This window comes from Stenotrophomonas sp. CFBP 13724 (genome assembly GCF_014841975.1).
Taxonomy (GTDB): Bacteria; Pseudomonadota; Gammaproteobacteria; order Xanthomonadales; family Xanthomonadaceae; genus Stenotrophomonas; species Stenotrophomonas lacuserhaii.
Genome location: NZ_JACYUW010000002.1, coordinates 114,208 through 534,171, shown reverse-complemented (window position 1 = coordinate 534,171; position 419,964 = coordinate 114,208). Strand labels below are relative to the sequence as shown.

The 419,964-nt window shown below is 66.2% G+C and carries 375 protein-coding genes, 15 tRNA genes, 2 other RNA genes, 5 pseudogenes and 3 riboswitches; of the genes and pseudogenes, 145 read left to right on the top strand and 252 right to left on the bottom strand.

What is annotated here, in order from left to right; all coding sequences use genetic code 11:
- Positions 1–149 precede the first annotated feature (149 nt).
- Positions 150–530 carry a hypothetical protein gene (locus IFT63_RS13535; RefSeq protein ID WP_042613369.1) on the bottom strand — a complete coding sequence of 127 codons (381 nt, stop codon included), beginning with the start codon at positions 528–530 and terminating at the stop codon, positions 150–152.
- 129 nt (positions 531–659) lie between these two features.
- Here IFT63_RS13535 and IFT63_RS13530 point away from each other — a divergent pair, with 129 nt between their 5' ends.
- From IFT63_RS13530 to IFT63_RS13520, 3 genes are all read left to right on the top strand, one after another.
- A complete protein-coding gene (locus IFT63_RS13530) occupies positions 660–1,202 on the top strand; it encodes a DUF1543 domain-containing protein (protein ID WP_192084576.1) in 543 nt (180 codons plus the stop codon).
- An 86-nt stretch (positions 1,203–1,288) separates the two neighbouring features.
- The gene (locus tag IFT63_RS13525) at positions 1,289–1,885 is read left to right on the top strand and encodes an NAD(P)H-dependent oxidoreductase (RefSeq protein ID WP_192084574.1); all 597 of its coding nucleotides are present in this window, start codon (positions 1,289–1,291) and stop codon (positions 1,883–1,885) included.
- Positions 1,886–1,889: 4 nt separating this feature from the next.
- Entirely contained in the window at positions 1,890–2,498 is a 609-nt protein-coding gene (locus IFT63_RS13520) for a TetR/AcrR family transcriptional regulator (protein ID WP_249404462.1), read from the top strand.
- 24 nt (positions 2,499–2,522) lie between these two features.
- On the opposite strand, the gene IFT63_RS13515 is transcribed toward IFT63_RS13520, so the two are convergent.
- Positions 2,523–2,840 carry a multidrug efflux SMR transporter gene (locus IFT63_RS13515; protein ID WP_042613365.1) on the bottom strand — a complete coding sequence of 106 codons (318 nt, stop codon included), beginning with the start codon at positions 2,838–2,840 and terminating at the stop codon, positions 2,523–2,525.
- A gap of 292 nt (positions 2,841–3,132) precedes the next feature.
- Between IFT63_RS13515 and ffs the strand changes: the two genes are divergently transcribed.
- Positions 3,133–3,229: signal recognition particle sRNA small type (ffs, locus tag IFT63_RS13510), an RNA gene on the top strand.
- A gap of 72 nt (positions 3,230–3,301) precedes the next feature.
- On the opposite strand, the gene IFT63_RS13505 is transcribed toward ffs, so the two are convergent.
- The 4 genes from IFT63_RS13505 to IFT63_RS13490 all read right to left on the bottom strand — a co-directional run bounded on the left by IFT63_RS13505 (position 3,302) and on the right by IFT63_RS13490 (position 5,576).
- Positions 3,302–3,649, bottom strand: a complete 348-nt coding sequence (locus IFT63_RS13505; RefSeq protein ID WP_342450497.1) for a type II toxin-antitoxin system RelE/ParE family toxin — start codon at positions 3,647–3,649, stop codon at positions 3,302–3,304.
- A 16-nt stretch (positions 3,650–3,665) separates the two neighbouring features.
- A complete protein-coding gene (locus IFT63_RS13500; protein ID WP_042613362.1) occupies positions 3,666–3,968 on the bottom strand; it encodes a type II toxin-antitoxin system Phd/YefM family antitoxin in 303 nt (100 codons plus the stop codon).
- A 106-nt stretch (positions 3,969–4,074) separates the two neighbouring features.
- The gene (locus IFT63_RS13495) at positions 4,075–4,827 is read right to left on the bottom strand and encodes an MBL fold metallo-hydrolase (RefSeq protein ID WP_042613361.1); all 753 of its coding nucleotides are present in this window, start codon (positions 4,825–4,827) and stop codon (positions 4,075–4,077) included.
- Complete coding sequence (locus IFT63_RS13490; protein WP_192084568.1) at positions 4,827–5,576, bottom strand: 3-deoxy-D-manno-octulosonic acid kinase; 750 nt, start codon at positions 5,574–5,576, stop codon at positions 4,827–4,829. The genes IFT63_RS13495 and IFT63_RS13490 overlap by 1 nt, the downstream gene beginning before the upstream one ends.
- A gap of 21 nt (positions 5,577–5,597) precedes the next feature.
- Between IFT63_RS13490 and IFT63_RS13485 the strand changes: the two genes are divergently transcribed.
- The gene (locus IFT63_RS13485) at positions 5,598–6,635 is read left to right on the top strand and encodes a glycosyltransferase family 9 protein (RefSeq protein WP_192084566.1); all 1,038 of its coding nucleotides are present in this window, start codon (positions 5,598–5,600) and stop codon (positions 6,633–6,635) included.
- Positions 6,636–6,679: 44 nt separating this feature from the next.
- Here IFT63_RS13485 and IFT63_RS13480 read toward each other — a convergent pair whose 3' ends face one another.
- Together IFT63_RS13480 and IFT63_RS13475 are read right to left on the bottom strand one after the other, a co-directional pair.
- A complete protein-coding gene (locus IFT63_RS13480) occupies positions 6,680–7,081 on the bottom strand; it encodes a DUF6165 family protein (protein ID WP_101098736.1) in 402 nt (133 codons plus the stop codon).
- Positions 7,082–7,670: 589 nt separating this feature from the next.
- Positions 7,671–7,761, bottom strand: a tRNA-Ser gene (locus IFT63_RS13475).
- 167 nt (positions 7,762–7,928) lie between these two features.
- Between IFT63_RS13475 and IFT63_RS13470 the strand changes: the two genes are divergently transcribed.
- Positions 7,929–8,633, top strand: a complete 705-nt coding sequence (locus IFT63_RS13470; protein ID WP_042613467.1) for a protein phosphatase 2C domain-containing protein — start codon at positions 7,929–7,931, stop codon at positions 8,631–8,633.
- Between the two features lie 84 nt (positions 8,634–8,717).
- Here the strand turns inward: IFT63_RS13470 and dnaQ are convergent, their stop codons facing one another.
- From dnaQ to IFT63_RS13455, 3 genes are read right to left on the bottom strand one after another with little or no spacing between them, the layout of a single operon-like run.
- Positions 8,718–9,446, bottom strand: a complete 729-nt coding sequence (dnaQ, locus tag IFT63_RS13465; RefSeq protein ID WP_042613357.1) for a DNA polymerase III subunit epsilon — start codon at positions 9,444–9,446, stop codon at positions 8,718–8,720.
- A 4-nt stretch (positions 9,447–9,450) separates the two neighbouring features.
- Positions 9,451–9,906 carry a ribonuclease HI gene (gene rnhA, locus IFT63_RS13460; RefSeq protein WP_042613356.1) on the bottom strand — a complete coding sequence of 152 codons (456 nt, stop codon included), beginning with the start codon at positions 9,904–9,906 and terminating at the stop codon, positions 9,451–9,453.
- Positions 9,893–10,573, bottom strand: coding sequence for a hypothetical protein (locus IFT63_RS13455; protein WP_192084564.1), 681 nt, complete (start codon positions 10,571–10,573; stop codon positions 9,893–9,895). The genes rnhA and IFT63_RS13455 overlap by 14 nt, the downstream gene beginning before the upstream one ends.
- An 11-nt stretch (positions 10,574–10,584) precedes the next feature.
- On the opposite strand from IFT63_RS13455, the gene gloB reads away from it, so the two are divergent.
- The gene (gloB, locus tag IFT63_RS13450) at positions 10,585–11,349 is read left to right on the top strand and encodes a hydroxyacylglutathione hydrolase (protein WP_192084563.1); all 765 of its coding nucleotides are present in this window, start codon (positions 10,585–10,587) and stop codon (positions 11,347–11,349) included.
- Positions 11,346–12,557, top strand: a complete 1,212-nt coding sequence (locus tag IFT63_RS13445; protein WP_192084561.1) for a lytic transglycosylase domain-containing protein — start codon at positions 11,346–11,348, stop codon at positions 12,555–12,557. Before gloB ends, IFT63_RS13445 begins: the two co-directional genes overlap by 4 nt.
- A gap of 73 nt (positions 12,558–12,630) precedes the next feature.
- On the opposite strand, the gene IFT63_RS13440 is transcribed toward IFT63_RS13445, so the two are convergent.
- The 11 genes from IFT63_RS13440 to IFT63_RS13390 all read right to left on the bottom strand — a co-directional run bounded on the left by IFT63_RS13440 (position 12,631) and on the right by IFT63_RS13390 (position 22,041).
- Positions 12,631–14,589 carry a peptidyl-prolyl cis-trans isomerase gene (locus IFT63_RS13440; RefSeq protein ID WP_192084559.1) on the bottom strand — a complete coding sequence of 653 codons (1,959 nt, stop codon included), beginning with the start codon at positions 14,587–14,589 and terminating at the stop codon, positions 12,631–12,633.
- A gap of 145 nt (positions 14,590–14,734) precedes the next feature.
- Positions 14,735–14,811: transfer RNA gene (locus IFT63_RS13435), tRNA-Asp, on the bottom strand.
- 106 nt (positions 14,812–14,917) lie between these two features.
- Positions 14,918–14,994 (bottom strand) — tRNA-Asp (locus tag IFT63_RS13430).
- 86 nt (positions 14,995–15,080) lie between these two features.
- Positions 15,081–15,157: transfer RNA gene (locus tag IFT63_RS13425), tRNA-Asp, on the bottom strand.
- A 26-nt stretch (positions 15,158–15,183) separates the two neighbouring features.
- Positions 15,184–15,258, bottom strand: a tRNA-Val gene (locus IFT63_RS13420).
- 11 nt (positions 15,259–15,269) lie between these two features.
- Positions 15,270–15,542: an HU family DNA-binding protein gene (locus IFT63_RS13415; RefSeq protein WP_042613351.1), complete on the bottom strand. Its 273-nt coding sequence runs from the start codon at positions 15,540–15,542 to the stop codon at positions 15,270–15,272.
- A gap of 204 nt (positions 15,543–15,746) precedes the next feature.
- A complete protein-coding gene (gene lon / locus IFT63_RS13410) occupies positions 15,747–18,209 on the bottom strand; it encodes an endopeptidase La (protein ID WP_042613350.1) in 2,463 nt (820 codons plus the stop codon).
- A gap of 142 nt (positions 18,210–18,351) precedes the next feature.
- Positions 18,352–19,641: an ATP-dependent Clp protease ATP-binding subunit ClpX gene (gene clpX, locus IFT63_RS13405; protein WP_042613349.1), complete on the bottom strand. Its 1,290-nt coding sequence runs from the start codon at positions 19,639–19,641 to the stop codon at positions 18,352–18,354.
- A 126-nt stretch (positions 19,642–19,767) separates the two neighbouring features.
- A complete protein-coding gene (gene clpP, locus IFT63_RS13400) occupies positions 19,768–20,394 on the bottom strand; it encodes an ATP-dependent Clp endopeptidase proteolytic subunit ClpP (protein WP_042613348.1) in 627 nt (208 codons plus the stop codon).
- 68 nt (positions 20,395–20,462) lie between these two features.
- Positions 20,463–21,758, bottom strand: a complete 1,296-nt coding sequence (tig, locus tag IFT63_RS13395) for a trigger factor (RefSeq protein ID WP_192084557.1) — start codon at positions 21,756–21,758, stop codon at positions 20,463–20,465.
- Positions 21,759–21,954: 196 nt separating this feature from the next.
- Positions 21,955–22,041, bottom strand: a tRNA-Leu gene (locus IFT63_RS13390).
- A gap of 155 nt (positions 22,042–22,196) precedes the next feature.
- On the opposite strand from IFT63_RS13390, the gene IFT63_RS13385 reads away from it, so the two are divergent.
- The gene (locus IFT63_RS13385; RefSeq protein ID WP_192084555.1) at positions 22,197–23,414 is read left to right on the top strand and encodes a GAF domain-containing sensor histidine kinase; all 1,218 of its coding nucleotides are present in this window, start codon (positions 22,197–22,199) and stop codon (positions 23,412–23,414) included.
- 56 nt (positions 23,415–23,470) lie between these two features.
- Here IFT63_RS13385 and IFT63_RS13380 read toward each other — a convergent pair.
- The 5 genes from IFT63_RS13380 to IFT63_RS13360 form a co-directional block, all read right to left on the bottom strand.
- Positions 23,471–23,546: transfer RNA gene (locus tag IFT63_RS13380), tRNA-Lys, on the bottom strand.
- A 127-nt stretch (positions 23,547–23,673) separates the two neighbouring features.
- Positions 23,674–23,749 (bottom strand) — tRNA-Lys (locus IFT63_RS13375).
- An 82-nt stretch (positions 23,750–23,831) separates the two neighbouring features.
- Positions 23,832–23,908 (bottom strand) — tRNA-His (locus IFT63_RS13370).
- A 292-nt stretch (positions 23,909–24,200) separates the two neighbouring features.
- Positions 24,201–24,277: transfer RNA gene (locus IFT63_RS13365), tRNA-Arg, on the bottom strand.
- A 39-nt stretch (positions 24,278–24,316) separates the two neighbouring features.
- Positions 24,317–24,393 (bottom strand) — tRNA-Pro (locus tag IFT63_RS13360).
- Positions 24,394–24,621: 228 nt separating this feature from the next.
- Between IFT63_RS13360 and IFT63_RS13355 the strand changes: the two genes are divergently transcribed.
- Entirely contained in the window at positions 24,622–25,392 is a 771-nt protein-coding gene (locus IFT63_RS13355) for a Bax inhibitor-1/YccA family protein (protein ID WP_192084553.1), read from the top strand.
- Between the two features lie 132 nt (positions 25,393–25,524).
- Here the strand turns inward: IFT63_RS13355 and IFT63_RS13350 are convergent.
- The 5 genes and pseudogenes from IFT63_RS13350 to grxC form a co-directional block, all read right to left on the bottom strand.
- Positions 25,525–26,438 (bottom strand): annotated as a pseudogene (locus IFT63_RS13350) (LysR family transcriptional regulator).
- Positions 26,439–26,488: 50 nt separating this feature from the next.
- On the bottom strand, positions 26,489–27,208 hold the full coding sequence (locus IFT63_RS13345; RefSeq protein ID WP_192084551.1) for an isochorismatase family protein: 720 nt from the start codon (positions 27,206–27,208) through the stop codon (positions 26,489–26,491).
- 177 nt (positions 27,209–27,385) lie between these two features.
- Positions 27,386–28,390 (bottom strand): isocitrate dehydrogenase, encoded by a 1,005-nt coding sequence (locus tag IFT63_RS13340; protein ID WP_192084549.1) that lies wholly within the window; start codon positions 28,388–28,390, stop codon positions 27,386–27,388.
- A 219-nt stretch (positions 28,391–28,609) separates the two neighbouring features.
- A complete protein-coding gene (locus tag IFT63_RS13335) occupies positions 28,610–28,999 on the bottom strand; it encodes a carboxymuconolactone decarboxylase family protein (RefSeq protein ID WP_042614805.1) in 390 nt (129 codons plus the stop codon).
- Entirely contained in the window at positions 28,996–29,292 is a 297-nt protein-coding gene (gene grxC, locus IFT63_RS13330; RefSeq protein WP_101098858.1) for a glutaredoxin 3, read from the bottom strand. Before grxC ends, IFT63_RS13335 begins: the two co-directional genes overlap by 4 nt.
- A 141-nt stretch (positions 29,293–29,433) precedes the next feature.
- On the opposite strand from grxC, the gene IFT63_RS13325 reads away from it, so the two are divergent.
- The 8 genes from IFT63_RS13325 to lpxH all read left to right on the top strand — a co-directional run bounded on the left by IFT63_RS13325 (position 29,434) and on the right by lpxH (position 39,965).
- On the top strand, positions 29,434–31,074 hold the full coding sequence (locus tag IFT63_RS13325; protein WP_192084547.1) for a M48 family metalloprotease: 1,641 nt from the start codon (positions 29,434–29,436) through the stop codon (positions 31,072–31,074).
- A 123-nt stretch (positions 31,075–31,197) separates the two neighbouring features.
- Complete coding sequence (phoB, locus tag IFT63_RS13320) at positions 31,198–31,887, top strand: phosphate regulon transcriptional regulator PhoB (RefSeq protein ID WP_042614802.1); 690 nt, start codon at positions 31,198–31,200, stop codon at positions 31,885–31,887.
- Positions 31,888–31,901: 14 nt separating this feature from the next.
- Positions 31,902–33,230 (top strand): phosphate regulon sensor histidine kinase PhoR, encoded by a 1,329-nt coding sequence (phoR, locus tag IFT63_RS13315; RefSeq protein WP_192084545.1) that lies wholly within the window; start codon positions 31,902–31,904, stop codon positions 33,228–33,230.
- A 4-nt stretch (positions 33,231–33,234) separates the two neighbouring features.
- A complete protein-coding gene (gene ppk1, locus IFT63_RS13310; protein ID WP_042614800.1) occupies positions 33,235–35,322 on the top strand; it encodes a polyphosphate kinase 1 in 2,088 nt (695 codons plus the stop codon).
- Positions 35,323–35,392: 70 nt separating this feature from the next.
- A complete protein-coding gene (gene ppx / locus IFT63_RS13305) occupies positions 35,393–36,916 on the top strand; it encodes an exopolyphosphatase (protein ID WP_042614799.1) in 1,524 nt (507 codons plus the stop codon).
- A 608-nt stretch (positions 36,917–37,524) separates the two neighbouring features.
- Entirely contained in the window at positions 37,525–38,670 is a 1,146-nt protein-coding gene (locus tag IFT63_RS13300; RefSeq protein WP_192084544.1) for a glycosyltransferase family 1 protein, read from the top strand.
- Positions 38,651–39,190 (top strand): phosphatase PAP2 family protein, encoded by a 540-nt coding sequence (locus IFT63_RS13295; RefSeq protein WP_042614132.1) that lies wholly within the window; start codon positions 38,651–38,653, stop codon positions 39,188–39,190. The genes IFT63_RS13300 and IFT63_RS13295 overlap by 20 nt, the downstream gene beginning before the upstream one ends.
- A 37-nt stretch (positions 39,191–39,227) precedes the next feature.
- Positions 39,228–39,965 carry a UDP-2,3-diacylglucosamine diphosphatase gene (lpxH, locus tag IFT63_RS13290; RefSeq protein WP_042614133.1) on the top strand — a complete coding sequence of 246 codons (738 nt, stop codon included), beginning with the start codon at positions 39,228–39,230 and terminating at the stop codon, positions 39,963–39,965.
- 9 nt (positions 39,966–39,974) lie between these two features.
- Here the strand turns inward: lpxH and IFT63_RS13285 are convergent, their stop codons facing one another.
- Both IFT63_RS13285 and IFT63_RS13280 read right to left on the bottom strand, forming a co-directional pair.
- Positions 39,975–41,087, bottom strand: coding sequence for a M12 family metallo-peptidase (locus IFT63_RS13285; RefSeq protein ID WP_192084543.1), 1,113 nt, complete (start codon positions 41,085–41,087; stop codon positions 39,975–39,977).
- A gap of 222 nt (positions 41,088–41,309) precedes the next feature.
- Positions 41,310–42,548 carry a M12 family metallo-peptidase gene (locus tag IFT63_RS13280; RefSeq protein ID WP_192084542.1) on the bottom strand — a complete coding sequence of 413 codons (1,239 nt, stop codon included), beginning with the start codon at positions 42,546–42,548 and terminating at the stop codon, positions 41,310–41,312.
- A gap of 292 nt (positions 42,549–42,840) precedes the next feature.
- Here IFT63_RS13280 and IFT63_RS13275 point away from each other — a divergent pair, with 292 nt between their 5' ends.
- Positions 42,841–44,322 (top strand): DUF2235 domain-containing protein, encoded by a 1,482-nt coding sequence (locus IFT63_RS13275; RefSeq protein ID WP_192084540.1) that lies wholly within the window; start codon positions 42,841–42,843, stop codon positions 44,320–44,322.
- 6 nt (positions 44,323–44,328) lie between these two features.
- Here the strand turns inward: IFT63_RS13275 and IFT63_RS13270 are convergent, their stop codons facing one another.
- The 7 genes from IFT63_RS13270 to IFT63_RS13240 all read right to left on the bottom strand — a co-directional run bounded on the left by IFT63_RS13270 (position 44,329) and on the right by IFT63_RS13240 (position 52,881).
- Positions 44,329–45,183: a DUF455 family protein gene (locus IFT63_RS13270; protein WP_192084538.1), complete on the bottom strand. Its 855-nt coding sequence runs from the start codon at positions 45,181–45,183 to the stop codon at positions 44,329–44,331.
- Positions 45,184–45,185: 2 nt separating this feature from the next.
- The gene (gene purF / locus IFT63_RS13265) at positions 45,186–46,652 is read right to left on the bottom strand and encodes an amidophosphoribosyltransferase (RefSeq protein ID WP_042615489.1); all 1,467 of its coding nucleotides are present in this window, start codon (positions 46,650–46,652) and stop codon (positions 45,186–45,188) included.
- Between the two features lie 69 nt (positions 46,653–46,721).
- Entirely contained in the window at positions 46,722–47,483 is a 762-nt protein-coding gene (locus IFT63_RS13260) for a CvpA family protein (protein WP_192084536.1), read from the bottom strand.
- Positions 47,484–47,523: 40 nt separating this feature from the next.
- Complete coding sequence (locus IFT63_RS13255) at positions 47,524–48,543, bottom strand: SPOR domain-containing protein (protein WP_042615491.1); 1,020 nt, start codon at positions 48,541–48,543, stop codon at positions 47,524–47,526.
- 80 nt (positions 48,544–48,623) lie between these two features.
- Positions 48,624–49,907 carry a bifunctional tetrahydrofolate synthase/dihydrofolate synthase gene (gene folC / locus IFT63_RS13250; RefSeq protein WP_192084534.1) on the bottom strand — a complete coding sequence of 428 codons (1,284 nt, stop codon included), beginning with the start codon at positions 49,905–49,907 and terminating at the stop codon, positions 48,624–48,626.
- 23 nt (positions 49,908–49,930) lie between these two features.
- On the bottom strand, positions 49,931–50,572 hold the full coding sequence (locus IFT63_RS13245; protein WP_042615493.1) for a histidine phosphatase family protein: 642 nt from the start codon (positions 50,570–50,572) through the stop codon (positions 49,931–49,933).
- A gap of 146 nt (positions 50,573–50,718) precedes the next feature.
- Entirely contained in the window at positions 50,719–52,881 is a 2,163-nt protein-coding gene (locus IFT63_RS13240; protein ID WP_192084532.1) for a S46 family peptidase, read from the bottom strand.
- A 380-nt stretch (positions 52,882–53,261) separates the two neighbouring features.
- Here IFT63_RS13240 and tdh point away from each other — a divergent pair, with 380 nt between their 5' ends.
- A complete protein-coding gene (gene tdh, locus IFT63_RS13235; RefSeq protein WP_042615137.1) occupies positions 53,262–54,296 on the top strand; it encodes an L-threonine 3-dehydrogenase in 1,035 nt (344 codons plus the stop codon).
- 196 nt (positions 54,297–54,492) lie between these two features.
- Here the strand turns inward: tdh and IFT63_RS13230 are convergent, their stop codons facing one another.
- Positions 54,493–55,185, bottom strand: a complete 693-nt coding sequence (locus IFT63_RS13230; protein WP_042615138.1) for a TorF family putative porin — start codon at positions 55,183–55,185, stop codon at positions 54,493–54,495.
- A 198-nt stretch (positions 55,186–55,383) separates the two neighbouring features.
- On the opposite strand from IFT63_RS13230, the gene kbl reads away from it, so the two are divergent.
- Positions 55,384–56,586 (top strand): glycine C-acetyltransferase, encoded by a 1,203-nt coding sequence (gene kbl / locus IFT63_RS13225; RefSeq protein WP_192084530.1) that lies wholly within the window; start codon positions 55,384–55,386, stop codon positions 56,584–56,586.
- 83 nt (positions 56,587–56,669) lie between these two features.
- Here the strand turns inward: kbl and IFT63_RS13220 are convergent, their stop codons facing one another.
- From IFT63_RS13220 to IFT63_RS13205, 4 genes are all read right to left on the bottom strand, one after another.
- The gene (locus tag IFT63_RS13220) at positions 56,670–56,927 is read right to left on the bottom strand and encodes a hypothetical protein (RefSeq protein ID WP_320506235.1); all 258 of its coding nucleotides are present in this window, start codon (positions 56,925–56,927) and stop codon (positions 56,670–56,672) included.
- A gap of 84 nt (positions 56,928–57,011) precedes the next feature.
- Positions 57,012–57,821, bottom strand: coding sequence for a pseudouridine synthase (locus IFT63_RS13215; RefSeq protein WP_042615058.1), 810 nt, complete (start codon positions 57,819–57,821; stop codon positions 57,012–57,014).
- Positions 57,822–57,839: 18 nt separating this feature from the next.
- Positions 57,840–58,355, bottom strand: coding sequence for a hypothetical protein (locus IFT63_RS13210; RefSeq protein WP_042615057.1), 516 nt, complete (start codon positions 58,353–58,355; stop codon positions 57,840–57,842).
- A 201-nt stretch (positions 58,356–58,556) separates the two neighbouring features.
- Positions 58,557–59,648 (bottom strand): OmpA family protein, encoded by a 1,092-nt coding sequence (locus IFT63_RS13205; protein WP_042615056.1) that lies wholly within the window; start codon positions 59,646–59,648, stop codon positions 58,557–58,559.
- A 521-nt stretch (positions 59,649–60,169) separates the two neighbouring features.
- Between IFT63_RS13205 and IFT63_RS13200 the strand changes: the two genes are divergently transcribed.
- From IFT63_RS13200 to IFT63_RS13185, 4 genes are all read left to right on the top strand, one after another.
- Positions 60,170–60,793 (top strand): hypothetical protein, encoded by a 624-nt coding sequence (locus IFT63_RS13200; RefSeq protein ID WP_192084528.1) that lies wholly within the window; start codon positions 60,170–60,172, stop codon positions 60,791–60,793.
- Between the two features lie 108 nt (positions 60,794–60,901).
- Entirely contained in the window at positions 60,902–62,932 is a 2,031-nt protein-coding gene (locus IFT63_RS13195) for an NADPH-dependent 2,4-dienoyl-CoA reductase (RefSeq protein WP_192084526.1), read from the top strand.
- 298 nt (positions 62,933–63,230) lie between these two features.
- Positions 63,231–63,689 carry a cell wall hydrolase gene (locus IFT63_RS13190; RefSeq protein ID WP_042615053.1) on the top strand — a complete coding sequence of 153 codons (459 nt, stop codon included), beginning with the start codon at positions 63,231–63,233 and terminating at the stop codon, positions 63,687–63,689.
- An 88-nt stretch (positions 63,690–63,777) separates the two neighbouring features.
- On the top strand, positions 63,778–64,389 hold the full coding sequence (locus IFT63_RS13185; RefSeq protein WP_042615052.1) for a glutathione S-transferase N-terminal domain-containing protein: 612 nt from the start codon (positions 63,778–63,780) through the stop codon (positions 64,387–64,389).
- An 82-nt stretch (positions 64,390–64,471) separates the two neighbouring features.
- On the opposite strand, the gene IFT63_RS13180 is transcribed toward IFT63_RS13185, so the two are convergent.
- The 5 genes from IFT63_RS13180 to IFT63_RS13160 form a co-directional block, all read right to left on the bottom strand.
- Positions 64,472–65,524 carry a suppressor of fused domain protein gene (locus IFT63_RS13180; RefSeq protein WP_192084524.1) on the bottom strand — a complete coding sequence of 351 codons (1,053 nt, stop codon included), beginning with the start codon at positions 65,522–65,524 and terminating at the stop codon, positions 64,472–64,474.
- A gap of 153 nt (positions 65,525–65,677) precedes the next feature.
- Entirely contained in the window at positions 65,678–66,169 is a 492-nt protein-coding gene (locus tag IFT63_RS13175; RefSeq protein ID WP_192084522.1) for a hypothetical protein, read from the bottom strand.
- Positions 66,170–66,363: 194 nt separating this feature from the next.
- Positions 66,364–68,244 carry a propionate--CoA ligase gene (gene prpE, locus IFT63_RS13170; protein WP_192084520.1) on the bottom strand — a complete coding sequence of 627 codons (1,881 nt, stop codon included), beginning with the start codon at positions 68,242–68,244 and terminating at the stop codon, positions 66,364–66,366.
- Between the two features lie 631 nt (positions 68,245–68,875).
- Positions 68,876–69,862, bottom strand: a complete 987-nt coding sequence (locus IFT63_RS13165) for a malate dehydrogenase (RefSeq protein ID WP_042614202.1) — start codon at positions 69,860–69,862, stop codon at positions 68,876–68,878.
- A gap of 124 nt (positions 69,863–69,986) precedes the next feature.
- Positions 69,987–70,481: a peptidylprolyl isomerase gene (locus IFT63_RS13160; RefSeq protein ID WP_191771607.1), complete on the bottom strand. Its 495-nt coding sequence runs from the start codon at positions 70,479–70,481 to the stop codon at positions 69,987–69,989.
- Positions 70,482–71,046: 565 nt separating this feature from the next.
- Between IFT63_RS13160 and typA the strand changes: the two genes are divergently transcribed.
- Genes typA through IFT63_RS13145 form a run of 3 tightly spaced genes read left to right on the top strand, consistent with a single transcriptional unit; the run spans position 71,047 to position 75,019 of the window.
- Complete coding sequence (gene typA / locus IFT63_RS13155) at positions 71,047–72,894, top strand: translational GTPase TypA (protein ID WP_042614231.1); 1,848 nt, start codon at positions 71,047–71,049, stop codon at positions 72,892–72,894.
- An 8-nt stretch (positions 72,895–72,902) separates the two neighbouring features.
- Positions 72,903–73,370, top strand: coding sequence for a DUF2127 domain-containing protein (locus IFT63_RS13150; protein ID WP_192084518.1), 468 nt, complete (start codon positions 72,903–72,905; stop codon positions 73,368–73,370).
- A gap of 41 nt (positions 73,371–73,411) precedes the next feature.
- A complete protein-coding gene (locus IFT63_RS13145) occupies positions 73,412–75,019 on the top strand; it encodes an amidase (RefSeq protein ID WP_192084516.1) in 1,608 nt (535 codons plus the stop codon).
- Between the two features lie 83 nt (positions 75,020–75,102).
- Here IFT63_RS13145 and IFT63_RS13140 read toward each other — a convergent pair whose 3' ends face one another.
- The 43 genes from IFT63_RS13140 to IFT63_RS12930 all read right to left on the bottom strand — a co-directional run bounded on the left by IFT63_RS13140 (position 75,103) and on the right by IFT63_RS12930 (position 103,429).
- Complete coding sequence (locus IFT63_RS13140) at positions 75,103–76,221, bottom strand: mechanosensitive ion channel domain-containing protein (RefSeq protein WP_101098579.1); 1,119 nt, start codon at positions 76,219–76,221, stop codon at positions 75,103–75,105.
- A gap of 104 nt (positions 76,222–76,325) precedes the next feature.
- The gene (locus IFT63_RS13135; RefSeq protein WP_192084514.1) at positions 76,326–77,684 is read right to left on the bottom strand and encodes a 3-deoxy-7-phosphoheptulonate synthase class II; all 1,359 of its coding nucleotides are present in this window, start codon (positions 77,682–77,684) and stop codon (positions 76,326–76,328) included.
- 66 nt (positions 77,685–77,750) lie between these two features.
- The gene (locus tag IFT63_RS13130) at positions 77,751–78,254 is read right to left on the bottom strand and encodes a disulfide bond formation protein B (RefSeq protein ID WP_192084511.1); all 504 of its coding nucleotides are present in this window, start codon (positions 78,252–78,254) and stop codon (positions 77,751–77,753) included.
- Positions 78,255–78,406: 152 nt separating this feature from the next.
- The gene (rplQ, locus tag IFT63_RS13125) at positions 78,407–78,793 is read right to left on the bottom strand and encodes a 50S ribosomal protein L17 (protein ID WP_042614208.1); all 387 of its coding nucleotides are present in this window, start codon (positions 78,791–78,793) and stop codon (positions 78,407–78,409) included.
- A gap of 186 nt (positions 78,794–78,979) precedes the next feature.
- Complete coding sequence (gene rpoA / locus IFT63_RS13120; protein WP_042614209.1) at positions 78,980–79,978, bottom strand: DNA-directed RNA polymerase subunit alpha; 999 nt, start codon at positions 79,976–79,978, stop codon at positions 78,980–78,982.
- 55 nt (positions 79,979–80,033) lie between these two features.
- Entirely contained in the window at positions 80,034–80,663 is a 630-nt protein-coding gene (gene rpsD / locus IFT63_RS13115; RefSeq protein WP_042614210.1) for a 30S ribosomal protein S4, read from the bottom strand.
- A 14-nt stretch (positions 80,664–80,677) separates the two neighbouring features.
- Positions 80,678–81,067: a 30S ribosomal protein S11 gene (gene rpsK / locus IFT63_RS13110; protein ID WP_042614211.1), complete on the bottom strand. Its 390-nt coding sequence runs from the start codon at positions 81,065–81,067 to the stop codon at positions 80,678–80,680.
- An 11-nt stretch (positions 81,068–81,078) separates the two neighbouring features.
- Positions 81,079–81,435: a 30S ribosomal protein S13 gene (gene rpsM, locus IFT63_RS13105; protein ID WP_042614233.1), complete on the bottom strand. Its 357-nt coding sequence runs from the start codon at positions 81,433–81,435 to the stop codon at positions 81,079–81,081.
- Between the two features lie 361 nt (positions 81,436–81,796).
- A complete protein-coding gene (gene secY, locus IFT63_RS13100) occupies positions 81,797–83,164 on the bottom strand; it encodes a preprotein translocase subunit SecY (RefSeq protein WP_042614212.1) in 1,368 nt (455 codons plus the stop codon).
- A gap of 7 nt (positions 83,165–83,171) precedes the next feature.
- Positions 83,172–83,615, bottom strand: coding sequence for a 50S ribosomal protein L15 (gene rplO, locus IFT63_RS13095; protein ID WP_042614213.1), 444 nt, complete (start codon positions 83,613–83,615; stop codon positions 83,172–83,174).
- A 4-nt stretch (positions 83,616–83,619) separates the two neighbouring features.
- The gene (gene rpmD, locus IFT63_RS13090; RefSeq protein ID WP_042614214.1) at positions 83,620–83,811 is read right to left on the bottom strand and encodes a 50S ribosomal protein L30; all 192 of its coding nucleotides are present in this window, start codon (positions 83,809–83,811) and stop codon (positions 83,620–83,622) included.
- Positions 83,804–84,346: a 30S ribosomal protein S5 gene (rpsE, locus tag IFT63_RS13085; RefSeq protein WP_042614215.1), complete on the bottom strand. Its 543-nt coding sequence runs from the start codon at positions 84,344–84,346 to the stop codon at positions 83,804–83,806. Before rpsE ends, rpmD begins: the two co-directional genes overlap by 8 nt.
- A gap of 160 nt (positions 84,347–84,506) precedes the next feature.
- A complete protein-coding gene (gene rplR, locus IFT63_RS13080; protein WP_182657547.1) occupies positions 84,507–84,866 on the bottom strand; it encodes a 50S ribosomal protein L18 in 360 nt (119 codons plus the stop codon).
- Positions 84,867–84,946: 80 nt separating this feature from the next.
- Positions 84,947–85,471: a 50S ribosomal protein L6 gene (rplF, locus tag IFT63_RS13075; protein ID WP_192084509.1), complete on the bottom strand. Its 525-nt coding sequence runs from the start codon at positions 85,469–85,471 to the stop codon at positions 84,947–84,949.
- A gap of 17 nt (positions 85,472–85,488) precedes the next feature.
- On the bottom strand, positions 85,489–85,887 hold the full coding sequence (gene rpsH / locus IFT63_RS13070) for a 30S ribosomal protein S8 (RefSeq protein WP_004145387.1): 399 nt from the start codon (positions 85,885–85,887) through the stop codon (positions 85,489–85,491).
- 224 nt (positions 85,888–86,111) lie between these two features.
- Entirely contained in the window at positions 86,112–86,417 is a 306-nt protein-coding gene (rpsN, locus tag IFT63_RS13065; protein WP_042614218.1) for a 30S ribosomal protein S14, read from the bottom strand.
- A gap of 20 nt (positions 86,418–86,437) precedes the next feature.
- The gene (rplE, locus tag IFT63_RS13060) at positions 86,438–86,980 is read right to left on the bottom strand and encodes a 50S ribosomal protein L5 (RefSeq protein WP_042614219.1); all 543 of its coding nucleotides are present in this window, start codon (positions 86,978–86,980) and stop codon (positions 86,438–86,440) included.
- Positions 86,981–86,990: 10 nt separating this feature from the next.
- Positions 86,991–87,308, bottom strand: coding sequence for a 50S ribosomal protein L24 (rplX, locus tag IFT63_RS13055; protein ID WP_042614220.1), 318 nt, complete (start codon positions 87,306–87,308; stop codon positions 86,991–86,993).
- A 16-nt stretch (positions 87,309–87,324) separates the two neighbouring features.
- On the bottom strand, positions 87,325–87,693 hold the full coding sequence (gene rplN, locus IFT63_RS13050; protein ID WP_042614221.1) for a 50S ribosomal protein L14: 369 nt from the start codon (positions 87,691–87,693) through the stop codon (positions 87,325–87,327).
- A 13-nt stretch (positions 87,694–87,706) separates the two neighbouring features.
- Positions 87,707–87,976 carry a 30S ribosomal protein S17 gene (rpsQ, locus tag IFT63_RS13045; protein ID WP_042614222.1) on the bottom strand — a complete coding sequence of 90 codons (270 nt, stop codon included), beginning with the start codon at positions 87,974–87,976 and terminating at the stop codon, positions 87,707–87,709.
- Positions 87,977–87,987: 11 nt separating this feature from the next.
- Positions 87,988–88,173 (bottom strand): 50S ribosomal protein L29, encoded by a 186-nt coding sequence (gene rpmC / locus IFT63_RS13040; protein WP_042614223.1) that lies wholly within the window; start codon positions 88,171–88,173, stop codon positions 87,988–87,990.
- Positions 88,173–88,586: a 50S ribosomal protein L16 gene (rplP, locus tag IFT63_RS13035; protein ID WP_042614224.1), complete on the bottom strand. Its 414-nt coding sequence runs from the start codon at positions 88,584–88,586 to the stop codon at positions 88,173–88,175. Before rplP ends, rpmC begins: the two co-directional genes overlap by 1 nt.
- Positions 88,587–88,591: 5 nt before the next feature.
- Positions 88,592–89,323, bottom strand: a complete 732-nt coding sequence (rpsC, locus tag IFT63_RS13030) for a 30S ribosomal protein S3 (RefSeq protein ID WP_042614225.1) — start codon at positions 89,321–89,323, stop codon at positions 88,592–88,594.
- A 17-nt stretch (positions 89,324–89,340) separates the two neighbouring features.
- Entirely contained in the window at positions 89,341–89,676 is a 336-nt protein-coding gene (gene rplV / locus IFT63_RS13025; RefSeq protein WP_017355410.1) for a 50S ribosomal protein L22, read from the bottom strand.
- A 12-nt stretch (positions 89,677–89,688) separates the two neighbouring features.
- Positions 89,689–89,958, bottom strand: coding sequence for a 30S ribosomal protein S19 (gene rpsS / locus IFT63_RS13020; protein WP_042614226.1), 270 nt, complete (start codon positions 89,956–89,958; stop codon positions 89,689–89,691).
- Between the two features lie 6 nt (positions 89,959–89,964).
- Positions 89,965–90,792: a 50S ribosomal protein L2 gene (gene rplB, locus IFT63_RS13015; RefSeq protein WP_042614227.1), complete on the bottom strand. Its 828-nt coding sequence runs from the start codon at positions 90,790–90,792 to the stop codon at positions 89,965–89,967.
- 10 nt (positions 90,793–90,802) lie between these two features.
- Complete coding sequence (rplW, locus tag IFT63_RS13010) at positions 90,803–91,102, bottom strand: 50S ribosomal protein L23 (RefSeq protein ID WP_042614228.1); 300 nt, start codon at positions 91,100–91,102, stop codon at positions 90,803–90,805.
- The gene (gene rplD / locus IFT63_RS13005; protein WP_042614229.1) at positions 91,099–91,704 is read right to left on the bottom strand and encodes a 50S ribosomal protein L4; all 606 of its coding nucleotides are present in this window, start codon (positions 91,702–91,704) and stop codon (positions 91,099–91,101) included. The genes rplW and rplD overlap by 4 nt, the downstream gene beginning before the upstream one ends.
- 12 nt (positions 91,705–91,716) lie before the next feature.
- On the bottom strand, positions 91,717–92,367 hold the full coding sequence (gene rplC, locus IFT63_RS13000; RefSeq protein ID WP_042614230.1) for a 50S ribosomal protein L3: 651 nt from the start codon (positions 92,365–92,367) through the stop codon (positions 91,717–91,719).
- Positions 92,368–92,378: 11 nt separating this feature from the next.
- The gene (gene rpsJ, locus IFT63_RS12995; RefSeq protein ID WP_010341589.1) at positions 92,379–92,690 is read right to left on the bottom strand and encodes a 30S ribosomal protein S10; all 312 of its coding nucleotides are present in this window, start codon (positions 92,688–92,690) and stop codon (positions 92,379–92,381) included.
- Between the two features lie 331 nt (positions 92,691–93,021).
- Entirely contained in the window at positions 93,022–94,212 is a 1,191-nt protein-coding gene (tuf, locus tag IFT63_RS12990; RefSeq protein ID WP_101098575.1) for an elongation factor Tu, read from the bottom strand.
- Positions 94,213–94,252: 40 nt separating this feature from the next.
- A tRNA-Thr gene (locus IFT63_RS12985) sits at positions 94,253–94,328 on the bottom strand.
- A gap of 53 nt (positions 94,329–94,381) precedes the next feature.
- A tRNA-Gly gene (locus IFT63_RS12980) sits at positions 94,382–94,455 on the bottom strand.
- Between the two features lie 35 nt (positions 94,456–94,490).
- Positions 94,491–94,576, bottom strand: a tRNA-Tyr gene (locus tag IFT63_RS12975).
- 136 nt (positions 94,577–94,712) lie between these two features.
- Positions 94,713–95,738, bottom strand: a complete 1,026-nt coding sequence (locus IFT63_RS12970; RefSeq protein WP_080335269.1) for an isoaspartyl peptidase/L-asparaginase — start codon at positions 95,736–95,738, stop codon at positions 94,713–94,715.
- 698 nt (positions 95,739–96,436) lie between these two features.
- Positions 96,437–97,528 carry a redox-regulated ATPase YchF gene (ychF, locus tag IFT63_RS12965; protein ID WP_042614858.1) on the bottom strand — a complete coding sequence of 364 codons (1,092 nt, stop codon included), beginning with the start codon at positions 97,526–97,528 and terminating at the stop codon, positions 96,437–96,439.
- A 114-nt stretch (positions 97,529–97,642) separates the two neighbouring features.
- Positions 97,643–98,221, bottom strand: a complete 579-nt coding sequence (gene pth, locus IFT63_RS12960; protein WP_042614859.1) for an aminoacyl-tRNA hydrolase — start codon at positions 98,219–98,221, stop codon at positions 97,643–97,645.
- 77 nt (positions 98,222–98,298) lie between these two features.
- Positions 98,299–98,922, bottom strand: a complete 624-nt coding sequence (locus IFT63_RS12955; RefSeq protein ID WP_042614860.1) for a 50S ribosomal protein L25/general stress protein Ctc — start codon at positions 98,920–98,922, stop codon at positions 98,299–98,301.
- Between the two features lie 109 nt (positions 98,923–99,031).
- Entirely contained in the window at positions 99,032–99,991 is a 960-nt protein-coding gene (locus IFT63_RS12950) for a ribose-phosphate diphosphokinase (RefSeq protein ID WP_042614861.1), read from the bottom strand.
- Positions 99,992–100,129: 138 nt separating this feature from the next.
- Positions 100,130–100,206 (bottom strand) — tRNA-Gln (locus IFT63_RS12945).
- 12 nt (positions 100,207–100,218) lie between these two features.
- Entirely contained in the window at positions 100,219–101,091 is an 873-nt protein-coding gene (gene ispE, locus IFT63_RS12940) for a 4-(cytidine 5'-diphospho)-2-C-methyl-D-erythritol kinase (protein WP_192084507.1), read from the bottom strand.
- Positions 101,088–101,744, bottom strand: a complete 657-nt coding sequence (gene lolB / locus IFT63_RS12935; RefSeq protein WP_192084505.1) for a lipoprotein insertase outer membrane protein LolB — start codon at positions 101,742–101,744, stop codon at positions 101,088–101,090. Before lolB ends, ispE begins: the two co-directional genes overlap by 4 nt.
- On the bottom strand, positions 101,741–103,429 hold the full coding sequence (locus tag IFT63_RS12930; protein WP_192084503.1) for a tetratricopeptide repeat protein: 1,689 nt from the start codon (positions 103,427–103,429) through the stop codon (positions 101,741–101,743). Before IFT63_RS12930 ends, lolB begins: the two co-directional genes overlap by 4 nt.
- A gap of 63 nt (positions 103,430–103,492) precedes the next feature.
- On the opposite strand from IFT63_RS12930, the gene hemA reads away from it, so the two are divergent.
- From hemA to ppk2, 4 genes are read left to right on the top strand one after another with little or no spacing between them, the layout of a single operon-like run.
- Complete coding sequence (hemA, locus tag IFT63_RS12925) at positions 103,493–104,776, top strand: glutamyl-tRNA reductase (RefSeq protein ID WP_191771594.1); 1,284 nt, start codon at positions 103,493–103,495, stop codon at positions 104,774–104,776.
- A complete protein-coding gene (gene prfA, locus IFT63_RS12920) occupies positions 104,754–105,839 on the top strand; it encodes a peptide chain release factor 1 (protein ID WP_192084501.1) in 1,086 nt (361 codons plus the stop codon). Before hemA ends, prfA begins: the two co-directional genes overlap by 23 nt.
- 3 nt (positions 105,840–105,842) lie before the next feature.
- Positions 105,843–107,546: a tetratricopeptide repeat protein gene (locus IFT63_RS12915; RefSeq protein ID WP_192084499.1), complete on the top strand. Its 1,704-nt coding sequence runs from the start codon at positions 105,843–105,845 to the stop codon at positions 107,544–107,546.
- A 46-nt stretch (positions 107,547–107,592) separates the two neighbouring features.
- The gene (ppk2, locus tag IFT63_RS12910; protein WP_192084497.1) at positions 107,593–108,366 is read left to right on the top strand and encodes a polyphosphate kinase 2; all 774 of its coding nucleotides are present in this window, start codon (positions 107,593–107,595) and stop codon (positions 108,364–108,366) included.
- 54 nt (positions 108,367–108,420) lie between these two features.
- Here the strand turns inward: ppk2 and IFT63_RS12905 are convergent, their stop codons facing one another.
- Both IFT63_RS12905 and IFT63_RS12900 read right to left on the bottom strand, forming a co-directional pair.
- Complete coding sequence (locus IFT63_RS12905) at positions 108,421–109,017, bottom strand: TlpA disulfide reductase family protein (protein ID WP_192084495.1); 597 nt, start codon at positions 109,015–109,017, stop codon at positions 108,421–108,423.
- Complete coding sequence (locus tag IFT63_RS12900) at positions 109,014–110,288, bottom strand: YihY family inner membrane protein (RefSeq protein ID WP_042613073.1); 1,275 nt, start codon at positions 110,286–110,288, stop codon at positions 109,014–109,016. The genes IFT63_RS12905 and IFT63_RS12900 overlap by 4 nt, the downstream gene beginning before the upstream one ends.
- A gap of 77 nt (positions 110,289–110,365) precedes the next feature.
- Here IFT63_RS12900 and wrbA point away from each other — a divergent pair, with 77 nt between their 5' ends.
- The 3 genes from wrbA to IFT63_RS12885 all read left to right on the top strand — a co-directional run bounded on the left by wrbA (position 110,366) and on the right by IFT63_RS12885 (position 111,857).
- Entirely contained in the window at positions 110,366–110,956 is a 591-nt protein-coding gene (wrbA, locus tag IFT63_RS12895; protein WP_042613072.1) for an NAD(P)H:quinone oxidoreductase, read from the top strand.
- Entirely contained in the window at positions 110,956–111,294 is a 339-nt protein-coding gene (locus tag IFT63_RS12890) for a DUF2069 domain-containing protein (RefSeq protein ID WP_192084493.1), read from the top strand. Before wrbA ends, IFT63_RS12890 begins: the two co-directional genes overlap by 1 nt.
- Positions 111,295–111,371: 77 nt before the next feature.
- Positions 111,372–111,857, top strand: coding sequence for an asparaginase domain-containing protein (locus IFT63_RS12885; RefSeq protein WP_192084619.1), 486 nt, complete (start codon positions 111,372–111,374; stop codon positions 111,855–111,857).
- A gap of 67 nt (positions 111,858–111,924) precedes the next feature.
- On the opposite strand, the pseudogene IFT63_RS12880 reads toward IFT63_RS12885, so the two are convergent.
- The 5 genes and pseudogenes from IFT63_RS12880 to sufT form a co-directional block, all read right to left on the bottom strand.
- Positions 111,925–113,283 (bottom strand): annotated as a pseudogene (locus tag IFT63_RS12880) (S8 family peptidase); the annotation flags it as partial.
- 172 nt (positions 113,284–113,455) lie between these two features.
- Positions 113,456–114,964, bottom strand: coding sequence for a S8 family peptidase (locus IFT63_RS12875; RefSeq protein WP_342450496.1), 1,509 nt, complete (start codon positions 114,962–114,964; stop codon positions 113,456–113,458).
- Between the two features lie 554 nt (positions 114,965–115,518).
- Positions 115,519–117,270 carry a S8 family peptidase gene (locus IFT63_RS12870; RefSeq protein WP_182657533.1) on the bottom strand — a complete coding sequence of 584 codons (1,752 nt, stop codon included), beginning with the start codon at positions 117,268–117,270 and terminating at the stop codon, positions 115,519–115,521.
- A 447-nt stretch (positions 117,271–117,717) separates the two neighbouring features.
- Positions 117,718–118,812, bottom strand: coding sequence for a branched-chain amino acid aminotransferase (locus IFT63_RS12865; RefSeq protein ID WP_042613067.1), 1,095 nt, complete (start codon positions 118,810–118,812; stop codon positions 117,718–117,720).
- A gap of 66 nt (positions 118,813–118,878) precedes the next feature.
- Positions 118,879–119,430 (bottom strand): putative Fe-S cluster assembly protein SufT, encoded by a 552-nt coding sequence (gene sufT, locus IFT63_RS12860; RefSeq protein WP_042613066.1) that lies wholly within the window; start codon positions 119,428–119,430, stop codon positions 118,879–118,881.
- Between the two features lie 121 nt (positions 119,431–119,551).
- Between sufT and IFT63_RS12855 the strand changes: the two genes are divergently transcribed.
- Positions 119,552–119,983 (top strand): hypothetical protein, encoded by a 432-nt coding sequence (locus IFT63_RS12855; protein ID WP_042613065.1) that lies wholly within the window; start codon positions 119,552–119,554, stop codon positions 119,981–119,983.
- A 157-nt stretch (positions 119,984–120,140) separates the two neighbouring features.
- Here the strand turns inward: IFT63_RS12855 and IFT63_RS12850 are convergent, their stop codons facing one another.
- Together IFT63_RS12850 and IFT63_RS12845 are read right to left on the bottom strand one after the other, a co-directional pair.
- Positions 120,141–121,601: an NAD(P)(+) transhydrogenase (Re/Si-specific) subunit beta gene (locus tag IFT63_RS12850; RefSeq protein ID WP_182657535.1), complete on the bottom strand. Its 1,461-nt coding sequence runs from the start codon at positions 121,599–121,601 to the stop codon at positions 120,141–120,143.
- The gene (locus tag IFT63_RS12845) at positions 121,598–121,918 is read right to left on the bottom strand and encodes an NAD(P) transhydrogenase subunit alpha (protein ID WP_042613078.1); all 321 of its coding nucleotides are present in this window, start codon (positions 121,916–121,918) and stop codon (positions 121,598–121,600) included. Before IFT63_RS12845 ends, IFT63_RS12850 begins: the two co-directional genes overlap by 4 nt.
- A 96-nt stretch (positions 121,919–122,014) precedes the next feature.
- On the opposite strand from IFT63_RS12845, the gene IFT63_RS12840 reads away from it, so the two are divergent.
- The 3 genes from IFT63_RS12840 to IFT63_RS12830 are packed head-to-tail and all read left to right on the top strand — an operon-like array spanning position 122,015 to position 123,355.
- The gene (locus tag IFT63_RS12840; RefSeq protein WP_192084489.1) at positions 122,015–122,593 is read left to right on the top strand and encodes an RNA polymerase sigma factor; all 579 of its coding nucleotides are present in this window, start codon (positions 122,015–122,017) and stop codon (positions 122,591–122,593) included.
- Complete coding sequence (locus IFT63_RS12835; protein WP_192084487.1) at positions 122,590–122,916, top strand: hypothetical protein; 327 nt, start codon at positions 122,590–122,592, stop codon at positions 122,914–122,916. Before IFT63_RS12840 ends, IFT63_RS12835 begins: the two co-directional genes overlap by 4 nt.
- Before the next feature lie 4 nt (positions 122,917–122,920).
- Complete coding sequence (locus IFT63_RS12830; RefSeq protein WP_192084486.1) at positions 122,921–123,355, top strand: DUF3106 domain-containing protein; 435 nt, start codon at positions 122,921–122,923, stop codon at positions 123,353–123,355.
- Positions 123,356–123,514: 159 nt separating this feature from the next.
- On the opposite strand, the gene IFT63_RS12825 is transcribed toward IFT63_RS12830, so the two are convergent.
- From IFT63_RS12825 to IFT63_RS12765, 12 genes are all read right to left on the bottom strand, one after another.
- On the bottom strand, positions 123,515–124,600 hold the full coding sequence (locus IFT63_RS12825; RefSeq protein ID WP_192084484.1) for an NAD(P) transhydrogenase subunit alpha: 1,086 nt from the start codon (positions 124,598–124,600) through the stop codon (positions 123,515–123,517).
- Between the two features lie 91 nt (positions 124,601–124,691).
- Entirely contained in the window at positions 124,692–125,138 is a 447-nt protein-coding gene (locus tag IFT63_RS12820; RefSeq protein WP_192084482.1) for a hypothetical protein, read from the bottom strand.
- Between the two features lie 453 nt (positions 125,139–125,591).
- On the bottom strand, positions 125,592–125,891 hold the full coding sequence (locus IFT63_RS12815; protein ID WP_157825189.1) for a hypothetical protein: 300 nt from the start codon (positions 125,889–125,891) through the stop codon (positions 125,592–125,594).
- Between the two features lie 503 nt (positions 125,892–126,394).
- Positions 126,395–126,856: a hypothetical protein gene (locus IFT63_RS12810; RefSeq protein WP_192084480.1), complete on the bottom strand. Its 462-nt coding sequence runs from the start codon at positions 126,854–126,856 to the stop codon at positions 126,395–126,397.
- Between the two features lie 158 nt (positions 126,857–127,014).
- The gene (locus tag IFT63_RS12805) at positions 127,015–127,332 is read right to left on the bottom strand and encodes a hypothetical protein (RefSeq protein WP_192084478.1); all 318 of its coding nucleotides are present in this window, start codon (positions 127,330–127,332) and stop codon (positions 127,015–127,017) included.
- A 421-nt stretch (positions 127,333–127,753) separates the two neighbouring features.
- Entirely contained in the window at positions 127,754–128,188 is a 435-nt protein-coding gene (locus IFT63_RS12800) for a hypothetical protein (RefSeq protein WP_192084476.1), read from the bottom strand.
- Between the two features lie 1,035 nt (positions 128,189–129,223).
- Positions 129,224–129,664, bottom strand: a complete 441-nt coding sequence (locus IFT63_RS12790) for a hypothetical protein (RefSeq protein ID WP_192084474.1) — start codon at positions 129,662–129,664, stop codon at positions 129,224–129,226.
- 17 nt (positions 129,665–129,681) lie between these two features.
- Positions 129,682–131,589, bottom strand: coding sequence for an RHS repeat-associated core domain-containing protein (locus IFT63_RS12785; protein WP_192084473.1), 1,908 nt, complete (start codon positions 131,587–131,589; stop codon positions 129,682–129,684).
- A 662-nt stretch (positions 131,590–132,251) separates the two neighbouring features.
- Positions 132,252–132,671, bottom strand: coding sequence for a hypothetical protein (locus IFT63_RS12780; protein ID WP_152620584.1), 420 nt, complete (start codon positions 132,669–132,671; stop codon positions 132,252–132,254).
- A gap of 7 nt (positions 132,672–132,678) precedes the next feature.
- Positions 132,679–134,646 carry an RHS repeat-associated core domain-containing protein gene (locus IFT63_RS12775; RefSeq protein WP_192084471.1) on the bottom strand — a complete coding sequence of 656 codons (1,968 nt, stop codon included), beginning with the start codon at positions 134,644–134,646 and terminating at the stop codon, positions 132,679–132,681.
- Between the two features lie 699 nt (positions 134,647–135,345).
- The gene (locus tag IFT63_RS12770; protein ID WP_192084469.1) at positions 135,346–139,818 is read right to left on the bottom strand and encodes an RHS repeat-associated core domain-containing protein; all 4,473 of its coding nucleotides are present in this window, start codon (positions 139,816–139,818) and stop codon (positions 135,346–135,348) included.
- Between the two features lie 418 nt (positions 139,819–140,236).
- The gene (locus IFT63_RS12765; RefSeq protein ID WP_192084618.1) at positions 140,237–142,531 is read right to left on the bottom strand and encodes a DUF1631 domain-containing protein; all 2,295 of its coding nucleotides are present in this window, start codon (positions 142,529–142,531) and stop codon (positions 140,237–140,239) included.
- Positions 142,532–142,994: 463 nt separating this feature from the next.
- On the opposite strand from IFT63_RS12765, the gene IFT63_RS12760 reads away from it, so the two are divergent.
- The 4 genes from IFT63_RS12760 to IFT63_RS12745 are packed head-to-tail and all read left to right on the top strand — an operon-like array spanning position 142,995 to position 145,927.
- Entirely contained in the window at positions 142,995–143,576 is a 582-nt protein-coding gene (locus IFT63_RS12760; protein ID WP_192084467.1) for a nitroreductase, read from the top strand.
- 35 nt (positions 143,577–143,611) lie between these two features.
- Positions 143,612–144,589 (top strand): 5'-3' exonuclease H3TH domain-containing protein, encoded by a 978-nt coding sequence (locus IFT63_RS12755; protein ID WP_192084616.1) that lies wholly within the window; start codon positions 143,612–143,614, stop codon positions 144,587–144,589.
- Complete coding sequence (locus tag IFT63_RS12750) at positions 144,586–145,140, top strand: NUDIX hydrolase (protein WP_192084465.1); 555 nt, start codon at positions 144,586–144,588, stop codon at positions 145,138–145,140. The genes IFT63_RS12755 and IFT63_RS12750 overlap by 4 nt, the downstream gene beginning before the upstream one ends.
- Positions 145,133–145,927: an N-formylglutamate amidohydrolase gene (locus IFT63_RS12745; RefSeq protein WP_192084463.1), complete on the top strand. Its 795-nt coding sequence runs from the start codon at positions 145,133–145,135 to the stop codon at positions 145,925–145,927. The genes IFT63_RS12750 and IFT63_RS12745 overlap by 8 nt, the downstream gene beginning before the upstream one ends.
- A 184-nt stretch (positions 145,928–146,111) precedes the next feature.
- Here the strand turns inward: IFT63_RS12745 and pip are convergent, their stop codons facing one another.
- Complete coding sequence (gene pip / locus IFT63_RS12740; RefSeq protein WP_042613049.1) at positions 146,112–147,053, bottom strand: prolyl aminopeptidase; 942 nt, start codon at positions 147,051–147,053, stop codon at positions 146,112–146,114.
- A 51-nt stretch (positions 147,054–147,104) separates the two neighbouring features.
- Positions 147,105–147,956 carry a peptide chain release factor N(5)-glutamine methyltransferase gene (gene prmC / locus IFT63_RS12735; RefSeq protein WP_192084461.1) on the bottom strand — a complete coding sequence of 284 codons (852 nt, stop codon included), beginning with the start codon at positions 147,954–147,956 and terminating at the stop codon, positions 147,105–147,107.
- A 339-nt stretch (positions 147,957–148,295) separates the two neighbouring features.
- Here prmC and ahpC point away from each other — a divergent pair, with 339 nt between their 5' ends.
- The 5 genes from ahpC (at position 148,296) to IFT63_RS12710 (ending at position 153,234) form a co-directional block, all read left to right on the top strand.
- Positions 148,296–148,859 (top strand): alkyl hydroperoxide reductase subunit C, encoded by a 564-nt coding sequence (gene ahpC, locus IFT63_RS12730; protein ID WP_042613046.1) that lies wholly within the window; start codon positions 148,296–148,298, stop codon positions 148,857–148,859.
- Positions 148,860–149,043: 184 nt separating this feature from the next.
- Positions 149,044–150,636, top strand: a complete 1,593-nt coding sequence (gene ahpF / locus IFT63_RS12725; protein ID WP_192084459.1) for an alkyl hydroperoxide reductase subunit F — start codon at positions 149,044–149,046, stop codon at positions 150,634–150,636.
- A gap of 83 nt (positions 150,637–150,719) precedes the next feature.
- The gene (locus IFT63_RS12720; protein WP_042613044.1) at positions 150,720–151,685 is read left to right on the top strand and encodes a LysR substrate-binding domain-containing protein; all 966 of its coding nucleotides are present in this window, start codon (positions 150,720–150,722) and stop codon (positions 151,683–151,685) included.
- 130 nt (positions 151,686–151,815) lie between these two features.
- Complete coding sequence (gene rnk / locus IFT63_RS12715; RefSeq protein ID WP_192084457.1) at positions 151,816–152,220, top strand: nucleoside diphosphate kinase regulator; 405 nt, start codon at positions 151,816–151,818, stop codon at positions 152,218–152,220.
- 54 nt (positions 152,221–152,274) lie between these two features.
- The gene (locus IFT63_RS12710; RefSeq protein ID WP_042613042.1) at positions 152,275–153,234 is read left to right on the top strand and encodes a transaldolase; all 960 of its coding nucleotides are present in this window, start codon (positions 152,275–152,277) and stop codon (positions 153,232–153,234) included.
- Positions 153,235–153,729: 495 nt separating this feature from the next.
- Here IFT63_RS12710 and msrA (IFT63_RS12705) read toward each other — a convergent pair whose 3' ends face one another.
- Together msrA (IFT63_RS12705) and IFT63_RS12700 are read right to left on the bottom strand one after the other, a co-directional pair.
- Positions 153,730–154,392: a peptide-methionine (S)-S-oxide reductase MsrA gene (gene msrA / locus IFT63_RS12705; protein ID WP_192084614.1), complete on the bottom strand. Its 663-nt coding sequence runs from the start codon at positions 154,390–154,392 to the stop codon at positions 153,730–153,732.
- Positions 154,393–154,422: 30 nt separating this feature from the next.
- Positions 154,423–154,686 carry a DUF2007 domain-containing protein gene (locus IFT63_RS12700; RefSeq protein WP_192084455.1) on the bottom strand — a complete coding sequence of 88 codons (264 nt, stop codon included), beginning with the start codon at positions 154,684–154,686 and terminating at the stop codon, positions 154,423–154,425.
- 130 nt (positions 154,687–154,816) lie between these two features.
- Here IFT63_RS12700 and IFT63_RS12695 point away from each other — a divergent pair, with 130 nt between their 5' ends.
- The 3 genes from IFT63_RS12695 to rlmM all read left to right on the top strand — a co-directional run bounded on the left by IFT63_RS12695 (position 154,817) and on the right by rlmM (position 158,330).
- On the top strand, positions 154,817–156,565 hold the full coding sequence (locus tag IFT63_RS12695; protein WP_192084453.1) for a glutamine--tRNA ligase/YqeY domain fusion protein: 1,749 nt from the start codon (positions 154,817–154,819) through the stop codon (positions 156,563–156,565).
- A 138-nt stretch (positions 156,566–156,703) separates the two neighbouring features.
- A complete protein-coding gene (locus tag IFT63_RS12690) occupies positions 156,704–157,264 on the top strand; it encodes a nucleoside deaminase (protein WP_192084451.1) in 561 nt (186 codons plus the stop codon).
- Positions 157,248–158,330, top strand: a complete 1,083-nt coding sequence (gene rlmM, locus IFT63_RS12685; RefSeq protein WP_042614793.1) for a 23S rRNA (cytidine(2498)-2'-O)-methyltransferase RlmM — start codon at positions 157,248–157,250, stop codon at positions 158,328–158,330. The genes IFT63_RS12690 and rlmM overlap by 17 nt, the downstream gene beginning before the upstream one ends.
- 54 nt (positions 158,331–158,384) lie before the next feature.
- Here rlmM and IFT63_RS12680 read toward each other — a convergent pair whose 3' ends face one another.
- Complete coding sequence (locus IFT63_RS12680; protein ID WP_192084449.1) at positions 158,385–158,861, bottom strand: hypothetical protein; 477 nt, start codon at positions 158,859–158,861, stop codon at positions 158,385–158,387.
- Entirely contained in the window at positions 158,858–159,310 is a 453-nt protein-coding gene (locus IFT63_RS12675; protein WP_192084447.1) for a hypothetical protein, read from the bottom strand. Before IFT63_RS12675 ends, IFT63_RS12680 begins: the two co-directional genes overlap by 4 nt.
- Positions 159,311–159,388: 78 nt before the next feature.
- On the opposite strand from IFT63_RS12675, the gene IFT63_RS12670 reads away from it, so the two are divergent.
- A complete protein-coding gene (locus IFT63_RS12670) occupies positions 159,389–159,778 on the top strand; it encodes an EF-hand domain-containing protein (protein WP_192084445.1) in 390 nt (129 codons plus the stop codon).
- Between the two features lie 66 nt (positions 159,779–159,844).
- Here IFT63_RS12670 and IFT63_RS12665 read toward each other — a convergent pair whose 3' ends face one another.
- Together IFT63_RS12665 and ubiH are read right to left on the bottom strand one after the other, a co-directional pair.
- A complete protein-coding gene (locus tag IFT63_RS12665; RefSeq protein WP_042614789.1) occupies positions 159,845–161,026 on the bottom strand; it encodes a UbiH/UbiF family hydroxylase in 1,182 nt (393 codons plus the stop codon).
- Positions 161,023–162,228, bottom strand: coding sequence for a 2-octaprenyl-6-methoxyphenyl hydroxylase (gene ubiH, locus IFT63_RS12660; RefSeq protein ID WP_042614788.1), 1,206 nt, complete (start codon positions 162,226–162,228; stop codon positions 161,023–161,025). Before ubiH ends, IFT63_RS12665 begins: the two co-directional genes overlap by 4 nt.
- A gap of 107 nt (positions 162,229–162,335) precedes the next feature.
- On the opposite strand from ubiH, the gene IFT63_RS12655 reads away from it, so the two are divergent.
- The 9 genes and pseudogenes from IFT63_RS12655 to IFT63_RS12615 all read left to right on the top strand — a co-directional run bounded on the left by IFT63_RS12655 (position 162,336) and on the right by IFT63_RS12615 (position 171,569).
- Entirely contained in the window at positions 162,336–162,920 is a 585-nt protein-coding gene (locus IFT63_RS12655; RefSeq protein WP_192084443.1) for a hypothetical protein, read from the top strand.
- Positions 162,921–162,931: 11 nt separating this feature from the next.
- Complete coding sequence (locus IFT63_RS12650) at positions 162,932–163,486, top strand: cob(I)yrinic acid a,c-diamide adenosyltransferase (protein WP_192084441.1); 555 nt, start codon at positions 162,932–162,934, stop codon at positions 163,484–163,486.
- A gap of 22 nt (positions 163,487–163,508) precedes the next feature.
- Positions 163,509–164,441, top strand: a complete 933-nt coding sequence (locus IFT63_RS12645; protein ID WP_192084439.1) for a histone deacetylase family protein — start codon at positions 163,509–163,511, stop codon at positions 164,439–164,441.
- Positions 164,442–164,532: 91 nt separating this feature from the next.
- Positions 164,533–166,956: an LPS-assembly protein LptD gene (gene lptD, locus IFT63_RS12640; RefSeq protein WP_192084437.1), complete on the top strand. Its 2,424-nt coding sequence runs from the start codon at positions 164,533–164,535 to the stop codon at positions 166,954–166,956.
- Positions 166,953–168,284 (top strand): annotated as a pseudogene (locus IFT63_RS12635) (peptidylprolyl isomerase); the annotation flags it as partial. The gene lptD and the pseudogene IFT63_RS12635, both read left to right, overlap by 4 nt.
- A gap of 18 nt (positions 168,285–168,302) precedes the next feature.
- Complete coding sequence (pdxA, locus tag IFT63_RS12630; protein WP_192084435.1) at positions 168,303–169,313, top strand: 4-hydroxythreonine-4-phosphate dehydrogenase PdxA; 1,011 nt, start codon at positions 168,303–168,305, stop codon at positions 169,311–169,313.
- A complete protein-coding gene (gene rsmA, locus IFT63_RS12625; RefSeq protein WP_192084433.1) occupies positions 169,310–170,122 on the top strand; it encodes a 16S rRNA (adenine(1518)-N(6)/adenine(1519)-N(6))-dimethyltransferase RsmA in 813 nt (270 codons plus the stop codon). The genes pdxA and rsmA overlap by 4 nt, the downstream gene beginning before the upstream one ends.
- Positions 170,123–170,135: 13 nt before the next feature.
- The gene (apaG, locus tag IFT63_RS12620; protein ID WP_042614797.1) at positions 170,136–170,516 is read left to right on the top strand and encodes a Co2+/Mg2+ efflux protein ApaG; all 381 of its coding nucleotides are present in this window, start codon (positions 170,136–170,138) and stop codon (positions 170,514–170,516) included.
- Positions 170,517–170,531: 15 nt separating this feature from the next.
- Positions 170,532–171,569, top strand: coding sequence for a symmetrical bis(5'-nucleosyl)-tetraphosphatase (locus tag IFT63_RS12615; RefSeq protein ID WP_192084431.1), 1,038 nt, complete (start codon positions 170,532–170,534; stop codon positions 171,567–171,569).
- A gap of 15 nt (positions 171,570–171,584) precedes the next feature.
- Here the strand turns inward: IFT63_RS12615 and IFT63_RS12610 are convergent, their stop codons facing one another.
- The 8 genes from IFT63_RS12610 to IFT63_RS12575 all read right to left on the bottom strand — a co-directional run bounded on the left by IFT63_RS12610 (position 171,585) and on the right by IFT63_RS12575 (position 177,601).
- A complete protein-coding gene (locus IFT63_RS12610) occupies positions 171,585–172,064 on the bottom strand; it encodes a dihydrofolate reductase (RefSeq protein ID WP_192084612.1) in 480 nt (159 codons plus the stop codon).
- 17 nt (positions 172,065–172,081) lie between these two features.
- The gene (locus tag IFT63_RS12605) at positions 172,082–172,876 is read right to left on the bottom strand and encodes a thymidylate synthase (RefSeq protein ID WP_192084429.1); all 795 of its coding nucleotides are present in this window, start codon (positions 172,874–172,876) and stop codon (positions 172,082–172,084) included.
- Positions 172,873–173,763: a prolipoprotein diacylglyceryl transferase gene (gene lgt, locus IFT63_RS12600; RefSeq protein ID WP_042614777.1), complete on the bottom strand. Its 891-nt coding sequence runs from the start codon at positions 173,761–173,763 to the stop codon at positions 172,873–172,875. Before lgt ends, IFT63_RS12605 begins: the two co-directional genes overlap by 4 nt.
- A gap of 48 nt (positions 173,764–173,811) precedes the next feature.
- Positions 173,812–174,306, bottom strand: a complete 495-nt coding sequence (locus IFT63_RS12595) for a TPM domain-containing protein (protein ID WP_192084427.1) — start codon at positions 174,304–174,306, stop codon at positions 173,812–173,814.
- Positions 174,306–175,196 (bottom strand): TPM domain-containing protein, encoded by an 891-nt coding sequence (locus IFT63_RS12590; RefSeq protein ID WP_192084425.1) that lies wholly within the window; start codon positions 175,194–175,196, stop codon positions 174,306–174,308. The genes IFT63_RS12595 and IFT63_RS12590 overlap by 1 nt, the downstream gene beginning before the upstream one ends.
- A 3-nt stretch (positions 175,197–175,199) precedes the next feature.
- Complete coding sequence (locus IFT63_RS12585; protein ID WP_042614774.1) at positions 175,200–175,841, bottom strand: LemA family protein; 642 nt, start codon at positions 175,839–175,841, stop codon at positions 175,200–175,202.
- A 593-nt stretch (positions 175,842–176,434) separates the two neighbouring features.
- Positions 176,435–177,187 carry a TerC family protein gene (locus IFT63_RS12580; RefSeq protein ID WP_042613703.1) on the bottom strand — a complete coding sequence of 251 codons (753 nt, stop codon included), beginning with the start codon at positions 177,185–177,187 and terminating at the stop codon, positions 176,435–176,437.
- A 33-nt stretch (positions 177,188–177,220) separates the two neighbouring features.
- Positions 177,221–177,601 (bottom strand): diacylglycerol kinase, encoded by a 381-nt coding sequence (locus tag IFT63_RS12575; RefSeq protein ID WP_042613702.1) that lies wholly within the window; start codon positions 177,599–177,601, stop codon positions 177,221–177,223.
- Positions 177,602–177,766: 165 nt separating this feature from the next.
- Between IFT63_RS12575 and IFT63_RS12570 the strand changes: the two genes are divergently transcribed.
- The gene (locus tag IFT63_RS12570; protein ID WP_192084423.1) at positions 177,767–178,507 is read left to right on the top strand and encodes an SGNH/GDSL hydrolase family protein; all 741 of its coding nucleotides are present in this window, start codon (positions 177,767–177,769) and stop codon (positions 178,505–178,507) included.
- Positions 178,508–178,607: 100 nt separating this feature from the next.
- On the opposite strand, the gene IFT63_RS12565 is transcribed toward IFT63_RS12570, so the two are convergent.
- From IFT63_RS12565 to IFT63_RS12555, 3 genes are all read right to left on the bottom strand, one after another.
- On the bottom strand, positions 178,608–179,879 hold the full coding sequence (locus tag IFT63_RS12565; RefSeq protein ID WP_192084421.1) for a HAMP domain-containing sensor histidine kinase: 1,272 nt from the start codon (positions 179,877–179,879) through the stop codon (positions 178,608–178,610).
- Between the two features lie 107 nt (positions 179,880–179,986).
- Entirely contained in the window at positions 179,987–180,700 is a 714-nt protein-coding gene (locus tag IFT63_RS12560) for a response regulator transcription factor (protein WP_042613699.1), read from the bottom strand.
- Positions 180,701–180,787: 87 nt separating this feature from the next.
- Positions 180,788–181,432 (bottom strand): arylesterase, encoded by a 645-nt coding sequence (locus IFT63_RS12555; protein WP_192084419.1) that lies wholly within the window; start codon positions 181,430–181,432, stop codon positions 180,788–180,790.
- Between the two features lie 75 nt (positions 181,433–181,507).
- Between IFT63_RS12555 and IFT63_RS12550 the strand changes: the two genes are divergently transcribed.
- The 5 genes from IFT63_RS12550 to IFT63_RS12530 all read left to right on the top strand — a co-directional run bounded on the left by IFT63_RS12550 (position 181,508) and on the right by IFT63_RS12530 (position 186,552).
- Complete coding sequence (locus IFT63_RS12550; protein WP_182657041.1) at positions 181,508–182,155, top strand: ATP-binding cassette domain-containing protein; 648 nt, start codon at positions 181,508–181,510, stop codon at positions 182,153–182,155.
- The gene (locus tag IFT63_RS12545) at positions 182,152–184,668 is read left to right on the top strand and encodes an FtsX-like permease family protein (protein ID WP_042613697.1); all 2,517 of its coding nucleotides are present in this window, start codon (positions 182,152–182,154) and stop codon (positions 184,666–184,668) included. Before IFT63_RS12550 ends, IFT63_RS12545 begins: the two co-directional genes overlap by 4 nt.
- A 338-nt stretch (positions 184,669–185,006) precedes the next feature.
- Positions 185,007–185,690 (top strand): alginate lyase family protein, encoded by a 684-nt coding sequence (locus IFT63_RS12540; protein ID WP_192084417.1) that lies wholly within the window; start codon positions 185,007–185,009, stop codon positions 185,688–185,690.
- 6 nt (positions 185,691–185,696) lie between these two features.
- Positions 185,697–186,149: a hypothetical protein gene (locus IFT63_RS12535; protein WP_192084415.1), complete on the top strand. Its 453-nt coding sequence runs from the start codon at positions 185,697–185,699 to the stop codon at positions 186,147–186,149.
- 64 nt (positions 186,150–186,213) lie between these two features.
- Positions 186,214–186,552 carry a DMT family protein gene (locus tag IFT63_RS12530; protein WP_057507846.1) on the top strand — a complete coding sequence of 113 codons (339 nt, stop codon included), beginning with the start codon at positions 186,214–186,216 and terminating at the stop codon, positions 186,550–186,552.
- Between the two features lie 11 nt (positions 186,553–186,563).
- On the opposite strand, the gene IFT63_RS12525 is transcribed toward IFT63_RS12530, so the two are convergent.
- The 3 genes from IFT63_RS12525 to IFT63_RS12515 form a co-directional block, all read right to left on the bottom strand.
- Entirely contained in the window at positions 186,564–187,118 is a 555-nt protein-coding gene (locus IFT63_RS12525) for a Hemin transport protein (RefSeq protein WP_192084413.1), read from the bottom strand.
- A gap of 177 nt (positions 187,119–187,295) precedes the next feature.
- Positions 187,296–187,490 carry a hemin uptake protein HemP gene (locus IFT63_RS12520; RefSeq protein ID WP_192084411.1) on the bottom strand — a complete coding sequence of 65 codons (195 nt, stop codon included), beginning with the start codon at positions 187,488–187,490 and terminating at the stop codon, positions 187,296–187,298.
- A gap of 193 nt (positions 187,491–187,683) precedes the next feature.
- Positions 187,684–188,655, bottom strand: coding sequence for an aldo/keto reductase (locus IFT63_RS12515; RefSeq protein WP_192084409.1), 972 nt, complete (start codon positions 188,653–188,655; stop codon positions 187,684–187,686).
- Positions 188,656–188,846: 191 nt separating this feature from the next.
- Here IFT63_RS12515 and IFT63_RS12510 point away from each other — a divergent pair, with 191 nt between their 5' ends.
- From IFT63_RS12510 to IFT63_RS12495, 4 genes are all read left to right on the top strand, one after another.
- Positions 188,847–190,145, top strand: coding sequence for a nucleoside transporter C-terminal domain-containing protein (locus IFT63_RS12510; protein WP_042615331.1), 1,299 nt, complete (start codon positions 188,847–188,849; stop codon positions 190,143–190,145).
- A 42-nt stretch (positions 190,146–190,187) separates the two neighbouring features.
- Positions 190,188–191,150: a ribokinase gene (locus tag IFT63_RS12505; RefSeq protein ID WP_042615330.1), complete on the top strand. Its 963-nt coding sequence runs from the start codon at positions 190,188–190,190 to the stop codon at positions 191,148–191,150.
- A gap of 250 nt (positions 191,151–191,400) precedes the next feature.
- Entirely contained in the window at positions 191,401–192,396 is a 996-nt protein-coding gene (dusB, locus tag IFT63_RS12500) for a tRNA dihydrouridine synthase DusB (RefSeq protein WP_192084610.1), read from the top strand.
- Positions 192,397–192,438: 42 nt separating this feature from the next.
- A complete protein-coding gene (locus IFT63_RS12495; RefSeq protein ID WP_192084407.1) occupies positions 192,439–193,266 on the top strand; it encodes a class I SAM-dependent methyltransferase in 828 nt (275 codons plus the stop codon).
- A gap of 125 nt (positions 193,267–193,391) precedes the next feature.
- Here the strand turns inward: IFT63_RS12495 and IFT63_RS12490 are convergent, their stop codons facing one another.
- Positions 193,392–194,426 (bottom strand): metal-dependent hydrolase, encoded by a 1,035-nt coding sequence (locus IFT63_RS12490; RefSeq protein WP_192084405.1) that lies wholly within the window; start codon positions 194,424–194,426, stop codon positions 193,392–193,394.
- Positions 194,427–194,646: 220 nt separating this feature from the next.
- On the opposite strand from IFT63_RS12490, the gene metK reads away from it, so the two are divergent.
- A complete protein-coding gene (metK, locus tag IFT63_RS12485) occupies positions 194,647–195,858 on the top strand; it encodes a methionine adenosyltransferase (protein ID WP_042615327.1) in 1,212 nt (403 codons plus the stop codon).
- Between the two features lie 152 nt (positions 195,859–196,010).
- A complete protein-coding gene (locus tag IFT63_RS12480; protein WP_042615326.1) occupies positions 196,011–196,517 on the top strand; it encodes an acyl-CoA thioesterase in 507 nt (168 codons plus the stop codon).
- Between the two features lie 173 nt (positions 196,518–196,690).
- On the opposite strand, the gene ppc is transcribed toward IFT63_RS12480, so the two are convergent.
- A complete protein-coding gene (gene ppc / locus IFT63_RS12475; RefSeq protein WP_192084403.1) occupies positions 196,691–199,396 on the bottom strand; it encodes a phosphoenolpyruvate carboxylase in 2,706 nt (901 codons plus the stop codon).
- Positions 199,397–199,701: 305 nt separating this feature from the next.
- On the bottom strand, positions 199,702–202,197 hold the full coding sequence (locus IFT63_RS12470) for a prolyl oligopeptidase family serine peptidase (protein WP_192084401.1): 2,496 nt from the start codon (positions 202,195–202,197) through the stop codon (positions 199,702–199,704).
- 108 nt (positions 202,198–202,305) lie between these two features.
- Positions 202,306–202,380, top strand: a riboswitch (S-adenosyl-L-homocysteine riboswitch).
- 35 nt (positions 202,381–202,415) lie between these two features.
- Between IFT63_RS12470 and ahcY the strand changes: the two genes are divergently transcribed.
- A complete protein-coding gene (gene ahcY / locus IFT63_RS12465) occupies positions 202,416–203,861 on the top strand; it encodes an adenosylhomocysteinase (RefSeq protein ID WP_192084399.1) in 1,446 nt (481 codons plus the stop codon).
- Positions 203,862–204,017: 156 nt separating this feature from the next.
- A complete protein-coding gene (ybaK, locus tag IFT63_RS12460) occupies positions 204,018–204,485 on the top strand; it encodes a Cys-tRNA(Pro) deacylase (protein ID WP_192084397.1) in 468 nt (155 codons plus the stop codon).
- A gap of 190 nt (positions 204,486–204,675) precedes the next feature.
- On the opposite strand, the gene IFT63_RS12455 is transcribed toward ybaK, so the two are convergent.
- The 5 genes from IFT63_RS12455 to IFT63_RS12435 all read right to left on the bottom strand — a co-directional run bounded on the left by IFT63_RS12455 (position 204,676) and on the right by IFT63_RS12435 (position 208,713).
- Positions 204,676–205,233 carry a DUF3228 family protein gene (locus IFT63_RS12455; RefSeq protein WP_192084395.1) on the bottom strand — a complete coding sequence of 186 codons (558 nt, stop codon included), beginning with the start codon at positions 205,231–205,233 and terminating at the stop codon, positions 204,676–204,678.
- Positions 205,234–205,296: 63 nt separating this feature from the next.
- On the bottom strand, positions 205,297–205,716 hold the full coding sequence (locus IFT63_RS12450; protein ID WP_192084393.1) for a hypothetical protein: 420 nt from the start codon (positions 205,714–205,716) through the stop codon (positions 205,297–205,299).
- Between the two features lie 304 nt (positions 205,717–206,020).
- Positions 206,021–206,752 carry a LytTR family DNA-binding domain-containing protein gene (locus IFT63_RS12445; protein ID WP_192084391.1) on the bottom strand — a complete coding sequence of 244 codons (732 nt, stop codon included), beginning with the start codon at positions 206,750–206,752 and terminating at the stop codon, positions 206,021–206,023.
- Positions 206,749–207,792, bottom strand: coding sequence for a histidine kinase (locus IFT63_RS12440; protein WP_192084389.1), 1,044 nt, complete (start codon positions 207,790–207,792; stop codon positions 206,749–206,751). Before IFT63_RS12440 ends, IFT63_RS12445 begins: the two co-directional genes overlap by 4 nt.
- A gap of 57 nt (positions 207,793–207,849) precedes the next feature.
- Positions 207,850–208,713: an alpha/beta hydrolase gene (locus IFT63_RS12435; protein WP_249404471.1), complete on the bottom strand. Its 864-nt coding sequence runs from the start codon at positions 208,711–208,713 to the stop codon at positions 207,850–207,852.
- Positions 208,714–208,957: 244 nt separating this feature from the next.
- On the opposite strand from IFT63_RS12435, the gene metF reads away from it, so the two are divergent.
- Both metF and IFT63_RS12425 read left to right on the top strand, forming a co-directional pair.
- Positions 208,958–209,785 carry a methylenetetrahydrofolate reductase [NAD(P)H] gene (gene metF, locus IFT63_RS12430; protein WP_192084385.1) on the top strand — a complete coding sequence of 276 codons (828 nt, stop codon included), beginning with the start codon at positions 208,958–208,960 and terminating at the stop codon, positions 209,783–209,785.
- 46 nt (positions 209,786–209,831) lie between these two features.
- The gene (locus IFT63_RS12425) at positions 209,832–210,407 is read left to right on the top strand and encodes a DUF4124 domain-containing protein (RefSeq protein ID WP_042613660.1); all 576 of its coding nucleotides are present in this window, start codon (positions 209,832–209,834) and stop codon (positions 210,405–210,407) included.
- Positions 210,408–210,566: 159 nt separating this feature from the next.
- Here IFT63_RS12425 and IFT63_RS12420 read toward each other — a convergent pair whose 3' ends face one another.
- The 4 genes from IFT63_RS12420 to IFT63_RS12405 all read right to left on the bottom strand — a co-directional run bounded on the left by IFT63_RS12420 (position 210,567) and on the right by IFT63_RS12405 (position 219,701).
- Complete coding sequence (locus tag IFT63_RS12420) at positions 210,567–211,520, bottom strand: Nudix family hydrolase (RefSeq protein ID WP_042613659.1); 954 nt, start codon at positions 211,518–211,520, stop codon at positions 210,567–210,569.
- 155 nt (positions 211,521–211,675) lie between these two features.
- The gene (locus IFT63_RS12415; RefSeq protein ID WP_192084383.1) at positions 211,676–215,350 is read right to left on the bottom strand and encodes an autotransporter outer membrane beta-barrel domain-containing protein; all 3,675 of its coding nucleotides are present in this window, start codon (positions 215,348–215,350) and stop codon (positions 211,676–211,678) included.
- A gap of 400 nt (positions 215,351–215,750) precedes the next feature.
- On the bottom strand, positions 215,751–218,480 hold the full coding sequence (secA, locus tag IFT63_RS12410) for a preprotein translocase subunit SecA (protein WP_192084381.1): 2,730 nt from the start codon (positions 218,478–218,480) through the stop codon (positions 215,751–215,753).
- Between the two features lie 267 nt (positions 218,481–218,747).
- Positions 218,748–219,701 (bottom strand): M23 family metallopeptidase, encoded by a 954-nt coding sequence (locus tag IFT63_RS12405; protein ID WP_042613656.1) that lies wholly within the window; start codon positions 219,699–219,701, stop codon positions 218,748–218,750.
- 12 nt (positions 219,702–219,713) lie between these two features.
- Between IFT63_RS12405 and IFT63_RS12400 the strand changes: the two genes are divergently transcribed.
- Complete coding sequence (locus tag IFT63_RS12400) at positions 219,714–220,154, top strand: DUF721 domain-containing protein (protein ID WP_042613655.1); 441 nt, start codon at positions 219,714–219,716, stop codon at positions 220,152–220,154.
- Positions 220,155–220,428: 274 nt separating this feature from the next.
- Here IFT63_RS12400 and lpxC read toward each other — a convergent pair whose 3' ends face one another.
- From lpxC to mraZ, 15 genes are all read right to left on the bottom strand, one after another.
- Complete coding sequence (gene lpxC / locus IFT63_RS12395; protein ID WP_192084380.1) at positions 220,429–221,340, bottom strand: UDP-3-O-acyl-N-acetylglucosamine deacetylase; 912 nt, start codon at positions 221,338–221,340, stop codon at positions 220,429–220,431.
- 219 nt (positions 221,341–221,559) lie between these two features.
- Positions 221,560–222,807 carry a cell division protein FtsZ gene (gene ftsZ / locus IFT63_RS12390; protein ID WP_042613653.1) on the bottom strand — a complete coding sequence of 416 codons (1,248 nt, stop codon included), beginning with the start codon at positions 222,805–222,807 and terminating at the stop codon, positions 221,560–221,562.
- A 168-nt stretch (positions 222,808–222,975) separates the two neighbouring features.
- Positions 222,976–224,211, bottom strand: coding sequence for a cell division protein FtsA (gene ftsA / locus IFT63_RS12385; RefSeq protein ID WP_042613652.1), 1,236 nt, complete (start codon positions 224,209–224,211; stop codon positions 222,976–222,978).
- Positions 224,208–224,939: a cell division protein FtsQ/DivIB gene (locus tag IFT63_RS12380; RefSeq protein ID WP_042613651.1), complete on the bottom strand. Its 732-nt coding sequence runs from the start codon at positions 224,937–224,939 to the stop codon at positions 224,208–224,210. The genes ftsA and IFT63_RS12380 overlap by 4 nt, the downstream gene beginning before the upstream one ends.
- A complete protein-coding gene (locus IFT63_RS12375; protein WP_192084379.1) occupies positions 224,936–225,913 on the bottom strand; it encodes a D-alanine--D-alanine ligase in 978 nt (325 codons plus the stop codon). The genes IFT63_RS12380 and IFT63_RS12375 overlap by 4 nt, the downstream gene beginning before the upstream one ends.
- Complete coding sequence (gene murC, locus IFT63_RS12370) at positions 225,910–227,346, bottom strand: UDP-N-acetylmuramate--L-alanine ligase (RefSeq protein ID WP_192084378.1); 1,437 nt, start codon at positions 227,344–227,346, stop codon at positions 225,910–225,912. The genes IFT63_RS12375 and murC overlap by 4 nt, the downstream gene beginning before the upstream one ends.
- A gap of 43 nt (positions 227,347–227,389) precedes the next feature.
- Complete coding sequence (gene murG, locus IFT63_RS12365; RefSeq protein ID WP_192084377.1) at positions 227,390–228,478, bottom strand: undecaprenyldiphospho-muramoylpentapeptide beta-N-acetylglucosaminyltransferase; 1,089 nt, start codon at positions 228,476–228,478, stop codon at positions 227,390–227,392.
- Positions 228,475–229,821, bottom strand: a complete 1,347-nt coding sequence (ftsW, locus tag IFT63_RS12360) for a putative lipid II flippase FtsW (RefSeq protein WP_192084376.1) — start codon at positions 229,819–229,821, stop codon at positions 228,475–228,477. Before ftsW ends, murG begins: the two co-directional genes overlap by 4 nt.
- Entirely contained in the window at positions 229,821–230,906 is a 1,086-nt protein-coding gene (mraY, locus tag IFT63_RS12355) for a phospho-N-acetylmuramoyl-pentapeptide-transferase (RefSeq protein WP_057507808.1), read from the bottom strand. The genes ftsW and mraY overlap by 1 nt, the downstream gene beginning before the upstream one ends.
- Positions 230,896–232,290, bottom strand: coding sequence for a UDP-N-acetylmuramoyl-tripeptide--D-alanyl-D-alanine ligase (gene murF, locus IFT63_RS12350; RefSeq protein ID WP_192084375.1), 1,395 nt, complete (start codon positions 232,288–232,290; stop codon positions 230,896–230,898). Before murF ends, mraY begins: the two co-directional genes overlap by 11 nt.
- A complete protein-coding gene (locus IFT63_RS12345; protein WP_192084374.1) occupies positions 232,287–233,777 on the bottom strand; it encodes a UDP-N-acetylmuramoyl-L-alanyl-D-glutamate--2,6-diaminopimelate ligase in 1,491 nt (496 codons plus the stop codon). The genes murF and IFT63_RS12345 overlap by 4 nt, the downstream gene beginning before the upstream one ends.
- Positions 233,774–235,627: a penicillin-binding transpeptidase domain-containing protein gene (locus tag IFT63_RS12340; protein ID WP_192084373.1), complete on the bottom strand. Its 1,854-nt coding sequence runs from the start codon at positions 235,625–235,627 to the stop codon at positions 233,774–233,776. Before IFT63_RS12340 ends, IFT63_RS12345 begins: the two co-directional genes overlap by 4 nt.
- Positions 235,624–235,887, bottom strand: coding sequence for a cell division protein FtsL (ftsL, locus tag IFT63_RS12335; RefSeq protein WP_042613642.1), 264 nt, complete (start codon positions 235,885–235,887; stop codon positions 235,624–235,626). Before ftsL ends, IFT63_RS12340 begins: the two co-directional genes overlap by 4 nt.
- Positions 235,884–236,852 carry a 16S rRNA (cytosine(1402)-N(4))-methyltransferase RsmH gene (gene rsmH / locus IFT63_RS12330; protein WP_042613670.1) on the bottom strand — a complete coding sequence of 323 codons (969 nt, stop codon included), beginning with the start codon at positions 236,850–236,852 and terminating at the stop codon, positions 235,884–235,886. Before rsmH ends, ftsL begins: the two co-directional genes overlap by 4 nt.
- A 14-nt stretch (positions 236,853–236,866) precedes the next feature.
- Positions 236,867–237,313, bottom strand: a complete 447-nt coding sequence (gene mraZ / locus IFT63_RS12325; protein WP_042613641.1) for a division/cell wall cluster transcriptional repressor MraZ — start codon at positions 237,311–237,313, stop codon at positions 236,867–236,869.
- Between the two features lie 324 nt (positions 237,314–237,637).
- On the opposite strand from mraZ, the gene IFT63_RS12320 reads away from it, so the two are divergent.
- Positions 237,638–238,393, top strand: a complete 756-nt coding sequence (locus tag IFT63_RS12320; RefSeq protein WP_192084372.1) for an NRDE family protein — start codon at positions 237,638–237,640, stop codon at positions 238,391–238,393.
- Between the two features lie 58 nt (positions 238,394–238,451).
- Here the strand turns inward: IFT63_RS12320 and rnpB are convergent.
- Positions 238,452–238,800, bottom strand: an RNA gene (gene rnpB, locus IFT63_RS12315) — RNase P RNA component class A.
- Positions 238,801–238,846: 46 nt separating this feature from the next.
- Positions 238,847–239,665: a 16S rRNA (cytidine(1402)-2'-O)-methyltransferase gene (gene rsmI, locus IFT63_RS12310; RefSeq protein ID WP_192084371.1), complete on the bottom strand. Its 819-nt coding sequence runs from the start codon at positions 239,663–239,665 to the stop codon at positions 238,847–238,849.
- An 81-nt stretch (positions 239,666–239,746) separates the two neighbouring features.
- Here rsmI and IFT63_RS12305 point away from each other — a divergent pair, with 81 nt between their 5' ends.
- From IFT63_RS12305 to IFT63_RS12295, 3 genes are read left to right on the top strand one after another with little or no spacing between them, the layout of a single operon-like run.
- Positions 239,747–241,471, top strand: coding sequence for a penicillin-binding protein activator (locus IFT63_RS12305; RefSeq protein WP_192084370.1), 1,725 nt, complete (start codon positions 239,747–239,749; stop codon positions 241,469–241,471).
- The gene (locus tag IFT63_RS12300) at positions 241,461–241,826 is read left to right on the top strand and encodes a YraN family protein (RefSeq protein ID WP_042613637.1); all 366 of its coding nucleotides are present in this window, start codon (positions 241,461–241,463) and stop codon (positions 241,824–241,826) included. Before IFT63_RS12305 ends, IFT63_RS12300 begins: the two co-directional genes overlap by 11 nt.
- Before the next feature lie 33 nt (positions 241,827–241,859).
- Positions 241,860–243,248, top strand: coding sequence for an FAD-linked oxidase C-terminal domain-containing protein (locus IFT63_RS12295; RefSeq protein ID WP_192084369.1), 1,389 nt, complete (start codon positions 241,860–241,862; stop codon positions 243,246–243,248).
- Between the two features lie 157 nt (positions 243,249–243,405).
- Here IFT63_RS12295 and IFT63_RS12290 read toward each other — a convergent pair whose 3' ends face one another.
- Positions 243,406–243,909: a fimbrial protein gene (locus tag IFT63_RS12290; RefSeq protein ID WP_192084368.1), complete on the bottom strand. Its 504-nt coding sequence runs from the start codon at positions 243,907–243,909 to the stop codon at positions 243,406–243,408.
- Between the two features lie 43 nt (positions 243,910–243,952).
- Positions 243,953–246,409 carry a fimbria/pilus outer membrane usher protein gene (locus tag IFT63_RS12285; RefSeq protein WP_192084367.1) on the bottom strand — a complete coding sequence of 819 codons (2,457 nt, stop codon included), beginning with the start codon at positions 246,407–246,409 and terminating at the stop codon, positions 243,953–243,955.
- Between the two features lie 253 nt (positions 246,410–246,662).
- Here IFT63_RS12285 and IFT63_RS12280 point away from each other — a divergent pair, with 253 nt between their 5' ends.
- The 3 genes from IFT63_RS12280 to IFT63_RS12270 are packed head-to-tail and all read left to right on the top strand — an operon-like array spanning position 246,663 to position 248,952.
- On the top strand, positions 246,663–247,127 hold the full coding sequence (locus IFT63_RS12280; RefSeq protein WP_192084366.1) for a hypothetical protein: 465 nt from the start codon (positions 246,663–246,665) through the stop codon (positions 247,125–247,127).
- The gene (locus IFT63_RS12275) at positions 247,124–247,930 is read left to right on the top strand and encodes a fimbria/pilus periplasmic chaperone (protein WP_342450494.1); all 807 of its coding nucleotides are present in this window, start codon (positions 247,124–247,126) and stop codon (positions 247,928–247,930) included. Before IFT63_RS12280 ends, IFT63_RS12275 begins: the two co-directional genes overlap by 4 nt.
- The gene (locus IFT63_RS12270; protein ID WP_192084365.1) at positions 247,927–248,952 is read left to right on the top strand and encodes a fimbrial protein; all 1,026 of its coding nucleotides are present in this window, start codon (positions 247,927–247,929) and stop codon (positions 248,950–248,952) included. The genes IFT63_RS12275 and IFT63_RS12270 overlap by 4 nt, the downstream gene beginning before the upstream one ends.
- Here the strand turns inward: IFT63_RS12270 and thiL are convergent.
- The 5 genes from thiL to IFT63_RS12245 form a co-directional block, all read right to left on the bottom strand.
- Complete coding sequence (thiL, locus tag IFT63_RS12265; protein WP_192084364.1) at positions 248,943–249,935, bottom strand: thiamine-phosphate kinase; 993 nt, start codon at positions 249,933–249,935, stop codon at positions 248,943–248,945. The two genes, IFT63_RS12270 and thiL, sit on opposite strands and share 10 nt — an antisense overlap.
- Positions 249,936–249,979: 44 nt before the next feature.
- Positions 249,980–250,459 carry a transcription antitermination factor NusB gene (gene nusB, locus IFT63_RS12260; RefSeq protein ID WP_042613631.1) on the bottom strand — a complete coding sequence of 160 codons (480 nt, stop codon included), beginning with the start codon at positions 250,457–250,459 and terminating at the stop codon, positions 249,980–249,982.
- A complete protein-coding gene (gene ribH / locus IFT63_RS12255) occupies positions 250,456–250,923 on the bottom strand; it encodes a 6,7-dimethyl-8-ribityllumazine synthase (RefSeq protein WP_101100334.1) in 468 nt (155 codons plus the stop codon). The genes nusB and ribH overlap by 4 nt, the downstream gene beginning before the upstream one ends.
- A 91-nt stretch (positions 250,924–251,014) precedes the next feature.
- Positions 251,015–252,115, bottom strand: coding sequence for a 3,4-dihydroxy-2-butanone-4-phosphate synthase (gene ribB, locus IFT63_RS12250; RefSeq protein ID WP_192084363.1), 1,101 nt, complete (start codon positions 252,113–252,115; stop codon positions 251,015–251,017).
- A complete protein-coding gene (locus tag IFT63_RS12245; protein WP_192084362.1) occupies positions 252,112–252,714 on the bottom strand; it encodes a riboflavin synthase in 603 nt (200 codons plus the stop codon). The genes ribB and IFT63_RS12245 overlap by 4 nt, the downstream gene beginning before the upstream one ends.
- Positions 252,715–252,789: 75 nt before the next feature.
- A riboswitch (FMN riboswitch) is annotated at positions 252,790–252,945 on the bottom strand.
- Positions 252,946–253,103: 158 nt separating this feature from the next.
- Here IFT63_RS12245 and IFT63_RS12240 point away from each other — a divergent pair.
- Both IFT63_RS12240 and IFT63_RS12235 read left to right on the top strand, forming a co-directional pair.
- A complete protein-coding gene (locus IFT63_RS12240; RefSeq protein WP_101100332.1) occupies positions 253,104–253,727 on the top strand; it encodes a hypothetical protein in 624 nt (207 codons plus the stop codon).
- A 249-nt stretch (positions 253,728–253,976) separates the two neighbouring features.
- Positions 253,977–255,152 carry a metallophosphoesterase gene (locus IFT63_RS12235; RefSeq protein ID WP_192084361.1) on the top strand — a complete coding sequence of 392 codons (1,176 nt, stop codon included), beginning with the start codon at positions 253,977–253,979 and terminating at the stop codon, positions 255,150–255,152.
- On the opposite strand, the gene ribD is transcribed toward IFT63_RS12235, so the two are convergent.
- From ribD to IFT63_RS12210, 5 genes are all read right to left on the bottom strand, one after another.
- The gene (gene ribD / locus IFT63_RS12230; protein ID WP_192084360.1) at positions 255,045–256,136 is read right to left on the bottom strand and encodes a bifunctional diaminohydroxyphosphoribosylaminopyrimidine deaminase/5-amino-6-(5-phosphoribosylamino)uracil reductase RibD; all 1,092 of its coding nucleotides are present in this window, start codon (positions 256,134–256,136) and stop codon (positions 255,045–255,047) included. The two genes, IFT63_RS12235 and ribD, sit on opposite strands and share 108 nt — an antisense overlap.
- A 36-nt stretch (positions 256,137–256,172) precedes the next feature.
- Positions 256,173–256,694, bottom strand: a complete 522-nt coding sequence (nrdR, locus tag IFT63_RS12225; protein WP_042613625.1) for a transcriptional regulator NrdR — start codon at positions 256,692–256,694, stop codon at positions 256,173–256,175.
- Positions 256,695–256,846: 152 nt separating this feature from the next.
- Positions 256,847–258,100, bottom strand: coding sequence for a serine hydroxymethyltransferase (glyA, locus tag IFT63_RS12220; protein ID WP_042613624.1), 1,254 nt, complete (start codon positions 258,098–258,100; stop codon positions 256,847–256,849).
- A 151-nt stretch (positions 258,101–258,251) separates the two neighbouring features.
- Positions 258,252–258,755 (bottom strand): RcnB family protein, encoded by a 504-nt coding sequence (locus tag IFT63_RS12215; protein ID WP_042613623.1) that lies wholly within the window; start codon positions 258,753–258,755, stop codon positions 258,252–258,254.
- Between the two features lie 120 nt (positions 258,756–258,875).
- Positions 258,876–259,589, bottom strand: a complete 714-nt coding sequence (locus tag IFT63_RS12210) for a hypothetical protein (RefSeq protein ID WP_192084359.1) — start codon at positions 259,587–259,589, stop codon at positions 258,876–258,878.
- Between the two features lie 240 nt (positions 259,590–259,829).
- Between IFT63_RS12210 and ettA the strand changes: the two genes are divergently transcribed.
- Positions 259,830–261,494 carry an energy-dependent translational throttle protein EttA gene (gene ettA, locus IFT63_RS12205; protein WP_042613621.1) on the top strand — a complete coding sequence of 555 codons (1,665 nt, stop codon included), beginning with the start codon at positions 259,830–259,832 and terminating at the stop codon, positions 261,492–261,494.
- Positions 261,495–261,580: 86 nt separating this feature from the next.
- The gene (locus tag IFT63_RS12200) at positions 261,581–262,897 is read left to right on the top strand and encodes an NCS2 family permease (RefSeq protein ID WP_042613620.1); all 1,317 of its coding nucleotides are present in this window, start codon (positions 261,581–261,583) and stop codon (positions 262,895–262,897) included.
- A gap of 102 nt (positions 262,898–262,999) precedes the next feature.
- Here the strand turns inward: IFT63_RS12200 and pncB are convergent, their stop codons facing one another.
- The 17 genes from pncB to purL all read right to left on the bottom strand — a co-directional run bounded on the left by pncB (position 263,000) and on the right by purL (position 290,799).
- Positions 263,000–264,178 (bottom strand): nicotinate phosphoribosyltransferase, encoded by a 1,179-nt coding sequence (gene pncB / locus IFT63_RS12195; RefSeq protein ID WP_192084358.1) that lies wholly within the window; start codon positions 264,176–264,178, stop codon positions 263,000–263,002.
- A gap of 515 nt (positions 264,179–264,693) precedes the next feature.
- Positions 264,694–265,530 carry a glycosyltransferase family 2 protein gene (locus tag IFT63_RS12190; protein WP_042614255.1) on the bottom strand — a complete coding sequence of 279 codons (837 nt, stop codon included), beginning with the start codon at positions 265,528–265,530 and terminating at the stop codon, positions 264,694–264,696.
- Positions 265,527–266,384, bottom strand: a complete 858-nt coding sequence (locus tag IFT63_RS12185; protein WP_042614254.1) for a glycosyltransferase — start codon at positions 266,382–266,384, stop codon at positions 265,527–265,529. Before IFT63_RS12185 ends, IFT63_RS12190 begins: the two co-directional genes overlap by 4 nt.
- Before the next feature lie 98 nt (positions 266,385–266,482).
- On the bottom strand, positions 266,483–268,669 hold the full coding sequence (gene gspD, locus IFT63_RS12180) for a type II secretion system secretin GspD (RefSeq protein WP_042614253.1): 2,187 nt from the start codon (positions 268,667–268,669) through the stop codon (positions 266,483–266,485).
- A 9-nt stretch (positions 268,670–268,678) separates the two neighbouring features.
- A complete protein-coding gene (locus tag IFT63_RS12175; protein WP_042614252.1) occupies positions 268,679–269,461 on the bottom strand; it encodes a hypothetical protein in 783 nt (260 codons plus the stop codon).
- A complete protein-coding gene (gene gspM / locus IFT63_RS12170) occupies positions 269,451–270,182 on the bottom strand; it encodes a type II secretion system protein GspM (RefSeq protein WP_080335170.1) in 732 nt (243 codons plus the stop codon). The genes IFT63_RS12175 and gspM overlap by 11 nt, the downstream gene beginning before the upstream one ends.
- On the bottom strand, positions 270,157–271,311 hold the full coding sequence (locus IFT63_RS12165; RefSeq protein ID WP_192084357.1) for a PilN domain-containing protein: 1,155 nt from the start codon (positions 271,309–271,311) through the stop codon (positions 270,157–270,159). The genes gspM and IFT63_RS12165 overlap by 26 nt, the downstream gene beginning before the upstream one ends.
- A complete protein-coding gene (locus IFT63_RS12160) occupies positions 271,308–272,186 on the bottom strand; it encodes a type II secretion system protein GspK (RefSeq protein WP_192084356.1) in 879 nt (292 codons plus the stop codon). Before IFT63_RS12160 ends, IFT63_RS12165 begins: the two co-directional genes overlap by 4 nt.
- Positions 272,183–272,815, bottom strand: a complete 633-nt coding sequence (locus tag IFT63_RS12155) for a prepilin-type N-terminal cleavage/methylation domain-containing protein (protein WP_192084355.1) — start codon at positions 272,813–272,815, stop codon at positions 272,183–272,185. The genes IFT63_RS12160 and IFT63_RS12155 overlap by 4 nt, the downstream gene beginning before the upstream one ends.
- A complete protein-coding gene (locus IFT63_RS12150; RefSeq protein WP_192084606.1) occupies positions 272,812–273,243 on the bottom strand; it encodes a prepilin-type N-terminal cleavage/methylation domain-containing protein in 432 nt (143 codons plus the stop codon). The genes IFT63_RS12155 and IFT63_RS12150 overlap by 4 nt, the downstream gene beginning before the upstream one ends.
- A 17-nt stretch (positions 273,244–273,260) precedes the next feature.
- Complete coding sequence (locus IFT63_RS12145) at positions 273,261–273,755, bottom strand: GspH/FimT family pseudopilin (RefSeq protein ID WP_192084354.1); 495 nt, start codon at positions 273,753–273,755, stop codon at positions 273,261–273,263.
- Between the two features lie 19 nt (positions 273,756–273,774).
- Entirely contained in the window at positions 273,775–274,209 is a 435-nt protein-coding gene (gene gspG, locus IFT63_RS12140) for a type II secretion system major pseudopilin GspG (RefSeq protein WP_223181789.1), read from the bottom strand.
- 33 nt (positions 274,210–274,242) lie between these two features.
- Positions 274,243–275,463, bottom strand: coding sequence for a type II secretion system F family protein (locus IFT63_RS12135; RefSeq protein WP_192084353.1), 1,221 nt, complete (start codon positions 275,461–275,463; stop codon positions 274,243–274,245).
- Between the two features lie 2 nt (positions 275,464–275,465).
- Complete coding sequence (gene gspE / locus IFT63_RS12130; protein ID WP_042614244.1) at positions 275,466–277,190, bottom strand: type II secretion system ATPase GspE; 1,725 nt, start codon at positions 277,188–277,190, stop codon at positions 275,466–275,468.
- A gap of 67 nt (positions 277,191–277,257) precedes the next feature.
- Positions 277,258–279,159 carry a S8 family serine peptidase gene (locus IFT63_RS12125; RefSeq protein ID WP_192084352.1) on the bottom strand — a complete coding sequence of 634 codons (1,902 nt, stop codon included), beginning with the start codon at positions 279,157–279,159 and terminating at the stop codon, positions 277,258–277,260.
- A 164-nt stretch (positions 279,160–279,323) separates the two neighbouring features.
- Positions 279,324–286,478, bottom strand: a complete 7,155-nt coding sequence (locus IFT63_RS12120) for an ESPR-type extended signal peptide-containing protein (RefSeq protein WP_192084351.1) — start codon at positions 286,476–286,478, stop codon at positions 279,324–279,326.
- A 439-nt stretch (positions 286,479–286,917) separates the two neighbouring features.
- The gene (purL, locus tag IFT63_RS12115; protein ID WP_192084350.1) at positions 286,918–290,799 is read right to left on the bottom strand and encodes a phosphoribosylformylglycinamidine synthase; all 3,882 of its coding nucleotides are present in this window, start codon (positions 290,797–290,799) and stop codon (positions 286,918–286,920) included.
- Positions 290,800–290,863: 64 nt separating this feature from the next.
- Between purL and IFT63_RS12110 the strand changes: the two genes are divergently transcribed.
- The 4 genes from IFT63_RS12110 to IFT63_RS12095 all read left to right on the top strand — a co-directional run bounded on the left by IFT63_RS12110 (position 290,864) and on the right by IFT63_RS12095 (position 296,621).
- The gene (locus IFT63_RS12110; RefSeq protein WP_192084349.1) at positions 290,864–291,904 is read left to right on the top strand and encodes a hypothetical protein; all 1,041 of its coding nucleotides are present in this window, start codon (positions 290,864–290,866) and stop codon (positions 291,902–291,904) included.
- 85 nt (positions 291,905–291,989) lie between these two features.
- The gene (locus IFT63_RS12105) at positions 291,990–292,703 is read left to right on the top strand and encodes a hypothetical protein (protein ID WP_192084348.1); all 714 of its coding nucleotides are present in this window, start codon (positions 291,990–291,992) and stop codon (positions 292,701–292,703) included.
- A gap of 205 nt (positions 292,704–292,908) precedes the next feature.
- Positions 292,909–294,282, top strand: a complete 1,374-nt coding sequence (locus tag IFT63_RS12100) for an OTU domain-containing protein (RefSeq protein ID WP_192084347.1) — start codon at positions 292,909–292,911, stop codon at positions 294,280–294,282.
- Positions 294,283–294,527: 245 nt separating this feature from the next.
- Entirely contained in the window at positions 294,528–296,621 is a 2,094-nt protein-coding gene (locus tag IFT63_RS12095) for a glycosyl hydrolase family 18 protein (RefSeq protein ID WP_192084346.1), read from the top strand.
- Positions 296,622–297,084: 463 nt separating this feature from the next.
- Here IFT63_RS12095 and IFT63_RS12090 read toward each other — a convergent pair whose 3' ends face one another.
- On the bottom strand, positions 297,085–297,852 hold the full coding sequence (locus tag IFT63_RS12090) for a thioredoxin fold domain-containing protein (RefSeq protein ID WP_042615339.1): 768 nt from the start codon (positions 297,850–297,852) through the stop codon (positions 297,085–297,087).
- 156 nt (positions 297,853–298,008) lie between these two features.
- Here IFT63_RS12090 and IFT63_RS12085 point away from each other — a divergent pair, with 156 nt between their 5' ends.
- Positions 298,009–299,058, top strand: a complete 1,050-nt coding sequence (locus IFT63_RS12085) for a hypothetical protein (RefSeq protein WP_192084345.1) — start codon at positions 298,009–298,011, stop codon at positions 299,056–299,058.
- Between the two features lie 4 nt (positions 299,059–299,062).
- Here IFT63_RS12085 and xerD read toward each other — a convergent pair whose 3' ends face one another.
- Complete coding sequence (xerD, locus tag IFT63_RS12080; protein ID WP_042615341.1) at positions 299,063–300,040, bottom strand: site-specific tyrosine recombinase XerD; 978 nt, start codon at positions 300,038–300,040, stop codon at positions 299,063–299,065.
- A 57-nt stretch (positions 300,041–300,097) separates the two neighbouring features.
- Between xerD and IFT63_RS12075 the strand changes: the two genes are divergently transcribed.
- Positions 300,098–300,595, top strand: a complete 498-nt coding sequence (locus tag IFT63_RS12075; protein ID WP_192084344.1) for an RDD family protein — start codon at positions 300,098–300,100, stop codon at positions 300,593–300,595.
- 115 nt (positions 300,596–300,710) lie between these two features.
- On the top strand, positions 300,711–301,838 hold the full coding sequence (locus tag IFT63_RS12070; protein WP_192084343.1) for an alpha/beta fold hydrolase: 1,128 nt from the start codon (positions 300,711–300,713) through the stop codon (positions 301,836–301,838).
- A 481-nt stretch (positions 301,839–302,319) separates the two neighbouring features.
- Here the strand turns inward: IFT63_RS12070 and lptG are convergent, their stop codons facing one another.
- Positions 302,320–303,426: an LPS export ABC transporter permease LptG gene (lptG, locus tag IFT63_RS12065; protein WP_101100296.1), complete on the bottom strand. Its 1,107-nt coding sequence runs from the start codon at positions 303,424–303,426 to the stop codon at positions 302,320–302,322.
- On the bottom strand, positions 303,423–304,505 hold the full coding sequence (gene lptF / locus IFT63_RS12060; RefSeq protein WP_042615077.1) for an LPS export ABC transporter permease LptF: 1,083 nt from the start codon (positions 304,503–304,505) through the stop codon (positions 303,423–303,425). The genes lptG and lptF overlap by 4 nt, the downstream gene beginning before the upstream one ends.
- Before the next feature lie 103 nt (positions 304,506–304,608).
- Here lptF and IFT63_RS12055 point away from each other — a divergent pair, with 103 nt between their 5' ends.
- From IFT63_RS12055 to IFT63_RS12045, 3 genes are all read left to right on the top strand, one after another.
- The gene (locus IFT63_RS12055; protein ID WP_192084342.1) at positions 304,609–306,087 is read left to right on the top strand and encodes a leucyl aminopeptidase; all 1,479 of its coding nucleotides are present in this window, start codon (positions 304,609–304,611) and stop codon (positions 306,085–306,087) included.
- 87 nt (positions 306,088–306,174) lie between these two features.
- Positions 306,175–306,600 (top strand): DNA polymerase III subunit chi, encoded by a 426-nt coding sequence (locus tag IFT63_RS12050; RefSeq protein WP_192084341.1) that lies wholly within the window; start codon positions 306,175–306,177, stop codon positions 306,598–306,600.
- An 80-nt stretch (positions 306,601–306,680) separates the two neighbouring features.
- Positions 306,681–309,521, top strand: a complete 2,841-nt coding sequence (locus IFT63_RS12045; RefSeq protein WP_192084340.1) for a valine--tRNA ligase — start codon at positions 306,681–306,683, stop codon at positions 309,519–309,521.
- Between the two features lie 509 nt (positions 309,522–310,030).
- Here IFT63_RS12045 and rimI read toward each other — a convergent pair.
- From rimI to pssA, 3 genes are read right to left on the bottom strand one after another with little or no spacing between them, the layout of a single operon-like run.
- Positions 310,031–310,528: a ribosomal protein S18-alanine N-acetyltransferase gene (gene rimI / locus IFT63_RS12040; RefSeq protein ID WP_192084339.1), complete on the bottom strand. Its 498-nt coding sequence runs from the start codon at positions 310,526–310,528 to the stop codon at positions 310,031–310,033.
- Positions 310,525–311,010 (bottom strand): hypothetical protein, encoded by a 486-nt coding sequence (locus tag IFT63_RS12035; protein ID WP_042615518.1) that lies wholly within the window; start codon positions 311,008–311,010, stop codon positions 310,525–310,527. Before IFT63_RS12035 ends, rimI begins: the two co-directional genes overlap by 4 nt.
- Positions 311,007–311,786, bottom strand: a complete 780-nt coding sequence (gene pssA / locus IFT63_RS12030; protein WP_042615517.1) for a CDP-diacylglycerol--serine O-phosphatidyltransferase — start codon at positions 311,784–311,786, stop codon at positions 311,007–311,009. The genes IFT63_RS12035 and pssA overlap by 4 nt, the downstream gene beginning before the upstream one ends.
- Positions 311,787–311,866: 80 nt before the next feature.
- Between pssA and IFT63_RS12025 the strand changes: the two genes are divergently transcribed.
- The 3 genes and pseudogenes from IFT63_RS12025 to IFT63_RS12015 form a co-directional block, all read left to right on the top strand.
- On the top strand, positions 311,867–312,238 hold the full coding sequence (locus tag IFT63_RS12025) for a DUF4124 domain-containing protein (protein ID WP_042615516.1): 372 nt from the start codon (positions 311,867–311,869) through the stop codon (positions 312,236–312,238).
- Between the two features lie 71 nt (positions 312,239–312,309).
- Complete coding sequence (locus IFT63_RS12020) at positions 312,310–314,001, top strand: proline--tRNA ligase (protein ID WP_192084338.1); 1,692 nt, start codon at positions 312,310–312,312, stop codon at positions 313,999–314,001.
- 147 nt (positions 314,002–314,148) lie between these two features.
- A pseudogene (locus IFT63_RS12015) lies at positions 314,149–314,511 on the top strand (H-NS histone family protein); the annotation flags it as partial.
- A gap of 306 nt (positions 314,512–314,817) precedes the next feature.
- Here IFT63_RS12015 and IFT63_RS12010 read toward each other — a convergent pair.
- Positions 314,818–316,077 carry a threonine/serine exporter family protein gene (locus IFT63_RS12010; protein ID WP_042613803.1) on the bottom strand — a complete coding sequence of 420 codons (1,260 nt, stop codon included), beginning with the start codon at positions 316,075–316,077 and terminating at the stop codon, positions 314,818–314,820.
- Between the two features lie 103 nt (positions 316,078–316,180).
- Here IFT63_RS12010 and IFT63_RS12005 point away from each other — a divergent pair, with 103 nt between their 5' ends.
- The 5 genes from IFT63_RS12005 to IFT63_RS11985 all read left to right on the top strand — a co-directional run bounded on the left by IFT63_RS12005 (position 316,181) and on the right by IFT63_RS11985 (position 320,751).
- A complete protein-coding gene (locus IFT63_RS12005; protein ID WP_042613802.1) occupies positions 316,181–317,293 on the top strand; it encodes an ABC transporter permease in 1,113 nt (370 codons plus the stop codon).
- Between the two features lie 2 nt (positions 317,294–317,295).
- Entirely contained in the window at positions 317,296–318,123 is an 828-nt protein-coding gene (locus tag IFT63_RS12000; protein WP_161793569.1) for an ABC transporter ATP-binding protein, read from the top strand.
- A 3-nt stretch (positions 318,124–318,126) separates the two neighbouring features.
- Positions 318,127–319,053 (top strand): MlaD family protein, encoded by a 927-nt coding sequence (locus tag IFT63_RS11995; RefSeq protein ID WP_042613801.1) that lies wholly within the window; start codon positions 318,127–318,129, stop codon positions 319,051–319,053.
- 5 nt (positions 319,054–319,058) lie between these two features.
- Positions 319,059–319,703 carry an ABC-type transport auxiliary lipoprotein family protein gene (locus IFT63_RS11990; RefSeq protein WP_192084337.1) on the top strand — a complete coding sequence of 215 codons (645 nt, stop codon included), beginning with the start codon at positions 319,059–319,061 and terminating at the stop codon, positions 319,701–319,703.
- A gap of 91 nt (positions 319,704–319,794) precedes the next feature.
- Positions 319,795–320,751, top strand: a complete 957-nt coding sequence (locus IFT63_RS11985; RefSeq protein ID WP_192084336.1) for a glycosyltransferase family 2 protein — start codon at positions 319,795–319,797, stop codon at positions 320,749–320,751.
- Between the two features lie 19 nt (positions 320,752–320,770).
- On the opposite strand, the gene IFT63_RS11980 is transcribed toward IFT63_RS11985, so the two are convergent.
- From IFT63_RS11980 to IFT63_RS11970, 3 genes are read right to left on the bottom strand one after another with little or no spacing between them, the layout of a single operon-like run.
- On the bottom strand, positions 320,771–321,361 hold the full coding sequence (locus IFT63_RS11980) for an alpha-ketoglutarate-dependent dioxygenase AlkB (protein ID WP_192084335.1): 591 nt from the start codon (positions 321,359–321,361) through the stop codon (positions 320,771–320,773).
- On the bottom strand, positions 321,361–321,993 hold the full coding sequence (locus IFT63_RS11975; protein WP_192084334.1) for a CoA transferase subunit B: 633 nt from the start codon (positions 321,991–321,993) through the stop codon (positions 321,361–321,363). Before IFT63_RS11975 ends, IFT63_RS11980 begins: the two co-directional genes overlap by 1 nt.
- Before the next feature lies 1 nt (position 321,994).
- Positions 321,995–322,726 (bottom strand): CoA transferase subunit A, encoded by a 732-nt coding sequence (locus IFT63_RS11970; protein ID WP_192084333.1) that lies wholly within the window; start codon positions 322,724–322,726, stop codon positions 321,995–321,997.
- A 170-nt stretch (positions 322,727–322,896) separates the two neighbouring features.
- Between IFT63_RS11970 and IFT63_RS11965 the strand changes: the two genes are divergently transcribed.
- The 3 genes from IFT63_RS11965 to IFT63_RS11955 all read left to right on the top strand — a co-directional run bounded on the left by IFT63_RS11965 (position 322,897) and on the right by IFT63_RS11955 (position 328,847).
- The gene (locus tag IFT63_RS11965) at positions 322,897–325,983 is read left to right on the top strand and encodes an SNF2-related protein (RefSeq protein WP_192084332.1); all 3,087 of its coding nucleotides are present in this window, start codon (positions 322,897–322,899) and stop codon (positions 325,981–325,983) included.
- Positions 325,984–326,077: 94 nt separating this feature from the next.
- Positions 326,078–327,424, top strand: coding sequence for a phosphomannomutase (locus IFT63_RS11960; RefSeq protein ID WP_192084331.1), 1,347 nt, complete (start codon positions 326,078–326,080; stop codon positions 327,422–327,424).
- Positions 327,425–327,443: 19 nt separating this feature from the next.
- Positions 327,444–328,847 carry a mannose-1-phosphate guanylyltransferase/mannose-6-phosphate isomerase gene (locus tag IFT63_RS11955; protein ID WP_192084330.1) on the top strand — a complete coding sequence of 468 codons (1,404 nt, stop codon included), beginning with the start codon at positions 327,444–327,446 and terminating at the stop codon, positions 328,845–328,847.
- 85 nt (positions 328,848–328,932) lie between these two features.
- On the opposite strand, the gene rfbD is transcribed toward IFT63_RS11955, so the two are convergent.
- The 4 genes from rfbD to rfbB are packed head-to-tail and all read right to left on the bottom strand — an operon-like array spanning position 328,933 to position 332,345.
- Positions 328,933–329,829 (bottom strand): dTDP-4-dehydrorhamnose reductase, encoded by an 897-nt coding sequence (gene rfbD / locus IFT63_RS11950; RefSeq protein ID WP_192084329.1) that lies wholly within the window; start codon positions 329,827–329,829, stop codon positions 328,933–328,935.
- A complete protein-coding gene (rfbC, locus tag IFT63_RS11945; RefSeq protein WP_192084328.1) occupies positions 329,826–330,383 on the bottom strand; it encodes a dTDP-4-dehydrorhamnose 3,5-epimerase in 558 nt (185 codons plus the stop codon). The genes rfbD and rfbC overlap by 4 nt, the downstream gene beginning before the upstream one ends.
- Positions 330,380–331,267 (bottom strand): glucose-1-phosphate thymidylyltransferase RfbA, encoded by an 888-nt coding sequence (rfbA, locus tag IFT63_RS11940; RefSeq protein WP_192084327.1) that lies wholly within the window; start codon positions 331,265–331,267, stop codon positions 330,380–330,382. Before rfbA ends, rfbC begins: the two co-directional genes overlap by 4 nt.
- Positions 331,268–331,289: 22 nt before the next feature.
- Positions 331,290–332,345, bottom strand: coding sequence for a dTDP-glucose 4,6-dehydratase (gene rfbB / locus IFT63_RS11935; RefSeq protein WP_192084326.1), 1,056 nt, complete (start codon positions 332,343–332,345; stop codon positions 331,290–331,292).
- A gap of 257 nt (positions 332,346–332,602) precedes the next feature.
- On the opposite strand from rfbB, the gene IFT63_RS11930 reads away from it, so the two are divergent.
- The 10 genes from IFT63_RS11930 to IFT63_RS11885 all read left to right on the top strand — a co-directional run bounded on the left by IFT63_RS11930 (position 332,603) and on the right by IFT63_RS11885 (position 342,496).
- Complete coding sequence (locus tag IFT63_RS11930; protein WP_192084325.1) at positions 332,603–333,349, top strand: electron transfer flavoprotein subunit beta/FixA family protein; 747 nt, start codon at positions 332,603–332,605, stop codon at positions 333,347–333,349.
- Entirely contained in the window at positions 333,349–334,287 is a 939-nt protein-coding gene (locus tag IFT63_RS11925; RefSeq protein ID WP_192084324.1) for an electron transfer flavoprotein subunit alpha/FixB family protein, read from the top strand. Before IFT63_RS11930 ends, IFT63_RS11925 begins: the two co-directional genes overlap by 1 nt.
- A gap of 177 nt (positions 334,288–334,464) precedes the next feature.
- The gene (locus IFT63_RS11920; RefSeq protein WP_232767772.1) at positions 334,465–335,385 is read left to right on the top strand and encodes a glycosyltransferase family 2 protein; all 921 of its coding nucleotides are present in this window, start codon (positions 334,465–334,467) and stop codon (positions 335,383–335,385) included.
- Entirely contained in the window at positions 335,378–336,133 is a 756-nt protein-coding gene (locus IFT63_RS11915) for a GNAT family N-acetyltransferase (protein WP_249404458.1), read from the top strand. The genes IFT63_RS11920 and IFT63_RS11915 overlap by 8 nt, the downstream gene beginning before the upstream one ends.
- Positions 336,130–336,513: an EamA family transporter gene (locus IFT63_RS11910; RefSeq protein ID WP_192084322.1), complete on the top strand. Its 384-nt coding sequence runs from the start codon at positions 336,130–336,132 to the stop codon at positions 336,511–336,513. The genes IFT63_RS11915 and IFT63_RS11910 overlap by 4 nt, the downstream gene beginning before the upstream one ends.
- 30 nt (positions 336,514–336,543) lie before the next feature.
- Complete coding sequence (gene rffA / locus IFT63_RS11905; protein ID WP_192084321.1) at positions 336,544–337,674, top strand: dTDP-4-amino-4,6-dideoxygalactose transaminase; 1,131 nt, start codon at positions 336,544–336,546, stop codon at positions 337,672–337,674.
- The gene (locus IFT63_RS11900; protein ID WP_192084320.1) at positions 337,674–339,236 is read left to right on the top strand and encodes a hypothetical protein; all 1,563 of its coding nucleotides are present in this window, start codon (positions 337,674–337,676) and stop codon (positions 339,234–339,236) included. Before rffA ends, IFT63_RS11900 begins: the two co-directional genes overlap by 1 nt.
- A 55-nt stretch (positions 339,237–339,291) precedes the next feature.
- Complete coding sequence (galE, locus tag IFT63_RS11895; RefSeq protein WP_192084319.1) at positions 339,292–340,302, top strand: UDP-glucose 4-epimerase GalE; 1,011 nt, start codon at positions 339,292–339,294, stop codon at positions 340,300–340,302.
- A 20-nt stretch (positions 340,303–340,322) separates the two neighbouring features.
- Positions 340,323–341,045 carry a glycosyltransferase gene (locus IFT63_RS11890; protein WP_192084318.1) on the top strand — a complete coding sequence of 241 codons (723 nt, stop codon included), beginning with the start codon at positions 340,323–340,325 and terminating at the stop codon, positions 341,043–341,045.
- 47 nt (positions 341,046–341,092) lie between these two features.
- On the top strand, positions 341,093–342,496 hold the full coding sequence (locus IFT63_RS11885) for a glycosyltransferase family 4 protein (RefSeq protein WP_192084317.1): 1,404 nt from the start codon (positions 341,093–341,095) through the stop codon (positions 342,494–342,496).
- 19 nt (positions 342,497–342,515) lie between these two features.
- Here IFT63_RS11885 and IFT63_RS11880 read toward each other — a convergent pair whose 3' ends face one another.
- The 9 genes from IFT63_RS11880 to IFT63_RS11840 form a co-directional block, all read right to left on the bottom strand.
- Positions 342,516–344,453 carry a hypothetical protein gene (locus IFT63_RS11880; protein ID WP_192084316.1) on the bottom strand — a complete coding sequence of 646 codons (1,938 nt, stop codon included), beginning with the start codon at positions 344,451–344,453 and terminating at the stop codon, positions 342,516–342,518.
- 8 nt (positions 344,454–344,461) lie between these two features.
- Entirely contained in the window at positions 344,462–346,597 is a 2,136-nt protein-coding gene (locus IFT63_RS11875) for a glycosyltransferase (RefSeq protein ID WP_249404468.1), read from the bottom strand.
- 5 nt (positions 346,598–346,602) lie between these two features.
- On the bottom strand, positions 346,603–347,922 hold the full coding sequence (locus IFT63_RS11870) for an ABC transporter ATP-binding protein (RefSeq protein ID WP_192084314.1): 1,320 nt from the start codon (positions 347,920–347,922) through the stop codon (positions 346,603–346,605).
- A complete protein-coding gene (locus IFT63_RS11865; protein WP_249404457.1) occupies positions 347,912–348,742 on the bottom strand; it encodes an ABC transporter permease in 831 nt (276 codons plus the stop codon). The genes IFT63_RS11870 and IFT63_RS11865 overlap by 11 nt, the downstream gene beginning before the upstream one ends.
- A gap of 77 nt (positions 348,743–348,819) precedes the next feature.
- Positions 348,820–350,001 (bottom strand): cystathionine gamma-synthase, encoded by a 1,182-nt coding sequence (locus IFT63_RS11860; RefSeq protein WP_192084313.1) that lies wholly within the window; start codon positions 349,999–350,001, stop codon positions 348,820–348,822.
- Between the two features lie 125 nt (positions 350,002–350,126).
- Positions 350,127–351,497: a pyridoxal-phosphate dependent enzyme gene (locus tag IFT63_RS11855; protein ID WP_192084312.1), complete on the bottom strand. Its 1,371-nt coding sequence runs from the start codon at positions 351,495–351,497 to the stop codon at positions 350,127–350,129.
- 288 nt (positions 351,498–351,785) lie between these two features.
- On the bottom strand, positions 351,786–352,025 hold the full coding sequence (locus IFT63_RS11850; protein ID WP_101100166.1) for a YdcH family protein: 240 nt from the start codon (positions 352,023–352,025) through the stop codon (positions 351,786–351,788).
- 325 nt (positions 352,026–352,350) lie between these two features.
- On the bottom strand, positions 352,351–353,235 hold the full coding sequence (locus tag IFT63_RS11845; protein ID WP_192084311.1) for a hypothetical protein: 885 nt from the start codon (positions 353,233–353,235) through the stop codon (positions 352,351–352,353).
- Positions 353,235–353,603, bottom strand: a complete 369-nt coding sequence (locus IFT63_RS11840; protein ID WP_192084600.1) for a DUF4398 domain-containing protein — start codon at positions 353,601–353,603, stop codon at positions 353,235–353,237. The genes IFT63_RS11845 and IFT63_RS11840 overlap by 1 nt, the downstream gene beginning before the upstream one ends.
- A gap of 125 nt (positions 353,604–353,728) precedes the next feature.
- Between IFT63_RS11840 and IFT63_RS11835 the strand changes: the two genes are divergently transcribed.
- Positions 353,729–354,856, top strand: a complete 1,128-nt coding sequence (locus IFT63_RS11835) for a PilT/PilU family type 4a pilus ATPase (protein WP_191771347.1) — start codon at positions 353,729–353,731, stop codon at positions 354,854–354,856.
- An 80-nt stretch (positions 354,857–354,936) separates the two neighbouring features.
- Here the strand turns inward: IFT63_RS11835 and maiA are convergent, their stop codons facing one another.
- Together maiA and IFT63_RS11825 are read right to left on the bottom strand one after the other, a co-directional pair.
- Positions 354,937–355,623 carry a maleylacetoacetate isomerase gene (maiA, locus tag IFT63_RS11830; protein ID WP_342450493.1) on the bottom strand — a complete coding sequence of 229 codons (687 nt, stop codon included), beginning with the start codon at positions 355,621–355,623 and terminating at the stop codon, positions 354,937–354,939.
- Positions 355,620–356,609, bottom strand: a complete 990-nt coding sequence (locus tag IFT63_RS11825) for a fumarylacetoacetate hydrolase family protein (protein WP_192084310.1) — start codon at positions 356,607–356,609, stop codon at positions 355,620–355,622. Before IFT63_RS11825 ends, maiA begins: the two co-directional genes overlap by 4 nt.
- A 610-nt stretch (positions 356,610–357,219) precedes the next feature.
- On the opposite strand from IFT63_RS11825, the gene IFT63_RS11820 reads away from it, so the two are divergent.
- Positions 357,220–358,620 carry a DEAD/DEAH box helicase gene (locus IFT63_RS11820; protein WP_192084309.1) on the top strand — a complete coding sequence of 467 codons (1,401 nt, stop codon included), beginning with the start codon at positions 357,220–357,222 and terminating at the stop codon, positions 358,618–358,620.
- 160 nt (positions 358,621–358,780) lie between these two features.
- Here IFT63_RS11820 and IFT63_RS11815 read toward each other — a convergent pair whose 3' ends face one another.
- The 5 genes from IFT63_RS11815 to IFT63_RS11795 all read right to left on the bottom strand — a co-directional run bounded on the left by IFT63_RS11815 (position 358,781) and on the right by IFT63_RS11795 (position 368,892).
- On the bottom strand, positions 358,781–361,090 hold the full coding sequence (locus IFT63_RS11815; protein WP_192084308.1) for a TonB-dependent hemoglobin/transferrin/lactoferrin family receptor: 2,310 nt from the start codon (positions 361,088–361,090) through the stop codon (positions 358,781–358,783).
- 162 nt (positions 361,091–361,252) lie between these two features.
- Entirely contained in the window at positions 361,253–362,080 is an 828-nt protein-coding gene (locus tag IFT63_RS11810) for an EF-hand domain-containing protein (protein WP_192084307.1), read from the bottom strand.
- Positions 362,081–362,103: 23 nt separating this feature from the next.
- Entirely contained in the window at positions 362,104–362,898 is a 795-nt protein-coding gene (locus IFT63_RS11805) for a DUF4198 domain-containing protein (RefSeq protein ID WP_192084306.1), read from the bottom strand.
- Between the two features lie 655 nt (positions 362,899–363,553).
- Positions 363,554–366,148 (bottom strand): M14 family zinc carboxypeptidase, encoded by a 2,595-nt coding sequence (locus tag IFT63_RS11800; RefSeq protein WP_192084305.1) that lies wholly within the window; start codon positions 366,146–366,148, stop codon positions 363,554–363,556.
- 98 nt (positions 366,149–366,246) lie between these two features.
- Positions 366,247–368,892 (bottom strand): TonB-dependent receptor, encoded by a 2,646-nt coding sequence (locus tag IFT63_RS11795; RefSeq protein WP_192084304.1) that lies wholly within the window; start codon positions 368,890–368,892, stop codon positions 366,247–366,249.
- Positions 368,893–369,071: 179 nt separating this feature from the next.
- Here IFT63_RS11795 and queD point away from each other — a divergent pair, with 179 nt between their 5' ends.
- Positions 369,072–369,437, top strand: a complete 366-nt coding sequence (gene queD / locus IFT63_RS11790; protein WP_042614954.1) for a 6-carboxytetrahydropterin synthase QueD — start codon at positions 369,072–369,074, stop codon at positions 369,435–369,437.
- Between the two features lie 212 nt (positions 369,438–369,649).
- Here queD and IFT63_RS11785 read toward each other — a convergent pair whose 3' ends face one another.
- Positions 369,650–371,116 (bottom strand): HAMP domain-containing sensor histidine kinase, encoded by a 1,467-nt coding sequence (locus IFT63_RS11785; protein ID WP_192084303.1) that lies wholly within the window; start codon positions 371,114–371,116, stop codon positions 369,650–369,652.
- On the bottom strand, positions 371,113–371,835 hold the full coding sequence (locus tag IFT63_RS11780) for a response regulator transcription factor (protein ID WP_042614932.1): 723 nt from the start codon (positions 371,833–371,835) through the stop codon (positions 371,113–371,115). Before IFT63_RS11780 ends, IFT63_RS11785 begins: the two co-directional genes overlap by 4 nt.
- A 140-nt stretch (positions 371,836–371,975) precedes the next feature.
- Here IFT63_RS11780 and msrB (IFT63_RS11775) point away from each other — a divergent pair, with 140 nt between their 5' ends.
- The 6 genes and pseudogenes from msrB (IFT63_RS11775) to IFT63_RS11750 form a co-directional block, all read left to right on the top strand.
- Positions 371,976–372,533, top strand: a complete 558-nt coding sequence (gene msrB / locus IFT63_RS11775; RefSeq protein ID WP_192084302.1) for a peptide-methionine (R)-S-oxide reductase MsrB — start codon at positions 371,976–371,978, stop codon at positions 372,531–372,533.
- Between the two features lie 28 nt (positions 372,534–372,561).
- Positions 372,562–374,325 (top strand): cytochrome c biogenesis protein DipZ, encoded by a 1,764-nt coding sequence (locus IFT63_RS11770; RefSeq protein WP_192084597.1) that lies wholly within the window; start codon positions 372,562–372,564, stop codon positions 374,323–374,325.
- A gap of 9 nt (positions 374,326–374,334) precedes the next feature.
- Complete coding sequence (msrA, locus tag IFT63_RS11765; protein ID WP_042614933.1) at positions 374,335–375,072, top strand: peptide-methionine (S)-S-oxide reductase MsrA; 738 nt, start codon at positions 374,335–374,337, stop codon at positions 375,070–375,072.
- Between the two features lie 126 nt (positions 375,073–375,198).
- Positions 375,199–376,650 (top strand): aminotransferase class I/II-fold pyridoxal phosphate-dependent enzyme, encoded by a 1,452-nt coding sequence (locus IFT63_RS11760; protein WP_192084595.1) that lies wholly within the window; start codon positions 375,199–375,201, stop codon positions 376,648–376,650.
- 9 nt (positions 376,651–376,659) lie between these two features.
- Positions 376,660–377,142 (top strand): GAF domain-containing protein, encoded by a 483-nt coding sequence (locus IFT63_RS11755; RefSeq protein WP_042614935.1) that lies wholly within the window; start codon positions 376,660–376,662, stop codon positions 377,140–377,142.
- Positions 377,139–377,405 (top strand): annotated as a pseudogene (locus tag IFT63_RS11750) (TfoX/Sxy family protein); the annotation flags it as partial. The gene IFT63_RS11755 and the pseudogene IFT63_RS11750, both read left to right, overlap by 4 nt.
- Before the next feature lie 211 nt (positions 377,406–377,616).
- Here IFT63_RS11750 and IFT63_RS11745 read toward each other — a convergent pair.
- On the bottom strand, positions 377,617–378,204 hold the full coding sequence (locus tag IFT63_RS11745; RefSeq protein WP_192084300.1) for a histidine phosphatase family protein: 588 nt from the start codon (positions 378,202–378,204) through the stop codon (positions 377,617–377,619).
- 165 nt (positions 378,205–378,369) lie between these two features.
- Positions 378,370–378,590: riboswitch (cobalamin riboswitch) on the top strand.
- Between the two features lie 114 nt (positions 378,591–378,704).
- Here IFT63_RS11745 and btuB point away from each other — a divergent pair.
- A complete protein-coding gene (btuB, locus tag IFT63_RS11740; protein ID WP_192084299.1) occupies positions 378,705–380,543 on the top strand; it encodes a TonB-dependent vitamin B12 receptor in 1,839 nt (612 codons plus the stop codon).
- Between the two features lie 258 nt (positions 380,544–380,801).
- Here btuB and gph read toward each other — a convergent pair whose 3' ends face one another.
- Entirely contained in the window at positions 380,802–381,482 is a 681-nt protein-coding gene (gene gph / locus IFT63_RS11735) for a phosphoglycolate phosphatase (protein ID WP_192084298.1), read from the bottom strand.
- A 72-nt stretch (positions 381,483–381,554) separates the two neighbouring features.
- On the bottom strand, positions 381,555–382,457 hold the full coding sequence (locus IFT63_RS11730; RefSeq protein ID WP_192084297.1) for a LysR family transcriptional regulator: 903 nt from the start codon (positions 382,455–382,457) through the stop codon (positions 381,555–381,557).
- 98 nt (positions 382,458–382,555) lie between these two features.
- Here IFT63_RS11730 and IFT63_RS11725 point away from each other — a divergent pair, with 98 nt between their 5' ends.
- On the top strand, positions 382,556–383,194 hold the full coding sequence (locus IFT63_RS11725) for an NAD(P)H-binding protein (RefSeq protein ID WP_192084296.1): 639 nt from the start codon (positions 382,556–382,558) through the stop codon (positions 383,192–383,194).
- A 34-nt stretch (positions 383,195–383,228) separates the two neighbouring features.
- Here IFT63_RS11725 and dinB read toward each other — a convergent pair whose 3' ends face one another.
- Positions 383,229–384,314 (bottom strand): DNA polymerase IV, encoded by a 1,086-nt coding sequence (gene dinB / locus IFT63_RS11720; protein WP_042614941.1) that lies wholly within the window; start codon positions 384,312–384,314, stop codon positions 383,229–383,231.
- A 193-nt stretch (positions 384,315–384,507) separates the two neighbouring features.
- Here dinB and fabA point away from each other — a divergent pair, with 193 nt between their 5' ends.
- Positions 384,508–385,023: a 3-hydroxyacyl-[acyl-carrier-protein] dehydratase FabA gene (gene fabA, locus IFT63_RS11715; RefSeq protein WP_042614942.1), complete on the top strand. Its 516-nt coding sequence runs from the start codon at positions 384,508–384,510 to the stop codon at positions 385,021–385,023.
- On the top strand, positions 385,023–386,234 hold the full coding sequence (fabB, locus tag IFT63_RS11710; protein ID WP_101100146.1) for a beta-ketoacyl-ACP synthase I: 1,212 nt from the start codon (positions 385,023–385,025) through the stop codon (positions 386,232–386,234). The genes fabA and fabB overlap by 1 nt, the downstream gene beginning before the upstream one ends.
- A gap of 135 nt (positions 386,235–386,369) precedes the next feature.
- Here the strand turns inward: fabB and IFT63_RS11705 are convergent, their stop codons facing one another.
- Genes IFT63_RS11705 through IFT63_RS11695 form a run of 3 tightly spaced genes read right to left on the bottom strand, consistent with a single transcriptional unit; the run spans position 386,370 to position 388,803 of the window.
- Entirely contained in the window at positions 386,370–387,050 is a 681-nt protein-coding gene (locus IFT63_RS11705; protein ID WP_192084295.1) for an HAD-IA family hydrolase, read from the bottom strand.
- Complete coding sequence (locus IFT63_RS11700; protein WP_192084294.1) at positions 387,047–387,748, bottom strand: pseudouridine synthase; 702 nt, start codon at positions 387,746–387,748, stop codon at positions 387,047–387,049. The genes IFT63_RS11705 and IFT63_RS11700 overlap by 4 nt, the downstream gene beginning before the upstream one ends.
- Positions 387,745–388,803, bottom strand: a complete 1,059-nt coding sequence (locus IFT63_RS11695) for a class I SAM-dependent methyltransferase (RefSeq protein WP_192084293.1) — start codon at positions 388,801–388,803, stop codon at positions 387,745–387,747. Before IFT63_RS11695 ends, IFT63_RS11700 begins: the two co-directional genes overlap by 4 nt.
- Before the next feature lie 163 nt (positions 388,804–388,966).
- Between IFT63_RS11695 and IFT63_RS11690 the strand changes: the two genes are divergently transcribed.
- Positions 388,967–389,230, top strand: a complete 264-nt coding sequence (locus IFT63_RS11690; protein ID WP_042614947.1) for a hypothetical protein — start codon at positions 388,967–388,969, stop codon at positions 389,228–389,230.
- A 45-nt stretch (positions 389,231–389,275) separates the two neighbouring features.
- On the opposite strand, the gene IFT63_RS11685 is transcribed toward IFT63_RS11690, so the two are convergent.
- The gene (locus tag IFT63_RS11685) at positions 389,276–391,216 is read right to left on the bottom strand and encodes an ATP-binding protein (RefSeq protein ID WP_249404466.1); all 1,941 of its coding nucleotides are present in this window, start codon (positions 391,214–391,216) and stop codon (positions 389,276–389,278) included.
- 291 nt (positions 391,217–391,507) lie between these two features.
- Between IFT63_RS11685 and IFT63_RS11680 the strand changes: the two genes are divergently transcribed.
- Positions 391,508–392,092 carry a DUF3016 domain-containing protein gene (locus IFT63_RS11680; protein WP_192084291.1) on the top strand — a complete coding sequence of 195 codons (585 nt, stop codon included), beginning with the start codon at positions 391,508–391,510 and terminating at the stop codon, positions 392,090–392,092.
- Between the two features lie 91 nt (positions 392,093–392,183).
- Here IFT63_RS11680 and alr read toward each other — a convergent pair whose 3' ends face one another.
- Both alr and IFT63_RS11670 read right to left on the bottom strand, forming a co-directional pair.
- Entirely contained in the window at positions 392,184–393,260 is a 1,077-nt protein-coding gene (gene alr, locus IFT63_RS11675) for an alanine racemase (RefSeq protein ID WP_042614950.1), read from the bottom strand.
- A complete protein-coding gene (locus IFT63_RS11670; protein ID WP_042614951.1) occupies positions 393,260–394,546 on the bottom strand; it encodes a D-amino acid dehydrogenase in 1,287 nt (428 codons plus the stop codon). The genes alr and IFT63_RS11670 overlap by 1 nt, the downstream gene beginning before the upstream one ends.
- A gap of 149 nt (positions 394,547–394,695) precedes the next feature.
- Between IFT63_RS11670 and IFT63_RS11665 the strand changes: the two genes are divergently transcribed.
- Positions 394,696–395,175, top strand: coding sequence for a winged helix-turn-helix transcriptional regulator (locus tag IFT63_RS11665; RefSeq protein ID WP_042614952.1), 480 nt, complete (start codon positions 394,696–394,698; stop codon positions 395,173–395,175).
- Between the two features lie 597 nt (positions 395,176–395,772).
- Here IFT63_RS11665 and IFT63_RS11660 read toward each other — a convergent pair.
- On the bottom strand, positions 395,773–396,183 hold the full coding sequence (locus IFT63_RS11660; RefSeq protein ID WP_101100267.1) for a classical arabinogalactan protein 4: 411 nt from the start codon (positions 396,181–396,183) through the stop codon (positions 395,773–395,775).
- Between the two features lie 126 nt (positions 396,184–396,309).
- Here IFT63_RS11660 and msrB (IFT63_RS11655) point away from each other — a divergent pair, with 126 nt between their 5' ends.
- From msrB (IFT63_RS11655) to IFT63_RS11635, 5 genes are all read left to right on the top strand, one after another.
- Positions 396,310–396,777, top strand: coding sequence for a peptide-methionine (R)-S-oxide reductase MsrB (gene msrB / locus IFT63_RS11655; protein WP_042612775.1), 468 nt, complete (start codon positions 396,310–396,312; stop codon positions 396,775–396,777).
- A gap of 100 nt (positions 396,778–396,877) precedes the next feature.
- The gene (gene motA, locus IFT63_RS11650) at positions 396,878–397,732 is read left to right on the top strand and encodes a flagellar motor stator protein MotA (protein ID WP_101100140.1); all 855 of its coding nucleotides are present in this window, start codon (positions 396,878–396,880) and stop codon (positions 397,730–397,732) included.
- Positions 397,733–397,735: 3 nt separating this feature from the next.
- Complete coding sequence (gene motB / locus IFT63_RS11645; RefSeq protein WP_192084290.1) at positions 397,736–398,698, top strand: flagellar motor protein MotB; 963 nt, start codon at positions 397,736–397,738, stop codon at positions 398,696–398,698.
- A 66-nt stretch (positions 398,699–398,764) separates the two neighbouring features.
- Entirely contained in the window at positions 398,765–399,283 is a 519-nt protein-coding gene (locus IFT63_RS11640; protein WP_192084289.1) for a hypothetical protein, read from the top strand.
- A 17-nt stretch (positions 399,284–399,300) separates the two neighbouring features.
- Positions 399,301–399,579 (top strand): DUF4031 domain-containing protein, encoded by a 279-nt coding sequence (locus IFT63_RS11635; RefSeq protein WP_042612771.1) that lies wholly within the window; start codon positions 399,301–399,303, stop codon positions 399,577–399,579.
- A gap of 21 nt (positions 399,580–399,600) precedes the next feature.
- Here the strand turns inward: IFT63_RS11635 and IFT63_RS11630 are convergent, their stop codons facing one another.
- A complete protein-coding gene (locus IFT63_RS11630; protein ID WP_192084288.1) occupies positions 399,601–400,143 on the bottom strand; it encodes a hypothetical protein in 543 nt (180 codons plus the stop codon).
- A 147-nt stretch (positions 400,144–400,290) separates the two neighbouring features.
- Here IFT63_RS11630 and IFT63_RS11625 point away from each other — a divergent pair, with 147 nt between their 5' ends.
- Complete coding sequence (locus IFT63_RS11625; RefSeq protein WP_042612769.1) at positions 400,291–400,542, top strand: DUF3297 family protein; 252 nt, start codon at positions 400,291–400,293, stop codon at positions 400,540–400,542.
- Positions 400,543–400,653: 111 nt separating this feature from the next.
- Here IFT63_RS11625 and IFT63_RS11620 read toward each other — a convergent pair whose 3' ends face one another.
- The 3 genes from IFT63_RS11620 to IFT63_RS11610 all read right to left on the bottom strand — a co-directional run bounded on the left by IFT63_RS11620 (position 400,654) and on the right by IFT63_RS11610 (position 406,369).
- Positions 400,654–402,300, bottom strand: a complete 1,647-nt coding sequence (locus IFT63_RS11620; RefSeq protein ID WP_042612768.1) for a Na+/H+ antiporter — start codon at positions 402,298–402,300, stop codon at positions 400,654–400,656.
- Between the two features lie 116 nt (positions 402,301–402,416).
- Positions 402,417–403,226, bottom strand: a complete 810-nt coding sequence (locus IFT63_RS11615; protein ID WP_192084287.1) for a class III extradiol ring-cleavage dioxygenase — start codon at positions 403,224–403,226, stop codon at positions 402,417–402,419.
- A gap of 185 nt (positions 403,227–403,411) precedes the next feature.
- Positions 403,412–406,369, bottom strand: coding sequence for an EAL domain-containing protein (locus IFT63_RS11610; RefSeq protein ID WP_192084286.1), 2,958 nt, complete (start codon positions 406,367–406,369; stop codon positions 403,412–403,414).
- Between the two features lie 304 nt (positions 406,370–406,673).
- Here IFT63_RS11610 and IFT63_RS11605 point away from each other — a divergent pair, with 304 nt between their 5' ends.
- A complete protein-coding gene (locus IFT63_RS11605) occupies positions 406,674–408,791 on the top strand; it encodes a M13 family metallopeptidase (protein ID WP_192084285.1) in 2,118 nt (705 codons plus the stop codon).
- 67 nt (positions 408,792–408,858) lie between these two features.
- On the opposite strand, the gene IFT63_RS11600 is transcribed toward IFT63_RS11605, so the two are convergent.
- Positions 408,859–409,770 (bottom strand): oxygenase MpaB family protein, encoded by a 912-nt coding sequence (locus IFT63_RS11600; RefSeq protein WP_192084284.1) that lies wholly within the window; start codon positions 409,768–409,770, stop codon positions 408,859–408,861.
- Positions 409,771–410,088: 318 nt separating this feature from the next.
- On the opposite strand from IFT63_RS11600, the gene IFT63_RS11595 reads away from it, so the two are divergent.
- Entirely contained in the window at positions 410,089–410,703 is a 615-nt protein-coding gene (locus tag IFT63_RS11595; RefSeq protein WP_042612764.1) for a hypothetical protein, read from the top strand.
- Positions 410,704–410,706: 3 nt separating this feature from the next.
- On the opposite strand, the gene IFT63_RS11590 is transcribed toward IFT63_RS11595, so the two are convergent.
- From IFT63_RS11590 to IFT63_RS11560, 7 genes are all read right to left on the bottom strand, one after another.
- Positions 410,707–411,048: a hypothetical protein gene (locus tag IFT63_RS11590; protein ID WP_192084283.1), complete on the bottom strand. Its 342-nt coding sequence runs from the start codon at positions 411,046–411,048 to the stop codon at positions 410,707–410,709.
- A gap of 33 nt (positions 411,049–411,081) precedes the next feature.
- Positions 411,082–411,852, bottom strand: coding sequence for a LytTR family DNA-binding domain-containing protein (locus IFT63_RS11585; protein WP_192084282.1), 771 nt, complete (start codon positions 411,850–411,852; stop codon positions 411,082–411,084).
- Positions 411,842–413,101 (bottom strand): histidine kinase, encoded by a 1,260-nt coding sequence (locus IFT63_RS11580; RefSeq protein ID WP_192084593.1) that lies wholly within the window; start codon positions 413,099–413,101, stop codon positions 411,842–411,844. The genes IFT63_RS11585 and IFT63_RS11580 overlap by 11 nt, the downstream gene beginning before the upstream one ends.
- Before the next feature lie 199 nt (positions 413,102–413,300).
- Entirely contained in the window at positions 413,301–414,950 is a 1,650-nt protein-coding gene (locus IFT63_RS11575) for a M28 family metallopeptidase (RefSeq protein ID WP_192084281.1), read from the bottom strand.
- A gap of 112 nt (positions 414,951–415,062) precedes the next feature.
- Positions 415,063–416,328, bottom strand: coding sequence for a sigma-70 family RNA polymerase sigma factor (locus tag IFT63_RS11570; protein ID WP_192084591.1), 1,266 nt, complete (start codon positions 416,326–416,328; stop codon positions 415,063–415,065).
- Positions 416,310–416,732, bottom strand: a complete 423-nt coding sequence (locus IFT63_RS11565) for a VOC family protein (protein ID WP_192084280.1) — start codon at positions 416,730–416,732, stop codon at positions 416,310–416,312. Before IFT63_RS11565 ends, IFT63_RS11570 begins: the two co-directional genes overlap by 19 nt.
- Positions 416,733–416,772: 40 nt before the next feature.
- On the bottom strand, positions 416,773–417,189 hold the full coding sequence (locus IFT63_RS11560) for a YciI family protein (RefSeq protein WP_192084279.1): 417 nt from the start codon (positions 417,187–417,189) through the stop codon (positions 416,773–416,775).
- Between the two features lie 206 nt (positions 417,190–417,395).
- On the opposite strand from IFT63_RS11560, the gene IFT63_RS11555 reads away from it, so the two are divergent.
- The gene (locus tag IFT63_RS11555) at positions 417,396–417,773 is read left to right on the top strand and encodes a YciI family protein (RefSeq protein WP_192084278.1); all 378 of its coding nucleotides are present in this window, start codon (positions 417,396–417,398) and stop codon (positions 417,771–417,773) included.
- Between the two features lie 33 nt (positions 417,774–417,806).
- Here the strand turns inward: IFT63_RS11555 and IFT63_RS11550 are convergent, their stop codons facing one another.
- Positions 417,807–419,882: a gluconolaconase gene (locus IFT63_RS11550; RefSeq protein ID WP_192084277.1), complete on the bottom strand. Its 2,076-nt coding sequence runs from the start codon at positions 419,880–419,882 to the stop codon at positions 417,807–417,809.
- Positions 419,883–419,964 lie beyond the last annotated feature (82 nt).

Sequence of the window (419,964 nt, the reverse complement as noted above, 5' to 3'; positions counted from 1 at the left end):
GACGACGGCCGGATCATCCACCCCATAGGTGTCAACCTATGGCAGGACGGGTCACCTGGCGGGGGGAGCGGCAGATGAGAAGCCCCGGGGGTTCGACGGATCTGCAGGAGCAGATCCGGACTGCCGAAGGCTGGCCCCTAGCGCAGCCCTCAATCCCCCGACGCGTACAACAGCGCGATGTCCCGATGGTGCGACTGGCATTGCGGCCCCTCCTGCTTGACCACCGCTCGCTTGGCTTCGACCACCACCACGCAGCCGTTGGCGAAGCGGTACGAACGCTCGCCCGACGCGGTCGCCTCCTCGCGCGGCACCTCGTCCATTGGGCGCTCCGGCGCCGGGGCCGCTGTGTCGGCTGGATGCCCGCCATCGGCCGCCACGGATGCAGGGTCCGCTGCAACGGGGGCTGCAGGCGCCGGCGCCTGTGCCGTGCACGCGGTCATCAAGCACAGCGCCGCTGCCGACCCGGCGATGTGCAGCAGGTAGTGGGTCGGCGCGCGGCGCTGCAGGGCGGTATCGGGTGAAAACAGCATCGACAGTCCTCGCGTAATGGGTGATCACCCGACACTACCTGCGCGTGCATTGGCATCCTGCGAACAACGCGTTGTGTCCTGCCACACCGGCCTTGCTACGCTGGCCAGCCCTTCCCCTCCGTGTACCGCATGCCCCCTGACCCGCCGTCCAGCCCGAGGCTTTACCAGTTCTACGTCGGCGGCACCGCAGGCCGCGCCAACATCGAACTGCACGACGTGCAATTCGCTGCCGTGCGGCGCGTGCAGGATGCCTACCCTGCCCTGCGCGAGGCCTGGTTCGGCGATCCCGGCAGCCTGCACCTGGATGGCTACAGCGTCATCGACTGGGCCGATGGCTTCGACGTCCATCTCGCGCCCGAGCCCGACCCGTCCGGACTCACGCTGTTCTTCGTCAACATGGGCGGCTATCGCGCAGACAGCCTGGCCGAGCTGCATGCGTTCGGCCTGTTCGTGGCAGCCGATGCCGCAGGGGCCAAGGCCAAGGCGCGGCGCAGCCTGCTGCAGGGCGCCCGGCAACTGCACAAGGATGACCTGCGCGAGGTCGACAACTGCCTGGCTCTCGGCGCGTTCGGCGACCTGCACGTGCATCTGCGACCCAATCCCTCCGGCAGCCCGCCACGTCCGGAATGGCAGGGCTACCGCCCCATTGCGCGCAAGACCGGGAGCGGATGAGCTGACAGCGTTCCATCAGCCGGGCTGTCATGGCAGCGATATCTACCTATAGTAAGTTACTTACAGTAACCAACCGACGGATATCCATGCATACGCTCATCGTGGTCCCCCACCCCAACCCTGACGCCCTTACCCACGCCATCGCAAAGCGCGTGGCCGAAGGCATCACCCACGCCGATCCCACCGCCACCGTCGAGATTGCAGACCTGTCCGCGGAAGGCTTTGACCCGGTTTTCAACACAGCAGACATCGCCCATTTCGAAAAGCGCGCTGCCGCTCCCGATGACGTGGCCCGGGAACATGAGCGGCTCGACCGCGCCGATACGCTGGTGCTGATCTATCCCCTTTACTGGTGGTCGTTCCCCGCGCTGCTGAAGGGTTGGATAGACCGCGTTTTCACCAACGGCTGGGCCTACGACGAAAACCCTGACGGCAAGGTCCTGAAGAAACTGCAGCGCCTGCAGGTACACCTGGTCGCCAATGGCGGCGCCGACGCGGGGATGATCGAACGCCACGGTTATGCCACGGCCATGACCACCCAGATCGACCACGGCATTTTCGACTACTGTGGTGCGAATGTCGCCAGTTCAACGCGCCTGCTTGCATCGGATCCCGGCTTCCCGGCCGCGCACCTGGACACCGCTTTTGCGATTGGACGCCGCATCGCCAACCCGGAGGACTGAGTCGTTGTCCAAGCATCCCGCCGCCAACACGCCGAGTGCGCGCCGCCGCCTTCCGCGCGAAGAACGCACGCGCCAGCTGCTTGACGTGGCGTGGGCGCTGATCAGCGAGGAAGGCACCGACCAGCTGACGCTGGCGCGGCTGGCCGAGGCGGCAGGCGTCACCAAGCCGGTGGCCTACGATCACTTCGGCACGCGCAATGGCCTGCTTGCCGCGCTTTACGAAGACTATGACGTGCGGCAGACGGTGATCTTCGATACCGCCGTTGACGCTGCCAAGGCAACGCTGCCGGAAAAAGCGCGAGTGGTCGCGGCCAGTTATGTGGAGTGCGTCCTGACCCAGGGCCAGGAGATTTCAGCCGTCGTGGCCGCACTCGGCGGCTCGCCTGAACTTCAGGCGGTCAAGCGCAGTTACCAGCATGCATTCATCGAAAAGTGCCAGCGCATATTCGCCCCCTTCGCGGGCACGGCGGGAGTATCCAACGCGGGCATGTGGGCGGTGCTGGGCGCGGCCGATACGTTGTCGCAGGCCGCAGCCGACGGCGATATCAGCAGGTCTCAGGCCAGTGACGAACTGATGCAGACCCTGCTTGCCGTGGTGAAGCGGAGCGCGTGACGCCCCGCTTCTCCTTGGCGCACATCAACTGCTCGACAGCTTCATCAGCACCAGTCCACACACGATCAGCACGGCCGCGCCGATGCGCATCGCACTGACCTGCTCGCCCAGGAACACGATGCCCACCACGAACGCACCGACCGCGCCGATGCCGGTCCAGATCGTATACGCGGTGCCCAGCGGCAGGCTGCGCATCGCCACGGCCAGCAGCCAGAAGCTGGCGATCATGCCGACCAGGGTGATGAGCGTGGGGGTGAGCTTGCTGAAGCCTTCGGACTGTTTCATCGAAACGGCCCAGACTATTTCCAACAAGCCAGCAAACAGAAGATAGATCCAGGCCATGGCGGCCTCCTTTGCAGGGGCCAGGCCGTCCTGGACATTTCAACCCGGTGTGGGGGAGGCCGTTCCTCCGGGAGGGAGTCTAGCAACCCACGTCAGCAACGGCCTTGCCGGAGCTGGTCGGGTCACAGGTGATTCAGTGCAATCTTCTGGCTAACCTCTACGCGCATGCGCTAGAATGCGCGCCTGCCATCGCCCAGCGATGTGCAGTCCGGACTGGGTTCCAAGCGCATCGCGCTGCGTCCCCACATCCGTGACAGGTCGCCGGCAAGGTGACCACGTCTCTATGGTGGCCCCGTCGGCCCCTCGCGACGCTAGATCGAAAATCCCGCCAGGGCCGGAAGGCAGCAACGGTATCGATCGACGCGGGCGCCGAGGTCAGCCGGCGGGGTCGCCACCTTTTCAGCCACACCATTTGCAGCGCCGCGCAATGCACGGCGCCGGCGGCAGGTGCCGACTTTTTATTACGCCCCAAGGCTGAAGCCATCCTGCCGATGATGGCGCAATGCCAGCAGGTGCACGGCGCGATCGTGGATGGCGTAGAGCACCAGGTAGTCATCCAGCACGTACTCACGCAGCTCAATGGTATTGCCGAGCAACTCACGCACCCGTGCCGCCAAAGCCACTACACGCGCCCCCTCCAGATTGCGCGGTTCGAACTGACGTCCGGCTTCAGGAAACCGCATCAGCAGTTCCGGCAGGAAACCCGCTGCCCGATCCAGTACCACTTGTGCTGCGTCGACAGCCCCGAGTTCCAACAGGACATCCACCGCCGCTTCAAGCGAGCGTTCGTACGCTGGATGGGCGTGCACCGCCCGCACGCGCGGCTCAGCCGCGCGTGGCACGCTTCACTCTGTCCTGCAAGCGCACCCGTACCGCGGCCGGGTCAGCACCCGCTTCTCCCGCTCTCACGCGCTCCAGCCCCTCCACCACATCGCGCAATGCAGACAACTGCTGCACCTCGCGCTCAAGCCGGTGGTAGTAGTCCAGCTTCCGGGCGTCGACGATGGCGACATAGCTTTCGCCATTGCGGGTTATGACTTTTGCATGCCCGTTGCGGGCATCTTCGGCCAGCGCAGTGAAGCGGGCACGCACCTGATTCAGCGGAACGATGTCATCGCACAGGTCCATGGGCTCTCCAGCCGAAGGGTTGCAAACACTTTAACGCATGCATTAAACCCGATCAAATGGCCGCCGCGTCACGGCACGCCGAGCCCGGCGGCCCCACGCCTCGTCGTCAGGGCGCCTGCATCGCCGTCGGCGGCGCCAGCGGCACGCATTCGCCCGGTATCGCCACGCGGTGACCGCGCGCGCGCAGCGCATCGCCATCGCTCACGCTGGCGTAGTGGTAGAGCATCATCCGCGCCTGCAGTTCGGCGCTGTACTCACGTTCCAGATCATCCACGCCGGTGTGCGACGGGTTGCCGTGCAGGCCGCAGTCGTGGGCGATCAGTTCGTTGTCATCGGCGAACCGCGCGAGCATTTCCGGGATCGGGCGCGTATCGCCACTCCAGGTCAGCGCGCCCTTCAGGCGCAGCCCGTAGGCCGTTTCCGGCCAGTGGTGGCGGGCCGGGAACACCTCCAGCCGCACCCCCTCGTGCCAGAACGCATCGCCGACCACGATCAGCTGGAAAGCGTCCCAGAAATTGGCGCCGCCCTCGGCCAGCACGTTCGGGTAATCGCCGATACGCTTGTGCAGCAGCGGCAACACCGGCGCCGGCACGTACACGCGCACCTTGCCGCGACGCTGAGCACTGAAGAAGGTATCCACGAACAGGCGCTCGAAGCCGGCAACATGGTCCAGGTGCACATGGGTGACGAACAGCGCCTGCGGCATCTGACCGTAGTGCGCCTGGAAGGCCGTCAACCCTTCGCCGCCGCAATCGATGGTCAGCCAAGGTTCGCCATCACGCTCGATCACCGACATCGGCGAACCGAGCTCCACCGCCGACGCATTGCCGACGCCGAGAAAACGCAGCGACCAGTCCATCAGGTTCCCCGGTTCCACGCCAGGTCGTAGGCACGGCGCAGGCGGGCGAAGTCTTTCTCGACCTCATCGGTGCTGCGTTCGCCGCGCAGTTTCAGCAGTGAACGCAGCAGGCGCTTGAGGTTACGCTCGCGCCAGGCGGTGGCCGGAATGCGCTGCACGCCGCGATCGAAATCGATCAGCCAGCCATGCCCGTTGCCATCGAACAGGATGTTGTGCGCGTTGAGGTCGGCATGGTCCAGCCCGGCGCGATGGAATCGCGCAATCAGCCGGCCGGTTTCTTCCCATGGCGCGCCACGGCCCGCGACCAGGGCACGATCGGCCAGCGAGCGGACATCTTCGATGCGTTCCATCAGGATCGCGCAGCGGTAACGCAGGCCTTCGCGCATGTAGTACGCGGCGATCGGCCGCGGCACCGGCAGCTTGAGTTCGCGCAGCGCGCGCATCAGCCGGAATTCGGCGAAGCTGCGGGTGTGCTGCGAACCCCGCCACAGGTACCGGTCGTGGCTCAGTTTGGCTACCAGGCCGCCGCGCAGGTAGTGCCGCAGCACGCTGGGGCCGAACGGTGCGTCGACGAACCAAGCACTGCCCCGACCGCCCTCGTCCACCGGCCGCGCCCGCTCTCCCCAGTGCTGCGGCGAGAACAGACTGGCGTCGGCTTGCCGCAGCCGTTCGCGGTCGAACAGAATGGCACCCATGCCGCGACCATCACGGCAAGGCGTCAGCGCTTCATTGGCGTCGAATGCGACCATTCCTTCGAGTCTAACAACACCATGGCATCACCGTCCTCTTCCCTGTGCCTTTTGCGTTTGTCCGCGCTGGGCGACGTGACCCATGTGGTGCCGCTGGTACGCACCCTGCAGGCAGCGCGGCCGGGCGCCCAGATCCACTGGGTGGTCGACAAGGTGGGCCTGAAGCTGCTGGATGGGCTGCCCGGGGTGACGTTCCATGCGTACGACAAGAAGACCGGACTGGCGGGCATGAAAGCCCTGCGCGCGGAGCTGCCGGGCGAGCGCTTCGATGCCCTGCTGCAGATGCAGGTGGCGTTCCGGGCCAACGTGCTGTCGGCCTTCATACCCGCCCGTCGCCGGATCGGTTATGACCGCAGCCGCTCCAAGGACCTGCATGGACTGTTCATCAACGAGCGCATCCCGGACCGTCCCGGCATCCACGTGCTCGACGCCATCGGCAGCTTCTGCGAGCCCCTGGGCCTGAAACAGACCGAGGTCAGCTGGGACCTGGCGGTGCCGGACGAGGCCCACGCGTGGGCGCAGGCGCAGTGGCAGGACGATGGTCGGCCGGTGCTGATGATCTCGCCTTGTTCCAGCCACGAGCGGCGCAACTGGTATGCCGACCGCTACGCTGCGGTGGCCAACCACGCCAGCGCACGCGGTTGGCGGGTCGTGCTGTGTGGCGGCCGCAGCGAGCTGGAACGGCGCACCGCCGATGCCATCAAGGCCCAGCTGGTGCAGCCGGCGCTGGACCTGGTCGGCAAGGACACGCTGAAGCAGCTGCCGGCCCTGCTGGCCCGCGCGGCGCTGGTGATGACGCCGGACTCCGGGCCGATGCACATCGCCAATGCGATGGGGGTGAAGGTGCTGGGCCTGCACGCGGCGAGCAATCCGCACCGCAGCGGGCCGTATTCGGACCGCCGCTACTGCGTGGACCGCTATGACGACGCGGCGCGCAAGTACCTGGGCAAGCCGGCCAGCGCGCTGAAATGGGGCACCAAGATCGAGTTCGACGACGTGATGGAATTGATCACGGTGGAAGACGGCATCGCCGCATTCGAACGCTACGCCGCCCGGTAGTGACGGCCGCTGGCCGTCAATGTGGAGGCGCCGCTACCGCCGCGTCAGCCGGCGCGGTAGTCCTTGTACGACTTCTCTTCCACGTAGGCCGAACCCAGCGCCAGGTTGATCGCCTTCTTGATGCGCGCGCGCTCGTCGTTGCGCAGGTAGACGCTGCGCGCCAGCGCGACGAAGGCATCGCCGAAGTCACCGGCCTTGTCCTGCAGGCGGATGTTGTCTTCGATGTCCCACAGCTCTTCATTGATCGCTTTCAGGTCGGCACGCAGCTGGGCCACGTCCTTGCCGCCGGCCGGGTGCGCCATCCAGGTCTTTTCCAGCGCTGACAGCTCGGTGCGCACGTTGGCCAGCTTGGCCTCGTCACTGATGCGCTCGGACTTGATCTGCAGGATGGAGATCTTGTCGAGCAGTTCGCCGAAGGCGACGGGGACGAGGATTTCAGCGGTCATGGGAGCACTCTCTGGAAGCAGAAGAGGATGATAACGCGCGTCGGGTGGGTGACCGGTAAATGCGCGCCCCCTGCGCTGCGCTCGGGGCCAGCCATTCGGCTGTCCGGTTCTGCTCCTGCAGAACCGTCGAACCCCGCGTCGGTTCTCTCCTGCCCGCTCTCGGCCACGCAAAAAGAAAAGGGACACCCGTTGGGTGGCCCTTTGCTTTTTGTCTGGCGGAGAGGAGGGGATTGCTGGGTGCATCCCTGCACCCAGCCCCTGCGCTGCGCTACGGGGCCAGCCATTCGGCTGTCCGGTTCTGCTCCTGCAGAACCGTCGAACCCCGCGTCGGTTCTCTCCTGCCCGCTCTCGGCCACGCAAAAAGAAAAGGGCCACCCCTTGGGTGGCCCTTTTCTTTTTGTCTGGCGGAGAGGGGGGGATTGCTGGGTGCATCCCTGCACCCAGCCCCTGCGCTGCGCTCCGGGCCAGCCTTCGGCTGTCCGGTTCTGCTCCTGCAGAACCGTCGAACCCCGCGCGGGTTCTCTCCTGCCCGCTCTCGGCCACGCAAAAAGAAAAGGGCCACCCGTTGGGTGACCCTTTTCTTTTTGTCTGGCGGAGAGGGGGGGATTCGAACCCCCGAGGCGCTATAAACGCCTGCCTGATTTCGAGTCAGGTACATTCAACCGCTCTGCCACCTCTCCGGTTTCCCCGGCGTACCGGGGACGCGCATGATACGAGGATGCGCGGATATTCACAAGCCATCACCGGCAAGAAAGTGAAACTCCGCTGACTTCGCCGCTTGTCGGATGTCCGCCCCGCCGCGATGATGGCGTTCTCCCTGCTGCATCCCCCTTTCCTGCGCGACCCCATGATCGAATTCGGACACCTGACCCATCCCGGCCTGCGCCGTGCGCTGAACGAAGACACCTACTACGGGGACGGTGAGCTGGCACTGTGGCTGGTCGCCGATGGCATGGGCGGTCACGCCTGTGGCGAGGTGGCTAGCGCGCTGGCACGCGAAACCATCGTGCGCGAGATCCGCCGCGGCGTGCCACTGGCCCAGGCCATCCGCACCGCAGACGAAGAAATCATCCGTGCCTCGCGCCGCCGCAACGACACCCTGCCGATGGGCACCACCGTGGTGGCCGCGCGCGTGCAGGGCAACCGCTACGAAGTGGCCTGGGTGGGCGACAGCCGGGCCTACCTGTGGCGCGACGGCCAGCTGGCCCAGCTCAGCCAGGACCACAGCGTGGTGCAGGAGATGCTGACCCAGGGCAACCTGACCCCGGAACAGGCGCGCGCGCATCCGCATCGCAACGTGGTCACCCAGGCACTGGGGGTCACCGACCCGGCGCATCTGAACGTGGCCACCACCGCCGGCGAGCTGCGCCCGGGCATGCAGCTGCTGCTGTGCAGTGATGGGCTCACCGAAGAGCTGGACGACAGCGGGATTTCCCGCACGCTGGCCTTCGATGACACCAGCGCGCAGGAATGCGTGGATTCGCTGGTGGCCGCCGCGCTGGATGGCGGCGGTTCGGACAACATCACCGTGGTGCTGGTGCGCTGCCACTGAGGCGTGCTGGCGAGGGTAGAGCCGACTTCAGTCGGCTGGTTTCACGAGGCGGTGCCGACCGAGGTCGGCACTACCAGGCCGGGGTCAGGCCACGGCGGCTTCTTCCTGCTTCGGGCCATCCCACAGGGCGTGGCCGGCCTTCTTGCGCAGCCGCTCCAGCCGGGCGGCGTGGGCTTCCAGTTCCGACGCGGTGGCCTGCACGCGCGGGCGCGGCAGCAGCTTGGCCGGGTCGAACCCCGCCAGCGCCAGCGCCGCCGCACTGCCCTCTTCGCCCAGGTCGAAACCGAGGTCGTCCTGGCCGGAGGTCAGCGCGATGTACACATCGCCGAGGATCTGCGCATCGAGCAGCGCGCCGTGCAGCTGGCGGTGCGAATTGTCCACGCCCAGCCGCTTGCACAGCGCATCCAGCGAATTGCGCTGGCCCGGGAAGCGCTCACGCGCCAGCGCCAGCGTATCCACCACGGTGCAGCGGTCGGTGATCTTGCCGAACTGCGGCCCCAGCCGGGACAGTTCGTTGTCCAGGAACCCCAGGTCGAAGGCCGCGTTGTGGATGATCAGCTCGGCGCCGTCGATGAAGGCCAGGAAGGCCTCGGCGACCTGCGCGAAGTCCGGCTTGTCGGCCAGGAAGTCGAGCGTCAGCCCGGTGACTTCCTGCGCGCCGGGTTCGAAGTCCACGTCCGGCTTCAGGTACTGGTGGTAGTGGTTGCCACTGGGCCGGCGCTTGAACAGCTCCACGCAGCCGATTTCAACGACGCGGTTGCCTTTCTGCCAGGCCAGGCCAGTGGTTTCGGTATCCAGGATGATCTGACGCATGGGCTCAGTTTACCGCCATGCCGGTGTCGCGCACCCGGGTAGCAGCTTCGCGCGCCAGCACGTCCACACGTTCGTTGTCCGGATCGCCGGAGTGGCCCTTCACCCAGCGCCAGTCGATCTGATGGCGCAGGGTCGCCGCATGCAGGCGCTCCCACAGTTCGCGGTTCTTCACCGGTGAGCCGCCGGCGGTCTTCCAGTTCTTGCGGATCCAGCCGGGCAGCCATTCGGTCAGTCCCTGGCGCACGTACTGCGAATCGGTGAAGAGCACGATCTGGCAGGGCTCGCTCAATGCTTCCAGGCCGGAGATGGCGGCCATCAGCTCCATCCGGTTGTTGGTGGTGTTGAGCTCGCCGCCGCTCAGTTCACGCTCGTGCGCCTTGTAGCGCAGCAGGGCCGCCCAGCCACCCGGGCCGGGGTTACCGAGGCAGGAGCCGTCGGTGTGTACTTCAATGGTTTTCATTCGTTTCCAGGATCGATCGGGTCATGCCGGGGGTGGCCAGCGGCCCCTGCCAGCGTACCTTCAGGGGCGTCGGCCCCGGCAAGGCAAACGTGCGTTTTTCGGCGCTGAACAGACACGCCGCGCGCAACGGTGACATTGTGCCGCCCCCACCGCCGGACGGCCACAGCGGGCCGATGTAACGGGTGGGCCCGCATTCCAGGCCAACCCGCTCCAGCAGCTGGCGCAGGCGCTGCGGGGTGCGCACCACCATGCCATGTCGCCGCCATTGCGTACGGTAGGGGCTGAACGGGTTGAGACTGCTCAGGAACAACTTGCCCCCGGGCATCAGCACGCGATCGCACTCGGCCAGCAGCAGGCCCGCATCGGCGGCGGTCACGTGCTGCAGCACGATGGCGTGGACGCTTTCATTGGGCAGCGGCAACGGCAGCGCGCAGCGGGCCTCACCGGCATACCCCGTGCCGTCGCGGTACAGCCGCAGGCCACGTCCGCTCAAGGCCGCGCCCTGCAGCCAGCGCGGGCTGGGGCTGATCCACAACCACGGCTGCGCGGGCAGGCCGGCCAGCTGCGGCAGCAGCAGTTGCTGCTCCAGCTGATACAGCAGCTGCGCCGGTTCGCTGTCGAACCACGTTTCGGGTGTCGCTTGACGGAGGCTCTGCAGCGCGGGCATGGTCCGATTCTATGCGACTCACTGCCCTGCCCGCATTGGCGGACAATTACATCTGGTGCCTGGCCGGCGACGACGGCGCGGCCGTGGTCGTCGATCCCGGCGATGCCGCGCCCGTGCTGGCCGCCGTCGAGGCGGGACTGCGGCCAGAGGCGATCCTGCTCACCCACCACCACGATGACCACATCGGCGGAGTGAGTGCGCTGCAGGCGCGTTTTCCCGGCATCAGGGTGATCGCGCCACACGAACCGCGCATTCCGATGGCGACCGAGCGCGTGGCCGATGGTGAACACGTTCAGGCAGCGGGGCAGAGGTTCCACGTAGTATCCGTGCCCGGGCACACCCTCAGCCATGTCGCGTTTCACACTGATGAACACCTTTTCAGTGGAGATGCATTGTTCAGCCTGGGCTGTGGGCGCCTGTTCGAAGGTACGCCGTCCCAGCTGCTCGCCACCATGCGCAGCCTGGCGTCCCTGCCGGGCCAGCTGCTTGTCTGCTGTGCCCACGAATACACCGTGTCAAATGCCGTCTTCGCGCGGCATGTCGACCCCGCCAACGCTGCCCTGAGGCAGCGCCATGAGGAGGCACTGGCCATGCGCCGCGATGACCGCTCCACCCTGCCCGTGCTGTTGGCAGACGAATTACAAAGCAATCCGTTCCTGCGTACCCACACCGCGCCCATCCGTGCGGCGGTGTCGGCTTATCTGGGGCGGGAAATCACCGACGATGTCGACGTGATGGCCGGACTTCGGCACTGGAAAGACGGCTTTCGCGCATGAGGCGCCGAAGTCCAGCGCTTGCCCTGGGGATCATGCTGGGGCTTGCCGGAACCGCCAACGCGCAGTCGCTGGGCGCAGGCCTGACCCAGAATCTCGCCGGTGCCGCGTCACTGCCGCTGGATGCCGCGACCCTGCCGGCCCCCAGCGTGCGCAATGGACAGGACATCTTCGCCAGCTTCCGCGAAGGCCTGGCTGAACCGACGTGCGATGCCGAGGCCACCAGCCCGCGCTGGCAGAAGCAGTTCGCCCATGCACCTGCGCGACTGGCCAACCAGAACGATGATGCCCTGGTGCTGTTCGGCTATGTGGTGGAAGAGCTGCGCAAGGCCAGCCTGCCCACCGAGTTCGCCCTGATTCCTTTCGTGGAAAGCGGCTACCGCCCGAGCGCGCGCAGCGCGGCCGGTCCGGCCGGCCTGTGGCAGTTCATCGCCACCACCGCGCGCAACCACCGCGTGCCCATGAGCGAAGGCTATGACGGCCGTCTGTCGGCGGTGGATTCCACCCAGGCCGCGGTGCGTTACCTGAAGACCCTGCATGGCATGTTCGGCGGCGACTGGCGGCTGGCCACCATGGCCTACAACGCCGGCGAGTACCGGGTGCTGCAGGGCCTGCGCAAGGCCGGCATGAACGCCACCAACGCGGTGCCGGCCGAGCTGCCGGGGCTTTCGCCGATCACCCACGCCTATGTTGAAAAGCTGCATGCCCTGGCCTGCGTGCTGGAAAACGCCGAAGAGCAGCCCTCGGTGATGGCCTCGCTGGACCGCACCGTGCCGGTGCTGAAGAGCCACACCCTGCCCGCTGGCACCAGCGTGCAGCAGTGGGCGGCCCAGCGTTCGCTAGACCCGGCGCGGATTGCCCGCCTGAATCCGGCCGCCAGCGGCCGTGCCCGCCCGCAGAACGCACCCGTCCGCCTGTTGGCACCGGCCACTACGCCGGCCGTGGATGCCTCGACGATGGTGGCCAGCCTGGATGAGGCTGCAACGCCGGCCGTCGCTGTGGCTTCGGCACAGCCGGCACCGGCCGCTGCACGCAGCGTGGCCAGCGCGGCAGATCGCCCGCGCAATCGTCGCCACACGGTGCGCAATGGCGAATCGCCATGGACCATCGCCCGCCGTTACGGCATGCCGGTGAAGGCCCTGCTCAGCCTCAATGGACTCACCGGCAAGGCCGTGCTGAAGCCAGGTGCCGTGCTGCGCATCGAAGACTGACCGGACATCAGTTCGATCGGACAACAAAAAGCCCGGCAGTGCCGGGCTTTTTGTTTACCGCCGCTGCCAACCCTTACAGGTTGGCCTCGGTGGTCTGTACCACGAAGCGCTTGCGGGTGGACTTGACGAAGGCGTCGGCCGCGGCCATGCCATCGATCTGGCTCAGCTGCTGCTTGAGCTGCTGGCGCTGTTCGGTGGTGACTTCCTTGACGTTGCCCGGGGTCACCTTGGTTACCGCGAACACCACCGCACGCCCCTGCACGTCCACCTTGCCGTAGCTCGGCTTGCCTTCGGCCGGCAGCGACGCACTGAATACCGCGCGGTTGATCTCGGCGGTCGGCACCGGCTGGGTACGCGGCAGGCCCGGCATCGGGCTGACCTGCAGCTTCTCGCTTTCCGCCAGCGCCTGCAGCGTCTGGCCGCCCTTCAGCTTGGCCAGCAGCGCATCAGCGGCCTTCTCGGCGGCCTGGCGGGTACGATCGGCATGCACCGCAGCGATGACCTGGTCGCGCGCCTTGTCCAGCGGGATGGCCTGCTCCGGGGTGTGCTCGGCCACGCGGATCACCACGCTGTGGTTGCCCGCTTCGTCCAGCGCGATCGGATCGCTCGCGGTGCCATCCTGTACCAGGATGTCGGAGAACGCAGCGCGCAGCACGGCCGGGTTGGCCGCGATGCCGGTGGCATCCTGGCGGGTGAACGGACCGACGGTCTGCAGCGGCAGGTTCACTGCCTTGGCCGCAGCAGCCAGGTCGCTGGGGCTCTTGTTGGTCGCATCGACCACGCGCCCGGCCAGCTCGGTGTAACCGCGCTCGGCATCGGCCTTGGTCTGCTCGGCCATCAGCTGGTCGCGCACTTCTTCGAAGGAACGCCCTTCACCGCCGCGCACTTCGCGCACCTGGATCACGTGGTAGCCGAAATCGGTCTTGACCGGACCGATGATGTCGCCGGCCTTGGCCGCGAACACCGCATCTTCGAACGGCTTGACCATCGCACCGCGATCCACCCACCCCAGGTCGCCACCCTGCTCCTTGGAGCCGGTGTCATCGGAGTTGGCCTTGGCCAGTGCGGCAAAATCGGCGCCTGCGGCTTTGGCTTCGGCGGCCAGCTTGGCCGCCTTGGCTTCGGCGCCGTCACCGGTGCTGATCAGGATGTGGGAGGCCAGGCGCTGCTCCGGCGTGGCAAAGCGCGCCTTCTCTTCTTCGTAGCGCTTGCGCAGGCTGGCTTCGTCCGGGGCGGCGGGCGCCGGCAGCGTGGCACCGTTGATTTCCACGTATTCCAGTTTGACCGACTCGGCCTGGCGGAAATCCTTGGTATGCGTGTCGTACCACTGCTTGATCTGCGCATCGGTGACCGGCGCGGTGTCGGCCGGCTGCTCGGGCAGCATGGCGATCTCGACGTCGCGGGTTTCGCCCAGCAGCTTGAGCAGGCGCTCGGTTTCGGCTTCGGTGACGAAGCCGGAGTTCTGCAGCGCGCTGGGGATGACCGACTGCTGCAGGCTGGTGCGGACCAGCTCGGCGAACATGTCCGGCGTGCGCGGCGGGTTGCCGCTGGCCAGCGCGATGCGGTACTGGTCGCCGTTGAACTTGCCGTCCGGGCCAAGGAAGGCCGGGATGGCCGCGATGTATTCGCGCACGGCGTCATCGCCGATCACCACGCCGGACTGTTCGCCGGCCAGTCGCACCACCTGTTCGTCGATCAGCTGGTCGAGCACGGCGAGCTTGTTCTCGGCGCTTTCGAAGGCGCGCGGATCGAAGTCCTCGCCCTGCTGCTGGCGCACGCGGGCGCGCTCCTGCTCGAAGCGCTCGCGGAATTCCTGCGAGGTGATTTCGTGGTGCTTCCACAGCAGGCGGGCCGGCCACCAGGACGGAGCCGAGGACCACCAGGAAGGCGGTGCCGATACTCTGGCCACGTTCTGCGCACCGACGCCACCGAGGTAGCTGCTATCGATGACGAACAGGAACGGGATCATCAGCAGCCCCAGGATCACAGTGACGATCCAGCCCGAGGTCTTGTCGCGAAGTTTCTGCAGCATGGGAAAAATCATGGCCTGAGTGGCGAGCCGCGCAGTGTAACCCGCTTCATGCGCAGGCTCCAAAGCACCGGCTGCAAGCGGCGGCGCGTGCCCGGATCCGGGGCATAAAAAAAGCCCCTGGTTTTCACCAGGGGCTCTTCAATCGTGGCGGAGCGGACGGGACTCGAACCCGCGACCTCCGGCGTGACAGGCCAGCATTCTAACCAGCTGAACTACCGCTCCGCGTTGAAACTTTGCAGGCGCTCATTCTATCCGAAGATGGTCTGATTGCCCAGCCTCATGAACACTTTTTTTAGAAGTTTTTCACAAGGTGTTACCAAATCTGCAGTGGCGGAGCGGACGGGACTCGAACCCGCGACCTCCGGCGTGACAGGCCAGCATTCTAACCAGCTGAACTACCGCTCCGTGCTGCAAAACTTTTTGCCTTCCACGCCGCCGAAGCGGTGGAGAAAACAAAGCCCCCAGGGTGAACCCGGAGGCCTCGTTGAAAATGGCGGAGCGGACGGGACTCGAACCCGCGACCTCCGGCGTGACAGGCCAGCATTCTAACCAGCTGAACTACCGCTCCACATTTCAAACTTTACCGCGGTGCTGTGGTGGGTGCTGAGGGTTTCGAACCCCCGACCCTCTCCGTGTAAAGGAGACGCTCTACCGCTGAGCTAAGCACCCCAGCGAGCCGCTTAGTTTACAGCATCCTTCAGGGCCTTACCAGCCTTGAAAGACGGATTCTTCGAAGCAGCGATCGCGATGGTGTCGCCGGTCTTCGGGTTGCGGCCGGTGCGGGCAGCGCGGTCACGGACCTGGAAGGTGCCAAAGCCGACCAGCGTCACAGCATCACCGCTCTTCAGTGCCTTGGTGACGGCAGCAACGACGGCATCGACAGCGCGAGCGGACTCTGCCTTGGTCAGGTCAGCGGTCTCGGCAACGGCGTCGATCAATTCGGTCTTGTTCATTCTCTACAGCTCCTTATTGCGGGGGACCCGCGGATTAGCCAGGGAAGCCATCGTTGCGTGCAGCACGCACGACGGCAAATCGGTTCGGTTCGGCGAATTGGATGCAGCTGATTCGCGAGTGCTGCTTTTATACCAGTGGCCCCACACCCGCGCAAGCCGAAAACCCAGCAATGACGCGGGTTTCGGCCGTTTGCGGTACGCGTTTCAGTGCTTGACGCGCGTGGCGGAAGGTGTCTTGGCCTTGCTGCGAACAGTGACGCGCTCCGCAGTCTTACGCGTCTTCTTTGGGGTCAGTGGACGCTCCAGTGCCAGGTCGAGTACCTGCTCGATGTACTTCACCGGAATGATGTCGATATCGCGCGTGACATTGGCGGGGATATCGGCAAGGTCCTTGCGGTTCTCCTCCGGGATGATCACCGTGCGGATGCCGCCACGCAGTGCCGCCAGCAGCTTTTCCTTCAAGCCACCAATGGCCGTGACGCGGCCGCGCAGGGTGATCTCGCCGGTCATCGCCACATCGGCCCGCACCGGCACCTTGGTCAGGATGGACACCAGCGAGGTCACCATCGCCGCGCCGGCGCTGGGGCCGTCCTTGGGCGTGGCACCATCGGGCACGTGCACGTGCACGTCCTGCTTCTGCAGGAACGCGGCATCGATACCGAACTGCACCGCGCGCGAGCGCACCACCGACAGCGCCGCCGAGGCCGATTCCTTCATCACGTTGCCCAGCTGGCCGGTCAGGATCAGCTGGCCCTTGCCCGGCACCAACGTGGATTCGATCTGCAGCAGGTCGCCGCCGACTTCGGTCCATGCCAGGCCCGTCACCAGGCCGATCTCGTTCTCTTCTTCGGCGCGGCCGAAGTCGAAGCGGCGCACGCCCAGGTACTTGTCCACGTTGCTGCCATCGACCTGCACCAGCGCGCCCTTCTTCGCTTTTTTGCCCTTCACCGCCTTCGGCTTGGGCAGGCCGGCCGGACCAGCCAGCGCGATCTCCTTGACCACCTTGCGGCAGATCTTGGCGATTTCGCGTTCCAGGCTGCGCACGCCGGATTCGCGCGTGTAGTAGCGCACGATGTCCTGGATCGCCGCGCCGTCGATTTCCAGCTCTTCCGGCTTCAGGCCGGCCGCCTTGATCTGCTTGGGCACCAGGTAACGCATGGCGATGTTGAGCTTCTCATCCTCGGTGTAGCCGGGGATGCGGATCACTTCCATGCGGTCCAGCAGCGGGCCGGGAATGTTCAGCGAGTTGGACGTGGCCACGAACATCACTTCGGACAGGTCCAGGTCCACTTCCAGATAGTGGTCGTTGAAGGAGTTGTTCTGCTCCGGATCCAGCACTTCCAGCAGCGCCGAAGACGGATCGCCGCGGAAGTCCATCGACATCTTGTCGATCTCATCGAGCAGGAACAGCGCGTTCTTGCTGCCCACCTTGTTGAGGTTCTGCACGATGCGGCCCGGCATCGAACCGACGTAGGTGCGACGGTGGCCGCGGATCTCGGCCTCGTCGCGCACGCCACCCAGGCTCATGCGCACGAACTTGCGGTTGGTCGCCTTGGCGATGGACTGGCCCAGCGAGGTCTTGCCCACGCCCGGCGGCCCGACCAGGCACAGGATCGGGCCCTTCATCTGCTTCACGCGCGACTGCACCGCCAGGTATTCCAGGATGCGGTCCTTGACCTTCTCCAGGCCGTAATGGTCGGCGTCCAGGGTGTCCTGGGCGACCTTCAGGTCCTTGCGCACCTTGGTGCGCTTCTTCCACGGCACGCCCAGGATCCAGTCCAAGTAGTTGCGCACCACGGCCGCTTCGGCGGACATCGGCGACATCTGCTTGAGCTTGGTCAGTTCGGCCTTGGCCTTGGTTTCCACCGGCTTGGGCATGCCCGCTTCGGCGATCTTGCGGGCCAGCTCTTCCAGCTCGCCCGGTGCGTCGTCCAGGTCACCCAGTTCTTTCTGGATGGCCTTCATCTGTTCGTTGAGGTAGTACTCGCGCTGGCTCTTTTCCATCTGCGACTTGACGCGGCCGCGGATGCGCTTTTCCATCTGCTGCACGTCGATTTCGCCATCGACCAGGCCCACCAGCATCTCCAGGCGCTCGCCCACCGGCAGCACTTCCAGCAGGCGCTGCTTGTCGGCCAGGCGCACGCTGATGTGCGCGGCGATGGTGTCGGCCAGGCGCGCGGGTTCTTCGATGCCGGCCAGGGTCTGCAGCAGCTCCGGCGGCAGCTTGCGGTTGGTCTTGACGTACTGCTCGAACAGCGACATCAGCGAACGGGCGATCGCTTCGATCTCACGTGCTTCGCGGCCGTCTTCGGCCTGGATCTCCACGGCGGTGCCCTGTAGCGCGCCGTCACGCTCGCCGACCTGGCTGACCTGCACGCGCGACAGGCCCTCCACCAGCACCTTGATGGTGCCGTCAGGCAGCTTCAGCAGCTGCAGCACCTGGGCGAGGGTACCGACCTGGTACAGGTCGGCTTCCTGCGGATCGTCGGTCTCGGCCGACTTCTGCGCCAGCAGCAGGATGCGCTTGTCCGCTTCCATCGCCTTTTCCAGCGCATGCATGGACTTGTCACGACCGACGAACAGCGGGATGACCATGTGCGGGAACACCACCACGTCACGCAGCGGCAGTACCGGCAGGTCGAGAGTCTCAGTTGGGGAACGGGCCATGGGGGCTCCAGGAAGGGGGGATACGCCTCTCCGGCTCCAGCGGGGCCAGAGACAAAAAAGCCGATGGCCCCGTTATGGGGCCATCGGCGCAAGGATGCAAGACGCTCCTAAAAAATACTTTCAAATCAATCGATTGAAAGAATCATTCAGCGCCAGCGGCCTTCTGTTCAGGTGCTGGCGGGGTCTGGTAGATCAGGTACGGTTCGGACTTGTGCTCGATGACCGATTCGTCCACCACCACCTTGCTGACGTTCTCCTGCGAGGGGAGCTCGTACATGGTGTCCAGCAGCACCGATTCCACGATGGTGCGCAGGCCACGGGCACCGGTCTTGCGCTTGAGCGCCTTGCGCGCAATGGCGGCCAACGCGTCGGGACGGAACTCCAGCTCGACGTTTTCCATCTCGAACAGCTTCTTGAACTGCTTGGTGATGGCGTTCTTCGGCTCGGTCAGGATGGTGATCAGCGCCGCTTCGTCCAGCTCTTCCAGAGTCGCGACCACCGGCAGGCGGCCAACGAACTCGGGAATCAGGCCGAACTTGATCAGGTCTTCCGGCTCCACTTCCGCCAGCAGCTTGCCGATTTCCTGCTTGCGCTCGGACGACTTCACCTTCGCACCGAAACCGATACCGCCCGATTCGGTGGAACGCTGCTGGATCACCTTGTCCAGGCCGGCAAACGCGCCGCCACAGATGAACAGGATGTTCTTGGTGTCCACCTGCAGGAATTCCTGCTGCGGATGCTTGCGTCCACCCTGCGGCGGAACGCTGGCCACGGTGCCTTCGATCAACTTCAACAGGGCCTGCTGCACGCCTTCGCCGGACACATCGCGGGTGATCGACGGGTTCTCGCTCTTACGCGAGATCTTGTCGATTTCATCGATGTAGACGATGCCCTGCTGTGCCTTCTCGACGTCGTAGTCGCACTTCTGCAGCAGCTTCTGGATGATGTTTTCCACGTCCTCGCCCACGTAACCGGCTTCGGTCAGCGTGGTGGCGTCGGCCATGGTGAACGGCACGTTGAGCAGGCGGGCCAGGGTTTCGGCCAGCAGCGTCTTGCCCGAACCGGTCGGGCCGACCAGCAGGATGTTCGACTTGGCCAGTTCGACCTCGTCGTTCTTCTGCCGGCTCTCGATGCGCTTGTAATGGTTGTACACGGCCACGGCAAGCGTGCGCTTGGCGCGCTTCTGGCCGATCACGTACTGGTCCAGGACTTCGAGGATCTCGCGCGGCTTGGGCAGCGAACTGCGCGCCGACTGCGCTTTTTCCTCGAGCTCTTCACGGATGATGTCGTTGCACAGCTCCACGCATTCATCGCAGATGAACACGCTTGGACCGGCAATGAGCTTGCGCACCTCGTGCTGGCTCTTGCCGCAGAAGGAGCAGTAAAGGATCTTGCCGCTGTCCGTGGAACGACCTTGTCGGTCTTCGCTCATGCTTCGCTTACCTGGTTACCCCACCCGTTCGACGGGGGTTCAATTCGAGAATAACACAGGGCCGAGAGGGCACCAGCCCTGCCCGACCCTGCTTGTCCAGTCGGAAAATCGACTGCTTTACTGTCATCAACCCGCCTGGATCGACTCTTCCGGGCGACGCTCAAGGACCTGATCGACCAGCCCGTAAGCCTGCGCCTCCACGGCGCTCTTGAAGTTGTCGCGCTCGGTGTCGCGGGCGATCGTTTCCAGCGACTGGCCGGTGTGCTTGGCCAGGATCTCGTTCAGACGCGCGCGCAACGTCAGGATCTCGCGGGCGTGGATGTCGATATCTGTCGCCTGGCCCTGGAAGCCACCCAGCGGCTGGTGGATCATCACGCGCGAGTTCGGCAATGCATACCGCTTGCCGGCTGCGCCCGATGCCAGCAGCAAGGCGCCCATCGAGGCGGCCTGGCCGACGCAGATGGTGGCCACGTCCGGCTTGATGTACTGCATGGTGTCGTAGATCGCCATGCCGGCGGTGACCACGCCACCGGGCGAGTTGATGTAGATGCTGATGTCCTTTTCCGGGTTTTCCGCTTCCAGGAACAGCAGCTGCGCCACCACCACATTGGCCATGTGATCGTCGATCGGGCCCACGAGGAAGATCAGGCGCTCCTTCAACAGGCGCGAATAGATGTCATAGGCGCGCTCGCCGCGGGCGGTCTGCTCGACCACCATCGGAACCAGATTGAGGGCTTTGGTTCGGTTGTCCATATCGTGAGGCACCTGTGTTGGGAGGAACTCCCCGCGCCTTGCGGCGCGGGGTCTGGCGTGGGCAGGACTCAGCCGCGGATCGCGTCCTGGAAGGACAGCGTTTCCTCGGTGTGCTGGGCGCGCTCGGCGATCCAGTCGATCACCTGCTCTTCCATCACGCGGTTCTGCAGACCCGACATGAGCTGGGGGTCGTTGCGGTACATCTCAATGACCTGGTCCGGCTCTTCGTAGGTCGAAGCGATCAGGCGCATGGTTTCATTCAGGCGCTTCGGCTCCAGCTTCAGGTCGTTGACGCGGGCCACTTCGCCGACCAGCAGGCCGACCAGCACGCGCTTGCCAGCGGCGTCCTTGAAGCCCTCATGGGCGTCGGCCGGCACCTGGCCCGGATCACGGCCACTGCGACGAAGCTGTTCGATCTGCTGGGCCAGCATCGCACGGGCTTCGTTCTCCACCAGGCGCGGCGGCAACTCGACCGAGCTGTAAGCGGCAATCAGCTGCTCGCCGACTTCGCGACGCAGGCGGTTCATCAGGGCGCCCTTGAGCTCGCGCTCCAGGTTGGCGCGGATGTCTTTGCGGAACTGCTCCACGTCGCCCGCCTTCACGCCGAAGCTCTTGATGAAGGCGTCGTCCACTTCCGGCAGCGACTCTTCGGACACTTCGGTGACCTTGACAGTGACCTGCACGGTCTTGCCAGCCAGCGCTTCAACGCGCCAATCGGCCGGGAACTCGACGTCCAGGGTCTTCTCTTCACCCTTGGCCAGGCCGACCAAACCCTTTTCAATGGTTTCGAACATCATGTTCTGGCCGATGACGATCGTGCCCTTCTCGGTGCCTTCGGCCGGCAGGCGCTCATCGCCCGCCTGGGAGAAGGTTTCCAGCGCGACCAGGTCGCCTTCCTGCGCGCCACGGCTGACCGGGGCCCAGGTGCGACGCTGCTGGCGCAGGTTTTCGATCATCTGGTCGATGTCGGCATCGCCGATTTCAGCCACGTGGCGGACCACGTTCAGCTTGGAGACGTCGATCTCGCCGAACTCCGGCACCAGCTCGACGGTAGCCACGAACGACAGTTCGCCCTGCTCACCCTTGTCGATGCGCGGGCTGCCGACCACGCGCAGGGCGTGTTCGCGGATGGCCGCGTCGAAGGTTTCGCGCAGCAGGCCGTCGACGGCTTCGCCACGGACCTGCGCACCGAAGCGCTGCTCGATCACCTTGGCCGGCACCTTGCCCGGGCGGAACCCCTTGATGCGCGTGGTGCGGGCGATTTCGCCCAGACGCCCACTGATATGGGTGTTGAGGCGATCTTCCGGCAGCGAGAAGCTCAGGCGGCGTTCCAGGTTGCCGGTGGATTCGATCGAAGCTTGCATGTTGACTCCTGCCACCGGCGGCCCTGCTGGCCCCCGGTTCGATGTGATGGACGAAACGGTTGTTCGGACGCGACGGCGTTGACACGCATGCCCTCCGCAGCCCTTTAGTTTGGACGATAACGGGCGGCACTGCCAGCGGGGGTCGGTCAGGCGGGCGCGCGCGTGAAAAGCGCGGCTGGCAGGGGCGGCCGGACCATGGTGCGAAAGGGGGGACTCGAACCCCCACGCCGGTTAAGGCACTGGAACCTAAATCCAGGGCGTCTACCAATTCCGCCACTTTCGCTGGTCTAGCCCGGTATTGTCGCAGGCGCGGGGCGGTCTTGGGTAGGGCAGGCACGATGCACCCGGCCGGCATGGCCTAGAATGCAGCCGAGGTCCGGCGCGCCACATCCTCCACAACGCCGGCCTGAACCCGCCCGCCGAGGAGGCGAGCACCGCATGCAGCAGTCCGCCGCCGCCCCGCTGGGCGCAGACATCATCCAGGACATCGCCGAAATCGGCGCCATCGCGGCCGTGCCGCGGATCCTGGAAACCGTGGCCCACATCACCGGCTCGCGCTTCGCCGCCGTGGCCCGGGTCACTGACAGCCACTGGGTCGCCTGCGCCACTTACGACATGCTCGGCTTCGGACTGGACGTGGGTGGGCAGCTGGTCCTGGAAAGCACCATCTGCAACGAGATCCGCCAGGCCCCACAGCCGGTGATTTTCGGCCATGCCAGCGAGCATCCGCACTACGCCAGCCACCACACCCCTCGCCTGTACGGGTTGGAAAGCTACGTATCGGTGCCGATCTTCCGCCCCGACGGCAGCTTCTTCGGCACCCTGTGCGCGATCGATTCGGCACCGGCCACGTTCGACGAAGCGCAGGTGGTGCGTTCGCTGGAATTGTTCGCCGAATTGATCGGCAACTACCTGCACACCGAACAGCGGCTGCAGCAGGCGGTCGCCGATCTGTCGGCCGCCAACGACACCGCCGTGCTGCGCGACCAGTTCATCGCAGTGCTGGGCCACGACCTGCGCAGCCCGCTGCAGGCGGCCAGCATGGCCACGGAAATGCTTGAGCTTGAACCGCACACCGAACGTGGCGGCATGCTGCTGAGGCGGGTGCGCGAAAGCATCACCCGCATTGACGGACTGGTGAAGGACGTACTGGATTTTGCCCGTGGCCGACTCGGTGGCGGTATCCCGGTGGCGCTCACCCACAATGCCAACGTGGCCGCGCAGTTGATGCAGGTGGTGCACGAAGTCGCCGGCGCGACCGGGCGCAGCGACATCATCGCAACCATCGCAGTGGATGCGCCGTTGCTGTGTGATGCCAACCGTCTGTCACAGCTGCTGGCCAACCTGCTGACCAATGCGGCCGTGCACGGCGCGCCGGACCAGCCGATCACGCTGGATATCCAGTCCGATGCCACCGGGTTGGTGCTGCAGGTCCACAACGGTGGCGCGATCGCGCCGGACAAGCTGGGCAAGCTTTTCACCCCGTTCTCCCGCGAGGCCGGCGACCAGCCGCGTCCCGGCCTCGGACTGGGGCTGTATATCGCCGCGGAAATCGCCAAGGCACACAACGGCACGCTGTCGGTGGAATCCGATGCGGCGCAGGGCACGCGCTTCGTGTTCGCCATGCCCGCCATTCCGCTCGCGCTGGCAAGCTGAGCTCCATAACGCAGGCAAGAAAAAAGCCACCAAGCGCTTGCTTGGTGGCTTCTGTCTGGTGGGCCGTCAAGGATTCGAACCTTGGACCTATTGATTAAGAGTCAACTGCTCTACCAACTGAGCTAACGGCCCGAAAATCGGGAGGCGAATTATGACGTGGTCGCGACGCGTCTTGCAAGCTTTTTTTTTCGAAGGCGATGCCACGAGCGTCATCCGGGCAAGAAAAAAGCCACCAAGCATGTGCTTGGTGGCTTCTGTCTGGTGGGCCGTCAAGGATTCGAACCTTGGACCTATTGATTAAGAGTCAACTGCTCTACCAACTGAGCTAACGGCCCGAAAAACTAGACGAATACTTTAAGCTGCATTGCGTCTTTCTGCAACGGCTGATCTGCTTTCGGCTGACCTGCCTTGAATCAGTGGGGTGGCTGAGGGGATTCGAACCCCCGACCACCGGAATCACAATCCGGTACTCTAACCGACTGAGCTACAGCCACCACTGAAACATCGGATCCAGCGGCGGCAACTGCGTGCCTCTGGAACCTTGATTTCTGCCCTGCACCGTGCTGAAAAGCGACGAATGCCGAAGCAAGTCCGCTATTTTTACGGAGTCGCTCCAGAATTGCAAGCGGTTCTTCACACATGCGGCGTCGCCTGATCAACGGGCTGCAGCTCCGCCCTGCTCCCGCGCGCAGTCGCGGCAGATCCGGCATGAGAAAAACGGGAATCAGGGGCGCCGATCGCGGCGGTGCTGGAACGCTTGCGGCAATCACCGTGGGTTGATTCCAATGGCGCGCCCGACAGGAATCGAACCTGTAACCGCCGGCTTAGAAGGCCGGTGCTCTATCCAGTTGAGCTACGGGCGCCCGAACCGGTGGACCAACCCGCTCCAACAGGGCGATGGTTGGTCGGGGTAGAGGGATTCGAACCCCCGACATCCTGCTCCCAAAGCAGGCGCGCTACCAGACTGCGCTATACCCCGGCGATGCTTCCTGCCAGGGCGGGGCCCTCGAGCAGACGGGAATTGTGAACACCCGGCCCCGGTTCTGTCAAACCTGCGCGGGCGTGTGTGGGAGCGAGCAAGCTCGCTCCTGCGGTGTGGTCGCGAGGCGTGTCCGGGAGCGAGCAGGCTCGCTCCCGCGGGGTGCGTTATGCTGGCCGTTGAAGGCCGGATGGCCTCCCCTCCCCCCCTTTCGCACGGAGATCGCACATGCGCAGCGGCAACCCGGCTCTTTCCGAATCCACCTTCCTTGATCTTGGCAGCGGTACCGTTTCGGCCCGCGGCGACCAGGTGATGACACTCAACGGCACGGTCAACAAGACCGGCCTGCTGTTGCTGCTTACCGTGCTGACCGCGTCGTTCGCGTGGAGCCAGGCCCTGGTGACCGGCGGCGATACGGCCGGCACGCTGTCCTCGGCCGGCATGGGCTACCTGATCGGCGGTGCGCTGGGCGGCTTCGTGCTGGCGCTGATCACCGTGTTCAAGAAGACCTGGTCGCCGGTCACCGCGCCGATGTACGCGCTGGTGGAAGGCCTGTTCCTGGGCGCGATCTCGGCGATGTTCGAGCAGCGCTTCCCGGGCATCGTGTTCCAGGCCGTGCTGGCTACTTTCGGTACCCTGGTGGCGCTGCTGGTGGCGTACCGCAGCGGGCTGATCAAGGCCACCGAAAACTTCAAGCTGGGCGTGGTCGCGGCGACCGGCGGCATCGCGCTGCTGTATCTGGCATCGATCGTGCTGGGGATGTTCGGCATCAACGTGCCGGTGATCCATGAAGCCAGCGGCCTGGGCATCGCCTTCAGCGTGTTCGTGGTGATCGTGGCGGCACTGAACCTGGTGCTGGATTTCGATTTCATCGAAAGCGGTGTGGAACAGGGTGCACCGAAGTTCATGGAGTGGTACGGCGCGTTCGGGCTGATGGTGACCCTGGTGTGGCTGTACGTGGAATTCCTGCGCCTGCTGTCGAAGATCCAGCAGCGCTGAGCTGACGTGGGGCGCCGGGCCATTCCCGGCGCCTTTCACCGCTACGGGCGTGATCATTGCTACGCCGAGCATGGCTCGGCGCTACCGGGTGACATCGCGCGCGGATCCTGCGCCGCCGGGCGTGGCGCGGTATTACCGCGCGGTCAGCGACGACTGCAGCGCGGCGTAGTGCACCTGCAGGTGATCGACCAGCGCGCGCACCTTTGGCGCCAGCGCGCGGGCGTGCGGGTACAGCGCGTAATAGCGTCGCTGGCCGGCGTTCCAGTCCGGCAGCACGCGGATCAGGCGCCCCGCGCGCAGGTCGTCCTGCACGGTGAGTGCGGTGAACAGGGTGATGCCCATGCCGGCCAGCGCGGCGGCATGAAGCGCCGGCGTCGCATCAACTGCCAGCCGCTGGCCGGCCTCGACTTCAAGCGATGCGCCACGCGGACCCTGCAGGTGCCAAGGTACCCGTGCGGTGGTCGGACTGAAGGCCAGCAGCGCGTGCTGCGCCAGCTCACTGCCGTGGCGCGGCAGACCATGCCGGGCCAGGTAGGACGGTGCGGCCACCAGGACGCGGTCGCAACAGGCCAGTTCGCGCGCCACCATCTGACTGTCCGGCAGTTCATGGGCAATGCGCAACACCAGGTCGAAGCCGCCGCCGACCACGTCCACCAGCTGGTCGTCCGCGCACAGGTCCAGCGAGATCTGCGGATGGCGCGACAGGAACGGGGGCAGCCAGTGCGGAAGCTCCTGGCTGGCGACCACCTGCGGCACACTGATGCGGATGCGACCACTCGGCTGCGCCTGTGCGGCACGGGCGCGGTTATCGGCCAGGTCCAGCCGGTCCAGCAGTTCCACCGCTTCGGCGTAGTACTGGCGACCGGCCTCGGTCAACGCGAAACGGCGGCTGTTCGATCCAGCAGCCGCACGTCCAGATGATCTTCCAGCTGCCGCAGTTGCCGCGACATCGCCGAGTGCGTGGTGCCCATGCGCTCGGCGGCAGCGGTGAAACTGCCTGCTTCGACGATGGCACGCAGCGCTCGCAGGGCAGCGAAATTGTCCATCCAGGGCACGCTCCGGCCGACGCCCGCGTGCTGCGGGCGCGGCCAGCTTATCAGCGTGCGACAGCGCCGGCGTTGTCCACCAGGCCGATGATCGCGTCGGTGGTCATCACATCGCCATAGGTGTCTTCCAGCGTGGCCAGGCTGGCTGCGTGCAGGGTCTTGTGGTCGATCGTCGCACCGGTGGCCAGCTCCAGGTCACGGGTGGCGGTAGCGTCGGAGGACACGATCACCCGATAACCGCGCGGGGCGGCGGCGGCGTCGCGGGCAGCGCCCGACACGCAGGCATGGGTCATCAGCCCGGTGACGATCAGCGTGTCGACGCCGGCGTCCTTCAAGGCCCTGTCCATCACCGCAGCCGAGGCGCCAGCGAAGACGCTCACGTTGTCCTTCTGCACCACGGTGTCCCCCGCCCGCGGCTGCATGTCAGGGTGGAACTGCACGGTCTTGCCACCTTCGGCGAACAGCGGGGCGCCGGCCGGCAGCACGTGCTGGACGTGGATCACGCGGATGCCCTTGGCATCGGCCGCCTGGATCAGCCGGCGGGTGTTCTGCAGTGCGCTGGCGCCATCGGGGATCACCATGCGGCCACCCGGGAAGTACTCGTTCTGGAAATCGATGACGATCACCGCGGTCTTGCCTGCCTGCAGGGCGTCGATCGGGGTGGCACCGGCCATCTGGCGGATGGTGGGACGGGCCGGCTCGGCGGCGGCGACCGGGGCGACGGCGGCCATGCCGATCAGGCTGGCAAGACCGAAAGCTGCAATATTCATGGGAAATACCTGGGCTACGGAGAGTGCGGCCATGGTGCCGTGCACGGGACGCACGAAGAATCCCCTGGTGCGCACTCCATCTGTGCATGAAACGCACAGATCGCGGACCGTCCCCGTAAACGCAACGAGGCGCCCGAAGGCGCCCCGCTGGTACTGCTGGGACCGTATCGCAGCCGATCAGAGGCGGCTCGCGATGGCCTGGGCGAAGCTCATCGTATTGCCGGTGCCGCCGAGGTCGCCGGTGAGGGAATCCTTGGCATCCATCGTGGCGACGATGGCCTTGCGCAGGCGCTCGGCATTTGCCGGCTGGCCGATATGGTCCAGCATCTGCGCTGCGGCCAGCAGCAGGGCGCACGGGTTGGCCTTGCCCTGGCCGGCGATATCCGGTGCGGTGCCGTGCACGGCTTCGAAGATCGCCGCGTTCTCACCGATGTTGGCACCCGGGGCCAGGCCCAAGCCGCCGACCAGACCGGCGCACAGGTCGGAGATGATGTCGCCGAACAGGTTGGTGGTGACGATCACATCGAACTGTTCCGGACGCATCACCAGCTGCATGCAGCAGTTGTCGACGATCATTTCCTGGAACTCGATGTCCGGGTACTTGGCCGCCACTTCGCGCGCCACGGCCAGGAACAGGCCCGAGGTCGACTTGATGATGTTGGCCTTGTGCACGGCGGTGACCTTCTTGCGGCCGGTGCTGCGGGCCAGTTCGAAGGCGTAGCGCACGATGCGCTCGGAGCCCTTGCGGGTGATGCGGGTGCCGGAGAACGCGGTCTCGCCGTCGGCCGACACTTCCTGGCCTTCCGCCAGGTAGGCACCTTCGGTGTTTTCGCGCACGGTCACCAGGTTGACGTTGTCAAAACGGGACTTGGTGTTGGGGAAGGTGTGCGCCGGGCGGACATTGGCGTACAGGTCGAAGTGGCGGCGCAGGCTGACGTTGATCGAGGTGAAGCCACCGCCGATCGGGGTGCTCAGCGGGCTCTTCAGGGCGATCTTGTTGCGCGCGATCGATTCCAGCGTGGAAGCCGGCATCAGGTCGCCATGCTTTTCCAGCGCCACCAGGCCGGCGTCGGCGTCTTCGTATTCCAGGCCGGCGTTGAGCTTGTCCAGGACGTACAGCGTAGCGTCCATGATCTCCGGGCCGATGCCATCGCCGCGGATGACCGTGATTTTCTGCGTCATTGATCAAATTTCCGAACAGGGGGAAAAACGCCGTCCGGGGGTGTCCGGTGCACCGGCGCAGGTAAGTTTCAACGGCAATTATGCCTCAGCCGGGCCAAAGCCCCCAAATAGACCATGGTCCCACCCGCGGAAAGCCGCCGAGCATGGCTCGGCGCTACCAAGCGCAGGGCCGGCCGCCTGGGTACCGCCGAGCCATGCTCGGCGAGCGCAGCGGCGACGTCAGTGTTCGTGTTCAGCAGGTGCGTCGGCGCCGGCTTCAAGCTGGTCCAGGAAGTCCACCGCGCGGCGCAGGTGCGGGATCACGATCGATCCGCCCACCACCAGGCCCACCGAGAACGTTTCGAAGAACTCATCGCGCTCTACACCTGCGGCCTTGCACTGGGCCACGTGATAGCTGATGCAGTCGTCGCAGCGCAGCACGAGAGAGGCCACCAGACCCAGCAACTCCTTGGTCTTCACATCCAGCGCGCCGGCCTGGTAGGTCTGCGTGTCCAGCGCGAAGAAACGGCGCACCACCTGGTTCGGTTCAGCCAGGATGCGCTCGTTCATCTTCTTGCGGTACGCATTGAACTCGGCCAGGCGGTCACCGCCCTCGTCCGCTGCGCTCATGCTGCGCCCTGCCCGGCCAGCAGCGGCTCCAGCTTGCCTTCACGGTGCAGGGCCATCATGTCATCGTAGCCGCCAACGTGAACGTCACCGACGAAGATCTGCGGCACGCTGGTGCGGCGGGTCTTGGCCATCATCTTCTCGCGCTCGGCGGCATCCAGGTCGATACGCACCTCGGTCCACTGCTGGCCCTTGCTCTTGAGGAAATTCTTGGCTGCCACGCAGTACGGGCAGACAGCGGTGGAATAAATGGTGATGGCGGGGGCGCCACCAGCAGGCTGTTCAAGTTGGCTCACGGGAAACTCCACGACGGTTCGACTGTCTGTATATGGTAGCGGCCTGATGGAAAATCCACGCCATGGCCGCAACACTGTGGATTAACGATAGGTTTCCCCCTGGCCTGCCACGCTGGGGGACGCTGCCCGAGGACCGACCGCTTGCGACCGCTGCTGCTCTCCGCTGCCCTGACCCTCGCGTTGGCCGTGCCGCTGGCCCAGGCCCAGGATTCGCTGCCCGACATCGGATCGTCGGCCGGTGAACTGCTGACCCCTGCCCGCCAGGCCGAGTACGGCGGCATGATGCTGCGCGAACTGCGCAACTACGGCTACCTGCTGGATGACCCGCTCACCACCGAGTGGCTGCAGACCATGGGCACCCGGCTGGGTTCCAACAGTGCGCAGCCGCGCCAGCAGTACACCTTCTTCATGATGAAGGACCGGCAGATCAATGCCTTCGCCACGCTGGGCGGCTACATCGGCGTCAATGCCGGGCTGGTGCTCACTGCCGAACGCGAAGACGAAGTGGCCGCGGTGCTGTCCCATGAAATCGCCCACGTCACCCAGCAGCATGTGCTGCGCGGCGTGGAACGCGCCCAGCGCGACCAGATCCCGATCCTGCTGGGCATGCTGGCGGCGGTCATCGCTTCCCAGCAGGCCGGGGGCAACTCGGCCGGCAATGCGACCATGGCCAGCATCGCCTCGGGCATGGGGCTGATGCAGCAGCGGCAGATCGATTACACCCGCTCCAATGAATCCGAAGCCGACCGCCTGGGCATCCGCACGCTGGCCCGCAGCGGCTACGACGTGGACGCCATGGCCGGCTTCTTCGAGCGCATGAGCGCCTCGATGCGCGGCAACGACGGCGGCTACACGGTGCCGGACTTCCTGCGCACCCATCCGGTGAACACCACCCGCATCAGCGAGGCCAAGCTGCGCGCCGAGCAGATGAAGAAGGACACCGTGGTGCTGACCACCGAGGTGCCCGGTGGCGTGCGCACCGAGCGGGTGAACCCAAGCGATCCGGGCCTGTCCGATCCGATCACCCGCCGCAACAACCTGCTGCTGCCGCCGGGCATGCAGGTGTCGGTGGGCCAGCTCAGCCGCGGTTCCAGCGGTGATTTCGACTGGGCCCGCGAGCGCCTGCGGGTGCTCAGTGCGGTGACCCCGTCCGAGTTGACCCGCGAATACCAGGGCCTGGCCCGGCAGAAGGGCGGGCTGACCCCGGCCCAGCGCTACGGCCAGGCGCTGGCCCAGCTGACCACCGGTACCGGCGGTGCGGCCGGCGCCGCGCGCGCCCTGGCCGAGCTGAACGACGCTGATCCCGGCAACCTGTGGGTGGCACTGGCACTGGGCGAGGCCGAATCGCGTTCCGGCCAGGCCGCCAAGGCCAACGAACGCTTCGAGGCGCTGCTGCGCCAGCACCCGGGCAGCCGTCCGGTGGCGCTGACCTTCGCGCAGATCCTCAACGAACAGGGCGGCCAGGCCGCCGGCCAGCGCGCGCAGGCCATGCTGCGGCCGCTGCTGTCACAAAGCGGCAACGATCCGGTCTTCCAGCAGCGCTTTGCCCGCGCCAGTGAACTGGCCGGCGATGCGCACCGTGCCAGCGAAGCCTACGCCGAAGCGGCCTACCTCAACGGCCGTCCGGAACAGTCGCTGATGCAGCTGCAGGCGCTGAAGCGCCAGCCAAACCTGGATTACGTTACCCGCGCGCGGGTCGATGCGCGCATCGAGACCATCACCCCCACCGTGCTGGAAATGCGCCGCCAGGGGGTCAACGACCCGGAACTGGAGCGCCGCTGACGGTTGCAATGCGGGGGCCGCCGACCGCTGGTCGTTACAGCAGGGCCGGTGGCGTCACAAACATGTCATCAAATCGTAGTCTACTGACGTCACTCCCGATCTGATGAGCAACTTGGTGGCCTCGTGCAGAAACGCATCCTGATCGTCGACGACGAACCCGCGATCCGCGAAATGGTGGCCTTTGCCCTGCGCAAGGGCGACTACGAGCCGATCCACGCCGGCGACGCACGCGAAGCACAGACGGCCATCGCCGATCGCGTGCCCGACCTGATCCTGCTGGACTGGATGCTGCCGGGCACCAGTGGCCTGGACCTGGCCCGCCGTTGGCGCAAAGAGGCGCTGACCCGCGAAGTGCCGATCATCATGCTGACCGCGCGCGGCGAGGAAAACGACCGCGTCGGCGGGCTGGAAGCCGGCGTGGACGATTACGTGGTCAAGCCGTTCTCCGCCCGCGAGCTGCTTGCACGCATCCGCGCGGTGATGCGCCGGGCCCGCGACGACGACGAAGATGGCAGCGTGGCGGTCGGTTCGGTGCGCATCGACGGCGCCGCCCACCGCGTGTTCGCCAACGACCAGCCGGTGCCGATCGGCCCGACCGAATACCGCCTGCTGCACTTCTTCATGACCCACCCCGAGCGCGTGTACACGCGGGCGCAGTTGCTGGATCACGTCTGGGGCGGCAGTGTGTACGTGGAAGAGCGCACCATCGACGTGCACATCCGCCGACTGCGCAAGACGCTGGAACCGTTCGCCGCCGAAAACATGGTGCAGACCGTGCGCGGTGCCGGCTACCGCTTCTCCACTTCCACCTGATCACTGGTACCGCAATGCCGCGTCACATCCGTTCTGCCTGGTTCAAGACCCTGGCCACCCTGACCACGGTGCTGTTGTTGTCCGGGCTGGCGGGTTGGGCGCTCGGTGATGCGTGGATGGGACTGGCGATCGCCGCCATCGGCGCGCTGGCTTGGCACTACTGGCGGCTGCGCCGGGTACTCGGCCGGCTGACCGCGCGCCAGCGCTGGGAGATCGCCGACGGCGCCGGCGTCTGGAACGAACTGGACCGCGTGGTATCGCGCAACCAGCACGAGATGCGCGTGCGCAAGCGCCGCCTGCTGGACATGCTGCGCAGCTACCGTGCCGCAGCCGCCGCGCTGCCCGATGCGGTGGTGGTGCTGGATCGCAACAGCCAGCGCGTGCAGTGGTTCAACGAAGCTGCCACCACACTGCTCGGCCTGCACCATCCCGGTGACCTGGGCCAGGCGCTGGTGCAGCGCCTGCAGCCGATGCCGCTGGCCCACTGGCTGGCCGGTGGACGCAACGCCGAACCGATCCTGGACGTGCCCTCGCCGGTCGATCCGGCGATCCGCCTCAACCTGCGCCTGATCCCCTATTCGGCTGATCACTGGCTGCTGATCGCGCGTGATGTCAGCAAGCTGCTGCGGCTGGAACAGGTGCGCCGCGACTTCGTGGCCAACGTATCGCACGAACTGCGCACGCCGCTGACCGTGGTGCACGGTTACCTGGACATGATGGACCCGGAGGACTTCCCCGGCACCGGCCCGATGCTGGAGGAAATGCGCAAGCAGAGCCAGCGCATGGCCCAGCTGGTGGAAGACCTGTTGACCCTGTCGCGGCTGGAATCGCAGGAAGCCGGCGATGCCGAAGTGGTCGCCATGCTGCCGATGCTGGCCACGTTGCGCCGCGAAGCCGAAGCCCACAGCCAGGGCCGCCACCAGATCACCGTGGAAGACCACGCCGGGGTGGACCTGCTGGGGTCGATCAAGGAACTGCACAGCGCATTTTCCAACCTGGTCACCAACGCGGTGCGCTACACCCCGGCCGACGGCCAGGTGCGGGTGACCTTCAGCCGCGAAGGCGACGGCGTGGTTCTGGCCGTGCGCGATACCGGCTATGGCATCCCGGCCAACCACCTGCCGCGACTGACCGAACGCTTCTACCGCGTGTCCAGCAGCCGCTCGCGCGAGAGCGGTGGCACCGGCCTGGGCCTGTCCATCGTCAAGCACATCCTTGGCCTGCACCACGCCCGCCTGGAGATCCAGAGCGAGGTCGGCAAGGGCTCCACGTTCTCCTGCCATTTCGATGCGTCGCATGTCCGCGCGCGCGATATGGCCGCCTCCCTCCATGCCGAAGATTGACGCCATGAGCAGCCCAGGATCCCTCCCCGTCGTGCCGCAGCCGGATTCCGATTCACTGCGGGATCCGGCGCTGTACATCAACCGCGAACTCTCCCAGCTGGATTTCAACTTCCGCGTTCTGGCGCAGGCGCTGGACCCGCAGGTACCGCTGCTGGAGCGCCTGCGCTTCATGTGCATTTCCTGCACCAACCTGGACGAGTTCTTCGAAATCCGCGCCGCGGCGGTGCGCCACGCGCAGGAGTTCGGGCTGCCGCCGGCGCCGGACGGCATGAGCCCGCAGGCGATCCTGACCGCCATCCATGACCGTGCCGCAGAATTGGTGGACCAGCAGTACCGCTGCTGGAACGAAGTGCTGCGCCCGGCACTGCAGGACGCCGGCATCGGCGTGCTCGGCCGCCATTCCTGGAACCACCGCCAGAAGCGCTGGCTGCGCGCTTACTTCCGCAACGAGATCATGCCCGTGCTGTCGCCGCTTGGGCTGGACCCGGTGCATCCGTTCCCGAAGATCCTCAATAAATCACTGAACATCGTGGTGGTGCTTAAGGGCGTGGATGCGTTCGGCCGCAGTGGCCACCTGGCGATCGTGCGCGCACCGCGCTCACTGCCGCGCATCATCGAACTGCCCGAATCGCTGGGCGAGGGCCGCAACTTCGTCTTCCTGTCCTCGATGCTGTCGGCGTTCGTCGACGAGCTGTTCCCGGGAATGGAAGTGGAAGGCGCCTACCAGTTCCGCGTCACCCGCAATTCCGAACTGGTGGTGGACGAGGAAGAAGTCGAGAACCTGGCGCTGGCGCTGCGCGACGAGCTGGTGGACCGTGGTTACCGGCCGGCGGTGCGGCTGGAGATCGCCCAGGACACCCCGCGCGACATCGTGCGCACGCTGCTGCAGAACTTCGGCCTGACCGAAAACGCGGTGTATTACATCGATGGACCGGTCAACCTCAACCGCGTCATCCAGTTGTACGACGTGGTGCCGCGGCCGGACCTGAAGTACCCGCCGATGACCCCGCGCACGCTGCGCGATGGCGACGGCATCTTCGAAACGGTGGCCCGCCAGGACGTGCTGCTGCACCACCCCTTCGATGCCTTCACCGCGGTGCTGGATGTCATCAAGCAGGCGGCGATCGATCCGAACGTACTGGCGATCAAGCAGACCCTGTACCGCACCGGCAAGGATTCGCTGATCGTGGAGGCGCTGATCCAAGCCGCCCGCAACGGCAAGGACGTGACCGTGGTGGTGGAGCTGCGTGCGCGCTTCGATGAGGAGGCCAACCTGGGCCTGGCCGACCGCCTGCAGGAGGCCGGCGTGCAGGTGGTGTACGGCGTGGTGGGCTTCAAGACCCACGCCAAGATGCTGCTGATCGTGCGCCGCGAAGGCCGCAAGCTGCGCCGCTACGTGCATTTGGGCACCGGCAATTACCACAGCGGCACCGCGCGCGCGTACACCGACATCAGCCTGATCACCGCCGATGCGGACATCGGCAACGACGTGCACCTGCTGTTCCAGCAGCTGTCCGGTCTGGCATCCAAGGCCAAGCTGAAGCACCTGCTGCAATCCCCGTTCACGCTGCACACCGGGGTGCTCAAGCGCATCGAGCGCGAGAAGGCGATCGCCGAATCCGGACGGCCGGCGCGCATCATCGCCAAGATGAACGCGCTCAACGAACCGCAGGTGGTGCGCGCGTTGTATGCCGCCTCGCAGGCCGGGGTGCAGATCGACCTGATCGTGCGCGGCGCCTGCACGCTGCGCCCCGGTGTGCCGGGCGTGTCGGACAACATCCGCGTGCGCTCCATCGTCGGCCGCTTCCTGGAACACAGCCGGGTCTACTGGTTCGGCAACGCCGGTGCACCGGAACTGTACTGCGCCAGCGCGGACTGGCTGGAACGCAACCTGCTGCGGCGCGTGGAGACGGCCTTCCCGATCCTCGACCCGGCGCTGGCACGACGGGTGTACCGCGAGGTGCTGCAGAACTATCTGGATGACAACCTCAACGCGTGGGAACTGCAGGCCGACGGCCGCTACGTGAAGCTGGCACCGGCGCACGACGAAGCTCCGCATTCGGCGCAGATGGGCCTGATGCAGGGCCTGTGAGCGCCGCTGGTCCGGCAACGTGAAGAAGGCGCGGTGACGAGCGGCACCCGCCTTCGGCTACCATTCGAACATGCCGCACACATCGACTTCCCCGACCCTGCAAGATGGCGACCTGCTGGCCGCCATCGACATCGGCTCCAACAGTTTCCACATGGTCATCGCCCGCTACACGCTGGGGCAGCTCCGGGTGGTCGACCGCCTGCGCGAGACCGTACGCATGGCCGACGGCCTGGATGGCAAAGGCGGCCTGTCCAGCGAGGCGCGACAGCGCGCGCTGGAATGCCTGGCCCGCTTCGGCCAGCGCATCCGCGACGTGCCCTCGCACCGCGTGCGCGCCCTGGCTACCAACACCGTGCGCCAGCTGCGCTCGCCGCAGGCGTTCCTGATGCCGGCCGAAACCGCGCTGGGGCATGCGATCGAAGTGGTCAGCGGCCGCGAAGAGGCGCGCCTGATCTACCTGGGCGTGGCGCACGCGCAGCCGCCCAAGGCCGACCAGCGCCGGCTGGTGATCGACATCGGCGGTGGCTCCACCGAGTTCATCATCGGCTCGGGCATGCAGACCCTGGAACGCGAAAGCCTGCAGGCCGGTTGCATCGCCAGCACGCGGCGGTTCTTCCCGGGCGGCAAGCTCAGCCGCAAGCGTTGGAAGGATGCGCTGGCTGAAATCGGCCGCGAATTCCAGCCATTCGCCAGCAAGTACCGGGCGCTCGGCTGGGACGAGGCGCTGGGGTCTTCGGGCACCCACAAGGCGATCAGCGAGATCTGCGCGGCGATGAAGCTGAGCAAGGGCGCGATTACCGCCGAGGCGCTGCCGCAGCTGCGCGATGAACTGCTGAAGGCCAAGAAGATCGATGACATCGTGCTGCCCGGACTGGGCAGCGACCGCCGGCCGATCATCGCCGGTGGCGTGCTGGTGCTGGAAGCCGCCTTCCAGGCGCTGGGCCTGCAGAAGCTGCTGGTCAGCAAGGCGGCCATGCGCGAAGGCATCCTGTATGACATCGTCGGCCGCGCCGGCGAGAATGATCCACGCGATGTGTCGGTGCATACGTTGACAGTGCGCTATGACATCGACGTGGCGCAGGCTGATCGCGTGCAGAGCACGGCCCTTTCGCTGTTCGACCAGGTCCGGGACAGCTGGAAGCTTGAGGCCGATGATGCCCGCATGCTGTCCTGGGCCGCGCGCCTGCATGAGATGGGCCTGATGATCGCGCACAGCGGTTACCACACCCACGGCAGCTACCTGCTGGAAAACTCGGACATCGCCGGGTTCTCGCGGCAGGAACAGCAGATGCTGGCCGCGCTGGTACGCACGCACCGCCGCAACGTGCCCAAGAGCGCGTTCGAGGCACTTCCCGAGCGCCTGGTGGTACCGGCGCGCCGGTTGGCCGCGTTGCTGCGCCTGGCGGTGCTGGTCAACCGTGCGCACGAATCCACGCCGCTGCCGGTACTGGAAATCACCGCGGAGGACGACCGGCTATCGTTGATCGTGCCGCAGAGTTTCATCGATCCACGGCCGCTGCTGCGTGCCGACCTGATCGGCGAAGTGGACGGCATGACCGGCCTGGGGCTGCAGTTCAAACCGTTCGTGGCCTGAATCAGGGGCGCGGGCAACGGCAACGGCAACAGCTGCAGGGCTGCTTGCTGGTGGGCCGGGGTGGCTGTGCAGGACACGCCGTGAATCCGTCCATGGAGGCTCTCTTTTCGCATCCATGCGAAAAGACGGTCCTGCACAGCCACCCCGCCCCGCCCTCGACAGGTCCATGGCGGCCATGGAACCTTCGGTAGCGCCGACCCATGGTCGGCGGAATGTTCCCGCCAACGGCCCGCTGCGCTCGCCGACCATGGGTCGGCGCTACCGATGACAGTAGCCCATCTGGGGGAGGAAGCCCCTGAGTCAGGGGCGGCCGCGAAGCGGCGGGGTGTGGGTGCTGGTGAGACGGGGCCTGCGGTTTGCGAAGCAAAGCGTGGGAGCGGCAGCGCGAATGCGATGACGCGGACCCGCGCCATGGATGGCGCGAAACGAGGCCCGCAGGAGCGGCTTTTGCCGTCCCCCGCACAGCCCCACCGCCCGGCCCACCCAGATGCAGCTCCAAAGCCACCCGCGAGGGGGTCCCACCCGTTCGCCCGGTAACGCGACGGTCGCAATCCGGTCATGCCCGGGACATGCCCAACGACGAGCATGCGCACAAACGGGAGAGCCCCATGCGCTACGCGATCGTCACCGAGACCTATCCTCCGGAAGTGAACGGCGTGGCCCTGACCGTGCAGGGGTTGGAGATGGGCCTGCGCAACGCCGGGCACGAGGTCGACCTGGTGCGACCGCGCCAGCACGCCGACTGCGACGCCGAGCTGCTCGACGGCACGCTGCTGGTTCCCGGTGCCGCCCTGCCCCGTTATCCCGGCCTGCGCTTCGGCCTGCCCGCGCCTGTCCGGCTCGGCCGCCAGTGGCAGGCCCGACGCCCTGATGCGGTCTACATCGCAACCGAAGGCCCGCTGGGCTGGTCCGCCCTGCGCTGCGCGCGCCGGCTCGGCATCCCGGTCGCCACCGGCTTCCATACCCGCTTCGACGAATACCTGCCTGACTACGGCGTTGCATGGCTGCAGGCCGCCGCGCTGCGCTGGATGCGCCGCTTCCACAACCAGGCCGATGCCACCCTGGTGCCCACCCGGGAACTGCAGGATTTCCTCGCCGGCGAAGGCTTCGAACGGGTCCGCCTGCTGGCCCGCGCGGTGGACAGCCAACAGTTCGATCCGGCCAAGCGCGATCCGGCGCTGCGCGAAGAATGGGGTATCGAGGGGAATGGTTTTGCCGCGATCTACGTCGGGCGCATCGCCGCGGAAAAGAACCTGGGTCTTGCGGTGAAAGCCTTCCGCCGGCTGCAGCAGCAGCGCCCCAAAGCCCGCTTCGTGCTGGTCGGCGATGGACCGGCCCGCGAAAAACTGGCCCACGACAATCCTGATTTCCTGTTCTGCGGCGTGCAGCGCGGCGAAGCGCTGTCGCGCCATTTCGCCAGTGGCGACCTGTTCCTGTTTCCCAGCCGCAGCGAGACGTTCGGCAACGTGACCCTTGAAGCCATGGCCAGTGGACTGGCCACGGTGGCCTTCGATTACGGCGCCGCGCGCGAATACCTGCGCGATGGCGAGAATGGCGCGGCGGTGGATACCGACGACCAGTTCGTCGAAGCCGCGCTGCGCTTTGCCGGCGATGACGCACTGCGCGCCAGCCTTGGCCAGCAGGCGGCGCGGGACATGAAGCGCCTGAATCCGCAGCAGGTGGTGGCCGAATTCGATGCCCTGCTGTCCGAACTCGCCCACGCCCGGAGGCTGCATGCGCACCACGCCGCTTGACCTGTTGATCGGCCGCGAAACCCGCTGGTGCCGCCGTGCCAACCTGTACTGCCGCCGCCGTCGCATGCGCTCGCTGTTCGCGGTGATCAGCCGGCTGGGTGATGGCGTGTTCTGGTACGTGCTGATGGGTGCGCTGGTGTTGCTGGATGGCATGGAAGGGCTGCGCGCCAGTACCCACATGGCCGCCACCGGCCTGGCCGCGCTGTTGATGTACAAAGGGCTGAAGCGCTGGACCCGGCGCCCCCGGCCGTACAAGGCCGATCTGCGCATCCGCGCCTGGGTGGCCCCGCTGGATGAGTTCAGCTTCCCCTCCGGCCACACCCTGCATGCGGTCTCGTTCACCGTGGTGGCGTTGTTCTACTACCCGTGGCTGGCGCCGCTGCTGGTGCCGTTCACGCTGGGCGTGGCGGCATCGCGCGTGGTGCTGGGCCTGCACTATCCCAGCGATGTCCTTGCCGCCACCGGTATCGCGCTGCTGCTGGCGTGGGCCAGCCTGAGCTGGCTGCCGCTGGGCGCGTGATCCCACACGCATCGGATGTCTTGCCTACAATAGGCGCATGACCACGCTGTTCATTTCCGACCTGCACCTGGACGCGAGCCGTCCGGCCATCACCGATCTCTTCCTTGCCTTCCTGCGCAGCGAAGTGCTTGCGGCGGACGCGCTGTACATCCTGGGCGATCTGTTCGAAGCCTGGATCGGTGACGATACCCCTTCACCTGCGGCCGATGCGGTGGCAGCGGCGCTGAAGGAGGTGTCCGATGCCGGCGTGCCGGTGTACTTCATCCGCGGCAACCGCGACTTCCTGCTGGGCGAGCAGTATGCCGCCCGCGCCAGCATGCGCATCCTGCCCGACCCCAGTGTGATCGACCTGTATGGCACGCCGGTGCTGCTGCAGCATGGCGACCTGCTGTGTACCGATGACCTGCCTTACCAGCAGTTCCGCGCGCAGACCCGCGACCCGGCGTTCCAGGCCCAGTTCCTGGCCCAGCCGCTGGCCGCGCGCATCGCGTTCGCGCAGAAGGCACGCGATGCCAGCCAGAGCCGCCAGTCGGAAATGAAGCAGGGAGATCGTGCGCAGTTCGAAACTGTCACCGATGTGGCACCGGCCGAGGTGGATGCGACCTTTGTCCGCTTCGGCGTGGACACGATGATCCACGGCCATACCCATCGCCCCGCTGTGCATTCGCTGATGGCAGGCGACCAGACACGCACCCGGATCGTGCTGGGCGACTGGTATGAGCAGGGTTCGGTGCTGCGGGTCACCCCCGAGGGGATGTCGCTGCAGGCACTATGATGCCTCTGCTCAGCGGAAACCGGCGATCTTCGCGCGGGTGAGTTCCAGCACACGGCGGTTATCCGCTTCATGCCGGTTACCGGTGGCTTGGCCTTCGTACGACAGGTCCGGGCTGGACCAGTACGGAATGCGCCGGCAGCCGGTCGGGCAGTCGTAGGACATCACCGTCCGCCACCCGAGCGCACGCGGCGGCTGGTACCAGTACCCATGGCCGAAGGCGAACGGGACCCCCGCCGGATCGCGCTTGATGTCGTGCCGGGCGCCTGCCAGGTGGCCGATTTCATGGGCAAGGACATAGTCTCCCGTGGCGCACTGCTCCAGCACGGCAATGAACGCGTGGTCGGCGTCGGCCCCGATCTGATCGGCGAGTCCGCAGGCAAACGCACGGTTCATCAGCAGCACCACGACATCGGCCGCGTGCTGGTCGCGCAGCGCGTGCACCTCGTCCATGTAGCCGTCGCCAGGCGAGCGCAGGCGCCTCACGTCCTGCTCCATGTTGCCGCTCTCCACATAGGGCGTGACCACATACCCCGCCAGCTCCACGTCCATGTCCACGCCGCTGCGCTGGTAGGTGAGGTTGGATTCGGCGATGGACAGTTCGGCCAGTGCCCGCAGGTCGCCGGGGTAGCCGGCCACCGCGTCGGCCGTGGCTACCACGAGCAGCCGGACCCTGCTGGTCGGCGCGCTGCCTGCCGGGCCGACGGCGGATGGCTTCAGTGGCCCCACCGGGATGTCACCCGGAGGATGCATCGGCAATTGGCCGGTGGCCAGCGGCAGGATCTGGTGCCGGCCACCGCCGACCGGAACGATGCGCAGCAGGTCTTGGCCCCTATGCACGACCGCCGTGATTCCCGCCGGGGATCGCACCAGGCTGAGCTCGCCCCCCGCAGCCTGTCCGGCGGCGTCCCAGCTGCCGCTCCATGCCACGTCCCCCGTAGCCAATGCGCGGGAATATTCGCGTCGCACGGCGACCGGCCGGCCCTCGATCTCGAGCATCAATGCCGGTGTCCCGGCATGCAGCGCAGAGGTGGCAGCCTCCTGCAGTTTCAGCGATGGGACGGCAGCAGTTGCCAACGATGTACCGGCCAGGAGCAGGCCGGGGAGAAGACGGGAATGCAGCATGATGGCCTCCTGTGGGCACTACGGCGAACCAGCACCCGACTCCGGACACTGCGGACTTCGCCACGCATGAGGCCATTACGCGGCGATCGCCGGCACGGATCCATCAGAAAACGCCACCTCTGGCAGACCGATAACGCCGGGGCCCAGCGGGGCCGCGCTGTGCGCGCCACGCCCGAAGGCGTGACGCGGGGACCCGACCCTTGCAGCAAAGGCGCAGCAAGCTCAGCGGAATCCGGCGACCACGTGCTTGCGCTGCACCAGCACCCGCTGGTTGTCCGCCGTGGCCGCATCACCGGTGCGGGCGCCGCCGTAGGTGATGTCCGGGTTGGACCAGCTATTGATGCGCGTGCAGCCACCCGGGCAGTCGTAGGACATGATGGTGCGGAAACGCTCGCCGCTGCCCAGGCTGAACTGGTAGCCGTGTCCGTAGGGATAAGGCGAGCCGGAGGCGTTGGCACGGTCATGGTTGGCGCCCAGCACATGGCCGACTTCGTGGGCGAAGGAATAATTGCCGGTGGCGCAGCGCCAGCCGACAACGGCGAAGGCATGCGAGGCCGGCGCGTTGAGATAGCCCACGCCACATGCATCCTTGCCGTCGGTCAGCATCACTACGACATCGGCCCGGGCAGCGTCGCGCAGGGCGTGCACCTCATCCAGCTGGCCGTCGCGGGGGTTCTGCAGCCTCCCCAGGTCATCCCCCATGCGCCCATCAGGGAAACCGGTCGTGCGGTAGTCGGCAAGCTCCATGCGGATGTTGGTCCAGCCATTCCTGAACCCCTCGTTGGATTCGGCCACGGCCAGTTCGGCCTTTGCCCTCATGTTGCCCCCATAGGCGTTGATGGCCCCCTGGGTGGCAATCACCAGCACCCGGATCGTCGCCCAGCTGCCCGGGTTTCCGCTACGGGCCTGCACGTCCGGCACGGGCGGCGGCGCCGGCGCCGGCAGCGACGGCGTGCCCAGCGGATGCATCGGCGGCAACCCATGCTCGTCCACCTTGACCAGCGCGTGTTCCCCCTCGCCCACCGGACGCACGTCGTAGCGCTGCTGGCGGTGTCGGATGGTCCCGGTAACGCTGCCGTCGACCGCCCGCACCAGGATCACCGATGCAGGCGCTGCAGCCCCTTGCACAGACACGGTAAGCGGCGCGGCGGCGTCCTCTTCGATGCCATACCAGACCAGGCTGCCATCGGCTGCCGCTTCTTCGCTGATACGGCGTACCTGCAGCACCTGCTCGCCGAGCGGCAGCTCCAGCCGATCACCGGACAGTGCGGCGACGTTCATGCGCAGCGCCTGCACGACATCGGTGCTGGGTTCGGCCTGCAGGTGGGCCCAGCCGGCGTCGGTGCCGGCACGCGTCGCAGGCCCTGCAGCAGGTTCGAACAAGGGCGCCGCAGCGGCGCCTCCGCTGACCAGCAGGGCCAGCGCGGTCGCGAGCGGCGTGTATTTCGAATGATGGGACATGGTCCGTTCTCCATTGCGGATTCCCCTGTTGCCGACGCTTCATCAATGGGCCGCAGATCGGCGCGGCACCAGATGCGTAGCCGTCACGGCCGAGCCGGTGCAGCAATTGCATGGCAACAGCGAAGCGGGGTGTCCGTGGCGGCGTGCCACGCGCGCAGGCAATCGGACCGATGCCCACCAGCAACGTGACCGCCGTGGCAATACAGACGTGTCCCCGTGGTCGGCGCCATCGACCTGGCAGGGTTCCCCTGCACCCGGCGCCGCGCTACTGTCCGTGCACGGGAGGGCAGCCATGAGCACAGTGCGAGGGGACGGCAGCACACGCGATAGCGGCCTGTTACGGATCGGCCTGTTCTTCGACGGCACGCGCAACAACGCACGGAACCTGGCGCGCGGGCGCGGTCCCGGCGGCGACCCCCCCGGTCCGCCGCAGGCGTTGCCACCGATATGGCAGGCCGATGACGCCTCGCCATACCACAGCCGCATCACCAGCAGCTTCAACAACGGCCTGACCAACGTGGCGAGGCTGCATGCGCTGTACGCCGACGGTCGCGTGGCGGGCGCCGCCGCCCCGTCGGTGGCGATCTATACCGAAGGCACCGGCACCCGCGATGGCCAGGCTGATGACCTGATCGGACTGGCCTTCGGCGTGGGCGCCAGCGGTGTCCGCGCGAAGATCAACCGCGCCCTGCAGGCCCAGCTTCCCGCTGCGCTGGCGCAGCTCGCACGGCACTGGCAGCAGCCGCTGCGAGGCATCCGGGTGGATCTGTTCGGATTCTCGCGCGGTGCCGCGGCGGCACGCGATGCCGCCAACCAGATCGCGGCCTGGGATTCAACGCATTGGCAAGGACTGCTGCGCGAAGCCGGCCTGCGCGTGGATCCGGCATTCGCGCTGCCCCGCCCGGTAATCGGCTTCATCGGGCTGTTCGATACCGTAGTGGCGATCAGGGGCGGCCGTGCCGATGAAGCGCCGCGCCTGCACCTGCCTGCGGGGATTGCCGACAAGGTGCTGCAGCTGAGCGCGCGCGACGAACATCGCGAGCACTTCGCCCTGACCACGGTGGCACCGGACCACGAAGAAATCAGGCTGCCCGGGGTACACGCCAACATCGGTGGCGGCTACGACCAGACGGAAGAGGGCCCCAAGCTGCTCACCCGTCCACGCAGCCAGCAGGTGCGGCGACACGGGCTGGAGGACTTCGCCCTTCCCCCTGCAGACTGGCTGCATCGCACCGAAAGCCACCAGCGCGCGCTGGCCGAAGCCGTCCGCTGGCGGCAGCAGCTGGGGCTGGGCGCCGATGCGGTGTGGGTGGACACGTGGCACCAGTGGGTACGCCAGCGCCAGGCCGGAAGCCCCAGCGTGCTGCCCACGCCGACCTTGTTCGTGTATTCGGCGGTGGTGCTGAAGCGTCCGATCGACTGGCGTTACCAGCTGATCGCGCTGCGCCTGATGCATGCGCGCGCCGCAGCGGCGGGCGTGCGCTGGACAGACGCACCTGATGCCTGCATCGACAGCGCATTGCCCACGGACCTGCGCGGGATCGCCGCTGCCTTGATGGCCGGCACGGCGCTGGAGCCGGCGCAGGAACGACTGTTGAAACAGCGTTACCTGATGCAGTCGGCACACTGGAATTTCGACGCGCTGGGTGACACCGCACTCACCTACGCCGCCGATGCCGGGGTCAGCGAGCTGCCGTATCGACCCGGCCCCGGACTGTTCTACATCAACCGCCCCACCGCCGATGGCCAGCGCGTCGTACTGCGCAACGCCTGAGGCCCGCTATCCGGCGCGCTCGGCCTGTTCCATCAGTTCGGCCAGTTCGTCGGCATCGAAACCGGCCAGCAGGCGCGCTTCGATGTTGAACGGACCGTGCAGGTAACCGCCGGCGTAGTCGGCCAGCAGTTCCTTGAAGCGGGCACGCGGTTCCACGCCGGCCCGGTCGCAGTACCAGCGGTACCAGCGGGTACCGGCTGCCACGTGGGCGACTTCTTCGCGCAGGATGATCTCAAGCACGTCGGCGGTCTGCTCGTCGCCGCAGCCACGCAGTTTGGCGATCAGCCCCGGAGTGACATCCAGGCCACGCGCTTCAAGCACGCGCGGCACCAGGGCCATGCGCGCCAATCCGTCGTGGGCGGTCTTCTCGCACATCTCCCACAGCCCGTTGTGGGCGGGGAAATCGGCATAGTCATGGCCGTGCGCCTGCAGCCGTTCGCGCAACATCAGGAAATGCCGCGATTCGTCGTCAGCGCAACTGACCCAGTCAGCGTAGAAGGCCGACGGCAGACCCCGGAAGCGGTAGACCGCATCCCACGCCAGGTCGATCGCGTTGAGTTCGATATGCGCGATGGCATGGATGAAACGTGCGCGCCCTTCCGCGCCGCCCAGCTTTCGCCGTGGCACATCGCGCGGGTGCACCTGCTGCAGGGTGGCCGGACGCCCGGGCATGCGGATCGGCGCCGGCGCCGGCGGATCGGCCGGCAGCTTCAGCCGACCGGCACGGAAGGCCGCAACATGGGCCTGGGTCAGCGCGACCTTGCGCAGCGGGTCGGCCTCGGCCAGGCACTGCTGCGCGGCGCGCAGCAGGTCACCGGCGACGTCGGAAGCATCGACGTCGCATGGGGCCGTGGCGCTCACGATCAGGCGCGGCGCTTGTGCTTGGCGTCGTCCGAACGCAGTTGCTGGATGCGCTCGAAGTAGCCCGGCTCGATGCCGGTCGGGTAATGCCCGTTGAAGCACGAGGAATCGAAGTTCTGCAGTGCCGGGTTGCCTTCGCGCACCGCCGCTTCCATGTCTTCGATGTCCTGGTAGATCAGCCAGTCGCAACCCAGGTGCGCTTCGATTTCTTCCACGCTGCGGTTGTGCGCGACCAGCTCTTCGGCGGCCGGCATGTCGATGCCGTAGATGTTCGGGTAACGCACCGGCGGGGCGGCGCTGGCCAGGTAGACCTTGCGGGCGCCGGCGTCGCGCGCCATCTGCACGATCTGCTGGCTGGTGGTGCCGCGCACGATCGAGTCATCCACCAGCAGCACCACCCGGTTGCGGAACTCCAGGTGGATCGGGTTGAGCTTGCGGCGCACGGATTTCACCCGCTCGCCCTGCCCCGGCATGATGAAGGTACGGCCGATGTAACGGTTCTTGATGAAGCCTTCGCGGTACTTCACCCCGAGCGTGTTGGAGATCTCCAGCGCGGCATCGCGCGAGGTGTCCGGGATCGGGATGATGGTGTCGATGTCGTGGTCCGGGCGCAGCCGCAGGATCTTCTCGCCCAGCTTGATGCCCATGCGCATGCGCGCCTTGTGCACCGACACGTTGTCGATCATCGAATCGGGGCGCGCGAAATACACGTACTCGAAGATGCACGGGGTGTGTTCGGCCGGCTCGGAGCAGATTTCCGAGAACAGTTCGCCGCGCGCGGTGATCACCAGCGCTTCGCCCGGCTGCACGTCGCGGATGCGCTGGAAGCCCAGCACGTCCAGCGCGGCCGATTCGGAGGCCACGATGTATTCATCGCCTTCGGCGTGGCTGCGCTTGCCCAGCACCAGCGGGCGGATGCCATGCGGATCGCGGAAGGCGACCAGGCCCAGGCCCAGCACCACGCTGACCACCGCATAGCCCCCCTTGCAACGGCGGTGCACGTGCGAAACCGCACGGATCGCCGCTTCCGGGCTGAGCTGCTTCTGTGCATCCAGTTCGTAGGCGAAGATGTTCAGCAGCACTTCGCTGTCCGAATCGGTGTTGACGTTGCGGCGGTCCTGTTCGAACACCTGGCGACGCAGGTCTTCGGTGTTGATCAGGTTGCCGTTGTGCGCCAGCGCGATGCCATAGGGCGAGTTGACGTAGAACGGCTGCGCCTCGTCCATGCCTTCGGAACCGGCGGTGGGATAGCGCACGTGGGCAATGCCGACGCGCCCTTCCAGGGTGGACATGGTGCGCGCATCGAACACGTCGCGGACCAGGCCGTTGGCCTTCTGCACGCGCAGGCGGGTGCCGTCGACGGTGGCGATGCCCGCCGCGTCCTGGCCACGATGCTGGAGGACGGTCAGGCCGTCATAGAGCTGCCCGGCCACGTTCTGGTTGCCGACGATTCCGACGATGCCACACATGTTGCGTAATCTCCGCTGGGCTGCGCCCATCTACAGGGATGTTGGCCGTGCCTGGCCGGGGGAGCCGCCTTACGGGACAGCGGCAGGATCTGGACGCTCGGGCGCCGACTCGATGTTCGCGGGCAGTGCCGGGGCGTTCGCGGACTCGCTCGCCGCGCCCCTGGCCGGGTCCACGTTACGCGGCCATCCGCGTCCCGCCACCACCTCGCCGAGGACACCATTATCGCCTGTCGCGGTCGGCTTTCCCAACAGGCTTTCAGCAAATGGGGACGAACCGCTGGACGGCAAGGGCAAGCCAGCCGGTACCAGCCCATCCAGCGACGATGGCAGGCCCTTGGGCACCATCCGCTCGAGGTTCTGCATCGGCCGTGAAGCATCCGGCAGCTGGGCATCCATCCACCCCACCACCGGCTGCAGCGCCGCACGCAGGTAGGACTGCTGCCAGGCCGGTTCGGCGGTGAGCGGGGTGAAGGTGGCCATCAGCAGCAGCACCGCGCTGATGAAGCCGCCACGCACCAGGCCCAATGCGCCGCCCAGCATGCGGTCGGCGCCGCCCAGCAGCGCCATGCGCAGCCCGGCGCGGACCAGCATGCCCAGCACGGTGACCGCGATCAGCACGGCGAGGAACACCGTCACATAGCCGCCCACCAGATGGCCGTTGCCCGGCTGTGCCGGCGCTGACCACAGGTGTGCGACGTCATTGCCGAACAGGAAGGCCGCCCAGCCGGCCAGCAGCCAGGACAGCGTGCCGACCACGATGCCAACGAAGCCCCGCACGAACCCCAGCAGGGTCGAGATGGCGATCACGCAGGCCAGCACGATGTCGATCATGCGGGCGGGTTTCCTTGGGCGTCCTGGCCGGGAATGGGCATCAGGGGTGCGGTCTGACCATGCCGGCCACGCCGACCCGGGCGGCGACCTGCGCCTTCAGCTGGTCGGCCTCGGCACGGTTGGCGACCGGCCCGACACGGACCCGGCTGAGCACGCCTTTGTCAGTGCGGACCTGATCGACGAAGGCGCTGAAGCCGGCCGCGCGCGCTTTATCGCGCAGGGCGTTGGCATCGGCGGCCTGGCCGAACGCGCCCAGCTGCACGGCGAACCCCACGCCGCTGGCGGCCGGGGCCGCTGGCGCCTTCACCTCAGGCTTCACTTCCGGCTTGGCCACCGGCGCAGGCGTTGCCGGCTTTGCGGCGACCGCCTTGGTGTCCGGCGCAGGGGTCGGGGTCGGCTTCGGTTCGGGCTTGGGTGCCGGCGCGGCAGCCGCTGCGGAGGGCGTGGTTTCCGGTAGCGCCTGGGTCTGCACCGGGTTGCCGCCCAGCGGCGTGGTGGTGGCGGCCGGCGCCTGCGCGGTCGCGGCGGCGCCGTCACCGTTGGCATCCAGGGTGACTACTTCGGCACGCACGTCGCTGCGGATCTTCACGGCCTGCAGCCGGGCCGATTCGGCCTGTGCGCGGTCAACGAAGGGGCCGACGCGGACACGCCACGCTTGCTTGCCGTTGATCGTGGCGGTCTCGCTGAAACCGGGCAGCTGCGCGCCCTTCAGGTGGGCGATCACCGCATCGGCATCGGCCTTGCTCGCATAGGCACCGAAGCTGACCGCGAAATTGCCGGCGGCCACGGCCGGACCGGTATCCACCGTGGCGGCGGCAGTGGCGGCAGCTTCCTGCAGCGGCGCGGCGCCGCGCAGGCCACTGTCACCTCCCGCGGGAGCGGCCAATGGCAACTCGCGTGTTTCGAACTGGGCATTGGCCGGCGCACCGGGCACTTCCAGCGGCACGCTGTCGGCGGTGCTGTTGCGGGCAGGGCCGGTCACCAGCATCGGCAGGAAGATCACGGCAAGGGCCACCAGGACGATGGCACCGATCAGACGCTGTTTCAGGGACGTATCCACGGATGGCAGGCAACAGGTGGGAACTGCCGATGATTATACGGTCCTGCCGTGATGCAGCGTCGGCAACGGCTGAACGCGGCTCAGGTGGCGGTCTGCAGCCAAGCCAGCGCTTGGGCGGCGGTATGGAAGGAACCGAACACCAGTACGCGGTCTCCCTGCACTGCCTGCGCAAGCACCTGGGCCAGCGCGTGGGCCACCGTATCGGCCTGTGAAGCATCCGCGGCAACGGTGCCGGCGAGTCGGGCCGCCAGCGCGGGGGCGTCCTGGCCGCGCGGGCCTTCCAGCCCGGCCAGCGTCCATTCGCTCACGGCCTCGCCCAACGCCTGCACCACGCCGGCCGCATCCTTGTCCTGCAGGCCGGCATACACCGCCAGGGTGCGCCCGCTGACAGGTTCGGCCTGCAGCGCGCGGGCCAGCGCGGCGGCCGCCTGTGGGTTGTGGCCCACGTCGACCAGCACCTTGATCCCATCACGCTCGACGCGCTGCAGCCGGCCGTCGATGCGCGCGGCGGCGATGCCTTCGGCGTAGGCGGCGCGTGGCAGCGAACAGCCGGGCGGCAGCTCCAGCGAGCGCAGCGCGGCAATGGCCGCACCGGCATTGGCCAGCTGCACCGGGCCGGCCAGCGAAGGCATCGGCAACTCAAGCCGCACGGCGACATCGCGCCAGGCCCAGGTCTGCGCGTCCAGTGCTTCGTTGAAATAATCGCTGCCGGCGCGGATCGCATTGGCACCGATCAGATAGGCCCGCCGCAGCACGCTGGACGGCGGATCGATCTCGCCCAGCACGGCCGGCTTCCAGCCACGCAGGATGCCGGCCTTTTCGGTGCCGATGCTTTCGCGGTCAGCGCCCAGCCAGTCGGCGTGGTCGATGTCCACGGTGGTGATGACGGCCACGTCGGCGTCGATGAGGTTCACCGCATCCAGGCGCCCCCCCAGCCCGACTTCCAGCACCGCCAGGTCCAGTCCGGCCTGCGCGAACAGGTAGAAGGCCGCCAGCGTGCCGTATTCAAAGTAGGTCAGCGTGGTATCGCCACGCGCGGCTTCGACCGCGCTGAAGGCCGCCACCAGTGCCTCGTCGCTGGCTTCTTCGCCATTGATGCGCACGCGTTCGTTGTAGCGCAGCAGGTGCGGCGAGGTATAGGCGCCGACCTTCCAGCCGGCGGCACGCGCGATCGCTTCGACGAAGGCCACCGTGGAGCCCTTGCCGTTGGTACCGCCCACCGTGATGGTGCGCTGCGCAGGGGCACCCAGCTGCAGGGCGGTGGCAACGGTGCGCACGCGCTCCAGTCCCATGTCGATGGTGGCCGGGTGCTGGCGCTCGATGAAAACGAGCCAGTCGCTGAGCGTAGTGGGCAGTGCAGTCACGGTGGGACGTCCAATCGATTAGGTTACAGGGCGCGGTGCTTGGCTTCGCCGAAGAACGGCGTGTGGTGGGCGCAGTCGTTCATGCGCACCACTTCGAGTTGTTCGATGTCTGGACCTTCCAGCAGGTTCAGTGTGGTCGGCGCCTGGCGGAAGCTCCACAGGCGGCTGATCGGCAGGCCGAGGATCCGGCACAGGATGACCCGGTTCACCGCATCGTGGGCCACGACCAGCAGGGTGTCGTCCTCGCCGAGGCCTTCGGCGGCACGCGTCAGGCCACGCCAGCTGCGGTCCAGCACCAGGCGCAGCGATTCGCCGCCCGGCATCAGCACGGTGTCCGGTTCTTCGCGCCAGGCGCGCAGCCGCGACGGGTCTTTTTCATGGATCTCGCTGGCCAACAGGCCTTCCCACTCACCGTGGGCGATTTCCTGCAGCTCCGGTTCGGTCAGCAGCATGTCGGCGCGGGCGCCGAGTGCCAGCTGCGCGGTGCGCTGCGCGCGTGACAGCGGCGAGGCCACCGCACGGGTGATGTCCACGGACTTCAATCGTTCGCCAAGCGCCTGCGCCTGGGATTCGCCGATCGGCGACAACGGGATATCGATCTGGCCCTGGTAACGGCCTTCGGCGTTCCACGGCGTTTCGCCGTGACGGGCAAGCAGGATGCGCATGCGGGGTACGGGTCCTTGGGGGGAGGAGGTCCGGCGTTTCGTTCACGTCCTGTGAAACCACGCCGGAGCGCCATCATACCTGCTCCGCCTGAAGCCCCGCCGTGGGAAAACAGGGCGGATCCCGTGGGAATCCGCCCCGTGACCGCTTACTTCGCCAGGTTCAGTTCTTTCAGCAGCTGCGGCGCCGGCGCCACTTCCTGCATGATCCACTGCATGTAGCGGCTGTCCACGGCGATCATGCGGGTCATGACCGGATCAAACACCCAGTTGGAACTGACCGATTCCCAGTTGCCATCGAAGGCCAGGCCGACCAGCTTGCCGTGCGCGTCCAGCACCGGCGAGCCGGAGTTGCCGCCGGTGATGTCCAGGTTGGACAGGAAATTGACCGGCACCGAACCGACGCGCTTGTCTTCCAGGCCGCCATACCGCTTTGCCTTGACCGCATCGAGCAGCGCCTTCGGCGAATCGAACGGGTCTTCGCCGGTTTCCTTCGCCACGATGCCTTCCAGCGTGGTGAACGGGGTGTAGTTCACCCCGTCCTTGCCGTAGCCCATGACGTTGCCGAAGGTGATGCGCAGCGACAGGTTGGCGTCGGGATAGACGAATCCGCCCTGGCTCTTCTTGTAGTCCGCCACGGCCTGCAGGTAGAGCGGGCGCGCGCTGAGCGACTCACCTTCGCGGATCTTCTTCTGCTCTTCCTGCTTCAGCAGCGCCGGCATCATCGCCACCGCATACTGGATGGCCGGATCGGTGCTCGCTTCGAATGCGGCGCGGTCGGCGGTGAGCCACTTCAGGCGCTCATCCAGGCTGCCCAGCCGGGTGCCACCCAGCTTGTTGACCAGTGCCTTGACCGCGCTGGCATCGCTGCCGCCCAGCCACTGGTTCAGCACCGCATTGTCGCGCTGCGCGACCGGCAGGGCCACGTACTGGTCCAGCCAGTACTGCTGCAGCTGCTGGTCCATCTTCGCCACGTAGCGGCGGTCCATCTGGCGCACGCCGCCTTCGATGGTCGGCAGGTCACGCTGCTGGTAACCGACTTCGCGCTCGGCGTCCGGCTTGCTGCGTTCAATCGCGGTGCGGTACAGGCTGATCGCCGAACCGACGGCAGAGGTGTTGTTGAACTGGTTGACGAACAGGTCACGCTCGCGCGTGCTGCGGCCGGTTTCCAGGTGCTTGAGCAACTGCGCATGCGCGGCCAGCGCTGGCTTGCCAGCGGTGCCCTGCTGCTTCAACCAGGCCAGCACCTGCGCCTCTTCGGCCTGCTTCTGGCCGGCCGCGTCGATACGCTTGAAGCCTTCCAGCTGGCCGGCGTAGTTCTTGGCGACGTTGTTCATGCTGGCCGCGGTGGCGGCGTACTTCACCTTGACGTCGGCGTCGGCCTTGCCGGCATCTTCGATCAGCTTCAGCACGGCGTTGTAGTGACGGGCGATGGTCGGATAGGTCCAGTCGGCGGTTTCGTTGAATTCGCCAGCCAGTGCGTAGCGGTTGGTGCGGCCCGGGTAGCCGGCCACCATCACGAAGTCATCGGCACCCAGCGGCTGGTCGGCGAACTTCAGGAAGTGCTTGGGCTGGTAGGGCACGTTGTCGGCTGCGAAGGCGGCTGGCTTGCCGTCCTTGCCCACGTAGGCGCGGTAGAAGGAGAAGTCGCCGGTGTGGCGCGGCCACATCCAATTGTCGATGTCGCCGCCGAACTTGCCGACGCTGCCCGGGGGGGCGTAGACCAGCCGCACGTCCTTGATTTCCAGGTTGCGGAACAGCCGGTAGGTGTTGCCACCGGAGAAGCTGTACAGGCGGCAGCGGAAGCCGGCGTCGGCCTCGCAGGCGGCCACCTGCGACTTGTCGAACGCATCCAGTGCGCGGGTGCGGGCCAGCGGATCCTTGCCGGCCGCGGCGATGGCAGCCTTGGCCTGGGCGGTCACATCGGTGATCTGGTCGAGCACGTACACGCGGGCATTCGGGCCGGCGCTGAGTTCGTCGCCGGTCTTCGGGGCGTTGAAGCCGTCCTTGATCAGGTTTTTCTCGGCGGTCGAGTTCAGCTGGATGGCGCCGTAGGCGCAGTGGTGGTTGGTGACCACCAGGCCCTGTGGGGAGACGAAGCTGGCGGTGCAGCCGCCGAGGGCGACCACCGCGCCCATCGGGTCACCGGTCAGGTCGGCCAGCTGTTCGGCGGACAGCTTCAGGCCGGCCTTCTGCAGGGGGCCGGCGATTTCCGGCAACTGCTGGGGCACCCACATGCCTTCTGCGGCATGGGCGAGCTGGGCAAGGCCAAGGCTGGCGACGATGGAGAAAGCAAGCAGGTTCGAGCGCATGAAGCGGCCCTTGGGTAATGGAACCGTCGATTCTAGCCCGCCGTGGACAGCTCCATGGCGGCCTCCGGTAGCGCCGACCCATGGTCGGCGGCCTGCGTGTCAACGGACGTCAGAGTCAAGAGCTTGGGCTGCGTGCTGGCGGGGCGGGGTGGCTGTGCAGGACACGCCGCAAGTACGTCCCTGTAGGCTCGCTTTTCGCATCCATGCGAAAAGACGGTCCTGCACAGCCACCCCGCCCCGCCTTCGACAGGCTACCGGTGGCCTGGGTAGCGCCGGCCATGGTTGGCGGCTTTGCGCCGGCCGACCCGCGCTGCAACATGGCGCGGGCGCTGGCGGCTTTATAATCCGCGCCATCTTTCCCCCCTGTGAGTTCCACCGAGATGGCACAAACGATGAAGGCGCTGGTCAAGCGCGAAGCCGCCAAGGGCATCTGGCTGGAAGAAGTGCCGGTGCCGGTGCCGGGCCCCAACGAGGTCCTGATCAAGCTGGAAAAGACCGCCATCTGCGGCACCGACCTGCACATCTACCTGTGGGACGAGTGGAGCCAGCGCACCATCACGCCCGGCCTGACCATCGGCCATGAGTTCGTCGGCCGCGTCGCCGCGCTCGGCAGTGCGGTCACCGGTTACGAAGTCGGCCAGCGCGTTTCGGCCGAAGGCCATATCGTCTGCGGCCATTGCCGCAACTGCCGTGGCGGCCGTCAGCACCTGTGCCCGAACACTGTCGGCATCGGCGTCAACGTGAACGGCGCCTTCGCCGAATACATGGTGATGCCGGCCACCAACCTGTGGCCGATCCCGGACCAGATCCCGTCCGAGTTGGCCGCCTTCTTCGATCCCTACGGCAACGCCGCGCACTGTGCGCTGGAGTTCAACGTGATCGGCGAGGACGTGCTGATCACCGGCGCCGGCCCGATCGGCATCATCGCCGCCGGCATCTGCAAGCACATCGGTGCGCGCAACGTGGTGGTCACCGACGTCAATGATTTCCGCCTGAAGCTGGCCGCCGACATGGGCGCCACGCGCGTGGTGAACGTGGCCAACCAGTCGCTGAAGGACGTGATGAAGGAACTGCACATGGAGGGCTTCGACGTGGGCCTGGAAATGAGCGGCAACCCGCGTGCGTTCAACGACATGCTGGACTGCATGTACCACGGCGGCAAGATCGCCATGCTTGGCATCATGCCCCGCGGCGCCGGCTGCGACTGGGACAAGATCATCTTCAAGGGCCTGACCGTGCAGGGCATCTACGGCCGCAAGATGTACGAGACCTGGTACAAGATGACCCAGCTGGTGTTGTCCGGCTTCCCGCTCGGCAAGGTGATGACCCACCAGCTGCCGATCGATGACTTCCAGAAGGGCTTTGACCTGATGGAAGAAGGCAAGGCCGGCAAGGTGGTACTGAGCTGGAACTGATCGGGCGCGCGAAGCGCGTCCGATCAGTTCTCCCGCATGTTTCCTTATCCCCGCGCCTGTCGGCGCGCCCCCTTGAACAACAAGGGGGCTCTCCACCAGAGGGAACAAAGGGTCATGCGTGAAAAAGGCGCCTGCAAGGGCGCCTTTTTCGTTGTGCATGACGTGCGATGCAGCTGCGCCCGCAGGCGCAGTTCGCTTACTTCCCGACTGCCACGGTAAACACCACGCGGTTGTCGGCCAGGTAGCCGTTGTTGTCACGGCCGGCGCCATCGGTGCCGTGGAAGCCCAGGCCAAGGTTGAACAGGCCGAACTGGCGGCTGACGCCGATGTTGAAATCGGTGTAGTCCTTGCCGAAATCGGTCTCAAGCGAGGTACGTCCGACGTTGGCCGCCAGGGTGAAATCCTGCGGCAGCGCCCACTCACCGCCGACGGCGTAATACCAGCTCTTGGTATCCGAACCGGACAGGTCATTGGTGTAGGCCACGGTGAGCTTGTACTGCTCGGCGAAGGTGGTGCTGGTGATCAGCTCGTTGTAGTTGAGCTCGCTGGCACCCGGGTAGGTGTAGCGGTTGAACAGCACGTCGAAGTTGACGTTGTCACTGACGTCGAAGCCGTAACCAATCAGGAAGTCCACTTCAGTGCTCGGGTCGCCCGGCCCGAAGTCGACGCCGGAGCCCCAGACGCCGGCATACAGGCCAACCGGGCTGGTGTAGGTGAAGCCGGCCTGCAGGGTCGGATCCTCGTCGGTCTGCGACACGCCACGGAAGACGTAATCGGACACGGCGGTGACATTCCAGCTGTAGGGCGACTCGACTTCCTGCGCGCTGGCGGCGAACGAGGCGAGGGACAGTGCGGCAGCAGCGGCAAGACAGCGGACGGCGTGCTTCATGGGCGTCTCCGGGGGGGCGATGGCGGGGAGGAGGGACATGGGGCGGGGCGCGGACCGGCTGCGGGAATCCATCCGGTTCACGGTTTTTTAACCTGTTTGATATTGCAACGCAACACGTTCGTGCTCCCTGCCCTGCCGCCCTTCCGTGGCCGGGGCGGGTAAAATCGTCGTTTTCCCGTGTTGAGCCGTGCTGCCACCATGACCGAATCCTCGCCTGACCTGACCCGCCATTACGCCGAGGAACTGGACGCCATCCGCGCCCAGGGCCTGTTCAAGTCCGAGCGGATCATCACCAGCCCGCAGTCGGCGGAGATCACCCTGGAAGACGGGCGCACGGTGCTGAATTTCTGCGCCAACAACTACCTGGGCCTGGCCGACCACCCGGACCTGATCCAGGCCGCCAAGGATGCGCTGGACAGCCACGGCTTCGGCATGGCGTCGGTGCGCTTCATCTGCGGTACGCAGGACCTGCACAAGCAGCTGGAAGCGCAGATCGCCGGCTTCTTCGGCAAGCAGGACACCATCCTGTATGCGGCCTGCTTCGATGCCAATGGCGGCCTGTTCGAGCCGCTGCTGGGCGAGCAGGATGCGATCATTTCCGACAGCCTCAACCATGCCTCGATCATCGACGGCGTGCGCCTGTGCAAGGCCAAGCGCTTCCGCTATGCCAACTGCGACATGGCCGATCTGGAAGCCCAGCTGCAGGCCGCCGATGCAGCCGGTTGCCGGACCAAGCTGATCACCACCGACGGTGTGTTCTCGATGGACGGCTTCATCGCGCCGCTGGACCAGATCACCGCGCTGGCCCGGAAGTACGGCGCGCTCGTCCACATCGACGAATGCCATGCCACCGGCTTCCTCGGCAAGACCGGCCGCGGCTCGGCCGAAGTGAAGGGCGTGCTGGACAAGATCGACATCATCACCGGCACCCTTGGCAAGGCGATGGGGGGTGCACTGGGCGGATTCACCACGGCCAAGGCCGAAGTGATCGAACTGTTGCGCCAGCGCTCGCGCCCCTACCTGTTCTCCAACTCGCTGCCGCCGCACGTGGTGGCCGCCGGCATCAAGGCTTTCGAGATGCTGGCCGCCGCCGACGACCTGCGCGAAACGCTGGTGGCCAACACCACCTACTTCCGCGAGAAGATGGTCGCTGCCGGTTTCGACGTGAAGCCCGGCGTGCACCCGATCAGCCCGGTGATGCTGTACGACGCACCGCTGGCGCAGAAGTTCGCCGAGCGCCTGCTGGAAGAAGGCATCTACGCGATCGGCTTCTTCTTCCCGGTGGTGCCCAAGGGCCAGGCGCGCATCCGCACCCAGATCAGCGCAGCGCACACGCGCGAGCACCTGGACCGCGCCATCGATGCCTTCACCCGCATCGGCCGCGAACTCGGGGTGATCTGACAAAAAGGGGACGGAGGGCATTAAGTCGTATCCAGCCGGTACAGGCTGGATACGACTCAATGCCCTCCGTCCCCTTTTTTGTGTCAGCGGCCCTTGGCCACGCGGATGCCGTTGGCTTTCATCCAGTCGTCGAATTCGTCGGCGGACATCTTCTTGTCGCCTTCGCTCATGTTGAAACGGTAGCTGCCGCGCCCGTCCAGCTCGGGGATGCGTACTTCGATGATGTCCTGCGGCGGCGGTGGCGGGGCCTTGGCCAGTTCTTTCTTGTGGCTGCATGCGGCCAGGGCCGCCAAAGGCAGCAGCAGCGTCAGGCGCAGCGGAGAGGTCAGGGAACGCAACACGGTGGGATACCTCTTTCAGTAAATGCAAAGCCGGGCCCCCCTTGCGCCCGGAGCGGGACCGACGCCAGGCGTCGGCCGCGGGTCTCAGCCCGGTCCTGCAGCGGCCTCCAGTTGCCGCCGATCTTCTGCCTGCAGCATCCGCCACTGGCCCTTGGGCAGTTCGCCGAGCCGCAGCCCGCCGATGCCGATTCGAACCAGCCGCAGTACCTGCAGGTCGAACGCCGCGAGCAGGCGGCGGATATGCCGGTTGCGCCCTTCGTCCAGCGTCACTTCCAGCCACGCGGTCTTTTCGCCGGTACGCAGCAGATTCACCGCGCGCGCGGCCAGGAACTCCCCTTCGTCCTCGATGCCAGCGCAGAATGCGGCGAGCATCGACGCGCCCGGAATACCATCCACCTGCACGTGGTAGGTCTTGTCCGGGCCGGTGGCCGGGTCCATCAGCGCGGCCGCCCACTGCGGGTCATTGCTGAAGAGCAGCAGGCCTTCGCTGGCTTTGTCCAAGCGGCCGACCGGCGCCAACCATGGCAAGTCGGCCCCATCAAAACAGCGGTAGACCGTATCGCGGCCCTGTTCGTCCTGGACGGTGGTCACCAGGCCGCGCGGCTTGTTGAGCATCAGGTAGATGCGCGGCGCGGCATCCAGCGGCTGGCCGTCCACGCGCACCTGCTGGCGGCCGGCCTGGATCGGGAATTCGGGATCACGGACGGTGCGCCCATCCACGCTCACCCGGCCGGCGGCAATCCAGCGCGCGGCTTCAGTACGCGAACACAGGCCCGCCTTGGACAACACGCGTGCCAGTCCGTGGCGAACGCCCCCGCCTGCTGCAGGCGCTGCGCGCCCACCACCGGGGCGGGCACGAGCAGGCGGGCTGGCAGGCGGGCGCCGTGGCCGCATGTCCTGCCCTGCCCTCACTTACTTCTTGTCAGCCGGCTTGGTCTCGGCAGAGGCTTCCACCGGGGCAACCGGCGCGACGGCGGTGGCCGGCACCGGACGGGCCTTGACCACGCGAACGCCACGCGCCTTCATCCAGGCATCGAACTCTTCGGCGGTCATGCGCTTGCCGTTCTGGCTCATGTCAAAGCGCCATGGCGTGTTGTCGAACGCCGTCTGCGGCTTGTAGGCGGCCGGATCATTCGGACTCACCGCCGGTGCACTCGGCATGGCCTTGGCCACGTTCTGGCAGCCTTCGATGCGCAGGCGACGCAGCACGCTGTCCAGCGACTGGGCCTGTTCGTAATTAGTGGTCAACACGCCGGCGGGCATGCCCAGCCGGGAGTTGCGGGTAAACAGCTCGCTCGCCACCGGTGCGATCGCGGTGGCCGGCAACGGCAGCGGAGCGCTGCTGGCCGAGACCGAGCAGTCCACGGCAGCGTGGGCGGCGGGAACCAAGGCCAGGGCCAGGACGACGGCCGATGCAGTGCGCAGCATGAGGAGCATCCAGAAAAGTGGGTAGTGGCGCGAGTTTAACAGCGACACAACGGCTTTCAAGATCCTACATTCAATGAATACGGCAACTCATTGGTTTTTTTGTTTTTTTCGGATAAGCGGTACAAAAACGACAGCGCACAAACAACAAGACCCGGCCGAAGCCGGGTCCTGCTGTATGTCTTACCGGTGAAGCGTCAGAACTCAGTTCTGGACGTTCAGCTCGGTACGACGGTTCTTCGCACGGCCTTCCGGGTTGTCCGAACCATCAGCATTGGTGTTCGGAGCAATCGGGCGGCTCTCGCCGTAACCGACCGGACCCTGCAGGCGCGAAGCAGCAACGCCGTTGGAGGTCAGGTAGTTGTACACGGCGGTAGCACGACGCTCGGACAGCTTCTGGTTGTACTCGTCGGAACCCTTCGAGTCGGTGTGACCAGCAACTTCAACCTTCAGATCCGGGTAACGGGTCAGGATCTGCGAGGCTTCGCTCAGGATCGCAACCGCGTCGGGACGCAGGTTGGCCTTGTCGAAGTCGAAGTTGACACCCTTCAGGTCGATCGAGACCGGTACCGGGCAACCGTCCGGACCGATGGTCTGGCCAGGCTGCGAATCCGGGCACTTGTCGTCGCAGTTGTTGACGCCGTCACCATCGTCATCCAGGTCGGCGCAGCTCGGGGCAACCGGAGCCGGAGCCGGCACGGCAGCGACCGGAGCCGGTCCCAGCGGGATCACGACGCCGACCGAAGCCAGCACGTCGCCGAACCAGTCTTCGCTCGGAGCGGCAACGCTCTTGTCGTCGAAGTCAGCGCGGTAGGCCACTTCGGCACGCACGGCAACGCGCTTGTCGAAGGTGGTCTGCAGACCGGCGCCGAGCTTGGCGGCGAAGTTGCCGTCCTTGCGCTCACGCGGGCCATTGGCGTCGACAGCAGCGAACTCTTCTTCCGACTTCTGGTAGCCCAGGCCGAACAGCAGGTACGGGTTCCAGCCGCGGCCTTCCTGCACGAAGTGGCGACGCAGGTCCAGCGAGGCGCCGTACTGCGACCAGTTCAGGTCCTGGTTGGCGTCGAAGTTCGGGTTCTGGTAGTTCAGCTCCCCGTCGAGCGACCAGTTCGGGCTGATGAACTTGCCCAGGCCCAGGCTGACGAACGGAGCATCGTTGGTGGTGCGGTCGCTGTCCTGGAAGTTGAAACCAGCCGAACCGGTCAGGTACCAGCGGTCGTCAAACTCCTGTGCCGAAGCAGCCTGGGCGAAAGCCAGACCACCCAGCAGCGCGGCGGTAAGGATCTTCTTGTTCATTGAGTACAGCTCCTATATCGGGGGTATGAAACCGGTAGAGGCATGGGCCAGCACTACGACAGCCGATTCAGCACGCCACCGCCGCGAACATTATGCTCAGGGGAGTGAAGGCCATGTTAACAGTCCCGTAACATGTGAAAAACGGGCGCCGGGCCTCCACCGGACCGGCGGTTGCACCCTATACAGGATCATGAAAAACCGCAACAGTCAGGCGTGGCAAGGGTTTTACCGGGCTTCAGTCTCGCGCTGCAACATTTTGCTTTGGCGGAAAGTCAAGCGTTCATCCCACAGCCTGTGCGGTGAGGAACTTTCTACGCCACGCAAGTCTGAACGGCAGTGGGGTGCCGTTAACGACGCTCATACGGATTTACTGGCACACACGCAGTAGATTCACTGAGCCGATCAAGGAATCAGGGCCAAGGGTGTGCGCACCGCTGTATGGCATGAATCGCAGCGTGCTGTACCTGTTCGCCGCACCAATCGCGACCTATCGTGGCGACAGACCCTACAGACCCGTCGTCATGCCCTCCTCCCTTCCGATGCGCATCACCCAGTTGATTGTCGGCCTTTGCCTGTACGGCTTGGGGATTGCCCTGATGGTGCGTGCGGAAGTCGGCGTGGCGCCCTGGGATGTCCTGTCACAGGGCATCGCGGCGCATACGCCGCTGTCGTTCGGCCTGGCCACCAATGTCATCGGCGCAGGGGTGCTGCTGCTGTGGTGGCCGCTGCGTCAGAAGCCCGGCCTGGGCACCGTGCTCAACGTGCTTCTGATCGGTCCCGCTGCGCAGTTCGGGCTGTGGCTGCTGCCTGCGGTGGAAAGCCTGTGGCTGCGGCTGCCGCTGTTCGCTGCCGGACTGCTGCTGATCGCTGTAGCCACCGGCCTGTATATCGGCGCACGCTTGGGGCCCGGTCCGCGCGATGGACTGATGACCGGCCTGCATGCCCGCAGCGGCTGGCCGATCTGGCAGGTGCGCAGCCTGATAGAAGGCAGCGCGTTGCTGGCAGGCTGGCTGCTGGGCGGCAACGTGGGACTGGGCACGCTGGCCTTCGCGCTGCTGATCGGGCCGCTGTGCGGCATGACGCTGGGCTGGTTCGGCATCGGCAGGCCCCCGGTGGCGGCGCAGGCGTCGGTTCGGCCAGGCTGACCCGGCCGTCACCGAACGCCCCACCGCGATGGCAGATGCCGCGGCGCGTCTTGCGACGAACGCGGATTCACGGCACGCTGGGTGCTTCCGTACGCAAGCGTATCCACGATGACGCCAGCCAGCGACAGCGCCTACCCCCACCTGTTCACTCCGCTCGACCTGGGCTTCACCCAGTTGCGCAACCGGATCCTGATGGGCTCCATGCACACCGGGCTGGAAGACCGCGCCCGCGATTTCCCGCGACTGGCCGCCTACTTTGCCGAGCGCGCCGAAGGCGGTGTCGGCCTGATCGTCACCGGCGGCTTCGCGCCCAACGTGGTCGGCTGGCTGAAGCCATTCGGCGGCAAGCTCAGCTGGCCATGGGAAGTCCGCCCGCACCGCCAGCTCACTGCCGCCGCCCACCAGCACGGCGCGCAGATCTGCCTGCAGCTGCTGCATGCGGGGCGCTATGCCTACCACCCGTTGTCGGTTGCGCCATCGAAACTGAAGGCCCCGATCAATCCGTTCACCCCGCGCGCCCTGTCCAGCCGCGGCGTGGACCGGCACATCGCCGATTACGCGCGCAGCGCGCGGCTGGCCCGCGATGCGGGCTACGACGGTGTGGAAGTGATGGGCTCGGAGGGCTACCTGATCAACGAGTTCGTCGCCCCGCGCACCAACACCCGCACCGACCAGTGGGGCGGCGATGCTGCACAGCGCATGCGGTTCGCGGTGGAGATCGTGCGTCGCATCCGTGAAGCCTGCGGCCCGGACTTCATCATCATCTACCGGCTGTCACTGGTGGACCTGGTCAGCGATGGCAGCAACTGGCAGGAAATCGTCGCCCAGGCACAGGCCATCGAAGCAGCCGGCGCAACGCTCATCAATACCGGCATCGGCTGGCACGAGGCGCGCATTCCGACCATCGCCACTTCCGTCCCGCGCGCGGCGTTCGCCGGCGTCACCGCCAAGCTGAAGCCCCACGTCGGGGTGCCGCTGGTGGCGACCAACCGGATCAACATGCCCGACGTGGCCGAGCGCATCCTGGCCAGCGGCGGCGCCGACATGGTGTCGCTGGCGCGTCCGCTGCTGGCTGATCCGCAGTGGGCCAACAAGGCACGCGCCGGCCGCCCCGAGCGCATCAACACCTGCATCGCCTGCAACCAGGCCTGCCTGGACCACGTATTCGAGAACAAGCTGGCCAGCTGCCTGGTCAATCCACGCGCGGCGCATGAAACCGAGCTGGTCTATCGGCCGACCACAGCGCCGCGGCGCATCGCGGTGGTCGGTGCAGGCCCGGCCGGCCTGGCCTGTGCGACCGTCGCTGCCGAGCGCGGCCACCACGTCACCCTGTTTGACGCCAACGATGAGATCGGCGGCCAGTTCAACGTTGCCAAGCGGATCCCTGGCAAGGAAGAGTTCCACGAGACCCTTCGTTACTTCCGCCACAAGCTGGAGGAAACCGGCGTGCAGCTGCGTCTGGGCACGCGGGTGTCTGCCGACGCGCTTGCCGGCTTCGACGAGGTGGTGCTGGCGACCGGCATCCTGCCGCGCAAGGTCGATTTCCCCGGTGCCGGACATGCCAAGGTGGTGGACTACCTGGACGTGCTGCTGGGGCGGGTCACGGTGGGTCCGCGTGCGGCGATCATCGGCGCCGGTGGCATCGGCTTCGATGTCGGCGAGTTCCTGAGCCATGCCGGCCCGTCACCGTCGCTGGACACGGCGAGCTGGATGGCCGAATGGGGCGTGGATCCGAGTTTCGAAGCGCGCGGCGCCCTTGCCCGTCCGGTCATCGTTCCTTCGCCAAGGAAGCTGTGGCTGCTGCAGCGCAGCGCCGGACGTCCGGGCGCGAAACTCGGCAAGACCACCGGCTGGATCCACCGCGCCACGCTGAAAGCCAAGGGCGTGACGCAATTGGGTGGCGTGGAGTATCTGGGTGTGGACGATGCCGGTCTGCATATCCGCGTGGAGGGGGTGGAGCAGTTGCTGGACGTCGATCACGTGGTGATCTGCGCCGGCCAGGAATCCAACCGTTCCCTGCATGCGGAACTCGCTGCGGCTGGCATCTCTGCGCAGCTGATCGGCGGTGCCGACGTTGCTGCGGAGCTCGATGCCAAGCGTGCGATTGACCAAGGCAGCCGCGTCGCCGCTGCCCTCTGAAAAACTGAATAGGGGCAGCTGGATCGGCTTTTCGACCCTGCCCCGAACCTGAATGTCAACTCGATTGATTCAGGATGCGTTGCGAAATACCCCCTTACCTTGCGCCAACTTTCCCGCTCACCACCCAGTTCCGGTGAGCAGGTGCGGCCCACCTGATCGATCGTCGATCACTTTTCGTGGCCGCCCACGGGGTGACCCCGATGGTCGCCTCCCCATGACGCCAAGCCGTACCCCCGCCTCTGCCGGCCATACCGCCGGCGGAACCGCCAGGTCCGGCCCATACGGAGCAAGGAGTTATATGAAACTGGCCTGGATTCTCTGGCTGTCGCAGTTGTTGCCGCAGCCGGCCGCTGATTCGTTGTGCCTGAGCACGACCGTTTACCTGGAAGCCCGCGACCAGACCGTGCGTGGCCAGCAGGCCGTCGCCGAGGTGGCCCTGCGACGCCGCGACAGCGGCCTGTGGGGTGACTCGATGTGCCAGGTGGTAACCGCGCGCAAGCAGTTCGCTCCGACCATCGTGGCGCCGGGCACCCAGCTGGCCAATGACGCCGCTTGGCGCGAAGCCATGACCGTTGCCTTCGATGCTGAACGCAACTGGGCCCTGCCGGTCAGCGAGCGCAAGGAAATCGTGCCCGGAGCCAGCCACTTCGCGGCGCTGTCCATTGCCAGCCCGAGCTGGCGCAACGCTTACCAGGTCGCGACCATCGGCGACCACACCTTCTACAAGGTGCAGAGCCTCAAGCCGCGGCAGTCGTAACGGACTGTTGTGCCTGTGCATGATTGCCGGGCGCTGCGGGCTCCGCGATAGTGTTGGTCTGTTGCCACCTATCCCGCGCGGAGTTCCCATGAAGCTGTACAGCAAGCCCGGTGCCTGTTCCACCGCCGACCACATCGCTCTGCAATGGACCGGCCAGCCGTTCGAGGTTGAACTGCTGGATCGTGAAACCCTGAAGAGCCCGGCATTCCTGAAGATCAACCCGGTCGGTTCGGTGCCCGCGCTGGTCGACGGCGATTTCGTGCTGACCCAGAATGCGGCGATCATGGGCTATATCGCCGATACCCATCCGCAGGCAGGCCTGGCGGGCGATGGCAGTCCGCGCCAGCGCGCTGAAGCGGCCCGTTGGCTGTCCTTCGTCAATTCCGACCTGCACCCGGCGTTCTCGCCGCTGTTCGCGCCAGGCAAGTTCCTGGCTGATGAAGGGCAGAAGGCAGCACTGGCCGCGGCCGCGCACAAGCGCCTGCGCGGCCTCTTCGAACAGGCCAACGCGCAGCTGGCCGACAAGCCGTGGCTGGCCGGATTCCGCAGCTTCGCCGATCCCTACTTCTATATCACCCTGCGCTGGGCCGCCGCAGCGAAGGTCGACCTGTCCGGCCTGGAGCATCTTGCCGCGTACAAGACGCGCATGGATGCCGATGCAGGCGTTCAGGCCGTACTGAAGGCGGAAGGCCTGGCCTGATCGGTGTCAGCATGGCGCGCGCGGGGTGACCGCCCCGCGTGTCCAGGTCCGCGAGCGGGGCTTTCGGGATGCTTCAGCGGCGTCAGCCGATGAAGCGTAGGGGTTTTCCTTCGCTGTCGCGAAGGCAGGAGCGGCGGATGTCGATCGACAGCATGTCGGAGATCCGCGCCACGCCGGCCACGGGCCTGAGCGCCTGCTGCAGGCGCCCGCACGTGCCCGGCGAGAGCACGCAGATCCGCTGCAGGTCATCGCCGTGCACGCGGTCCTGCTCGCCCGGTTCAAACTTCCAGCGTTTCTGCGGGCCGACGATCTCCAGCGGCAGGCCAGCGCCCAGGCGAACCTCCAGCAGCTCCCGCAGGCGGTCGACCTGCCCCGCGCCGAGCACCAGGGTGGTGGCGCCGGGATCCCCTGCATCCTGCCATTCCAGCATCTCCACCAGCAGCAGACCGGTGGCGGCGCCCTGCGCCTGCGTCCCTGCGGCGATGCGGGCGGCCACGTCGGCATCGGACAGCGCGCAGGCCCGGTCAAGGTCGGTGATCCACAAGGACATGGTCGGTTCCAGCGCCTTCAACACTCCTCCGGTGGACCAGGCCAGGATCGCGCCCTGTTCGCCATCGGTCAGCCCCACCGCCTGCAGGAACTGCAGGCGCCCATTGGGGGTATCGCGCGCCGGCAACTGGGGGTCCTCGACGAAGGCGAGGTGGCGCAGCGCCGTGGTGTGACCGGCGGCGATCGGACCGTTGGCATCCAGATGGTGCCCCGCCTCCAGTACGTTGCCGGTCTGGAACACGTAGCGTGCGAGATTCTGCAGCAGGCTCATCGGCCAGGTAGGCGGGCTGTCCGCCTCGGTGCTGCCTTCCGCAGCGGCCAGGCGGAAGGTCAGCTCGAAGCCGAAACCACTGACGTCGGCGTCGTCGCTTTCCTTGTCGAACAGCTCGGACAGACCATAGCTGACGTAATGCCAGTGGGGGCGACCCTGTCCACTCCAGTACACACTGACCCCATCCAGCGGGTCCTTGCCGCCAAGCGTCCAAGGCAATGCCGTACCGAAGTGTCGCGGCACCTGACCGGGATGGGCGGCGCACAGCGCCTGGCTGATGGCATCCCAGCCGGGGGTGCCGTTGTCATCGTTCATGATGGTGGCAGGCTCGGAAGCGGAGGCGATCTGCACAATGGAACCTGGACGATCCGGGGGGCTCACTTTAGCCCACCCGGGCGTCGGCACGTTGGCCGAAAGGTCTCAGTTCGATCCAACCTTACCCGCATGCGCATCCGCACCATTCACGCGCTAGCCGAGCACGGCGGGCTCGAGCTGTTGCCGCGTTTCCTCCAGCCAGCGGTTGGCCAGTGCGGTGCTGCGTGCCTTGCCGATGGCCGCGACCAGGTCCGGCAGCAGCTGTTCCAGCGCTGCCGCGTCGGTGCAACGCTCTATCTTCAACTGCATGAAATAGCCTTTGAGGCCGAGGTGGCGGCGCACCGATTCACTCATCAAGTCGTAGAGACGTCGGTACAGCTCCGGGTCCTGGCCGCGGCCTTCCGTCAGCGCCCGGGAGCGTGCCGGCGCGGCCGTCCCGCCGACCTTTTCAATCAGGCCCTGTGCCAGCAGTTGTTCCAGCGCGTCGGGCGGCGCACGCAGCCCCGGCAGCAACGCACGCAGTGCATCATCGTCGCGTTGGCCGTCAACCATCAAAAGGATCGATCGCAGCGCGGCAGGCAGCCGCCGTGCGCGATCATCGATTTCCTGACGGCCAGCGGCCGTCTTGGCGTGCAGCAGTGCCATGTGTGTTCCCCCCCTGTCTGGACTCCCATTACCACCGGCTGCGGCAACCCCGCCTGTTTCCCCCAGGCGGGGTGCTGTGTGGCAGCGCGATGACAGGCCGAGCTTAGCGCAGTCGCCGCACCGGCGGAGCTGCAGTGCAGCACGTCCGCATGCGGGCGACCGGGGCCACCCCGGCACCGGCCCCGCCGCACTGCTCAGCCTCCCAGCGCGCGCCGGATCTCATCAAGTGCCGCCGGATCATCCAGGGTCGACAGATCGCCCGGATCGCGCTGCTCGGCCAACGCCTGCAGCGAACGCCGCAACAGCTTGCCGGAGCGGGTTTTCGGCAACGCATTGACCACGTGGATGTGCGCCGGCCGGGCGACCGCCCCCAGCGAGGCGGTCACCGCCGCCATCATTTCCGCCACCACCGGGGCCGGGTCTTCGCCGTTGAGGCCCTGCTTGAGGGTCACGAACACCAGCGGCACCTGCCCCTTCAGTTCGTCCTTGACCCCGATCACCGCTGCTTCGGCCACACGCGGATGACCGGAAATGGCCTCTTCGATCTCGCGCGTGCCCAACCGATGCCCGGCCACGTTGATCACATCGTCGGTGCGGCCGAGGATGAACGTGTAGCCATCCTCGTCGCGGATGGCCCAGTCCAGCGAGCTGTAGAGCAGTTCCTTGAAGTGGCTGAAGTAGCTCTGCAGGAAGCGCGCATCGTCGTTCCATACGGTGCTCATGCAGCCCGGCGGCAGCGGCGGGGTCATCACCAGCACGCCCTTCTGCCCGGGCGCGACCTCCCCCCCGGTGTTCTCATCGATCACCTTCATCCGGTAACCCAGGTTGGGGAAGCCGGGAGAGCCGAAGCGCACCGGTTTCATGTCCAGTCCCGGCAGCAGGGTGAGTGCCGGCCAACCGGTTTCGGTCTGCCAGTAGTTGTCGATGATCGGCTTGCCCAGCGCTTCGTTGGCCCAGTGTGCGGTGGGCTCGTCCAGCGGTTCACCGGCCAGGAAAATGTACTTCAGCGCCTTCAGGTCATGCCGGCGGATGAAGTCGACATCGTGCTTTTTCAGCACGCGGATCGCGGTCGGCGAAGAGAACAGGGTGCGCACGTTGTACTGCTCGCACAGCGCCCACCAGATGCCCGGATCCGGGTGGGTCGGCAGGCCTTCGTACAACAGCGACGTGCAGCCGCCGATCAGCGGCCCATACACGTTGTAGGAGTGCCCCACCGCCCAGCCGACATCGGAGGTGGAGAACATCACCTGGCCCGGCTGGCAATCGAACACGGTCTGCATCGACTGGGCCATCGCCACCGCATAGCCACCGACATCGCGCTGCACGCCTTTCGGCTTGCCGGTGGTGCCGGAGGTATACAGCAGGTAGCTCGGTTCGCTGGATTCCAGCCACTGGACGGGCACATCGACTTCGCCGACTTCGGCACGCAGGGAGGCGTAGTCCAGATCGCGCCCGGCCTGGCGCGGTTCAGCCGGGTCCAGCCCGCGCGACACGATCAGTACGTGCGGCGGTGGATTCTGCGCCTCGGCGCAGGCCGCATCGACCATGCCCTTGTAGGGAATGAGCTTGCCACCGCGCATGCCGGCGTCGGCGGCGATCAACAGCTTCGGCTGCGCGTCATCGATGCGCAGGGCCAGGTTGTGGGCTGCAAAGCCGCCGAACACCACTGAGTGCACGGCGCCGATCCGGGCGCAGGCCAGCATGGCGAACACCGCCTCGGCCATGTTCGGCATGTAGATGACCACGCGATCCCCGTGACCGACCTCCAGCCGCTTCAGCACGGCGGCGAAGTCGTTCACTTCGCGGTACAGCTGGCGATAGGTGATTTCGCGCGTGGTACCGGTTTCGGTGGACACCGCCACCAGTGCAAGCTGGTCGGGGCGTTCGGCCAGGTGACGGTCGACGGCGTTGTAGCAGAGGTTGGTTTCCCCGCCGACGTACCACCGCCGGAACGGCGGATTGCTGTAGTCCAGCACCTGCTGTGGCTTCTTGTGCCAATAGATGCGATTGGCTTCTTCGCCCCAGAACTCCTCCGGCTCGTCGATCGAACGGCGGTAGGTTTCTTCGTAGTCCATGACACAGCCCTCCCAGACAAAGTCATGGCATCGAGCATAGAGCGCCAGCCGCGGCGCGAACGCCCCGACCTTGGTCGTAGGTCAACGTCAACGTCAACGTCAAAAGCCCTGCAGGGCTGTGGGTTGGGCGGGGCGGGGTGGGTTGGCGGGAATCGCCGTGAATACGTCCCTGTAGGCTCGCCATCCGCATCCATGCGGATGAGCGTTCCCGCCAACCCACCCCGCCCCACCTTCGACAGGTCCATGGGGGCCATGGGACATGCGGGTATCGGTAGCGCCGACCCATGGTCGGCGGAATGTTCCCGCCAACGGCCCGCTGCGCTCGCCGAGCATGGCTCGGCGCTACAGGTCACGTCGGCGCGTCGGGTGGAGGGAGCCCCTGAGTCAGGGGCGGCCGCGAAGCGGCGGGGTGTGGGTGTTGGTGAGGAGGGGCCCACGCTTTGCTGCGCAAACCGTGGGAGCGGCAGCGCGAATGCGATGACGTGTCCCCGTCACCGCCCGGCCCACCCCCAGCTGCAGCGCGAGAGCAGCCACCCGCGAGGGGGGTCTCACACGTTCGCCACCCCACCACCAGGCGAAAAAAAACGCCAGGACTAGCCCGGCGTTTCTTCGAACCAACTGAAACGGTTAATCAGCCCAGCAGGTGCGCCACGGCCGCACGCTCGTCTTCCAGCTCCGCCAGGGTCTTGTCGATGTACTTCTGGCTGAACTCGTCGATCGGCAGGTCCTTGACCAGGGTGTACTCGCCATTCTCGGTGGTGACCGGGAAGCCGAAGATCACACCTTCCGGAATGCCGTAGGAACCGTCGGACGGCACGCCCATGGTCAGCCACTTGCCGTTGCTGCCCAGCACCCAGTCACGGATGTGGTCGATGGCGGCGTTGGCAGCCGACGCGGCCGAGGACGAACCGCGGGCTTCGATGATCGCCGCGCCGCGCTTGCCCACGGTCGGGATGAAGGTGCCGGCATTCCAGTCCTGGTCGTTGATGGCCTCGGCGATGGACGCGCCATCAGCGGTGGCGAAGCGGTAATCCGGGTACATGGTCGGGCTGTGGTTGCCCCACACGACCAGCTTTTCCATGCCGGCGACAGGCTTGCCCAGCTTGGTCGAAAGCTGGCTCAGCGCGCGGTTGTGGTCCAGGCGCAGCATGGCGGTGAAGTTGCGCGGGTTCAGGTCCGGCGCCGACTTCATCGCGATGTAGGCATTGGTGTTGGCCGGATTGCCGACCACCAGCACCTTGACGTCACGCTTGGCGACCTTGTTCAGTGCCGCGCCCTGGGCGGTGAAGATCTCCGCATTGGCCTGCAGCAGGTCGGCGCGCTCCATGCCCGGGCCGCGCGGACGGGCGCCGACCAGCAGGGCCACGTCGACGTCCTTGAAGGCCACTTCGGCGTTGTCGGTACCGACGATGCCGGCCAGCAGCGGGAAGGCGCAGTCTTCCAGTTCCATGATCACGCCCTTCAGCGCGGCCTGGGCCTTTTCCATCGGCAGCTCAAGCAGCTGCAGGATGACCGGCTGGTCCTTGCCGAGCATTTCGCCAGAGGCGATGCGGAACAGCAGGGCATAGCCGATCTGGCCGGCAGCGCCGGTCACGGCAACACGAACGGGTGCTTTCATGGGGATTTCCTCTGCTAAGAAGCTAAATAGCGATATGGGGGACGGCCGCGCGGGCGGAGACAGGCCTGGCGGGGCGGCCGGAACATGAAAACGGCCCCCTTCACAGGGGGCCGTCCGGAGCGAATCAGGCGTTGGGAATCAGCTTGTTCCATTCCGCCACGCGCTCGGCCTGGGCGGCCAGCACAGCGTCGGTGTCGCCTTCCAGGGTGATCGAATGGATCACGTCGCCCTGCTTGACCGAATCCACGATGGCCTGGCCTTCCAGGACCTGGCCGAACACGGTGTGCTTGCCGTCCAGCCAGTCGGTCTTGATGTGGGTGATGAAGAACTGGCTGCCATTGGTGTTCGGGCCGGCGTTGGCCATCGACAGCGAACCCACCTGGTGCTTTACACCATTCTTTTCGTCTTCGAACTTGTAACCCGGGCCGCCGGTGCCCTGGCCCTTGGGGCAGCCGCCCTGGATCATGAAGTCCGGAATCACGCGGTGGAACACCAGGCCGTCGTAGAACTTGTGCTGGACGAGGTTCACGAAGTTGGCCACGGTCAGCGGTGCCTTGTCGGCGAACAGCTCGACCTTGATCGGGCCCTGGGTGGTGTCGAAAGTGGCGATCAGGGACATGCGGATCCTCAGGATTTCGGGTTGGAAAGGTCTAGCTCCCTAGTTTACACCCGTGATGTTCAGGGCGCGGGTACGACGATCGTTGAAGGTTCTGCAGCGGTTCTGTCTTGTGCGGCGGCGGCGACGGGGTATCCGCTGCGGGACCCGCCGCAAGTACGTCCCTGTAGGCTTGTTTACGCCCATCCATGGGCTCCAACAGTCCCGCAGCGGACACCCCGCCGCCTCTGGACAGATGGCCGCTGCTGTGGGGGAAGGAAGAGCAAGGGCAAAGGCGGTCGACCGCGGCGGGCTGCTGCCGCCGGGCACGGGGACTCGCAGGCGGGGTCGGGGCAGGCCACACAGGATTCTGTGAGGCAGGAGCCGAACTGAAGCCCCCATGGAGGGGTTCACGGCGTGTCCTGTGTGGCCTGCAGCGACCCCGGCCCACCGTGGAAACGAAGGCGCTGCGCTTCCACCTGAATGGGCGTCTGCCCACGCCTGAAACAAGGTTTTCGCGAAACGGCAAGATCGCGGTATGATGATGGACTTCTTTTTCCAAATCCGGCGCCGACTGGCCCCCTTTCGCATGTCCATCGAAAATCTTCGCAACATCGCCATCGTCGCGCACGTCGACCATGGTAAGACCACCCTGGTCGATCAGCTGCTGAAGCAGTCCGGCACCCTGTCCGAACGCACCGTCCTCGCCGAGCGCGTGATGGACAGCAACGATCAGGAAAAGGAACGCGGCATCACCATCCTGGCCAAGAACACGGCCATCACCTGGGAAGACAAGAAGACCGGTATCAAGAACCGGATCAACATTGTCGACACCCCCGGACACGCCGACTTCGGCGGCGAAGTGGAGCGCGTGCTGTCGATGGTCGACACCGTGCTGATCCTCGTCGATGCGATGGACGGCCCGATGCCGCAGACCCGCTTCGTGACCCAGAAAGCCTTCGCGATGGGCTTCAAGCCGATCGTGGTGGTCAACAAGGTCGACCGTCCGGGCTCGCGTCCGGACTGGGTGATCGACCAGGTCTTCGACCTGTTCGACAAGCTCGGCGCTACCAATGAGCAGCTCGATTTCCCGATCGTCTACGCTTCGGCCCTGAACGGCTATGCGGGCCTGGAAGACAGCGTGCGCGACGGCGACATGACCCCGCTGTACGAAGCCATCATGCAGCACGCGCCGAAGCCGGAAGTGGATCCGGACGGCCCGTTCCAGATGCGCATCAGCCAGCTGGACTACAACAACTTCGTGGGCGTGATCGGCATCGGCCGCATCCAGCGCGGCACCCTGAAGAAGAACATGCAGGTCGCGGTGATCGACCGTGAAGGCAAGAAGCGCAACGGCAAGGTTGCCCAGGTGCTGGGCTTCCTGGGTCTGGAGCGCATCGAGCAGGACACCGCCGAAGCCGGCGATATCGTCGCCATCTCCGGCATCGCCGAGCTGACCATCTCCGACACCCTGTGCCATCCGGATACCCCGGAAGCGCTGCCGGCGCTGACCGTCGATGAACCGACGATCTCGATGACCTTCCAGGTCAACAATTCGCCGTTCGCCGGCAACAAGGACCTGTCCGGTGGCAAGTTCCTGACCAGCCGCCAGATCAAGGACCGCCTGGACCGCGAACAGGTCCACAACGTGGCCCTGAAGGTGGAGCAGCTGGAAGACGCGGACAAGTTCCTGGTCTCCGGCCGTGGCGAGCTGCACCTGTCGGTGCTGATCGAGAACATGCGTCGCGAAGGCTACGAGCTGGCCGTGTCGCGCCCGGAAGTGATCATCAAGCAGATCGACGGCCAGGCCATGGAGCCGATCGAACAGCTGGTGGTGGACATCGAAGAACAGCACCAGGGCGGCGTCATGGAAAAGCTGGGCACCCGCAAGGGCCAGCTGAAGAACATGGAGCCGGACGGCAAGGGCCGCGTGCGCCTGGAATACCAGATCCCGGCGCGTGGCCTGATCGGCTTCCAGAACGAGTTCAAGACCCTGACCCAGGGCTCGGGCCTGCTGTTCCACGTCTTCGACCATTACGGTCCGAAGGAACAGGGCAGCATCGCCAAGCGCCAGAACGGCGTGATGATCGCCAATGCGCCGGGCGCCACCCCCGCCTACTCGCTCGGACCGCTGCAGGAACGCGGCAAGCTGTTCGCTGCTGAGGGCGACAACGTGTACGAAGGCCAGCTGATCGGTATCCATTCCAAGGACAACGACCTGACCGTCAACGCGATCAAGACGAAGCCGCTGACCAACATGCGCGCTTCCGGCAAGGACGATGCGATCCAGCTGACCCCGGCGATCAAGTACTCGCTGGAGCAGGCCCTGGACTTCATCGAAGACGACGAGCTGGTCGAGATCACGCCGAAGGAAATCCGCCTGCGCAAGAAGGGGCTGACCGAAAGCGATCGCAAGAAGGCCTCGCGCGGCGGCTGAGCCGACCTGTGAGCCAGACCGCTTACAACCCGGATCCGAAACGGCATCCGGGGCTGCATGTCATCGCCTTGCTCGAAACGGGCAAGGCGGTGCTTGCACTGCTGGCGGCGACCGGGCTGGAACTGCTCGGTCCGCAGCCACTGCGCGATGGAATCAGTGCCCTGATCCGGCGTTTCAGCCTGGACCCGGATCACGGCGCCCTGCCCTCGCTGCTCACCATGATCAGTCCCGATGCAGTGCATCTGGCGGCGGCGGCGATGCTCGCCTACGCGGTGCTGCACCTGGTGGAAGCCTGGGGTCTGTGGCGCGCCAAGGCCTGGGCGTCGTGGCTGGGCTGCGTGTCAGCCGGCATCTACCTGCCCTTCGATGTGTACGCTATTGCCCGCCATCCCGGCTGGGCCTCCTGGACCGTGCTGGTGATCAACCTGCTGGTGGTCTACGTGCTCGCACGCGACATCCTAAAGCGCAAACCCTGACGACCCCGCGATACACTGGGCCGGTGACCAAGCCGCCCCTCATGCGCATCGTCCCGAAGCTGCACCCCTGTTTCCGCCTGTCCAGCGTGCTCGCCGCGCTGCTGTTGGCGTGCCCGGGCGGCCTGTCGGCGGCACCACCACGCGCGCCCACGGCGCATCCTGCTGCGGCAGCCGCGGCGCCTTTCGCCTATGCCGAAGCCGAAGTCGCCGACCTGCAGGCACGCATGCTGGCCGGGGAGCTGACCAGCCGCACCCTCACCCGTGCCTATCTGGAGCGGATCGCCGCGCTGGACCGTGCGGGGCCGCGCCTGCGCGCGGTCATCGAGCTCAACCCGGATGCGCTGAAGGACGCCGCCCAACGCGACCAGGAGCGCCGCAGCGGCCGCCTGCGCGGCCCCCTCCATGGCATCCCGGTGCTGCTCAAGGACAACATCAACGCCGCGCCCATGAGCACCACGGCCGGTTCGCTGGCATTGGCCGGTTTCCGGCCGGACGATGCCTTCCTGGTTCGGCGCCTGCGCGAAGCCGGCGCGGTGATCCTCGGCAAAGCCAACCTCAGTGAATGGGCCAACTATCGCGGCGCGGACTCCACCTCCGGCTGGAGCGCGCGCGGCGGCCAGACCCGCAACCCGTATCGACCCGGCTACAGCCCCTGCGGCTCCAGCAGTGGCAGCGCGGTGGCGGTGTCGGCGAACCTGACCGCGGTCTCGATCGGGACCGAAACCGATGGCAGCATCGTCTGCCCGGCCGCCGTCAACGGCGTGGTCGGGCTGAAGCCCACGGTGGGGCTGGTCAGCCGCGACGGCATCATCCCGATCTCCTTCAGCCAGGACACGCCCGGCCCGATCACCCGCACCGTGGCCGATGCCGCCGCGGTGCTGACTGCCATCGCCGGACGCGATGACGCCGACCCGGCCACGGCGACGATGCCGGGACGTGCGGTGTACGACTACACCGCGCGGCTGAACCCCGATGGCCTGCGCGGCGCGCGGATCGGCGTGCTGGACAGCCCACTGACCCTGCGCCCCGGCATCGACACGCTGATGCAGCACGCCCTGGACGAACTGCGCCGGGCCGGCGCCACCGTGGTGAGGGTGCCGGCGCTGGACGAACGCCAGTGGGCCGACGCCGAGCAGACCATGCTGCGTTTCGAGTTCAAGGCCGGCCTGGAACGCTACCTGCGTCGCTGGAAGGCGCCGCTGCGCACGCTGCCGCAGGTCATCGCCTTCAATACGGAACACGCCGCCCAGGAACTGCCGCTGTTCGGCCAGGAACTGCTGGAAGCGTCGGCGCAGGCCGGCACGCTGGGCGATGCAGGCTACATCCAGGCGCGCACCCAAGCGCGCCGGATGGCCGGTGAGCAGGGCATCGATGCTTTGCTGCGCGCACACCAGCTGGACGCGCTGGTAGCGCCGACCACCGGTACCGCATGGCCGATCACCCGCAGCGGCGGCGATGCCTTTCCCGGCGGCAGTTACAGCGCCGCCGCTGTTGCCGGCTATCCCAGCCTGAGCGTGCCGATGGGCCATGTGGATGGCCTGCCGGTGGGGCTGCTGTTCATGGGCACCGCCTGGACCGAACCGCGCCTGATCGAGCTGGGCTACGCCTACGAACAGCGGACCATGGCGCGCCGCCCACCGCCGTTGTAGCCGCTGCAGGTCGGCTGGATCGTCGACATGCCGCCGAGCATGGCTCGGCGCTACCGGGCTGACGCCGCCGTCGCGTCGCGGCGCTAACCCACTGCGGGCTCGCCATCTTCCGCACCGGGAGAACGGACATCCGCTTCGGGCGCCGCCGCCACGCGGTGACGCGGCATGTCGGCGCCCTCTTCCATTTGCGCGCGCAGCCGCGGCAGCGCCTGCGGATGCTCACGCGCCAGGAAATCCAGCATGCGTTCACGCACCAGGCAGCGCAGGTCGAAGGCGTCGCCGGAGTTGCGCGCACTGACCAGCAGGCGCACCTGCAGGGTGTGTTCGGTGGTCTCGGTGACCTGGGTGACGCAGACCCGTCCATCCCATAGCGGGGCGTCCTTGCAGATGCGCTCAAGCTCTGCCCGTATCGCGGGAATCGGCGCGCGGTAGTCCAGCCACAGGAAGGCCGTTCCCAGCAGATCGGCGCTGCGCCGGGTCCAGTTCTGGAAGGGATTTTCGATGAACCAGGTCAGCGGCACCACCATCCGTCGTTCGTCCCAGATGCGGACCACGACGTAACTGCTGCCGATCTCCTCGATCCGCCCCCACTCCCCTTCCACGATGACCACGTCATCCAGCCGGATCGGCTGGGTCACCGCGATCTGCATGCCGGCGATCAGGTTGCCGAACACCGGCTTGGCGGCAATACCGGCAACCAGGCCGATGAGGCCTGCCGAAGCCAGCAGCGCCGAGCCGATCTTGGCCACCATCTCGAACTGCAGCAGCACCAGCGAGGCACCCAGGATGATGATGCCACCCATCAGCACGCGGCTGAGGACGCGGGTCTGGGTCTGGATGCGACGGGCTTCGAGGTTGTCGGCGACTTCGATGGGGTGGTTGCGCAGGATGGCTTTTTCACCGGCAGCGACCGCGCGCACCAGCAGCCAGATGAAGCAGGCGGTCAAGCCGATGTGTGCGACGCGCTGTGCCTGTTCCAGCCAGCCACCGCGCAGGGGCGTGGCTTCCAGCGCGGGGACCATCAGGAACAGCGGGAAGGCCAGCGCCAGCGGCGGACCCAGCATCCGGCCGATACGTGCACGCCGCCGGTCCCTGCCGGCCAGGCGACGATACAGCGCCAGGATGACCCACGCCCCCAGCGCCCCGACCGCCAGTGCAATGCCCAGCGGTACCACGTAAGCCTGCACCTGTTGCCACTGCATCACCCTTGCACCTCCACGACCACGCGAAAGGATCAGCGTGTCGCAAAGGCCATGATCGCGGTGTCAGCCGTTCGTAAACAGCGGGTCAGAGTCAGAGGTCAGAGTCAGCCTGCCTGCTTGCGCACGATCGCCATCGCGATTTCCAGCGACTGCTCGTAGTTCAGCCGCGGATCCACGCTGGAGCGATAGGCACGTTCCAGGTCGCGTTCGGTGAGCTCGCGCGCGCCGCCGGTGCACTCGGTCACATCCTCACCGGTCATCTCCAGGTGGACGCCACCCAATCGGGTGCCCGCTGCGGCATGCAGGTCGAAGGACAGCTCCACCTCACCGCGGATGTTGTCGAAGCGACGCGTCTTGTAGCCGTTGCCGGTGCTTTCGGTGTTGCCATGCATCGCATCGCAGACCCACAGCACGCGACGCCCGTCGCGCTTCACCGCATCCAGCAGCGGTGGCAGCTTGTCCGCGATCTGCGCTGCGCCCATGCGGTGGATGAAGCTCAGGCGGCCCGGCTCGTCATCCGGGTTCAGCACGTCGATCAGGCGCAGCAACTGGTCCGGCTGCACCGACGGCCCGACCTTGATCGCGATCGGATTGCGCACGCCACGCAGGTATTCCACGTGGGCGCCATCCAGCGCCGCCGTGCGCATGCCGATCCACGGGTAGTGCGTGCTCAGGTTCAGCCAGCCCTGCTGGCGTGGCACCTGCCGCGTCAGGCCCTGCTCGTAGGGCAGCAGCAGCGCTTCATGCGAGGTGTAGAAGTCGACCCGCTTGAGGTTGTGCACGCGCGAGCCGGAAATGGTCTCCATGAAGCCGATCGAATCCTCGATCGAGGTCACCATCTTCTGGTACTCGACGGCCAGCGGCGAATGCCGCACCCACTCCAGGTTCCAGTATTCCGGGTGATGCAGGTCGGCGAAGCCGCCGTCGATGAGCGCGCGCACGAAGTTCATCGTCATCGCCGAATGGGCATGCGCCTGCAGCATCCGACGCGGATCCGGCAGGCGTGCCGCTTCGGTGAAGGCTGGCGCGTTGATCACATCGCCGCGGTAGCTCGGCAGGGTCACCCCGTCGCGCGTTTCGGTATCGGCAGAACGCGGCTTGGCGTACTGGCCGGCGAAGCGCCCGACCCGGATAACCGGCTTGCGCAGACCGTGCACCAGCACCAGGCTCATCTGCAGCAGCACCTTGAGCCGATTGGAGATCATGCCCGACTCGCAGTCGCTGAAGTTCTCCGCGCAGTCACCGCCCTGCAGCAGGAAACGGCGCCCTTCCTGGGCGTCGGCCAACTGCTGCTTCAGTGCGACGATCTCCCACGAGGTCACCAGCGGCGGCAGCCGCTTCAGCTCATGCAGCGCGGCATCCAGCGCCACCGGATCCGGGTAGGTGGGCATCTGCAGCGCGGTCTTGCCGCGCCAGCTGTCCGGTGACCAGTCGACGGTGGGCAGGGAATCAACGGACGACATGGCGAACTCCAGAACGTTCAGGGTAGCGCCGAGCCATGCTCGGCGGGACAACTACAGCAGGCACGCTCAGCGCGTGCGACGGAACGATACCAGCAACGCCCAGCCCGCCAGCAGGGCGAACCACGCCAGCGACCACATCGGCATCGTCAGCCCGAGGAAGGTCCAGTCGATGTTGCCGCAGTTGCCGGTGCCGGTCAGCACCGTGCGGAACACTTCGAAGGGCCCCATGGTTTCGCTGAGGAAGGCCAGCGGCGGGCCGCAGGTGGCGCCGAACTCCGGCGGGATCATCTGCACGTACACGTGCCGTGCCGCGATGCCGATCCCCACGCCTGCGGCAATGAAGGCCAGCATCCCGTAGGTGACCCGGCCGGGGCGGTTGGACGGCCCGTGCAGTGCACCTATCAGGAACAGCAGGCCCAGCGCGGCGAAGGCGATGCGCTGGAAAATACACAACGGGCACGGCTCCAGCCCCATCTGCAACTGCAGGAAGATGGCGTAGCCGAGCAGACCGGCACAGATCAGGAAACCCAGCAGGTACTGGGCGCGGAACGGCCAACGGAACGGATTCATGGGGCGACTCTAGCCAGGCAGGTGCCAAGGGTAACCGACCGGCGCCGCCGTTCGAACCGCTGCGCGCCGCGCCGGTCGGAATATCGCCGCCTGCCAACGCAAAAGCCCGGCGCGAGGCCGGGCTTCTGACAGTACAGCAGGAAACGGTCCGATTACTCGGCCACTTCCTCGGCAACGGCGGCCGGACGGTCGACCAGCTCGACGTAGGCCATCGGCGCATTGTCGCCGGCGCGGAAACCGCACTTCAGCAGACGCAGGTAGCCACCCGGACGCGACGCGTAACGCGGGCCGAGGATGGTGAACAGGTTGCCGACGGCTTCGTTGTCACGCAGGCGGGCGAAGGCCAGACGACGGTTGGCGACGGAGTCGACCTTGGCCAGGGTGATCAGCGGCTCGGCGACGCGGCGCAGTTCCTTGGCCTTCGGCAGGGTGGTCTTGATCAGCTCGTGCTTGAACAGCGAGGCGGCCATGTTCTTGAACATCGCTTCGCGGTGGGCGCTGGTGCGGCTGAACTTACGGCCGGATTTCTGGTGACGCATGGTGGTGATTCCTTTGCAAGATTGAGGCTTTGGGGATCGTTGTCGCCGTCATGGCGCTGAATTCGGACTGCGGATGGTCCTGGCCGCCCGTCCTGGTCGGCCTGTCCGCGGACGTTTCGTCCGTCGGTTTGTGCGAAGGCCCCACCGTCGCCGGTGGAGCCTTTCGCGGTATTGCAGAAGCAGGTATCAGCCCAGCATGCCGTGGCTGGCGACACCGGCCGGCGGCCAGTTCTCCAGCTTCATGCCGAGTGACAGGCCACGCTGGGCCAGCACTTCCTTGATCTCGGTGAGCGACTTCTTGCCCAGGTTCGGGGTCTTCAGCAGCTCCACTTCGGTCTTCTGGATCAGATCGCCGATGTAATAGATGCTTTCCGCCTTCAGGCAGTTGGCCGAACGCACGGTCAGCTCCAGGTCGTCGATCGGGCGCAGCAGCACCGGATCCACGCCGTTGTTGGCCGGCTTGGCTGCACCGCGGTCGCGGTGGGTGAAGTCACCGAACACCGACAGCTGGTCGCTGAGGATGTCGGCGGCAGTGCGCACGGCTTCCTCGGCGTCGATGGTGCCGTTGGTCTCGATATCGATGACCAGCTTGTCCAGGTCGGTACGCTGTTCGACACGTGCCGCTTCCACGGCATAGGCGACGCGGCGGACCGGCGAGAACGAGGCATCCAGGACCAGGCGGCCGATGGCACGGGTTTCTTCGTCCGGACGACGACGCGCGGCAGCCGGCTGGTAGCCGAAACCACGTTCGATCTTCAGACGCATGTTGACTGCCGTATCCTTGGTCAGGTTGCAGATCACGTGGTCGCCGTTGAGGACCTCCACGTTGTGATCGACCTTGATGTCGGCAGCGGTAACGACGCCCGGACCCTGCTTGGACAGGGACAGGGTGGCGCTGTCGCCGGTATGCATACGGATGGCCACGTCCTTCAGGTTGAGCAGGACTTCAAGCACGTCCTCCTGCAGACCTTCGACCGTGGTGTACTCATGCAACACGCCGTCGATTTCGACTTCCGTGATCGCGAAGCCCGGGATGGACGACAGCAGGACGCGACGCAGGGCGTTGCCCAGCGTGTGCCCATAACCACGCTCCAAGGGTTCGATAACGACCTTGGCGCGTGTGTCGGTAAGGCGTTCGATCTGCGGGCCACGAGGACGCAGAACCTGGTTGGCGGTAACCGTCATGTTGCGGGTTCTCCTAGTGAACCCCCGGCCGTCGCCGGGGGCTCTCCAATGTGAATTACTTCGAATACAGCTCGACGATCAGCGCTTCATTGATGTCTGCAGGCAGGTCCGAACGATCCGGAACCGCCTTGAAGACGCCGGCGAACTTGCCGGAATCCACTTCAATCCACGACGGACGCATGTCGTGCGTGGCCGAAACGGTCAGGGCTTCCTGGACGCGCAGCTGCTTGGCAGCTTTTTCGGACAGTGCAACCGCGTCGCCGGCCTTGATCTGGTACGAAGCCAGGTTGACCGACTTGCCGTTGACGGTGACGCCGCGGTGCGAGACCAGCTGACGCGCAGCCGGACGGGTCACAGCGAAGCCCATGCGATAGACGACATTGTCCAGACGGGTTTCCAGCAGCTGCAGCAGGTTCTCGCCGGTGTTGCCCTTCTTGGTCGAGGCCTTCTTGTAGTAGTTGCGGAACTGACGCTCCAGCAGGCCGTAGATACGCTTGACCTTCTGCTTTTCACGCAGCTGGGTGGCGTAGTCGGACAGCTTGCCCTTGCGGGCAGTGGCGCCGTGCTGGCCGGGCTTCTGCTCCAGCTTGCACTTGGAGTCCAGCGCACGCGCCGGGCTCTTGAGGGAAAGGTCGGCGCCTTCGCGGCGGGCGAGCTTACAGGTAGGACCGATATAACGAGCCATTTCTTATCGCTCCCTTAGACGCGACGCTTCTTCGGCGGACGGCACCCGTTGTGCGGGATTGGCGTCACGTCGATGATGTTGGTGATCTTGTAACCGACGTTGTTCAGCGAACGAACGGCGGACTCACGACCCGGACCCGGGCCCTTGATGCGGACTTCCAGCGACTTCACGCCGTAGTCGAGCGCAGCACGGCCGGCCTTTTCGGCGGCAACCTGGGCAGCGAACGGGGTCGACTTGCGCGAACCGCGGAAGCCGGCGCCACCGGAGGTCGCCCACGACAGGGCATTACCCTGGCGGTCGGTGATGGTCACGATGGTGTTGTTGAAAGAAGCGTGGACGTGGGCGACGCCATCAGTGATGACGCGCTTGATCTTCTTCTTGGTCTTAGCAGCGGGCTTAGCCATTTATGTGTCCCTTACTTCCTGATCGCCTTGCGCGGACCCTTGCGGGTGCGGGCGTTGGTACGGGTACGCTGGCCACGCAGCGGGAGACCGCGACGATGACGCAGACCGCGGTAGCAGCCCAGGTCCATCAGGCGCTTGATCGCGATGCCGATTTCACGGCGCAGATCACCTTCAACGATGTACTTGCCGACTTCCGAACGCAGACGTTCGATTTCCGGCTCCGACAGATCGCGGATCTTGGTGGTCGAAGCAACGCCTGCGACTTCGCAGACCTTCTTCGAACGGGTACGGCCGATGCCGTAAATGCTTTGCAACCCGACCCAGACATGCTTCTGGGCTGGCAGGTTGACGCCTGCAATACGCGCCATGACGCGGTTCTCCAGCTGAGTGATGGCCGACAGCGCACCATGAAGGCGCGCAAATCCGGCAGGATGGATCAAAAATGGTAACCAACAAACGAACAGGTTCCGGTTTACTGGAAAGTCCGTGAAACCACGAAGGCTTCATGAACCTTGGCCCGGGGAGTGTGCCCAGGCTCCGGCGCCGGATCAGGTTGGTCGCGACGGCAATCCCGGGGGATTGCTGCCGTGGCCGCCCGCGCTACTCCTGCGCAGGACCACCAGATCTCACCCCCACCCGGAACCGCTGCGGGGGCCGCCCTTCTTTGGATAGCCGGGTCCGCGAAGCGGAGGACCATCACATCAGGAAGACGATAGTGTAACAGGGAGATCAGCCGCGCGCAAAACCGCCGCGGTTGCCGCCCTTCAGGTTTGCCTTCTTCAGCAGGCTCTCGTACTGGTGCGACATCAGGTGCGCCTGCACCTGGGCGATGAAGTCCATCACCACCACCACCACGATCAGCAGCGAGGTGCCGCCGAAGTAGAACGAAGCATTCAGCTGCGTGCGCATCAGTTCCGGCAGCAGGCAGACGATCACCAGGTAGGCCGAACCGGCTGCGGTCAGGCGGGTCAGCACGCCATCGATGTAATCAGCGGTGGCCTTGCCCGGACGGATGCCCGGGATCAGCGCGCCCGACTTCTTCAGGTTGTCGGCGGTTTCCTGCGAGTTGAACACCAGCGCGGTATAGAAGAACGCGAAACCGGTGATCAGGCCAGCGAACACGATCATGTGCAGCGGCTCGCCCGGGCCCAGCGCATTGGCGATCTTCTGCAGCCACTGGCCGGTGGTGCTCTGGTTGGCCGCCTGGCCGGACCACATGGCCAGCGTTGCCGGGAAGGCCAGCAGGCTGGAGGCGAAGATCGCGGGGATCACGCCGGCCATGTTGAGCTTCAGCGGCAGGAACGAGGTCTGGTTCATGTACGCGTTGCGGCCACCCTGGCGACGTGCGTAGTTCACCGTGATGCGGCGCTGGCCGCGTTCGACGAACACCACGAAGAAGGTGAAGGCCAGCACCACCAGCGCGATCAGCAGCAGCTGGATGAACTGGATGTTGCCGTCACGGTAGGCGTCGAAGGTGTGGATGATCGCACCCGGCAGACCGGCGACGATGCCGGCGAAGATGATCAGCGACACACCGTTGCCGATACCGCGCTCGGTGACCTGCTCGCCGACCCACATCAGGAAGATCGTACCGGCGGTCAGCGCGATGATGGCCGTGAGCACGAAGCCCATGCCCGGCGCATATACCACGGCCGCGCCACCAGGCGAGACCTGGTTCTGCAGCGCCAGCGCGATGCTGCCGCCCTGCACCACCGCCAGCAACACGGCGCCGATGCGGGAATACTGGGTGATCTTGCGGCGTCCGGATTCACCTTCCTTCTGCAGCGCCTTCAGCGCCGGGAAGATGTGGACCGCCAGCTGCATCACGATCGATGCCGAAATGTACGGCATGACGTTCAGCGCGAAGATCGAAAAACGGTGCAGGGCGCCGCCCGAGAACATGTTGAACATGTCCACGATGCCGCCGCCCTGCTGTTCCATCATGGCAAGCATGGCATCGGGATTGACGCCCGGGACCGGCACATAGCAGCCGATCCGATAGACGATCAAAGCCCCGACCACGAACAGCAGACGTTGGCGAAGTTCAGTGAACTTGCCCATTCCACCCGCGAGGTTACCGATGCCAGCTTGCGCCATGATGCTATTACTCCGTTACGCTGCCGCCGGCAGCTTCGATCGCAGCCTTGGCACCAGCCGTGGCAACGATGCCCTTCAGGGTGTACGCCTTGGTCAGTTCGCCCTTGACGACGATCTTGGCCCGCTTGGCAATGCTCGGGACCAGCTTGGCTTCACGCAGGATGGCGAAGGTGATCTCGCCGGCCGGCAGCTTGTCCAGCTGGTACAGCAGCACTTCAGCGGTGTCCTTGGCGATCGGCGAATTGAAGCCGATCTTCGGCAGACGACGCTGCATGGGGGTCTGGCCGCCTTCGAAGCCGGCCTTGATCTTGCCGCCACCCTTGCGGGCGAACGAACCCTTGTGGCCGCGGCCGCAGGTCTTGCCCAGGCCGGAGCCGATGCCACGACCGACGCGGGTGCGTGCGGTACGGGCGCCCGGTGCCGGGCTCAGGTCATTCAGATGCATGGTCATTGGATTATTCCTCAACCTTGACGAGGTAGTGAACCTTGTTGATCAGGCCGCGAACCTGCGGGCTGTCCTTCAGTTCACGCACATCGTTGAGCTTGCTCAGGCCCAGGGCGCGGACCGACAGGCGGTGCAGCGACTGGGAACCACGAAGGCCGCGCACCAGGCGCACCTTGACGGTCTTGCCGGTTTCATTAGCCATGGTTCAGATCCTCTACCTTCTTGCCGCGCTTGGCCGCGATGCGGGCCGGCGACTGCGTGGCAGCCAGGCCCTTCACGGTGGCACGCACCAGGTTGATCGGGTTGCGCGAGCCGGTGGCCTTGGCCAGCACGTTCTTCACACCAACGGCTTCCAGCACGGCACGCATGGCGCCGCCGGCGATCACGCCGGTACCTTCCGAGGCCGGCTGCATGAACACACGGGCTGCGCCGTGACCGTCCTTGACCGTGTGCCACAGGGTGCCGTTGTTCAGATCGACGGTGACCTGGTTCTTGCGAGCCTGTTCCATCGACTTCTGGATGGCGACCGGCACTTCGCGCGCCTTGCCATAACCGAAACCGACCTTGCCTTCGCCATCGCCGACCACGGTCAGTGCGGTGAAGGTGAACTGGCGACCGCCCTTGACGGTCTTGCTGACGCGGTTGACCGCGACCAGCTTCTCGATCATGCCGTCGTCGACTTTCTCTTCGCGGTTACGGTCGCGATCGCGACCCCGCTGCTGACGTTCTTCTGCCATTTCTATTCCTTGGTTGATTGGGTATGTACGGCTCAGGGCCGCTTATGGTTGTGAAGTGGTGCGTTGTTCCGTCATGTCGTTGCAGAAGAACGACAGCGTCCGGCCACCCTCTGGCCGGCGAGCAGGCGGAAAGGAGCCCGGAGGCTCCCTTCCTTGTCCCTTAGAACTGCAGGCCGGCTTCGCGGGCAGCGTCAGCCAGGGCCTTGATGCGGCCGTGGTAACGGTAACCCGAACGATCGAAGGCCACCTTCTCGATGCCAGCGGCCTTGGCGCGCTCGGCAACGATGCGACCCACCTTGGCGGCGGCTTCGGCGTTCTTGCCGCTCTTCAGGCCATCCTTGACGTCGGCCTGGGTGGTGTTGGCGGCAGCCAGCACCTTCGAGCCGTCGGCAGTGAAGACCTGCGCGTACAGGTGCTGACCGGTGCGCAGCACCGACAGACGGGCGACGCCGAGCACACGGATGTGGGCGCGGGTCGACTTGGCACGACGCAGACGGGCGATGTTCTTGTTCATGATTATTTGTCCTGGAAAGCTGAAGGTCAGGCTTCTCCCCGGGGAGTCCGCACACGGAGGTGCGGGCTCTTGCGAGGGACTCGCGCTTACGCCTTCTTGGCTTCCTTGCGAATGATGACTTCGTCGGAGTACTTCACGCCCTTGCCCTTGTACGGTTCCGGCTTGCGGAACGCACGGATCTTGGCGGCGACTTCACCGACGACCTGCTTGTCCGCGCCCTGGACCAGGATCTCGGTCTGGGTCGGGGTGGTGATGGTGATGCCTTCCGGCGCCACGTACAGCACCGGGTGCGAGAAACCGAGCGCCAGGCTCAGGTCCTTGCCCTGCATGGACGCACGGTAACCGACGCCGACCAGCTCCAGCTTGCGCTCGAAGCCTTCGGTGACGCCCTTGACCATGTTGGCCAGGATCGCGCGGACGGTACCGGTCAGCGGCACGAGGGCTGCGTCTTCGGTGCTCAGGGTGGCAACGCCGTTTTCGACATTGATTTCGATACCAGCCGGCTTGGCCAGCGACAGGGTGCCCTTCGGGCCCTTGGCGGTGACGTTCTGGTTCTGGACGTTCAGTTCGACCTTACCCAGGTCGATCGGCTTCTTGGCTACACGGGACATGTCTTACTCCTTTCGCCTTAGGCCACGAAGCACAGGACTTCGCCGCCGACGCCCAACTGGCGCGCCTGCGCATCAGTCATGATGCCCTTGGAGGTGGAAATGATGGAGATGCCCAGGCCGTTCATGACCTTCGGCAGTTCGCTCTTGCCGCGGTACTGGCGCAGGCCCGAACGCGAGAAGCGCTTCAGGGTCGCGATGACCGGCTTGCCTTCGAAATACTTCAGCACGATCTCCAGCTCGGACTTGTTGTTCTCGAGCGCGGTAACGCGCAGGTCGGTGATGTAACCCTCGTCCTTCAGGACCTGGGCGATCGCAACCTTGATCTTGGACGACGGGGCTTTCACCGTCTGCTTGCCAACCGCTGCCGCATTCTTGATGCGGACCAGCAGGTCGGCGATGGGATCAGTCATGCTCATTATGAGTACCTTTGAGTGCACCGATATCCGCTTTCGCGAATTCTGTTTTTGTTCCTGGAATGGGCCAGAACCCTGTTACTCCCCCACGACAGGCGCAGAGCGAGACGCGGGAGTATACGCCAAAAGAGCCCGACTTGCGTCGGGCTCCCTGGTTTTTTCTGGAGGGCAGCTGAACTTGCCTCCCTTGGATCCGCCCCGCCCTGTTCAGGCAAGGCGGTCAGCTGTTACCAGCTGGCCTTGCGCAGGCCCGGGACGTCACCACGCATGGTGGCTTCGCGGAGCTTGTTGCGGCCCAGGCCGAACTTGCTGTACACGCCACGCGGGCGGCCAGACAGTTCGCAACGGTTGCGGTGGCGGCTCGGCGACGAATCGCGCGGCAGCTTCGACAACTTGGTGGAGGCTTCGATCTTCTCTTCGTAAGACGCGTCCGGGGAGGACACGATCTTCTTCAGGGCAGCGCGCTTGTCAGCGAACTTCTCAGCCAGCTTCTTCCGCTTGATGTCGCGGTTGACCATGGAGGTCTTTGCCATTTCGGTTATTCCTCGACGTATCAGTTACGGAACGGGAACTTGAACGCTGCCAGCAGCGCCTTCGCTTCCGCATCGGTCTTCGCCGTGGTGGTGATGGCGATATCCATGCCGCGGATCGCGTCGACAGCGTCGAAGTCGATTTCCGGGAAGATGATCTGTTCCTTCACACCCATGTTGAAGTTGCCGCGACCGTCAAAGGAACGGCCGGAAACACCACGGAAGTCGCGCACGCGCGGCAGCGAGATGTTGATCAGGCGGTCCATGAACTCGTACATCTTTTCACGGCGCAGCGTGGTCTTGCAGCCGATCGGCCAACCATCGCGGATCTTGAACGACGCAACCGACACACGCGACTTGGTGACAACCGGCTTCTGGCCGGAAATCTTGGTCATGTCGCCGACGGCGTTTTCCAGGATCTTCTTGTTGGTCGCTGCTTCACCGACACCCATGTTGAGGGTGACTTTGACCAGCTTCGGCACTTCCATCGGATTCTTGTAGCCGAACTGCTTCATCAGCGCCGGGACTACTTCTTCCTTGTAAAACTTTTCGAGACGGGTATTCATCAGCGCATCCTCAGGCGTCGAGCGCCTCACCGCTGGAGCGGAACACACGCAGTTTGCGTCCATCCTCCAGCACCTTGAAGCCAACGCGCTCGCCCTTGCCCGTTGCCGGGTTGACGACGCTTACGTTGGAGATATGGATCGACGCTTCACGCTCGACCACGCCGCCGGCAACGCCTGCCTGCGGATTCGGCTTGGTGTGGCGCTTGACGATGTTCACGTTGGCGACGACCACACGGTCGCCGTCGACGCGGACGATTTCGCCCTGCTTGCCCTTGTCCTTGCCAGCGGTGACGACAACCTGGTCGCCCTTCTTGATACGGTTAGCCATGATTATCTCCTGTCGCTCACAGCACTTCGGGAGCGAGCGAGACGATCTTCATGAACTTCTCGGAACGAAGTTCACGCGTCACCGGTCCGAAGATACGGGTGCCGATCGGCTCCTGCTTGTTGTTCAGCAGGACAGCCGCGTTGCCGTCGAAGCGGATCAGCGAACCGTCCGGACGACGAACACCCTTACGGGTACGGACAACAACGGCGTCGTAAACTTCGCCCTTCTTGACCTTGCCGCGCGGAATCGCATCCTTCACGGTGACCTTGATGATGTCACCGATGTGGGCATAACGGCGCTTGGAACCGCCAAGCACCTTGATGCACATCAGTTCCTTGGCACCGGAGTTGTCCGCGGCGTCAAGGTAGCTCTGCATCTGGATCATGAGTCAGATCTCCTTATTCAGCCGCACGCGTGATGACTTCCACCACGCGCCAGTTCTTGGTCTTGGACATCGGAGCAATCTCGGTCACGCGCACGACATCGCCTTCGTTGCAGGCATTGTCGGCATCGTGGGCGTGCAGCTTGGTCGAGCGCTTGATGTACTTGCCGTACAGCGGGTGCTTGACCTGGCGTTCCACCAGGATGGTGACCGTCTTGTCCATCTTGTTGCTGACGACACGGCCTTCGACCGTGCGCAGCGCTTTGTTTTCAGTATTGTCGCTCATAGCGGCCATCCTTACTTGATGCTGCCGAGCAGGGTCTTGGTGCGAGCAATCTCGCGCCGGACCCGGCGGATATCGTGAGTCTTCGGCAGCTGGCCGGTGACCTGCTGCATACGGACAGAGAACTGTTCCTTACGCAGGTCGATCAGGTGGGCCTTCAGTTCGTCAGCCGACTTTTCACGGAGTTGTTTGAGGTCCATCAGCGCACCGTCCGGGTTACGAAAGTGGTGGTGACCGAAAGCTTGGCGGCGGCCAGGCGGAACGCCTCGCGTGCCACGTCTTCGGTTACACCCTCGATTTCATAGATCATGCGGCCGGGCTGGATCTGGGCCACCCAGTATTCCACGTTGCCCTTACCCGAACCCATTCGAACTTCGATGGGCTTCTTGGTGATGGGCTTGTCGGGGAACACACGGATCCACATCTTGCCACCGCGCTTGACGTAGCGGCTGATCGAGCGGCGGGCCGCTTCGATCTGACGCGCGGTCAGCTGACCGTGGGCGGTTGCCTTCAGGCCGTACTCGCCGAAGCTGACAGCGTTGGCGCTCCAGCTCAGGCCGTCGTTACGACCCTTATGTACCTTGCGGTATTTGGTTCGCTTGGGTTGCAACATTGTCGTTACCTCGCTTCACGAGCCGGGCGCTGACGGTCACCGCGGTCGCCGCGATCGTTACGATCGTTGCGCGGGGAATCGTCCTGCTTTTCCTGGCCAACCTGGGAGAAATCGAAGACCTCGCCCTTGTAGATCCAGACCTTGATGCCGATGATGCCGTAGGTCGTCTTGGCTTCAGCGAAGCCGTAGTCGATGTCGGCACGCAGCGTGTGCAGCGGCACGCGGCCTTCGCGGTACCACTCCGAACGGGCGATTTCAGCACCGTTCAAACGGCCACCGACGTTGACCTTGATGCCCAGGGCACCGAGGCGCATCGCGTTGCCGACCGAGCGCTTCATTGCACGGCGGAACATGATGCGACGCTCAAGCTGCTGCGCGATGGACTCGGCAACCAGCTGGGCGTCCAGCTCGGGCTTGCGCACTTCGGTGACGTTGATGTGCGCCGGGACGCCCATCATTTCGCTCACTTCCTTGCGCAGCTTCTCGATGTCCTCACCGCGCTTGCCGATCACCACGCCCGGACGGGCGGTGTGGATCGTCACGCGAGCGGTCTTTGCCGGACGCTCGATCAGGATCTTGCTGATGCCGGCCTGCGCAAGCTTCTTGCGCAGCATTTCCCGCACCTTCAGGTCGGCCGCCAGGTAACCAGCGAACTCGGCCTTGTTGGCGTACCACTTGGAGTTCCAATCCTTGGAAATACCGAGGCGGATACCAATCGGATGAACTTTATGACCCATGGTCTTTTCCTTTCCGCTTACTTGCCGGCGCCCACAACCACAGTGATGTGGCTGGTGCGCTTGAGGATGCGGGTACCGCGGCCTTTCGCCCGCGCCATGAAACGCTTCAGGGTCGGACCTTCATCTACCATGATGGTCTGGACCTTCAGCTCGTCGACGTCAGCGCCCTGGTTGTTCTCGGCATTTGCAATAGCCGACTCCACCACCTTCTTGATCAGGTGGGCAGCCTTCTTGTCCGAGAACTTCAGCAGGTTGACCGCACGCTCGGCAGGCAGGCCACGCACCTGGTCAGCGACCAGGCGTGCTTTCTGCGCAGAGATGCGTGCGGAGCGCAAAATGGCTTTCGCTTCCATTGTCATCTCTCCTTACTTGCCGGACTTCTTGTCACCACCGTGACCCTTGAAGGTCCGGGTGATGGCAAATTCGCCGAGCTTGTGGCCGACCATGTTCTCGTTGATGAGAACCGGGATGTGGTTCTTGCCGTTATGCACGGCAATGGTGACGCCTACCATGTCAGGCAGGATCATCGAACGACGCGACCAGGTCTTGATCGGACGCTTGCTACCCGCAGCGGCAGCCACCTTAGCAACCAGGTGGTGATCGACAAACGGGCCTTTCTTGAGTGAACGTGCCATGGTCGATTAGCCCCTACGATCGCGGACGATGAACTGCTGAGTGCGCTTGTTGTGGCGCGTCTTGTAACCCTTGGTCGGGACACCCCACGGGGTGACCGGATGCGGATTACCCTGGCCGGCCTTCGCCTCACCACCGCCGTGCGGATGGTCAACCGGGTTCATGGCAGCACCACGAACGGTCGGGCGGACACCGCGCCAGCGCTTGGCGCCAGCCTTGCCCAGCTTTTCCAGGTTGTGCTCGTCGTTACCGACTTCACCGATGGTGGCGCGGCACTCGACCGGCACCTTGCGCATTTCACCCGAGCGCAGGCGCAGGGTGGCGTAGATGCCTTCACGAGCAACGAGCTGCACGGCGGCGCCGGCGGCACGAGCGATCTGTGCACCCTTGCCCGGCTTCAGTTCGATGCCGTGGATGGTGGTACCGACCGGGATGTTGCGCAGCGGCAGCGTGTTGCCTGCCTTGATCGGCGCATCGGAGCCCGCGATCACCTGGTCACCGGCCTTCAGGCCCTTCGGTGCGATGATGTAGCGACGCTCACCGTCGACGTAGCACAGCAGGGCGATATGGGCGGTGCGGTTCGGATCGTACTCAATCCGTTCCACGCGCGCCGGAATGCCTTCCTTGTTGCGCTTGAAATCGATGACGCGGTAATGCTGCTTGTGACCACCACCAACGTGACGCGTGGTGATGCGACCGTGGTGGTTACGACCACCGGACTTGCTCTGCGGCTCCAGCAACGCTGCGTGCGGTGCGCCCTTGTGCAGATCGGGCGTAACCACGCGCACGGCCGAACGGCGGCCGGGGGAAGTGGGCTTGAATTTCATCAATGGCATGGGATGGACCTCAGGCCTTGGCCGTTACATCGATGGACTGGCCATCGGCCAGGCGCACGTACGCCTTGCGCCAATCGCCACGGCGGCCAGCGCGGTTACGGAAGGACTTGTTCTTGCCCTTGACGTTCAGCACGTTGACGGCCTCGACCTTGACGTCGAACAGCTGCTCTACCGCGGCCTTTACATCGGCCTTGGTGGCTTCGTTCGAAATCTCGAAGACATACTGGTTGGAAAGTTCCTGCAGGCGCGCGGTCTTTTCAGAGACTCGCGGAGCGCGCAGCACGCTGAAGATTTTCTCGTTGCTGCTCATGCCAGCCACTCCTCGACCTTCTTGACCGCGTCAGCGGTAATGATGACCGTATCGGCACCGACCAGCGACACCGGGTCCAGGCCCTGCACGTCACGCACTTCCACGTAGGGAATGTTGCGGGCCGACAGGTACAGGTGCTCGGATGCATCTTCAGTGACGATCAGCGGGCGCTTGCCCACTTCCAGGCCGGCCAGCTTGGCGATCAACGACTTGGTGTTGGTCGCTTCGACATCGAAGGCCTCCACGATCGTCAAACGGCCCTGACGGTTCAGCTCGGACAGGATCGCGCACATGGCGGCACGGTACTGCTTACGGTTGACCTTCTGCTCGAAGCTGCGCGGCTTGGCCGCGAAGGTGACGCCACCGCCGACGAAGATCGGAGCCGTCAGCGCGCCATGACGCGCACCGCCGCCCTTCTGCTTCTTCGACTTCTTGGTGGTGCCAGCCACTTCAGAACGAGTCTTCTGAGCCTTGGTACCAGCGCGACCGGCGTTGCGATAGGCGACGACGACCTGGTGAACCAGATCTTCGCTGAAATCGCGACCGAACACGGCTTCGGAGACCGAGACCTTGTTGTTGCTACCCGTGATAACGAGTTCCATCGTCATCTCTCCTTATGCCTTGCTCGCCGGACGGACGATCACGTCGCCACCCGCCGCGCCCGGAACGGCGCCGCGAACTGCGATCAGACCGCGCTCGACGTCGACCTTGACAACTTCCAGGTTCTGGGTGCTCTGCTGCACCGAACCCATGTGACCGGACATCTTCTTGCCCGGGAACACGCGGCCGGGCGTCTGGCGCTGACCCAGCGAACCCGGCGCGCGATGCGACAGCGAGTTGCCGTGGGTAGCGTCACCCATGCGGAAGTTGTAGCGCTTGATGGTGCCCTGGAAGCCCTTGCCCTTGGTGACACCCTGGACGTCGACGATCTGGCCGACTTCGAAGATGTCCGCCTTGACTTCGCCGCCAACGGCGAAATCGCCGAGCTGCGCGTCTTCAACGCGGAATTCCCACAGGCCACGACCGGCTTCGACCTTCGCCTTGGCGAAGTGGCCGGCTTCCGGCTTGTTGACCAGGGCAGCACGACGTGCGCCGACGGTCACCTGCACGGCGCTGTAGCCGTCGGTTTCGACGGTCTTGATCTGCGCGATGCGGTTCGGGGAAGCTTCAATCAGGGTCACCGGGATGGACTGGCCATCTTCAGTGAAAACGCGGCTCATGCCAGCCTTGCGGCCCACGAAGCCCAACGAATATTTCTTCGTCATGGTCGTAGTCCTCAGGTCAGCTTGATCTGAACGTCGACGCCGGCAGCCAGTTCGAGCTTCATCAGCGCGTCCACGGTCTTGTCGTTCGGATCAACGATATCGAGCACGCGCTTGTGCGTGCGGGTCTCGTACTGGTCACGCGCGTCTTTGTCGACGTGCGGGGAGACGAGGATGGTGTAGCGTTCGATCTTGGTCGGCAGCGGGATCGGGCCACGCACTTGCGCGCCGGTCCGCTTTGCCGTTTCTACGATCTCGCTGGCCGAACGGTCGATCAAGCGATGATCGAACGCCTTCAGCCGGATACGGATCTTTTGGTCCGCCATGACGGGGGTTCCTTCGTTAAAAGAGCGACGGACAAGGCCTCTGGGTTGCCATGTCCCATGAATATCCTGAATACAGACGGCCCGCACTCCTGCAGGCCGACAAGGTCAATCCCTTAACCTCAAAAACGTAGGCAGGTCGGTTTCCCGGCCTGCCCAGACGTAGAAGCATAGCGCACATACAAAAAGCCTGTCAACACAGCGTGTTGACAAAGCCTGAATGGCGCGACCGATCCTGGTCCGGGGAACACGAAACACATCCTGTGTTTCTTTTCCCTTTTAAAAGCACCCCGATGCCCTACCCAGGCAACATCGGGGTGCAGAGTCTAACAGATTACTTGATGATCTTGGAGACCACGCCGGCGCCGACGGTACGACCGCCTTCGCGGATGGCGAAGCGCAGGCCTTCGTCCATGGCGACCGGGTTGATCAGGGTGACAACCATCTTCACGTTGTCGCCCGGCATCACCATTTCAACACCTTCCGGCAGCTTGGCAGCGCCGGTGATGTCGGTGGTGCGGAAGTAGAACTGCGGACGGTAGCCGTTGAAGAACGGGGTGTGACGGCCACCCTCATCCTTCGACAGCACGTACACTTCGCCTTCGAACTCGGTGTGCGGCTTGATCGAACCCGGCTTGCACAGGACCTGACCGCGCTGCACGTCGTCACGCTTGGTGCCGCGCAGCAGCAGACCGGCGTTGTCGCCTGCCTGACCCTGGTCGAGCAGCTTGCGGAACATTTCCACGCCGGTGACGGTGGTCTTGACGGTGTCGCGGATACCGACGATTTCGATTTCTTCGCCGACCTTGATCACGCCACGCTCGATACGACCGGTCACCACGGTGCCGCGGCCGGAGATCGAGAACACGTCTTCCACCGGCATCAGGAACGGCTTGTCGACGTCACGCTCCGGCAGCGGAATCCAGCTGTCCAGGGCTTCGACCAGCTTGATGACGGCCGGCACGCCGATGTCGCTCTGGTCGCCTTCCAGCGCCAGACGGGCCGAACCGGCGATGATCGGGGTATCGTCGCCCGGGAAGTCGTACTTGCTCAGCAGCTCGCGCACTTCCATTTCGACCAGCTCAAGCAGCTCAGCGTCGTCGACCATGTCGGCCTTGTTCAGGAACACGACGATGTACGGCACGCCGACCTGACGCGACAGCAGGATGTGCTCGCGGGTCTGCGGCATCGGGCCGTCAGCAGCGGAACAGACCAGGATCGCGCCGTCCATCTGCGCAGCACCGGTGATCATGTTCTTGACGTAGTCGGCATGGCCCGGGCAATCGACGTGGGCGTAGTGACGAACGGTGGATTCGTATTCGACGTGTGCGGTCGAGATCGTGATGCCACGTGCCTTTTCTTCCGGCGCGGCGTCGATCGCGGAGTAATCCTTGAACTCGCCACCGAAGCGCTCGGCACCGATCTTGGTCAGTGCGGCGGTCAGCGTGGTCTTGCCGTGGTCGACGTGACCGATGGTGCCGACGTTGACGTGCGGCTTGGTGCGCTCGAACTTACCCTTGGCCATGGCTGCTTATCTCGAATTCGTCTTGGGGTGGTGCTGAAGATGGTGCTCACGAAAGGAATCGAACCTTCGACCTCTTCCTTACCAAGGAAGTGCTCTACCGACTGAGCTACGTGAGCGAGTTTTGCATTATGGCACGAACTGAAATATCTTCAAAGTTCTAAACATTCAATGGAGCGGGAGACGGGAATCGAACCCGCACAATCAGCTTGGAAGGCTGAAGTTCTACCATTGAACTACTCCCGCACCGGGAATTGCCACAACGTGAAACTACGTGAAACTGGTGGAGGGAGGTGGATTCGAACCACCGAAGGCGTAAGCCAGCAGATTTACAGTCTGCCCCCGTTGGCCGCTTGGGTATCCCTCCTTACCACCCCATGCCGTGGCGCCGAAGCGTTGCGGTGTGTGGTGGTGAGCCCGCAATTCTGCTGATCCGGCGAGGGTCTGTCAACACGTTTTTTCTTTTTTTTCACATGCTGTCGCAAACCCGTTGATACGCAAGGTTATTGACCGGGCAGTTGCAGCATTTCGTCGGCGAAGATCGCAACATGCGGTACACCGTCCGCGCCGATCCAGCCCCGATACATGCCCTCGGTGTTGAACGGCAGCCCGACCTCGCCCTTCGCAGTGAGCACGATCGCCCCGCCGTCGCCGCCCAGCGCAGGGATCATCCCGTTGATCACCTCGCGCCCTGCTTGGCCGGCGGACGCACCGGCCAGCCGCACGCGCGCGCAGATCTCGTGCGCGGCCGCGGTGCGCAGGTAGTACTCGCCCCAGCCGGTGCCGGAGACGGCACAGCCCTCGTCGGCCCAGGTCCCCGCGCCGATGACCGGCGAGTCGCCTACCCGTCCGTAGCGCTTGTTGGTCATGCCGCCCGTCGAGGTGCCCGCTGCGAGCTTCCCTTCGGCATCCAGCGCGAGCGCGCCGACGGTACCGAAGTGCCTGGCGGTTTCCAGCTCGGCATGCGCCTGCCCCGCCTTCTCCTCCTGCAGGGCGCGCTGCAGCTGCTGCCAGCGCTTTTCAGTGCGGAAGTAAGACGGATCCACCAGGGTGATGCCCTGTTCGGCAGCGAACGTTTCGGCCCCCTGCCCCACCATCATCACGTGCGCGGAGTGCGCCATCACCGCCTGCGCCAGCAGGATCGGGTTGCGCACCCGCTGCACGCCGGCCACCGCGCCCGCGCGTCGCGTCGCGCCATCCATCAGCGCAGCGTCCAGTTCGTTGCGGCCGTCGTGGGTGAACACCGCACCGCGCCCCGCATTGAAGGTCGGGTCATCCTCCAGCACGGTGATGGCGCGGGTCACCGCCGCCAGCGCGGAGCGACCGGCCTTCAACTCGGCATGCCCCTGCAGCAACGCACTGCGCAGGGCCGTGCGCGCGGCGCGCTCTTCTTCGGCGGACAACCCGGCGCGCTGCACCCCGGCGCCGCCATGGATCACCAGCAGCGGCGCCGCTTCAGGCGCAGGTGCGGCCGCGGCGGCAACGGAGATCGACAACAGCACGCACAGCATTCCTAGGCGCAGACTCATTCGGCAACTCCCATCACACAGTTGCCGACACGCTGCGCGGCGCCGCGGACATTGGCAAGTGCAGTTCGATGCCGGCGCCGGGTTCTCCACACCCGGCGTGGAGAGCGATGGGGGTTTGGTGTGGACAAGTACCGCTGAGCCACACGCCGCAGGCGTTTCGAAAGGTGGCCAATATTTGTCCAGCGCGCGATGCGGTTCTCCACACCGAACGTGGAGAGCCGTGGGGGTTTGATGTGGACAAGTGACGCTGAGCCATGCACCGCAGGCGTTTCGAACGCTGGTCATTATTTGTCCAGGCAGAACGAACGATGTATCGCAGCGGCGAACGGCAGAGCCGCTCCTGGCGGGTCGCGAAGTGCTTGTTCTCGGGAGAAAAAAAAGAAAAAGCGGTAGCGCCGACCCATGGTCGGCGGAATGTTCCCGCCAACGGCCCGCTGCGCTCGCCGACCATGGGTCGGCGCTACCGCTTTTTCTTCTTACGTGGCGGCGCGCGCGGACTGTCAGGGCCGGGCGGGAGGGGTTGGTGGGGGCGTTGAGCGCCATGGAGGGCGCGAAACGAGGCCCGCAGGAGCGGCTTCTGCCGTCCCCCACCAACCCCTCCCGCCCAGCCCAAACCACCGAACCCGCACTTGGCGACCCGCCACGAGGCGCTCCGCCGTTCACCCGCAGGCGAGGGCTTCCGACCACCCTTTGCAGGATCAGACGTTGAAGCGGAAGTGCAGCACGTCGCCTTCCTGCACGCGGTATTCCTTGCCTTCCAGGCGCAGGCGCCCGGCTTCCTTGGCACCGGCTTCGCCCTTGAACTTGATGAAGTCGTCGTAGGCAATAGTTTCGGCGCGGATGAAGCCCTTCTCGAAATCGGTGTGGATGACCGCGGCGGCCTGCGGCGCGGTGGCGCCCTTGCGCACGGTCCAGGCGCGGACTTCCTTCACACCAGCAGTGAAATAGGTCTGCAGGCCCAGCAGCTGGTAAGCCGCGTTGATGACGCGGTTCAAGCCCGGCTCCTGCAGACCCAGGTCGGCCAGGAAGGTGTCACGGTCTTCGTCATCCAGCTGCGACAGCTCTTCTTCGATGGCCGCCGAGACCGGCACCACTTTCGCACCCTCTTCGGCCGCCCGCGCACGCACCGCATCCAGGTGCGGATTGTTCTCGAAGCCATCTTCCAGCACGTTGGCGATGTACATCACCGGCTTCAGCGTCAGCAGGAACAGGTCGCGCACCAGCGCTTTTTCCTCTTCGTCCAGGCCGGCCGCACGACCGGCCTTGCCATCGGCCAGCGCCGCCTGCAGCTTGGCCAGCACCGGCTTGCGTGCCGCCGCTTCCTTGTCGCCGCCCTTGGCCGAACGCTCGGCGCGGTTCAGTGCCTTCTCCACGCTGTCCAGGTCAGCCAGCGCCAGCTCGGTATCGATGGTGTCGATGTCCGACAGCGGATCAACCTTGTTGTTGACGTGGATGACGTCGGCGTTCTCGAAGCAACGCACCACGTGGGTGATCGCATCCACTTCGCGGATGTGCGCCAGGAACTTGTTGCCCAGGCCTTCGCCGCTGGCCGCACCGGCCACCAGGCCGGCGATGTCGACGAACTCGACCGCCGTCGGGATGACCTTCTGCGGATTGATGATCGCCGCCAGCTCGTTCAGCCGCGGATCCGGCACCGGCACGATGCCGACGTTCGGCTCGATGGTGCAGAACGGGAAGTTGGCCGCAGCGATACCTGCCTTGGTCAGCGCGTTGAACAGTGTCGACTTGCCCACGTTGGGCAGGCCGACGATTCCGCATTTGATACCCATGTTCGACAACCTTTGGGGTGAAAGTGATTGGCGAAAAAGCGCACGCGCCGTTTTGCAAATCATTTTCATCGTGCAACCGCCGAGCATGGCTCGACGCTGCCCGTCTTCGCTGGGTTATTTCGGGGTGTGCAGGCGCTTCATCGCCTCGCTGAAATCACCCTGCACCGCCAGCGGCAGCACGTCGATCGCATCGTCGATGGCGCGTGCGATCAGCACGTCGTCATCCTTCGATGCACGTCCCAACACCCACGGCACCACGCGGTCCTTGTGGCCCGGATGCCCGATGCCCACGCGCAGGCGATGGAACCTGCCGTGTCCAAGCAGGCGGATGGTATCGCGAAGGCCGTTCTGCCCCCCGTGGCCGCCATCGAACTTCAACCGCGCCGCACCCGGCGGCAGGTCCAGTTCGTCGTGTGCCAGCAGGGTTTCTTCAGGTTCGATCTTCCAGAACCGCTGCGCGGCGGTGACCGACTTGCCACTGAGGTTCATGTACGTGGCCGGCTTCAGCAGCCAGACCGGCTGGCCTGCGATATCGACCTTGGCGGTCTCGCCGAACAGCTTGCTGTCCACGCTCCAGCGTGCGCCCGCCTTTTCGGCCAGGGCCTCCACAAAATGAAACCCAGCGTTGTGCCGGGTCCGGGCGTGCTCGGCGCCTGGGTTCCCCAGGCCGACGATCAGTCGCAATCCTGCCATTGTCTCTTCCTGTTACGGCCTGCCAGCGCTGCCGGCAGGTACGGCGCCCGTCCCGGGGGACAGGCGCCGCAACGGCATTACTCTGCGGCTTCTGCGTCTTCGGCAGCGTCGGCAGCGTCTTCCTTGCCGTGCTTGGCGGTGACCACGGCATCGTCGTGATCCTTGCCCAGCGCCAGCGCCGGCAGCTCAACGCCCTTCGGCAGCTTGAGGTCGGACAGATGGATCACGCCACCGGCTTCCAGGGCGCCCAGGTCGACTTCGATCGACTCCGGCAGGTCCTTCGGCAGGCAGGACACGGTCACTTCCTTCACTTCGTGGGTGACCACGATGTCCGAAGCCTTGCCAGCCGGCGAGGTTTCTTCGTTGATGAAGTGCAGCGGCACCGAAGCGGTCAGGACTTCGTTCTCGTTCACGCGCAGGAAATCCAGGTGCAGGATCAGCTGCTTGAACGGGTGGCGCTGCATGTCACGCAGCAGCACGCGCTCAACCTTGCCATCGAGGTTCAGGTCCAGGATGGACGAGTAGAACCAATCGTTGTACTGGGCCAGCCAGATTTCATTGTGGTCAAGGCTGATGGCGACCGGCTCGGCGTTGCCGCCGTAGACGATCGCCGGGATCACGCCAGCGTGACGCAGGCGGCGGCTCGCACCCTTGCGCTGCAGTTCACGCTTGGTGACCTTGATTTCATGGGTCTTGGACATTTTCTACTACCTGTTGGGTGCCCTGCCGTGTGGCGGGGCGGATGAAGGCACTTCCGCGACCAGAAGTGCCCTTGGAGGTCCCTGCCGTTACCGGCCGGAACGAAAAAAATCAATCCACGTACAACGAGCTGACCGACTCACCGAAGGCGATGCGGCGCATCGTTTCGGCCAGCATCTCCGCCACGCTGAGCTGGCGGATCTTGCTGCAGACCCGCGCGGCGTCCTTCAGCGGGATGGTATCGGTCACCACCAGCTCATCGAGCTGCGAATTGGTGATGTTGTCCACCGCCGGACCGGACAGCACCGCATGGGTGCAGTACGCCGCGACCTTGAGCGCGCCGCGCGCCTTCAGGGCAGCAGCAGCGGCGCACAGGGTGCCGGCGGTATCGACGATGTCATCGACCATCACGCAGGTCTTGCCTTCGACATCACCGATGATGTTCATCACAGTGGAGACGTTGGCGCGCGGACGGCGCTTGTCGATGATCGCCAGGTCGGCATCGTCCAGGCGCTTGGCCACGGCGCGCGCGCGCACCACGCCACCCACGTCCGGGGACACCACGATCAGGTTTTCGGTGCCGTAGGCGCGCCAGATATCGGCGAGCAGCAGCGGCGAGGCGTACACGTTGTCCACCGGGATGTCGAAGAAGCCCTGGATCTGGTCGGCATGCAGGTCCACGGTCAACACCCGATCGGCACCGGCGGTGCTGAACATCTTCGCCGCCAGCTTGGCGGTGATCGGCACGCGCGAAGACCGCATGCGGCGATCCTGGCGCGAGTAGCCGAAGTACGGCACTACTGCGGTGACGCTGGCCACCGATGCGCGCTTGAGCGCGTCGATCAGCACCAGCAGTTCCATCAGATTCTCTGCGCTGGGCGCACTGGTCGGCTGGATCACGAAGACGTCCTGCTTGCGGACGTTCTCTTCGATTTCGACCTGCACTTCCCCATCGGAGAAGTGCGACACCAACGCCTTGCCCGGACGCACGCCCAGTTCCTTGCAGATGTTCTGTGCGAGGCGTTTGTTGGCGTTGCCGGAAAAGACCAGCAGGTTGGGCGAATCTTGCATCATGATTGTCTCGGGCGGGGGCGAGTGGCGGAGATCGGGTTACCCCAGGCGCCCAAAGGCCCCTGCGGCTGATTGCACCACGGCATTTCCACGTCCCGCGCAGACAGCTGCGCTGGTTGGCGCGGACCAAGCCGCAAGTGGCAGGGGCGGGAGGATTCGAACCTCCGAATGCCAGGATCAAAACCTGGTGCCTTGGGCCTCTTGGCGACGCCCCTGCATCAAATGAATCAGTTACGCTCGAGTGCATCCAGCAGTGGTGACCGGCCGACGCCTGCCACCACCCACGCCCGCAACTCCTTGGACAACCCCGCCCTGCCCGCCTGCGCAGCCTGCTGCGAAGGGAACTCGACGAAGCACCCACTTCCCGACCCTGTCAGCCGCGCCGTGCCGATGTTGCTCAACGCAGCCAGCACAGCCTCTACGGCAGGCTCGCGGCGGCGCAGCACCGGTTCGAACGCATTGCCGGACAGGTATCCGGAAACGAAGTCCTCTATTTTCGCCATTGGACTGTCGCGCGTCAAATCCGGATCTGCAAAAAGGGCCGGAGTGGGCACGTGGACGCCCGGATCGGCGATCACATACCAGGCCGCTGGGAGCGCGATGGGGGTCAGCTGCTCCCCTACGCCCTCGGCCCAGGCGTTGTGCCCGCGGACGAAAACCGGCACGTCCGCACCCAGCTGCAGGCCCAGTGCGGCCAGCGCGTCCGGGCCCAGCCCGGTGCCCCAAAGATGGTTCAGTGCCACCAGCACGGTCGCCGCATCGGATGATCCACCGCCGAAACCACCACCTGCTGGAACGTGCTTTTCGACAACGATATCGACACCTTGGCAGGTGTTCGCCGCATTTTTTAGCGCAATCGCAGCCCTTACCGCCAGATCATCGGCCTCCGCCACCCCGGGAAGCGACGGCCCCTGGCGGCGCACCTGCCCGTCCTGGCGCAGGCGAAGTCCGATCCGGTCACCCCAGTCCAGCAGCCGGAACACGGTCTGCAGCTGGTGGTAGCCATCGGCGCGACGGCCGGTGATGTGGAGGAACAGATTCAGCTTTGCCGGAGCCGGCCACCAGGACCAGCCGTCGGCGTCATCATGCGACGGATTCATGGACCGGCCGCGCCCCACTGGTCGACCACCAGACGCACCTTGGCGTCGCCCTTGCTGGCTTCGATACGCCGCGGCAGCGACTGTCGGCCGTCCTGCACCGGGTACCAGTCCAGGTAATCCACCTGCCATCCGGCCTGCCGCAGCTGGCGCGGCCGTCCTTCGGCGTCGCGCTGCAAGGCGGCTTCGCCGCTGCCTTCCAGCACCAGTCCACGGGTCCAGTCGGGCAGTTGGTTGACCGGGATGTCCCAGCCGGTCGCCTCGAGCAGGACCGCCTGCGCATCGGCGCCCTCGCGCGGGCCACCGTCCAGCCCTTCCAGCCGACCATTGCCCTGCACGGCATCGCCTTGCAGGCGCCAGCTCTGCCGGGTCACCGGGGCACTGAGCTGGACCTGGTAGGCACTGCCCTGCTGATCCCATTCAATGCGGCCACTGCCGCCGTTCTTTCCCTTGCTGACCGCCACCCGGCCCTGGAACGACCAGTCGGGCTGGGCCCGCAGCGCCTGCACGCGTGCTGCTTCGGCACGTTCGGCAGCCGGCGATACGCTATAGGCCACGTCCGGCACCGGGGTCTTCTGCGAACCGACCGAGGTACAGGCGGCCAGCGCCAGGGTGACCGTTGCCAGCAGCAACGGCCGGGTCATCGAATGCATCATGGCTTGAAGGTCTCACGGACGCGTTGCAGCGCGCGGTTGTCGGGATCCAGCTTGGCGGCTTCGTCGAAGTAGCGCCGCGCCTCGTCCTGGCGGCCCATCACCCACAGCACTTCGCCCAGGTGCACGGCGATCTCGGCATCCTTTGCCAGCCCATAGGCGCGGCGCAGCTGCACCAGCGCCTCCTCGTTGCGGCCCAGCCGATACAGCACCCAACCGTGGCTGTCGATGATGGCCGGGTTGTCCGGCTCAGCCACGCGGGCGCGGTCGATCAGCTCCAACGCCTCCTGGTAGCGGTGGGTGCGGTCGGCCAGGGTGTAGCCCAAGGCATTCAATGCGGCGACATTTTCCGGTTCGGTGACCAGCACCTTGCGCAGGTCGGCCTCCGCGCGCGGAATGTCATCGCGGCGCTCCCAGGCCAGGGCGCGCGCATACAACAGCGCGTTCTCGTCGGGATAGGCGGCCAGCCCGCGCGCCAACGCGTCCAGCTCGCCGGCCTCGTCGCCGGCCCGCAGGCGCAGCTCGGCTTCCAGCAGATAGGCGTCGCGGCGCGCTTCTTCGGCCAGCACCGCATCGGACTGCACCGCACGCACTTCTTCCAGTGCCTTGGCCTGGTTGCCCAGCAGGCCCTGCGCATTGGCCGCGCGCAGGCGTGCTTCGCTCAGCTCATCGCCGCCGGGCACGCTGTGGTACCAGTCCACCGCTTCCTGGTAGCGCTTGAGGTATTCGGCGATCTTGCCCAGCAGCAGGCGCTGCGCCGGATCCGGCTTGCTGGCCGCACGCGACAGCTCGGCGTACAGCGCGGTCAGCGCGGTGGCGTCGTCCTGCTTGGCCAGCAGCGAGGCGCGCATGCCGTAGGTCTGGGTGTCCTGCGGGCCGCTGGACAGTACGCGCTCGGCGGCCACTGTCTCGTTCATGCCGTCGTAGGCGATGGCCACGGCATTACGCAGGTCGACGCTGGTGCGGGTCTGCGGCTCCAGCGCCTGCAGCACCACCACGGCCTCCGCCTTGCGCCCGGTCTGCTGCAACTGGCTGGCGCGCAGCAAGGCCACGCGCGGATCCTGCGGGAACCGGCGCACCACTTCGTCGACCATGCGCTGGGCCAGCTCGGGCTTGTCCATGCGCATCGCCAAGCGGCCGAATTCCTGCCAGACCTCGATCCGGTTGGGAATCGCGTCGGCCTGGACCAGCGCTTCGAGTACCTGCGCCGGCACCCCCGGATCGCGCCCGCCACCGACCAGCGCGGCCAGGGTGAAGCGCCAGCCTTCCTCGCCGGGCGCGGCCAGCAACGCCTTCAGTTCAGTGGTCGCACGCTCCGGCTTGCCCTGGCGCATGGCCAGCGCCGCAGCGGCGCTGCGCATCGACAGCGAGCGCGGTGCGCGCTGCTGCCACAGCGCCAGCGCCTGCGCGGCACGGGCGTCATCATTGGCCAGCATGGCGATCCGGGTGGCCCGTTCGGCCAGTCCGGCGTCACCGTCACTGGCCTGCGCGGCGAGCAGGTACTGCGCGGCCGAGTCGGGCAGCTTGCCCGCCTGCAGAGCGAATTCGCCCACCAGCGCGGGCTCCAGCGACGGCTCCTGGCCGCGTTCGGCCTGGTCCAGCACGCGGGCGACGGAGGGGGCTGCCAGCGCGTCGCCAGCCATCAGGCTGAGCAGCAGAACACTGGAGATGCGAATCAATGCGGGCATCGACGGCATTGGGGCCTTAAAATGTGTGCCTATGGCCAGCAGCTTATCGCAAGCAACTGAACAATGACCCTGTGGGTGCTCGGACTGAATCACCAGACCGCACCGGTGGACCTGCGCGAACGCGCAGCCTTCGCCGGTGACGCCCTGCCGCGCGCGCTCGGTTCGTTGCGCAATACCCCACAGATCGCCGAGGCGGTGCTGCTGTCCACCTGCAACCGCACCGAACTGTATGCGGTGGCCGACTCCGAGACCGCCCTGAACCAGTGGCTGCAGGGCCAGGCCGGCGACCTGCAGGGCTATCTGTACCAGCACGCCGACGCCGATGCGGTGCGCCACCTGTTCCGCGTCGCCACCGGGCTGGATTCGATGGTGCTGGGTGAACCGCAGATCCTGGGCCAGGTGAAGGACGCCTGGTCGGTGGCACGCGAACATGGCCTGCTCGGCCAGCGCCTGGACCGGCTGTTCCAGCAGACCTTCTCGGTGGCCAAGCGCGCGCGGACTGATACCCAAGTCGGCGCCAACCCGGTCTCGGTAGCTTCTGCCGCGGTGCGGCTGGCGCAGAATTCCTTTGCGCGGCTGGACGATTCCACCGTGTTGCTGGTCGGCGCCGGGGAAACCATCGAACTGGCCGCGCGCCACCTCAGCGATGGCAAGGTGCGCCGCCTGCTGATCGCCAACCGCACCCTGGCCCACGCCCAGGACCTGGCCAGCCGGCACGGTGGCGTGGCCTTGCCGCTGGCCGAGCTGGACCGTCATCTTGCCGAAGCGGACATCGTGTTTTCCGCCACGGCCGCACGCGAGCCGGTGATCCACCGCGAGGCCGTCGCCACCGCGCTGCGCGCCCGTCGGCACAAGCCGATGCTGCTGTTCGACTTGGCCGTGCCGCGCGACATCGAAGCCAGCGTGGCCAGCCTGGACGACGCCTTCCTGTATACGGTGGACGACCTGGAGCGGGCGGTGGAAGACAACCGCCGCAGCCGCCGCGAAGCCGCCGCCGAAGCCGAAGCGATCATCGAACTGCAGGTCGCACGCTTCGTGGAAACCCAGCAGGCCGGCACCCACCACGCCCCGCTCAGGCAGCTGCGCGCGTTCGGCGAGACCACCCGCGCGGAAATGCTGGAGCGCGCGCGGGCACAGCTGGCCAACGGCAAGCCGGCCGATGAAGTGCTGGAACTGCTCGCCCATGGCCTCACCAACCGCTTGCTGCACCCGCCCACCGCTGCCCTGCGCGCCGCCGCGCTGAGCGGAGATGCCGACCTGACCCGCGCCGCCGAGCGCCTGTTCCCGGCGCAGCCGGGATACCACCATCCTGCCGTGAGACCTGATGACGCCGACCCTGCGCCGTAAGCTTGAAGCGCTGGCCGAGCGCCGCGAAGAACTCGAACGCCTGCTTTCCGACCCCAGCGTGGTGGCCGACAACAAGCGCTTCCGCGATCTTTCGCGCGAGTTCGCCCAGCTGGAACCGGTCGCCACCGCGCTTGCCGAAGAGCGCCGCGCCAAGGACGACCTGGCCGCCGCCGAGGCGATGCGCGCCGACCCGGACCTGCGTGAGCTGGCCGAGGAAGAAGTCGAGGCCGCGCAGGCCCGCCTGGCGCAGCTGGACCAGGCCCTGGCGCTGCTGCTGGTGCCGCGCGACCCGCGCGACGAAGGCAACCTGTTCCTGGAAGTGCGCGCCGGCACCGGCGGCGACGAAGCGGCGATCTTCGCCGGCGATCTGTTCCGCATGTACGCGCGCTACGCCGAGCGCCAGGGCTGGAAAGTCGAGATCGAATCGGACAGCCCGGGCGAGCACGGCGGCTACAAGGAAGTGGTGGCCCGGGTGGTCGGGCGCGGCGCGTTCTCGCGGCTGAAATTCGAATCCGGCACGCATCGGGTGCAGCGGGTGCCCGCCACCGAATCGCAGGGCCGCATCCATACCTCGGCGGCGACGGTGGCGATCATCCCCGAAGCCGATGAAATCGACGAGGTGCAGATCAATCCGGCCGACCTGCGGGTGGATACGTTCCGTTCCTCCGGCGCCGGTGGCCAGCACGTCAACAAGACCGAATCGGCCATCCGTATCACCCACGTCCCGACCGGGGTGGTGGTGGAATGCCAGACCGAACGCAGCCAGCACGCCAACCGCGACAAGGCGATGAAGCGCCTGAAAGCGCAGTTGCTGGATGCCGAGCGTTCGCGCCAGGACGCAGCGCAGGCGGCGTCGCGGCGCCTGCAGGTCGGCAGCGGAGACCGCAGCCAGCGCATCCGCACCTACAGCTTCCCGCAGGGCCGTATCACCGACCACCGCGTGGAAGGGTTGACCCTGTATGACCTGCCCAACGTGATGACCGGGGACATGGACGCGCTGCTGCAGCGGCTGTCGCAGGAACACCAGGCCGATGCACTGGCCCAGCTGGCGGCGTCGGCCTGATCGATGCAGCCCGCCAGCCCGCGCCAGCAGTTGCAGCAGGCGGTACGCCGCCAGCCGACGGACTTCATCGCCTGGGTGATGCTGGCCGATGCCGAACTGGAAGCCGGTGACCTGGCAGCGGGCGAACAGGCCGCGCGCCGTGCCCTGCAGCTGCGCCCGCGGCATCCCGAGGCGCTGGCCCGGCTGGGCCGGGTGGCGTGGATGGCCGGCGCGCACGGCGATGCCGCACAGCTGCTCGGCGAGGCTGCGGCCAGCGCGCCGCAGCACCCCGGCATTGCGTTGTGGCTCGGCCACGCACTGGAAGATGCCGGCGATGCCGAGGGCGCGGCCGATGCCTACCGACGTGCCCACGCGCTGCTGCCCGATGAGCCCTACATCGCCGCCCAGCGGCTGGCCTGGCAGCGGCGCCTGTGCGACTGGCAGGACGTTGATGCGCTGTCACGGCAGGTCCGCGATGCCGTTTCGCGCGATCAGGGCGCGGTAGAGCCGTTCGCCTTCCTCAGCGAAGACGCCAGCGCTGCCGAACAGCTGGCCTGCGCGCGGCTGCGCGCGGCGCAGTTCAGCGGCGTGCGGCCGCTGCCGCCGGCCGCGGTGCGGCAACGCGGCCCGCTGCGCATCGGCCTGCTGTCCAACGGCTTCGGCGCGCACCCCACCGGCCTGCTGACCGTGGCGGTGTTCGAACACCTGCGGCAGGACACGGCGCTGGACATCCATCTGTTCGCGCTCAACGGCGACGATGGCAGCCCGATCCGCCAGCGTCTGTGCGCGGCCACCCGCCTGCACGACGTGGCTGGCCTGCGGCATGCCGACGTGGCCGCACGGATCCGTGCCGAAGGCATCGACGTGCTGTTCGACCTGCGCGGCTGGGGCGGTGGCGGCGTACCGGAAGTGCTTGCCCTGCGCCCGGCCCCGGTGCAGGTCAACTGGCTCGCGTATCCGGGCACCTCCGGTGCACCGTGGATGGACGTGGTGCTGGCCGACGACTTCGTGCTGCCGGCCGCGCTGGAGGCGCACTTCAGTGAGCGCGTCGTGCGCCTGCCGCGTGCCTTCCAGCCCTCGGACAACACCCGCGCGCTGCAGCCCGCCCCGTCGCGCGCGGCATGCGGGCTGCCGGAAAAGGGCGTGGTGTTCTGCTGTTTCAACAACAGCTATAAATTGAATCCGCGCAGCATGGCGCGGGCCTTCCAGGTACTGCAGGGCGTACCCGGCAGCGTGCTGTGGCTGCTGTCCGGACCGGGCCGCGCCGATGCCCGCCTGCGTGATGCAGCGCGCGCGGCAGGCGTGGATCCGGCGCGGCTGGTGTTCATGGCCAAGCTGCCGCATGCCCAGTACCTCGCCCGCTATGCGTTGGCCGACCTGTTCCTGGATACCCATCCGTACAACGCGCATACCACCGCCTCGGACGCGCTGTGGGCCGGTTGCCCGGTACTGACCTGCCCCGGCGCTACCTTCGCCGCGCGCGTGGCCGGCAGCTTGAACCACCACCTCGGCATGGCCGGGATGAATGTCACCGATGATGCAGCCTTCGTCGGCCGCGCCACGGCGCTGGGCAACGACCGCCCCGCACTGGCGACGCTGCGCACGCAGTTGGCCCAGGCACGCGCCGGCAGCGGCCTGTTCGACATGGCCGGCTTCGCCACCGACCTGTCTTGGATGCTGCAACAGCTGGCCAGCGAACGGGGCTGGCAGGGCGCGCACACCGCCTGAACCGCGCACGCGGCACACTGGGGCTTCCACCCGACGGGAGCCTTCGATGGCAAAGCTGAAGCGCAAGGCCTACGAGGCCCTGCTGGAACCGATGCAGCTGGAACTGACCACCATGGCGCGATGGGTGCAGCTCACCGGCCAGCGCGTGCTGGTGCTGTTCGAAGGGCGCGACACCGCGGGCAAAGGCGGCGCCATCCAGGCCATCAGCCAGCACCTCAACCCCCGCCAATGCCGGGTGGTCGCACTGCCCAAACCGACCGACCGCGAAGCCACGCAGTGGTACTTCCAGCGCTATGCCAGCCACCTGCCCGCCGCCGGTGAGATCGTGCTGATGGACCGCAGCTGGTACAACCGCGCCGGCGTGGAACGGGTGATGGGTTACTGCAGCGATGCGCAGTACCGGCAGTTCCTGCAGCAGGCGCCGGTGTTCGAACACCTGCTGGTGGACGACGGCATTCTGCTGTTCAAGTACTGGCTGGCGGTGGACCAGGCGCAGCAGGAGGAACGTTTCGCCGAGCGCCACGCCGACCCGCTGAAGGGCTGGAAGCTGTCACCGGTGGACCTGCAGTCGCGCGACAAGTACGAGGCCTACACCCAGGCGCGCGAGGCCATGCTGCAGGCCACCCACCACAGCCATGCGCCGTGGACGCTGGTGGATTTCAACGACCAGCGCACCGGTCGGCTGACCCTGGTGCGCGACCTGCTGGACCGCCTGCCCGATACCCGTGTCGAGGAGGCGCTGCCAAAGCTGCCGAAGCTGAAAGGCAAGCTGCACCGCGAGCACTACGGGCTGCTGGAGCCGATCCCGGACGTGGTCTGACAGTGCTTCGGGGTGAGGTTCCTTTTGCGCTGCAAAAGGAACCTCACCCTGACATCAGGATCTGCTGCCGGCGATGCGCGCTTCGATGTCCGCCGCGGTGACCGGACCCACGAACGAATGCACCACCTTGCCCTGCGGATTCACCAGGTGGGTCAGCGGCAGGCCGCGCGGAGTGGCGAAGTCGGCCGGCGGATCGTACGGGTCGACGATGGCGATCGGATAGGTCACCGGCCGTTCCTTCAGGAAGGCCTGCATGTCCACCGGTTCGATTTCCTCGTACGCCAGCCCGACCACTTCGATCTCGCTGCGCATCGCATGCAGTGCGGACAACTCGGGCATCTCCTTGCGGCAGGGAGCGCACCAGGTGGCCCAGAAGTTGACCACCACCCACTTGCCGCGGTGCGCCGCCAGGTCATAGTCGGCGCCGTCCACGGTCTTGACCTTCAGGGTCGGGAACTCGGCCGTGACCCGCTCTGCAGACGCTGCACCATCGGCTGCGCCCAGCGCCGCATCCGGGTCGGCGGCAGGCGCTGGCGTGGCTGCGTCGGCAGCAGGCGGCGCGGCGGCCGGTGCGGTGGCCGCAGGTTCGGCGGCCGGCTTGCAGGCGGCCAAGAGAACGGACAGGGTGACGACCAACAACGTGGATCTCATCGGGGCGTATCTCCGGGGGGATAGATGTCGCTGACGCGACGCTTGAGTTTCTCACGCAGTGGCAGGCGCAGTTCGTCCAGCGCCGCCAGCGCGGCCTGGCCCAGGCTGTCCTGGCGATAGGGCAGGTGCGCTTCGGCCACCGGGATGCGCAGCTGGGTGGACTCGTACAGGTCGGCCAGGGTCAACTGCTCCAGGTCACGCGCCAGCATCCACTCACCGTTCTCGGCGCGGCGCAGCAGTGCGATCCGCTCCATGTCGCACAGCAACTGCTGTAGCAGCGAGTCGGTCATCATCGGCTCGTGCTGCAGGATTTCGTCGTCCTCCAGGCCCTTGCCCATCGCGCGCGCCTGCTGGAAGCGGCCGAGCAGGCGCAGCAGCGCGTAGAACTCATACCCCTGCGGCAGGCGCAGTTCCGCCGGCTGGTAGCGGAAGGCGGCCATCGAAGAGGCCAGCGAAGCGCCCAGCAACACCGCCACCCAGCACAGGTAGATCCACAGCAGCAGGATCGGCACGAAGGCGACGGTGCCGTACAGCTTCTGGTAGGACTGGAAGCTGCCCAGGTAGGCGCCGATGCCCCACTTCACCAGTTCCAGCAGGATCGCCGCCAGGATCGCGCCGGGCACCGCATGCTTCCATTTGACCGTGTGGTGCGGCACCACGCGGTACACCAGCGTGATGCACACGAACTCGATCAGCACCGGGGCCAGCCGCAGCGAGAAATCGGCCAGCCACCGTCCTTCCTGGGTACCGAACAGCGGCAGCGCGAACACCCGCGCCGAGACTGCCAGCGAGGCCGCCGCCAACATCGCACCGAGGGTCAGCACGGTCCAGTAAACCAGGAAGCGGGTCAGCTTGGGCCGCGACGATCCCACCCGCCAGATCTGGTTGAAGGTTTCTTCCACGCTGTTGAGCGTGATCAGCAGCGAGATCACCAGCGCGATGAAGCCGGCGGCGGTGAGCTGGCCGGCGCTGGCGCTGAACTGCCGCAGGTAGCCTTCTGCCGCACGCGCCGCGCTGGGCACGAAGTTGGAGAACACGTAGTCGCTGAGCTGGTCGCTCCAGCGATCGAACACCGGGAAGGCGGACAGCACGCCGAACACCACGATGGCCAGCGGTACCAGGGCGAACACGGTGGTGTAGGCCAGCGCGGCAGCGGCCTGGAACAGGCGGTCATCCAGGAAACGCCGCCACAGGAAACGGCCGAAGCTGGCCGCGCGCGGACGGTCGCGCGCGCGCTCCATCCATAGATTGATCGTGTTCAACGGTTCCATCGGCGCAAGGGTACCCGATGCAGGATGGCCGCAGGATAGCCATACTGGCGTCTCCTGAACGAGAAAGCGGGTCGAAGATGGGCGAGATCCTGGTGCTCTACTACAGCCGAGGCGGTTCGGTGGCACGGCTGGCGCGGCAGATCGCGCGGGGCATCGGCGAGGTTCCGGGCATGGCCGCGCGCGTGCGCAGCGTGCCCGCCGTGGCCGCCGTGACCCAGACCGCGCGTCCACCGGTACCCGATGAAGGCGCGCCGTATGTCAGCGTCGAAGACCTCGCCGAGTGCGATGGGTTGCTGCTCGGCAGTCCCACCCGGTTTGGCAACATGGCCGCCCCGATGAAGCACTTCCTGGATGGCCTGGGCGCGGAGTGGGTCAATGGCACGCTGGCCGGAAAGCCGGCGGCCGTGTTCACCTCCACCGCCTCGATGCATGGGGGCCAGGAATCCACCCTGCTGTCCATGCAGCTGCCGTTGCTCCACCACGGTTGCCTGATCGTCGGCATTCCGTTCACTGAAGCGGCGTTGAGCCACACCACCAGCGGCGGCACGCCCTACGGTGCCAGCCACGTGGCAGGCGCCAATGATGACCCGCAGCCCAGCGAGGACGAAGCCAGCCTGGCCCGCGCGCTTGGCCGACGGGTCGCCGATATCGCACGGCGGCTGGCCTGATGGCCACCACCGCGCGCACCGTGCTGCTGCTCGCCCTGATGGGCCAGGCGGCGCTGTACGCCGGCTGGTTCATCAACGACCGCCACTGGCTGGCGACCCAGCTGGTGTTCACTGCCCCGCCGCTGGCGCTGGCGATCGCGCTGCGGATGGGCTGGCGCAAGGCCGGCTTCTGGGCCAGCGTGCTGGCGCTGGGCTGGTTCAGCCATGGCGTGATGAGCGCCTGGAGCCATGCCGAAACGCGCGCGCTGGCGTGGCTGGCGATCTGCCTGTCGCTGCTGGTGATCTTCGCCGGCAGCCTGCCCGGCCTGCGTGCCCGTTTCAGCCGAAAGCAACGCTGACGGCCCCCACCGGGGGCCGGTATCATCTGCGTTCCTGTTCCTGCAGCGCCGTTCCAGGCTCCGAAGACATGCCCATGATGGAAGACCTCCTGATCGTCACCACCGGTGGCACGATCGACAAGATCTACTTCGACGACAAATCGGATTACCAGATCGGCGATCCGCAGATCGGCATGATCCTGCGCGAGCTGGGCGTGACTTTCCGCTTCAACGTCATCCCGATCCTGCGCAAGGATTCGCTGCATATCAGCGATGACGACCGCGAACTGATCCGCGCCACCATCGCCGCGCAGCCTACCCGCCACGTGCTGGTCACCCACGGCACCGATTCGATGGTGGCCACCGGCAAGGTGCTGGCCACCATCCCGGACAAGACCATCGTGATGACCGGCGCGTTGAGTCCCGCGCGCTTCCGCGGTTCCGATGCCGAGTTCAACATCGGCTGCGCCATCGGCGCGGTGCAGTCGCTGGCCGCCGGCGTGTACATCGCGATGAACGGGCGCATCTGGGATCCGCAGAGCGTCCGCAAGAACGTGGCCGAGAACCGTTTCGAAGCGGCCTGACCGCTCAGGAGCTGCCTCTCCCGGGCGGCTCCTGCGCTGCATCACCTCACTGCGATGCCACCACTTCGATGGACCGGTCCACGGCGGAGTCGGCATCTGCCATGCCTGCCCCGCAGCCTTGCGGGCAAGCCACCAGCAGCGGTCGCGCGGTCTCTTTCAGGATATCGGCGACCTGCGCAGGCGTAAGACGGCCATCCACAGCCGACTGCATCAGCGCCACTACGCCGGCGACGTGCGGGGCCGCCATCGAGGTGCCGTTGTAGGCGGCATAGGCAGGCGCACCCGGCGAGGTGCGTCCACTGTTCAAGGTGGAAAGGATGTTCTCACCCGGCGCCGCCAGGGTGATTCCCCTGCCATAGTTGGAAAAACCCGCACGCGCACCGCGTGAGGTCGTGGCCGCCACCGCCACCACCCCACGGCAGTTGGCCGGATTGAATCGCGACACATCCGCGTTGCTGTTTCCCGCTGCAACAACCACCGTTGCACCGTTCTGGATCGCGCCGTCCACGGCGGCCTGTGATGCGCGATCGCAGGCTCCCTGGCCGCCCAGCGACAGGTTCAGCACTTTGGCGGGATTTGCATTGCGCGGAATGCCCCTGACGGTGCCACCCGCGGCCCACACCATGCCGTCGGCGATGTCCGAGGTGTAACCGCCGCCCTTGCCGAGGACGCGGACATGCACCAGTTTGGCGTTGAAGGCCGTTCCGGCGACCCCCTGCCCATTATTCGTGGCCGCGGCAACGGTACCGGCCACGTGGGTGCCATGCCAGCTGGAGGGTCGGCCCCACTGGCTGTCGCCGACGTCATCCGGGTTGTCATCCCGACCATTGCCGTCGCCGGCCATGCTGCCGTTGCTGATGAAGTCGTAACCCGGCAGCGTATTGGCGTCCAGTTCCGGATGGCGGGTGCGGCCGGTGTCGATGATCGCCACCACCTGCCCGGCGCCGGTGGCCTTGTCCCACGCCGACCGCACGTTGAGTGATGCGGCACTGTTGGAGAAGCCCCACTGTTCGTTCAAGCGCGGATCGTTGGGGTCCAGCGCCGGCGTCAGGATGCGGTCCACCTGCACGTGGTCCACGTCTGGATCACTCGCCATGGCCGCCATCCAGGCACCGGCCTGCGCGCGGTCCAGCGATTTTCCCGCGCGCACCACCATCGGCCCGGTGGCCATCTGGCGCAGCACCTGCATGCCGCCGGTTGCCATGCGCAGACCGGATCCGGCACGGACCAGTGCCGCCTGCATCGCGCCTTCATCCTCGCCCAGCGCGCTCCCTTCACGCAGGTGGACGATGAACTGCTGATGGGTGTCCGACTGCACCAGGCCGGAAAGATCTACGTCGCCGGCATGGGCCGGTGCGCTGTACATCGCCACCAGCACGCAGGCAATGGCGGGAGACAGGAATGTTTCTTTGCAGGACATCTTCATGCGGATACTCCGTCTGTTTGTGGCCAGTCGACTTTGTGCTTGTCGGGCCAGAGCCGGTATCGGGTATCCACTCACTGCGCAGCAGGCGCACTGCGCAGTGGAATAACGCGGATTCCTCGACCTCGTCCCGCGGCCGGCACGTTCGGCGGATCAGTCGTTCAGGACCTGCGCCCTATTCGGCCTTGGCCTTGACCATGAGTCCGCTGTAATCGCTGATTGCCTTGATCCGTATGTGCCAGGTTCCAGTGCCCGGCCAGATGCGCACGCAGGTCTTGCTGTTGCCCGTGCCCTGGGGGCGGCAGTCGTATTCGGTATCGGTGGGCCTGACCGCATGGCGCGCATATAGATCAACGTCGCCGGATCCTTCGCCGATCTGCACCACCAGCATGTTGCTGCCCGCCGGCACGTTGAAGGTGTACCAGCGCTCGCTCCCGGCAGTGCCGCTCAGTCCCCTGACCGGTACGTCGTTTTCCAGGTCCGAGGGATCGGGGTCCGGATCGGGGTCTGGATCCGGACCGGTATCGCCGGCGGCCGCCTTGGCGACGACGACGGCAGCGTCGACCAGCCCGGCGCCGCAGCCGCCGGTACAGGTACCGGGCAACGGCCGTGCGGCACTTCGCAGCAAGGCGTCCACCTGCGCGGGCAGCAACGGCTTGGGCGCCACTGATTGCATCAGCGCGACCACGCCCGCCACGTGCGGGGCCGCCATCGAGGTGCCGCTGTAAGCGGCATAGCTGGGTTGTGCCGGGCCCTGCTGCCCATCATTCAAGGTGGACAGGATGCTTTCGCCCGGCGCGGCCACCGTGATGCGCGCACCGTAGTTGGAGAAGGATGCGCGGCTGCCTGCGGCGTTGGTGGCCGCCACGGCGATCACGCCGCGACAGTTCGCCGGCCGGTAACGCGCTACATCGTCATTGGAATTGCCCGCCGCCACGACCACCGACGCACCATGGGCAATGGCTGTATCCACCGCGGCCTGGCTGGCCCGGTCGCAGGTGCCGAAGCCACCCAGTGAAAGATTGACCACCTGCGCTGGATGCGGATTGTCCGCCACCCCTGGCACCCGCCCGCCTGCGGCCCAGACGATGCCATCGGCGATGTCCGACTGGAACCCGCCACAGCGGCCCAGTACGCGCACTGGCACCACCTTGGCATTGAACGCAGTGCCGGCCACGCCGATGCCGTTGTGGGTCGATGCTGCAACGGTGCCGGCCACATGCGTACCGTGCCAGCTCGAACGCGAACCGCCAGCGGAGCTGCATTCACCGGGAGGGTACCAATCGCCTGCATCGGTAGCATCGCCATCGCGCCCATCGCCATCGCGGGACATCGCCGGATCGCTGATGAAGTCGTATCCCGGGAGGATGTTGGCGTCGAGGTCGGGATGGCCGGTGATGCCCGTGTCGATGACCGCCACCACCACGCCTTTGCCATGGGCGATGTCCCAGGCAGGGCGGATACCCAGCGAGGCGTTGCTGGCGCCGAAGGCCCATTGCTCGGCCAGCCGCGGATCATCGGGATCCCATGAAGGCCGCAGGATGGCATCCAACTGCACGGCGTCCACGTCTTGCTGCAGTGCCAGCGCGCGGAGCAGCTGTTCGGCCTCGGCGGCATCCAGGGGAACGCTGGTACGCACGACCGTGCTGCCGATCGCCATGCGCCGCAGTGCGCGGACCTGCACCGCCCTGCCGCCTTTGCGGGGAAGCGCATCCGCCGCCCGCTGCAAGCTTCGCGCAGCGCCTGCCAGTGACGATGCCGGTGCACTGCCCGGCCGATAGGTGACAATGAACTGCTGATGCGCGGTGTTGCCGGCCAGCCCTTGCAGATCGACGTTACCGGCATGGGAAAGCGGGCTCGCGCAAAAACCCGCCACCGCGAGGGCAACGGCTGCAGCGACGGGATGGGACCGGGTAAGCACACGGCAATGGGTGGACATGTTTGCTGACTCCTCGCAGTGGGACGACACCTGTCACTGCGCAGAGGAAAAAAGCCGCAGCAGGCATTGTCACTGGCGACGCGATGATCGGCATTCAACACCGTCACGGCGCAACCGGCACGCTCATGCTGCGCGCCTGCAACGCCGCCCATCATCGGGAAAAGCCGTAGCTGCGCCGAGGTGGTCTCCGTTAATGGAGTCGCCGTAACGCCCGACCGCAGGGCACCGCCAAGGTCAGGCCGATACGACGACGCCCCGGCAGGGCCGGGGCGTCAGGAGACACGCTGGAACGACTTCCGTCAGTACTGCGCGCGCACGGTCAAACCGGAGAACGTGCTGTAGGCCTTGATCCGCACGTGCCAGGTACCTGCGGCCGGGTTGCTGATGGTGCAGGTCTCGTTGTTGCCGCTCAGGTAGGGACGGCAGGCGTACGTGCTGTCGGTCGGCGCGCTGCCTTGGCGCAGGTACAGGTCGGCATCACCACTGCCGCCGCTGATCGCCACGCGCAGCTGGGTGGCACCACTGGGAACGGTAACGGTGTAGCTCAGCGCCGCACCGGAAGCGGCGCCCAGCCCCCCCACCGCTACGTTGTTCTGCAGCACCGTGCCGGTGCCCGGATCCGGGTTGCCACCGCCGCCGCCCTGCGCCGCCACCACCGCCGCATCGGCGTTGACGATGCCCGCACCGCAGCCACCGGAGCAGGCACCCGGCAGGGCGCGCGCGGTGTTCTTGATGATGGTTTCCACCTGCGCCGGGGTGAGCGCGCTCGGTGCCACCGACTGCATCAACGCCACCACGCCGGCCACGTGCGGGGCCGCCATCGAGGTGCCGTTGTAGGACGCGTAGGTCGCCGAGGCCGGCACCGTGGTGCCGGTGTTGAGGGTGGACAGGATGGCCTGGCCCGGCGCGGAGATGTCGATGCCGGCACCGTAGTTGGAGAAGCTGGCCTTGGCGCCGGTGTTGGTGGTGGCTGCCACCGCGATCACGTTGGCGCAGTTGGCCGGGACCGACGTGGAGACGTTGCTGGCTTCGTTGCCGGCGGCCACCACCACGGTGGTACCCCGCCCCACTGCACCGTTGATCGCGTTCTGGTAGGTGGCCGAGCAGCTGCCCCCCCCGCCGAGGGACATGTTGATCACTTCGGCCGGATTGGCATTGGCCGGCACGCCGCTGACAGTGCCGCCGGAAGCCCAGACGATGGCGTCGGCGATGTCGGAGGTATAGCCGCCGCACTTGCCGAGCACGCGCACCGGCACCACCTTGGCGTTGTAGGCCGTACCGGCTACGCCGGTGCTGTTGTTGGTCACCGCGGCGATGGTGCCGGCCACGTGGGTGCCATGCCAGCTGGAGTTGGAGGCCGGATAGCCCGCGCCACATTCGTTTGCGGCGTACCAGTCGCCCTGGTCGTTGGCGTTGTTGTCGCGCCCACCACCATCGCGTGCCATCGCCGCGTCGCTGATGAAGTCATAGCCGGGCAGGATGTTGGCATTCAGATCCGGATGGCTGGTGATGCCGGTGTCGATCACCGCCACCACTACGCCGGTGCCGGTGGACTTGTCCCACGCCGGGCGCACGTTGATGGACGCGTTGGACGTACCGAAGCCCCACTGTTCGCCGAGGCGGGCATCGTTTGGCACCAGGGTCGGCCGCATGATCTGGTCGACCTCCACGTACTCCACGTTGGGATCGGCGGCGAGCCTGCGCATCAGCATTTCGGCCTGCGCGGCATCCAGCGGCTGATCTGCCCGGACCACGCTCGGGCCCACCGCCAGCCGGCGCACCTGCTGCAGGCCCAGCGCGCGTCCCTGCGCAGCCGACAGGCCCGATGCCGCGGTCTTGAGTGAGCTCGCCAGGGCTGACGGCGTGGCCAGCGGCGCGCTGTTGTCGCGGAACTTGACGATGAACTGCTTGTGGGTCGGCGCGGACGACAGGCCGCTGAGGTGGACGTCGCCGGCGAACGCCGGGGCTACCAGCAGCAACGAGGTGAGCACGGAGGCCCCCATGACGACCACTGCACGCTGACGCAAACGCGGTTGCGAAACCTGGGACATCGGATTTCCTTTTCTGGGTTCTGACATGGATGCCGGATTCGGCAGAGGGCGCCGGTCGCGATTCGCAGGCTGCGCTGCACTGGCAGGAATCGGTACCGGGGCGGACAGTCCCCCGTGCGCTGTCCACAAGGCCGAAGCTAGTCGGTTCGAGCCATTGACGACAACGTTTCAGCCCCACTTCAGTGACATGAAATGTCGGAACTGAGACTTTTGGTGTCTAAAATTTGTAAAGGTGAAGGAACTTTCACGTGGTTTTTACGGTCCGGACCTGTCCTTGGCTTGTCCCGCCGTGACCATGCCGACATCGGCCACCAACAAAAAAGCCCGTCGCGGGGGACGGGCTTTCCGTGGGATTCCGCCGAGCATGGCGCAGCGCTACCGGCTACACCCTTGGACCTGCGAGGTGCTGTAGCGCCGAGCCATGCTCGGCGGGGCACCGTCAGCCGCTCAGCCCAGCTTGACCAGCCAGCCGTGGCGGTCTGGCAGACGACCGTACTGGATGTCGGTCAGTTCCTTGCGCAGCGACAGGGTCACTTCACCGGCGGGCGCGTTGATGTCGCCGACTTCGAAGCCTTCGCCCTTCAGCTGGCCGATCGGGGTCACCACCGCGGCGGTACCGCAGGCGAACACTTCGGTGATCTCGCCCGACGCCACGCCCTGCTTCCACTCGTCGATGCTGACCTTGCGCTCTTCCACCTTCATGCCACGGTCGCGGGCCAGCTGCAGGATGCTTTCGCGGGTGATGCCTTCCAGGATGCTGCCCGACAGCTGCGGGGTCACCAGGGTGCCGTCCTTGTAGACCAGGAAGACGTTCATGCCGCCCAGCTCTTCCAGGTACTTGCCTTCGGTGGGGTCCAGGAACAGCACCTGCGAGCAGCCCTGCGCCTGCGCCTTCTGCTGCGGCAGCAGCGAAGCCGCATAGTTGCCACCGCACTTGGCCGCGCCGGTGCCGCCCTTGGCCGCGCGCGCGTATTCGGTGGACAGCCAGATCGACACCGGCGCCACGCCCTTGGCGAAGTACGGGCCGGCCGGGCTGGCGATCACGTAGTAACCGGCCTTGTGCGCGCCGCGCACGCCGAGGAACGCTTCATCGCCGATCATGAACGGCCGGAAGTACAGGCTGGATTCGTCGGCCGACGGCACCCAGTCCTTGTCCAGTGCGACCAGCTGCTTCAGCGATTCGACAAAGATATCCACCGGCAGTTCCGGCAGCGCCAGGCGCTGTGCCGAACGCTGCAGGCGACGACCATTGGCATCGGGACGGAAGGTCCACACCGAACCGTCGGCATGCCGGTAGGCCTTGATGCCTTCGAAGATTTCCTGGCCGTAATGCAGCACCGCGGCGGCCGGATCCAGCAGCAGCGGACCGTACGGGCGCACGTTGGCGTTGTGCCAGCCGGTGTCCTTGTCCCAGCGCACTTCCACCATGTGGTCAGTGAAGTGCAGGCCGAAGCCCGGCTTTTCCAAGATGGCGGCGCGCTCATCGGCGCTGCGCGGATGGGCCGAGCGGGTGACGTCGAAGCTGATGTTGGACTGGGACACCGGATGTTTCCTGTTCTGGTTGCGGTTGTTACCGGGATTCCACCACGCGGGCGGCGTACGGTCGGGTCAGAGCATGCCGGTTTCCAGGCGCGCCGACTCGGACATCATGTGGCGGCCCCATGGTGGATCGAACACCAGTTCCACGTCGGCCTCGGCCACGGTGGGGATGATTTCCAGCTTGCTGCGCACGTCGTCGACCAGGATGTCGCCCATGCCGCAGCCGGGCGCGGTCAGGGTCATCTTGACGTCGACTTCGCGGCGGCCATCGTCCAGGTGCTTGAGCTCCACTTCGTAGACCAGGCCGAGGTCGACGATGTTGAACGGGATCTCCGGGTCGAAGCAGGTGCGCAGCTGCTGCCACACCAGTTGTTCGACCTGTTCATCGCTGGCGTCGTCGGGCAGCTCCAGCGGTGCCGGGGCCTCCTTGCCGATGGCATCGCCATCCCGCCCCGCGATGCGGAACAGGTTGCCTTCGACGAACACCGTATAGCTGCCACCCAGGGCCTGGGTGATATAGCCATAGCTGCCGGCGGGCAGGGTCACCGTTTCGCCCTGCGGGACCATGACGGCCTCGCAGTCGCGTTCGAAGTGGACTGGTTCACTGCTACGGGAATACATGAGGCTCGATCTGGGGGCTGCGGACGCGCCGCGCAAGGCGACATTTTAGCCCAGCGGCCCGGCGCCCGCCCGTGCACTGCGGCAAACCCAGTATCCTGTTGGCATCCAAAGGGAAATCCGCATGCCCTCTCCTGCTGTACGCACCAGGACCGTGTCCTGGCTCTGGCCCGTGATGTACCTGATCGGCGCCGGCACGGCCCTGCTGGCCTGGGTGTTCTTCGCATTGATGACCGGCCGCCAGTTGGGTTGGATGGCGATCGTGGTGGCGCTGGAACTGCTGTTCATGCTGCGCCTGGGCACCCTGCGCGGCGGCGTGCTGCGCGCCCTGCTGGTAGCCGGCGGCACGCTGCTGGTGACCGCGCTGGCCTGGTGGAGCATCGCCAGCGCCTGGCTGGGCGGTTCGATGGGACTCACGCCGTGGGAATCGGCGTTGCGCATGGGCCCGCACCTGGCCTGGACGCTGGTGGGGCTGGCCAACGTCACCGCCGACTGGCTGTGGCTGCCGGTGGCGCTGGTGTTCGCCGCGTGGCTGGGCTGGCAGAAGCGCGTCTGACGCGAAGCCGGTGGGTGACGACCGGCTTTGGTGGGTGACGACCGTTGGTCGTCACGCTGTTGCTTTCCGCTGCGCTCGCCGAGCATGGCTCGGCGCTACCGTTGTGGTCCCCGGTAGTGACGGCCGCTGGCCGTCATGCCGTTGCGCCCGGGGGGCTTCAGTGCCCCCCATCCAGCCCCTTCAGTTCACTCACCAGCGAACCCGCCGCCGCCGCTCCATCGCCGTACAGCATGCGGGTGTTGTCCGCATAGAACAGCGCGTTTTCGATCCCCGCGAAGCCCGTACCGCGCCCGCGCTTGATCACTACCACGTTGCGCGCATTCACCACGTCCAGGATCGGCATGCCGTAGATCACGCTGGCCGGATCGGTGCGTGCCACCGGATTGACCACGTCGTTGGCACCGATCACCAGCACCACGTCGGTGCTGGGGAACTCCGGATTGATGTCGTCCATGTCGGCGATCAGGTCATACGGCACGCCGGCTTCGGCCAGCAGCACGTTCATGTGCCCGGGCATGCGGCCGGCCACCGGATGGATCGCGAACTTCACCTTCACCCCGCGCGCGATCAGCCGCTGCGCCAGCTCCCAGATCTTGTGCTGCGCCTGGGCCACGGCCATGCCGTAGCCCGGCACGATCACCACGCGTTCGGCGAAGGCCATCATTGCTGCCACGTCGGAGGCATCGATCGGCTTCTGCGCGCCGGTGATTTCCTGCGCCTCGCCGCCCGCGCCACCACCGAAGTTGGAGAACAGCACGTTGCTGATCGGCCGGTTCATCGCCTTGGCCATCAGCCGGGTCAGCAGGATGCCGGCCGCACCGACCATCATGCCGGCGATGATCAGCGCCTCGTTGCCCAGCACATAGCCTTCGAACGACACCGCCAGGCCGGTGAACGCGTTGTACAACGAGATCACCACCGGCATGTCCGCCCCGCCGATCGGCAGGGTCATCAGCACGCCCAGCGCCAGCGCCAGCACGAAGAAGGCGATGATCGCCCAGGGTGCCAGCGTGCTGGCGGCGATGATGCCCAGCACCACCACGGCCACCGCCACGATCATGTTCAGCGCCTGCTGGCCCGGCCAGGTGATGCGCCGGTCCAGGCGACCGTCCAGCTTCGCCCAGGCGATCACCGAACCGGACAGCGACACCGCGCCGATGGCCGCACCGGTCACTGCCAGCGTCAGCACCATCGCCGAAGGCTGGCGCGCGGCCAGGTCGGCCAACGCCTGCGCGCTCCAGTGGCTGGTATCGCGGTTGGCCAGCGCCGACCAGCGCAGCAGCTCCACCGCACCGATGGCCGCGGCCGAACCGCCCCCCATGCCGTTGTACAGCGCCACCATCTGCGGCATGTCGGTGATGGCGACCTTGCCGGCTGACCACCACGCCAATCCGCCACCCAACGCCAGCGCGACCAGGATCAGCGGGATGTTGTGCAGTTCGGGCAGGAAGAAGGTGGCAACGGTGGCCACCAACATGCCCAGCCCGGCCCAGCGGATGCCGCTGCGGGCGGTAAGCGGCGAGGCCATGCGCTGCAGGCCGAGCAGGAACAGCGTGGCAGCGACGAGGTAGCTGGTCTTGACCAGCCAATCCAGCAGTTCAGGCGTGCTGACGTTCAAGGTTGCGGCTCCTTGTCGGCGTCGGTGGGCGCCGGCTTGACGCTGGGCTTGAACATTTCCAGCATGCGCGCGGTGACCACGTAACCGCCGGCGGCATTGCCTGCGCCCAGCACCACCGCGACGAAACCGAGGATCTTCTCCAGCGGGGTCTGCGCGTGGCCCAGCACCACCATCGCGCCGATCAGCACGATGCCGTGGATGAAGTTCGAACCGGACATCAGCGGGGTATGCAGGATCACCGGCACCCGCGAGATGATCACATGGCCGGCGATGGCCGCCAGCATGAAGATGTACAGCGCCACGAATCCGTCACTCACCGGCACGACTCCCGCTCTGGATGTAGGCCCCATCATAACCACGCGCTGAACCGCGCGCGCTGCGCTGTCAACGCGGGCTGCCTGCACGCGTTGTCCATGGTGAGCCCGACGAAGGACCCGTACCCTGTGCTGGTGAGCAGCCCCCTGGCCCCGACCGCCGACGCACCGCCTGCATCGCTGGACCAGTTCCTGGCCGGGGTGGGACCGCGCGCGTTCCGCTTCGCCGAGGCCGGCCTGCGCCATCGCGAGGATGCGCTGGACGCGGTGCAGGACAGCCTGATCCGCATGCTGGACTACCGGGAAAAGCCGGCCGCCGAGTGGCCGCCGCTGTTCTGGAGCATCCTGCGCCGGCGGGTGATCGACCTGCAGCGCCGACGCCGCTTCCGCCTGCCGTTCTGGCGCGACAACGTGGACAGCGACGGTGAGCCGGTGGACTGGGCCGATGAGGGCCCGGGCCCGGCCGACGTCCATGCCGGGCGCGAACAGTACGATGCGCTGGTGCAGGCGCTGCGCGCGCTGCCGCCGCGACAGCGCGAAGCCTTCACCCTGCGCGTGCTGCAGGACCTGGACGGCGCCACCACCGCACGCGCCATGGGCTGCAGCGAAGGCGCGGTAAAGACCCACCTGGCGCGCGCCCGCGACGCGCTGAGAACCCTGATGGAGGATCCGACGTGAGCCGCACCCTGCCCCCCGACGACCAGTTGCAGGCCCTGCACCACCAGGCCGTGCAGGCGCTGTCGCCCGCCACCCTGGCGCGCCTGCGCAACGCGCGGCATGCCACGGCGGCATCGCGGCGGCGACCCGCCTGGTGGATGGCTACCGCCTTTGCCGGGGTGGCCGCGCTGGGCGTCGGGCTGAGCCTGCAGATGCGCTCGCCGCCTTCACCGTTGCCTGCGGTGGCGCCGATGGTGGCCGCGCTGGAAAGCGATGGCGCCGCGCTGGATGAAAACCCCGATCTTTACCTGTGGCTGGCCAGCACCGACCTGGCGATGGAGTAACCTGATGAACGTTTATCCGCCTTCCCGCCTGTTGCCTGTGCTGCTTGTACTGCTGAGCGTTGGTGGCGCGGCGTTCGCGCAGGAGGCCGCGCCGCCGGCTTGGGAACAGCTGACCCCGGCCCAGCGCGACGCACTGGTCGCCCCGCTGCGCGACCGCTGGAACAGCGCCCCGCCCGCGCAGCGCCAGCGCATGCTGCAGCACGGCCAGCGCTGGCAATCGATGACACCGGAGCAGCGCGAACAGGCCCGCAAGGGCATGCGCCGTTTCGATGGCATGAGCCCGGAGCAGCGCGAACAGGCGCGCGCGCTGTTCGCCAAGATGCGCGGCATGACCCCGGAGCAGCGCACTGAACTGCGCGCCCGCTGGGGCACGATGAGCAACGACCAGCGCCGCCAATGGGTACGCGACAACCCGCCGCCCCCGCGCAACCGCGACTGACGCGCCGACGCTCCGGTAGTGACGGCCCCTGGCCTTGGTGGGTGACGACCGTTGGTCGTCACGCTGTTGCTCCCGGTAGTGACGACCGTTGGTCGTCACGCTCTCGCCCCGGTAGGTGACGACCGTTGGTCGTCACGCCGTTGCGGTTGAGACTACCGCTCAGCCACCCGCCACCCAGCGCGTCTTGGCCAACAGCTCATCCTCCCAATCAAACCGCACCTCCCCGTCATGCACGAACAGGCTGACGAAGTTCAACACATTGCGCGCATACATCTCGCTGGCCTGCGCCGCGCCCAGACTGGCCAGGTTCAACGGGCCATCCACGACCACCCCAGCGTGCTCGATGCACTCACCCGGCACGGTCACCGCACAATTGCCGCCACTTTCCGCGGCAAGATCCACGATCACGCTGCCCGGCGCCATCCCTTCCACCATCGCCTGGCTCAGGATCACCGGCGCCGTGCGCCCCGGTACCGCCGCCGTACAGATCACCACGTCCACGCCGCGCAGATGGTCGGCCAGCCGCTGCTGCTGCAGCGCGCGCTCCTCATCGGTCAGCGCACGCGCATAGCCGCCCTCGCCGGCCGCGCTGACGCCAAGGTCGAGAAAGCGCGCACCCAGCGACTGGATCTGCTCACGCGTTTCCGGTCGCACATCGAAGCCTTCCACCTGCGCGCCGAGCCGCCGCGCCGTGGCAATAGCCTGCAGACCGGCCACGCCCGCGCCCACCACCAGCACCTTGGCCGGGCGCACCGTGCCCGCCGCGGTGGTCAACATCGGGAAGAAGCGCGGCGCCCGCTCGGCGGCGATCAAGGTCGCCTTGTAGCCAGCCATGCCCGCCTGTGAACTCAACACGTCCATCGATTGCGCGCGGGTGGTACGCGGCAGCAATTGCAACGGAAACAGCTGCAAGCCCGGCTGCGTAACCAGTGCAGCCAGCACCGCATCGCGCGCCGGCTGCAGCAACCCGACCACACTGGCACCGGGCTTCAACCGTGCCAGCCGCGCAGGCGCGGGTGACTGCACGCAGAGCAACGCATCGATATCCGCCCAGCGGCTGTCATCGACCAGCAGTGCGCCGGCATCCAGGTAGGCCTGGTCAGGGAAGCCCGCCGATGTGCCCGCACCGGCCTCGAACCAGACCGTGGCACCGCGTGCGGCCAGTTTCTTCGCCGTTTCCGGGGTAAGCGCCACACGGCGCTCTCCTGGTGCGGTTTCCTTGACCCCCAGCAACGCTACGGACATACGCTTCCCCGCTGATCGGTAATCAGCCGATAGTAGCGCGCCCCACGCGCCGTTGCTGGCCTGGCGGCCTGCCGCCGGCGAGCGGCTTCATCTATCCCACGACAAGGGCAGCGTCCGGCATCAGGATGCACTGGAGGGTGAGGTCGTGCGCGCCGCGCCTGCTGGCAACCTCGTCCATCCACGTACTGTCATCGTGATATTCAATCGCCGAGAGCAGCCCGTTCTGGCAATGCAGCACGGCCCTGAGCGGCGTGAAGCCGCCGGCGACGCTGACCGTCACCTCGGCCAACGGCCCGTCATGCCCAGCGAGCGGCAGCGCAAGGCCGTTGTCTACCACTGGCTTGCCCCGCGACGTCTGGTGCAGGCGCATCGTGCGTCTTCCGGGCAGGCGTTCGATACCCGTAATGCAGAGGATCTGACCGGCCCAGCGGGTCGCCATTTCCGGGTTCAGCTGCGCCTGCACGCAGTGCACGATCAGCACTTCCAACCGACTCAAAGCGGCCTTGGGCGCAAACAGCCGCGAGAATATCGACATCATCCTTGTCTTCTCCTGCCTGGGTGGCCACACCGGCCACAGGCTCCATGTCACTACACCGGACCCCACCGTGAAAGTGTCAAATACGACGCGATGCGGTTCCGCCAAGGCGCGATGGTATATCGGCCCGTGATGCCTTGCTCCGTTCATCGTGGCCGACATGCTGGCGCTACGTTTGTGACCCAACGCGCGAGTACCGCTTCGCACGTGCGCCGCGCGGATGAGCGGCACCCGCCCTCTATATTTCGACAGCGTGCACTGCGGGCTGCGCGCACTCGGCCTAAGGATAAGACTGGAGGTGATTTGAGCGTCGCTCCCTCTCATGCAGGATGTTGACGACAGCCCATCCGGTGCCCAGCCGGGAAGGCGTGCCCTCCGGCTGGCTTGACCTGCATAAGAGGGGCCTGTTCCACCACGCATGCTGCTTTGGCCGCCGACGCTTTTGACGGCGTACTGTCATCCAAACATGGGCTGGTACCAGAACATTCCCTTTTCCCTCAGCCAGGGAAATCTGACGCCATCGAAAATCGACAGCTGCGCCATGTCGATGCCGTAGCGGCTGAAAATTGAGATCAGCTCCATCAGGTCATCATCCCCAAGAGATGTCGCCACGCGCAAATATATTGAATCGCCCGAACCCTTGATCTCTTCAATCGCAGAAACGGATGCAAGCCAGGCAAACAGGTTTTCTTCGTCGCGAGGCGAGAAGAAAGTTAAATCAGCTATCGCTAATTGAACGACCCCACCCTTATCCATCTCAGACTCCGCATACTTTTTCCTATCCAACACGCTTGAGCCAAGCATCAGGAAACCCGGCCGGAGAGACGTCACATAGCCGCTATAAAAGTCGGATTCAACTTAGCTCACATCCATCCACCACGTAGTTCCATCTACCTCCTGCGTCAAGACAGCCATCTATATCCAACTGGCGGACCATCCAAAGCCCAGTAGATAAGATCACAAAAGCCAAGAGCACTAGCATTACCAGGCTTCTTTTACATGTCATCTCAGCACCGCTGCCGGCAATCCTGCGGGATGATAGACGGAGCATACATCGCTTCAGGAACCTGGTGTCGAGCGCACACGTCCATGCTCAGCCCCCTCACTCCTCGCTTGCCCCCGATTACAGCAACCTCGCCGTCCCTGAAAAACATCAAGCGTGCACCGTCTGAAGAGATCAGTGAAATCAGATCTCGCGATGCGCTTCCCTCTTAAGACCGCCCTGCCCCGCCGATTACATTCAGCACAGCCATACTGGCTCATCTGGCGACTTTCTCGTTGCAGTAACGAAGACTATCCACATCGGTATCCCAGTAAGTTCCCGCATAAATCAGGGTCTCACGCCCCCGCGCTGATAGCTCAATATCATGTGAAAGCCTTCCATTGCAAAATATCATCCTACGACCCATAGCGACGAATCTGTCGGATCGTAACGTCCAGTCATGTCGCCTTGCTAAATCAATGAAATGTCTGGAGGCCACGTCGACTGTCAAGGCCGCCTTGGCTTCAGCCGTCCTCCCGATAAATGTTCCGCGCGATAGCGCCTTTTGCGTTCGAACATCACTATTTTCCGGTAATTCCAAATCTTCGTTAGCCGCCCGTAATTCCATGCCGCTTGGTCGGCCAGACCAATCACCTCGAACCAAGCTTTGTGTAACCAACCGCCAGCTCATCACGATAAATATACAGACCAATGCCATAAGGGCGAATTTGGATTTCACCACCAATCTCCCAAGCTTACGTCACCTCGAGGGACTCAGCAGGCGATAGCCCGCGCCCTAGTCCGACGCCAGCTCGGTCGAATTGTCGGCGTGCGGAGAATGATAAAAGCCCGCCGCCACCATGTACCGCAGCAGTTTGGCGAGACGCGCTGGTCATTCTAATCGCCCCCATCCCCGAACACCTCCGTGTACCAAAATCCACTTGGATCCCTGAATTTCTTTGATATTTCTGGAACATCCAAACGCTTTAGCTCAGAAAACGGAATCAGATAGCGACGGAAAAGTGATATGAATTCAAGTGCATCGTCAAACGTAAGCTCCCCCCTATCAACAATGGCGTATATGGCTCGCCCCTGACCAAATACGTCGCACACTGATCCAATACTTTTCAACCATGTGAAAAAGTAAAGCTCATCCTGAGCGGAATAGAACTTGACACCAGCCATCTCTATTTCGAGGGGCTCTTGGCTACTCATCGTCGTCTGTCTCCTGGGCATTCATTGTCGTGAGCCCCACCCTTTTATCTTGCACGTCCTGGTGCGAGCCTCGGTGCGCTGAACCGCCCCACCCACTGGGAACCCCTACGTTACCATCCGCGTCCGCCCGTGTAAGAGTGCCCCTTCGGGCTACGGACCCTACTTCGGCCCGTCCTTCGGCGGACATGAACCTTTCGCGTACCTGGCAAAGCGGGAGCCGCCACGCCACCCGGATAGATGACAGAAGCCAGTCGCTCCACCTTGGTGTAGGTGTACCGCAAGGTCGTCGCTCCGTGGGTCACCTGACCGCAGCGGTCGTGGCAGTAGTTGATCATTCCATCAGAGATCGCCGAGGTCTGGGCTTGCCCAACCGCCTTGCACCCGCAAACATCGCGCCGCTCTACGTCGCGAGCCGACTGGACTATCCGCAAACCACCAGAAGAGCTTTCCTATTCAGAACCAGCTCAAATTCATGCAAATCTGGAGCCATAACCATTACGTATACCGGCCCCGCCTCATCACCACGCTCGTAAGCGAACAAAAACTTGTCTTTTCCATCGGTTCTTTCCTTACCGAGTAATTTGAATCCATCCGTTGCGTTTATACCTTCCTCGATAGCTCTATGTGAGAACCTTGGGTGCCCACCTATCTGAACTTCGGCCACTGAATCATTCACTTGGATGTTGCCCAAGTCAAAGTCCGGCCCAGGCTCTTGAGGCTGAAACGTGACACCCGGCGGGAGTGCCGCGCAGACGTTGAATCTTTCGCTTAGGACGGTTGCCTCCTGCTCAGCCTGGCAGGCAGTAACCAAGACCATCGCAGCGAAAAACAGGAGCTTAGTTGCAACCGCAGCCATGCCGGATCAACTCGTTTCCAGCCGTCAAAATATCTTTGATGTTCTGCTCATTCACAGGAACAGTGAGATTTCTTCCCATAACGTCCTCCCGAGAGTTTGCAACTGCGCAGGCGGCGAATTTGCCAGCTGCGCGACTGGACTGGCAATTAGCGACACAGTGGAAGTACTTATCGCTGCCGATCGTGCGATCTTGCGACATGTCTTAATACTCGCCAGCTTGAACAACCGCCGCAACCGGAGCAGAGACAGGGAACGCCAAGGCCTCCAATGCACCTTCACCCTGCTTCTCCAATCAAACATAGCGTCGACTCAGCCTAAATCACTCATGCATAACCAAGCATGCGAAAGCTCCTGACAGGGCCAGGAGAAATATAATGGCATTCACAACGAAGGCGATCAGTACGAGCCGATGCGCTCTACACTCCGCGGAGTACACAGCCCCCAAGCCCCTGAAGGGAAATTTCTGAAAAAAGTGATCTCGCTCGAGAAGCTGGGGAGAGCCCAGCCTGACCCACGCATCCCGATCTCTACTCCGCAAACGCGCTACCGCAATACCCCGTATCACCATAATCGACACCATGAGGACGAAGGATATGGAGAACAGCCAAAACCCTAAATCAACAGTCAGCATTCGCATTTACTCCACACTACTCCGTCCTCGCTAGCTCTTGAAAATCCCCCGATATAGCTAGCGGATGCGTCCCAGCCACCCTGGCCTCCCCATCCGACAGACTTCACAGCCCCGAGTTTCACTTCGTACAAGGCAGCACCACCACCAACAGCAGCACCGATCGAGAGTAGGCTCGCTGGACCAACTAGGTCGCCGGGATCAACCAACATCAGGTTCCCGCCGGATAGAGTAACGTTTGAGACGGTGAGAGTTACAGGCGAACCGACCCCTATACCCGCGCCGGCGAAAACCACGCTTACAGTCGCAGCTCGCCCCGCCAAGCACTCAGACGTCAGGGTTAGTTTCGCAGACCCAACGCTTCCAAACCCCGTGTCCATGATTCGGGGGCTAGATCAGGTCTCACCTCAGAACTTCACCCTACTGTAGACCAAGTTCAATTCTTTATCGTGCATCACCCATCGATTAGTATTGCCCTCTAGACATAAGTAGGACGTGCCTGCGTTGCCCGATGCGCGTGACCGAGCTGCACGAGCGAATCGCGGAAACCGCTGCATCACGCTGCTGTCCGGTATCTCTAGCTCTGTCGTTTTTCTACACTCTTCCGGCAAGACAAAAGCTCCGCTACTGGGAGCAAAAACCAACCATGACTCATTTGTGTCCATATCGTGCGCCTCACGAATATCCACGGCATCTTCAGGCAACCACAGCGGCAGCCATTTGGAATCGCCAATTGCCTGCATCGCTTGGGCTTGATCGCGATTGGCATACTCGTTGCTCGCAACTTCGACACATCCTGAAATTGCAATAATCAAAGTTATTGCCATGAAAGGCTTGAAGATGCCCACTGTAGGTTTCCAAATAATTAAAATGGGAAGTTCCCGCCTGGGCGATAGTTTCCGCACATCTGCGAGCAATTCCCTGCAGATTTCATTTGCCCTGACGATCGTCCAAGCAGGTTTGCTAATTGATCAGCCGCCGAGTCGTCAGCAGAATCCCCTTTAATCCTCTGATCGAACCATTCGCGCCCGTCGCTTATACACTGGGCAGCGGCCACTCCTCCCATGCCTTTCTGCGCAGCTTGGCAATTCGCCATACAATGAAAATATTTGTCCTGACCGATCCATTCCTTGTGTGCCCCACCAACTGCATGGGTGGCTGACCACTGGTTAGCGTACTGTTGGCCAAAATCGCCCGCTCCCGCGGCGAATGCGGCCGGTAAGCCGAGCGCCTCCAAACTTCTATTAACGTAATATCTCCAGTTAACTGTATAGGCCCCAGTCTCTGACTTACTGACCCCAGGATGGAATTCCTGCAATCCTAAAGGGCCAACGCGGGTGATCGGAACTCCGCCGGCATAGGGGTAGGTGCCGGCCCCACCCGCCAACCCAATCGGATCACTCTGCACATACCGCCCCACCCCAGCATCATAATCCCGCTGGTAGTTGTAGTTCAGCCCACTTTCCGGCGTCACCTGCTGCCCCGGAAACCGCAGCGCGAACCCGAATGCAATCCCATCACCATCCGGATCCTCATTCGCAGCATCCGCCCCGAACGCCTCACCCGTCAGCGCCCACTCCCACACCGGCACGTTACGCGTCGCGTCGATGATCACACGTGGTGTGCCCAGATGATCCGGCTGCACGTAGCCCAGCGCCGGCACACCCGCGCTGGATTCGCTGAACACCGCAATCGGATAGTTCTCCAGCCACACCACCTGTTGCAGTGGCACCCCGCTTGCGCTGTATTCGCCCAGCCACTGGCCTGATTCGTCGTATAGCATCGAGGTGGTCTTGCCGCCCGCCTGCCGAAGCACGCGCTCGCCCCGGTGGTTATAGCGGTAGAGTCCCAGCGAAGTGGCTCCCTGCTTGACCTTTCCCAGTCGGCCAGTGCTGTTGTAGGCGTAGGTCAGGCCGTTCATCTGCGTCGTATTGCCCGCTGCGTCATAGGCCCGCGCCTGTCCACCCACGCTGGTCAGACGATGGCTGGTAGCCGGATAGTGATACGCCAGCGTTCCGGCAGCGCTGCCGGCCTGCGACCGGTTACCGGTCGCGTCCCAGCCATAGGTATGCGTCGGCATCCCCGCAGCATCCGCCGCCTGCAACAGGCGCCCCATTCCGTCGTAGCCGTAGCTTGCGAGCACGCTTCCGGATGCACCGGCACGCAGCTGGGTAAGCGCCCCCACTTCGTCATATCCAAATCCGAGCTTGAGCCCACCGTTCGACGCATCGCTGACGCTGCTCACCCTGTAGTCCTGGTCATGCGGACGTTTCAGGCGACGTTCGTTTCCATAGGTCCAGCCGGTGATCGGGCCGAACGGCGCATGGCCCACCTGCTTGACCAGAACCTGCCGAGCCAAGGTTCCACGCTTCAGTCCTACCTGGGTGACGCGGCCCTGCGCATCCCGCATGTAGTCGGCCACCGCCCCACCGGGATAGATGACAGACGCCAGTCGCCCCGCCTTGGTGTAGGTGTACCGCAAGGTCGTCGCTACGTTGTTGATCGTCTGGATCTTACGGGTCACCTGACCGAAGCGGTCGTGGCAATACTGGGTAGATCCACCGGGGTGAACCACGCGTCCAACCCGGCCGATCGCGAAGCGCTCTGTCGCTGCGCATGCCGCCGGTGCGACGTCGTACTGCACCCCCACGTCTTGAGTGGGATCGGGATAGGCGATGGATGTAACGCGGTTCAACGCATCATAGCTATAGGTCGCAGTGGCGCCACGCGCATCGCTACGCGTCGCCATGTTACCTGCGGCATCGACGGTCATCGTGTCGCTCCCCGTGTCCGGGCTGGAAAGGACCAGCAGGTCGCCGAAGCCGTTGTAAACGAAATAGTCTAAGCAGCCGGTCACACCCCACCAGGACTGTAGAAAAAGAACGCTGCAAACAGCGGGAACTGCGCGATGATTAGAACAACCAGGATGACCTTGTTGATGAACCTGGAAAACCAGAAAACCAAATAATTAAGAAGAATTATTCCAAGAGGTAGACCTATCCAAAAGGCGGAGCGACTGGTTAGCATCACGCTGGCGAGGCCCTCTTCAGACCCACGCTTGTAGGCACCGATTCCGCAGGAAAGTGCCACGTTCCAGAGAAAGATGGGCAACGTTCAAGTTTATTGAATCACCCGAGCCCCTTATCTATTTAATGGCAGCAATGGGTCCAAGCCAGGCAAAAAAGACTCTCTTCGTCGCGCATCGAAAAGAAAATTAGGTCATATATTTCCAACACAACGAATGCACTACATTCCATTTCAGCCCTCCCAGGGCAATGCTTCAATCTTCGCGCGGTTACTCCACCGTCTCCGCTCGAGTCTGTCCATTCGCGGGCCGGGGCAGCATCCCAACCGCGCCGTCGCATTGCCCACTCCGCCCTCCCAAACTGGCCGACCGAAGCAGTCGATGACGACACACCAGAAACCGGCAGCCCTCTATTGCCATACGAAGAACTTGCAGTCCGCCTGCTCTTTCCCGCACAGGAACACCCATTTTGTCGCGCCAGACGAGTAGGCCCATGCATGGCGACCATCTTGAACCAATGCATCAATTAGCATGTTGTCTTCAACGCTTGGAGATCGCTCCCCCTCGTAGGGAACCAACTGCGAAACGAAACTTATGTATTCACGTCGGTCAAAGCTGAAGCTTCCGCGTGCGACCGAGAATTCGACGTCAGTCGTTATTTCCAAGCTGCGACTAGAACGGGGAAGAAAATCCGGGAGCCATCCTTTTTCTATAATTCCTGACGCGCTCGCTGAAGCAAGATCAGAGTAAATTTCCGTTTGCCCTCGGCATCCAGATGTGAGTACCACGACAAGAGCAATCAATAAGCAGTGGCGAATCTCATATTTCATAGGTGCCTCAAGGCAAGTAGCGCGGATTTATGCCTCTTACAAGAAATGTAGAGCACGCCTTTTGGCATGATTCATCTCTACCTGCAACCTCCCTACCGAGTGCGTTTGCCGCTTCGTCAGCACGACGATCTTCGTTATGCATGCCAGCTCTTTCCTGTACGTCCTCCCGAGAGTTTGCAACTGCGCAGGTGGCCAATTTGCCAGCTGCGCGACTGGACTGGCAATTAGCGACACAGTGGAAGTACTTATCGCTCCCGATCGTGCGATCTTGCAACATGTCTTGATACCCGCCAGCTTGAACAACCGCCGCAACCGGAGCAGAGACAGGGAACGCCAAGGCCTCCAATGCACCTTCAACTCTGCTTCTCCAATCAAACACATACTCACCACCGTCGCCTCTAGATATACCTTCTGGCTTCGATTGCAACCCATAAGGATCAATCAACTGCAATGGCCGCCCGCTTCCATAGCCGTAGGTATCAAGCCCACCGACGAACCCAATCGGATCACTCTGCACATACCGCCCTACCCCCGCATCATAATCCCGCTGGTAGTTATAGTTCAGCCCGCTCTCCGGTGTGTATTGTTGCCCCGGGAACCGCAGCGCAAATCCGAACGCAACCCCATCTCCATCAGGATCCTCGTTCGCCGCATCCGCACCAAACGCCTCACCCGTCAGATTCCACTCCCAGATCGGCACATTACGCGCCGCATCAATGATCACGCGCGGTGTCCCCAGGTGATCCGGCTGCACGTAGCCCAGCGCCGGCACACCCGCGCTGGATTCACTGAACACCGCAATCGGGTAGTTCTCCAGCCACACCACCTGCTGCAGTGGCACCCCGCTTGCGCTGTATTCACCCAGCCATTGGCCGGATTCGTCATACAGCGTCGTGGTGGTTCTGCCGCCCGCCTGCCGCAGCACGCGCTCGCCCCGATGGTTATAGCGGTAGATTCCCAGCGAAGTGGCTCCCTGCTTGGCCTGCCCCAGTCGGCCGGCACTGTTGTACCCGTAGGTCAGGCCGTTCATCTGCGTCGTATTGCCCGCTGCGTCATAGCTCCGCGCCTGCCCACCCACGCCGGTCAGGCGATGGCTGGTAGCCGGATAGTGGTACGCCAGCGTTCCGGCAGCGCTGCCGGCCTGCGACCGGTTACCGGTCGCGTCCCAGCCATAGGTATGCGTCGGCATCCCCGCAGCATTCGCCGCCTGCAACAGGCGCCCCATTCCGTCGTAGCCGTAGGTCGCGAGCACGCTTCCGGATGCACCGGCACGCAGCTGGGTAAGCGCCCCCACTGCGTCATATCCAAATCCGAGCTTGAGTCCACCGGTCGACGCATCGCTGACGCTGCTCACCCTGTAGTCCTGGTCATGCGGACGGTTTAGACGACGTTCGTTTCCATAGGTCCAGCCGGTGATCGGGCCGAACGGCGCATGGCCCACCTGCTTGACCAGAACCTGCCGAGCCAAGGTTCCACGCTTCAGTCCTACCTGGGTGACGCGGCCCTGCGCATCCCGCATGTAGTCGGCCACCGCCCCACCAGGATAGATCACAGAGCCAAGCCGTCCCGCCTTGTCGTAGGTGTACTGCAGGGTCGTTGCGACATTGTTGATCGTCTGGATCTTACGGGTCACCTGACCGAAGCGGTCGTGGCAATACTGGGTAGATCCACCGGGGTGAACCACGCGCCCAACCCGGCCTATGGCGAAGCGCTCTGTCGCTGCGCATGCCGCCGGTGCGACGTCGTGCTGCACCCCCACATCTTGAATGGGATCGGGGTAGCCGATGGACGTTACGCGGTTCAACGCATCGTAGCCATAGGTCGCGGTGACGCCACGCGCATCGCTACGCGTCACCCTGTTGCCTGCGGCATCGACGGTCATCGTGGCGCTCCCCGTGTCCGGGCTGGAAAGGACCAGCAGGTCACCGAAGCCGTTGTACTGATAGCTAGTATGCAGTCCCTCGGACGCGCTCATTTGATGCAATCTTTCTCAGGGCAGAAGAAACGGCCGAAGATACATAGCGGCTGAATTGCATCAAAGCGACGGCGGTCGACACGTCAGCACCCAACCTTTCAAAATGCGAGAAGAGTCTCGAGGCTCACGCTCGAGTGCCGACCCCAGAAACGCTTCGGCGCCTCCAAGTCCCGTCCTTGTCACATGGCAACTCTGAGCGCGGGCAACACTCGTTGGCGACATTAAACAAACTCTTACCGGCTTATCTGGCACTTTCCGCCTTACAGTAACGAGGACTATTCACGTCAGTTTCCCAGTACGTTCCCGCGTATATCAATGCTTCAGCCCCGCGTGCAGACAGCTCAATATCGTGTGCAAACCTGCCATCGCAGAAGATCATCCTCCGGCCCCTAGCGACGAATCGGTCAGATCGTAACGTCCATTCATTTCGCCTTGCCAAGTCAAGGAAGTGCCTTGAGGCCACCTCGACCGTCAACGCCGTCTTGGCTTCAGCCGTCATGCCGATAAATGTCCCGCGGGACAACGCTCTCTGCTTTCGGACATCACTATTCTGCGGGAATCTCAAACCCTCGTTAGCGGCCTTTAATTCCCCGTCGCTTGGTCGGCCAGACCAATCACCTCGAACCAGACTTCGCGTAACTGATAACCAACTTATCACAATAAAAGTACACACCAATGCAACTAGAACGAGTTTGGCTTTCACCACGAACCTCCCCAGCTTCCGTCACTTCGAGATACCTCACCAGGAGAGAACCCGCCACCTATTCCGACGCCCACCTCAGTCGAAGTGCCCGCGTTTGGAGAATAATTTAACCCTCCGCCCACGCCGCGATAGCCGCCTGCACCCGAAATTCCGAACCCCCCGAGATGATCATCGACCTTGGCGCCCGTGGGAACTTCGCATTGATTGAGCCACCCAATACTCAGCGAAGCCTGCAGGCGCCCATTGGGAGAAGGATAAGGTCGACTTAGTCCGCCAGTCACAAATGTGTTCCCGCTTCGAGAAAAAGAGCGAGACGCGCCAAAAACATAGAATGACACACTGACCTTGACAAAGTCAGGGGAGCGAATGTTGTGCCCTTGGCCCCACATTTTCATCTCGTTTGGACTCCCCACCACCTGTAGTCCGAGTGGATCAACCGATCGCAATGGATCTCCCTCCACATACCCATATGTGCTAAGCCCGCCCAATAACCCAATCGGATCACTCTGCACATACCGCCCCACCCCCGCATCATAATCCCGCTGGTAGTTGTAGTTCAGCCCGCTCTCCGGCGTCGCCTGCTGCCCCGGGAACCGCAGTGCAAAACCGAATGCAATCCCATCGCCATCCGGATCCTCATTCGCAGCATCCGCCCCGAACGCCTCACCCGTCAGCGCCCACTCCCACACAGCCACATTACGCGCCGCATCAATGATCACGCGCGGTGTCCCCAGGTGATCCGGCTGCACATACCCCAGCGCAGGCACACCCGCGCTGGATTCACTGAACACCGCAATCGGATAGTTCTCCAGCCACACCACCTGTTGCAGTGGCACCCCGCTTGCGCTGTATTCGCCCAGCCATTGGCCGGATTCGTCATACAGCGTCGTGGTGGTCTTGCCGCCCGCCTGCCGCAGCACGCGCTCGCCCCGGTGGTTATAGCGGTAGATTCCCAGCGAAGTGCTCCCCTGCTTGGCCTGCCCCAGTCGGCCGGCACTGTTGTACCCGTAGGTCAGGCCGTTCATCTGCGTCGTATTGCCCGCTGCGTCATAGCTCCGCGCCTGCCCACCCACGCCGGTCAGGCGATGGCTGGTAGCCGGGTAGTGATACGCCAGCGTTCCGGCAGCGCTGCCGGCCTGCGACCGGTTACCGGTCGCATCCCAGCCATAGGTATGCGTCGGCATCCCCGCAGCATCCGCCGCCTGCAGCAGGCGCCCCATTCCGTCGTAGCGGTAGGTCGCGAGCACGCTTCCGGATGCACCGGCACGCAGCTGGGTAAGCGCCCCCACTGCGTCATATCCAAATCCCAGCTTGAGCCCACCGGTCGAGGCATCGCTGACGCTGCTCACCCTGTAGTCCTGGTCATGCGGACGGTTCAGGCGACGTTCGTTTCCATAGGTCCAGCCGGTGATCGGACCGAATGGCGCATGACCCACCTGCTTGACCAGAACCTGTCGAGCCAAAGTTCCACGCTTCAGGCCTACCTGGGTGACGCGGCCCTGGGCATCCCGCATGTAGTCGACCACCGCCCCACCAGGATAGATCACAGAGGCAAGCCGTCCCGCCTTGTCGTACGTGTACCGCAGGGTCGTTGCGACGTTGTTGATCGTCTGGATCTTACGGGTCACCTGACCGAAGCGGTCGTGGCAATACTGGGTAGATCCACCGGGGTGAACCACGCGTCCAACCCGGCCGATCGCGAAGCGCTCTGTCGCTGCGCATGCCGCCGGTGCGACGTCGTACTGCACCCCCACGTCTTGAGTGGGATCGGGATAGGCGATGGACGTAACGCGGCTCAACGCATCGTAGCCATAGGTCGCAGTGACCCCACGCGCATCGGTACGCGTCACCCTGTTACCTGCGGCATCGACGGTCATCGTGGCGCTTCCCGTGTCCGGGCTGGAAAGGACCAGCAGGTCACCGAAGCCGTTGTACTGATAGTTGGTATGCAGGCCTTTTGGATCGGTAACGCGCGTAACGTTGTCCAGCGCGTCGTACTGCATCAGGGTTTCGGCCGCGACACCCGTACTGTCCTGCAGCGAACGCGCCAAGCGATTCAGCGCATCGAAACCCTGCGTGCTGGGGCGAAGCAAGGCGTCGGTGACGAGGGTCGGATTGCTGTTGGCGTCATAGCCATAGGTCGTAGCGTGGTTACCTGCGTCCTTGAGCGCGGTCAGCTGGCCCAGCGTGTCGTATACGCGTGCCAATGTGCGGCGAAGCGTACCTGCGTTGTCTAGCGCCTTCTCCTGCAGGCGATTTCCCGCATTATCCAGAACATAGTGCAGTGTGTTCCCTGCCGTGTCGGCGATGTCGGTGAGCCGCTGCGCGGCATCGTATTCGTAGGTGACCGCACTACCATCAGGCTGGTTCACCTGCTTGACGTGGCCTGTCGGCCAGTACGCGATCGAAGTAACCCGGTCGTCCGAGGTGGTTGCGCCACGGACGATCACCTGTGTCGGCCAGCCACGGGCGTGGTACCGATAGTCGGTAATTACATTGTTCGCGTCCCGCGAGGAAAGTATCCGCCCCGCCGCGTCGTAGGCCAGCACGTCGACCTTGTGCCCGAGACCGCTGGTGGTGCTGCGCAGATCGCCTTTGCGGAGCGTACACGCGCCGGTGCTGCCGCAGCCGGTATCGTCAGCGGTGTAGTACGCGTAGGTGACGGTGTCGGCCACGCCGCTGCGCGGGCCGTCCACGCTGCGCAGCAGACCAACCTCCGGACAATCAGCGCCCACCGTTTCGCAGTAGGCAAACGTGGTCACGCGTGTCTGCCCGCTGACAAGGTCCTGCATGGTGACCGAGACCGGCTGCAGCCTCGCATTGCGCGTGATGCGGGTTTCACGGTTGGCTTCGCGCTGCAGTACGACGCGATTGCTGCCGACCGCTACCTGGGTGGTCGACACGCGCTGCTCGGGCAGTCCGACCGCTTCGGTCACCGTGTGGCTCTGCACCGCACCCGCGGCGGGATCATTGATGTCTGCATACAGGTGGCTGGTCGTCGTGCCGCGACGGTCCGTGACGCTCTGCACGCGCCTGCGGAAATCCGTGGTTTCAGGCAGGTAGGTTCGGCTGATAGTTCCCTGGGAATCGGTGATGCCATTGACCTTGCGCGGCAGGCCACTGGTGCCTGAGGCCGTCAGCCCAAAGTTCGACTGCCGACCGAGCGCATCGGTCACGACGGTACCCGTCGCGGTATAGGCCAGTTTGACGCCGTCCACGCCGACGTCGCTCTGCGTGCAGTCGCCCGAATGCCGGCTGCAGGTGACCCGGCCTTTTTCGTCGTAACCGAACCAACTGAATCGCTGGGCATCTTCGGCAGTGATGCCGGTCAGGTGCTGGGGGAAGCGGCTGTCTTCATAGTGGTACGTCCGCGTGCCACTGTCGGGGTAGGTTGCCGAAAGCAATTTGCCGTCGCTGGCGTACAGATATGAAGCCACGACGGAGTCGCCGATTGAGAGCGAGGAGATGACCGCGTCGTCGGAGGGCAACTGATACTGCAGCGTCAGTTGGCGGCCCGTCGAATGCGTGATGGACATCAGGCGCCCGCGTGCGTCATGGACATACTGCAACCAGGTGCCGTCTTCGAATTCACGCCATTGCAGCCGCCCTGCTGCATTGAAGACCATGACTTCGTCGCGGCGCCGCAGCGTCCAGTCGGTGCCCTGCTGCGACACCCGATCGCCGCTGCCATTGTTGGCCTCGTACTCTGTCCCTTGCTTGACGAAGGCGATGTGGCTGCCATCTGCCTCCACCAGGCCGACCTTCAGTTCGGTCCCGGCAGGCATCGTGGTCGTATCGACGCCCATGGCGAGCCGGATGTTATGTGAGTGCGTCCAACCCGGACCAAAGGCACCACCGGCCGTACTGCTTTGGGAGTGATAGTAGCGTTCGAAGGTCAGCCAGCTGACGGAAAGGTCGTCCTCAGTTTCGAACTTGTCACCTGTCGTGGGATCGCATGGATTGCCGACCTGGCACTCGTTGGTGACCGGGCTGCTCCAGTAGGTGAGTCCTATAGCACCAGCCCCTTCATAATCAGGTGCCATGCCGCATGCACCGAGGCCGGAGTTCCACTTCAGCAGGATGCTGTTCGGACAGGCGACCGTGCGATTCCGTTGCGCATATGCCCTCCCCGCCATCGCACTACAGGTGCCGTCGCTCTCCTGAAGGTACAACACCCGCTGAAACTCGGATTCTTCGGCGGTATTGTTGACCTCGTCGCCGCCGGGGCCTGCTGAAATGCGCTTCCAGTCGGGTGCGGAGATGGTGGCTGCGGGGCACTGGGGATCACCCAAAGACACCAGGTAGCTCAGGAGCTGCTCTTCACTATCAAAATTCCGCGATCCCGACGTGTACTTCCAAGGCGACCGGTTCATGGCCTGCGGCTTAACCCGATAGGCGTAGATTGTTTTTTCTTCAAGAATGGTCTGGTCGCGTATCTCCCACGAGAAGGCACCAAACTGTTGATACATTTTCGAAGGAGGCTTCAATCACGCGCTGGGCGTCACGTTCGGTCGGCAAAGGCTGCCCACCGGTGGTGGCGTAGGTGTGCCAGCCCTTGGTGACTTCCTGCGCGCGGGCCAGACCAGGCGCCAGAATGAGCATAAGCACAGTTACCGCGCACATGCGCGGGACTGCCATTGAAAACGTCAACATCCTTGTCTCCATCCGTTGAGAACGTGGTGGCAGCCGCAACCAACACGGCAGCCCGTGCGCCATCAGAACCCAGGAAGGAGGTGAATGTTTGTGCCCGGCGTCTCGGTTAGCGCATTGCAGGTTTGAGACAACCGGGTACCGGCTGACGCCGCTGCGCCCGCCGAGCATGGCTATGCCGGTCGTCCTGACCGGCACCCTGCGCCCGCCGAGCATGGCTCGGCGCTACCCAGCCAATCAGTGGACGGTGGTGCTTCCGCGCGGATCCAAGCGATCGATCACGCCCTGCATGGCACTGTCGAAGGCGCCGTCATCCACGTGCGGGCGCAGGCGGCCCAGGCGCACCATCACCGCCAGTTCTTCCGGCGATGCGACGCAGAAGCGTACGCCGCGGCGGTTGACGAACAGCAGGCGCTGCGAGATCGGACTGATCCACGACAGCTTGCCGGCCTGCACTTTGCCGTCCTTGTCGATGAAGTCCAGCCAGATGCCGACTTCCATGCGGCGGAATCGATCCGCGTCCGCATTGTCGAAATTGTCGTCTTCCACCGATGCGGTCACTTCCACCGATGCCGTATCCGATGCCGGCGGGGCGGGCAGTACCACCTGCGGCAGCTCAGGCAGGGCGCGCTCCAATTCCGGGCGCGACTCGGCGATGCTCTGCAGGGTGTCGTGCAACGCATCGACGGCGCGCGCGGCGCCATCACCGTGCACGCCGACGCTGGCGAACACGCGCCCCAAAGCCGGCTGCCAGGCCTGCAGCCACGGCTTGCCGACGATCTTGCGGCGCGCTTCGGCCACTTCGTCCAGCAGGCCGTCGGCCAAGGTCAGGGCTTCGGCCACGGATGCACCTTCTTCGCCTTCGCGCAGCAGCGCCAGGGTCAGGTGGTGCTGCCACGGCTGGCGCAGGAATTCAGCGATCGCCTGCGGCAGCGTGGCGTCGGCAATACGCCGGTCCAGCTCGGCACTGGCGCGGGCGCGGGCCATTTCCAGTTTCTCCTGGCCGCGCTGGGTTTCCGCGGCGCGCCGCTCGGCGATTTCAATCCGGCGCCGATGCTGGGCCAGGAAATCGCGGAACTCTTCTTCCAGGGTCAGGAAGATGGCGAGGTTCTCATTGAACTCCGCCACCAGCCGTTCGATGATTTCTTCGACCTTGCCCATCAGCACGCGCTCGGCCTGGCTTTCGCCGGTGTTGCCTTCGCATGCTTCGGCCAGCGAATTGAGCAGCTTGCGGGCCGGATGGGTCTTCTGCACGAACATGCGGCGGTCCAGCATGGCGACCTTGACGAAGGGCACCACCAGCCGGCCGATCAGCTCGCGCGAACGCCCTTCCAGTTCACGCTCGTCCAGCATCACGTCGAACAGCATGCCGACCAGGTCGATGGCATCTTCGTCCTGCGGGTCCAGCCGGGCCTGGCTGGGATCCACACCCAGCTGGGTGGCGTTGGACAGCACTTCGCTTTTCAGGCGCTGCGCCAGCGATTCGCCGTCTTCGCCGATCGCCGCGCGCAGCGTGGCACTCGGCGTGGCCTGCAGCAGCGACAGCACCGACATCATTTCGCGCTGGCTCAGCGGTCGCTGCTGACCCACCGCGACCTGCGCGGCGGACGTGGCGTCCTCGCGCACATGGCGGGTCTGCCGCAGCAGTTCGTGCAGCGCATCCAGCAGCATGCCCTGCTCACCGCCAGCACTGCCGTGGCCCCCGTCATCACCGGGGTGCCCCTGCAGGTTGCCGCGCTGCTGGGCCCAGCGGTCCGTGAAGCGCTGCGCCCACGCCGGTGCGCCCTGGCTGCCATCGGCGCCGTCGGCGCCGGGCGGATGACGCGGTTCCACCAGATCGTCGAGCATGCCCTGCGGCGGCGGGCTGGGGGCCCGTTGCGGGGCCGCACGGCGCGGCGCGGAGACATTCGGCAGCACCCCGGCCTTGGCCAGGTGGTCGTCGATTTTTTCGTAGATCTTGCCGATCGGGGCGTGCAGGTCGCGCTCACACAGCTTGATCAGCACCAGCCGCACTTCCGGGGCCAGCTCACAGCCGGCGAAGGCTTCGTGGATGGCTACGCCCAACTGCTCAGGGCTGATCGGATTGGTGTCGGCGTCCAGTTCCAGGCCGCCACCGATCCAGCCCAAGCGCAGGTCCAGCCGGCCCAGCACGGACTTGAAGTCGCGCAGCAGCAGCATCGCGAACTGACGCACCGCCAGCCGCGATTCCAGTTCGTGCTCGCCGACCAGGCTCAGGCCGTCGTCGCGGTGCCCGGAAAGCGTCGCTTCCGCCGACAACGGCGCGCCGCTTTCAAAGGCGTCCCAGCTGCGCTGCAGGTGGGCGGAGAAACCGTCACTGATCTCCTGGCGGCGGCGACGCAGTTCACGCATGCCGTCCAGGAACAACAGCTGGGAGGCGCCTGCGGTAGCGGCGCGATCGAACAGCACGTCGTCAAACCGCGAAAGCACGGTCGTGAACGCAAGCGTGATGGCCGGCAATGCCGCCTCACGGACCAGCATGAGCTGGGACGCGTCGCGTCCCGGCGCTCCCATCGGACTGGGCGTCACCATGCGAGAAGGCTCCCCACCTTCGCAGAATCTCGATACGACAACGATGACATGACTGCCCGCGCCTCCCCAGCGTGAGCAGATCGATGGTAGGCCGTCCACGCCACTGCGGACAGTGAAACAGTCCTCACTTCCGCACCCCATGACCAGACGACCGGCAAGGTACGTATCGTAAGCGCTGCAGGGCCTGCAGCGCGAGCGCTGCAACGCGCTCGGCGCACGGCGGGGGCATGATGGACATCACAGTTGTCGCTGGGGGGAGGTAAACGGGCCGACGGCCCGTCCGGCCTCGAACTATACCGCCGCAAACGTGATGAACCGTTCATCTATGGCGTGAAGACAGTTCGCAGTTTGGCGGTTCACGATGGCGGACATCACGGCGACTCAGCGGGGCGCCAGATGGCGCTCGCTATACTGGCGTTCCGCTCCAAACGGATGGCTCCCCCGCATGTCTGAACCTGCTGCCTTGCTCGCCCTCGACGCCCGCCGTTCCGTGCCTTCGCGGCAGCTGGGCGAGCCCGGTCCGGACGCCGCCACCCTGCTGCGCATGTTGCAGTCTGCGGTGCGTGTGCCTGACCACGGCAAGCGGGTGCCGTTCCGTTTCCTGAAGATCAGCGGGGATGCCCGTCATGCCCTCGGCGCCTTCCTGGCCGAGCGCGCCCTGCAGCGCGATCCGGACATTTCCGCCGCGCAGCTGGACAAGGATCGCCAGCGCTTCTCGCACGCGCCGCTGGTGATCACCGTGGTGGCCAGCTCCAAGCCGGACGCCAAGGTGCCCGAGCAGGAGCAGCTGATGACCGCCGGCTGCGTCTGTTTCGCGTTGCTGCACGCCGCCCAGGCGTTCGGCTTCGGCGCGCAGTGGCTGACTGCCTGGATGGCCTTCGACCCGGCCGTGCACGCCCACCTGGGCCTGGCCGAAGGGGAACAGATCGCTGGTTTCATCCACATCGGCACCCCGAAGACTCCCGTGCCGGAACGCGACCGGCCGGATGCCGCCGCGCTGCTGCAGGACTGGACGGGCACGGCGTGAGCGCGAGCGTGGACCCGCTGGACGCGCTGGATCCCATAGCCGAGGGCATCGCGCAGGCGCTTGCCGCTGAAGCCGGTGCACGCCCGCCGCTGTACCTGGTGGATGCCAGCATCTACATCTTCCGCGCGTGGCACTCGCTGCCCGACCAGTTCCAGGACGCGCAGGGCTGGCCGACCAACGCGGTGCACGGCTTTGCCCGGTTCCTGCTGGAACTGCTCGAGCGCCAGCGCCCGCAGCACATCGCCATCGCCTTCGACGAGGCGCTGGACAGCTGCTACCGCAATCGCCTGTACCCGGCCTACAAGGCCAACCGCGATCCGGCGCCGGAGGAACTGCGGCGCCAGTTCGTCCACTGCAAGGCGCTGTGCGCCGCGCTCGGGCTGGCGGTCATGGGCCACCACGATTACGAAGCCGATGACCTCATCGGCAGCGCCCTGCACGCGCACCGCGCCAGCCACCGCGGCATCATCATCTCCGCCGACAAGGACCTGTCGCAGCTGCTGCTGCAGCATGACGAACAGTGGGATTTCGCCCGCAACGTGCGCTGGGACATGCACGGGGTGAAGGGCCGGCTCGGCGTGCACGCGCACCAGGTCGCCGATTTCCTCGCGCTGTGCGGCGATGCGGTGGACAACATCCCCGGCATCACCGGCGTGGGCAGCAAGTCCGCCGCCGTGCTGCTGGCCCATTTCGGCAGCCTGGACGCGTTGTACGAACGCCTGGACGAGGTGCCGTTCCTGCGCCTGCGCGGCGCCAGCCAGATGGCGGTGCGCCTGCGCGAACAGCGCGAGCACGCCTTGCTGTGGCGCGAGCTGACCACCATCGCACTGAATGCACCGCTGGATGGCACCGTTGCCGGCATGCCGCGCGGCCACGCCGACGGCGAACTGCTGGAGGGCCTGTGCAGCACCCTGCGCTTCGGCCCGCTGACCCGCCGCCGGCTGTTCGCCGCGGCCGGCCTGGCCGACGCCTCCGCACCTTCTCCTTATCCTCCATCGAGCGAGTTCGCATGAGCCAGCGCAACAACGAAGCCCCGCGTGTCGTCTTCGAAGGCAAGTTCCAGCGCATGGTCGTGCGCGGGACTTGGGAATACAGCGAACGCACCCATGCCGGTGGACTGGCAGCGATCATCATCGCGGTCACTCCACAGGACAACGTGCTGTTCGTCGAACAGTTCCGCGTACCGCTGCAGGCCAAAACGATCGAGATGCCGGCCGGGCTGGTCGGTGACATCGACGCCGGCGAATCCATCGAGATTTCCGCCGTACGCGAGCTGGAAGAAGAAACCGGCTGGACCGCTGAACAGGCAGAGGTGCTGATGATCGGCCCGACGTCTTCCGGTGCCAGCAGCGAGAAGATCGCCTTCGTGCGCGCCACCGGGCTGACCCGGGTCGGTGCCGGCGGCGGCGATGAAAGCGAAGACATCACCGTGCACGAAGTGCCGCGCACGCAGGCCGCTGCCTGGCTGGTGCAGAAGATCGCCGAAGGTTACGAGCTGGACGCCAAGCTGTGGGCCGGGCTGTGGATGATCGACCACCATCTGGACGGTACTCCGCGTGGCTGATACCGGAGCGCACGTGGCGTCGGCGCTGCTGGGAGCGGGTGACCCTGCGGTCTACACGATCCACCAGCCGCAGGGCACGTCTGACTTCCTGCTGCTGGCCGACCATGCCGGACAGCAAGTACCGCGTGCGCTGGCCTCACTCGGACTGCCGCAGGCCGAGCTGGACCGGCACATCGGCTGGGACATCGGCATTGCCGGCACCACCCGCGCGCTGGCGCAGCGGCTGGATGCCTGGGCCATCGAACAGACGTATTCGCGGCTGCTGATCGACTGCAACCGCCCGCTGGCATCGCCCACGCTGATCCCCGAAACCAGCGATGGCACCGTGGTGCCGGGCAACGCGGCGTTGACGGCTGCGCAGCGGCAGCAACGCATCGATGCCATCCACGCGCCGTACCACGCACGCATCAACGCGGAACTGGATGCACGCCGCGATGCCGCGCGCCCGACCCTGCTGGTGATGATGCACAGCTTCACCCCGGTGATGAACGGCGTGCAGCGTCCCTGGCATGCCGGCGTGTTGTACCACCAGGACACGCGTTTCGCGCATCCGCTGCTGCGGGCGCTTGGCAATGAAGGCAACCTGGTGGTCGGTGACAACCAGCCCTATTCGGTTACCCCGAGCAGCGATTACGCGGTGCCCGTGCACGGTGAAGGCCGCGGTCTGGTGCACGTGGAACTGGAGATCCGCCAGGACCTGATCGCCGATGAAGCCGGCCAGCAGGCCTGGGCGGAACGGCTGGCCCGGCTGTTCAGCGGACTGCAGGCAGCGCTGCTGCAACGGTAATGCCATGCGTAGTGACGGCCGCTGGCCGTCATCCCCCGGCACTGGCTCCGCTCTGGTGGGTGACGACCGTTGGTCGTCACGCGCTTCTGCCAGTGAAGGCGTGACGACCAACCGTCGTCACCCACCGGGTGCAGGGTCACCCGCATCTGTTTGACGGCCAGCGGCCGTCACTACCATGCTGCGCTCAGGCGAACGAATCGGTTGCGCGCACCAGCGCGTCCACGTTCTCGGCTTCGAACGCCGAATGGCCAGAAGCCGGGCTGATCTGCAGCTTCGCCTTCGGCCAGGCCTTGCTCAGTTCCCAGGCGTTGGCCAGCGGGCACACCACGTCGTAGCGGCCGTGCACGATCACGCCGGGGATGTCGGCGATGCGGTGCGCATCACGCAGCAGCTGCTCTTCCACCTCGAAGAAGCCACCGTTGACGAAGTAGTGGTTTTCGATGCGCGCGAAGGCCAGTGCGAACTGCGGGTCTTCATGGCTGTTGACGAAATCATCGTCCACGTGCAGGAAGCTGGTCGCCCCTTCCCACACGCTCCAGGCCTTGGCCGCGGCCAGCCGGGTGGCCTCGTCTTCGCTGGTCAGGCGGCGATGGAAGGCGGAGATCAGGTCGTGGCGCTCGACGGCCGGGATCGGCTTCAGGTAATGCTCCCACGCATCCGGGAACAGGCGGTTGGCGCCTTCCTGGTAGAACCATTCCAGTTCCCAGCGGCGCAGCATGAAGATGCCGCGCAGCACCAGTTCGGTCACCCGCTGCGGATGGGTTTCGGCATACGCCAGCGCCAGGGTGGAACCCCAGCTGCCGCCGAACACCTGCCAGCGATCCACCGACAGGTGCTCGCGCAGTTTTTCGATATCGGCCACCAAGTCCCAGGTGGTGTTGTCCACCAGATCCGCGTGCGGGGTGGAACGTCCGGCGCCGCGCTGGTCGAACAGGATGATCCGGTACTTTGCCGGGTCGTGGAACTGGCGCATCTTGTCGCTGCAGCCGCCGCCCGGCCCGCCATGCAGCATCACCACCGGTTTGCCGTCCGGGTTGCCGCACTGTTCGAAGTACAGCGTGTGGCGGTCGTCGACCTTCAGGGTGCCGACGTCGTAGGGGGTGATGGCGGGGTACAGCGTACGCATGCTTGCAGCTCCGTGGTGATGCCCCGCGCACGGCAGGACAGAGCGCCCATTCTAGGCCGGTCGCCGGCCCAGCGTGATCCGGTCGCGCTGCTCCAGGTCCTGTACCGTTTCCACTTCATCCAGGCCGGCCTGCTGCAGCAGCACACGGATCGCCGCGCCCTGGTCCCAGCCGTGTTCCAGCAGCAGCCAGCCACCAGCAAGCAGGTGGGTGATCGCCCCAGTGGCGATCAGGCGGATGTCGTCCAGCCCGTCCTGCCCGGACGCCAGCGCGGTGGCTGGCTCGAAGCGCAGGTCGCCTTGTGCAAGGTGCGGATCGTCGCTGGCGATGTAGGGCGGATTGCTGGCGATCAGGTCAAAACGTTGCCCCTGCAGCGGCGCATGCCAGGACCCCTGCGCGAACGCGACATTGGACACCGCGTTGCGCGCCGCATTGCGCTTGGCCACGGCCAGCGCCTCGCCACTGAAATCGGTCGCCAGCACCTGGGCCAAGGGGCGTTCACTGGCCAGCGCCAGTGCAATGGCGCCGCTGCCGGTGCCGAGATCGGCGATCGTGCAGGGGCGATCCGCAGGCAGCCGCGCCAGCGCCTGTTCCACCAGCAGCTCGGTCTCCGGACGCGGGATCAGGGTGGCCGGGCTGACCTCCAGCTGCAGCGTCCAGAAGCCCCACTGGCCAGTGATGTAGGCCACCGGTTCGCCTGCCACGCGACGCGCCAGCAGCGCGTGGAAACTTTCGTGATCCGCCCGGTCGACCGGATCCGTGGCATGGGCGAACAGCCAGCTGCGCGGACGCTGCAGCGCATGCAACAGCAGCAGTTCGGCCTCGTGCCGTGCCTCTGGACCGGGCAGCTGGGCCGCGGCGTCAGCCAGCAGGTCGCGTAACAGCATGTCGGGGCGCGCGCTCATGGTCAGGACCTTGCAGGGGGGCGGCAGCTTAGCCCAAGGCGTCGCAACGAGCCCGGCCCGCGGCGACATTACGGCACGGGAGCCGATGCGCGTTGTTCAGGTCCAGCCCTGTGACACATTGGCTGAGGCTATCACGTCACTGGTTCAGGAACTTCCGCAAGTCATTGAATTAAAATAGATAGAGCGGGCGCGTTCGCAAATTCGCTCGCTAGAACAAACACCTATCAATAGCCCCGGCCTATTGGATAGATGCAATCAATGGATTGTCCTTATCGAATAGGAGCCGTTACTCTAGGTCCTGTCGCAACACCCACTCCCCTTCACCCAAGAGGAATATCCATGTCCCTGATCAACACCCAGATCCAGCCGTTCGAAGCCAATGCGTACCTGAATGGCGAGTTCATCAAGGTTTCCGACCGCACCCTGAAGGGCCAGTGGTCCGTCCTGATCTTCATGCCGGCCGCTTTCACCTTCAACTGCCCGACCGAAATCGAGGACGCGGCTGACCATTACGCTGAGTTCCAGAAGGCCGGTGCCGAGGTCTACATCGTCACCACCGATACCCACTTCTCGCACAAGGTCTGGCACGAGACCTCGCCGGCGGTGGGCAAGGCGCAGTTCCCGCTGGTCGGCGATCCGACCCACCAGCTGACCCGCGCCTTCGGCGTGCACATCGAAGAAGAAGGCCTGGCCCTGCGCGGCACCTTCATCATCAACCCGGAAGGCGTGATCAAGACCCTGGAGATCCATTCCAACGAGATCGCCCGTGACGTGTCCGAGACCCTGCGCAAGCTGAAGGCTGCCCAGTTCACCGCCGCCAACCCGAACCAGGTCTGCCCGGCCAAGTGGAAGGAAGGCGAGAAGACCCTGACCCCGTCGCTGGACCTGGTCGGCAAGATCTAAACGCCGCACCTCGCTCCCATGCCCGCCCCACGCGGGCGTGGGGGTGAACCGAAGCCAGCCGCGCACGCCAGCAGCCGCCAGCCCCTTCCACGCTGCTGTCTTCGGTTCACCCCTACCCCCTGTTGGTCCGCTACGCTCAGTCGCGGCGCCACGCCCCCGTTTTGCCTGAAGCCAGGAGAAGACCATGTTGGATGCCAACCTGCAGTCGCAGCTGAAGACCTATCTGGAGCGCGTGACGCGCCCGATCCAGATCACCGCGCATGCCGACGACGGCGCAAAGGCGCAGGAGATGCTGGAGCTGCTGACCACGATTGAAAGCCTGTCCGACCAGATCAGCCTGACCGTGCTGCGCGACGGCGCCGGCCGCGTGCCGTCCTTCGACCTGGGCAGCCCGGGTCAGGACATCCACCTGACCTTCGCCGGCCTGCCAATGGGCCATGAGTTCACCTCGCTGGTGCTGGCCCTGTTGCAGGTGGGCGGCCACCCGTCCAAGGCGACGGCCGAGGTGATCGAGGCGGTGCAGAACCTGGAAGGCGAGTTCAAGTTTGAAACTTATTTCTCACTGTCCTGCCAGAACTGCCCGGATGTGGTGCAGGCGCTGAACCTGGCTGCCGTATTGAATCCGCGCATCCAGCATGTGGCCATCGACGGGGCCCTGTTCCAGGACGAAGTGGAGCAGCGCCAGATCATGTCGGTGCCGACGGTCTACCTCAACGGTGAAGTGTTCGACCAGGGCCGGATGACGCTCGAGCAGATCGTGGCCAAGCTCGATACCGGTGCCGCCAAGCGCGATGCCGCCAAGCTGGCGACCAAGGACGCTTACGACGTGCTGGTGGTGGGCGGCGGTCCGGCCGGCGCGGCCGCGGCGATCTATGCCGCGCGCAAGGGCATCCGTACCGGCATCGCGGCCGAGCGTTTTGGCGGCCAGGTGCTGGACACGATGGCGATCGAGAACTTCGTTTCCGTCAAGGAGACCGAAGGCCCGAAGATGGCGATGGCGCTGGAACAGCACGTGCGCGAGTACGACGTGGACATCATGGACCTGCAGCGCGCCACCGGCCTGGTGCCGGCCGGCGAAGATGGGCTGGTGCAGGTGCAGCTGGAGAACGGCGCGGTGCTGAAGTCGCGCACGGTGATCCTGTCCACCGGCGCGCGCTGGAGGCAGATGAACGTGCCCGGCGAAGACCAGTACCGCAACAAGGGCGTGGCGTACTGCCCGCACTGCGATGGCCCGCTGTTCAAGGGCAAGCGCGTGGCGGTGGTGGGCGGCGGCAATTCCGGCGTGGAAGCGGCGATCGACCTGGCCGGCCTGGTATCCCACGTCACGCTGCTCGAATTCGACGACAAACTGCGCGCCGACGACGTGTTGCAGCGCAAACTGCGCAGCCTGGGCAACGTGACCGTGCTGACCAGCGCACAGACCACCGAGGTCCTGGGCGACGGGCAGAAAGTGACGGGGCTTGTCTACAAGGACCGCGTCGGCGGCGATTCGCATCGGGTGGAACTGGAAGGCGTCTTTGTGCAAATAGGACTGCTGCCCAATACCGAGTTTTTGACTGACGCCATCACCCTCTCGCCCCGGGGCGAAATCGTCATCGATGATCGTGGCCAGACCAATCTCCCCGGAGTGTTTGCCGCCGGTGATTGCACGACCGTACCGTACAAGCAGATCATCATCGCCATGGGCGCTGGATCGACGGCCGCTTTGAGTGCCTTCGACCACCTGATCCGTACGTCCGTGACCAAGAGCAGCGGTGCAGTCGCCGAAGCTGCCTGACACAGGTTCCCAGATCACCGGGGACACCGCATGTCCGCTGGGTAAGCCACGCCGTCCCGGTCCCTACCCAATGAGGTCTCAGGATGAACCTACGTGATCTGAAGTACCTGGTGGCCTTGGCCGACCATCGCCATTTCGGCAAGGCCGCTGCGGCGTGTTTCGTCAGCCAACCCACGCTCTCCACCCAGATCCGCAAGCTGGAGGAAGAGTTGGGGTTGCCGCTGGTGGAACGCGCGCCGCGCAAAGTGATGCTGACTCCCGCCGGCGTGGATGCGGCCGCGCGCGCGCGCGTCATCGTGGCCGAAGTGGAACAGATGAAGGAAGCCGCGCGCCGCAGCCGCGACCCGGAGGCTGGCGCGGTCCGGCTGGGGATCTTCCCGACGCTGGGGCCGTACCTGCTGCCGCACGTGATTCCACGCATCCGCGAACGCTTCCCCCAGCTGGAGCTGCTGCTGGTTGAGGAAAAAAGCGACGTGCTGCTGGCACGGCTGCGCGAAGGAAAGCTGGATGCTGCGTTGCTGGCGCTGCCGGTGCTGGACGACCAGCTGCACACCGAATTCCTGTTCGAGGAACCGTTCCTGCTCGCCGTATCGGCCCAGCATCCGCTGGCCAACCGCCGCCAACTGGATGTGCAGGAGCTGTCCGCGCAGCGCCTGCTGCTGCTCGAAGACGGCCACTGCCTGCGCGACCAGGCGCTGGAAGTCTGCCGGCTGTTCGGCGCCAACGAGAAATCCGAGTTCCGCGCCACCAGCCTGGAGACGCTGCGCCAGATGGTCGCCGCCGACGTGGGCATCACCTTGATGCCGACGCTGTCGGTGAAGCCGCCGGTTCCGCGTTCGGAGAACATCCGGCTGCTCGACCTGGTCGGTGACAACCCGCCAAGCCGCCGGATCGCGATGGCGTGGCGCCGCAGCTCGGCGATGAACGGCTTCCTGGAACAGCTGGCAGACCAGTTCAAGCACCTGCCCGCCTCCCTGTTCACGTTGTCGGGCGGGCCGCTGCTGCCCTCACGACAAGCCGCAAACGACATCAGCGCCCTGCCGGGCTGAGCCGCAGCCGAACAATGAAGAGGGCGGCGTGCGCGGGTGGGTCGATTCCTGCCCCGTTTGTCCCCACAATATGAATCAGGCGGCGCCAACTGGTGCCGCCTTTTGTATGTCCCTTTCAAGGAGTAGTTGCATGACCACCGCAAGCGGCCTGCCGCCGTCCATCACCGTTTCATCCCATGACCTGGCCCGCCTGGAGGCGCTGCTGGACTCTCCTGCCGCGAGCGCCTTGCCGGCTGCTGCGGCGTTGTCCGATGAATTGACCCGTGCCACCGTACTGACCCCTGCCGAAATGCCAGCCGGCATCGTCAAGATGCATTCGCGCGTTGAATGCGAAGACGCGACGACCGGCGACAAACACGTGCTGACCCTGGTCTATCCACGCGAAGCAAACGTCGATGAACATAAAGTGTCGGTGCTGGCACCGGTGGGCACCGCGCTGCTGGGCCTGTCCATCGGCCAGAGCATCGACTGGGATGCGCCAGGTGGACGCAAGCTGAAACTGCGCGTTACCGCGGTTCACAACGACGCACCCTGAACAATTCCCGCTACCCGGCTGCGCCCCACGCGCGCCCGCACTGATGGAGCTGCAATGAGCACTACCCCGTCCAAACTGGCCCAGCTGCGCGAACTCTCCGTGGTGGTCGCCGATACTGGTGATTACGACGCCATCAAGCGGCTGCAGCCAGTGGATTGCACCACCAACCCGACCCTGGTGAAGAAGGCGCTGGACCTGCCGGTCTATGCCGACCTCATCGCCCGCGAACTGGCCTGGGGCCGCGAACAGGGCGGTGAGCGCGAGAGCGTTGTCAACGCCGTGGCGGACCGCCTGACGGTCGGTGTCGGCACGCTGTTGAGCACGCTGGTGCCGGGCCGCGTGTCCACCGAGGTGGATGCGGACAAGTCGCATGATACCGAGGCCACTGTCGCCAAGGCGCGCCGCTTCGTGCAGATGTATGCCGACGCCGGCGTGCCGCGCGAAAAGATCCTGATCAAGATCGCCGCGACCTGGGAAGGCATCGAAGCGGCACGCGTGCTGCAGGCCGAAGGCATCGACTGCAACCTGACGCTGATCTTCAATTCCACCCAGGCACTGGCCTGCAGCGAAGCCGGTGCGTTCCTGATCTCGCCCTTCGTTGGTCGCATCCTGGACTGGTACGTGGCCAACGGCCAGGCGCCTGCAAGCATCGATGAAGACCCCGGCGTGGTGTTCGTGCGCGGCGTGTATGCCGAGTTCAAGCGCCGCGGTTCGCCGACGGTAGTGATGGGCGCCTCGTTCCGTTCCACGGCGCAGATCGAAGCCTTGGCCGGTTGCGACCGCCTGACGGTTTCGCCGGACCTGCTGGAAAAGCTGGACGCCGAGCATGGCGAACTGCCGCGCGCGCTGGTGGCGGGCTCTGCCGAATCTGTAGCAACCCCGCCGATCGATGGTGCGCGCTTTGCTGCGGACCTGGCCGCCGATCCGATGGCGACGGAGAAGCTGGCGACCGGGATCGAGGCGTTCGCCAAGGATCTGGAAAGCCTGCGGGCGCGAATCCGCGCGGAGCTTTGATTTTGTTGGGTGGGTCGAACGGGTGAGACCCCCTCGCGGGTGGCTGCGTACAACTGGCTACGCGCTTGGGGCCGGGCGGTGGGGCTGGTCGGGGGACGGCAAAAGCCGCTCCTGCGGGCCTCGTCTCGCGCCATCCATGGCGCTCAACGCCCCCGCCCAGCCCCACCGCCCGGCCCCCTGACAGGTTCCGGGGGCCGCCACCCGCGCAATAAAGAAGAAGAAAGCGGTAGCGCCGACCCATGGTCGGCGGAATCCATCAGACCACATTCCCCCACAATCCGCCGACCATGGGTCGGCGCTACCAAGGCCGACACGGACCTGTCGAAGGTGGGGCGGGGTGGGTTGGCGGGAACGCTCATCCGCATGGATGCGGATGGCGAGCCTCCAGGGACGGATTCACGGCGATTCCCGCCAACCCACCCCGCCCCGCCAACACGCAGCCCTGCAGCTTTTGACCTTGCCGTTGCCGTCGCTTTAAACGTTGCTTGAAAAGCGTCAGCCCGCCGCAGGCGGCAACCCGATCGGGCAGCTCACGCCGGTGCCGCCGATTCCGCAGTAGCCGTTCGGATTCTTCGCCAGGTACTGCTGGTGGTAGTCCTCGGCGTAGTAATACTCCGGTGCCGGATACACGATCTCGGTGGTAATGGGCCCGTAACCGGCCGCCTGCAGCTGGCCCGCATACGCGTCCCGGCTGGACACCGCCGCGGCGTACTCGGCCTCGGTCAGGCAGTGGATCGCCGAACGGTACTGGGTGCCGGTGTCGTTGCCCTGGCGCATGCCCTGGGTCGGGTCGTGGCTCTCCCAGAACACTTGCAGCAGCTGCGCCACGCTGACCAGCTTCGGGTCGAACACCACCTCGACCACCTCGGTATGGCCGGTCAGCCCGGAACAGACCTCTTCATAGGTCGGATTCGGGGTTACCCCACCGGCATAACCGACCGACGTGCTGTACACCCCGGGCAACGTCCAGAACTTGCGCTCGGCGCCCCAGAAACAGCCCAAGGCAAAGCGGATCCGCTCGAATCCGGCGAACCGGTCCTTCAGCGGATGGCTGTTCACGAAGTGCTGGTTGCTGTGCAGCGGCAGCGGCTGGTCGCGGCCCGGCAGGGCCTCTTCCGGGCGCGGCAGGCGCTGCTTGAAGGCCCCGATGCCGAGGATGCCGTTACCAAGTCCCAACATGTGGTGCTCCTAGGCCGGCTGTCCGGCAAGATCGTCTGTGTCTGAAATGGGGTCGCCAGGGGCAGGGCCCAAGTCCAGTCCGGCAACGATCGATTCAGCCTCCGGCCGCGCCGCCTCGGGGATGGCCACCCGCAGCACGCCGAACAGCGGCAGCTCGCCCATCCCGCCCAGCAGCGATTCGCCGAACACGAAGGCGGGAATGCCCGCATCCTCCAGCGCGTGCTTCACCAGATGGGCGTCGAACAGATTGTCGGCCTTGTAAACGATATGCATGGCAGCTCCTCGGCAGCTGGCTGCCAGCATACGCCCGCCCCGGTATACGGGCGGTTGCCCGCGGCGATGCCGGGCAAGCCAGCCGCCGACACGCTAGACTGGCGGTCTTTCTGCCCTTGATTGCCGCATCATGTCCGAGCACACCCCTGCCAGCCCCGAGACCCCCGTCGACAGCCCCGAGAAGCGCGATTTCATCCGCCAGATCGTGCGCGAAGACTTGGCCAGCGGCAAGCACCAGGCGATCAAGACCCGCTTCCCGCCCGAACCCAACGGCTACCTGCACATCGGCCATGCCAAGTCGATCTGCCTGAACTTCGGCATCGCCGGCGAGTTCGGCGGCGTCTGCAACCTGCGCTTCGATGACACCAACCCGGCCCGGGAAGATCCCGAGTACGTGGCCGCCATCCAGGACGACGTGCGCTGGCTGGGCTTTGAGTGGAACGAACTGCGGCACGCCTCCGACTACTTCCAGGCCTACTACCTGGCCGCGCAGAAACTGATCGGCGCCGGCAAGGCCTATGTGTGTGACCTGTCGGCTGAAGAAGTGCGCGCCTACCGCGGCACCCTGACCGAACCGGGCCGGCCCTCGCCGTACCGCGATCGCAGCGTGGAAGAAAACCTTGACCTGTTCGCGCGCATGCGCGCCGGCGAGTTCCCGGACGGTGCCCGCACCGTGCGCGCGAAGATCGACATGGCCAGTGGCAACATCAACCTGCGTGATCCGGCGCTGTACCGCATCAAGCACGTCGAGCACCAGAACACCGGTTCGGAATGGCCCATCTACCCGATGTACGACTTCGCGCATGCGCTGGGCGATTCGCTGGAAGGCATCACCCATTCGCTGTGCACGCTGGAATTCGAAGACCATCGGCCGCTGTACGACTGGTGCGTGGACAACGTGGACTTCGCCCACGACGACGCGCTGACCGCGCCGCTGGTCGATGCCGGCCTGCCGCGCGAAGCGGCCAAGCCGCGCCAGATCGAGTTCTCGCGGCTGAACATCAACTACACGGTGATGAGCAAGCGCAAGCTGATGGCACTGGTCACCGAACAGCTGGTGGATGGCTGGGACGACCCGCGCATGCCGACCCTGCAGGGCCTGCGCCGGCGCGGTTACACGCCGGCGGCGATGCGCCTGTTCGCCGAGCGCGTAGGCATCAGCAAGCAGAACTCGCAGATCGATTTCAGCGTGCTGGAAGGCGCGCTGCGCGAGGACCTGGACAGCGCCGCGGCCCGCCGCATGGCGGTGATCGATCCGGTCAAACTGGTGCTCGTCAACCTGCCGGAAGGCCACGAAGAATCGCTGACCTTCAGCAACCACCCGAAGGACGAATCGTTCGGCACCCGCGAGGTGCCGTTCTCGCGTGAGCTGTGGATCGAGCGCGACGACTTCGCCGAAGTGCCGCCGAAGGGCTTCAAGCGGCTGCTGCCGGGCGGCGAAGTCCGCCTGCGCGGTGCCGGCATCATCCGCTGCGATGAAGTGATCAAGGATGCCGACGGCACCATCACCGAACTGCGCGGCTGGCTGGATCCGGAATCGCGTCCGGGCATGGAAGGCGCCAACCGCAAGGTCAAGGGCACCATCCACTGGGTCAGTGCGGTGCACGCGGTGCCGGCCGAAGTCCGCCTGTACGACCGCCTGTTCTCGGTGGCCGACCCGGACGACGAGTCCGATGGCAAGACCTACCGCGACTACCTCAATCCCGCATCGCGCCGGGCCGTGACCGGGTATGTCGAGCCTGCCGCAGCGATCGCCATGCCGGAACAGTCGTTCCAGTTCGAACGCACCGGCTACTTCGTCGCCGATCGCCGCGACCACACCGCGGCCACGCCGGTCTTCAACCGCAGCGTGACCCTGCGCGATACCTGGTCGGCCTGACCCCGACCGTCCCGCGCGCGGCTCACCCCGCGCGCCATCGCCGCCTGCCCCTGCCCGCCCGCTTCATCGGACGCGGGCTACACTGCGCGCGGCTGTTGTTGTGTTCCACCCCCGTAACCCGATGAGAGGCACCCCGCGATGCTGTATGCGCAAGTCCACCTGACCCTTCCCGCCTGGATCCATGACCAGATCGACCTGGATCAGCGCTATCCCGGCGACGAAGCCAAGGTCGCACTGGCCATCGCGCTGTCGAAGTCGAACGTCGAGCACGCCAGCGGCGGCCCGTTCGGCGCGGTGGTGTTCGGCCCGGATGACAAGGTCATCGCCGTGGGAGTGAACCGCGTGATGCCCCACAACACCTCGCTGGCGCACGCCGAGAACATGGCCTACATGCTGGCCCAGCAGCGCCTGCAGACCCCGCGGCTGAACGATGTGCTGTCCCCGATCACCCTGGCGACGTCGTCCCAGCCCTGTTGCCAGTGCTACGGCGCCACCGTCTGGGCCGGCATCGATCGGCTGCTGATCGGTGCCAGTGCGGCCGACGTGGAAGAACTGACCCCGTTCGACGAAGGCCCGCTGCCGGCGGACTGGGTGGGCGAACTCAACAAGCGCGGCATCGAGGTGGTGCAGGGCCTGCACCGCGACGACGCGCGCGCCGTGCTGCGCACCTATGGAGAAGCCGATGGCGCCCGCTACTGAGACGTCTGCTGCCACGGCAGGAATCGGCCTGCTGTGCCTGTGCCGCCAAGGCTTCGAACCGGAACTGGCCGGCGAACTGACCACGCGCGCGGGTGAATTCGGTTTCGCCGGCTACGCGCGTACCCAGCGCAATGATGGCTACGTGCTTTTCATGTGCGACGAAGCCGCCGCGCTCAGCCGCATGCTGTCCTGGCGCGAGCTGATCTTCGCGCGGCAGAAGCTGGTGGTGCTGGCCGAACTGCCGCAGCTGGATCCTGCCGACCGCATCACCCCGATGCTGGCGGTGCTGGGTGATGCGCCGCGCTTCGGCGATCTGTGGGTGGAACACCCCGACTCCGATGCCGGCAAGCCGCTGTCCGGGCTGTCGCGCGCGTTCGGCAATGCGCTGCGCCCGGCCCTGCGCAAGGCCGGGAAACTGACCGACAAGCCGAACGAGAAGCTGCCGCGCCTGCACGTAGTGTTCGTCGATGGCACGCATGCCTTCGTCTGCGTCGCCTCACCGATGGACAGTGCGCCGTGGGCACTGGGCATCCCGCGCTTGAAGCTGCTGCCGGATGCGCCTTCGCGCTCGGCGCTGAAGCTGGAAGAAGCCCTGCTGACCCTGCTGACCGCCGAAGAACGCGAGGCGCTGATGAAGCCGGGGATGCGCGCGGCCGACCTGGGTGCCGCGCCGGGCGGCTGGACCTGGGTGCTGACCCGCCAGCACCTGAAGGTGCTGAGCATCGACAACGGTCCGCTGCGCCAGCACGTGCTGGACACCGGGCTGGTCGAACACCTGCGTGCCGACGGCTTCCACTGGTCGCCCGAACAGTCGCTGGACTGGATGGTCTGCGACATGGTGGAGCAGCCGCGCCGGGTCGCCGAACGCATGGCGACCTGGTTCCGCGAAGGCTGGTGCAAGCACGCGATCTTCAACCTCAAGTTGCCGATGAAGAAGCGCTGGGACGAGACCCGGCTTTGCCTGGAACTGTTCGAAGAGCAGGCCGGCAAGTCGCTGACCGTGCGCGCCAAGCAGCTTTACCACGACCGCGAAGAGATCACCGTACTGGCCTCGCCGCTGCGCTGATCACACCGGTGGCGCCGAGCCATGCTCGGCGGGATACCGGCACCGTGCTTATCGCTACCAGGACACCGGACGCGCGCGCGCTGTGCGCAGTTCGGCCCGCGCCACGCCTGCACTCCTGATGACGTCCGTGGCCGCTTCAACCCGCGCGTAAACGCCGGTTATCTCGGCGCCATCGCAGCACTCCACGCCCATCAACCAGTCCTTGGACCAGCGCAGCGCCGATGCCCGCAGCTGCGCGCGTGTCGCTTCGTACTCACCCTGCAGGCGCTCCAGGCTGGTTGCAAGCTTGCGCCTGCTCATGGGTTGCGGTGATTCCTGCAGCTGCTCTCGTTGCAGCCGGTCATGCAGCTTCTGCGCCCGGCTTGAGGGCGTGACGCCTGCGACACTGGCGTTGACCACTGTCAGCAACACGCTTTCCAGTGCTTTCTTCGCCGCCGCATCAAGCGGCGGTTCGGCGCGGCGGGGAGCGCCCACGCAATGGCTGCGCAGCGCGCGGAACGGGGCGAGGCAGCCCTTGACCGGGAAGCTCATGCGTTTGCCGTCTTTGTGGCGGAGACGGCCACGCGCACGTCCCAGTTGAACTGGCGTGCCGACTCGAGCGCCGCGCGCGTAGCAGCGATCTCCTGTGCCCGGTCACTGCCGGGGCGGACCCCGGCACTGCGCTGCATCAGGCCGTGCAGGATGGACCGCTGCTCATGCTTTACCGCGCGAACCTCGTTGATGATCTGCGCAGGCGTCAGTTTGTTCCTTCCCTCGATGTGCGCATCCAGGCGTTGTGCGGCGTTGCAGATGTAAACACCGCGCAGGGTGCCTGCGTTGTTGACGCGCTTCAGCAAGGCGGCGATCGGCGCCCGTTCACAGCCCGGTGCGTTGGCGATGCATGCCTGTGCGGCCACCCGGGCGGCCTGTGCCGGTTTGAAAATTTGGACAAGCAGATGACTGACATTCATGGACGGGTACGCTCGCATGGGAAGGATCATGGGACTATGCCCAGCGCGCGCCGTGATGGCTTTCAGAATCAGGACGCGCCACCTGATCCCGTCCCAGAGGAACCTGCCATGCCCTCCCGTTGCGTCCCCCTGCTGATCCTGCTGGCTGCCGGCCCCGCCCTGGCCCAGCAATCCCGTCCCGCGGCCGAGAGCCAGCCGCTGCGCGATGACGCCGGCATCGTGCGCGCGCAGGAACTGTCCGCAGGCAGGGTGACCGGCAGCGTGGACATCGTGGTGCCGCTGGGCGAAACGCCGGTGACGGTGCGTTCGCTGACGCCGTCCAGCGCGGCCGGCCAGTACCGGATCCACTTCGCCGAACTGGACGTCGACGCTGACGGCTACATCAGTCGAGAAGAGGCGCAGGCCAATCCGTCGCTGGCCGACGAGTTCATTTCGCTGGACGTGAAACGCCGCGGCAAGCTGGACCGGGAAGACCTGGCCGGGTGGTTGCTGGATTGAATCCCGGCATGTGGCGACCAAGGGTCGTCACCCACCACGACGCTGGTCATCACCCACCACTACCGATCACACACCGGCCGCGCGCTTCCAGAACAGCTGCAGCAGCGGCGACAGCTTGCCGGTGCAACCCAGCACGCGGCCGCGTGCCAGGGTCAGGTGCAGTTCGTCATTGGAGAACAAGCGGTTGATGCCATCGAAGCTGTAGGCGGCGATCGTATTGTCGCTGCGACGTTCGCGCGCCCAGCGCTGCAGCCGCTGCGGTGACAGCTGCGGCTGGCCACGGCGCTGCGCCGAAGGCGCCAGCCAGCGCTGCAGCGCGGCCACGTCGCGCAGGCCCAGGTTGACGCCCTGGCCGGCCAGCGGGTGCACCACGTGCGCCGCATCACCCAGCGCCAGCACGCGGCCGGCGACGTAATGGCGGGCCAGCTGGCGGCGCAGCGGGAAGGCCGCGCGGCTCGACGCCAGCTGCAGCTCGCCAAGACGGCCGCCGAAGGCGCGGGTCAGTTCGCGGTTGAACGCCGCCTCTTCCAGCTGCAGCACGCGCTGCGCTTCGTCCTCCGGCAGGGTCCACACGATTGAACTGCGCTTTTCGGCCACCGGCAGCAGCGCCAGTGGTCCGCCAGGCAGGAAGCGCTGCCATGCCGTGGCCTGGTTGGGCAGCGCACTGTCCACGTAGGCCACCACGCCACGCTGGAGGTAATCGTGGCGGTCCACCTCGATCCCGGCCAGCTGCCGCAACGTGGATTCGGCGCCATCGGCGGCAATGGCCAGCGTCGCTTCGATGCGGCGTCCGTCCTGCATGCGCAGGCGCACGCCATGTTCGTCCTGCTCCATGCCTTCGACGCGGGCCGGGCAGTGCACCTCCACCCCGGCGGCCGGCAGCGCGGCCCACAGGCGATCGACCAGCAGGCCGTTTTCGATGATCCAGCCCAGTTCACTGCGGCCGAATCGGTCCGCGTCGAACAGCAGGTCATCGCCCCCGGCGGCATCCCATACCTGCATGCGGCGATACGGATGCGCGCGACCGCGCGCGATCGACTCCCACACCCCGAGACGCTGCAGCAGCTGTACGTTGTCAGCGGCAAAGGCGAACACCCGCAGGTCCGGCTGCGCGGCCTGCCACGGCGGCGGCTCGTGGCCTTCCACCACGACCACCGACAGCCCGGCATCGGCCAGCGCCAGCGCGCAGGTGGCGCCCACCACGCCGCCGCCGACGATCACCACATCGGTGCGTGCGCGGCGGCTCATGCGGCTTCCCCGCGGCACAGTTTCGGCACTTCGCCCCGGAAGCCCATCGAGCCGCCAACCAGCATCGACTGCAGCGATGTGGCCTGGGCCGCCAGCAGGCCAAGGCTGCGCAACGGGCGCAGCAACGGGGCATCGTTGCTGGTCAGACGCGCCAGTCCACCAGAGAACGCGATGGTCTGCGCACGGTCTTCCTCCCTTCGCGCTGCATAGGCGTGCAGCAGTGGATCGGCACCGGCGTCGCCGTCGGTTTCCAGCAGCTCGGCCAGGGTCAGCGCATCGCGCAGGCCCAGGTTGAAGCCCTGCGCGCCCAGCGGGTGGATGGTCTGCGCCGCATTGCCCAGCAGCACCGCGCGTTCGCCGACCAGCGCACGCGACAGCACCTGGCGCAGCGGATAGGCCGCGCGCGGGCCGGATTCAAGCAGCCGTCCGGCGCGCCAGCCCAGCGCCGCCTGCAGCCGCGCCAGCCAGGCCGCCTCGTCCAGTGCCATGACAGCATCTGCTTCATCGCGGGCTACGCCATGCACCACACCGAAATGGCGGTCACCGCGCGGCAGCAAGGCCGTCGGGCCGGTATCGGTGAGCCGCTCCCATGCGGTGCCATCCGGTGCACGTTGGCTGCGCACGCGCGCCACGAACAGCGTCTGCTGGAAATCATGTTCCTCCACGCCGATCCCCAGCGCGCTGCGTACGCCGCTGGCGGTGCCATCGGCACCGACCACCAGCCGCGCCTGCAGCGTGTGCTCACCGGCCTCATCGTGCACCTGGACCTGGCGATAGCCATCGACGACTGCGCCCAGACCGATGAAACGCGCCGGGGCCCGCCGCTGCAGCTGCGGCAGTTCCTGCAACCGCGCTTCCAGGGCCATGCCGAAGTCCCGCGCCACCACCACCTGGCCGAACCACGGCCGGCCATAGTCGGCGGCCGCCAGCTGCACGCGCCCGAAGTCCCCGGCGCGACTGACATGGATGCGGGTGATCGGGCCCGGCGCGCTGGACAGCTTCTGCATCACCCCCAGCGCGGTCAGCGCATTGATCGTGGCGGCGGCGAAGCTGAGGTTGCGCTGGTCGAACACGGCCGGCAGCGAACCGGCAGCGCTGGCTTCCAGCAGGCAGGCACTGCGGCCGATACGCTGCAGCGCGATGGCCAGGCTGGCGCCGACCAGCCCGCCGCCGATGATCAGGACATCAACTCGTTCGCTCATGCCGCCATGATACGCGTTCGCCCGCCGCCCCTGCCCCGCCGCCGCGCCTGCACGGGGCGTGCAGCCGGTCTAGAATGGGGTTTGTTCACTTCCCCGTGCGCGTCCTGATGACCACCTCCCCGCAACGTGCCTTCGTGCTGACCTGCCTGGTGCTGTTGATGGCCGCCACGCGGATGAACCATTTCGCCGCCATCCCGGATGCCTCCTGGGCGGTGTTCTTCATCGGCGGCTTCTACCTGCGCAGCTGGACCCGCTGGGCCTTCCCGCTGCTCATGGCACTGGCGGTGCTGGTGGACTGGATCGTCATTGGCAGCCTCGGGCTGGATTTCTGGCAGCACTACTGCGTGTCGCCGGGTTACTGGATGCTGCTGCCCGCCTACTTCGCGATGTGGGCCGGCGGCATGGCGCTGGGCCACGGTTACCAAGGCGCGCAATGGTCCACGCTGGCCAAGGTGATCGCGCTGGTGGTTGCCGCCGTTGCGGTCTGCCACCTGTTCGCCCAGGGCGGTTTCTACTGGACCACCCGCAACGTCGCCGATCCCACCGTGGGCGGCTGGCTGAAGAACTACGCGGACTGGTTCGTGCCTTACCTCGGCACCACCACGCTGTACGTTGGACTGGCCGCTGCGCTGCAGTTGGCCGTGGAGCAGGTCGGCAAGCTGCGCCAGGCGCAGCGTGACGTCCGCGGCTGAGGTACAGGCAGATGGGCAACCGGCTTTCACGCATCTATACCCGCACCGGCGATGACGGCAGCACCGGGCTGGGCGATGGCAGCCGGGTCGGCAAGGACGATGCGCGCGTTGCCGCCTTCGGCACGGTCGACGAGGCCAATTCGGCGCTTGGCGTGCTGCTGGCCGTGCCCCTGCCTGTCGACGTGCAGGCGCTGCTGACCCGGCTTCAGCACCAGTTGTTCGATCTGGGCGGCGAGCTGTGCATCCCCGGCCATGCGGCGATCACCGATGCCGACGTCACTGCGCTGGAACAGCAGCTGGATCACTACAATGCCGACCTGCCCACGCTGAAGGAATTCATCCTGCCGGCCGGTGGCGAAGCCGCCGCACGCTGCCACCTGGCCCGCACCATCGTGCGCCGGGCAGAACGCGAGACGGTCGCCCTGTCGCGCGTGGAAGCGGTGCGACCGCAGGCGCTGCATTACCTCAACCGGCTTTCCGATCTGCTGTTCGTGCTGGCCCGCGTACTGGCCCGCGCCGACGGTGCCGGCGAAGTACTCTGGCAGCATTCGCGCCGCCACGGCTGACCTTTCCGGATCCCCTGCGCCCATGCTGGTCTACACCCATCCTTCCTGCCTGCAGCACGACCCCGGTCCGGACCATCCTGAATCCCCGCAACGCCTGCAGGCCGTGCTCGACGCGCTGCACGCGGCGTTCCCGGCACGGCTGGACTGGCGCCAGGCGCCGCCGGGCAAGCGCGGCGACCTGGCCCGCGTGCACGATGCCGAGCTGATCGACCTGGTGCTGCAGGCACAGACCGCCAACCTGCGGCAGATCGACATGGACACCCGCACCTCGCCCGGGTCGGCCACCGCCGCCCTGCATGCCGCCGGCGCCGGCATTGCCGCGGTGGACGCGGTGATGCTGGGCGAGGATCCGCTGGCGTTCTGCGCGGTCCGTCCGCCCGGCCACCACGCCACCGCCAGCACGGCGATGGGATTCTGCCTGCTCAACAACATCGCGGTGGCCGCCGCGCATGCGCGCGACCGCTACGGGCTGGAGCGGATCGCCGTGGTCGACTTCGACGTCCACCACGGCAACGGCACCCAGGACATCTTCCAGCTGGATCCCCGGGTGGCTTACTACAGCACCCACCAGGCCGGCCTGTTCCCGAACTCGGGGCTGCGCCGCGACCGTGGCGCGGGCAACCTGCTCAACATCCTGCTGCCGCCGGGCAGCGGCAGCTTGCGCTTCCGCAATGTCTGGGCCGACGAGATGCTGCCGGCCATCGATGACTTCCGGCCGCAGCTGCTGCTGGTGTCGGCCGGCTTCGATGCGCACCTGCGCGATCCGCAGGCCGACCTGATGCTGGAAGCGGAGGACTTCGCCTGGATCACCACCGAACTGCACGCGCTGGCCCGCCGCCATGGTGCTGGCAGGGTGGTGTCGATGCTGGAAGGTGGCTATGACCTGCAGGCCCTGGCCGAGTCCAGCGTGGCCCATGTCGGCGCCCTGCTGGAGGGCGAGGCGGGGGCCGCCTGATGAACCCCGGCCGCCGACGATGAGCCGCCTTCATTGCCCCTATGCAAGGGATGGGGCAAGCTACGGATCGTTTTCGCCTGAACCATCACGCGTGCGCAAAGCCTTCCGCCTGCTGCCCCTCCCCCTGAGTATCGCCCTCTGCCTGCCGGCGTTCGCCGAAGACAAAGCGCCGAACTGGGGTCTGTGCCCTGCCACCGACGCCCTGCCCGCCTTTGGCGAGGCACCGCCGGCGGACAAGGCTGCCGCGGAAACGCGCACCCAACAGCCCACCGACATCGAGGGCGACCAGCTGTATGGCACCTCCACGGTGCCGCAGTACCAGGGCAACGTCGCGCTCAAGCGCGGTGACCAGTTCCTGGGTACCGACCACCTGAGCTTCGATACGGAAACGGGCAATTACACCGCCGAGGGCAATGTCCGCTACTCCGATTCGTCGATCCGGATGGTGGCCAAGCGCGCCGAGGGCAACCAGGAAGCGGACACCCACAAGATCTCCGACATCCAGTACCAGCTGGTGTCGCGACGTGGCAACGGTGGCGCCGAATCGGTGGACCTGCAGGGTGCGGTGGGGCAGATGCACCGCTCCACCTACACCACCTGCGATCCGTCCCAGCCGATCTGGAAACTGTCCGCCCCGCAGATCGAAGTGGACAACGACGAAGGCTTCGGTACCGCGCGCAACGCCGTGCTGCGCATCGGCAAGGTGCCGGTGCTGTGGGCGCCGTACTTCAAGTTCCCGATCGATGATCGCCGCCAGACCGGCCTGCTGTATCCGGAGCTGGGCCTGTCCGGGCGCAACGGCTTCGACTACGCCCAGCCGATCTACTTCAACCTGGCGCCGAACTACGACGACACGCTGACCCCGCGCTACATGAGCAAGCGCGGCTTCATGCTGGACAACGAATTCCGCTATCTCTACGACGGCGGCCGGGGCGAGCTGCGTACCGCCTACCTGCCCGATGACAAGCTGCGCGAAAAGGACCGTGGCCGCCTGGAGTATTCCGGTTACCACAACTTCAATCCGAACTGGCAGGCCCGCGCCGGGCTGGCGTGGGTCAGCGACGAGCGCTATCTGGAAGACTTCGCCAACAAGCTGCTGGGCGTGACCGCGTCCAACCTGCAGAGCCAGGCGGGCATCTACGGCACCGGTGAAAACTGGACCGCCGGCCTGATGGCGGACTACTGGCAGCTGACCGATTACACGCTGACCGAAGCGGCGCTGCCCTACAACCGGCAGCCGCGCCTGTTCGGCACCTGGGACCAGCCGATTTTGCCGTGGCTGGAAGTGGGCGTGTATGCCGAAGCGGTGCGCTTCGTGCATGACGACATCCATGGCAAGCTCGGGCCCGAAGACGAATACGAGCGCGATGGCACGAGCACCGAAGTGCTCGGCGGTTCGCGCCTGGACATCAAGCCCTACGTGACCATGCCCTTCAGTGGCGCGGCCTGGTACGTCACCCCGACGCTGGCCTGGCGCTACACCGGGTATGACCTGGAACAGGGCCTGGCCGACAGCATCCGCGCCAACAACCTGGCCGCGGCAGGCATCACCAATCCGACCCCGGACCAGCTGCGCGGCAACACCTCGCCCCATCGCAGCGTGCCGATCGCCAGCCTGGACGCGGGCATGTTCTTCGACCGCGAGACCACCATCGGCGACAAGCCCTACCTGCATACGCTGGAACCGCGCCTGTTCTACCTGCGCACCCCGTACCGCGACCAGAGCGAGCTGCCGGTCTTCGATACGCGTGACTTCACCTTCAGCTGGGGCCAGCTGTTCCGCGATTCGCGCTATACCGGCGCGGACCGCCAGAACGATGCCAACCAGCTGACGATGGCACTGAGCACACGTTTCATCGACCAGTCCAGTGGCCGCGAGCGGTTCTCGGCCAGCATCGGCCAGATCCTGTATTTCGACGATTCCCGCGTCACCCTGCCCAGCAACCCCAGCCCGGTGGAACAGGGCAAGTCGGCCTGGATCGCCGATACCAACTACATGATCAACGACCGCTGGAACCTGGGCGCCACCTACCAGTGGGATCCCAAGAACAAGCGCGAGGACCTGGCCAGCGTGCGTGCGCGCTACCTGATGTCCAACGACGGCATCGTCAACCTGACCTACCGCCACCGCATCAACCCCGATGGCACCAACCTGCTCAAGCAGGGTGACCTGTCCTTCCTGTACCCGATCAACCCCAGCTGGAGCGTGGTCGGCCGTTATTACTACTCCATCGAGGACAGCAAGCCGCTGGAAATCATCGGTGGCGTGCAGTGGGACAGCTGCTGCCTGGCCGTGCGCGCCCTGGCCCGGCGCTACGTGCGCAACCGCGAAGGCGAGCTGAATACCTCCTTCCAGCTTGAGTTCGTCCTCAAGGGCCTGAGCTCCATCGGCCAGAACACGGACCGTACGCTGCGCCGTGCTATCCTCGGCTACAACCGCGACGACCTCTATCTCGTGCCCCCCAGCACCACCGGCGCGACCCGCGACGACTACGATCCGAATCTGATCCCATGACCAAGACCTTCCCCGTCCTACTCGCCTCCCTGCTGGCGGTGTCCACTGCGTCCGTGCCCTTGCAGGTACTGGCCCAGCAGACCCAGCCACTGGATCGCATCGCCGCCGTCGTCGACGAAGACGTCATCCTGCAGAGCGAACTGGACCGCGCGCTGGCCAACATCAAGACCCAGTACGCCGGTCGCGAGAACCAGCTGCCGCCGGACGATGTGCTGAGCCGGCAGGTGCTGGAGCGGCTGGTGCTGGTCAAGCTGCAGGTGACCCGCGCAGAAGGCAGCGGCATCCGCGTGTCGGACCAGGAACTGAACCAGGCCATCAACTCGATCGCCCAGCAGAACGGCAGCAACCTGGAGACCCTGCGCGCCCGCCTGGCCCAGGACGGCATCGATTTCGATGAGTTCCGCCGCTCGGTGCGCGACGAGATCATCGTCCAGCGCCTGCGCCAGAGCTACGCGCAGAGCCGCGTCAGCGTCAGCGAAGGCGAAGTGGATGCGGCCATCAAGCAGCAGGCCGTCACCGGTACGCAGTACCACCTCGCGCACATCCTGATCGCCACCCCCGATGGGGCCGACGCCAGCCAGATCGCCACCGGCAAGCAGAAGGCCGACGGCGTGAAGGCGCTGCTGGACAAGGGCGAGCTGGACTTCAACGCGGCCGCCGTCCGTTACTCGGACAGCCCCAATGCACTGGAAGGTGGCGACCTCGGCTGGCGCTCCATGGACGAGATCCCGCAGGCGTTCCTGCAGGTGATGCAGGACATGAAGGCCGGCGACGTGGTCGGGCCGCTGCGTGGCCCCAGCGGCTTCCAGCTGCTGAAACTGGTGGAAGTCCGCGATGCCAATGCGGCCGCGTCCACCGGCCAGACCATCACCGAATACCACGCCCGCCACATCCTGGTGCGCGTGACCGACCAGCAGAACGATGCCGCCGCCAAGGCGAAGATCGATACGCTGCGTGCCCGCATTGCCGGTGGCGCTGATTTCCAGGCCGTGGCCCGCGAGTCGTCCGAAGACACCAACAGCCGCGGCCAGGGCGGCGACCTGGGCTGGTTCCCGGTCGATGCCTTCGGTCCTGACTTCGGCCGCCAGGTGGAAGGCGTGACCGACGGCAACATCAGCCAGCCCTTCCGCACCGATGCCGGCTGGCACGTGGTGCAGCGCGTGGCGACCCGCCAGACCGACGTCGGCGTGGACAACCAGCGCGCGCAGGTCCGCGAAACCATCGGCCGTCGCAAGCTGGAAGAAGAGTACAACCGCTTCCTGTCCGAACTGCGTGGCGAAGCCTACGTCAGCTTCCGCAGCGGTGACCGGGCGGAAAACACCGCCACCCCGCCGCAGTCCTGAGCCATGCTCCCAGGCGCGAAGCTCGCAGGAGCGGTGCTCCCCGAGCTCGCCCTGGTGCCGGGCGAGCCCGCCGGGATCGGTCCGGAACTGTGTATCCGCCTGATCCAGCAGCCGCGCACTGATTGCCGGCTGCTGGCCTTCGCAGACCCCGCTACCCTGCACGCGGCAGCCGATGCGCTGTCGCTGCCGCTGCAGTTGCTGCCGGCCGATGCCGAAGCGCGCCTGCCGGGCGACCTGCGCCTGCACCCCCTTGCCAATGCGGTGCCCAGCCGGTTCGGCCACGCCGACCCGCGCAACGCCGCCGCCGTGATCGGGGCGCTGCAGGCCGCAGGCCAAGCGAGCCTGGACGGCCGCCTGGACGGCGTGGTGACTGGCCCGGTGCACAAGGCGGTGATCAACCAGGGCGGCATCGCCTACAGCGGCACCACCGAACTGCTGGCCGACCAGGCCGGAGTCAAGGTGGTGATGATGCTGGCCAATGCCATCGTGCGCGTTGCGCTGGCAACCACCCACCTGCCGCTGCGCGAGGTCGCCGATGCGATCACCGCCGAGGGGCTGGAGCACACCCTGCGTACCCTGCATGCCGCCCTGCGGCGTGAGTTCGGCCTCGCCCATCCGCGCATCGCGGTGCTGGGGTTGAATCCGCACGCTGGGGAAGACGGCCACCTGGGCCGCGAAGAGCTCGACCTGATCATCCCGCTGCTGCAGCGCCTGCGCGCCGAAGGGATGCAGCTGGTTGGCCCGCTGCCGGCCGACACCGCGTTCCTGCCGGCCAAGCTGGCCGGCTTCGACAGCGTGCTGGCGATGTACCACGACCAGGGCCTGCCGGTGCTGAAATATTCCGGCTTCGAACAGGCGGTGAACCTCACCTTGGGCCTGCCCTACCCGCGCGTTGCGGTCGACCATGGCACCGCGCTGGAGCTGGCTGGACGAGGCATCGCCGATCCTTCCAGCCTGCAGGCTGCCACTACCCTGTGTGCGCAACTGGCCCGGCAACGTAGACTTAGCGCATGAACCAGTATTCCCCCTCTGGCACGGCATTCACCGCCCCGGCCAAGAAGCAGTTGGGCCAGCACTTCCTGGCCGACCGCCATTACATCGACAGCATCGTGCGCGCGGTCAATCCCAAGCCCGGCGACCGCCTGGTGGAGATCGGCCCAGGCCAGGGTGCGATCACCCTGCCGCTGCTGCGCCAGCATCCCGAACTGACCGTCATCGAGTTCGACCGCGACCTGATCGCACCGCTGACTGCCGCGGCCGCGCCACTGGGCGCGCTGACCATCATCCAGAGCGACGTGCTGCGGGTGGATTTCACCGCGCTGGCGCAGACCGAAGGTGGCAGTGGACAGATCCGGCTGGTCGGCAACCTACCCTACAACATCTCCTCGCCGATCCTGTTCCACGCGCTGGACCATGCCGCCGTGGTGCGCGACATGCACTTCATGCTGCAGAAGGAAGTGGTCGACCGCATGGCCGCCGGCCCGGGCAGCAAGGTCTTCGGCCGCCTCAGCGTGATGCTGCAGGCGTACTGCGAAGTGACCTCGCTGTTCGTGGTGCCGCCGGGTGCGTTCCGGCCGCCACCGAAGGTCGATTCGGCCGTGGTGCGGCTGGTGCCGCGTGATCCGTCCACGGTCGGCATCCACGATCCCAAGCGCTTCGCCGACGTGGTCAAGGCCGCTTTCGGCCAGCGCCGCAAGACCCTGCGCAATGCGCTGAACAACGTGGTCAGCGCCGAACAGTTCGCCGCTGCCGGCGTGCGTCCGGATGCCCGTGCCGAACAGCTGGAGGTGGCGGAATTCGTCGCCCTGGCCAATGCAAGCTGATTACACTGCCAAGATGCACGACGACCAGTACGCCATGGACGTGGAAGTGGCTCCGCGCTTCCTCGATGACCAGTCCGCCCCCGAGGACGGACGCTTTGCCTTTGCCTACACCATCCGCATCCGCAACAGCGGCCGGGTCGCGGCACGCCTGGTGGCGCGCCACTGGCGCATCACCGACGCCGAAGGCCGCGTGGAGCATGTCGATGGCGATGGGGTGGTCGGCGAGCAGCCGCGGCTGCGTCCCGGTGAAGACTTCCGTTACACCTCCGGTGTCATGCTCGGTACGGAGCACGGCACGATGCAGGGGCACTACGACATGGTGGCCGACGACGGCACCGAGTTCGCCGCCGACATCGCGCCGTTCGTGCTGACCATTCCCCGAACCCTGCACTGACACGGAGGCCAGGCCATGAGCGTGTGGGCTATCGGCGACCTGCAGGGTTGCTATGACGTTACCCAGCGGTTGCTGGAAAAAATCCGCTTCGATCCGGCGCAGGACACCCTGTGGTTCGCCGGCGACCTGGTGAACCGCGGCGGGCAGTCGCTGGAAACGCTGCGGCTGGTACATTCGCTGCGCGACCACAGCGTGGTGGTGCTGGGCAACCACGATCTTTCGCTGCTGGCGGTGGGTGCGCGCAGCGAAGAAGAACAGCGCAAGGTCAACCCGGACCTGCTGCGTGTGGTCACCGCCGAAGACCGCGACGTGCTGCTGGACTGGCTGCGCATGCAGAAGCTGGTGCACACCGACCGTGAGCTGGGCTGGATGATGGTGCATGCCGCCATGGCGCCCAAGTGGACCACCCAGATGGCCGAAAAGCATGCGCGCGAAGTCGAGCAGCAGCTGCACGGCAACGGCTACCGAAAGCTGCTGCGCAACATGTATGGCGACAAGCCGATCTGGGCGCCGAACCTGACCGGCTACGACCGCTCGCGGGCGATCATCAACTTCTTCACCCGCATGCGTTACTGCACCACGCGGGGACGCATCGGCATCGAAGACAAAGGCACCCCGGGCACCCAGGAGCAGGGCCTGTACCCCTGGTTCGAAGTGCCGGGCCGGGTCGAGCGTGACCTCAAGGTCGTGTGCGGCCACTGGTCAGCACTTGGCCTGACCATCACCCAGGGCGTGCATGCCATCGATACCGGCGCGGTGTGGGGCGGCAAGTTGACCGCGCTGCAGCTGGATACCGACGAACTGCGCGTGGTGCAGGTACCCGGCCGCGATGTGCCGGCACCGGTGCCCGGCGCGCGACCGCCGGCACGTGCCCCGAAACCACGCCCGGAAGGCCAGCAGACCGCGCAGCCCAAGCCACAGCCGCACGCGCAGGCGCAGCCCGGCGGGCAGCCTGCAGGCGGCGAAACGCGTACCCGTGGACCCCGCCGTCGGCGCGGTCGTGGCCGCGGCAACGGCGGTGGTGGTGCAGGCAGTCCGCCCACGGCGGACTGACCGCTGCACCCTCCCTCAGCGGCGGGTGTAGTGCACGAAGCGGAACGCGAACGGATGCCGCGCATCGGCCGCATGCGGCTGGTTGTCCGCCTCCTGCCACAAGGCTTCATCGACGACCGGGAAATGGGTATCCGCCGGTACCTCGGTGTCCACCCAGGTCAGGTACAGGTCGCTGGCATGCTCCATCATCAGACGGTAGATCTCACCGCCGCCGATCACGCACAGTTCGTCGGCGGCTTCGGCGTGGCAGATCGCCAACGCCTGTTCACGCGATGCCACCGCGCGCATGCCGTCGAACGGTACCTCGCCACTGCGGGTCAGCACCAGGTTGGTCCGCCCGGGCAGCGCGCGGCCCAGCGATTGCGCCGTCTTGCGGCCCATCAGCACCGGCTTGCCCAGCGTCAGTGCCTTGAAATGCTTCAGGTCGTCGGGCAGGTGCCAGGGCAGCTGGTTGCCGTGGCCGATACCGCGATTGCGGTCCAGCGCGGCGATCATCGAAAGGCGCGGGGAACTCACACCGCCACCGGGGCCTTGATCGCCGGGTGCGGATCGTAACCGTCGATGCGGATGTCCTCGAAGCGGAAGCCGAACAGGTCGGTGACCTCCGGGTTCAACCACAGCGTCGGCAGCGCGCGGGGTTCGCGCGTGAGCTGCTCGCGGGCCTGCTCGAAATGGTTCGAGTACAGGTGGGCATCGCCCAGCGTATGCACGAAATCGCCCACGCCCAGGCCCGTGGCCTGCGCCACCATGTGGGTCAGCAGCGCATAGCTGGCGATGTTGAACGGCACCCCGAGGAAGATGTCCCCACTGCGCTGGTACAACTGGCAGCTGAGCTTGCCGTCCACCACGTAGAACTGGAACAGGCTGTGGCACGGCATCAACGCCATCTGCGGCAGCTCGCCCACATTCCAGGCACTGATCACCAGCCGGCGCGAATCCGGATTGCGCTTGATCTCGTCCACCAGCCACTGCATCTGGTCGATCTGCCGGCCATCGGCGGCCGCCCAGCTGCGCCACTGCTTGCCATAGACCGGCCCCAGGTCGCCGTTCTCGTCGGCCCACTCGTCCCAGATCCGCACCTGATTGTCTTTCAGGTAGGCGATGTTGGTATCGCCCTGCAGGAACCACAGCAGCTCGTGGATGATTGAGCGCAGGTGCAGCTTCTTGGTGGTGACCAGCGGGAAGCCATCGGCCAGGTCGTAGCGCATCTGCCAGCCGAACACGCTGCGCGTACCCGTGCCGGTACGGTCGCTCTTCTCCGCACCGTGCTCCAGCACGTGCCGCAGCAGGTCCAGGTAGGGCTTCATGGCTTGGCTCCAGCAGCGGCGACGGGCAGCACGGGCTGCAGCACCGGCGCGCGATGGGACAGCCACAGCAGCACCAGGCCCAGGGCCACAAGCGGCAGGCTCAGGATCTGGCCACGGGTCAGCCAGTCGAAGGCCACGTAGACGCCGTTGTCCGGCATCCGCACGAATTCCACCGCGAAGCGGAACAGGCCGTACATCAGCGCGAACAGGCCCGATACCAGGTAACGGTTGCGCGGTTTGGCCGACACCGCCCACAGCACCGCGAACATCACCAGGCCTTCCAGGAAGGCTTCATAGAGCTGCGAAGGATGGCGGGCGTACTGGTTCAGCGCGCCAGCGGCGAACTCCGCCTTCAGCGCGGCGGTATCGAGTTGCGCCAGCGGCGCCGGCAGCCCCGACGGGAACACCACGCCCCAGCTGCCGTCGGTGAACTTGCCCCACAGCTCATCGCCGATGAAGTTGCCCACGCGCCCGAAGCCCAAGCCCAGCGGCACCAGCGGCGCGACGAAATCCATGGTGTCGAAGAAGTGCAGGCGGTGCCGGCGCGACCACCACCAGCTGGCCCCCAGCACGCCCAGCAGGCCGCCGTGGAAGCTCATGCCGCCGTCCCACACCTTGAACAGCAGCAGCGGGTTGGAAAGGAAATCGCCCAGTGCGTAGAACAGCATGTAGCCCACGCGACCGCCGACCACCACGCCGAGCATCGCGTAGAACAGCAGGTCGGAGAAACCATCGGCGTTGACGCCCGGCAGGCGCCCGGCGGCGATGCGGCGCTTGCCCAGCCACCAGGCCGAAGCGAAGCCAAGCAGGTACATGATGCCGTACCAGTGCACCTGGATCGGCCCCAGCGAGATGGCGATGGGATCGATATCGTGGAAATAGATCATGGGCGGTGCCTTGCAGGAATCGGGTTATTTTAGCGCCGCCGGCGGGCCTCAACCCAGAATCTGCGGCCAATCGGGCAATGCGTCCTGGTCTGACCGCGCGCCCGGCGGAAAGTGCCCGGCCAGCAGCGCCGATACGTCATTGATCGCCAGCACCAAGGCAGCCGCGGGATCGCGTCCACGCAATCCCTCGCGGAGCGTTGCGCAGATCCGCTGCCAGTCGGCTTCGGCGACCCGCCCGTGCAGGCCGCGGTCGGCCACGATTTCGATGGCATGGTCGGCCAGCAACAGGTAGATCAGCACGCCGTTGTTGTGTTCGGTATCCCACGTACGCAGCTGCGCGAAGGCACGCTCAGCTGCCTGGCGCGCGCTCACCCCGCGCCACAGCGCATGCAGCGGCAGGTCGGCTTCCACCGCGAACATGACCTGCCCGCCATGGTGTTGTTCGCCCGCGGCAATGGCCTGGGTGATCGCCTGCAGGGTGCTGGCGGGGAAGGTCCGCCGTACCGACGGGGACACGATATGCCGCAGTGCGCGTCCGATCATCACCAGCCTCCCGATGCGCCGCCGCCGCCGGAGCGGCCACCGCCACCGCCCCAGCCACTGCCGCCGCCGAATCCACCGCCGCCCCCGAAGCCGCCTCCTCCGCCCCAGCTGCCGCCGCCCCAACCGCCGCCGCCGGCGAACCGGCCCGGGTGCCCGGAGGTCACCGCCATCAGCAGGCCGACGATGCCGGCAATACCGCTGGCCAGCAGCAGTGAAGTAAACAGGAAGGCCACGACGGCCGCGCCGCCTGCGGCGATCAGCCCGCGCAGCGGCCGCGGCAGGCCGCCGAGCACCGCGCGCAGGATCGACCCGACGAAGAAACCGATCACTACCGCCACTACCCAACCGTCGCCGCCGCCGTCGCCCTGCGGTGCGCGATGCGCGCTGACCGGTGCCGGCAGCGGCTCGCCATCGATCAGCTTGACCAGTACACCGGTGGCCTCGGTGATACCACCGGCATAGTCGCCAGCGCGGAACGAGGGCACCAGGTATTCCTGGATCACGCGGTTGGCGACCGCATCCGGGATCGCGCCTTCCAGGCCATAGCCCGGTTCGATGCGGACCCGTCGATCGTCCTTGGCGACCACCAGCAGCACCCCGTCATCCACGCCCTTGCGACCGACCTGCCACTGCTCGAATACCCGGGTGGTGTACTGCGCGATGTCTTCCGGCTGCGTGCTGGGCACGATCAGAACCTGCAGCTGGCTGCCCTTGCGCTGCTGAAGTTCGATCGCCTGCTGCTGCAGTTGGCGGGTCTGCGCGGCATCCAGGGTGCCGGTGGTATCGACCACCGGAGAATCCAGCTTCGGGATCGTGGCCAGGTCCTGCGCCTGCACGCTGCCCAGCGGCAGGCACAGCAACAGCAACCAGCCAAGCAGGCGCAGGTGCATCGATCAGCCGCCCGGCTGCGGGGCCGGCGCCTGCTGCGGTGCAGGCTGCGGGGCCGGCGCACCGGTGTTGAACTTCACTTCCGGCGCGTTGGAAATCTGCGCTTCGTTTTCCACGGTGAAGTTCGGCTTGACCTGATAGCCGAAGATCTTCGCGGTCACCACCTGCGGGAACGAGCGGATGTAGGTGTTGTAGTCCTGCACCTGCTGGATGTAGCGGCCGCGGGCCACGGTGATGCGGTTTTCGGTGCCTTCCAGCTGGGCCTGCAGGTCGCGGAAATTGGCATCGGACTTGAGCACCGGATAATTCTCGGTGACCACCAGCAGTCGCGACAGCGCACTGCCGAGCTCGCCCTGGGCCTGCTGGAACTGGCGCAGCGAGGCTTCGTCATCGGCGTTGACGTTGATCTGGCCGACCCGCGAACGGGCCTCGGTGACTTCGGTCAGCACCTGGCGTTCCTGGGTGGCGAAGCCCTGCACGGTGTTGACCAGGTTGGGCACCAGGTCGGCGCGGCGCTTGTACTGGTTGAGCACTTCGGCCCAGCTGGCCTTGACCGATTCGTCCTTCTGCTGGATGGCGTTGTAGCCGCAGCCGGACAACAGGGAAGCCAGCAGGAGCAAGGGGATGAGGCGGGTCAGCAGGCGCATGGCCGGGCTCCACGGGGGTGTTGGAAGCCGGAGCATCGCATGTTCCAGGTGAATGGGTTGCTGCGGGGTGGGTCGAACGGGTGGAACCCCCTCGCGGCTGGCTGGAGTGCAACAGCAGGCTGCGTGCTTGGCGCCGTGCGGTGGGGCTGGGCGGGGGACGGCAAGAACTGCGTCCATGCGGGCCTCGTTTCGCGCCATCCATGGCGCTCAACGCCCCCGCCCAGCCCCCCCGCCCGGCGCCCTGACAGGTTCCGGGGGCCGCCAGCCGCGTAAAAAAAAATGAAAAGCGGTAGCGCCGAGCCATGCTCGGCGAGCGCAGCGGGCCGTTGGCGGGAAGATTCCGCCGACCATGGGTCGGCGCTACCAGGCCCGCATGTTCCATGGCCACCATGGACCTGTCGAAGGTGGGGCGGGGTGGGTTGGCGGGGGCGTTGAGCGCCATGGATGGCGCGAAACGAGGCCCGCAGGAGCAGCTCTTGCCGTCCCCCGCCAACCCACCCCGCCCCGCCAACAAGCGATCCCGCTTTTGACGTTGACGTTTACGTTGCTCCAAAAGCGGGCAGCCGGGCCGCAGGCCCGGCAACCACACCCGATCACCAGTTGCCGGCACCCGGCACGTGATGGGCCACCGCACGGCGCCGCATCAGCAGGTTCAACCACTCCACCAGCACCGAGAACCCCATCGCCGCATAGATGTACGGCTTGGGCACGTGCACGTCCAGGCCATCCAGGATCAGCACCGCGCCGATCAGCAGGATGAAGGCCAGCGCCAGCATCTTCACCGTCGGGTTGGCGTCGATGAAGCGGCCCAGCGGGTTGGCCGCCAGCAGCATCACCGCCACCGACAGCAGGATCGCCGCGACCATCACCGGCACGTGGTCGGCAATGCCGACGGCGGTGATGACCGAGTCCAGCGAGAACACGATGTCGATGATCGCGATCTGCAGGATCACCATCCCGAACACCGCCGAGGCCTTGGTGGTGGTCGGATCTTCGTCCTCGCCGCCGGTGATCAGCTCGCGGATTTCCATGCCGCCCTTGATGATCAGGAACAGCCCGCCCAGGATCAGCACCAGGTCACGGATGGAAATGCCCATGCCGGCCACGGTGAACAGGTTGGCCTGCATGTGCGCCAGGTAAGCCAGCGACACCAGCAGCAGGATGCGGGTGATGCAGGCCACCGCGATGCCCAGCTTGCGCGCGAACGGACGGCGCGCTTCGGGCAGCTTGCTGACCGCGATGGAAATGAACACCAGGTTGTCAATGCCGAGCACGATTTCCAGCGCACTCAGCGTAAGCAGGGTCAACCAGACGTTCGGATCTGAAAGGAGTTCAACAAAAGGCATGGGAAGGTCTTCGAAGTAAGTCGGGAGAGGGTGTCAGAACAAGCGCGGGACCAGGATCAGCCCCCAGCACAGCAGCACATTCATCATCAGCACGAATACCGCGGCCGAGCCCATGTCCTTGGCACGACCGGCCAGTTCGTGGATCTCCGGACCGTAGCGCTCGATCACCGCCTCGATGGCCGAATTCAACAGCTCGGTGGCCAGTACCAGCAGCATCGAGCCGATCATCAGGATGCGTTCGATCGCACTGTCACCCAGCCACAGCGCTACCGGGGTGAACAGCAGCAGCAGCCAGGCTTCCAGCCGGAACGAGGATTCGTGCAGCCAGGCCGCGCGCAGCCCCTGCCAGGACCAGCGCGCGGCCTGCAGGATGCGACGCGGCCCACGCGGCATATGGCCGAACTGGTCAGCCACGGTGCGGGCTTCCAGCGGGTGCGCGGGCGATCAGGTCGCAATGAAGCAACCGCAGGGACAGGGAGCGGACGGTCATGTAAGGCCAGGGTGGGCAGCAGGCCGCTATTTTGCCATAAGGCCGTGGCCCCCATCCCCCCGGCCGGCCTGAGCCGCCGCCGGGCCGTTATGATCGAACGCTGCACCCTGCTGGAGTTTTCGATGAACCTGCCACGCCGCCCGCTGCTGCTCGCCCTCGCCCTCGGCCTGTCCACCGCCGGCTTCGCCCACGCGCTGTCCCCGCCACGGCCTGCGCAGGTGCCCGAAGAAGTGTCCAACGTGGCCTGGGCCGATGACATGGCCGCCTTCGCCAAGGCCGACCAGGCCAACCCGCCGCCGCGCGAGGGCATCGAATTCGTCGGCAGTTCTTCGATCCGGATGTGGGACAGCCTGGCGGCCGATTTCCCGGGCAAGCCGGTGTTCAACCGCGGATTCGGCGGGTCGGAAGTGCGCGACAGCACCTGGTACGCCGACCGCATCGTGGTGCCCTACGCCCCCTGCAAGGTGTTCCTGTACGCCGGCGACAACGATCTCAACAGTGGCCGCACGCCGGCCCAGGTCCGCGACGACGTGCTCGCCTTCGTGGCCCGCGTGCACCGCGACCTGCCGTCGACGACGGTGGAGTACATTTCGATCAAGCCGAGCCCATCGCGTGCACACCTGCTGCCGGGCATCATCGAAGCCAACACGATGATCCGCAGTGCGCTGGCCGCCCTGCCCAACACCGGCTACACCGACATCTACACGCCGATGCTGGGCCGCGACGGGCAGCCCGATCCGTCGCTGTTCCGCGAGGACATGCTGCACATGACGCCGGCCGGGTATGCGATCTGGAAGAAGGCGCTGGCGCCGAAGGTCAGCTGCGATTGAATCGCCCGCCGGGGCTAGCGACGGCCGCCGGCCGTCGTGCGTCCGACGTCCGGCGTCCGCTTCGCTCGCCGAGCAAGGCTCGGCGCTACCGGCGTGCGGTTCAGCGGAAGATGACGGTGGCCTCGGTGCCCTTGCCCGGCTGGCTGGCCAGGGTGACCTTCCAGCCAAAGCGGTCGCAAAGACGCCGCACGATCGAAAGGCCCAGCCCGGTGCCCTGCGGGCGGTCCGGCTCGGCACGGTAGAACGGCTCGAACGCCTTTTCCAGCGCTTCGGGTGACATGCCGATGCCGGTATCGTGCACGCGCACCCGGTCGTGTTCGACGAACACGTCCACGCGGCCTTCGTCGGTGTAGTTGCAGGCGTTGCGCACCAGGTTGCTGATCACCACCTGCAGCACCCGCGGCGGTCCGTGCAGCTCGACCACGCCACTGGCATGCAGCTCCACGTGCACCGGCCGATCGGCCATCAGTTCGGTGGCGGTGTCCACCTCGTGGCGCACCACCTCCACCACGTCGAACATCTCCATCTGCGGCTCGACATCGGCTTCGCGCGCCAGGATCAGGAAGGCATCGATCACCGCCTCCATCTCGCGGCCGGCGCGCTGGATGCGCTGCAGGCTGCGCTGCTGGCGCGGCGACGCGGTTTCGTCGGCCAGCGCCATGTCACTGGCAACCCGGATCACGGTGAGCGGAGTACGCAGCTCATGGCTGGCATCGCGGGTGAAGTTGCGCTCGCGGGCGACATTCTCGGTGACCCGGTTGGCCAGCGAATGCAAGGCGGCGGCCAGCTGCCGGGTCTCCCCCTGCATGTCGGCGGGCAGCTTCTGCGGATCCAGGTCGCTGGCCTGCGGCTTGGCCGGGTCCCAGCGCGATACCCGGCGCGCCAGCCAGTTGACCGGCGATACCAGCCGTTTGGAAGCGCGGTAAGTGACCCAGCTGGCGCCGTACACCGCCAGCAGCGTCAACAGCACCGGCACGATGCCGAACCAGAACGCCAGCAACTCCGCGCGTGAGCGCAGGAACACCAGGTACAGCCGTCCCTGCGGACGCACGTCCACCCAGACCAGCTGGTCGTCGCGGCGCAGTTCATGGAAACCGGCCGGAAGTTCGCGCAGGTTGGCCGGCAGCGAAAGACTGGAGCGCCCGGTTTCCACCAGGTAGCCGCGGATGTTCTGTGTATTGGGCGGCGGCTGGGTCGGCGAGGCCTCATGCAGCGTCCAGAAATACGCCGCTTCCTCGCGCAGTGCAGCGCTGACCAGGCTGTGCTTGATCACCAGCGACACCAGCCACGCACCAAGCAGAATGCCGAGGCTGGCCAGCATGGCCTGCAGGATGAAAGCGATACGTATCTTGCGCGGCAGGCCGTGCGGCATCAGGCGGAGTCACTACAGAAGATGGCGGCGCGGAGTATAGGCAGCGGGTGCGTCAGCCCCCCGTGCAGGGGCCGTTGGCGGCCTGCACAGGGATCATGACGGCGATGTCAGCCCATCGGCTGGGCGATATCGGCGATGCGGTAACCCGCACTCTGCACGGTATGCAGCAGCGGGCGGTCGAACGGCTTGTCGATGATCTTGCGCAGGTTGTACAGATGGCTGCGCAGGGTGTCCGAATCCGGCAGCCCGTTGCCCCAGATCTCGCGTTCGATTTCCTGCCGGGTGACCACGCGCGGCGATTCGCGCATCAGGATGGTCAGCAGGCGCAGGCCGATCGGCGAAAGCTGCAGTTCAGTGCCGGCGCGGGTGGCGCGCATGCTCACCGGATCCAGCACCAGGTCGGCGACCTTCAGCACTTCCGAACCCACCTGCCGGCGCTCACGACGGATCAGGGCACGCAGGCGTGCTTCCAGTTCCTGGATGGCGAACGGCTTGGTCAGGTAGTCATCGGCGCCAAAGCCCAGGCCGGTGAGCTTGTCATCCAGCGTATCGCGCGCGGTCAGCATCAGCACCGGCGTTGACTTGCGGGCGTCATTGCGCAGGCGGCGGCAGACTTCGATGCCGTCCAGGCGCGGCAGCATCAGGTCCAGCACGACCACGTCGTAGCTGTTTTCGGCCGCCAGACGATAACCGTCCAAGCCGTCCTGGGCATAGTCGACCTCGAAACCACGACCTTCCAGATACTCACCGATCATCTCGGAGATATTGCGGTTGTCCTCGACGACCAGAACAAGGCCGGAGGTTTCCTTCGTCTGACGCATGGTCTTCCCTCTAACTTCAGCTTTGTGAAACATGCCGGATCGGCGGTGCACGCCGCGTGAAGTGGACGCAGACGCTCACTGAACGCTTCAGAGCAGCGGCTGCAGCAGCGGCCAGACGTTGGAAAGCACCTTCGGCTGGGCGCTGGCGGTGGGGTGCAGCCCGTCTGGCTGCATCATTCCCGGCTGCAGCGCGACACCCTCCAGCAGGAACGGCAGCAGGGGCACCTTGTACTGGTCGGCCAGCGCGCGATACACCGCGGCCAGGCGCTGCCGGTACGCCGGACCATAGTTCGGCGGCACATCAATGCCGAGCATCAGCACCTTGGCGCCGCCCTGCTGGCTGGCCACGATCATCTTCTCCAGGTTGGCGCGGATCTGGGCGGGGGTCAGCCCGCGCAGCGCATCGTTGCCGCCCAGCGCGATGACCACCACGCCGGGCTTCTCCCGCGCCAGCAGTCCCGGCAGGCGGGTCGCCGCCCCGGCGGTGGTTTCTCCGCTCATGCTGGCATTGACCACCCGTGCCGGCGAGCCCGAACGGGTGCTGAGCCGCTTGCCCAGCAGGTCCACCCAGCCGGTGCCGGCCGGGATATTGTGGGCGGCGCTGAGGCTGTCGCCGAGCACCAGCACAGTGGTTGCTTGACCTTTGGCACACGCCAGCACCGGCAACAGCAGCAACCATGCCAGCAGCATTCCCATCCGGCCGATGTTCCGGCCTTGTCCTGTAACGCGCATTGGAGTCTCCTCATCGACAGCCTGTCCCCCCGCAGCGCGCCCGTCGCCATCGCCGTCGACCAGGTCGGCAAATCCGTGCATGGCCCGGAGGGTGAAGTCCACATACTGGACAACATCAGCATGACGGTACATGAAGGCACCTCGGTTGCCATCGTCGGCGCCTCCGGTTCGGGCAAGACCACCCTGCTCGGCCTGCTGGCCGGGCTGGACCTGCCCAGCCGCGGCAGCATCACCCTGGCCGGCAGCGTGCTCGGCAGCCTGGACGAAGAAGCCCGGGCCCAGCTGCGCGCGCGCGAGGTCGGCTTCGTGTTCCAGAGCTTCCACCTGCTGCCGGCGCTGACCGCGGCGGAGAACATCGCCCTGCCGCTGGAACTGGCCGGGCGCGAGGATCCTGCCCGGGTCGAACAGGTGCTGGAAGCGGTGGGCCTGGCGCACCGCGCGCGGCACTACCCGCGCCAGCTGTCCGGTGGCGAACAACAGCGCGTGGCGCTGGCACGCGCCTTCGTGGCGCGCCCGCGCATCCTGTTCGCCGATGAACCAACCGGCTCGCTGGACCAGGCCACCGGCCAGCACATCAGCGACCTGCTGTTCGCCTTGAATGCCGACAGCGCCACCACCCTGGTGCTGGTCACCCACGACCTGCGCCTGGCGCAGCGCTGCCAGTTCATCCATCGCATCGACAACGGTCGCCTGCAGCAGGTCACGCACGGGGCGGACGCATGAACCTGCTGCGCCACGCGCTGCGTTCGCTGCGCCGCGAAGCGCTGGCCGGCGACCTGCTGACGGTGTTTGCCGCCCTGGTGCTGGGCGTGGCGGTGATGACCGCGGTCGGCACGCTGGTGGACCGGGTCAACCTGGCGCTGGCCAACAGCACCGCGGAGATGCTGGGCGGTGACCTCGGCATCAGCGGGCGCGCCGAAGCGCCGGCCGAACTGGTCGGCGAAGGCACCCGGCGCGGACTGCAGAGCACCCGCATTGCCGCCTTCGGCAGCGTGCTGTTCCATGGCGAAGCCAGCCAGATGGCCACCATCAAGGCGGTGGAAGCCGGTTACCCGCTGCGCGGCCAACTGCGTGTGCGGACCGGCGCCGATGCCGTGTTGAACGAAGCCGCCGCTGCACCGGCACGCGGGGAAGCCTTTGCTGACCCACGCCTGCTGCAGGCCCTGGACCTGCGCATCGGCGATGCACTGGAGTTCGGCGCAGGCACGTTGCGGGTAGCCGGCAGCATCGAATCCGAACCGGATACGTCCAGCGAACTGCTTACCCTGTCGCCCACCCTGCTGGTCAACCGCGCCGACGTGGAGGGCACCGGCCTGCTCGATCCGGGCAGCCGCATCAGCTACCGCACGATGTTCGTCGGCGAGCCGGAGGCCATCGCCCAGTTCCGCCAGTGGCTGCAACCGCGCGTGCAGGGACTGCGCCTGCTCGGCGTGGGCGATACCCAGCGCGGGGTACGTGAGTCGTTCCAGCTGGCCGGGCGTTTCCTCGGCTTGAGTGCCTTGCTGGCGGTGCTGTTGTCCGGCGTCGCCACCGCGCTGGCGGCCAACCGTTTCGCGCTGAGCCGCATCGACCAGGTTGCCGTATTGCGCTGCCTGGGGGCGCGTCAGCGCGACATCCTTGGCAGCCTGGCGCTGCAGCTGCTGTTGATGGCGATCCCGGCCTGTGTGGTCGGTGTGCTGGTCGGCATGGCGGCGCAGGAAGGACTGGTGCAGATCCTCGGCGGGCTGGTGCCGCAGCGGCTGCCGTTGCCGCAGGCCATGCCGGCGTTGACCGGTGCGGGCATCGGCCTGCTGTTGCTGCTTGGCTTCGGCCTGCCGCCGCTGCTGCGGCTGCGCAACGTGCCGCCGATGCGCGTGCTCAACCGCAGTTTCGCCACCCTGCCACCGGCCTCGCTGCTGGTGTATGCCGGCGCCCTGCTGGCCAGCCTGGCGCTGACCGTGCAGGTCACCGGCGACCTCAAGCTGGCGCTGTGGGTGCTGGGCGGACTGGCCGCGCTGGCGCTGCTGGCCGCCGGTGGGGGCTTTGCCCTGCTGATGCTGGTGCGCGGCCTGCAGCATCGCCTGCACGGCAACTGGCGGCTCGGCCTGGCCGCGTTGACCCGCCGCCGCGCGCTGGCGGTGATGCAGCTGGTCGGGCTGTCGTTGTCGCTGTGTTCGCTGTTGATGCTGGCCGTGGTCGGTCCGGGCCTGCTGCAGCAGTGGCGCGACCGCCTGCCGGCGGATACACCGAACTATTTCCTGATGAACATCCAGCCGGACCAGCGCCAGATCGTGCTGGATGCGCTGACCGCGCAGGGTGCGGTGGATGCCAGCGTGGAACCGTTCGCCACCGGTCGCCTGCTGGCATTGAACGGTGACGCGCCGCGTCGGCGGGGCGATGACCAGGACGCGGCGCAGGACAACGGCACGCAGCCAGCAGGCGCTGCGGACAACGACCGCGACCGGCCGCTGAACTTCAGCTGGCGCACCACCTTCCCGCCAGCCAACCAGTTGCTGCAGGGCCGTTTCTGGGCCGCCGACAGCACCGCCGCCGAAGCTTCGGTGGAAGAAGGCTGGGCCAGCCGCTACGGCGCCAAGCTGGGTGACCGGGTGACACTGCAGGTCGGCGAACAGCAGCGTGATTACACCATCACCAGCATCCGCAAGGCCGAGTGGAACAGCTTCCGGGTCAACTTCTTCGTGCTGGTCAACGCCAATGCGGTCGGCGATGCCCCGCACAACCTGATCTCGGCCTTCCATCTGCCGCGCGCCAAGGCGGCCGGACTGGGCCAGCTGGTACGCGAGCAGCCGAACCTGTCGCTGCTGGATATCGATGGACTGATCAGCGAGGTGCGGCAGGTGATGGACCGGGTCGCGCAGGCGATCCAGGTGGTGATGGGTTTCAGCCTGCTGGCCGGCGTGCTGGTGCTGCTGGCGGCGCTGCAGTCGACCGCTGGCGAGCGGCGCTATGACAGCGCGGTGCTGCGTACGCTGGGGGCCACGCGGCGCCAGCTGCGCGGTGCGGTGCTGGTGGAGTTCGGTGCGCTGGGACTGCTGGCGGCGATCCTGGCGGTGGGTGCGGCGGCGATCATCGGGGTGGTGGTGTCGCGGCAGGTGTTCGAACTGGCGCTGTTGCCGCCGTGGCCGGGGTTGCTGGCCGGTGGTGCGTGCGGGGTGGCGCTGAGTGTGTTCGCCGGATGGTGGGGCACGCGGCGGATCCTGCATACGCCGCCGGCGCTGGCGTTGCGCGAGGCATAGCCTGCAGGTGGGAGGGGCGCTCGGCTACGTGCCGACGCCGGGTGGGTAGGCCATGCAGGACACGCCGTAAACCCGTCCATGGGGGCTCGCTGTTCGCATCCATGCGAACAGACGGTCCTGCATGGCTCACCCACCCGACGCCCTGACAGGTTCCGGGGCCGCGGCTCGCGTAGACGGAACCCGGTAGCGCCGACCCATGGTCGGCGGGATATGTCCGGCCCATGGAAAATACACTGCGGCGGACAGCGGGCGTTACCGACGCGGAAGCCGGGTCTTGGCCGATAACCCTCGGAACCAGACGCGATTAGCGTGGAGACTCCTTCAAGGAGACTGCCCCGATGCGCGCCCCCGTACTGCTGCTCTCACTTGCCCTGTTGTCCCCCGCCCTCGCCCACGGGCAGGCGTTCGTCCATCCCGGCATCCTGCTCGACGCGCCCGCGCTGCAGGCAACGCGGGACGCGCTGCGGGCGGGAGATCCGCTCAAGACCTCTGCCATGGCTGCCATGCGCCAGAGCCCCTTGGCGTCGCTGGAGCATGTCGCCACCCCGTTCGCGCGTGTGGAATGTGGTTCCTTCGACAAACCCAGCATCGGCTGCAAGCCCGAACGCGACGATGCCAAAGCCGCGTATACGCATGCGCTGCTGTGGGCTTACCTGGGCGAGGAGGCGCATGCACGCAAGGCCGTGGAGATCATGGACGCCTGGGCCACCACGCTGACCGGTGGCCACGCCAACAGCAACGCGCCGCTGCAGGCGTCCTGGACTGCGCAACTGTGGACGCGTGCGGCCGAACTCATCCGGCACACCAGCACGGCGTGGCCGGAAGCGGATGCCCGACGCTTCGGCGACTGGCTGATCGCGCAGTATCTGCCGGACATCGACCGCATGGGGCCTTGCCCGGGCGGAAACTGGCATGCCAGCGGCATCGAGGCACGCATGAACATGGGCATCTACACCGATCGCCGCGATATCCATGACCGCGCCGTGGCCGATTGGCACACGCGCCTGCCTACCTATATCTAGCTGCCGGTGGACGGTTCCACGCCGTTGCCGCGTCCCGGCTGCAACACCCCCATCGAAACCCTGTGGTTCGGCCAGACCGTCATGGCGGCCGGACTGGCGGAAGAAACCTGCCGCGACCTGGAACATACAGCGTACGGCCTGGCGGCTTACCTCAACGCGGCCGAAACCAACCGTCTGCAGGGTGGCAGCCTGTGCCAGGCGCAGGGCGAACGCCTGGTCGCTGCGATGGAGTTCCACACCGACATGCTGGCGCGCCCCGTTGTTCCTGCGTGGTTGTGCAAGGGAAAACTGGTTTCCGATGTGCGCGGCACGCTGGAGATCGGCTACTCGCATTTCGCGGGCCGCCTGGGACAGGCACTTCCACACACCGCTGCATGGCTGGCCGCGCATCGGCCCAGCCAAGGCGACTTCCACTTCCTGTGGGAAACCCTGACGCATGGTTCCGCGCTCATCGAATGAAGGCTGTTGACCTGTCGCGCACGCCGCAGGCGCATAATCCGCCGACTCCACCGGCGTGATCGACATGGCCCAGTACCTCTATCCCGTGCTGCTGCTCCTGGGCAGCAACATCTTCATGACCTTCGCCTGGTATGGGCACCTGAAATTCAAGAGCGCGCCGTTGATGACGGTGATCCTGATCAGCTGGGGAATCGCGTTCTTCGAGTACTGCCTGCAGGTGCCGGGCAACCGGCTCGGCAGTGCGGTGTATTCGGCACCGCAGCTCAAGGGCATGCAGGAAGTCATCACCCTGGTGGTGTTCGCGGTGTTCTCCGCGTTCTACCTCGACCAGCCGCTGAAGTGGAACCACTACGCGGCATTCGCGCTGATCGTGGTCGCCGCCCTGCTGATGTTCAAGGAATGACCCCGCACGCCTCAGGCATGCAGGGCGAGCGGAGCCGATTCTGCCACGCCTTCGGCGCTTTCCAGCCGTGCGATGCGCCGGGCGGTCGCGCTGCCCAGCGATGACAGCGACGCGAGGCTTGCCGCCAGTCCGCTGCCCTGCTCCACCGCGTGCAGCTGCACCGCGCACATGCGCCAGCGTTGCCCGCCCAGGCTGCCGGCCAGGCGCCTCCACAGGCGCTCGCCGACACTGGCATCGTCGTCGGCAACCGAACGTACCGCCAGCCCGGCCACAAGCCGGTCCCAGGCGAGGAAATCGCTGTCCGGCAGCAGGTACAGCCGCCAGCAGCAGCGGCCGCGTGCATCGGTGAAGCACAGGCTCTCCCGTACACCTTCGCTGTCCAGACCTTGGCAGGCGTGGGCGGCAACGGCTTCCTGCCAACCGGCCAACTCGTTGCGGTCGGCCCGGTACAGGCACAGCACGGCGCCGAGGGCGGCCAGCTGACGGGCGGTAGGCCGGCTGATGGACTGCGATGACGGAAGGCCGCGCGGCATGGTCGCGCGGACTGCGGACAAGGCTCTGCTCATGGGATCACCGTGTTGTGCACCTGGCCGTGCAGAAAGGGATCCCCCGGGGCCGCCACCAGCGCCACGAAGGCGTTGGCCGGAAGACCGAGGGGGAGAGAGACAGAAGGGACGACCGCCCGTGGTGACCGCATCGCGCCACGGCGCGGCGCTGCCTCCGGAGAGAGGCGGCCGACCCGTTTACTTGGTCAGGATCAGCTTGTCGTTGCTGGTGTGGCGCAGCCGATAGAAGCGGTCACCATGTTGGATGAGGATCTCGCGACGCCCTTTCAGCAGGGCCCCGCTGTCGATCACTTCCTCGGTGGGCACGGCACGGACCGGGCGCTCACGGAGGGTCAGGGTTTCGGGACGAAGCAGCACTGCTTGAGCATTCATCGTCTGGACTCGGTGCGAGGGACGACTCAAATGATAACGATTCTCAGTTCGCAATCAACTCCCATTCTCAAATTGATTGATGGGATTGATGACTGAACTCAGAATTTCAATAGCCTTGAACTATCAATGGTAGCGCCGAGCCACTCTCGGCGGATCCCCGGGCCCCGCCGAGCGTGGCTCGGCGCTACCGCCGTCAGGCGAATGCTGCTTCCACCCGGCCCCACACACCGTCTTCCAGCGTCCCCACCAGATCAAGCGCCTGCAGATTCTGCAGCAGCTGCTCGACCCGGCTGGCGCCCAGGATCACGCTGGAAACGTTCGGATTGCGCAGGCACCAGGCGATGGCCAGGGTGGCCGGGGCGACGCCCAGCTCGGACGCCAGTGCGGTGTAGTGTCGTACCTGTTGCAGGCGCGCGGCGCCGTCGGCACCCAGCACGATGTCCTGCAGCCAGGCCATGTCATCCAGCCCCAACCGCGAACCGGCCGGGAAGCCGTCGTTGTACTTGCCGGTCAGCAGGCCCGACGCCAGCGGCGAGAAGGTGGTGGTGCCCAGCCCGGCCTCGGCGTACAGGGGGGCGTACTCGCGCTCGACCCGGTCGCGGTGCAGCAGGTTGTACTGCGGCTGCTCCATCGTGGGGCCCTGCAGGTTGTGCTGGCGGGCGATGTCCAGCGCTTCCTGGATCTGCGTCGCTGACCATTCCGAGGTGCCCCAGTACAGCACCTTGCCCTGCCGGACCAAGGTGTCCATCGCATGCACGGTTTCTGCGATCGGGGTATCCGGGTCGGGACGGTGGCAGTAATACAGGTCCAGATAATCCACCCGCAGCCGCTTCAGCGCCGCATCGCAGGCATCGGTCACATGCTTGCGCGACAGCCCGCGCTGGGTCGGTGCCGGGTCCAGCGCACTGCCGAAGAACACCTTGCTGGACACGCAGAAGCCATCGCGCGGCAGCCGCAGGTCAGCGATCACATCGCCCATCACCTGCTCGGCGCGGCCATTTGCATAACCCTCGGCGTTATCGAAGAAGTTGATGCCGTTGTCCCAGGCCGCCGCGACCAGGTTGCGCGCCTGGTCCCGGGCCACCTGGCTGCCAAAGGTGACCCAGGCGCCGAAGGACAGCGCGGAAAGCTTCAACCCGGAGGTTCCAAGGCGGCGGTAGAGCATGCACAACTCCTGCTGCAGGCCCGCAGATCGGGCCGGAAGGGGGTTCATTCTAACCGCGCCATGTCGCCTGCAGGCCTTGTCAATACCGCGCGGATCGGCGCTGATCGCCCCTCGCTACGCGCTTTTCCTTGCCCCGGCCCCTGCCCTGCTCTAGGCTTCCCGTTTTTCGCGGTGCCGTCAGGGGATTCAACATGGTCGAAGGTTTGGGCAGGATCGGCTTCGGCCTGTTTGGTCTGGCGGTGCTCATCGGCATTACCTGGCTGTTCTCCAACAACAAACGCGCGGTGGACTGGAAGCTGGTCGCGACCGGCCTGCTGCTGCAGATCGCATTTGCCGCCGTGGTGCTGCTGGTACCGGGTGGCCGCGACGTGTTCGATGCGCTCGGCCATGGCTTCGTGAAGGTGCTGAGCTTCGTCAACGAAGGCTCCGGCTTCATCTTCGGCTCGCTGATGAACGTGGAGAGCTACGGCTTCATCTTCGCCTTCCAGGTGTTGCCGACCATCATCTTCTTCTCCGCGCTGATGGGCGTGCTGTACCACCTCAACGTGATGCAGGCGATCGTGCGCGTGATGGCGCTGGCGATCACCAAGGTGATGCGCGTGTCCGGTGCGGAAACCACCAGCGTCTGCGCCAGTGTGTTCATCGGCCAGACCGAAGCCCCGCTGACGGTACGCCCCTACATTTCGCGGATGACCGAATCGGAGCTGCTGACGATGATGATTGGCGGCATGGCCCACATCGCCGGTGGCGTGCTGGCGGCCTACGTCGGCATGCTCGGCGGCGGCGATCCGGAATCCCAGGCCTTCTATGCCAAGCACCTGCTGGCCGCCAGCATCATGGCCGCGCCGGCAACGCTGGTGGTGGCCAAGCTGCTGATCCCGGAAACCGGCACCCCGCTGACCCGTGGCACGGTGAAGATGGAAGTGGAGAAGACCTCCAGCAACATCATCGACGCCGCCGCCGGTGGCGCTGCGGATGGCCTGCGGCTGGCACTGAACATCGGTGCGATGCTGCTGGCCTTCATCGCGCTGATCGCGCTGCTGAATGCCCCGTTGACCTGGCTGGGTGATGTCACCGGCCTGGCCGCGGCGATCGGTCGCCCGACCAACCTGTCCACCATCTTCGGCTATCTGCTGGCCCCGATCGCCTGGGTGATCGGCACCCCGTGGGCCGATGCCAGCACGGTCGGCTCGCTGATCGGCCAGAAGGTGGTGATCAACGAGTTCGTCGCCTACAGCGAACTGTCGCGCATCATCAACGGCCAGGTCCCGGGCGTTACCTTGTCCGAAGAAGGCCGCCTGATCGCCACCTATGCGCTGTGCGGCTTCGCCAACTTCAGCTCCATCGCGATCCAGATCGGCGGCATCGGGGGCCTGGCCCCGGAACGACGCCAGGATCTGGCCCGGTTCGGCCTGCGCGCCGTGCTGGGCGGTACCATTGCTACTTTCATGACCGCCACGATCGCCGGCGTCCTGACCCACTTTGGTTGATACCCTCGGGTACCACCGCGCTTCACTGAGAACCGTTTTCCTATGAGCAGCAACGTCGTCGTCGTCGGTTCCTTCAATGTCGATCATGTGTGGCGGTGCGAAGCACTGCCCGCCCCCGGCGCGACCATCGCCGGGCGTTACAGCACCGGCCCGGGCGGCAAGGGCTTCAACCAGGCCGTGGCCGCACGCCGCGCCGGTGCGCAGACCACCTTCGTCTGCGCGCTGGGCGACGATGCCGGCGGTGCCATGGCCCGCGGCCTGGCAGCCCAGGATGGCTTCACCCTGAGCGCCGAGGCGAGCACCGAACCGACCGGCACCGGTGGCATCTATGTCGATGCACGCGGCCGCAACACCATCGTCATCGGGCCGGGCGCCAATGCCGCGCTGAGCATCGGCTTCGTGCAGCAGCAGCAGGCGCTGCTGGCCGGCGCCAAGGTGGTGCTGGTGCAGCTGGAATCGCCGGTGGAAACCATCGAAGCCGCGCTGGCGGTGGCACGCGAGGCCGGTGTCACCACCGTGCTCAACGCGGCCCCGGCCGATGCGCCGTCCAGCATCGGCCTGCTCAAGCTGGCCGATGTCATCACCCCCAATGAAACCGAGTTCGCCGCGCTGCTCAGCCGCCATGTCGGCGAGCGCGTGGACCCGAACGACGTCGCTGCACTGGACGGTGCCAGCCTGCACGCGCTGTGCCGCAAGCTGGTCGGCAGCGGCACCGTGGTGGTGACCCTCGGTGCGGTAGGCGTGTTCGTGTCGCACGATGAAGACACCCTGCGCGGTGACAGCCAGCCGTACTACCGGGTGGGCGCCGAACAGGTGCATGCCATCGATACCACCGGTGCCGGTGATGCCTTCAACGGTGCGCTGGTGGCCTCCATCGCGCACGCGCCGGATGCCCCGTTCGCGCGCCACGTGCGCTTCGCCAACCAGTTCGCCGGCCGTTCCACCGAAAAGGAAGGCGCCGCCGCGGCGATGCCCCACTTCACCCCGGACGACCAGCCGGCGTAAGGCACCGGTAGTGACGGCCGCTGGCCGTCACGCTGTTGCTCTTGCCGCTGCGCTCGCCGAGCATGGCTCGGCGCTACCACCTGGTTGGACACGGACACCCAGCCGCCCACCATGCCCCGCGCCTGAGGGGCGGCGGAAGCAACCGTCAAGCATCTGCTGATGCCGGTGTGGCATGAGCCCCATCCGGATAGGCCTGAACCGGGGGCTGCCGGCAGCGGCCCGGCGTGCGCTGCCGCACTACAATGGCCGCATGCAGATCGGCCCTTATTCCATTGCCCCCAACGTCGTGCTGGCGCCCATGGCCGGCGTCACCGACAAGCCGTTCCGGCTGCTGTGCAAGCGCCTGGGCGCAGGGCTGGCTGCCTCGGAGATGACCATCTCCGATCCGCGCTTCTGGACCACCCGCAAGTCCCTCCACCGGATGGACCACGACGGCGAGCCCGACCCGATCAGCGTGCAGATCGCCGGCACCGAACCGCAACAGCTGGCCGAGGCGGCGCGCTACAACGTCGACCACGGCGCGCAGATCATCGACATCAACATGGGCTGCCCGGCCAAGAAGGTGTGCAACGCCTGGGCCGGCTCGGCGCTGATGCGCGATGAAGACCTGGTGGCGCGCATCCTTGCCGCGGTGGTCAACGCCGTCGACGTGCCGGTGACGCTGAAGATCCGCACCGGTTGGGACTGCGACCACCGCAACGGCCCGCGCATCGCCCACATCGCCGAAGACAGCGGCATCGCCGCGTTGGCCGTGCACGGCCGCACCCGTGACCAGCACTACACTGGCCAGGCCGAGTACCAGACCATCGCCGCGATCAAGGCGGCGCTGAGGATCCCGGTGATTGCAAACGGCGACATCGATTCGCCACGCAAGGCCGCCCAGGTGCTCGCCGTCACCGGCGTGGACGCGGTGATGATCGGACGCGCCGCGCAGGGGCGTCCCTGGATCTTCCGCGAGGTGGCGCACTACCTGTCCACCGGCGAAGAACTGCCCCCGCCGCCGCTGTGCGAAGTGCGCGACATCCTGCTCGGCCACCTGCAGGCACTGCACGCGTTCTACGGGGAACCGCAGGGCGTGCGCATCGCGCGCAAGCACCTGGGCTGGTATGCCAAGGATCGCCCGGAAAACGCGGCGTTCCGCGCCGTGGTGAACCGGGCCGAGGACCCGGCCAGCCAGATCGCGCTGACCACGGACTACTTTGATCGCTTGATTGCGGACACCCGAGAAACAGCTTCCGTAGATTGACCCCTTCGCCGGGCACTGGCCCGGCGCTACCCGGATATCCCCATGACGCCGCCGATTTCCTCGCCTACCTACCTGCACGGCTTTTCCAGCACCGAACAGGAGCGCCTGATGATCCAGGCCCGTCTGCTGGAGCCGACCATCTTCGGCCACATCGATTACACCGGCGTGCGCCACCTGCTGGAAGTGGGTAGTGGCGTGGGCGCGCAGACCGAGATCCTGCTGCGCCGCTTCCCGGAGCTGCACGTGACCGGCGTGGACCTGAGCGAAGCCCAGCTGGCCACCGCACGCGCCAACCTGGAGAAAACGCCGTGGTGCAGCGACCGCTACGTCCTGCAGCACGCCGATGCCGGTGAGCTGCCATTCGGCGCGCGCGCCTTCGATGGCGCCTTCCTGTGCTGGGTGCTGGAACACGTACCGTCACCGGCCCGCGTGCTGAACGAAGTGCGCCGGGTGCTGTCGCCCGGCTCCCCGGTGTACATCACCGAAGTGATGAATGCCTCGTTCCTGCTGGACCCGTATTCGCCGCACATCTGGCGCTACTGGATGGCCTTCAACGACTTCCAGCACGACAACGGCGGCGATCCGTTCGTCGGCGCCAAGCTGGGCAACCTGCTGCTGGCCGGCGGCTTCCGCGACGTGCAGACCGACATCAAGACCATCCACCTGGACAATCGCGAGCCGTCACGTCGCAAGACGATGATCGCCTTCTGGGAGCAGGTGCTGCTGTCGGCCGCCGAACAGCTGCTGCAGGCCGGTACCGTGGACGAAGAGACCGTGGACGGCATGCGCCGCGAGTTCCGCCTGGTGCAGAACGATCCGAACGCGGTGTTTTTCTTCTCCTTCGTGCAGGCCCGCGCGACGGTGTATTGATGCGCAATCCTGGTAGCGCCGAAGGCAGCGGCAGGAGCCGCTGCCAACGTCGCCTGCGACGGCCCGCAGGGTGCCGGTCAGGACGACCGGCATAGCCATGCTCGGCGCCACCCACCACAGCGGCGCTACCGCGCGGGCTCGTGCCAGATCCGGTCCCACATCAGTCCCATTCGACGGCTGATGTCGGCGCGCGCTTCGGGGCTGCTGTAATCGCCACGCAGCTGCTCTGGCACGATGCCCTGCCACCGCCCATCGCGCTCGGCGGCCACCGCGAAATTGAACGTGTAATCCGGCTCCAGGCCCATCCGCAGGTCGCTCAGCACCAGCCGGCCATCCACCACCTGCGCGCGCATGAAGCCACGATTGAACCATTCCAGCCGCTGCACGGCCGGAATGCCCGCAGCCTGGCGCAACGCCTGCACGTTGGACGGGAATCCTTCGAACTGCATTTCGCTTTTGTCTGCCACCAGCGAACGATCAGCCACCACGTAGCCGCTGGGGGTCATCGCCACCACCCGCCACAACAGCGTGTTGAACGGCATGGGCACCGAGAACCGCGGCGCATCGCCCAGGCCCATCGCGGCCAGGCTGCGCTGCGCGGCGCGGTCCACCTGCGCCTTGGCCAGCAGGCTCCATCCCAGGTAACCACTGCTGACCACCAGGGCGACCGCCAGCGCCTTGCCAGCCCAGGGCCGGCTGCGCCCGAACCAGGCCAGCACGCAGCCCAGCAGCAACCACACGGTGTACAGCGGATCGATGATGAAGATGTTCGAGCCCATCACCGGCGAAGGCCGCAGCGGCCACCACAGCTGGGTGCCGTACACGGTCATCGCGTCCAGCAACGGGTGGGTCACCAGCGCCAGCTGCATCGCCCAGAACCAGCGCAGCGGAGACTGCGCCACCCGGCCATTGCCGAAGCGCTTGAACAGCCACCAGACCAGCGCGGCGACCCACGGCAGCACCAGCAGCGAATGGCTGAAACTGCGATGTTCGGTCATCACCGCCACCGGGTCGGCGGCCCTGAAGCCGAGCCACAGCGCGTCCAGGTCGGGCAGCGTGCCTAGCGCGGCACCGGCCAGCAGGGCGGCACGGCGATGGCCGGCCGGGGCAATGGCGGCGGCTACGGCGCCACCGAGTACGATCTGGGTAAGGGAGTCCATCGACCGATGCTAGCAGCCCCGCGTTGCGGATGGTCTGGTGCCGCTGCTGGCCGCGCGTGGCGCGGCGCCACCACGGTCCGGTCATGGTTCCCGGCTACCCTCACCCCGGGCACGCGACCTTAACCACCGGCAACCTGTCGCAGTCCACAATGCACGTGCGACGCGCGCCGTGTATCATTCGCGCCCATCTTTCCATCCGAATTAAAGGATATAACGCCTGATGTCCAGCTACCTGTTCACTTCCGAATCGGTCTCCGAAGGCCATCCGGACAAGATCGCCGACCAGATTTCCGATGCGGTCCTGGACGCGATCCTGGCCAAGGACCAGCGCGCCCGCGTGGCCTGCGAGACCATGGTCAAGACCGGCGTGGCCATCGTGGCCGGCGAGATCACCACCAGCGCGTGGATCGATCTGGAAGCCCTGACCCGCCAGGTGATCCTGGATATCGGCTACAACAGCTCCGACGTCGGCTTCGACGGCGCCACCTGCGGCGTGCTGAACCTGATCGGCAAGCAGTCCCCGCACATCGCCCAGGGCGTTGACCGCAAGAAGCCCGAAGAAATGGGCGCTGGCGACCAGGGCCTGATGTTCGGCTACGCCACCAACGAGACCGACAGCTACATGCCGGCGGCGATCCACCTGTCGCACCGTCTGGTCGAGCAGCAGGCCAAGATCCGCAAGAAGAAGAATTCGCCGCTGTCCTGGCTGCGCCCGGATGCCAAGAGCCAGGTCACCCTGCGCTATGAAGACGGCCAGGTATCGGCCATCGACGCCATCGTGCTGTCCACGCAGCATGCCCCGGGCATCAAGCAGAAGGACCTGATCGAAGCGGTCCGCGAAGAGATCATCAAGCCGGTGCTGCCGGCCAAGTGGCTGCACAAGGGCACCAAGTTCCACATCAACCCGACCGGCAAGTTCGAGATCGGCGGCCCGGTGGGCGACTGCGGCCTGACCGGCCGCAAGATCATCGTCGACACCTACGGCGGCTGGGCCCGTCACGGTGGCGGTGCGTTCTCCGGCAAGGATCCGTCCAAGGTCGACCGTTCGGCGGCTTACGCGGCCCGCTACGTCGCCAAGAACGTGGTGGCAGCCGGCCTGGCTGACCGTTGCGAAGTGCAGGTCTCCTACGCCATCGGCGTGGCCGAGCCGACCTCGATCTCGGTCACCACCTTCGGCACCGGCAGGATTCCGGACGAGCAGATCGAAAAGCTGATCCGCAAGCACTTCGACCTGCGCCCGTACGGCATCATCAAGATGCTCGACCTGATCCACCCGATGTACCAGCAGACCGCGGCCTACGGCCACTTCGGCCGCAAGCCGAAGGATTTCAGCTACCTCGATGGCAACGGCGACACCGTCAATGCCACCGCCTTCTCCTGGGAGAAGACCGATCGCGCCGCCGCCCTGCGCGCGGATGCGAAGCTGAAGTAAGCAGAACGAAGGGCCGCGAAAGCGGCCCTTTTTTTTGGTAGCGCCGAGCCATGCTCGGCGGGTCGCATCACCGTTCGTTGGTGCCGGCGGCACCTCGCCGAGCATGGCTGGGCGCTACCCGTTGCGTCATCGCCCCATGCGAAGATGGCGGCATGTCGACCGAACTGAAATCCCACCAGCTCACCATGACCGTGTTGATGACACCGGACATGGCCAATTTCTCCGGCAAGGTCCACGGCGGCGCCGTACTGCGCCTGCTCGACCAGGTGGCCTACGCCTGTGCCAGCCGCTATGCCGGGCGCTATGTGGTCACCCTGTCGGTGGACCAGGTGATGTTCCGCCAGCCGATCTCGGTGGGCGAGCTGGTCACGTTCCTGGCCTCGGTGAACTACACCGGTACTTCGTCGATGGAAATCGGCGTCAAGGTGGTGGCCGAGGACATCCTGGAGCGCAGCGTGCGCCATGCCAACAGCTGCTTCTTCACCATGGTGGCGGTGGACGATGAAGGCCGGCCCACGGCCGTGCCAGCGCTGCAGCCCACCTCTTCCGATGAAAAGCGCCGGCACGCCGCCGCCCTGCTGCGGCGCCAGCTGCGGCAGGAGATGGAGCAGCGTCATCGGGAACTGCTGGCCTCCAATCCGCCTGCGCCGGAGGCCTGACGGTAGCGCCGAAGGCAGCGGCAGGAGCCGCTGCCAACGTCGCTTGCGACGGCCCGCAGGGTGCCGGTCAGGACGACCGGCATAGCCATGCTCGGCGAGCGCGCAGCGCGGCCTGTGTCAGACCTCGCCGTGCCGGAAAGATTCCGCCGAGCATGGCTCGGCGCTACCGTACGTCAGCCGGTGTTCTGTACGCCCTGCGAGACCCCGTTGACGCAGGCCACCAGCGCGCGCAGCAGGTCTTCGCCGCCGCTGGCGCGCCAGCGCTGCAGCAGGTCCACCTGCAGCACGCTGATCGGGTCCACGTAGGGATTGCGCAGGCGGATCGACAGCGCCAGCCGCTGGTCGTGTTCCAGCAACGAGGACTGGCCGGTCAGTTCCAGCACCCAGCGCTCGGTCAGCGCCCACTCGTCTTCCACCTTCGGGAAGAAGCTGCCGTGCAGCTCGCCGGACAGCCGCGAGAACTGTTCGGCGATGGTGATGTCACCCTTGGACAACACCATCGCGATGTCATCCAGGAAGGTCCGGAAGAACGGCCAGTCCCGCGCCATCTGCCGCAGAGTGTCCTCATGTCCGGCATCCACCGCAGCCTGCAGGCCGCTGCCTACGCCATACCAGCCCGGGATCACCGCGCGCGCCTGGCTCCAGGCGAACACCCAGGGAATGGCGCGCAGGTTGGTCAGCGCTGCGTCCTGGCCCAGCCGGCGTGAGGGACGCGAACCCAATGTCATCCGCTCGATGACGTCGATCGGCGTCGCGGTGCGGAAGTAATCCATGAAGCGCGGCTGGCCGACGAAGGCACGGTAGGCATTGCTGCTGGCATCGGCCACCACATCCATTACTGGCCGCCATGCCTCCTCGCGCGGTTCAGGCGCGCGCGGACGCAGGCTGGAACGCAGCACCGCGCCGGTGGCCTGTTCCAGCGAGCGCACCGCCAGCGCGCGGATGCCGTACTTGCGGTGGATCACTTCGCCCTGCTCGGTGACCCGCAGGCGACCGTCGATGCTGCCACGCGGCGATGCATCCACGGCGTGGGTGGTCTTGCCACCGCCACGGCTGATCGACCCACCACGGCCATGGAAGAAAGTCAGCGCGATGCCGCTTTCAGCGGCCACCTCCAGCAGTTCCACCTGGGCCCGCTGCAGTCCCCAGCGCGAGGCGGCGATGCCCCCGTCCTTGCTGCTGTCCGAGTACCCCAGCATCACCATCTGCACGTCGTTGCGCGCGTGCAGGTGCGCGCGGTATACCGGATCGGCCAGCAGGTCGCGCAGGGTCGCGGTGCCGTGCTTCAGGTCGTCCACGGTTTCAAACAATGGCGCGATATCCAGCGGCACGCCGCCCGCTTCATCCACCAGTCCGCCACGCCGCGCCAACGCCAGCACCGCCAGCACGTCGCCGCGGTCATGCGCCATCGAAATGATGTAGCTGCCCAGCGCATCGGCACCGTGCCGACGGCGCGCATCGGCCAGCGCGGAGAACACCGCGTCCAGCCGCTGGTTGCCCTCCTCGTCCGCCTGCGGCAGTGCCTGTTCGCCACTGGCGTAGGGGCCCAGCAAGGCCGCGCGTGCGCTCGCATCGCGGGCCTCCCATGCGGCCTCGCCATCCAGCGCGGTGGCCAGCGCACGTGCGTGCACGCTGGATTCCTGGCGCACGTCCAGCCGTGCCAGGTGGAAGCCGAAGGTCTTCACCCGCCACAGCAGGCGTTGCACCGCAAAGCCACCGGCGTGCTCGCCGCGGTTGGCGCGCAGGCTGTCGAAGATCAGCTGCAGGTCCTCGATCAGTTCACCCGGCCCGGCATAGGCACCGTGGCCGTCATCCAGCGTGGCCTGCAGCCGCGCGCGCATGCGGTCGTTCAACAGCCGGTACGGCATGTCGCCATGGCGCGGGCGCGACTGCACGTCCGGCAGCCGCTGCTGGTAGTCCGCCAGCCGCGCCTGCAGCGCATCGCTGACGCCCACCCGTTCGGTGGATTGGCTGAGCAGGCTGGCCAGCTGCAGCAGTTCCTTCTGGTACTGCGCCAGCACCGCGCGGCGCTGTGCATCCAGGGTGTTGCGGATGGTGCCGGCGTCCACGTTCGGGTTGCCGTCCATGTCCCCGCCCACCCACGTGCCGAAGCGCAGCAACCGCGGCAGGGGCAGGCCTTCGCCGAAGGTATCCGCCAGCGCCTGCTGCAGCGATTCGTACAACACCGGCATCACCCGGTACAGCACCTGCACCAGGTAGAAGCCGACGTGTTCGCGCTCGTCATCCACGGTGGGCCGCACCGGCGACGAATCGGTGGTCTGCCAGGAAGCAGTAAGCGCCATGCGGAAGCGCGCATCGTCGGCGGCCGCTTCGCCGGGCGTGCGCTGGCCATCCAGGTTGTCCACCAGGCTGGCCACCATCAGCTGCTCTTTTTCCAGCAGCGCGCGGCGCACCGCTTCGGTGGGATGGGCGGTGAACACCGGTTCGATATCGATGCGCGGCAACCAGTCCTGCAGTTCCTGCAGGGTCACGCCTTGAGCCTTGAGCTGCTGCAGGGCATCCTGCAGGCCATCCGGCTGCGGGGTGTGCGTACCCGCGCGCTGGTAGTCGCGGCGGCGGCGGATGCGGTGCACGCGCTCGGCGATGTTGACCACCTGGAAGTAGGTGCTGAACGCGCGGACCATGGCTTCGGCCTGCTGCGGCGAGCGGCCGGCCAGCCCATCGGCCAGGTCGGACAGGGGCGATTCGTTCTCGCGCCGTGCGATGGCGCGCGTGCGCACGCTTTCCACATCGTCGAAGAAGGCTTCCGATACCTGCTCGACCAGCAGGTCGCCGACCAGTGCGCCGAGGCGGCGCACGTCGTCTCGTAGGGGAATATCGGGGTTGGCGAACATGATGCTGCTGCGGAACTCGTTCATCGGCGACGCACGAACCTCAAGCAAGGATCCCTCGCCAAGCCTAGCGCAGTTCGATTGACCACCGGCGGTTGGTTTCAGTAGTGACGGACACGCAGCGTAGTGACGGCCGCTGGCCGTCAGCCTTGCCCTGGTGGGTGACCACCGTTGGTCGTCACGCGGTTGCCGTTGCCGCTTCGCTCGCCGAGCATGGCTCGGCGCTACCCTTTTCGCCGAGCATGGCTATGCCAGTCGTCCTGGCCGGCACCCTGCGGGCCGTCGCAAGCGACGTTGGCAGCGGCTCCTGCCGCCGCCTTCGGCGCTATCCGCTACCGGCCGATGCGTTCGCCCTTGCCGATGGTCTGTTCCAGCCAGCGCTCGCTCTCGGCCAGCATCGTCATGATCGATTCGCGCGCGCGGTAGGCGTGCGATTCGTTGGGCAGCATCACCAACCGCGACGTCCCGCCCAGGCCCTTCACTGCCGCGAACATGCGCTCGCTCTGCATCGGGAACGTACCGGAGTTGTTGTCGTCCACGCCATGGATGAACAGGATCGGATCCTTGATGTTGGCTGCGTAGTTGAACGGCGACATCTTCAGATAGGTGTCCTGCGCTTGCCAGTAGTTGCGCTCTTCGGCCTGGAAACCAAACGGCGTCAGCGTGCGGTTGTAAGCGCCGCTGCGCGCGATGCCGGCCTTGAACAGGCGGCTGTGCGCCAGCAGGTTGGCGGTCATGAACGCACCATAGGAGTGCCCGCCGATGGCGATGTGGTCGCGATCGGTGACACCACGCCGCACCACCTCATCCACCGCCGCCTGCGCATTGGACACCAGCTGTTCCAGGTAGGTGTCGTTGGGTTCCTTGTCTCCCTCGCCGATGATCGGCATCGTCGGGCTGGCCAGCACCGCATAGCCCTTGGCCAGGAACGCCTGCGGACCCCAGTAGCTGACCGCAGTGAACAGGTACGGCGAGCCAGTGACCTGGCTGGCCGCCGCCGCACTCTTGTACTCGCCCGGGTAGGCCCACATCAGCAGCGGGCGCGGTCCATCACGCTTGGGGTCATAGCCCGGCGGCAGCAGCAGGGTCGCGGTCAGGTCCACGCCGTCCTTGCGCTTGTAACGGATCTGCTCCTTGCTGACGCCACGCAGTTGCGGCAGCGGATGGGCAAACGCGGTCAGTGCGCGCGGGCTGGCCGCCGCATCGCCCAGTGGCTGCACGAAGTAGTTCGCCGGCTGCTCCGGGCTTTCGCGGGTGAACAGCAGCGAGGATGCATCCGCACCCAACAACGCGATCGGCACCGAATAAGTGGGCGCCTGCGAATGGAACAGGCGCGTGGTCTTGCCGGTCGCCAGCTCGTAGCGGTCCAGGAACGGACGGTCGCCTTCGGCGGATGCACCGGCACCGTAGAAATAGATGCTTTGGCCATCGGCACTGGTCTGCAGCAGTGCGCGACCGTTGTCGTCGCGCAGCGTGCCCGGCTTTCCCGGATCGCTGTAACGGTCCTGCGCATCGCGGTCGAACAGCAGCTTCGGATCGGTCGCCGCCTCGTCCGGGGCAATCAACCAGGTCTTGGTGCGGCGGGTCTTCCACCACGACTCATTGAGCAGGGCCAGGTCGCCGCGTGCCCAGGTGATGCCGGCATAGCGGCTGCCGAGCTGCGCCAGCGTCACCGGCGGCTTGTCGAACGGTGCAGCCTGCATCAGCACGGCGTCGCGGATGCTGGCCTCGCGGTTCGGATCGCCGCCGTCCTGGGCTTCGGCCCACACTAGCGTGGCCGGGGTATCGGCACGCCAGCTGATGTCACGCACGCCGGTCACCTCAGCGTCGTTGCCGGTCGGCAGGCCTTCCACCAGCGGCCGCGTGGCCACGGTGTGCACCAGCTTGCCGCCACGGTCGAGCACCTCGATGCGGCGCGGGAAACTGCTCACCGGCACCACGTACGAATACGGCCGCTGCACGCGCTGGCTGAGCAGGTAGCCACCGTCCGGTGACAGGCTCAGGCCGAGGTACACGCCGACCGTGCCGACCGCGCGGGACTGGCCGTCCAGGCCGATTTCGGTGGGCTGGCTGTTGGCGTAATAATCGAACAGGCGCGCGTCAGCCTCGTTTTTCAGCAGGTCCTGGTAGGTGCGGATGGACACCACGCCGCTGCCTTCGCTGGTCTGCTGGACGGCCGGGCCGGTTGGCGCCACGTCGCGCGACGGCGGGCTGCCGGCGTTGCCGGGGCGGCTCATCACCAGCAGGCCGCGGCTGTCGGGCAGCCACTGGTAGCCATCACCGAGCACGGTGTTCAGCTCACCGCGCAGGCGGCGCGCGCTGGCGGTGGCGACATCCACCAGCCACAACTCGTTGGCACCGCTGGCCGGATCGACCTGGTTGAAGGCCAGCCATTTCTGGTCCGGCGACCAGGCCAGGCTGGCCACCGACAGCGCCGGCGGCAGGCCTCTGATCTGCCGTTCCTTGCCATCGTGGATGCCCATCAGCCACAGCTTGGTGCCGTAGCTGAAGCGACTGTCGGAGAACGTGCGCGGGTTGATCCGGCGGCCGGCCAGCTTCAGTTCCGGCTGCGCCACCACTTCGATCGACGGCAGCGGCGGCATCTGCAGCATCGCGGCCAGATCGCGCTGCGGGGACAGGAACAGGCCCGGCGCACGTGGCTGGTCCACCACCGCCTGCAGCGCGGCGGAGGGCAGCTCGTAGCCAGTGGCGCCGGTGGAGGCCGCAGCGGTCGGCGCGGCGGCCCACACGGCCGGTGTCATTGCCAGCAGGGCCATCGACAGCACCACTCCGTTCCAACGCCCCGTGCGGCGCGCGCGCTTGCTCATGACCATCCTTTTGATGCGTGTGAATCCCCGACCTTAACAGCCGCCGCACCGTTCACCCCCTGCCGATGGTTGGGGCCGCCCCGGGCCGCGATATAATGGCCGCCTTCCCCTGCCGAGGGGCGCTGCGACCGGACAACCCGGCCAGGCTCGGAGGGTGGCAATGTAAAACGGCGCCCGGCTAGATACGAGCACCCGCTCGTCCACAACCGGAGCAATGAATGAACGCTGTTGCCAAGACCTTCTCCACCGAAGGTGACTACAAGATCGCCGATATCTCGCTGGCCGACTGGGGCCGCAAGGAACTGGACATCGCCGAGCACGAGATGCCGGGCCTGATGTCGATCCGTCGCAAGCACCAGGCCGACCTGCCGCTGAAGGGCGTGCGCGTGACCGGCTCGCTGCACATGACTATCCAGACCGCGGTGCTGATCGAAACGCTGAAGGACATCGGCGCCGACGTGCGCTGGGCCTCGTGCAACATCTTCTCCACCCAGGACCATGCCGCTGCGGCGATCGCCGCATCCGGCACGCCGGTGTTCGCCTGGAAGGGCGAGACGCTGGAAGAATACTGGGACTGCACCCTGGACGCGCTGACCTTCACCCTGGCCGATGGCACCCTGACCGGTCCGGAGCTGGTGGTCGACGATGGCGGCGATGTCACCCTGCTGATCCACAAGGGCTACGAGCTGGAAAACGGCAGCACCTGGGTCGACGATCCGGCGGCTTCGCACGAAGAGCAGGTCATCAAGAACCTGCTCAAGCGCGTGGCCAGCGAGCGTCCGGGCTACTGGGGCCGCGTGGTCAAGGACTGGAAGGGCGTGTCTGAAGAGACCACCACCGGCGTGCACCGCCTGTACCAGCTGGCCCAGGCCGGCACCCTGCTGATCCCGGCGATCAACGTCAACGACTCGGTCACCAAGAGCAAGTTCGACAACCTGTACGGCTGCCGCGAGTCGCTGGCCGATGGCCTGAAGCGCGCGATGGACGTGATGCTGGCCGGCAAGGTCGCCGTGGTCTGCGGCTACGGTGACGTCGGCAAGGGCTGCGCCGCATCGCTGCGTGCCTACGGCGCGCGCGTGGTGGTCACCGAGATCGACCCGATCTGCGCCCTGCAGGCGGCGATGGAAGGCTTCGAGGTGAACACCATCGAATCCACCCTGGGCCGTGGCGACATCTATGTCACCACCACCGGCAACAAGGACATCATCCGCATCGAACACCTGAGCGCGATGAAAGACCAGGCCATCGTCTGCAACATCGGCCACTTCGACAACGAGATCCAGGTCGATGCGCTGAACGCGCTGGCCGGCGTGCAGAAGATCAACATCAAGCCGCAGGTCGACAAGTACGTGTTCGACAACGGCAATGCGATCTTCCTGCTGGCCGATGGCCGCCTGGTGAACCTGGGCTGCGCCACCGGCCACCCGAGCTTTGTGATGTCCAACTCGTTCGCCAACCAGACCCTGGCGCAGATCGACCTGTGGGCGAACAAGGACAGCTACGAGAAGAAGGTCTACCTGCTGCCGAAGAAGCTGGACGAGGAAGTGGCTCGCCTGCACCTGGAAAAGATCGGCGTGAAGCTGACCACCCTGAGCCAGGAACAGGCTGATTACATCGGCGTGCCGGTGGAAGGTCCGTTCAAGCCGGAGCATTACCGCTACTGATCCGCGGGTAACATCGCAGATCGTCTGGACGGGCGCCTTCGGGCGCCCGTTCTTGTTTGATGCCCGGGAGTGTCGGCCGCTGGCCGGCAATCCTGGAGGGTCGAGTCCATAGCCCGGGTCAAGCCATGCCCTTCAACAGCGCGCTACGATGCCGGCATGACGCCCGCCATCAACCTGCTCAAGCGCGAAAAAATCGCCCATACCGTGCGCAGCTACGTGCACGACGCGCAGGCCGATTCCTACGGCGGCGAGGCCGCGCAGAAGCTCGGGCTGGAGCCCGAACAGGTGTTCAAGACCCTGCTCGCAAGCACGGAGACCCATGAGCTGCTCGTGGCCATCGTGCCGGTGGCCGGGCAGTTGGATCTGAAGACGCTGGCCGCTGCAGCGGGCTGCCGCAGATGCGCGATGGCGCCGGTGGATGCGGCGCAGCGCGCGACCGGCTATCTGGTCGGTGGCATCAGCCCGTTGGGGCAGAAGAAGCGGCTGCGTACGTTCATTGATGCCAGCGCGCGGGCGCTGCCGGCGCTGCACGTCAGTGCGGGGCGACGGGGCTTGGAGGTGGAGCTTGCGCCGACCGATCTGGCGCGGCTGACCGGTGCGGTGTTCGCGATGATCCGGCGTTGATCCATGCCGGCGCCTTCCGGCGCCGTTGATGGATCGCCTGCAGAAGCGCCGCGCGGTGCGCTCGCCGAGCATGGCTATGCCGGTCGTCCTGGCCGGCACCCTACGGGCCGTCGCAAGCGACGTCGGCAGCGGCTCCTGCCGCCGCCTTCGGCGCTACCGGCTCCACTCCGCCTCGCATCTCCCCATGGCATCACCCCCGCCAGTTGGCGTTGGCTTCCCAGAACGCCACCGCGCGCGCGTAGGCCTCGCGGTCCAGGGGCACGCCGGAGCCGCCCTCCTCCACACCCAGCGCGTTGCGCATCATGGTGATCGGTGCCATCGGCACTTCTTCGGGTTCGGCGGTGTAGATGCAGCCGACGATGCCCCAGTCGGCGGTGATGTCCGTCCCCTCTTTGGCCAGCTGCTCGGCGCTGTACAGGATCACCACCAGATAATTGGCCACCGGCGATTCCACGCCTTCGAACCAGCGCACCAGCACCGGCAGTTCGTCGCGGTTGCGCGCTTCGTAGCCGCTGCGCAGCTGGTGTTGGTTGGCCACGGTGATCGGCACGGTCAGGCAGCGGGTGCTGGTCCAGTTCTCATACACGTGCAGTTTGCAGAACGGGGCGTAGCCATCCAGTACCTTGAACGGTGCGTGCGTGTTGAGGTGCTGCACGAACTGTTCGGCCGAACAATCCTGGATGGTGTTGGCGCGCGGGGTACGCGGAAACAGACGGGGACGGGCGAATTCGGTTAGTACGATGGACATGGCAGGCACGGCAGGAAGTCTGCCCCAAGGGTACAGGGCGCATCGCGGCCGGGCACCCTGTGGTTACCTCATGACCACCCGCACCCGCATCTCTACCCCCAGCGCACGCAGCGTGCCCACCACGGTGGCGAAGGCCAGCGTGCGCCGGCCCGCCAACTGGCGGTGCAGCACCTCGCACGGCAGCCCGCAGACCCGGGCAACGCGCCGCAGGTCGGCGCCATCGATGAGGGTGAGCAGGGCTTCGGCCAGGATCGGCGCATCACCGCCGCTTTCGACCAGGCAGCCGTCCACGTGCCGGGCGACCTCGCGCGGGGTGCGCAGCACGCCAGCACCGCTGCCCCATGCCGGTTCATCGCGTGGATGCGGCACGCCGTAACACTGCAGCATGCGTTCCAGCTTGTGGATCACTTCCGGCGGCAGATCATGCAGACCCTCGCCGATCAGCGAGTGCAGGCGGGCGGCGTGGCGTGGGTGGGATGGCATCGGGGAACCTCGCAGGCCGTTGAGGCCGCCTGCGCCGGGGCGCAAGGCGGCGGACGATGCGGGTTGGCATACCAGGACCTGACGAAAAACCGGCGGATGAAATCCCCACGCATCGCCCGCCAGAGAGCTGGCGTGCTGATGCATTCTCCCCGCCGTGCCCAAGGGGCAAGACAGAGCCAATTTCGATAGGTTTGCAGGATGCCAATCCCGGCCGGTGCTTCTACGTCACCGACCCGGACATCCTGCGCAGCCAGCCCCGTCCGGGTTCATCAGAAAAGCTGCAATCGACACCGCCGCTACCGCTTCAGAGCGCCATCCGCTCGCGCAGTTCGCGCGCCTGTCGGCGTGAGACTTCCGCGCGCGCCCCATCGGCAAGGATCAGCTCGTAACCGTCAGCGATGGTCGGCTCCACTGCCCGCACCATCCGCAGGTTGACCAGCGTGTTGCGGTTGGCGCGGAAGAACAGCCCCGCAGGCAGCCGCGCTTCCAGCGCGCTCAGGCTGCGCGTCAGAAGGGCGTTCTGGTCGCGGAACCACAGGCGCGCGTAGTTGCCGTCCACCACGATGCGGCTGATCTCGGCCACCGCCACGAACCAGCAGCGTTCCCCATCGCGCAGGAACACCTGGTCCTGCGGACCGAGCAGCGCACGTTCGCCCGGACCGGCCTCGTCGGGTGCGCGCCGTTCCAGCGCGCGTTGCAGTGCCCGCTGCAGGCGCGGTGCTTCCACCGGTTTGACCAGATAATCCAGTGCGTTGGCCTGGAACGCCTGCACCGCGTAGGCATCGTAGGCGGTGACGAACACCACCAGCGGCACCCCTTCCAGCCCATCGAGCACGTCGAAGCCGCTGCCGGAAGGCATCTGCACATCCAGCAGCACCACGTCTGGTCGCAGGCGGGCGATGGCCTCGCGCGCAGCCGGTACGTCATCGGCCTCGCCGACACAGCTCACCCACGGCAACGCAGACAGCAAGGTGCGCAGTTCCTGCCGTGCCAGGCGCGCGTCATCCACTATCAGTACCCGCAACGGCGCAGTCATTGCGGCACCTCCAGCACGGCCCGCATGCGGTCTCCTTCGCGCCGCAGTTCAAAGCGGCCGCTGTTGCCGTCCAGTTGGGCGCGCAGGTAGGCAAGGCCAACGCCATGGCCGGCGGTATCGGCAGCGACGCCCAGTGGATTCTCCACGCTGATATGCAGCACGCCGTCCTGCTGCCGTGCGGCGATGCGCAGTTCGCCACCGGACGGGGTCACCGCGATGCCATGCTTGATCGCGTTTTCCACCAGCAGCTGCAGCGCCATCGCCGGCAACAGCGCGGCGGCGCTGTCCGCACTGACGTCCTTGACCACGCGCAGGCGCTGTTCATAGTGCACCGCTTCGATGGCCAGGTAATCGTCGACCACCGCGATCTCTTCGGCCAGTGTCACCCGGGTGGCGCTGCTGTGTTCCAGTGCATGGCGCAGCGTGCGCGACAACCGGGTCACCATCTCGCGCGCGCGCTCCGGGTCTTCATGGATCAGCGCGCGCAAGTTGTTCAGTGCATTGAAAACGAAGTGCGGGTTGAGTCGGGCCCGCAGCGCATCGCGCTCCAGTGCGCTGTGCGCGGCCTCGGCACGCAGCTGCGCCAACTGCGCCTGGCGTGCGCGGCGCATGCTGTGCAGACCTGCCCATACGCCGGTCCACAGCGCCAGCACGATGGCGGTGTTGAGCCAGTAGCCGATGGACGCGCCCACGCTGTAATCGGCCGCCCCCGCAGGTAGCTGCACCCAACCGTTGCGCACCGAAGGCACCAGGACTGCGGCGATCACGCCCTGCGCCAGCAATGCGCCCAGCACCACGCTGGCCGCCAGCTTGGACAGCAACACCGGCGCGGGGTCGTCCCACCAGTGCCTGCTGAGTGCGCGCCAGCGCAGGACGCCACTGATCGCCCACAATGCCACCGCCAGCGTCACCCCTATCAGCATGCCGCCACTGCTGGCACCGCCGAACTGGGCCATCAGGAACACGTTGAGCAGCGCGTAGGCGGCCCAGGCGGTGGTATTGGGCAACCAGAAGCGCAGCGGGGAATTCGGTTCGTGCATGGGCTTGCCTGGACGGGTCATGCGTGGCGGGCTGGCGCCACGCATCAGGGCGCCTCGTCAGTCCGTGGTCTTCAGGAAGCTGCGGATCTGCCCGTACAGCCACTGCGGATCATCCCACATCAGGAAGTGGAAGCCTTCCGCGCTCATCTCGATACGCACGCCGCGCAGCTTGGCGTACTGAGCAGCGAAGATGCCACGGGTGGACGTTTCGGTGGCCCCCATCGGCCGATACGCTGCCCAGCTTCCCAGCACCAGGGTCGGCGCGCGGATGCCCGCCACCGCGTCGCGCAGGTCGTTCACCAGCATCGAATGCATCGCCGCCGCCGTGGTGGCACGGTCGCTTTCGCGGGCCCAGCGCACCAGCACCGGCATGTGGCCCTGGTCATGCAGCATGCCCTTCAATGCCGCCTCGGCCTGGGCCTGGTAAGCGGCCGGTTCGGCCGCCAACATGCCCGCCCGCAGGTGGTCGGCCATCGGCTTGACGCTTGCTGCGGTGGTCTGCGGATTCTGGATGGCCGCATAGAACGGCAGCGAATCGACGATGACCAGCGGCCCTACCGCCTCGGGCGCGGCTATCGCCATCTGCAACGCCAGCACGCCTCCCAGGCTGTGGCCGATGACGGCCGGCTGCTGCAGCTTCTGCGCTTTGGCGTAAGCCAGCAGTTCGTCACGCATGGCCGGCAGGAAATCCTCCGGTAGCGGGTCGGCTGCGGCCGCACCGGCAAAACCGGGCAGCTGCACCAGGTGGCACTGCACCTGCGGCTGCAGGGCCGCGCAGGTCGCACGCCAGACTTCTGCGCCACTGTTCAGGCCGGGGATCATCAGTACCGGCTTGCCGCTGCCGACCACCTCGACCTGCAGCTGGCCGGGCTTTCCGATGGTGGCAGCCTGGGTGGTGCCGATACAGGCCAGCAGGGCCATCAGACCGCCCACGGCCAGCGGCAAGACGTTTCTGGCGCGGTTCGCGGAGATAAAGCGCTTCATCTGTCCAACTCCTTTGCTTCCAGGGAAGCACAGCGTGCCGTCGCAGAAAGCGGTCCGGCACAAACAATGACCAGCGGTCGCCGGGGCGCAGCGAGCGGCCGACAGGACGGATGATCACCCTGTTTGCACATCCATCGCGATGGAGCGATATACTGACGACGAGCCCGCCGCCGCCATTGCCATGACCTCTCTCAGCTTCGAGTTCTACCCGCCCAAGACCGACGAACAGCGCAGCCAGCTGGACCGTACCGCAGTCAAGCTGCGTGGTTTCGGCCCGGAATACGTGTCGTGCACGTTCGGCGCCGGCGGCTCCACGCTCAGCTATACCTCCGAGACGGTGCGCCACCTGAAGCAGCACCACCGCTTCGAGGCCGCCCCGCATCTTTCCTGCGTCGGTGGCAGCCGCCAGGAAATCCGCGAACTGCTCAAGCTGTACCGCGCCATCGGTTGCAGCCGTATCGTCGCCCTGCGCGGCGACCTGCCTTCGGGCATGGGCCATCCCGGTGACCTGCGCTACGCCGCCGAGCTGATCGATTTCATCCGTGCCGAGCACGGCAACGCATTCCGCATCGAGGTCGGCGCGTATCCGGAAACCCACCCGCAGGCCAGCGACGCGCTGGCCGACCTGAAGCATTTCAAGGCCAAGGTGGACGCCGGCGCCGATGCGGCGATCACCCAGTATTTCTACAACGCCGACGCCTACTTCCATTTCGTCGATGCGGTACGCGCGCTCGGCGTCAGCGTGCCGATCGTGCCGGGCATCATGCCGATCTCCAACTTCAGCCAGCTGCGCCGTTTTTCCGAACAGTGCGGCGCGGAGATCCCGCGCTGGATCGGGCGCAAGATGCAGGCCTACGGTGATGACAGCGAATCGATCCGCGCGTTCGGCGCGGAGGTGGTGGCGCAGCTGTGCCAGCGATTGCTGGAGGGCGGCGCACCCGGCCTGCATTTCTACACGTTGAACCTGGCCAAGCCGACGACGTCGGTGCTGAAACTCCTGCGCAGCTGACGCGGTTTCATCGCGTGGGCGGGCGCTGGGCGCTACCCTGCAGGCAATGAGAATCCTTGCCTGCCTGCCGTTGCTCCTGCTGCTGTCCGCCCCGCTTGCGCCGGCCCACGCGCAGCAGGCGCAACGCCTGAACCGCTGCACCGATGCCGGCGGACAAAGTGTCTACACCGATCGCCCCTGCGAAAGCCTCGGTGCCCGTTCGCGGCTGCCGGAACCCACTGCCGCGGCGGCCGGCAACACCCAGCAGCGCAACACGCTCGGGGCCAGCTGCCCACGTCGGCTGAGTGAACTGGTGGGCGCGTTGCGCGGCGCGATGGCCGCGAACGACGTCAACCGTCTTTCCACGTTGTATCTGTGGGGGTCGGTATCCGACGCCGGTGCCCAGCGCATCCTGGGCCAGCTGGAGTCCATCGCGCGGCGCCCGTTGGTGGATATCGTGCCGGTGTATCCACAGGTGCAGGAACCGCTGCTGCCCGCGGCGGATGGCACGGCGGAGGCCGCGGAAGATCGACCCAATCCGATCGCGCTGCGGTTGGAACAGGTGCTCCCAGGCACCGCCACGCCGGCGCGCAGCGTGCTGGGGCTGCGCCGGCAATACGGGTGCTTCTGGATCACGCTGTAACCGCTGCGTCGCCGCGCTCGGCGGCTCTCCGTTCCGGGTTCGCGACGCCGGACGCAGGCCGCGCTACGCGCTCGCTGTAGCGCCGAAGGCGGCGGCTCCTGCCGCCGCCTTCGGCGCTACCGGTCGGTCGCACGGTTGGTCGGTCGATCGGTCAGCCGGTCAGGCGGGCCACAGGCCACGGATGGCGGCGACGCCCTGCGCGCCGTGGCGGCGGGCGGTGACGATGTCATCGGCACCCAGTCCGCCCAGCGCATAGATCGGCAGGGCCACCTGCGCGCGCAGGGCGGCGAAGCGCTCCCAGCCCATCGGCTCGGCACCGGGATGGCTGTCCGTGGCCTGCACCGGCCCCAGCACCACGAAGTCACAGCCCAGTTGCTGTGCAGCCTGCAGTTGCGCCAGATCATGGCATGAGGCCGCCACCAGTTGGTCGGCTGGCAGCGGACGTTCGCGCAGCGTGGCCAGTTGCTCGGCGCCCAGGTGCACGCCGACACCCAGCGTGCGCGCCAGTTCGATATCGCGGTTGAGCAGCCACTGCCCGGCACGGCGATGGCCGCGTACCACTGCTTCGCACAGCGCCACGCGCCGCAGATGGTCGGGCGGCAGGCGCAGCTGAATGCGCTGGTGCCCGTCCGCCAGGGCACGCCGCAGCTGCTCGCTCCAGCGCTGCTGGTCGGCATCGTCGTCGGCCGGCGGCGGCGTGATCAGGTAGCGGTCGGGCTGGCGCAGCGCGGCCACCACCGGCAGGTCGGCCGGCGGCATGGAATAGCGTCCCAGTTTTTCCGGCGCCACCCAGGTGATCGCCTGGCCTTCGCGGCCGCGCGGGCTACCCTTCCAACTGCGGATATGCCGCACCTCCAGCACCAGGTCCTTGTCGGGGTAGCACTGCGGCACGTCCATCAGCCAATCGCCGACGTCCGCCTCGATGCCGAGTTCTTCCTGCAGTTCGCGGGCCAGCGCCTGTTCGGAGCTTTCACCGGGTTCGCGCTTGCCGCCTGGGAATTCCCACAGGCCGGCCAGATCGCTGTGTTCCGTGCGACGGTTGAGCAGCACGCGGCCGCGCGCATCGGTGATGACGCCAGCCACCACATGGATGGATCGTTTGGGGGAGGACATGGAGGCAGCATGCCGAATACAGCGAAGGTGACGCAAGCTGCATGGAAAGAGCCTGACGGCCAGCGGCCGTCACTACCGAGGCAACACCCGAACGGCCGAACGACAACGGGCTCCCGAAGGAGCCCGTTGCCGTCCCGCTACTGCTCAGTGGTGAATCAGAACGCCACGTTCCAGTTCAGCTGCGCACCGACTTCGCGCTGGCCGTCACCGGCGCGGCCCTGCGCGGCGAAGGACAGACGGCTGCGGCTGGAGGTATTGACCGATACGCCCAGCTCGGCGATGCCGACGTTGCGCGCCAGCGGCAGGCCCTGCACGGTGAAGCCCTCGCTGCCCGCCACGAAGCGATGCGCCGAGTCCGCGCGCAGCTCACCGGCCGCGTTCTGCCAGGCCAGCCCGGCCTCCAGTCGCGCACCGTCCGGCTGGCCGCCGCTGATGTCCCACGCAGCGCGCACGCCGGCCGTGGTGGTCCACGCTTCGTCCTTGCTGGCGGCGATCGCCAGGGCGGCATTGCCCCCGGTTTCGATGCCGGCATCGGTGGACAGGCGGGTGTAGGCCACTGCCACGTACGGAGTCAGCGTCAACGCATCGTCGAGCTGGAAATCCCAGCCACCTTCGACGAAACCGGAAACAGCATGCGCATCGCGGCGGTTGGACAGGGTCTGCCCCCACGCCGTGCCTGCACCGACCGTACGCCGCGTATCCAGCTCGTAATCGGCATAGCTGGCGCCGCCGTTGAGGTAGGCAGCGTCGCCGCGGAAACCGGCATACAGGCCGCTGTGCACGGCATCCACGTCGGTCGTCGCATTGCGTGCATTGACCTGCTGGCGCAGCGACTCCGGGCCACCGGCCACGCCGAACGTCCAGCGTTCGCCGATGCTCCAGTCGGCACCGGCCATCAGGCCCTGGCGGTGGTCGCGGGTGCGCGCGGCGCTGCCGTTGCCATCGCGCTGGCTGGAGGCACCGCTGCCACCGATCCAGGCAGACGGGCCGTCGCCGGCCGGCATGCCGCTGCGCAGGCGCTGGCTGATGCCATCGCGCAGGAAGCGGTCTTCCAGCAGCAACGCACGGTTGCTGGCGTGGATTTCGCCGGACAGGTCATCAAACGCCAGGCGGGCGCTGTCCGCATCCAGCATCAGCAGGCGGTTGTACAACGCGAGCGCGTCACCGGACTGCTGCAGGGTATCCAGCGCAGCCGCCGTGGCCAGCTGGTTGCCGGTCGCCGCGACAGTGACGAACACCTGCGGCGGCGGAGTGATCGGATCAACCGGGGGGGTGATCGGATCCACCGGCGGGATGATCGGATCAACCGGCGGGTCCACCGGGGGATCGACCGGCGGATCAACCGGTCCGCCGTCCTTCACTGTGATGTTCAGGCGCACATCGTTGGCGGTGTAGCTCAGCGACGTGTCCAGGAAGGCCGAACGCGAGATCACGTCATCGAAGGTACCCGTCACGCCACCTGCCGCGCTCAGGATCGTGTAGCTCTGCCCACCCTGGTAACTGGCCGCCGGATCCAGTGCGGTCACGCGCACACCGGTGTCGCCCATCTGGCCGACGTTGGCATCCCGCCCGATATAGGCCTTGCCAGTCACGGTCAGCAGGTCCGCCTGTCCGTTGCCCAGCACGTCCACGTCGAAGAAGGCCTTGTTCGCGACCTGTTCGGGCAGCAGCGCGTTGGCGTTGTAGAACAGGTCGCCGTCGATGGTCATCGTGCCGACACCGGCGTGGCCCGGCGACAGCGTGCCGCCATTGCGCACATAGGTGGTGCCGACCGTGGCATTGCCGGCCAGCACACCGCTGCCGCTGACTTCAGCCAGTGAGCTGCGACGCACCTCGCTGCCGAGTCCCGCACCGAATTCGATGGTCTGCTGGAAGCCTGCCGCACCGTTCAGCACCAGCGTGCCGCCACGCACGTCGATCTGCTGCTGCAGGGCCTGGCTGGGGCCCGTGTAGCCTTCGCCCACATACATGTCCGAGTTGATCACCAGGCTGCCGCCGTTGACGGTGATGTCGCCACCGAACGCGCGCAGGTCGCCATCGAGCGTGGTGTTGCCCGACACCTGGGTCAGCGCACCGCCGTGCAGGTGGGCATTGGACGATCCCGTAGAAACGGTCTGGATGGCGTTGCCCAGGGTGATGTCACCGGTGTGGTTGAACACCAGCCCGCCGGCGTTGCTGTCCATCGAGATCGCTGCGCCATCGAGCGTGCCGGCTTCTTCGGCGGCCAGCCACTGCGGGCCGCCGTCGGCCACCGACCATGTCGCCATGCCACCGCCCAGCACCAGGTAGCCGCTCTGGTCCAGCAGGATGCCGCTGCCACCGGCTACCCGCCCACCGTTGTTCACACTCAACATGCCGTACGGACCGCGCATCAGCACGGCGCCGACCGTCAGGCCATTCACCGCTTCGATGGCCGATCCGGCGCCACTGACGCGCACCTGTTCGTCCAGCAACGCCGGCGTCATGGTGACGTCGTTGAGGCCGCCGCTGACGTTGACCGAATCACTGCGGATGACCGCGCCGTCCAGCACGTCCAGGTTGGTGCTGATGGCCATCGCACCGGTGTTGGTCCAGCGCGTATCCGCCCCGGTGATGCGTGCCGTGCTGGCGGTCGGGCCGAAGCTGTCCTTGATCGCCGCGCGATCGGATTCGACCACGCCACCGGCTTCCAGCAGCAGGTGGTTGCTCGCATCCACGCGCGCGGCGCGGATCGCCGAGCCGGCACCGGTCACCACGATGCTGCCGGTCTGGCCGTAATCACCGCTGCCCAGTGCGTCGTACTTTTCCGCATTGACTTCGTCGGCCGTGACCACGCCGCCACCTTCGACGCGCAGCGTGCCGTCGCCGTTCTGGCCCACCCGCACGGTGGTGGCGTCGACCACCGATCCCGCGCCGCTGACGGTCAGCGCGCCGGTCGCGTTGTTGGAGGCGCCAAGCACCAGATCCTGCGACACCAGCTGGCCGCCGCCGCTGACGGTGATCTCACCGCGACCGCCCTGGGTCGCACCGGACTGCGTGCCTGCGCCAACGTAGATGCCGCGACCGGCCTCGACGCGACCGCCGTCCACGTCGAGGCGACCCTGGCCCACCTGGCCGACCAGCAGATTGTTGTCGGTAACCAGAAGCTGGCCGCCGTTGCGGACGTTGATCGTGCCGCTGCCCGCGGTGTCCGAGCCAAGGCTGACGCCGAAGTTGTTCACCACGGTATACGCCATCGTGCTGGTGACGCGACCGCCATCGATGTCCAGCGTGCCGGTGCCCTGGCGGCCGACCAGCAACTGGCGTGCGGTCAGGCTGGAGTCGGCACCGCGCACCAGCGCGTTGCCGGTACCGCCTGCGCCATAACCCAGCGACACGGTGTTGTTGGACGTGGCCGTGCCGCCGTCGAGCAGCTGCAGGGTGCCGGTGCCGGCCTCGCCGATGCGCAGCGCCGCGCCGGTCATCTGCAGGTAGGCGGTCGGGCCGATCACCCGCAGAGTGCCATCGGCGCCGGCAACGGTACCCAGCGATACCAGGCCATTGGACGTCAACTGGCCACCGCCGACCAGGTCGATCGCCACGGTGCCGGTGTTGCCGATGAAGAAGCCGTCGGCGTAGACACGGGTGTCGCCGATGACTTCGTCGCTGGTGAAGTCGTAGGGCACCGCGAACGCGGACGGTGCCGCGGCGGTACCCAGGCACAATGCGGCCATCACGGCGACGCCGAGCGGTGAGCGGCGGCGCGTTGCACCGACGGTGCGGGCCGGCGAGGACATGCCGGACGCAAGTTCAGAGGCCACCTGCATGGCACCGGTAGCGCGGTTGAAGACCAAACGGTAAATCCTGTTCATGAAGCTCCTTGGGGTAACGATCAAGACGCGGGTGAGCGCGTCGCGCGCGGGGGATGCGCGCTGGAACCCTGCGTGTGGAAGAACGCGCGGGGCCAGTGACCCTAAGGGGCTTGTCAGGAAAATCCGAGGGGGTGCTCCTTACTTTCGTGTGGGGATGCACCCGACATGCGGGTCAGGGAATTCTGATTGGCTCCAATAGGTGACATCAATCACACGAGACACATCGCATGTGATGTGTTTGTGGTTGCGCAACTCCTGCACTTCATCACTTGTTTTCATGGCTATAGCGAGGCGCGTTTGCCACTTTCGGTGTAATCGCGACACGTCGGCGCGACGGATTCAGCGCAAAAAAAACCCCGCTTGCGCGGGGTTCTTTTCAATCTGCATCAGCGAAGGTGAATCAGCTCAACTGACCGTGGCAGTGCTTGTACTTCTTGCCGCTGCCGCACGGGCACGGATCGTTGCGACCGATCTTCGGCTCGCCGCCCTGCGACAGGCCGTCCTGCTGTGCGGCCTGCACCTGTGCAGCTTCTTCGTCGGCGCCATAGCCGCCGGCATCCTGGTGCTGGAACTGCGACTGGCTCAGGCGCGCCTGCACCTGCTGGCGCTCGGCCGCTTCCAGTGCCGCCACTTCCTCGTCGCTGCGGATGCGCACGCGCGAGAGCATGGTCACCACTTCGCGCTTGACGTCTTCCAGCATGCCGGAGAACAGCTCGAAGGCTTCCTTCTTGTATTCCTGCTTGGGCTGCTTCTGCGCGTAACCACGCAGGTAGATGCCCTGGCGCAGGTAATCCATGCGCGCCAGGTGTTCCTTCCAGCTCTGGTCGAGCACGGTCAGCATGACGTGCTTTTCCAGCGCGCGCATGGTCTCCGGGCCGACGCCGGTTTCCTTCGCCTCAAAGTGCGCATTGACGCGCTCCTGCACCTTCTGCGCGATGCCTTCGGCGTCCAGCTCCTCGTGCTGCCTGACCAGGTCGGTGACCGACATTTCCAGGCCGAAATCGGACAGCAGCGTAGCTTCCAGGCCCGGCAGGTCCCACTGCTCGTCGATCGAGTTGGGCGGCACGAAGCGCGCCACGATGTCGAAGATCACATCGTCGCGGATGCCATCGACGTTGTCCTTCACCGACTCGGCGTCCAGCAGTTCATCGCGCTGGGCGTAGATCACCTTGCGCTGGTCGTTGTTGACGTCGTCGAAGTCGAGCAGGTTCTTGCGGATGTCGAAGTTGTGCGCTTCCACCTTGCGCTGCGCCTTCTCGATCTGGCGGCTCACCAGGCGGTCTTCGATGACGTCGTCTTCCTTCATGCCCATCATGCGCATCGCCTTCTGCACCCAGTCCGAGGCGAAGATGCGCATCAGGTTGTCTTCCAGCGACAGGTAGAAACGGGACGAACCCGGATCGCCCTGGCGGCCGGAGCGGCCACGCAGCTGGTTGTCGATACGGCGCGATTCGTGGCGCTCGGTACCGACGATGTGCAGGCCGCCGGCGGCCTTGACCGCGTCGTGGCGCTTCTGCCATTCGGCCTTGGCGGCGGCGCGTTGTGCCTCGCTGGCCTCTTCGCCCATCTCGTGCAGTTCGGTTTCCAGCGAGCCACCCAGCACGATGTCGGTACCGCGACCGGCCATGTTGGTGGCGATGGTCACCGCGCCCGGACGGCCGGCGTTGGCGACGATGGTCGCTTCGCGGTCATGCTGCTTGGCGTTCAGCACTTCGTGGTGCACGCCGGCCTTGCGCAGGTGCTCGGACAGCATTTCCGAGGTTTCGATCGAGGTGGTACCGACCAGCACCGGCTGGCCGCGCTTGTTGCATTCCTGGATATCGGCCAGCACCGCGTTGAACTTGCCTTGGCGGTTGAGGAACACCTGGTCCGGCGAATCCTTGCGGATGGTCGGGCGGTTGGTCGGGATGACCACCACTTCCAGGTTGTAGATGCTCTGGAATTCGAACGCCTCGGTATCGGCGGTGCCGGTCATGCCGGACAGCTTGCCGTACATGCGGAACAGGTTCTGGAAGGTGATGCTGGCCAGGGTCTGGTTTTCGCGCTGGACCGGCACGCCTTCCTTCGCTTCCACCGCCTGGTGCAGGCCGTCGGACCAGCGGCGACCGGCCAGGGTGCGGCCGGTGAATTCATCGACGATCACCACTTCGCCATCGCGCACGATGTAATCCACGTCGCGCTGGTAGATGGCGTGTGCGCGCAGGGCGGCGTTGAGGTGGTGCACCACGGTCAGGTTCTGCGCGGCGTACAGGCCTTCGGTTTCGGCATCCAGGATGCCGGCTTCCACCAGCAGGCGCTCGGCGTGTTCCATGCCCGCTTCGGACAGGTGGACCTGCTTGCCCTTCTCGTCGATCCAGAAATCGCCGTCGCCCTCTTCGCTTTCCTGTTTGACCAGGTTCGGCACGATGCGGTTGACGCGGATGTACAGCTCCGGCGAATCATCGGCCGGGCCGGAAATGATCAGCGGGGTACGCGCTTCGTCGATCAGGATGGAGTCGACTTCATCGACGATGGCGTAGTGCAGGCCGCGCTGGTAGCGGTCGGCCTTGGACAGCGCCATGTTGTCGCGCAGGTAGTCGAAACCGAATTCGTTGTTGGTGCCGTAGGTGATGTCGCTGCCGTAGGCTTCGCGCTTGTCGCCGTGCGGCATGCCCGGGTACACCACGCCCACGCTCAGGCCCAGCCAGTTGTACAGCTTGCCCATCTGCGCCGAGTCACGGCGGGCCAGGTAGTCGTTCACCGTGACCACGTGGACGCCCTTGCCTTCCAGCGCGTTCAGGTACACCGGCAGGGTCGCCACCAGGGTCTTGCCTTCACCGGTGCGCATCTCGGCGATCTTGCCCAGGTGCAGCACCATGCCGCCGATCAGCTGCACATCGTAGTGGCGCATGCCGAGCACGCGGCGGCTGGCTTCACGGCAGACCGCGAACGCTTCCGGCAACACCTTGTCCAGGGCCTCGCCATCGGCGATGCGCTGCTTGAACTCCGGCGTCTTGGCCTGGAGCTGCGCATCGCTGAGCTTCTCCATGTCCGGCTCCAGCGCATTGACCTTGGCGACGATGCGGTTGAGCTGGCGCAGCTGTCGTTCGTTACGACTGCCGAAGACGCGGGTAAGCAGGCTGTTGATCATTGAGGGAACCGGTTGTCAGGTGAACGCCGGCACGGCTCCCTTCAGGAATCCGCCCGCCGCAAACGAAACGGGGCGCCCAGCGCCCCGTCGATGGCATCACCCATTGTAACTTGGGATGGAGGTCGGGGGTTTCAAGCGCTTGGCGCTTCGCGGGCGGTGAGGACCACCAGCATAGCCATGCCCGGCGGGATGCCCGCCACATTCGGCACATCCACGGTCGGGCTGCCGCTGCGCTCGCCGAGCATGGCTCGGCGCTACCGGAATCGGTCAGCCGCGGGAAACGCGACCCACCGGCGTGTTGCCGCCATCGCCGAGGAACTTGCGGGGATTGACCACCCGGCCGCTTTCCCAGACTTCAAAGTGCACGTGGGCACCGGTGGAACGACCGGTGGAACCGGCCTTGGCCACTTCCTGCCCGGCACGGACCAGGTCACCAACTTTCACCACCAGCCGCGAATTGTGTGCATAGCGGGTGACGTAGCCGTTGCCATGGTCGACGTCCACCACGTTGCCGTAGCCGCCCTTCACGCCGGAGAAGCTGACCACGCCCTCGGCCACCGACATCACCGGATCACCGACCTTGGCATGGAAATCGATGCCCTTGTGGCTGCGCGCACCGCGGCCGAACGGATCGGCGCGGGTGCCGAAGCTGGAGGTCACGTAGCTGTTGCGGATCGGCATGCGCGAGGGCACGGCGTTCTGCTGCAGCTGGTGGTCGAACATCAGCGATTCCATCACCGAAAGCTGGCTGCCTGAAGCAGCGAACCGCTGCTCCAGCACCTGTAAGTCGGCGTTGATGTCCTTGACCGGGATGTCCACGGTCGGGCCACCGGCATCGCCGTCACCCAGGCCGGGGGTTTCCTGGAAGTCGAATTCACCGTCTTCCAGCTTGCCCATCTGGGTCAGGCGCTCACCCAGGGCGTTGAGCCGGGTGGCCTGCGCCTGCAGCTCGCCGAGGCGGGCCGCCAGGGCGTTGACTTCGGTCTGCGACTGCAGGCGGACCTGCGCCAGTTCGCGTTCCTGGCGGTCGACCTTGGCCTGCAGGCGGGAATCGCCGAGCAGGTTGGCGCCCATTCCACCGGCGAAGCCGATAATGCAGCCCATGCCCAGCACGCTGCCCAACAGGGCGCGGGGGCGATCCTCGAAATAGAAGCGAAGACGCGCAAGTGGCGTTTTTGCCTTTCCATCACGCGTTTTGATTACGATCTTTTTAAATGCCATCAGTGAGTTTTCATGTCTGAGCCGAAATCCAGTACCCGTCCTGCTTCAGCACCGAAACCGGCACTGGATGCAGTCATGGGTGACAAGAGCGGGAACCCGCTGCGTCGTGCCCTGTGGCTCGATGCGTTGGACCTGCAGTTGCGCCCCCATCTGCCGCCCAGCCTGCGCAGCCATTGCCGGCTGGCCAACGTGAACGACGAGCACCTCGTTTTTCTCGTTGAATCCCCTGTGTGGCATGCCAAGGTGCGGCTCGCCGAAGCCCAGTTGATCAACGCGGCCCGGTCCATCGGGCTGAAGGCCACCAAAGTGACCATCAAGACTGCGTCCCCCGCTCCACCACGCTCCCCAGCGATCGACAACCGGAACGGACCCCACGCAGTTTCAGCCGCCACGCACAAAGGACTACGCGACGCCTTGGCTAGCCTCCAGGACACGAAACCGTCCAGGTCCTGATGACGGCGGAGCATCCGGCTCCGCTTCCCCGCGATGCCAACATTCCGTGGAAGTGGCGTGAAACATTTGCGAGGACCGTGGGGCATCCTAACGGCGGATGGGCGCTCAGTCGTTAGGGTTTTGTTATTTAAACGTTAAGTTCAGGCTTTCAGCGGTACAGGTTCACAAACTGTGACGCGCTGGGCGCTTGGACCCGGCGCGTCACATTTGGCGGCCTCAGAACGCGAAACGCCGCCCGGGGGCGGCGTCAAGTTATTGATATAGAATCGCTTTTTCAAGCGTAAGCGGGGGCGCCATAGGCGACAGGTTCCGCCGCTGCCTGGGAGTCGTAGCTCACCCATTCCCACGCGGTCGCGTCGGCCATCAAGGCACGCACCAGTTTGTTGTTCAGTGCGTGGCCCGATTTGAATCCTTCATAGGCGCCCAGCACCTGGCCACCGGCGAGGTAAAGATCGCCGATCGCGTCAAGGATCTTGTGGCGGACGAACTCATCGGCGTAACGCAGGCCGTCTTCGTTCAGCACCCGGAACTCGTCGAGCACGATGGCGTTGTCCATCGACCCGCCGAGGCCGAGGTTGCGCTCGCGCATGTATTCCAGGTCGCGCATGAAGCCGAAGGTGCGCGCGCGGGAGATTTCCTTGGTGTAGGCCGCGGTGGAGAACTCGATTTCCTGGCGCGACTGCTTGGCCGGGATCATCGGGTGGTCGAACTGGATGGTGAAGCCCAGCCTGTAGCCTTCATAAGGTTCGAAGCGCGCGACCTTGTCGCCTTCGGTGACTTCGACGGTCTTCAGCACGCGGATGAAGCGCTTGGCGGCATCCTGTTCGATGATGCCCGCCGACTGCAGCAGGAACACGAACGGGCCGGACGAACCGTCCATGATCGGCAGCTCGGCCGAGGACAGTTCGACGATGATGTTGTCCACGCCGAGGCCAGCCAGTGCCGACATCAGGTGTTCGACGGTCTGGATCTTGGCGTCGTTGCAGGTCAGGCCGGTGCACAGCGTCACCTCGGTGACGAGCTCGGCCTTGGCCGGCACGTCGACCACCGGATCCAGGTCCACGCGACGGAACACGATGCCATGGTTGACCGGTGCCGGGCGCAGGGTCATGTAGACCTTGTCACCACTGTGCAGGCCAACGCCAGTAGCGCGGATCGTGTTCTTGAGGGTACGTTGCGGGATCATGGGGTGTGGCCAGGTGCATGCGGCGGGCCGCGATGGCCTGCCCAAGGGGGTGGGACAGATTAACACGCGACCGGCCCTACCCCGGCTGAAGCCAGGCGGGTCATGGCGCGATGCAGGTAAAGCTCATGCATGACAGGGCTGCCGGGCCCATCCTGGCCCGGCGCCTGTAGTGCAGGACATGGTGCTGGCGACCGGGGAGGACAACCCCGGCGCCGGCGATCAGTCCGCCTGGCGGCGCAGGAACGCCGGGATGTCCAGGTAGTCGTTGGGCAGTTCAGCGGTCTGCGTGGTGGAGCTGCTGGAAGCCGACGAGGAGGAGGCCGACGAGGACGTCGCCACGCTGTCGCTGCTGGCCCGACGCAGGCCCAGACCCACCCCACCGACGGCCTTGGACACCGCATCGCCGCCGTTGTCGAAGTCGGAGAACTCCGGCTGGCCGGTGGTGGCGTTGCGGACCAGCTTGATCGGCGCACGTTCGCCCGGACGCTGGGTCTTGCCGGCAGCCACGCGGTTCAGGCCGGTGGCCACCACGGTGACGCGCACTTCGTCCTGCATGTCCGGATCCAGCACGGTGCCGACCACGACGGTGGCATCTTCCGATGCGAAGCCGTCGATGGTGCGGCCGATCTCGTCGAACTCGGCCATGGTGAAGTCCGCACCGGCGGTGATGTTGACCAGGATGCCGTTGGCGCCGGCCAGGTTCACATCGTCCAGCAGCGGGTTCTGGATGGCCGATTCGGCCGCGGCCTGCGCGCGGTCATCGCCGCGGGCGGTGCCGGTACCCATCATCGCCAGGCCCATTTCGGACATGACGGTGCGCACGTCGGCGAAGTCGACGTTGATCAGGCCCGGACGCACGATCAGGTCGGCGATGCCCTGCACGGCGCCCTGCAGCACGTCGTTGGCGGCACGGAAGGCCTGGATCATGGTGGCGTTGCGGCCCAGCACGGTGATCAGCTTTTCATTGGGGATGGTGATCAGCGAGTCGCAGTGCTGGCTCAGTTCCTCGATGCCCTTCAGCGCGACCTGCATGCGGCGACGGCCTTCGAACGGGAACGGCTTGGTGACCACGGCCACGGTCAGGATGCCCATTTCCTTGGCCAGCTGCGCCACCACCGGCGCAGCGCCGGTACCGGTGCCACCGCCCATGCCGGCAGTGATGAAGACCATGTCCGCACCCTGCAGCGCGTCCATGATGCGCTCGCGGTCTTCCAGCGCGGCCTGGCGGCCGACTTCCGGATTCGCGCCGGCGCCCAGGCCCTTGGTGACATTGGTGCCCAGCTGCAGCTGCAGCTTCGCACCGCAATTCTTGATGGCCTGCGAGTCGGTGTTGGCGGTGATGAATTCCACCCCGTCCACCGCAGAGTTGACCATGTGCGCCACGGCGTTGCCGCCGCCGCCGCCCACGCCAACCACCTTGATCACCGCATTGGGTGCCATCTTTTCGATCAATTCAAAATGCGCCATGTCCGTGTCCTCGGTTGTATCCGCTTCCTTTGGCATGTGGGCGGGGGAGGCATCCTGCCTTCCGCTGCATGCCGCCGTTGCGGCTGTAGTGGTTTGTTGTTGCTGTGTGGTGCAGTGTGTTGCGGTGTTGCGTTTCAAAGCAGCCGGCCGGGGCCGGCGTCGCCGCGGTCAGAATTCGCCGCGGAACCAGGTTTTCAGTTTCTTGAACATGCTTCCCGCGCGCCCGGCCGGCAGTGACGGCCGGCGCGGGTGCTCGATCTGGCTGCCCATCAGCAGCAGGCCGACGCCGGTTGCGTGGACGGGATTGCCGACCACTTCGCCCAGCCCGGTGACGTGCTGAGGAATGCCCACGCGTACTGGCATCTGCAGCATTTCCTCGGCCAGTTCGACCACGCCTTCCATCTTCGAAGCACCGCCGGTGAGCACCATACCGGCGCGCACCAGTTCTTCGAAACCGGAACGGCGCAGTTCGGCCTGCACCATTTCAAAGATCTCCTCGTAACGCCCCTGCACCGCCTGGGCGAGTGCGTGGCGCGGCATGCGGCGCGGCGGACGATCACCGACGCTGGGTACCTGGATGCTTTCCTCGGCGGTGGCCAGCTGGGCCAGCGCGCAGGCATAGCGCACCTTGATCTGCTCCGCTTCGGGGGTCGGCGTGCGCAGCATGTGCGCGATGTCATTGGTGACGTGGTCACCGGCGATCGGCAGCGACGCGGTGTGGCAGATCGCGCCCTGCACGAACACGGCGATATCGGTGGTGCCGGCGCCCATGTCCACCAGCACCACGCCCAGTTCGCGCTCGTCGGCGGTGAGCACGGCCACGCTGGAAGCCAGCGAAGACAGCACCAGGTCGTCCACCTGCAGGCCGCAGCGCTGCACGCACTTGCTGATGTTGGCGGCAGCGGACTGCGCGCATACCACCAGGTGGGCGTGCACTTCCAGCCGCACGCCGGTCATGCCGACGGGATTGCGGATGCCTTCCTGCGAATCGTCCAGAACGTATTCGCGCGGGATGGCGTGCAGGATCTTCTGGTCGGCCGGGATCGCCACAGCCTTGGCCGCGTCGAGCACCCGGTCCAGGTCGCCCCAGGTCACTTCGCCGTCGCGGATCGGCACGATGCCGGGCGAGTTCTTGCACTGCACGTGGTTGCCGGAGATGGAGGCATACACCGAGCGGATCTCGCAGCCGGCCATCAGCTCGGCTTCTTCCACCGCGCGCTGGATCGACTGCACGGTTGACTCGATGTCCACCACCACGCCGCGCTTGAGGCCGCGCGATTCGTGCGAGCCGATGCCGATCACCTCGATGGGGTTGCCCGGCGAGTACTCACCCACCAGCGCCACCACCTTGGAGGTGCCGATGTCGAGGCCGACGATCAACGATTTGTCACCCTTGCGATTCATGTCCTGTCCTGCGTTTTCTTCGGCGCTGCGGCCGGCGGTTCACCCCAGCTGAGGGTGAAGCCATTGGTGTATCGGAGGTCGGCGCGCTCGATCGGCGCGGCCTGGCTGGCCAACTGCGGCAACACACGTACATAGCGCTGCAGGCGCGAACGCGCGTCGTCGCGCCCCACCACCACTTCGGTCCCGTTGCTCAGCAGCAGCGACCAGCTGCCGCGTGCATCCATGCTCAGGCGGGTCACGTCCAGCCCGGACGGGGCGAACATCGAACGAGCGTCGTTGTAGAGCGTCACCACTTCTTCGGTCTGGCTGTCCGGGCCATCCAGCTGCGGCAGCTGCAGGTCGGCCAGCTTCTTCGGCGTGGGGAACAGCTTGCCCTGCTCTGACAGCAGGCGATCATTGCCCCAGCGTGCGAACGGCTTGTGCTCGATCAGCGTCACTTCGAGCACATCCGGCCACTGCTTGCGCACGCGGGCGCTTTCCACCCACGGCAGGCGCTCGATGCTGTCCTGCGCATCCTGCAGGCGCACCGCGAAGAAGCCGGCATGCGCATACGGCACCAGCACCTTCTGCAGCTGTTCAGCCGGCACCCGCTTGAACTCACCGTGCACGCGCAGCTTGGCCAACGGCCAGCGTTCGGCGCCCACCCAGCCGTTGAGCACGGCCACCACGGGCAGTGCCACCACGGACAGGGCGATCAGCCAGACGAAGATGCGCAGCACCGCGTTCATGCGTGGCCAGTCTCCTGCGATGGGTCGGCCAGGGTCTGTTCCAGCACGCGCCAGACCAGTTCTTCGAAACCGATACCGGCCTGGCCGGCGGCCTTGGGCACCAGCGAATGGCTGGTCATGCCCGGGGCGGTGTTCACTTCCAGCAGGAACAGGCGGCCCGTGGCGCGGTCGCGCATCACGTCCACCCGGCCCCAGCCCCGGCAGCCGGCGGCGCGGAAGGCGGCCAGCGCAAGACGGCGGATCTCCTCCTCGTCCGCGCCGTCCAGGCCCGGGCACAGGTACTGGGTATCGTCGGCCTTGTACTTGGCTTCATAGTCGTACCACTGGCCTTTCGGCACGATGCGGATCGACGGCAGCGCGACATCGCCGAGGATGCCGACGGTGAGCTCATCACCGACCACCATCTGTTCCATCAGCAGCTGGCCGTCATAGCGCGTGGCCAGTGCTACGGCTTCGTCCAGGCCGGCATCGTCGAAGACCCGGCTGATGCCCACGCTGGAGCCTTCGTTGGCCGGCTTGACCACCACCGGCAAGCCCAGCTCGGCGGCCTGCGCGTGTACGTCCGCGGCGGTCACCTTGCGGTACTGCGGGGTGGGCAGGCCGACGGACAGCCACACCTGCTTGGTGCGGATCTTGTCCATGCTCAACGCCGAACCCAATACGTCCGAACCGGTGTACGGCACGCCGAAGGCTTCCAGCAGGCCCTGCACGATGCCATCCTCGCCCCCGCCGTTATGGCCGTGCAGGATGTTGAACACCCGGTCGACCTCGCCGGCGACCAGCGCCCTGGACAGTGCCGGGATGCCATCGATGGCGAACGCGTTGACGCCACGCGCCTGCAGCGCCTCCAGCACGTTGCGGCCGGAATCCAGCGACACTTCGCGCTCGCTGGAGGTGCCACCGAGCAGCACGCCAACGCGGCCGAAGTCCGCCGGGTCGGTGCTGCGCAGCGCCGGGAAAGTGAGGCCGCTCATGCCTGGGCCCCCACGCTGAAGCCTTCGCTGGCGATCTGCTGTGCCACCGCGCCGATATCGCCTGCGCCCATCATCAACAACAGGTCGCCGTCCTGCAGCACGTCGGGCAGCACGTGCGCCAGCTCTGCGGCCTTGCCGACCACCACCGGTTCACCGCGGCCGCGCGCGCGGATGGCACGTGCCAGCGCTTCGGAATCGGCACCTGCGATCGGCTCTTCGCCGGCCGGGTAGACCTCACTCAGTACCAGCGCATCGACGCTGGACAGCACCGCGGCGAACTTGTCGAACTGGTCGCGGGTGCGGCTGTAGCGGTGCGGCTGGAAGGCCACCACCAGACGCTTGTCGGCCCAGCCACCGCGGGCGGCAGCGAACACCGCCTCCAGTTCGCTGGGATGGTGGCCGTAATCATCGATGACGCGGACTCTGGCACCGCTGGCGGTGGTGACTTCACCCAGGTCATTGAAGCGGCGACCGACGCCGGCGAAACTTTCCAGCGCGCGCGCGATGGCATCCGGGGCCACGCCCAGCTGCCAGCCGACGGCGGCGGCGGCCAGCGCGTTGAGCACGTTGTGCTTGCCCGGCAACGCCAGCACCACTTCCTGGCTGGTGCCCTGCGGCAGGCGCAGGGTGAAGCGCATCCGCGCACCTTCCTGCACCACGTTTTCCGCACGCACATCGGCGTGATCACTCAGCCCGTAGCTCATCACGTGGCGCGGCGTCTTCGCCGCCAACGCGGCCACTTCCGGATCATCGATGCACAGCACGGCCAGGCCGTAGAACGGCAGCCGCTGCAGGAATTCGGCAAACGCCGCCTGCACACGGGCGAAGTCGTTGCCGTAGTTTTCCAGGTGGTCGGCATCGATGTTGGTGATGATCGACATCAGCGGGTTAAGCCGCAGGAAGCTGCCATCGCTCTCGTCCGCTTCGGCTACCAGCCACTGGCCACTGCCCAGCTTGGCGTTGGCGCCGGCGGCCAGCAGCTGCCCGCCGATGACGAAAGTCGGATCCAGCCCGCCCTCGCTGAGCACCGCCGCGGTCAGGCTGGTGGTGGTGGTCTTGCCGTGCGTGCCGGCCACCGCGATGCCGCGGCGGAAGCGCATCAGTTCGGCCAGCATGGCCGCGCGCGGCATGATCGGGATGCGCTGGCTGCGCGCTTCCATCAGTTCCGGATTGTCGTCGCGGATCGCGCTGGACACCACCACGCAGTCCGTGCCGAGCACGTTGGCGGCGGAATGGCCGCGCATGATGCGCGCGCCGAGGCTGGCCAGGCGACGGGTCGCGGTGTTGTCGGCGTTGTCCGAGCCGGACACTTCATAACCCAGCGTCAGCATCACTTCGGCGATGCCGCTCATGCCGGTGCCACCGATGCCCACGAAATGCACGCGCGGGAAGGCGCGCACCAGGTCGTTGGTGTCGTGCAGGCGGCGGATCATGCGCAGCTCCGCGGGGTGTCGGCGCGGTGGCGCGGCACGTTGTTCATACAGCTTCCTCGAGGATGATGTCGGCGATGCGCTCTGCGGCATCGACCTTGGCCAGCGCACGTGCGGCTTTCGCCATCTGCATGCGGCGGGCGGGATTTTCGGATAGTTCACGCAACAGTGACGTGATGCCGGTGACCAGCGCGTCGCCCTGCTTCAACAGCACGGCGGCATCGCGCTCGACCAGATACTCGGCATTGCGGGTCTGGTGGTCGTCGACGGCGGCCGGGAACGGCACCAGTACACTGCCCACGCCGACCGCGCACAGCTCGGCCAGGGTAGACGCACCGGAACGGCACACCACCACGTCCGCCCACGCAAAGGCGTCGGCCATGTCGGCGATGAAGGGAGTGATCTCCGCCTCGACGCCGGCCTTGGCGTAGGCCTCCACGGCCTCGCCATGCAGCTTCTCGCCGCTCTGGTGGCGCACCGTCACCGGGTAGGCCGCACCCAGCGCGGCGATGGCCTGTGGCACGCCGGTGTTGAGCGCGCGCGCGCCCTGGCTGCCGCCCACCACCAGCACGCGGAGGGGACCGCTGCGGCCGGCGAAGCGCTGTTCAGGCGGCGCGATGGCTGCGATCTCGGCACGGACCGGGTTGCCGACGGCCTCTTCGCGCGCGGCGAAGCTGCCGGGGAAACCGGTCAGCACGCGCTGCGCGAAGCGCGACAGGAAGCGGTTGGTCATGCCCGGTGCACGGTTCTGTTCGTGCACCAGCAGCGGCAGGCCGTGCAGGCGCGCGGCCAGGCCACCGGGGCCGGAGGCATAACCGCCGAATGCAATGACCGCGCGCGGATGGCGGTCACGCAGGATGAAGCCGGCCTGGCGGATCGCGCGCAGCAGTCGCCACGGCGCGCCCATCAGCGCCAGCTTGCCCTTGCCGCGCAGGCCGGCGATGTCCAGCGTGTCGATCGGCACGTCATGCTGCGGCACCAGACGCGTTTCCATCTGCCCGACCGCACCCAGCCAGGTCACCGGGACGCCACGCGCACGCAGCACGCGGGCCACGGCCAGGCCGGGGAAGATATGTCCGCCGGTGCCACCGGCCAGGATCATCACAGGACGGTCGGCAGGAGCGCGCGCACTCATGACAACCTCCCGAAGGTCGGTTCGATGCGGGTCTGCAGGCGGCTGGTGCCACGCGGGGCGGTTGCCCGCGCCGGTGCATCCGGGCTCGTTTCCTGGCTGCTGGCGACGTTGGCCACGCGTCCCGGAACGACCGCGGGCGCGGCGCCGCCCGGTGCGCGCACCACGTCTTCGCTTGCATCGTCGCCACCGCCCATGCGCACCGCATGGCGGCGCTCGGCGCGGTCCAGTTCATAGGAAACGCGCAGCAGCAGGCCCATCGCCACGCAGGTCATCAGCACGCTGGAGCCGCCGGACGAAATCAACGGCAGCGTCAAGCCCTTGGTCGGCAGGATGCCCAGGTTGACGCCGATCGACACGAAGCTCTGCATGCTGATCCACAGCCCGATGCCGAAGGCGATGTAGCCGGAGAAGTGGCGCTTCATTTCCACGCAGCGCATGCCCAGCCACATCGTGCGCCCCACCAGCAGCGCATACAGCGCCACGATCAGGCAGGTGCCGATGAAGCCCAGCTCTTCGGCGGTCACCGAGAAGATGAAATCGGTATGCGCTTCGGGCAGGTAGTACAGCTTCTGCACCGAGTTGCCCAGGCCCACACCGGTCCACTCGCCGCGGCCCACGGCCATCAGCGCGTTGGACAGCTGGTAGCCGTCGCCCTGCTGGTCAGCCCACGGATCCAGGAAGGAGGTGATGCGGCGCATGCGATAGGGTTCGAAGATCGCCAGCGCGGTCATGCCGATCATGCCGAAGATGATCGGCATGGACATGCGCGGCATGTTGACCCCGCCCAGCACCAGCATGCCGGCGGTGATCGCCAGCAGCAGGGTGGACGAACCGAAGTCGGGCTGCAGCAGCATCAGCACCACCAGCGCGCCGGCCACGCCGAGGGGCTTGAGCATCGCCGGCCAGGTGGCGTTGACCTCGTCGCGGAAGCGCACCAGGTAGCTGGACAGCCACACGATGTACAGCACCTTGACCGCTTCGACGGTCTGGAATTTGGAGACGCCCAGGTTGATCCAGCGCCGGGCGCCGTTGACGCTGCTGCCGAGGCCGGGGATGAACACCACGATCAGCAGCGCGAAGCAGCCCAGCAGCAGCAGCTGGTTGTACTGCTCGATGGTTTTCAGTTCGGTACGCATGGCCAGCCCGGCCAGCACGATGCCCACCGCCAGGAAGATCAGGTGGCGGTTGAGGTAGTAGAACGGGCTGCTCATCAGCGCGATCGAACTGGACGCGACCATCACCACGCCCAGCCCGGTCAGCGCGATGATCGCGCCGAGCAGCCACTTGTCGAAGTGGCCTCCGATGGCTTCAAGGCGTGTTGCCTGGCGCGACAGGTCATTCATCAGCGCACCTTCAACGTGGCCAGGCCGACCAGCACCAGCACCACCGAGATGATCCAGAAACGCACGATCACGCGCGGCTCCGGCCAGCCCTTCAGTTCGAAGTGGTGGTGGATCGGGGCCATGCGGAACACCCGCTTGCCGGTCAGCTTGAACGAGGCGACCTGGATCATCACCGACAGCGTTTCAACCACGAACACGCCGCCCATGATCACCAGCACCAGCTCCTGCCGCACGATCACTGCGATGGTGCCCAGCACCGCGCCCAGCGCCAGTGCGCCGATGTCACCCATGAACACCATGGCCGGATAGGTGTTGAACCACAGGAAGCCGAGGCCCGCGCCGGCGATCGCCGCGCAGATGATCACCAGCTCGCCCGCGCCCGGGATCTGCGGGATCTGCAGGTAGTTGGAGAACACCACGTTGCCCGATGCATAGGCGAACACGCCCAGCGCGCAGGCCACCAGCACCGTCGGCATGATCGCCAGGCCGTCCAGGCCGTCGGTCAGGTTGACCGCGTTGGAGAACCCGACGATCCAGAAATAGGCGATGGCCACGAAGCTGATGCCGGCCAGCGGCAGCGCGACCGACTTGAACATCGGGATGTAGAAGGTCAGCGCGGACGGCACGTCGGCGGTGAAGTACAGGAACAGGCCGGCGGCCAGGCCGAAGATCGACTGCAGCAGGTACTTGTAGCGCGACTTCAGGCCATTGGGGTCGCGGCGCACGATCTTGATCCAGTCGTCGTACCAGCCGATGGCGCCAAAGCAGATCATCACCGCCAGCACCAGCCACACGTAGCGGTTGCTCAGGTCGGCCCAGGCCAGCACGGCCAGGGTGACGGTCAGCAGGATCAGCGAGCCGCCCATGGTCGGCGTGCCGGCCTTGGCGAAATGGGTCTGCGGACCATCGGTGCGGATCGGCTGGCCACCCTTGAACTGGGCCAGCCGGCGGATCACCGCAGGGCCCATCCACAGCGACAGGAACAGCGCCGTCAACGCCGCCAGGATGGCGCGGAACGTCTGGTAGTTGAACAGCCCGAACGAGCTCTCCAGCTGCTGCAACCATCGAGCCAGTTCATACAACATGGGGGGCTTCCTCTCCTTGCGCGAGCAGCGCTTTCACGATCTTGTCCATGGCGCTGCCACGGGATCCCTTGACCAGGCAGCGCACGCCGGCCCGGAGGTCGTCCTGCAGCGCGCGCGCCAGTGCGTCATGGGTTTCGAAATGTCGACCACCGTCGCCGAATGCAGCCGACGCGGCAGCGCTGAGCGGACCCAGCGTATACAGGCGCTTGATGCCGCCCTGGCGCGCGCGCTGGCCGGCCTGCGCATGCAGTGCCACCGCCTCCGGGCCGAGTTCGCGCATGTCACCCAGCACCAGCCAGGCGTCCTGGCCGCTGCTGGCCAGCGCATCGATCGCCGCCGCCAACGAACCGGGATTGGCGTTGTAGCTGTCATCCACCAGCACCGCGCCGTTGGGCAGGCGGTGGGCGATCTGCCGTCCCGGCACCGGTTCGGTCACCGCCAGCGCGGCCACGATCTGCGGCAGCGGAATGGCCGCCGCCAGTGCCAATGCGGTTGCGGCCAGTGCATTGCCGATGTTGTGGCGGCCCGGCAGCGGCAGCGTTACCTCCGCCTTGCCTGCCGGCGTGTGCAGCAGGAAGTGGCTGCCCGCGGCGTCGAAGCGGATTGCCGAGGCGGACACGTCCGCGCTGTGGTCCAGGCCGAAACGCAGCACACCGCAACGCGGTGGGGTACCGATGAAATGCTGCTCGAACCACGGCGCGAAGGCGTCGTCGGCGTTGATCACCGCCACGCCATCGGCCGGCAACGCGGCGTAGATCGCACCCTTGGTGCTGGCCACGCCCTGCAGGCTGCCCATGCGTTCCAGGTGCGCGGCGGCGATGTTGTTCACCAGCGACCAGCGCGGACGCACGATGTCGGTCAGGTAGGCGATGTCTCCGGGCTTGCCGGCGCCCATTTCATAGACCGCGAAGTCGGCATCTTCCGGCGCTGCGATCACCGCCAGCGGCAGGCCGATCTCGTTGTTGAAGTTGCCCGGGTTGGCATGCACGACCTTGTGTTCGACCTGTGCATGCTGGCGCAGGATATCCAGCAGCAGCGTCTTCACGCTGGTCTTGCCGTTGCTGCCGGTGATGGCGAACACGCCGGTGCTGCGGTCGCGCTGCATGCCAGCGGCGATGCGGGCCAGGGCCAGCTCGCTGTCGGCTACCAGCACCTGCGGCAGGTTCAGCGGCAGCAGGCGTTCAACCAGCAGCGCGCTGGCGCCGCGGGCCTGCGCATCGGTGCCGAAATCGTGCCCGTCGAAGCGCTCCCCGCGCAGCGCCACGTACAGGCTGCCGGGGCTCATCTGGCGGGTGTCGTTGCTGATGGCATCGATGGCGACGTCGTCGCCATGGATCTCGCCGCCGGCCCAGTGCGCGATCAGCGAAAGCAGGGTGCGCCTCATGCCACCCCCTCCCCGTGCGCACGTGACGCCAGCGCGGCGGCGGCCACGTCGGTGTCATCGAAGGCATGGCGGACGCCGTTGATTTCCTGGTAGGGCTCATGGCCCTTGCCGGCGACCAGCACGATATCGCCGTGGCCTGCCGCGGCTACCGCAGCGCCGATGGCGCGTGCGCGGTCACGCTGCACCACCACGGAAGACGCGTCAGCGAAGCCTGCGAGGATGTCGGCCACGATGCGGTCACCGTCTTCGCCGCGCGGGTTGTCGTCGGTCACGGTGACCCGGTCGGCCAGGCGTTCGGCGATCGCGGCCATCTGCGGGCGTTTGCCCGCATCACGCTCGCCACCGCAGCCGAACACGCAGGCCAACTGGCCGGCGACGTGCCCGCGCAGGCTCGACAGCGCCTGTTCCAGGGCATCCGGGGTATGTGCGTAATCGATGACCACGGTGGGCTCGCCCGCTGCGCCGCCGAGCCGGTTCATCCGCCCGTGGATCGGCTGCAGCTGGCCCAGCACACCGGCGATGGTGGCCAGCGGATGGCCCAGCGCATGCAGGGTGCCGGCCACGGCCAGCAGATTGTCCACATTGAAGCGACCGAGCAGCGGCGAGCGCACCGCAGCGCTGTCTGCGTCGATCTGCAGGGTGAAGGCCAGCCCCTGCCCGTCCAGCACGATGTCCCGCGCATGCACCGCAGCGCCAGCCGCGTCACGCGAGCTCACGCCGATCGCCTGCTGGCCACCCGGGAGGCGCGCGTGCAGTTCGCGGCCGAAGCCATCGTCGAGATTCACCACCGAGGCACGCAGGCCAGGGCGGTGGAACAACCGCTCCTTCGCTGCGCCATAGGTGGGCATGTCGCCGTGGTAATCCAGATGGTCGCGGGTGAGGTTGGTGAACACCGCCACGTCATAGTGCACGGCGTCCACGCGGCCCTGGTCGAGCGCGTGCGAGCTGACTTCCATCGCGACCGCCTCTGCGCCGGCATCACGCAGCTCCGCCAGCAGGGCGTGCATCTGCAGCACCAGCGGGGTGGTGAAGCCGGTCGGCTGCACATCGCCGAACAGCCCGGCGCCGAGGGTGCCGATGCTGCCGCTGCGGGTGCCCAGCAGGTGCCAGGCCTGGGCCAGCAGCTGCACGGTGGAGGTCTTGCCGTTGGTGCCGGTCACCCCGACCATGCGCATCGCGCGCGATGGCGCGCCGTGGAACTGGTCGGCCATCGCGCCCATGCGCGCGCGCAGCCCGGGCACGGCGATGGCGTCGGCCGGTGCGGGCAGCTCCTGCGGCGCCGGCGGCTCGAACAGGATCGCCGACGCACCGGCGCCACGCGCCTGCTCGACGAAGCCCAGGCCATGCGCGCCAAAGCCGGCGATCGCCATGAAGGCATCGCCCGCACGGACCGCGCGGCTGTCCATCACCAGGCCGGTGACGGTCACATCGCGGCCTGCCAACGCCAGATCGGGAAGCAGGCTTGAAAGCAGCATGGAACGGCTCATTGCGTGCCTCCCGTCGGTGCGGGGGACGGCGCGGGGGCCTGCGCGGCAGTCGGCAGCGCGGCGTCGAATTCAGCGGCGGCGTCGGCGGGCAGCACGGCATCGGCCGGTGGCGTCGGCAGCACCGAGGCCGAATGCCCGGTCTTGCCCGACTGCTGCGCCGTCAGCCAGGACTGGATGTCGTCCGGCGGCACGTCCATCAGGCGCAGCGCACCGTCCATCACGTTGTGGAACACCGGCGCCGACACCAGGCCGCCGTAGTATTTGCCGGCCTGCGGATCGTTGATGACGATCACCGTAGCGAATCGCGGGTTGCTGGCCGGCACCACGCCGGCGAACAGCGCGTTGTAATGGCCGCGCTCGTAGCCGCCGGGGCCGGCCTTGCGTGCGGTACCGGTCTTGCCGGCCACGTGGTAGCCGAGTACCGCAGCCTGCTTGGCGCCGCCCTGGGTGACCACGGTTTCCATCATCGCCACCACTTCCTTGGCGACTTCCGCATCGACCACCTGCCGCGCTTCGTTGTGCTGGCCCTTGACGAAGGTCGGCGGAATCAGGCGGCCGCCGTTGCCCAGCGCCGAATACGCCGTGGCGATCTGCAGCGGGGTCACCGAAAGGCCGTAACCGTAGGACATGGTGGTCTTGGACGAACCGCTCCAGCGCGCCGGGCGCGGCAGCACACCACCGGATTCACCGGGGAAGCCACTGCCGGGGCGGCTGCCGTAGCCGAAGTTGTGCACCGAATCGTAGAACACCTGGTCGGTCATCTTGGCCACGACCTTGGCCGCGCCGACGTTCGAGCTGCGGGTGATCACGCCGGTGACGTTGAGCACGCCGTTGTTACGCGGCACGTCGCGGATGGTGTAACGCCCCAGCGACATGTAGCCGGGGTTGGTGTCGATGATCGTGTCCTTGGTGACCACGCCGGCCTGCAGCGCGGAGGCGATCGTCAGCGGCTTCATCGTCGAGCCCGGCTCGACCAGGTCGGTCACCGCGCGATTGCGGCGCGTGTCCGGCACCGCGCCATCCAGCGAGTTCGGGTTGTAGGTGGGCAGGTTGACCATGGCCAGCACTTCGCCGGTGGCCACGTCCATGATCACGATCGAACCGCCCGCTGCCTTGTTGGCGATCAGCGCGTTGCGCAGCTCGCGGTAGGCCAGGAACTGGATCCGCCGGTCGATGCTCAGGGTCAGGTCCTTGCCCGGCGTGGCGGCGCGCAACAGATCGCTTTCCACCGTTTCGCCCTTGCGGTTGCGGATCACCCGCTTGGCACCGGCTTCGCCGCGCAGCCATTCGTCGAAGGCCAGCTCCAGCCCTTCCTGGCCGCGGTCATCGATGTTGGTGAAGCCGAGCACGTGCGCCATCGCCTCACCCTGCGGGTAGAAGCGGCGGAACTCGCGCTGTGCGGCAACACCGGGGATCTTCAGCGCGACCACTTTCTCCGCATCGTCCGGGTTGATGCGGCGACGCAGGTACATGAATTCTTTGTCCGCCTTCTGGCTCAGGCGGCTGCTCAGGTCGTCCACCGAAAGGCCCAGCGCGGTCGCCAGCTCCGGAATGCGGTCCGGCGTGCGCAGCAGTTCCTGCGGGTTGACCCAGATCGAAGCGACCGGCGTGGAGACCGCCACCGGCTCGCCGTTGCGGTCGGTGATCATCCCGCGCGAGGTCTTGATCGGCAGTTCGCGCAGGTAGCGTGCCTCGCCCTGGCGCTGGTAGAAATCGCTGTTGATCAACTGCACGTAGGCGGCACGACCTACCAGCGACACCGAACACAGGCCCAGCGCCAGCGCGACCCAACGCAGCCGCTGGCGCAGGTTGAAGGCATTGCGGGGACGGTTGCGACCGGTCTTGTTCATGGGCGGACCACCACCACGTCGGCGGCTTCCGGGAACTTCATGCCGAGTTTTTCACGCGCCACCTGGTCGACCCGGTTGGCCTCGGCCAGGGTCGCCTGTTCCAGCTGCAGCCGGCCGAATTCGATGTTCAACTCATCGCGCACGCGCTCGGCACGGGCCAGCTCGATGAAGGTCTGGCGATGGCGATGGCGCACGAACACCACCCCGATCGCCGAAGCGACCGTGCAGGCCAGCAGCACGATCAGGATCAACCGGCTCATCCGGCGACCTCGCGCTTCTGCGCCACGCGCAGCACCGCACTGCGGGCGCGCGGGTTGCCGGACAGTTCGTCGTCATTGGCCTTGATGGCCCCGCCGATGAGGTCCAGCGTAGGCACGAAGACCTGCTGCTCGGGCAGGCGACGATTGCTCGGAGGCGCTTTGGCCAACCGGTTCATGTATTGCTTGACGATGCGGTCTTCCAGCGAATGGAAGCTGATCACGGCCAGCCGGCCACCCGGCTTGAGCCGTTGCACGGCCGCATCCAGGCCGGCCTCGAGATCGGCCAGCTCGCGGTTGATATGGATGCGGATGGCCTGGAAGCTGCGGGTGGCAGGATGAATCTTGTCCTTGCCGCGCGGCATCACCGAGGCGATCGCCTCGGCCAGTTCGGCGGTGCGGGTGAAGGGCTGCTTCTGCCGGCGGGCGACCAGCGCACGGGCGATGCGGCGGCTCTGGCGCTCTTCGCCATAGGTCCACAGCACGTCGGCGATCTCGGTGTCGTCCGCGCGTGCCAGCCACTGCGCCGCGCTTTCGCCGCTGTCCGGGTCCATCCGCATATCCAGCGGCCCGTCCTTGCCGAAGCTGAAACCGCGCTCGGCGACATCCAGCTGCGGCGACGAAACGCCCAGATCGAACAGCACCCCATCCAGGCCGGCGGCCGTCTGGTCCCACTGCAGCAGCTGGGCGAAGCTGCCACGGAAAATCGACACGCGCGGGTCCGGCGCGAAGTCGCGCTCGGCCACGGCGATCGCATCAGGATCCTTGTCCATCACCAACAGGCGGCCGCCCTCGCCGAGCTGCTCCAGCACGCCACGGGCATGACCGCCACGTCCAAACGTGCCGTCCAGGTAGGTTCCGTCTTCGATCACCCTCAGGCCTTCAAGGACCTGGGTGTACAGCACCGGCAGATGACCCGCCGGCGACTGCGACACCGGGAGGTGACCGGTCTGCGCTGTTCCGCGCACCCGGGCACCCCGGCTCACAATTTCAGATCGAGAAGCCCATCGCCCAGATCCTCGTCAGACAACGTCTGCTGGATCAATGCGCGGTGTGCCTGCTCGCTCCACAGTTCAAATTTGTCACCCATGCCCAGCAATACCGCCTTTTTTTCAATACCCACCGCGCCGCGGTGGCTGGCGGGGATGCTGATGCGGCCATTGCCGTCCAGCTCCAGATGTGCGGCCGAACCGACCAGTTTCTGCTGCAGCAGGCGTACCACCCGCTGGGTGTTCGGCTTGGCCATGACATCGTCACGGACCCGCTCCCATTCGGACTCGGCATACAGCCAGAGGCAGCCGGATTCGAACGGGTTGTAGGTCAGGACCAGTCGGTTGTTGCTCACGCGCGCGACGAGGTCGCGATGAACGGTCGGAACCGCCATGCGCCCTTTATCGTCAACTGTGATGGCCGTCTCGCCCTGAAACACGACGCGTGCACCTTTCCTTCAGCGTGATGAAACATTGAACCACGAAAAACCACAAAAGACCCGGTTTTCCCTCTGTTGCCCACCTTATCAGCGGTCAAAGGGTTGTCAACAACTTTTGGACAAGGAAATCACCTGTCTCATCAATAGCTTGCAGCGATCTTTAGAGACTTGTTCAAGGCTTATCCACAAGTGGCTGTTTCGTCTCAAATTTTCAGATTTCGCCGAAGTTCATGGGTGTGCAGAGGGTGTGAAGTCGCTCCCGCGCATTCATTGAGCGTCCCGATTCCGTAGCAGGCGACTGCGCAAAACAGCACAATGCGAGGCATGTGCCTGCTTGCCCTGTCCTGGCTGCACCACCCGCGCTGGCGGCTGGTGATGGTCGGTAACCGCGATGAGTTCCACGCGCGTCCAACCGCCGCGCTGTCCCGCTGGGCCGACGCGCCGCAGGTGATGGGCGGGCGCGACCTTCGCTCAGGCGGCGGGTGGGCAGGCGTCGGTGCGGGCGCGCGGATGGCGGTGGTCACCAACGTGCGCGATCCGCTGGCGTCGCAGGCCGGGCCATCGCGCGGCGCGCTGGTAGCCGATTACCTGCGCGGCAGCGCAGCGGCAGCCGTGCACGCCGATCGGCTGTCGCGCATCGCCACGACGTACGCCCCGTTCAACCTGCTGCTGGCAGACGCGCAGGCCGTGCAGTTCCTCGGCAACCATCCGCCCGGACAACAGCAGTTGGCAGCCGGCATCCACGGCCTGTCCAATGGCGCGCCGGACGCACCGTGGCCGAAGACGCGACGGCTGATGGACGCGCTTGGGGCGTGGACCGATAGCGACACCTCGTCACTGGAGCCCTTGTGGACGGCCTTGGCCGATGAGCACCGGCCTGCCGATGCTGAGCTGCCGGACACCGGGATCGGACTGGAACGGGAACGCTGGCTCAGCCCGGCCTTCATCCGTGGCGACGACTACGGCACCCGCGCCAGCACCATCATCCTGATCGACCACGATGGGCGGGGCGCCATCCATGAACGACGGTTCGGGCCGCAGGGCGTTGCCCTGGGCCAGGATCAGCTCGGCATCCAATAACGCACTGGGCCCAAAGCGCAGCACACCATGGGCGCTTCAACGCCGATGCGATGAAAGGTGGCGGAGCCGGCCGATAAGCCGGGTTCTGTCGTGGACAGTCATTCCTCTAGGCGTTACGTCACCGCAACGCTCAAGCAACCTACCCGGACCCGACGCGGGCCGCGCCATGAGGTCCCTATTTGGTCTTGCTCCAGGTGGGGTTTGCCGTACCGGTCTGTTGCCAGACTCGCGGTGCGCTCTTACCGCACCATTTCACCCTTACCACGCGCCCGAAGGCCGTTCGGCGGTATCTTTCTGTTGCACTTTCCGTCGGCTTGCGCCGCCCAGGCGTTACCTGGCACCTTGCCCTATGGAGCCCGGACTTTCCTCGGCATCCCGAAGGATGACGCGACTGTCTGGCCGACTCCGCCGCGTGCATTCTCCCATATCCGCCGGTTCTACGGGGCGCGCAGATCAGCTGCCGTACAGCGCCTTGCGCGGCGCCCCGGTCAGTTCCGCTGCCAGCTTGGCCGCGGTGGACGGCGGCAGGTGCTCGCTGAGGGTGGCGTACACGCGACGGCCTTCGGCCAGTTGCGCCTGCTCGTCATCGGCCGCGCCCTGCACCATCACCACGAACTCTCCCTTGCGCTGGTTCTCGTCGGCGTCCACCTGCTGCTGCAGGCTGTGCAGGTCGCCGTCGAGCACGGTTTCGAACAGCTTGGTCAGCTCACGCGCCAGCACCGCCGGCCGCTCGCCGCCGAATACCGCGGCCATGTCGGCCAGCGACTCGGTGATGCGGTGCGAGGACTCGTAGAACACCATCGTGCGCAGTTCCCCGGCCAGGCCCTGCAGCCGATCACGACGTCCGCTGGCCTTGGCCGGCAGGAAGCCTTCGAAGGTGAAGCGATCACTGGGCAGCCCGGCCACGCTGAGCGCGGCGATGGCCGCGCACGCACCGGGAATCGGGCTGACCCGGATCCCGGCCTGCCGGGCCGCGCGCACCAGCCGGAAGCCCGGATCGCTGACCAGCGGGGTCCCGGCATCGCTGACCAGGGCCAGTGACTCGCCGGCCTGCAGGCGGGCCACGATGCGCTGCGCCAGCACCTCTTCGTTGTGGTCGTGCAGGGCCACCAGCGGTTGGGAGATGCCGAAATGGGACAGCAGCTGGCCGGTACGGCGGGTGTCTTCGGCACAGATCGCCGCCACCGTGCGCAGCACCTCCTGCCCGCGTGGGCTCAGGTCGGCGAGGTTGCCGATCGGGGTGGCAACGACATACAGCGTGGCAACGGTCATTTCAGCGGCACTCCAAGGTCAAGGGTAGAATCCTAGCGTGTACCCGGCCAACGCCGCTGCCCCTCCTGCATGGACCCGATCATGAACAAGCCTGTCGTCCGGATCTCCGCCCTGTCGTTGTCGCTGCTGTTGCTGGCCGGCTGCGCCACCACCAGCCTGACCAGTGCACCGGAGTCACCGGCCCAGAGCCAGGCCCTGCTGCTGATTGAACAAGGCCGTCCACGCGATGCCGCCATGCAGCTGGAAAGCCTGGCCGGCACCCTGCGTGGCGCCGCACGCAGCAACGCGCTGGCCGACGCTGCCTTTGCCTGGCACGAAGCCGGCGATGCGACGCGCGCGCGCAGCCTGATGTCCCAGCTGCAGCCGCGGCAGCTGTCCGCCGCCAGCCGCCAGCGCTACCTGCTGACCACCGCCGAACTGGCACTTGCCGACAAGCAACCCACGCAGGCGCTGGCCGCGCTGTCCGAACCGTCCACCGAGCTGCTGCCGGCGCTGGCATCGCGCTGGCAGCTGGCCCGCGCCGCTGCGCTGCAGGCCACCGGCGACAACTTCGGTGCCGCCCAGGAGCGTGCCCGTGCGCATGTCGGGTTGGCAGGCAAACCCCGTACGGACAACCAGGCGGCCATCGTCGGCCTGCTCGGTACGCTGGACGACGCCACGCTGCAGTCGCGCGCGGCGGCTCTGCCGGCCAATGATCCGCTGTACAACTTCGCCGGCCGCGCCTTGATCGCGCGCGGCATGTCGCTGCCGCGTCCGTTCGACCGCGACGCGGCCAGCGCCCAGTTCGACACCAGCAAGCGTCCGCCGGCGATGAGCGACGGCTACCGGCCGCCGGTGAAACTGGCCGTGCTGCTGCCATTGAGCGGCCGCCTCGCCACGGCCGCACAGCCGGTGCGCGATGGCCTGCTGACCGGTTACTACGGTGAAACCCGGCGCAAGCCGGAGATTGATTTCATCGACACCGCCGGGACCCCGGCCGGCGCCCTGTCGGCCTACGACCGGGCCGTGGCCAGCGGCGTGGATTTCATCGTCGGCCCCTTGGGCCGCGACGAAGTGGATGCCGTCTACGGCCGCGCCCAGTTGCCGGTACCGGTGCTGGCGCTGAACCGCGGCAAGGATGCGCCGCCGGCCGGCAGCGCGGGCTTCTCGCTGGCGCCGGAAGACGATGGGGTGATGGCCGCCGAATACCTGCGTGGCCGCGAACGCGCCAAGGTGATCGTGCTGCACAGCAGTGATGACACCGGCCGCCGCACCGCAGCCGCGTTCGCCGAACGCTTCACCCAGCGCGGCGGCCAGGTGCTGGCCACCATCGGGGTGGCCGACCCCGTGGGGGACATCAGCGCGCGCCTGCGCGCAGCCGGGCAGGCCGATGGCGTGCTGCTGGCGGTGCGTGCCCCGCAGGCCCGCCAGCTGGCGCCGCAGCTTGCCCTCGCCGGCGTCGGCGGCGGCACCCGCGTGGGTACCTCGCAGCTGACCGTGGGCAGCGGCAAGCCGGAAGAAGACGTGGCGCTGGACGGCATCATCTATCCGAACGAAGCCTGGAACGTGCGCGGCGTGGCCGGCCTGCCCAGCGCCGGTACCGCCGGCCAGATGCTGCCCAGCGCACGCGGTGCGGCCGGCCGGCTGTTCGCCTTTGGTTTCGATGCCTGGAAGATCAGCGCGTACATGGAATCGCTGGCCGCCCAGGGCGGGCTGTCCGGCGCCACCGGCACCTTGTACCTGGACGGCGGTGGCAACATCCTGCGCGTGCCGGCGTGGTCGACCTTCAGCGGCGGCCGGCCGATGCCGATCGCCAATGCCAACTGACAGGGCCCGGCGAGGGGCGGCGGTCGAAGCGGCCGCCGAGCGCCTGCTGTGCGCGGCCGGCCTGCAGGTACTGGATCGCAACGTGAACTTCCGCGGCGGCGAGCTGGACCGCGTGATGAACGATGGCGGCACGGTGGTGTTCGTCGAAGTGCGCTACCGCGCACGCGCGGACTTCGGCGGTGCCGCCGCCTCGGTGGACAGCCGCAAGCAGCAGCGGTTGGTACTGGCCGCGCAGCTGTACCTGCAGGCGCATCCGGCGCTGTGCGAGCAGCCGTGCCGCTTCGACGTGGTGCAGGCCAGCGGTGACCCGCCGCGCCTGCAGTGGCTGCGCGATGCGTTCCGGCTGGACAGCTGAGCGCACCCCTTCTTTGCTTCTGCTGGAATCACGATGAACACCGAACTGCCCGCCACGCTGGCTGCCGACCTGTCACTGCTGCTCGGCACCGACGGCTGGCGCACCGATGCCACCGCACTGGATGCCAACGCGCAGGACAATTCGTGGCGCCGCCAGCGGCCGCTCGCGGTGGCGTTGCCGTCCACCCGCGAACAGGTACAGGCCATCGTCAGGGCCTGCCGCGCGCATCGCGTGGCGTTGGTCGCGCGCGGCGCAGGCACCGGCACCACCGGGGCCGCGGTCCCCCTGCAGGGCAGCATCGTGTTGTCACTGGCGCGCATGAACCAGATCCTCTCCATCCGTCCGGGCGATCGCTGCGCCGTGGTGGAGCCCGGGGTACTCAACGGCGATCTGCAGCAGGCACTGGCCCCACACGGCCTGTTCTGGGCGCCCGACCCGTCCAGTGCGGACATCTGCAGCATCGGCGGCAACCTGGCCTGCAACGCGGGTGGGCCGCGCGCGGTGAAGTACGGCACCAGCCGCGACAACGTGCTCGGGCTGGTGGCGGTGACCGGCAATGGCGATCTGATCCGCTGCGGTGGCGCCTATACCAAGGATGCCACCGGTTACGACCTGACCCACCTGCTGGTGGGCAGTGAAGGCACGCTGGCGATCATCGTGGAAGCGACCCTGAAGCTGACCCCGGTGGCGGTGGCCCAGGCAGGGCTGCGCGTGCTGTATCGCGATGCCGACGCTGCCGCGCAGGCGGTGTCGCGGGTGATGGGGCAGCCCGTGGTGCCGACGCGGCTGGAGTTCATGGATGCCCGCAGCCTGCAGTTGCTGCGGCTCAACGGCGCCGACGTGCCGGACGCCGGCGCGATGCTGCTGATCGAAGCCGATGGCGACCATGACACCCTGCCCTACCTGCTGCAGGCCTTGGCCAACGCAGCCGAAGGCGAAGGCATGCTGGCCTTGGACGTGGCGATGGAAGGCGCCGCGCGGGAAAAGCTGTGGGCGGCGCGCAAGGCACTTTCACCTGCGCTGCGCAGCATCGCGCCGGGCAAGATCAACGAAGACGTGGTGGTGCCGGTGTCACGCATTCCGGCGCTGGTGAGCGGGGTGCAGGCACTGGCGGCCGAGTTCGATCTGACCATCGTGACCTTCGGGCACGCCGGCAACGGCAACCTGCACGTCAACATCCTGTATCACCCGGACGATGTGGATGAGAATGCGCGCGCGCAGGCCGCGCTGCCGCGGATCTTCGCCTTGACGCTGTCATTGGAGGGCACGCTCTCCGGCGAGCATGGCATCGGCCTGGCCAAGCGTGGATTCATGGCACAGGCCTTTACCCCGGAAACGTTGCTGGCGATGCGCGCGATCAAGTCTGCGCTGGATCCGGATGGGATTCTCAACCCGGGCAAGGTGTTGCCGCCGACCACGTAGTGCTCCCGCAGGAGTCAGTCGCAGGCAGTCGTGGCCGCAGCCTTCCCGCCGGTGCTGAAGGATGCGATGCATCGCCGGTAGAGATGCACGGGGCTACGTACTGGAATGGTCTGGTTGAAGTATGCAGGATCAGGCAGCCAACGCTCGCTACCCGTCATCATTCATACGCCGCAGTAATCGTGATGCTGGCAGCCACCGTGCCGGCCGCCAGAGCGGAACCTTTCGTGTAGAAGTAGCCGGCGCGCATCGGGAAGGTGGCCTTGTCCGCGGCCACTGTCAGCACCTGGGTATCGCCCTTCTTGATGTAGGTGGTTCCAGTTTTCTCTTTCAGCAGCGACAAGGACACCCCTTCGGCAGCGCCGGTGTTCTGCCAGCGATCGCCGTCGTTCTGAGCGGCGGTGCCCTCGAACGTGAGGGTGGCCTTCTTGACGCCCACACAACCCGTCAACGCGAGATCGACTTCGACCAGGCTGTTGTCGCCTTCCTTCAGTGTATTGGCCGGCATGGCCGGGAGCGTCACCGCAGGCACGTTCAGCGAGCAGGTGCCCGCCCGCAGTTGACCGCTGATGGTCAGGGTAGCCGCGCTCGCAGGCGCAGGCAGGACGACACACGCGCCGGCACCTGTCACAACGAGGCAAGAAGCAAGAGTACGGAAATACATGATGACGCAGTCCTTTCAAAGAGGAGTTGAAGAAAAGAAGAATTCAATCCATGGACCCCGTATGCGTACAGGTGGCCTGGATCCATTCCAGCCCGTGTGTATCGGGGGTTTCAGGGAGTTCATAGACAAGCCGGCAGAGAGCCCGGCCGTCGACTCGGGCGGTCAGTACGCCACGTGTCTGCGCGCCGCGCAGCTGGATCACACTGCCTTGACCTACCGCACCCACGGCCCGTCCCTGCTCGTCGTGAATCACGGTCGCGAAGGGCAGCGGGCGGCCCAGCCAGTCGACGGCATCGATGAACAACACGCGATCGCGACGTACATCGAACGTTACTGGCGCGATGCTGCCAGCCGTGGGCGCGACCTGTTGCGAGGTCCGTAGCACAGAGACGTCGAGCGGCAGCCCACTCGGGTCCAGCTCGATACGGTTCCAGCGATAGGGGCTTGCATGCGGAAGCACCGCGTAGCCGTTACGCGCTATGCGGATGTCGCCCCCCAGGCCCACGCGCGCCCCTTCCGCACCGGCGGCATGGGCCAGCACCAGCGTACCGGGGCTCGCTGGGCCCGCGTTGAGCCCCCCCGCGTGAAGCACCAGACTGCCCGCCGCACCCACCGAACGCGTCGTGCCCTGTTCCGCATGCCCCGCACTGGCATGGAATCGGCCATGGCTCGACTGCCATGCCCCCCTGAGATGGCCGGTATCGCCATGGCTGCCCCGGCTCACCGATGCACCGTAGCTGAAAGGAACTGCAGCACCGAGGGTCCCGCTGAGATCAAAGCTCTGCCGCGATCCGGTGTCCGCGCGGTCCAGGCGCGTGATCAGCCGCGGAGCGTGCATCGCGCGGCCCAGTGGCATGCTCATGCCAATCGCGTAACGCACATCCTGGCGGCCGTCACCGGAGTCGCTGCGCGTCGCGGACACGTCGATGTTCACGTTGCCCAGTGACTGCTGCAATCCAAGCTGATACTGCAGGTGACCTTGAGCATGTCGCCACGAGGTGCTCTGGCTGGCCATGAGGTAGAACTGACTGTAGTCGCCCAGTCGCTGGTTGATGTTCCAATGCAGACGGGAGCGCTCGGTCTTCGTTTCCTCGCCCCCACTGTAGGGCTCAATATGATCGGCCAGGCCGGAGAAACCCCGTGCCAATGTCCACGAAGAGGACAGCCCAAGCCGGGTAGCCGTACTGGAAATATAGCGTTGGTAGTTCAGGCGGACACTGGAGCCTGAGCGCGCAGCGACACCTGGCGGCCGTGCAGAAGAAGAGGTGAGATCGGAACCGAACGCACCGATGCGCGTGTTGAGGGCGATGCCTGCCGAAGCGGCATGATAGTGCTCTGCCCACTGCGCGCCGGCCAATGCAGTGACTGTATTGGACAGGCCGCGCGCGTAGGTGGCTTCGACGAAACGCCGGCCTGTCCGCAGCGGCGTGTCCCGGTAGCCTGCATGTGGACTTTCCAGCTGCCCGGCAGACACATCCACGCGGGATGTACCTGAGCGCAGTGCCAAGGGCGCGGCGGAAAAACTGACGTCAAACCGTCGCTCATGGCCATCCGCTTCGGTTACGGTGACCTGCAGGTCGCCGCTGTAGGCTGTCGGGTAGAGGTCGTCAATGATGAAAGGCCCCGGCGCCACGCTCAGCTCCCGGATGACCCGCCCGTTCTGGCGAACCGTGACCAGGGCGCTGCTTTCTGCACTTCCCCTTACCACCGGCGCGTAGCCACGTTGTGAATCCGGCAGCATCTGCTCGTCCGTCACCACGCTTGCACCGATGAATGGGATGGAAGGAAACAGGCTGCTGCTGGTGGCGCCCTGCCCCATTACAAGCCGGGCGTTCCAGTCGGCCAGATCACGCTGCAACGTAGTGGCGTAAGCCTGATGGACCAGGCCACCGCGGCGGCGGCTCAGTGAGAACCGGTGGCGCAGCCGCCATGCCCCCGCATTGAAGCCAGCCGCGACGCCGAGATAGTCCGCGCTGCGCTGTGCAGCGGCATGATGGTTGAACATGTAATCGATGAAACCGGCGGTCAGACCTTGATCGCGCTGCGCCGGTGCGACATGACCACGGGGGCCGGCGTCCAGCGCGGCCTGCGGTACTGAAATCCGCAACTGCAGGGTGGCGGCATCCACCGTGACACGGGCGCCCTCCACCTGCGTCGATAGATCAGCACACCCGCCGGCCTTGTCGAGCGATTCGCGCAGCGCAGGGCGCAATGGCAGACGCTGCAGGATATCCACCGGCAGGCAGGACGCGCGTCCCTGCGGATCGATGTCGATATCGCTCGTATCGTCCAGCACACCGTTGATGCGGATCTCAAGGCGATGGATTCCCGCAGGCAATGAGTCGCCATCCGCATAGGACTGCGCACTGGCTGGGAGATTGCCGACCAGAAATCCCTCATTGAACACATATCGGCTCTCGTCACGTCCTGCAGCGCGCACGGCGCAAGGGTGCGCCAAGATGATGGCCAAGGGCAGAAGAAGCCGGAGCGTGTTGCGCATGGGTGTTGCGGAGTATTCCGCCGAGGAGGACGAATAGGCCGCAAGTTAGGTGGATTCCACCGCCACTCACATCAGGTTTCCTGCAATCTGCACTGGCATGGAGAGTTATCGATTGACCCACATATCCCGATAGAAACTTGCCGTGCTGAACTTGCACCTTTGCTCATATCGGCGACAGGCAAGGTCGATAACACTTCCGGAACCGCAGTGCCGTCACCGTGCCGCCACGCCTTCCTCTTCGGACGTTCCCCTGATGAATCTCCTGCCTTGCGTTGTCACGGGCCTGCTTGGCACGACTGTCTCCTTCGCTGCTGGGGCCTTGCCGCTGCAGATACGCGGCGAGCTGGTCACCTCGACCTGCGAGGTCCAGGCCCGTCACCCCGCACTTGCGGTCCTGACCGGGCGCGTCGACCCGGCCGTGGTCAACGGCAATGCACGGGCTGGCCGAAAGGACTTCAGCGTGTTCCTGGCCTGCCCGGCATCCGGTGGCGACCCACCGCTGGACATCTGGATTGATGGGCTGCGCCATGTCGGCGTCGCCATCTCCGATGCCCAGGGCACACCTTGGCCGATCGGGGAATCGGGTGGCCGCTGGCTGCGCGTGCAACGCAGCCCACAGACCCGTGTCGACCTTACTGCCTGGCATGCATCCCCCGTAGGCGATGCCACGGCAGGAACCGCCGCTGCATCCGTCGAGCTCGTGGTGGCCTATCCATGAAGATCTCCGATGCCTTCTTTTTCAGGGTCGCCCTCATGCAGCGTACTCAGTGCTGGTTCCCCCCCATACTTGCGGCGATGCTGATCTCGCCGGCGTCGGCAGCCGTGGTCGTTGACGGAACGCGCGTGGTGCTTGATGCACGCCGCGGCAACGACGTCACGGTCACCGCCCGTAACAACGGCAACGTACCCGCGCTGGTGCAGGTGTGGATCGATGCGGGCGATGCGGGACGATCGCCCGACGACATCCGCACGCCATTCCAGCTGACGCCGGTGGAGCCGCGCCTGATCCAGGACCAGCAAAGCCAGGCCTACCGCCTCACCTACGCGCCGCACCCGGCTGACCCTGCACTGGCTTCAGATCGCGAATCGCTGTTTTATTTCAATCTGCTGGACATTCCCCCGAAACCGCGAGAGGCCCAAGGCAGCAATCTGCTGCAGTTCGCTGTGCGCTCGCGCATGAAGCTGTTCTTCCGCCCGGCAGGCTTAGCTGGCCAACCCGCGGCTGCGGCGGCAGGCCTGCGCTGGTCAACCGCACCTGACGGCGCCCCGCAGCTGCGCGTCTACAATCCCAGTCCCTATCACGTGACACTGACCCGTATCTCCCTTGCAGATGGAAAGGAGCTTGCCGCGGAGATGGTGGCACCGTTCGGCACATTGCATGTCGCCTTGCCGGACACGGATACGCGCCCTGCGACGATCAGCTACGCGTGGCTGGACGACCATGGTGCGGAGCGGGAAGCGAAGGCGCACGCGCGGCCAGCAGATGACACGGCCATTGCTGCTGCGCGGAGTTCACCATGAGCATCCGTCACCCTCGTATGCATGGAACAACAGGCATGGCCGTGCGCACACTGCGCTGCGTTGTCGCCGCAGGCACCTTCATCTGCGGCACCCTGCACGCCTGCAACGTGGTACAGGGCAGCGACCTGATAAATGGCGGTGAGATCACGATAGCGGATGAAACACGACCGGATGTCCTGCTGCATAGCGTCAGCAACGGGCGAGGCGGCAGCCTGCTGTTCACCAACTGCCCACGAGTGACGGCCATCGACATACAGAGTGTCCCGCAGATGGCGGGACTGACGTATGTCCGCGACATCACATTCAATGGGCGTCCGTATCCTGCTTTTGGCTGGGGACCGGATTCGCCGCTGATCGTGTTCAATTTCGGAAAATACAGTGCCGGCGCGCCCCGCGGCACGGATAACACCCCCTACCGCGCAGACGCGACAAACACGTTCCAGGTGACCAGCGGCCACGGCGGAGGCGTGGACATGACCCTCGGCCTGGGCTATTACATCTATTCGCGCGGCGGGGCGATGACCAACGTCGCTCCGACAACCCTGAGCGCCATCACCACGATGCCGGGTTTCCCCGCCAATGGCTCATTGCAGCACAGCCTGTCATTCAGCCTGGTGATTCCCTCGCGCACCTGTGTCCTGTTCGATACCGCCCTGCAGCTGGGCCCAGCGTCGGCAGACCAGTTCCCCACGGTGGGCGCATCGACCGGCGACACACCATTGAACGTACTGATGAATTGCCCGCGCGATGGCATCAAAGTCAACTTGACGCTTCACGATGCAATGGACGCCGGCAACCAAGGCAGCATCCTTACGCCGACGCCATCCCACAGCGGCACAGGCATTGCGGTGCAGTTGCTGCGTAATGGCCAGCCCGTGCACTTTGGCAACCAATGGACGCATGCAGGCCCGCATGCCGGTGATCAGAACATCGAGTTGACCGCACGCTACGTCCGCATCGCAGGTGCGTTGACGCCCGGTAGCGTGCAGGGGAAAGCGATACTGACCGCTGACTACGACTGATCGCCGGCCGCCATGGGCGGAGACAGGAAATGTACGTAGCCGTGGACCGCTCCTGATCCTGGGCAGTGAACGCCTTCGCCATGCAGCATCGCACCGATGCGTGTCAGCGATATGCCAAGCTCACCGGACAGCGCCAACAGGCGCCGCCGACTGGTAACGGCCGCAGTAAAGCACAGCTCGTAATCATCCCCCCCCTGCAGTCCGCAGGAGCGCGCAGCCTCGCTACCTAGCACACGCTGCAGCGCCGTCGAGCAAGGCAGCAGATCGGCGTCGACATGGGCCGCCACGCCGCTACGCGCGGCAATATGCCCCAGGTCTGCCATCAGTCCGTCGGACACATCCACTGCAGCGGTCGCGATACTGCGCAGCGCAAGCCCCAGCTGCACGCGCGGCACAGGCCGCAGCAATCGCTGGCGCAGGAACTCGGTCTCCGCATCAGCCGCGGGCCGGGTGACGTCCAGCTCACCACGCTGCCAAAGCGCAAGCGCACCGGCCGCATCACCCAACGTGCCGCTGACCCAGATGTCGTCGCCCACCTGCGCGCCATCGCGCCGCAAGGCCTGCCCGTGCGGTACCTGGCCGAACGCGGTCACCGACAACGACAGCGGGCCGCGCGTGGTATCGCCACCAATCAGCCGCCAGTCATGCGCATCGGCCAGTGCGAAGAAGCCGTCGGCGAAGGCATCGATCCACGCCGCGCTGGCTTCCGGCAGGGACAACGCCAGCGTGCCCCACGCGGGGGTGGCGCCCATCGCCGCCAGGTCGGAAAGATTCACCGCAAGGGTCTTCCAGCCGATGTCGGCGGGGAGTGTTTCCGGCGGAAAATGCACGCCGCTGTTGAGTGTGTCGGCAGTCACCGCCAGCCAGTGTCCGGCCAGCGGCTGCAGCAGCGCCGCGTCGTCGCCGATGCCCAGCACGATGTCATCGCGCCCCTTGCTACGGGCGCGGATACGGTCAATCAGGGCGAATTCGGCGAGGGACATACGAGGTGTCCGTGGCGCCGGACGTCGTCCGCCGCCATCACGGGTCAGTGGCCGCTTTCGGTCTTGCGCCACTCGACGGCGGCACGGTCCAGCACGCCGTTGACATAGGTGTGGCCGTGTTCGGAGCCGAAGCGCTTGGCCGATTCGATGGCCTCGTTGATCACTACGCGGTACGGAATGTCGGCACGGAAGCGCAGTTCGTAGGCGGACAGCCGCAGCACCGCCCGTTCGATCGCATCGACTTCTTCGATGGTGCGGTCCAGGTACGGCGCCAGCGCCTGGTCGATATCGCGACGGTTGTCGAGCACGCCGTGCACCAGCGCCTCGAAGTAAGCCAGGTCGGCGACTTCGCGCGCCTGTTCGTGGGCGAACTGGGCGACCAGTGACTGGCCATTTCCGCCGGAGATCTGCCAGGCATAGATGGCCTGCACGGCACGGCGACGTGCGCGCGAACGCAGCACGGGATCGACGCCGTCACGGCGTACGGGTCTGCCGGACGGCCTGCCCTGGGAATGGTTGTTCATGGCAGCTGCTCCAGAAGATTGATCATTTCCAAGGCCGCCAAGGCGGCCTCTTCACCCTTGTTGCCATGGCTGCCGCCAGCACGTGCTTCGGCATCCTCGGCACGTTCCACCGCCAGTACGCCATTCAGCACCGGCACGCCGAAGTCCAGCTGCACGCGCATCAGGCCTTCGGCGCAGCGGTCGGCCACGTGTTCGTAATGGCGGGTGTCGCCACGGATCACGCAGCCCAGGGTGATGATGGCAGCATGCTGGTGGGCAGCGGCCAGGCGCGCGGCGACCAGCGGAATTTCCCAGGCGCCGGGCACCCGGATGACATCCACGGCCTCTTCGCTGATGCCATTGCTGGCCAGGCTCTGCCGCGCGCCGGTGACCAGCGCGTCGGTGATGCGGGCGTTCCAGCGGCTGGCCACGATGGCCAGGCGCGCCGATCCGGGAGAGCGAAGATCGCCTTCGAAATGGCTCATGTGCGGGTATGGGGGTACGTAAGAGAAGGCAAGTTTACCGCGCGCGGGCGGTGGGCGGGTCCTCCGTGAGCCCGCCCGCGCCATGCCGGGATCAGCAGCCCAGCGTTTCAACCACTTCCAGGCCATAGCCGGCCAGGCCGACCTGGCGACGCGGCGTGCCCAGCACGCGCAGCTTGCCCAGCCCGAGGTCGGACAGGATCTGCGCACCGGCCCCGTTGCGGCGCCACTGGCTTACATCCTTGTCCTTGCCGGGGGCGATCGGCTGCGGTTGCTGGCGCAGGCGTGCCAACAGGGCTTCGCCATCGCGCGGGGCCGACAGCACGACCATCACGCCGCTGTCTGCCGCGGCGATAGCGCGCAGCGCATCGGTCGCGGCCACGCCGAAATCGTCACGGCGCCAGTGCAGCAGGTCCGCCAACGGGTTTTCCACCTGCACCCGTACCAGGGTGGGGGTATCGGCATCGGGGGTGCCGCGGACCAGGGCGAAATGCAGATCGTGCGCGATGCGGTCGCGGTAGGTGACCAGGGTGAAGGCACCGAACTCGGTGTCGATTTCCCGCTCATCGACACGCTCGACGGTCTTTTCGGTGGCCAGCCGGTAGGCGATCAGGTCGGCGATGGAGCCCATTTTCAGACCATGTTCGCGGGCGAATATTTCCAGCTCCGGCCGCCGCGCCATGCTGCCATCGGGGTTGAGGATTTCCACCAGCACGCCGGCCGGTTCCAGCCCGGCCAGCATCGCCAGGTCCACGCCGGCTTCGGTGTGGCCGGCGCGGGTCAGCACCCCGCCCGGTTGGGCGATCAACGGGAAGATGTGGCCCGGCTGGTGCAGGTCGCTGGCCTTGGCGGTGGGCTTGACCGCAGTGCGGATGGTGTGGGCCCGGTCATATGCGGAAATACCGGTCGTCACGCCCTCGGCGGCCTCGATGCTGACCGTGAAGTTGGTCTGGAACTGAGCCGTGTTGGCCTGCACCATCGGCGCCAGGCCGAGGTCGGCTGCCCGTTCGCGGGTCAATGGCAGGCATACCAATCCGCGGCCATGGGTCACCATGAAGTTGATGTCGCTGGGCTTGACCAGCTCGGCGGCCATGATCAGGTCCCCTTCGTTCTCGCGGTCTTCGTCGTCGACGATGACCACCATGCGGCCCTGCCGGATGTCTTCCAGGATCTCGGGGATCGGGGCGAAGTTCATGCGCGTGCTCCTTCGCCCAGCAGGCGTTCCACGTAGCGGGCGACCAAATCGATTTCCAGGTTCACCGCACTGCCGACCGCCGTGTTGGAGAACGCGGTGTGCGAGACGGTATGCGGGATCAGGGCGACCTCGAAACCCTCGGCGTCCACCTCATTGACGGTCAGGCTGACGCCGTCGACGCAGATCGAGCCCTTCTTGGCGATATACCGGCGCAGGGCGGCCGGGGCGGCGAAGCGCCAGCGCTGCGCGCGTGCGTCGTCATGGATGGACAGGACCTGCCCCAGGCCATCGACATGCCCGCTGACCAGATGTCCGCCGAGCCGGTCGGTGGGGCGCATGGCGCGCTCCAGGTTGATCACCGCGCCCTCGGCCAGCAGGCCCAGGGTGGTCAGCCCCAGCGTTTCGGTCGACGCATCAGCCTGGAAGGTCTGCGCGTCGAAGGCGACCACGGTCAGGCACACGCCGTTGATGGCAATGCTCTCACCCAGTTGCACGCTGTCGAACGGCAGGCTGCCGACGTGGAAGGTGAAGCGGACATCGCCGCCGAGCGTTTCGCGGGCGGCCAGGTGGCCGACGCCTTCAATGATTCCAGTAAACAAGTAACGTTCTCCGCAGGAGTGAGCGAAAAACGCCGCAAGGCAAACAGGTACGCACGGCACCGCAAGGTTCCGTGGCACCGTCTTCTTTCATCCGGACTATACCGTCGGCTCCGGCATCCGACCGGATCTGCTGACCTCCCGCCGGGATGACCCTGCCGGAGCGCTCGCGGGCTTGTGCCGTATCTGGCACCTACCGCCGGTGGGGAATCGCACCCCGCCCTGAAGACGTTTGTGTACCGGCGAACCGGCGGGGCTAGTGTAACAAATGAGGCTGAAGGCTCGCTTTTTGTGAAAGTTTCGTTAGAATCCGCGCCGAGTGCGACAACGACGTCGCCCCGGGCGGCCGGACCGGCTGCCTGCAATGGAACGCAACCTCAAGGAAATCACGCATGCGCAAGATGCTGCTGGCCGCCTCCCTGCTCGCCCTGTCGCCGCTGTCGGCCTTTGCCGCCGACGATCTGAGCTACACCTACGTCGAGGCAGGCTGGACCCAGTTCCAGGTCAACGATGACTTCCTGGACGACCCCAAGGTCGACGGCGGCTACATCCGTGGCTCGTTCGCGATCGCACCGCAGGTCTACCTGTTCGGCGCCTGGTCGCAGGTGTCCAAGTCCTACGGCTTCGATGGCGGCAGCCTGAAGCTGGAACTGGACCAGCCCGAGTTCGGTATCGGTTACCACATGGGCATGAGCGACCGCGTGGACTTCACCGCCGACATCGCCTGGACCCGCCAGAACGCCGAACTGACCCTGAAGGAAACCGGCTTCGCCACCGTACGCCAGAAGGACCACTTCAACGCCGCGCGCGGCACCTTCGGCGTGCGCGGCAAGCCGTCGGCGCGCACCGAAGCCTGGCTGAAAGCCGGCTACATGGATGGCAGCGACATGGACGGCACCTGGGTCGGCAACGTCGGCGGCCAGATCAACATCACCCCGATGTGGGGCGTGGTGGGCGAAGTGCAGGTCATCGAAGACGTGACCCAGTACTCGGCCGGCGTCCGCGCCAGCTTCTGATCCTGTCGCTCCAGGCTGCACATGATGGGCTCCTTCGGGAGCCCATTTTTTTTTTCTGCTCGTGTTGAAGGGTGCGGAAGTGCCGACAGCATCCGGGCCATCTGCGACCCACGATGACGGTTGGCCCTGTCCGGGCCGCCACGCGGCCAGCCTGCCCACCTGCGACCTCCAGGCCGCGCGGGCATTCCACCGACTGCAGTGCCTTGCCAGCGCGTGTCTGATGGACAGCATCCCCGAAGGAGTACCGCCATGTCCTGCAGCGCTTCCTGGCCCTTGCCTCTCCCGCACGACAACGTCCGCTGGCTTCTGTCAGCCGCTCTAGCCTGCCTGCTGCCCTTCCCGGTCTCATCCTCCGAGCCGGTGCTGCAGGATTTCGTCTTCATCTCCGACACGCAACATCCGTGGACCGAAAAATCGGACTCTGGCGAGCCTGAGAGCAACGACGAGACGGTGCGTCGTTCCAAACTCTTCATCAACCGCCAGGCACTGGCCACGATGGAATACCGGATCAAGTTCGGCGGGCTCGACAACGTACCGCTGTTCCTCAACGGCGACATCACCGCATTCGGCCATGGCGGGGAACGGGACTACATGTACAACCACCCCTTCAAGGACTTCTATCGTCGGAATTTCTACGCCAATCTCGGCAACCACGACTATCAGAACAACGTGAACGACTGCGCCGACAACGGCTGCGCGCGGGACATGTACAAGGACATGGCGGGCTGGGCAAGAAGCTACCCCACACGCGCATTCGACTACTCGGTCAAAGACAACGGCTGGGAAATGCATCGTGGCAGCCTGGCTTACTCCTTGGTTCTGGGTGACATCCTGGCGATCCAGCTGCAGAACGAACCGACCTACAGCGTGAGGTACGAATCCGCTCGCAGGACGTTCATCATCAACGACTCGCTTGGGTTTCTCGAGACGGAGCTGAAGTGGGCGCGCGCAGCAGGCAAGGATGTCATCCTCAACATGCACAAACCACCTTATGCAAACTGGCAGTCGCCCAATAGTCCGCGCTTCCGGCAGCTCATGAAGGACAATGAAGATCTCATTCTCGGCATTTTCGCCGGACATCTGCACGGCTCGGCGGGAAAATACAAAACAGTCGGCACGATTCCGGTGTACCTGAGCGGCGCAGCATCCCGCGAGACATTTCTCACTGCTTTCTATAATCCCCAGGACCGCGAACTGCTGGTGTTCAAAGTCAGCGGGAACGATTGGCGCAACAACAGGAAGGGGTCGGACGTTCGAAAGCCACGTCTCCCCGCGACACGTCAAGCCGCGCCCCGGACGGGCACATGCCCCTTGGCGTCAACGCGACTGCGGACGCAGCAGAACACGCTGATCCTCACCCACCCGTGTCTGTTCAATGACCTGCATGCGCAACTGCTGCGTCATGGCCTGGATGCCAAGTCCTGACAACAACGGCAGGCCCTGCTCGCCGAGCAGAGTCGGGGCCTGGTAAAGCAGGAGCTCGTCGATCCAGCCGCCGGACATCAAGGCACCCGCAAGCGTCGCACCGGCTTCGGTGTGCACTTCGTTGACGCCGTGCGCTGCGAGCAGGGCAAGCACCGCGCCCAGGTCCAGCCGCCCCCCCACGCTGGGCACGCTGGCGAACTGCGCATCGGCTGCGTCAGGGGCCGTGATGGCGGGGTCGTGCAGGTACAACGTCGGCGCTCCGCCTTCCCGCACCCGCGTACAGTCCAGCGAGCGCAGCCGTGCATCGAGCACCACGCGCAACGGCGGCAGCACGTCGACCCCGGGGAGGCGCACGGTCAGCATCGGGTCGTCGGCCAGCACGGTGTCGGCACCGGTCAGGATCGCACCCGCCCTCGCCCGCCAATGCTGGACGTCCTCGCGTGCGGCCGGCCCGGTGATCCATTTCGAACGGCCATCTGCCATCGCCGTGCGGCCGTCCAGGCTGGCAGCCAGCTTGACCCGGACCCACGGGCGGCCGCGCTCAACGCGCGACAGGAAACCGCGGTTGAGCTCCCGTGCCTGCACGGCCATCAGCCCTTCATGGACCTCGATCCCCGCCGCGCGCAGCAGATCGAAACCGCCGCCGTCGACCTGCGGGAATGGATCGCGCAGGGCGGCCACGACGCGGCTGACGCCGGCTTCGATCAGTGCCAATGCACACGGTGGCGTGCGGCCGAAATGCGCACACGGTTCAAGGGTGACGTAGGCGGTTGCGCCCCGCGCCTGCTCGCCCGCTTCGCGCAGTGCGAACACTTCGGCATGCGGGCCGCCGGCGCGCTGATGCCAGCCCTGTCCGACCACCTGCCCGCCGTGGGCGATCACGCAACCGACCATCGGATTGGGCCGGGTGGTATAGGCGGCGCGTTCGGCCAGGCGCAGGGCGCCGGCCATGTGCAGGTGGTCCAGCGCGGAGAAAGCGCTCATCGGTGCTCCTTGGGCGCAGGCGCGCAGCGGTGCGCGTCAGCCTTTCTTTTTCTTGGTCAAGGCGATCACATCGCCCAGCAGTTGCAGCTGCTCGGTGCTGGCCGGCAGATCCCGCTCCAGCTTCTCGATTTCTTCGCGGAAGTCCGCGACATCCTCGAAGCTGCGGTAGACCGAAGCGAAGCGTACATAGCCGACATGGTCGAGCTTGCGCAGTTCGTTCATCACGAACTCGCCGACGCGGATGGAGGGCACTTCGCGCTCGCCGCAGATGCGCAGCTGGTGGATCACCGAACGCACCGCCGCTTCGATCTTGTCTTCCGGCACCGGACGCTTCTGCAGCGCGCGGTCGAAGCCGGCACGCACTTTTCGCGCTTCGAACGCCTCGCGGCTGCCATCGCCCTTGACGATGGTCGGCAGCTTCAGCTCGATGGTTTCCAGCGTACTGAAGCGCTCGCTGCAGGCCTCGCACTCACGCCGACGACGAATCGTCGCACCGTCTTCAGAGACGCGCGAATCGATTACACGGGTATCGGCATGTTGGCAGAACGGACAATGCATGGGGCGCCTTGAGTCTCGGAAACGTCATGCGATGGACATGGCGGCGTCGCAACGGTACCTGAGAAGGCCATGAGCAGCAAACAAGGGCCGCTCATGGCAGGCGGCAGGCGCGCGGTCGGGCGTCGTCGCCTGGCTGCGGAAGTCCCGATCGCTCAGCCGTACACCGGATACTTCCGGCACTGTGCGCTGACCGCGTCGCGCACGCGTGCGATCACCGCCTCGTCCGCCGGTGCGTCCAGCACGTCGGCGATCCAGTTGGCCAGATCGACACAGTCCTGTTCGCCATAGCCGCGGGTGGTCACCGCCGGGGTCCCCAGGCGCAGGCCGGAGGTCACGAACGGCGAACGCGGGTCGTTGGGGACCGAGTTCTTGTTGACCGTGATGTGGGCCTTGCCGAGGGCCGCTTCTGCGTCCTTGCCCGACACGTCCTTGCCGATCATGTCCACCAGCATCAGGTGGTTTTCGGTGCCGCCGGAAACGATCTTGTAGCCACGTGCGATCAGGGTCTTCGCCATGGCCTGGGCATTCTTCACCACCTGCTGCTGATAGGCGGTAAAGGAAGGCTCCAGCGCTTCCTTGAACGCCACGGCCTTGGCCGCGATGACGTGCATCAGCGGGCCGCCCTGGATGCCCGGGAAGACGATCGACTGCAGCTTCTTGACCAGTTCTTCGCTGGCGCCCTTTGCGATGATGATGCCGCCACGCGGACCACGCAGGGTCTTGTGGGTGGTGGAGGTCACCACATGGGCATGGTCCAGCGGGCTCGGGTAGACGCCGGCGGCGACCAGACCCGCCACGTGCGCCATGTCGACGAACAGATACGCACCGACCTTGTCGGCAATGGCACGGAACCGAGCCCAATCGACGACCTGCGAATAGGCCGAGAACCCGGCGACGACCATCTTCGGCTTGTGCTCGACGGCCAGGCGCTCGACTTCGTCGTAATCAATCAGGCCCTGGTCGTTCACACCGTACTGCACCGCATTGAACAGCTTGCCCGAGGCATTCACCTTGGCGCCGTGGGTCAGGTGGCCGCCATGGGCCAGGCTCATGCCCAGGATGGTGTCACCGGCCTGCAGCAGGGCGAAATAAACCGCCTGGTTGGCCTGCGAGCCGCTGTGCGGCTGCACGTTGGCGTAGTCGGCGCCATACAGCTGCTTGAGGCGGTCGATGGCCAGCTGTTCGGCGATATCGACGTATTCGCAACCACCGTAATAGCGCTTGCCCGGATAGCCTTCGGCGTACTTGTTGGTCAGCTGGCTGCCCTGGGCTTCCATCACCATCGGGCTGGCGTAGTTCTCGCTGGCGATCAGCTCGACGTGGTCTTCCTGGCGCTGGGACTCATCGGCGATGGCCTTGGCCAGTTCGGGATCGTAGCTTTCGATTCGGACGTCGCGCGGGAACATCGGTTTCTCCGGGGGCAGGCAGGAAAGGAACAGCAAGGCTGCCAATTGTAGTGCCTGCGCCGGGAGGGGGGCCAATGCCGGCTTCCCCACAAACGACGACGGCGCCACATCGGCGCCGTCGCGTATCAGCTTACCTGCCCGAGCCCGGATATCAGCGGCCGTTGATCACGAAGTCGGCCAGGATCCCGGTGGCGATGGCGACCAGCAACAGGTTGCCGCGGTCGTCCCGGACCCAGTGGTGACCGCGCGGCGGGCGACGCACGTGGTAGCTGTTGTAGTCGTTCACCACGTAGATCGGGCCACGGTAATAATCGCGGTAGCGGTGGCCGACTTTCCACCCATAGCCGGGCCCCGGTCCATACGCCGGACGGTAGGCAGGACGGTAGACCACGCGCGGCGGCGGGGCAGGACGGTAGTAGCCGTGATGGCGCCGGTCATCGCGCCAATGGCGGCGGTCATGTCGGCGGTCGTCACGCCAATCGCGCCGTGCCTCGCGACGATCGTTGCGGTGGTCGCGGCGATCATCGCGACGGTCATCGCGCCATTCGCGACGATCATGGCCGCGATGGCGGTGGTCATCGGCGAATGCCGGGCTCACCGCCGCAAAGGCCAGTACGGAGGCAACGGCACCGGCCAGGAATCGATTGATGCGCATTGTCTACCTCTGCAGGATGGGTGGGTGATGTCCATATTGCCCATGGGATCTGAATGTATTCCGGCTGGAAACGCTTACCGATGGGTCGGCCGGAACGCCTGTTCAGATTCCGGCAGGTATTTACTCGCCCTGGATGATCGTCCAGCTTCCGAGCAGATTGACCGGGGCGCCGGTTCCTTCAACGGATACCCAGTACACGCCTGCCCCGAGGCGGGGCAACAGGCAGCGCCGCCACGCATCTCCTTGATCCTTGCAGACTGCTACCGGAAAGCCGCCCCCCGTCGCCTCTCCTTTTACCTGCAATGTCACGGCGGCATTGCCTCCCCAGGTGCGCAGGTCCACATCGGAGGGCTTGGTCAGCCGCAGCTCCAGGGTCTCGGCAAAGGAATCCTCGGCCATCCGGCGGGGAAATACCGGGACGACCTGGCCGGATCTGAGCTGGGGGCGCACCGGGGTCAGCGAGAGGTCGGCACGCATGTCCTTCGCGCCGGTGCGCAGACTGATCCGCAGGCGACGCGCCGAGGTACTGGCGGGCAGCGTCACCAGGCCGCCGACGATGCGCGAGCCATCCAGCACGACCTCCCGCAGCGGCTGCCCATCAGCGAGCGCGATCAGCAGGGTGCCTGACAGACCGGCGCTGTCCGTGGCGGCGACCAGTTCATAGGGCAGCCACTTTTCTGACCGTGCCACCTCGATATCGAATTCCCGCAGGCTGCCGGAGGCGAGCTCCAGATCCTGCAGCGCCAGGCTCGATGGCAGCAGCGGCGGGGCCGTCTGGGCGGCAGCCGACAGCGGCAACAGGGCGGTGATCAACAACGTGCGGATGACGTTCATGCGTGATTTCCATGGGTTGGAGCCACCAGCCTGATCGGTGCCCCGGTCTGCCACAGTCGGGATAGCGGCCTTCAAATGCGGTCCTTGCGGCCCATGCCCGGTCGGTGCTCCCCCATGGCTGAATCCGCCGCCGCCTGCCATGGCAGTGAAAGGGGGGATCGGCGATAATCGTGGGTCAAATATTCCGTTTTCCGCCGGCCAGCGCTCTCGGCCCGGTGGATCGACCCTCTGGGAGACTGCATGTCCTCGCAATACATCTACACCATGAACCGCGTGTCCAAGGTGGTTCCGCCCAAGCGGCAGATCATCAAGGACATCTCGCTGTCGTTCTTCCCGGGGGCGAAGATCGGCCTGCTGGGCCTGAACGGTTCGGGCAAGTCCACCGTGCTGAAGATCATGGCCGGCGTGGACAACGATTTCGAGGGCGAGGCCCGCCCGCAGGCCGGCATCAAGGTCGGCTACCTGGCGCAGGAACCCGAACTGGACCCGACCAAGACCGTGCGTGAATCGGTCGAGGAAGGCGTCGGCGAAGTGCTGCAGGCACAGGCTGCGCTGGACGCGGTGTACCTGGCCTATGCCGAGGAAGGCGCCGACTTCGACAAGCTGGCCAAGGAACAGGAGCGCCTGGAGGCGATCCTTGCCGCCGGCGATGCGCACACCCTGGAAAACCAGCTGGACGTGGCCGCCGATGCACTGCGCCTGCCGCCGTGGGAAGCGATCGTCGGCACCCTGTCCGGTGGCGAGAAGCGCCGCGTGGCGCTGTGCCGCCTGCTGCTGCAGAAGCCGGACATGCTGCTGCTCGATGAGCCGACCAACCATCTCGACGCCGAGTCGGTGGAATGGCTGGAGCAGTTCCTGGCGCGCTATACCGGCACCGTGGTGGCGGTCACCCATGATCGCTACTTCCTGGACAACGCCGCCGAATGGATCCTGGAACTGGACCGTGGCCGCGGCATTCCGTGGAAGGGCAATTACACCGACTGGCTGACCCAGAAGGATGAGCGCCTGAAGCAGGAAGACAACCAGGAGAAGTCGCGCCAGAAGGCCATCCAGAAGGAACTGGAGTGGTCGCGCCAGAATGCCAAGGGCGGACGCACCAAAGGCAAGGCCCGCCTGGCCCGCCTGGAAGAACTGCAGTCGGTTGATTACCAGAAGCGCAACGAGACCAATGAAATCTTCATCCCGCCGGGCGAACGCCTGGGCAACGCGGTGATGGAGTTCAAGAACGTCTCGAAGAAATTCGGCGATCGCCTGCTGTTCGACAACCTGAACTTCCTGGTGCCCGGTGGCGCCATCGTCGGCATCATCGGCCCCAACGGCGCCGGCAAGTCGACCCTGTTCAAGATGATCACCGGCCAGGAAAAGCCGGATACCGGCGAAATCGTGGTGGGCCCGACCGTCAAGCTGTCCTACGTGGACCAGAGCCGCGACGCGCTGGAGGGCAACCACAACGTCTTCCAGGAAATCGCCGGCGGGCTGGACATCCTCAACATCAACGGCGTGGAGATCCAGTCGCGCGCCTACATCGGCCGCTTCAACTTCAAGGGCCAGGACCAGCAGAAGCTGGTCGGTTCGCTGTCCGGCGGTGAGCGTGGCCGCCTGCACATGGCCAAGACCCTGCTGCAGGGTGGCAACGTGCTGCTGCTCGATGAACCGTCCAACGATCTGGACATCGAAACGCTGCGCGCGCTGGAAGATGCACTGCTGGAGTTCCCCGGCAATACCTTCGTCATTTCGCATGACCGCTGGTTCCTCGATCGCATCGCCACGCACATCCTGGCGTTCGAAGGCAATTCGCACGTGGAGTTCTTCCAGGGCAACTACCGCGAATACGAAGAGGACAAGCGCCGCCGCATGGGCGACGACGCCGCACCCAAGCGCCTGCGCTTCAAGGCGCTGAAATAAGGCAGCAACAGGAAAGGCCGCGCTCGCGCGGCCTTTCTCCTTCTGTAGGTCGCCCGCTTGCTGGCGACGCTCCCGGCGAGACTTCCATGGCCCTCCTCGAACGCCTGTTCCAGCTGCAGCAGCACGGCACCACCGTGCGCACCGAACTGCTGGCCGGCCTGACCACGTTCCTGACGATGTCCTACATCGTCTTCGTCAATCCAGACATCCTGTCCACCACCGGCATGGATGCCGGCGCGGTATTCGTGGCCACCTGCCTGGCCGCCGCGCTGGGCTCGCTGGTGATGGCCTTCGCCGCCAACTTCCCGGTAGGCATGGCACCGGGCATGGGCCTGAATGCTTTCTTCGCCTTCACCGTGGTGGGCGCAGCGGGCCTGCCGTGGCAGCAAGCGCTGGCGGCGGTGTTCATTTCCGGGTTGGTGTTCCTGGTGCTGTCACTGACCGGCGTGCGCGCCTGGCTGGTGGCGGGCATACCGGCATCGCTGCGCTCGGCGATCGTGGCCGGTATCGGTCTGTTCCTGGCGATCATCGCCCTGCAGAAATCCGGGGTGATCGTCGGCAACGAGGACACCCTGGTCGCGCTGGGTGCCCTCAACACCGCCCCGCCGCTGCTGGCATTGGCAGGCTTCCTGCTGATCGCCATCCTCGAAGCGCGCCGTGTGCGCGGTGCGATCCTGATCGGCATCCTGGCCGTCACCGGCGCCGGTTGGCTGCTGGGCAGCGTGCAGTACCAGGGGCTTGTTTCCTTGCCACCCAGCCTGGCCCCGACGTTCCTGCAGCTGGACCTGCCCGGCCTGCTGCACCACGACGGCGGCGCGCCGCTGGCGGTGCTGCTGCAGGTGGTGCTGGTGTTCGTGCTGGTGGAAGTGTTCGATGCCACCGGCACGCTGTACGGCGTGGTCGGGCGTGCCGGCCTGTTGAAATTGCCCGGCGCGCAGAAGCGTTTCGGCCGCGCGCTGCTGGCCGACAGCACCGCCATCGTCGCCGGTTCGCTGCTGGGCACCAGCAGCACCACCGCCTTCGCCGAGAGTGCGTCCGGCGTGCAGGTGGGCGGGCGTACCGGACTGACCGCGCTGGTGGTCGCCGCGCTGTTCCTGGCCGCCCTGCTGTTTTCGCCGTTGGCGGCGATGGTGCCCGGCTACGCCACGTCCCCTGCCCTGTTGTTCGTGGCGGGCCTGATGCTGCGCGAGCTGGTGGAGGTGGACTGGAACGACCTCACCGAATCGGTGCCGGCGGCGCTGTGCGCGCTGGCGATGCCGTTCACCTACTCCATCGCCAATGGGCTTGCGTTCGGATTCATCGCCTATGCGGCGTTGAAGGCTGGCACCGGGCGCTGGCGCGAGGTGCATCCGGCGGTCTGGCTGGTGGCCGGTTTGTTCGTGCTGCGTTACGCGCTGGAGTGATGCGTCCGCCGAGCATGGCCCGGCGCTACCGAGGTGGTTGGGATCGCCGGGTGTTGGTAGCGCCGAGCCATGCTCGGCGAGCGCAGCGGAAGGCGCACCGGATCAGAGCGCTGGCGGCAGCTCGAATACCTGGCGCAGGTAGGCCAGGTAACCCGGGTCGTCGCACATGCTCTTGCCCGGCGAATCACTCAGCTTCGCCACCGGCTGCCCATTGCAGCGGACCATCTTGATCACGATGTTCAGCGGCGTCGGACCGAGGTCATTGGTCAGGTGCGTACCAACGCCGAAGGCGACCTGGCAGCGGCCACGGAAGTAGTCGAACAGGCGCATGACCTTTTCGATGTCCAGCCCATCGCTGAACACCAGTACCTTGCTGCGCGGATCGACGCGGCGCTGCTGGAAATGCGCCAGCATCCGGTCACCCCAGTCGAAGGGGTCGCCGGAATCATGCCGCACGCCGTCGAACAGCTTGCAGAAATACATGTCGAAATCGCGCAGGAATGCATCCAGCCCGACGACGTCGGACAGCGCGATGCCGAGGTCACCGCGGTATTCACGCGCCCACGATTCCAGCGCGGCCACCTGCGAATCGCGCAGGCGCGGACCGATCGCCTGGAACGCCTGCAGGTACTCGTGTGCCATCGTGCCGTGCGGCGTCATGCCGTACAGCCGGGCGAAATGCACGTTGCTGGTGCCGACCAGCTGGGCTCCCAGCGCGTCACGCAGCAGGGGCAGCAGGCGGGCATGCCAGTCGCGCGAATAGCGCCGGCGCGTACCGTAGTCCGCGACCCGGCACTGTTCGAAACCGGGGGTGTCACGCAGCAGCGCCGCCTTGGCCTGCAGCCGGCGTTCGCCTTCGACGATGTCGGCGGTGGTGGTGTTGCGGAACCAGACCTCGTTGATGATCGCCAGCAGCGGCACTTCGAACATGATCGTGTGCAGCCACGGCCCGGTGATGTCCAGCTCGATCTCGCCGGGCACGCTGTCCGAGGCACGCAGGCTGATGTACTTGCGGTCCAGGTGGAACAGGCCGAGGAAGTCGGCGAAGTCCGGCTTCACGAAGCGCAGGCCCCGCATGTAATCCAGTTCTTCGCTGCTGAAGCGCAGGCTGCACAGGTGATCGATCTCTTCGTCGATCTGGCCGATGAACTGCGCCAGGTCGATGCCTGGCGTGCGGCACTTGAACCGGTACTGCACCGTGGCGCCGGGGTACTGGTGCAGCACCGCCTGCATCATGGTGAATTTGTACAGGTCGGTGTCGAGCAGGGATTGGATGATCATGCCGCCATTATGCGCCGCGTGCGGGGGTTGGTGCCGGGCCTGCGGCCCGGCGCCTGCAGAGGCAACGGCAAGATCAAGAGCTGCAGGGCTGTTGGGTTGGCGGGGCGGGGTGGGTTGGCGGGAATCGCCGTGAATCCATCCATGGAGGCTCGCCATCCGCATCCATGCGGATGAGCGTTCCCGCCAACCCACCCCGCCCCACCTTCGACAGGTCCATGGCGGCCATGAAACCAGCGGCCCTGGTAGCGCCGACCCATGGTCGGCGGATGTCGGAGAAATGGGGCCTGATGGTTTCCGCCGACCATGGGTCGGCGCTACCGCTTTTTCTTTCATTTTTACGTGGCTGGCGGCCCACGGAACCTGTCAGGGCGCCGGGTGGGTGGGTCATGCAGGACCGTCTGTTCGCATGGATGCGAACAGCGAGCCTCCATGGATGGATTCACGGCGTGTCCTGCATGACCCACCCACCCGACGCCAAACCAGCCAGCCCAAACCAGGCAACCAACCACGAGGGGCTACGCCGCTCGCAGCAACCTGGGCACCTGCAGCACCGCATGCGCCCATATCGCCCCCCACACCGCCACCCGCACCGGCAGGCTGCGCTGTCGTGCTTCGAAGCGCTGGAAATACCGCCACAGGCCGCGATGCTTGTGCCATTCCACGAAGAACGGCCGCGAGCGGCTGGAGACGCCGCGTACGTGCAGCACCCGCAGGTCGTTTGCGATGGCCACCACGCCGCCGGCCTCGCGCACGCGACGGCACAGGTCGAGGTCTTCGGCGTGCAGCCGGTAGCCGGCATCCCAACCGCCGATGCGCTCGAACAGCGCGCGCGGCATCAGCATCACCGCACCGGAGATCGCCGGCACGCGCTGCATCGCCACGCTGGGATCTCGTGCGATGGCCAGCTTCGATCCGCTCCCGGGCGAGCGCAGCATGGCCAGGAAGTCAGGGTCGCGACGGCGCACCGCATCGTCGGCACGGCCGTTCTCATCGACCTGCTCCACGCCCAGCAGGCAGTCGCCCAGCGCCTGCGCGCGCTCGCACAGCAGGGCCAGGGTCTCCGCTTCCACCATCACGTCAGGGTTGATGAAGGCCAGCCACGGGCTGCTGGAATCGCCGACGCCCTGGTTGTTGGCGGCGGCGAAACCGGGGTTGTCCGGGTTGGCGATGAAGCGCACGCGCGGATCATGGCTGGCATGCCGCTGCAGGATATCCACCGTGTCGTCGGTCGATCCGTTGTCCACCACGCGGATCTCTGCGATGCCACGCGCGTCGCGCAGGCGCTGCAGGCAGTCCTCGATGGTGGTGCTGCTCTGGTAGGTGACGACGACGGCAACGATGGCGGGGTTCAAGCGTGCGGCTCCTGCGGCGGCGATGCGGCGCCGAACAGATCGCCCTGCGCCTTGGGCATTATCGCGCGCTGGTAACGAAGCTGCAGGTCGTGGCGTGCGGCACGCAGCGGATCGTGCATCAGGAAATCGGCCAGCCGCGGCGTCCATGCCGGCCAGCGACTGGCCAGCGCTTCCAGGTCACCCGGTGCGTGGCCACCCTCGTCGGCGCGGGCGACGAAGGCGGTCTCGCACAGCACGTTGCGCCAGCCCAGCCCGGCCATGCGCAATCCCAGGTCGATCAGCGCCGCGCTCCAGCCGCCGTAACTGTCCGCGTCCAGTCCGCCTGCACGTTGCCGCGCGGTGCCCCGCACCAGCACCGCGTGGGTCACCGCCGAGGGCAGTTCCGGATATCCGGCCGGCATGTCGGCACAGGCGCGGGACAGCGTTTCCAGCGCGTCGGGCATGGCATTGACCTCGCCCATCCGCGGCCAGCCAACGGTCTCGCCTGCATTGCACCACGGCGTCGCCGTGGCGATCGAGGCATCACGGGAGAAGCAGGCCTGCAGCTGCTCCAGCCATCCTGGCGCGGCCACGCTGTCCGGTGCCAGCACCGCGACATCCAGGCCGGCGCAGGCGCGCAGCATCTCATCCAGATGGGCCACTTCCCCCAACGGCCGGGAACGGCGCGTGTACTCGGCCTGCAGGGGGGTGTGGGCCAGCCAGTGTTCCACCACGGCCTGCGCACGCGGGCCAGCCTGTGCGTCGTCGGCCAGCCATACGGCGGTACCGGGTGGCGTGCCTGCATCCAAGGCCGCCAGGCTGCGGTCCAATGCAGAATCGTCCACGCCCAACGGCAACAACACGATCGCCCCCATCCCGCCTCCGCTGTGGATGCACGGCGGGCGGTTGCCGCGGCCGTGTAGGGCGAGCGTAGCAAGCAGGACGGCCGCAATGCGACCGTCCCTGTCGTTCGCTATTTCCCGCGCGGCGTGTTGATCGGCTCCATGGCGCGGAAACGTCGGCTGTATTCGTCGGTCAGGTCCCGGGATTCCTGGCCGTTGCGGACGATGGTCGGGGTCAGCAGGACAATGACCTCCGAGCGCCCGCTGTTGCGCCCCTTGCTGCCGAACAGCGCGCCAACCACCGGAATACGACTGAGGCCGGGGATGCCGCTGCTGCTGTCGGTGCCGGAGTCGGTGGTCAGTCCGGCGAGCATGATCGTATCGCCGCTCTGCACCGCCGCTTCGGTGGCCAGCTTGCGCGTGGTGATGCGCGGGTTGCAGCCGCCGCTGGCCTGGTCGCAGTTGCTGGCGACCGCCTCGGCGTTGCTCACCTCCTGCACGATATCCAGGAACACCGTGCCATCACGGGTCACCCGTGGCCGCACCTTCAGGATCACGCCGGTATCGATGTACTGCACCTGGCCGTAGGTCCCACCGCCCACGCCGCTGTTGAACGAGGTGCTGGTGATCGGCACCCGCTCACCTACGTTGAGGGTCGCTTCGGCGTTGTTGCGCACGAAAATGGAGGGCGTCTGCAGCAGCCGGACATCGGACACCTTGTCCAGGGCACTGACCACTGCGGCGGCATTGCGCCCGAGGAAGGTCCAGCCCAGTCCGCTACCGCCGGTGACCGCACCGGAGAAGGTCCCCCAGATGTCGCGGCCTGCCGCATTGGGCAGCGTGGCGCCGCCCACCGCGCCGGTATACCCGACGCCCTGCACGGCGTTCTCGAAGAACCAGTTCACGCCATAGCTCAACTCACCGGTCAGCCTGACCTCGGCGACCTGGGCTTCGATATGCACCTGCATCGGCATCACGTCCAGCTTTTCCACCACCTCGCGGATGGAACGCCAGGCCTGCGGCGTGGAGCGCACCAGCAGGGTGTTGGTTTCTTCCACGGCGGACACGCCGACCGTGTCACCGGCGATCTCCAGGGTGACGCTGGCGTTGCCTGACTGGCGCTGCGGCAGGCTCATCGAAGAACCCCCCTGGCCGGGGCTGCTACCGGAGGTCCCCGACGCACTGCTTTCCAGTCCGGCGTCCTGCGCGCGACTGTCGCCCCCGTCGATCCGCGAGCTGGTACCACCCGGTGCCAACGAGGCGCCGCTGTCGCCTCCACGACCACTGCCGCTGCTGCCGAAGGCCTCTGCCAGCCGTTCGGCAAGATCGCGCGCCTTGACGTAACGCAGCTCATAGGAGAACAGCCGTGGCGCACCGCCGGCGGTGTCGATGCGATCCAGCCACTGCTGGATCTGGTCCAGGTAACGCACCTGTGGGGTGATCACCAGTACCGCATTCGCGTTTTCCAGCGGGAGGAAGCGCAGCATCCCCGCGCTGGGCGTCTCGCTGTCCTTGCCGAAGATCTTCTCCAGATCGGCGGAGACCTGTTCAGCCTTTCCGGAACTGATCGGGAACACGCCCACCGACATCCCGGACAACCAGTCGACGTCGAAGATCTGCACGGTGTGCAGGTAGTTTTCCAGTTCCTGGCGCGTGCCACCCAAGGTGATGACGTTGCGTCCGCTGTCAACATTCACGATCGCGTTGGGCCGCGCGTAGGGCTCCAGCACTTTTTTCATCTCCGCAGCGGAGATGTACTGGAGCGGTACCACGCGCACTTCGAATCCGCGCGCATTGGCCGCTGGCGCGGTGCTCGGCGCCACCGTACCGGCCAGCGCCTGGTCGGCGGCCACGATGTTGTAGCGGCCGCCGCTGTAGACCATGCGTGCGTTGTTCCAGCCCAGCACCATCTCCAGCAGGTTGAGCGCCTGCGCGCCGGACACCGGCTTGGGCGTGGCCAGCGTCACCGTGCCCTGCACGCCAGGCGCGATGACGTAGTTCTGACCCAGCAGGTCGCCCAGGATGGCCTTGACCACCGCATGCAGCGACTCGCCTTCGAAATTGAACGTGGCATCGCCACTGCTGGCCTGCGCCAGCGCAGGTGACCGCGCCGCTGCGGCACTGCGGTTGATCATCGTGCCGGTGCCGCGGCGGATCACCGCCTTCGGCGCGCCCTGCTCTTCCGTCTCGAGGGTCTCGGTGGGCGTGCTGATGCCGGTGTCGAAACGCGCCTTGCGCTGCACGTCCGGCGTGGGCACCGTCGTGCATCCGACCAGCAGGGCGAGGGCGAAAGAGCAGCTAAGGAAACGCAGGTTCATGCTTTCACTCTAAGGGTTGGCAGCGCCGCCGGGGGGCGGCGTCGACTGGCGTTGCTGTTGCTGCTGGAGTTGCTCGCGGCGGGCACGGATGCGTTCGCGGATCGCGCGCATCTGTTCTTCGCTGGGGCCCTGGTTGGCAGGCGCTTCCTTGGCAGCCGGCATGGGCGCGGCAGCTGCAGGAACCACCGCCGGGCTCGGCTGCCCTGCGCGTGCCGCGGCGGCGGCGGGGGGCGGCACGGCGATGCCCGGCCGTGCCGCGCCGGCGGGCGCACGCGGATCGCGTAGCTGGGTAGGCGGTTGCCCGCCCTGGCCATCGAATACCGCCAGTTCCAGCACCTGGGCACCGTCGGGGCCAAGTACGGTCGCCCGGCGCGGCTCAAGCGCCAGCAGCTGCCAGCCTTCGAGCGCCTCCCCGTTCAGGCGCAGGCGCAGTGAACGGTCGTTGTCGCCGGACAGCGTGGCCATGCCGAAGCTGCCGCTGAGCAGTACGCCGGTCAAGCGCAGCGCACCCCCGGGCGTGGCCTGCTGCTGCCCCCCCAGGCGGAACGGATGCGGCCGGCGATCTTCGGCGAATACCGGACGCTCGGTGATGGCGGTGAAACTGGACGGTGCGGCCATCGGATCAGCCGCGGCATCGGGCAGCGTCGGCAGGCGGGGCGCCGCCACTTCGCTGTTGTCTTCGCCACGGATGCGGGTACCCACACCGAGCACGGTGGCCAACCAGGCCGCCGCCGCCAGCAGGGCAAGCCCCAGCAGGATCGCGCCGCGCAGGCTGAAGCGCTCACTCTGCATCGGTCTGCTCCACGTCGGCAGGAGGGTTGCCGGCGGCATCGACCTCGTCGGTGGCCGGCGCGGACGCGGTCCGCGTTGCCACGGCTGCCGCTTCGTCATCTCCCATAGAGGCAGGGGCCGCACCGGCCTCGGCGATTCCCGGCTGCAGATAACCGATCAGCTCGAAGGACACGTCAAGGCCGGTACCGGTTTCTTCGGTGGACTGCTGGAAGCGCTGCGCAAGCATGTTGAGGTTTTCCACGAACAGGCGTGGCGTCCCGGTTTCCAGCGCGTGCAGCACGCTGGCTGTTTCATCCACGCCGCAGCGCAACCTGACCTGCAAGGCGACCCGGACATAGCTGGCCTCGGTGCGGTTGTCCGGCATCGGCGTGCGGTTGCTGACCACGCAGCCGCGGTTCCCCGGGCTGGCGGACAGCACCACGTCCTGGACGCGCGAGGACAATGCCGCCGCCGCCGCCTCGGCGGTGGCTTCGGGCAGGAAGCCAGGCCGCTCACGCAGCGCCTGCTGCACCTGCTGCAGGCGCGCGCTCACCTCCGGTCGCTGGTCGATCTGTACCTGCACGCGGTGCTGGCGTTCCTGCAGTGCGACGATTTCCTGGTCGATCGCGCGCCACGGCACGGTAAAGAAGGGGTGGACCAGCAGCAGGTAGGCCAGCGCCAGCACGGCGAGCAGCAGCGCCAGCGCCAGCCAGCGGTCACGGGGCGTCGTTGGCACCGGCATCGGCCGCTCCCTTCTTCGCCATGGCGGCGGCAGCGTCGGCCGAAGCACGCAGCTCGGCGGTCAAGGTGAAGCGGTCACGGCCGCCTGCGGTTCCATCGGCCTGCAGTACGCCGGTCAGGTTCACCCGCTGCCACAGGGCGGACTGCTGCAGCAGCGGCACCAGCTGGTTGGCCTCGCGGCTCAGCCCGATCAACTGCAGTTGCTGGTTCTCCACACCGATCTTTTCAAGGAAGCTGCCATCGGGCAGCTTCCCACTCAATTCGTTCCATACCGCCAGCATCGTCGGTCGCTTGTGACGCTCTTCGTCAAGGAAGCGCGCCCCATCCACCAGCGCCTGCAGGCGCGCGCGTTCATCGGCCACGCCACGTGCGTTGCGTGCACTGCGCTCGACTTCTGCACGCAGCGTATCGGCGGCCTGTTCGCGGTTATGCAGCAATTGGCCACCCGCCAGCAGCAACATTACCAGCGCGGCCAGCGCCAGTAGCAGCTCCAGCCGCAGCTGGGGATTGCGCATGTGCCGGCGCAACGGAGGCGGCAGCAGGTTCACCTTCAACGGTTCACCAGAGCGATCCAATACGTCGATGCCACTGACTGCATCGGCCCAGCTGCCAACGGCCTGCTGCCACTGCTCAAGGCGCACACGCGGCAGCACCACCAGCTCGACATCCAGCTGGCCTGCGCCGGCATCACCCAACAGGCGTACGTCGTGGCTCACCTGGTCGGCGGTGAACGGGGTCTGCCGATCGATTTCGAAGCCCATCACGTCCAGCAGGCGACCCGCTGCAGCAGCCGGAACCCGCAGCGTGCGGCGCAGCACCTGGCCGCCATCCAACAGCCAGTAACGCGGCAGACGCTGCAGGCGCGGCGGCAGTGCGGCGGCCAGCGCGGCGGCCTGGCACGGCCATGGCAGCGTGGCCACAGCCAGGCGCTGGGTGCCGATTTCACGTTCCAGATGCAACTGGTCATCCCGTTGCCGCAGCAGCAGGCGCGCTGGCGCCCAGCCCAGCGCCCACTGCCAGCGGGCCGGCAACCAGGCCAGCAGTGAAGTCCGCCACCAGTGCAGGAAGTGGCCGGCCCGCGGCGCTACCTGTGCCGCTACCTGCCTGAATCCTTGCTGCCACGCTGTCATTGCGATGCCATTCCCTGCTCCCATTCAAGCACTGTGTAAGCCCGCCCCATCGCCACGCTCTGGGCATTGCGCACCACGGCCCGGCTGCTGGCGATGCGACCCCGGTCATCCGTGACCCGACAGTCGATACTATAGGTGCCACTGCCGCTGGCAATAGAGGCAGGACGCGACGGATCGTCTGCGCCGCTCCATTCCTGCTCCCGCTGGGCCAACACCAGGGCGGCATCCAGGCCCAGCGCGGTCAACACCGGTCCGCGCGCGAAACGTCCGTCAGGGCGTGACTGGCGGCCGTGCAGGGTCACCATCGGCCGCATCTGGCGGTACAGCGCCGGGGTGATTCCCAGCACCCGCTGCAGCTCGCCAAGGGTCTCGAAGCGGGCGTTGCGCGGGCCGTACGGCAGGCCCGCGGCGACATAGTCGCCCAGCTCGGCGCCGCCTCCAGCGGGACTGAGGTCATCGGCGTCGCGCCAGTCGATGATCGCACCGGCCAGCTGCGTTGCCTGCTGCGGGTCGACCTGCAGTGCGCGCAGGAAGCCCTCGAGCAAGGCGGCGTCGGCCAGGTTCAGGTTGATCTTGCCGCCTTCGTCTTCAATCCGGATATCCACTTTCGCACCATCGAACTGCCAACGATACGGCCGTCCATCGGGCTGCCAGGGGGGACGCGCGGGATCGGCGCGCAGCCGCGACATGGCATACGCCACCCCCGCACGGCCGATTTCCTGCGCGCGCCCGGTGTCGTCCTGCACCCGCTGCTGCAGTTGTTCGATACGCGCCGACAAGGCGAAGGCGCCGACCAGCGCGGTCAGCAACGCAATCAGCCACAGCACCAGGACCAGTGCCGCACCGCGCTGGGGGCGGGGTCGCACGCCGGTCATCGCGTCTGCTCCTGGCCGCTGTTTTCCAGCGCCACGCGCAGTTCCGGCCACGCCGGTCCGCGCAGCGGCTGCACCTGCACGGAAACCAGCAACGGCGGGCGGCGCGTATCCGGCCAAGCGTCCACCCAGTCGCTCAGTTGGCCACTGGTTTCGTCGCGGCCGCGGTAGCGCAGCGTCACCTGGCGCAGGCCATCGGCCAGCGGCTCCGGCGCGCGCGGGGGACGTTCCTGGATCTGCACGCCGTCCTGCACCATCACCAGCCCCAGCTGCAGCCGTACGCCCTGCCCGCTGCGTACCACCTGCAGGTCATGCACGTAGGATCCACCGCGCCCGAGATAGCCCGGGACTTCGGATACGAAGCGCAGGCGCTGCGCTTCACCGATGAAATAGACTGGTTCCCGCGCAGGATCGGCGGGCTCGATGCGGCTGCGCAGGGCCTGGCTCAACTGCCGTCGCAACAGTCCTTGCACCGCGCGCATGCGCTCGTTGTCGGCGGCGATCGCCTCGCCACGCTGGCTGATGGTCATGGTCGAACGCACGGTGACAAAGGCCAACGCGAGCCCCGCGGCCAGCAGCGCAGTGGCCAGCAATACTTCGATCAGGGTGAAGCCTGATGCGCGATGGTTCATGGGCTGGCCTCCAGCGTCGGCGGCAGCAGGCGCAGCGTGCGCCAGCGCAGTTCACCGGCGCGCGGCTGGGTCCAGCGCACCTGCAGTTCAAGCTCCACCAGGCGTGGGCCGGCCGATGCCTGCGCCTGAGCGGGCGGCGCGGGCGTACCACGGCCTTCCACGTAGGGACGCACCTGCAGTTGCCACTGGTAACGGCCCTGCTCCCAGCGGCCCTGCTGCTGGCCTTCCTGCAGTGGCGACTCGATGCCCACGCTGGTCAGCAGGGACTGTGCGTGCAGCACCGCGCGGGTGCGTACATCGGCCTGCCCGACCTGCCGCGCGGCACCGGACAGGGTACCCAGCAGCAGGGTCAACGCGATGCCAAGCAGCGCGAACGCCACCAGTACTTCGAGCAGGGTGAAACCACCCACGCGGCGACGTACCCGCATTGCGTACCGTGCGTGTGTCACGGGGCTGCATCCGGAGCGGAGCGCACTTCACCGGTCAGCCATCCCACGTCGATGCGCCATCGGGCGTCGCCTCGCTTCAGCACGATCCGGCCACCACTGGAGCCGCCATCGGGGTGGAACTCGATCGCGCCGCGCCCAGCGCCCGGCTGAAGCTGCGCGGCCCCCTCGAAGCTCACCTGCAACGATTCGGGCAGGTTGCCGCTGCGTCCGCCCGCTCCTTCCCAGCGGCGCGCACGCGGCTCGATGACGAAGCGCTGCACGGAACCACGCGCGATGGCTTCGGCGCGGGTCAGGCGCAGCTGGTTGGCCAGCTCCTTGCCGGCATTGCGCAGCTGGGCACCGGACATGCCACGCGCGAACATGCCGCCGGTGACCAGCCCGACCAGCGCGATCAGCGCGATGACCAGCAGCATTTCCAGCAGCGACATGCCGCCCACGCGCGGGTGGCACGCGGGCATCGGCTGCAGGCGCAGGCGGCTCAGCCCAGGCATGTGCGGGCTCTTCGCTGCATCACTGTTCGTAGCGGATGTCCGCATCGAAACTGGTGCCACCCGGCTTGCCATCCTTGCCCAGGCTGATCAGGTCATAGTCCTGGCTCTCGCCGGGGGCACGGTAATCCAGCGGCCGGCCCCACGGATCGTCCAGGTCCGATGCTTTCGCATAGGGGCCCATCCATCCGTTCACGCCACTGGGCGCGGTGACCAGTTCATCCAGTTTGCCCGGCAGGCGGTTGGTGTCCAGGCGGTAGTTGTCGATCTTGCTGGCAACGGTCTGCACCTGGGCCTTGGCCAGGTTCGCCTTGCCGCGGTCGGCACCGCCCAGCACGCGGCTGGCCACCAGGGTGAGCACCGCGCCGATCAGCACGATGACGATGATGATTTCCAGCAGGCTCATGCCGGACTGGCGGCGAGCGGAGGTAAAAGCTTTCAGGGGACGGTGTCGCATCGTCAGGGGTTCCTTTCCACGGGGAAAACAGGGTCAGCCAATGGCATTGGTCAGGTCGTACATCGGTACCAGCACCGCGATGATCACCAGCCCCACCACCGAGGCCAGCACCAGGGTGATCGCCGGCACCATCGCCGACAACATGCGGTCGATGCTGCGTGCGGTTTCCTGCTCGAAGGTATCTGCGGTCTTGAGCAGCATGGTATCCAGCGCACCGGATTCCTCGCCGACCTGGATCATCTGCAGCGCCAGCCGCGGGAAGCGCTTGCCACGTGCCAATGCGGCCGAAAGTCCGTTGCCGTTCTTGACTTCATCGGCGGCCAGGTCGATATCGGCGGCCAGCGCGCGGTTGCCCAGCACGTTGCGCGCAATGCCCAGCGCCGCCAGCAACGGCACGCCATTGCGCAGCAGGGTGCCCAGGGTGCGGGCCAGCCGCGCAGTCTCCAGTTTGCCGAGCAGGCCACCGATACCCCTGCGCTGCAGCAGCCAGCCATCCAGCGCCAGCCGGAACGCGGGCTGCCGCGCCTTGCGTTCGCCCAGCCAGGCCAGCAGCGCCGGCACCACGATGAAGAAGATCCAGCCATCGCGCACCAGCAGGCCCAGCTCCAGCACCAGCTGGGTGAACCAAGGCAGCGTGACATCCAGGCTCTCGTACATCTGCGCGAACTGCGGCACCACGTAGCCGAGCAGGAACAACAGGGCCCCGCCGACCACCACCAGCAGGATCGCCGGGTAGATCAGCGCATTGACCACCCTGCCCTGCAGCGCGCGGCTGCGCTCCAGGTAATCGGCCAGCCGTTGCAGCGTGTCGTGCAGGCTGCCACCGGCTTCGCCGGCACGCACCATGTTGATGTACAGGCGCGAGAACAGTCCGTGCTGGCGCTCCAGGGCGCTGGACAACGATGCGCCGCCGCGCACGGTGTCGCGGATTTCGCTGACCACGCGCCGCGAGCGTTCGTCTTCGGGCAGGCTGAGCAGGATGGTCAGGGCGCGGTCCAGCGGTTGGCCGGCACCGAGCAGCGTGGACAACTGCTGGGTGAACTGCAGCAGCGCGGCACCCTGGAACGGGCGCTGCTTGAACAGCCCGCGCAGGCGTCCCGCCTCCAGCCCACCTTCGCTGGCCAGGCGGGTTTCCATCGGCAGGTGGCCCTGCTCCTGCAGCCGGACCACCAGTTCGGCCTGGCTGGCCGCTTCCATCTGGCCATCGACCACTTCGCCCTGCGCATCCAGTGCCTTGTATCGGAACACCGGCATGCTCAGCCTTCCTCGGTGGTGCGCAGGACTTCTTCCAGCGTGGTCTGGCCGGCCAGCGCCTTCAGCAGGCCGTCTTCGTACATGGTGCGCATGCCGCCACTGCGGGCGATGCGTTCGATCTCGCCCATGCCGTCGCGGCGCATCACCGCGCGCCGCAGTTCATCGTTCATGACCAGGAATTCGACGATCGTGGTGCGCCCCAGGTAGCCGGTGGGCGCCAGCGCCGATGGTCGCGGACGATAGAGGTGGATGGTGCCTTCCGGCTGCAGCCGACGCAGGTCGAAGCGTTCGATTTCCTCCGGCGAAGCGGGATAGCGTTCGGCATGGGTTGGCTCCAGGCGGCGCACCAGGCGCTGGGCCAGGATGCCGTTGATGGTGGAGGTCAGCAGGTAGTCCTCCACGCCCATGTCCAGCAGGCGGGTGATGCCACCGGCGGCGTTGTTGGTGTGCAGCGTGGACAGCACGAGATGCCCGGTGAGCGCGGACTGGATCGCGATACGCGCGGTTTCCAGATCGCGCATTTCGCCGATCATGATGATGTCCGGATCCTGGCGCACGATGCTGCGCAGCGCATTGGCGAAGTCCAGCCCGATCTGCGGCTTGGCCTGTATCTGGTTGATGCCTTCGATCTGGTACTCGACCGGATCTTCGACGGTGATGATCTTGACGTCGGCGGTATTGAGCTGGCTCAGCGCGGTATACAGCGTGGTGGTCTTGCCCGAACCGGTCGGCCCGGTGACCAGCAGGATGCCGTGCGGCTGCTCGAGCACCTTGCGGAAGGCCGGCAGGAATTCCTCGGTGAAGCCGAGGCGCTGGAAATCGAACACCACGGTTTCGCGGTCCAGCAGGCGCATCACCACGCTTTCGCCATGCGCGGTCGGCACGGTGCTGACGCGCAGGTCCAGCTCCTTGCCCTGCACGCGCAGCATGATGCGGCCATCCTGCGGAAGGCGACGTTCTGCGATGTTCAGCCGCGCCATGATCTTGATGCGGCTGATCACCGCGGCGGTGAGATTGGACGGCGGGCTTTCCCCGTCGATCAGCACACCGTCAACGCGGTAGCGCACTTTCAGTCGGGTTTCGAAGGGCTCTACGTGGATGTCCGAGGCGCGCAGTTCCACCGCACGCTGGATGACCAGGTTCACCAGCCGGATCACCGGCGCTTCGGAAGCGAGGTCACGCAGGTGCTCGATGTCATCCACCGCGGCCCCTTCGCCATCTGCGGTTTCCACGATCGCGCCCATGGCGCTGCGACCCTGGCCGAACCAGCGCTCGATCTGGTCGTCGATCTCCGACCGCTGGCCCACCCGTGGGTGCACGTCCACGCCCATGGCCAGGCTGATCGCCTGGCAGGGATACGGATCATGCACGTCGGCCTGCCACAGCAGCAGGCCCTGTTCATCCAGCGAAACCGGACAGACGTGGAACTGTTTGAGGAAGCGCAGTGTCACCGGCAACGCATCGACCAGCGACGACGGCGGTGTTTCCGGCATCTGCCGCGCATCCAGCAACGGCACGCCCAGCACATCGGCGCTTACCTGCGCCTGGTCGCGTTCGGACACCAGACCCAGGCGGACCAGCAGCGACAGCAGGCTGCCACCGGATTCGGCGTGCAGGGTGCGGGCGCGGACCAGATCGGCATCCTTCAACCGTCCGCGCAGGAGCAGCGCGTCGATCAGCGACGTTTCGATGGTGTCCACGTTGACCTGGTCGGCTACTGCGTTCACAAAGTGCCTCGCCTGCAATCGTCCAGACTTTAGCAGTTCGNCAGTCCGTCTACATCAACGTGATGGCTTACTGCGTGGCGAGCAGCGAGACACCGGAGAACGCCGCGTCACCGGCCAGCTTCACGTAGTAGGTGCCAGCCACCGGCGCAGTGATGCGCACGGTTTCGGCATTGCCTGCACGGGTCGACTTGGCGGTGTACACCACGGTCGAGGTGCCGGTGTCCGCGCCCACGTGCAGCGACACATTGCCGGTGCCGCCGTAGGTGACGAAGCTGACCGGCTTGCCGGCCGTGGCGACGAAGCTGTACAGCTTCTCGCTGCCGCTGGCGCCGGCGATGCCGCCCACGGCGACCTTGTTGGTCAGCGGGGTGGCAGGCGGTGCGCAGTTTTCGGTGCACGGCTCCTTCAACGCTTCATCCAGTGCCGCCTTGGCATCGACGATGCCGGTACCGATCGGCGTACCGGCCGGGATGGTGACCGGGAACGCACGCGCGGTCTGCTTGAGCAGCGTCTCCATCTCCGCCGGGGTCAACGGATCGCGGTCCGCATCGGCCAGCGCGCCCTGCACCAGGGCAGCCACGCCGGCGACATGCGGCGAAGCCATCGAGGTGCCGGCCATGCCCATGTAGCTGTAGGCACCGGAGGTCGGGGTGGTGGTGCCGTTGTAACCTGCCTGCCACACGTAGCCGCCCGGGTTGCCGTCGACACCGCCACCGCCGCCCGGGCCGGACAGGTCGACGACCGTACCGAAGTTGGAATAGGAGGCAATGCCGCCGGTGATGCGGCTCGCACCCACTGCGATCACGTTGCTGCAGCTGGCCGGGCGGAAGTTGGCCGCGTTGGAGGCCGAGTTGCCGGCCGCGACCACCACAAGGGTGCCGCGTGATACCGCGCCATTGATCGCATCCTGGTACAGCGGGTCACAGGCCGAGCCGCCGCCCAGGCTCATGTTGATGATGTCGGCCGGGGTCGCATTGGCTGGAACGCCAGCGACGGTGCCACCCGATGCCCAGGTGATCGCATCGGCAATGTCGGACAGGTAGCCACCGCACTTGCCCAGCACGCGCACCGGCAGCACGCTGGCCTTGTGCGCCACGCCAGCCATGCCGAGCGCGTTGTTGGTCGCTTCGGCGATGGTGCCTGCCACGTGGGTGCCGTGCCACGAGCTGTCTTCGGCCAGCGAGCCGTCGTAGCATTCGTTGTCGTTCTCGACCCAGTCGCCCATGTCCAGCGCACCGGGGACGCGCTCGTCGGTTGGACGACGCGACGTTTCCGCATCACTGATGAAATCGTAGCCGGGCAGCAGCGCGCCGCTGGCAAAGTCCGGGTGCTGCGGCAGGATGCCGGTGTCCAGCACCGCCACCACCACGCCTTCGCCGGCCCCCACATCCCACGCAGCCGGTGCATTGATGCCCCCGGTGGCGCTGTTCAGATGCCACTGGTACTGCGCGTAGTACGGATCGTTCGGCACCAGGGCCGGCGTTGCGTCAGCCTGGACGACGGCACGCGCGCGCGCCGGCGTGCCGGCATCGATGGCATACATGCGTGCGTCCGGCACGGCGTACTGCACGGCCGGATCGGCGCGCAGTTCAGCCAGCACCTTGTCCAGGTCGGCACCGGCCAGGCGGGATTTCAGGCGGATCAGGTCGGCACCCACGCCGAGACGGCGTGCGACCTGCGGACTGAACGCGGCAGCGCGGGCGCTGGCGGTGCCGCGGTTGCCGGACAACGTGGCACGCGACAGCGCACCATTGACGACCGCCACCTTGGCCGCGCTGCTGCTCGCCGCGCTGCTGCCGGCCTTGTACTTGACGATGATGCCGTTCGCCGCCTGCTGCTGCGCAGCGGGGACCTGCTGCTGCGGCGCACTGACCTTCAGGTCGGCGGCCTGGGCCATGCCCGCGCCTGCGGTCAGCGACAGTACGGCGGCGGCGAGTACGTTGATGCGAAGGTTCTGCTTGTTGATCACGTCGAAATCCTCTTCTGGGTCGATGGTGGAACCAAACCTGCGGCCTTACTCCCTGCAACTACCCCTGGCTGGCCTCGCCAGGGTTGCCGTGACCCGCCCCCTCAGGCTTCACTGGCCAGCGGCGACCGGACGGTCGCCGCCGTGTTTCTTCCCTCGTCCAGGCGTTACCAGCCGAAGCCGGCACCGACGCCTACCGAGCTGTCATCACTGCTGAACGCGCCACCGAAGGTCACCGTTGCGCGGTCGCTGACCGCACGCTGGTAGCCCAGTGACAACGCCGATTCGCCGCCCTGGAAGCCGACGCCGACGCCGACCCGGTTCTGGGTGCGCACACCGGCCGCACTGGTGGCCATGTTGAGCATCGCCGCGCTCATCGCGCCCTGCTGGTCGATGCGGCGGTCCATGTTGCGCAGCTTGCCGTCGACGTCGCCCTTGAACACGTCGAAGCTGTCGGCGACCGACTTGATGCGCGAATCGGTGTAGCTGTTGGCCGAGGCCACGCCGCTGTCCAGCTGGCCCTTGTTGACCGCGTCGGTGGCCTGGGTACCGGCGGCGACGTTGGTCACCTGGCGTTCGTTGCCAACGCTGCCGACCGACACCGAGTTGGCGCGGTCTGCGACCGAGCCCTGGCCCAGTGCCACCGAATTGTCCGCCGAGGCCGTTGCCCCCAGGCCGATCGCCGTGGCACCTGCGCCACTGGCGACCGCGCCCTGGCCGACTACTGCCTGCGGGCTGACGTCCGCGGCCGGGGTGGCGACCGGCAATGTGCCGCCGGCGGCCGTGGACGGGCCGCTGCCACCGGCGGCCGGCGACGGTGCGGTACTGACCGGCGTGCCCGAAGCCAGGCTCTGGCCCAGGTTGGAAACCCGGCTGTCCAGCGCGGTCAAGGCGTCGCCGACGTTGTTGTAGGTGTTGCCCTGGATGATGTAATTCGGCGCGACGAACACGCCCTGCAGGCCGACGCTGGCGCCACCGCCCAGCATGCTGGCCGCATTGGCCAGCGACTGGAAGAGCTGGCCACCGTTGACGGCCTGGCGGCTGTCGCCGCTGATGCTGCCGGCGGCGATGTTGTCCACCACCGTGCCCTGGGTGCCGCTGAAGGTCAGCTTGCCGTGCTCGGAGTCATCGTAGGCCAGGGTGTTTGCCTGGGTGGTCTGCAGGCCGCCGATGCGGTTGTCGATATCGCTGACCTTGGTTTCTACCGCACCCACCCGCTGGTTGGTGCTGGTCAGCTGTGAACCAGTCACCGCATCGCTGCTGTCGGCGGTCAGGCGACCATCGGCCACGTTGACGATGCGACGGGTCGCCGGTGCACTGGCTCCGTTGCCGCCGCCGACCGACACCACGTTCGCTTCCAGCGCCTGCGAACCGGCGCCGAGTGCGACGCTGCGTGCGCCGCTGGCAAGCGCGTCACCGCCAAGGGCGAGCGAGCCGGAACCGGAGGCCACGGCCGAGTTGCCGACCGCGGTGGCGTTGAACGCGCTGGCCTGCGAGAGACCACCGACCGCCGTGCTGAAGTCGCCACTGGCATCGGCACGGAAGCCGAGGCTGGCGGCCACGCTGCCGTTGGCACTGCTCTCTGCACCGACGGCCGTCGCCGCATCGCCGGCGGCGCTGCTGAAATAGCCCACTGCCACCGACTCCACGCCCGATGCTTCGGACAAGGCGCCAGCAGCGGTGCTGCCGGTGCCACTGGCCACGCTGGCGGCACCGAAGGCCGAACTGGTTTCAGCCGATGCCACGCTCTCTGCACCGTTGGCGGTAGCGTACTCGGCCGATGCAGCCGCGTTGGCACCGCTGGCGGTGGCATTCGCTGCTGCCGCCAAGGCATTGAAGCCGACTGCCGAGGCGTTGGCACCCACCGAGGTCGCGCCACTGCCCAGCGCGATCGCACCGTCCCCCAGCGCATTGCTGGCTTCGCCTGCGGCCAGCGCGTTCTCGCCGTCCACCAGCGCACCGGCGTCACTGTCTTCGCTGCCGCTTGCGGCGAAGTACTTGCTGGCCGTCGCACCGGCTGCGGCAACGGCTTCCAGCTGGGCCAGGTTCACCGCATCGGTGGCCTCGCTGCCGGCGGCCACGTTGGTGATCTGGCGGGTGGCCCCAGCGCCACCGACCGACACGCTGTTGTCGCGGTCGGCGATGGAGTCTGCACCCAGCGCGACGCTGTTGAGCCCTGCGGATATCGCCGCGTTGCCGATCGCGGTGCTGTTGACCCCGGACGACCACGCACCACCACCGACTGCGGTGGAGTAGTTGCCCGATGCTTCGGTGGCGTACAGCCCACCGAGCGCGCCACCGACGGCCACGCTGTTGGTGCCACTGGCGATGCTGGCCTGGCCGGCCGCCGTGCTGTACGCACCGCTGGCCACCGCGTCCCCGCCGAGTGCCACCGAGTTCGCACCTGATGCATCGGCGAAGCTGCCCAGCGCAGTGGCATTGAACGCTGACGCCTGTGCGTAACCGCCCACCGCCGTGCTGTAGCCGGCGGTCGCTTCGGCGGCGAAGCCGAAGCTGGCGGCCGTGGTGCCGATGGCGACCGCTTCGGAACCCACCGCCGTGGCGCCGCTGCCATCGGCGGTGCTGAAGTAACCCACCGCGACCGCTTCTTCGCCGCTGGCTTCAGCCAGCACGCCGCTGGCGGTGCTGCCGGCGCCGGTGGCCATGCTGCCGGCGCCGAACGCCGCACTCATTTCACCCGAGGCCAGGCTCTCTGCCCCATTGGCGGTGGCGTACTCACCAGACGCCACGGCGTTGGCACCGTTGGCGATGGCGTTGGCGGCCGTGGCCTGCGCGTTGAAGCCGCTGGCGCTGGCATTTTCACCCGAGGCCAAGGCATTGAAGCCGACCGCGGCGGCATTGTTGCCGATCGCGGTCGCGCCGCTGCCGAGTGCAACCGCGCCATCGCCGATGGCGTTGCTGGCCTCGCCGGCGGCCAAGGCGTTTTCGCCTTCGACGAAAGCACCCGCATCGCTGTCTGCGCTGCCGCTTGCCTGGAAATACCTGCTGGTGGTTTCGCCCACTGCCGCCACCGCGTCCAGCTGGTCCAGGTTCACCGCATCGGTGCCTTCGGTACCCGCTGCCACGTTGGTGACCTGGCGCTCGTTGCCGGCACTGCCTACCGAGACCGTGTTGTCACGGTTGGCCACCGAGTCGGCGCCCAGCGCTACCGAGTTGACCGCATTGGCGCTGGCGAAATAGCCGATGGCCGTGCTCTGGTCGCCGGTAGCGAACGCCAGCGTGCCGGCCGCCGTGGCGTTGTCACCGCTGGCCTGCGCACCTGCGCCCACCGCCGTGGCGGCTTCGCCGCTGGCTTCGGTGGAGATGAAGAAGCCCAGGCCAGGCAGCAGATCGACCGGACCACCGATGGCCGTGCTGCTGGTGCCGGTGGCGAGGGTCTGCGTACCGATGGCCGTGGAGTAGTCGCCGATGGCGTTGGATACCGCACCGAAGGCAGCAGACTGCGCGCCGGAGGCATACGCACCCAGACCGTAGGATGCTGCACCGAAACCGCTGGCAACAGCGCTGGCACCGACGGCAGTGCCGCCGAGCCCCGCACTGGTGGCACCGGTATCCACCGGCACGCCGCCATTGGTGATCAACGGATTGCCGTCCTCGTCCACGGCTACGCCGCCAACGGCGACGCTGCCCGGGCCGGTGGCCTGCGCGTTGTTACCGAATGCGGCGCTGTTCTGCCCGGCTGCCAGGGCGTTGAAGCCGACCGCCGTGGCACTCTGAGCCACCGCCGTAGCCCCACTACCGAGCGCCGTTGCGCCAACGGCCAGTGCGTTGGACGCCTCGCCGATGGCCGTTGCGTTGGCGCCGGAGGCGAAGGCACCGGCGTCGCTGTCATCACTGCCGGTGGCCTGGAAGTACTTGCTGGTCGCTTCGCCGGCGGCGGCCACCGCGTCCAGCTGGTCCAGGTTCACCGCATCGGTGCCTTCGGTACCCGCTGCCACGTTGGTGACCTGGCGCTCGTTGCCGGCAGTGCCGACCGAGACGCTGCGTTCGCGATCGGCGATCGAACCGGCCCCCAGGGCCACGCTGTTGTCACCGGCAGCGCTGCTGCCCGCACCGATCGCGATGGCACTCTCGCCGAGCGCTTCGGAATTGGTACCGATGGAGATGCTGTTGATGGTGTTGCCGAGCGCCTGGTAACCCATCGCGACGCTGTAGTCACCGTAGCCGAATGCACCGCGGCCGACCGCCGTGGAGCTGGCCCCATCGGCCCAGCTGTTGTAACCGATGGAGGTCGACCCGCTCCCGCTGGCCCAAGCCGCCGGTCCAAACGCGGAGGCATTGGTCGCCGTGGCCCATGCACTGGAACCGAACGCCGTTGCACCTGCCGCGGTGGCGAAGCTGTAGCCGCCGACGGCGGTGCTTTCATCGCTGCTCGCCCACGCGCTGTCACCGATCGCCACGCTGTAGCCGCCGGTTGCGCGCGCTTTGTTGCCGCCGGCGAAGCTGTTGTCGCCGGTGGCCTGTGCGCCGGAGCCGAAGGCATTGCTGACCAGGCCGGTAGCCTGTGCCGCGTTGCCCACCGCAGTGGAACCGGCGCTGGCGGTGGTGCCGGTCAGTACCGCGCTGCCGTCATCGTTGAAAATCGGGGAGTTGTATTCGTCATAGGCCTGGCCGAGGCCACCGATGGCCACCGCGCCTTCGCCGCCGGCGCTGGTGTTGCGGCCGACCGCCACGCTGTCGTTGCCGACGGCAGCAGCACCTGCGCCCTGTGCGACGGCGCCATCACCGATGGCGTTGCTGGCCGAACCGGCCGCCAGCGCCCCTTCGCCTTCGGCCCATGCACCGATGTCGGTGCCGGTTTCCGGCTGTGCCTGGAAGTACTTGCTGGTGTTCTCCGCACCAGCGGCGACCGCATTGAGCTGGTCCAGGTTGACCGCGTCGCTGCCCTCGGTACCGGCGGCCACGTTGGTGATCTGCCGCTGCATGTCGGTGTTGCCGACCGATACGCTGTCCGCGCGGGTAGCGATGGAGTCGGCACCCAGTGCCACGCTGTTGTCACCGCGTGACTCGGCCGCATTGCCGAGCGCGGTGCTGTTGGCGCCCGGCGACCAGGCACCGCCACCGACGGCGGTGGAGTAATTGCCGGAGGCTTCGGTGGCGAGCAGGCCGAACAGCGCCCCACCGACGGCCACGCTGTTGGTGCCACTGGCGATGCTGGCCTGGCCGGTTGCGGTGCTGTAGCCGCCACTGGCCGCCGAATCGGCGCCCACGGCAACCGAGCTGTTGCCCGTGGCCGCACTGCCGGTACCCATGGCAGTGGAGAAATCACCGGTGGCATTGGACACCGCGCCGAACGCGGATGCCTGCGCGCCGCTGGCATAGGCCCCCACGCCGTAGGACGAAGCGGCGAAGCCGCTGGCGTCGGCGCTGGCACCGACGGCCGTGCCGCCCACGCCGGCACTGGTCGCACCGGTGTCCACGGGCACCCCGCCGTTGGTGATCAGCGGGTCGCCATTGGCGTCCACTGCCGCACCGCCAACGGCCACGCTGCCCGGGCCGTTGGCCTGGGCGTTGTTACCGAAGGCGGCACTGTTCTGGCCGCTGGCCAGCGCGTTGAAGCCGACTGCCGTCGCATTGCTGGCGACGGCGGTCGCGCCGCTGCCGAGCGCGGTGCTGCCGTCGGCCAGCGCATTGGACGCCTCGCCGATGGCGGTGGCATTGGCGCCGGCCGCGAACGCGCCGGCGTCGCTGTCTTCGCTGCCGGTGGCCTGGAAATACTTGGCCGTGGTGTCGGCTACAGCAGCCACTGCGTCCAGCTGCTCGAGGTTCACTGCATCGGTGGCCTCGGTACCGGCCGCTACATCGGTGATCTGGCGCTCGTTGCCGACGCTGCCGACCGCGACCGAATTGGCGCGCACTGCCTCGGAGTTGGCGCCCAGCGCCACGCTGTTGGCCCCCCGTGCCGTGCTGTAGAAGCCGACCGCGGTGCTGTCTTCGCCGCTGGCCCAGCTCTGCGCGCCGAGCGCGCTGGCGCGGTCGCCGGGGGCGTAGGCGAAGTAACCGACAGCAGTGGCCTGCTCGCCGGATGCTTCGCTCAGCGTGCCGCTGGCCAGGCTGAGGTCACCGCTTGCGATGGCACCGGCGCCCACGGCCGTGGCCGATTCGCCGCTGGCCTGGGTCTGAACGAAGTAGCCCAGGCCCGGGATCAGGTCCGCCGGTCCGCCGATGGCCACGCTGCTGGTGCCGGTGGCGACCGATTCGGTGCCGATGGCGGTGGAGTAATCGCCGATCGCATTGGACACCGCACCGAAAGCGGACGCCTGCGCGCCGCCAGCGTAGGCACCCAGGCCATACGAAGACGACGCAAAGCCGCTGGCCTCGGCGCTGGCGCCGACCGCGGTGGCGCCCACCCCGGCACTCGTGGCGCCGGTATCCACCGGCACGCCGCCGTTGGTGATCAGCGGGTTGCCATCGGCGTCCACTGCCGCACCACCGACCGCCACGCTGCCCGGGCCGCTGGCCTGGGCGTTGTTGCCGAAGGCGGCGCTGTTCTGGCCGCTGGCCAGCGCGTTGAAACCGACCGCCGTCGCATTGCTGGCCACGGCGGCAGCACCGCTGCCGAGGGCCGTGCTGCCATCGGCCAGCGCATTGGACGCCTCACCGATGGCGGTGGCATTGGCGCCGGCGGCGAAGGCGCCGGCATCGCTGTCGTCGCTGCCGGTGGCCTGGAAATACTTCGCCGTGGTGTCGGCGACGGCAGCCACTTCGTCCAGCTGGGCCACGTTGACCGCATCGGTGTCGGCCGTGCCGGCCTTCACGTTGGTGATCTGGCGCTCGCTGCCGGCACTGCCGACCGACACGCTGTCGGCGCGGGTGGCGATGGAATCCGCACCCACCGCCACGCTGTTGCTGGCCGATGCCACGCTGCCTGCACCGAGCGCGGTGCTGCTGGTCGCGCTGGCCTGCGCGCCGCCACCGAAGGCGGACGCAAGCGATTTGCCAGCGATGGCGTCGGCGCCGATGGCCACGGCGTACAGGCCGGTGGCGGTGCTGCTGTCACCCACGGCCACTGCGGTCGCACCGGAAACCACTGCGTTGCCGGTCACCGCGCATTGCGCCAGCGAGCCGTCCGCCAGGGTGCACGCTTCGGTGCCACCGACTGCAACGGACTGGGCCAAGGCCGACGGCATGGCCGCTCCCCATCCCAAGGCCATCGCCAACGAGGCGCCCACCAGGATCGGACCACTGCCTCGGCGGCGCTTGTCGATGACGTTGCCGGGCTGGTCGGAAGAGGCCAGTTCCGAGGCCACGACCAGCTGTCCGAGTGCTTTGTTCCAGACCTTGCGATAAATCCGATTCATCTGCGTACGACTCCTGGTTGGGCTGGTTTTCGGGCAAAGCAACGCCACCGCCGGGCCCGATGGCCCAACGTCCCCTGAGGGCGTTTGTTCGCGTGATTTACTGCAGTTGCCGAACGGCGAGCAGTGCAACGTGAAGCGGTGCGCGCGGTCCTGCGGGTGCGGCTGACTGAATGTTTCCAGAACGAGCTAAAGGTTTAACGTGAACATTTCCTGACGTCAATAGCTTGACGAAGAAAAAAGAAATGACGTGACTGCCTTCTCGGTTCAGTGCATTCATGTGAAGAGTTCAGCCTGTTCCAAGCGAGCTGGACTTCGCCTGTTCAGTAACCTATTGGCGCCCAACGTCGCGCATCGAGCATGTTCCAAGAAAAAACCCGCCGGTTGCCCGGCGGGTTCTCAGTACGCCTGCGGATTGGCGCTCTGCATCACTGAACGGTGTTCAGCCGCACCATACGCGGGCGTTGCGGAACATCCGCAGCCACGGCGAGTCGCCCTGCCATTCAGCAGGTGCCCAGCTCAGGTTGAGCGCACGCGGCGTGCGTTCCGGGTGCGGCATCATGATGGTGACCCGGCCATCGGTGCTGGTCAGGCCGGTGATGCCCTCGGGTGACCCGTTGGGGTTGAGGGGGTACTGGCTGGCCACGTTGCCGTCGCCGTCGATATAGCGCAGTGACACCCGGGCAGCGGCCTGGTCCACGGCGGTGTCGAACACCGCGCGGCCTTCCCCGTGCGCCACCGCCACCGGCAGCCGCGAACCGGCCATCCCGCGCAGCAGGATCGAAGGCGATTCCACGACTTCCAGCAACGCGGTGCGGGCTTCGAACTGCTCGCTGGCATTGCGGCGGAACTGCGGCCAGTGCTCGGCACCCGGGATGATCGACTTGAGCTGGCTGATCATCTGGCAACCGTTGCAGACGCCGAGCGAGAAGCTGTCTTCGCGCGCGAAGAACGCCGCAAATGCATCGCGCAGCGCATTTCGCTCCAGGATCGAGGTCGCCCAGCCACGCCCTGCACCGAGCACATCGCCGTAGCTGAAGCCACCGCAGGCGGCCAGGCCGGTGAAATCGCGCAGGTCCACGCGGCCTTCGATCAGGTCGCTCATGTGCACGTCGAACGCACTGAAGCCGGCACGTTCGAAGGCGTTCGCCATTTCAATCTGGCCGTTGACGCCCTGCTCGCGGAGGATGGCGACCTTCGGCCGGATCCCGGTGTTGATGAACGGCGCACCGATGTCCTCATCCAGGTCGAAGCCCAGCTTCGGCTTCAGGCCCGGTGCGTTGAAGGCGCGTGCGACCTCGCGTTCCTGGTCGGCGGTCTCAGGGTTGTCACGCAGTTTCTGCATGGCATGGGTGACCGACCACCAGGCATCGAACAGCGCTTCCCAGCGCCACTCGACCACGTTTTCGCCGTGCAGCGATACACGCACCACCGGTGCGGTGGTCGGCCGCGCGATGCGCTGCGCGCACTCGGTCAGGGCGTGGCGTTCCACCAGGTCGGCGAACGCCGCCCGGTCTTCGCGCGCGACCTGCACCACCGCGCCCAGCTCTTCGTTGAACAGGCTGCGGAACGGATCATCGCCCCAGGCATCGAGCAGGATGTCCAGGCCCATCCGCGAGGCAAACGCCATCTCGCACAGCGCGGCGAAGGCGCCGCCGTCGCTGCGGTCGTGGTAGGCCATCAGCAGGCCGTCACGGCGCGCATCGCGGATCAGTTCGAAGAATGCGCGCAGGCGCTGCGGATCATCCAGGTCCGGCGCGGTGCCACCGAAGGCCGGCAGGCCACCGTGGTCGGCATGCACCTGGGCCAGGATCGAACCGCCCATGCGCTGCTTGCCGGCACCCAGGCCGATCAGCCACAGCTCGCTGTCCAGATCCCGCTGCAGCAGCGGGGTCAGCTGCTGGCGCACGTCCAGCACCGGCGCGAAGGCGGTGATCACCAGCGACACCGGCGACACACTCTTGTGCGCCTCGCCTGCGTCATGCCATTGCGCCTGCATCGACAGCGAATCCTTGCCGACCGGAATGCTGATGTCCAGCTGCGGGCACAGCTGCATGCCGACGGCCTTGACCGCGTCGTACAGCAACGCATCTTCGCCGTCGTGGCCGGCAGCGGCCATCCAGTTCGCCGACAGCTTCACTTCGTCCAGCGCATCCACCGGTGCGGCGCACAGGTTGGTGATCGCCTCGCCGACAGCCATGCGCGCCGATGCGGCGGCATCCAGCAGGGCCAACGGGGTGCGTTCGCCCAGCGACATCGCCTCGCCGACCACGCCATCGAAGCCGGTCAAGGTGATCGCCACGTCCGATACCGGTACCTGCCACGGCCCGATCATCTGCTCGCGCGCGGTCAGGCCACCGACACTACGATCGCCGATGGTGACCAGGAAGTTCTTCGCCGCCACCGTCGGGTGCGCCAGCACGCGCAGGCCGGCTTCATGCAGGTCCAGGCCGCTGGTCTTCAGCGCCGGCCAGCGCGGCGCCGGCGGGTGGCTGGTATCGCGATGCATCTTCGGCGGCTTGCCGAACAGCACGTCCATCGGCAGGTCGATCGGAGCGTCGGCCGGGATATTGCCCGGCGTCGCACCGTAGGCCACCACCAGGTGTTCTTCGGCGGTCGCCACGCCCACGGCGGCGAACGGGCAGCGCTCGCGCGCACACAGCGCGGCGAATTCGGCCAGCCGTTCCTGGGCCACGCCCAGTACGTAGCGTTCCTGCGATTCGTTGCACCACAGCTGCATCGGCGACAGCGACGGATCATCGCTGGGCACCTTGCCCAGGTCGATCACACCGCCCACGCCGGAATCATGCAGCAGTTCCGGAATGGCGTTGGACAGGCCACCGGCACCGACGTCGTGGAAGAATTTGATCGGGTTGTCCAGCCCCATGCCGACGCAGCGGTCGATCACTTCCTGGCAGCGACGCTCCATCTCCGGGTTGTCGCGCTGCACGCTGGCGAAATCGAGGTCTTCGGCACTTTCACCGGAGGCCACCGACGAGGCGGCACCACCGCCCAGGCCGATCAGCATCGCCGGGCCGCCCAGCACGATCACCGCATCGCCCGCCTGCAGCGAGATCTTGTCGACCTGCACGCGGTCGATCGCGCCCAGGCCGCCGGCCAGCATGATCGGTTTGTCGTAGGCGCGGGTGATGCCGCCCTCGGCCAGTTCGAAGGTGCGGAAGTAACCGAGCAGGTTCGGCCGGCCGAATTCGTTGTTGAACGCGGCACCGCCGAGCGGGCCGTCGAGCATGATGTCCAGCGCCGGGGCCATGCGCGGGTTCAGCGCGCGCGGCGCCTCCCACGGCTGCGGCAGGGTCGGGATGCGCAGGTGCGACACCGAGAAACCGGTCAGGCCGGCCTTCGGCTTGCCGCCGCGGCCGGTCGCGCCTTCGTCGCGGATCTCACCGCCGGCACCGGTCGCCGCGCCCGGGAAGGGAGCGATGGCGGTGGGGTGGTTGTGCGTTTCCACCTTGATCTGGAACGCGCTGGGCAGCACCGCTTCGCTGCGGTACTGGCCGCTGGCCGGATCCGGCCGGTAGCGTGCGGCCGGATGGCCTTCGATCACCGCGGCGTTGTCGCTGTACGCGCTGAGCGTGTGCTGCGGGGTCTGCTGGTGGGTGTTCTTGATCATCCGGAACAGCGAGCGATCCTGCTCCTGGCCGTCGATGGTCCAGCTGGCGTTGAATATCTTGTGCCGGCAGTGTTCGGAGTTCGCCTGCGCGAACATCATCAGTTCCACATCCGACGGCTTGCGCCCGAGCTGGCCGAAGCGCTCGCGCAGGTAGTCGATCTCGTCCTGCGCCATGGCCAGGCCGAGGCGCTGGTTGGCGCCTTCCAGGTCATCCAGCGCCACGCGTTCCAGTTCGCCGCGCGCTGGGGTGGAGAACAGCGTGCTGCCCTGCTCCACTGTCTCCAGTACCGACTGCGTCATCGGGTCATGCAGCGCCTTCACCAATGCCTGTTGCGCGGCCGGATCGGTCGGCCAACCCAGCACATCGATGCGCAGACCGCGTTCCACCCGGCTGACCGGCTGGCCCGCTCCGCGCACCAGTTCGGTGGCCTTGCTGGACCACGGCGAGAGGGTACCCAGGCGCGGCACCACGAAGCGTCGGGTGGCGCCTTCGGCCAGCGGCTCGGCCCGTTCACGCGCCTCCAGGATCCGGCACAGAGTGGCGGTATCGGCCACGCCCTGCCCGTCGGGCTGGATGAAGTAGACCTGCCAGGCTCCGCTGATGCGCAGATCGGCGGCAATGGACTGCAGGCGGGATTCGAGACGTTCGCGGCGGAACGCCGACAGGGCGGGCGCGCCCTCGAGGACCATCATGTCCGGGGAACCGTGGTTGGGAAACGGGCCCGATAGTGTACCGGAAGCGGCGTGGCGGGCCCCGATGGCCGATAACTGGAGGCCGCTGCGCGGACAACGCGCGACGGTGATCCTCCCCCAGACCGACGAGCCCACTGCCATGCTGTCTGCTTCCGCGACCATTCTGTCCACTACGCCCGGCCCCCTGTCCTCGACCGCCCTGCTGCGCCAGGGCCTGCGCCAGATCAGCGCGGCCGGGCTGGCCCCCGTCCCTGTGCCCCGGCATGTCGTCAACTCCGGGCCGGGCCGGATCGCCCCGCACCAGGTAGACCTGGGGGGGCTTCGCGCCGTGCGTGAAAACGCGATGCGCTTCTGGCAGGGCCAGCAGGATCCGCTCAGCCTGGTGCGCCCTGCCCCATCGCCGCAGCGACCGCAAGCGAAACCTCAACCTCAACCGCCCCGGCCGCTGTATGGCGCCCTGCCGTTGCCGCCGCCGCGGGTATTCGCGCTGGCCCGCTGCGGCCCGTGGCAGAGGCCGCAGGTGTCGGCCCCGCCGAGAATCGTCGAGGCCGTGCGCAAGCGCTTCGAGCCCAGCCTGGAACTGGAAAGCTGGTTGAGCGAACAGCCCATCGTGGTGCGCCGCGAGGAGCGTCATCCGCTGGGTCTGCTCAGCCTGCAGGGTCTGCCGCTGTTGGAGCGCAATACAAGCCACCGCAGCGAGCCCTGGCCCAGCCGCACCAGCACCAGCGTTGTGCGTGGCACGGTGGCGCGGGCGGTTGCCCTGAAGCAGGCGCGCGACCGAGCGGCCGGTGGCGGGGATCGCGTGTCGTCAGCAGCCAGGAGCGGCCTGGACCACGCCTTGCCCGCCTCACCCGACAGCGGCCTGTCGCTTGACTCCAGCGATGACGACAGGGAGACCTCGGATGCCGACATCTGCGCGCGGCGGATCGCAGCCTTCCATCAGACGTGTCCGGATAGACAGCGATTGGACGATCTGCTGCGTGGACTCATCCCGAAGCCGTCGGCGCAGTGTCCGCACCCCCCGCATTTCTACCCTGTCCGGCCGCAGGCCAGTGAACTGCATCCCTTTGGCATCCACCGGGAGTTGCGTGCCGCGTGCCGCTGAGGTCGCCGGCGGCTGCGCGATTTCTGGCGGCGACCGGGTGCTTCAGCGACCACGCTGGGGTCACGCCCTACACCGAGGAAATCCCATGTTCTGCGTCAAGTACACCCCCCCATCCTTCGCCCCGCGCATCGCTGCCGAGCTGCCGCGTGCCGCACGGCAAGCCGAAAGCCTGTCGCTCTCACGCATTCACAACACCGACGCGATGCCGCGTTCGTCTGCCAGGATGGCCAACTACCGTGCGTTCACGCGGAGCTACACGCCCGCAGGACCAGAGGCCGGCTCCCGCCCCTGGATGATTACCGAGAAAGCTGGCCCGACGGTCCCGGTGCCCGCGACCCTCCCCGCCGCCCATAAGTTCTGCGCATTTACCGGAATCCCGTTGCGCAATGGGTTGCTCGATGTAACAAGCAGGCCCTCCGTACATCGCGCATCCGCCGCATTCCAGACTGGCTCCCGTGCGCCCACTGTCGTCGGCCTGCGCGCACCGGAAATGCGGCCGTTTTTCTCGATGTTGACCGGGGTCGCAGCGGCCACCACGGCTGAAAACAAGACGCAGCCCACGCCTTCGGCCGCTTCGGTGGTGTTGTCGGCAGGGTCGGCGGCTGCGTGTTCACGCGGCCAGGCTACAGCGCAGCGCAGTGGCGATGAGGTGCTGAACGACATCGGCGCACTCCGCAAGAAGTGGCAGGACGGGTACTTCGCATCAAGCGCAAGCCAGACGTCCGCAATGCAGGATTCCGCTGACAGGGTCAATCGTATCCGCGCGGAGATCGCGCAGGCGCGAAACAGCCGCACCTGAGTCACGCCACGCCGCGCCCCTCCTTTCCCCGAAGCTGATCGCCATGCCTGCACCCTGCCCTGTTCCCAGCCCGGTCATCGCACCGCGCATCGCGTTTCCGTCCCCAGCGACATCGCACGGGTCTTCCCGGTTCTCGGTCGCGAGCGTCCGCAACGGCGAGCCCCCGGGTGGGCACGGGCATGGCGCGGGTGTCGCGGGTGCCTGCATGGGCAGCGCCGACCTTCTCTCGGGCAACCCGGCTGCGCGGGCGTCCCAGCAGCCACCGGTCACCCGGGAGCTGTTCGAGCAGCTTGTCCGAGACTTTGACATCCGACTGGCGGGCCTATCGACCAGCGCGCTGACGGACCAGCGGAACACGCTGCGGGAAGGGACGCAGGTTGGCAACGGGTCGCGGCAACCCACCGAGGTGGAGCGGCAGTGCTTGATCGTCGGCCTCACCCTGGAGCTTCTGCAACATCCGGGCGTCTGGAACGAAGGCGCCGGCGACCTGGTTCCGCTCATCGTTCACAGCGCCCACTGGCCCCCGGACATTGCACTGCGCATCGTAGACGCTGACGATGGCGCTATCCATCTCCATCGGCACGGCCAGCCCGAGTTGTCCCACCGTCGCCCTGGCGACCAGGAACTTCCCGAAGTGCAGGACAACGAGATCATCCTGCTGCGCCATGGCCGTCACTTCGACCTGCTGCGGCGCGACCGGGACAGGGTGATTGATGAGGTCCCAGCCGACGGTGACTGCTTCTTCAGCTGCATTTCCAAGGCGTTGGGCCACGACGACATCCAGCGCTCGAACCTGCGGCTGCGTCAGGGCCTCGCCGAGCATCTGTGGAGCCAGCCCGAGGCCTTGCAGGCCGTCGCCGCGTTTGATGGGCCGTTGCACGACCCAGGCCCCAACCAGGTGAAGCGAGCAGCAGATCGTGTGGAAGAGAAGGGCGTTTTGATCCCGCCCCCGGATTACGAGGGCAGCGATGGCGTGAGCGCGTCGAAAGTGCCTGGGTCGGTCAGTGCATCGTTGATGCCGGCAATGATCGGCTTCTACAACGCGGAAATGCGACGGTTCATGCGCGACGATGTCTATCCCCCGCCCTTGCTTGCACGTATGCACGAAAAGCTGGTCAAGGATCTCGTCAACGAAGTGGTCGAGATGTTGGAGGCTAGCGACAACGGTTCACTGCGGCAGGAACTTGTCACCGCATTCGAAACGGATTTCGAAGCGCATAAAGCCACCAATGCGCACGAGCTCACGCGCGTGCAGGGCCTGATCGCCAAGGCACTCGAGAAAGTGCGCAATGAATATACCGAACAGATAGAAGGCGTGCTTACGGAAAATTCCCACGGGCTGGACGAAACCGCGCTGGAACGCATGAATCTGGACATCCGGCAACGCGTAGTAACGCAGCTGCAAGCTTCGCTGAAAGCGATCCGCAGTAATGAACCGCCGCAGGACCATGTGAAGAGCATCGAAGCGCACATGGACGGATACTTTGCCGCCGTGAAGCTAGCGAACGCCGAAAAACGGGCGACGTCGAAATCTGCTTCGTCTTCTGCATCGAAGTCTGCATCCAAATCTGCGGATTGACCCCCGCGGTCGCGGAGCTATCGGAATGCGCGCCGTGTTGTAGGCGATTGCACCTGGAGTCGTAAAAGGGGAACCAGCGCACGGTTTAAGGTCGGTTAAGATGACAACGTTGTCGCAACCGCCCGCCTTTGTAGCGCGGTGGTCTTGTCCGCCCCCCTCCGCCGCCTGTCCGCGGCGCCCGGACCTGCGTCACGCGCGGCGCCATCGTGGCCCGCGCGACAATCTGATTCGATCGGAGATATCCCATGCATGACCCGATTGCACGCAGTGCCGCTCGTTCCGTCCGCTGTTTCCCGCATCGCTCCGGGTGGCTTCTCGCCCTGGCCATCGGTGGCGCCCTGCCTGGCCTGGCGCAAGCCGCCAACTGCACAGGGGTGGGCCAATGGGACCAAGCCAAGATCTACCGCGCCGGTGACACCCTGCAGAAAGGGGGGGTGCTTTACCAGGCGAAACAGGACATCTGGAATGCCCCGCCGGACCACCCCGCCGGCGCCCCGTACTACACCAACCTCGGCGCCTGCGACGGCGGCGGCAGCAACCAGCCACCGGTGGTCAGCCTGACCTCCCCGTCCAATGGCGCCACCTTCAGCGCCGGCAGCACGGTGAACGTCAGCGCCAACGCCAGCGACGCCGATGGCAGCATCAGCAAGGTCGAATTCTTCCGGGGTGGCAGCTCGATCGGTATCGACACCAGTGCGCCGTACAGCGCCAGCTGGGCCAATGCCAGCGCCGGTACCCACACCCTGCGCGCGGTGGCCACCGACAACAACAACGCCACGGCCAGCACCGCCACGATCTCCATCACCGTCAACGCGGCCAGTGGCGACACCACCGCGCCCAGCGTGCCCGGCGCCTTGGCGGTCGGCACCCGTACCGCCTCCAGCGTCGCGCTGAGCTGGAATGCCTCCACCGACAACAGCGGTGGCAGCGGGGTGGCCGGCTATGACGTGTACCGCAACGGCAGCCTGGTCGGCTCCCCCTCCAGCGCCACGTACGTCGATGGCGGCCTGTCTCCTTCCACGACCTACAGCTACCGCGTCCGTGCGCGCGACAACGCCGGCAATGCGTCCGCCCAGGGCGGTACGGTCAGCGCCACCACGTTGGCCGGTGACGGCGGCACATCAGGCAAGCGGGTCATCGGCTACTTCACCCAGTGGGGCATCTATGGCCGCAACTACCGGGTCAAGAACATCGACAGCAGCGGCTCGGCGGCGGGTCTGACCCACATCAACTATGCCTTCGGCAACGTCCGCAACAACCGCTGCGAAGTCGGCGTCACCCAGCCTTCGGACCCCAATACCGGCGCCGGTGGCGATGCCTTCGCGGACTACAGCAAGGCGGTCTCCGCCGCCGAAAGCGTCAGTGGCAGCGCCGATACCTGGGACCAGCCGTTGCGGGGCAACTGGAACCAGCTCAAGCAGCTGAAGGCCAAACATCCCGGCCTGAAGGCGCTGATTTCGCTCGGCGGCTGGACCTGGTCGCGCGGTTTCTCCAGCGCCGCACGCCCGGAAAACCGCCAGGCCTTCGTAGCTTCGTGCATCGACGCGTACATCCGCGGCAACCTGCCGGTCACCGATGGCGCAGGCGGCACGGCGGCGGCGCTGGGCGTGTTCGATGGCATCGACATCGACTGGGAATATCCCGTCGCCTGCGGCATCGCTTGCGGTGCGCCGGAGGACAACGCCAACTTCACCGCGCTGCTGGCCGAGTTCCGCCGCCAGCTGGATGCGGTGCGGCCGGGTCTGCTGCTGACGGTTGCCGTGGGCGCCGGCATCGACAAGATCCGGGTCACCAATCCAGCGGCCTATCATCCGTACCTGGATTACATCAACGTGATGACCTACGACTTCCACGGCGCGTGGGATCCGCGGACCAACCATCACTCGGCGCTGTTCGATGCTCCCGCTGATCCGTCCACCGGCGACCAGCTGCAGTACAACAGCAATGACGCCATCGAAGCCTTCATCGCACGCGGTGTTCCGGCATCGAAGCTGAACCTCGGCATCGGCTTCTACGGCCGCGGCTGGAACGGCGTGGGCGGCGGCAACAACGGCATGTACCAGACCGCTTCGGGCGCTGCGCCAGGCACCTATGAGGCCGGCATCGAAGACTGGAAGGTGTTGAAGAACCTGGGCTGGCCGACCTATACCGACGCGGCCGCTGGCGCCACCTGGGCCTACAACGGCAGCACACTGTGGAGCTATGACACCCCCGCCAACGTGACCCGCAAGATGACCTATGTCAAAGCCCAGGGACTGGGCGGGGCGTTCTTCTGGGAATTCAGTGGCGACGACGCGCAGGGCACGCTGTCACGCAGCATCAGTGATGGCCTGAAGTAAGACCAACGACGGCTTCCCGCGATCAGAGCGGGGAGCCGTCGTCTGCTTCACGGAGCGTCAGAAAGGTTTCGGCGGCCGCAGGCGGAACACGCTGGCCGGTGGCAGCGGCCAGGTAGCCGACTCGTCATTGCAGATGGAAACCCGGCGGATGGCCGTGGCGGCGTCGCCACTGCGGGTGTCCTGCGTGCCGGTTGACCCCGCCGTTGCAGGCCGCGGTGGCAGGTTTGCGATCGCGGTGGGCACCGCACCGGCCGGGCGGGCGGCGAGGGGTACCCTCGCCGGCGGGACCGCCGGTCGACCCAGCGGACGCGCCGGGTCAGCGGAAGAAGCAGCGCGCGGCATCATGAGAGATCTCCACCTGTGGATCTCTACGATGCACGCGCTTCACCGCGCCGGCTTGCATATTTACTGCAGCGGTTTCCGCCAGTACGCCGGGCCGACCGGCATCACGGAGGACCGTGATTCAGCGCGCGCGGCGGTCCAGAGCGGCCTTCAGCTGCGCAGGCGGCAGGTAGCCACCCAGCTGGGTGCCATCTGCGGCGAAAATCGCCGGCGTGCCGTTGACGCCGAGCTGCTGGCCCAATGCGTACTGCATGGCCACCGGGTTGGTGCAGTTCTTCGCCGGCACCGGGCTGCCCTGCTTGGCGGCAGTCAGGGCCTTGCGACGATCACTGGCGCACCAGACCGAGATCATGTCGGTGTAATCCTTGCTGCCCAGCCCCATCCGCGGGAAGGCCAGGTATTCCACCGTGATGCCGTTGCGGTTGAGCTCGGCGATATCCTGGTGCAGCTTGCGGCAGTATCCGCATTCGATATCAGTGAATACGCTGATGGTGTGCTTGGCATTGGGCGCGGCAAACACGATGCGGTCACCGTGGTTTGCTTTTTCCAGCAGGCCGCGGCGATAAGCCAGCAATCCCTCGCTGTTGACCAGCGCCTTGGCCTGGATGTCGTAGGGCTGGGACTGCATCAGGTACTTGCCATCATCGGACACGTACAGCACCTGGCCGGATACGACCACTTCACGGAAGCCGGGGAACGGCGCGGCACCGATGTAGTCGGGCTTGAAGTTGGGATCCAGCTGGGTCAACGCGGCGCGGACACTCTGTTCGGCACCACCGCGTGACGATGCGGCGGGGGCAGCCGGCGTTTTTGCGGCGGGCGGCGCCGGCTGCGCACACGCACTGAGGCTGAGCATGCCGAACAGCGCGGCGGTAAGGACTCGGAACATCGGGGGCCCGCGGGATCATGAGGAACGCCGATTCTCGCACAGCAGGGCTGAGCGTCGTGCGATGGGCTGGAGGTGTCGCAATCGCCTGAGCGATTGATGGAAGCTTTGATGAAAGGCCTGCCGCAAGCTCGTTGCAAAACAACACGGGGCGCCTCCATGCAGATCCTCAGCCAGCTCGGATTGATGTTCCGGGCGAACATGCTCCGTCAGCTCAGCGCTAAGGTGGAGCTGGCCCGCACCCATTACTCGCCTTCGCGTTTCACTGCCGCGCTGACCGGCATCAACAACCAGGAGCAGCAGCTGGCAGAGCGCTTCAGCCGCGGACACCTGAGCCTGGAGAAGCTGCAGCGGCAGGCAACCCGCCTGGCCAGCCATGAGGTCATCCTCAATGCCCGGCTGACGCCGGAAGCAGACAAGGATGTGTCGCCCGCACGCCAGCCGGTACAGACCGCCACGGCGTTCCGCAGCGTGTTGCTGCGCGCTTACTGCCTGTCGAACGGGGCAGCCAGGGAGAAGGTGGGTACGCTGCTGGCACCGGATACGGTGCGCGCCCGGGCACGCACCATGCTGGCCGATGCGGTGTGGAACGGGCACCTGGTGACCGTCGATGAACTGGCCGCGCAGGTCCGCCTGCAGGCCCACCACGAAGCACTGGACGTCGGCTGTGCACCGGATCAGCTGGCGCGTCTCGAACGTGATGCCATGCGGCAGATCCTCGCCTTCGTCGGTGCATCGCACCGCCATGCCGCCGCAAGCGAGGCCTCGCCCTACGTCCACCAGCTGCTGCGCGCCACCGTCGACGCGCTGCAACTACGCAGCGAAACGCCGCCGCCGTCCGGTTCCGACGTCCAGGTTCCGCCGTCGTGGAAACGGATCACGGACGCGTTCTGGCGGCCCGGCGCGGCACCGCCGGCGTACACAGCCTTCAGCGCGGCCGTCGCGGCGGCCGTGGACGACGCCCTGCCCCCGGGCCCGGCCGACGCCACCCTGCCGGAACAGCGCTGCCGCCGCACGTTCGAACTCCTTCAGTACATCCGCCATCACGCCCCGTCGGCTTCGCGGCCCGGCATTGCCGAAGCGCGTGAGCTGCTCGAACGCCATGCCCATCGCCTTGAAGGTGAAGCGGTCGATGTCCTTATCAAGGCCAACGACAAGGCGGCCCATGCGTTCCGGCGCAGCGCATCCTCCGGCTCCAGCGACGCCTGACCGATCAGCCGCGTGGATGATGCCTGGCGTGCAGCTTCTGCAGATGTTCGCGTGCCACCAGCGTGTAGATCTGGGTGGTGGACAGCGAGCTGTGGCCGAGCAGCATCTGCAGCGCGCGCAGATCAGCGCCGTGGTTGAGCAGGTGGGTGGCGAAGCTGTGACGCAGGCCGTGCGGGCTGATCCGTACCGGATCAATCCCGGCCAGCACGGCATAGCGCTTTACCAGGTGCCAGAATGCCTGGCGGGTCGGCGCGCGCAGGCTGGGTTCGATGAACAACGGGACCTGGCCGCCGGCATCGGCTGGCACGCTGCGTTTGCCCGCCAGCTGCGGCCGCGCCTCCTGCAGGTAGCGTTCCAGCCAGTGCTGGGACTCTTCGCCCAGCGGCACCAGACGTTCCTTGCTTCCCTTGCCGGTCACCCGCAGCACGCCCTGGCGCAGGTTCACCGCGGTTGCCGGCAGGCCTACCAGTTCGCTTACGCGCAGGCCGGCGGCGTACATCAGCTCCAGCATCGCGCGGTCGCGCAGGCCCAGCGCCGTATCGATGTCGGGGGCCGCGAGCAGCGCGTCGATCTGGCTTTCGGCCAGTGCCTTGGGCAGCAGCCGTGGCAGTTTCGGCGGATCCAGCAAGGCGGTCGGATCATCGCTGCGTGCACCGCGGCGGACACTGTCGGCAAAGAACGCGCGCAGGGCCGACAGCAGGCGCGCGTTGCTGCGCGGCGACCACCCGTGACGGGTACGCCAGGCCAGGTAGTCGAACAGGCCGGCGCGATCGACGCCGGCAAGGCCGCCGGCCTGTCCGCTGCGCCAGCGCGCCAGCCCTTCCAGGTCCCGCCGGTAGCTGTCCACGCTGGCGCGCGCCAGGCCATGTTCGGCCCAGGCCGCATCAAGAAAACGCGTGATCGCCACCGAATCGGCGGCGTCGAGTTCGGGTAGCGCCTGGATCAGCTGGCGGCGTTCGGCAGGCGAGGAAGCGACGGACATGGGCGAAGGATACGCCGCACGCTGCGCACCCCACCAGCATTGCGTATGCTTCCCCGCATGGCTGATCCGCATGATGCCCCTGCCGCTGCCGCTGCCCCTGCCGCTGCCTCCGCACGCCCCGCTGCGCTGCTGGGCTGGCGGCTGCTGGCACTGCTGTACGACCTTTTCCCTGCGCTGGCGCTGTGGATGCTGGCCGGATCGCTGTTCGTGGGTGCATTCACCATCACCGGCCACACAACCCACGAAAACATCGCTCCGTTCAGCACGTGGCAGTGGGCGTTATGGGCGTGTTGCTGGGTGCTGACCGGCCTGTATGCCACCTGGAGCTGGCGCCGCGGCGGCCAGACGCTGGGCATGCGGCCGTGGCGGATCGCGGTGACCGGCGATGATGCGCAGGCGCCGTCGCTGAGCTCGCTGTGGGTGCGTTATGCCGTTGCAACCGTCTCGCTGTGCGGCGGCGGGCTCGGCTTCTGGTGGGCCTTGATCGACCGCGACCGGCTGACCTGGCACGACCGCGCCAGCGGCACCCGGATGATCCGCCGACCCAGGCGATGAGGCCGTGCCGGGCAGCTGAACCAACGCCGCACTGTCATCAAGCCGTCATCGATCCACGATAGATCGCACACCGGGGCGGTGCGTAGCCTGTGCGGCCAATTCGTTCGATGCCGTGATGATGATGCGCCTGCTGCTGGCCTGCGCGTGCCTGTGGCTGGCCGCCTGCTCCCCTACTGCTTCCACCTCGCTGAGCGAACGCCTGGTATCGCCCGGCGGTGCCTCGCCGTTGCTCGACCAGGCGCATATCGCGGCCACCATCGCCACCCTGCCGAACCGCAATGGCTATGTCACCAGCAGGCAGGACGTGCGGCTGTTCTGGCGCGCCTTCGATGCGGGCGATTATGGGCTGCGCTACCGCTATGCGCGCCCTCGCCATGAAGGCGGCGAACCGGTGGACATGGACCTGCGGCTGGAGCCACCGCGGCCGTTCCATGCGCGTGCGCCGCGCGGCACGGTGGTGCTGCTGCACGGCTGGATGATGAGTGGCGATGCGATGCTGCCGTGGTCACTGCAGCTAGCGCAGTCCGGCTACCGCGTCATCACCATCGACCTGCGCAACCACGGTCACTCAGGCGGTGGCCCGGCGGGTTATGGAACGGTGGAATCGGACGAGGTGATCGACGTCATCCGTGCCTTGCGTGCCCGCGGTGAAGTACAGGGTCCGCTGTATCTGTTCGGGGTGTCTTACGGCGGGGCGACCGCGCTGTTCACCGCCGAGAAACTGGGTGGCGACGTACAGGGCGTGGTGGCCATGGAATCCTTCGCCAATGCAGGCGATGCGATCCGCAGCATGATCCCTCACCTGCTGGCCAGCGAGCCGCATGGCTGGCAGGCGCAGGCGGTGGCGGCCTACGCCCGTTGGCGGTATGCCGACCAGGACATGAACGCGGTGATCGCCGCAGCCAACCGGCGGCTGGGGGTGGACCTGGACCAGGTGGATGTCAGCCGTGCGGTCGCTGCGAGCCACGCCTGCGTGCTGCTGCTTCACGGTGACCAAGACCAGCATATCCGCGTGGACCAGGGACGCCGGCTGGCGCAGGCCAGTCCGCGTGCGCACTACATCGAAATGCGCGGCGAGGACCACATCACCCTGCCGATGCGGATCGATCTGCTGGGCGGCGTGGTGGACGACTGGATGTCGCGTGATGTGTCTGCGCCGGAGGGCCTGTGTCCTGCCCCGCGTCTTCCGCTTGAGGCGAATTTCATGGCGCTTTCGCAGGGTGTGGGTGGGTCGAACGGGTGATGCCCCCTCGCGGGTGGTTTCTAGAGCTGCATCTGGGTTGGGGGCCGGGCGGTGGGGCTGGTCGGGGGACGGCAAAAACTGCATCCATGCGGGCCTCGTTTCGCGCCATCCATGGCGCTCTACGCCCCCGCCCAGCCCCACCGCCCGGCCCCTCTGACAGGTTCCGGTGGCCGCCACCCGCGTAATAAAGAAGAAGAAAGCGGTAGCGCCGACCCATGGTCGGCGAGCGCAGCGGGCCCTTGGCGGAAACATTCCGCCGACCATGGGTCGGCGCTACCCGGGCCGCCATGGACCTGTCGAAGGTGGGGCGGGGTGGGTTTGCGGGAACGCTCATCGCCATGGATGGCGATGGCGAGCCTCCATGGACGGATTCACGGCGATTCCCGCAAACCCACCCCACCCCGCCAACGCAACAGCCCTGCAGCTTTTGACGTTGCCGTTGCTTCGGCAGGTGCCGGGCGCAGCCCGGCAAAACCCCACCTCAACCCGACTTGCGTCGGAACAGCATCGCGGAAATACCCAGCATCAGGATCGGCGGCAGGGCATACGCCACCCGGTAATCGAACTTCAACGCACCGGCCATGCGCCCGAAGAACAGCTGCAGCAGCCAGAACCCCAAGGCAAACAGGATGCCCAGGAACAAACGCTTGCCCATGCCGCCGCTGCGCAGCGAACCGAACGCGAAAGGCACCGCCGCCAGGCACAACGCCAGCACGTTCACCGGATAGAACCAACGGCTCCAGTAGACATCTTCGTAATCACGTGCATCCAGGCCGTTGCGCTCGCGGTATTCGATGCTGGTGCGCAGGTCAGCCGCGCGCAGGTTGCGCGGCCGCGATATACCGGTCGCCAACGCCGCCGCATCCAGCTGCGAATCCCATTTCTCGCTCGGCGCTTCCTCACGCGTCAGTGAACGCTCGCCAAAAATGTCCCGGCGCACCTGCTTCAGCACCCAGCCGGACGCATCGTGTTCGGCGGTGGCGGCATGGGTCAGCGATACGATCTCGCCTTCCGGGCCGATGCGGTACATGCGCACGTCGTGCAGCACCAGGCGCGTGCCGCCGCCCTCCACCAGTTGCTCTTCACCGCCCTGCGCATTGAGGAACGTATCGCCCTCGCGGGCCCAGACACCGGCATAGCGCGCAACGGACATGTCACCGCCGCGCTTGGCGCTCATGCGGATGTTGTCGGCACGTTCCTGACCCCACGGTGCGATCGTTTCGCCGCTCACCACCATCGCCCCGGTCAGCAGCGAAAGCGCGACCGCCACCGACAAGCTCAGGCGACGGCGTGACAGTCCCAACGCACGCAATGCGGTCAGTTCGGAGGTCGCCGCCAGCTGGCCCAGGCCCATCAGCGAGCCGATCACCGCTGCGGTGGGGAAGAAGGTATAGGCACGGCGTGGCACGGTATACAGCACCCACGCCGCCGCATGGCCCAGGGTGTAACCGTTCTTGCCGACGTCCTTGAACTCGCCGGAGAACGCCATCACCACGTCCAGTCCCACCAGTACCGCCCAGGTCAGCAGCACGGTGCCGAACACCGCCCGGCCCAGGTAGTAATCGAAACGCATCGGACGCGGAATCATGCGGTCACTCTCTTCGGGCGCGACAGGTGGCCGTCACGCAGGTACATCCAGATCGCCAACGCCAGCAGCGGCAGCGTCAGCCACCACAGGCCGAGCCCATTGGGCACCTTGCCATCGGCAATCCAGCCGGTGCCGATGAACATCAGGTTCATGCCCACCATGTAAGCCAGGAAGGCCAGCATCATCCGGCCGTAGCGCTGCTGGCGTGGCGAGCTGCGCGCCAATGGCACGGTCAGCAGGGCGAAGGCCAGCGCGATCAGCGGCGGGGCGATGCGCGAGTGCAGCTGCGCCTTCGCCTCGGGCCGCTCATCGCCGATCAGCTGGCTGGTCGGCAACAGTTCGGGATCGTTGGACTGGCGGGTCTGCGCGCCGTCCGGCATGGCCACGTCGTTGCGCGCGAAGGTCGCCAGCCGGTAGCCCTTGCCGCCGTCGGCGGGGCCTTCGATCTGGTGACCATCGTTGAGCTGCAGGTAGCGGCGGTCCTTGCCTTCGAAGAACAGCTTGCCACTGGCGGCCGATACGACCTCGATGCGGCCCTCGCGGGCGCGGTTCATGAACACCCGGCCCAGGCCGGTGCCATCCGGGGAGATGGAAGACAGATAGACCACCCCGCCGTTGGACAGGTTGGTGAAGCGTCCCGCCTCCAGCCCGGCCATCAGCACGCTGCGGTTGGCCTGGTCGATCATCTGCTCGCTGGTGCGGTCGGCCCACGGACCCAGCCACAGCGAGCAGGCGCCGATCAGCCCGACCACCGGCAGCACCAGCAGCAGCAAGGGCTTGAGCAGTCGGCGCGGGCCCACGCCGATGGCCGTGATGACCGCCATCTCCGAATCGCGGTATAGCCGTGCCACTGCCAGCAGCAGGCCCAGCATCAGTGCCAGCGGCAGGATCAGCGGCATGTAGACGATGAACTGCAGGCCCAGCTGGGAGAACAACAGGCGGGCAGGCAGGCGCCCGTCGGCGATGTTGCCAAGGATATCCACCAGCACGCCGCCCACGCTGACAACCAGCAGGACGATCAGGGTGGCCAGGAAACTCTGGACGAAATCGCCCAATAGATAGCGGTCGAGCTTCAACATGGGCCGTGGTTTAAACTCTCAGGTTCGTTCGCGGGTCCGCCCAGTCTACTGGCTGGACGTAAACGGTCCGCGATTGTACGGATATGCCAACGGAATCTGATCAATGGCCCTGCAATTCACCCTGAACCAAGCGTCGCCGACCTCTGCCGGGGTCGACTGCGTGGTCGTCGGCGCCTTCGCCGATCTCTCCCTGTCGCCCGCCGCGCAGGCGCTGGACGCCGCCAGCGGCGGTCGCCTGGCCGCCCTCGCCCAGCGCGGTGATGTGTCCGGCAAGACCGGGGCCACGGCCCTGCTGCACGACCTGCCGGGCGTCAGCGCCCCGCGCGTGCTGGTGGTCGGCCTGGGCGATGCCGCCCGCTTCGGCGTGCCGCAGTACCTGAAGGCCATCGGCGACGCCGTGCGCGCGCTGAAGACCGGCGCCAGCCGCAGCGCCCTGTTCACCCTGGTCGACCTGCCGGTGAAGGACCGCGACGCGGCCTGGGCGATCCGCCAGGCGATCATCGCCGCCGACCACGCCAGCTACCGCTACACCGCCACCTTCGGCAAGAAGAAGACCGAAGAGGCCGGCCTGCAGCAGCTGGCCATCGCCGGCAGCGACGAGCAGGCCCTGCTGCAGGGCCAGGCGATCGCCAGCGGCGTGGAGTTCGCCCGCGAGCTGGGCAACCTGCCGCCGAACTTCTGCAACCCGGCCTACCTGGCCGACGTGGCGGTGAAGTTCGCAGGCGAGCACGACGGCGCCGAAGCGGAGATCCTCGACGAGACCCAGATGGAAGCGCTGGGCATGGGCTCGCTGCTGGCCGTCGCCCGCGGTTCGGCCAACCGTCCGCGGCTGGTGGTGCTGAAGTGGAACAACGGCGGCGATGCCAAGCCCTACGTGCTGGTCGGCAAGGGCATCACCTTCGATACCGGTGGCGTCAACCTGAAGACCCAGGGCGGCATCGAGGAAATGAAGTACGACATGTGCGGTGGCGCCAACGTCATCGGCACCTTCGTGGCCACCGTCACGGCAAAGCTGCCGCTGAACCTGGTGGTGGTGGTGCCGGCAGTTGAAAACGCCATCGACGGCAATGCCTACCGCCCGTCGGATGTCATCACCTCGATGTCCGGCAAGACCATCGAAGTCGGCAACACTGATGCCGAAGGCCGCCTGATCCTGTGCGACGCACTGACCTATGCGCAGCGCTTCGAGCCGGCCGCGCTGGTCGACGTGGCGACCCTGACCGGCGCCTGCATGGTCGCACTGGGCCACCAGACCGCCGGCCTGATGACCAAGCACGACGACCTGGCCAACGAACTGCTGGCTGCCGGTGAGCACGTGTTCGACCGCGCCTGGCGCCTGCCGTTGTGGGATGAATACCAGCCGATGCTGGATTCCAGCTTTGCCGACGTCTACAACATCGGCGGCCGCTGGGCCGGTGCGATCACCGCCGGCTGCTTCCTGGCGCGCTTCACCGAAGGCCAGCGCTGGGCCCACCTGGACATCGCCGGCGTGGCCAGCGACGAAGGCAAGCGCGGCATGGCTACCGGCCGCCCGGTCGGGCTGCTGAGCCAGTGGCTGCTGGACCAGGTCGCCCACGCCTGATCCACTGTCGTCCTGTGGCCGGCATCCGTGCCGGCCATGACACGGCCCGGTTTCGACCGGGTCTTCGCCTGCAACCCGGACCCCGCCATGCCCCGCGCTGATTTCTACCTGATTGCCAAGCCCCGCTTCCTGACCGAGCCCCTGCGCCTGGTCTGCGAGCTGGCGCGCAAGGCCAACGATGCCGGGCTGTTCACCCTGGTGCTGGCGCGTGACCAGGCCCAGGCCGAAGAGCTGGACGAGCTGCTGTGGTCCTTCGATGCGGAGGCCTACATCCCGCACCAGATCGCCGGCGAGGACATGGATGAAGAGGAAGCCATGGTGCTGATCGCCGTTCCCGGTGGCGTGGAACCGGCGCGCCCGCTGGTGATCAACTTGCGCGATACGCCCTGGATGGGCGAATGCGAGCGGGTACTGGAGGTCGTCCCGGCCGACCCGGACGCGCGCGAGCCGCTGCGCGAGCGCTGGCGGCAGTACAAAGATGCTGGTTACGATCTGTCCAAGCACGATATGTAAGCGGGCGCCGGATGTGCGCTGCCCTTGATGCGCCGACCGATCGCCCTGATTTTTCCCCGAACATCTTCTGGTTGCCCCGCATGACCCGACTCGACTCCAGCTACGACCCGACGTCCTTTGAAACGGACACCTACGACGCCTGGGAGAAGGCTGGCCACTTCAAGCCGTCGGGCAAGGGCGAGCCGTACACCATCCTGCTGCCGCCGCCGAACGTGACCGGCACGCTGCACATGGGCCATGCCTTCCAGCAGACCCTGATGGACGCGCTGGTGCGCTACCACCGCATGCGCGGCTACGACACGCTGTGGCAGGTGGGTACCGATCACGCGGGCATCGCCACCGAGATGGTGGTCGGCCGCAACCTGGCGTTGGAAGGCAATGGCGAGACCCGCGATACGCTGGGCCGCGAAGCCTTCATCGGCAAGGTGTGGGAATGGAAGCAGCAGTCCGGTGACACCATCGAACGCCAGATGCGCCGCCTGGGCACGTCGGCCGACTGGTCGCGCAGCACCTTCACCATGGACCCGCAGCCGTCGCAGGCGGTGATCGAGGCCTTCGTGCGCTGGCACGAACAGGGCCTGATCTACCGCGGCCAGCGCCTGGTCAACTGGGATCCGGTGCTGAAGACCGCGATTTCCGACCTGGAAGTGGAGAGCGCCGAGGAAGACGGTTTCCTCTGGTCGATCGCCTACAAGCTCGATGACGGGCTGACCTACGAGCACATCGAGCGCGATGCCGACGGCGTGGAAACGCTGCGCGAAACCCGCGATTACCTGGTCGTGGCGACCACCCGCCCGGAGACCCTGCTCGGCGATACCGCAGTGATGGTGCATCCGGAAGACGAGCGCTACCTGCACCTGATCGGCCGCAGCGTGACCCTGCCCCTGACCGGCCGCAGCGTGCCGGTGATCGCCGATGACTACGTCGACCGTGCCTTCGGCACCGGCGTGGTCAAGGTCACCCCGGCGCATGATTTCAACGATTACCAGGTAGGCCTGCGCCACAACCTGCCGATGATCAATCTGTTCACCCCGGTGGCGGCGATCAACGACAATGCGCCGGAACGCTTCCGCGGACTGGACCGTTACGACGCGCGCAAGGCCGTGCTGGCCGAACTGGAAGACCTGGCGGTGCTGGTGGAAACCAAGCCGCACAAGCTGCAGGTGCCGCGCGGCGACCGTACCGGCCAGGTGATCGAGCCCTACCTGACCGACCAGTGGTTCGTGAAGATGGACGAACTGGCGCGGCGTGGCCTGGAACTGGTGGAAGGTACCGATGGAAAGCCGGGTGCGATCGGCTTCGTGCCGCCGAACTGGATCAACACCTACCGCCACTGGATGACCAACATCCAGGATTGGTGCATCAGCCGCCAGCTGTGGTGGGGCCATCGCATTCCGGCGTGGTTCGATGAGGCAGGCACCTGCTATGTCGGCCGCGACGAAGCCGAAGTGCGCGCCGCCAACGGGCTGGGCGCAGAGGTGGCACTGACCCAGGAAAGCGACGTGCTGGAGACCTGGTTCTCTTCGCAGCTGTGGCCGTTCTCCACGCTGGGCTGGCCGAACGAACAGGCGATGGCCGAGCGCGGCTTCGACCGCTACCTGCCCTCGTCGGTGCTGGTCACCGGCTTTGACATCATCTTCTTCTGGGTCGCCCGGATGATCATGGCCACCGACAACCTGACCGGCAAACTGCCGTTCAAGGACGTCTATTTCACTGGCCTGATCCGCGACGGCCAAGGCCAGAAGATGTCCAAGTCCAAGGGCAACGTGCTGGATCCGCTGGACATCATCGATGGCATTTCCCTCGATGACCTGGTGGCCAAGCGCACCGGTGGGCTGATGCAGCCCCGCGCCGCCGAGAAGATCGAGAAAGCCACCCGCAAGGAATTCCCGGACGGCATCGCCGCGCACGGTGCCGATGCGCTGCGCTTCACCATCGCCGCGCTGGCCACCCACGGCCGCGACATCAAGTTCGACATGAACCGCGCCGAGGGCTACAAGAACTTCTGCAACAAGCTGTGGAACGCCAGCCGCTTCGCGTTGATGAACACCGAAGGCGCTGCGTTCGACGGCGCGCCCAAGCCGCGTACCGATGCCGAGCGCTGGATCCTTGCGCGCCTGGCGGCCACCACCGCCGAAGCGCAGGGCCACTTCGCCGCCTACCGCTTCGACCTGCTGGCGCAGTGCCTGTACGAGTTCGCCTGGAACGAGTTCTGCGACTGGTTCCTGGAGCTGAGCAAGCCGGCCCTCAATGGCGCCGATGCGGCCGATGCGGACAGCACCCGCCACACCGTGCTGTACGTATTGGAGGCGCTGCTGCGCCTGCTGCATCCGCTGACGCCGTTCATCACCGAACAGCTGTGGCAGCAGGTTGCGCCGCGCCTGGGTATCAGCGGCGATTCGCTGTCGCTGCGTCCCTACCCCAGCGCCGAAGAGTTCGCCGGTGACTACGCCCAGGCCGAAGCGGACGTGGAGTGGCTGAAGGCGGTGATCAGTGCCGTGCGCCGCGTGCGCAGCGAGCTCAACGTGGCCCCGTCCAGGCTGGTACCGCTGCGCCTGCAGGCCGGGCTGGAGCAGGACCGGGTGCGCATCGAGCGCTTTGCCGCCTCGCTGTCGTTCCTTCTGAAGCTGGAAACCATCCAGTGGCTGACCGATGGCGAAATCGCGCCGCCGGCCGCTCCCGCGATCGTCGGCGAGCTGAAGCTGCTGGTGCCGCTGGAAGGCCTGGTGGACCTGGATGCAGAGCGCGCGCGCCTGGACAAGGAACTGGCCCGCGTGCAGGGCGAAAAGGAAAAGAGCGAAGCCAAGCTGGCCAAGTTCACCGACAAGGTGCCGGCGGCGGTAGTCGAGCAGGAACGCGTGCGCCTGGTCGAATGGACCACCCAGCTGGCCGGCCTGCAGGAACAGCGCGCCAAGCTGTAACGCGCGGCGTGGGTCGTGACGACCGCTGGCCGTCACGTCGGGTAGGTGACGACCGTTGGTCGTCACGCGCTTAGGACGAACCGCTGCGCTCGCCGGGCATGGCTCGGCGCTACCTGACCACCGGCACGGTAATGATGGCCGCTGGCCGTCACGTCGGGTGGGTGACGACCGTTGGTCGTCACGCGCTTAGGACGAACCGCTGCGCTCGCCGGGCATGGCTCGGCGCTACCTGACCACCGGCACGGTAATGATGGCCGCTGGCCGTCACGTCGGGTGGGTGACGACCGTTGGTCGTCACGCGCTTAGGACGAACCGCTGCGCTCGCCGGGCATGGCTCGGCGCTACCTGACCACCGGCACGGTAATGATGGCGGCTGGCCGTCACGTCGGGTGGGTGACGACCGTTGGTCGTCACGCGCTTCGGGCGGACCGCTGCGCTCGCCGAGCATGGCTCGGCGCTACCTGACCACCGCCACGGTAGTGACGGCCGCTGGCCGTCATGTGCCCCGCTTACAGCGGTGGCATCCTGTCGATGTCGTCGGACACTAGTTCGATGGCCATCACCAGTGCATCCTCGCGGCCGTCGGCGGCGGGGTAATACCGCGGACGACGACCGATCTCGTTGAATCCTTCGCTGTGGTACAGCGACAGCGCCGGCGTATTGGTCGGCCGTACTTCCAGGAACACGCGCTGCACGCCACGGTCACGCGCCAGTCCCACGATGGCGCGCAGCAACTGCCGCCCGCGACCGCGTGACTGGTTGAGCGGGTCCACGCAGATGTTCAACAGGTGCGCTTCATCGGCGGCGATGCTCAACAATGCATAGCCGACCAGCAGGCCGTTTTCTTCCATCGCCAGGCCCGGATAACCCGCACGCAGGCAGTCCAGGAAGATGCCACGCGTCCACGGATACGGGTAACCCCGTTCCTCGATCACCATGACCGCATTGAGGTCGCTTTCGCGCAACGCACGCACGCTGGCCTGCACGGGACGGGCCACCGCGCTCATGCGCCGCGCCCTTTCCTGCGCAATGCACGCAGCACGGGCCACAGCGCACGCTTGGCGGCCGGATCGGCGCGCAGCGTGTCCAGCGGCCAGCTGTCCATCAAGGCCTGTGTTTCCGGATCATTGGGATTGCAGCCCGAGGCACGCAGCAAGGCGATCTGCAGGCGGTCCGGCAGACGTACGGACGGACGGCGCACAGTTTCCGTGCGCGGCGCGATATCGCTGCTGGTATCGATCGTGTCCACGGCAGCCGGACGCGGTGCAACCGGCGCGCGCGGGGCCGCCGGCGCCTGTCGCGGTACAGCCGGGCGCGAGGCCACCGGAGCGACGCTCAGTTCAACCGCCGGCGGCTCCATCACCTGCGCCATGGCGGCCGCGGCCTCCAGCTCGGCCGCCAACGCGCCTTCATGCAGCACGCTGTAGCCCATCGCCTGCAGCCAGGCCTGCTGGGCCGGTGTCCACAGCACGGGCAGGTCGGCACTCACGCCGCGTCCGCACGCTTGCGCAGGCGCTGCATGGCCCACATGACCAGCCCGGACAGCGCATAGATGACGCCTACCGCCAGCAACACGCGTGGCAGGTCGATCACCGCAATCGCGATGCCGATCGGCAGCAAGGCCAACACCAGGAACGGCACGCGGTCGGCACGCGGTCCCTTCGCACCGCCGCCCTTGAAGCTCCAGAAGCGGATCCGGCTGACCATCAGCAGGGCCGACACCAGGGTCACCCCCAGCGCCACGTAGCGCAGCTGCTCACCGGTCCAGCCGAGGGTGCCATCAGCGAAAGCCCAGACGAAGGACATCATCAGGCCGGCCGCAGCGGGGCTGGCCAGACCGACGAACCACCGCTTGTCCACCACCGCCACCTGGGTATTGAAGCGGGCCAGGCGCAGCGCGGCGCAGGCCGCGTACAGGAAGGCGACCGCCCAGCCGACGCGGCCCAGCAGCTCACCGTCGTACTTCAGCGAGGACAGGGCCCAGTGGTACATCACCAGCGCCGGCGCCATGCCGAAGCTGACCAGGTCGGCGAGCGAGTCGTACTGCACGCCGAACTCGCTGCTGGTGCCGGTCAGGCGCGCGACCCGGCCGTCCAACCCGTCCATGACCGCGGCCACGAACACCGCGATGCTGGCGTACACGAAATCACCGTTCGCTGCGGCGATGATCGCGTAGAACCCGGCGAACAGGCCCGCCGTGGTGAACAGGTTGGGAAGCAGGTAAATGGTGCGCGAACGCGGCGGCGGCGGTGTGATGGGATCCATCCCCCGAGTTTAATCGACTTGCCAGCCGGCGGCTGCGGTGCTGCAATCACGCTTTCCCGCCGGTCAGGCCTGGAGTCTCCATGCGTACCCTGTTCTGCTTGAGTTTCCTGCTGCTGGCCAGCGGATCGGCGTTCGCCGGTCCGGTTTACAAATGGAAGGATGCCAACGGCGTGACCCAGTATTCGGAGAGTCCGCCGGCCGGCAAGGCCTTTGAAACCCGGCAGCAGACCCGCGACCCGGGCAATCCGCCGGCAGCGGCGGCGACCGACGCCCCGCTTGCCCCGCAGTGCGTCACCGCGCGGGCCAACCTGGCGCTGCTCGATGGCAGCGGTCCGGTCATGCAGGACACCAATGGTGACGGCACGGCCGAAACCGCGCTGGACGACACCCAGCGCGCCAACCAGCGGGCGCTCGCCGAAGCGGCCGCCAAGGCCTACTGCCCGCAGGCCTGAAACCCGCCCGCCGCCCACGACAGGCGCCGGGCTGGCAGAATAACGGCTTCCGCCGTTAGATGATGCCGACGATGCGCCTGTCCCAGTTCCACCTGCACACCACCAAGGAAACCCCCAGCGACGCCGAGCTGACCAGCCACCGGCTGATGCTGCGCGCGGGGATGATCCGCAAGCTCGCCTCCGGCCTGTATATCTGGTCGCCGCTGGGCCTGCGCGTGCTGCGCAAGGTCGAGCGCATCGTCCGCGAGGAAATGGAAAATGCCGGCGCGGTCGAACTGCAGATCCCGACGATCCAGCCGCGCGAGCTGTGGGAAGCCACCGGGCGCTGGGAAAAATTCGGCCCGCAGCTGCTGAAGATCAAGGACCGCAAGGAGCAGGAGTTCTGCTACAGCCCCACTGCCGAAGAAGCGCTGACTGATTTCGCGCGGCAGGAACTGTCCAGCTACAAGCAGCTGCCGGTCAATTTCTTCCAGATCCAGACCAAGTTCCGCGACGAGATCCGGCCGCGCTTCGGGGTGATGCGCGCGCGCGAGTTCCTGATGAAGGACGCCTACTCCTTCCACCTGCACGACGAAGACCTGGTCCGCGAATACGAAAACATGAAGGCTGCCTACAGTCGGATCTTCACCCGACTGGGCTTGGATTTCCGCATGGTACAGGCCGATTCCGGCGCGATCGGCGGCGACGCCTCGCAGGAATTCCATGTCATCGCCGATTCCGGCGAAGACGCGCTGGTGTTTTCCACCGGCTCGGATTATGCGGCGAACATGGAAGCGGCCGTGGCTGCCGAGCCCGCCGCCCGCACGGCCGCCGCCGAGGCAATGCGCAAGCTTGAAACCCCGACCCAGAAGACCTGCGAAGAGGTAGCCGCCCTGCTCGGACTGGCACTGCAGCGCACGGTCAAGTCGGTCGCGCTGATGGCCGGCGAGACCTTCGTGCTGGCGCTGGTGCGCGGTGACCACGAGGTCAACGAGATCAAACTGGCCAAGGTGCCCGGCCTGTCCGACCACCGGTTTGCCACCGAGGCGGAAATCAGCGAATACCTCGGCTGCGTGCCCGGATTCCTGGGCCCGGTGGGTCCGGCCAAGGCGATCCGTGTCGTGGCTGACCCGGAGGTGGCCGCACTTGCCGATTTTGTCGTCGGTGCCAATGAGGCAGGTTTCCACTTGGCCGGCGTCAATTGGGGCCGTGACCTGCCGGAACCGGAAATCGCTGATATCCGCAATGTGCAGGCCGGTGACCGCGCCCGCGACGGCGGCGAACTGAAGATTGCCCGCGGCATCGAAGTGGGCCACGTTTTCCAGCTGGGCCGCCAGTATGCGAAGGCACTCAATGCCACCGTGCTTGATGAGAATGGCAAGGCCGCGGTGCTGAGCATGGGCTGCTATGGCATCGGTATTTCGCGCATCGTCGCCGCCGCCATTGAGCAGAACCACGACGAGGCCGGCATCGTCTGGCCCGACGCGATGGCGCCGTGGCAGGTGGTGGTGTGCGTGATCAACCCGAAGGGTGACGCTGCCGTGTCCACCGCCGCTGCCGAACTGCTGGAATCACTGCGTGCTGGCGGGCTGGATGCCGCACTGGACGATCGTGGCCTGCGCCCCGGCGCGATGTTCGCCGACATGGAATTGATCGGCGTTCCGCACCGCGTGGTGGTTTCCGAACGCGGCCTGGCCGCCGGGACTTTCGAATATCGCTCACGCAGTGCCAGCGAGGCCGAGAGCCTGGATCGCGACAGCCTGATGCGCAAACTGCTGGGGTAAAAGATTGAAAGCCGGGTTAATCCCGGCTTTTCTTTCGCCGTTCACCGCAAAAGTGCTATTTCCTGTTTGTGCTTGAAGTAAATGCACATTACTCTTGGGCCCGAGCCAAGGACTGGCAGACCCTTTCCATATTGTCTGGAGCACTGCATGAGTATTGATCTGACCGGTCTGTCGGCCCGTGAACTGGGTGCACTGATCCGCACCGCCAAGAAGCAGCAGACCATCGTCGCCAAGCGTCGCCCGATCACCAAGGTCCGCGCTCAGCTGGAAAAGCTGGCCAAGGTCGAAGGCTACAGCATCGAGGAACTGTTCGGCGGCGCACCGGCACCGCGCGCCCGCAAGGCCGCGACCAAGGCACCGTCCAAGACCGCCGGCCGCAAGCTGGGCAAGGTTGCCCCGAAGTACCGCAACCCGGCCAACACCAAGGAAACCTGGACCGGCCGCGGCAAGCAGCCGCGCTGGCTGGCCGAGCTGACCAGCAAGGGCAAGAAGGTGGAGGATTACCTGATCAAGAAGGCCTGAAAACCCTCGTGATCCTGAAGAACGCCGGCTGCGAAGCCGGCGTTTTTTTATGCCCGCGAAAGCGTGACGACCAACGGTCGTCACCCACCACGGCCCACCTTTTTTATCTTCAGCGCGGGCCGGCAGCCCCGGGAAACTGTCAGGGCGTCGGGCGGGTGGGGTCTGCAGGACGCTGAGCCGCATGGATGCGGCGATGCAGCCTACAAGGACGTACTTGCGGCGTGTCCTGCAGACCCCACCCGCCCGACGCCAACCCCGACGCGTTCAACCTGCCACCCGCTCGCCAGCAAACGACTACAACGTCTTCCGCGCCGGAATCAGCAGGTTTCCGAACAACAACCCCGCCACCAGCGCCATCACCACGTTCAACACCGTCAGGAACACGCCCTGCCCCGCCCCGACATCCTGCTGCTGCACCAGCGTCAGCACCCCGCGCAGGCTGGTACTACCCGGCACCATCATGATGATGCCCGGCAGGCGGATGATCGCCCCTGGCCGCTGCACCAGCCGTCCAAACAGGTTGCCCGCCGCCGTCAGCAGCATCGCCGAAAGGAAGATACCTGCCGGCGCACCCCACGCATGCCCAGCGAATTTCGATATCGCATAGCCGGCCACGCAGGCCGCCAGCACCCACGGAAAATCGCGCCGGCTGGCCTTGAACAGCATCGCGAAGGCGACCGCGGCGATCAGCAGTGCCGACCACTCCACCCACGCGCCCTGCGGCCGCGAGGCGCGCACCACCGGGTCCAGCCCGATCACATCGGCCAGCGTCACCGCGATCATCGCGCCCACCGTCAGCTTCATGATGGTGGTCAGCGCCCCGGCCACCCGCGCCGTGCCGGACACCCAGTGCTGGCTGGCCAGCTCGTTCACCGCATTGGTCAGAGACATACCCGGCAGCAGGATCACCAGCGAGGCGATCACCACGGTATTGAGGTTGAGCGCGCCCACGTAGGTGGCCACCAGCGTAGCGACCAGCCCCGCCAACAGCGCCGCCAGCGCTTCACTGGCCTCCCTGGTCGCCGCGCGTTTGCCGGTCCAGCGCCCCAGCAGGCCGATCAGCAGCCCGATCGCGCCAGCGGTGCCGATGTCCAGCCACGGCAGTTTCCAGAGACCGGCCACGCCGGCCGCGCCCAGGCTGTAGGACAGCACTTCCTTGACCTTTCCGCGCAGCCCGGGATCGGCGTCAAGCTGGCGCAGCGCGGTGTGTCCCTGGGCCAGGCTCATCCGGCCGTTTGCGACATCTTCGGCGATGCTATCTGCGACGCTGAGTTTATGCAGATCGTTTTCGCCAGGTGCCAGCCGGATCACGCGGGTGATGTCGCTGGAACCAATCGCCTTGGCCGGATCGCTGAAGCTCAGGATGATCCCGGTCGGATTGGACCAGGGCTCGCAATCCAACCCCAGCTGCTGGGCCAGGGCCACCACGGCAGCCTCCAGGCGCTGGGCAGTGGTGCCGTAACTGTGCAGGCGCCCGGCGATCTCACAGACGAACGCCACGCGCTGCGCATAGGTGGCGGGGGGCGAGGCAATCGGGGAGGCGTCTACAGGCATGCGCGGTAGTATTACCCAGCCCCGGCCCGGGCAGAAGGACATTCGGACAGGACCTACGCTGCATGCGACATGCACACGCTATGCTGCATCCTTGATGCCGACCATGACCTCCGACCAGAATCCCCGGATCGAACGCGATGCCAATGAACCGGGCCGCATCCGCCTGTCCGGTCGTTGGACGCTGCATACCGCCCTGCAGTCCGCCGAGGTGCTGCGCGAGGTCCCCGAGGGACTGACCGCCATCGACGCCACCGGCATCGAACAACTGGATTCGGCCGGCGTGCTGCAACTGCTGCGCGTGGCCCACCGTGCCGATCTGGGGCAGGACGCGCTGCAGTTCCGCGAAGACCACCAGGCCCTGGTCTGCACCATCGAAGAGGTCGCCGACGACCGGCCCAAGCCGAAACGGGATTTCGGCGTGCTGGCCGCGCTGGATCGGCTTGGCCGCAGCATGCACGCGACCGGCCAGAACATCGTGGCGCTGGCCAGCTTCCTCGGCGAAAGCCTGGTCAAGGGCGCGCGCCTGCTGAAGGAGCCGCGCCGTTTCCGCCTGACCGCCACCGTGCACCAGATGGAGCAGGTCGGGCTGGATGCGGTGCCGCTGGTGGCCCTGCTTTCCTATCTGGTCGGTGCGGTGATCGCCTTCCTCGGTTCGACGATCCTGCGCGACTTCGGCGCGGAGATCTACGTGGTCGAACTGGTCAGCATCGCCTTCCTGCGCGAATTCGCCGTGCTGCTGACCGCGATCGTGCTGGCCGGCCGTACCGCCAGCGCGTTCACCGCGCAGATCGGTGCGATGAAGGCGCGCGAGGAAATCGACGCGATGAAGACGCTTGGCCTGGATCCGATGGACCTGCTGGTGCTGCCGCGCATCGTCGCCCTGCTGATCACCCTGCCGCTGCTGACCTTCATCGCGATGATCGCCGGCCTGGCCGGCGGCATCACCGTGGGCGCCTTCGATCTGGATATCCCGCCGCAGATGTACATCGCGCGCATGTACGACACGATGGAAGTGCGCAACATGCTGGTCGGCCTGGCCAAGGCCCCGGTGTTCGCGCTGGTGATCGGCCTGATCGGCTGCCTGGAAGGCCTGAAGGTCGAGGGCACCGCGCAGTCGGTGGGCGAGCGCACAACCTCCAGCGTGGTCCAGGCCATTTCCCTGGTGATCATCCTCGACGCCTTCGCTGCGTTGTGGTTCATGCAGATGGGCTGGTGACGGTGAACGACGAACGCACCCACGAAATCCACGACGCCCCCGGCGAGGACGAATCGAAGCTGGCCATCCGTGTGCGCGGGCTGGTCAACCGTTTCGGCAGCCAGACCGTGCACGAAGGCCTGGACCTGGACGTGCGGCGCGGCGAGATCCTCGGCGTGGTCGGCGGCTCGGGCACCGGCAAATCGGTGCTGATGCGCTCCATCCTCGGCCTGCGCCACCCGGATGAAGGGCAGATTGAAGTGCTGGGGCGCGATGCGCGCGGTGGCGACAGCGAAAGCCGCCTGCACATCCAGCGCAATACCGGCGTGTTGTTCCAGGATGGCGCGCTGTTTTCTTCGCTGACCGTCGGCGAGAACGTGCAGGTACCCCTGAAGGAACACCATCGCGAGCTGCCCGAGCGCTGGCATTACGAACTGGCGCTGCTGAAGGTGAAGCTGGCGGGCCTGCCCGCCGATGCGATCAACAAGCTGCCTTCGCAGCTGTCAGGCGGCATGCGCAAGCGCGCCGGGCTGGCCCGTGCGCTGGCCCTGGACCCGCCGCTGCTGTTCCTGGACGAACCCACGGCCGGGCTGGATCCGATCGGCGCGGCGGCCTTCGACCGCCTGATCAAGACTCTGCAGGAAGCGCTGGGACTGACTGTCTTCCTGATCACACACGATCTGGACACCCTGTATGCCATCTGTGACCGGGTGGCGGTGCTGGCCGACCGCAAGGTGGTCGCCAATGCACCGTTGGCCGACATCGAGAAACTGGACCATCCGTGGATCCAGGAATATTTCCACGGACCCCGCGCACGTGCTGCGCGCGGCGAACAGACCGAGAGTGCCTGAGTCATGGAAACCAAAGCCAACTACGTGCTGATAGGCGCGTTCACCCTGATCACCGGCCTGGCCCTGCTGGCCTTCGGCCTGTGGGCAGCCAAGTATTCGTCCGACCGCACCTGGCAGGAATACCGCGTGGTGTTCCGCGAGGCGGTCACCGGCCTGACCGTAGGCAGCCCGGTGCAGTACAACGGCATCGCGGTGGGGTCGATCATCGAGCTCAACCTGGTCCCGGATGACCCGCGCCAGGTGGTGGCCAAGATCCGCCTCAACTCCACCACGCCGGTCAAGACCGATACCCGCGCCAAGCTGGCGATCACCAGCCTGACCGGCCCGTCGATCATCCAGCTCAGTGGCGGCACGCCGCAGTCGCCGACACTGACCTCGGTCAACCGCGATCCCGCGCCGATCATCCCGACCACGCCTTCGGCGCTGCAGAACATCACCGACGTGGCCAACCGCATCGTCGAGCGCATGGACCAGGTGCTGAGCGACCGCAACGTGGCCGCGATCAATGCCACGCTGGCCAATATCGAATCGATCAGCGGCGGGCTGGCCGACCAGAAACAGGGCACCCAGGCGCTGCTGCTCAGCGCGCGCAATGCCGCGCGCAGCCTGGACGAGACCCTGAAGACCACCAACGGGACCATCCAGCGACTGGACCAGAACCTGGTGCAGGAGCTGCCGGGCATCATCGAGAAGCTGGACGCCACCATGACCAAGATGGATTCGGCGGCCGGCAATGCCAATTCGATCCTCGGCGAGAACCGGGCGGCCATCAACAGCTTCGCCAGCGACGGCCTGGGCCAGCTCGGCCCGACGCTGACCGAACTGCGCGGGCTGATCCGCGACCTGCGCCGGGTCAGCGACCGCCTTGAGAACAATCCCGCGCGCTACCTGCTGGGCCGCGACGCACCGAAGGAGTTCGAACCCGAATGAAGCGCATGCCCTCCCTGTCCGTGACGCGCCTGCTGCTGCCGGCTGCCCTGCTGGCCACCCTGGCCGGCTGTTCGATCCTGTCCGGTGGCGACCGCAACGCGGTAACCATCTATTCTCCTTCCGTGCAGGTGCAGGTGGATCCCTCCTGGCCGACAGTGGATTGGCAGCTGGTGCTGTCCAAGCCGAGCGCCACGCGCATGGTCGACAGTCCGCGCATCAACGTGCGTCCCCGCCCTTCGGAGCTGGAAATCTACGCTGGCGCGACCTGGGCGCAGCCGGCCACCGACATGATCGAAGACGCCCTGCTGCGCGGTTTCGAGGATTCCGGCCGGATCGCCGGCGTCGGGCGGGCAGCGGCGGGTATCCGTGCCGATTACCGGCTGGCCACCGACATCCGCCGTTTTGAATCGGATTACCGCGGCCAGCCGACGCCGACCGTGGTCATCGAGATCAACGCCAAGCTGATCCACGTGGTGGACCAGCGCGTGGTGATCGACCAGACGTTCCGCCAGGAACTGCCGGTGGGATCGACCGACGTGCCGGCGGTGACTGCAGCGTTCGAGAAGGGGCTGAATGCACTGACCGCCGATGTGGTGGGCTGGGCGCTGAGCAGTGGGCAGAAGGATACGGACGGCGGTTCGCTGCACTGATTGGTTGGTGCGTCGGTCGTGCCGGCCGCTGGCCGGCAGCTCTTGGCGGGCGATGTCATAATCCAGGCCAGCCTGTCCCGTGACCTTGCCGATGCCACTTTCCACGTCCATTGCCGTCTGCACCTACAACGGCGAGCGCTTCCTGCAGGAGCAGCTGGACAGCCTGCTGTGGCAAACCCAACGTCCGGACCAGATCGTGATCCGCGATGATGTCTCCAGCGACGGTACGCTCGACATCCTGCGCGCGTTCGTGCCGGTTGCTGAAGCAATGGGCATCATGGTTGACCTGCAGGTAAACCCTGAGAACGTCGGCTATCGGCTGAACTTCGATGGCGCACTGCGTGCCTGCACCGGCGAGGTGATCTTCCTCTGCGACCAGGATGATGTCTGGCATGCGGACAAGCTGGAGCGGTTCTGTGCCGAGTTCGAAAGACGCCCCGATCTGCTGGCGCTGCATAGTGATGCGCGGTTGATTGATGGCGAGGGGAACGTGCTTCCGCAGCGCCTTTTCCGTTCGCTGGGAGTGGGCGCACGCCAGATGCGGCGAATGCATCGCGGTGCTGGACTCGACCTCCTGTTGCAGCGCGACCTCGTGACCGGCGCCACCTTGGCACTCCGCAACAGTATTCTGCGGGACGCGCTCCCCCTTCCGCGCTCGGGATGGGTACACGACGCGTGGCTTGCCACGCTGGCCGCCATTATCGGGACGATCGACAGCGTGGAGCGCCCGTTGATCGACTACCGGCTGCATGACGGCAACCAGCTCGGCTTGGGCGGCAATGATCCTTTATCGCCCCAAGCGAGGCGACAGAAGCATCTTGAGCAGGATCTCTCCGAAGTTCTGCTCGCACGTCTACGCGCACTGCATGCGCCGGAACCCCTTCAGAAACTCATCGAGCGCAAGCAGCGCCATATCGCCAAGCGCCGCAACCTGCCGCGATCGCTTATCAAGCGGGTTCCAGCAGTGTTGGGCGAACTGCTGTCGGGCAACTACGGTCGCTTCGGACGCGGGCTGCTGTCCGCTGCAGTCGATCTGGTACGCAGCTGACCCGCTGAGGGGTTCCTGGTCAATTCCCGATCCAGCGGAAGGTCAGGTTGATGCGTTCCCCGTGCACGCGCGAGGATTTCGGTAACGCGTGCTGGTAGTGGGCCTGCGTGCTACCGGCCATCACCAGCAGGTCCCCCTCGGCAAGCAGGAACTCTGCCTTGGCCGCGTGCTGGTCTCGACGGCGCAGCAGGAAGCGGCGCGCAGCACCCAAGCTCAGAGAAGCAATCACCGGCTGCGGCCCCAGTTCCGCCTCGTCATCGCTGTGCCAACCCATGCTGTCCGTTCCGCTGCGGTAACGGTTGAGCAATACGCTGTTGAAGGGCGCGCACAACTCCTCCTGCAATCGATCACGAACGGGCATCAGCACATCCGCCCACGGATGCGGCAGAAAGTCTGCACCGGAGTACCGGTAACGCGCATCCGGATCGCCCATCCAGCAACTCAGCCGCGGTGAATCCACCAACCGCCCGAACATCCGGATCCTGTGCACTTCCCACGGAATGTCCCGCAGCAACGCTGCCTGCAGGGCCTCTGCCTGCGCAGGGGGCAGCCACCCCGCAAGGTGGCGCACATCAGCATCAGGCAGGTCCTGCGGGAACAGCGCGGCCATCAGCTTCGCTTGAACGCCACGCCGGTCTTTTCCACCAGTTCAGCCTCATCGACACCCGGCGCGGTTTCCACCAGCACCAGCCCGTCGCCGGTCACATCGAACACGGCCAGATCGGTGATGATGCGATCCACCACGCCGACACCGGTCAGCGGCAGCGAGCATTCCTTCAGGATCTTGTGCTCGCCGTTCTTCGCCGTGTGCTCCATCAGCACCACCACGCGCTGCACGCCGGCCACCAGGTCCATCGCCCCGCCCATGCCCTTGACCATCTTGCCCGGCACCATCCAGTTGGCCAGGTCGCCGCTGTCGGTGACCTGCATGGCGCCGAGGATGGCCAGGTTGACGTGGCCGCCGCGGATCATCGCGAAGCTGTCATCGCTGCCGAAATAACTGGCGCCCGCACGCGCGGTAACGGTCTGTTTGCCTGCGTTGATCAGGTCCGGATCGATCTCCGCCTCGGTGGGGAACGGGCCGATCCCGAGCAGGCCGTTCTCCGACTGCAGCCATACGTCCACGCCTTCGGGAATATGGTTGGCCACCAGGGTCGGCAGGCCGATGCCCAGGTTCACATAGGCACCATCGGTCAATTCGCGCGCAGCGCGCGCCGCCATTTCGTCACGGGTCCAGGCCATGTCAGTTCGCCTCCTGGCGCACGGTGCGTTGTTCGATGCGCTTTTCGGGCGTGGGGTTGTGCACGATGCGGTGCACATAGATCCCTGGCAGGTGCACCTGATCCGGGTCGATGCTGCCCACCGGCACCACCTCTTCCACCTCGGCGATGCAGACCTTGCCAGCCATCGCGCAGGCCGGGTTGAAGTTGCGCGCGGTACGGCGGAACACCAGGTTTCCGGCCTCGTCCGCCTTCCACGCCTTGACCAATGCCACATCAGCGCGCAGCGCGCTTTCCATCACGTACTGTCGGCCATCGAATTCGCGGGTTTCCTTGCCCTCGGCCACCACGGTGCCATAGCCGGTGGCGGTGAAGAACGCCGGAATGCCGGCCCCGCCCGCGCGCAGGCGTTCGGCCAGAGTGCCCTGCGGATTGAATTCCAGCTCCAGTTCGCCGGCCAGGAACTGGCGCTCGAACTCCTTGTTCTCGCCCACGTAGGACGAAATCATCTTGCGGATCTGGCGGGTGGCCAGTAGCTGGCCCAGGCCGAAACCGTCCACGCCGGCATTATTGGAAATCACCGTCAGGCCGTTGACACCGCTATCGCGTAGCGCGGCGATCAGCGCCTCCGGGATGCCGCACAGGCCGAAACCGCCCACCGCCAGGGTCTGGCCATCGGCGACCACGCCCTGCAGGGCGAGCGCCGCGCTGGCATATCGTTTATCGCGCTTGCTGCCGGTACCGGAACTATCCATTGCGTTGCTGTCCCACACGGTAAGGATGACGGCATTCTACCGGCACCCCGACCCCCGGCTGGGGTGCGGCGCAGCATTTGCCGCAGTGGGCGCAACTCGTAAACTGGCGGTCCCGGACACGCCTGCATCCCGATGTGCGGCCAGATGCCGCCCTGTTGGAAACATCGCCGATGTCCGTCCTGTTCGATGAAAATGATCTGCATCGCTGGCTCGACGAGCGCACGATCCGCAAGGCGGCCGGCTACCTGGACAGGGTGCATGACCTGCGCATGGAACGGGATCTCCTGCATGCCAAGGTAGAGGGCACTGCCGCCCAGCCTTATCGGGTAACGATCAACCTCAAGTCACGCCTTCGTAGCCCACAGAGTCGCCTTCACGGCCGCTGCAGCTGCCCGGTGGGCGACAACTGCAAGCATGTGGCTGCGGTCATGATGTGTGCCCTGCACGGGCCGGACGAGGATCGCGAAGACGAGAAAATCGAGGCACCGTTACCGCAGCAGGACATCGCCGTCCTCGGACAGCTGTGTTTGCGCCAGCAGCGCAAGGGCGACCGGCGTGTAGCCGTGCAGCCGTTGCTGGACATGATCCTGGCCTCCGGCCATGGCTGGGTACAGCACCCCGGCACCAGGCAGCTGCTGCCCCTGCGCGCGGGCCCTGCTCGCGCAGGTCACCTGGAGTGGAAGGCGGCCGACAGCCAGCTGGGCGTATGCTCCCGGCCGGTGCTGCAGGTGGACGGGAACGCCGACGGGGCGGTAGAAGGTCATTGCGCCTGTTATCTGGACGAGAGAACCGGCGAGACGGGTCCGCTGCAGCTTGCGGTGGCCAGCCCCGACGCCGACGCTTTCCTTGGGCTGCCACCGCTGCTGCCCGACGAACATTCGCTTACCTCGCAGATGCTCCAGCAGCTGGACCCTGCCCTGCCCCTACCGCCAGCCACCGCCGATGCGATGCCCATCGCCCAGGTGGATGGCATGGTCCCGCACCTGATGCTGCATACCGAAGAGCAACAGCAGACGTGGGGCGCGCGAAGAGGTCAGATGCAGCGGCTGGAATTTGCCACGGTCTCCTTCGCCTACGGCGAGCACTTCAAGCACCTCGATGACCCCTCGCGCTTCGTGCGCGGCGCGGACGGAACGATCGAGCTGCTGCCACGCGACACGGCCGAAGAGGCAAGGCGTGAAAACGAGCTGCGCAGCAGTGGACTTCACCGCCATCCGCAGTCGCCAGCGCTGCTCAGCGGGGCCGGACCCCACTTCCACCTGCGCTCCTACGACTGGGGCAGCTTCATGCTGCGCGAGCTGCCCCGGCTGCAGGAACTGGGGTGGGTGGTCACCGTCCCGGAGGATTTCCGGCACCGCATCACCGTGGTGGACAGCGTGCTCTGGGATGTGCAGCCCGATGACACAGGCGCTGGCTGGCTGGACGTAGCGCTGGACATCGAAATCGATGGCCAGACGGTGCCGCTGGCACCGATGCTGGCGCAGTTGCTGCAGACCGATCCGCGCTGGACGCGGGGCGCGCTGGATGCCATCGACGACGAGGAGCGCATCCTGATCGCCTCGCCCACGGCAGGAGCGCTGTCATTCCAGGCGGGGCGGCTTAAGCCCGTCGTGACCCTGCTCGGCGACCTGTTCGGCAACGGCGCTGAACCCCTGCGTGTTTCCACACGCGACAGGGGACGCCTGCAGGCCCTGCAACAGTCCGGGAGCCTGCAGCTGCGCGGCGCCACCGATACCGGCGCGATGGTGCAGCGGCTGTTGCAGGAACCCACGCCACAACCGGTTGCGGCACCTGTCGGGCTGGCTGCCGTCTTGCGTCCTTATCAGCAGGACGGGCTGGCGTGGCTACAGTACCTGCGCCAACAGGAGCTGGGCGGCATCCTGGCCGATGACATGGGCCTGGGCAAGACGCTGCAGACCCTGGCGCACATATTGCTGGAAAAAGAAGGTGGACGGCTGGACCGGCCCGCGCTGGTGGTCATGCCGACGTCCCTGCTGTTCAACTGGCAGGAGGAGGCCGCCCGTTTCGCACCCGGTCTGCGCGTGCTGGTGCTGCATGGCCCTGCCCGAGAGGCGATGTTCGAACAGATTCCCGCCCACGACCTGGTGCTGACCACCTATCCGCTGGTGTGGCGGGATGAGGCCGCGCTGCAGGCGCATGCCTATCACCTGCTGATCCTCGATGAAGCCCAGCAGGTGAAGAACGCCAAGGCACGCGCGGCGATCACCCTGCGCACGCTGCAGAGCCGGCACCAGCTGTGCCTGACCGGCACCCCACTGGAAAACCACCTGGGCGAGCTGTGGACGCATATCGACTTTGTCCTGCCGGGTCTGCTGGGCAGCGAGAAAACCTTCAACCTGCATTGGCGCCATCCGATCGAGCGCAGCGGTGACGGCCAACGCGCGCAGCTGCTGGCGCAGCGGGTGCGACCCTTCATCCTGCGTCGGCGCAAGGACCAGGTAGCGACCGAGCTGCCACCCAAGACCGTGATCACCCGCCACGTGTCATTGGAGGGTGGCCAGCGCGACTTGTACGAGACAGTGCGATCGGCGATGCAGGAGAAGGTGCGCGAGGCCGTCGCCGGCAAAGGAATGGCCAAGAGCCACATCGTCGTGCTCGATGCACTGCTGAAGTTGCGCCAGGTATGCTGCGATCCACGCCTGTTGCCCGGTGAAGCCGCGCCGCGCACGCAGGGTTCGGCCAAGCTTGACCTGCTGATGACGCTCTTGCCGGAGATGGTGGAGGAAGGACGCCGCATCCTCGTGTTCTCCCAGTTCACGCGCATGCTGGAGCTGATCGCGCAGGCCTTGGACAAGAGCGGACTGGCGTTCGTCACCTTGACCGGCGACACCCGTGACCGGACCACCCCGGTGTGCCGGTTCATGCATGGAGAGGTGCCGATCTTCCTGATCAGCCTGAAGGCGGGCGGTGTCGGCCTGAACCTGACAGCTGCCGATACCGTGATCCATTTCGACCCCTGGTGGAACCCGGCGGCCGAAAACCAGGCCAGCGACCGGGCGCACCGGATCGGTCAAGACAAGCCGGTCTTCGTGTACCGCCTGATCGCCGCCGGCAGCATCGAAGAGCGGATCAGCGAACTTCAGCAGCGAAAGGCGGCGCTGGCCGATTCGATCCTGGAAAATGGCGGCGCGGCAGGGGCTGGGTTCAGCGAGGAGGACCTGCAGGCGTTGCTGGAGCCGCTTCCCGGGGCGCCGGCGAAGAAGGCCAAGCGGACGCCGAAGCGCGGTCATGAATGACTCGCTGCGGTGCTGGTGCATGCGGCCCTGACAACGATTCCCATACACATGGGCGTATAAACTAAGCGGCTGGACCCCCCCAATGGAGTGACCGATGCCCCTGCCCGCCTTCAAGGCCTATGACATCCGCGGCCGCGTGCCGGACGAACTGAACGAAGACCTGGCCCGGCGCATCGGCGTGGCACTCTCGGACCAGCTGGAGCCGGGAACCGTGGTCGTCGGCCACGATGTGCGCCTGACCAGCGCAGCGCTGCAGGATGCGCTGGTAGTGGGCCTGCGCGGCGCGGGGCGTGAGGTCATCGACATCGGCCTGTGCGGTACCGAGGAAGTCTATTTCCAGACCGATCATCTGGGCGCTGCCGGCGGCGTGATGGTGACCGCCAGCCATAACCCGATGGATTACAACGGCATGAAGCTGGTGCGCGAGAAAGCGCGCCCGATCAGTTCTGATACCGGCCTGTTCGCGATCTCCGATGCGGTGGCAGCCGATACCGCAGCTGCCCTGCCGCCCAAGGCCGGCCAGAGCGAGCAGCACGACAAGAGCGCCTACATCGCGCACCTGCTGTCCTACGTCGATGTCGCTGCGCTGAAGCCGCTGAAGGTGGTGGTCAATGCCGGCAACGGCGGCGCCGGCGCGATCGTCGACCTGCTGGCGCCGCACCTGCCGCTGCAGTTCATCCGGGTCAACCACGAGCCGGACGGCAACTTCCCCAACGGCATCCCCAACCCGCTGCTGCCGGAAAACCGCGCCGCCACCGCCGAAGCGGTGCGTGAGCATGGCGCCGATTTCGGCATCGCGTGGGATGGCGACTTCGACCGCTGCTTCTTCTTCGACCACACCGGCCGTTTCATCGAAGGCTATTACCTGGTCGGCCTGCTGGCCCAGGCCGCGCTGAAGCGCCATCCCGGTGGCAAGGTCGTGCACGATCCACGTCTGGTCTGGAACACGGTGGAGATGGTCGAGCAGGCCGGCGGCATCCCGGTGCTGTGCAAGAGCGGCCATGCTTTCATCAAGGAAAAGATGCGCGCCGAAGATGCGGTGTACGGCGGCGAAATGAGTGCCCACCACTACTTCCGCGAGTTCGCCTACGCTGACTCCGGGATGATCCCCTGGCTCCTGATCGCCGCGCTGGTTTCCGAAAGCGGTCGATCGTTGGCCGACTGGGTTGAAGATCGCATGGCGGCCTATCCGTGCAGCGGCGAGATCAACTTCAAGGTAGTCGATGCGAAGGTATCTGTGGCACGCGTGATGGAACACTTCGCCTCACATGCGCCGGCGCTCGACCACACAGACGGCATCAGTGCCGATTTCGGTGACTGGCGTTTCAACCTGCGCAGCTCCAACACCGAGCCGCTGCTGCGGTTGAATGTCGAAACGCGCGGCGATGCGGCCCTGCTGCAGTCGCGTACCGACGAAATCTCCTCGCTGCTGCAGCAGTAACGTCAGGATGTCCGTACCCATGAACAGCATCCAGCCCGTCATCCTGTCCGGTGGTTCCGGCACGCGCCTGTGGCCCTTGTCGCGCGAGGCGTATCCGAAGCAGTTCCTGCCGCTGGCCAGCGAGCTGACCATGCTGCAGGCGACGTGGAAGCGCGTCGAAGCCATCGCCGCGCGCGGACCGTTGGTCATCGCCAACGAGGAGCATCGCTTCGTCGCCGCCGAGCAGCTGCAGCAGGTGGGTGCCGAGCCTGCCGCGATCATCCTGGAACCGGTCGGCCGCAATACCGCGCCGGCCATCGCGGTAGCAGCCCTGGAGGCAACCCGTGAGGGCGCTGACGCGCTGCTGCTTGTGCTTCCATCGGATCACGTGATCAGTGACAACGCCGCTTTCCTACGCGCGGTCGAGCAGGCGGCAGGCGCTGCCGAGGCAGGCAAGCTGGTGACCTTCGGCATCGTGCCGACCGGTCCGGAGACCGGATACGGCTACATCAAGGCGGCCGCGGGAGAAGGCGCCCGCGCGGTCGAGCGGTTCGTCGAGAAGCCGGACCTTGCCACCGCGACCGACTATGTAGCCAGTGGCCAGTACTACTGGAACAGCGGCATGTTCCTGTTCAAGGCGTCGCGTTACCTGCAGGAACTGGAACGCTTCCAGCCAGCCATGCTGGCCAGCAGCTGCGATGCCTGGAGCAAGGCCCGCCGCGATGCCGACTTCACCCGCCTGGACAAGGAAGCGTTTACCGCGGTGCCTTCGGACTCCATCGATTATGCAGTGATGGAAAAAACCGCCGATGCAATGGTGGTGCCGCTGGACGCCGGCTGGAATGACGTCGGATCGTGGACCGCCCTGCGCGACGTATCGCAGCAGGATGGCGACGGCAACGCGCACCAGGGCGATGTCATCGCGATCGACTGCCGCAACACCTATGCCTACGGGCAACGCCTGGTGGCGATGGTCGGGCTGGATGACGTGATCGTTGTAGAAACCGACGACGCGGTGCTGGTCGGCAAAGGCGACCGCATGCAGGAGGTCAAGGCGGTGGTGGCCCAGTTGAAGGCCGAAGGACGCAGCGAGGCCACCTGGCACCGCAAAGTGTACCGCCCGTGGGGCGCCTACGATTCCATCGACAACGGCGCACGTTTCCAGGTCAAGCGCATCACGGTCAAGCCCGGTGGCACGCTGAGCCTGCAGATGCACCATCACCGCGCCGAACACTGGATCGTGGTGAGCGGCACGGCCGAGGTCACCCGAGGTGAGGAAGTGCTGCTGCTCAGCGAAAACCAGAGCACCTACATCCCGCTCGGCGTCACCCACCGCCTGCGCAATCCGGGACGCCTGCCGTTGGAGCTGATCGAAGTGCAGTCCGGCAGCTATCTGGGCGAAGACGATATCGTGCGCTTTGAAGATACGTATGGTCGGCAGTAGCCGACCGTAGGTCCACGCACCCCACCTCGGAGACGGGGTCAGAGTCCTTCCGCGACGCGGAAGGACTCTGACCCCACGGTACGATTCAGCCCGCGATCTCGCCGATCACCCGCTTCAACCCGTCCTGCCAGGCTGGCAGCGCGATGCCGAAATCCTGCTGCAGCTTGCGGTTGTCCAGTACCGACCAGGACGGCCGCTTGGCCGGCGTCGGGTACTCCGAGGTGGCAATCGCTTCCACGCTCGGCACCTTGGCCAGGACGCCACGTGCGAGGGCTTCGGCGAAGATCGCCTCGGCGAAGCCATGCCAGCTGGTCTGCCCGGAAGCAGTCAGGTGCCAGGTGCCGGACAGCCCGCCCGTGTGCTGCAGGGCCTTTGCGGTGACATCCGCAATCAGCGCTGCCGGCGTCGGCGTGCCAACCTGGTCAGCCACCACCCGCAATGCTTCACGCTCGGCCCCCACGCGCAACATCGTGCGCAGGAAATTGGCACCGTGCGAGGCATATACCCACGCCGTGCGGAAGATCAGGTGGCGCCCGCAGGCAGCACGCACCGCGTCTTCGCCGTCGCGCTTGCTGGTGCCGTACACGCCCAGCGGAGCGGTCGGCTGGTCTTCGTGGTACGGCGCGGTGCCTTCACCATCGAACACGTAGTCAGTGGAGTAATGCACAAACGGCACGCCGGCAGCCGCGCACCAGCGTGCGATCACGCCAGGCGCCTCGGCATTGGCACGGAAGGCCGCCTCCATGTCCTGCTCCGCCTTGTCCACCGCCGTATAAGCGGCAGCGTTGACCACCATTGCGGGTCGCACGCGATCCAGCAGCGCAACCAGCGAATCAGGCTGGTTGAAGTCCGCGACCTCGCAGGCGCTGCCATCCGGCAGCAGGCCGCTGCGCGTGGTGGCAACCACCTTGCCCAGCGGGGCCAGCGCACGCAGCAGCTCCTGGCCGACCTGGCCGTTACCGCCGAACAGCAGGATCGTCATGCGACGAACACCGGCAGGCGGTCTTCGGCGATGTCCTTCAGGAACGGGGCAGCCTCATCCTTTGCAGACAACGTCGGATTGGAGATCGGCCAGTCCACCGCCACGTCGGCATCGTTCCAGCGAAGTCCCGAATCCGCCTCCGCCACGTAAACGTCGGTGCACATGTAGTGGAACAGAGCGCGCTCGGACAACACCGCGAATCCGTGAGCGAAGCCCTCCGGGATCCAGAGCTGCCGCCGATTTTCAGCGCTGAGAATCACTGACGCGTGTTTTCCGAACGTCGGAGAGCCTTGACGGATATCCACTGCTACATCGTAGACCTCACCCTCCAGAACGCTGACCAGCTTTCCTTGCGGCCGAGGCCACTGGTAATGAAGGCCACGCAGCACGCCGCGTGAGGACGACGAGACGTTGCTCTGGACAAAGTCCATCTGCAATCCCTCGGCCTCAAAACGCTCCTTGTTCCAGCCCTCGAAAAAGAATCCGCGGGCGTCTCCAAAAACCCGAGGCTCCAGTACGACGCATCCTGGGAGCTGAGTCTGGACGATTTTCACGGAATCGAACCCCGCTGGGCCAAAGCATGGAGATACTGGCCGTAGGCATTCTTGATGAGCGGTGCGGCCAAGGACTCAAGCTGGGCCACGTCAATCCAGCCGTTGCCCAGTGCGATCTCTTCAGGACAGCAGACCTGCAGGCCCTGGCGGGTCTGGATGGTTTCAATGAAGTTCGAAGCCTCCAGCAGCGACTGGTGGGTGCCGGTGTCCAGCCACGCGTAACCGCGACCCAGCGGCTCCAGGTGCAATGCACCCTCGTCGAGGTAACGCTGGTTGAGGTCGGTGATTTCCAGCTCACCGCGCGGCGAGGGCTTCAGTTCAGCAGCGTACTCACTGGCCTTGCCGTCGTAGAAATACAGACCGGTCACCGCGTAGTTGGAACGCGGCTTGGCCGGCTTCTCGACCAAGCCGACCACCTTTCCATCCTTGTCGAACTCAGCCACGCCGTAACGCTCGGGGTCGTTGACCCAGTAACCGAACACGGTGGCACCATCGGCGCGCGCGTCAGCACGCTTCAGCACTTCGGTCAGGCCATGGCCATGGAACACGTTGTCACCGAGCACCAGGCAGCTGGGCTTGCCGTCCAGGAATTCGCGGCCGATCAGGTAGGCTTGGGCCAAGCCATCCGGGCTCGGCTGGGCGGCGTACTGGATGTCCATGCCCCACTGCGAACCGTCACCCAGCAACTGCTGGAACAGCGCCTGCTCGTGCGGGGTGTTGATGATCAGCACTTCACGGATGCCCGCCAGCATCAGCACGCTGAGCGGGTAATAGATCATCGGCTTGTCATATACCGGCAGCAGCTGCTTGCTGATGCCCTTGGTGATCGGATACAGCCGGGTGCCGGAGCCACCGGCCAGAATGATGCCTTTACGCTGCGTCATGGGTACGAGGTCCTTTGAGGGCTCAGGCGGTGGTGCCGATGCGCTGCAGGCGGTAGCTGCCATCCAGCACGCCGTTCACCCATTCCTGGTTGTCCAGGTACCAGTCGACGGTGAAGCCAATGCCCTGCTCGAACGTGTAAGCAGGCTCCCACCCCAGTTCGTCCTTCAGCTTGGACGCATCGATCGCGTAGCGACGATCGTGGCCCGGGCGGTCGGTGACATAGGTGATCTGGCTGCTGCGCGGCTGGCCATCTTCGCGCGGACGACGTGCATCCAGCAGTGCGCAGATCGCCTGCACCACTTCGATATTCTGTTTTTCGGAATTGCCGCCCACGTTGTAGGTTTCGCCGACGCGGCCCTTGGCCAGCACGGTGCGGATCGCTTCGCAGTGGTCGGATACGAACAGCCAGTCGCGCACCTGCTTGCCATCGCCGTAGACCGGCAGCGGCTCGCCGGCCAGCGCCTTGGCGATCACCAGCGGAATGAGTTTCTCCGGGAAGTGGTACGGCCCGTAGTTGTTGGAGCAGTTGGTGGTGAGCACCGGCAGGCCGTAAGTATGGTGGAACGCGCGCACGAGGTGATCCGACGCCGCCTTGGAGGCGGAGTACGGCGAGTTCGGCGCGTACGGCGTGGTCTCACTGAACTTGCCGGTCTCGCCGAGGGTGCCGTAGACCTCATCGGTGGACACGTGCAGGAAGCGGAACGCCACGCCCTTGTCGGCCGGCAGCGCCTTCCAGTAGTCGCGCACCGCTTCCAGCAGGCCGAGCGTGCCGACCACGTTGGTCTGGATGAAGGCACCCGGGCCGTCGATGGAACGATCGACGTGGCTTTCGGCGGCGAAGTTCAGCACCGCATCGGGCTGGTGTTCGGCCAGCAAGCGCGACACCAGCGCACTGTCACCGATACCACCTTCCACGAAGACATGGTCGGGATTGCCTTCCAGGCTGCTCAGGGTCTTCAGGTTGCCGGCATAGGTAAGGGCATCAAGATTGATGACCTTGACGCCGCGGGCTGCTGCTTCGAGGACGAAATTACCGCCAATGAATCCGGCGCCGCCGGTGACAAGCCAAGTGGGCACTACCTGTTTCTCCTGTAATGTGATGAATGTCCAGGCCTCCAAGGCGCGGGCGATTCAGTCGCAAAGGATACAACGGGCCTCCATGGAAGGCCTCTTTGGGGATGATATGGACTGCGCCATGCCGCGCTGCACCATCATCTAGCTCACCATACGCATTCGCATGGTCGCCAATCGCCAGTTAGAATCGGGGTCCCACCCCCGAACCGGTTGCTGTTGCCAGGACCGGACGACCCCCGATAGTGAAGGACCCGTACCAGATGAAAATCCTCGTCGCGTACAAGCGCGTGGTGGACTACAACGTCCGCATTCAGGTCAAGCCGGACGGCTCCGGCGTGGTGACCGACGGCGTCAAGCTGTCTCCAAATCCTTTCGATGAAATCGCGCTGGAAGAAGCCCTGCGCCTGCGCGACAAGGGCATCGCCAGCGAAGTCATCGTCGCCACCATTGCCCCGGCCGACGCCCAGGCGCACCTGCGCAACGGCCTGGCCATGGGTGCCAATCGCGCCATCCACATCGTCACCGACGAGGCCATCCAGCCGCTGACCGCGGCCCGCGCCCTGCTCAAGCTGATCGAGAAGGAACAGCCGGAGCTGGTCATCCTCGGCAAGCAGGCAATCGATGACGACGCCAGCCAGACCGGCCAGATGCTGGCCACGATCTGGGGCCGCCCGCAGGCGACCTTCGCCAGCAAGGTCGAGATTGCCGATGGCAAGGCCACGGTGACCCGTGAAGTCGATGCCGGCCTGGAAACGCTGGAACTGGACCTGCCGGCCGTGGTCACTACCGACCTGCGCCTGAACGAGCCCCGCTTCATCAAGCTGCCCGACATCATGAAGGCCAAGGCCAAACCCCTGGAGACGCTGCAGCTGGCGGATCTGGGCGTTGAAGCCGTGGATACCTTGAAGACCACCCTCTACGCCGCACCAGGCAAGCGCAGCAAGGGCGTAATGGTCAAGGATGCCGCCGAGCTGGTGGCCGCACTCAAGCAGAAGGGGTTGCTGTAATGAGCACGATTCTCGTCATCGCCGAGCACCACGACGGCAAGCTCAACGCCGCCACCGCCAAGACCGTCAGTGCGGCAACCGCCATCAGCGGCGCCGAAGTGCACGTGCTGGTGCTGGCTGCCGATCCGGCCGCGGTTGCGGCTGAGGCGGCAAAGATCAGCGGTGTCAGCAAAGTGCTGACCGTGGCCAACGCCGCCAACGCGAACCCGATCGCGCAGGTGCTGGCGCCGCAGATCGCCAAGGCCGCCGCCGGTTACAGCCACGTATTCGGTCCGTCCACCACCTTCGGCAAGGACCTGATGCCCTGCGTGGCCGCCCTGCTGGGCGTCGCGCAGGTGTCCGACCTGATGACCGTGGAAGGCAGCCATACCTTCAAGCGCCCGATCTACGCCAGCAACGCGATCATCACCGTGGAGGCCCCGGCCGACCAGACCGTGGTCGCTACCGTGCGCAGCGCATCCTGGCCCGAAGCTGCCCAGGGCGGCAGCGCCAGCGTGGAATCGCTGAGCGTGGACGCTGCCCTGCCGACCCATACCCGCTTCCTCGGCCTGGCTGCTGCCAGCAGTGATCGCCCGGACCTGCAGAGCGCAAAGCGTGTGGTCTCCGGTGGCCGCGGCGTCGGTTCGGAAGAGAACTTCAAGGTCATCTACCAGCTGGCGGACAAGCTGGGCGCTGCCGTCGGTGCCTCGCGCGCCGCCGTGGATGCGGGTTACGTGCCCAATGAACTGCAGGTCGGCCAGACCGGCAAGATCATCGCGCCGGAGCTGTACGTGGCGATCGGCATCAGTGGCGCCATCCAGCACCTGACCGGCATCAAGGATGCAGGCACCATCGTGGCGATCAACAAGGACCCGGATTCGCCGATCTTCGAAATTGCAGACATTGGACTGGCGGGCGACCTGTTCACGATTTTGCCCGAGCTGGAGAAAGCTCTGTAGGGCTCATTTGTGGAATAGTAGGCTCCGCAACGTCGGCCGCCCTGTGCGGCCGACGCTCTTCCCGTTCCAACTATTGGATTCTTCACCCGCGTGTCTCCAAATTCTTCAACATCCCTGTCATTGAACACTGCGGATCGGACTGGCACACGGGGTCTTCCGATTGGTCTGGAGGTATCTGTGGTCGTTCCTGTCTATGGATGCGCGGGCTGTCTTGAAGAGTTGACCGAGCGCATATTGGCCGCCGTTAGCGGTATGGGCCGGACCGTCGAGCTCATTTTCGTGGATGATGACAGTCCAGATCAGGCCTGGAGCAGAATCAGCGAACTCTCCGCGCTTCATCCTGCAGTGCGCGGCCTTAAACTATCCAGAAACTTCGGCCAACATGCGGCGATCAGCGCCGGAATAGCGCAAACGCGCGGCGCGGCCGTCATTGTAATGGACTGCGACCTGCAGGATGTGCCTGAAGAAATTCCGGCCCTCCTAGAAGCACTTACCGACGATGTGGAAATTGTCCTCGGGCAGCGTACCGAGCGACGGGACACTTGGTTGAAGCGCACCGGATCCCGCGCGTTCTACCGCACCCTTGGCTGGCTGACTGACACAAGCTACGACCCTAGTACTGCCAATTTTGGCGCATACAGCCGCAAAGTCATCGATGCAATGAACGCGATGCCGGAAACGGACCGATTCTTGCCTCTTCTTGCCCGGTGGACAGGCTTCAGAACCGCGCGCATTTCCGTGGAGCACGGACGACGCACGGAGGGCAGAAGTAGCTACACATTGCGCAAGCTGCTGCAAATGGCCACGCGGATCGCCCTGTCCTTCTCCGACAAGCCGTTGCGACTGGTCATGTCCGCAGCGTTCGCACTGGCCGGTGTCGGCCTGTGCGTCGCTGCGTTTGCTGTCTACCGCTACCTCGTGGGCGACATTCGCGTAGCAGGCTTCACCAGCATTCTCGCTTCGGTATGGCTAGTGGGCAGCTTCCTGATGGCCAGCATTGGCGTAGTGGGCCTGTATGTTGGACGTGTGCACAACGAAAGCAAGAGACGACCGCAATACATCATCTGGCGCGACTCATGGAACGACGAGAATGAATGAATCGCCGCTGCTCAGCTACTCGCCCCTAGATTCAAACCGCTTCTCCATTCGCGTGGAGCGCGCCAGCCTGGGCCGCCACGTTCCTGCGGCAAGCGCGATCAGCGCGATCCAAGCCTCTACGGCTGAGTTGATCATCGCCCGTTTCCCCGCCGGCGATTGCGCAATCCCCAACGCGCTTGTCCAGCGTGGCGAAGCCCTTATCCATGCCGATACGCTGGTCTACTATGACGTGGGCTTGCCTGCGCCGAGCGCCAAGGCAGCAGCCAACGTACGGCTTGCGGAGGTCACCGATCTCGAGGCGATCCGCAGCATCGCTTCCACGGCGTTCAAAAATTACCGCGCGCATTATGCTGCCAACCCGTTACTGCCTGCGGCGCAGGTTCTTGATGGGTACGTCGAGTGGGCGCAAAGCCGAGCCGATCCCTCCGACCCCAGCAGCGATACGTGGCTGGTATTTGACGACTGCGTTGCGGCTGGTTTTGCCACATGCGACATCAAGGATCGCGGGGTGGAAATCGTACTGAACGCAGTCCATCCTTCTTTCGAAAGAAGAGGCCATTACGGAACGCTGCTGCGTCACCTGCTGCACCACTATGCAGAAACCGGACTGGGCCGGTTGAGCATTTCCACGCAGATCTGGAACTACACCGTGCAGCGACAATGGTCCCGTGCAGGATTACTGTTGGAAAGTGCATACGACACCTTCCACATTGATCGGCGCATCGCCGCGCAGCGGAGCACATCATGAACTTATCCCCGACACTTTTTCCCTGGTCGATGGTTGCCGCAACAATCATCCTGACCAGCTATGGCCAGCTCGTCATCAAATGGCAGGCGACTTCGTATCAGGCGACCACGGCAGGGTGGTTGGGCAAACTGCCAACGGTGGTGCAGCTTCTTCTCCAGCCCTGGGTCGTATCGGCCTTTTTTGCTGCTTTCGCCGCATCGCTCTGCTGGATGTTGGCGGTGTCGCGTCTGGAGCTCAGCCGGGCATATCCGTTCATGGCGCTCAACTTCGTGATCGTATGTATTGCAGCAGTGCCCCTGTTCGGCGAAGCATTCACTCCATCCAAGGCGATCGGACTGGTGACCGTTATTGTCGGACTGGTCATAATCAGCCAAGGCTGATTTTACTTAATCGCATCGCAAAGAGACCTCATGATTCCGTTCAATCGCCCGTTCATGACTGGAAAGGAACTCCCCTTGATCAGCCAGGCTCATGCCAATGGCCATCTGTCTGGGGATGGGCCGTTTACCAAGCAGTGCCACGCCTGGTTGCGACAGCGCACCGGAGCATCTACAGCCTTGCTTACGCATTCCTGCACCGCGGCGCTCGAAATGGCCGCTCTGCTTCTGGATCTGAAACCGGGCGACGAGGTGATCATGCCTTCGTTCACTTTCGTATCTACTGCAAATGCATTCGCACTTCGAGGCGCAGTTCCTGTCTTTGTCGATGTGCGATCCGACACGTTGAACATCGACGAGTCACTGATCGAAGCGGCAATCACGCCGCGCACTCGGGCTATCTGTGTTGTCCATTACGCTGGTGTGGCTTGCGAGATGGACATGATCGTTGATATTGCGCAGCGGCGCGGACTGGCCGTTGTCGAAGATGCCGCCCAAGGCATCATGTCAACTTACAAGGGGCGAGCGCTTGGCACGATCGGTGATCTTGGTGCTTTCAGCTTCCACGAAACAAAGAATGTCATCTCCGGGGAAGGTGGCGCGCTGCTGTGCCGAGATGCCTTTTATGGAGAGCGCGCGGAAATCATCCGCGAAAAAGGCACCAACCGCAGTAGATTCTTCCGCGGGCAAGTGGACAAGTACACCTGGGTCGATGTGGGCTCGTCCTACCTCCCAGGTGAAATCATCGCGGCATTTCTGAGTGCTCAGCTGGATGATGCCGAAGAGATCACTGCCAGGCGCCTTGCAATCTGGGATCGCTACCATGCGTGGGCAGCGCCTCACGAAGCCGACGGCACCTTGCGGCGCCCGGTGATACCGGAGGCATGTGAGCACAATGCACACATGTATTACCTGCTGCTACCCAGCCTGGAAGCCCGTGCCCGCTTCATTGCCAGCATGAAGGCTCGCGCCGTTCAGACTGTCTTCCACTACATCCCCCTGCATTCTTCGCCTGCTGGAGAGCAGTTGGGGCGAGCTTCCGGCACGCTGGACGTCACCAACAACATCAGCAACCGGCTGGTTCGCCTCCCGCTCTGGCTCGGCCTGGAGTCGCAGATGGATGAAGTCCTGGACGCCGCCGAGGCGTCGATCCGTGAGGGCTGATGAAGATGACAGCTGACTTGCCAACGTCAAATGCGGATCCGGATCCGACCGGAAGCAGAGACGCATCGACACCGCAGTTGTCCTGGGGACATCGTGTCGACGCAGGCCTGTTGCTTCTGGTGTCCTACGCCGGCTTTTTCCTTGCGTCGAAGATGATCGGGTTCACTCCAGGCTATGGCCTTGATGACTACGGCATCATCCGCAGGGGCGCCGGCGAAAGCCTGGTCGATTTCTTCCTGTCACAGGGACGCTATGGCAGTGCGCTGATGGACGTCGTGCTGCATGCCAGCAACCTGACCATGGCCAGCTTTTCGACAATAGGGCTGGTTGCGACCGCCTTTTTCAGCGGACTGTTCTTCAAGGACGCACTGGATCTCCCCAAGCGATCTTCCCCCATCCTTGCGGTCGGCATCGGCGCCCTCCTGGGCTCCCATCCTTACTACGCAGAGTACGTATCGTTTCGTCAGGCAGCATTGCCGATGTCGGCGATGTTCCTGAGCCTGTGGGCTGCGCTCCGGCTGTATCGCCTCGCATTGGAGCAGGAGGAAGCCAGGGTATTCAACGTACTGGCGAGTCTTTTCGCCATGACACTGGCGATGGGATTCAATCAGTTGGCCGTTTCATACATGTCCATCGCTGTGTTGTGCGTGCACATGCAGCGACTGCAGATGGGCGTCACCCCCACCTACATGGGAAAATCTGCTGGCAGTTGGGCCTGGCTTGAGCCGATCATCAGGGCCATGTTGATCGGTGCAGTACTCATCGCCACCAGTACGATTGTGGCGAAGATGACCATGCTCATGTTCGGCCTTGAGCCTACCCAACGCGCGGAGCTTATCGGGGCGGATATGCTTGGCCAACGCAGCGAAGCACTGATGGGACTTGTGCAGGTTATATGGGCCGATTCGGAGACCGTCGCCGGCTGGCCAGCAAAAATCCTTGCACTGGCAGGTTTCTTTGTCTTGCTTGCCTCCTCTTTGCGCGGGTATCGGCGGGCGGGATGGCTTTCGCTTGTGACGTTCTTGGCGGCTACAGCCGCTGCACTCATACCGACGGCGGCGTCGACGATCTGGTGGCCGGTGCCACGTACACTGATAGCTGTTCCCTTCGCCTTGGCGGCCGCCATTGCACTGCTTGCGGCACGTGGTGGCCGTTTGGCTACACTGGCAGGTGTGCTGCTCGTTGCCAGCGCTGGAATTTTCTCGGCGCACAGCACTCAGATTCTTTCCAACCAGCAACGCCTCAACCGCTGGGACCAGATGCAGGCCCGTGACATTACCCAGATGGCTGTGGGGAAATTCTCCGGGCAGGCATCCAAGCTCGCGCTTGTTGATTCTGACTGGGGACACGATGTGGCGCGTGAAATCGCCCAAGGCGATCTCAATATTTCCGCATTGAGCGTTGCTTGGGCGCTCGATCCGCTGTTCGACGAAGCCACTGGCCGTGATCAAACGGTTCGTCTGGCACCTGAATTCAGTGAGTTCTGCTCGACATCGCCGAAGTATCCTGACCCTGCCTCACTCCATCTGGAAAATGGTGAGGTTGTCGTTTGCATGCAATGAGCAACCTGGTCACCACTGCACCTGCCTTCCAACTATCTCGGGCCCACGTCTACATATGAAAGTTCTGGTAACCGGAGGATCCGGCTTCATCGGCTCACATACCTGTATTGAACTACTGGCAAGCGGCCACGATGTCGTGATCAGCGATAACCTAAGCAATAGCCAGGTTGACGTGCTTGACGCCATTCAATCCATCTCAGGGAAGAAAGTCGCGTTCACGCGTTGCGATGTCCGCGATGGCGAGGCGATGAAGACGGTCCTGAGGTCGCACTCGATTGATGCAGTCATTCACTTCGCGGCGCTGAAATCCGTTGGTGAGTCGTGGCGACGCCCGCTCGATTATTTCGACAATAATATTTCCGGAACGATCACCCTCCTGCAGGCCATGGAAGAGGTTGGCGTACGCCATTTCGTTTTCAGCTCGTCGGCGACGGTATACGGCGATCCTGACCACTGCCCCATTTCCGAGTCCGCCCCGACCCGCACCACCAATCCCTACGGGCGCACCAAACTTGTCTGCGAGCAGTTGCTGTCTGACAAAGTCGCTGCAGACCCGCACTTCCACGTGGCCTCACTTCGCTACTTCAATCCAGTGGGAGCACACCCATCTGGATTGATCGGCGAATCGCCCAATGGCACGCCCAACAACCTGATGCCTTATGTCTCCCAGGTTGCAAGCGGACAACGCGAGTATCTTCAGGTATTCGGTAATGACTACAATACGCCGGATGGAACCGGAGTTCGGGACTACATCCACGTCGTGGACCTGGCTGTCGCCCACGTTCTGGCACTCGATCACATTGTCGGGAATGGTCAGAGCATGACGGTGAATCTGGGTACTGGCAACGGGTACAGTGTTCTGGATGTGGTTGCCGCGTTCGAGCGCGCCAGTGGTCGCAGCGTCCCGGTGCGCATTGTTGATCGCAGGCCCGGTGATGCAGCCAGCTGCTTCGCAGATCCGACACTCGCACGCGAAGTGCTGGGATGGCGCGCCATGCATGACCTGAACCAGATGTGCGTGGATGCCTGGCGCTGGCAAGTCCACTCCGGCGCGACCCTCACCTGACCTGGATCCAGACATCACTAATGCTGCCCCAGATCTCAGCAGTCATCACTTTCCACCGCGAAGGGCTATTGGCCCACAAGAGTCTTTTGTCACTTCGTCGATGCAGACTTGCTGCGGAGCGGCGAGGCATTGCAGTGGAGGTAGTCGCTACGCTTGACAATGCCGACAGTGAGACGTCGCGCATTGTTTCCATGCACCGCGACACAGGACTGATCGACCAGTTGCTGGAGGTGCACTGCGCCGATCTCGGACTTTCCAGGAATGCTGCAATCCTGTCAGCGAGGGGAACATGGATCCTGATCTGCGATGGTGATGATTACCTGTCTGCGGACTTCATCACCCGTTGCTGGGACACCGCGGCCGGTGACGAGCACGTTATCCTGCACCCCGAATTGATCGTGACATTCGGCGCAGAGACCGGAATCTGGTGGCAGACCGCTAGCAATGCCGCAGAGTTCGACGCCAACTGCATGCTGGTCACTAATCCTTGGAATTCATGCAGTTTTGGTGCCAAGGACATCTATCTGGAAACACCGTACGTACTGGCACGTCCAGGAGAGTCCGGATTCGGCTTTGAAGACTGGCACTGGAACTGCCAAACGCTGGCGTTGGGCCACCCCCACCTTATAGCGGAAAAGACCGCTCATTACGTGCGCAAGAAGGAGTCGGGGTCATTGAACAACGCCCATGCGGGTAACCGTGCACTCATCCCACCAACTCGCTTGTTCGCGCCTCGCCCGTGACTTCCAGAGCCTTCATTCGCCGCATCTACCATATCGTGGATCGCCTGATGCTGTCCAAGCTCCAGGAAAGCACGCAGCGCCGACTCCTTTCCCTCATACTTGCGATGATCAGGCGTGTCTGCCCGTCTGCAGGCGGGTCACTGTCAGTCGACCGCCTTCTGGCGCGCAGGAACCTGCGCGAACCGGCAAAACCGATGCGCACACTTCCCGCATGGGCGGTTGATGATATGCGGGGCCTCGCCGTGGAAGTGGACACGCTGCTGTCATCTGGCGCATTCCTCCAATCAGCTCCGGTAGCCCGCTACGCGCCCACGCACTGGGTGGACGCCGGCGCGGCGTATCAGCGCATCCTGGACGAGGTGGGAAATCGTCGCTTTGACACGATCCTGTTCGTGCCGTGGCTCAAGCGCGGTGGCGCCGATCTGGGGGCGCTGCATCACGCAAACCTTTGCCATGGTGACCTAGGGCAACGCACCTTGGTCATTGCCACCGAATCTGGAGACTCGCCTTGGGCTGGTCGCCTCCCCAGGGATGTCGCGTTCATCGATGCAGGCGAGGAAATGGCCGCGCTTAGTGGGCCAACGCGGGAGCCGGAAATCGTGCTCGCCAGGCTCGTGCTACAACTTGCGCCGGACCGCATCCATATCATCAATTCGCATACGGCCTGGAGAATGCTTGAGCAGTTTGGTTTGGCTTTACGGCAACAGACGCGCGTCTTCGCTTCACTGTATTGCGATGAATTTACGGTCGACGGCCGGGTGGATGGACTCGCACAGCGGCATCTTCCCACTACGTCTCACCTGCTGGATGCCGTGATCACAGACAACAGCGCTTCTCCGGTGAGCTGGAACCGCATGTTGGGAATCAACCACGATCTTTTCAAGGTCGTTCATTTCCCTGCGCCACACATGACACGCGCGGCACGTGCGGATGCAGCAGGCAACCGTGTGTTGTGGGCCAGTCGTCTCGAACGCCAGAAAAGACCGGAGTTGCTGCTGCAGCTTGCATCCCGCATGAAGCACCTGCATTGGGACGTCCACGGAACGGCCCTGGCCGCCGACGATCCGGTGCACAAGGAACTGCGCCGCTTGAACAATGTCACGTTGCACGGCCCGTTTGACAGCTTCCGTGACATCGTTTCTGCGGAGCATCTGGCTTACGTTTACACCAGCGCTTGGGATGGCCTGCCAAACGTGCTGCTGGAAGCCGCGCAAGCTGGCCTTCCTATTGTGGCGCCAGATGTGGGTGGAATCCGCGACCTGGTGCCTGCGCGGTGGTTGCTCGCCGCGAATGCCGACGCTGCGGACTATGTACAGGCTCTCGAGGGGCTGCAGGCCAACAGCGATAGTCGGCAACAGCGCTTGCGTGAGCAGGACGAGCGCGTCGCCCTGTTCACTTGGGAATCATTTGCCAATGGCATGCGTCGGATAGAGGGCTACGCGGACATGTGACAGCGGCTGCCGCAGGGGCTCAGCTCCTGCGCAGCTGTCTAAGCCATCCGCCAATACGCGTCCTGAGTGAGGAAGCAATTGGCAGGCGATTCCCTACCAGACGCGCCGCTTCGAAAAGCCCGACGTTCCCGGAGGCGTCAAAACGACGGGTTCTTGCGAAGCGGTTAGCCACCCGCAGCGGCCGTGCCCACCGCCAGGAACGACTGGCCATGATCTCCTGAAGGAGCTTCGTGCTGGCCTCGTCTCTTGCCCTGTGATACACGCTCGCGTCATGCTCCGCTTCGGCCTGCAGACGGTAGCGGCGAGCCTCGAAGCCAACCGCGGTGAGCTGCTCGTTGCACGCCAGAAGACGATCCTCAATCATCCTCTGTTGCTCGAGGACATATCGCCGGACCTGGTCCAAGTGGCCAAATCGTTCGCCGGCGGGCAGCGATGTATCAAACAGACGTTCCAGGCGGCCGTTGGCGTCGGCGGCAGCGGCATTGGCCGCTTGAATCGCCGCATCCATGATCTCGCAACGTTCGCTGGCAGACTGCAACTGAAGCGAGAGCTCATCTCGACCCTGTTCCACGGCCTGCAGCGTCGCATGCATCTGCGCAAGCTTGGCCTCCAGTTCCTGTCGCTGCGCTTCCTTGAGCAGGCTGTCGGCTGAATTCGCAGCATGCTTTTCCAGTAGCTGACCCTTTTCCTCCTGCAACTGGGTGACCGTTTGCCAACTGTCACCCAGCAGCGTCTCCAGCCGGGGCTCTCCCTTGAAATGGAATCGGCGCCGTCCAGGAGCGATCGATTCCCACATCAACGCTCCTCCCTCGCGATCCGCGCTGTCGACTACGGCATCAAGCTTGCCGAGCCACCGGCTTCGCGCTTCCAGATTGGCTCCATGCTCAACCAGCGGAAGTGTCTCCAGGAAGGACTCGAAGCTATTTTCCACTCCCAGCGACCGGCGCTTCTGGTCATAATAATTGTTGCTGCCACGCAACCAGCAAGGAATGCCGTTGAGCTGCAACCACATGGTGACGTGGTAGGAACAGGAGTAGCCGAACTGACCTACCAGCACGCGCGGCTCCCGCGTTCCCGGCGGAGCCAGAATGGCCTCCACGAGCAGCGCAGCTTGGACGCCGGCAAATGGAAATGCCCGTTCAAGCCGCTTGACCGTTTCCAAGGAGTCGATCACCTGTTCGCGACCATCCTGGAACGCCTGGAACAAGACAGGCAGCTGCGAGCCGCCCATACGGGCGGATACCAGTGAGAGATGATGCGTCATCTCCAGCAATGCGGTGTCATTACCCGTGTAGCCGGAGGAGTTGAGGTGAAGGAAGGCCCCCTCCCCTCGGCGAAACTGATACAGCCTAGAGAGCGATTGCAATTGCTCCACGGCATCGTCAAAGGAGAACTCAGCAGACACGCCCTGCTCCTGAACGTTGCGCAGGGAGTCGCGGTCGCGCACACCTACCAGACGCGGCCTGTAGGTCGCGACATGCTCGGCTACTCGTTTTGAATAGCCGGCAGCGACCTGTTGCCCCGAAATAACGTAAGTAGTTCCAGGGAGCTGGCGGAGGAGTTCCTCGGCAATGCTGAGAGAGAAATCGCCCCACATCTCGTTGAGGAATCCCCCGCCATACAGATGGACCAGAGAAACGGCGTTGACCACCAGCACCTGGTGAAGCCCCAAGCGCGCCAGATCCTCGTCGTTCAGGGGCTCGGTCGCCACGAACATCAACGCATCGACCTTGTAAACCCGCCTGAGCGCATCGACTCCAACGAATCTGGAGATGGCCTCAAGGGCGAAGATCGAAACCAGATCCAGCGCCGACGTCTGCTGCAGGTGCGAAACCGCGCCGACGTGCTGTAACACGTCGCCGAAATTGCCATAGCCAAAGTCGCTGCCGAGCAGCACCGCCTTGGGGCGACCGGATCGCAGAACTTCGATACTTTCCGCGTCAGCGTAGAAGAGCATTGTCGACATCAAGAAACCTTACGGGAGTCCAGCCAGCCGAGATCGAGGGCCCCGGCAACCCTTTCTGCAAAAACATCCGCGCCGTGCTGCGCAGCGATCAGTTCGCGCGCCCGAAGCCCCAGTTGCAGCGTAGCCTCCCAATCGCCGTAGATTTCTTTCACGGCATCCACATACGCGGCTATCAGAGAGGCCTCATCAACGCTGTTCACCAGTTTCCCGGTCACGCCGTCAATCACCACCTCACGGATACCGCCAATGTCCGGCGCTATCGCAGGCAGTCCAGCGCCCAACATCTCGAGCAGCACGTTCGGAAGTCCATCAAAGTCGCTGGTGTAAATGAATGCGTCATATTTTTCGATAGGCAAATCCGACACGGACGAGAAACCGCCACGATAGTTCACCTTAGCGCCAGCCGGGCCGGTGCCCGAACCAAAGATCGCCTTCACATCAACGCCCGCGTCGGCCGAGCCAAACGCGTCGATCTCGACATTGACGCCGGCGGTCTTCAATGCTGTGGCGATCTGCAGCAGACGCTCCGGCCGCTTCTGCACATCCACGCGCGATGCCCACAGCAGCCGCTTCTGTACCGAACGCCCTGCGTCTACCACGCGCGGTACGTCACATTTCGCATAGACCACCTCGTAGCTGGGAAGCGGGCCGAGAAAGCGTTGATCATCGTCCAGAACGGCATTGCAATCGGTCACGACTTTCCAGAACCCGGGCAAATGCTTGCGCATCACGCTCACGCCCCAGGGACCACGCCTGATCTTACCCTGCCAGCTGTACGTGCCATCACAGAAACGATAATAAACAATCCGGAAACTGGCACCCATTACCGGGCCGAACGAGTCCAGCAGCCGATGCGCAAACCCAGAAGATTTCAGGTGCAGACGCGCGCCGTCGGAAGACACCGCCAGCAAGGCTCGGATGGTCATGGCATCCCGCTCGACCTCGTTCAGGGCCGGGAACGCATTGCAGATATCGAGGAATACGCTACCGGCCGGGAGACGCGACACCCATTCGTGCCGCGGCGCGGACTCTCCCGCAACGACCAGCAGACGCGAATCAGGCGCCTGCTCGGCAATCCTGTCCAGCACCTGCATGATGTATTTTTCGCCACCGCCTGGGCGCAGCCAAGGCAACAGCACGATATCAGTGAAGATCTCTCCCCCGATCATCCGGTAGAGATTTTCCAGCTGCATTCCCCAATGTGCCGGGTTCCACGGCATGGGGCTGTAGCTTCCCGCCGACTCGACCCGGTACGCTTCGATCTCGGGCTCCAGCTCAACGGCGTCGCGCAGATAGCCCATCAGCTTTGATGAGGAAGTAAACAGTGCGGTATTGTCCGCCGAGGCGATCTCCTGCCGCTCCCGCACAAGTTTCGCCCAATCTCCGCCCTGGGAGCGCGAACGCTGGACGTCGGCAAGAAACACCTTGCGATCAAACAACAGGCCGTGCGGGATGAGGCGTGATGACGCGGCATCCGCCTGCCGGAGCAGACTGCCGTTACGCTGCCGATAAAAGATGACCGTGTCGGGCGCAACCACCATATCGAAACCGCGGGCACGAAGATTGCAATTGAGATGCCAATCCTCATAGGCGAACCCTGACGCCACCCTCAAATCGTCGTAGCCGCACTGGTCGAACGCGGCCCGCGGCACGAAAATACGGGAAATGTAGGGGTGATGAAGCGCGAAATCCCCTGCAGTGAGATATTTCGAGTCGAAGTATCGGACGTTGTGGTAACGGTCGCCGAAGGCACAGAGATATTCAATGAAAACGACCACGTCCGGATTTGGATTGTTGCGGGCGGTCTCCAGCAAGGCGACGATGGCGTTGGATGAAACCAGGTCATCGGAATCCGAGGTCCAGACGTACTCACCCGTGGCTCGCTCGATGCCTGCGTTTCGCGCCAACCCAAGTGAGCCCACATTCACTTCAACCGTCTCGATACGGGCAAATCCCTCGAGACGCTGCGCGTTGAACGCCTCCCGGGTTGCGTCGTCTGTCCGGTCAAAAACCGCTATCAGTTCGACCGAAATGCCCGCTTTCCTGGCTTCGTGTGCGCACGCTTCAAGCGACAAAAGGGTAGGCGTCAGGAGTAATGACTCCCGATGCAGGTTCAACACCACGCTCACTTCCATACGGCTCACTGGCATTCCACCTTGAAGGGCATTCTGAATTTGAACCACATGGGTTCGTCGTTGTCTGTCAACACATCGAAGACCGCCGCCAATTCGTCGGCATAGATGACGACATTGTCGCTGCGGTCCCATCGGCTGACCTGATTGATACGAATCGCAACCGAGTAGGATTGCCCCCCTCTCAGCAGATTCGCCCCCCTGAATCTGACACGCAACAATTGACCCGCATGCACTTCCACGCCCTTGCGGAAGCTGTTGAAAATGCTTTCCCCCGTCAATTCCTGACCGAACTGGTCCTTGATGAGGAAACCAACGCTGACGTTTTTCAACGCCTTGTGGAACTTGACGTCAATGGCCAACGAGAGCTCGTCCCGCTGTTCGATTCGATCAACCGGTTTGCCATCAGCGTTGAGTACTTGCACCGTCTGCACATGCAGAACGGCACCGTCGGCAGGCATTTCCGCATCGATCGGCGTTGCTTCTTCCTGATCGTTTGCAACAACCTGCGTTGGGCCTGCCACCTCCACGTTGTCGAGCTCATCGTGGATGGGTACGTCGTTTGCTTCAAGAATAAGCCTGTTATGTTCGACGAATACATCATTCATATAGGCATTGGTCACCTCGGTGACATTTCCCTGCATTTTCAGGGTGCCGCCATCGATCCAGATCGCGTAATCGCACAGAGCTCGGACCGCGTCAATCGAGTGGCTGACAAACAGCACGGTGCAGCCACTCTCCATGAGCTTGCGCATGCGCGCCATGCTTTTGTGCTGAAACCATGCATCGCCGACGCTGAGCGTCTCATCGACAATAAGGATGTCCGGGTCCACGTGGATGGCGACAGAGAACGCCAGACGCGCGAACATGCCGCTTGAGTAGGTCTTGACTGGCTGATGCACATGATCGCCGATGTCGGCGAAGGCGATGATCTGATCAAGCTTTCCATCCACTTGGGCGCGGGTGAGACCCAGCAACTGGGCGTTCATGTAGATGTTTTCGATACCAGTGAATTCGGGATTGAATCCCGAGCCCAGCTCAAGCAGCGCCGAAACGCGTCCAGCCACCCTCGCCTCACCTGTCGTCGCCGCCAACGTGCCACAGATGATCTGCAGCAGCGTCGATTTTCCGGCGCCGTTCTTGCCGAGAATCCCGTATACCTTTCCCTTCGGAATGCTGAAGGAAATATCACGCAACGACCAGAATTCCCGGTAGAAACGCTTGTTTCCACCACCAAACAACATCTGCATCAGACGATCACGAGGCGTGTCGTAGATCTGATAGCACTTGCTCAGGTTACTTACTTCAATGGCGTTCTCAGATGACATCTGCGAAACCCTTTCTGGTCTTCTGGAACCAAGCAAAGCCCAAGACAACCATCGCCAGCGACAGTCCAAGCATCTGGCACCATGTCATCCAATGCATGGTGCCATGCCATATGAGCAGGTCTCTTGACTGCTCAATGAAATAGGTCAGCGGGCTCAGGTAGAGGTATGGTCGGAATGCCTCGGGCATCGCAGCCACCGGGAAGAAGACAGGTGACATGAACATCATGGCCGTGGTGACGACGGCGATGACCTGTCCCACATCGCGAAGATACACGCCGAGCGAAGCGAGTAACCAGGAGATGCCCAAACACATCAACGCCAACGGCAGAAGCACGACCGGCAGCCAGAGGGCCTGTATCGACGGGACACCAAACAGGACACCGTAGAAAAGCAGCCATACCAGCATACTGACTGCGAAATGGAACAGCGCGGCACCGAGCGCTACCACTGGAAGGATCTCCAATGGAAAAATCACCTTTTTTACATAGTTCGCGTTGGACAGGATGAGTGAGGGTGCACGGTTCATGCACTCCGCAAACAAACCAAAGATCATCATGCCGATGAACAGAACTACCGCGAATTCTGTCTTGGAGCCCGAACCACCTGTCCAACGGGCTTGGAACACGACGCTGAAGACAAAGGTGTATACGACCAGCATCAAGACGGGCGTAAAGAAGGACCACAGAAGGCCCATGACCGAACCCCTATAGCGGCCGACTACCTCTCGCTTGATCATATCCAGAATCAAGACGCGGTAATGCACTATTGAGCGGATCGCGGTAGTCGGGGCCAGGCTCATCGCTTGGTTTGAATTGAACATTCTTGACTTCCTGAATTGCTGGCGTCGCCCCTCCCAAACGGAGGGCGAGATACGTGGTTTCAACTGAACGAGAGCAGTCAGCCCGAAAGCGCCCTCTCAAGATCCACCATAAGATCCCCCAACTCCTCAACCCCGACACTCAACCGCACCAGCCCCGCACTGATCCCAAGCTTCTCCCGCCGCTCAACCGGAATCGAAGCATGCGTCATCACCGCCGGATGGTTGACCAGGCTCTCCACCCCGCCCAGCGACTCGGCCAACGTAAACAGCTCCGTCCGCTCGCAGAACACCTTCGCCGCCTCGAACCCGCCCTTCAGCACGATCGACACGATGCCGCCGTAGCCGTTCATCTGGCGCGTGGCCAGCTCATGCTGCGGATGGCTCTTCAACCCGGGATAGATCACCTTCTCCACCGAAGGCTGGGTTTCAAGCCACTGCGCCAGCGCCATCGCATTGGCGCAGTGCGCCTTCATGCGCAGCGGCAGCGTCTTCAGCCCACGCAGCGCCAGGAAGCTGTCGAACGGTCCCTGCACGCCACCGATGGAGTTCTGCAGGAAGGCCATCTGCTCGGCCAATCCCACGTTGTCACCGACCACCACCATGCCGCCGACCATGTCCGAATGGCCGTTGAGGTACTTGGTCGCCGAATGCAGCACCAGGTCCGCGCCGAGTTCCAGCGGGCGCTGCAGCATCGGCGAGGCGAAGGTGTTGTCGACCACAATGACCAGGCCGTGCTTCTTCGCGATCGCGGCGACCGCGGCGATGTCGACGATCTTCAGCATCGGGTTGGTCGGCGTTTCAATCCAGACCATCTTCGTGGCCGGGGTGATCGCCGCTTCGAACGCGGCCAGGTCGGTCAGGTCGACGAAGCTGAAATCCAGGCCGGCGGTGCGGCGACGCACGCGCTCGAACAGGCGGAAGGTGCCGCCGTAGATGTCATCCATCGCCACCACGTGGCTGCCGGCGTCCAGCAGCTCCATCACCGTGGAGGTGGCGGCCATGCCCGAGGCGAATGCGAAGCCACGCGAGCCGCCTTCCAGCGAGGCGACACAGCGCTCGTAGGCGAAGCGCGTCGGGTTGTGGGTGCGCGAGTATTCGAAGCCCTGGTGCTCGCCCGGGCTGCTCTGCGCATAGGTGGACGTGGCGTAGATCGGCGGCATCACCGCGCCGGTGCTGGGATCGGGCGATTGGCCGCCGTGGATGGCCAGCGTGGCCAGGGAAAGCGCGCGCTCGTGGGCCGGCTTTGAGGAGTCAGACATATAAGGGTTTCCTGCTGGGCGCCCAAGTGGTCGCCGTTGAAGGTTCGGGAGTCTATCAGCGCGGCCTTAACGACCTTTGACGCGGATAAACACGGATTCAGTGCGTAAAATCTGCGAACGCCGCCTTACTGAACGCGACGGCGCAGGTAGTTCAGCAGATCGATCCGGGTGATCAGGCCCAGGAACGTATCGCCGTCCATGATGATCGCCACCTGGCCGCGGTCGAACACCGGCAACAGCGCTTCGATCGGCGACTTCACGTCCAGCCGGTCCAGCTTGCTGACCATCGCGGTGGACACGGTGTCGCGGAAGCGCGATTCATCGCCGTAGACGTGCAGCAGCACGTCGCTTTCATCGACGATGCCGACCAGCGTGTCGCCATCGACGACCGGCAGCTGGGACACGTCATACAGCTTCATGCGCTGGTAGGCGGTGGTCAGCAGGTCGTTCGGGCCGATCACCACGGTGTCCCGTTGGCCATACGGACGCAGGATCAGGTCGCGCAGATCGCCGTGCTGCGGGCGCTCCAGGAAGCCGTTGTCCAGCATCCAGTAGTCGTTGTACATCTTGGACAGATACTTGTTGCCGGTGTCGCAGACCAGCACCAGCACCCGCTTCGGCGTGGTCTGTTCCTTGCAGTACTTCAGCGCCGCCGCCAGCAGGGTACCGGTGGACGAGCCGCCCAAAATGCCTTCCTTGCCCAGCAGTTCGCGGGCGGTATGGAAGCTCTCGGCGTCGGTGATGGCATACGCCTTCTTGACCCGGCTGAAGTCGGAAATCGACGGCAGGAAGTCCTCGCCGATGCCTTCCACCAGCCAGCTGCCGGACTTGTCATTCAGTACGCCGTCGTTGATGTACTCGGCCAGGATCGAGCCGACCGGATCGGCCAGCACCAGTTCGGTCTTCGGCGAAAGCGTGGAGAACGCGCGGGACAGGCCGGTCATGGTGCCCGAGCTGCCGCAGCCGAACACGATCGCGTCCAGGTCGCCGCCCATCTGCTCCAGGATTTCCGGGCCGGTGCCGAACTCGTGCGCCGCCGGATTGTCCGGGTTGCCGAACTGGTTGATGAAGTAGGCGCCCGGGATCTGGTCGGCGATGGTCTTGGCCAGGTCCTGGTAGTACTCCGGATGGCCCTTGGCCACGTCCGAACGGGTCAGCCGCACTTCGGCGCCCATCGCCTTCAGGTTGAAGATTTTTTCCCGGCTCATCTTGTCGGGAACCACGAGCACCAGCTTGTAGCCCTTCTGCTGGGCCACCAGCGCCAGCCCCAGGCCGGTATTGCCCGCCGTGCCTTCCACCAGTGTGGCGCCGGGCTTGAGGTCGCCGCGCTTTTCCGCCGCCTCGATCATCGACAGGCCGATACGGTCCTTGATCGATCCGCCCGGGTTGGCGCTTTCGAGCTTCAGGAACAGCTCGCAGACACCGGTGTCCAGGCGCTGGGCCTTGACGATGGGGGTCTGGCCAATGAGGTCGAGGACGGAAGCATGGATGGGCATTCGGGGGACTTCGATTCGCGCCGCGCAGGGCCGGACATTGGATTATCCGCTGTATGGGCGTGAAGATGGTAGGCCTTGCAGGCCTGCCGGCGGGTAGGCATGTACGCCGAAGCCAAGTGGCGCGGACGACATGGACCGACGAGGAGGTCCACGCCGCCCGCGACAGGGAACACGGGGGGCGAAACAGCCCGGGCACCACGATCGGCGGTGCCCGGGCGGTGGCGGGCTCAGCGGCTCGCCAGCAGGACGGCCATCATCGGCCGGAACGCCCGACGGGGCGTGGATGGGTCAATGCGAGGGGGAGGATTGCGATTGCGGGGCGGTCTCGAGCATGCGCAGGAGACGTTGCTTGGCCAGCAGCTTTTCCCGCTTCATCCGGCCCAGGGTGACATCACTCACGGCGAACACGCCGAGCTCGGCATCCATGCACTGGCGATTCAACTTCCGGTGTTCGTCATGCAGGGTCCGGAACTCCGGATCGCGCGCGCGGCGGGCCTCGATCTCGCTCTGGGACTGATCTTCAAACATGATGTACCTCCTTCAGCAGAAACACGAACGCCCCGGCCTGGCGGCACGGGGCGTCTGTCGGGAAAAGAAGGGCGCGGTCCGCGCGCAGGGCGGCGTTCCGTCCGGCATTCCACACTGGCCCGTGGATGATTGCCTGCTTCGGTTCGTGCCCAGATTGCATCGGCCCGGCCCTCCCATCGTCCGGTGCGCGGAATGCGTCCCGGACGATTGACCCTACGCTTGCCCGAGGGGGGCTACAAGCCCCATGCGACAAAAAACCCTCTTGCGGCGACGAGGGGTTCAGGCAAGTGAGACCGGACGCCCATTTATTAACGAAAACAATACTTTAAGGTGAAACGATCACCTCTGCCGAACGGGCGCGCGTGGACGCCGCCTTCTTGCCGGCGACCTGGATGCGGTTGCTGGCGACACCTGCAGCGACCAGTGCGTCGCGCAGCGCCTCGGCACGTCGCTGGCCCACGCCGTTGGCGCTGTCATAGGCCTCGATCCGCACCCGCCCCTTGCGACCGATGTTCAGGTACTCGCCGAGTGCCTTCGCTTGGTTCTTTGCCGCGTTGGACAGGGCGGCCTGGCCATTGGCATAGGCATCACCGGTCAGGGTGAACACCTCACCGCGGCTGTCGAATTTGCTGGCCGGCAGCTTCTGCCCGGAGACCAGTTCGGCCTCTTCGCGGGCCAGCTTGGCGGCGTTCTGCTGTGCGGCGCTGAGGCGCTGCTGCTGCTTGCCGGCCACGCTGGTCAGGGCATTTTCGGCGTCCTGGCGGGCCAGCGCTTCGCTTTCGGCAGCCAGGCGCAGGCGCTCGGACTCTTCAGCCTGGATCTGTGCCTGCACGCGCAGGCGCTCGGCCTCCTGGCGCGCGCGCGCCGCCTCGCGACGGCTGGCCTCGATCAGCAGATCGCTGCGGGTGCGCTCCAGCTGGTCCACTTCACGCTGGGCCAGGGCGGCGCGCACGGCGGTCTCGGCGATCTCCACCCGGCGCTCGGCCAGGTAGCGGGTCAGCTCCTGGTCGCGGCGCTTGGCGTTGCTGAAGGTGCTGATCGCCTGCTGCGCCTGCATCCGTTCAAAGGCGCCCAGGTTGGCCGTGTCCGGATTGGCCGAGATCGCCATCAGGCGCTGGTTGAGCTGCATCACCATCGGGTCATCGGCGGCGACGGCCAGCAGCGGCAGGGCCAGAAGACCGGCAGCGAGATAGATCGAACGTGCACGCATCAGCGGTTTTCCCCGGTTTCGAGCTGGCGCTGCAGCTGGTTGACTTCATTGCGGCGCAGCTGCAGCTGCGAGGTCGCGGTGGCTTCCTCGCTGCGTGCGCGGGCCAGGTCGGCATCAGCGGCAGCGCGCAGCGCCATGGCCGGCGCGTTCTTGCGCTCGCGGCGGTCGTCTGCGGCGCGCTGGGCCTGCTGCAGCCCTTGCCGGGCCATGCCGATCAGGTCCGGCGCGTACTGGTCGGCATCTGCCTGGGTGGCGCGGTCCACCGCCTGGCGGGCCTGGGACAACTCAAGCGCGCCGTCCTGGGCGAAAGCCGCAGTGGGGGCGGAGAGTGCGAATGCCAACGCCATCACATACAGGCCATGGCGCATTTGTGCGAAGCTACGTTGATTCATTTGGGGAGGCCGTGCCGGTTGTTGTGCACGGCCATTGTCGTCATGCCGACGCCATGCTTGCAACTTGAGCCGTCGGCGACTCGTTTTTGGGGAAAAACGCGATGGATATCGGCTACTTCCTGAAGCTGATGACCGAAAAGAACGCTTCGGACATGTTTTTGACGACCGGCGCGCCGGTCTACATCAAGATTGAAGGCAAGCTTTACCCGCTGGGCAACACCGGCCTGCCGCCGGGCATGGTCAAGAAGATCGCCTATTCGCTGATGGACGAAGGCCAGGTGCCCCAGTTCGAACGCGACCTGGAGCTCAACATGGCGATCGCCCTGGCCGACACCGGGCGCTTCCGCGTGAACGTGTTCAAGCAGCGCGGCGAAGTCGGCATGGTCATCCGCGCCATCCGCAGCCGGATCCCCAGCATCGAAGAGCTGAACCTGCCGCAGGTGCTGAAGGACGTCATCATGACCCCGCGTGGCCTGGTGCTGGTGGTGGGGTCCACCGGCTCGGGCAAGTCGACCTCGCTGGCGTCGATGATCGACCACCGCAACAGCACTACGACCGGGCACATCCTCACCATCGAGGACCCGATCGAGTACCTGCACAAGCACAAGATGTCGATCGTCAACCAGCGCGAAGTCGGGCTGGACACCCACGCCTTCCACAACGCGCTGAAGAACGCGATGCGTGAAGCGCCGGACGTGATCCTGATCGGCGAAATCCTGGATGCGGAAACGATGGAGGCCGCAATCGCCTTCGCCGAAACCGGGCACCTGTGCCTGGCCACCCTGCACTCCAACAACGCCGACCAGACGATCGAGCGCATCCTGAACTTCTTCCCGGAAAGCGCGCATCGCAACGTGCTGATGAACCTGTCGTTGAACCTGCGCGGCGTCATCAGCCAGCGTCTGGTGAAGGGCCACGATGGCCGCCGCCTGCCGGCGACCGAAGTGCTGATCAACACGCCGATGATCCGCGACCTGCTGCGCCGCGGCCAGGTGCACGAGATCAAGGCCGCGATGGAAGCTTCGCTGGAAGAAGGCATGGAAAGCTTTGACCAGTGCCTGTTCCGGATGGTCAAGGACGGCATCGTCGACATCGAAGAAGCGCTGCGCGCGGCCGATTCACGCGACGGCCTGGCACTGAAGTTCCGACTGTCCGAAGGCAGCAGCGGCGAGCACGATCCCTACGCGGACTTCTCCGCCGGCCAGCCCAGCATCTCGCACGGTTTCTGAAAAAAGGGGACGGAGGGGATTAAGTCGTTTTCGACCGTGTCGGGTCGAAAACGACTTAATCCCCTCCGTCCCCTTTTTCGTCAGGCGGCGTCGGGCTGGTTTTCGGGGCGGGCGGTGTCGAAGGCGGGCAGCGCCAGGCAGGCCGCTTCGATACGGCGGAGGATCGGGTAACCGGTCAGGTCGAGTCCGAAGCGATGCGCGTTGTACAGCTGGGGGACCAGGCAGGCATCGGCCAAGCCGGGCCGGTCACCGTGGCAGAACGTGCCGGTGTCCGGGCTGGCGGCCAGCATCGTCTCCATCGCCGACAGCCCTTCGGCCATCCAGTGCAGGGTCCACTGCGTGCGCGCATCCGGGGGCAGTTGCAACGGCCCCTCCAGGTACTGCATCACCCGCAGGTTGTTGAGCGGGTGGATATCGCAGGCCACCAGCTGGGCCAGGGCACGCACCCGTGCGCGCCCGGCCGGGTCGGCCGGCAGCAACGGGGTGTCAGCGAACACCTCGTCCAGGTATTCCAGGATCGCCATCGACTGGGTCAGCGCCAGCCCACGATGCTGCAGCGTCGGCACCAGCTCCTGCGGATTCAACCGGTGATAGCTGTCCCGATGCTGCTCACCGCCCCCGCGCACCAGGTGCACCGCGTGGCCCTGCCAGGCCAGGCCTTTCAGGTTCAGTCCGATGCGCACGCGGTAGGCCGCGCTGGAACGCCAATAGGTATGCAGGACGATCTCGCCCTGCCCGCCCGCAGCAGGCGCCGATGCGCCGCTCACGGCGTGGCGGCCTGCTCGATGCGCTGTTCGATGGCACCGAAGATACTGGCCCCGTTGGCGTCCAGCATCTCGATGCGCACCACGTCGCCGAAGGACATGAACGGCGTGCTCGGCTTGCCGTCGCGCAGCGTTTCCACCGTGCGCAGCTCGGCAAAACACGACGCGCCCTTGCTGGTGTCCTCGTTGGCGATGGTGCCCGAACCGACGAGGGTGCCCGCGCCGAGTGGACGGGTCTTCGCCGCGTGTGCCACCAACTGGCCGAAGTTGAACTGCATGTCCACGCCGGCTTCCGGCGCGCCGAACCACGCGCCGTTGATGTGGGTCACCAGCGGCAGATGCAGCTTGCTGTCACGCCAGGCATCGCCGAGCTCATCGGGGGTCACGAACACCGGCGACAGCGCCGAGCGCGGCTTGGACTGCAGGAAACCGAAGCCCTTGGCCAGCTCGCCCGGGATCAGGTTGCGCAGTGATACGTCGTTGACCAGCCCGATCAGCTGGATGTGCGTGGCCGCCTGTTCCGGGCTGACGGCCATCGGCACGTCATCGGTGACCACGACGATCTCCGCTTCCAGATCGATGCCGTGGTCTTCGCTGACCACCTTCACCGCATCGCGCGGACCATAAAAACCGGCGCTGGTCGCCTGGTACATCAGCGGATCGGTATAGAAGCTGTCGGGCACCTCCGCGCCGCGTGCCCGGCGTACCCGCGCCACGTGCGGCAGGTAGGCGCTGCCATCCAGGAATTCATACGCACGCGGCAGCGGCGAGGCCAGCGCCTGCATATCGATGTCGAACACCCCATCGGCATCGCCGGCATTCAGCGAATCGGACAACGCCTGCAACCGCGGCGCGCTGCGCGCCCAGTCTTCCAGCGCCGCCTGCAACGTCGCGGCGATGCCCGTGGCGCGCACCCCGCGCTGCAGGTCACGCGAAACGACGATCAAGGTGCCGTCGCGGCCGCCTTCCTTCAAAGAACCAAGCTTCATGGGCACATCCGGCTGAGGTGGCAAACAAGTTTCAAGTGTAATCAAACCCCCGCGACGCCGGAAAGCTGCGCCGCCGCATGGCAAGGAGTGTATGCCGCGCATGCCGATGATCGGAGACCTCCCCGCGCGCCCCTACCCTCCCGCCGAGCATGGCTCGGCGCTACCCGCTCCCAGGCGCCACGGAACCTGTCAGCGGGGCCGGGCGGGGAGGCTGTGCGGGGGCGTTGAGCGCCATGGATGGCGCGAAATGAGGCCCGCAGGATGCGGCTTCTGCCGTCCCCCGCACAGCCTCCCCGCCCGGCCCGCCACCCGGATCCGGCTCTTGCTGAACACGCACCTTTGCGCGGGATCTCGTTCTTCGGTTAGACTTCGCCGGTCTGCAGCGGTCGTCCGTTTCCCTCCGGGATCGCCGGCGAGCCAGGTCACCCGACCCCTCGCCCGCCCCCACTCCGGCGCCGTTCGTCACGCATTCCAGCCTGCGCTCTCCGCGCCGGCTGCACCCAATTTCTCGCAGCGCGGTTCACGGGAACGCTCCGAGTCAGCCGATCTCATCGATCTGCCCCCGCTTGGCCATTCGGCCAGGCGTTCTCTGTTTTTGGAGCTTTCTCGAATGTCTTTTGAATCCCTGGGCCTTGCGCCCTTCCTGCTGCGTGCGCTTTCCGAGCAGGGCTATGAAACCCCCACCGCCATCCAGGAGCAGGCCATCCCGCTCGCCCTGGCCGGCCGCGACCTGCTGGCCGGCGCACAGACCGGTACCGGCAAGACCGCCGCCTTCGGCCTGCCGCTGCTGCAGCACCTGGCCACCAATTCGCAGGAAGTGTCCAACGGCGGCCCGCGCAAGCCGCGCGCCCTCATCCTGACCCCGACCCGCGAACTGGCCACCCAGGTGCATGACAGCCTGCGCGGCTACAGCAAGTACCTGCGCATCCCGAGTGCCTGCATCTACGGCGGCGTCGGCATGGGCAACCAGCTGGACATCCTGCGCCGTGGCGTGGACCTGCTGGTGGCCTGCCCGGGCCGCCTGATCGATCATATCGAGCGTCGCAGCATCGACCTGTCCGGCATTGAAGTGCTGGTGCTGGACGAAGCCGATCGCATGCTCGACATGGGCTTCCTGCCGTCGATCAAGCGCATCCTGGCCAAGCTGCCCAAGCAGAACCGCCAGACCCTGCTGTTCTCGGCGACGTTCGAAGAGAGCATCAAGCAGCTGGCGATGGAGTTCATGCGCAACCCGGAGCAGATCCAGGTCACGCCGAAGAACACCGTCGCCGAACTGATCACCCACCGCGTGCACCCGGTCGATGGCGGTCGCAAACGCGACCTGCTGCTGCACCTGCTCGCCCAGGACAGCCGCGAGCAGACCCTGGTCTTCGCCCGCACCAAGCACGGCAGCGACAAGCTGGCCGCGTTCCTGGACAAGTCCGGCATCAAGACCGCCGCGATCCACGGCAACAAGAGCCAGGGCCAGCGCCTGCGCGCACTGGCTGATTTCAAGGCCGGCCGCGTGACCGTGCTGGTGGCCACCGATATCGCCGCGCGCGGCATCGACATCAACGAGCTGCCGAAGGTGATCAACTTCGACCTGCCGATGGTCGCCGAAGACTACGTGCACCGCATCGGCCGTACCGGCCGCAACGGTGCCACCGGTGAAGCGATTTCGCTGGTTGCCCAGGATGAAGTGAAGCTGCTGCGCCAGATCGTGCGCCTGCTCGGCCGCGACATGGACATCCGCGACGTGCCGGGCTTCGAGCTGCAGGTGCCGATCCGCTGGGGCAACAGCGCCCCGGGCAAGGCTGACAGCGATATGGGTGACCGTGGCGTGCGCAAGACCTCGCATGCCCGTCGTCCGCATGGCGATGCGCCGCGTCACGCCCATGCAGGCCCGAAGAAGGCCGGCGGTGGTCGTCGCGAAGGCGGCGGTGGTGCCGGCCAGGCGCGTGCTGCGCAGGGCCAGGGCCAGCGCCGTGGTGGCGCCGGCCGCAGCCAGGGCAGCAGCAGCCGCGCGGTCTGATCCGCGCCCTGCGCGGGTGACGACCTGGGTCGTCGTGCCTGATTGAAAAAGGGACGGAGCGCGAGCTTCGTCCCTTTTTCGTTTGCGTCCGCCGAGCATGGCTCGGCGCTACCGATTTTCCGCGTCCGCCGAGCATGGCTCGGCCCTACCGCACATGCAGTCAGAAGCTGTAGGCCACGGTCACGCGCGCGTTGCGGCCCGGTTCGCTGTACCGCCCGATGCCCTGCTCGTTGACGTAGCCGTACAGCGTATTGGTGCCTTCGTAGATACCGCGCACGCGCTGCCACAGGTAGTACTCACGATCGGTCAGGTTGTAGACGCCGGCACTGAGCCGCAACTGGTCGGTGACGTTCCAGCTGCCCACCAGGTCCAGCACGGTATGGCCATCGGCCTTGCCAACCCAGTCCGGCATTTCGCGCGTGCCGTCGGCCAGCGTGGTGTAGGCATCATCGGCACTCTTGCCCCACGCATGGGTCAGGTTGGCGGTGACATTCCAGGCCGGCGACGGCGCGTAGCGCAGACCGACCACCACGCTGGCCGGCACGATGCTTTCCAGCGGATCGCCATTGGCCTTCTCGCCTTCGCTGTAAGCGGCGGCAATGCGCGATGACCACGCATCGCTGAACTGCCAGCGCCCCTCCAGCTCGGCCCCCTTCACCGTGACCTTGCCGGCGTTCATCGGCATGCTGGCGTTGTAGCTGTACTGGATCGGCGCGGTCGCGGTAGTGCGGTACCCGTTCGCGTAGGCCTGGGCGGTGGTCACCGTCTCGATGAAGTTGCTGTAGCGGTCGCGGAACAGCGAGAAACCCAGCTGGCCACGGTCGGTACTCCAGCGGTAGCCGAGCTCCACGTTGAGGCTCTTTTCCGCATCCAGCTCTGGATTGGACAACGACGTATCGAACTGCACCTGGGCACCGGTGATGGCATCGAAGGCAAGCGTGCTGCCGGTCGGTGAGTACAGATCGGCCACGCTCGGCGCGCGGAAACCGCGCCCGACCTGGGCCCACACGGCATGATCGGGCAGGAAGCGGAACTCGGCACCGAGCTGCCAACTGGGCGCGGAGAACCGCAGGTCGCGCACGCTGCCGGTCGGATCGACGAAGGTCGCGTCCACTGTCGGCGAGTAGTCATAGCGGTCATAGCGTGCGCCGCCACTGAGCACCAGACGCTCCTCCATCAGGGTGATGCTGTCACGCAGGTACAGGTTCCAGTTGCGCGCATCGGTCTTCGGCACCTGGCGGGGATCCTGCTCCACGGTGGCGATGTCGCCGGCCGCGTTCCAGCGCGTATCCACGGCGGTGAAGTCGACGTCGCGGGTCTGCCAGGCCAGGCCGTAGACGATGTCATGGCGCGCGCCGGCGTTGTCCAGCACCTTGCTGAAATCCAGCGCTGCACGGTCCAGGGTCTGTTCGGTGGAGCGGTTCTCGCTGCGCAGGCAGGGCACGGTGCGGCCCGGGCAGCCACTGCCGGCGAGGATGGTGGTCAGCCCACGGCTCTCGGTGACCTGGTGGTCCAGCTGCGCTTCCATGCTGTCGAACAGCGCATTCTGCGGGCGGTACTGCCAGCGCATGCCATAGCGGTCACGGTCGTTGCGGTCGTCACCACGGCGCTCCAGGTAGCCTGGCGAATAGACCCGCGACAGGTTGTCCACTTCATTGCGGGCGCGGCCGCGCTCGACCATGAAGCCCAGCGTGTTGCGCTCGTCCAGCTGCAGGTCCAGCTTGCCCAGCAGGTTGTCGCGGGTGCTGTCCACCGGATCCGGGGTCCGCCGGCCAACGCCGATGCGGTCCACCGTGGTGTCGTACCAACTCTCCGACTCATGGCCTTCGCGGCGGGTGTAGACCAGCATCGATTCGGCGATGCCGCTGCGGTTGGCGAAGGTCAGCGTGCCCATCGTTTCATCGTTGGAACCGCTGTAGCCGAACTTCATGCCGACGTGCGTGTCGTTGCCCGCCGCCTTCAGGTAGTCGCCGGGATCCTTGGTGGTGAACACCACCGCGCCGCCCAGCGCCCCGCTGCCGGCGGTGATGGAGTCGGCGCCCTTGATCACCTGCAGGCTCTTCAGTGTGTCGATGTCCACGTCGCCACGGCCACCGCGGAAGAACTCGTAGGAACGCGCGGTTTCAACCGATTCGCCCAGGCTCAGCCCGTCGACGGTGATCGCCACGCGATCGCTTTCCAGGCCACGGATGTTGAAGCCGTTGTCACCGAAGCGGCCCATGTCGACCACGCTGACCCCGGGAATGTAGCGGATCGCCTCTTCCATGTTGTTGGCCATTTCCGCGTCCAGGTCGGCAGCGCTGAGGACGGTGACGTTCTGGTTGCGCGACGTGCTTTTCTTCGCGCGCTCGGCTTCCACGCGCACGGTATCGAGGGTACCGGCGTCTGCCGGCGCATCGGCATGCGCGGCGGGCATCGCGGACAGGCTGGCGAGCACCGCCAGCGAGAGCAGGGACAGGGACAGGTTCATGGGGAAAGCTCCGCAGGAAGAAAGGGCTGGACGTACGCCGTTCCTGGCTGTCGGCGCGCTGGACGCCGGTGCGGGCTGGGAGGTCGTGGAAGTTCGTGTTCCGCGCGCGCGAGGCGTGGTCGCGGCGCCGTGGTGCCGGCGGCATGCCGGCACCGGGTTGGATCAGGGTGTGGCGACCGGTTCCGGGTCGCGCGCATCGACGATGCGGTCGCCGTTGGTATCGGCGCGCTCGAACAGGCGCTTGCCCGACACCTGGTACTCGGCGAAGGTCATCTGCCCGTCCTTGTCGGTGTCCAGCGCACCGAAGCGCACACCTGCCTGGCGACCGCCAGCCTCGCGCACCTTGGCGCGCTGCGCATCCAGGCGACCGGCAAACTCGGCGGTGTACTCGGCCAGCTCCAGCTGGCCATCGCCGTTGGCATCGGTGGCGGCGAAGGTCGCGGTACGCGCGGCATCGAATTCGGCCCGGTCGACCACGCCGTCGCTGTTGCGGTCGTACAGTTCCAGCATGCCGTTGGCGGTGTGCGACGTCGGTATCTTCAGCGGATCACGATTGCTCGCCGCAGCACTCTCACGGGTGGCTTCCTGGCTCTTCTCGTAACCGGCCCAGGTGCGTTCGCCGGCCGCGTCGAACTCGTCGCGGCTGATGCGTCCGTCGTTGTTGCGGTCCAGCGCCTTGAAGCGTGTATCGGTCTGCCGCAGGTGGCCTTCGCGGGCCTTGGCCAGGCGCTCGTCGAAGCGCTGCAGGTACTCGTCGATGTACTCCTGCTTGTCGACGCTGCCATCGCCGTTGCGGTCGGTGGCGGCGTAACGGGCGCGCCGGAAGGCCTCGAACTGCGCCCAGCTGACCGCGCCGGTGTCCTGCGGATCGAACTGTTCAAGGAAGTCGGCGGCAGCGGAGGACGGTGCCTTCGCGCCGGTCTGGGGCGCCTGTGCAACAGCGCTGCTGGTTGCGGCCAGCAGGGCCAGGAAGATCACGCTCTTGTTCATTCGGGTGGGCCTTGGAAGGAGGGTTACGGTTCCAACACGCGGAAGCTGAGCGTGTAGTTGTTGCCGTACTGCGGCGCGGCCGCGCCTTCGGGTGCCGCGCCGCGGTAGCGGATCAGCGCCAGGTAGGCGCCGGCATGCTGCAGCGGCAGGCTGGCCTTGCCGGCGGCATCGGTGGTCAGCTCGATCGGTGCCGGCTGCGCCTGTCCATCGCCGAGCGCGCGGTTGATCTCGACCTTCTGCGCTGGCAGCGGCTTGCCGTCGTAGCGCACTTCGAACTGGAAGTGCTCGCCGACGTACAGATCGCTGGGGTGGGTTACGGGCACCAGCTCCAGGCCCTTGCCATACGGTGCGAGCGCTGCGGTGGTCGGCGCGCCGGCGGTCAGGTACACCTCCGAACGCGACAGGCTCTGGTAATGCGAGACGATCTTCGCCCCCGCCGGCAGCGGCTTGGACGGATCGCGGCTGCTTTCCACCTTGCCGTTGACTTCAAAGGTGCGGAACACCGCACCCAGGCGGTTGCCGGTGCTGAAGCGATAGGTGCCCTTCTTGCCCGGCAGGCGCTGTTCCACCACGGCGCGGGTCTTGAGCAGGTGCACGGTATCCGGCGCGTGCTGCATGCCATCCGGATCGGTCACAGCAAAGGTGCTGTTGTCGAACACCACTTCGGGCACGAAGAAGGCTTCGGCGAAGCTGGCATCCAAGGTCACCAGGCTGGTGGGCTGGATCTGGAACGTCGCAGGCGCCAGGTACGGCGTATGCGCATGGGCAGGCATCACGGTGGCGACCAGTAACAGGCCGGCCAGCAGGCAGGTTTTCATCGGCATCTCGAGTGGAAGGCACCGGCCCCAGTCCGGCGGCGCACACTCTATGCCTATTGCGAATGATTCGCAATACGATTTTGATGCTGCGAGCGGCGGGGCCCCTCGCGGCGGGTGGGTCAGGAGCGGGTTGCTGGGTTGGCGCCGGGTGGGTGGGCCATGCAGGACACGCCGTGAATCCGTCCATGGAGGCTCGCTGTTCGCATCCATGCGAACAGACGGTCCTGCATGGCCCACCCACCCGGCGCCCTGACAGGTTCCGGTGGCCACCGGCCGCGTATAAAAAAATGAAAAGCGGTAGCGCCGAAGGCAGCGGCAGGAGCCGCTTCCAACGTCGCTTGCGACGGCCCGCAGGGTGCCGGTCAGGACGACCGGCATACCCATGGTCGGCGGCTCTTTATCAGTTCACCTGACACCATCCGCCGACCATGGGTCGGCGCTACCGCAGGTTCCATGGCCGCCATGGACCTGCCGAAGGTGGGGCGGGGTGGCTGTGCAGGACCGTCTTTTCGCATGGATGCGAAAAGCGAGCCTACAAGGACGTACTTGCGGCGTGTCCTGCACAGCCACCCCGCCCCAGCAACACATAGCCCTGCAGGCTTTTGCCTTTGCTTCAAAGCGGGCCGCCGGGCTGCAAGCCCGGCAAACCCACCCCTTACCCCCGCGGCTTCGCAGGATTCAACAGATTGCCGAAGAACAACGCATTGACCAGCAACCGGTCCGTCCCATGCCAGTATTTGCGGTGCGCTGGATCATCGGCAAACAGCACCACATTGCCCTGCCCCTGCGGCGACACCAGCAACCACGCCGAACCGCTCACCCGCGCGCGATTGCGCTCGGACAGATAGCCATTCACGCGCACCTGCTCGTCCACCCGCACCACCGTGGAGAACGGATTGGCGCTGGGCTGCAGCACGACCGCGTTTTCCTTGTTCACCGCCAACTGCCGGCGCGGCGTGCCGAAGCCCAGCGGATGGCTGGTATCGATGTCCGCGCTCAGGATGTTGCCACTCACCCGCTCGATGGCCGCGATGTCGCGCTGGTCGCCGAAGGCTTTACGTGAGGCATCGGCGGTCACTTCGTCCGCGCCCAGGTTCTCGCCATCCGCCAGCTTTTTCTCGATCGCCCAGCGCGATGCGGTGCCGTAGGTCACCAACGATCCACCGGCCTGGATCCAGCGCTTCAGCGCGCCGACCGCCGCTTCATCCACGCCCTCGTACTTGCCACCGGACAGCACGATGGAGGTGTAGCGGTCCAGCGGGACCTTGCCCAGCTGCGAAGGGTCGATCTTGCTCGCCGGCAGCTGCAGCTGCTGGTCCAGCAGGAACCACGCCGAGCCGATCTCGGTCGCGTTCACGCCCTCGCCCATCACCAGCGCCACGGCCGGCCTGCGCAGCGCCTTGACGCTGTCGCTGCCCAGGTCGATGCCACCGCGGCTCTGGCCGCTGGCCAATGCGTAGGCCTGCACGCCGCTGTCCTTGGCCGCCGCCTGCACCGCCTCCAGCAGCGACGCGCCCTGCAGCGGCTGGCCGGCGACCGGCACCACGATGCTGCCCGGGGCGAAGTCCACCTCGCCGGCCGACGTGCCGGCAGTGAACGCCTGGAACGCGGCGCGCGTCGACAGGCCCTTGGCCTGCAGTGCATACAGCGCGCGGCCGGCGTTGTAGTCGCGCCAGTCGATCACGTACGCATAGCCGGCCTGTCCGCCCTGCACGCCACCGTGCGCGTCGGCCACCGCAGTCACCCGTGCGCCCTCGCCGATGCGGCTCTTGCTGGCCGCGAAGGCCACGCCGTAGGCCGGCGCGATCGCGTAGGAGGTGCTGCCGTAGAACACATCGCCCTTGATCTGCGGCGTGTCGGCGAAGATCGAATGCACCAGCCGGAACTGCGGCTGCACCGCCGGCACCACGTAGGCACTGCCCGGTTCGAAACGGCGTCCATCCACGGTCACCGCCGACGCCAGTGCATGCACCTCGATCCGATGCAGCAGCAGCAGTTCCAGCAGCTTGCGGGTCAGCGCCGGATCATGCGCGTCGCCGAACACGAAGCTCTTCAACGGCTGCTGGCCGGCCTGCTTCAATGCCGACTGGAAGAAGGATTTCTGCAGCGACAGCAGGCCTTCGCGTTCGGTCACCGCACCACGCACGGTGCCCAGCCCGGTCGCCACCTGGTTGCGGATGGTGAACGGGAACGTCAACGGACCGTTGACCGACTCCTGCACCCGTCCGCGCGAGCTCGCCTGTTCGACCGTCACCCCGACCGCGCCATGGAAATCCGGGTAGGTGGAGCCATACACCGGCGAGAAGTTGTCATAGTTTTCACCGGTGTAGTACAGCGAACCCAGCGCATCCAGCGAAGCGGCGTGGTACTTGGCCAGGGTCTTGTTGAACTCGTACGACGACGCCGGCAGCAGCGGGCTGTGCATGCTCTTCGGCGACGGCTCGAAGTAATACGTGCTGTCCTTGCCCATCTCGTGGAAATCGATCTGGACGTTCGGATACCACTGGTGGAACACCTCGATCTTCGGCCGGCTGTCCTGCTGGGTCAGCGCCAGCCAATCGCGGTTGAGATCGGTGAAATAGTGGTTGGTGCGGCCCTGCGGGAACGGCTCCACGTGCTCCTTGTCAGCCGGATCAGGCGAGGCCGGGCTGGAGGCATACGCGTTGTGCCAGTTCGCCGCGCGGTCGCGTCCATCCGGATTCTGCGCCGGGTCGAACAGCACCACTGCATTCTGCAGCCACTGCTGGGTTTCGGCGCCGCGGTTGGCCACCAGGTAGTACGCAGTGAGCATCGCCGCCTCGCCGCTGGAGGTCTCGTTGCCGTGCACGCTGTAGCCCAGCCACACCACCACCGGACTGTCACCGGCGGCGCTGCGCGGCTGCGCCGGGTCCACCAGGGTGGCGTGCTGCTGGCGGATCGATTCCAGCCGCGCGTGGTTCTGCGCACCGGTCAGCGTGGCGATCAGCAGCGGACGGCCTTCGTAGCTGCGGCCAATCTCCTGCACCGTGATCTTGTCCGACAACCGGGCCAGCTCTTTGAAATAGGCCACCAGTTGGTCATGCCGGGTGTAACGGCTGCCGACCTCGTAGCCGAGGAACTGCTGCGGTGTGGGAATGGCCGGATCGAAATCCGCGGCGTGCGTGGCCTGCGGGAAGAAGTAGGCGCTCTGCGCCTGCACCGGCGCGGCGGGTAGCGCGACCGCGGCGGCGGCGGCGAACAGGGACAACAACACACTGCGATGGAAGGACACGACGATTCCCCATGGATGATGGCGCTGCAGCGCCAGTACAGCCCAGCCAGCCACGTGCAGTGGCCGGCCGGCAGAGCGGATGACACGCGCGGAGCGCATCAGAAGCGGTAGTCGAAGCCCACCGTGAAGTAACGACCACGCAGGTCGTACTGGCTGAAGTCGTACGGCGCGCGGATGCCCGGGAACGAGGCGTCGTACGGCGGTGCTTCGTCGCCCAGGTTCTGGATCTTCGCGTACAGGGTCAGCTGCTCGAAGCCGGTGTATCCCACGTACAGATCGAACTGGCTGTAGCTGTCAACGCGGTCCTGCACCGCCTGCGCGGTGGCGCTGGCCTTCTGGTCGTAGCCGCTGGTGTAGTACCAGGTGAGCGCGGTCCGCACGTCGCCATGGCTCCAGTCCAGCGTGGTGGTGGCCTTGTTCTTCGGCAGCGTGGCGCCCAGGTTGCTGCCGGCGTAGTTGACCAGCGGCCCTCCGATCACGGTCGGGCGGCGGTAGTCACGCACATGGGTATAAGCCGAACTCAGGTTGAAGGTGCCCAGGCGCTCGGTCGGTATGCGCTGGCGCAGCTCCACGTCGATGCCGGAGGTCTTCAGGTCGCTGAGGTTCTGGTAGCGGTTGTACACGGCCTGTATCTTGCCGCGCTCATCGCGCTGCACCGCGCCCGGCACGTCGTTGGTCACCAGCGTCTGGGTGTTGTTGGTGCCGACCAGGTTCTCCAGTTCGATCTTGTAGTAATCGACACTCAGGTTGGTGTTCGCCCACGGCGACAGCACCACGCCGAAGTTGTAGCTGCGGGTACGTTCCGGCTTCAGCTCGGTGTTGCCAACGGTGAAGAAGGTCGGGTTCTGCCGCGAGCCGGGCAGGTCCGGGTCACGCGGGTCGACCACGCTGCCGTAGGAAATGCTGGTGCTGTCCGAGTTCTCGGAGAGCGACGGCGCACGGAAGCCCTTCGATGCGGCAGCACGCACCAGCAGGAAGTCCAGCGGCTGCCAGCGCAGGCCCAGCTTGGGCGAGAACGCATCGCCGAAGTCATCGTAATGATCCGCGCGCGCGGCCACCGACAGTTCCAGCTTCGAGGCCAGCGGCACGATGGCCTCGGCGTAGGCGGCGCTGACCGTACGCTCACCGTGCACTTCGGCGATCGCCGGGCGCACCTGCAGGCCGGCGTCGATCTGCCACGGGTTGTTGGAATCCAGCTTCTCGCGGCGCCATTCCACGCCGGAGGCGAAGCCGATGTCACCGGCCCAGGTATGGCCGAGCGTGCCGGAAATCTTCGCATCGATGCCCTGCAATTTTGACTCGGCCGGGCGCAGGGTGGCGATGTTGATGCCATCCAGCACCGACTGCGGGGTCGCCGACGGATCCAACAGGTTGTAGCTGCCGGTGACCAGCGCATCGGCCAGCGCCCAGCGGTTGGCGAAGCCCCCGGATACCGTCTCGCGCTCGCTGCTGCGTGCACCGAAGGCGCCCACTTCCCAGTCCCAGCGCTCGCTGCTGCCACGCAGGCCGACCAAGCCACGGTAGGACTGCGAGCGGTTGGTCTTGATCGTGCCGCCGAGGTTGAAGAAGGTGTATTCGATCGGGATGGCACGGCCATACGGGTTGTACGGGTTGCTCGCCGGCAGGTTGGACGACACCGGCTCGGCCAGCCCGGTATCGGCGTTCAGCGCGAAGCGCCCGCTTTCCAGGGTGAAGAACGGACTGCTGCCGAACCAGGACACGCCCTTGACCTCGCTGTACAGCACTTCGCCGAACGCTTCCACGTTGTCGCTGAGGCGGAAGGTGCCGTTGGCGTAGGCCTGCCAGCGCTTGGTCGACGGTATCAAGGTGGTGTACGGCGCCTGGTTGAAACCACAGGTGTCGCCGGCCAGGCCGTCGATCGGCGCACTGGCCACGCGGGTGGTGCCGTCCGGGCACTGCCCGTTGGCGTCCAGCATCGGCACCGACACGCCGTTGACCAGGTAACGTGCGCCCTTGGCCGACCAGCCGTTCCAGCGGCCGCCGGGCTGGTCGCTGTAGATGCCGGACCGCGTCAGGTCACGCTCGTCCTGGTCCAGGCGATCGCGGTTGTAGGCTTCCAGGCTGACCAGGATGTTGTAGCCATCGGTCTCCAGGTCGCCCAGGCCACCGACGAACTTCAGCTTGGTCTCGTCCAGCCCGCCCTGGTCGGCGGTGCCGACGCTGCCACCGATCTCCGCGCCCTGGTAGTTCTGTCGGGTGATGATGTTGACCACTCCGGCCACCGCATCGGAACCGTAGACCGCTGACGCGCCGTCCTTCAGCACTTCGATGCGTTCCACCGCGACCAGCGGCAGCGCATTGAGGTTGACGAAGGTATCCGACAGCCCATTGGCCGGGAAGCCGTAATTCGCCAGCCGACGGCCGTTGAGCAGCACCAGCGTGTTCTTCTGCGACAACCCGCGCAGGCCGATGCCAGCCGAACCGGAGGCCCAGCCGCTGTTGGAGGTCTCGTTGGCGGCGTTTCCGGTATTGGCGGAGATCGAGCGCAGCACGTCGGCGACCGAGGCCTTGCCGGTCGCTTCGAGCTGTTCGCGGCCGATCACCTGCACCGGGTTGGCGGTTTCGGTGTCGGTCCGTTTGATGTTGGAACCGGTGACGCGCACGGCGGCCAGGGTGCTGGCATCGCCACTGGCGGTGGTGTCGGCGGAGGTTTCGGCGGCGGCAGGCAAAGGCGCGGCCAGGGCGGCGGCAAGGGCCGCCACGAGCAAGGTGTGCTGGGGCATGTCGAAATCGTGGGGTGGGTGGTGGTAACAGTTCCGCAGTAGCCCATGAATGGCCGCATCGCGACCAATAACATCTCTTCATACGGATATAAGAGAAGCTACCATCTCTTCATCGCGATGAAAAGGAAGATGTTGCGGATGCAACGGCTTTGTCGTCCCCGGACCGCTACAATCGCGGCATGGAAATCTTCAAAGTCTTCATGATCGAGGCAGCGCATCGGCTGCCGAACGTGCCCCCGGGCCACAAGTGCTCGCGCCTGCACGGGCATTCGTTCCGGGTGGAACTGAAGGTGGAAGGCGAGCCCGGCGCGGAGACCGGCTGGATCATGGATTTCGGCGACGTCAAAGCCGCGTTCCAGCCGATCTACGACCGCCTGGACCATCACTACCTCAACGACATTCCGGGCCTGGAAAATCCGACCAGCGAGAACCTCGCCACGTGGATCTGGCAGGAGCTGAAGCCGGTGCTGCCGGAACTGAGCGAAATCACGGTGCACGAGACCTGCACCTCTGGCTGCCGCTATCGGGGCCCCGCCAACCGCTGAGCAAGCGATTGATCCTGAACGGGATTTGCATCGCGGTTGAAATTTCCCCAGCCCCTGTTGCAATGCAGCACGAAAGGCGTATGCTGCATTGCAACAGGTCGCGAACCGCCGGATTCCGGAGCCGCAGACCGCCAGGACACTGCATGGGTCCCTCCCCCCGTGCAGTCGCAGGACCCGACAGATCCCTCCCTCTGTCGGGTCCTTTTTTTTGCCTAGGGCCGTGCCCGTGGCAGGCCGAACCGGAACGCCGCACCCTGCGCGGTCTCCAGCAGGGCGATCTCGCGCCCGTGCAACTGCACGATGCGCTGCACGATCAGCAGGCCGAGTCCACCGTTCTCGCCACGCCGCGGCCCGAGCGCTGCAGGCGCCTGGAACAAGGTGGCGCGCACCCCCGCATCCACGCCCGGACCGTCATCACTGACCGTGACCCACACGTTGTCCGCATCGGCCGCCAACGCAACCTGCACGTGTCCCCCCTGCGGCGTGTGCCGCAGCGCGTTGTCGATCAGGTTGGTCAGCACCCGCTCCACCAGCCCGACATCGGCACGCACCAGCGGCAGTCCCTGCGGAAATTCGGCATCCAGCTGCTGGCCTTTCGCCTGGGCGGACAACTCGAATTTCTGCAGCACGTCCTGCAGCAACTCCGGCAGGGCGAACACTTCCCACTGCAGCTGCACCTGCCCGTGCTCCAACCGCGCCAGCTCGAACAGCGCGCGTGCCAGCCCGCCGACCTTGGCACTCTGCGAAAGCGCGATTGAAAGATAGCGACGACGCTCGTCCACGCTCAACGTCGCCTCCTTCATCGCCAGTGTTTCCAAGTACCCATGCAGCGATGCCAGCGGCGTGCGCAGGTCATGCGAAATATTGGCCACCATCTCGCGACGCTGCAGGTCCTGCTGCCGCAGCTGCTGCCACTGCTCGCCCAGCCGGTGTGCCATCTGCGCGTGGGCATGCTCCAGGATCAGCAGTTCGTCGCGCTCGTCCTCGCGCAGGGCGGGCAGCGAAGGCAGGTCGGTGGGCGCATCGATGTCGAACGACTGGATGCGCCGGGTCAACTCACGCAGCGGGCGGGTCACCCAGTAGAACGCCACCAGTCCGGCCAGCATGCCCAGCACCGCAACCAGCGCCACCGACCACAGCATGGTCCGCCACTGGCTGCTCGCGGCCAGGTCGTCGGCGAGCATCTGGCGCTGCTCGCCCACCAGCACCACGTACACGTAACCCGCCGCGCGGCCCTGCACCACCAGCGGGGCCACGCTGAAGACCTTGCGCCCGCGTTCGCTGCGCGGATCATCGCCGAGGATCGGCAGCGGCGCGCCGGCCAGCAGTGCCTGCAGCGGCGCTACGTCCACCCGGCCGCGATGCAGGTGGCCACTCGGCGCATCGTGGCCGAGCACGCGGCCCTGGTCATCGAGCAGGTATACCTCCACGCTGGGATTGACTGCCATCAGCTGGCCGAACAGCGCGCGCACTTCCGGCTCGCGCATCCCGGCCTGGTCCATCAGCTCGCTGCGCTGGGCAATATGCCCGGCCAGCCCCAGCGACAGTCGCTGCACCACTTCCTGCTCATGCCGCAGCGCCATCCGCATCTGCATGCCCAGCAGCGCCAGGCTGCACAGCACCAGCAGCGCAGCGAACACCGCGGCCAGTTTCTGCCACAGCCGCAGGCGCAACCTCATGCATCACCTCCGGCGGCGCCGACCAGCTTGTAGCCGCGGCCCCACACCGTGAGGATCTGCTTCGGGTGGGCCGGGTCGGCTTCGATCTTGTTGCGCAGCCGGTTGATGTGGGTGTTGACCGTATGCTCGTAGCCATCGTGGCCATAGCCCCACACCTGGTCCAGCAGCTCCGCGCGTGCGAACACCTGCCCCGGATGGCGGGCGAAGAACAACAGCAGGTCGAACTCACGCGGGGTGAGCTCCAGTTCCCTGCCGGCGTGCAGCGCGACGCGCGCCAGCGGATCCAGCCGCAGGCTGCCCAGCTCGATCGCCCCGGCGTCCAGGCGCGCGCTCTGCGCCATCGCCTCGGCACGCCGCAGCAACGCGCGCACGCGGGCCACCAGCTCGGGCATGGAGAAGGGTTTGGCCAGGTAGTCATCAGCGCCCAGTTCCAGCCCGACGATGCGCTGGGTCTCGCTGCCGCGCGCACTGATGATGATGATCGGCACATAGCGCGCCATCGCCCGTGCGCGGCGACAGATCTGCAGGCCATCCACGCCCGGCAGCATCACGTCCAGCACCAGGGCATCCCACGGTCCGTCCTGTTCCAGCAGCCGCATGCCGTCATCGCCGCTGGCGGCATGCACCACCGTGTAGCCCTCGTCGGCAAGGTGCAGGCGCAGCAGGTCGGCGATATGGACGTCGTCTTCGACGATCAGGACACGCTGGGCGTCAGTCATGGAGGTAGCGCAATCAGGAAGCGTAAGGGCATTGTCAGCGCAGGCCGACCCGGATGTATCACGGAAAATTGAACTCTCTGTGAGGATTCGTTGATCCGCCGGGGCGCAGCATGGCCCCATCGTCCCTGCTGGAGATGGCCATGTCACTGTCCCGACGTCACCTGCTTGGCCTGGGGGGCATGGCCGCTGCCGCCAGCGTGCTGGGCATCGGCGCCTGCAGCCGTGCCGCGCCGGCCGCCGCCGAAGCCGCGCCTGCCCGCCGTTTCGAGATCATGCGCAGCGACGCCCAATGGAAGCAGCAGCTGACCCCGGCGCAGTATGCCGTGCTGCGCCAGCAGGCGACCGAGCGTGCGGGCAGCAGCCCGCTGGACCGCGAAAAGCGCCGCGGCACCTTCCACTGTGCCGGCTGCGCGCTGCCGTTGTTTTCCTCTTCGACCAAGTTCGAAAGCGGCACCGGATGGCCCAGTTTCTGGGCGCCGCTGCACGATGCCGTCGGCGAACAGCGTGACACCCTGTTCGGCATGGTGCGCGTGGAAATCCACTGCCGCCGCTGTGGCGGACACCTGGGTCATGTCTTCAATGATGGCCCGCGTCCGACCGGACTGCGCTACTGCATGAACGGTGCCGCGCTGACCTTCGAGCCTGCCGCCAGCACCGATGCCACCGATGCCGGCAGCGCCTGGCGGGTGCCGGTCTGATGTCTTTTCCTTTGTTGATGGAGCGTCGCTGATGCTGTTGCTGCTGGCTTACCTGGGGGGTCTGTTGACCCTGCTCAGTCCCTGCATCCTGCCGGTACTGCCGTTCGTGTTCGCGCGTGCCGGCGGCTCGTTCCTGCGCAGCACCCTGCCGCTGCTGCTGGGCATGGCGATCACCTTCACCGTGGTGGCCAGCCTGGCTGCCGTGGGCAGTGCGTGGGTGGCACAGGCCAACCAGATCGGCCGCTGGGTCGCCCTGGTGGTCATGGCGGTGTTCGCCCTGGCGCTGCTGTGGCCGGCCTTTGCCGACCGCCTGCTGGCACCGTTCCAGCGCGTCGGCGCACGCCTCAGCGCGCGTGCCGATGCCGCCGACGACGCCGGCCGTGGTGGGGCCGGTACGTCGCTGCTGGTCGGCATCGCGACCGGCCTGCTGTGGGCCCCGTGCGCCGGACCGATCCTCGGCCTGGTGCTGACCGGTGCGGCGCTCAACGGCGCCAGTGCCAGCACCAGCAGCCTGCTGCTTGCCTATGCCCTGGGCGCCGTCACCGCGCTCGCGCTGGCGGTGTGGGTGGGCGGCCGGGTCTTCAATGCGCTGAAGGCTCGCCTGGGGCTGGGCAATGTGCTGCGCCGCGTGCTCGGCGTGGCGGCGCTGCTGGCGGTGGTCGCCATTGCGATGGGCTGGGACACGGGGGTCCTCACCCGGTTGTCCGCGGTCAGCACGGCACGGCTGGAGCAGGGCCTGCTGGATGCGGTGCCCGGCGCGCAGGCGGGCGGTGTGGCGATGACCAGCACCGGCGCAGCCGCCGCTGATGTGCCGCTGCCGGTCGAAGGCGAGATGCCTGCCCTGGAAGGCACCACCGGCTGGCTCAACAGCCCGCCGCTGACCCGCGAACAACTGCGCGGGAAGGTGGTGCTGATCGACTTCTGGACCTACTCCTGCATCAACTGCCTGCGCGCAATGCCGTTCGTGCACGAATGGGCCGAGCGCTATCGCGACCACGGCCTGGTGGTGATCGGCGTGCACACCCCGGAGTTCGCCTTCGAGCGCAATCCACGCAACGTGATGCGTGCGGTCGAGCAGCTCAAGGTCACCTACCCGGTCGCGCTGGACAACGACTATGCGATCTGGCGAGCGTTCGAAAACCGCTACTGGCCAGCGCATTATTTCGTCGATGCGCAGGGCCGCATCCGCGCGCACCAGTTCGGCGAGGGCAACTATGCGCACTCCGAGCAGGTAATCCGCCGGCTGCTGCAGGAAGCGGGCCAGACCAACCTGCCACCGCCGGCCGATCCCACCGCCGCCACCCTGCAAGGCGTTGCCGAACAGGCCGACATGGGCAACCTGCGTTCGCCGGAAACCTACCTCGGCCATGCGCGTGCGGAACACTTCGCCTCACCCGGTGGCTTCCGCCGCGATCAGCCGTTCGACTACGCCCTTCCGCAGCAGTGGGCACTGAACCAATGGGCGCTGCGCGGCCGGTGGTCGGTCGACCAGGAGTCGGCCACGCTGGCCTCGGCGGGCGGACGCATCGCCTTCCGCTTCCACGCCCGCGACCTGCACCTGGTGCTGGCGCCAGCGGCAGACGGCAAACCCATCCGCTTCCGCGTGCTGCTGGATGGCAAGCCGCTGCAGGCCGCCGATGCCGGTGGCGATGTGCAGCCCGACGGCACTGGCGTGGTCGATGAGCATCGCCTGTACCAGCTGGTGCGCCAGCGCGCGGACATCGGTGAGCACCTGTTCGAGATCGAGTTCCTGGACCCGGGTGTCCAGGCCTATGCGTTTACGTTTGGCTGAGGAGGTCGCATGAAATTCTCATTGGAACAAGGCATCGCCGCGGCAGTGGCCGCGCTGGTAGTGGGTGCGCTGGTGGTGTTCGCGGTCGATGCAGGCCCGGCCATCGGCGCGGGCATGGCACCGGCGCGCGCCGTCGAAGAAAGCCGCGCCCTGCCCGCTCCCACCGGCGTGGCGGCGTACAAGGACGAGCGCACGCAGGCCAGCGTGGTATTCGCCGGCGGCTGCTTCTGGGGCGTGCAGGGCGTGTTCCAGCACGTCAAGGGCGTGGGCAACGCGGTCTCCGGCTATATCGGCGGCGACGCATCGACCGCGCGCTACGAGATCATCAGCAGCGGGCGTACCGGCCATGCTGAAGCGGTGCGGGTGGACTACGATCCTCGCCAGGTCAGTTATGGCCAGCTGCTGCAGGTGTTTTTCTCGGTGGCGCACGACCCGACCCAGCTCAATCGCCAGGGGCCGGACCACGGGACACAGTATCGCTCCGCCATCTTCAGCGACGATGCCCGCCAGCAGGCCGCCAACCGTGCCTACGTGGGCCAGATCGGCGCCTCTTTCTCATCCCCGGTGGTGACCGAACTGGGCAGCGGCAAGCGCTTCTATCCGGCTGAGGCCTACCATCAGAACTACCTGGAGCGGAACCCGCAGGCCGCTTACATCCGCTACTACGACGCACCCAAGCTGGTGGCCCTGCAGCAGCGTTTCCCACAGCTGTACCGCCGCGAACCGGTGCTGGTGCCGATGAAGTAAGCGGGCAAAAAAACGCACGTCCATGGCGGACGTGCGTGGGGGAAATGCCGGAGCTGATGCCAGCAAGGCGCATCGTAGAGCGTAGGGAAACAGGGGTACAGTGGCAGGCTCCCCCTGTTTGGTTGGATACAGATGGACGCCCAGGCCGCGCCGCCCCGCTACCAGCAACTGGCCGATGAGCTGTCCCTGGCGATCCACGCCGGTCGCCTGCCCAGCGGTGCGCGCCTGCCCTCGCTGCGGCAGATGGCGCAGCAGCGCAAGGTCAGCCTGAACACGGTGATCGGCGCCTACCGGCAACTCGAAGATGCCGGGCTGGTGGTGCCGCTGCCGCGGTCCGGCTTCGAAGTTGCCGCCCGCCTGCAGGTTCCCCGTCGATCGCTGCGGGATGCACCCTCCGAGCCCACTGCGCCCAGCCAGCCGGCGATGCTGGCACGGGTGCTTGCCGCCCAGCAGCGGCCACAGGTGCTGGACCTGGCCTTCGCCGGCCCGCGCGGTCGCGCCTTCTATCCCGGCGTGCAGCTGCAGCGCGCAACTGCGCAGGTCCTGCGCCGCAGCCTGTCCACGGTGGAAACGTATGCGCGGCCGGATGGCTCGCAGGCCCTGATCCGGCAGATCGTGCAGCGCGGCCCGCGGATGGGCCTGCACACCGTGCCCGGCCGGATCACGCTCACCCATGGGGCAATGGAGGCCCTGCAACTGGCGCTGCGCGCGGTGACTGAACCGGGCGATGCGGTCGGCATCGAAGCGCCATCGTATTTCAACCTCTACCCCCTGTTGGCCAGCCTGGGCCTGCAGGCGATCGAACTGCCCACCCACCCGCAGCGGGGCCTGGACGTGGAAGCTCTCGATGCGCTGCTGGACACCACCGCACTGGCCGCGCTGGTGGTGATGCCCACGGTGCACAACCCGCTGGGCTGCACCATGCCGGTGGCGGCCAAGCAACGCCTGGCCGAACTGGCCAATGCACGCCGCCTGCCGGTGATCGAAGACATCGTGTACGCCGAACTGCAGCACAGCGAACCGCTGGAGCCGCTGCTGAAGGCCTTCGACCGCGACGGCTGGGTGATGGTGTGCGCGGGTTTTTCCAAGACCCTGGCACCGGACTACCGTGTCGGCTGGCTGGAAGGCGGGCGTTTCATCGACCGCATCGCGCTGCTCAAGTTCCATTCCAGCGGTGCCGAATCAAGGCTGCTCGGCGATGCGGTCGCCGCCTTCCTGGAAGCCGGCAACTACGAACACCACCTGCGCCGCATGCGCCGCCTGTACCGCGAACAGACCAGCAAGGTGCGGCAGCTGGTTGCCCAGCATTTCCCGCCCGGCACGCGGGCGACCGAACCCACCGGTGGCTTCCTGCTGTGGCTGGAGATTCCCGGCGTGGACACCGGCGAGTTGTTCGAACAGGCACTGGCCGAGGACATCGTGTTCATGCCCGGCCAGATGTATTCGCGCGGCGCGCGCTACCGCCACTGCCTGCGCCTGTCCTGCTGCCAGGAGCTGGATGCGCGTTACGTGGCGGGCATTGCGCGGATCGGGGCGCTGGCCACGGCACTGGCCGCCAGCACCGTCGTGCCTTGCTAGACTGGCGGCATGTTCGCCACTTCTTCGCTGACCGGCAGCAAGCCGGAACAATACGCCCAGCTGCTGGACCAGGCCCGTGGCCTGGTGCATGGCGAGAGCGACCGCATCGCCAACGCGGCCAACCTCTCGGCGCTGATCTACCACGCCGTGCCCCACCTCAACTGGGCCGGCTTCTACCTGTTCGACGGCACCGAGCTGGTGGTCGGCCCCTTCCAGGGCCTGCCCGCCTGCGTGCGCATTCCGCTGCACAAGGGCGTGTGCGGTGCGGCCGCCACGGAACGCGTAACCCAGCGCGTCGACGACGTCGACGCCTTCCCGGGCCACATCGCCTGCGATTCGGCCTCGCGTTCGGAACTGGTGGTGCCGCTGGTCAAGGACGGTGCGCTGATCGGCGTGCTCGACCTCGACAGCCCGCTGCTGGCGCGCTTCGATGCCGACGACCAGGCCGGCCTGGAAGCGATCGCCGCTGTGTTCGTCGACGCACTGCGATGAGCACCGTGCAGCTGCGCAACATTGGTCCGAAGAGCGCAGCATGGCTGCGCCAGGTCGGCCTGCGCAGCCGCGAAGACCTGCTCGCCATCGGCTCGGTGGGGGCCTTCGTCAAGGTTCGAAGGGCCGGCTTCAAGCCCAGCCTCAACCTGCTGTATTCGCTGGAAGGCGCCTTGCTTGACTGCCACTGGCAGGACCTGACCGAAGCCCAGCGCAGCGCGCTGGTGCACGACTACGAGGCGCGCATCGCCCTGCAGCCGCTGAAAGCGCCGGGGCCTGCCTCCGGCCCGGTGCGCGAACAACGCTTCGACGACAACAACGACTGACGGGGTAGTGACGGCCGCTGGCCGTCAACCTCTTTCCGCTGACCCCGCCGAGCATGGCTCGGCGCTACCGGTACCGGTCGACATCACCGCGAGGGTAGCGCCGAGCCATGCTCGGCGAGCGCAGCGGCGCCGCGGGCCTCCCGCCCCACTTTCAGGGCTGCTGCAGCTCCAGCAACTCGCCCCACAGCCCCGCATCTCCGCGCTCCACCCGCAACCGCAGGCGCGTGCCGTGGTCGATGCGCAGCGCCCAGCACAGTGCCACCGGCAGGCCACACACCTGCGACAGCACCATCCGCAGCGGCCCTCCATGGCTGACGATCAGCGTCGGTGCCGCGTCCTGCTCTTCTTCCTCATCGAACAGCCGGTCCAGCGCGCGCGCGATGCGGCGCTCGAAGCGACCCCAGCTTTCGCCATTCGGCGGGGCGAACGCATGCGGATCGCGATGGAACCCAAGCAGTTCCTGTTCCGGCAGGGCCTCGATCGCCAGGCCGTCCCAGTCGCCGAAATCGAGTTCTTCCCACTCTGCATCCGGCTGCACGTCCAGCCCGCGCGGCACCGCCAGCGCGACCGCGGTATGCAGCGCGCGCAGGCGTGGCGAGCTGATCACCCGCTCCCACTCATGGCCTTGGTAGGCCGCGCACAGCGCATCGTGCGCCCCGGCCAGCAGCGGCGGGTCGGTGCGACCGTCCAGGTGGGTGTCGCGGCCGGTGCTGGCGTGGCGGACCAGGTCCAGGATCATCGCTTGGCCCCGCTGCACCGGTCCGGGATCAGCGGGCAGGCACCCGGGCCTTGGGACAAGGGGGCAACGCAGTACGGCATGGACGTCATGGGCAGATCTGGAACGAAACAGGGGCCATTCTAGTGCACCGGCGCACGCGGCCTGCATTACCGCACGCGATGGCTTAGACTGCGCGCACTTCAAGGTGACCTGCGGCGTCGGCTGGCAGGTTGAAACGGGAAGCCGGTGACGCATCCAGGTGATGCCACTCCGGCGCTGCCCCCGCAACGGTAAGCACGTCACAAGCGGACCTCACGCCACTGTGCCCCCGGGCATGGGAAGGCGTCCGCCCGGTGGACCTCCACCGACGGCAAGCCCGGAGACCGGCCCGGAAGCACCAGGTTGCGATGCGGTGGGCATCGGCGACGGCCACCGCGTCCTGCGCGGTGCGCATCGCCCTGTCTCCGCGTTGCAGCTCCCTTTTTGTCCGCGCGGGCGTGCGCGGCAGTTGGAGTTACCCCATGACATTGCAGTCCCGAATCCTCTCCCTGGCCGTGCTGGCCGCACTGCCTGGCGTGGCTGGCGCACAGAACGCGGCCACCGCGCTGGACCAGGTGCTGGTCACCGCCACGCGTACCCCGATCGCGCTGGCCGACAGCCTCAGCCCGGCGCAGGTGATCGACCGCAGCGCCATCGAAGCCAGCCAGGCCACCTCGCTGCAGGACCTGCTGCGCGGCCGCGCCGGCATCAACCTGGCCAACACCGGCGGACTCGGCAAGCAGACCTCGTTGTTCCTGCGCGGCACCAATTCCTCGCACACCGTGGTGCTGGTCGATGGCGTACGCATCAACACCGGTGACTTCGGCCTGGCCATGCTGCAGGACCTTCCGCTGGCGCAGATCGAACGCGTGGAGATCGTGCGCGGCCCGCAGTCCAGCCTGTACGGCGCGGATGCGATCGGCGGCGTGGTGCAGATCTTCACCCGTCGTGATACCGGCGGCTTCGCACCGCACCTGGAACTGGGCGGTGGCAGCAACGGCCTGCGCCAGGCCAGCGGTGGCATCGGCGGCGGCACCGAGCGCGGCTGGTTCGGGCTGGATATCGCCTACCAGCACAGCGACGGCATCGATGCGTGCCGCGGTTCGGCGGCGACTTTCCAGGGCTGTGGCGCGGACGAGCCGGATCGCGATGGCTACCGCAATCTCTCCAAGAGTGCGCGGGGTGGCTACACGTTCAACCCACAGTGGAGCGTGGAAGGCAGCGCGCTGCGTGCCGAAGGCGAGAACCACTACGACGGCTACTACAACTACTCTGAAACGCTGCAGCAGGTGCTCGGCGGCAAGCTCCGCTACACCCCGTCCGAGCGCCTGGCGGTGACGGCCAGCCTCGGCCGCAGCGACAATGAATCGGACAACAGCGGGCCGTTCGATGCGTCTGGCAGCGCGCAGACGCATCGCGACAGCGCCTCGCTGCAGGTCGACGCCAGCCTGGCCGACAACCAACTGCTGAGCAGCGGCGTGGACTGGAGTGATGACAGCCTGGATGGCAGCAGCGCCGGCTACCTGGTCGACAGCCGTGACAACACCGGTGTGTTCGTTCAGTACCAGGGTCGCTTCGGCCGGCACCAGCTGCAGGCCAGCGTGCGCAACGATGACAACCAGCAGTTCGGCAACCACACCACCGGTTCACTGGCCTGGGGTCTGGAGCTGGGCGCGGGCTGGAAGCTTACCGCCAGCCACGGCACCGCGTTCAAGGCGCCGACCTTCAGCGACCTGTATGACCCGTGGAGCGGGGTGGCCACGCTGGATCCGGAAAAGGCACGCAGCAGCAACATCGGCATCGCGCAGCAGGGCCAGGGCTGGCGCTGGGGCCTGGATGTGTATGAGACGCGCGTGGATGACCTGATCACCTACGACGCGGCCACCTTCCGCATGACCCAGGTGGAAAAGGCGCGTATCCGCGGCGCCGAGCTGACCGCCGCCACCACCTTGGCCGGCATCGACATCAACGCACAGCTGAGCTACACCGCCCCGCGCAACCGCACCGTCGGTGCGCAGTACGACAACTGGCTGGCGCGCCGTGCGCAGCAGACCGCGCGCATCGACCTGGACCGCCGCTTCGGCGACCTGCGCGTCGGCCTGACCGGCTTCGGCGCCGGCAAGCGCTACGACGATGCCGCCAACACAGTGAAGCTTGCGGGCTACGGCACCCTGGACGTGCGGTTGGAGTACGCGCTCAGCGATGACTGGTCGGTGCTCGCACGGGCCGCCAACGTGTTCGACCGTCGCTATGAAACCGTCGCCTGGTACAACCAGCCCGGGCGTGAATATCAGCTCAGCGTGCGCTACCAGCCGAAGTAACGCGCACGGTAGCGCAGCGCTCCGTGCGCGGAGACATTCCGCCGACCACGGCTCGGCGCTACCCACCAGCCCGCATCGGTAGCGCCGACCACGGCTCGGCGCTACCCACCAGCCCGCATCGGTAGCGCCGACCCATGGTCGGCGAGCGCAGCGGCCCGTGCGCGGAAACATTCCGCCGAGCACGGCTCGGCGCTACCCACCAGCCGCCATCGGTAGCGCCGACCCATGGTCGGCGGGCGCAGCGGGTGCGGTCGGCCGTTACCCGACTCTGCCCGCGCGCAACCCTGGCAACTGGCGCAGGTCGTCGACGACCGCCACGGCCTCGTTGTGCTGCAGGTCCAGTCCGCGGGGATAGCCATAGCGGACCAGCGCCACCGGCATGCCGGCATCCAGCGCGGCGCGGTAGTCGGTCAACGAATCCCCCACCATCAGGCAGTCGCCGGGCGCGAAAGCAAAGTGCCCGGCGATATGCCGCAGTGGCTCGCCGCTGGGCTTGCGCTGCGGCAACGAATCGCCGCCCAGCACCAGCGCGAACCGATCGCCGATGCCCAGGTGATCCAGCAGCGGTTGTACCAGCGCACTCGGCTTGTTGGTGCAGATCGCCATCGGCACGCCACGTTCCTGCAGCTGCTGCAGGGCCTCGGCGACGCCATCGAACAGCCGCGGGCTGCGCAGCAGGCACTCACGGTAGTGCACCATGAAGCCCGGCATCACCCGATCCAGGTCGATCGTGCTGCCTGCCGCGGTGAATGCCTGCTCCACAAGCCGACGCACGCCGTCACCGATCCAGGTCAGCACGGTGGCTTCGGCCACCCGCGGCAGCTGCCAGTCTTCCAGCGTGCGATTCAAGGCTTCGGCGATGTCGCCGGCACTGTCCACCAGCGTGCCGTCCAGGTCGAACACCACCAGCGGATACGGGTACGTCGCTACGTCGCTCACAGGCCTGCCATGTCATGCGGGGGAGCCTGCAGTGTAACGGCCGCCCACGGCCACTTCATTGACCGGGGCTGGCTAGCAGTACGCGGCGAACGCCGGGCTGGAGAACCGTTCCACCAGGAAATCGACGAAGCTGCGCAGCAGGGTGGACTGCTGCCGACGCGAGGCATACACCGCGTGCAGTCCCATTTCTTCCAGCGAATGATCGGCGAGCAATGCGACCAGCTCACCGCTGGCCAACAACGGGTTCACCTGGTAAGCCGGCAGCATCGCGATGCCGGTGCCACTGCGCACCGCCTCCAGCAGCAGCGACGAATCGTTGGCACTGATGTTGCCGCTCACGCTGACCGCCACCTCGCGTCCATCCCGCTGCAGGCGCCACACGCCCTTTCCAACGTAATGGTGGGTCAGGCAGTTGTGCGTCGCCAGCTGCTCGGCACTGTGCGGGGTGCCATGCTGCAGCAGGTAGGCCGGCGCGGCGCACAGCACCGAACGGCAATCGGCCAGCCGACGTGCGATCAATGCCGGATCGATCTGCCGCGATATGCGAACCGCCAGGTCGATCCGCTCCTCCACCAGGTTGACGATGCGGTCCACCATCAGCAGTTCGATACGCGCTTGCTTGTAGCGCTTCACGTAGTCGGCTACGGCCGGCGCCAGGTGCAGCTGGCCGAACGACACGCTGGCCGTCACCCGCAGCACGCCATGGGGTTCGGGATCCTGGCTGGCCAGCTCGTCTTCCAGTTCCTGGCGCATTCCACGCATCTGCTGGAAGCGCGTCAGCGCGATCTCGCCCGGGCCGGTCAGCGCGACCCGGCGGGTGGTCCGGTGCAGCAGGCGCGCACCCAGCCACTGCTCCAGCGCGGCCAGGTAGCGGGTAACCATCGGCCGCGACATGTCCAGCGCCTCTGCAGCCGCGGTCAGGCTGCCGCGCTCGGCCACTTCAATGAACACATCGATGGCGGTCAATCGGTCCATCTGCTCGATCCATGCAACAAACATGATCGTTATACGCTGTTTTTCGATCATGTAAGGGCACCTACAGTGACCGCTCACCCCGCTACGGAACGCCCCCCATGAAGATCGCCCTCGTCGGTGCCACCGGCAACATCGGCCGCCAGATCGCCCGCCATGCGCTGGCCAACGGCCACCAGGTCACCGCCATCGTACGCAGTGAGAAACAGCTGCCCGCCGAACTGGACGGCGCCGCGCTGGCCATCGCCCCGCTGGATGACAGTGCCGCGCTGGCGGCCGTGATTGCCGGCCACGATGTGCTGGCCAGTGCCTACGGTCCGCGCCCGGGCGATGACATCGGCCAGATCGCGGTGGTCGCCGGGCAGCTGCTCGATGCCGCGCGCCAGGCAGGCGTGCCGCGCCTGGTGGTGGTGGGCGGTGCAGGCAGCCTGGAAGTCGCACCGGGGGTGCAGCTGGTCGATACCCCGGATTTCCCGGCCGCCTACAAGCCTTTTGCACTGGCCGCACGCGAGGCGTTGAAGACGCTCCAGGCCGTGCAGGACATCGACTGGACGTTCTTCTCGCCGGCCGCGGAAATCGGCCCGGGGGAAGAGCGCGGGCAGTATCGCGTGCAGGCCCGCAGCTTCCTCGCCGACGCCGAAGGCCACAGCCGTATCAGCTACGCCGACTACGCCGCCGCGTTCGTGGAAGAACTGGAAACCCACGCCCACCCGCGCCAGATCATCACCGCCGCGTACTGAAACCCAAAAAGGGGACGGAGGGAATTAAGTTCGCTTAATTCCCTCCGTCCCCTTTCTGGAACAGGTCCCCCTGCAGGACCGGCTCGCGCTCGCGGAAGCCGCCCAGGCCGACGCCCACCAAGCGGTACAGCGTGTCCGGCGGCAGCTCCACGCGATCGCGCAGCGCCAGGGCGATGTCGCGCAGTTCCTCCATCGATTCCGGCGGCCGCTCCGGCGTGTAGCTGCGGGTGAGGATGCGGAACTGCGAGGTCTTCAGTTTCAGCACCACCGTGTGCCCGGTGCGGTCGGTCCGGCGCGTGGCGTTCCAGGTTTTCTCCGCCAGCTGGGCGATCGCCGGCGCCAGTGCATCTAGCGGAACATCCTCGGCGAACGTGTCTTCGGAGGAAATCGACTGCACCGGCTGGTCCGGCTCCACTGGCCGTTCGTCGATACCACGGGCACGGTTGTACAGACTGCGACCGAAGCTGCCGAAGGCCTCTTCCAGCGCAGCCAGCGACCAGCTGCGCAGGTCACCACAGGTCACGATGCCACGCGCCGCCAACTTGCCTTCCATCACCTTGCCCACGCCCGGTACCTTCTTCACCGGCAGCGGCAGCAGGAAAGCGTCCACGCGCTGCGGGGTGACCACGAACTGGCCATCAGGCTTGCGCCAGTCCGATGCGATCTTGGCCAGGAACTTGTTCGGCGCGATGCCCGCCGAGGCGGTCAGCGCGGTTTCATCGCGGATCTGCGCGCGGATTTCGCGCGCGATGTCGGTCGCCAGCGCGATCCCGGATTTCGGCACGGTGACATCCAGGTACGCCTCGTCCAGCGACAACGGTTCCACCAGGTCGGTATGGCGCAGGAAAATCTCGCGCACCTGCCGGGAAACGGCCTTGTAGCGTGCGAAGTCAGGCGGCACGAACACCGCATCCGGACACAGGCGTTCGGCACGCAGCGCCGGCATCGCCGAACGCACACCGAACACCCGTGCCTCGTAGGACGCCGCACACACCACCGAACGCGCGCCACGCCATGCCACCACCACCGGCCGGCCGCGCAGGGACGGATCGTCGCGTTGCTCCACCGACGCGTAGAAGGCGTCCATGTCAACGTGGATGATCTTGCGCATAGTGCTCATGGTGGGTGTTGGAAGGGCATTCGACCTTGGTGGGCCACACGCCGAAGTATGGTCGTTGCACATCAACAGGATGCGCGTTTTCAATGGTAAACACTACGCGTGCGTACGGTGGAAAAGTTTGATCGCGACGTGTGCTGTCATGCATCCTCGGGCGCTTGATCTTCCGTTCTTCGCTTCCAGGATCGTGCTTTCCATGACTCGTCTCCACGCGTTCGACCGCGACCAGCTGCTGGCCAGCGCCCGCGGTGAACTGTTCGGCGCAAGCGCCGGGCGCCTGCCCAACGACCCGATGCTGATGTTCGACCGCATCACCGACATCCGCGACGACGCCGGTCCGCATGGCAAGGGCATGGTACGCGCCGAACTGGATATCCGTCCGGACCTGTGGTTCTTCAACTGCCATTTCATCGGCGATCCGGTGATGCCCGGTTGCCTGGGCCTGGATGCGATGTGGCAGCTCACCGGCTTCTTCCTGACCTGGCTGGGCGCACCCGGCCGCGGCCGCGCGCTCGGCTGTGGCGATGTGAAGTTCACCGGCCAGGTACTGCCGGACGCCAAGCTGGTCAGCTATGAGATCGACATCACCCGCGTCATCAACCGCAAGCTGGTGATGGCACAGGCCGACGCCCGCATGCTGGTGGATGGCCGCGAAATCTACGTCGCCAAGGATCTGCGCGTGGGCCTTTTCACCTCCACCGAGAACTTCTGATGCGTCGCGTCGTCATTACCGGAATGGGCATCACCTCGTGCCTGGGCAACGACCTGGACACGGTGTCGGCCAACCTGCGCGCCGGCAAGGCCGGCATCACCTACCTGGCCGACCACGCCGAAGCCGGGCTGCGCAGCCAGGTCGGCGGCCGCGTCGACCTGGACCTGGATGCGCAGATCGACCGCAAGCTGAAGCGCTTCATGAGCGATGCTTCGGCCTTCGCCTACATCGCCGCACGCGATGCCATCGCCGATGCCGGGCTGACCCCGGAGCAGGTGAGCAACCCGCGTACCGGCCTGATCGCCGGTTCCGGTGGTGGCTCCAGCGAATGGCAGGTGGAAGCGGCTGACATCCTGCGCAGCCGGGGCGTGCGCAAGGTCGGCCCGTACATGGTGCCGCGCACGATGTGCAGCACGGTCTCGGCCTGCCTGGCCACCGCTTACCAGATCAAGGGCCTGAGCTATTCGCTGTCTGCGGCCTGCGCCACCTCGGCGCATTGCATCGGTGCGGCGGCCGACCTGATCCGCCACGGCGCACAGGACATCATGCTGGCCGGCGGCGGTGAAGACCTGCACTGGTCGATGAGCGTGATGTTCGATGCGATGGGCGCGCTGTCGACCAGTTTCAACGAGACTCCGGCCACCGCCTCGCGTCCGTACGACAAGGACCGCGACGGCTTCGTCATCGCTGGTGGTGGCGGCATGCTGGTGCTGGAAGACTACGACCACGCCATCGCGCGCGGTGCCACCATCCACGCCGAGCTGATCGGCTACGGCGTGACCTCCGACGGTGCCGACATGGTCGCCCCGTCCGGTGAGGGCGCGGTGCGCTGCATGAAGATGGCGATGGAGAAGGTGGACCGCCCGCTGGATTACCTCAACACCCATGGCACCTCCACGCCGCTGGGCGATGTCACCGAACTGGGCGCGATCCGCGAGGTGTTCGGCGAATCGATTCCGCCGCTGTCCTCGACCAAGGCGCTGTCGGGCCATTCGTTGGGCGCTGCCAGCGTGCACGAGGCGATCTACTGCCTGCTGATGATGCGCGATGGTTTCATCGCAGGTTCGGCCAACATCACCGAACTGGATCCGAAGGTGGAAGGTTTCCCGATCGTGCGCGAAAGCCGCGAGCAGAAGCTGGACACGGTGATGTCCAACAGCTTCGGCTTCGGTGGCACCAACGCTGCGCTGGTGTTCGGCCGGATGATGTAGTGACGGCCGCTGGCCGTCATCCCCGCCGCTGCGCTCGCCGAGCATGGCTCGGCGCTACCTTTTGACCGCAGCAACTTGTAGTGACGGCCGCTGGCCGTCACGCGCACTGCTGCGCTCGCCGAGCATGGCTCGGCGCTACCGCAACAGCGGCACCAACAGCGCGCGCACATCATGCAGCGACTCCACGATGCGGTGCCCCAGCGCGCGCACCGCCGCATCCGGATGCACCAGGTCCGGCACCTGGATGGCCGTCATCCCAGCCGCCAGCGCAGCACGCGTTCCGGTCGGTGAATCCTCCAGTGCCAAGCAGCGCGCGGGATCGGTGCCCAGCCGCTGTGCGGCCAGCAGGTAGATGTCCGGCGCCGGCTTGGGATGCTGCACGTCGCTGCTGGTCACCACCGCATCGAAGTAGTCCAGCAGGCCGCTGGCCGCCAGCTTGCGGCTGGCACGCGGCTGCCGCGTCGACGTAGCCACCGCGCGGGGTACACCGTGCTCCTTCAGCAGCTCCAGCAGCTCCAGGATGCCCGGACGCAGCGGCAGGCCGTCATGCGTGCGCGCGTCGTACAGCGCGTGGCAGTGCGCCAGCAGCGCATCGATGCGCGCGCCGTCGTCGATGTGACGCTGCAGCAGCTGCAGGCAATCCCGCTCGCCCAGCCCCACCATGTGCAGGAAGAAGCCTTCCGGCAACGCGATCTCCAGCGTCAGCGCCGCCTCGCTCCAGCACGCGATCGACACCCGTTCGCTGTCGATCATCAGCCCGTCCATGTCGAAAATCACCGCATCCGGGCGGAACGGCAAGGCAGGGATCGTGCTCACGGTGCGAACAGGGTCTCCAGGTCGGCAGCCGTCAACTGCCGCCACTCCCCTTCTTCCAGCCCTTCCAGGCCCAGCCCACCCACGCCGCTGCGATGCAGGGCCTGGACGTGGTTGCCGGTGGCGGCGAACATCCGCCGCACCTGGTGGTAACGGCCTTCATGCAGCACCAGGCGCGCGTTGCGCGGCCCCTGCACGTCCAGCTCGGCCGGCATCAGCGGCGTCTTCTCCGATTCCAGCATCAACGTGCCACTGGCGAACAGCGCCACCTCGTCACCGCGCAGGTCCTCGGCCAGCTCCACCTCGTACACCTTGGGCAGCTTGGATTTCGGCGAGATGATCCGGTGCAGCAGGCCACCGTCATCGGTCATCAGCAGCAGCCCGCTGGTATCGCGGTCCAGACGGCCCACGGTGGACAGCACCGGATCGCGGTCGCGGAAACGCGAGGGCAGCAGGTCGTAGACCAGCCGCCCCTTGTCCTTGATCGAACAGGTCACCCCGCGCGGCTTGTACAGCGCGATGGTCAGCCCGACCGGCGGATCCAGCGGTTCGCCATCGACGCGGATCGCTTCATGGGCTACCTGGTCGTCGGCATACAGCACCTCGCCATCGGCATCGGTGATGCGTCCTTCGCGGAACATCCACTGCACCTGCTTGCGGCTGCCGTAGCCCAGGTTGGCGATCAGCTTGACCAGCTTCACCGGCTGCCTCCGCGCACCGCCTCGATCAGCTTGAAGCCATCGCGTTCGGCCAGCACTCGCACCGTGCCGAAGCTGTCATTGAGCACGTTCTCGTACGGCAGGTGGCGGTTGGCCACCACGAACAGGCGCCCGCCGCGCTTGAGCGCCTGCGCCGCCACCGCGATGAAGCGCTGGCCGATGTCCGGGCGGTTCTCGCGCGAAGGGGTATGGAACGGCGGATTGCTGATGATCACGTCGTAGCCGGGCTCGATCCCGGCGGTCACGTCCTGCCACAGGAACCGCAGCGGCAGCGCACGCGGCGGCTCGGCCAGGTTGACCCGTGCCAGGTCCAGCGCGCGGCCTTCGGCCTCGTACAGGTCCAGTGCGGTGATCTTTGGGCAGCGCTCCAGCAGCTCACGCGACAGGTAGCCGTAGCCGGCGCCGAGGTCGGCGGCACGCCCGGCCAGGTCGGCCGGCAGGTTTTCCGCCAGCAGCACCGATGCCGGATCGGTGCGGTCCCACGCGAACACACCCGGACGGCTGGTGAAGCGTCCGCCGAGGATCCTGCGCGGGGCGTCCAGGCTCGCCCAGCGGCTGGCCAGTTCGACATCGTGCTGGCCCTGCGCCGGCGCGCTCCAGTACACCCGGCAATGGTTCTTGGTCAGGCTGCCGCCCAGGCCGGTCAGCTGCTTGAAGTCGCCCTCGCCGGAGCGCGCGCCCTCGTCGTTGTGCTGGCAGGCGACGATCGTGCCACCCGGCGCCACCAACTGCAGGGCGCGGGCGAACAGCGCGCGGGCTTCGTCGCGCTGACGCGGCGGCAGCACCAGCACCAGCCCGAAACGGCCCGCCTGGTCAGCGCCCAGCTCGGCGGACACCTCCAGCCCGGCCGATTCCAGCGCCTTGGCGAACGGTGCGAAGCTCTGCTCGCAGACCACTTCGCGGCCCTGCGCCTGTTCGCGCAGCGGCCATCCGTCACGCGCCCGCAGGAAGGCGACCGGGCCTTCCGGCCAGCGCAGCAGGCCTTGGGAGAGCGGCAGGAACAGGGTCTGCAGGGGAGCGTCGTCGCGGGCGGCCATCGGGCACGTAAGCCTTGGAATCTTCAGGGGGCGTCCATTGTACCGGCTCGGCGCCACCGCCCCCGTGCCGGAGCGCTTTGCGAAAACCGAACATCCCCTTGATGCCGCCCGAACGTCCCAGCGGTCAGGGTAAGGGGACCCATCCCAGCTCTGGAGATATCGAATGCGTGCCTTGTTCGTCGGTGGCGTGGTCGACAACAGCGAAATGGACCTGGAGGGCAGCCAGCCCCCGGTGCACTACCCGGAGGACACCGGTGGCGGCCACTCCCGCTACCGGCTGCACCAGGTCGGCAAGACCCGCGATGGCACCGTGGCCTATGCGGTCTACGGGGCGCCGGACATAACGGACGAGGAAGTCAGCCGGGTTGCCGATGAACGTGCCTACGAGCGCCGTTTCGAGGCCGAGGCTTCGTTGTTCGAACACTGATTCATGCGTGGGCCGGGCGGTCCCCGGCTCACTGCTTCAGCCAGTTCAATGCAGGGCGGTGCGTTCGCCGCTGGCCTGCACGTGGCGTACCGCCGCCACCAGCTGGGCCACCGAATACGGCTTGGCCACATGCTCCTGGAAACCCGATGCCAGTGCGCGACGCCGGTCATCAGCGCGGGCAAGCGCGGTCACCGCCACCGCGGGCAGTGCATCGGCGTCCACGCCCATGTCCTCGCGCAGCGTGCGGATGAGTCCATAGCCGTCCATTCCCGGCATGCCGATATCGGTCAGCAGCACGTCGAAGCGTTGGTGCCGGTTCTCGTCCAGCAGCGCCAGCGCTTCGCCGGCAGACGATGCCGAGGTGACCGCTGCACCCTGCTCTTCCAGCATGCGACGCAGGTACTCAAGGACTTCGACCTGGTCTTCCACCGCCAGCAGATGCAGGCCGCGCAGCGGATACGGTTCGACGATGCGCTCGATGATCGGGCCGCCACTGATCACTTCACGCAGTGGGCGCGAACCCTGGTCGGGCGAATAGCGCGGCAGGCGCACGGTGAACGTCGCGCCGCAGCCGTGGCCTTCGCTGGCCGCCGCCACGGTGCCGCCGTGCAGCTCCACCAGCTGCTGCACGATGGCCAGGCCCAGCCCCAGCCCGCCATGGCGGCGGGTGGTGGTGCCATCGGCCTGGCGGAAGCGGCCGAACAGATGATTGAGGAACTCCGGTGCGATGCCATCGCCGCTGTCCTGCACCGTCACCTGCCAGCCCTCCGGCAGGTCCTCCAGCCGCAGCGTGATCGAGCCTTCGGCCGGGGTGAACTTGATCGCATTGGACAGCAGGTTCCACAGCACCTGCTGCATCCGGGTGGCATCGCCCAGCACCAGGCACGGACGGTCCGGCACGTCCACGGTCACGTCCAGCGCCTTGCCCTCGGCTACCAGCTCCTGCGCGCGTATTGCCTGGCGCAGCTGCTCGGCAAGGTCCAGCACTTCCACTTCCAGCTGTACCTTCCCCAGCAGCATGCTGCTCAGGTCCAGCATGTCCGATATCAGCCGCTTCTGCGCATTGGCGCTGCTGGCGATCACGCCCAGGCCCTTGCGCAGTGGACTGTCCGGTTCCACCCGCTGGAGCAGCAGCTCGCTCCAGCCCAGGATGGTGGTCAGCGGCGTGCGCAGCTCGTGGGACAGGGTGGCCAGGAATTCATCCTTCAGGCGCGCGGTGTTTTCCGCTGCGGCGCGCGCGGTGCGCTCGGACTGCAGCAGCTCTTCGCGTGCCAGTTCGATGTCGCGTCGTTCGGTCACGTCCGGGCTGCTGCCGGCCAAACCGACGAAGTGCCCATTGCGGGAAAAACGCGGCCGGGCGTTCATCTCCAGCCAGCGCCACTCGCCGTCGGCGCGCCGGGCACGCACCAGGGCATTCATCGAACGCTGCGCACTCAGCGCGCCGCGCAGTTCGTGCTCGAACACCGAGGCATCATCGGGATGCACCAGCCCGCGCCAGACATCTTCCGGCACCCGGTTTTCATCACCGCCGAAGAACTCGGTAAAGGCACTGTTGACGAAGCGCGAGTGACCCTGCTCGTCCAGAACCCAGACCGGCATCGGCAGGCCGTCTGCCAGGGCACTGAAGCGCGCCTCGCTTTCGCCCAGCTCGCCTTCCATCCGTTTGCGTGCGCTCACATCGAAGAACAGCACCGCGACCGTATCATCGCCCTCGACACCCACCCGCACGGCATCCACCGAATAGGCGCGGCCCAGCGCCTTGGCTTCCAGTTCGAACTGGGTCGCCTCACCGGTACGCGCTACGTGCCCGTAGATGGTGAACCAGTCCTTCTCGTGGTTGGGTTCAAGCTCGCTCATCCGCCGCCCGATCGGATCCACCAGCCCGGTATGACGTTCGAACGCTGGATTCACTTCCAGGAACACATAGTCAACGGGATGGTCCTGCTCGTCGAAGAGGACTTTGATCACGCAGAACCCCGCATGCATGCGCTCCAGCGCGTGCTGGTACAGGCTTGCGCCACCTGCGGCGGCGTGTGCGGGCAGGGCTTCCAGGGTCGAATTCACAGGGGACAAGGGCTTGGGCCACTGGGTAGCAATATATACAGCATGGTCCAGACTGCGTATTCGCAGCGTCAAGCGCCGGGCGTCATGCGCGGTGTGATGAACTTCCCGTAAGCGCAAGCCCGGGCGTGCTGGAGTGCCGCTTGTCCGGCGCGCCAGGCAGGACCACACTGGTGGCCACACTTACAGCGCTGCCACACGGCGCAGGAGCCTGCCATGAGCCGCCTTTCACTACGCAGCCTGCTGCTGGCAGTCCTGCTCGCCACCTCCGCCGGTGCCGCACTGGCCGCCCCGCGCACCGTGACCGATCCGCAGGCGCCGCGCGCGCTTGAAGCGTCCGGCCCGGTCAGCGTGCGATGGAACGACCCCAAGACCTTCACCGAGCTTCGCAACAGCACCAACCGCTTCGAGGCCGAGCGCGGCAACTGGGTTCATCAATTGGCCGAGTACGCGCGCAAAACCGCGGAGAAGACCCTGCAGCCCGGCCAGACGCTGGACATCACCTTCGTCGACATCAAGCGCGCAGGCGATTTCGAACCGTGGCACGGTCCGCGTGCCAGCGACATCCGGATCATGCGCGACATCTACCCGCCGCGGATCACCCTGCAGTACGCACTGAAGGACGCGGGCGGCCAGGTGCTGGACCAGGGCGAAGCCGCGCTGCGCGATTCCGGCTTCCTGCATGGCAGCACCGGCATGCAGAGCAGCAGCGACCCACTGCGTTACGACAAGAAGCTGATCGACGACTGGGTGCGCCGCGACCTGGCCAAGCGGATCGCTGCCAACCCGTCCGCTGGATGATGACCGCTCCCTGGAGTGGGTGACGACCGAGGCCTGGTGGGTGAGGTGGGTGACGACCGTTGGTCGTCACGCTCTTCCTCTCCCCTCCCCCTCACCCCTCCACATACTCCCGGCGCACGCGCTTCACCGCGCACGGCAGCTGGTAAGCGCTGACCCCACAGCGCGGCGCCAGCTCGTCCAGGCTCAGCGCCTGCCCGCCCCACAGCTGCACCTCGCTGCCCACCCCCGCCTGCGGGTGTGCGGTGAGATCCACGGTCAGCATGTCCATCGACACCCGGCCGATCAGCACGCCCGGCTGGTCGTCGATCACCACCGGCGTGCCGTTCGGCGCGAACTGCGGATAACCGTCGGCATAACCCATCGCCACCACGCCCACCCGGGTTCGCTGGTTGGCCACGAAGCGTGCGCCGTAGCCGACCGGCTCGCCCGCTTCGATCCAGCGTTCGGCGATCACCTTCGAACGCATGTTCATCACCGGACGCAGGCGCGCGGTCACCGTGGAATCAACCGCCAGCGGGTTGGCGCCGTACAGCATCAGGCCCGGACGCACCCAATCGCTGCGCACATCCGGCCAGCCCAGCAACGCCGGCGAATTGCAGATGCTGGTCTCGCCGGCCAGCCCGGCCGTCGCCGTAGCAAACAGCGCCGCCTGTTCGTGGGTGCGTCCGCTGTCCAGTTCATCGGCACGCGCCAAGTGGGTCATCATGACGATGCGACCGACCTGCGGCAGCGCGGACAGGCGTGCATGCGCGGCGCGGAAGGCATCCAGGTCCAGCCCGAGCCGATGCATCCCGCTGTCCAGCTTCAGCCATACCGTCAGTGCCAGCGGACGATCGAAGGCGGCCAGCGCCTCGACCTGCCACGGCGAACCCACGGCGGTCCACAACCCGTGTTCGGCGATCAACGGCAGTTCGCTGGCTTCAAAGAAGCCTTCCAGCAGCAGGATCGGGGCGGAAATACCGGCCGCACGCAGTTCCAGCGCTTCTTCGATGGTCGCCACCGCGAAGCCATCGGCTTCGCTCTGCAGCGCCTGCGCGCAGCGCACCGCACCGTGGCCGTAGGCATCGGCCTTGACCACCGCCAATGCCTTGCCACCGCCCAGCGCGCGCGCGAGGCGGTAGTTGCTACGCAGCGCATCCAGGTCGATCAACGCACGTGCAGGGCGCATCAGCGGCGCCCCGCGTGCGCGTCCGCAGCGCGCTTGCCGCCATAGCGGAAGATATCCAGGCCTTCGGTGCTGATCTGCGGCTGGCGCGCGCTCATCAGGTCGGCCAGGTAACGGCCGGACCCGCACGCCATGGTCCAGCCCAGGGTGCCGTGTCCGGTGTTGAGGAACAGGTTGCGCAAGGGCGTGGCGCCGATCACCGGCGTGCCGTCCGGCGTTGCCGGGCGCAGTCCGGTCCAGAACTCGGCGCGCGATAGATCGCCGCCCTTCGGGTACAGGTCACGCACCACCAGCTCCAGCGTCTGCCGGCGCCGCGGCGACAGGGACAGGTCGAAGCCGGCCACTTCGGCCATGCCACCGACCCGGATGCGGTTGTCGAAGCGGGTGACCGCCACCTTGTAGCTTTCGTCCAGGATGGTCGACGTCGGCGCCATCGCCGGGTCGGTGATCGGCAGGGTCAGTGAGTAGCCCTTCAGCGGGTACACCGGCAGGTCCAGCCCCAGCGGAGCCACCAGCGCCGGCGAATAGCTGCCGAGGGCCACCACGTAGTGATCCGCGGTTTCCAGCTTGCCGTCCACGCGCACGCCGGTGATGCGGTCGCCTTCGTGCTCCACCCCGGCGATATCCACGTCGTAGCGGAACTCCACGCCGGCCTCGGCCGCCATCGCGGCCAGCCGGCGGGTGAACAACTGGCAGTCACCGGTCTGGTCGCGCGGCAGGCGCAGCGCGCCGACCAGCCCGTCCACGTGGGCCAGCGCCGGTTCGGCGGCGATGATGCCGGCACGGTCCAGCACCTCGTACGGCACGCCATACTGCGCCAGTACCTCGATATCCTGCGCCGAAGCGTCCAGCTGCTGCTGGGTACGGAACAGCTGGGTAGTGCCCAGGTCACGCCCTTCATAGTCGATGCCGGTCTCGGCACGCAGCTGGTTCAGGCAGTCGCGGCTGTACTCGGACATGCGCACCATGCGCGCCTTGTTGATCGCATAGCGTTCCTGCGTGCAGTTGCGCAGCATCTGCCACAGCCAGCGGTACTGGGCCAGGTCCATGCCCGGGCGGATCGCCAGCGGCGCGTGCTTTTCGAACAGCCAGCCGATCGCCTTCTTCGGCACGCCCGGCGCCGCCCACGGCGAGGTGTAGCCGAACGACAGCTGCCCGGCATTGGCGAAACTGGTCTCCAGTGCCGGTCCCGGCTGGCGGTCGAGCACGGTGACTTCGAAACCGGCCTGGCGCAGGTACCAGGCACTGGTGGTGCCGATGACGCCGCTGCCGAGGATGAGAACGCGCATGAGACCTCTCCAACCCGATCAATTCCCTGCGCAGGAGCACGCCGGGACCATAATCAGAGAAGTATAGTCAGCCTGATCCAGCGAATTTGCGCGTTTTATGAAAGCGGCGCAGCATATTTCCCTGAAAACCATCTGCAAAGGGCGACACCGTGGCCACCCGCACCCGCGAACTGGACAAAATTGACAGGAAAATCCTAAGGATCCTGCAGGCCGAGGGCCGGATCTCCTTCACCGAGCTGGGCGAACGCGTCGGCCTGTCCACCACGCCCTGCACCGAGCGCGTACGCCGCCTGGAACGTGAAGGCGTGGTCACCGGCTACCACGCCCACCTGGACCCGAGCGCACTGAAAGCCAGCCTGCTTGTGTTTGTTGAAATCAGCTTGGCCTACAAATCCGGCGACATCTTCGAAGAGTTCCGACGCGCCGCACTGAAGCTGCCCAACGTGCTGGAATGTCACCTGGTCTCCGGCGATTTCGACTACCTGCTGAAGGCGCGCATCAGTGAGATGGCCTCGTACCGCAAGCTGCTGGGCAGCACCCTGTTGACCCTGCCGCACGTGCGCGAATCCAAGAGTTACATCGTGATGGAAGAGGTCAAGGAGACCTGGAGCCTGCCGATCCCGGACTGAGCGGTCGAACGGGTGAGACCCCCCTCGCGGGTGGCTTTCAAGCTTGAGCTGGGGGTGGGCCGGGCGGGGAGGCTATGCGGGGCACGCGCAAGTACGTCCATGTAGCTCTTCGCGGCTCCTGCCGCTCAAGGCCCCGCATAGCCTCCCCGCCCGACCCCCTGACAGGTTCCGGTGGCCGCCGCCCGCGTAAAAAAAAAGAAAAGCGGTAGCGCCGAAGGCAGCGGCAGGAGCCGCTGCCAACGTCGCTTGCGACGGCCCGCAGGGTGCCGGTCAGGACGACCGGCATACCCATGGTCGGCGGAAACCATCAGATCCCTCCCCCCAAAGCCGCCGACCATGGGTCGGCGCTACTGAAGGTTCCATGGCCACCATGGACCTGTCGAAGGTGGGGCGGGGTGGCTGTGCAGGACCGTGTTTTCGCATGGATGCGAAAAGCGAGCCTCCATGGACGGATTCACGGCGTGTCCTGCACAGCCACCCCGCCCCGCCAACGCAACAGCCCTGCAGCTGTTGACGTTGACGTTGGCTCTGGCTTGAAAGGCAGGTGCCGGGCGCAGCCCGGCAAACAAACAAACAAACAAACAAACAAACCCAACCCTACGGCTTGATCCTGGCGTCAGCACCCTGCGGCACGCTGTCGTGATACCGCCCCGTGCGCGAATCGAACACCCGGTTCGGGCCCGCCGGCTTCACCCCCGGAATGATCCGCCCATCGCGGTCATACACCTTCGCCGGGGCCGTGCTCGCCGGCGGCGCCACCACCTTCGCCGGCCCGGTGCTGCGGATCGGCCCCGCCGCCGGCGGCGGGCTGGCAATCGGTCGTGGGGCCTGCACCGGCGACGGCGGCGAAGGCTGCACCACGCGCGGCGGCTGCGGAGCCGGCGGCGGCGGCGGCGGACGCACTGTGGTCGCACTGCGGGTTGCCGTCGGGCTGGACGGCGACGCCAACTGCGCCGACGCCAACGCCGGCACCAGCAACGCAGACAGCAGGATCAATGAACGCTTCATGGCAGCCCCCGGTAGTAGTTCAGCGCAGCGTGCGCCGCCTCCCGTGTGCCTGCCATGAACAGCGCCCACGCTTGCATGCCCCGCCCCACGCCCCCATCTCCGCAGGCAGCCCCCAGGAGATACCGCATGAGCGCCTTCGACCTCACGCCCCCGACCGACGCGCAGCGCCAGGCACTGGAATCCTCGCTCAGCCCCGACGAAGCCCGCGTGCTGCTCCAGCACGGCACCGAAGCGCCGTTCTGCGGCGTGTTCCTCGACAACAAACGCGATGGTGTCTACTGCTGCCGGCTGTGCGCCCTGCCGCTGTTCCGCTCCAGCACCAAGTTCGATTCCGGCACCGGCTGGCCCAGTTTCTTCGCCCCGTTCGCCCCCGAACACGTGCGCGAGATCCGCGACATCAGCCACGGCATGATCCGCACCGAAATCACCTGCGCCCGCTGCGGCAGCCACCTCGGCCATGTCTTCCCGGACGGCCCGCCGCCCACCTTCGAGCGCCACTGCCTGAACTCCGTCTCACTTTCGTTCACCGAAAACGGCGCGTCCTATGACGATCCACTGCAGCGGGGCGGCGCCGAAGCCGAACCCGCCGGCTGATCCACGGCGGCAGGCCCGCTGACGGATTTCACACATTGCCTCTTCAGAAACCGCGTGAACGCGCCGTTAGGGAGATACCCCCTCTCCCTGCGTCGCGTCCATGCTCATCCTCATTGGCTTCCTCGTCGTCATCGCCAGCGTGCTCGGTGGTTATCTCGGCGCCCACGGACGACTGGGCGCGCTGTGGCAGCCGTATGAGCTGGTGATCATTGGCGGCGCCGCCGTTGGCGCGTTCCTGGTCGGCACCCCGGCAAAGACCGTCAAGCAGACCCTGAAAGCCAGCGTGGCCGTGTTCAAGGGCCCGCGCTACAAGCAGCAGGACTACATCGACGTCCTCAGCCTGGTGTACGAGCTGCTCAACAAGGCCCGCCGCGAAGGCTTCATGTCGCTGGAAGACCATGTGGAGAAGCCCGGCGAAAGTCCCATTTTCGCCAACTACCCGAAGGTCCAGGCCGACCATCACCTGGTCGACTTCATCACCGACTGCCTGCGCCTGATGATCGGCAGCAACATTGAACCGCACGAACTGGAACCGCTGCTGGAGCTGGAGCTGGACAAGCACCATGCCGAAGCGCTGGCGCCATCGCAGGTCATCACCAAAGTGGCCGACGGCCTGCCCGGCTTCGGCATCGTGGCGGCGGTGCTGGGCATCGTGATCACCATGGGTTCGATCGGCGGCCCGATCGAAGAAGTCGGCGCGCACGTGGCCGGTGCGCTGGTCGGCACCTTCCTCGGCATCCTGCTGGGCTACGGGTTCGTCGGCCCGATGGCCGCGGCGATGGAAGCGCGCGCCGAGCAGGACAGCCGCATCTACGAATCGGTGAAGACCGCCCTGCTGGCCTGCCTGCGCGGCTACAACCCGAAGATCGCGCTGGAGTTCGCCCGCAAGACGCTGCCTTCCGACGTGCGCCCGGCGTTCTCCGAGTTCGAGCAGCACCTCAAGACGGTCAAGTAAGCCATGAGCGAGACCAAGCCCACCGTCATCGTCCGCCGGGTCAAGAAGAAGGGCCACGCCGCCCACCACGGTGGCTCGTGGAAGGTCGCCTACGCCGACTTCGTCACCGCGATGATGGCCTTCTTCCTGGTGCTGTGGCTGGTGGCGTCCACCAGCAAGCCCGAACGCGGCGCGATTTCAGAATACTTCCGCAATCCCAGCCCGTTGTCCGGCACGAGCAGTACCCCGGCGCCGGGCATGGCCGGGCCGGGTGGCGCCAGCACCTCGATGATCAAGCTGGGCGGGGCGGCCGATGTCAGCCGCGGCAGCAGCAATGATCCCTTCCAGAACCAGCAGGAAAGCATTCCCAAGGCCGTCGACCCCGATTCGCGCCAGCAGGAAAAGAAGCAGCTGGAAGCGCTGATGCAGGAACTCACCGAGGCCATCAGCAAGAGCCAGGCGCTGGAACCGTTCAAGGACCAGCTGCTGCTCGACCTGACCCCGGAAGGGCTGCGCGTGCAGATCGTGGACAAGCAGAACCGGCCGATGTTCGACCTCGGCGGGGCAGCACTGAAGCCGTATACGCAGACCATCCTGCGCGAACTGGCGAACTACCTGAACCACGTGCCGAACCGGATCAGCCTGACCGGCCACACCGACACCGCCGCGTACAGCACCCAGCACGGCTACGGCAACTGGGAACTCAGCGCCGACCGCGCGAACGCGGCCCGCCGCGCGCTGGTGGACGGCGGACTGGATGAGGCCAAGGTCACCCGGGTGGTCGGGCTGGCCTCTTCGGTGCTGTTCGACAAGGCCAACCCGGCCAACCCGATCAACCGCCGCATCAGCATCGTGGTGATGACCCGGGAAGCCGAAGCTTCTGCGCTGGCAGGCGCCGGCTCGCCGGTCGCGTTGTCGCCCACGGTGGCCGATCCGGACGTGCAGGCTGCGCAGGTGCCGGCCGTGGTGGGTGACGCCGCGCCGTAGCGCCAAGCGCGCCCTGCGCCGGGCCATTACAATGGCGGTCTTCCCCTTTTTTTGCAGGCTCGCACCATGTCCAAGCTTTCCAAAGCCAAGCGCGACAAGCGCAAGAAGCAGCAGCCCAAGCGCGCCTTCGCCCGCCTGAGCGACCAGCAGCAGGTGCAGAACCATGCCGTGCTGACCAACGAAGAAGGCCAGGTGGTCGCGGCCATCGGCCTGCAGGGCCGCCAGTGGCTGCTGTCGATCGGCGGCCAGACCATGGGCAACGCGGATGATCCGATGCCGATGCTGGCCATGCTCAAGCACCTGGCCAACGTGCAGGGCAAGGAAGGCCGCAAGGTCGACCTGCAGTACTCCGAAGGCCTGGGCGAACTGATCAAGGTCATGGCCGCCGAAAAGGAACTGGACGCCGACGCGTACCTGGACCAGCTGGCCGCCGAGTTCGACAACATCGACGCCGAAGACGCCGCTGAAGGCGAGGCCGCACAGGATGTCGCCGACGCCGAAGCAGCCACCGAGGCTCCGGCAGACGCAGAGGCGGAAACCGACGCCGACGCGGACGCCGACGCCGACGACAAGCCGAAGGCCTGAAGGGCCCCGGGACTCCGGTGACGGTCTACGTCGACGACGCAGTACAGGCCTGGCGCGGACAGCGCTGGGCCCACCTGATGGCCGATACCCTGGCCGAGCTGCATGCCATGGCCGCGCAGCTCGGCATCCCGCGTCGCGCCTTCCAGAACAAGTCCAGCGGCGCGCACTACGACGTCACCGTGGCCCTTCGAGAGCAGGCCATCGCGCTCGGGGCGCAGCCGATTTCCCGGCATACCGATCGCGAACGGGTCAAGGCGGTGATCGCCAACGCCCGCGCGCAGTACCAGCCCGAGTAGCGGGCACCGGATCCGGCCCGGTCAGAACGGATCGCTGCCCAGCCGCACTTCCACGTTCAGCAGCGAACACAGCGCCAGCATCGCGTCGTCGTCGCGGGTCAGTGCCATCCAGCCGGTGAAGCCGTCGCTGCCAACATCCACGCTCCACAGCGTGTAATTGTTCTCGCGCAGGCGGTCGAAGGCGGTGGACATCAGCTGCACGCCATCCAGCCCGATGCTGAAGTCTTCGTCGTCCAGGTCGCCGCCCCAGTCCACCTGCAGGTTGAAGCGCGCCGACAGCTCGTTGACCGCCGACATCAGCGATTCCAGGTCATCGCGTTCCACCTCGAAGCCGCTCTGCCAGCCGATCGCGGTGAACAACGGCGGGATCCAGTCGCTGTCCGGCTCCAACGGCTCGCCCTGTTCGGCCAGCAGCTCGCGCCAGCGGTTGAACTGGGCCAGCGCCAGCTCTTCGTCGCCGGGATTTATCAGCACCAGCAGGTTCCATGCACGCGCCTCGAAATCGTCCTCGTCGTAGTCGTGGGCGTCTTCTTCGAAGTCGAAATAATCGCTGTTGTCGGGCATGGTCGTGGTCCTGCGGGTACGGTGCTGTGGCACGCATTCTGAGGCCTTGCGGCCGCCGCCGGAAGCATCGGCGTTGGGTCGCGCGCCGCGTACAGGTATCCTTCACCCCATGAAGCCGGCCTTGGTGGCCGTCACAGTGAACCTGAAATGAGCGATACGCCTCCCGACCACCTGGCCATCAACCCGGCCAGCCCCCACCACGATGCGCAGGCGCTGGAGCGCGGCGTGGGCGTGCGCTTCAATGATGTCGAGCGCACCGATGTCGAAGAATATTCGGTCAGCGAAGGCTGGATCCGCGTGCAGGCCGGCAAGGCGCGCGACCGTCGCGGCAACCCGATGACGCTGAAGATCAAGGGTAGCGTCGAAGTGCGCTACCTCGACCTGAAGCCGCAGGCCTGAGGCCAACGCGGCGCCGCGACGGTAGCGCCGAGCCATGCTCGGCGGGCTGTATCAGGCACCGCGGCAAGAACCGCCGAGCATGGCTCGGCGCTACCGTGAGGGCATTGGCCCTCACTCCCTCTGCCGCGATTCCAGCAGGTCCAGGTTGCGGATCAACTTGCGTGATATCTCATCGGAGATCAGTCCGCGACGGGTCAGCCGGAACAGCTCCTCGCGTTCGGCGGTCAGCCCGGCGCCGCGCAGCTGGCGGTAACCGCGTTCCATCCGCCTGACCTTCTCCGGATCGGCATCCGGGCCATGCTCTTTTTCCAGGTTGCGCTGGTACAGCAGGCTCACCCGTGATGCCGCATCGTTGTACAGCTGCACGTTGTCGGTGGTCTGGTTCAGCACCAGCTGCTGGCGCATCCGCTCCACCCCGGCCAGCGCCGCCTTGGATGCCAACTTGCGCGCGACGTCCTCTTCCTTGCGCTCGCCCGAATCAGCAGGCAGCTGCAGGCCTTTCAACAACTGCGGCAAGGCCACGCTGGCGCCCACCAGCGAGAACAGGATTACCGCCGCGGCCAGGAAGATCACCAGGTCACGCGCCGGGAACGGATCGCCGCTGGGCAGGAACAACGGCAGGGTCAGCACGCCGGCCAGGGTGATCGCCCCGCGTACGCCGGCCACCGAGGTCGCCACCACGATCCGCCAGTTCGGCGCCTGGCGCTGCTCGTCGCCGCGACGCCGCGCGCGCAGCAGGTTCCAGCGCAGCGACAGCCATACCCACAGCAGGCGCAGCAGGATCAGCGCCAGGTTGATCACGATCACGTACACCGCCAGCCACCACGGACTCTGGTGGCCGCTCTCGCTCATCGTGGCCACGGCACGCTCCACGATGCCCGGCAGCTGTTCACCCAGCAGCACGAACATGATGCCGTTGAAGCTGAACTGCAGCATGTTCCACACCGCCGAACGCTGCACGCGCATGCTGCCGGACACGCGGCCGGTCAGCTCCACGTAGCTCATCGTGATGCCCGCCGCGACTGCCGCGAGGATGCCCGATGCGTTGATCTCTTCGGCCAGCAGATAGGCCGCGAAGGGAATCAGCAGGTTGACCAGCATCGCCGCGCCCGGCTCCTCGCCGAAGCGGCGCCACAGCCAACGCTGGAAGGTGGACACCCCCAGGGTCACCGCCACGCCGACCGCCAGCCCGGCCGCAGCCACCCACAGGAAGGTCATCGAGGCGGTGGCCAGCGAGAACGAGCCGGTCATCACCGCGGCCACCGCGAAGCGGAAGCAGACCAGGCCGGAGGCATCGTTGAGCAGCGATTCGCCTTCCAGGATGTGCATCAGCCGCTTGGGGATCGGCGCCTTCGACGCGATCGCGCCCACCGCCACCGGATCGGTCGGCGAGATGATCGCCGCCAGCGCGAAGCACACCGCCAGCGGCATCACCGGGATCATCCAGTGGATCAGCAGCCCGGCGCCGATCACCGTGAAAATGACCAGTCCGAACGCCAGTTCCAGGATCGCGCCCTTGTCGCGGAACAGACCCTGCTTCGGAATGCGCCAACCGTCCAGGAACAGCAGCGGCGGCAGGAACAGCAGGAAGAACATGTCCGGGTCGAGATCGTGCCCGCGGTTGAATACACCGGCAATCACCGCGCCCAGCGCGATCTGCACCAACGGCAAGGGCAGCGAAAACGGCAGTACGCGGACCAGGTAACCGCTGGCCACGACGGCGACCAGCATCGCCAGGACCACTTCAATGGTGTGCATGCATCATCCAGATGACGGCGCCAACGGGGGGAAGGATGGCCGTGCGGCCAAGGCGCCAGTGACCGGAAAAAACTAGCACACCACGGCGATCAGGCCCACGCCCGCAGCGAGCGGACTCAGCGGGGCGACAGCAAACCACCGGCCCCGTCGAAGCGGTAGAGATCCATCGCCAGCATGCCGGCATCGATGCCCGCCTCGATGCGTCGTGCCCCCAGCCCGCCCTCCCCTGCCGCGCCGATGGCGAAGTGCAGCGGCTGCAAGTGTTCATCGCTGGGATGCGCCTGCGCGGCACCCGGCGCCTGGGCCCGGTAGTCGAGCAGGGCATCCACGTCGTCGGCGGCCAGGCGCTGCTCCACCCAGCCGATGAACGGCCGCACGTAGGGCGCTTCCTTGCCGTCCTGGTAACGGCGGAAATCATGCAGGTTGTGGGTGATGCTGCCCGAGCCCACCAGCAGCACGCCCTGTTCGCGCAGCGGTGCCAGCGCCCTGCCCAGCGCCAGCTGGTGGGCCGGGCCCAGCTGCGGCTGCAGCGACAGCGGCACCACCGGGATGGAAGCGTCGGGGAACAGGAAGCGCAACGGCACCCAGGCGCCGTGATCCAGCCCGCGGCTGGCATCCAGGCGCGCCGGCAGGCCGGCATCCAGCAGCAGCTGCTGCACCTGGGCCGCCAGCTCCGGCGCACCCGGTGCCGGGTACTGCAGGCGATACAGCGCCTCCGGGAAGCCGCCGAAATCATGGATCGTCGGCGGCAGCGGATGCGCGCCCACCAGCGGTTGCGTACTCAGCCAGTGCGCGCTGGCGATGACGATGGCGCGCGGGCGTGGCAGGTCGGCCGCCAGTTCGGCCAGCCGCTGTCCGACCAATCCGGGCTGCAGCGCGGTCATCGGCGAACCATGCGAGATGTACAGGCTGGGCAGGAAACGCATGGCGGGCTCCACGAAGGACAGGCCCGCAGCTTATTGCCAGCGGCCCGCGCGGAACATACGGTGCACCGGACCAGATCGTTGCAGGGCGGGGACAATCGCGAATGCGAACGGCAGGATGGTAGCGCCGAGCCATGCTCGGCGAGCGCCAAGCGCGGTGCAGGCATTCCGCCGAGCATGGCTCGGCGCTACAGAACCACTTCCACCGCGTCCAGCCGCTCGATCACCGTCTTCAGCGGCGCCGGCCGGCCGAGCAGGTAGCCCTGCACCTGGTCGCAACCGTGCGCGGCCAGCCACTGCAACTGCCCAGGCGTCTCCACGCCTTCAGCGATGATGGTCAGGCCCATGCTGTGGCCCAGCGACAACAGCGCGCGGCAGATCGAGGCATTGCGCGGATTGATCTCCACATCGGCGACAAAGCTGCGGTCGATCTTCAGGATGTCCAGCGGCAGGTGCTGCAGGTAGGACATGCTGGAGAAACCCGTACCGAAGTCATCCAGCGACACGCAGATGCCCTGTTCGTGCAGCCGCTGCATGGTCTGCATCGCCTGGGCCGGCTTGCGCATCAGGCTGCTCTCGGTGAGCTCGACCTGCAACGCACCGCGTGCCAGCCCGAACTCCTCCATCGCGCGGCCAAACTCGCCGACCAGGTCGCTGTTGAAGAACTGCACCGCCGATACGTTCACCGCGATCGGCAGGTCGGCCCAGCCGGCATCCACCAGTTGCCGCTGGGCCTGCGCGGCAGCACGGATCACCCAACGCCCCAACGCCAGGATCAGCCCGGTGTCTTCGCACAGCTGGATGAAATCGCCCGGCGGGATGAAGCTGCCATCGGCCTGCGGCCAGCGCAGCAGCGCCTCGAGCGCGGCCGGCGTGCCATCGCTGGCGTGGCAGATCGGCTGGAAATACAGCTCGAACTCGGCATCGATGGCGTTGTGGATGCGGCCAGCCAGCCGCAGCCGCTCGGCCAGCCGCGCGTTGACGCTGGGGTCGAAGCGCGCCAGCACATCACCTTCGGCGCGCGCGCTGTGCGCGGCCTGCGCCGCCATGCCAACCACCTGCGCCGCCACCAGCCCATCACCGGGCGCGTGCACGGCCACGCCGATGCTCGGCTCGAACTGGTGCAGCGAGTCCTGCCCGCGCACCGGCTCGGACACGATCTGCACCAGCGCATCCAGCGCGTTCTGCGCGTCATGCGCATCGCTGAAGGCGAACACGAAGTCTTCAGCCGGCTGGAAGGCCAGCCAGCCAAACCGCGCGCCCAGCCCGCCCAGCCGCGTGGCCATCGCCTGCAGCACCGCATCACCGATGTCATTGCCCAACGCATCGGAGATCAGCCGCAGCCCACGCAACTGGATGAAGGCCACCGTGTAGCCTTCGCCACACTCGTCCAACGCTTCGGCCAGCGCCCGCGTGTTGAGCAGGCCGGTCTGCGGATGGTGGCTGGCGTGGTAGGCCAGTTCACGCTCGTAGGCCAAGCGCTCGCTCACGTCTTCAGCGAGCACCAGGCAAGCCGCGCGTCCATCGAAATCCAGCCGCGAAAGATGCGCCCGCACCTCGAACACAGTGCCGTCCTTGCGCTGGTGCAGGCGGATTTTCGCGTCCTGCACCTCGCCGATGCGGGCTTCGGCGATCGCCCCGCGGATCTCTTCCCAGCCTTCGCGCGGCCGGATGTCCAGGATGCTCATCGCCAGGAATTCTTCGCGCGTATAACCGTATTGGCTGACCGCGGCCTGGTTGACCTCCAGGAAGCGCAGCGTATCCGGGTCGAACACCCAGAATGGCGCCGGATTGCGGTCGAACAGCAGCCGGAACTGGCGTTCGGCCTGGTCGGCGCGCTCACGTGCCAGGTAGCGTTCGCTGATGTCGGTCATCGCACCGATCATCCGCCGCTGGCGATCGCCGATCATCACCCGCCGACCGCGTGCGGACACCCAGCGCACGTCGCCGCCCGGCAGCACGATGCGGAACACCTCATCCAGCACCGCATCACCGGCGAATGCCCGGTCAAATGCCGCCTGCATGCGCACGCCGTCTTCGCGGTGCACGCGCTGGAAGAACTCGGACAACGGCAGCGCATCGACATCAACGCCGAAGATCTCGCGGGCCAGCGGCGACCAGTGCAGCTGGCAGGCATCTTCATCCACGTGCCAGGTGCAGACATGACCCACCTGATGGGCCAGCAGCAGCTCGGCGTGGCCGGTGCGCAGTTCCTCGGCCAGCACATGCTGGCGCCGCGCTGCACGGCCGACTCCCCACACCAGGCCGGCCAGCAGCCCGCAGTACAGCAGCAACATCGCCACCGAGGCGTACACGTAAGGCCACCATGCGGCCAGCACTTCGCGGTGGCCCAGTCCGGCGTACACCGCAAGCGGATACTGATGCAGCGTGCTCATCGCCGATATGCGCGCCACCCCGTCGACCGGGCTGGTTTCCACGCCCAGCGAACGCACCGCATCACTGCCCAGCGTCTCGCGGTGGGCCAACCCGAAGCGCTGCCCCACCACGTTGCCGTCCATCGGTGAGCGCGCCAGCACATGGCCTTCCACATCGCTGATCGACACCACCCCACGCGTGCCGATATCCAGCCCGCCGATGATCCGCTGCAGTTCACTGGTATGCAGGCGCACCAGCAGCCAGCGGTCCTGTTCCAGCTGCAGGGCCAGCGGCAGCACCCAGTTCAAGCCGTCGCGTCGCTGTGGCGGCCCCAGGTACAGGTCACTGCCACTGCCACGCCGTTGCCCGTCCACCCACAGCGGCAGCTGCAGGTCGCCGACGCCGCTGGTCAGCGCGCGGCCGTGCTGGTCCACCACCACGACGCTGTCCAGCTCGGCATGCCGGTGCAGCACGCCGGCGATGTTCTGGTCCAGCAGCTCCGGTGCCTGTTCGGGCACGCTGCGGAACAGTTGTGCAGCGTCTGCGCCGACGCCCTGCATCGCCCGTTCCAGGTTGCGCATCTCCAGCCACAGCAGGCGCTGGCTGCCCACGGCCAAGGTGCGGCTCTGGCGCTGGGCAACGTCCTGCCGGCGCTGGAAGTCACTGGCCAGCATCGTCGCCAGCCCGGCGGCGAACAACAGGCCGAGCAGCATTCCACCCCACAACAGGGCACGCTGCGGCCGAACCAGCATGCGGCTCAGTGCGGCCATCGATGGCAACGTCGGCTGTGGTGGCCTGGTGCTCTCATGCGCTAACGTTTTCCTGTGATCCAGACCTAAGCGGCCGCGGATCGGCTTTCTTGACCGTGCTGTGCACTCTCCGGGGTACCACGTCGAACGCGCTTCCTCCCGGCCCCGTCGTGCAGCATGCATCACGCCGATGACGACAGGAAGAGTGCCCGACCCTGTTCAGCCAGATCCGGCACACGCCGTCCCCGGTTTCGGTACGGTTGCCGTTGCAACCAGCCCCGCCAGCAGGGATTAGACTGGCGGTTTCCCGTCGCCCGAGTACTTCATGCCCACGTTGCGTCGCGCTCCCCTGCTGCTGGCGATCACCGCCAGCCTGTCCCTTTCGCTGGCTGCATGCAGCGGCGACACCCCGCCCAGCGCGCCCGTTGCGCAGCAGCAGGCAGCGGCCGCGCAGGCGCCCAAGCCGCAGCTGGGCAGTTTCGGTTTCGACGCCAACGGCATGGACCGCAGCATCGCCGCCGGCGACAACTTCTTTGATTTCGCCAACGGCACCTGGGTCAAGAACACTGAAATCCCGGCCGACCGTTCGCGCTTCGGCAGCTTCAACGTGATCGCCGAAAAGACCCAGGCCGACACCCGCGCCATCCTGGAAGGTGCCGCCAACAACGCCCAGGCCAGTGGCGAAGACAAGCTGATCGGCGATTACTACGCCGCCTTCATGGACGAAGCCGGGATTGAACAGCGCGGGCTGGCGCCGGTGCAGCCGCAGCTGCAGGCGATCGACGCACTGGCCGACAAGGCCGCCCTGGCCCGGGCGCTGGGTGCCGACGTGCGCGCCGACGTAGACCTGCTCAATGCCACCAATTTCTATACCGACCGCCTGTTCGGCCTGTGGGTATCGGTGGACCTGCTGCAGCCGGCACGCACCGCGCCCTACCTGGTGCAGGGCGGCCTGGGCCTGCCGGACCGTGACTTCTACCTGGGCGATGGCCGCATGGCCGAGCTGCGCAGGCAGTACCAGGAATACATCGGCCAGGTGCTGACCCTGGCCGGCGTTGCCGATGCGGGTGCCAAGGCGCAGCGCATCGTCGCCCTGGAAACCAGGATCGCCAAGGCGCACGCCACCCAGGAAGAAACCAACGACGTGGCCAAGGGTGCCAACCCGTGGACCCGCGAAGACTTCAGCGCCAAGGCACCCGGCATGGACTGGGCTGCGTTCCTGGAAGCGTCCGGACTGTCGCAGCAGCAGGACTTCATCGTGTGGCAGCCGAAGGCCGTTGCCGGCCTGTCGCGGTTGGTCGCCACCGAGCCGCTGGAGGCCTGGAAGGACTACATGACCTTCCACGCGCTTGATCGCGCAGCCCCTTACCTGCCGAAGAAGTTCGCCGATGCGCGCTTCGCCTTCCATGGCACCGCGCTGAGCGGCACCCCGCAGCAGAGCGATCGTTGGAAGCGCGCGGTGGACGATGCCAACCATGCCATCGGCGAGGCCATCGGCAAGCGTTACGTGGAAAAGCACTTCGATGCCAAGACCAAGGAACGTGCCGACGAGATGGCGAAGAACATCATCGCCGCCTTCGGCAAGCGTATCGATGCACTGGACTGGATGTCTCCGCAAACCAAGGCCAGCGCCAAGGCCAAGGTCGCGGGGCTGAAGGTCGGCATGGGCTACCCGGACAGCTGGCGTGACTACAGCGGCCTGGAGATCAAGCGCGATGATCCGCTCGGCAACGCGCAGCGCGCCGAGCAGTTCGAATACCAGCGCAACCTGGCCAAGCTGGGCAAGGCCCCGGACCACGGCGAGTGGGCGATGCTGCCGCAGACCATCAATGCGATGAACGTGCCACTGGAAAACCGCCTGGTATTCCCGGCCGCCATTCTGCAGCCGCCGTTCTTCGACGGTGCGGCCGACGATGCGGTGAACTACGGCGCCATCGGTGCGGTGATCGGCCATGAAATCAGCCACGGCTTCGACAACGCCGGCGCGCTGTTCGACGAAACCGGCCGGCTGCACAACTGGTGGACGCCGCAGGACCTGGAGAAGTTCAACGCGGCCGGCGACGCGCTGGCGGCACAGTTCAGCAGCTACGAGCCGTTCCCCGGCGTGCACGTCAACGGGCGCCTGTCGCTGGGCGAGAACATCGCCGACGTGGCCGGTCTCGGCACCGCCTACGATGCCTACCAGCTGTCGCTGCAGGGCAAGCCGGGCGAAACGCTGGAAGGCTTCACCCCGGACCAGCGCTTCTTCCTCGGCTTTGCCCAGGCATGGCGCAGCAAGAGCCGCGAACAGGCACTGCGCAATTCCCTGCTGACCGACGTACACGCGCCGGGCCAGTTCCGTGCGCTGACCGTGCGCAACCTCGATGCCTGGTATCCGGCCTTCGAGGTCAAGGAAGGCCAGAAGCTGTACCTGGCCCCGGAAAAGCGCGTCAAGGTCTGGTAAGCAGCAGGTCTGGTGGATGATCCGATCTGGTGGGTGATCCGGCCTGGTGGGTGACGACTGTCAGTCGTCACGCTCCCCCAGGCCACACCTTCAGCACCTCCACCCCGACCCCCATCCGCGCACACGCGCGGCTGGCGAGGCCATCCGGCAGCGCGCGGCGGAACAATGGCGCCGCGCCCTGCAGCACGCGCATCGAAGCGCGCGCCTGCAGTCGCTGCTTCGTCCCGTGCCCCAGCATCCCGCCTGCCCAGGGCGGCAACAAGGCCGCCGCCGCGCCCAGGAACACATCGCGCGAGAGGCCCGGCACCGGTACCGGCAGCCGCACCGACTGCAGTACCTGCAACACCTCGCGGGCCCGCTCATCCAGCCGCAGCTGCGGTTGCTGCAGCGCGAACCAAGCGTCCACGTCGGCTTCGCTGCGCGGCACGCCGGTGGCGCCCAAGGCCTCGGCCACGCGCCGGTATTCATCGTAGTAACGGTCGGCCAGCGGCCCGGGCACCGCACGCCCGTAGCGCCGGAAACCCTGCAGGAAACCATAGGCCTCGGTCACGTGCACCCACGTCAACAGCGCCGGATCATCCGCCGCGTAGGGCACGCCATCCACGCTGCCACGCACGTTGGCATGGATGCGGCGCACACGCGAAACCAGCTTTTCCACCTCGGCTGTCGGCGCGTAGGTGGTGCCAGCCACGAACGCGGTGGTGCGGCGCAGCCGGCCGACCAGGTCTTCGCGGAAATTGGAATGGTCATACACCCCGGCCAGCGCACGCGGATGCAACAGCTGAAGCATCAACGCGCACAGCCCACCAGCCAGCATCGAAGGCAGTTCGGCATGCACCCGCCAGGTCATGCTGTCCGGCCCGAACCAGCCAGGATCGCCCGCCGGGTGGTCATAGTCGATGCCACTCTGGCCGCGCGGGAAGGCGTCCAGTACCCAGCGGCGGATCGGGGCGGTCAGCGGAGAGAGCGGAGAAGACATGCGGCGGCTCGGGACTCGGCGGGTCAGCGCAGATTGCGCGTTTCCGGCCCATTGTCGGTCATCGGCGGTGACCTTACGCCTCACGTTGTCCGCCGCAGCCAAGGATGTGCGGCCGCAGCACGATTTCCACTGCGACATCTTGTCGCAGGGCATTCCGCCGATGCTGCATCGCATCACGCCCGTCGGCTGTCCACGTATTCATCCCGGCCGCCCCCGCGATCTTCGCGCCGCCCTTATTGCACGCCTCGCTGGAAGTGCTAGAACTGAATCCGCCTCACCGCTCAACGCATCGCCGCACGTTCCAACAGGGAGCCCGCCATGATTGCTTTGTTCAAAGGTCTAGGATTGTTGTTGCGCGACAACGAGCTGTACCACAGTCCGTTCGAAAAACAGGTCGCCCATTGGCGCGGCATGAGCGAACAGCAGATCCGCGACGAGGTCGCCGTGCTGGCGCAGGCGAAATGCCAGTGGCTGATGGCCTCCATCGTCGGCTGGCAGGCCTCCTCCCTGCTCATCCTCGGCCTGATCGCCAACTACCTGTGGCGCGATGACTTCCATATCACCTTCACCCGCGTGGTGATCATCATCGGTTCGTGGGTCTCGATCCTGTTCGTGATCTGGTTCATGGCCAACATGTTCGACCAGCAGGCCGGTTTCGAACGCTGGATGAAGGCCTTCAACAGCCGCGCGCGCATCACCTCCAGCGCCGACAGCGTGGAATGCGTGGCCGATGCGCTGGGCATGGCCGAGCACTATCCGGAAGTGCTGGATTACAAGCAGGCCGTCACCAGCCGGCGTGAGCTGCGCCACGAAGACATCCGCATCATGACCGAGATCGGGCGCATGCGGCAGCACAGCGAACTGGTCGGCCGCCTCAACCACGTCGGCGAAACCAGCAGCCACCGCGACCTCACCCTGCAACCGGCCTTCTGACGGTTACTGGCAGGGGACGCTGGCGCTGCTGCTGACGCAGCTCCTGAAGCCTTGCGGCAGGCCTTCGCGCTTCTGGGAGTGGCCAGCGCGGATGTCGAAGGCCTGCAGCCTGCCGCGTTCGCAGCGCTGCTGGCTGTCGCAGGTTTCCTTGAAGACCTGGTAATAGCAGCGCCCGCTGGCGCTGCGGACGCAGTTGAACGACGCGCTTTCCGCGCGCACCGAGGTGCGGCTGAACAGCTGGTCGATACCCTGTTCGCTGACGCGGGTGATCGAGGTGCTGGTGACCTTGTCCTGGCAACCGAACAACGACAGCAGGCAACTCAGCAGCGTGGTGAGATAACGCATGGCACGGTCCTTCCTTGTTGGCCCGGGGCGGCTTTACATGCCGCGGAACAGGCTCATGAACGGTTGACTGACGGTGAGCGTTTCAGGCCGGTCGCGCAGGCGCAGCACGCCGCGTCCGGTGTCATCGCGGCTGACCGCCGCCACGGCTTTCATGTTGACGATGGTGGAGCGATGCACCTGCCGGAACTGCCGCGCATCCAGCGCCTCCAGCAGCTCGCGCAACGGGGTGCGCAACAGGCTTTCCCCGGCCGCGGTAACCACCGTGGTGTACTTGTTGTCCGCGCGGAAATACACCACGTCTTCCAGCATGATCAGCACGGTATCGCGTCCATTGCTTGCAGTGATCCAAGCCAGCGGCGGGGTGTCGGCGTGCGGCTGCCCGTTGCCGAGGCGCTGCAGCAGCCGCTCCAGCACCGCATCGTCGTTGCGCGCTGAAGGCAGGCGCGCCAGCAGTCGTTCGCGCGTGGCCAGCAGGCGCTCGTCGCTGACCGGCTTGAGCAGGTAGTCCATGGCGCCCTGTTCGAAGGCATCAATCGCGTACTGGTCGTAGGCGGTCACGAACACCACCTGCGTGCGTGCGCTCAGCTCGCCCAGCGCGCGCGCCACCTGGATGCCGCTGATGCCGGGCATGCGGATATCCAGGAAGGCGATGTCCGGTTGCTTCTCGGCCAACTGCTCCAGCGCACTGGCGCCGTCTTCGCACTCGGCCACGATGCGCAGCTCCGGCCACAGCCGGCGCAACTGGTCCGCCAGCGCACTGCGCAGCAGCTCTTCGTCTTCGGCGATCAAGGCATCAAGCGGCATGGCGCGGCTCCTTGGCCACCTGCGGCAGGGTCATGGTGGCGGCCACGCCGCTGGGGAAGTTGGCGACGATCGCCACCCCCGCCTGCTCACCGCAGGTCAGGCGCAGGCGTTCGCGCAGGTTCTTCAGGCCGATGCCGGTACCGCTGGTGCCGTGGCCGAAGCCCAGGCCGTCGTCGGCCACGGTCACGGTGACGTGGTCATCGAAGGCCCGCGCGATGATCCAGATCGTACCGCCACCGGGCTTGGGTTCAAGGCCATGCTTCACTGCGTTTTCCACCAGCGTCTGCAGCGCCATCGAAGGCAGCTGCACGCGGTGCAGCGCATCGGGCACCTGCACCTCCACGCCCAACCGAGCGCCCATGCGGATGCGCAGGATTTCCAGATAGGCACGGGTACGCTCAAGCTCCACGCCCAGCGTGGACACCGACTCGTCCATGCTCGGCAACGAACTACGCAGGTATTGGATCAGGTGGCCCAGCATCACGTCCGCACGTGCCGGATCAGTGCGCGTCAGCACCTGCGCATTGGCCAGCGTGTTGTACAGGAAGTGCGGTTCCACCTGCGCGTGCAGCAGGTTCAGGCGCGCGACCGAAAGCTCTTTTTCCACGTAGGTCTGTTCGGCAGCGGCCTGTTCGTCGCGACGCTGGTCGGCCACGCGGCGGCTGACGGCCCGGGTCACGGCCTCGGCGTTCTCGTAGTTGCTGCCCTCATCCAGTGCCAGCAGGTCGGCCCACCAGCCGGCATCGGGTTCGAACAACAGCGTCACCGTGCTGGTGCCCTGGCCCGGGGTGATGGTCGCCAGGATGCTGTTGCGCTTGATCGCCAGCCGCGCCGGCAGGTTCCAGCGTGAAGGCTGGCGGCCATTCCAGGGATCCACCCGGCGCACGTAGGCACGTACCTGCAGGCTGCCTGCTGCACTCTCGATGTCTTCCACCCGCGGCAGTTCGGCAATCGCCGATTCCAGCAGGGCAAAGGCCGGGCCGGCATCCATCGGCAGCTCGATCTGCCGCCGCTGGCGGCTGGACAGCGTGCTGCCGTCCAGCTTGCCGGCCACCAGCCACACCCGACGCACATGGGTGATCGCGCTGCCCAGCGCGGACAGCATCAGGAACATCGCCAGCAGCCCGAACACCCAGCCCGGACCATCGTTCATGCCGCTGAAAAGCCCGCTCCAGACCATGCCGGCCACGATCAGCGCCGCCGTCCAGGCCAACAGGTGTCGGAAGATCAAGGAGACGCTGGGGAACACGGAGGCGGCCTTCACGAAGGAATGGGCCGAGCATAGTGCGCCAGCCCACCACCGCAAGCATCCGGCGACGAAAGCCGGGAATCAGCCGACCAACCGCCCCCCGTAGTGACGGCCGCCCCGGCCCCGGTGGGTGACGACCGTTGGTCGTCACGCTCTTCCCGCCACCCGCCGAGCATGGCCCGGCGCTGCAACCCCCGCCTCAGCGGCGCTGCGCAGCGCTCTGGTCGCGCACCGCGCGGAAGGCTTCTTCGGCGTTCCAGTTCGGCCACGCACGTGAGTTCGCCAGCTCGCTACCCAGCGTGTACAGCACCTCCAGATCACGCGCAGCGCCAGCGAACTTCCAGTCCGGCTGCCACTCATCGCCCTGCTGGTGGTAGCGCTTGGCGGTGTAGTCGTCCGATGCCTTTTTACCCGCCGCGATACCGCCGTCCACCCAGTCCTGCCCGGCCGACCAGGACAGCGCCGGAACGCCACGCTTGGCGAACGGGAAGTGGTCGGAGCGGAAGAACAGGCCGGCTTCCGGTTTCGGATCCGGCGTATAGCGGATGTCCCAGCGCTGCGCCACGGTCTTCAACTGGTCCAGCAGCTCGAAGCGCGCAGTGCCGTAGATGCCGAAATCGCGTGATGGACTGAACGGCGCCATGCCATCCATGTTGATCACCGCCACGGTCTTTTCCAGCGGATACAGCGGATGGGTCGCGTAGTACTCCGACCCCAGCAGCCCCTTCTCTTCGGCGGTCACCGCCAGGAACAGCAGCGAACGCTGCGGCCTGGGCGCCTTGGCGAAGCCCCGCGCCAGCTCTACCAGCGACGCGGTGCCGCTGGCGTTGTCCAGCGCCCCATTGAAGATGCGGTCACCGCGGGCATCCGGCTCACCCACGCCGATATGGTCCCAGTGCGCGCTGTACACCACGGTCTCATCGGCGTGCGTGCTGCCTTCCAGGCGCGCGGCCACGTTGTGCGAGGTGATCACCTCGGTCTTCACCGCGTACTTCGCATCCAGGCTGGCAGCGGTCAGCGGCACCGGCTTGAAGTCACGCTGCTGCGCCTGCTGCTTCAGCGCCTCGAAATCCAGGCCGGCCGAGCGGAACAGGTCCACCGCGAGGTCGCGCTGGATCCAGCCTTCCAGCAACGGGTGGCTTTCGGCCGGCGTCTCACGCACCACGTCGAACATGGTGTTGGTGTTGGAACCTGCCACGGTGGCCCAGCCATACGATGCCGGTGCGGTCTCGTGCACGATCAGCACGCCGAGCGCGCCCTGGCGTGCGCCTTCTTCGTACTTGTAGGTCCAGCGACCGTAGTAGGTCATGCCCTTGCCGTCGAAGTCGCCCTGGCCGGTCTCGAAGTCCGGATCGTTGATCAGCACCACCGCGATCTTGCCCTTCAGGTCCACGCCCTTGAAGTCATCCCAGTTCTTTTCCGGTGCCTTCACGCCGTAGCCGAGGAATACCAGCGGGGCCTTGCTGATGTCGACCTGGTGGGCACCGTTCATTGCCGCGCGCACGGCGATCTGCTTGCCCTGCTCCAGCGGCACGGCCTTGCCGCCCTGCTGCAGGGACAGCTGCGGGGTGCCGACGATGTCGCCCTTCAGCAACGGCACGGCCTGGGTCCACAGGCGCTTGCCATCCTGCACGTCACCACCGGGCTGCAGGCCGGCGGCAGCGAACTGCTGGCTCAGGAAGGCGATGGTCTTCGCCTCGCCGGCGGTGGCCGGGGAGCGGCCTTCGTAGGCATCGGAGGCCAGTTCCTTGACGTCGGCGGAGATCCGCGCGCCGTCGAACTTCGGCGTCGCCGCCATCACCGCGGTGGACACCGACAGGGCCAGCACGCTCATTACCACTCGCTTCATTGCTCTCTCCAGCAGGGACTGCGACAAGACCTCGAGTGTAGCCGCTGCCTGCCCCGGTAGTGATGGCCGCACGCAACGGTAGTGACGGCCGCTGGCCGTCAATCCCCAGGCATCACCGAAGCGCATCCGCGCGGGCCAACAGCGCCTCGCGTTCGCGCGCGTTTCCACTCAACCGCGCCGCGTGCAGGAACGCAGCACGCGCATCTTCACCACGCCCCAGCCGCGCCAACACCTCCCCGCGCACTACCCACAACGGCGCGTGCGCCTGCAGCCGCGGTTCCAGCAGCAGCGGCTGCAGCTGCCCCCAAGCCACCAACGGGCCCTCCGCGCGCAGCACCGCCACCACCCGGTTCAACGCCACCACCGGGCCCGGCTGCACCTGCAGCAGGCGGTCGTACAGCGCCGCTATCGCCGCCCAATCGGTGTGCGCGGCAACCCGCGCACGGGCATGGCAGGCAGCGATGCCGGCCTGCAGCACATAGCGATCATCGTCACCGCGCAACTCCCGCGCACGCTGCAGTGCCGCCAGGCCACGCTCGATCTGCAGCCAGTCCCAGCGCGCGCGGTCCTGCTGCTCCAGCAGCACGGCACGCCCGTCCGCATCGGTGCGCGCGGCGCCGCGTGAGGCCTGTAGTTCCATCAGTGCCAGCAGCCCGTGCACCGCCGCATGCGCAGGCAGCCGCGCCACCAGCACCCGCCCCAGCCGCAGCGCCTCCTCGCACAGCGCCGGGCGCATCCAGTCTTCGCCGTGGCTGGCCGCGTAGCCCTCGTTGAATACCAGGTATACCACTTCCAGCACGGAGTGCAGGCGCGCCGGCAGCTCGGCGCTGCGCGGCACCTCGAAGGCCACCTGGCTGCGTTCCAGCGTGCGTTTGGCGCGCACGATGCGCTGGGCGATGGTCGGTTCGGGCTGCAGGAACGCGCGGGCGATTTCCTGCGTGGTCAGCCCGCCCAGCAGCCGCAGGGTCAGCGCCACCCGCGCATCGGCCGACAGCACCGGATGGCAGGCCACGAACACCAGTCGCAGCAGGTCATCGCCGATGTCATCGCCCAACGCATCGTTGTCATCCGGCGCTGACGCCGCAGCTGGATGCAGCATTTCGCCCCATCGCGCATGCTGCCCGGCAATCCGCTGGCGCTGGCGCAGCACATCGATGGCACGGTTGCGCGCAGCGGTCATCAGCCAGGCTCCTGGATTGTCCGGCATGCCCTCCAGCGGCCAACGCTCCAGCGCGGCCAGCCAGCAGTCCTGCACGAGCTCCTCGGCCCGGCCGACGTCACCGCCCAACATCCGTGCCAGGCGCGCGATCAACCCCGGCGACTCCATCCGCCACAATGCCTGCAGCCGCTCCTGCATGCTCAGGGCGTCTTCATGCAGTTGACCATCCACGGCTTGCCATAGCGGTCCTGCAGCATGCCCCAGCGATGCGCCCAGAACGTTTCGGCCATGGGCATGTGCACCACCCCGCCTTCGGCCAGCGCGGCGAATACCCGCTCGGCTTCCTCCGGGGTATCCACGTCCACGTTGATGGTGGTGCTCCCACCGCCGTCCTCGCCGGGGCCATCGGCAGCCATCAGCACCGCCGCGCCCACCTCCAGCTGCGAATGCGCGACATGATCCAGGGTCTCCGGCGGCATCTCGTTGCAGCCGGGCGAACCGTCGGACGGCGGCATGTCGCGGTACTGCATTTCCGCGGTGACCTTGCCGCCCAGCGCCTGGGCATAGAACGCCATCGCTTCGTGTGTCTGGCCCTTGAAGCCAAGGAAAGGAATCAGTTTCATCTTCGATACTCCGGTGCAATCGTGGATTGATGGAACAAGCTCAGCGCGCGGCGCTGTGTTCGCGCAGGCGCTGTTCCTTCTCGCGCAGTTCGGCGGTGAAGGCCTCACCGAAATCTTCTTCGGCCATCAGCGGGCGCAGTTCCAGCACATCGCCCGGCGCAAAGGGAGCGCGCTGCGCCCACTCCAGCGCCTCTTCCAGCGAGCGCACCTGCCACAGCCAGAAGCCTGCCACCAGTGAGTCGGGATCGGCAAACGGTCCGGCTTCGACCTGCGGCGCGGCCTCGCCGAAGCGCACGCGTTTGCCTCGGGCACTGGCATGCAGCCCTTCCCCCGCCAGCAGGATCCCGGCGCGCACCAGCGCTTCGTTGAAATGGCCCATGGCCGTTATTTGATCGGTGCTGGGCAGGGTGCCCGCCTCGATCCTGGCATTGGATTTGACGAAAACCATCACCTTCATGTCTACGCTCCCAAAATGGCCAGTAGTGCCCGGCCTTCATGATGTCGACGAACCACGGGCAGGGAAATCGACATCCCCCGCAAACGCTGGATCACCCGCCATCCGGTCACGTGCAGGGCCACGCAGCACGCGCCGATGCGGCGCCGCAACACAGCCTGGCACGGGTCTGCGCGATCATGGGCACCCGCCGCCCACGGACATCCGCCATGCCGCAGTACGCCCTGCTGATCTATATCGACCCCGCCCTGCTCGGCGCCCTGCCCAGCGAGGAATTCGATGCGCTGATGCGGGCATGCCTGCAGCATGCCGATGCGCTGCAGGCCGAAGGCACGCTGCTGGCATCGCAGAAACTTCAGCCGATCGAACAGGCCCGCACAGTGCGGGTACGCAGTGGCGAGGAACGCGTACTGGACGGTCCCTTCGCTGAAACCCGCGAACTGCTGGCCGGGTTCAACCTGATCCAGGCACCCGACCACGAAAGCGCCCTGCGCATCGCCCGCGGCTTCCCGTGGGCACGCTTTGGCAGCATCGAAGTGCGTCCATTGGAAGACCTCGACGCCGAACGGCGGCGCCTCGGCGCCTGAGCCAGCGCCGCAGCAGAGACCGCACCCAACTGCTCAGTCGACCAGCACCACGCGCAGGTCGCGCCCGCCCAGCGCATCGTTGCCACTGTGGTCGCGCGCGTGCGCCCGGATCACGTACTCACCCGGGGGCAAGGCCGCTGCCTGCCAGCGCCCTGCCGCCATCAGTCCATCGCGCACGGTGTTGGTCGCCAGGTAACGGAAGCGGGTGACCGCGCTGCCGTGCACGGTGATGCCACTGTCCGGCGCATACGCCACGCGCACCGCCTGCTGCTGCGGGGGCATGCGGTTGAACACGATGTTCCAGCGCGGCTGCTCGTAGCCGGCCAGCGGCTGCCCGGCCGCATCCCGTATCTGGTAACCCACTTGGTACAGGCCCAGCCGTCGGCGCGGCAGGTTGCCGTCCACCTGGTCCCAGGCCTCCACCACGATCTGCACGCCGCGCCCACTGCGTGACACCGGCACGCGTCCCTGCGCATCGGCGCGCAGCGGCTGGTCGGCGTCATCCAGCAGCGCCACATCGGTGATGCGCGGCGCCACGCTGTCCACGAAGCCGTTGAACCCGAGCAGCGCGGCATTGCGCTGGAAGCCGCTGCTGCCCACGCTCAGGTGCACGTGTGCCTGGCTGTTGATGCTGCCCAGACGGTCGCCGGCGTGGATCCGCGTGCCGCGGCGCAGGCGGATGCGCTCCAGCTTGCCCTCCGCATTGAACAGTTGCTGCCAGCGTTCGTCGAAGGCCACCCCGCGCGGATCGCGGCCTACCCGCATGTGCAGATAACGCAGCGGCCCGACCTCCAGCCCTTCGGCCTGTCCACCCACGGTCCAACTGGACAACGGGCTGTCGATCTTGCCATCGGCGATCGCCAGCACGGTCTGGCCGACATCGCCGCGCACGTCGAAGCCATCATGCAGGTGGTGGCGACTCTCGCCCTTGAAGTTGCCGCGTACCTCGCCCAGCGTGCCCACCACCTCGTGCCAGCCCTGCTGCGGCGCCAGCGGCCAGCGGCCCTCGGTGCGTGGCAACGGCGCATCATCGGCCGGCCCCACCCGTGCCGGTGCAGGCGCCTGGCCCGCATCCAACGCGGCCACCCGGTGCAGGCGCCACGCCGCTGCATCGGCCACCCGCAGGCTGCCATCGGCGGCTACCGCCAAGCCACTGGGGCGGGCAAGCCGCGGTACCTGACCGGTGCCGACCAGCGCGATCTGGTGGCCCTGCGCCGATACCTGGACGATGCGCCCGCTGCGGTCGCCCACGTACAGCACGCCGTCATGGCTGCGCGCCAGCGACAGCGGACCATTGATCACGTTGGAGGACGGCACCAGCGTATCCACCTGCCCGTCCATGCCGACCCGGCGGATCGCGTTGTTATGGAAGTCGGCTACCAGCAGCGCGCCGTCGCCGTCCCACGCCAGGGCCACCGGAGTATCGAAGCGGGCCACGCCGGGGAAGCCATCGATGTGCGCCGGCTCGCCCCCGCCGGCGAGGGTGCGCACCACGCCATCCAGGCTGATCACCCGGATGCGGTCGTTCCAGGTATCGGCCACGTAGACATTGCCGAGCGCATCCACCGCCACGCCCATCGGGCCATCGAAACGGGCCTGTGCCGCAGGGCCATCTGCGAAGCCGCGGGTGCCGCCGGCCAGCGTGGTGACCTGGCCATCCAGCCCTATGCGGCGGATCGCATGGTTGCCGGTGTCTGCCACGTACACTGCGCCGGCCGCGTCACGCGCCAGCCCGGAAGGGGTATGGAAACGGGCCTGCAGCGCCGACCCATCGGCCAGCCCCTCGCTGCTGCCGGCCAGCGTGGACACGCTGCCATCCGCTGCTATACGGCGGATCCGGTTGTTGTCGCCGGCATCGGCCACCAGCAGACCGCCATCGTCGAGCGCAAGCAGCGCGTACGGATCGGAAAAACGCGCTTGCGCTGGCGCCCCATCACGCAGCCCCGGCACGCCATCGCCGGCCAACGGCTGCAGCTGCGCGGTCCACCCCAGCGGGGTTGGCGCCGGTCCTGCCGGCACCGCCTCGGTGACCGGTCGCGGCAGGAAGGTCGCCGCAACGGCGAGCGTGGTAACCGCGGCAACTCCGATGATCCATCGCACACGCACCATCTGCATCCTTTCGTTTTTTCGCAGCGACGACGATAGCCGCTGCCGCAACGCGCGCCAAGGCAGTCCGGTGCAGGGCGGATAC

Excerpts from the sequence above, each read along its gene's own strand:
- IFT63_RS13535 (WP_042613369.1), bottom strand. The coding sequence starts at position 530 with ATGCTGTTTTCACCCGATACCGCCCTGCAGCGCCGCGCGCCGACCCAC.
- IFT63_RS13530 (WP_192084576.1), top strand. The coding sequence starts at position 660 with ATGCCCCCTGACCCGCCGTCCAGCCCGAGGCTTTACCAGTTCTACGTC.
- IFT63_RS13525 (WP_192084574.1), top strand. The coding sequence starts at position 1,289 with ATGCATACGCTCATCGTGGTCCCCCACCCCAACCCTGACGCCCTTACC.
- IFT63_RS13515 (WP_042613365.1), bottom strand. The coding sequence starts at position 2,840 with ATGGCCTGGATCTATCTTCTGTTTGCTGGCTTGTTGGAAATAGTCTGG.
- IFT63_RS13500 (WP_042613362.1), bottom strand. The coding sequence starts at position 3,968 with ATGGACCTGTGCGATGACATCGTTCCGCTGAATCAGGTGCGTGCCCGC.
- IFT63_RS13495 (WP_042613361.1), bottom strand. The coding sequence starts at position 4,827 with ATGGACTGGTCGCTGCGTTTTCTCGGCGTCGGCAATGCGTCGGCGGTG.
- IFT63_RS13490 (WP_192084568.1), bottom strand. The coding sequence starts at position 5,576 with ATGGTCGCATTCGACGCCAATGAAGCGCTGACGCCTTGCCGTGATGGT.
- IFT63_RS13485 (WP_192084566.1), top strand. The coding sequence starts at position 5,598 with ATGGCATCACCGTCCTCTTCCCTGTGCCTTTTGCGTTTGTCCGCGCTG.
- IFT63_RS13480 (WP_101098736.1), bottom strand. The coding sequence starts at position 7,081 with ATGACCGCTGAAATCCTCGTCCCCGTCGCCTTCGGCGAACTGCTCGAC.
- IFT63_RS13470 (WP_042613467.1), top strand. The coding sequence starts at position 7,929 with ATGATCGAATTCGGACACCTGACCCATCCCGGCCTGCGCCGTGCGCTG.
- dnaQ (WP_042613357.1), bottom strand. The coding sequence starts at position 9,446 with ATGCGTCAGATCATCCTGGATACCGAAACCACTGGCCTGGCCTGGCAG.
- rnhA (WP_042613356.1), bottom strand. The coding sequence starts at position 9,906 with ATGAAAACCATTGAAGTACACACCGACGGCTCCTGCCTCGGTAACCCC.
- IFT63_RS13455 (WP_192084564.1), bottom strand. The coding sequence starts at position 10,573 with ATGCCCGCGCTGCAGAGCCTCCGTCAAGCGACACCCGAAACGTGGTTC.
- gloB (WP_192084563.1), top strand. The coding sequence starts at position 10,585 with ATGCGACTCACTGCCCTGCCCGCATTGGCGGACAATTACATCTGGTGC.
- IFT63_RS13445 (WP_192084561.1), top strand. The coding sequence starts at position 11,346 with ATGAGGCGCCGAAGTCCAGCGCTTGCCCTGGGGATCATGCTGGGGCTT.
- IFT63_RS13440 (WP_192084559.1), bottom strand. The coding sequence starts at position 14,589 with ATGCTGCAGAAACTTCGCGACAAGACCTCGGGCTGGATCGTCACTGTG.
- IFT63_RS13415 (WP_042613351.1), bottom strand. The coding sequence starts at position 15,542 with ATGAACAAGACCGAATTGATCGACGCCGTTGCCGAGACCGCTGACCTG.
- lon (WP_042613350.1), bottom strand. The coding sequence starts at position 18,209 with ATGGCCCGTTCCCCAACTGAGACTCTCGACCTGCCGGTACTGCCGCTG.
- clpX (WP_042613349.1), bottom strand. The coding sequence starts at position 19,641 with ATGAGCGAAGACCGACAAGGTCGTTCCACGGACAGCGGCAAGATCCTT.
- clpP (WP_042613348.1), bottom strand. The coding sequence starts at position 20,394 with ATGGACAACCGAACCAAAGCCCTCAATCTGGTTCCGATGGTGGTCGAG.
- tig (WP_192084557.1), bottom strand. The coding sequence starts at position 21,758 with ATGCAAGCTTCGATCGAATCCACCGGCAACCTGGAACGCCGCCTGAGC.
- IFT63_RS13385 (WP_192084555.1), top strand. The coding sequence starts at position 22,197 with ATGCAGCAGTCCGCCGCCGCCCCGCTGGGCGCAGACATCATCCAGGAC.
- IFT63_RS13355 (WP_192084553.1), top strand. The coding sequence starts at position 24,622 with ATGCGCAGCGGCAACCCGGCTCTTTCCGAATCCACCTTCCTTGATCTT.
- IFT63_RS13345 (WP_192084551.1), bottom strand. The coding sequence starts at position 27,208 with ATGAATATTGCAGCTTTCGGTCTTGCCAGCCTGATCGGCATGGCCGCC.
- IFT63_RS13340 (WP_192084549.1), bottom strand. The coding sequence starts at position 28,390 with ATGACGCAGAAAATCACGGTCATCCGCGGCGATGGCATCGGCCCGGAG.
- IFT63_RS13335 (WP_042614805.1), bottom strand. The coding sequence starts at position 28,999 with ATGAGCGCAGCGGACGAGGGCGGTGACCGCCTGGCCGAGTTCAATGCG.
- phoR (WP_192084545.1), top strand. The coding sequence starts at position 31,902 with ATGCCGCGTCACATCCGTTCTGCCTGGTTCAAGACCCTGGCCACCCTG.
- ppk1 (WP_042614800.1), top strand. The coding sequence starts at position 33,235 with ATGAGCAGCCCAGGATCCCTCCCCGTCGTGCCGCAGCCGGATTCCGAT.
- ppx (WP_042614799.1), top strand. The coding sequence starts at position 35,393 with ATGCCGCACACATCGACTTCCCCGACCCTGCAAGATGGCGACCTGCTG.
- IFT63_RS13300 (WP_192084544.1), top strand. The coding sequence starts at position 37,525 with ATGCGCTACGCGATCGTCACCGAGACCTATCCTCCGGAAGTGAACGGC.
- IFT63_RS13295 (WP_042614132.1), top strand. The coding sequence starts at position 38,651 with ATGCGCACCACGCCGCTTGACCTGTTGATCGGCCGCGAAACCCGCTGG.
- lpxH (WP_042614133.1), top strand. The coding sequence starts at position 39,228 with ATGACCACGCTGTTCATTTCCGACCTGCACCTGGACGCGAGCCGTCCG.
- IFT63_RS13285 (WP_192084543.1), bottom strand. The coding sequence starts at position 41,087 with ATGCTGCATTCCCGTCTTCTCCCCGGCCTGCTCCTGGCCGGTACATCG.
- IFT63_RS13280 (WP_192084542.1), bottom strand. The coding sequence starts at position 42,548 with ATGTCCCATCATTCGAAATACACGCCGCTCGCGACCGCGCTGGCCCTG.
- IFT63_RS13275 (WP_192084540.1), top strand. The coding sequence starts at position 42,841 with ATGAGCACAGTGCGAGGGGACGGCAGCACACGCGATAGCGGCCTGTTA.
- purF (WP_042615489.1), bottom strand. The coding sequence starts at position 46,652 with ATGTGTGGCATCGTCGGAATCGTCGGCAACCAGAACGTGGCCGGGCAG.
- IFT63_RS13260 (WP_192084536.1), bottom strand. The coding sequence starts at position 47,483 with ATGATCGACATCGTGCTGGCCTGCGTGATCGCCATCTCGACCCTGCTG.
- IFT63_RS13245 (WP_042615493.1), bottom strand. The coding sequence starts at position 50,572 with ATGCGCATCCTGCTTGCCCGTCACGGCGAAACGCCGTGGAACGCCGAA.
- IFT63_RS13240 (WP_192084532.1), bottom strand. The coding sequence starts at position 52,881 with ATGCGCTCGAACCTGCTTGCTTTCTCCATCGTCGCCAGCCTTGGCCTT.
- tdh (WP_042615137.1), top strand. The coding sequence starts at position 53,262 with ATGGCACAAACGATGAAGGCGCTGGTCAAGCGCGAAGCCGCCAAGGGC.
- IFT63_RS13230 (WP_042615138.1), bottom strand. The coding sequence starts at position 55,185 with ATGAAGCACGCCGTCCGCTGTCTTGCCGCTGCTGCCGCACTGTCCCTC.
- kbl (WP_192084530.1), top strand. The coding sequence starts at position 55,384 with ATGACCGAATCCTCGCCTGACCTGACCCGCCATTACGCCGAGGAACTG.
- IFT63_RS13215 (WP_042615058.1), bottom strand. The coding sequence starts at position 57,821 with ATGCGGCCACGGCGCCCGCCTGCCAGCCCGCCTGCTCGTGCCCGCCCC.
- IFT63_RS13210 (WP_042615057.1), bottom strand. The coding sequence starts at position 58,355 with ATGCTGCGCACTGCATCGGCCGTCGTCCTGGCCCTGGCCTTGGTTCCC.
- IFT63_RS13205 (WP_042615056.1), bottom strand. The coding sequence starts at position 59,648 with ATGAACAAGAAGATCCTTACCGCCGCGCTGCTGGGTGGTCTGGCTTTC.
- IFT63_RS13200 (WP_192084528.1), top strand. The coding sequence starts at position 60,170 with ATGCCCTCCTCCCTTCCGATGCGCATCACCCAGTTGATTGTCGGCCTT.
- IFT63_RS13195 (WP_192084526.1), top strand. The coding sequence starts at position 60,902 with ATGACGCCAGCCAGCGACAGCGCCTACCCCCACCTGTTCACTCCGCTC.
- IFT63_RS13190 (WP_042615053.1), top strand. The coding sequence starts at position 63,231 with ATGAAACTGGCCTGGATTCTCTGGCTGTCGCAGTTGTTGCCGCAGCCG.
- IFT63_RS13185 (WP_042615052.1), top strand. The coding sequence starts at position 63,778 with ATGAAGCTGTACAGCAAGCCCGGTGCCTGTTCCACCGCCGACCACATC.
- IFT63_RS13180 (WP_192084524.1), bottom strand. The coding sequence starts at position 65,524 with ATGAACGATGACAACGGCACCCCCGGCTGGGATGCCATCAGCCAGGCG.
- IFT63_RS13175 (WP_192084522.1), bottom strand. The coding sequence starts at position 66,169 with ATGGCACTGCTGCACGCCAAGACGGCCGCTGGCCGTCAGGAAATCGAT.
- prpE (WP_192084520.1), bottom strand. The coding sequence starts at position 68,244 with ATGGACTACGAAGAAACCTACCGCCGTTCGATCGACGAGCCGGAGGAG.
- IFT63_RS13165 (WP_042614202.1), bottom strand. The coding sequence starts at position 69,862 with ATGAAAGCACCCGTTCGTGTTGCCGTGACCGGCGCTGCCGGCCAGATC.
- IFT63_RS13160 (WP_191771607.1), bottom strand. The coding sequence starts at position 70,481 with ATGTCCCTGATCGCCACTTTCGACACCACCCAGGGCCCGATCAAGGTC.
- typA (WP_042614231.1), top strand. The coding sequence starts at position 71,047 with ATGTCCATCGAAAATCTTCGCAACATCGCCATCGTCGCGCACGTCGAC.
- IFT63_RS13145 (WP_192084516.1), top strand. The coding sequence starts at position 73,412 with ATGCGCATCGTCCCGAAGCTGCACCCCTGTTTCCGCCTGTCCAGCGTG.
- IFT63_RS13140 (WP_101098579.1), bottom strand. The coding sequence starts at position 76,221 with ATGCAGTGGCAACAGGTGCAGGCTTACGTGGTACCGCTGGGCATTGCA.
- IFT63_RS13135 (WP_192084514.1), bottom strand. The coding sequence starts at position 77,684 with ATGTCGTCCGTTGATTCCCTGCCCACCGTCGACTGGTCACCGGACAGC.
- IFT63_RS13130 (WP_192084511.1), bottom strand. The coding sequence starts at position 78,254 with ATGAATCCGTTCCGTTGGCCGTTCCGCGCCCAGTACCTGCTGGGTTTC.
- rplQ (WP_042614208.1), bottom strand. The coding sequence starts at position 78,793 with ATGCGTCACCAGAAATCCGGCCGTAAGTTCAGCCGCACCAGCGCCCAC.
- rpoA (WP_042614209.1), bottom strand. The coding sequence starts at position 79,978 with ATGACGGTTACCGCCAACCAGGTTCTGCGTCCTCGTGGCCCGCAGATC.
- rpsD (WP_042614210.1), bottom strand. The coding sequence starts at position 80,663 with ATGGCTCGTTATATCGGTCCTACCTGTAAGCTCGCCCGCCGCGAAGGC.
- rpsK (WP_042614211.1), bottom strand. The coding sequence starts at position 81,067 with ATGGCTAAGCCCGCTGCTAAGACCAAGAAGAAGATCAAGCGCGTCATC.
- rpsM (WP_042614233.1), bottom strand. The coding sequence starts at position 81,435 with ATGGCGCGTATTGCAGGCGTCAACCTGCCAGCCCAGAAGCATGTCTGG.
- secY (WP_042614212.1), bottom strand. The coding sequence starts at position 83,164 with ATGGCGCAAGCTGGCATCGGTAACCTCGCGGGTGGAATGGGCAAGTTC.
- rplO (WP_042614213.1), bottom strand. The coding sequence starts at position 83,615 with ATGACCATGCATCTGAATGACCTGAGCCCGGCACCGGGCGCCCGTACC.
- rpmD (WP_042614214.1), bottom strand. The coding sequence starts at position 83,811 with ATGGCTAATGAAACCGGCAAGACCGTCAAGGTGCGCCTGGTGCGCGGC.
- rpsE (WP_042614215.1), bottom strand. The coding sequence starts at position 84,346 with ATGGCAGAAGAACGTCAGCAGCGGGGTCGCGATCGCGACCGTAACCGC.
- rplF (WP_192084509.1), bottom strand. The coding sequence starts at position 85,471 with ATGTCCCGTGTAGCCAAGAAGCCGATCGACCTGGGTAAGGTCGAACTG.
- rpsH (WP_004145387.1), bottom strand. The coding sequence starts at position 85,887 with ATGAGCATGACTGATCCCATCGCCGACCTGCTGGTCCGCATCAAGAAT.
- rpsN (WP_042614218.1), bottom strand. The coding sequence starts at position 86,417 with ATGGCAAAGACCTCCATGGTCAACCGCGACATCAAGCGGAAGAAGCTG.
- rplE (WP_042614219.1), bottom strand. The coding sequence starts at position 86,980 with ATGAATACCCGTCTCGAAAAGTTTTACAAGGAAGAAGTAGTCCCGGCG.
- rplX (WP_042614220.1), bottom strand. The coding sequence starts at position 87,308 with ATGGCTAACCGTATCAAGAAGGGCGACCAGGTTGTCGTCACCGCTGGC.
- rplN (WP_042614221.1), bottom strand. The coding sequence starts at position 87,693 with ATGATCCAGATGCAGAGCTACCTTGACGCCGCGGACAACTCCGGTGCC.
- rpsQ (WP_042614222.1), bottom strand. The coding sequence starts at position 87,976 with ATGAGCGACAATACTGAAAACAAAGCGCTGCGCACGGTCGAAGGCCGT.
- rpmC (WP_042614223.1), bottom strand. The coding sequence starts at position 88,173 with ATGGACCTCAAACAACTCCGTGAAAAGTCGGCTGACGAACTGAAGGCC.
- rplP (WP_042614224.1), bottom strand. The coding sequence starts at position 88,586 with ATGTTGCAACCCAAGCGAACCAAATACCGCAAGGTACATAAGGGTCGT.
- rpsC (WP_042614225.1), bottom strand. The coding sequence starts at position 89,323 with ATGGGTCATAAAGTTCATCCGATTGGTATCCGCCTCGGTATTTCCAAG.
- rplV (WP_017355410.1), bottom strand. The coding sequence starts at position 89,676 with ATGGAAGCGAAAGCCATTTTGCGCTCCGCACGCATCTCTGCGCAGAAA.
- rpsS (WP_042614226.1), bottom strand. The coding sequence starts at position 89,958 with ATGGCACGTTCACTCAAGAAAGGCCCGTTTGTCGATCACCACCTGGTT.
- rplB (WP_042614227.1), bottom strand. The coding sequence starts at position 90,792 with ATGCCATTGATGAAATTCAAGCCCACTTCCCCCGGCCGCCGTTCGGCC.
- rplW (WP_042614228.1), bottom strand. The coding sequence starts at position 91,102 with ATGAGCAGCAACGAGAAAATCTTCAGCGTGCTGCGCGCTCCGCGAGTC.
- rplD (WP_042614229.1), bottom strand. The coding sequence starts at position 91,704 with ATGGAACTCGTTATCACGGGTAGCAACAACAAGGTCTCGGTCTCCGAA.
- rplC (WP_042614230.1), bottom strand. The coding sequence starts at position 92,367 with ATGACGAAGAAATATTCGTTGGGCTTCGTGGGCCGCAAGGCTGGCATG.
- rpsJ (WP_010341589.1), bottom strand. The coding sequence starts at position 92,690 with ATGGCGGACCAAAAGATCCGTATCCGGCTGAAGGCGTTCGATCATCGC.
- tuf (WP_101098575.1), bottom strand. The coding sequence starts at position 94,212 with ATGGCCAAGGGTAAGTTCGAGCGCACCAAGCCGCACGTCAACGTCGGC.
- IFT63_RS12970 (WP_080335269.1), bottom strand. The coding sequence starts at position 95,738 with ATGAGTCTGCGCCTAGGAATGCTGTGCGTGCTGTTGTCGATCTCCGTT.
- ychF (WP_042614858.1), bottom strand. The coding sequence starts at position 97,528 with ATGGGTATCAAATGCGGAATCGTCGGCCTGCCCAACGTGGGCAAGTCG.
- pth (WP_042614859.1), bottom strand. The coding sequence starts at position 98,221 with ATGGCAGGATTGCGACTGATCGTCGGCCTGGGGAACCCAGGCGCCGAG.
- IFT63_RS12955 (WP_042614860.1), bottom strand. The coding sequence starts at position 98,922 with ATGTCCAAGACCCATGAAATCAAGGTCACCAAGCGTGAACTGCAGCGC.
- IFT63_RS12950 (WP_042614861.1), bottom strand. The coding sequence starts at position 99,991 with ATGCAAGATTCGCCCAACCTGCTGGTCTTTTCCGGCAACGCCAACAAA.
- ispE (WP_192084507.1), bottom strand. The coding sequence starts at position 101,091 with ATGAATCCGTCGCATGATGACGCCGACGGCTGGTCCTGGTGGCCGGCT.
- lolB (WP_192084505.1), bottom strand. The coding sequence starts at position 101,744 with ATGATGCATTCGATGACCCGGCCGTTGCTGCTGGCAACGGTCACCCTG.
- IFT63_RS12930 (WP_192084503.1), bottom strand. The coding sequence starts at position 103,429 with ATGCCCGCATTGATTCGCATCTCCAGTGTTCTGCTGCTCAGCCTGATG.
- hemA (WP_191771594.1), top strand. The coding sequence starts at position 103,493 with ATGACCCTGTGGGTGCTCGGACTGAATCACCAGACCGCACCGGTGGAC.
- prfA (WP_192084501.1), top strand. The coding sequence starts at position 104,754 with ATGACGCCGACCCTGCGCCGTAAGCTTGAAGCGCTGGCCGAGCGCCGC.
- IFT63_RS12915 (WP_192084499.1), top strand. The coding sequence starts at position 105,843 with ATGCAGCCCGCCAGCCCGCGCCAGCAGTTGCAGCAGGCGGTACGCCGC.
- ppk2 (WP_192084497.1), top strand. The coding sequence starts at position 107,593 with ATGGCAAAGCTGAAGCGCAAGGCCTACGAGGCCCTGCTGGAACCGATG.
- IFT63_RS12905 (WP_192084495.1), bottom strand. The coding sequence starts at position 109,017 with ATGAGATCCACGTTGTTGGTCGTCACCCTGTCCGTTCTCTTGGCCGCC.
- IFT63_RS12900 (WP_042613073.1), bottom strand. The coding sequence starts at position 110,288 with ATGGAACCGTTGAACACGATCAATCTATGGATGGAGCGCGCGCGCGAC.
- wrbA (WP_042613072.1), top strand. The coding sequence starts at position 110,366 with ATGGGCGAGATCCTGGTGCTCTACTACAGCCGAGGCGGTTCGGTGGCA.
- IFT63_RS12890 (WP_192084493.1), top strand. The coding sequence starts at position 110,956 with ATGGCCACCACCGCGCGCACCGTGCTGCTGCTCGCCCTGATGGGCCAG.
- IFT63_RS12885 (WP_192084619.1), top strand. The coding sequence starts at position 111,372 with ATGGAAGACCTCCTGATCGTCACCACCGGTGGCACGATCGACAAGATC.
- IFT63_RS12870 (WP_182657533.1), bottom strand. The coding sequence starts at position 117,270 with ATGTCCCAGGTTTCGCAACCGCGTTTGCGTCAGCGTGCAGTGGTCGTC.
- sufT (WP_042613066.1), bottom strand. The coding sequence starts at position 119,430 with ATGTATTCCCGTAGCAGTGAACCAGTCCACTTCGAACGCGACTGCGAG.
- IFT63_RS12855 (WP_042613065.1), top strand. The coding sequence starts at position 119,552 with ATGCCCTCTCCTGCTGTACGCACCAGGACCGTGTCCTGGCTCTGGCCC.
- IFT63_RS12840 (WP_192084489.1), top strand. The coding sequence starts at position 122,015 with ATGGTGAGCCCGACGAAGGACCCGTACCCTGTGCTGGTGAGCAGCCCC.
- IFT63_RS12830 (WP_192084486.1), top strand. The coding sequence starts at position 122,921 with ATGAACGTTTATCCGCCTTCCCGCCTGTTGCCTGTGCTGCTTGTACTG.
- IFT63_RS12825 (WP_192084484.1), bottom strand. The coding sequence starts at position 124,600 with ATGTCCGTAGCGTTGCTGGGGGTCAAGGAAACCGCACCAGGAGAGCGC.
- IFT63_RS12820 (WP_192084482.1), bottom strand. The coding sequence starts at position 125,138 with ATGATGTCGATATTCTCGCGGCTGTTTGCGCCCAAGGCCGCTTTGAGT.
- IFT63_RS12815 (WP_157825189.1), bottom strand. The coding sequence starts at position 125,891 with ATGGATAAGGGTGGGGTCGTTCAATTAGCGATAGCTGATTTAACTTTC.
- IFT63_RS12805 (WP_192084478.1), bottom strand. The coding sequence starts at position 127,332 with ATGAGTAGCCAAGAGCCCCTCGAAATAGAGATGGCTGGTGTCAAGTTC.
- IFT63_RS12800 (WP_192084476.1), bottom strand. The coding sequence starts at position 128,188 with ATGGCTGCGGTTGCAACTAAGCTCCTGTTTTTCGCTGCGATGGTCTTG.
- IFT63_RS12785 (WP_192084473.1), bottom strand. The coding sequence starts at position 131,589 with ATGACCGTCGATGCCGCAGGTAACATGGCGACGCGTAGCGATGCGCGT.
- IFT63_RS12780 (WP_152620584.1), bottom strand. The coding sequence starts at position 132,671 with ATGAAATATGAGATTCGCCACTGCTTATTGATTGCTCTTGTCGTGGTA.
- IFT63_RS12775 (WP_192084471.1), bottom strand. The coding sequence starts at position 134,646 with ATGAGCGCGTCCGAGGGACTGCATACTAGCTATCAGTACAACGGCTTC.
- IFT63_RS12770 (WP_192084469.1), bottom strand. The coding sequence starts at position 139,818 with ATGTATCAACAGTTTGGTGCCTTCTCGTGGGAGATACGCGACCAGACC.
- IFT63_RS12765 (WP_192084618.1), bottom strand. The coding sequence starts at position 142,531 with ATGGGAGCGCCGGGACGCGACGCGTCCCAGCTCATGCTGGTCCGTGAG.
- IFT63_RS12760 (WP_192084467.1), top strand. The coding sequence starts at position 142,995 with ATGTCTGAACCTGCTGCCTTGCTCGCCCTCGACGCCCGCCGTTCCGTG.
- IFT63_RS12750 (WP_192084465.1), top strand. The coding sequence starts at position 144,586 with ATGAGCCAGCGCAACAACGAAGCCCCGCGTGTCGTCTTCGAAGGCAAG.
- pip (WP_042613049.1), bottom strand. The coding sequence starts at position 147,053 with ATGCGTACGCTGTACCCCGCCATCACCCCCTACGACGTCGGCACCCTG.
- prmC (WP_192084461.1), bottom strand. The coding sequence starts at position 147,956 with ATGAGCGCGCGCCCCGACATGCTGTTACGCGACCTGCTGGCTGACGCC.
- ahpC (WP_042613046.1), top strand. The coding sequence starts at position 148,296 with ATGTCCCTGATCAACACCCAGATCCAGCCGTTCGAAGCCAATGCGTAC.
- ahpF (WP_192084459.1), top strand. The coding sequence starts at position 149,044 with ATGTTGGATGCCAACCTGCAGTCGCAGCTGAAGACCTATCTGGAGCGC.
- IFT63_RS12720 (WP_042613044.1), top strand. The coding sequence starts at position 150,720 with ATGAACCTACGTGATCTGAAGTACCTGGTGGCCTTGGCCGACCATCGC.
- rnk (WP_192084457.1), top strand. The coding sequence starts at position 151,816 with ATGACCACCGCAAGCGGCCTGCCGCCGTCCATCACCGTTTCATCCCAT.
- IFT63_RS12710 (WP_042613042.1), top strand. The coding sequence starts at position 152,275 with ATGAGCACTACCCCGTCCAAACTGGCCCAGCTGCGCGAACTCTCCGTG.
- IFT63_RS12700 (WP_192084455.1), bottom strand. The coding sequence starts at position 154,686 with ATGCATATCGTTTACAAGGCCGACAATCTGTTCGACGCCCATCTGGTG.
- IFT63_RS12695 (WP_192084453.1), top strand. The coding sequence starts at position 154,817 with ATGTCCGAGCACACCCCTGCCAGCCCCGAGACCCCCGTCGACAGCCCC.
- IFT63_RS12690 (WP_192084451.1), top strand. The coding sequence starts at position 156,704 with ATGCTGTATGCGCAAGTCCACCTGACCCTTCCCGCCTGGATCCATGAC.
- rlmM (WP_042614793.1), top strand. The coding sequence starts at position 157,248 with ATGGCGCCCGCTACTGAGACGTCTGCTGCCACGGCAGGAATCGGCCTG.
- IFT63_RS12680 (WP_192084449.1), bottom strand. The coding sequence starts at position 158,861 with ATGAGCTTCCCGGTCAAGGGCTGCCTCGCCCCGTTCCGCGCGCTGCGC.
- IFT63_RS12675 (WP_192084447.1), bottom strand. The coding sequence starts at position 159,310 with ATGATCCTTCCCATGCGAGCGTACCCGTCCATGAATGTCAGTCATCTG.
- IFT63_RS12670 (WP_192084445.1), top strand. The coding sequence starts at position 159,389 with ATGCCCTCCCGTTGCGTCCCCCTGCTGATCCTGCTGGCTGCCGGCCCC.
- IFT63_RS12665 (WP_042614789.1), bottom strand. The coding sequence starts at position 161,026 with ATGAGCCGCCGCGCACGCACCGATGTGGTGATCGTCGGCGGCGGCGTG.
- ubiH (WP_042614788.1), bottom strand. The coding sequence starts at position 162,228 with ATGAGCGAACGAGTTGATGTCCTGATCATCGGCGGCGGGCTGGTCGGC.
- IFT63_RS12655 (WP_192084443.1), top strand. The coding sequence starts at position 162,336 with ATGACCACCTCCCCGCAACGTGCCTTCGTGCTGACCTGCCTGGTGCTG.
- IFT63_RS12650 (WP_192084441.1), top strand. The coding sequence starts at position 162,932 with ATGGGCAACCGGCTTTCACGCATCTATACCCGCACCGGCGATGACGGC.
- IFT63_RS12645 (WP_192084439.1), top strand. The coding sequence starts at position 163,509 with ATGCTGGTCTACACCCATCCTTCCTGCCTGCAGCACGACCCCGGTCCG.
- pdxA (WP_192084435.1), top strand. The coding sequence starts at position 168,303 with ATGCTCCCAGGCGCGAAGCTCGCAGGAGCGGTGCTCCCCGAGCTCGCC.
- rsmA (WP_192084433.1), top strand. The coding sequence starts at position 169,310 with ATGAACCAGTATTCCCCCTCTGGCACGGCATTCACCGCCCCGGCCAAG.
- apaG (WP_042614797.1), top strand. The coding sequence starts at position 170,136 with ATGCACGACGACCAGTACGCCATGGACGTGGAAGTGGCTCCGCGCTTC.
- IFT63_RS12615 (WP_192084431.1), top strand. The coding sequence starts at position 170,532 with ATGAGCGTGTGGGCTATCGGCGACCTGCAGGGTTGCTATGACGTTACC.
- IFT63_RS12610 (WP_192084612.1), bottom strand. The coding sequence starts at position 172,064 with ATGATCGCCGCGCTGGACCGCAATCGCGGTATCGGCCACGGCAACCAG.
- IFT63_RS12605 (WP_192084429.1), bottom strand. The coding sequence starts at position 172,876 with ATGAAGCCCTACCTGGACCTGCTGCGGCACGTGCTGGAGCACGGTGCG.
- lgt (WP_042614777.1), bottom strand. The coding sequence starts at position 173,763 with ATGATCTATTTCCACGATATCGATCCCATCGCCATCTCGCTGGGGCCG.
- IFT63_RS12595 (WP_192084427.1), bottom strand. The coding sequence starts at position 174,306 with ATGATCGGACGCGCACTGCGGCATATCGTGTCCCCGTCGGTACGGCGG.
- IFT63_RS12590 (WP_192084425.1), bottom strand. The coding sequence starts at position 175,196 with ATGCACCTGCGCCTGCTTGGCTGGTTGCTGTTGCTGTGCCTGCCGCTG.
- IFT63_RS12585 (WP_042614774.1), bottom strand. The coding sequence starts at position 175,841 with ATGCGCCTGCTGACCCGCCTCATCCCCTTGCTCCTGCTGGCTTCCCTG.
- IFT63_RS12580 (WP_042613703.1), bottom strand. The coding sequence starts at position 177,187 with ATGCCTTTTGTTGAACTCCTTTCAGATCCGAACGTCTGGTTGACCCTG.
- IFT63_RS12570 (WP_192084423.1), top strand. The coding sequence starts at position 177,767 with ATGATCGAACGCTGCACCCTGCTGGAGTTTTCGATGAACCTGCCACGC.
- IFT63_RS12565 (WP_192084421.1), bottom strand. The coding sequence starts at position 179,879 with ATGCCGCACGGCCTGCCGCGCAAGATACGTATCGCTTTCATCCTGCAG.
- IFT63_RS12560 (WP_042613699.1), bottom strand. The coding sequence starts at position 180,700 with ATGCGTCAGACGAAGGAAACCTCCGGCCTTGTTCTGGTCGTCGAGGAC.
- IFT63_RS12555 (WP_192084419.1), bottom strand. The coding sequence starts at position 181,432 with ATGCGCGTTACAGGACAAGGCCGGAACATCGGCCGGATGGGAATGCTG.
- IFT63_RS12545 (WP_042613697.1), top strand. The coding sequence starts at position 182,152 with ATGAACCTGCTGCGCCACGCGCTGCGTTCGCTGCGCCGCGAAGCGCTG.
- IFT63_RS12540 (WP_192084417.1), top strand. The coding sequence starts at position 185,007 with ATGCGCGCCCCCGTACTGCTGCTCTCACTTGCCCTGTTGTCCCCCGCC.
- IFT63_RS12530 (WP_057507846.1), top strand. The coding sequence starts at position 186,214 with ATGGCCCAGTACCTCTATCCCGTGCTGCTGCTCCTGGGCAGCAACATC.
- IFT63_RS12525 (WP_192084413.1), bottom strand. The coding sequence starts at position 187,118 with ATGAGCAGAGCCTTGTCCGCAGTCCGCGCGACCATGCCGCGCGGCCTT.
- IFT63_RS12520 (WP_192084411.1), bottom strand. The coding sequence starts at position 187,490 with ATGAATGCTCAAGCAGTGCTGCTTCGTCCCGAAACCCTGACCCTCCGT.
- IFT63_RS12515 (WP_192084409.1), bottom strand. The coding sequence starts at position 188,655 with ATGCTCTACCGCCGCCTTGGAACCTCCGGGTTGAAGCTTTCCGCGCTG.
- IFT63_RS12510 (WP_042615331.1), top strand. The coding sequence starts at position 188,847 with ATGGTCGAAGGTTTGGGCAGGATCGGCTTCGGCCTGTTTGGTCTGGCG.
- IFT63_RS12505 (WP_042615330.1), top strand. The coding sequence starts at position 190,188 with ATGAGCAGCAACGTCGTCGTCGTCGGTTCCTTCAATGTCGATCATGTG.
- dusB (WP_192084610.1), top strand. The coding sequence starts at position 191,401 with ATGCAGATCGGCCCTTATTCCATTGCCCCCAACGTCGTGCTGGCGCCC.
- IFT63_RS12495 (WP_192084407.1), top strand. The coding sequence starts at position 192,439 with ATGACGCCGCCGATTTCCTCGCCTACCTACCTGCACGGCTTTTCCAGC.
- IFT63_RS12490 (WP_192084405.1), bottom strand. The coding sequence starts at position 194,426 with ATGGACTCCCTTACCCAGATCGTACTCGGTGGCGCCGTAGCCGCCGCC.
- metK (WP_042615327.1), top strand. The coding sequence starts at position 194,647 with ATGTCCAGCTACCTGTTCACTTCCGAATCGGTCTCCGAAGGCCATCCG.
- IFT63_RS12480 (WP_042615326.1), top strand. The coding sequence starts at position 196,011 with ATGTCGACCGAACTGAAATCCCACCAGCTCACCATGACCGTGTTGATG.
- ppc (WP_192084403.1), bottom strand. The coding sequence starts at position 199,396 with ATGAACGAGTTCCGCAGCAGCATCATGTTCGCCAACCCCGATATTCCC.
- IFT63_RS12470 (WP_192084401.1), bottom strand. The coding sequence starts at position 202,197 with ATGAGCAAGCGCGCGCGCCGCACGGGGCGTTGGAACGGAGTGGTGCTG.
- ahcY (WP_192084399.1), top strand. The coding sequence starts at position 202,416 with ATGAACGCTGTTGCCAAGACCTTCTCCACCGAAGGTGACTACAAGATC.
- ybaK (WP_192084397.1), top strand. The coding sequence starts at position 204,018 with ATGACGCCCGCCATCAACCTGCTCAAGCGCGAAAAAATCGCCCATACC.
- IFT63_RS12455 (WP_192084395.1), bottom strand. The coding sequence starts at position 205,233 with ATGTCCATCGTACTAACCGAATTCGCCCGTCCCCGTCTGTTTCCGCGT.
- IFT63_RS12450 (WP_192084393.1), bottom strand. The coding sequence starts at position 205,716 with ATGCCATCCCACCCACGCCACGCCGCCCGCCTGCACTCGCTGATCGGC.
- IFT63_RS12445 (WP_192084391.1), bottom strand. The coding sequence starts at position 206,752 with ATGACTGCGCCGTTGCGGGTACTGATAGTGGATGACGCGCGCCTGGCA.
- IFT63_RS12440 (WP_192084389.1), bottom strand. The coding sequence starts at position 207,792 with ATGCACGAACCGAATTCCCCGCTGCGCTTCTGGTTGCCCAATACCACC.
- IFT63_RS12435 (WP_249404471.1), bottom strand. The coding sequence starts at position 208,713 with ATGGCCCTGCTGGCCTGTATCGGCACCACCCAGGCTGCCACCATCGGA.
- metF (WP_192084385.1), top strand. The coding sequence starts at position 208,958 with ATGACCTCTCTCAGCTTCGAGTTCTACCCGCCCAAGACCGACGAACAG.
- IFT63_RS12425 (WP_042613660.1), top strand. The coding sequence starts at position 209,832 with ATGAGAATCCTTGCCTGCCTGCCGTTGCTCCTGCTGCTGTCCGCCCCG.
- IFT63_RS12420 (WP_042613659.1), bottom strand. The coding sequence starts at position 211,520 with ATGTCCTCCCCCAAACGATCCATCCATGTGGTGGCTGGCGTCATCACC.
- IFT63_RS12415 (WP_192084383.1), bottom strand. The coding sequence starts at position 215,350 with ATGAACAGGATTTACCGTTTGGTCTTCAACCGCGCTACCGGTGCCATG.
- secA (WP_192084381.1), bottom strand. The coding sequence starts at position 218,480 with ATGATCAACAGCCTGCTTACCCGCGTCTTCGGCAGTCGTAACGAACGA.
- IFT63_RS12405 (WP_042613656.1), bottom strand. The coding sequence starts at position 219,701 with ATGGCATTTAAAAAGATCGTAATCAAAACGCGTGATGGAAAGGCAAAA.
- IFT63_RS12400 (WP_042613655.1), top strand. The coding sequence starts at position 219,714 with ATGTCTGAGCCGAAATCCAGTACCCGTCCTGCTTCAGCACCGAAACCG.
- lpxC (WP_192084380.1), bottom strand. The coding sequence starts at position 221,340 with ATGATCCCGCAACGTACCCTCAAGAACACGATCCGCGCTACTGGCGTT.
- ftsZ (WP_042613653.1), bottom strand. The coding sequence starts at position 222,807 with ATGGCGCATTTTGAATTGATCGAAAAGATGGCACCCAATGCGGTGATC.
- ftsA (WP_042613652.1), bottom strand. The coding sequence starts at position 224,211 with ATGAATCGCAAGGGTGACAAATCGTTGATCGTCGGCCTCGACATCGGC.
- IFT63_RS12380 (WP_042613651.1), bottom strand. The coding sequence starts at position 224,939 with ATGAACGCGGTGCTGCGCATCTTCGTCTGGCTGATCGCCCTGTCCGTG.
- IFT63_RS12375 (WP_192084379.1), bottom strand. The coding sequence starts at position 225,913 with ATGAGCGGCCTCACTTTCCCGGCGCTGCGCAGCACCGACCCGGCGGAC.
- murC (WP_192084378.1), bottom strand. The coding sequence starts at position 227,346 with ATGATCCGCCGCCTGCACGACACCAACGACCTGGTGCGCGCCTTCCCG.
- murG (WP_192084377.1), bottom strand. The coding sequence starts at position 228,478 with ATGAGTGCGCGCGCTCCTGCCGACCGTCCTGTGATGATCCTGGCCGGT.
- ftsW (WP_192084376.1), bottom strand. The coding sequence starts at position 229,821 with ATGAATGACCTGTCGCGCCAGGCAACACGCCTTGAAGCCATCGGAGGC.
- mraY (WP_057507808.1), bottom strand. The coding sequence starts at position 230,906 with ATGTTGTATGAACTGGCTCGATGGTTGCAGCAGCTGGAGAGCTCGTTC.
- murF (WP_192084375.1), bottom strand. The coding sequence starts at position 232,290 with ATGAGGCGCACCCTGCTTTCGCTGATCGCGCACTGGGCCGGCGGCGAG.
- IFT63_RS12345 (WP_192084374.1), bottom strand. The coding sequence starts at position 233,777 with ATGAGCCGTTCCATGCTGCTTTCAAGCCTGCTTCCCGATCTGGCGTTG.
- IFT63_RS12340 (WP_192084373.1), bottom strand. The coding sequence starts at position 235,627 with ATGAACAAGACCGGTCGCAACCGTCCCCGCAATGCCTTCAACCTGCGC.
- ftsL (WP_042613642.1), bottom strand. The coding sequence starts at position 235,887 with ATGAGCCGGTTGATCCTGATCGTGCTGCTGGCCTGCACGGTCGCTTCG.
- IFT63_RS12320 (WP_192084372.1), top strand. The coding sequence starts at position 237,638 with ATGTGCCTGCTTGCCCTGTCCTGGCTGCACCACCCGCGCTGGCGGCTG.
- rsmI (WP_192084371.1), bottom strand. The coding sequence starts at position 239,665 with ATGACCGTTGCCACGCTGTATGTCGTTGCCACCCCGATCGGCAACCTC.
- IFT63_RS12305 (WP_192084370.1), top strand. The coding sequence starts at position 239,747 with ATGAACAAGCCTGTCGTCCGGATCTCCGCCCTGTCGTTGTCGCTGCTG.
- IFT63_RS12300 (WP_042613637.1), top strand. The coding sequence starts at position 241,461 with ATGCCAACTGACAGGGCCCGGCGAGGGGCGGCGGTCGAAGCGGCCGCC.
- IFT63_RS12295 (WP_192084369.1), top strand. The coding sequence starts at position 241,860 with ATGAACACCGAACTGCCCGCCACGCTGGCTGCCGACCTGTCACTGCTG.
- IFT63_RS12290 (WP_192084368.1), bottom strand. The coding sequence starts at position 243,909 with ATGTATTTCCGTACTCTTGCTTCTTGCCTCGTTGTGACAGGTGCCGGC.
- IFT63_RS12285 (WP_192084367.1), bottom strand. The coding sequence starts at position 246,409 with ATGCGCAACACGCTCCGGCTTCTTCTGCCCTTGGCCATCATCTTGGCG.
- IFT63_RS12280 (WP_192084366.1), top strand. The coding sequence starts at position 246,663 with ATGAATCTCCTGCCTTGCGTTGTCACGGGCCTGCTTGGCACGACTGTC.
- IFT63_RS12275 (WP_342450494.1), top strand. The coding sequence starts at position 247,124 with ATGAAGATCTCCGATGCCTTCTTTTTCAGGGTCGCCCTCATGCAGCGT.
- IFT63_RS12270 (WP_192084365.1), top strand. The coding sequence starts at position 247,927 with ATGAGCATCCGTCACCCTCGTATGCATGGAACAACAGGCATGGCCGTG.
- thiL (WP_192084364.1), bottom strand. The coding sequence starts at position 249,935 with ATGTCCCTCGCCGAATTCGCCCTGATTGACCGTATCCGCGCCCGTAGC.
- nusB (WP_042613631.1), bottom strand. The coding sequence starts at position 250,459 with ATGAACAACCATTCCCAGGGCAGGCCGTCCGGCAGACCCGTACGCCGT.
- ribH (WP_101100334.1), bottom strand. The coding sequence starts at position 250,923 with ATGAGCCATTTCGAAGGCGATCTTCGCTCTCCCGGATCGGCGCGCCTG.
- ribB (WP_192084363.1), bottom strand. The coding sequence starts at position 252,115 with ATGAACTTCGCCCCGATCCCCGAGATCCTGGAAGACATCCGGCAGGGC.
- IFT63_RS12240 (WP_101100332.1), top strand. The coding sequence starts at position 253,104 with ATGCGCAAGATGCTGCTGGCCGCCTCCCTGCTCGCCCTGTCGCCGCTG.
- IFT63_RS12235 (WP_192084361.1), top strand. The coding sequence starts at position 253,977 with ATGTCCTGCAGCGCTTCCTGGCCCTTGCCTCTCCCGCACGACAACGTC.
- ribD (WP_192084360.1), bottom strand. The coding sequence starts at position 256,136 with ATGAGCGCTTTCTCCGCGCTGGACCACCTGCACATGGCCGGCGCCCTG.
- nrdR (WP_042613625.1), bottom strand. The coding sequence starts at position 256,694 with ATGCATTGTCCGTTCTGCCAACATGCCGATACCCGTGTAATCGATTCG.
- glyA (WP_042613624.1), bottom strand. The coding sequence starts at position 258,100 with ATGTTCCCGCGCGACGTCCGAATCGAAAGCTACGATCCCGAACTGGCC.
- IFT63_RS12215 (WP_042613623.1), bottom strand. The coding sequence starts at position 258,755 with ATGCGCATCAATCGATTCCTGGCCGGTGCCGTTGCCTCCGTACTGGCC.
- IFT63_RS12210 (WP_192084359.1), bottom strand. The coding sequence starts at position 259,589 with ATGAACGTCATCCGCACGTTGTTGATCACCGCCCTGTTGCCGCTGTCG.
- ettA (WP_042613621.1), top strand. The coding sequence starts at position 259,830 with ATGTCCTCGCAATACATCTACACCATGAACCGCGTGTCCAAGGTGGTT.
- IFT63_RS12200 (WP_042613620.1), top strand. The coding sequence starts at position 261,581 with ATGGCCCTCCTCGAACGCCTGTTCCAGCTGCAGCAGCACGGCACCACC.
- pncB (WP_192084358.1), bottom strand. The coding sequence starts at position 264,178 with ATGATCATCCAATCCCTGCTCGACACCGACCTGTACAAATTCACCATG.
- IFT63_RS12185 (WP_042614254.1), bottom strand. The coding sequence starts at position 266,384 with ATGGGGGCGATCGTGTTGTTGCCGTTGGGCGTGGACGATTCTGCATTG.
- gspD (WP_042614253.1), bottom strand. The coding sequence starts at position 268,669 with ATGAACCTGCGTTTCCTTAGCTGCTCTTTCGCCCTCGCCCTGCTGGTC.
- IFT63_RS12175 (WP_042614252.1), bottom strand. The coding sequence starts at position 269,461 with ATGCAGAGTGAGCGCTTCAGCCTGCGCGGCGCGATCCTGCTGGGGCTT.
- gspM (WP_080335170.1), bottom strand. The coding sequence starts at position 270,182 with ATGCCGGTGCCAACGACGCCCCGTGACCGCTGGCTGGCGCTGGCGCTG.
- IFT63_RS12165 (WP_192084357.1), bottom strand. The coding sequence starts at position 271,311 with ATGACAGCGTGGCAGCAAGGATTCAGGCAGGTAGCGGCACAGGTAGCG.
- IFT63_RS12160 (WP_192084356.1), bottom strand. The coding sequence starts at position 272,186 with ATGACCGGCGTGCGACCCCGCCCCCAGCGCGGTGCGGCACTGGTCCTG.
- IFT63_RS12155 (WP_192084355.1), bottom strand. The coding sequence starts at position 272,815 with ATGAACCATCGCGCATCAGGCTTCACCCTGATCGAAGTATTGCTGGCC.
- IFT63_RS12150 (WP_192084606.1), bottom strand. The coding sequence starts at position 273,243 with ATGCGGGTACGTCGCCGCGTGGGTGGTTTCACCCTGCTCGAAGTACTG.
- IFT63_RS12145 (WP_192084354.1), bottom strand. The coding sequence starts at position 273,755 with ATGCCTGGGCTGAGCCGCCTGCGCCTGCAGCCGATGCCCGCGTGCCAC.
- gspG (WP_223181789.1), bottom strand. The coding sequence starts at position 274,209 with ATGCGACACCGTCCCCTGAAAGCTTTTACCTCCGCTCGCCGCCAGTCC.
- IFT63_RS12135 (WP_192084353.1), bottom strand. The coding sequence starts at position 275,463 with ATGCCGGTGTTCCGATACAAGGCACTGGATGCGCAGGGCGAAGTGGTC.
- IFT63_RS12120 (WP_192084351.1), bottom strand. The coding sequence starts at position 286,478 with ATGAATCGGATTTATCGCAAGGTCTGGAACAAAGCACTCGGACAGCTG.
- purL (WP_192084350.1), bottom strand. The coding sequence starts at position 290,799 with ATGATGGTCCTCGAGGGCGCGCCCGCCCTGTCGGCGTTCCGCCGCGAA.
- IFT63_RS12110 (WP_192084349.1), top strand. The coding sequence starts at position 290,864 with ATGGCCGATAACTGGAGGCCGCTGCGCGGACAACGCGCGACGGTGATC.
- IFT63_RS12105 (WP_192084348.1), top strand. The coding sequence starts at position 291,990 with ATGTTCTGCGTCAAGTACACCCCCCCATCCTTCGCCCCGCGCATCGCT.
- IFT63_RS12100 (WP_192084347.1), top strand. The coding sequence starts at position 292,909 with ATGGGCAGCGCCGACCTTCTCTCGGGCAACCCGGCTGCGCGGGCGTCC.
- IFT63_RS12095 (WP_192084346.1), top strand. The coding sequence starts at position 294,528 with ATGCATGACCCGATTGCACGCAGTGCCGCTCGTTCCGTCCGCTGTTTC.
- IFT63_RS12090 (WP_042615339.1), bottom strand. The coding sequence starts at position 297,852 with ATGTTCCGAGTCCTTACCGCCGCGCTGTTCGGCATGCTCAGCCTCAGT.
- IFT63_RS12085 (WP_192084345.1), top strand. The coding sequence starts at position 298,009 with ATGCAGATCCTCAGCCAGCTCGGATTGATGTTCCGGGCGAACATGCTC.
- xerD (WP_042615341.1), bottom strand. The coding sequence starts at position 300,040 with ATGTCCGTCGCTTCCTCGCCTGCCGAACGCCGCCAGCTGATCCAGGCG.
- IFT63_RS12075 (WP_192084344.1), top strand. The coding sequence starts at position 300,098 with ATGGCTGATCCGCATGATGCCCCTGCCGCTGCCGCTGCCCCTGCCGCT.
- IFT63_RS12070 (WP_192084343.1), top strand. The coding sequence starts at position 300,711 with ATGATGATGCGCCTGCTGCTGGCCTGCGCGTGCCTGTGGCTGGCCGCC.
- lptG (WP_101100296.1), bottom strand. The coding sequence starts at position 303,426 with ATGATTCCGCGTCCGATGCGTTTCGATTACTACCTGGGCCGGGCGGTG.
- lptF (WP_042615077.1), bottom strand. The coding sequence starts at position 304,505 with ATGTTGAAGCTCGACCGCTATCTATTGGGCGATTTCGTCCAGAGTTTC.
- IFT63_RS12055 (WP_192084342.1), top strand. The coding sequence starts at position 304,609 with ATGGCCCTGCAATTCACCCTGAACCAAGCGTCGCCGACCTCTGCCGGG.
- IFT63_RS12050 (WP_192084341.1), top strand. The coding sequence starts at position 306,175 with ATGCCCCGCGCTGATTTCTACCTGATTGCCAAGCCCCGCTTCCTGACC.
- IFT63_RS12045 (WP_192084340.1), top strand. The coding sequence starts at position 306,681 with ATGACCCGACTCGACTCCAGCTACGACCCGACGTCCTTTGAAACGGAC.
- rimI (WP_192084339.1), bottom strand. The coding sequence starts at position 310,528 with ATGAGCGCGGTGGCCCGTCCCGTGCAGGCCAGCGTGCGTGCGTTGCGC.
- pssA (WP_042615517.1), bottom strand. The coding sequence starts at position 311,786 with ATGGATCCCATCACACCGCCGCCGCCGCGTTCGCGCACCATTTACCTG.
- IFT63_RS12025 (WP_042615516.1), top strand. The coding sequence starts at position 311,867 with ATGCGTACCCTGTTCTGCTTGAGTTTCCTGCTGCTGGCCAGCGGATCG.
- IFT63_RS12020 (WP_192084338.1), top strand. The coding sequence starts at position 312,310 with ATGCGCCTGTCCCAGTTCCACCTGCACACCACCAAGGAAACCCCCAGC.
- IFT63_RS12010 (WP_042613803.1), bottom strand. The coding sequence starts at position 316,077 with ATGCCTGTAGACGCCTCCCCGATTGCCTCGCCCCCCGCCACCTATGCG.
- IFT63_RS12005 (WP_042613802.1), top strand. The coding sequence starts at position 316,181 with ATGACCTCCGACCAGAATCCCCGGATCGAACGCGATGCCAATGAACCG.
- IFT63_RS11995 (WP_042613801.1), top strand. The coding sequence starts at position 318,127 with ATGGAAACCAAAGCCAACTACGTGCTGATAGGCGCGTTCACCCTGATC.
- IFT63_RS11990 (WP_192084337.1), top strand. The coding sequence starts at position 319,059 with ATGCCCTCCCTGTCCGTGACGCGCCTGCTGCTGCCGGCTGCCCTGCTG.
- IFT63_RS11985 (WP_192084336.1), top strand. The coding sequence starts at position 319,795 with ATGCCACTTTCCACGTCCATTGCCGTCTGCACCTACAACGGCGAGCGC.
- IFT63_RS11980 (WP_192084335.1), bottom strand. The coding sequence starts at position 321,361 with ATGGCCGCGCTGTTCCCGCAGGACCTGCCTGATGCTGATGTGCGCCAC.
- IFT63_RS11975 (WP_192084334.1), bottom strand. The coding sequence starts at position 321,993 with ATGGCCTGGACCCGTGACGAAATGGCGGCGCGCGCTGCGCGCGAATTG.
- IFT63_RS11970 (WP_192084333.1), bottom strand. The coding sequence starts at position 322,726 with ATGGATAGTTCCGGTACCGGCAGCAAGCGCGATAAACGATATGCCAGC.
- IFT63_RS11965 (WP_192084332.1), top strand. The coding sequence starts at position 322,897 with ATGTCCGTCCTGTTCGATGAAAATGATCTGCATCGCTGGCTCGACGAG.
- IFT63_RS11960 (WP_192084331.1), top strand. The coding sequence starts at position 326,078 with ATGCCCCTGCCCGCCTTCAAGGCCTATGACATCCGCGGCCGCGTGCCG.
- IFT63_RS11955 (WP_192084330.1), top strand. The coding sequence starts at position 327,444 with ATGAACAGCATCCAGCCCGTCATCCTGTCCGGTGGTTCCGGCACGCGC.
- rfbD (WP_192084329.1), bottom strand. The coding sequence starts at position 329,829 with ATGACGATCCTGCTGTTCGGCGGTAACGGCCAGGTCGGCCAGGAGCTG.
- rfbA (WP_192084327.1), bottom strand. The coding sequence starts at position 331,267 with ATGACGCAGCGTAAAGGCATCATTCTGGCCGGTGGCTCCGGCACCCGG.
- IFT63_RS11930 (WP_192084325.1), top strand. The coding sequence starts at position 332,603 with ATGAAAATCCTCGTCGCGTACAAGCGCGTGGTGGACTACAACGTCCGC.
- IFT63_RS11925 (WP_192084324.1), top strand. The coding sequence starts at position 333,349 with ATGAGCACGATTCTCGTCATCGCCGAGCACCACGACGGCAAGCTCAAC.
- IFT63_RS11915 (WP_249404458.1), top strand. The coding sequence starts at position 335,378 with ATGAATGAATCGCCGCTGCTCAGCTACTCGCCCCTAGATTCAAACCGC.
- IFT63_RS11910 (WP_192084322.1), top strand. The coding sequence starts at position 336,130 with ATGAACTTATCCCCGACACTTTTTCCCTGGTCGATGGTTGCCGCAACA.
- rffA (WP_192084321.1), top strand. The coding sequence starts at position 336,544 with ATGATTCCGTTCAATCGCCCGTTCATGACTGGAAAGGAACTCCCCTTG.
- IFT63_RS11900 (WP_192084320.1), top strand. The coding sequence starts at position 337,674 with ATGAAGATGACAGCTGACTTGCCAACGTCAAATGCGGATCCGGATCCG.
- galE (WP_192084319.1), top strand. The coding sequence starts at position 339,292 with ATGAAAGTTCTGGTAACCGGAGGATCCGGCTTCATCGGCTCACATACC.
- IFT63_RS11890 (WP_192084318.1), top strand. The coding sequence starts at position 340,323 with ATGCTGCCCCAGATCTCAGCAGTCATCACTTTCCACCGCGAAGGGCTA.
- IFT63_RS11885 (WP_192084317.1), top strand. The coding sequence starts at position 341,093 with ATGCTGTCCAAGCTCCAGGAAAGCACGCAGCGCCGACTCCTTTCCCTC.
- IFT63_RS11880 (WP_192084316.1), bottom strand. The coding sequence starts at position 344,453 with ATGCTCTTCTACGCTGACGCGGAAAGTATCGAAGTTCTGCGATCCGGT.
- IFT63_RS11875 (WP_249404468.1), bottom strand. The coding sequence starts at position 346,597 with ATGGAAGTGAGCGTGGTGTTGAACCTGCATCGGGAGTCATTACTCCTG.
- IFT63_RS11870 (WP_192084314.1), bottom strand. The coding sequence starts at position 347,922 with ATGTCATCTGAGAACGCCATTGAAGTAAGTAACCTGAGCAAGTGCTAT.
- IFT63_RS11865 (WP_249404457.1), bottom strand. The coding sequence starts at position 348,742 with ATGTTCAATTCAAACCAAGCGATGAGCCTGGCCCCGACTACCGCGATC.
- IFT63_RS11860 (WP_192084313.1), bottom strand. The coding sequence starts at position 350,001 with ATGTCTGACTCCTCAAAGCCGGCCCACGAGCGCGCGCTTTCCCTGGCC.
- IFT63_RS11855 (WP_192084312.1), bottom strand. The coding sequence starts at position 351,497 with ATGCCCATCCATGCTTCCGTCCTCGACCTCATTGGCCAGACCCCCATC.
- IFT63_RS11850 (WP_101100166.1), bottom strand. The coding sequence starts at position 352,025 with ATGTTTGAAGATCAGTCCCAGAGCGAGATCGAGGCCCGCCGCGCGCGC.
- IFT63_RS11845 (WP_192084311.1), bottom strand. The coding sequence starts at position 353,235 with ATGCGTGCACGTTCGATCTATCTCGCTGCCGGTCTTCTGGCCCTGCCG.
- IFT63_RS11840 (WP_192084600.1), bottom strand. The coding sequence starts at position 353,603 with ATGCGCCATGGCCTGTATGTGATGGCGTTGGCATTCGCACTCTCCGCC.
- IFT63_RS11835 (WP_191771347.1), top strand. The coding sequence starts at position 353,729 with ATGGATATCGGCTACTTCCTGAAGCTGATGACCGAAAAGAACGCTTCG.
- IFT63_RS11825 (WP_192084310.1), bottom strand. The coding sequence starts at position 356,609 with ATGAAGCTTGGTTCTTTGAAGGAAGGCGGCCGCGACGGCACCTTGATC.
- IFT63_RS11820 (WP_192084309.1), top strand. The coding sequence starts at position 357,220 with ATGTCTTTTGAATCCCTGGGCCTTGCGCCCTTCCTGCTGCGTGCGCTT.
- IFT63_RS11815 (WP_192084308.1), bottom strand. The coding sequence starts at position 361,090 with ATGAACCTGTCCCTGTCCCTGCTCTCGCTGGCGGTGCTCGCCAGCCTG.
- IFT63_RS11810 (WP_192084307.1), bottom strand. The coding sequence starts at position 362,080 with ATGAACAAGAGCGTGATCTTCCTGGCCCTGCTGGCCGCAACCAGCAGC.
- IFT63_RS11805 (WP_192084306.1), bottom strand. The coding sequence starts at position 362,898 with ATGAAAACCTGCCTGCTGGCCGGCCTGTTACTGGTCGCCACCGTGATG.
- IFT63_RS11795 (WP_192084304.1), bottom strand. The coding sequence starts at position 368,892 with ATGCCCCAGCACACCTTGCTCGTGGCGGCCCTTGCCGCCGCCCTGGCC.
- queD (WP_042614954.1), top strand. The coding sequence starts at position 369,072 with ATGGAAATCTTCAAAGTCTTCATGATCGAGGCAGCGCATCGGCTGCCG.
- IFT63_RS11785 (WP_192084303.1), bottom strand. The coding sequence starts at position 371,116 with ATGAGGTTGCGCCTGCGGCTGTGGCAGAAACTGGCCGCGGTGTTCGCT.
- IFT63_RS11780 (WP_042614932.1), bottom strand. The coding sequence starts at position 371,835 with ATGACTGACGCCCAGCGTGTCCTGATCGTCGAAGACGACGTCCATATC.
- msrB (WP_192084302.1), top strand. The coding sequence starts at position 371,976 with ATGTCACTGTCCCGACGTCACCTGCTTGGCCTGGGGGGCATGGCCGCT.
- msrA (WP_042614933.1), top strand. The coding sequence starts at position 374,335 with ATGAAATTCTCATTGGAACAAGGCATCGCCGCGGCAGTGGCCGCGCTG.
- IFT63_RS11755 (WP_042614935.1), top strand. The coding sequence starts at position 376,660 with ATGTTCGCCACTTCTTCGCTGACCGGCAGCAAGCCGGAACAATACGCC.
- IFT63_RS11745 (WP_192084300.1), bottom strand. The coding sequence starts at position 378,204 with ATGATCCTGGACCTGGTCCGCCACGCCAGCACCGGCCGCGACACCCAC.
- btuB (WP_192084299.1), top strand. The coding sequence starts at position 378,705 with ATGACATTGCAGTCCCGAATCCTCTCCCTGGCCGTGCTGGCCGCACTG.
- IFT63_RS11730 (WP_192084297.1), bottom strand. The coding sequence starts at position 382,457 with ATGGACCGATTGACCGCCATCGATGTGTTCATTGAAGTGGCCGAGCGC.
- IFT63_RS11725 (WP_192084296.1), top strand. The coding sequence starts at position 382,556 with ATGAAGATCGCCCTCGTCGGTGCCACCGGCAACATCGGCCGCCAGATC.
- dinB (WP_042614941.1), bottom strand. The coding sequence starts at position 384,314 with ATGAGCACTATGCGCAAGATCATCCACGTTGACATGGACGCCTTCTAC.
- fabA (WP_042614942.1), top strand. The coding sequence starts at position 384,508 with ATGACTCGTCTCCACGCGTTCGACCGCGACCAGCTGCTGGCCAGCGCC.
- fabB (WP_101100146.1), top strand. The coding sequence starts at position 385,023 with ATGCGTCGCGTCGTCATTACCGGAATGGGCATCACCTCGTGCCTGGGC.
- IFT63_RS11695 (WP_192084293.1), bottom strand. The coding sequence starts at position 388,803 with ATGGCCGCCCGCGACGACGCTCCCCTGCAGACCCTGTTCCTGCCGCTC.
- IFT63_RS11690 (WP_042614947.1), top strand. The coding sequence starts at position 388,967 with ATGCGTGCCTTGTTCGTCGGTGGCGTGGTCGACAACAGCGAAATGGAC.
- IFT63_RS11685 (WP_249404466.1), bottom strand. The coding sequence starts at position 391,216 with ATGCATGCGGGGTTCTGCGTGATCAAAGTCCTCTTCGACGAGCAGGAC.
- IFT63_RS11680 (WP_192084291.1), top strand. The coding sequence starts at position 391,508 with ATGAGCCGCCTTTCACTACGCAGCCTGCTGCTGGCAGTCCTGCTCGCC.
- alr (WP_042614950.1), bottom strand. The coding sequence starts at position 393,260 with ATGCGCCCTGCACGTGCGTTGATCGACCTGGATGCGCTGCGTAGCAAC.
- IFT63_RS11670 (WP_042614951.1), bottom strand. The coding sequence starts at position 394,546 with ATGCGCGTTCTCATCCTCGGCAGCGGCGTCATCGGCACCACCAGTGCC.
- IFT63_RS11660 (WP_101100267.1), bottom strand. The coding sequence starts at position 396,183 with ATGAAGCGTTCATTGATCCTGCTGTCTGCGTTGCTGGTGCCGGCGTTG.
- msrB (WP_042612775.1), top strand. The coding sequence starts at position 396,310 with ATGAGCGCCTTCGACCTCACGCCCCCGACCGACGCGCAGCGCCAGGCA.
- motA (WP_101100140.1), top strand. The coding sequence starts at position 396,878 with ATGCTCATCCTCATTGGCTTCCTCGTCGTCATCGCCAGCGTGCTCGGT.
- motB (WP_192084290.1), top strand. The coding sequence starts at position 397,736 with ATGAGCGAGACCAAGCCCACCGTCATCGTCCGCCGGGTCAAGAAGAAG.
- IFT63_RS11640 (WP_192084289.1), top strand. The coding sequence starts at position 398,765 with ATGTCCAAGCTTTCCAAAGCCAAGCGCGACAAGCGCAAGAAGCAGCAG.
- IFT63_RS11630 (WP_192084288.1), bottom strand. The coding sequence starts at position 400,143 with ATGCCCGACAACAGCGATTATTTCGACTTCGAAGAAGACGCCCACGAC.
- IFT63_RS11625 (WP_042612769.1), top strand. The coding sequence starts at position 400,291 with ATGAGCGATACGCCTCCCGACCACCTGGCCATCAACCCGGCCAGCCCC.
- IFT63_RS11620 (WP_042612768.1), bottom strand. The coding sequence starts at position 402,300 with ATGCACACCATTGAAGTGGTCCTGGCGATGCTGGTCGCCGTCGTGGCC.
- IFT63_RS11615 (WP_192084287.1), bottom strand. The coding sequence starts at position 403,226 with ATGCGTTTCCTGCCCAGCCTGTACATCTCGCATGGTTCGCCGATGACC.
- IFT63_RS11610 (WP_192084286.1), bottom strand. The coding sequence starts at position 406,369 with ATGGCCGCACTGAGCCGCATGCTGGTTCGGCCGCAGCGTGCCCTGTTG.
- IFT63_RS11605 (WP_192084285.1), top strand. The coding sequence starts at position 406,674 with ATGCCCACGTTGCGTCGCGCTCCCCTGCTGCTGGCGATCACCGCCAGC.
- IFT63_RS11600 (WP_192084284.1), bottom strand. The coding sequence starts at position 409,770 with ATGTCTTCTCCGCTCTCTCCGCTGACCGCCCCGATCCGCCGCTGGGTA.
- IFT63_RS11595 (WP_042612764.1), top strand. The coding sequence starts at position 410,089 with ATGATTGCTTTGTTCAAAGGTCTAGGATTGTTGTTGCGCGACAACGAG.
- IFT63_RS11590 (WP_192084283.1), bottom strand. The coding sequence starts at position 411,048 with ATGCGTTATCTCACCACGCTGCTGAGTTGCCTGCTGTCGTTGTTCGGT.
- IFT63_RS11585 (WP_192084282.1), bottom strand. The coding sequence starts at position 411,852 with ATGCCGCTTGATGCCTTGATCGCCGAAGACGAAGAGCTGCTGCGCAGT.
- IFT63_RS11575 (WP_192084281.1), bottom strand. The coding sequence starts at position 414,950 with ATGAAGCGAGTGGTAATGAGCGTGCTGGCCCTGTCGGTGTCCACCGCG.
- IFT63_RS11565 (WP_192084280.1), bottom strand. The coding sequence starts at position 416,732 with ATGAAACTGATTCCTTTCCTTGGCTTCAAGGGCCAGACACACGAAGCG.
- IFT63_RS11560 (WP_192084279.1), bottom strand. The coding sequence starts at position 417,189 with ATGAAGGTGATGGTTTTCGTCAAATCCAATGCCAGGATCGAGGCGGGC.
- IFT63_RS11555 (WP_192084278.1), top strand. The coding sequence starts at position 417,396 with ATGCCGCAGTACGCCCTGCTGATCTATATCGACCCCGCCCTGCTCGGC.
- IFT63_RS11550 (WP_192084277.1), bottom strand. The coding sequence starts at position 419,882 with ATGGTGCGTGTGCGATGGATCATCGGAGTTGCCGCGGTTACCACGCTC.